Below are 454646 nucleotides of genomic sequence, written 5' to 3' on the forward strand. Positions count from 1 at the left end.
CACCGAGGTCGGCTGCCCGGTGACGGTCACCGGCTCCCAGATCGAGAGCCCGATCCACGAGGTCAAGCACTGGGCCGAGTTCGGCGCCGACTTCGAGTACCTGCGCGACACCGGCCTGCACGACACCCCGCTGGGGCCGGCGCGTCGGATGCTGCGCTACGAGCCGGTCGGCGTGGTCGGTGCGATCACCCCGTGGAACGTGCCGCTGTATCTGAACATCGCCGAGACGGTGCCGGCGCTGATGGCCGGCAACACCGTGGTGCTCAAACCCGCGCAGCTGACCCCGTGGTCGGGCAGCGAGCTGGGCCGGATCGTGGCCGAGGAGACCGACATCCCGGCCGGGGTGTTCAACGTGGTGACCTCCAACGCCAACGAGGTCGGCGCCGCGCTGTCGGCCGATCCGCGGGTGGACATGATCACCTTCACCGGGTCGACGGCCACCGGCCGGGCGATCCTGGCCGCCGCCGCCCCGACGGTGAAGAAGACCCTGCTGGAGCTCGGCGGCAAGTCCGCGCACATCGTGCTCGAGGACGCCGACCTGAACGCCGCCATGCCGCTGGCCGCGATGATGGCGTGCGTGATGTCCGGGCAGAGCTGCGTGCTGCCGAGCCGGATCCTGTTGCCGCGCAGTCGCTACGAGGAGGGCATCGGGCTGCTTGCCACGATGATGCAGAACTTCCCGGTGGGGGACCCGTGGACCCCGGGTGTCATGCAGGGGCCGCAGATCTGTGCCGCGCAGCGCGAGAAGGTACTGGGCCTGATCGCCTCGGGCGTCGCCGACGGCGCCCGACTGGTGACCGGCGGCGGCATCCCGGCGAACCTGCCGGTCGGCTACTACACCGAGCCCACCCTGCTGGCCGACGTGGACCCGAACAGCCGGATCGCCCAGGAGGAGATCTTCGGTCCGGTGCTCACCGTGACGCCGTACGACACCGACGACGAGGCCGTCGCGATCGCCAACAACTCCATCTACGGGTTGTCCGGCGAGGTGTCCGGCGCCGACGTCGACCGGGCGTTCGCGATCGCCGCGCGGTTGCGCACCGGCAACGTCACCATCAACGGCAAGAGTCACTTCGGCATCGACAGTCCGTTCGGCGGCACCGGTCAGAGCGGCCTGGGTTATCGCAACGGCACCCACGGCTACCAGGAGTACCTGCACATCAAGACCATCGGCATGCCCGAATAAGGCTGGGCAACAAGGGAATTCGGGGTGTGACGCGCAATCGTGCGACACACCCCGAACTTGTTTCCGGGTGGCTCGGGACTTCATATACATCCGTGTATATCGAATACAGATATGTATAGTAGTGATCGGCGTCATAGCTGGGGCATCGCCGATGCCCCCTTCCGCTGCCCGAGGAGTTCCCGCATGACCACAACCCAACCCGGCTACTGGTTCGACAACGCCCTGGCGCTCGACGACATCGAGTCTGGGCGCTACCGGATGGACATCAGCACCGGCCGCTACGTCGATGCCGACGTGGTCCGGGCGGAACACGACAACATCTGGATGAAGGTCTGGCAGGCCGCCGGCCGCGAATCCGAGCTGCCCGAGGTCGGCGACTGGAAGGAATACCAACTGCTGGACCAGTCCTTCCTGCTGATTCGCGGCCGGGACCACCGGGTTCGCGGGTTCGTCAACGCCTGCCGGCACCGCGGCAACGTGCTGTGCAAGGGCAGTGGCAATGCCAAGCGGGGCATCCTGTGCCAGTACCACCTGTGGTCTTACGACCTGGAGGGCAAGCTCAAGGGCGCACTGCGGGAGCGGGAGAACGTGCTGACCCAACTGGACAAGGAAAGCCTTGGCCTGCTGGAAGTTTCGGTCGACTGCTTCGCCGGGTTCATCTTCCTCAACCCCGACCCGAACGCCGCGCCGCTGCGAGAGTTCCTCGGCGCTGAGGTGGTCGACCTGCTGGAGCCCTACCGGCTGGACCAGATGGTCACCGTGCTGGATGTGCGGGAGGCGTTGAACTGCAACTGGAAGGTGGTGATGGACGCCTTCTCCGAGGGCTACCACATCTCCGGGATCCATCCGCAGCTGCTGCAGGTGGTGATGATCGACCCGAGCACCACCCGGTACCGGTTCTTCGACAAGCACAGCGTGTCCTGCGCGCCGTTCGAGGTGGCCGGCAAGAAGTACGGTCTGGAGGAACAGATCGAGGGCATCATGGGCCTGCCGGAAACCTTCCCGTCGGTCACCGCCGTGCTGCCGCGATTCGCCGAACTCGTCGGCGAATACCGCGACGAGGCGGGTGTGCTGAACCTGCCGGAGGGGGTGACCCCGCGGACCCTGCTGCAGCGGGCAACCCGGGAAACTCTGACCGGAATGGGATTCGACGTCGGCGGCCTGACCGACGCCCAGATGAGCGACAACAACGGCTGGGTGCTGTTCCCGAACTTCTTCATGACGGTTCGGGCGGGGGAGGCCACCGTCATCCTCGCCCAGCCGCACGAGAGCGGAGACCCGAACCGCTGCTACTGGCACATCCTCAGCGTCATGTGGCTGCCCGAGGAGCACCGCGAGGCCTTCGCCGCCGCGCATCTGGAGGTCACCGAAGCCGGCAGCTTCCCGTATTTTCTCGCCCTGCAACAGGATTACGAGCAGATGCCGCGTCAGCAGCGCGGGTTGCGCAACACCCGGCTGGAACACATGTCGCTGGTCAAGGAGGAGGTGGTGATCGCCCACTTTCACTCCGTGGTGGATCGCTATCTGGCCGGAGCCGCGCAGTGACCGATCTTCGCGACGCGCTGCTCGGCCGCGACGGAAATGCCAGGCGGGCGATCGAGTACGCCGTCGTCACCAAGGCGGTGGTGGACGGCGCCAAGGAACCCGGGTTCGGTGCGGCGAGCTGGAATCCGCTGCGGGACATGATCGAGGTCGACGAGTTCGTCCGGGTCGGCAACTTCAAGGAGACGATGGACTGGGCCGGCTACGTCGGCTTCCTGACCGGCTGGGCGCCGGCCGCACAGTGGGACGCCACCTTCAAAAGGGTCACCGAGGTCGACGGCCGGGTCTTCCTCGAACTCGAGGAACGCAGCACGATCGGTGACCTGCACAGCGTGGTCAACTCGCTGTCGGTGTACGAGTTCAACGCCGCCGGCAAGATCACCCACATCGACGTCTACCTGCAGATGCCGTTGCCGCCGCCCGAACTGTTGGCCGGCTACCAGGATGTGGAGATCACCCGATGACCGACGAGCCGGATTTCTTCACCGACAACGGGTTGCTCGCCGACCCCTACGACTATCTGGCCGGGTTGCGCCGAGATCACCCGCTGCGCCGGGAACCGCACCACGACGTCGTGATGGTCACCGGCTACGACGAGGCCGTCGCAATCTACAACGACACCGAGGGGTTCTCGTCGTGCATCTCGGTGACCGGGCCGTTCCCCGGCTTCCCGGTGCCGCTGGACGCCGAGTCCGACATCCCGGCGCTGATCGCCGCGCACCGCGACGAGTTGCCGATGAGCGATCAGCTGCCCACCTTCGACCCGCCGTCGCACACCGCGCACCGCGCGCTGCTGTCGACCATGATCACCCCCAAGCGGCTCAAGGAGAACGAGGAGTTCATGTGGCGGCTGGCCGACCGGCAGTACGACCTCGCGCTGGCCGGTGATCGCTGCGAGTACATCGCCGACTACGGCAGCCCGTTCGCCATGCTGGTGATCGCCGATCTGCTCGGCGTGCCCGAGTCCGACCACCCGGAGTTCCACCGGGCCCTGTTGGAGGATGCCGCGGGCACCATCGGCAGCAGCGACGGTGACACCATGCACGCCAGCCCGCTGGAATATCTGTACGGCAAGTTCAGCGGCTACATCGGTGACCGTCGGGCCCACCCGCGCGAGGATGTGCTGACCGGGGTGGCGGCCGCGAAGTTCCCCGACGGCCGCACCCCGCGGGTGATCGACGCGGTCCGGGTTGCGGCGAATCTCTTTGCCGCGGGCCAGGAAACCACGGTGCGGCTGCTCAGTGCGTCGGTGATGATGTTGGCCGAGGACCGCGAGCTGCAGGCCCGGCTGCGCGCCGATCGCGGCCTGATCCCCAGGTTCATCGAGGAGTGCCTGCGGCTGGAGAGCCCGGTGCGCGGGGATTTTCGGCTGGCCACCCGCGACGTCGAGGTCGGCGGCGTCACCGTGCCCGCGGGCAGCACCGTCATGCTGGTCAACGCGGCCGCCAACCGGGACCCGCGCCGCTTCGCCGACCCGGACACCTTCGATCTGGACCGGCCGAACGCACGTAACCACATCGCTTTTGGGCGCGGCGTGCACAGCTGCCCGGGCGCACCGTTGGCCCGGGTCGAGGGCAAGGTGAGCCTCAACAGGCTGTTCGACCGCACCGAGGAGTTCTGGATCGACGAGGACCGGCACGGCCCGGCCGATCAGCGGCGCTACCGCTACATCCCGACGTTCATCCTGCGTGGGCTGACCCGGCTGCACATTCGGTTCAGCCCGGCCCGATGATCAACTGGGCTGGGCGGCCTCGGGGTCGGCGGGCTCGACGTGCGACATCACCATCTCCAGGTAGGGGCGGTAGAGGTTCTCGGAGTCGATGTGACTGCCCAGGGTGATGCCCTCGTAGGTGGCGATCAGCACCTTGGCCAGCAACTGCGACGGCACCCGCAGCCGGGCGCCGATCTTGACCAGATGGGCGTCGATGTAATCGGCCAGCGACTGCGCGGTGGCCTGGCGCTGGGCGGCAACCCGCTCGCGGACCTCGGGATTGCGCAGCAGGAACAGGGTGAACTCGTACCCCAACGCCGCCCGGTGCGGCTCAGCGATGGTGAGCATCCGCCACCGGTCGGCCAGCTGGTCGGAGTCGAAATCCCCGACGGTCCGGAACGAATCGACGATGTCGTTGAAGCCGTCCAGGAAGCGTTGCAGCTGGCGCTCCATCACCGCCAGGAACAACTCCTCCTTGGTGCCGAAATGCGAGTAGATGGCGCCTCGGGTGTAGCCGGCGGACTCGGCGATGACCTCCAGGGCGGCCGCCCCGAAACCCTGCCGCGCCACCACTTCCTCGGCCGCGTCGAGCAACAGGTTGCGGGTGTGCTCGACGCGCCGCTGCCGTGTCCAACGTTCCACCACAACTACATCTTTGCAGGCCGCCGGCCGTCGTCGGCCCGCATGTCACCGGTTGGTTCGCCAACCCCCACCGAAAGGAAACCGATGGACCTCGTTGAGCGGATCGCCAAGCACCGCCGGATGGCGGAGAGCTACCGCGACAAATACGTGCTGCAGAAGGTCGCCGACGGCGAGCGTTACGACGAGTGGGAATTCGCCGACGACGCGGTCTACACCTCGCCCTACTTCGTCGCCGGCCAGGAACTGGTCCTCAAGGACGTGGCGACCTCGTTCGATGTGGCGGCGACCGTGGAGGCCAAGGCGTACTCGGTGGTGTTCCCGGACTGGAAGCCGGTGGACTACCGGGTCTGGCCGGCCGAGAACGGATTCGTCATGCGGTACCGGTGGGAGGGCACCACCACCGACGGGGAGACGATGGGGTTCTATTCCATCAGTTTCGTCGACACCAACGAGGACGCCCAGATCACCCACTGGTCGACCTACGTCAACGACGAGGAGTACGGGCCGTTCCTGGAGCGCGCGATCGGGGCGCGCGGACCGTTCCACGGCGACGAGTACATGCAGGCGCTGGCCCGGCACTTCGAGAAGCACGGGCTCAGTGTCTGACCGGGTGGCCCTCGGGTCTGGCCGGGTGGCGGTCGTCACCGGCGGCGGGTCGGGGATGGGGGAGGCCAGTGCCCTGGAGTTGGCCCGCCGCGGCGACAGGGTCGCGGTGCTCGACGTCGATGAGGCCGCGGCGCGCCGGGTGGCCGAGGCGATCAACCTCGCCGGCGGGACGGCGATCGCGGTGCGCGCCGACGTGGCCGACCGCTCGTCGGTCGACGCCGGCTACCGCCGGGTGCGTGCCGAACTGGGGCCGATCGAGATCCTGGTGACCAGCGCGGGCAAGGTGGGCTTCGGCAAGTTCACCGACATCAGCGTCGAGGACTGGCACCGGATCGTCGACATCAACCTCAACGGCACCTTCCACTGCTGTCAGCTGGCACTGCCCGACATGCTGGCCGGGCGGTGGGGCCGGATCGTGATGATCTCCTCCTCGAGTGCCCAGCGCGGCGCGCCCTACATGGCGCACTACGCCGCGGCCAAGGGGGCGGTGATCACCCTGACCCGATCGCTGGCCAACGAGTACGCCGCGAAGGGCATCACCGTCAACAACATTCCGCCGTCGAGCATCGACACCCCGATGACCCGCCAGTCGCAGGCCGACGGGAAGCTCGGCTCGTCGGAGGAGTTGGCGAAACGGATCCCGATGGGACACCTGGGCACCGGCGAGGACATCGCCGCGGCGGTGGCCTACTTCTGTTCGGAAGAGGCCGGTTTCGTCACCGGCCAGGTCCTCGGCGTCAACGGCGGCGCGGTGATCTGAGCAAAAACCCAGGGTGTGGGGCTGGCCCGGGTGCCCTACTTCCAGTCGATGACCGCGGTGTTTTTCCCGGGCCAGGGTGTGGGGCTGGCCCGGTGCCCTACTTCCAGTCGATGACCGCGGTGTTTTCACCGGGCCAGGGTGTGGGGCTGGCCCGGGTGCCCTACTTCCAGTCGATGACCGCGGTGTTTTCACCGGGCCAGGGTGTGGGGCTGGCCCGGGTGCCCTACTTCCAGTCGATGACCGCGGTGTTTTCACCGGGCCAGGGTGTGGGGCTGGCCCGGGTGCCCTACTTCCAGTCGATGACCGCGGTGTCCTTCCGCTCGGTGATCGGCCGGGCCAGTTCCTGCTCGTCGCAGATGCGCTGCAGGTTGGCCAGTGTTTCCTCCAGACCGGGGCCCATTCGCTTGCCGGGGGTGAAGGTGGCCGGCAGGTTCCGCATGCCCTGGATGACGCCGATGGTGTCGTAGTGCACCGCGCCGGCGGGGTCGCACTGGTAGTCCGGCATCCGGTCGAGCACCGCCATCAGCATCGACTTGAACACCGTGCGGGCCACGTTCGAGCCGGCGCAGCGATGCACGCCGAGCCCGAAGCTGAAGTGCCGGTTGCCCTTTCGATCCAACACGATGTCATTCGGGTTCTCGAACACCTGCGGGTCGCGGTTGGCCATCGCCCAGGACAGCCACAGCCGCTCACCCTCCTTGAACTGGGTGCCCTCGAACTCGGTGTCGGCGGCGAAGGTGCGGCCGTCCCCGGGGGCGGGGGTGAAGAACCGCAGGAACTCCTCGGTGGCCGGAGCCAGCAGCGTGTCGCGCTCCTCGGTCAGCCGCTTGCGCTCCTCGGGATGCTCGCCCAGCCACTCCAGGGCGTGCGCGGTCAACGCGGTGGTGGTGTCGAAGCCGCCACCGATCACCAGGCCCAGGTTGCCCAGGATCTCGATCTCGGGGGCCGGCTTGCCGTCGATCTCGGCGTGCACCAGGGCACTGACCAGCCCGGGCCGGGGAGTCTCCTTGACCTCCACCATCGCCTTGATGATGTCCAGGCCCATCTCGCGGTGCATCTCGTTGATCCGCTCGCGGTCCGGGGAGTCCTCCGGGGTGTAGACCGAGGCGTGCGTCGGCTCGCTGTAGACCTTCCACTTGTTCAGCTCGACGCCCATCATCGCCAGCGTCAGCACCGCAGGCACGACATTGGCCAGGTCCTCGACGAAGTCGATCTGACCGGTCTCGATCTTCTCGTCGATGGCCGCCCGGGTGATCTCGTCGACGAACGGCACCCAGCGCTTGATCGCCGCCGGCGACAGGTACGGGTTCATCACCCCGCGGTAGTTGCTGTGCTCGGGCTCGTCCATCTCCAGGATCCCGCCGCGCACATAGGAGGCGCGGCTGGCAACCGGAATGCTGATGCCCTGATACCCGGTCCCGGTGCCGGAGACGTCGTGATCGTTGGACACCACCGGGCAGCGGGCCAGCTCGAAGACCTCCTTGCTGCCGGCGGCCACCCAGTGGCCGCCGTAGGTCTCCGTCCACGCCATCGGGCACTTGGCGTGCATCTCCTCGGTGATCGTCTCGAACTGCAACCGGTACTCCGGGCTGTGCCGATCGAAGTGATACGGGGTGGGCTTGTCGACGCTGACATCGTCGATACTCACGGCGTTGTCTCCTTGTTGTGCTGAACGATCCGACGGCCCGATCTGCGGGCCGGTCGGCGTCATTCGATGTTGATCGCTTGCTCGGGGCAGGACTGGGCGGCCTCGCGCACCGCGTCCTGCTGATCCTCGGGAACGATTTCGTTGACGGCCGTGGAATGACCGTCGACGTCATCGAGGACAAATGAGTCGGGGGCGATCATCGCGCACAGGGTGTGGCCCTGGCACTTGTCGCGGTCCACCCATACCTTCATGTGTGCATCCTTATCGCCGAATCATGCTGTGGTGCCGAATTATGCTGCGGTGCAGCGGGTTTGTGGATCAGACGTGGTAGTCGTACCACTTCAGGTAGCCGCCTGCGTCGACGCGCAGCTGCATGCCGGTGACGAAGCGGGACTCATCGGAGGCCAGCCACAGCACGGCGTTGCTGATGTCCTCGGGGTCGACGTAGGGCACCCGCATGGCCTGCTGGACGGCGAAGACCGGCTCGGCGTCGGCGCGGGTCGGGTTCTCCAGATCCGGGCGGAACGACTTGTACATCGGCGGGCTCTGCAGCATGTCGGTGTTGCAGTTGGTCGGGTGCACCACGTTGGCGCGGATCCCGCGCACGGCCAGCTCGGTGGCCAGGTAGTGCACGTACTCGGAGATCATCCGCTTGGACACCATGTAGCCCATGCCGCCCGGGTCGCCGCCGGGGTTCGGCTTGTTGTGCGCGTCCATCAGCGCGGCCGCGGACGCGGTGGCGATGATCGACGCGCCCTCGTTGAGATGGGGGAGCGCGACCTGGATGGCATTGATGGTGCCGATCAGGTTGGTGTTGATCCCGTCGGTCCAGGCCTGCATCGCCGGTGCACCCTTCATGGCGGCGACGCCGGCCTGGGCCACCACGATGTCGAGCTTGCCGAACTGCGCCAGGCCTGCCTCCAGGGCGGCCTGGAGCTGGGCGGCCTCGCGGACGTCGGCCTTCACCGCGACGATGCCGCGACCGGTCTTCTCCACCAGCTTGGCGGTCTCATCGAGATCCTCCTGGCTGGCCATCGGGTAGCCGATGGTGTCGATGTTCTCGCAGATGTCGACGGCGATGATGTCGGCGCCCTCTTCGGCCAGCCGCAATGCGTGACTGCGGCCCTGGCCGCGGCCCGCGCCGGTGATGAATGCGACCTTGCCCTGAACGCGTCCCACGGTCTTCCTTTCGCCCGGGCCCAGCGGCCCGGTCAGAATGTCGATTTTCGATTATGAGAATCCTACTCTCGCGGCGCAACGTGACACAAGGTTTGTGGACTGACAGTCTTGTAATGCGCGTTTTCCCATCGCGGACGGCAGGGTGGGCTATCTTGGCAATCCCCGGGACGCCTCGCTCCCGGGCTGGCGTTCTCGACATCGGGCTGTAGGATTCGCGACGAATGAGAATGACGTGTCCATAGCCAACCCAGGAGACTCGATGGCATCCCCAGACGCAGTCGCAACGACCGGCGGCGCGACCGCAACCGATGACCGGCGGCCCGCGCGGCGCCTGCTGATCGACGGAAAGCTCGTCGAAGCGCAGGGCGGCGCGACCTACGCCAGCCTCAACCCGGCCACCGGCGAGGTGCTCGCGCACGCCCCGGACGCGACCGTCGCCGACGCCGAGGCGGCCATCGCGGCGGCCCGCACGGCCTTCGACACCACCGACTGGTCCACCAACACCGAGCTGCGGGTGCGCTGCCTGGAGCAGTTGCACGCCGCGCTGGTGGCCCATCGCGACGAGATGGGCCAGCTGACCACCGACGAGGTCGGCGCCACCCCGGCGCTGCTGGCCGGCGCCCAGTACGACCAGCCCGTCGCCATCGTCAAGTACTACGCGGACCTGCTGCGGGACTACCCGATGACCGAGGACCTCGGCAACATCGAGAGCCGCGGAATGCAGCACCACCGCTGGGTGGAGAAGGAGGCCGCCGGCGTGGTGGCGGCCATCATCGCCTACAACTACCCCAACCAGCTGGCGCTGGCCAAGCTCGCCCCGGCGCTGGCCGCCGGCTGCACGGTGGTGCTCAAGGCCGCCCCGGACACCCCGCTGATCACCCTGGCGCTCGGCGAGCTGATCGCCAACCACACCGACATCCCGGCCGGGGTGGTCAACGTGATCTCCGGCGTCGAACCGGCCGTCGGTGCGGCGCTGACCGTCAGCCCGGACGTCGACATGGTGACCTTCACCGGCTCGACCCCGACCGGGCGGGCCATCATGGCCGCGGCCAGCGAGACGCTGAAGAAGGTGTTCCTGGAACTCGGCGGCAAGTCCGCGGCGATCATCCTCGATGACGCCGAGCTCAACATGGCCACCATCTTCGCGGCGTTCTCGATGGTCACCCACGCCGGCCAGGGCTGCGCGCTGACCTCGCGGCTCCTGGTGCCGCGCTCGCGGCGCGACGAGATCGTCGAGATGATCAAGACGCACTTTAGCCACGTCCGCTACGGCGATCCCAACGAGCCGACCACCTACATGGGCCCGCTGATCAGCGAGAAGCAGCGCGACAAGGTCGATGCCATGGTGCAGCGCGCGGTCGCCGCCGGCGCCACCCTGGTCACCGGCGGGCAGAAGCAGGGACCCGGGTTCTTCTACACCCCGACCCTGCTGGCCGACGTCGACCCGGACTCCGAGATCGCCCAGGAGGAGGTGTTCGGCCCGGTGCTGGCGGTCATCGCCTACGACGACGATGACGACGCGGTGCGCATCGCCAACAACTCCATCTACGGACTGTCCGGGGCGGTGTTCGGCGATCAGGACCGCGCGCTGGCGCTGGCCCGCCGGATCCGCACCGGAACCTTCAGCATCAACGGCGGCAACTACTTCAGCCCGGACGCACCGTTCGGCGGGTTCAAGCAGTCCGGCATCGGCCGGGAGATGGGTTCGGCCGGGCTGGAAGAATTCCTGGAGTCCAAGACCTTCGCAACGGTGGTGGGGTAGCCGATGAGCAAGCCACTGGAGGGCGTGCGGGTGCTGGAAGTCGCCATGTACGGCTTCGTCCCCTCGGCCGGTGCGGTGCTCGCCGAATGGGGCGCCGAAGTCATCAAGGTCGAGCACGCGGTCACCGGCGATCCGCAGCGCGGGCTGCGCCAGACCGGGTCGCTGCGCGTCGAGGGCGACCCGAACCCCAACATCGAGCACGCCAACCGCGGCAAGCGCAGCATCGGCCTGGAGATGGGCACCCCCGAGGGGTGCGAGGTGCTGCTGGAACTCGCCCGGCGCGCCGACGTGTTCCTGACCAGTTTCCTGCCCGGGCACCGCGCCAAGTTCGGCATCGACGTCGACGACATCCGCGCGGTCAACCCGACGGTGATCTACGCCCGCGGCAGCGCATTCGGCCCGCGCGGCGAGGAAGCGGCCAAGGGCGGCTACGACATGACGGCGTTCTGGTGCCGGGCCGGCACCGCCGCCTCGATCACCCCGCCGGGCCTGGACGGGATGATCGGCCCGCCCGGACCGGCCTACGGCGACACCATCTCCGGCACCAACCTGGCCGGCGGCATCGCCGCGGCGCTGTTCAAACGGGAGCGCACCGGCGAGCCGTCGGTGGTCGACGTGTCGCTGCTGGGCAGCGGGCTGTGGGCGATGGGGCATCTGATCGCGCTGACCTCGCATCTGGACGAGCTGCTGGTCAATCCGCCGCCGAACAACGCGGGATCGCCGATCAACCCGCTGGTGCACCTGTACCCGACCTCCGACGATCGCTACATCTCCTTCGTGATGATGCAGCCGACCAAGTTCTGGGGCGACGTGTGCCGGCACCTGGACCTGCCGGAACTGGCCGACGATCCCCGGTTCGGCACCGCCGAATCCATCGCCGAGAACACCCCGGCGGCCGTCGAGATCATCGAGAAGGTGATCAAGACGCGGCCGCTGGAGCAGTGGAGCGAGCGATTCGCGACGCTGGCCGGGCCGTGGGCGCCGGTGCAGGACACCCTGCAGGCGGCCTCCGATGCGCAGGTGCGGGCCAACGAGTACATTGTCCGAGCCGGTGATCTGGATCTCGTTGCCAACCCGGTGCAGTTCGACGTCACCGCGCCCCAGACCGGGCCGGCGCCGGGCTTTGCCGAACAGACCGACGACATCCTGCTCGAACTGGGACTCGACTGGGACCGCATCATCGAACTGAAGACCGCAGGCGCGGTCACCTAACGGATCGGAAGCGCCCACGACATGATCACCCTGTCTGCCGCGAATCCTCGCGCCGACCAGGCGATTTCATCGCCGGTTGACGTAAGTGGCATTACATTTTCGGGAAAAAGTGTTGTGGAGCTCGCAATTTCCTACACTGTGACCGATTGCCTGGGCCAAGAAGATCGGGGTACCGGCCGCGGTGCGGTGGCCCAGGCACGACCCGGAACCGATGGCAGCGCCCTGGAAGGACCGGCAATTGGCGACTAAGAGCCCCGAGCGTTGGTCCACCGGCATACCCGTCATCAAGAATCTGTCCCAACCCGCCCAGGCCATCGGCGGCCTGTTCTCGATGGGCGCTGACGCGATCCGGTTCATCTTCGTGCGGCCGTTCCAGTGGCGGGAGTTCCTGGAACAGTCCTGGTTCGTCGCTCGGGTGTCGCTGGCGCCGACGCTGCTGGTGGCGATTCCGTTCACCGTGCTGGTGTCGTTCACGCTGAACATCCTGCTGCGCGAACTCGGCGCCGCTGACCTGTCCGGCGCGGGGGCGGCGTTCGGTGCGGTGACCCAGCTCGGCCCGATGGTGACGGTGCTGATTGTTGCCGGGGCCGGGGCCACGGCGATGTGCGCGGACCTCGGCTCGCGGACCATCCGCGAGGAGATCGACGCCATGGAGGTGCTGGGCATCAACCCGGTGCAGCGGCTGGTGACGCCGCGGATGCTGGCCTCGGGCCTGGTGGCCTTCCTGCTCAACAGCCTGGTCGTGATCATCGGCATCCTGGGCGGCTATGCCTTCTCGGTGTTCATCCAGGACGTCAACCCCGGTGCCTTCGCCGCGGGGATGACGCTGCTGACCGGGGTGCCGGAGGTGCTGATCTCCTGTGTCAAGGCGCTGTTGTTCGGCCTGATCGCCGGCCTGGTGGCCTGCTACCGCGGGTTGACCATCACCGGCGGCGGCGCGAAGGCGGTCGGCAACGCCGTCAACGAGACGGTGGTGTACGCGTTCATGGCGTTGTTTGTGGTGAACGTGGTGGTCACCGCCATCGGCATCCGGATGACGACGGGATAGCGCATGAGTACTGCCCAGATCGTGCGGACCTGGTTTCCGCGCCTGGTCGACAATCTTCGGCGTCCGATCGACGTGTTCTCCGGCATCGGCGATCACGTGCTGTTCTACGGCCGGGCGCTGGCCGGTGTGCCGTACGCCGCCGTGCATTTCCGTAAGGAGATCATCCGGCTGATCGCCGAGATCTCGATGGGCGCCGGCACGCTGGCGATGATCGGCGGCACCGTGGTGATCGTCGGCTTCCTGACCCTGGCCGCCGGCGGCACCCTGGCGATCCAGGGTTACTCCTCGCTGGGCAACATCGGGATCGAGGCGCTGACCGGCTTCCTGTCCGCGTTCATCAACGTCCGCATCGCCGCGCCGGTGGTGGCCGGGATCGGACTGGCGGCCACCTTCGGTGCCGGTGTCACCGCGCAACTCGGTGCCATGCGGATCAACGAGGAGGTCGACGCGCTGGAGTCGATGGGCATCCGGTCGGTCGAGTACCTGGTATCCACCAGGTTCATCGCCGGCATGATCGCGATCACGCCGCTGTACTCCATCGCGGTGATCCTGTCCTTTGTGGCCAGCCAGTTCACCACCGTGGTGCTCTTCGGCCAGTCCGGCGGCCTCTACCAGCACTACTTCGACACGTTCCTCAATCCCATCGACCTGCTGTGGTCCTTCGTGCAGGCGATCCTGATGGCGGTCACGATCCTGTTGATCCACACCTACTTCGGCTATTTCGCCGCGGGCGGGCCCTCCGGGGTCGGCGCCGCGGTCGGCAACGCCGTGCGCACCAGCCTGGTCGTCGTCGTCTCGGTGACGCTGCTGGTCTCGCTGGCGATCTACGGCTCCAACGGCAACTTCAACCTGAGCGGCTAGGGGAGAGGCAAGCGTGAACGCACAGCCCATCGGTGCCCGCCCGCACCGCGCGCCGACCAAACGGCGGCAGCCGGCGGCCTGGGTGCGCCCGGTCACCGGCCTGGCCGCGGTCCTGGTGCTGGCCCTGGTGGCCACCGTCGCCGTCGGCCTGTTCCAGGGCGCGTTCACCAAGACCCTCCCGGTCACGGTGATGGCGCATCGGGCCGGCCTGGTGATGAGCAACGACGCCAAGGTCAAGATGTACGGCGTGGAGGTGGGCCGGGTCTCCTCGATCGAGTCGCTGCCCGACGGGATGGCCGCGCTGCACCTGGCGATGAACCCCGAACTGATGAAGATGATCCCGGGCAACTCCCGCGCCCAGATCGCCTCCTCGACGGTGTTCGGCGCCAAGTACGTGCAGTTCGACCCGCCGACCAGCGGGCCCGTCGGCACCCTGCAGTCCGGCCAGGTGCTGCCGGTCGACCACGTCACCGTCGAGATGAACACGGTGTTCCAGCAGCTGGTGACGGTGCTGGAGAAGATCGACCCGATCAAGCTCAACGAGACCCTGGGTGCGCTGAGCCAGGCCACCGGTGGTCGCGGTGAGCAGTTCGGCCAGACGGTCACCGACCTGAACGCCATGATCGGCAAGCTGGAGCCCAGCCTGGACAACCTCGGCACGACGATGGAGCTGATGGCGCCGGTGGCCGAGGCCTACGCCGATGTCACCCCGGAGCTGGTGGAGACGGTCACCAACACCAACCGGATCAGCCAGAGCATCGTCGAGGAGCAGAAGAACCTGGATGCGTTCCTGGTCAGCATGATCGGGCTGGCCGACGTGTCCAACGACGTGATCGGCGGCAACCGGGAGGGGCTGAGCACGGTGCTGAACCTGCTGCGGCCGACCACCGACCTGCTCGACGAATACGCCCCGGGCCTGAACTGCTCGCTCAAGGGCATGGAATACCTGCTCTACCAGCCGCCGACGATGGAGCCGGGCATCTTGGTGAACGTCGCGTTCACCCTGCACGTCGACCGCTACCGCTACCCGCAGAACCTGCCCAAGGTCGCGGCCAGCGGCGGACCGCACTGCATGGGCCTGCCCTACATCGGTTTCGGCAACAAGAGCAAGTACCTGGTCACCGACACCAACGCCAACCCGTGGCAGTACGGCAACCAGGGCATTCTGCTCAACTCCGACGGACTCAAGCAGATGCTGTTCGGCCCGCTGGACGGCCCGCCGCGCAACTCCCTGCAGATCGGAATGCCCGGATGACCCGCGCTCGAAGCACCCTGATCAAGTTCGCGGTGTTCGCCACGGTGATGTCGGTCCTGACGGTGTTCCTGTTCATGGCCTTCGGCGAGTTCCGCAGCGGCAAGGTCAACTCCTACAGCGCCGTCATCGACGACGCCTCCCGGCTGGCCTCCGGCGACTCGGTCCGGGTCGCCGGGGTGCGGGTCGGCACCGTCAACGACGTTGCGCTGCAGCCCGACCACACCGTGACGGTGAAGTTCGACGCCGACCGCGGCATCCGGCTCACCGAGGGAACCGAGGTGGCGGTGCGCTACCTGAACCTCGTCGGCGACCGGTACCTGGAACTGATCGACAAGCCCGGTGACGCCCGGGTACTGCCCGCCGGAGCCCAGATCCCCAAGGAGCGCACCTCCGGGGCACTGGACCTGGACATGCTGCTCGGCGGCCTGCGCCCGGTGATCCAGGGCCTCAACCCGCAGGACGTCAATGCGCTGTCCTCGGCGCTGATCCAGATCATGCAGGGCCAGGGCGGCACCCTGGACTCGCTGCTGAGCCGCACCTCGTCGTTCTCCTCCGGCCTGGCCGACGACAACCAGGTCGTCCAGGAACTGATCGACAACATGAACACCGTGGTGGGCACGCTGTCCAAGGACGGCGAGAAGTTCGACGGCGCAGTCGACAAGCTGGAGAAGCTGATCAGCGGGCTCGCCGAGGACAAGGACACCCTCGGCGATTCGCTGACCAAGCTGGAGGACGGCACCAGCTCGCTGGCCGACCTGCTGACCCAGGCCCGCGCCCCGCTCAAGGGCGACGTCATCGAACTCAACCGGGTCGCCACCCTGCTCGACGATGACAAGGCCACCCTGGACACCGGCCTGGGCCGCGCTCCCGGCAACTACCGCAAGCTGGCCCGGCTCGGCTCCTACGGCAGCTGGATCATGTACTACATCTGCGGTCTGCAGGTCCGCGTCACCGACCTGCAGGGCCGGACCGCGGTGTTCCCGTGGATCAAGCAAGAAGCCGGAAGGTGCGCGGAGATCTGATGCGTAAATACCGCGAATCCAATCTGATCCGGGCCGGCATTCTCGGCGCCGTGCTGATCCTGCTGATCATCGCGATCGGCCTGCAGCCCGAGCGGATCACCCAATGGGCCACCTCGGTGCGGCATCAGGCGCTGTTCACCGAGGCCGGCGGCATCATGGTCGGCAACGACGTGACGCTGTCGGGGATGAAGATCGGCTCGGTGACCGACGTCGGCCTGCGCAACGGCGATGCGCTGGTCACCTTCACCACCGAGGGCCGGTACCCGCTGGGCTCCCAGACCACCGCGCATATCCGCACCGGATCGCTGCTCGGTGAGCGGGTGCTCGCCCTGGAGTCCGACGGCAGCGGAACGCTGCCGCCCTCGGAGATCATCCCGACGACGCGGACGTCCTCGCCGTATTCGCTGACCGACGCGATCGGCGACCTGACCAGCAACACCGCGGACACCGACACCGGCTCGCTGAACGCCGCGCTGGACACCCTGTCTCAGACCCTCGACGAGATCGCCCCGCAGCTCGGCCCGACCTTTGACGGGCTGAGTCGACTGTCGAAATCGATCAACAGCCGCAACGAGAACCTCGGGGCCCTGCTCAAGAGCGCCGGGAACGTGACCAAGGTGCTCGGCAAGCGCAGCCAGCAGTTGAACACGCTGCTGCTCAACGCCGATGCGCTGCTCGGCGTGCTCAGTGACCGTCGCCAGGCCATCATCGACCTGATGGCCGCCACCTCCGCGGTCACGCTGCAGCTGCGCGGCGTGGTGGCCGACAACGAGGAGCAGCTGGGTCCGACGCTGGATCGGCTGAACTCGGTGACCGCGGTGCTGGAGAAGAACCGCGACAACATCACCAAGATGCTGCCGGACATGAAGAAGTTCATGCTGTCCCAGGGCGAGACGCTGGCCAACGGCCCGTACTACAACGCGTTCGTGCCGAACCTGGGTGTCGCCCAGATCGCACTGCAGCCGTTCATGGACTACGCGTTCGGCTTCCGGCGCGGTGTCAACGCCGGTCAGCCGCCGGACAATGCCGGCCCGCGCGCCGAACTTCCATTGCCCTACAACGGGATTCCCGGAGGGGCCCGCTGATGAAAAAGTCACTGCGTAACGGAATTGCGCTCGCCGCGGTCGTGGCCCTGGTGCTCGGCGGTGCCTACGTCGTGCAACGGGTGTTCTTCGGCCCCCGCACCGTCAGCGCGCTGTTCGACACCGCCACCGGCATCTATCCCGGCGACGAGGTGCGGGTGTCGGGGGTCAAGGTCGGCACCATCTCCGCGATCACCCCGGAGGGCACCCAGACCCGGCTCACCCTGAAAGTCGACCGCGGCGTGCCGGTGCCCGCCGATGCCAAGGCGATCATCGTCGCCCCGAACCTGGTGGCCGCGCGCTATGTGCAGTTGGCGCCGGCCTACAAGGGCGAAGGCCCGACGATGCCCGACAATGCCGAAATCCCCCGGGAACACACCGCGGTTCCGGTCGAGTGGGATGAGGTCAAGACCCAGTTGATGCGGATGTCCACCGAGCTCGGTCCGCGCAGCGGTGTCGACGGCACCTCGGTGTCGCGGGTGATCGACAGTGCCGCCAACGCCCTGGACGGCAACGGCGACAAGCTGCGCGAGACCATCAAGGAGATGGCCGGGGTATCCCGGGTGCTGGCCGAGGGCAGCGGCAACATCGTCGACATCATCGAGAACCTGCAACTGTTCGTCACGGCACTGCGCGACAGCAGCGCCCAGGTGGTGTCGTTTCAGAACCGGCTGGCCTCGCTGACCAGTGTCGTCGACGGCGGTCGCTCGGATCTCGACGAGGCGCTGGTGAACCTGTCGGCCGCCACCGTCGAGGTCAAGCGATTCATCCACGGCACCCGGGACAAGACCGCCGAGCAGATCCAGCGGCTGACGAACGTGACGCAGAACCTGGTCGACAACCAGATGAACGTGAAGAACATCCTGCACATCGCCCCGAACGCCTTCGTCAACGGCTACAACATCTACAACCCGAACTCCGGCAGTCCGCTGGGCCAGTTCGTGTTCAACAACATGTCCAGCCCGCTGGAGTTCATCTGCGGGGCGGTCGGTGCGGTGGAGAACGTCACCTCACCGGAGACCTCCAAGCTGTGCGCGCAGTACCTCGGGCCGGCGCTGCGGTTGATGAACTTCAACGCCATTCCGTTCCCCATCGCGCCGTACCTGATGCCCTCGGCCAGCCCGGAGAACATCGTGTATTCCGAGCCCAGCCTGGCCCCGGGTGGTACCGCGGGCAAGCCGTCCGCACCGGAGCCGCCGCCGGCGGTGTCCGCCTACGGCGGGCTGCCGCCGGGACCGCCGCCGCCCGCGCCGTTCACCGGTCGAGCGCCGGGGGAGGCCCCGCCGGGCGCCCAGCAGATGCTGCCCGGTGGCGGGTATTCCCCGCCGAACGTGCCGTCCTCGCTGCCGGCCCTGCTGAACCCGGGTGGAGGAGGACAGTGAAGCGCTCGAAGCCCAACAGCCACCGGGCCGTGCGGATGGTCGCCGTGGCCGGCCTGTCCGTCGCACTGACGACCGGCGGCTGCGCGTTCCAGGGCGTCAACTCGTTGCCGCTGCCGGGTGCGGTGGGACGCGGCTCGGACGCCAAGGTGTTCCACGCCGAGATCGCCAATGTAGCGATGCTGGAACCGAACTCGCCGGTGATGATCAACGACGTCGTGGTCGGCAGCGTGCGCAAAATGACGGTCAAGGACTGGCACGCCGATGTCGAGTTCTCGGTGCTGCCCGATGTGGTGGTGCCGGAAAACGTTCAGGTCAGCGTCGGCCAGACCAGCCTGCTTGGCTCCATGCACGTGGCCCTGAAGACACCGTTGAACGAGCAGCCGCACGGCGCCCTGGCGCCCGGCACGGTCATCCCGATCGACAGTGCGTCGACCTTCCCCACCACGGAGAAGACGCTGTCGTCGCTGGCGGCCGTCGTCAATGGTGGCGGGTTGGGTCAGATCGGCGATGTCATCCACAACTTCAGCATCGCGATGAGCGGCCGCGAGGCCGACTTCCGCGACCTGCTGACCCGGATGGACAAGTTCGTCACCACGCTGGACACTCAGCGGGACAACATCATTGCGACCATCCGTTCGATGAATCGGTTGGCCTCGACGTTCGCCGAGCAGAACGATGTCATCTCCGATGCGCTGGTGAAGATTCCGCCCGCGCTGGAGGTGCTGAGCAAGCAGCGGCCGAAGTTCGTCTCGGCGATGCAGAAGTTCGGCACGTTCAGCGCGACGGTCAGCGAGTTCAGCGGTGACTCCAAGGACGATCTGGTGGCCAACCTGGCCAACCTGGAGCCCGCGTTCAAGGCGCTCGCCGACGTCGGCCCGTCGTTGGCGGCCATCATCGAGTACGCGGGTCACTTCCCGTTCACCCAGAGCTTCATGGACCGGTCGATCCGCGGTGACTTCTACAACCTGTTCGCCACCATCGACCTGACCGTGCCACGGCTCAAGCACAGCCTGATGCTGGGCACCCGGTGGGAACAGCAGGACGCCGGCCTGGTCCCGACCTACGGTGACCCGACCTATCTGAACTACACCTATGACCCGCTCAAGACCGGGGTCGCGGCGCCGCCGCCGCTGAGCGGGGTGCCGCAGGGTGAGCTCACCATGCCGCAGGCCCCGCCGCCGCCGGCCAACATCGGCCCGGTGCTGCCCGCGGTGCCCCCTCAGCCGATGCTCGGTGCGCCCCAGGCGGTTTCGCCGCCGGCGGACTCCTCCTCGTCGATCTTCGCCGGACCGTATGGGAATGGTGGCTGATGCTCACACGTTTCGTCAGGACACAGCTGATCCTGTTCACCATCGCGTCGCTGGTGGGTGTGGCGGTGATGCTGTTCGGCTACATGCAGTTGCCGACGCTGCTCGGGCTGGGACGCACCGTCGTCAAGCTGGAGCTGCCGGCCACCGGTGGGCTGTACAAGTTCAGCAACGTCACCTACCGCGGGGTGCAGGTCGGCAAGGTCACCGGGGTGGACCTCACGCCGACGGGCGCGGTGGCGACGCTGTCGCTGGATTCCTCCCCGAAGATCCCGGCCGCCCTGACGGCGCACGTGCGCAGCATGTCGGCGGTCGGCGAGCAGTACGTCGATCTGCAGCCCAGCACCGACGAAGGGCCGTACCTGGCCAGCGGGTCGGTGATCCCGCGGGAGGCCACCACCATCCCGCAGGCCGTCGGGCCGATGCTCGACCAGGTCAGCGCGCTGGTCGACACCATCCCCAAGGAACAGCTGTCCAAGCTGCTCGACGAGACCTACAAGGCGTTCAACGGCACCGGGTACGACTTCGGCTCGATGCTGGACTCGGCGTCGACCATCAGCCGGGAGGGCGACCGCATCGCCGACCGCACCCGGGCCCTGGTGGATGACTCCGTTCCGCTGCTCAACGCCCAGGCCCAGACCACCGATTCCATCCGCACCTGGGGGCGCAGCCTGGCCGGCATCACCGGGCAGATCAGCACCCGCGACGCCGAGGTTCGCAACGTGCTGCGGGAGGGTCCGGCGTTCGCCGCGGAGGCCTCGGCGCTGCTCAACCAGCTCAAGCCGACGCTGCCGATCCTGCTGACCAACCTGACCACCATCGGCCAGATCGGTGTCACCTACCACGCCTCGCTGGAGCAGCTGCTGGTGCTGCTCCCGCCGTACGTCGCGCAGATCCAGACCTACGCGCCGACGAACAACCCGGCCGGCCTGCCCAACGGTGACTTCTCGCTGGGCCTGGCCGATCCGGTGCCGTGCACGGTGGGCTTCCTGCCCCCGTCGGCCTGGCGCAGCCCGGCCGACACCACCACCATCGACACCCCGGACAACCTGTACTGCAAGCTGCCGCACGACTCACCGATCGCGGTGCGCGGTGCCCGCAACTACCCGTGCCAAGGCTTCCCGGGCAAGCGGGCACCGACGGTGGAGCTGTGTGAGGACCCGCGCGGCTATCAGCCGCTGGCCCAGCGTCAGCACGCCCTCGGGCCGTACCCGTTCGACCCGAACCTGGTGTCCCAGGGCGTGCCGATCGACTCCCGGGCCCTGCCGGACTCCAACACCTTCGGTCCGGTCGACGGCACCCCGCTGCCGGAGGGAATGGCGGCTCCGCCGCCGGGATCCCCGCCCGCGCCGCCGGCGGGTCCGCCGCGCTTCCCGGGGATGGGCCCGGGCGCGATGCTGCCGGGGCAGCCGCTGTACACCGCGCCGCCGGTGGCGCCGCCACCGGGCGCGACGGCACAGAATCCGCTGACCGCGCCGCTGCCCCCGGTCGAGGCGCCGGGTGGGGTGCACATGCCCGATGTGCCGAATCTTGGTCCGCTGCCGGACATTCCGCAGATGGGCACCGGGGTCCCGCCCGGGCCGGTGGGCAGCCCGGAGGTGGCGCCGTCGGCCTACAGCAACGGCGCTGCGGCGACCCAGCCGTCCATGCAGGTGACCAAGTACAACCCGCGCACCGGGGAGTACACCGGCAGTGACGGCGCCCAGTACCAGCAGGCTGACCTGGTGACGCAGCCCAAGAGCTGGCAGGATCTGCTGCCCAGCTGACCGGTGTCAAACGAGAAAGCCGGCCCCCCCGGGGGCCGGCTTTCTCGTCTGGGCAGTGTCGGAAATGTGTTGGGCGGCAGGGCCGCTCGGCTCGTTCCTCGCCTCGTCGAATCAGGCGGTGCCTTAACGCCTGATCTCTTCCTCGGCTCGTTCCTCGCCTCGTCGAATCAGGCGGTGCCTTAACGCCTGATCTCTTCCTCGGCTCGTTCCTCGCCTCGTCGAATCAGGCGGTCTTCATATAAAAGGGGATCCGCACGGTCGGCCACGCGTTGCGCCCGCAGGAACCGCTGGGGCCGACGGTGTAGTTCTCGCCGGCGAACTCGCCGGAGGAGTAGGTGGCATCGACGAAGCCCGATTCGTTGACCGGGTAGAACTTGTAGATGCGCAGGCCCTCCACCGGGACGCCGTCCTCGCAGAACCGCCAGTTGGGCACCGCGCGCTTGACCAGCCACAGGCCGTTGGTGGTGTAGATCGGCGCGGTCCAGCCCTCGTTGCTGGTCACCGTGCCGTTGCACAGGCTCGGCGACGAGCACTGGGTGGAGATGTTCCAGGTCTGCAACTCGCCGGGCTGTTCCTGGTAGCGGTCATTGATCTTGGCCCACGCACCGTTGGAGCTGGCCTGATACGTGCCGTTGATGCCCCAACCGGGGTCCGCAACCGCGGGTGCGGCGCTGAGCAGTCCGACAGCCGTCATCGCGGCGGCCGCCAGGGCGGCGATTGCCTTCCCGGTCGATGCGGTCATCGGCATGCTCCTAGAATCGCATTCTCAAAGCGCCAGAATAACATTGGCGCGCGCTGAGCCGAGTGGCATTCCCGCAACATAGCCGCGGTTACCCGGCACTTGTTCAGACGAAATCCACCTCGGAAACCTTCATCCGATCCCCGTCGCGGGCCAGGCTGACGGCCAGCCGGAAGGTCTGCGGCTCCTGGCGTCCGTCGGTGACGTTGGTGGCCTGGGAACGGGCCGCCACCAACACCACCGCGTTGTCGGCATCCATCGATTCGACCGCGGTGGTGCCGATGGTGACCTCGGTGACCACCTTGGACCGCTGCAGCCCCTTGATGAGCAACTCGGCCTGCTCGGAATACTCGGCGTGGAACCGCCCGGTGGAGCCGTCGAGCACCCGCCCCACGCTACCCTCGGCATCGTTGAAGTCCAACGACATCATGTTGACCACACCCTGGCGGGCGATCGCCTGGTACTCGGCGGCTCGCTGGGTGCGAACGTCCAGCCCGCGCTGCTGCCAGAGCATTGCCCCGGACAGTGCCGAGAGGCCGCAGATCGCGAGCACCGCGGCCGCGACCAGGACCGCGCGGCCGCCGGGCCGGCGAATCGACCGTCGGCCGGTACCGGCGTTGTCGCCGGCCACCCGGGCGGCGAGTTCCCGCAGGGCCTCGGCGCGGGCGCGGGCCGCGACCGCGCGGGCTTGGGCGTCGCGGGCGGCGCGTTCGGCCGCGTCGGGCTCGGGGTGCGGGCCCGATTGCGCTGAATCGTCGGGCATTACGTCCTCCTGAGGGATGGTCGATCCAGTAATCTTCTCAGAAACCGAGAAGCGGATTTCTCGGACCGGGCGAAAGTAGTCGATGTGCGTGTGAGTGCGGGAACCAAGGCCATCCTCGGAGCATCGCTGTTGGCGACCAGCCTGCTGGCGGCGCCGCAGGCCGGCGCCGGGCCGCAGACCTGTAACGACGCGTTCTGTACCCCGGGCATCATGCCGTACCGGGTGCTCGGGGCGCCATGCGACAACACCACCTACTACGTCTTCGGCACCGCGGTGGCCGGACCGTCGATCGAGCCGGGCCGGCTGCTGTTCTGCGGTTCGCCGCGGCGCTATGAGCCGCGCTGGTTCCGATCCCCGGAGATGCACGGTATCCGCAATCTCGACGAGAGCTGCATCGGCGAACTCAGTTCGGCTGCCCAGGCGCCCGATGGGCTGTTCCTGATGTGCGTGTCGGTGGACGGCAAGAGCACCTGGCAGCGCGGCGACCTGTAGGCCGTCGCGGGCCCGCGGAATCGGGACGCGGGCCCGGCGGAGGGGTGAAACCCTAACCGGCGCTCACCAATTCCGCAGTGAGCACAGCGCGCCCTTGGGGCCGCTGCCGGTCTTGACCACCACGCCGTCGACCTCCAGCACGCAACCGAAATTGGGCGTCGGGAAGTTCGGGGCCTCACCGCTCTGCACGGTGACCATCGCCCACATCTCCGGGTCGGCCAGCATGGTCTCCAGCACCCACGGCTGGCCGGGGCCCAGATCCACGTCGGCGCGCGGGCTGAACTGGAACGGATTGTGGCTGTAGTCGGAGAACATCACCGGTTCGGTGTCGCGGTAGTAGATCCGCGCCCAGATCGGGCCGTCGGCGCTGACGGTGTAGCGGATGTGGTGCAGCGCCGGCGCCGGCGGTGGCGGGGGATCGTCGGCCAGCGCGGGCGTGGCAGGCGTCAGGGCACCGGCCAGCAGGGCAGCGGTCGCGGCCGTCAGGATGGTCTTGCGCATGTCACAACCTCAGCAGGGCGAAGGGGTAGACGAGCGTACCGCCGGGAGCGCCGTCGCAGCCGGCGTCGAAGGTGGAGGTCATCTCACCGGTCAGGGTGTTCTCATCCCAGCTGTACACGTCGTGGGTGGGCACCACCGGTCCGTAATAGATGTTGCCGCAACGCAACCCGAACGGATTGTCAATCACCATGGTGTACCGGCCGTCGGCCAGGGTGGCATTGATGTTGCTGTAGGAGGCCTTGGCGACCGGCTGCGGGATCATCTGCGCGGAGATACAGCCGGGGATCGGGGTGGCGTTCTCGTCGCGGCACGGCGCGGTGGCCACCAGGATCCAGGTGTGGAAGTCGCGACGGTCCGGGATGACCAGGTTGTAGTTGCCGAAGAACATCTTCGCCGACGCCGGGGGTGCCAGCACCAGCGCGGTTGCCGCCGAGAGGACGGCCACCGCCATCGCCACGAGCTTCAACTGTTTCCTCCCGGATCGGACACCGCGACCTTCGGCTGACTATAGAACGCCGCTCCGCGTCCCGCCGCGGCTAAATCGGATTCGCCCCGATACAGTGCGGGAGATTGGCATTCTCGTTGCTGGAGAATAACATCCTCGTTGACCCGTGGAGGTGTGAACAACCGATGCGAACGATCCCCGCCGAACTGGCGCAGCGGTACCACGACGAGGGCTGGTGGACCACCGACACCCTCGGTGACCTGCTGGCCCGCGGCCTGGCCGCCGCCCCGGACGCCGAGTTCCGGGTGCACTCGGCGGTGCGGCCCTACACCGGCACCTTCGCCGAGGTTGAGCACACCGCCCGGCGGCTGGCCGCCGGTCTGGCCGCCCGCGGCGTCGGTCCCGGCGACGTGGTGGCCATGCAGCTGCCGAACTGGATGGAGGCCGCGGCAACGTTCTGGGCCTCCGCACTGCTCGGAGCGGTGGTGGTGCCCGTCGTGCACTTCTACGGGCGCAAGGAGCTCACCCACATCCTTGGCGATGCCAAGCCGCGGGTGTTCATCACCGCGGAATCGTTCGGGCACCTGCAGTTCGACGCCGAGGTCGCCGCCGAGGTGCCGATCGTCGGTGTGGTGGGCCGCGACTTCGAGGACCTGCTGGCCGCCGATCCGATGCCCGAGGTACTGCCCGCCGATCCGGCCGGTCCGACCCTGATCGCCTACACCTCCGGCACCACCAGCGTGCCCAAGGGCGTGGTGCACAGCCACCGCAGCCTGGTGCACGAGACCTATCAGCTGGTCGGGCAGAACCGCCGCGACACCGGCAAGATGCTGACCGCCACCCCGGTCGGGCACTTCATCGGGATGGTCGGGGCGCTGCTGATGCCGGTGCTCAGCGGTACCGCGATCAACCTCACCGACGTGTGGGATCCGGGCAAGGCGCTGGCGTTGATGAAGAGTGACGGCCTGTCCATCGGTGGCGGGCCGCCGTATTTCGTCACCAGCCTGCTGGAACACCCGGACTTCACCACCGAGCACCTGGCCGGGGTGCGCACGGTCGGGTTGGGCGGATCCACCGTCCCGGTCGCGGTCACCGAGCGGCTCGACGCGATGGGCATCGTGGCGTTCCGGTCCTACGGCAGCACCGAGCACCCGTCGATCACCGGGTCACGCTGGGACGCGCCGAAATCCAAGCGGCTCTACACCGACGGCTGCCCGCTCTCGGGCGTCGAGGTGCGGCTGGCCGAGGACGGCGAGATCCTTTCCCGCGGACCGGACCTGTGCCTGGGCTATACCGACGACGCGCTGACCGCGCGGGCCTTCGACGACCAGGGCTGGTACCACACCGGCGACATCGGGGTCTTCGACGACGACGGCTATCTCACCATCACCGACCGCAAGGCCGATGTGATCATCCGCGGCGGTGAGAACATCAGCGCGGTCGAGGTGGAGGAAACGCTGCTGAGCATGCCCGGTATCGCCGAGGCGGTCGTGGTGGCCACCCCGAACCCGCGGCTGGGTGAACAGGCCACCGCCGTCCTGCGCATGCTGCCCGGCCACCCGATTCCCGAACTGGACGACGTGCGAGCACATTTCGCATCCTGCGGGATGGCCCGACAGAAATGGCCCGAACAGCTGGTGGCGGTCGAAGACTTCCCGCGGACCGCCAGCGGAAAGGTGCAGAAGTACAAGGTCAGGCGCGACCTTGCCGACTGAGCCGGGCCCGGCCCTGGTCATCGGGGCCAGCGGATTTCTGGGCTCGCACGTGGTGGCCGCGCTGGCCGCTCGCGGCGACGACGTCCGGGTCATGCTACGAAAGACCAGCTCCACCAAGGGCATCGACGGCCTGGACGTGCAGCGCTGCTACGGCGATGTGTTCGACGCCGACGCGCTGCGGGCGGCGATGACCGGCTGCAGTGTCATCTACTACTGCGTGGTCGATGCCCGGATGTGGCTGCGCGACCCGGCGCCGCTGTTCGCCACCAACGTCGAGGGACTGCGGCAGGTGCTGGAGGTGGCCACCGAGCCCGAGATCGCCGCCGGCCTGCGACGATTCGTGTTCACCTCCACCATCGGCACCCTGGCGGTCAGCGACACCCGGCCGGTCACCGAGGACGACCCGCACAACTGGACCGAGGGCGGCCCCTACATCGAATCCCGGGTGGCCGCGGAGAACCTGCTGCTGGACTACTGCCGCGACCGCGGCCTGCCCGGTGTGGCGATGTGCGTGTCAACGACATACGGCCCGCGCGATTTTGCGCCCACCCCGCACGGCGCCCAGATCGCGATGGTCGCCGCGGGCCGGATGCCGGCCTATCCGGACTTCGGCCTGGAGGTGGTCGGCATCGAGGATGCCGCGGCGGCGATGCTGGCCGCCGCCGAACGTGGCCGTCCCGGGCACCGCTACATCGTCTCCGACCGGTACATGAGCATGCGGGAGATCCAGAACGCCGTCGCCGACGCCGCCGGGGTGCGCCGGCCCTGGCTGAAGATCCCGCGCCCGGTGCTGCGGGCGGGCGCCCGGCTCAACGACGTCGCCGCGGCGCTGCTGAACCGGGATCTGCCGTTCGCCGCGGCCGGGCAGCGGATGACCGAACGGATGTCGCCGCTGGACCACGCCAAGGCCGAACGGGAGCTGGGCTGGCGGCCCCGGCCGACCGAGGTGTCACTGGCCGCGGCGGCGGAGTTCTTCACCGCCGCCGGCTGAACCGGCTCAGACCGTCGGCGCGGACCGGCCGGTGGCCGCGTGGTGGCCGGCCCGGAAGCCGAAAACCATGGCGGGGCCGATGGTTCCGCCGGCGCCGCCGTAGGCCCGGCCGGTCACCCCGGCCATCGCGTTGCCGGCCGCATACAGCCCGGGGATCGGCTGCCCGGACACGTGCAGCACCCGGGCATCGGCGTCGGTGCGGGGACCGCCCTTGGTGCCCATCACCCCGATCGCCACCGGTACCGCGTAGAACGGCGCGGTGTCCAGCGGGCCGAGGGTCTGGCCGGCCGGGGTGTCGGCGTCCGGGTCGCCCCAGTAGCCGTCGTAGGCGCTGGCGCCGCGGCCGAAGTCCGGATCCGTCGGCGCCGAACCGGCGGTGTTGGCATTCCAGTCCGCCACCGTCCGGGCCAGGCCGTCGGCGTCCACCCCGATCGTGGCGGCCAGCGCGGCCAGGTCGGCGGATTCGCAGAACCAGTCCGGCGGCTGGCCGCCGGGCTCGACGCCGAGGAACCCGTACTTCTTCAGGTGCCCGGCATCGAAGACGATCCAGGACGGATCGTTGACGTAGCCGTCGCGCGGGTGCAGGTATTGGAACGCCCCGGACATCGAGTTGTAGTCGCTGGCCTCGTTGACGAACCGCCGGCCGGACCGGTTGACGATGATGCTGCGCGGCCGGGTGCGCTCCAGGCGCACGCTGCGGCTGCGCTGTTGGCCACCGAGAATGTCGCCGGGGATCTGGATGATCGGCACCCACCAGGCCTCGCCCATGTTGGCCAGATCGGCGCCCTGGGCCATCGCCATCCGCAGCGCGTCGCCGGTGTTGGCCGGCGGGGACACCGGGCCGTGCATGGGGCCGCGCAGGAACGCCTCGACCATCCGGGTGTCCCACTCGAAGCCGCCGTTCGCCAGGATCACCCCGCGCCGGGCCCGCACTGCGCGGGTGTCGGCGCCGGCCTGGATCCGCACCCCGACGACGGTGCCGTCGACGTTGATCAGCTCGACGGCCCGGGACTCGGTGCGCGGGGTGACGCCGCGGTCGAGCAGTCCGCGCAGCAGCCCGCCGATCAGGGCGGCCCCGGCCACCACCAGGTCCGCATCGCCAGCGCCGATGTCGGCGTGCAACCGGGCCCGGGTCTCGGCGTCGATGCCGACGTTGGAGAAGTCCGCCGGGAAGGAGGTGATCTTGTCGCCCCAGCCCGAGATCCGGTCCAGGTTGTAGGGCGCCGGGCCCAGCGAACGCCCGCCGCCGGGCCGGCCGCCGGGCAGTTCGGGCTTGTAATCGGGGAAGCCGGTGGCGATCTCGAAGCGGACATCGCTGTTGTCCTCGACGAACGTCAGCATCGGTGCGCCGGTCCGGACGAAGGTCTCCACCAGCGCGTCGTCCATCGCCCCGTAGGACTGGGCGCGCAGGTAGGCCATCGCGTCGGCGACGCTCAGCGCACCGTCGGGGCTGCGATCGTGGGCGGGAATCCAGGCGATGCCGCCGGAGACGGCGGTGGTGCCGCCGACGGTTGCCGACTTCTCGTAGACCTCGACCGCCGCTCCGGCGGTGACCGCGGCCAGCGCTGCGGTCAGCCCGGCACCGCCGGTGCCCAGCACCACCACATCGGTCTCGTGGTCCCAGCTGATGGTGTGGTCGCTCGGAGTTTGCACGCCGGTTGAGGTCACGGTGTTTCCCTTCGGATCAGGCCAGGATCTGCGCCAGCGCGTGGGCGGCGTCGACGACGGCGTTGCGGCCGCGCTCGACGACGTCCTCGCGGTGCGAGATGAGGTTTATGCAGGTCGGTGGGGCGGGTCGGTCGCGAGGTACCGGTACGGCCAGGCCGTAGGTGTTGGGTTCGATCTCGCCGTGGGTGATCACCCAGCCGCGGTCCCGGGTCAGGGTCACCAGCTCGCGCTCGTCGGACCGCGGCGGCATGCTGGCCAGCAGGGCCACCCCGGCCGCGCCGCGGTCCAGGCGGTACCGGCTGCCCTCCTGGAAGGACAGCTGGTAGGGCACGTGGGTCGGCACGATGACGGCGACGGCGACCTGCTGGTCACCCTCGGCGATCAGCAGGGACACCGTGGCGCCGAGTTCCTCGGTGAGTGCCCGCAGCGTCGGCAGGCACAGCGCGCGGATGTTGTTGTCAAAGGAGGCGCCGAGCACGGCCAGCCCGGAGGCCGAGCGGTAGCGGCCGTCTTCCCCCTTGGCGACCAGCCGGAACTGGGCAAGCGTGCTCAGCAGCCGAGAGGCGATGGTGCGGTGCACCCCGATGTGCTCGGCCACCGCCGCGATGGTCAGCCCGCCCGGTGCGGCGGCGACGGCCTGCAGTGCGGTCAGTCCCCGGGCCAGGGTCTGGGATCCGGGAGCGCCCGCCGGCGCGCCGGCGGCCGCCGTGGGGGCACCCTTGACAGACGTCACCGTGAAAGCCATCCTCTATACATAGTGCACATACATGTGCGATTTTAGCACATTGACCTCGCGGCAAAAGAGAAATGTGTTATCAATAGATGAGAACGTCATTATCGCATGTCGAAAGGGGTCCGGTGGCCGAGTTCGAGAGCATCTGGAGTGATCTGCAGGGTGTTGCGTTCTCCCAGGGCTACCTCGATGTGGGCGGCGTACGGACCCGCTACCTGCACGCGGGCGACCGGGACAAGCCGGCCCTGGTGCTGCTGCACGGCAGCGGCGGACACGCCGAGGCGTACGTGCGCAACCTGGAGTCGCACGCCGAACACTTCTCCACCTGGTCGATCGACATGCTCGGCCACGGCTACACCGACAAGCCCGGCCACCCGCTGGAAGTCGCGCACTACGTCGAGCATCTGATCGGCTTCTTCGACGCGATTGGGGCCGACCGGGTCCACCTGTCCGGTGAGTCACTCGGCGGCTGGGTCGCCGCCCGTGCGGCCGCCGACCACCCGGACCGCATCGCGCGACTGGTGCTCAACACCGCCGGTGGTTCCCAGGCCGACCCCGAGGTGATGGCGCGGATCCGCACCCTGTCGATGGCCGCCGTCGAGGCCCCCACCTGGGAGACCGTGGCGGCCCGGATCAAGTGGCTGATGGCCGACAAGTCCAAGGACTACGACGACATCGTCGCCAGCCGGCAGGCCATCTACCGGCAGCCCGGGTTCCTCGGCGCGATGAGCGACATCATGGCGCTGCAGGACCCGGTCATCCGTGCTCGCAACATCATCGGCCCCGAGGTGTACGGCAGCATCGGCGCGCCCACCCTGGTGCTGTGGACCTCCGACGACCCGACCGCCGATGTCACCGAGGGCAGGCGCATCGCGTCGATGATCCCCGGGGCGCGCTTTGAGGTGATGCCGGACTGCGGACACTGGCCGCAGTACGAGGACCCGGCGAACTTCAACCGCATTCACCTCGACTTCCTGCTGGGGCGCTGAGCGGTGGCCGACGGCACCCCCACGCAGCCGGCGCCGGACTCCGGCAATGTTGATGTCAACGTCGACGTCGATGTCGATGTCGACGTTGTCATCATCGGCGCCGGGCCGGTCGGCCTCACCCTGGCCAACGTCCTTGGCCTACAGGGGATCCGAACCTCGATCGTCGAGGAGCGCGACACCCTCATCGACTACCCGCGCGGGGTCGGCCTGGACGACGAATCGATGCGCACCTTCCAGTCCATCGGGCTGATCGAGGCGATCCTGCCGCACACCGTGCCCAACCAGATCCTGCGGTTCTTCGACTCCAACCGCCGGCTGCTGGTGGAAATGGCCCCGCCCGACGCCCGATTCGGCTGGCCCAAGCGCAACGGCTTCGTCCAGCCGCTCGTCGACGCGGAACTGCTGCGCGGCCTGGACCGCTTCGAGCACGTCCGGGTGCGCTGGGGTACCCGGATGGCCGGCGCCGAACAGGACAGCACCGGGGTGAGCGTGCGGCTCGACGACGGCGACACGCTGCGCGCCCGGTATCTGATCGGCTGCGACGGCGGCCGCAGCGCCACCCGCCACCTGATGGGGGTGTCCTTCGAGGGCACCACCTCGGCGACCCGCTGGCTGGTCATCGACCTGGCCAACGACCCGCTCGGACACCCCAACAGCGAGGTCGGCGCCGACCCGGACCGGCCGTACGCGTCGATCTCGATCGCGCACGGCATCCGGCGTTTCGAGTTCATGATCCATCCCGAGGAGACCGACGAACTGGCCGCCGACCCGGCGTTCGTGTCCCGGCTGCTGTCCACCTTCGTCCCGGACCCCGACCGCGTCGACATCATCCGGCACCGGGTCTATACCCACCACTCCCGGATCGCCGGTTCCTTCCGCGCCGGCCGGATCCTGCTGGCCGGTGACGCTGCCCACCTGATGCCGGTGTGGCAGGGCCAGGGCTACAACAGCGGCATCCGCGACGCAGGCAACCTCGGCTGGAAGCTGGCCGCGGTGGTCGACGGCCGCGCCGGGGACGCGTTGCTGGACAGCTACGACACCGAACGCCGTAAGCACGCCCGCGCCATGATCGACCTGTCCACCCTGGTCGGGCGGGTCATTTCGCCGACCAATCGGACCGTCGCCCGGCTGCGCGACGGGCTGATCCGGGCCGCCGCGATCGTGCCGTCGCTGCGCCGCTACGTGCTGGAGATGCGGTTCAAACCGATGCCGCGCTACGAGGAGGGGGCGGTGGTGCATGCCAGCACCCCGCCGGCGCCGGACTCCGCGGTCGGCACCCTGCTCATCCAGCCCACCGTCGACACCCGCACCGGCACCGGACTGCGTTTCGACGATGTGGCCGGCACCGGATTCGCCGTGCTGTGCTGGAACAACGATCCGCGCATCATCCTGGGCGCCGAGCAGTTCGCCGCCTGGAAATCGTTGGGCGCCACCTTCATCGCGCTGCGCCCCAACACCCAACTGCACTGGGACGACCCCAACGGCAGCGCCGACGACGATGTCGTCATCGTCGGCGATCGCACCGGAGCCTTCAAGCAGTTCTTCGATGCCCGCACCGATTCGGTCGTCTTCCTGCGCCCGGACCGCTGCATCGCCGGCAGCTGCGTCGCCCAGCGGGCCCCCGAACTCGGCGCGCGCCTCATCGCGGCCCTCGACCTGCATCCGAGCCCGGCCGAAGGCGGTGAATCCAATGGCGCAACTGGCCCTGTGCTGCATCTCGCACAGCCCGCTGCTGAACCTGCCGGGCCCGCCGGCTGAGCTGCTGGAGGACATCCACGCCGCGCTCGGCCGGGCCCGCGAGTTCGTCGCCCGCTTCGATCCCGAACTGGTGGTGGCGTTTTCGCCGGACCACTACAACGGCTTCTTCTACCGGCTGATGCCGCCGTTCTGCATCGGCACCGCCGCCTCCGGCGTCGGTGACTACGGCAGCCACGCCGGGCCGCTGAACGTGCCCGCGGAGCTGGCCATGGACTGCGCCGCGGCGGTGCTCGAGGCCGGTGTGGACGTGGCGCTGTCGGCCGGCATGGACGTCGACCACGGCACCGTGCAACCCCTGCAGGAGCTGTTCGGCGGGGCCACCGCGGTCCCGGTGATCCCGGTCTTCATCAACTCGGTGGCCACCCCGCTGGGCCCGATCCGCCGGGCCCGCGCGCTGGGCACCGCGATCGGCGACTTCCTGGCCGGGCTGGACAAGCGGGTGCTGGTGCTGGGATCGGGTGGACTGTCCCACGACCCGCCGGTGCCGACCCTGGCCACCGCGCCACCGGCCGCGCTCGGCCGCATCGTCGGCGGCGCCCCGATGACCGCCGAGGCCCGCGCGGCGCGCCAGCGGCAGGTCATCGCCGCGGCCGCCGAGTTCGCCGACGGCCGCGGGCCGGCCCGCCCGCTGAACCCGGACTGGGACACCGCGCTGCTCGATCTGCTCGACAGCGGCCGCGTCGACGGCGTCGATCACTGGACCAACGACTGGATCGCCGCGCAGGGCGGCAACTCCGCGCACGAGGTCCGCACCTGGGTGGCGGCGTTCGCGGCGCTGGCCACCGCCGGGGACTACCGGACCGAAAACCGTTACTACCGACCCGCCCCCGAACTCATCGCGGGCTTTGCCATCAGGACGGCGGTGCCAGCATGAACGGCGAATTCGACCACACCGTGGACGTCCTGGTCGTCGGCAGCGGCGGCGGCGGGATGACCGCGGCGCTGACCGCCGCCGCGGCCGGCCTGGACACCCTGATCATCGAAAAGTCCGCGCACTTCGGCGGCTCCACCGCGCTGTCCGGCGGCGGCATCTGGGCGCCCGGCGCGCCGGCGCAGCGCCGCGCCGGCTACACCCCGGACCCCGACGAGGTGTTCGGCTACCTGCAGCAGATCACCGCCGGCCTGGTCAGCGACGCCCGGCTGCGCGCCTACGTCGACGCGGCCCCGCAGATGATGGATTTCCTGGAAAAGTCCAGCCCCTGGCTGGAATTCGTCTGGAAGCCCGGCTACGCCGACTACTACCCGGAACTCCCGGGCGGCTCGGAACTGGGTTCCACCATCAACGTGCCGGCCATCGACCTGCGTGAACTCGGCGACGACGAGGCCGCGCTGCTGGCTCCGCTGGCGCTGGCGCCGCGCGGAATCTGGTTCGCACCCAAGGACCTTCGGCTGTTCTACCAGGTCCGGCAGAACTGGCGCGGCAAGGCCGTGCTGGTCAAACTGCTCTACCGGATGTTCCGCGCCCGGGTGTTCGGCGACCGGATGGCCGCCATCGGGCAGTCGTTGGCCGCCCGGATGCGGCTGGCCCTGCGCGAACACAACATCCCGCTGTGGTGCGACACCCCGATGACCGAGCTGATCACCGACGGTGACGGCGCGGTGATCGGCGTCGCCGTGGAACGCGACGGTGCCACCGAACGCATCGGTGCCCGCCGCGGGGTCATCCTGGCCAGCGGCGGCTTCGACCACGACATGGCCCTGCGCCGGCAGCACCTGCCGGCGCTGGACCGGGTGTCCCAGATCGCCGGTGAGGGCAGGGACTGGAGCTTCGGCAACCCGGCGGCCACCGGCGACGGCATCCGAGCGGCCGAAAAGGTCGGCGCGGCAACCGAGCTGATGGATGAGGCGTGGTGGTTCCCGGCGATGTGCTGGCCCGACGGCCGCCTGCAGTTCATGCTCAACGAGCGGATGATGCCGTCCCAGTTCATCGTCAACGGCGCCGGGCAGCGGTTCATCAACGAGGCCGCCCCGTACATGGACTTCGCGCACGCCATGATCGAGGGCCAGGCCGGCGGCGTCACCCACATCCCGTGCTGGTTGATCACCGACCAGCGGTCCTTTCACCGCTACGTCGTCGGGGGACACCTGCCGATCCCGAAGATCCCGTTCGCCCCGGTGCCGACCGGCGCGAAGGTGCCGCAGGCCTGGCTGGACTCCGGCATCGTCAAGACCGCCGGCAGCATCGAGGCGCTGGCAAGCCAGATCGGGGTGCCGCCGGCCGCGCTGGCGCGCACGGCCGACCGGTTCAACGAGCTGGCCCGCAACGGCCACGACGACGACTTCAATCGAGGGGACAGCGCCTACGACAACTACTACGGCGACCCGACCCTGCCCAACCCCAACCTGTACCCACTGACCAAGGCGCCCTACTACGCATTCCAGATCATCCTGGGCGACCTGGGCACCTCCGGCGGACTGTGCACCGACGAGAAGGCCCGGGTGCTGCGCGCCGATGGCAGCGCCATCGACGGCCTGTACGCGGTCGGCAACGTCTCGGCCGCGGTGATGGGGCGCAGCTACGCCGGTGCCGGGGCCACCATCGGCCCGGCCATGACATTCGGCTACCTCGCCGCCCGGGACATCGCCGCCCGGGACAAACCGACCAGCCACCAACAACTTCCGGCCGGCGCCCAACCGTCGGCGGAATCCGACCAGACATCCTGAGCAACTCCAGAGGAGGCATCGATGAAGATTTCGCTGTTCTATGAGTTCCCGCTGCCGCGGCCGTGGACCGAGGACGACGAGCACCAGCTGTTCCAGCACGGGCTCGACGAGGTGGAGGCCGCCGACAAGGCGGGCTTCTCCACGGTCTGGCTGACCGAGCACCACTTCCTGGAGGAGTACTGCCACTCCACCGCGCCGGAGATGTTCCTGGCCGCGGCCAGCCAGCGCACCAAGGACATTCGGCTGGGCTTCGGCGTCATGCACCTGCCGCCGGCGATCAACCACCCGGCCCGCATCGCCGAACGCGTCGCCACCCTGGACCACCTGTCCAACGGGCGCGTCGAATATGGCACGGGTGAGGGTTCCTCGGTCGCCGAGCTCGGCGGCTTCAACATCGACCCCGCCGACAAGCGCGCGCAGTGGGAGGAGGCCCTGGAGGTCTCCATCCGCTGCATGGTCGAGGAGCCGTTCAGCGGGTTCAAGGGCGCGCACGTCGACATGCCGGCCCGCAACGTCATCCCGAAGCCGCTGCAGAAGCCGCACCCCCCGGTCTGGGTGGCCTGCACCCGGCCGGCCTCGGTGCAGATGGCCGCGCAGAAGGCGATCGGCGCGCTGAGCTTCGCCTACACCGGGCCCGAGGCGCTGAAAGAGCGGGTCAAGGGTTACTACGACGAGTTCGAGGCCGCCGGCATGCCGGTCACCCCGGCGATCAACCCCAACATCCTGGCCATCGGCGGCGACCTGTCGATGATGGTGGCGCGCACCGACGACGAGGCGCTCAAGCGGCTCGGCATCGGCGGCGGGTTCTTCTCGTTCGGCATCATGCACTACTACCTGACCGGCATGCACGTGCCCGGCCGCACCAAGGTGTGGGAGCGCTACCAGCAGGCCGTCGCCGAGGATCCGACCCTGGCCTACGGTCCGGGCCGCGGTGCGATCGGTTCGCCGAACACCGTGCGGGAGTTCCTGCGCAGCTACGAGGCCAGCGGTGTCGACGAGATCATCCTGCTGCTCAACCCGCGCAGCCACGAGGGCACCATGGAGTCCATCGAGATCATGGGCCGGGAGATCCTGCCGGAGTTCATCGAGCGTGACGCCAAGGCGGTGGCGGAGAAGAACCGCCGCCTGGAGCCGATCATCGAGAAGGTCGAGGCCCGCCGCCGTCCGTCGAACGCCCCGGTGTTCGACGAGACCTACAACTTCGGCGGCCTGCCGACCGGCCGGGGCGGCAAGTTCACCGCCGGGGAGATCCCCGAGGCGATGGCCGAGATCAACGAGGGCCGGGTCAAGGCCGCCCAGGCGGAGAAGGCCGCCCGGGAAGCCGCGAGCTGAGCGTGACCGCCGAGGAACTGGTGCGCTACGACGGCCGGCACGTCGTCGTCACCGGTGCCGCCTCCGGCATCGGGTCCCGGGTCGCCGCCGAGTGCGCGCGACTCGGGGCCCGGGTCACCGGATTGGATCGCCAGCACCCCGAATCCGGCGCTCCGATCACCGATTTCGTGCCCGTCGACCTGGCCGACGCCGGCTCGGTGGCCGCGGCCGCCGCGGCGATCGACGGCCCGATCGACGTGCTCTTCAACGTCGCCGGGGTGTCCTCGGGAATCGGGGATCCGCTGGCCGTGGTCACCGTCAACTTCCTCGGCACCCGGGCCCTGACTGAGGCGGTGCTGCCGGCGATGCCAGAGGGTGCGGCGATCGTCAACGTCTCCTCGCTGGCCGCCCGCGACTACCGGGCCAACGCCGCGGTCACCACCGGGCTGCTGGACACCGCCGGCATGGCCGAGGGCATCGACTGGTGCGTGGCCAACCCGGCAGCGCTGGCCGACGGCGGCTACCGACTGTCCAAGGAGGCGCTGATCCTGTGGGCGATGCGGCTGACCGGGCCGCTGGGCGAGCGCGGCATCCGGATCAACACCTCGGCGCCCGGAGTGACCGACACCCCGATCTTGGAGCAGCTGCGCAGTGCCTACGGCCAGCAGTTCCTGGACTCCTTCGTCGCCCCGCTGGGCCGGCACTGCCGGCCCGAGGAGCAGGCCGCGGTGCTGCTGTTTCTGGGCAGCGGTGCCGCGAGTTATCTGACCGGGCAGGTGATCTGGGTCGACGGGGGTATCCTCGGCCAGGCCACCGCCGCCGAACTGACCGGCAGGAGCTGACCGATGACACCGGATCCGGGCAGCCCCGTCGAACCGTCCAGCATGGCGCAATTCCGGCGCGTCGCCGATGACGTGCGCAACTGGGGCCGCTGGGGCGACGACGACGAACTCGGCACGCTGAACTTCATCACCCCCGACAAGGTCGCCCAGGCGGCGGCGTCGGTACGCGACGGCAAGATCTTCGCCCTCGGCACCGATTTCGGTTCCGGCGGTCCGCAGGGCGCCTTCCGGTTCCGCAACAATCCGGTGCACGTGATGACGGTCGACGGTGGGGACGCCGAAACGCTGGCCGGCTACGGCCCGCCTTGGTTGCAGAACCCGGTCGCCGGGGAGGTCGCATCGTTCTTCGCCGACAACCCGTTTCGGTTCAACGACGACATGATCGTGATGCCGTTGCAGGCCGCCTCGCAGTGGGACGCCTATTCGCACGTGTACTACGAGGACAAGCTGTACAACGGGTTCCCGGCCGACTCGGTCACCAGCTTCGGTGCGGTGCACTGCGGCATCGACAAGGTCGACGTGAAGGGCGTCACGTCCCGAGGCGTACTGCTGGACGTTGTTGCGCACCGCGGTGCCGACACCTTCCTGCCACCGGGCGCGCCGATCACCCCGGCTGAACTCGACGACATCGCCCGTGCCCAGGGGGTCACCGTCGAGGAGGGGGACATCGTCGTCGTGCACACCGGCTGGTGGACCCGGTTCGATCAGACCGGTGACGGTGCCGAGGCCGGTTCCGGACTGCACTGGAGCTGCGCGTCCTGGCTGCACGACCACCGAGTCGCCGCGGTGGCGTCGGACAACCTGATGGTTGAGGATCCCGACCCGGCGGCGGGGGTGGCGGGCACCTTCCTGCCCATGCACATGCTGTGCCTGCGCGACATGGGCCTGATGCTGGGGGAGTACTGGGACCTCGGCGCGCTGGCCGCGGACTGCGCCGCCGACCGGCGCTATGACTTTCAGCTGATCGCGCCGCCGCTGCGGGTGGTCGGTGCGGTCGGCTCCCCGGTGAATCCGATTGCGCTGAAATAGCAGAACGTGAAGTAGGAGAACCTGAAGTGGGAGAACGGTGAGCATGACGAGCACGTCCTTTGCGCCGCTGGTGGTCGGTATCGGCGGCACGCTGCGTGCGGACTCCTCGACCGAGCGGGCGCTGCGGCACTGCCTGGACGCCGTCGAGCGGCTCGGCGGGCGCACCAAGATGTACGGCGGCCCGGACCTGGACCTGCCGATGTACGCCCCGCACCATCTGGAGCGCACCCCCAAGGCCGCCGAACTGGTGGCCTCGTTGCGGGAGGCCGACGCCGTCGTGGTCGCCTCGCCGGGCTATCACGGCGCGGTCTCCGGCCTGGTCAAAAACGCCCTGGACTACATCGAGGACCTGCGCTCGGATCCGCGGGTGTACCTGGACAACACCCCGTGGGGGGTGATCACCTGCGCCTACGGTTGGCAGGCCGCGGTCGGCACGCTCGGGCAGCTGCGGGTGATCGGGCATGCGCTGCGGGCCTGGCCCACCCCGCTGGGGGTGGCGATCAACTCGGCTGAACCGGTGTGGAACGCGGCGGGGGAACTCGTCGACGAGGCGGTGCGCAACCAGCTGGAGATGCTGGCCGGCCAGGTGCTGCGCGGGGCCCGCAGCTTTGCCGCGGCCCGCCCGGACCAGGAACAGTGAGCATGCGGTTCGTGCTCGTGCACGGTGGTTTTCACGCCGGTTGGTGCTGGGAGCGCACCATCGCCGCGCTGGAGGACCTCGGCCACCAGGGGGTGGCGGTTGACCTGCCCGGCCACGGCGCCCGGCTGGAGGAGGAGTCCACGCTGGCCGGCCGCACCGCGGCGATCACCGTGGCGATGGAACCCGGTGACGTGCTGGTCGGGCATTCCGGCGGCGGCTTCGACGCCACCCTGGCCGCCGACGCCGCACCGGATCTGGTGTCGCACATCGTGTACCTGGCGGGCGCACTGCCGAGGGAGGGGCGCAGCTACCCCGAGGCGGTGGCGATGCGTGACCGCGAGAACGGTGATTTCGACGCCGACGCCGGAAAGATGCTGCAATATCTCGATGTTTCCGATGACGGTGCGATGACGTTCGCCGACATCGAGGGTGCGCGCAGCCACTTCTACCACGATTGCGATGAGCAGACCGTGCGCTGGGCCTTCGATCGGCTGGGCCCGGAACGGTTCGGTGAGACGAGTTTCGCGCCGGTGTCGGTGCCCCGGTTCTGGGACGCCGACCTTGCGCGCAGCTTCATCCGCTGCGAACAGGACCGGGCGATGCCGCGCTGGCTGGCCGACACGGTGGCCCACCGACTCGGTGTCGAGCCGCTGAGCATCGACGCCTCGCACTCCCCGTTCCTGAGTCGGCCCGAGGAACTGGCCCGGCTGCTGGTTCATGCCACCTCCACCCGGCCCGTCGGGCCGCTGATCCCGGACTGAGGGCCGCAATGATGTTGGAGTACAAGAGCATCGAGGTTGACGGTCTGGAGACCGGCTACCTCGAGGCGGGCTCCGGTGCGCCGGTCGTGCTGCTGCACGGCGGGGAGTTCGGCGCCAGCGCCGAGCTCGGCTGGGAGCGGCTCATCCCGCTGCTGGCCACCCGGTTCCGGGTGCTGGCACCGGACCAGCTCGGTTATGGGCGCTCGGCCAAGGTCGTCGACTTCGTCGACGGCCGCGGGCTGCGGATCCGGCACGTCGCCGCGTTCTGTCGCGCGCTGGGCGTCGAATCGGCGGCGTTCGTGGGTAATTCGATGGGCGCGATCAACCTGCTGGTCGATGCGACCTCGCCCGACCCGGTGCTGCCGATGGCGAAAATGGTGACGATCTGCGGCGGCGGAGAGATCCAGCGCAACGAGCACGTCAGCGCGCTGTATGACTACGACGCCGACCTCGAGGCGATGCGGCGCATCGTCACCGCGCTGTTCGCCGATCCGGCCTATGCCGCCGACGACGACTACGTGCGGCGCCGCCACGAATCGGCGACGCTGCCCGGGGCCTGGGAGGCGATCGCCTCGGCCCGGTTCCGCCGCCCCGGATCGGAACCACCGGCCGCGGCGTCGACCGCGCGCCCCTACCACCGCATCTCGGTACCGGCGCTGGTCATCGAGGGCGGCGGCGACAAGCTGCTGCCGGCGGGCTGGGCGGCCGAGATCGCCGGTCAGATCCCCGGCGGGCGCTGCGCGGTCGTCGCGGACGCCGGGCACTGCCCGCAGATCGAAGCACCGGAGACGGTGGCCGAACTGCTGATGGAATTCCTCTCCGATTCAGAAACGGATGGCCTGTGATGAGTGCAGAACTTGCCGACAAGGTGGCGGTGGTGACCGGTGGCGCCGGCGGCCTGGGCCGGGGCATCGCCGAGCGGCTGCTGGCCGAGGGCGCGAAGGTGGTCGTCGGTGACGTCGCCGCGCCGCCTGAGCCGCTGGGCGGCGACGCGATCTTCCGGGTGACCGACGTGTCCGACATCGACCAGGTCGGTGCCCTGGTGGCCACCGCGATCGAGCAGTTCGGCGGGCTGGACATCATGGTCAACAATGCCGGGGTCTCGGGCACCATGCATCGGCGCTTCCTCGACGACGACCTGGCCGACTTCGCGCACGTGATGGGGGTCAACGTGCTCGGGGTGATGGCCGGTACCCGGGACGCGGCGCGCCACATGGCCGAGCACGGCGGCGGGTCGATCATCAACCTGACCTCGATCGGCGGCATCCAGGCCGGCGGCGGGGTGCAGACCTACCGGGCGTCCAAGGCGGCGGTCATCCAGTTCACCAAGTCCGCCGCCATCGAGTTGGCCCGCCACGAGATCCGGGTCAACGCGATCGCGCCGGGCAACATCCGCACCGCGATCGTCAGCAAGTCGGCCTCGGCCGAGGACCGCGAACGCATCGAGGCGTTCGAGGCCGGCATTCGGGCGCAGATGCGCAACGATCGTCCGCTCAAACGGGAGGGCACCATCGAGGACGTCGCCGAGGCGGTGGTGTACCTGGCCGGGGACCGGTCGCGCTACATCACCGGGGTGGTGCTGCCGATCGACGGCGGCACGGTGGCCGGCAAGGTGCTGCCGACCCGGCCAAAGTCGGACACCACCCAATAATTAATTCAATCACTTGACTTAAATTGTGGGTAACGGTTTACTGGGCCACATGGCCGCCCCGACCGCACGCCGCGAGCGTGCCGACGCCACTCGGGAGGCGATCCTGGCCGCGGCCGAGCGGCTGTTCGCCGAGCACGGCGTCTCGGCGGTGTCCAACCGGCAGATCAGCGAGGCCGCCGGGCAGGGCAACAACACCGCCGTCGGCTACCACTTCGGCACCAAGGCCGACCTGATCCGCGCCATCGTCCGCCGACACAACGAGGCCGTGGAACGGCAGTGCCAGCAGATGGTCGCCCGGCTGGGCCCCGCCCCGGTGCTGCGGGACTGGGTGGAATGCCTGGTGTACCCGCTGGCCCGGCATCTGACCGAACTGGGGGAGCCCGGCTGGTATGCGCGGTTCTCCGCGCAGCTGATGCCCGACCCGGCGCACCGCGACATCGCCTCGGCGGAGTCGCTGACCTCGGCGGCCGTGCTGCGGATCATCGAGGGCCTCAAGGCGGCGCTGCCCGAGCTGCCCGAGGAGGTGCGCGCCGAGCGCAACGCGATGGCCCGAACCCTGATCGTGCACACCTTCGCCGACCGGGAGCGGGCGGTGGCCGCCGGCGCCCCGACCCGCCACCGCGACTGGGGGACGGCCGCGGCCGCCCTCACCGATGCCCTCACCGGGCTGCTGCAGGCCCCGGTGACCAGCCCCGATCAGCGTGAGGAACAGCCATGAAGGTGACCGTCGATGCGAACAAGTGCGTCTCCAGCGGCAACTGTGTGCTCAACGACCCGGAGGTCTTCGACCAGGACGAGGACGCCGGGGTGGTGATCCTGCTGCAGGAGAACCCCTCGCCCGAACACGCCGCCGCGGTGCACGCCGCCGCGCTGGCCTGCCCGGGCCGCGCCATCACCGTCGAGGACTGACCAGGCCAATTCGCCCACCCCAATTCGTCCCGCCCCGATACCACCGAACCGACCTCGAAGGACCCCGCCATGACCGAGACCGTCGCCGAATCCCGCACCGACCTGCCCGACTACCCGATGGAGCGCTCCGGCGCCTGCCCGTTCTCCCCGCCGACCCAGATGCTGGCGATGACCGAGACGGCGCCGTTGTCGCGGGTGCAGATCTGGGACGGCAGCACGCCGTGGCTGGTCACCGGCTACGACGTCGCGCGCAGCCTGTTCGCGGACACCCGGATCAGCGTCGATGACTGCATCGACGGCTTCCCGCACTGGAACGAGCACATGCTGTCCATCTCGACGCGGCGGCCGCGTTCGGTGTTCAACACCGACGCCGAGGAGCACACCCGGTTCCGCCGGATGCTGTCCAAGCCGTTCACCTTCCGCCGGGTGGAGGGACTGCGCCCGATCATCCAGAAGGTGACCGACGAGGCCATCGATGCGATCCTGGCCGGCCCGCAGCCCGCCGACATCGTCGAGCAGTTGGCGCTGCCGGTGCCGACCATCGTGATCAGCGAGATGCTCGGTGTGCCCTACGCCGACCACGAGTTCTTCCAGGAACACGCCAACCGGGGGCTGGCCCGCTACGCCACCGCCGAAGACACCGCCAAGGGTGCGATGGGCCTGCACAGCTACCTGGTCGACCTGGTCAAAAAGAAGATGGCGAACCCGGCCGAGGATGCCCTGTCGGATCTGGCCGAGCGGGTCAACGCCGGGGAGATCGACGAGAAGGAAGCCGCCCAGCTGGGCACCGGCCTGCTGATCGCCGGGCACGAGACCACCGCGAACATGATCGGGATCGGTGTGCTGGCGCTGCTGCAGAACCCCGAGCAGGCCGACCTGCTGCGCGAGACCGATGACCCGAAGCTGGTCGCCAACGCGGTCGAGGAACTGATGCGCTACCTGTCGATCATCCAGAACGGTCAGCGCCGGGTGGCCCTGGAGGACATCGAGATCGCCGGGGTGACGATCAAGGCCGGTGACGGCGTGATCATCGACCTGGCCCCGGCGGACTGGGACCCGAACCAGTTCGCCGATCCCGACCGGCTGCGGCTGGACCGCGAGAACGCCGGCCAGCACCTGGGTTTCGGCTACGGCCGGCACCAGTGCGTCGGTTCGCAGCTGGCCCGCGCCGAGATGCAGATCGTCTTCCAGACCCTGCTGCGCCGGATCCCCACCATGAAGCTGGCGATCCCGTTCGCCGACGTCGACTTCAAGAACGACCGGCTGGCCTACGGCGTGTACAGCCTGCCGGTCACCTGGTAGCCCGCTACGGCAGCTCGACAATCACCTTGCCCAGCGCCCGGCGATCGGCGACGAACCGGATCGCCGCGCCGGCCTCGGCCAAGGGGAACCGGGCGCCGATGTGCGGGGCGATCCGGCCCGCGGCGAACATCTCGTGCAACTCCGCGGTGTCGCGCGCGGCCTCCTCGGGATGGTCGGTGAAGAACGTCCGGATCTCCATGCCGCACACCGTGATGCCCTTGAGCAGCACCAGGTTCAGCGGGATCGACGGGATCTGCCCGCTGGCGTAGCCGAGCGTGACGAAGCGGCCGCCGCGGGCCAGGGCGCGCAGCGCCGGCTCCGCGTAGCGGCCGCCGACCGGATCCAGCACCGCGTCGGCACCGACACCGTCGGTGGCCGCCTTGATCTCGTCGCGCAGGTTCTGCCGGTCGTAGTCAATGACCACCTGCGCGCCGCGCGCGGTGCACAGCGCCAGCTTCTCCGCCGACGACGCCGCCGCGATCACCCGGGCGCCCAGCGCCACCGCCAGGTCGACGGCGGCCAGGCCCACGCCGCCGGCCGCGCCGAGCACCACCACGGTGTCGCCGGCGCCGATGCCGGCGGTCGAGCGCAGCGCGAAGTAGGCGGTGCGGTAGGTGACGCCGAAGGCGGCGGCGGCGTCCAGGCCGACCCCGTCGGGCACCCGGGTCACCGCCCGGGCCTGGACCGCGACGTACTCGGCGAACGCGCCGACGAGCACCGAACCGGCGACCCGGTCACCCGGTGCAAAACCGGTCACCCCGGCCCCGACGGCCACCACCTCGCCGGCGAACTCACTGCCGGGGGTGAACGGCGGCGGCACCGCCACCTGATACCCGCCGGACAGGAACAACATGTCCGGAAAGTTCACCGCGGCGGCGCGCACCCGGACCAGCAGCTGGCCCGGACCGGCGGTGGGGGTGGGGATTTCGGTCAGCACCAGGTCCTCGGGGGTGCCGTAGGCGGTGCACCGGATCGCCCTCATGCGCCGACCCCGCGCAGGCAGAACCGCACCAGAGCGGCGATGTCCTCGGCGCCGGGCCGCTCGCCGGACCCGACGTAGCGGCGCATGGTGGCCGCGGTCAGCCGGAACACCGCGTCGGCGTCCCGGCCCGGGTCGGGCCCGCCGAGAGCGGTCACCGGCGCGAGCAGCAGCTCACGCATCGGCGCCATCACCGCATCGGTGGCCGCGCCCTCGTCGGTGCTCGACAGCTGCCCGGCCACCGCGCGACTCATGCTGATCAGATGCGGGTCCGCGACCTGGGCCAGCGCACCCTCGATCCAGCGGGCGATCTGCCCGGCCGGCTCGGGCTCCTTGCCCATCTGATGCTCCAGGTAGCTCACGATGATCCCGACGCCGCGTTCCAGCACGGCCAGCAGCAGCTCATCCTTGCCGGCGAAGTAGCGGTAGAACGCCTTTCGGGACACCCCGGCCTCGGCGACAATGTCGGTCACCGTCGGCGGCTCCGGGGCGCAGCGGTCCATCACCCGCACCGCGGCGGTCAGGATCCGCTCGACCTCCTCGTTGGCCTCGCGGTGCCGCTCATCCAGGGCGCGTTCGACGGCCGCGTCGACCCGGGAGGTCATCACGCCCGGTCCCGGGGCAGCGCCGGGATCTCATCGAACCGATCCCCGTACTTGGCGCGCGCGGCGGCGAGTCGGACGTCGGTGAACTCCGAGGGCCACTGCGGATCCTCGGCCGCATAGCCCTTGAGCAGTTGCCGGGCCAGGTTGACCTTGTGCGCCTCGGTCGGACCGTCGGCCAGGCCCAGCGCGATGCCGCCGAGCAGCACATTGACCAGCGGCAATTGCTGGGTCAGGCCCATCGCGCCGTGTACCTGGATGGCCCGCAGGCCGATCGACTTCAGCAGCTTGGCGGTCAGGATCTTGCACACCGCAATCTCGGCGCGCGCGGCGGTCTGCTGGCCGTTGTCGATCATCCAGGCGGCGTGCAGCACGGTCAGCCGGAACGGCACCAGCTCGGCGTAGGAGTCCGCGATGAACTCCTGCACCAGTTGCTTGTCGGCCAGCGAACTGCCCTGGGTGAAGCGGCTTTTCGCGCGATGGGCCATCATGTCGATGGCGCGCTGGGCCACGCCGATGCTGCGCATCGCGTGATGCAACCGGCCACCGGCCAGCCGGGACTGGGCCACCAGGAAGCCCTGTCCCGGCTCGCCGAGCATCGCCGAGGCAGGCAGCCGCAGGTCTTGGAACCCGACCAGGGAGTGGCCGGGTTCGTGCGGCAGCGAGCCGACCAGGTGATGGGTCGCCTCGATCACCAGACCGGGGGTTCCCGCGGGCACCAGGAACGTCGACGCGCCGCGGTGCACCGGCACATCCGGGTCGGTGATCGCGACGACGATCAGGAACGACGCGATCTCGGCGTGCGAGGCGAAATATTTGCGGCCGTTGAGCACCCAGTCGTCGCCGTCGCGGACCGCGCGGGTGGTGAACACCCGGGGATCGGCGCCGCCCTGCGGTTCGGTCATCGCAAAGCAAGAGAAGATCTCCCCGGACAGCAGGCCCGACAGATACTCCGCACGCTGCTCGGGGGTGCCGAAGCGGGCCAGGATCTCGGCGTTTCCGGTGTCGGGGGCCTGGGTGCCGAACACGATCGGGGCCCACGGGCTGCGGCCCAGGATCTCGTTGATCAGCGTCAGCTTCACCGCCCCGAAGCCCTGCCCGCCGAGTTCGGGCCCCAGGTGCGGGGCCCACAGCCCGCGGTCGCGGACCTGCTGTTTGAGTGGGTCGAGGATCGCGCGGCGCTCGTCGTCGGGCGGCAGGAACTCGCAGCCGGGGAAGAGCACCTCCAGCGGCTCGACCTCGTCGCGAACGAACTGCCGGATCCAGGCGAGCTTTTCCTCGAATTCGGGTTCGGTGCAGAAGTCCCAGGCCATGGTGGGTGTCCTTTCGTTACGGGATGCCGCCGTCGGCCCGCAGGATGGAGCCGGTGGTGTAGCTGGACGCATCGGACATCAAAAACAGTGCGGCGCCGACGATTTCGGGCGGCTTCCCGGCGCGGCGCAGGGCGAAGTGGCCAAATGGGTTGGTGTCGCCGAAGTCCCAGGCCTTGGCAATGTCGGTGAGGAAGGGCCCCGGCATCAGCGTGTTGACCCGCACGGTGGGCCCGAACGCGGCGGCCAGCCCCTCGGTCATCGCGTTCAGCCCGGCCTTGGCGGCGGCATAGGGGATGAACGACGGGTGCGGTCGCAGCGAGCCGTGCGTGCTGACGTTGATGATCACGCCGCCACCGGCGGCGACCATCCGCTCGCCGGCCAGCGCCGAAAGCCGGAACGGTCCCTTGAGGTTCAGCCCGACCACGGCATCGAACATCTTCTCGGTGACATCGGTCTGCTTGTCGTACACCGGCGACATGCCGGCGTTGTTGACCAGCACATCGAGCCTGCCGAACCGGTCGTAGACGGCCTCGATCAGCCCGTCGAGCTCGTCCCAGTGCCCGACGTGCACCGCGTACGGCAGGGCGGTGCGGCCGGTTTCGGCCTCGATCTCGGCGGCGGTGGCCCGGCAGCTGTCCAGCTTGCGGCTGGCGATGACGACGTCGGCGCCGCACCGAGCGGCCGCCAGCGCCATCTCCCGGCCCAGCCCCCGGCTGCCGCCGGTGACCAGCACGACGCGGTCGGTGAGGTCGAACAGGGCGCCGGGACCGTCCATCTCAGGCTCCCGTCGCGGTGCCGGCCAGCCGCGCGGCGGTCTGCATCAGGGCCGGCACCATCGGCCCCATCGCCGCGGCGACCTGCGGATCCACCGCACTGCCTTGCCGCAGCGAGGCCGCGTAGGTCTTCTCCAGCATGATCCCCAGCTTCCAGTTCGCCAGCACCAGGTAGTAATCGATGTTCTCGGTGGACAGCCCGCTGAGCTTCTCGTAGTGCGCCAGCAGCTCACCGCGCTTGGGCATGCCGGTCATGTCGAGGTAGAAGCCGTCGGCGGCGGGCTCCTCGCCCTCGTACCCGAGCAGCGCCCAGGCCAGGTCCAGCAGCGGATCGCCGACGGTGGTCATCTCCCAGTCCACGATGGCGGCCAGCCGGCCCGGGGCGCCGTGGCCGAACATGACATTGGCGAACTGGTAGTCGCCGTGCATGATGCCGGGGGTGTAGCGCTCCGGCCGGTTCCGGCGCAGCCAGTCGGCTGCCTCGTGCAGCCCGGGGAGTTCACGCACCTGGTACTTCGCCAGGAATCCGAGCCACCGGTCGACCTGGCGCTCGTGAAAGCCCTCCGGCCGGCCGAATCCCTGCAGGCCCCGGCCGCGCCAGTCCACCCGGCCCAGCATCGCCGCGCCCGCCACCAGCTGGAAGCCCAACTCCCGGCGGGCGGCCAGGTCGGTGTCGAAGGGCGGTTGCCAGCCGTCGCCCATCGGGCTCCAGCCGTCGATCTCGGCCATCACGTAAAACGGCTGCCCGAGCACCGTGCCGTCGGGGTCGGCGGCGATCAGTGCGGCGTGCGGAACGTCGGTGCCCGACAGTGCGCGCACCAGCCGGATCTCGCGGCGCAGGCCGTCGAGTCGGGCGGCGTCGGCGCGGGGTCCGGGCATCCGCAGCACCATCGGGTGGCCGCCGCGATCGATTCGGTAGAGCACATTCTGCGAGCCCCCGCTGAGCACCGTCAGCACCGGCAGCTCGCCGTCGCCGGGCGCCCCGGTGGTGTCGAGGAACCGGCCGAGGGCGCCGGGGTCCGGCGCGGGGAAATCAGACATGAATACTCCTGGGTCTAAGGACGGAGACTAACAGTCTCCTGATCAAGATCGAAGGTATTCAAGGATTTCGTGAGACGGTCGCCGGCCGTCGGCGGGTTCCCGCCGCGGTGCCGGGCCGGCCCGGACGGGCGTCCCGCGACGCGGAATTCGCGAGAATAGACTGCCGAAAAAAGAGAAGCTTATTTCCGCTGGCCGGGGCCGACGCAACGGCCCGATCTCGGCGGCAAAAACTGTGCGGTTTCGCACCCGGCTGATAACGTCATTACCAATCGTCGCGCGCGATCGGGCGCGACAGCTCAGTCGACCGAGCATTCCGCGAGCGGCGGAACCGAACGGAGGGTCTAGATGTCCATCCAGTCCACGCTGTATCCCCCCGGCGGCTTTGGTGCGCCGAAGGACCGCCGCGGGCACGCCGCCGGTGACCTGGGCCTGCCGCCCGGCACCGTGGTGTTCTCCGCCGACAATCACATCTCGGTCGCCGACGACATCTTCTACGAGCGATTCCCCGACGACCTCAAGGGCGCCGCGCCGCGGATCTGGTACGAGGACGGCGCCTACATGGTCGGCATGAAGGGCAAGTCCTGGGTGGGCGGCGACTTCGGCCGGGTGCTGATGCAGTACGACGATCTGGCCGGCGCCGCGTCGAACAACATCGCCGCGCGCATCGCCGAACTCCGTCAGGACGGCATCGAGAAGGAACTGGCCTTCCCCAACGCCGTGCTGGCGCTGTTCCACTACCCGGACAAGGCGATCCGCGAGCGGGTGTTCCGGATCTACAACGAGCTGATGGCCGACCTGCAGGAGCGTTCCGGCGGTCACTTCTACGGCGTCGGGCTGATCAACTGGTGGGACCCCAAGCGCACCCGTGCCAATCTGGAGGAGCTCAAGGCCCTCGGCCTGAAGACCTTCCTGCTGCCGCTGAACCCGGGCAAGGACGACGACGGCAACATCTACGACTACGGCGGCGCCGCGATGGACCCGGTCTGGGACGAGATCGAGGCCGCCGGGCTGCCGGTCACCCACCACATCGGTGAGACCCCGCCCAAGACGCCGTGCGAGAACAACAGTGTCGTGGTCGGCATGATGATCAACGTCGACTCGTTCCGCGAACAGTTCGCCAAGTACCTGTTCTCCGGGATCCTGGATCGCCACCCCAGTCTGCAGATCGGCTGGTTCGAGGGTGGGATCGCCTGGGTGCCGACCGCGCTGCAGGACGCCGAGCATCTGCTGGCTTCCTACCGGCACATGTTCAATCACGAACTGCACCACGACATCCGGTACTACTGGGACAACCACATGCACGCCTCGTTCATGGTGGATCCGCTGGGCCTGGAGCTGATCGACAAGATCGGCGTGGACAAGGTGATGTGGTCCAGCGACTACCCGCACAACGAGAGCACCTTCGGTTACTCGGAGAAGTCGCTGGCCGCCGTCGTGGCGGCGGTCGGCCCGGAGAACGCCGCCAAGATCGTCTCCACCAACGTGCAGAATTTCCTGGGGCTGGCGTGACCGAGCGACCCACGCCCGAGGAGATCATTCAGTACGAGAAGGACCCGAAGACCAAGATCGCGACGGTGACGTTCAACCGTCCGGAGTTCCTCAACGCGCCGACCTCGATGGCCCGGCTGCGCTACGCCGACATCCTGCGCGCCGCCAACGCCGACAACGACGTGAAGGTGGTGATCATCCGCGGCGTCGGGGACAACCTGGGCAGCGGGGCCGATCTGCCGGAGTTCATGGAGGGCAACGACAATCCGGCCGCCCGGCTGGCCGAGCTGCGGCTGGAGGACGACGGGGTCGGCGAGGTGACCTACCCGCCCAAGGGCACCTTCCGCAACGGCGCCACCATCAGCGCCTGGTATGCCAACTCCCAGGCCGGCAACCGCGCGCTGCAGGACTTCAAGAAGATCAGCATCGTGGAGGCCAAGGGCTACTGCTACGGCTGGCACTTCTACCAGTGCGCCGACGCCGACCTGGTGATCTCCAGCGACGACGCGCTGTTCGGTCACCCGTCGTTCCGCTACCACGGCTGGGGCCCGCGGATGTGGACCTGGGTGCAGATGATGGGGCTGCGCAAGTTCCAGGAAATGGTCTTCACCGGCCGGCCGTTCACCGCCGCCGAGATGTATGACTGCAACTTCCTGAACAAGGTGGTGCCCCGCGACCAGTTGGAGGACGAGGTCGCCAAGTACGCCCTGGCATGCGCCCGAAATCGACCGGTGGACACCGTCTTTCAACAGAAGATGTTCTTCGAGATCTTCAAACAGCAGCAGGGCGAATACCTGGGCAGCCTGCTGAGTGCGTTCTTCGAGTCGATGGGCAACGGGGTGGCCAACGACAGCGACGACGACCTGGACATGTTCGAGTCGATCGACAGTGGGTTGTCGGCGGCGGTCAACGACAACGACAGCAAGTTCCCGCCGGAGTTCCGGCTGTCCAAGAAGAACCGGAACAAGAAGGACTAGCTCTGGTGCAGTCCGGGCAACAGGACGCAACAACGACACCACCGCTGGACGGATACACCGTGGTGGACCTCTCCGGCGGGATCGCCGGGGGATACGCCGGCAAGCTGCTCGCCGACGGCGGCGCCGACGTGGTCAAGATCGAACCACCCCAGGGTGATCCGCTGCGCGGCTGGTCGGCCTCGGGCGCGGCGGTCGACGCCGTCGCCGGCGGCCCGCTGTTCGGCTACCTGGCCGGCGGCAAGCGCAGCCTGGTCGCCGACCCCGAGTCGGCCGCCGACCTGCGGCTGATCGAGGACCTGCTGGCCGGCGCCGAGGCGGTGCTGTGGTCACCGGGCTCGGCGCTGGCCGAGTGCGAATCGCTGGCCCCGGAGCAGATCCTGCGGCGGCACCCGCAGCTGAGCGTCACCGCGCTGACGCCGTTCGGCCTGCACGGGCCGTGGACCGGCCGGGCGGCAACCGAATTCACCCTGCAGGCCTGGTCCGGCGGGGCGATCGGGATCGGTCGGGGGGAACAGGGCCGGGCCCCGGCGCACGTCGGCGGGCAGGTGGGGGACTGGCTGGCCGGTGCTTACGCCGCCGCGCTGACGCTGGCCGCCCGGGCCGGTGGGGGAGCCCGGTTGGTGGACCTGTCGCTGCTGGAGGCCCAGATCCTGGGCCTGACCTACTACCCGGTGACCTACTTCCAGATGCTCGGCCACCCGTGGCGCGACGCACGCCGGCCGACGGTGCCCGGGGTCGCCCGGGCCGCCGACGGGCTGGTCGCACTCGGCTGCGGCACCGCCCAGCAATGGTTCGACCTGTGCGCGATGTCCGGGCACCAGGAGTGGATCGACGAGGACTCCACCCTGACCATCACCGAGCAGGCCAACCTGCACGCCGAGGAGCTCTACGCCTGGCTGGCCACCGAGCGCGTCGAGGACGTCCGCGACCTCGCCTCGGCGTTCCGCATCCCGAACTCGCCGGTCGGCAACGGCGCCAACGTCACCAGCATGGACCACTACCGCCAGCGCGCCAGCTTCGTGACCAACCCACGTGACGGCTTCACCCAGCCCGGGCACCCCTACCGGCTCGGCGGGGTCACGCTGCGCCCGCCGGCTGCCGCCCCCCGGCTGGGGCAGCACGACGCCGAAATCCGCGCTGCCGCACCGGCGGTCGCGCCGGCGCCGCGCGGCGAACCCAATCCGCTGCCGTTTGCCGGGCTCCGGGTGCTGGACATGACCACCTTCTGGGCGGGCCCGTCGGGCACCCACCTGCTGGCCATGCTCGGCGCCGAGGTCATCCACCTGGAGTCCACCCCGCGCCCCGACGGCACCCGGCTGATCGCCGGCATCCCGGTCACCGAGCCGCAGTGGTGGGAGCGCTCGCCGATTTTCTCCGGGCTGAACACCAACAAGTCCAGCCTGACCGTCGACTTTCAGACCGAGCAGGGCCGCGACCTGCTGCGCCGGCTCATCCCGACCTGCGACGTCGTCGTGGAGAACTTCACCCCGCGGGTCATCGAGCAGATCGGCCTGGACTACCCGATTCTCAAGGAGTTGCGCGAGGACATCATCATGGTGCGGATGCCCGGTTTCGGGCTGGACGGGCCGTGGCGCGACAACCCGGCGTTCGCCTACATCATCGAGGACGCCTCCGGCCTGAGCTGGCTGACCGGCTATCCCGACCGCACCCCGTACGAGCCGTATTCGCTGGGCGACCCCAACGCCGGCATCCACGCGTTGGTCGCGCTGCAGTTGGCGCTGGAGCACCGGCGCCGCACCGGGCAGGGCACCCTGGTCGAGGCCGCGATGATCGACGCGGCGCTGTCGATTGCCGCCGAGCAGGTCATCGAATACACCGCGCACGGTGTGCTGCTGCAGCGCGACGGCAACCGCGGCCCGGGTGCCGCGCCGCAGAACATCTACCAGTGCGCCGGCATCGATGAATTCGGCCGCGAGGACAATTGGGTGGCGATCGCGGTGGCCACCGACGGGCAGTGGGCCGCGCTGCGGACCGCGCTCGGGGACCCGGGGTGGGCGAGCGGCCCCGAGTTGGCCGAGGCGGCCGGCCGTCGGGACCGCCACGATGAGATCGATGCCGAGCTGGCCGCCTGGTGCCGGACCCGCGGCGGCGACGAGATCGTCGAAACGCTGTGGGCCGCCGGTGTTCCGGTGGCCAAGGTGATGCAGCCGCACCGGCAGACCGAACTGGCGCCGCTGGCCGCCCGCGGCTTCTTCGAGGAACATCGGCACCCGGTGGCCGGGCTCGCCGCGCACAGCACCGTCCCGGCCCGGATGTCGGTGGCGCCATCGCGCTTCCACCGCGCCCCGGCCCCACTGCTCGGCCAGCACAACGCCGAGATTCTCTCGGGGCTCGGGTATTCCGAGGCCGAGATCGCCGCCCTCGCCGAGGCCGGGGTGATCGGGACCGCCCCGGCGATGGGCGGCCGAAAGGCCACCTAGAAACAGCAGAGCCGGGAGTCCCCCTCAGGTCTCCCGGCTCCGTTCTGGGTGCCGCTACTTCAGGCAGCTGCCCGCGTCCACGGGCAGGGTCACCCCGGTGATGTAGCGGGCCTCGTCGGAGGCCAGGAACAGCACCGCGTTGCTGATGTCGACGGCTTCCACCCACGGGATCGGCAGGGTGTGGAACAGCTGGCAGATCGGCGCCATGTCGTCGGGGCCAGGGTTCTCCAGGTCCGGGCGGAACATCTTGAAGGTGCCCTCGTTGTGCAGCATCGGGGTGGCGACGTGCGTCGGGTGCACGGTGTTCACCCGGATGCTGTGCTGCCCGAGCTCGACGGCGAAGCCGCGCATCAGGCCGACCACGCCGTGCTTGGCCGCGACGTAGTTGCCGCAGTGCGGGTAGGCCTTCAGGCCGCCGACCGAGCTGGTCAGCACGATCGAGCCGCCCTTGCCGCCGGCGATCAGATGCGGCACGCCGGCCTTGACCGACTTCCACACCCCGGACAGGTTGATGTCGATCATCTCGTCCCAGTCCAGCTGGCTGGTCTCGTGCAGCACGTCGCCGCCGTTGCCGATGCCGGCGTTGGCGACGATGATGTCCAGCCCGCCGAGCTGCTCGACGCCGCTGTCCACGGCGGCCTTGACGCCGTCGAAGTCACGGACGTCGACCTCGGCGGTCACCACCCGGCGACCCAGTCCCTTGACCAGCTCGGCGGTTTGGGCCAGATCGTCGGACGTCGATGCCGGGATGGCGGTCTCGGTGCCGGGGCGGATCGGCGCGCAGATGTCGATCGCGATGATGTCGGCGCCCTCCTCGGCCAGCCGCACCGCGTGGCTGCGGCCCTGGCCGCGCGCCGCGCCGGTGACCAGCGCGACCTTGCCGTCGACTCTTCCTGCCATGTGTTTCCTCGCTTCTCGGGGTTGGTGGTGCTCAGGGATGTGCTGGAACGGGATTGCTTCGGGTGTTCACCCGACGAAGGTGGGCATGGCTTCCCAGCCGCGTACCGCAGTGGTCTGGGACGGCTTGGCGTTGGCCCAGTCGACCTCCCACTCGGGGAAGCGCTTGAGGATTTCCTCCAGCGCGATCCGGCCCTCCAGCCGGGCCAGGGCATTGCCCATGCAGAAGTGCGTGCCGGCGCCAAAGGTCATGTGCGAGCGCTGTTCCCGGTGGATGTCGAACACCTCGCCGTCCGGCGGGAAGCGCCGGTGGTCGCGGTTGGCGGCGCCGATCAGCATCAGCATCGCCGAGCCCTCGGGCACCGTCTGGCCGTAGTACTCGACATCGCGCGCGACGTAACGGGCGATCTGCAGCGCCGGCGGCTCCCAGCGCAGGATCTCTTCGATGGCCTGCGGGATCAGGCTCGGATCGGCGGCCAGCTGGGCGCGCTGCTCGGGGTAGTCCGCCAGAGTCTTTGCGGCCCAGCCGATCAGCCGGGTGGTGGTCTCGGCGCCCGCCGTCGCGATGACGATCAGGTACATCAGCAACTCGTCGCGCGACATCTTGCGTCGCACCCCGGTCTCATCCTCGAACTCGGCGTTGAGCAGGTCGGTCATGATGTCGTCGGAGGGGTGCTCCATCCGCCAGTCCAGGAACTCGCCGAACACCTCGCCGGTGGCCAGCGTGTCGACCTTCTCCTTCTGCAGCGTCTCTTCGCCGTGATCGGTGATGGCGCGCTGGCGATCCTCGGGGATGCCCAGCAGCATGCCGATCACCCGCATCGGCATCTGCTCGCCCAGATCGTTGACGAAATCGAACTTCCCGGTTCCGACGATCGGGTCCAGGCAGCGCGCGGTGAACTCGCGGATCTGCGGCTCCAGCGCCAGCACCTTGCGCGGGGTGAACACCCGGGACAGCAGATTGCGGTGGATGTTGTGGATCGGCGGATCCTCGAAGATCAGCGTGCCGGGCGGAATCTCCATGCCGGACTTGATGATCTCCAACAGTGCGCCGCGTCCGGAGATGAACGTCTCGTGGTCGATGACCGCCTTGTTCACGTCGTCGAAACGGCTCAGCGCGTAGAAGTCCTGCTGCTCGTTGTAGTACAGCGGGGCCTCTTCCCGCAGCCGGGCGAACACGGCGTAGGGATTCATGTTCAGCTCGACGCTGTAGGGGTCGTAGTACAGGTCGGCCTCGGTCGTGGTCATCTCAGCGCTCCGGGTTCTCGACCGCGTCGAAGGTGATGTGGATGTCGGTGAGCCCGCGCAGGATGAAGGTCGGCTCGTAGCTGAAACGACGGTCCTCGGCCGGGCCGTGGAACTCCTCGTCCAGGGCGATGTTGGTCATCCGGTCCAGGATCCGCTCGATCGACACCCGGCCCTCGACCCGGGCCAGCGGGCCGCCGGGACAGGAGTGCGCGCCCCGGCTGAACGCCAGGTGCTCGCGGACGTTGTGCCGGTCGATGTCGAACTCGTGCGGGCACTCGAAACGCCGGGGATCGCGGTTGATCGCGCCCGGGTTGATCATCAAGATGGTGCCGGCCGGGATCTCCACCCCGCCGAGCACGGTGTCCTTCTTGGCCAGCCGGAACGCCGACTTGACCGGGCTCTCCATCCGCAGCATCTCCTCGACGAAGTTCGGGATGCGGGAGCGATCGTTGCGCAGTCGATCGACCACCTCGGGATGCTCGGCGAGCACCCGCATGGCGGCGGACAGCAGCTTGGTGGTGGTCTCCTGGCCGGCGGCGAACAGGAACGTCGCGCTCTTGACCACGTCGATGATCTCGGGGGTGTCACCCTCGGGGTACTTGGCGGTGGCCAGGCCGGTCAGGATGTCCTCGCGCGGGTTGGCCCGGCGGTCCTCCAGGTAGGCGCTGAACTTGTCCTCGAGCCACTGCAGCGGGTTGTGGTCCATGGTGTTGCCGTCCAGCGATCCCACGGCGTTGCCGGGGCGCGGCGCCAGCATCTGGCGGAACTCCTCGTGGTCCTCCTCGGGCACGCCGAGCAGGTCGCAGATCACCAGCATGGAGAACGGCTTGGCGTACTCCTCCAGGAACTCACACTTGCCGTTGGCCAGCACGTCGTCGAGGAACTTGTCGGCTAGCGGCCACATGAAATCCTCGTTCTCCTTGAGCCGCTTGGGCGTCAGGAGCCGGTTGAGCAGTGACCGGGCCCGGGTGTGCTGCGGCGGGTCCATGGTGACCATGTGCTCGCTCATCAGCAACTGATCTCGGTGCGCCTCGATCTGCTCGGTGATGTCCGGGCCCTCGGGGGTGAAGGGCAGCGGCGGGAAGGGGCCGCCGACGGCGATGCAGGACGAGAACAGGTCGGCGTCCTTGTAGACGATCGAGGCCTCTTCGTGTCCGGTCACCGCGACCACGCCGTAATTCGACGTCTTGAGAACCGGGCATTGCGACCGCTGGTAGTCGTAATACGGGTACGGATCGGGGACCAGGGCGGGATCGGTGAAGTAATCGATGTTGTCGAAGTCGACACCGGACTCGGTTTGCGTCAAGGCGGAATTCTCCTGAAGGGGCTGACAGGTGCTGAGCACCTGCTTAGCATGTGACGTGGGGCACGGTCAAGAACCGGCGGTGCCCTACCATGGCGCCCGGCGGTCGAGGGCAAACAGAGAGGGCAAACCATGGCATCCCCCGCGGCATCCCCTGCGGCTTCGGCCGCCGGCGCGCAGCGACGGTTGGGCGCCCCGGAGGCGAAGAACCGGACCGTGCTGCTCGACGCGGCCGAGGCGTTGATGCGGGAAGAGGGCTACGCGGCGGTCACCTCGCGCCGGGTCGCGGAGAAGGCCGGGCTCAAACCGCAGCTGGTGCACTACTACTTCCGCACCATGGACGCACTGTTCCTGGAGCTGTTCCGGCGTCGGGCCGAACAGATGCAGTACTACCAGGAACTGGCGCTGCGCTCGGCGCAGCCGCTGTGGGCGTTGTGGGAGCTCAACACCGATCCGGCCGGTACCGGGATGACGATGGAGTTCATCGCGCTGGCCAACCACCGCAAGACGCTGCGCGCGGAGATCGCCCGGTTCGGCGAGCGTTTCCGCCGCGAACAGATCCGGGTGTTCACCGAGGCGATGGCACGCTACAACGTGCCGTTCGAGGAGTTCAGCCCGACGGTGCTGATCGTGCTGCTGACCGGGGCCACCCAGGTGCTGGTGCAGGAGGAGCTGCTGGACATGACCGTCGGGCACCGCGAGACCCATGAGTTCGCCGACCGCTGGCTGACCTATCTGGAGGGTCCCCGGGCGCTGCCCGAGGACTGGCGCAGCGCCGCCGCCGAGCTCCCGGAAGACGTCTCCGACCAGGACTGATGTGCCATCCCCTGCCGGCTTATTGCTTTGCGCGCAGTTGTGAGAATATGATTCTCGTCAACCGGAAGGGAGAATTTCATGGGTCAACTGTCGCACAGGGTCGACATTCCGTTTCCGCTCTTCGACGCGGACAACCACCTCTACGAACCCCCGGAGGCGCTGACCACGTACCTCCCCAAGGAGTACAAGGACGTCGTCCAGTACGTCGAGGTCGAGGGCCGCACCAAGATCGCGATCCGCGGCCAGATCAGCAACTACATTCCGAACCCGACCTTCTCGGTGGTCGCCAAGCCCGGCGCCTGGGAGGAGTACTTCAAGTTCGGCAACCCCGACGGCAAGAGCAAGCGTGAGCTGTTCGGCGAGCCGATGAAGTCCATCCCGGCCTTCTTCGAGCCCGCGCCGCGGCTGGAGCTGATGGATCAGCTCGGCCTGGACCGCACGCTGATGTTCCCGACGCTGGCCAGCCTGGTCGAGGAGCGGCTGCGCGACGATCCGGTCGCCATCCACGTGCTGATCCACTCGCTGAACCAGTGGCTCGACGACGTGTGGGGCTTCAACTACAAAAACCGCATCTTCACCACCCCGGTGATCACCCTGCCCCTGGTGGACAAGGCGATCGAGGAGCTGGAGTGGGCCGTCAAGCGCGGCGCCCGCGCGATCCTGGTGCGCCCCGCCCCGGTGCCCGGGTTCCGCGGTCCGCGCTCGTTCGCGCTGCCCGAGTTCGATCCGTTCTGGCGCAAATGCGTCGAATACGACGTGTTCGTCGGCATGCACTCCTCCGACAGCGGCTACTCGCGCTACACCTCGGAGTGGGACGGCGCGGCGCAGGAGATGCTGCCGTTCCAGACCAACGCGATGGCGATCCTCAACGAGTGGCGCCCGATCCAGGACGCGGTGGCCTCCTGGGTGATCCACGGCGCGCTGTTCCGGCACCCGAAGCTGAAGGTCGGCATCGTTGAGGCCGGCTCCAAATGGATGTTCCCGCTGCTGGATTCGATGGCCGAGGTGTACAAGAAGGCTCCCGAGGCCTTCCTGGGCAACCCGATGGAAGAGATCAAGAACCGGATCTACGTCTCGCCGTTCTACGAGGAGGGCATCGACGATCTGATCGACCTGATCGGTGTCGATCAGGTGCTCTACGGTTCGGACTGGCCGCATCCGGAGGGGCTGGCCGAGCCGACCCACTACGTCACCGCGCTGGAGCATCTCTCGGTCGAGGACCAGGCCAAGATCATGGGTGGCAACCTCGGACGCCTCGTCACGGTGTGACGTCGCGCCGCATGGCAACACAATCGAATTGGGAGACCATCCCCGAGATGGTGCTGTCCGTCGGCGACCGCTTCGGAGATTCCGAGGCGGTCGTCGACGGCGCCCTGCGGCTGAGCTTCACTGAACTCGCCGACCGGGTTCGGTGCGCCGCCGGGGCATTCCGTGCCGAGGGCATCGGCCGCGGTGACCGGGTGGCGATCTGGGCGCCCAACTCCGCCCACTGGCTGATCGCCGCGTTCGGCCTGCTGACCGCGGGCGCGGTGCTGGTGCCGGTCAACACCCGGTTCAAACCCGACGAGGCCGCCGACATCATCACCCGCAGCGGAGCGAAAGCCGTTCTGGTGCAACAGGGTTTCCTCGGACTGGACTACACCGGCCCGGCTGGGGTGCGCACCATCGACCTCGGCTCGGACTTCCTGACCTCCGGATCGCCGTATGAGTGCCCGGGCATCACCGGCGGTGACGTCGCCGACATCATCTACACCTCCGGCACCACGGGCCGGCCCAAGGGGGTGATGACCAGCCACGCCCAGAACCTGCGGCTCTACGCCGAGTGGACCGACCTGGCCGATCTGCGCCGCGGCGACCGGTACCTGATCATCAACCCGTTCTTCCACACCTTCGGCTACAAGGCCGGCTGCATCGCCTCGATGATCCGCGGCGCGACCGTGCTGCCGATGCCGGTGCTTGACCTGGACGAATTGGTGAGCATCGTGGAACGCGAACGCATCACCATGCTCCCCGGGCCGCCGACGCTGTACCACTCGCTGCTGGAGGTGGCCCGCGACCCAGGGGCCCGGGCCCGGCTGGCGACCCTGCGGGCCGCGGTGACCGGCTCGGCCGACATCCCGGTGGAACTGATCCGCCGGGTGCACGACGAGCTGCCGTTCCAGACGATCATGACCGGCTACGGTCTCACCGAGGCCGGCACCGTGACCGCCTCGCGGCGCGGGGACTCCTTCGCCGACATCGCCGGCACCGTCGGAATAGCTTGCGCCGACATGGAACTGGCCACCGCCGAGGACGGCGAACTACTGGTTCGCGGGTACAACGTGATGCTGGGCTACCTCGATGACCCGGAGGCCACCGCGGCCGCGGTCGACCCCGACGGCTGGCTGCACACCGGCGATCTGGCCACCATCGACGACGACGGCCGGGTGCGCATCGTCGGGCGCAAGAAGGACATGTTCATCGTCGGCGGGTTCAACGCCTACCCGGCGGAGATCGAAAGCTACCTGCTGGAGCACCCCGGCGTCGCGCAGGTGGCCGTCGTCGGCAGCCCCGATGAGCGGATGGGACAGGTCGGCAAGGCGTTCGTGGTGCGCGCGGCCGGAACGGCACTGGCCGAGGCCGATCTGCTGGATTGGGCGAAGGCGCGGATGGCCGGCTACAAGGTCCCGCGCCGGGTAGTGTTCCTCGACGAGTTGCCGTTGAATGCCACCGGCAAGGTGATGAAGGATCAACTGGTGTGAGGCGCCCATGAGCGAGGGCAACCCCAGCATCGCGGGGATGTACCGGCACTCGATGGTGATCGCCTCGGACTTCCGCATACCGTCGCCGGAGAAGGTCCGGCCGCTGCTGGAGCGCAACCGGTCGGGGCTGGCCGAGATGGGCGCCCACCACGTGCTGATCTATCGCAGCATCGCCGAACCCGGCCGGGTGCTGGTGATGATCGGGTTGGGCGGTCGCGAGCCGGTGGTGGATCTGCTGCGCTCCGGGGCCTTCCACAGCTGGTTCGACACCGTCGGCGTGCAGGATCTGCCCGCGGTGTTCGCCGGGGAGATCATCGAACGCTTCGACTTCACCGAGCACGGCGGTGGTGGCGATGAGCCCGGGCACGCGGTGATCGCCGCGATCGTCGCGGCCCAGGACACCGCGCTGCTGGCGGTGAACCTGGGGGCCTCCCGGGAACGGTTCCGGGCCGCCGGGATCCGCAAGACGTGGGTGTTCGGGGCCTTTGACGATCCCGGTGAGGTGCTGATCCTGCAGGAGGTTGCCGACGAAGCGGCGGCCAAGGCGTGGGTGCGTCGGCACGACGCGGCCGCGGACTGGATGGCCGAGACCGGCATCGGCGTCTACCCGCCGCTGTTCCTCGGCGAATTCGTCGCACTGGTCGAGGTCGACCCGCCGGCGTGAGCCGGCCGTTCTCAGATCGGATCGAAGCCCGAGATCAGCCACTTCCCGTTGACCCGGTCCAAGGTCACCAGGATGCTGCTTTGGGCGACCGACGGCGTGGTCAGTGTTTCGCTGGTGGTGGCCTGATTGATGAACAGCAGCACCTTGGCGGTGTTTGCGTGCATCTCGGTGACCGCGCCCCGCGCCACATTCGCCGTGGTGGAGACCTGCTTGGTCTGCACCGCCGGACGCACCGCCTCGTCAGTGAAATCGATGTAGTAGTCCAGGAAGTCGCCGGTCAGCCGGGACTTGGCGTCGCTGAGATCGGACTCCAGGGTCTCCGGTGAGTAACTCAGGATGGCCACCGCGCCGGACTTGGCGACGTCGAGCACGGTGGCCTGGGCGGCGGCGTCGGTGAGCTGGGCGGGCCGGTAGCTGGTGAAGTACAGCGTCACCGCCAGCGCCGCGCTGGCCAGCAGCAGCACCGCCAGGGTGATCGCGCCGATCATCGCCCAGCGCAGCCGCGCACCGGCCTCGGCGGCCAGCGTCTCGGCGGGCACCGCCGGCTCCTCCCCGGCGGGCTCCTCCCCGGCGGGCTCCTCGGCCTGCGGTGCGGTCTTCTCCAGCGAGACCTGCTCGATCACGGCCTCACTGACCGGGACGTCCTCCATCGAGACCGTCGGTTCGGCGGGGCCGGCGTTCAACTGGCCGGCGTTCAACTGGTCGGCGTTCAACTTCGGCTCCTGGCTCACAGTACGAACTCCACCTTCGACATCTTGATCTGGTCGCCGTCGCGGCTGACGGTGACGCGCAGCCGCCACGCCCGCGGAGGCTGTTTGGCGGCCGCGGTGTTGGACACCTCGGAGCCCGCGGCGACCAGCACCACCGCGGAATCCCGATACAGCTCCTCGACCGCGCTGGTCTTGACCTCGGCCGTCGTGGTGACCTTCGAGCTGCGCAGCACGGTCAGGAAGTCGCCGCGGGACCTCTCGAAGTCGTCCCGGAATTCCCCGGTGGTGGTGTCGATCAGCCGCTGCAGGTCTTCGTCGCCCTTGGTGAAGTCCATCGACAGCAGGTTGACCACGCCCTGGTTGGCGGCCGCGACGAACGCGGCCTTGTGCTCGGCGATCTCGCGCTGCGCGCCGCGGTTCCAGACGATGAACGCGCTGAGCCCGATCAGGATGCCGACCAGCACCATCGCCACCGCCGCAGCCACCCAGGCGCCCAGGGCCGCGGTGAGCCGCGGCCGGCGCGCCGGCCGGCCAGCGTCGGTCTCCTCGGCCGAGGACTCGGGGGCCTCCGGCGTGGGAGCGTCGGGCTCGGGCTCGGTTTCGGGCTCAGGCTCGGAGTCCGCCGCGGCCGGTTCGTCGGGCTCGGGCTCGGTTTCGGGCTGGCCGGGCGCCTCGGCTCGGGCGCGGGCGGCCAGCGCGGCCGCTTCGGCGGCCTGGGCCTCGGCTTCGGCAGCCTCGGCCTCCGCCGCGGCGACCAGCGCCAGCACCTCTTCGCTCGCCAGCTGGCGGCCCTGGGCCGTTTCGGCGTCGAGCTCCGGCGCGGCGTCGTCGGTGCGGCCCGATCGGCGCGACCACCTGGACAACCTCGGCATTGTCCGGGCTACCTCCTGCTCAGCGTCGATGTGGGCGAGAACGACGTTACTCCCCGGTTGGTGTGATCACCCACCGGCGTTTCCGTTTCTCCGCCTCAATTGCGTACCCGCCAGCGGAAATGAAATTTCCATTTTCCGGAAATCCGATCCTCTGGTGCGCGCGGAGCCAAGGCGCAACCGGGCGACCGAGGGGAAACTCTCCGCACCGACGGTACCGGCCTGTGTCCACCGGACGGGTATCGCCGTGGTGGGATTGACCCGTTCGGGTTACCGTCGTCGCCCCAGCCAGGAGGTATTCGTGTCCGACGCCAACGATGACGCGATCACCGCGCAGCACCTCGTGGCCGACGAGCCGGGTGACCCCGGTCGCTGCGCACCGGCGATCCGCGCTCGCGGAATCCGGGTCAGCGGACCGTGGGGACCGGTGTACGGCCCGGTGGATCTCGACGTCGATGCCGGTGGCGTCACGGTGCTGCAATGCCCGACCGGCTCCGGGCGGACGGCCCTGCTGCTGACCCTGGCGGGCCGGATGAAACCGAAGTCCGGGACGATCAGCGTCTTCGGCCGGACCCGGGCCAAGGACATCTTCGCCCACTCCGGGCTGGCCGGCATTGACGAGCTCGACGCCGTCTACGAATCGGTCACCGTGGGCGATCTGATCACCGAGCAGCTGCGCTGGGCCGCCCGGTGGTATCGGTTGGTGCCCCGTGCCGACGCCGACGACCTGCGCCGGGTGTGCCGGCCGGTGTTCGGCGACCTGCCGCTGCCGCCGCTGAGCGAGTACGTCGAGGAGCTCACCGAGCTGGACCGGCTGCTGCTGCGGATCACGCTGGCCAATATCAATCGTCCGGAGTTGCTGGTGGTCGGCAACCTCGATTACGTCACCAGCGACCGCAACCGTGAGTTGTTGCTGGACCGGCTGATCGCGCTGGGCGCCGACCAGACCATCGTCACCACCAGCGTCAACCCGCTCGCCGCCCGGGACAACCTGACCCAGCTGCCCGTCGAGAACGTCGCCCGCGCGGAACTGGCCCGGCTGGCCAATGACCCGCACCCCGCACCGTCGCCCGCCGCTGCCGTCCCGGCCGGTGAGAAGGGAACCGAGTAACCGTGCTTGCCGGAATGTCGCTGGGGACCGATATCAAGCGGTACAGCCGCGGAGCGTTGCCGAGGATCGCGCTGGCGGTCGTCGTGCTGCTGCCGCTGCTGTACGGGGCGATGTACCTGTGGGCGTTCTGGAATCCCTTCAACGAGGTGAACCGGGTACCGGTGGCGCTGGTCAATGCCGACACCGGCACCGTGGTGGACGGCAAGCCGCTGCACGCCGGGGACCAGGTCGCCCAGGCGCTGATGGATTCCGGCCAGTTGGACCTGCACGAGATGTCCGCCGAGCAGGCCGCCGCCGGGGTGTCCTCGGGCAAGTACTACTTCTCGATCTCGCTGCCGGAGAACTTCAGCGCCCGGATCGCCTCGCCCACCGGCAAGAATCCCGAGCAGGCCCAGGTGGAGTTCACCTTCAACGGTGCGAACAACTATCTGGCCTCGATCATCGGCCAGAACGCTGCCCGCGAGGTGATCAACGAGGTGAACGCCGAGATCGGGCAGCAGGCCGTCGAGACCGTGCTGACCGGGCTCACCGACGCGGGCGCGGGCCTGGGCCGGGCCGCCGACGGCGCGCAGCAGCTGGCCACCGGCTCCCGGGCGCTGTCCACCGGGCTGACCACCGCCCGGGACGGTTCGGCGCAGTTGGCCGCCGGCACCAAACAGCTGCGCACCGGGGTGGACAAGGCGCTCACCCCGATGATCGATGTGCTGGCAGATCTGGACACCCTCGAGGTCAACCCCGACGACATTGCCGAGGCGGCCGGGCACCTGGCGGCGGCCGTGCGCTCCACCAGCGAGCGGGTCGAGGCGCTCAACCTCAACTACGGGCAGGCCGCCGTCGTCGTCGACCAGGTGGTCGCGACGCTGCGCAACAGCCCCGATGAGACCGTCCGTCACACCGGGGATTTCCTGGCCAGCGCCCAGCGGCTGATGCGGGCCAAGGACCTGGACCCGGCCACCCCCGCCGGGCTGGCCAAATTGCGGGAGAACTCCGCCAAGCTGGAGCACGACCTGGCCGACCCGACCAGCAAGCTGCGGGTGTTTCTGACCAAGGCCACCAGCGGCGAGCTGCGCCGGGACGCGATCAAGCTGCGCGACGGGGTCGATGCGCTGGACAATGGGGCCCGCGCGCTCAACCGCGGGATGGTCCAGCTGGCCGACGGCGCGGTCAAGGTGGCCGACGGCAACGCCGAGCTGGCCGAACAGCTGCGCGCGGGCACCGCCCAGGTGCCGTCCTGGACGCCCGAGCAGCGCGCCGCCACCGCCAAGACCCTGGCCGCACCGGCGAAACTACAGCTCATCGAGCACAACCCGGTGGCGACGTTCGGGACCGGATTCGCGCCGTTCTTCATGCCGCTGGCGTTGTTCATCGGCGCGCTGATCGTCTGGATGGTGCTCAAGCCGCTGCAGGCCCGTCCGATCGTCAGTGGACTGAGCGGGTTGCGGGTGGCGCTGGCCTCCTACTGGCCGGGCCTGCTGATCGTGGTGGCCCAGGTCGCGGTGATGTACGTGGTGGTGCACTTCGGCGTCGGGCTCAACGCCAAGTACCCGCTGGCCACGGTGGCGTTCCTGACACTGGTTTCGGCGGCGTTCCTGGCCATGATTCAGGCGTTCAACGCGGTGTTCGGGGTCGCCGTCGGCCGGGTGGTGACGCTGGCGTTCCTGATGTTCCAGCTGGTTTCCGCCGGCGGCATCTATCCCGTGGAGACGACGGCCAAACCGTTCCAGTGGATCCACCCGTTCGATCCGATGACCTACGCGGTCAACGGGCTGCGCCAGCTGACCGTCGGCGGCATCGACGCGCGGCTGTGGATCGCGACGGCGGTCCTGGCCGGGATCCTGGCCGGGTCGCTGGCGTTGAGTTCCTGGTCGGCCCGAAGAAACCGGCAGTACACGATGGAGCGGCTGTACCCACCGATCGAGGTGTAGCGCTCAGTCCTCGCGCCGGGGTTGCTCGAAGTACTCCAGCAGATAGCGGCTCTCCTCGATCTCACCGATGGTGCGCCGCGCCTTGCGCCGGGTGATCAGGATGGCTCCCGCGGTGAATGCCCAGACCGCGTACTGCACGCACCAGGCCCATCGGAACGCGTCGAATGAGTAGCCTCCGGCGGCGCCGATCACCGCGCCCATGGCCTGCATCACCAGCAGCGAGGCCAGGAAGCCGCCCATGTTCACGATGCCCTGCGCGGTGCCGAGGATGCTGCCGGGATTGAAGGTGCGGGCGAAGTCGAAACCGACCATCGAGCCGGGGCCACCGATCGAGATGATCACCACCAGCAGCACCAGCAGCCAGACCGGGGCCGGGCCCGGCAGCATCAGCACGGCGGTCCAGATCGCCGCGTTGCTGGCGATGATGCCCAGCACCAACCGGGCGCGGCGATGCGGGTAGCGGCTGGTCCAGATGCCGATCACGATGCCCGCGGAGATGGCCGCGGCCACCGACACCACCAGCATGGATCCGGCGGCCTCCCGGGACATGCCCTGCGCGGCGGTCAGGTACGGCACGCCCCACATCAGGGCGAACACCGTGACGGAGAACTGCGTACCCATGTGGATGAAGAATCCGAGCCGGGTGCCGGGGCGCAGCCACACCGTATTGAGGCTGGACAGGGTTTCCCGGACCCCGGCCGAATGCAGGTTCGGCACCCGGCCCGCCGGGGTGTCGCGGACCAGCGCGAGCACCAGCACGACGGCCAGCACGCCCAGCGCCGTCGCCGACAGGTAGGCGGCGCTCCAGCCGCGGCCGAGCAGGATCGCCAGGAACGGCAGGGCCGAGAGCACCTGACCGAACTGTCCGCAGATCCCGGTCAGCTGGTTGACCAGCGGGATCCGTCGTTCGCTGAACCAGTAGGGCACCAGGCGCAGCACCGAGATGAAGGTGAACGCGTCGCCCAGGCCCAGCAGCGCGCGGGCGGCCATCGCCGACGGCAGCGATTCCGTCGCGGCCAGCGCGAACTGCCCGCCGGCCATCAGCAGGCCGCCGACGGCGATCATCGCCCGCGAGCCGAACCGGTCCAGCAGCAGCCCGGCCGGCACCTGCGCGGCGGCGTACACCACGACCTGCAGCACCACGAAGGTCGACAGCGTGCTGGGGCTGGCGCCGAAGCGGTTGGCGGCGTCGAGGCCGGAAACCCCGAGCGAGGTGCGGTCCAGCACCGCCACCACGTAGGCCAGCAGACCGGTGGACCAGACGATCCAGGGGCGAATCCCCATCGGCGTTCTTTCTCTCGCGATGCTGCGGGCCACGGCTGGGCCCGGTCCATTATCGGCGCACCGGATTCCGGTTCGTCGGGGGATAAGGTTCCGCCAGCGAGGCTCCTTGGATCAAGCGAATTTCTGTCCTGGGGTGTGATCGTGGCCTCGCTGTCCCGCCGTGACCTGCTGAGGCTGCCCGAGGCGCGTGAGCTGTACCGGGCCGGGCTGAAGATCGTGTCCTGCTACCAGTTCGGCAAGGGCGAGACCGCCGACTGGCTGCCCGGTGCGTCCGCCGGTGTCGAGCACGCCAAGCGGGGCTGGCAGCTGCACACCGCCGCGGGCGGTCCGATCGGCGCCCCGGTGTACGCCTCGATCGACGACGATCCCAGCTATGCGCAGTACCGGGCCCAGGTGGCGCCATACCTGCGCGGCTGGGAGTCGGTGATCGGGCGCGTCGCGCATCCGGCCGCCCACCTGCACCAGGTGGAGATCGATGCGCGCAGCGTTGGGGGCGTCGACGTCAATCACGTACTCAAACCGCAATTCGGGCAGTGGGATTGACCCGGGGCGCGAGGTTACTTCCCAGTAAGGAAGCCAGCAAACATTTGCTTGGTTGGGTCGCGGGGCTCGCCGCCTCGAGTGTGGCCGAACACAATGCGGCTTCGTGCGGCCCGCGCGGGCGAAATCAAATTATAACGATTTGATAACGCAAGCGCTGTGAACTGCGCTGTTCTCCTTACTGAAGCGTAACCACCTGCTTCCAGCAGCTTTGTCCGGTCAGTGTCAGGCGCGCCCGCGGCCGGTGGCGGCCTCGCGATCGGTTACCCATCCGTAGAACCCGCGAGTAACGATTTCGCACGCAGAAATGTCGCGTTCCTTATGACACTCTTAGTACAGCTGCCCGGGGGCTTTCTGACCCGTCGGGCGGGACAGGCCACCGGCCGCCGACACCCGCGGTTTCACCACCGGTGTCCGGCGCCTGGTTCAAGGACGAACCTGGTTCACGGATGAACCGCGGCCGACGACGACGCAGACAACCGCAGGGAGAGCGACAAGGTGACGATCCACGAGCACGGGCACGTTTCCATGAACGACGATGGCAGCGCCGCCGGGCACAGCTCCACCGGATCGAACTACGCACTGGTTGATCGACTGACCGCGGGGGAGCCCTACGCGGTCGGCTTCGGCGGCCAGGGCGCCCCGTGGCTGGAGACGCTGGAGGAACTGGTCTCCTCGGCCGGTATCGAGACCGAGCTGGCCACCCTGGCCGGTGAGGCCGAGTTGCTGCTCGAGCCGGTCGCCAGCGAGCTGCTGGTGGTCCGTCCCATCGGATTCGAGCCGCTGGCCTGGGTCCGCGCGCTGGCCGCCGAGGAGCCGGTGCCCACCGCCAAGCAGCTGACCTCCGCCGCGGTCTCGCTGCCGGGTGTGCTGCTCACCCAGATCGCGGCCGTTCGCGCGCTGGCCCGCCAGGGCATGGATCTGGTCGCGCACCCGCCGGTGGCCGTCGTCGGCCACTCCCAGGGCGTGCTGGGGGTCGAATCGGTGCGCGCCGGCGGCAGCCAGGACGTCACGCTGCTGGCGCTGGCGCAGCTGATCGGCGCCGCCGGCACCCTGGTCGCGCGTCGCCGCGGTATTTCCGCGCTCGGCGACAACCCGCCGATGGTGTCGGTGACCAACGCCGAGCCCGAGCGGATCCGTGCGCTGCTCGACGAGTTCGCCCAGGACGTGCGCACCGTGCTGCCCCCGGTGCTGTCCATCCGCAACGGGCGGCGCGCCATGGTCATCACCGGCACGCCCGAACAGCTGTCCCGCTTCGAGCTGTACTGCGAGCAGGTCGCCGACAAGGAGGCCGCCGAGCGGAAGAACAAGGTCCGCGGCGGTGCGGTCTTCGCCCCGGTCTTCGAGCCGGTGGAGGTGGAGGTCGGTTTCCACACCCCGCGGCTGGCCGGTGCCGTCGACATCGTGGTCGGCTGGGCCGCGGCGGTCGGCATCGACCTCGACCTGGCCCGGCGGATGACCGAGGCGCTGCTGATCGAGGAGGTCGACTGGGTCGACCAGATCGACACGGTGCACGCCGCAGGCGCACGCTGGATCCTCGACCTGGGCCCCGGAGACCTGCTGACCCGGATCACCGCCCCGGTGATCCGCGGCCTGGGCATCGGCGCCGTCCCGGCCGCCACCCGCGGCGGCCAGCGCAACCTGTTCACCATCGGTGCGGTGCCCGAGGTGGCCCGGCCGTGGAGCAGCTACGCCCCGGCCGTCGTCGCGCTGCCGGACGGCTCGGTGAAGCTGTCCACCAAGTTCACCCGGCTGACCGGCCGGTCGCCGATCCTGCTGGCCGGCATGACGCCCACCACCGTCGACGCCGCGATCGTCGCCGCGGCCGCCAACGCCGGCCACTGGGCCGAGCTGGCCGGCGGCGGCCAGGTCACCGAGGAGATCTTCGACCGTCGGATCGCCGAGCTGAACACCCTGCTCGCGCCCGGCCGGGAGGTCCAGTTCAACTCGCTGTTCCTGGACCCCTACCTGTGGAAGCTGCAACTGGGCGGCAAGCGGCTGGTGCAGAAGGCCCGCCAGTCGGGCGCCCCGATCGACGGCGTCGTGGTCACCGCCGGCATCCCCGATCTGGAGGAAGCCGTCGCGCTGATCGAGGAGCTCAACGAGATCGGCATCAGCCACGTGGTGTTCAAGCCGGGCACCATCGACCAGATCCGGTCGGTCATCCGGATCGCCGCGGAGGTCCCGGGCACCCCGGTCATCGCCCACATCGAGGGCGGCCGCGCCGGCGGCCACCACTCCTGGGAGGACCTCGACGACCTGCTCCTGAGCACCTACTCCGAGCTGCGCGGACGGTCCAACCTGACGATCTGCGTCGGCGGCGGCATCGGCACCCCCGAGCGGGCCGCCGAATACCTGTCCGGCCGGTGGTCGCAGGCGCACGGCTACCCGCTGATGCCGGTCGACGGCATCCTGGTCGGCACCGCCGCGATGGCGACCCTGGAGGCCACCACCTCCCCGGCGGTCAAGCAACTGCTGGTCGACACCGTCGGCACCGATCAGTGGGTCGGGGCAGGCCAGGCCGCCGGAGGCATGGCCTCCGGGCGCAGCCAGCTCGGCGCCGACATCCACGAGATCGACAACACCGCCTCGCGCTGCGGGCGGCTGCTCGACGAGGTCGCCGGTGACGTCGACGCCGTGGCGGAGCGCCGCGACGAGATCATCGCCGCGATGGCCGACACCGCCAAGCCCTACTTCGGCGATGTCGCCGACATGACCTATCTGCAGTGGCTGCGCCGCTACGTCGAGCTGGCGATCGGCGACGGCGACTCCACCGCCGACACCAAGTACGACGACTCGCCGTGGCTCGATCGCACCTGGCGGGACCGCTTCCAGCGGATGCTGCAGCGCGCCGAGGCCCGGCTGGCGCCGGTGGACGCCGGCTCGATCGACACCAAGTTCGCCGACACCCCCGCCGGCGAGGCGCTGCTGGAGAACCCCGACCGCGCGCTGGCCGAGCTGCTGGTCGCCTACCCGGACGCCGGCGCGGTCACGCTGCACCCGGCCGACGTGCCGTTCTTCGTCGAACTGTGCAAATCGCTGGGCAAGCCGGTCAACTTCGTCCCGGTGATCGACAAGGACGTGCGGCGCTGGTGGCGCAGTGACTCGCTGTGGCAGGCGCACGACGCCCGCTACTCCGCCGATCAGGTCTGCGTCATTCCGGGCACCGCCGCCGTCGCCGGCATCACTCGCGTCGACGAGCCGGTCGGGGAGCTGCTCGACCGGTTCGAGCAGGCCGCCATCGACGACACGCTGGCCGCCGGCGCGACCCCGACCCGGGTGCTGTCCCGGCTGGAGAACGTCACCGGACCGCTCGCGCTGGTGCTCTCGGCCCCCGACGTGCTGTGGGCCGGGCGGATCGCCACCAACCCGGTGCACCGGATCGCCGCGCCGCAGGACTGGCAGGTGCACGAGAACGGCACCGCCATCGAGCATCGCACCGGCGCCCGGCTGGCCGCCGACGGTGCGGCCGTGGTGCTGTCGGTGCCGCTGTCGGGCACCTGGATCGACATCGCCTTCACCCTGCCGCCGACCACGGTCGACGGCGGCGCGCCGGTGGTCTCGACCGCCGACGCGGCGACCGCGATGCGCGCGGTGCTGGCCATCGCCGCCGGGGTCGAGGGCCCCGACGCCCTGCCCCCGGTCGTCGACGGGTCCACCACCGTCACCGTCGGCTGGGACCCCGAGCGGGTCGCCGACCACACCGGGGTCACCGCGACCTTCGGCGCGCCGCTGGCGCCGACCCTGTCGGTGGTGCCCGATGCCCTGGTCGGCCGCTGCTGGCCCGCGGTGTTCGCCGCCATCGGCGCCGCGCACACCGACGTCGGCTTCCCGGTCGTCGAGGGCCTGCTGAGCCTGGTGCACCTCGACCACGCCGCCCGCCTGCTGGCGCCGCTGCCGGCCGAGCCGGCCCGGCTGACCGTCACCGCAACCGCCGGCGCGGCCTACGACACCGAGGTCGGCCGGGTGGTGCCCGTCGAGGTCACCGTGCGCGACGCCGACGCCCAGGTGCTGGCCGTGCTGGAGGAGCGCTTCGCCATTCGCGGGCGCACCGGTGCCGTCGAGCTGACCGACCCGGTCCGGGCCGGTGGCGCGGTGTCGGACAACGCCACCGACACCCCGCGCCGCCGGCGCCGCGACGTGATGCTGACCGCGCCGGTCGACATGCGCCCGTTCGCGGTGGTCTCCGGCGACCACAACCCCATCCACACCGATTGGGCCGCCGCGCTGCTGGCCGGCCTGCCGGCGCCGATCGTGCACGGCATGTGGCTGTCGGCCGCCGCCCAGCACGTCGTCACCGCCACCGACGGCAAGCCGATCCCGCCGGCCAAGCTGCTGGGCTGGACCGCCCGCTTCCTCGGCATGGTCGCCCCCGGAGACGAGGTCGACTTCCGCGTCGACCGGGTCGGGGTGGACCTGGGCGGGGAGGTCCTGGAGATCTCCGCGCGGGTCGGCTCCGACCTGAAGATGTCGGCGACCGCGCGGCTGGCCGCGCCCAAGACCGTCTACGCCTTCCCCGGCCAGGGCATCCAGTCCAAGGGCATGGGCATGGACGTGCGGGCCCGCTCCAAGGCCGCGCGCAAGATCTGGGACAGCGCCGACAAGTTCACCCGCGAGACGCTGGGCTTCTCGGTGCTGCACGTGGTCCGCGACAACCCGACCAGCCTGATCGCCGCCGGTGTGCACTACGAGCACCCCGAGGGCGTGCTGTACCTGACCCAGTTCACCCAGGTGGCGATGGCCACCACGGCCGCGGCGCAGGTCGCCGAGATGCGCGAGCAGGGCGCCTTCGTGGAGGGCGCCATCGCCTGCGGCCACTCCGTCGGCGAATACACCGCGCTGGCCTGCGTATCCGGTGTGATCGAGCTCGAAGGGCTGCTGGAGGCGGTGTTCCACCGCGGCTCCAAGATGCACGACATCGTGCCGCGCGACGAGCGGGGCCGGTCCAACTACCGGCTGGCCGCCATCCGGCCGTCCCAGATCGACCTCGACGACGCCGACGTCACCGATTTCGTCGCCGAGATCGCCGAGCGCACCGGTGAGTTCCTGCAGATCGTGAACTTCAACCTGCGCGGCAGCCAGTACGCGATCGCCGGAACCGTCCGCGGCCTGGAGGAACTGGAGCGAGAGGTCGAGCGTCGTCGCGAGATCAGCGGCGGCAAGCGGTCGTTCATCCTGGTGCCCGGCATCGACGTGCCGTTCCACTCCAGTGTGCTGCGGGTCGGCGTGGACGATTTCCGGCGCAGCCTGGAGCGCGTGCTGCCGCGGGACCGCGATCCGGAACTGGTGGTCGGGCGCTACGTTCCGAACCTGGTGCCCCGGCCGTTCACCCTGGACCGCGACTTCATCCAGGAGATCCGCGATCTGGTGCCGGCCGAGCCGCTCGACGAGATCCTCGCCGACTACGACACCTGGCGTAACGAGCGGCCCAGCGATCTGATGCGCAAGGTTGTCATCGAGCTGCTGGCCTGGCAGTTCGCCAGCCCGGTGCGCTGGATCGAGACCCAGGACCTGCTGTTCATCGAGGAGGCCGCCGGCGGTCTCGGGGTGGAGCGGTTCGTCGAGATCGGCGTGAAGAACGCGCCGACCGTCGCCGGCCTGGCCACCAACACCCTCAAGCTGCCCGAGTTCGCCCACAGCACCGTCGAGGTGCTCAACGCCGAGCGCGATGCCGCGGTGCTGTTCGCCAACGACACCGACCCGGAGCCGGAACCCGAGATCGAAGAGGCAGCTCCCGAAGCCGCCCCGGCCGCGGTGGCCGCGCCGGCACCGGCGGCCGCGCCGGCCGCCGGATCCGGTGGCCCGCGCCCCGACGACATCACCTTCGATGCCGCCGATGCCACGGTCGGCCTGATCGCGCTGAGCGCCAAGATGCGCATCGACCAGATCGAGGGGCTGGACTCCATCGAGTCCATCACCGACGGTGCGTCCTCGCGTCGCAACCAGCTGCTGGTCGACCTGGGTTCCGAGCTGAACCTGGGTGCCATCGACGGTGCCGCCGAGGCGGATCTGGCTGGGCTCAAGGGACAGGTCAGCAAGCTGGCCCGCACCTACAAGCCGTTCGGCCCGGTGCTCTCCGACGCCATCAACGATCAACTTCGTACGGTGTTCGGTCCGTCGGGCAAGCGCCCGGCGTACATCGCCGAGCGCGTTGCCAAGGTCTGGGAGCTGGGCCCGGGCTGGGCCAAGCACGTCACCGCCGAGGTGGCGCTGGGTACCCGTGAGGGCAGCAGCGTCCGCGGCGGTGACCTGGGCGACCTGCACCCCGGCGCACTGCCGGACACCGCCGGCGTGGACAAGGTCATCGACGCCGCCGTGACCGCCGTCGCGGCCCGCCGGGGCGTGGCAGTGTCGCTGCCTTCGGCCGGCGGTGCCGGTGGGGGCGTGGTGGATTCGGCCGCACTCGGGGAGTTCGCCGAGAAGGTCACCGGCCCCGACGGCGTGCTGGCCTCGGCCGCTCGCCTGGTGCTGGGCCAGCTCGGTCTGGATGCGCCGGTGGGCGTCTCCGAGGCGTCGACCGACGCCGAACTGATCGACCTGGTCACCACCGAACTCGGCTCGGACTGGCCGCGGTTGGTGGCCCCGGCCTTCGACGGCAAGAAGGCCGTCGTGTTCGACGACCGCTGGGCCAGCGCCCGGGAGGATCTGGTCAAGCTGTGGCTGGCCGACGAGGGCGAGATCGACACCGACTGGTCCCGACTGTCCGAGCGTTTCGAAGGTGCCGGGCATGTCGTTGCCACCCAGGCGAATTGGTGGCAGGGCAAGTCGCTGGCCGCGGGTCGCATCACCCATGCCGCATTGTTCGGGCGGATCGCGGCCGGGGCGGAGAACCCCGGCAAGGGCCGCTACAGCGATGAGGTTGCCGTGGTGACCGGGGCCTCCAAGGGCTCGATCGCCGCGTCGGTCGCCGGGCAGCTGCTCGACGGCGGAGCCACGGTCATCGCCACCACCTCACGTCTGGACGACGACCGGTTGGCGTTCTACAAGGAGCTGTACCGCGAGAACGCCCGCTTCGGCGCCACCCTGTGGGTGGTCCCGGCCAACATGGCGTCCTACTCCGACATCGACAAGCTGGTCGAGTGGGTCGGCAGCGAACAGGTCGAAAGCCTTGGGCCGCAATCGATCCACCTCAAGGATGCGCAGACCCCGACGCTGCTGTTCCCGTTCGCCGCGCCGCGGGTGGCCGGAGACCTCTCCGAGGCGGGGGCACGCTCGGAGATGGAGATGAAGGTCCTGCTGTGGGCCGTGCAGCGGCTCATCGGTGGGCTGTCGACGATCGGTGCCGAGCGGGACATCGCCTCACGGCTGCACGTGGTGCTGCCGGGCTCGCCGAACCGCGGCATGTTCGGTGGCGACGGTGCCTACGGCGAAGCCAAGGCCGCGCTCGACGCGCTGGTGAACCGGTGGAGTGCCGAGGGCGCCTGGACCGACCGGGTCAGCCTGGCGCACGCGCTGATCGGCTGGACCAAGGGCACCGGGCTGATGGGTCACAACGACGCCATCGTCAGCGCGGTCGAAGAGGCCGGCGTCACCACCTACAGCACCGCGGAGATGGCGGCCATGCTGCTGAAGCTGTGCACTCCGGAGTCCAAGGTGGCTGCCGCCGGGACACCGATCAAGGTGGACCTGACCGGCGGGCTGGGTGACATCAAGCTCGACATGGCCGAGCTGGCCGCCAAGGCCCGTGAGGAAATGTCCGGTGCCGCAGCCGAATCCGCTGACGACGAGGACGAGGGCGCCCTTGCGGCGCTGCCGTCCCCGCCGCGCGGACACCACCCGGCACCCGCACCCCAGTGGGACGACCTCGATGTTGACCCGGCCGACCTGGTCGTCATCGTCGGCGGCGCCGAGCTCGGCCCGTACGGCTCGTCGCGGACGCGTTTCGAGATGGAGGTTGCCGGCGAACTGTCGGCCGCCGGTGTGCTTGAGCTGGCCTGGACCACCGGCCTGATCAAGTGGGAAGACGATCCCAAGGCCGGCTGGTACGACACCGCAACCGGTGAGCTGGTGCCCGAATCGGAGATTGTGGAGCGCTACCACGAGGAAGTCGTGCGGCGCTGCGGCATCAGGGAGTTCGTCGATGACGGGGCGATCGACCCCGATCACGCCTCGCCGCTGCTGGTCAGCGTGTTCCTCGACAAGGACTTCAGCTTCGTGGTGTCCAGCGAGGCCGACGCGCGGGCGTTCGTGTCCTTCGACCCCGAGCACACGGTGGCCCGGCCGGTGCCCGATTCCGGTGACTGGCAGGTGATCCGCAAGGCGGGCACCGAGATTCGGGTTCCGCGGAAGACCAAGCTGTCGCGCACTGTCGGCGCCCAGATTCCCACCGGGTTCGACCCGACGGTGTGGGGCATCACCCCGGACATGGTCAATTCCATTGACCGGGTGGCGCTGTGGAACATCGTCGCCACCGTCGATGCGTTCCTGTCCTCGGGCTTCACTCCGACCGAGCTGATGCGTTGGGTGCACCCGAGCCTGGTGGCCTCCACGCAGGGCACCGGCATGGGCGGCATGACCTCGATGCAGACCATGTACCACGGCAACCTGATGGGTAAGGCAAAGCCGAACGACATCCTGCAGGAGGTGCTGCCCAACGTTGTTGCCGCACACGTCATGCAGAGCTACGTCGGTGGATACGGTGCGATGGTCCATCCGGTCGGCGCCTGCGCCACCGCCGCGGTGTCGGTCGAGGAGGGGGTCGACAAGATCCGCCTCGGCAAGGCCGACCTGGTGGTGGCCGGCGGCTTCGACGACCTGACCCTGGAGGCCATCATCGGCTTCGGTGACATGGCGGCCACCGCCGACACCGAGGTGATGCGGGCCAAGGGCATCAGCGACGCGAAGTTCTCCCGGGCCAACGACCGCCGTCGTCTCGGCTTCCTGGAAGCCCAGGGCGGTGGCACCATCCTGCTGGCCCGCGGCGACCTCGCCGTGAAGATGGGCCTGCCGGTGCTGGCCGTGGTCGGCTACGCGCAGAGCTTCGCCGACGGCGTGCACACCTCGATTCCGGCTCCGGGCCTCGGGGCGCTGGGCGCCGGCCGGGGCGGCCGGGACTCGCAGTTGTCCCGCTCGCTGGCCAAGCTGGGGGTCGGCGCCGATGACATCGCGGTGATCTCCAAGCACGACACCTCGACGCTGGCCAACGATCCCAACGAGACCGAACTGCACGAGCGGCTCGCCGACTCGATGGGTCGCTCGGCGGGGGCCCCGCTGTTCGTCATCAGCCAGAAGACGCTGACCGGGCACGCCAAGGGCGGTGCGGCGGTGTTCCAGATGATGGGTCTGTGCCAGGTCCTGCGCGACGGCGTCATCCCGCCCAACCGCAGCCTGGACTGCGTCGACGACGAGCTGGCCAGCTCCGGTCACTTCGTCTGGGTGCGCGAAACGCTCGACATGCGGGGGAAGTTCCCGCTCAAGGCCGGTCTGGTCACCAGCCTCGGGTTCGGTCACGTGTCGGGTCTGGTCGCACTTGTGCACCCGGAGGCGTTCATCGCCGCGCTGGATCCCGCCGATCGCGACGACTACCGCAAGCGCGCCGCGCAGCGCACCCTGGCCGGTCAGCGTCGGCTGGCCGCGGCGATCGCCGGTGGCCGGCCGATGTACGAAAAGCCCGCCGACCGCCGGTTCGACCACGACACACCGGAGAAGCGTCAGGAAGCGGCCATGCTGCTCAATGCGGAGGCTCGCCTCGGTGACGACGATCTGTATGTGCGGTGAGCGCATACCCGGAAAAGTGAGCTAGGTTCGCAGCCATGGCGATTGTGGGCATAGGCATCGATCTGGTTTCCATACCGGATTTCGCCGAGCAGGTTGACCAGCCGGGCACGGTGTTCGCCGAGACATTCACCCCGGGGGAGCGTCGGGACGCCGCCGACAAGAGTTCGGTGGCGGCCCGGCACCTGGCGGCCCGCTGGGCGGCCAAGGAGGCGGTGATCAAGGCCTGGTCGGGTTCCCGGTTCGCGCAGCGGCCGGTGCTCAAGGAGGCGATCCACCGCGACATCGAGGTGGTCACCGACATGTGGGGTCGGCCCAAGGTGCGGCTGTCCGGCGAGATCGCCGAGCACCTGGCCGACGTCACGATCCACGTCTCGCTGACCCACGAGGCGGACACCGCCGCGGCGGTGGCCATCCTGGAGACGCCGTAGCCGATCAGCCGAACCGGCTGTAGCAGTCCTCCAGGTTCGCGCCGACCAGCCCCGAGCGGTAGGCGACGATCCGGGTGAACCCGGCGGGAACCGTGCCGCCGTCGACGTCGCTGGCGGCCAGCCCGTTGCTGAGCAGCCCGGCCACCGCCTCATCGATGTCCCCGGCTGTCAGCACCAGGGTGGCCCCGGACGGCGTCTTGACCTCCTGGGCCATCGCGCGCTGGGCGGCCCCGGTCAGGCAGGCGGTGCGCAGCCCGACCACCGCGCCGCGCAGCGGCATGTCCCGGCCCTGCTGCACGGCCAGCGCATAGCGCGAGGTGAGCAACGCCAGCGCGGAATTGTCGCCCTGGACCAGCACCAAGTTCTTCTCGCTGGCCGGCTGCCCGACCTTTTGGAGTCCGGGCAGGTCGACGGCGATGGTGTTGGTCGACGGGCAGTAGGAGACCGGCGGGGTGGCCTCGGCATCGGCGCACGGTGACTCCGTCAGCGCAAGTGTCGGCGGGTTCGCCGGGGCGTAGACCGCGCCGAGCACCTCCATTGCGTTGCCGAGCAACTCCTCGTCGATCTCGGCGTCGCGGCTGATCAACCCGCCGAGCGGATCCACCTTGAGGGAGTCGGGCAGATCGCCCTGGCGCCGTTTGATCTCGGCGGCGTCGATGCCGGCGCATGCCGAGGATCCGGAGGTGAAACCGAGCTGGAACGCGCTGATCCGCTCGATCGCGGTGCCGTGCCCATCACCGGGGTCGTCGAGTGGCGACAGCACCGGATCGCGCAACACCAGCAGGCCCGCCAGCACCTTGTTCAGGCCCTCACCGGTGCTCAGCTCGAATCGGGTCGAGGACCCCTCGGCGACCCAGCGCAGGTAGTCGCCGGCGAAGCAGTCCGCCTGCTGCTCGGCGACCAGCACCGAGGTGCGCCGGGGGTTGGTGAGATTGGCCATCCGCTGCAGCGCATGGCCGTACTCGTGGGAGAGCACCCCGGTGACGGCCAGCTCGCCGAAGAACTTCTTCGCGATCGGCAGGAACAGCCCGCGGTCCCAGGAGATCTGCCGGTTTCCCAGGCAATAGCTGGCGTTGACCACTTCGTAGGTGTCGTGCCCGCAGAACTCCGGGCCGTGTTCACGGGCGTCGTAGGACATCAGGCTGTCGACCGGGCGGAAGGTGCCGGGCAGCGCGGGGGAGTAGTTGTTCTCCCAGTACTCCTCCAGATCGTTGATCGACAGCGTCGCCAGCTTGTCGATGTCCCCGTTGTCGGTGTTGATCACCGCACCGATTGGTGCCGGGCCGTCCGGACGCAGCCCGCTGGGCCCTTCGGTGACGGCCATCCCGCCGACCCGGCTGGGGTTGTACAGCGAGGAGGTCGCCTGACCCTCGACAACGCCGCCGCAGCCGGCCAGCACGAGCACCACGGCCGCGGCCAGACCGGCCAGGGAGGTGTGCTTCACCCGGAGCTTCATCCGAAACAGCTTAGTTCGCCCGCTGCGCCGCAAAGCACGGCTTTCCCGGGTGGGAATAGGCTTGGCCGATGACTGATCTCGCCGCCCGCGTTGCCGAGGTGCTGCCGTCGGTGCGGGCCGACCTGGCGGACCTGGTCCGGATCGAGTCGGTGTGGGCCGACCCGGCTCGGCATGCCGAGGTGCACCGCAGCGCCGCGGCGGTCGCCGAGCTGCTCACCGGCGCGGGTTTCCCGGACGTCGAAATCGTCGCCGCCGGAGGCGCTCCGGCAGTCATCGCCCGCCATCCGGCGCCGCCCGGTGCACCGACCGTGTTGCTGTACGCGCACCACGACGTCCAGCCCGAAGGCGATCCGGCGCAATGGAACTCGCCACCGTTCACCCCGACCGAGGCCGACGGCCGGCTCTACGGTCGGGGCGCGGCCGACGACAAGGCGGGCATCGCGATCCACCTGGGGGCGATGCGCGCGTTCGGCGGCGCCCCACCGGTCGGGCTGACGGTGTTCGTCGAGGGGGAGGAGGAATCCGGCTCCCCGACGCTGGGCGCGCTGCTGCACGCGCACCGCGAGGCGCTGGCCGCCGATGTCATCGTCATTGCCGACTCGGCCAACTGGACCACCGAGATCCCCGCGCTGACGGTGTCGCTGCGCGGTCTGGTGGACTGTGAGGTTGAGGTCGCCACCCTGGACAAGGGGCTGCACTCGGGGCTGTGGGGCGGGGTGGTGCCCGACGCGCTGGCCGTGCTGGTGCGGTTGCTGGCCAGCCTGCACGATGACGACGGCAACGTCGCGGTCGCGGGCCTGCACGTGCCGCCGCAGTCGCAGCAGTCGCTGGATCTGACGCCCGAACAGGTTCGCGCCGATGCCCGGCTGCTGGCCGGGGTGCGGGAGATCGGCAGCGGCACCGCGTGCCAGCGGATGTGGTTCAAACCCGCGGTCACGGTGATCGGCATCGACACCACCGCGGTTGCCGCCGCGTCGAACACCCTGCTGCCGCGGGCCCGGGCCAAGATCAGCATGCGTGTCGCGCCGGGCGGTGACCCCGCCGCGCATCTGGCCGCGCTGCGGGCGCACCTGCAGGCCCACGCGCCGTGGGGAGCACAGGTCAGTGTCACCGACGGCGAACTGGGTCAGCCCTACGCGATCGACGCGACCGGCCCGATCTACGACGCGGTGCGCGCAGCGATGCAGACGGCCTGGGGCGTCCCGCCGGTGGACATGGGCATGGGCGGGTCGATCCCCTTCATCGCGGAGTTCGCCGCGGCGTTCCCGGCCGCGACGATCGTGGTCACCGGGCCGGAAGACCCCGCGAGCGCGGCGCACAGCGTCAACGAAAGCCTGGACCTCGGGGTACTGGCCCGGGCGACCACCGCCGAGGCGCTGTTCCTGGCGGCCCTGGCGCCGGGGGACTGACCTCTTCCTCGCGTCAGACGGTGTTGTTGCGTCTGATCTCTTCCTCGCGGAAAAACGCCGCTCGTCGAATCAGACGGTGTTGTTGCGTCTGATCTCTTCCTCGCGGAAAAACGCCGCTCGTCGAATCAGACGGTGACCCGGGCGCGGCCGGACCAGAACGGGGTGCGCAGGTCCCGCTTGAGGATCTTGCCGGTCGGGTTGCGCGGCAGCGCCGCCAGGATGTCGATGTCCTTGGGGCACTTGTAGTGTGCGAGCCGGTCCCGGCACCAGCCGATCAGCTCCGCGGCGGTGGTCGACGACGCCGAATCGGGGGCCAGGGCGACCGCGGCGTGCACGGCCTCCCCCCACTTCTCGTCGGGCACGCCGAACACCGCGACCTCGAGCACCGCCGGATGCTCGGCCAGTGCCCGCTCCACCTCCAGCGAGTAGATGTTCTCGCCGCCGGAGATGATCATGTCCTTGAGCCGATCCTCGACGAACAGGTAGCCGTCGGCGTCGATGCGGCCGATGTCGCCGGTGCGCAGCCAGCCGTCGGCGGTGATCGCCTCGGCGGTGGCCTCCGGGCGGTTTCGATAGCCCTTCATCAGCTGCGGTGTGCGGAACCACAATTCGCCCTGCTCGCCGCGCGGGCGATCGATGCCGGTCTCCGGGTCGACCACCCGGAGCTCGGCCTGCGGGACCAGGGTGCCCGCACTGATCAACCGCTCGGGGTGTGCGGTGTCGCGGTGATCGTCGGGCATCAGATGGCTGATCACCCCGCACACCTCGGTCAGGCCGTACACCTGAATGAAGTCGGTGTTCGGCCACGCGGCCAGCGCGGCGCGCAGCAGCGGCAGCGGCATCGGCGACGCGCCGTAGCTGAATGTTTTGAGCGCGCCGAACAACCCGACCGCGTCCGGCCCGGCCTCGAGCACCATGGCCAGCACCGCCGGCACCAGGAAGGTGCGGTTGGCGCCGGCCAGGATCGCGCCGGCCAGCGAGGCGCCGTCGACCTCGCGGGTCATCACCGACGGGAAGCCGTCGTGGATCGGCACCTGGACGTAGGACGAGCCACCGACGTGGAACAGCGGCATCGACACCATGCACTTGTCGCCCTCGTCGAAGGCCCAGCCCTCGTGCGAGCACCGGGTGTGCGCGATCAGGTTCGCGTGGGTCAACTCCACGCCCTTGGGGCGGCCGGTGGTGCCCGAGGAGTACATGATCAGCACCGTGTCGTCGGGGTCGCGTCCGGTGGCGGGCGCGACGGGTTCCGATCCGCGCACCAGCGCCTCGTACTCGTCGTCGTCGGTGCCCTCGGGGGTGATCCCCACAACGGTGGCGATGGCCGGCAGCCGGTCGGCGACGGCGGCGATCAGCGGGCGGAACTCCTCCCCGACGATCAGCAGTTTGGCCTCGCTGTCGTTCAGCACATACTCCAACTCGGCGCCGGCCAACCGGAAGTTGACCACCACGGTGGCCGCGCCGAGTGAGGCGGCCGCCATCGTCAGCTCCACCCCGGCGGGATGGTTCTTGTCCAGGAACGCCACCGTGTCGCCGACGGCGATGCCGCGGTGCTGCAGCGCCCCGGCCAGCCGGCGGATCCGGGCATGCCACTGGGCCCAGGTCCAGGTCCGGCCCAGATAGCTGATCGCCTCGCCGTTGGGGGTGGTCTCGGCCCAGTGCGTGAGCCGGTCGTCGAGCAGGGTCGGGATCGGGGCGGTTGCGGTCATGGCGCGGTCCTTGTCTGGTCGGCGGATTCGTGGTCGGGTGCCCACGGGTACTTGCCTGCGGGCAGGATCGCGGCTGTCTTGAACATTAACCGCAGAGTCCGTTCGTCGGCGCTGTTCACGGTGATGCCGGTCAGCGCCCGGGCCCGCGGATGCTGCATGGCCCGGATGGCCGCCTTCGGGGCCAGCCGCTGCCACCAGTCCGACGGTGCGAAGATCTCCGCGCGGAAGCGCTCGAAATGCTCTCCGGCGGAAAGTTCTGTGGCGCAACGTTGTTCGAAGTAGTCGCGGAAGTCGGGCCAGTGCTGCGGCATTGGACGGGTGGAAATTCCATAGCGCCGATACCATCGGCAGCACTGTTGGTAGAGCTGTTCGTGCGCGTCGGGATCGAGCGGGCCGAGCCGCTCGGCCACCGCGAACACGGTGTCCACCAGCGTCGCGTGCTGAAAGTGGAACAGCTCCGGGTTCAGCGAATGATAGGACCGTCCGGTGTCGTCGACGCCCTTGACGTGTTCGTGGGCGAACCGGATGAACGGCCGCATGTCGCGGGCCGATCCGGCGATTTCGATGACGGCGGGCATCGTTCGGCGTTCGTGCTGCCAGATCCGCTCCCGGTACAGCGAGTGCTGGAAGATCCCCGCGGCAATACCGGGATGCAGCAACTGCAGGCAGATGGCCCGCGGCAGCATCAGCAGGAAGCGTCGGTCGGCCAGGCACCGACGAAGCATGTCGGTCAGATCAGTGGCTTCTTCCGCTTGAGCCGCCAGCGCAGATCTTTCATCAGCACCGCGTAGTTGTAGGTCCGCAGCCACTTGGGGATGAATCGGTTGACGTAGGAGACGAACAGGAAGAGGTGCTCGAAACGGCGCCGGTCGGTTTCGGTCCACTCCACGCCGAGCTGCTCCCGGAAGATCGGGGCCAGGAAGCCAATGGTCAGGAACCGCAGCAGCGGTGCCAGCAGCACCCGCGGCACCACATTGATCATCTTCAAATCGATGAGGTCGCAAAGGAAATCGCCGACGAAATCATCGATCTGGATGCGTTCGCACGCGGTGTTCCAGTACACGTCGAAGTCGGCGCGGCTGGCCGGCCACATCTCCTCGGTCACCTGCAGGGTGGTGCCGATCGGCATGGCGCTGCGAAAGAACGTTTCGGCCTGCTCGTCGGTCAACGCGCCGTGCAGCAGCTGGTAGGTGTCCTCGTAGAAGATGAACAGGCAGGCGGCCACCCACAGTTGCAGCTCGCGGTTGAACGCGTTGTATTTCACCGGGCTTTCCGCGGTGGAGCGGACCTGCCGATGGGCGACGTTGACGGCCTCCCGGTAGGCCAGGCGCTCCTCCTCGGTGCCCAGGATCGCCACCGCCATGTACTGCGCGGTGGTCCGCAGCCGCTTCCACGGGTGGTGCATCAGGGCGCCGGAATGCACCCGACTCTCGGCCACCCCGTAGCCGACCTCCGGCCAGCTCAACTGCATGACCACGTTCGCCGCCGATGCCGCCGACGACCAGAAGTCGAGCGCGTCGGTGACCGTGACCACCGGCTTGCGGTTCCAGCGTCGGGTGCGCTGGGTGACCTTTATTCGGGTCTGCGCGCAGGTCAGCGCCGGTGACTGCGGGTCGGCAGCCAGGTCGGGCAGGTAGTGCGTGGGCATCGGGATTCCTTTCGGCAGACTGTCGGGGGCGAGGGTCGGGGGGCGTTCAGAGGGTTTCGACGTTGCCGACCAGCCACCGGTCGCCGCTGCGCTGCAGGCTGACCAGCATCCGGTAGCGCTGCTTGTTGCCCGCGGGGGCGGTCACGTTGGTGACCTGCTGGTCGACGAACGCGATCAACGTCGCGGTGTGCTCATCGAGGCTTTCCACGGCGACGTGTTTGGCGGTGGCGGTGGCCACGCCCTTGCCGGCCGTGACGATGTCGCGCAACGCCGCCACCATCTCGTCGTACTTGCGGCCGAACTCCGGGGTTGAACCGGCGGTGACGGTCGCCTTGTTGGCGTCCAGGTTCTGGTAGTCGAAGGAGGACATCGCCGACAGGTAGCCGCGGGTGGTGTCGACGGCCTCGTTCTGCATCCGATGCAGCTCGCTTTGCTGGTAGAGCGTGTAACCCAGGGCCGAGCACACCGCCACGAAGGCGACGATCAGCCCGGCGAGCAGGGCATGCCAGAGCTGGATGCCGCCGCGCCGGGTGCCCTCGCCGGGATCGTCCGAGGCGCGGGTGTCGGTGTCGGTGTCGATATCGGCGGCGGGGGTGCCCTCCGGCGGAGCATCGGTCTGGTGATCCGATGCGGCCGGCGCCTCCTTGGTGTCAATTCGGGACACGATTGCCTTTCAGGATCATTCGCCACTTGTAGGCGAGTTCGGCCAGGGTGGGGATCTTGATCGGGTCCGCCACGACCTCGGGGCCGACCAGGCCGCCGGGAGTGGTGGAGTTCTGCGTGCCGAGCTCGTTGGGCCGCGGCGCGTTGGCCGCACCGCGCATCTGGGTGTCCGGGGCGGGTGGGCAGTAGCGCACCAGGTTCGGTTCAACGGGGCTCAGATCCCCGATGGTGCGACGCTCGACGTCGTGCACACAGACCGGACCCTGGGTCGCCACCAATGCGAAGTCGGCGCGGTCACCCTTGACGATCGAGGACAGCGCGTTGAGCCCGTCGGGGATGCTGGTGAGCCCGGCATCGAGCGCGGCCTGCCGGTCGCCGATGATCGGCGTGACGGTGGCCAGATTGGCCAGCGTCGCACCGAAGGTGCCCCGGTAGGTGTCCAGCACCGTGCGGATCGCGGCCAGCGTCCCGGGCGCGTGGTCGGTCAGGTACAGGAAAACCGGGCCGCTGTCGTCGAGTTGCCGGGTGAAGCCGGCGGCCGCGGCCATGCCGCGGGTGAAGCCGGTGCCCTGGGCGGACATGGTGGTGACCAGCCGGGCCGTGCCGTCCATCAGCGGTGCCAGATCGCCCATCTTCGCGCGCATCCGGCCGGAGATGACGGCGCCGTTGTCGATCAGGGTGGCCAGGCTCGGTCCCAGCCCGGTGAACGAGGCGGACAGTTCGTCGGCGACGGCGCCGACGGCCTCGACGTCGATGCCGCCGACCAGGTGCGCGGCGTCGGACATGACGCGGTCCATCTGGACCGGCTGGCGTTCTGCGGGGGCGGCAATGGTGTCGCCGGCCTCGAGGTATGGGCCCGCGTCGGACTGCGGAAGGATGTCCACGCTCTGGATGCCGACCGCGGTGCTCATCCCGACCGTCATGATCGAATCGCGGGGAATCGCGGTGCCGGGGCGGATTTCCAGGGCCACCGCCGCGGTGCCGTCGGGGCCGAGCCGGACCGCGGTGACGGAGCCGACCTCGACGCCCCGAACGGTGACGCTGGTACCCCTGGTCAGGCCGAAGGCGTCGGACATGGTGGCGTGCAGCGGCATCGGTTCGCGCAGCCCCGCGGGGCCGGCGACGAACTGCACCCCGAAGGGCACCACCACCGCGGCGATGGCCAGGAACATCAGCATCTGAACCACGACCAGGCGCCTCATCGCAACCCCCCGGACAGAAAGCCCTCCAGGGCTTCCGCGCCGCCGATCGGTGTGCCGTTGACCAGCAGCCCGCCGGTCAGCAGCTTGTCCAGGCTGCCCGGAATGTCCAGCGCGCCGTCGAACACCATGTAGTCGCCCTTGACCGAGTCGGAAATCCGGGACAGGAAGGTGTTCATTGAGCCCAGGGTGGCGGCCAGCCGGTCGTTGTAGCCGCCCAGTGCGGTGATCACGGTGCCCGCATCGTGCACCACCACGCCGATATCCTGTTCGGCCAGAACCGAGTTCGCGGTGGCGGCCAGGGCAGTGGTGGAGGCGAACAGGGTCGCGATCTTGGCGCGCTGGATGTCGAGCACGGCGACCAGCTTGGGCACCGAGTCCAGGTAGGCCTCCACGGTGCGCTGCTCGGCGGCGAACCGGCCGCTGACCTCGGCGGCCAGCGCCAGGGCCTGGTCGAATTCACCCTGATGCTCCGCGGTCTTGCCGGTCAGTGCGGTCATCGCGGTGATCAGGGTGTGGATCTTGTCGCTGCGGCCGGCGAACGCCTGGTTGAGCTCGGTGACGATGGTGGTCAGTTGGTCGACGCCGCTGCGTGACATCAGCGCGCCGAAGGTGGCCAGCGCGCTCTCGATCTGCGGGCCGAGTTCGGTTCGGCTGGGCGGGATGACGTCGCCGTCGCGCAGCGCGGCCTGGGATGGCTGCTCGGGTGCGGCCAGCCGGATGTAGGGACTGCCGAGTGCGGACGGAAGCTCCACGCTGGCAACGGAGTTCGAGGGCAGGTCGCTGTCGGAGCGGACCGACAGCCGCACCGATGCCCCGGACGCAGTGGTCTTCATGCCCGCCACCCGGCCGACCACCTGTTGCCCGTCGCGAACGTCGGCGCCGAGGGTGATCCCGTCGGCGGTGGGCAACACCACCGTGATGGACATTGCCGGCCCGGCGACCGACCGTCCGACCGGGAGATCCTGGATGCCGATGTCGCTGACCGCCCACAGCGCGGCGGCCGTCGACCCGGCGACGCCGAGTATCGCCAGCACGGTCCGGGGTTTGGCAGCCATGGACATCACCTCGGGTACCGGGGATTGGGCGGTGGCGCGACTCCGGTGATGGCGGTGATGATGCCCAGCGGATCGGAGCGGCTGATCGGATAGGAGATCGGGTTGGTCAGGCCAAGGCCGGAGCAGATTGGCCACCGGGTGCGTTCGCAGAAGTCGTGTGCGGCGGCGAACTGGGTCAGCCGCGATGACACGTTGAGCCGGATGCGACCGCGCCGGTCGGGGCCGATCGTTGCGCCGAGGTTCTGCATCATCAGCGGGACCAGGTCCATGAACTCGGCCAGGCCGCCCTGATGGCGTACCAGGATGTCGCCGACGGCGTTGAGGTTGCCGGAGATGGAACCCAACTCGTCGCCGTGCTTGTCGACGACGCGGGTCACCTCGTCCAGCACGGTCTGCAGGTCGCTGACGGTGCCGGTGACGTCGAAGTTCTGGTCCGCCCACGCGTTGCCGAGCTGGCCGAGCTGTTCGGTCAACTCGCTGACCGAGACCTGGCGCTGATCGAACGCGGCCATCAGGGTGGACAGATTTTGCACGACGGCGTCGATGTCGCCGCTGCGGGCGCCCAGCACACCGGTGGCGGTGCCCAGGTTGCGGACCGCGGTGTTGAACTGGCTGCCCTGGTTGCGCCACTGGTCGGCGCCCCGGGACAACAGCGTGGAGAGGTCGCCGTTCTCCGGGCTCAGCGCCGCGGACAGGGTGTTCAGGCTGCCGAGCATGCTGTCGAAGGTGATTGGGGCGTGCGCCCGTTCGGCGGGGATGACCTGGCCATCGGACAGTGTCGGCCCGGTTCCGGAATAGGCAGGCCCGAGATCGACGCTGCGATCGCTGATCAGGGCCGGGCTCAGGATGTAGGCGTTGACGTCGGCGGGCAGTGCGATGTCACCGGGCACCGACATGCTCACCCGCACCGAGGTGCCCTGCGGCTCAACGGCGGTGACCTGGCCGACCGGGACGCCAAGGATGGTCACCTTGCTGCCCGGGTAGATGCCGTTGACGTAGCTGAAATCCGCGTGCACGGTGGTGGCGGTGTCGGTGCGGGCGAACACGAACCAGCTGCCACCGCCGACGAACATCGCCAGCCCGACCGCGATCACCACGGCCCGTCGCATCCCGATCATCGGCACTCCCGTTGAATGTTGAGCGCGCACAACAGGTTGTCCGGCATCACGATGCTCGGCGAGTTGACGTCGGCCCAGTTCCCATTGCCGGTGGCGTTGGTGATCGCGCGGATCGCCGCCGGCATCTTCAGCAAGGTCTGGTCGATCCGTTCGGCGTTGTTCTTCAGCGTGGCGGTGACGGCGGACAACCGGGTGATCAGTTCACCGAACTCGGCCTGCCGGTCGCGGTAGACGGTGCTCAGTTGGTCGAGTACCAGCGACAGGTTGCCGACCACCTGGCCGAGGGCCTGACGGCGGGCGGTGAGACTGCGCACGATGGCTTTGGTTCCCGCCAGCGTGTCGACCAGGTTGTCGTTCTGTTCGACGAACAGGTCCGACAGTGACCGCGAAACCCGCAGCAGCGCGTCGAGTTTCTCGCCGTTGTCGGCGAACACGGCGCTGGCGCTGCCGATCCCGGCCAGCGCGGTGCGCAGGTCGGTGTTGTCGGCCGGCAGCGAGTCGGAGACCGTGCGCATCGCCTGGGTCAGGGCCTGCTGATCAACCCCGGCGGCCGCGTCGATGGCCTTGCGGCCGACGTCTTCGAGGCTGTACGGCACGGTGGTTCGGGCCAGCGGAATCACGGTGGGGGAGTCGGGTTCGGCCACACCGGCCGGCATGATGTCGAAGAATCGCTTGCCCAGCACCGTGCGCAGCCGCACGGTTGCGGTGGTCCGGTCGCCGAGGGACTGCCGGGAATCGAGGCGGAAGCCGACCCGGACATGATCACCGGCCAGCGTGATGCGATCGATCTGGCCGGCGGGCACCCCGGCGATGTACACCGGATCGCGGGCTGTCAGGCCGCTGGCGTTGGCCAGTTCGGCGGTGTACTCCTGGGTGCGCACGTAGTACCAGGCCCGCGGCAGCGCGACCGTCGCCAGCGTCACCAGGATCAGCGCCAGGGTGCCGATGGTGCCCAGTGCCAGCGGCACCGACGGGTTGTGGCGGCGTTGTTTGGAGAACAGGAAGAGCACCGCGCCGACGAACAGGTCGATCAGTTTGACCAGCAGCATCATGGCAGGCACACCTCGGAATGGCGGCTGCCGAAGATGTTGGCCTCGTGCTTGGCGATCTTCAGGGTGAAGTTGCACAGGTACAGGCTCACGAAACCCCCGTAGCTGGTCGAGCGGTTGATGGCGTCGGAGAACTGTGGGAGTCGCTCCAGGAACCCGGTGAATTCCGGGGTGCTGTCTTCCCAGGTGGCCAGCAGGGCATTGAGGTCGCCGATGGCCGCACCGTAGGTCTGGCCGGAGCTTGCGACGGTGGCGGCCAGCGTGCTGAGCACCGCGTTGCTCTGGTCCAGCATCAGGTCCAGTTGGCCGTCGGGCCCGTTGACGGTGGCGGTCAGGCGATGCAGGCCGGCCAGCATCTGCTGCAGTTCGGGCCGGCGGGCGTCGACCGAGGCCATCGTGGTGGACAGGTTGTTCAGCACGGTGCTGAACAACTCCGCGTTGCCGCCCATCGAGGCGCTCATGGCGGCGATCTGGGCGAGCAGCGTGCTCACGCTCTGTTCCTGGCCGGCGAAGGTTTCGACGAACCCGCGGGTCAGGGCGTTGACCTGGTCGGGTGCCAGCGCGTCGAACAGTGGCTTGAAGCCGTTGAACAGCGCGGTCAGATCGACCGCGGGGGTGGTCTGGGCCAGCGCAATGGTGTCCCCGGGAGACAGCCGGGCGGACTCGCCGTCGGTGGACACCGCGATGATGGCGCCGCCGGGGTCGGACAGCGCGACGTAGCGGGCACCGAGCATGTCCCCGTAGCGGACCGCGGCGGTGACGTTGGTCGAGAGCGAGACGTCCGCCCGCAGCCGCAGGCTCACGTCCGCGCGAGCGGTGCCGTTTCCGTTGTCCGCGAAGCGAATCGAGTCGACCCGGCCGACCCGGATGCCATTCATCATGACCGGGTTGCCGGCGTTGAGGCCCTCCACGCTGCTGAACTGCGCGACGTATTCCGCGCTGGGGCCGCGTACCGGCATGGACAGGGTGTTGACCACCAGCACCCCGCACATCAGGCCGATCAGACAGAACAGGGTGAGCTTGACCCAGGACATCGGTGCGAGCTTCATGACATCGCCACCTTGGTGCCGCGGACCAGCGGGCCGAGCACCACCACGGTGGCGATGTTCGGCCGTTGCGCCGGGTGCTGCCCGCCCAGCACGGCATCCTGGAGCAGCGTCAGCGCGCCGGCCTCGTCGTCGCCGCCGACGATCGCCGATGCCGGGTGAGCCTCGGCGGGATAGGGCGACGGCGCCGGAGCGGGTCCTGCGGGCGCGGGTTCAGCCGGGCCCGGGGCCGGGGACAGCGGCAGCCCCTCGGGGTCCACCAGCTGGTGCGGCACGGGCATGTTGGCGGCGGGGGTGGAGGGATCGACCGGGGACAGCGTCGCGTAGCGGGTGGGCGCGCCGGTGCCGGGATCGACCGCGGTGGCATCGGCGCAGTGCGCGCCGCGCAGCTCGCCATAGCTCGGGCAGTCGGCGCCGGAGTAGGGCATCGGTTCGGCGAAGGTGCCGACGGCGGTGATGCTGAACTTGCCGGTGGCGAAGGTCCGCGCGCCCCCGTCCCCGAATGCCTTTGCCCCCGAAAGGGTGTCGACCAGGCGCTGGGGCCGGGCGGCCGTGGTGGCCAGCACCGCGCCCGCGGCGTCGAGAATGGTGATGAGCTCACCGCGGTGGTCGGCCAGGAACGGGGTCAGCACCGACCCGAGGCCGGCGAGGGCATCGAGCGCCGAGGTGAACGACGGGTCGGCGACCATTCGGTTGGACACCGCGGTGGCCGCGGACAGGGTCTCGATGATGTCGGGTGTCGCGGTGTGCAGGCTTTGCATGACGTCGCGGAATTGCGGTGTGGCGTCGAGGAATCGCAGCGCCGAGGGCGTCAGGGTGCCGGCGACGTCGCTGAGATTGTCGATGGTGGTGCCGAGGTCGCGGCCCCGGTTGCGCAACCCCTGGCTCAGGGCGGTCAGGGCGGTCTGCATCCGTTCGGGTTTGATCTTGGCGAAGATGGTGACGACCCTTTTGAACACGTCGTACATCGCGGTCGCCTCGGCGCTGTCGTCGACGGCGATCACCGCGCCCGGCGCCAGGCCGGTCGCCGGTCGCGGGCCGGGCCGGTCGGCCAACTGCAGGTAGATGTCGCCGAAGAAGGTCCGCGGTACCACGCGCACCACCACGGAGTTCGGGATGAGGTCCAGCGACGCCCGCTCGATGGCCAACCGCACCGTCGAGGCGGTGGTGCCGGAACGGATTTCGGCAATGTGCCCGACGTTGACGCCGTGGTACCGGACCGGGGCGTCGGTGCTGATCAGGCCGGCAGCCACCGGGACGTCGACGTACACGTCGTCCAGTGGGTCCAGGTGTCCGGTTGCGCGACCGACCAGCAGCGCGGCGACGACGATGCCCGCGGCCGTCGCGCACAGGCCGCGCAGCGCCAGGGTCGGCTTGCCGGGCGAGTGCCTGCGGCGGTGCGCCCTCATATGCCCATCCCGGGGATCTCGGGGACCAGGCCCCACAATGCGAAGGTGAGCAGTACGTCGAGGACACCGATGGCCAGGATGGCGGTGCGCAGCGCGCGACCGGCGGCCTGCCCGACCCCGGCCGGCCCGCCGGAGGCGAAATATCCGTAGGTGCAGTGCACCAACGCCACCACGACGGCGAAGATGACCGCCTTGATGCCGGAATACAGCAGGTCCTGCGGGCCGAGCGCGAGATGGAAGAAGTAGTCGTAGGTACCGGCGGAGGCGCCGTTGAAGAACACCACCACCGTTCGGGTGGACAGGTAGCTGGCCAGCAGGCCGATCATGTAGATGGGGACCACGCACACGATGGCCGCGAGCACCCGGGTGCCGATCAGGTAGGGCACCGAGTTGATCCCCATGGCATCGAGCGCGTCGATCTCGTCGGAGATCCGCATCGCGCCGATCTGCGCGGTGAACCCGGTGCCGACCTTGGCGGCCAGCGCGATCGCCACCACCACCGGCGCCAACTCTCGGGTGTTGGCGATGGCGGCCAGCATGCCGGACATGGTGTTCATCCCGACCAGGTCCAGCCCGCGCTGGGTTTCAACGCCCAGCATCATCGCCGCGGCCAGCGACATGGCGAAGACGATGCCGATGGTGCCGCCGCCGGACAGCAGCGAGCGGGTTCCGAAGGTGACCTCGCCCACCTGCCCCAGGGTGTGTCTGCGGTAGCGCACCAGGGCTTGGGGCAGCGACAGCAGCACCGCGAGATAGAAGCCGACGTGCCGTCCGAGGGTGGCCAGGCCGTCGTAGACGCCGGTGACCGGTCGACTGAGCTGATGCCACTGCGCGGAGGTGGTGACGGCGGTCATCGGTAGTTCCCCACCGCGGGCACCGCGACCGTGTAGAGCGCGGACAGGATGGTGTTGAGGATGAAGACCAGCGCGAATGCCATCACCACGCCCTCGTTGACCGAGTCCGCGACGCCGCGTGGTCCGCCCCGGGTGTGCAGACCCTTGAAGGTCGCCACCAGGGTGGCGGTCAACCCGAACAGCGCCGCCTTGACGATCGCCATCAGGAAGTCCGAGACCTGGCCGTATTGACTGAAGGTGGCCAGGAAGCTGCCGGCGGGCAGTTGCTGGACGTAGATGTGGTACAGGTAGCAGGCCAGGACGCCCACAAAGGTCACCATGGCGCACAAGGTGATTGACACGATGACCGCGGCGACGAGCCGCGGTGCGACGAGCCGCTCGACCAGGTCCAGGCCCATCACCTCCATCGCGTCGATCTCCTCGCGGATCTTGCGGGAGCCGAGGTCGGTGCAGATCGCCGCGCCCGCGACGCCGGCCATCATCAGTGCGCAGACCAGCGCGGCGGCCTGGCCGACGACGATGAACGCCACCACTGCCCCGGAGTAACCGCCGGCGCCGATCCGCCCGGCGAGTTCGCCGACGGAGACCGCGATGAAGACCCCGATCGGCATCATCAGCAGCAGCGACGGCCCGGTGCACACCCGCCCGATGAACAGCGTCTGGCTGACCACCTCGAACAGCGACAGCCGCCGGCGAGTGGCCGCGACGGCGACGCTCACCAGTGCCTGCACCGAGAACCCGATGATGTAGCCGGCCTGCGTCATCAGGTCGCGCATCGGGCCCCGGGGGGCCGGTAACTCATAGGTCATGGTGCTTCTTCCCCGATCGAACACCGGGCGGGTGTTGCCGCTGCTGTTGGCCGCATCGGTACCTCCGCCGGGTGAAGCATGTCACGGCTGACGCCGCGCCGCAAGGATTAAGTTAATGACGATTCTTCATAAATCTGGTTATCCAGCACGGCCGAGCGACGTCGAGGAACCGGTCAATAATGCTGTGGTACAGGAGATTCAAAACATATGCGGCAATTTTCAAATTTCCATAGGCGATCATCAGTTCCTCAGCCGTCGCTGCGGGTTAGGGTGAGGCATGGCGACCGTGAATGCTGAGCCGATGCCGACGGTGAAGCGTCGACCCAAGGACCGCAAGGCGCAGATCGCCCGGGCGTCCGCCGAGGCGTTCAGCGCACTGGGCTATCACGCGGTGAGCATGGGGGACATTGCCGCCCGGGTGGGGATCTCCGCGGCCGCGCTCTACCGCCATTCCGCCAGCAAGTACCAACTCTTTCGCGACGCCGTCATCGCGCTGGGCGAGCAGTTGGTGAACCAGACCGCCTTTGCCGACGACGCGCCCGGCGACACCGATGCCGCCGAGTTGCTGGACCGGGTGATCCGGGCGCTCATCGACACCTCGATCGCCAACCGCACCTCCGGCGGGCTGTACCGCTGGGAGGGCCGCTACCTCAACGACGAGGATCAGGCGGTGTTGATGGGCCAGATCAACCTGGTCAACCGGCGGCTGCAGCGGCCGCTGGCCCGGCTCCGGCCGGAGCTGGACTCCTGGCAGCGCTGGACCCTGTCATCGGCGGCGCTGAGCGTGATCGGCAGCATCGCCGACCATCGGGCCCGGCTGCCTGTGGCCGAAATCCGCGAGTTGCTGCGGGAACTGACGCATGCGGCGCTGGCCGTCGAGCTGCCGACGATCGCCGAGGACGGGGAGGCCCCGGACCTGGGAACCCCGGTCGCGGCGGGCCGCTACGAGGCCCTGCTGACGGCCGCGATGCGGTTGTTCAGCGTCCGGCACTACCACGAAACCAGCATGGAGGACATCGCCGCAGAGGTGGGGATGCCGGTCTCGGGCATCTATCGATACTTCGCCGGCAAGGCCGACCTGCTGGCGGCGTCATTCCGGCGGGCCGCCGATCGGGTCTCCGGTGATCTCGCGAATGTCCTTGCCGCGCAGACTGATCCAGAACTCGCGCTGCGGGAACTGATCGACGCCTACGTGGCGCGGTCGTTCGACGACCCGGAGCTGGCGTTCGTGTACTACACCGAGTGGGGCAACCTTCCGGTCGCCGATCGGGCAATCCTGCACAACGTGCAGGTCGCGACGGTGCAGGCGTGGGCCGCGTTGGTGGTGGCGGCGCGCCCGGAGCTGCCACCGGAGCGGGCCCGGTTCGCCGTGCACGCGGCCTTCGCTCTGGTCGTGGACCTGGGTCGGCTGGTCGGCTACGACAACACCGAGCAGTCCCGGGCCCGGGTGCGGGTGTTGATGGCGGCGGTGTTGCTGGGCGATCCCGGGCGGTGATCAGACCGCGAGGTCCCGGCGCAGCTTGGCGACGTGGCCGGTGGCCCGCACGTTGTACTGTGCGACCTCGATGTCACCCTTTTCGTCGACGACGAAGGTGGACCGGATCACCCCGGTGACAACCTTGCCGTAGAGCTTCTTTTCGCCGAAGGCGCCCCAGGCGGTGAGCACCTTCTTGTCCGGATCGCCGAGCAGCGGGAAGGTCAGCGCGTCGCGGTCGCGGAACTTCGCCAGTTTCTCCGGCTTGTCGGGGGAGATGCCGATGACGTCGAGCCCGGCGCCGTTGAGTTCGGCCAGGTTGTCGCGGAAGTCGCAGGCCTGCTTGGTGCAGCCCGCCGTCATCGCGGCCGGGTAGAAGTACACGATCACCTTGCGTCCGGCGTAGTCGGACAGCTTCACCACATTGCCGTCGGCGTCGGGCAGCGCGAACATGGGGGCCTTGTCGCCCGGTTGCAGACGAACGTTTTCGGTCATGGGGGTCTAGGGTAGTTCGGCAGTACGGCGGGTAGGCAGCGCGTGGGCAAAAGGAGCGACAAGTGGCGGATCGGGATCCCGAGGTCATCAAGCAGGAGATCGACGCGGCCCGTAGCCAGCTGGCGGTGACTGTTGACACCCTCACCGAGCGGGCCAACCCCCGTCGGCTCGCCGACGATGCGAAGTCCCGGGTCCTGCAGCTGGTCAACACTCCCGCCGTCAAGGCCACCGTCGCCGGGGTGGCCGGGCTGGTCGTGGTGGTGATCGTGGTGCGGTTCCGCCGCCGACGCCAGCTGCGCTGAGCGCCGCCGCGGTCCCGCGGGAAGGCAGGTCGGTGATGCTGGGGGTGCTCAGGTGAGCGGTGCGGACGATGCACGCCAGCCGGTGCCCGACGTCGACGACCCGCGGTGGCTGCCGCCCAAGCCTCGCCGGGACCGCTCGCTGGTGATCGCCGGCGCCGTCATCGTGATCGCCCTGCTGGTCGGGCTGGTGTTCTCGCTGTTCGGCGGCGCCAGCGCGATCCTGCGCGACGACGACCGGTCCGCGGCCGTCACCATCGGCACCACCGAGGGCAGCGCCGACTACTGGCCGGTGCTGCGGCGGCTGGCCGCCGCCGAGGGCATCACCATCACGGTCGTCAACTTCTCCGACTACGCCCAGCCCAATCCCGCACTCGCCCAGGGCCAGACCGACCTCAACCTGTTCCAGCATCTGCAGTTCCTGGCCAGCTACAACGTCGCCGCCGGGCAGAACCTGGTTCCGGTCGGTTCGACGCAGGTGGTGCCGCTGGGCCTGTACTCGCGCCGCTACGACACGGTCGCGAAGATCCCGCGCGGCGCCGAGGTCGCCATCCCCAACGACCCCACCAACCAGGCTCGCGCGCTGCTGGTGCTGCAGCAGGCCGGTTTGGTGCGGTTGCGCGGCGGCGGCAGCGTGCTGTCCACCCCGGCCGACGTCGACACCGCCGCCAGCCGGGTGAGCGTGGTCCCGATCAGCGCCCAGCAGACGGTGACCTCACTGCTGTCGGTTGCCGCCGCCGTCATCAACAATGGTTTTGCGATGGACGCCGACATCGACCCGTCCTCGGCGATCTACAACGACGACCCCAACAGCCCGGCCGCGGCGCCCTACATCAACGCCTTTGTGTCCCGCTACGACGACCGGGACAACCCGGTGTTCGCCCGGATTGTGGAGATCTACCACTCCCCGGAGGTGACCCGGGCGGTGATGGAGGCCTCCCGTGACACCTCGGTCATGGTCGATCTGCCCGCCTCGGAACTGCAGCGGATCACCGCCGACCTCGAAGCCCAGCTCAAGAGTCAGTAGCGGCAGAAAGCAGCAGCGATGGCCCCGATCGTCGAATTCATCGACGTCTCCAAGACCTACCCGGTGCGCGGCGACACCGGGGCCTTCGAGGCGCTGTCGGGAATCACCCTGGCCGTCGAGGCCGGCACCATCTCGGCGGTCATCGGCGGCTCCGGCGCAGGCAAGTCCACCCTGGTCCGGATGATCAACGCGCTGGAACGTCCCAGCTCCGGGCGGGTGCTGGTGGAGGGCGCCGACATCACCACGCTGCGCCCCAAGCAGGTCCGTGAACTCCGCACCCGGATCGGGATGGTGTTCCAGCAGTTCAACCTGCTGTCCTCGCGGACGGTGTACGGCAACATCGGCTTCGCGCTGGAATCGGCCGGTGTGGCCCGGGCGGCGCACCGCGACCGGATCGCCGAGCTGCTGCACTTCGTCGGGCTGGCGGAGAAGGCCTGGGCCTATCCGGGCGAACTGTCCGGCGGGCAGAAGCAGCGGGTCGGCATCGCCCGCGCGCTGGCCGCCAACCCGCGGATCCTGCTGGCCGACGAGGCCACCTCGGCGCTGGACCCGCAGACCACCAACGATGTGTTGCGGCTGCTCAAGAAGGTCAACGAGGAACTCGGCATCACCGTGGTGGTGATCACCCACGAGATGGACGTGGTCCGCAAGATCGCCGACCGGGTCGCGGTGCTGGACCGCGGGCGGCTGATCGAGGAGGGCAGCGTGTACGACATCTTCGCCGAGCCGCGCACCGAGCTGACCGCCAGTTTCGTGGCCACCGCCATGCACAACACCCCGTCGGTCGAGGACGCCGCCGCGTTGTCCGGCAGCTACCCGGGCCGGCTGGTCGCCGTCGGCGTCGGTGACCGGCGGCGCATCGGCGCGGTGCTGGCCGAGGCGGTCCGGGCCACCGACGTGGGATTCGAGTTCGCTTACGGCGGTATCTCGGCGCTGGGCGGGCGTTCGGTCGGCAGCCTCACTTTGGAGCTGACCGGACCCGACGCCCAGGTGGACGCGGTCATCACCGCGCTGCGGGAGCACACCAGCGTGGCGGAACTGTGAACATCGACTGGGAGGTGCTGCAGCCGATCTTCTGGCAGTCGCTGTGGGAAACCCTGCAGATGGTGGTCGTCACGCTGGTTGTCGGCGGTTTCTTCGGGCTGGTGATCGGCGTGCTGCTCTACACCACCCGCGGCGGCGGCATTCTGGCCAATCGCTGGGTGTACACCGTGCTCAACGTGTTGGTGAACTTCGTCCGGCCGATTCCGTTCATCATCTTCATCGTGGCGATCGGGCCGCTGACCCTTGGTGTCATCGGCACCACCATCGGCACCAAGGCGGCGATCTTCGCGCTGATCATCGCCGCCTCGTTCGGCATCTCCCGGATCGTCGAACAGAACCTGGTGGCGGTGGATCCCGGCGTGGTGGAGGCCGCCCAGGCGATGGGCGCCGGCCCGCTGCGGATCATCACCCGGGTGTTGCTGCCCGAGGCGCTCGGCCCGCTGATCCTCGGCTACACCTTCGTCTTCATCGCGGTGGTCGACATGACCGCGGTCGCGGGTTCGGTCGGCGGCGGCGGGCTGGGCAACTTCGCCATCGTCTACGGCTACCAGCGGTTCAACTGGGTGGTCACCTGGATCGCGGTGGCCGCCATCATCGTGCTGGTGCAGGCCGCGCAGTTCTTCGGCAACTGGCTCGCGGCAAAGGCGCTGAACCGCCGGTAGCGGAAGCGGGCTACCGGTACGGGTTGGGCACCCGGCCGTGGCTGGCCTCGGTCAGCAGCGGCAGGGTGGCGAAGGTGACCGCGGGCAGCCGGACGTCGGTGCCGTCGCGCAGCCGGGCCCGGGCCCAGTTGCCCTTCACGAAGTGCAGGCCATCGATGTCGGCCCAGTCCAGCCGGGTGCTGCCCAACAGGGTGCGGGCGGTGACGCCGTCGGCGTCGGCCTCGGTGCGCAACCGTGCGATCGCCACCGAGGCGAGCACGGCCAGCAGCAGCAGCGGGGAGAGCCACGGCCAGGCCAGCACCGGCACCAGCATGACCAGGACCATGAAGCCGACGGCCAGGTGTGCCATCGGGGAGATTCGGATCACGACCGGCTTATTCACGCGGGCCATGATACGGCCGGTTCGACGAGCGGCGTTTTTCCGCGAGGAAGAGGCCGGCCGCGGTGGTGCTGCCGGTTCGACGAGCGGCGTTTTTCCGCGAGGAAGAGGCCGGCCGCGGTGGTGCTGCCGGTTCGACGAGCGGCGTTTTTCCGCGAGGACGAGGCCGGCCGCGGTGGTGCTGCCGGTTCGACGAGCGGCGTTTTTCCGCGAGGAAGAGGCCGGCCGCGGTGATGCTGCCGGGTGATTTGACGGTTGACCTGTGCGGGGACTACCGTCGAGGCCATGCGGAAGCTCGTAGTACTTGGTCAGCGCGTTGGTGCGTGACCGGTCGTAGCTATCCGTAGCACCAACGCGCAACCCTCGTGCAGCATGTGAGCTGGCGAGGGTTTTTTGTTGCCCGGCAGAAATTTGTACGAAACCTAGAACGAATGAGGACACCGTGAGCGCTCCGACGACGCGACCAGCGGAAAAGCCTGGGATCGATGCGCCCGCCCCCACCCCCGGCAACGGTTCCCCGGCGCCGGCCGGCAAGGCGGCCGACCGTGGCGCGGGCCGCACCGTCGCCCCATACCAGCTGACCGGCGCCGAGTCGGTGGTCCGTTCGCTGGAGGAACTCGACGTCGACACCATCTTCGGCATTCCCGGCGGCGCGGTGCTGCCGGTCTATGACCCGCTGTTCGACTCGAAGAAGCTGCGCCACGTGCTGGTGCGCCACGAGCAGGGTGCCGGGCACGCCGCCAGCGGCTATGCGCACGCCACCGGCCGGGTCGGCGTCATGATGGCCACCTCCGGGCCGGGCGCGACGAACCTGGTCACGCCGCTGGCCGACGCCCAGATGGACTCCATCCCGGTCGTCGCGATCACCGGGCAGGTCGGCCGCGGCCTGATCGGCACCGACGCGTTCCAGGAGGCCGACATCTCCGGCATCACCATGCCGATCACCAAGCACAACTTCCTGGTCAACAACGGCGACGACATCCCGCGGGTGCTGGCCGAGGCGTTCCACATCGCGGCCTCCGGCCGGCCGGGCGCGGTGCTGGTGGACATCCCCAAGGACATTCTGCAGGCGCGGTGCACGTTCTCCTGGCCGCCGGTGATGGAGCTGCCCGGTTACAAGCCGAACACCAAGCCGCACAGCCGGCAGATCCGGGAGGCCGCCCGCTACATCGCCGAAGCCACCAAGCCGGTGCTCTATGTCGGCGGCGGCGTGATCCGCGGCGACGCGACCGCCGAACTGATGGAGCTGGCGCAGATCACCGGGATTCCCGTCGTCACCACCCTGATGGCGCGCGGCGCGTTCCCGGACAGCCACCCGCAGCACATGGGCATGCCGGGCATGCACGGCGCCGTCGGCGCGGTGGCCGCGCTGCAGCGCTCCGACCTGCTGATCGCCCTGGGCACCCGATTCGACGACCGAGTGACCGGTCAGCTGGATTCGTTCGCGCCGGAGGCCAAGGTCATCCACGCCGACATCGACCCGGCCGAGATCGGCAAGAACCGGCACGCCGACGTCCCGATCGTCGGTGACATCAAGGCCGTCATCGTCGAGTTGATCGCCGCGCTGCGCAAGGCCGATGTGCCCGGCAACCTGGCGCTGGACGACTGGTGGGAGTACCTGGGCGGGGTGCGCGCCACCTTCCCGCTGAGCTACGGCCCGCAGAGCGACGGCAGCCTGAGCCCGGAGCTGGTGATCGAGCGGCTCGGCGAGATCGCCGGCCCGGACGCCATCTACGTGGCGGGTGTCGGCCAGCACCAGATGTGGGCCGCGCAGTTCGTCAAGTACGAGAAGCCGCGTACCTGGCTGAACTCCGGCGGCCTGGGCACCATGGGCTTTGCCATCCCGGCGGCGATGGGCGCCAAGATGGCCCGCCCGGAGGCCGAGGTGTGGGCCATCGACGGCGACGGCTGCTTCCAGATGACCAATCAGGAGCTGGCCACCTGCGCCATTGAGGGTGCGCCGATCAAGGTTGCGCTGATCAACAACGGCAACCTCGGCATGGTGCGGCAGTGGCAGACGCTGTTCTACGGCGAGCGCTACAGCCAGACCGACCTCGCCACCCACAGCCAGCGCATCCCGGACTTCGTGAAGCTGGCCGAGGCGCTGGGTTGCGTCGGATTGCGTTGCGAGCGTGAGGAAGACGTCGACGACGTGATCCGGCAGGCCCGCGAGATCAACGACCGCCCGGTGGTCATCGACTTCATCGTCGGTGCCGACGCCCAGGTGTGGCCGATGGTGGCCGCAGGCACCGGCAACGACCAGATCATGGCCGCCCGCGACATCCGCCCGCTGTTCGACAACGAGGACCAGGTCTGATGAGCGACCCGAAAAACCGAGGAGCCCGCGCATGACCACCACGCACACGCTGTCCGTCCTGGTGGAGGACAAGCCCGGCGTCCTGGCACGAGTGGCCGCGCTGTTCTCCCGGCGCGGCTACAACATTGAGTCGCTGGCGGTGGGACCCACCGAGTCCAAGAGCATGTCCCGGATGACGATCGTGGTCTCGGTGGAGGATTTCCCGCTGGAGCAGATCACCAAGCAGCTCAACAAGCTGATCAACGTGATCAAGATCGTCGAGCAGGACCAGGAAAACTCGGTGTCGCGCGAGCTGGCGCTGATCAAGGTCCGGGCCGACGCCGGCAGTCGCAGCCAGGTGATCGAGGCGGTCAACCTGTTCCGCGCCAAGGTCGTCGACGTCTCCACCGAGTCGCTGACCATCGAGGCCACCGGAACCCAGGACAAGATCGAGGCCCTGCTCCGGGTGCTGGAGCCCTATGGCATCCGTGAGATCGTGCAGTCCGGCACCGTGTCGCTGGCCCGCGGCCCCCGCGGCATCGGCACCACGAAATCCTGACGGCGACGGTCGGGGCGGCCGGCCCGCCCGCGGCACCGGCACCGGAAAAATCGTGACACCACGCATGACCCCTAACAGAGATAGGAAATAGCAAGTGGCAGTTGAGATGTTCTATGACGACGATGCGGATCTGTCGCTGATCCAGGGCCGCAAGGTTGGCGTCATCGGTTACGGCAGCCAGGGCCACGCCCATTCGCTTTCGCTGCGCGACTCCGGCGTCCAGGTCAAGGTCGGCCTGCGCGAGGACTCCAAGTCCCGCGAGAAGGTGCTCGAGCAGGGGCTGGAGGTGGACACCCCCGAAGAGGTCGCCAAGTGGGCCGACGTCATCATGCTGCTGGCGCCGGACACCGCGCAGGCCGAGATCTTCACCCGCGACATCGAGCCGAACCTCAAGGACGGCGACGCGCTGTTCTTCGGCCACGGCCTCAACATCCACTTCGGCCTGATCAAGGCCCCGGAGAACGTCACCGTCGGGATGGTCGCCCCGAAGGGCCCCGGCCACCTGGTGCGCCGGCAGTTCGTCGACGGCAAGGGTGTGCCCGCGCTGATCGCCATCCACCAGGACCCCAAGGGTGAGGGCCAGGCGCTGGCGCTGTCCTACGCCAAGGGCATCGGCGGCACCCGGGCCGGCGTCATCAAGACCACCTTCAAGGAAGAGACCGAGACCGACCTGTTCGGTGAGCAGGCCGTGCTGTGCGGCGGCACCGAGGAACTGGTCAAGGCCGGTTTCGAGGTCATGGTCGAGGCGGGCTACGCCCCGGAGATGGCCTACTTCGAGGTGTTGCACGAGCTGAAGCTGATCGTCGACCTGATGTACGAGGGCGGCATCGCCCGGATGAACTACTCGGTGTCCGACACCGCCGAGTACGGCGGCTACATCTCCGGTCCGCGGGTCATCGACGCCGACACCAAGGAGCGGATGCGCGCCATCTTGAAAGACATCCAGGACGGCACCTTCGTCAAGCGCCTGGTCGCCAACGTCGAGGGCGGCAACAAGGAGCTCGAAGGCCTGCGCAAGAAGAACGCCGAGCACCCGATCGAGGTCACCGGCAAGAAGCTGCGCGACCTGATGAGCTGGGTGGACCGGCCGATCACCGAGACCGCGTAGCAACCGCGCACCGATCTCTGCAACGGCGAGGCCCGTCCCGAATCACCGGGACGGGCTTCGTCGTATCGGTGCCGGGAGCCCGAATTCCCGTCTGAGCGCGGTGCGGGCGGCGTAGAACCCGCACATTCCGTGCACCCCGCCGTTGGGCGGGGTCGCCGCCGAACACAGGTAGGCGCGGGGCACCGGCAGCGCCCACGGGTTGGCGCGCAGCGTCGGGCCGGCCATCGCCCGCCACATCGAGTTGCCGCCGCCGGTGATGTCCCCGCCGACCAGGTTGGCGTTGTGCCCGGCCATGTCCGAGGCCGGCACGCTGCGCACCGCCAGCACCACATCCCGGAAGCCGGGGGCAAAGCGCTCCACCGCGGCGGTCACCGTCTCGGCCTGGTCGACCGGGGAGCCGTGCGGCACATGGGCATATGTCCAGAACGGTCGCCGGCCGCGCTCATCGATCCGAGTCGGGTCGCCCACGTGTGGAGAGGCCGCCAGCACCATCGGCGACTGCGCGTGCCGGCCGGCGCCCACCGCCGCTTCGGCCGCTGCCATCTGATCCCGCGAACCGCCGAGATGGAACGTCGCGGTCTCCAACAGCCGGGGATCTGCCCACGGAATCTCCTCGGACAGAACGAAATCCACCTTCGCCACGCCCGCGCCGTACCGCAGTCTCCGCAGCCGGGCGGCATACCGGTTCGGCAGCTCCTCGCGATAGATGCCGAGCAGGGCGCGGGCCGGCAGGTCGTAGATGACCACCCCGGGAGGAGGTGTCGTCACCGGCTCACCGAGGACCAGTTCACCGCCGTGGGCGGTGAACTCGGTCAGCATCGCCTCGACGATCGCCTGGCTGCCGCCGGTGGGAACCGGCCACCCGACGGTGTGCCCGAGCGCCGCCAGCGCGGTGCCCAGACCGGCGGCCGGCAGCGAGTTCAGCGGGCGCACCGCGTGCGCGGCCACCCCGGCGAACAACGCCTGGGCGTCCTCGCCGCGCAGCAGGCGTCCGCCGGCACTGGCCTGGGCGGCCACCCGCAGCCCCAGCGCCCCGGCCAGGGCCGATTGCCGGGGCAGCGAGCGCTTGTCGGTGAGCATGACGTCGGCCACGGCGGTGTTGTCGCCGGTCAGCGGCGCGAACATGGCCCGCCAGGAGTCGGGATGGCGCAGCTGCGCGCAGGTCCGCTCCAGGTCGCGATACGCCAGCGCGGCGGGGCGCCGGTCCAGCGGGTTGGCGTAGGAGATCGGCGGGCTGGTCAACGCGACCCGGTCGGCCAGCCCGAAGGCCCGGAAGAACGGCGAGGCCAGCGCCATCGGGTGGATCGCCGAGCAGACGTCGTGGGCGACGCCGGGGTACTCGGGGTCGGGCAGCGTGCGAGCGCCGCCGCCGACGGTGGATTGCGCCTCGATGATCCGAACCCGCAGACCGGCGCGGGCGCAGGTGAGCGCGGCGCTCAGGCCGTTGGGGCCACTGCCGACGACGGTGACATCGGTCATATCCGTCTCTTTCGCCAGGTCGGGCCCGGTTGGGGGGATGGACGCGCTTTGTGGCCGCTCACGGCCGCCCATTAGGCTGTCCGGGTGAGTCTTCCTGTTGTACTGATTGCCGACAAGCTCGCCCCATCGACGGTGGACGCCCTGGGTGACCAGGTAGAGGTCCGCTGGGTGGACGGTCCGGACCGGGAGAAGCTGCTGGCCGCGGTTGGCGACGCCGACGCGCTGCTGGTGCGCTCGGCCACCACCGTCGACGACGAGGTGCTGGCCGCCGCGCCGAAGCTCAAGATCGTCGCCCGCGCCGGCGTCGGCCTGGACAACGTCGACGTGGATGCGGCCACCGCGCGCGGCGTGATGGTGGTCAACGCCCCGACGTCCAACATCCACAGCGCGGCCGAGCACGCCGTCGCGCTGCTGCTGGCGGCGGCCCGGCAGGTGCCCGCCGCGGACGCCACGCTGCGCGATCGCACCTGGAAGCGCTCGAAGTTCTCCGGCGTCGAGCTGTTCGGCAAGACCGTCGGCGTCGTCGGGCTGGGCCGGATCGGTCAGCTCGTGGCGCACCGGCTGGCGGCCTTTGACACCGACATCGTCGCCTACGACCCCTACCTGCCGGCCGCCCGCGCCGCGCAGTTGGGCATCGAGCTGCTGCCGCTCGATGAGGTGCTCGCCCGCGCCGACTTCATCACCATGCACCTGCCCAAGACCCCCGAGACCGCCGGCCTGCTGAACCGGGAGGCGCTGGCCAAGACCAAGCCCGGGGTGGTCATCGTCAACGCCGCCCGCGGTGGCCTGATCGACGAGCAGGCACTCGCCGACGCCATCACCAGCGGCCACGTCCGGGCCGCCGGGCTGGACGTGTTCGACACCGAGCCGTGCACCGACAGCCCGCTGTTCGAGCTGGAGCAGGTCGTGGTGACCCCGCACCTCGGCGCCTCCACCGCCGAGGCGCAGGACCGGGCCGGCACCGATGTGGCCGAGAGCGTGAAGCTGGCGCTGGCCGGTGAATTCGTGCCGGACGCGGTCAACGTCGGCGGCGGCGTCGTCGGCGACGAGGTCGCCCCGTGGCTGGACCTGGTGTCCAAGCTGGGTGTGCTTGCCGGTGCGCTGTCGCCGGAGCCGCCGGTGTCGCTGGCCGTGCACATCCGCGGCGAACTGGCCGCCGAGGATGTCGCGATCCTGGAACTGGCCGCGCTGCGCGGGCTGTTCTCCACCGTGGTCAGCGAGCAGGTCACCTTCGTCAACACCCCGGCGCTGGCCGCCACCCGCGGCGTCACCGCGGAGCTGACCAAGACCGCCGAGAGCCGCAACCACCGCAGCGTGGTGGACATCCTGGCCGTGCAGTCCGACGGGTCGTCGGTCAACGTGGCCGGCACGCTGGCCGGCCCGCAGCTGGTGCAGAAGATCATCCAGATCAACGGACGCAACCTGGATCTGCGCGCCGAGGGCTACAACATGATCGTCAACTACCTGGACCGGCCCGGCGCGCTCGGCAAGATCGGCACCCTGCTCGGCTCCGCCGAGGTGAACATCGAGGCCGCCCAGCTGTCCCAGGACGCCGAGGGCGACGGCGCCACCATCATGCTGCGGCTGGACCGCGACGTGCCCGAGGAGGTGCGCGCCACCATCGCCGATGCGGTCGGCGCGACGACGCTGAAGGTGGTTGACCTGTCATGAAGCTCGCTGTCATCGCCGGAGACGGCATCGGCCCGGAGGTAATCGCGCAGGCCACCCGGGTACTCGACGCGGTGCTGCCCGGGGTCGAGAAGACCGACTACGACCTGGGCGCGCGGCGCTACCACGCCACCGGTGAGCTGCTCACCGACGAGATCATCGAGGAACTGCGCGGCTACGACGCGATCCTGCTGGGCGCCATCGGCGACCCGTCGGTCCCGTCGGGCGTGCTGGAGCGCGGGCTGCTGCTGAAGCTGCGCTTCGCCCTCGACCATCACATCAACCTGCGGCCGTCGAAGCTGCAGGCCGGGGTGGATTCGCCACTGGCCGGCAATCCGGCGATCGACTTCGTGGTGGTCCGCGAGGGCACCGAGGGCCCCTACACCGGTACCGGCGGCGCGATCCGGGTGGGCACCGAGCACGAGGTGGCCACCGAGGTCAGCCTCAACACCGCCTTCGGGGTGGAGCGGGTGGTGCGCGACGCGTTCGCCCGCGCGCAGGCGCGCCGCAAGCACCTGACCCTGGTGCACAAGACGAACGTGCTGACCTTCGCCGGCTCGCTGTGGGCCCGCATCGTCGCGCAGGTCGGGGCCGAATACCCCGAGGTCGAGGTCGCCTACCAGCACATCGATGCCGCGACTATCCACCTGGTCACCGATCCGGGCCGCTTCGACGTGATCGTCACCGACAACCTGTTCGGCGACATCATCACCGACCTGGCCGCGGCGGTGTCCGGCGGCATCGGGCTGGCGGCCAGCGGCAACATCGACGGGTCGCGGCGCAGTCCGTCGATGTTCGAGCCGGTGCACGGCAGTGCCCCCGACATCGCGGGGCAGGGGATCGCCGATCCGACCGCCGCCGTGATGAGCGTGGCGCTGCTGCTGGCTCACCTTGGCGAGGACGCGGCGGCGGCCCGGGTGGATGCGGCCGTGGAGAAGCATCTGGCGACTCGCGGGGATGCGGTGCTGTCCACCGTCGAGGTCGGCGATCGGATCCTGGCGAACCTGTAGCCAGTACGCCTCGGCCGGTATAGATTCGGCGACTAGACAGATTTCAATAGTTGTCTAGTAGGGGTTGTCATGGGTTTTACCAGTCCCGATCTGCCGAAGGTGGATCCCGCCGAATGGCGCCGGGGAACTCGCGCACAACGGTTGCGACCGATGGCGCGGCACATCGCCGAGCGCGGCATGGGCTATCCCGACGTCTTCTATCCGCTCTACGCCGTCAAGATCGTCGGGTACATCCTCGGCGGCTTGGCGTTCGCCCTGGCCACCAAGGGTATTGACGGCTGGGCCAACATCGGGCAGTGGTGGGCCGAACCGATCGTCTTCCAGAAGGTCGTGCTCTGGTCGATGCTCTTCGAGGTGCTCGGCCTCGGCTGCGGCTTCGGTCCACTGACCGGCAAGGTGATGCCGCCACTGGGCTCGCCGCTGTACTGGCTGCGCACCGGCACCGTGCGGCTGCCGCCGTGGCCCGGCCGGATTCCCGGGACCGCGGGCGACCGCCGCAGCGTGGGCGACGTGCTGCTGTACGCCGGCCTGCTGGCCGCGGTGATCTCCGCGTTGCTCTCGGACGGCACCGGCCCGGTCGCCGGACTGGATTCGGCGGTGGGACAGCTGCCGGGCTGGAAGGCCCTGCTGGTGGTGGCGTTGCTCGCGCTGATCGGCCTGCGGGACAAGACCATCTTCCTGGCCGCCCGCGGTGAGGTGTACGGCACGCTGACGCTGATGTTCCTCATCCCGGGCGTCACCATGATCGTCGGCGCAAAGTTCGTGCTGCTGGCGATCTGGCTGGGCGCGGCGGTGTCGAAGATGAACCGGCACTTCCCGTACGTCATCGCCACCATGATGGCCAACAATCCGTTCATCCGGTTCAAGGCGCTGCGGCGGATGTTCTTTCGCCGCTATCCCGATGACCTGCAGCCCAGCTGGATCCCGAGAATGCTCGCCCACATCGGCACGGCGATCGAACTGCTGGTTCCGCCGGTGCTGTTCTTCTCCCACGGTGGGGTGGTGACCTACGTCGGAGCCGCCGTGCTGATCCTGCTGCACCTGATCATCCTGTGCTCGATTCCGCTCGGCGTGCCGCTGGAGTGGAACGTCTTCATGATCTTCTCGGTGGCAACGCTGTTCGTGGACAAGGCGGCAATCGGCCCGGCGGACATGGTGTTTCCCTGGGCATGGCTGGTTATCGCCGTGATGACGGTTGTCGTCGTCACGGTCGTGATCGGGAACCTGTTCCCGAAGCGGGTGTCATTCCTGCCGGGCATGCGCTACTACGCCGGCAACTGGGATGTCTCGGTGTGGTGCGTGACCGAATCGGCGGCGCAGAAGATCTCCGACGCGCGGATCGGGCTGGGCCTGTTGCCGCACAAGCAGATTGAAAAGTTCTACGGTGCCGAGGATTCCGAGGTGCCCAAGGAACTCGCGCTGGCCTTCCGGGTGATGTTCGCCAACGGGCGAGCGCTGCTGACCCTGCTGGGGCGGGTGCTTCCGGCCGGGCGCGAGAAGGACTACGCGATCCTCGAAGGTGAGCAGTTCTGCGCCTACGCGGTCGGCTGGAACTTCGGCGACGGACACCTGCACAACGAGCAATTGGTGGCGGCGCTGCAGGCCCGCTGCGGGTTCGAGCCCGAAGAGGTGCGGGTGATCCTGGTCGACGGCCAACCGATCCACCGGCAATCGCACGAATACCGCCTGGTCGACGCCGCGACAGGGGAATTCGAGCGCGGCACCTTCCAGGTTGCTGACACCTGCGCGCGTCAGCCCTGGCAGGACGACGTGCCGGTGCGACTGCGTTAGTCGGACGTGCGCCGGTGCAGCCGTGCGCCCAGGTTGGTCTTGGCCAGGTCGATCAGCTCATCGCCGCGGCCCGACAGCAGGGTCTTGGTGGCCCACAGCGAGAAGCCGGCCAGCTGCGCGGCGGTGATGGTGGGCGGAATGGACAACTCCTGGCGCGCGGTGAGCACCTCGACCAGCGCCGGACCCGGATGGGCGAACGCCGCGTCCAGTGCGGCGTCGATTTCGCTGGGCCGTTCCACCCGGCTGGCATGGATGCCCATCGCCCGGGCCACCTCGGCGAACACCGGATTGTCCAGCCCGGTGCCGTAGTTCACGATCCCGGCGGCTTTCATCTCGATTTCGACGAAGCTCAGCGCACCGTTGTTGAACACGATCATCTTCACCGGCAGGTCCGCCTGGACCAGGGTGAGCAGGTCGCCGAGCATCATCGACAGCCCGCCGTCGCCGGACAGCGTGACGACCTGGCGACCGGGATTGCCGGCCGCAGCGCCGATCGCCTGCGGCACCGCGTTGGCCATGCTGCCGTGATTGAAAGATCCGAGCAGCCTGCGGCGACCGTTCATCCGCAGGTAGCGCGCCGCCCAGATGACCGGGGTGCCGACGTCGGCGATGAACACCGCGTCGTCGGCGGCCAGCGCGTCGACCCGCCGGGCCAGCAGCTCCGGCAGCACCGGGGTGCGATCGCGGTCACCGCCGGCAACCCGGTCCAGCTGTTCCCGGGTGCGCAGGTAGGTCTGCCGTGATCGCTGCAGATGCGCGGAATCGGCATGCGGGCGCAGCGTCGTATTCAGCTGCGTCAGGGTGTCTTTCACCGATCCGACCAGGGCGACGTCCACCCTGGTGCGGCGGCCGATGTGTTCACCGCGCAGGTCGATTTGAATGACCCGCGCGCGCGGGGGATAGAACTGTCGGTAGGGGAAGTCGGTGCCCAGCATCAGCAGGACGTCGGCGTCGGCCATCGCGTCATAGCCGGATCGAAAGCCCAGCAACCCGGTCATGCCGACGTCGTACGGGTTGTCGTATTCGACGAACTCCTTGCCACGCAGGGTGTGTACGACCGGGGCCTGCAGCAGCTCTGCGACGGTGAGCAGTTCGGCGTGGGCGCCCTGGCAGCCGGCGCCGGCCAGGATGGTCACCGATCGCGCGGAGTTCAGCAGTTCGACCGCGCGACCCAACTCGATCGGATCGGGCAGCCGGGCCCCGGAGCCGGCGGTGATCGGCCCGGCCGGTGCGTCAACGTCGATCTTGGCGGCCAGGATGTCGCCGGGGATGGTCAGCACCGCGACCCCGCGCCGGTCCAGTGCCGCCCGGATCGCGATGTCGAGCAGGTATGGCAGCTGGTCGACGTGCGAGACCAGTTCGCTGTACACGCTGCACTCGGCGAACAGGTTCTGCGGGTGGGTCTCCTGGAAGTAGCCGCTGCCGATCTCGGCGCTGGGGATGTGCGAGGCGATCGCCAGCACCGGCACCCCGCTGCGGTGCGCGTCGAACAGTCCGTTGATCAGATGCAGGTTGCCCGGTCCGCAGCTGGCCGCGCAGACCGCCAGGTTCCCGGTCAGGGCGGCCTCGGCGCCGGCGGCGAACCCGGCGGCCTCCTCGTGCCGCACGTGGACCCAGTCCAGCGTGCCGTCCCGGCGCAACGCGTCGGTGAAGGCGTTCAGGGAGTCGCCCGGCAACCCGTAGATGCGTTGCACGCCAGCGGCTTTGACGGTGTCGAGGATCAGCTGGGACACGGTTCGCGCCATGGCGGCTCCGATCATCGCCCGATGCGGGAGGTTTCAGTCTATCGCCGGGGCTGGATCAGGCGAGCCGGCGGGCGGTCACCATCGCGACCAGAAACTCCTCCAGGTGCGCGCGGTCGACCTCGACCTCACCGCGCAGCCAACCGGTCACCAGGTCCAAACCGCCGGCCACCAAAGTCCAGGCGGCCAGGTCGATGTCGGTGTCGAGCGGGTTCTCGATGGGCAGCAGGGCGCGGCCCTGCTCGGCCATGATGGCGGCCAATGTCCCGATCACCTCGCGGCGGCGGGCCCGCAGTGCCTCGGTGGCCTGCGACTCGATCAGCAGGTGGCCCCGACGCGGATCCGCGGTCAGGTAACCCAGGCCGCTGGCGATGGCCGCACGGGCCCGCAGCAGGGGATCGGGCGGGCTCGCGGAGAGAGCTGCCACCATTTCAGCTGCCGCGGCGGTCATCTGGGTGTCGAAGGCCGCGACGAGAAGGTCATCGGTGTTGGCGAAGCTTTCGTAGAAGTACCGGTCGTTGAGCCGGGCCGCGACGCACACGCCCCGGACGGTCAGGCCGGCCACCCCGGACTCGGCGATCACGTCGGTGGCGGCGTCGATGAGTGCGCCGCGGCGGCGGGCTTGGCGCTCACCGGCGGTGGCTCCGCCGTAGGTGCGCGCCCGGGCCGACATGGCGTTGATTGTCGCACCCTTGACCCGCGTAGCCATCTGGTTGAGACTGTCACCAGATATCCGTTGGGCGACGGAAGGGCAAGTTTGATGGGGTCCACCGCACCGAAGTTGCCGAATCCGGCTGCGCTGTCGGACTTCCCGTTCAACGTGTTCGTCCGGTTGCTGGCCGACGGCGATGTGCGGGCGACCGCCGCGCAGCGCGGATCCTTCCGACGCTTCACCGACCTCGGTGACCCGCTGGCCGACGACGTCGTGGCGATGATCGCGGCGATGCCGCCTCGGCTGGGCCGGGCGATGTTCGAGACCGCAGTGGAGCGCGGTATCGACGCGGTGCCAGATCCGCCGCCGGAATTGGTGGCGTTCTTTGCCCAGGTCGACGACCAGCCGTACTGGCTGGACTACGACAAGCTCGCGCTGGCCGCCCGGGTCAGCATGCGCACCGGTTTGGTGGGGATCGGGCTTGCGCTGCCGGGGCTGGCGCTGACCGGGGGGTACCTCGCCGCCAAGGCAGACAAGCCGCTGGTGGGCACCGGGGATCTGCACCGGATGGCACCGCGGCGCCTCAACGAGACCGCCACCTGGTACATCGACGTGACCTCGCCGGGCGGATTGCGCCGATTCGCCCCGGGGTTCACCGGAACGCTCCGGGTCCGATTGATGCACGCGCAGGTACGCGCGGCGATGCATCGCCGCGCGGATTGGGACTACGACAACTGGGACGCACCCATCAATCAGGTGCAGCTGGCCGGCACGCTGATGCTGTTCTCGCTGGCGAACCTGGCCGGTTGCCAGGCGATGGGGATGCGGTTCTCCGATCGGGAACGCGATGCGGTGTACCACTTCTGGCGTTACGTCGGGATCCTGATGGGGGTGCATCCGGAGCTGGTGCCCACCTGCGAGGCCGATACCTGGCGGTTGTTCTGGCTGGAGGCCGACACCGAGTTCGCCCCCGACGAGGATTCGGCGCGGCTGGCCGCGGCCCTGCATGATCGCCGCGAGGACGGTTGGCAGACCGAGGCGGCCCGGGCCTACCTGTCGGCCTACAGCCGGCTGATGCTCGGCCGCAGCAACGCCGACCGGCTCGGCCTGGCCGACAACAAGCCGTTGCAGGCGGCGGTCGTGGCCACCGCGGCCGTCAACCGGGTCTTCGACTACCACCGGGTGGTGCCGGGAATGACCCGATTGGCCGAGGAGATGGGGCAGCGAGCCCGGCGAGGATTCATCGCCCGCGGCCTCAAGGCCAGTGGCGGCGACCGGTCCTACCGCCGCCACGACAGCCTGACCGAGTGACTCTCAGTATCTGAGATTGAAGTTCAACAGCCTGAGACGGCCATGGCAGCATGGCGGCATGGATATCGACGCGATCGGCACCGCCCGACGCTGGTCGATTCTGGCGATCGCGCTGAGCGCGACGCTGTTCAGCAACGTCTTCATCAACGGCATGGCCTTTCTCATCCCGACGTTGCACAGTCAGCGCGGCCTGGACCTGGCCCACGCCGGGTTGGTGTCGGCCATGCCGGCCTTCGGCATGGTGATGACGCTGATCGTCTGGGGCTACGTGGTGGACCGGATCGGCGAGCGCACCGTGCTCACCGTCGGATCGGCACTGACCGCGGCGGCCGGATTTGCCGCCGCGGCAGCGGATTCCCTTCCGGCCGTGCAGGTCTGGCTGTTCCTCGGCGGGATGGCCGCGGCCAGCAGCAACTCGGCCAGCGCGCGGATGGTGGTGGGGTGGTTCCCGCCGCAGACCCGCGGGCTGGCCATGGGCATCCGCCAGACCGCGCAACCCCTCGGGGTCGGGCTCGGCGCCCTGGTGATCCCGCAGATCGCCGCCACCCACGGGGTGTCGGCCGCGCTGCTGTTCCCGGCGGCGGTGTGCGCGGTGGCGGCGGTGTTGTCGGGCGTCGGACTGCTCGACCCGCCGCGTCCCGATCGCGCCGATGCGCACCCCGACGAGTTGGCCAACCCGTACCGGGGATCAAACACGCTGGGGCGGATCCACCTGGTCTCGGTGCTGCTGGTGGTTCCGCAGGCCCTGGTGTGGACCTTCACCCTGGTGTGGCTGATCGCCGACCGGGGCTGGTCGGCGCCGGCGGCCGGTGCGGTGGTCACCGCCGCGCAGTTGCTCGGTGCGGCCGGGCGGATCGCCGCGGGCCGGTGGTCGGACCGGGTCGGCTCCCGGCTGCGTCCGATCCGGGTGATCGCCGCGGCCGCCGCGGTGTCGATGGCGCTGCTGGCGATCACCGAGGTGTTTGACTCGCCGTGGTCGGTGGTCATCATGCTGGTGGCCTCGATGGTGACGGTGTCCGACAACGGCCTGGCCTTCACCGCCATCGCCGAGATCGCCGGCCCGTTCTGGAGTGGCCGGGCACTCGGGGTGCAGAACACCAGCCAGTTGTTCGCCGCGGGCGTGGTGCCGCCGGCCTTCGGGGCGCTGATCACCTCCGCCGGTTACGCGGCGGCGTTCGGGGTGTGCGCGGTGTTTCCGCTGCTGGCACTGCCGTTCATTCCGGTGGCCGCCGATCCGCTGCGCGACTGAACCCGTTGCGGTCCAACGTCACCGGCGAGTGCCGGTGTCAGGCAGCCTGCTGCTGCCGCAGCGTGTCGAAGAGGCATTTCTCCATCGGGCTCAGCGGTTTTCGTCCCAGCAGAACCGGGGGAGCGGTGGACCGGTAGTGGTGGCCGGTGGGGGTGGTGAGCTCGGTGGTGTGCCGGTCGGCATCGATCGGTGCGACGAGCCAGCCGGCGGCCTGCTTGTTGTGATTGCACGCTTCGCAGGTGCCCTGGCCGTTGCGCTCACTGGTCGGACCGCCCCGGGTGGCGGGGGTGATGTGGTCGGTGTGACGGATGGGTGCATCGCAGTAGGGCGTTCGGCAGGAGTGATCCCGAAACCGGATCAAGGTCGCCAGCCCCTTGGGGAACAGCCGCGACCTGGACTCCATCGCCACCAGCGCCCCGCTGCCGGGGTGGGCGTAGAGCCGGCGCAGCGTCGCCCGGACCTCCGGGGTGTCCAGCGCCGCGGCGATCAAGCTGCGAGCGATGTCGGCGGGAACCGGCCCGAAGCCGGGCACCACCGCCGGATCGTTGCCGCCGACCAGCGTCTGATCGGAGAGGACCAGGCTCACCGCGATGGGTTCGGGTGTCTGGGCGGGGCGGCCGGTGATCCGTTCGATGAGGGCGTCGGCCATCAGCTGGCCGCGGGTCCGCCCGTCACCGTTGCCGTCGGCGGCGCGGCGCAGCGCGGCATAGACGGAAACGCCCTTGGCCATCGGCAACAGCGCTGTCAGGTAGACCATGTTGTCCGGTGCGGGCCGGATGGTGACGCAGCGGTCGGCCTCGGCCTTCACCGCGCGGTCGACAACGGCATGCGGGTCGAGCCGATAGGCGATGGCCTTGGCCGCCGCGGCGATTCGTCCGTCGCCCAGCCCCGCCAGCGCCCCAGGGTCGGCACACAACTCGGCATCGAGGGTGGCGCGGTCGCCGACCTCCAGGCAGGCCGATTCCCGCACGATCAGCGTCGCGCGCCACTCCGAGAGCGCCCCGGTCTCCAGGGCCTTCAGGGTGTGCGGCATCTCATGGACCAGGGCCTGGGCGAAACCCAGATGCCGATTCCCCCGATTCGGTGAATCGTGGCGGGCCAGCGCGATCTCGGCGGCCAACCCGCGCCCGCGCCGCGCGGCCGGCACCCCGGCGGCGACCTCGGCGTCGTGACGCACCGTCGCCAACTGAGCCGACAGCCGGGCCTGCGTCGCGGCGGCCTGCGACTTCAGCCGTTCGAGCTCGGCGATGCCGGATACCAGCGCGGCCTCGTCCTGCAGGTCAACCCCCGACGTCGCCAACTCGAACATGACTCAAGCGTATGGGCGCACACCGACAGAAATCGGTCCGGAACGGGGGCCAGCCACCCGTCAACGCTGAGAATTCGGTGAGAATGTGCGAGCGGGTCGGGGCCGCGGCTCCCGGTGATCCGGCGCACGGCGATCCTCACTACGCTTGAGCGATGCGCCTAGGACGAGTTGCCACCCCCGCCGGGGTGGTCTTTGTGGTGATCGAGGGTGACGGCGACGACGCCGTGGCCAAGGAGATCGCCGAGCAATACCTGTCTCGCAACCCGACCTTCACCGGTCGCAGCTGGCCGATGGCCGATGTGCGGCTGTTGGCCCCGATCCTGGCCAGCAAGGTCATCTGCATGGGCAAGAACTACGCCGCGCACGCCCGGGAGATGGGTGGCGAGGCACCGGAGGATCCGGTGATCTTCCTCAAGCCCAACACCGCGATCATCGGCCCGGGCGTGCCGATTCAGCTGCCCCACGACGCGAACCCGGTGCACCACGAGGGCGAACTCGCCATCGTCATCGAACGGCCCTGCAAGGACGTGCCCGCCGACCGGGCCGCGCAGTACATCCTGGGCTACACCATCGCCAACGACGTCTCGGCGCGCGATCAGCAGCAGAAGGACGGCCAGTGGATGCGGGCGAAAGGCCATGACACCTTCTGCCCGGTCGGCCCGTGGATCGAGACCGCGGTGGACCCGTCGGATCTGGATATCCGCACCGAGGTCAACGGGCAGCCGCGCCAGGACTCCAACACCGCGTTCCTGCTGCACGACGTCGGCGCCATCATCGAGTGGGTGTCGGCCGTGATGACCCTGCTGCCCGGCGACCTGATCCTGACCGGTACCCCGGAGGGCGTCGGGCCGATCGAGGACGGCGACACCGTCGCCATCACCATCGAGGGCATCGGAACCTTGAGCAACCCCGTCGTCCGCAAGCCAGACCCCGAAGGAAAGCCGTGACCGTACGCGTCCGTTTCTGCCCGTCGCCGACCGGCACCCCGCACGTCGGCCTGATCCGCACCGCGCTGTTCAACTGGGCCTACGCCCGGCACACCGGCGGCGCGTTCGTGTTTCGGATTGAGGACACCGACGCCGCCCGGGACAGCGAGGAGAGCTACCTGGCGCTGCTGGACGCGCTGCGCTGGCTCGGCATGGACTGGGACGAGGGCCCCGAGGTCGGCGGACCGTACGGTCCGTACCGCCAGTCGCAGCGCCGCGACTCCTATCTGGAGGTGGTGCAGAAGCTGCTCGACGCCGGCGAGGCCTACGAGGCCTACTCCACCGCCGAGGAGGTCGAGGCCCGGCACCTGGCCGCCGGGCGCAACCCGAAGCTGGGCTACGACAACTTCGATCGGGACCTCACCGACGCCCAGCGGGCCGAGTTCCGGGCCGCCGGCCGCTCGCCGGTGGTGCGGCTGCGGATGCCCGACGCCGACATCACCTGGACCGACCTGGTTCGCGGGCAGACCACCTTCCCGGCCGGGTCGGTGCCGGACTTCGCGCTCACCCGCGGCTCCGGCGACCCGCTCTACACACTGGTCAACCCCGTCGACGACGCCATGATGAAGATCACCCACGTGCTGCGCGGCGAGGACCTGCTGCCCTCGACCCCGCGCCAGATCGCGCTGTACCAGGCGCTGATCCGGATCGGGGTGGCCGAGGCGGTGCCGCAGTTCGCGCACCTGCCCTCGGTGCTGGGCGACGGCAACAAGAAGCTGTCCAAACGGGATCCGCAGTCCAACCTGTTCCTGCACCGCGACCGCGGGTTCATCCCCGAGGGTCTGCTGAATTACCTGGCGCTGCTGGGCTGGTCGATCGCCGACGACCGCGATCTGTTCAGCCTGGCGGAAATGGTGGAGGCCTTCGACGTCGCCGACGTGAACTCCAACCCGGCCCGGTTCGACCAGAAGAAGGCCGACGCCATCAACGCCGAGCACATCCGGCGACTCGGCGCCGAGGAGTTCGCCGACCGACTGGGCGCCTACCTGCTGGCCCACGGCCACCACCTGGATCTGACCCCGGCGCAGTTCGCCGAGGCGGCCGAGCTGGTGCAGACCCGCATCGTGGTGCTCGGTGACGCCTGGCCGCTGCTGAAATTCCTCGACGACGAGCACTATTGGATCGAGGAGAAGGCCGCCGCCAAGGAGCTGTCCGCGGCCGCCGCACCGGTGCTCGACGCCACCCTGGCCGCGCTCGATCCGGTCGGGGACTGGACCGCCGAGGCGATCGAGGCCGCCCTCCGGGAGGCTCTGATCGAGGGGCTGGAACTCAAGCCGCGCAAGGCGTTTGGGCCGATCCGGGTGGCGGTCACCGGCTCCACGGTGAGCCCACCGCTGTACGAGTCGATGGAGCTGCTCGGCCGCGACCGCAGCCTGTCCCGGTTGCGGCAGGCGCGGGCGAACCTGCCCGCCGAACAGGCCGATTAAGCCCCCGCGAAAATCTTTGATAGTCTGCTCGTCGGCCGTCACCGGCTGGCCCGAACCTCTCCCGCCCGCGGACATCCGCCCGCCGGCAACACCGGGAAATGGGTTCTGACCAGCCAAGACAGGTCGCCAATGGGGTATGGTGTAATTGGCAACACAGCTGATTCTGGTTCAGCCATTCTAGGTTCGAGTCCTGGTACCCCAGCAGCATGACCTCCCGTCCGCGGGTGGTCACGCCACCGGCAGCGGTTTTGGTCGGCGCGGTTCGCTGCGCTAAGCTGTCACAGCGGTTCCCGCCGAGTGATCGGTGTGAATCAGTTCTGGCCCCCGTCGTCTAGCGGCCTAGGACGCCGCCCTCTCACGGCGGTAGCGTGGGTTCGAATCCCATCGGGGGTACCAGTCAAAAGTCCCCTCCCGAATATCGGGAGGGGACTTTTGTTCTGTCGCAGGCTCTTTGGCTGCTGGAGCTAGGACTGCGGCGCGGTGGAGCCGGACAACGGCATGGCGGGCAGGCCGAGCTTGCGGTGATCCCAGGACCGGGTGCGGGTGGGCAGCAGCCGGAGGCCGATCCGCTTGTTGAGGATCATCTCGACGGCCGGCCGGAGCTCCTCGGTGTAGGGGCCGGTGTAGCGCTCCCACACGCTGATGCCCACCCGGAACACCGCCTCGGCGTCGTCGACCAGCTCGGCGGTGCCCTCGAAGGACACCCCGCGCAGGGTGTCGTAGGTCTGGCCGTCCTCGATCAGGAAGGTGTAGCGGGCGTCGCGGCGCAGGTTGACGGCCTTCTGCGACTTGGCCTTGGTCTCCAGCCAGATCTCACCGTCGACGATGCCGTACCACATGGCCACCAGGTGCGGCTGGCCGTCGGGCCCGACGGTGGCCAGGGTGCCGGTGCGGCTGTGGGTGACGAAATCGGTGATCTCGTCGTCGGACATCACGATCTGCTGGCGCTGCTTGCTTCCCATCCGCCGATTCTGACAGGTGCCGGCCGGGACCGCCCCGGGACCGGGCCTACAGCCGCCGGGTCAGCGCGTCGGCGGCGGCCACCAGGTCGGCGGCCCAGCGCTCGCCGGGGCGCCGGCCCATCCGGTCGATCGGCCCGGACACCGACACCGCGGCGACGACGCTGCCGGCGTGGTCGCGGACCGGTGCGGCGACACTGGCCACCCCGGACTCCCGCTCGGCCGCGCTCTGCGCCCAGCCCCGTCGGCGGACCTCGGCGAGCACACGGTCGGTGAACTTGGCGTTCGGGAGCACCGACTGCTGGGTGCGGTGATCGGCATAGGCGAGCAGGACTTTGGCGCCGGATCCGGCCGTCAGCGGCAGGTGGGCGCCGACCGGGACCGTGTCGCGCAGCCCGGCCGGCGGTTCCAGGGCTGCCACGCAGACCCGCGCGGTGCCCTCCCGCCGGTACAGCTGCACGCTCTCGCCGGTGATCTCGCGCAGCCGGGGGAGCACCGCGGCGGCCGCCCCCAGCAGTGGGTCGCTGACGTTGGCGGACAGTTCCACCAGGGCCGGGCCCGGGCACCAGCGGCCGTCGCCGTCGCGGGCCAGCAGCCGATGGATTTCCAGGCCCGCGGCCAGCCGGTGGGCGGTGGCCCGCGGCAGCCCGGTGCGCTCGCAGAGTTCGGCCAGGCCGCACGGCGACTCGGCGACCGCGTGCAGCACCCCCACCGCTTTGTCGAGGACGCCGATACCGCTATTCTGTCTCACAGAGAGATACTAACGTCCCGCATTGTGAGATTGCCAGCCCATGCGATCCCACGCGAACGAATCGAGTCGTGATGTCCGAACAGTCGCAAACCGCACCCCGAACGATGGCCGAGAAGGTGTGGGCCGATCACGTGGTGGCCACCGAACCCGGGGAACCCGACCTGATCTACATCGATCTGCACCTGGTCCACGAGGTCACCAGCCCGCAGGCGTTCGACGGGCTGCGGATGGCCGGGCGCCCGGTGCACCGGCCCGACCTGACCATCGCCACCGAGGACCACAACGTCCCCACCATCGACATCGACAAGCCGATCGCCGACCCGGTGTCACGCACTCAGGTCGAGACGCTGCGGCGCAACTGCGCCGAGTTCGGTATTCGGTTGCATCAGATGGGCGACCGCGATCAGGGCATCGTGCACATCATCGGCCCGCAACTGGGGCTGACCCAGCCGGGCATGACGATCGTCTGCGGCGACAGCCACACCTCCACCCACGGTGCGTTCGGCTCGATCGCCATGGGCATCGGCACCTCGGAGGTCGAGCACGTGCTCGCCACCCAGACGCTGTCGCTCAAACCGTTCAAGACGATGGCGGTCAACGTCGACGGCGAACTGCCGCCGGGCGTCAGTGCCAAGGACATCATCTTGGCGGTGATCGCCGAGATCGGTACCGGCGGCGGCCAGGGGCACGTCATCGAGTACCGGGGCAGTGCCATCGAAGCGCTGTCCATGGAGGGCCGGATGACCATCTGCAACATGAGCATCGAGGCCGGTGCCCGGGCCGGCATGGTCGCCCCCGACGAGACCACCTACGCCTATCTTCAGGGCCGCCGGCACGCACCAACGGGCGCGGACTGGGACGCCGCGGTGGCGGCGTGGAACGGGTTGCGGACCGATCCCGGTGCGGTGTTCGACACCGAGGTGCGCATCGACGCGGCCTCGTTGAGCCCGTTCGTCACCTGGGGGACCAACCCCGGCCAGGGAGTACCGCTGTCGGCGACGGTGCCCGACCCGGAGACGATGCTCAACGACGCGGAGAAGGTGGCCGCCGAGAAGGCGCTGGCCTACATGGATTTGGCGGCAGGCACGCCGATGCGGGACATCCCCGTTGACACCGTCTTCGTCGGTTCCTGCACCAACGGCCGGATCGAGGATCTGCGGGTGGTGGCCGAGGTGCTGCGGGACCGCAGGGTCGCCGACGGTGTCCGGATGCTCATCGTGCCCGGGTCGGTCGGGGTCCGCGAGCAGGCCGAGTCCGAAGGCCTCGGTGCGATCTTCGAGGCCGCCGGGGCTGAATGGCGTCAGGCCGGCTGCTCGATGTGCCTGGGGATGAACCCCGACCAGCTTGCCCCCGGAGAGCGCAGCGCCTCGACGTCCAACCGCAATTTCGAGGGCCGCCAGGGCAAGGGTTCACGGACCCACCTGGTCTCACCGGAGGTCGCCGCGGCGACCGCCGTGCGCGGAACCCTGTCGTCGCCCGCCGATCTGGCCTGAAGGAAGAGGAAGAAATGGAAGCCTTTCACTCACATACCGGCATCGCCGTTCCGCTGCGGCGCTCGAATGTCGACACCGATCAGATCATTCCGGCGGTATACCTCAAGCGCGTCACTCGGACGGGGTTTGAGGACGGATTGTTCGCCTCCTGGCGCAATGACCCGTCGTTCATCTTGAATCAAAAGCCCTTCGATCGGGGTTCGGTTCTGGTGGCGGGCCCGGACTTTGGTACCGGATCCTCGCGCGAGCACGCCGTCTGGGCGCTGATGGACTACGGCTTCCGGGTGGTTATTTCCTCGCGATTCGCCGACATTTTCCGGGGCAATGCCGGGAAGGCGGGGCTGGTGGCGGCCCAGGTTTCCCAGGACGACGTCGAGCTGTTGTGGAAGTTGATTGAGCAGCGTCCCGGCTTGGAAGTGACTGTCAACCTTGCTGATCGGACGATCAGCGCCGAAACGGCGGTGCTGCCGTTCACCATTGACGATTACACCGCCTGGCGACTGCAGGAGGGCCTCGACGATATTGGTCTTACGCTGCGCAAACTCGATGCCATCGAGGCATACGAGCAGCGGCGGCCGAGCTGGAAACCGCATACTCTGCCGGTGCCCTGAGCATCAGCAGCGGTTCGCAATTCGGTGCGGAGCCGCCGATTTCGAACCGTTGTGAGCGCGATCCGGGCGGCCAAACGGATTGTCGAAAAGTTCGCTGGCGATAACGAAACCGCGCGTGGCGCTTGGAAATCAGGCTTGCCAGGGATTACCGTGTCCTCTAGTCGGTCCACAATGGGCCACCGGCTTCGGAGGAATTGTATGAACAAAGCAGAGCTCATCGACGAACTCACGGAGAAACTGGGCTCGGACCGTCGGCACGCAACCGCTGCCGTCGAACATGTCGTGGACACCATCGTGCGCGCGGTGCATCGCGGCGAAACCGTGACCATCACCGGCTTTGGCGTATTCGAGCGGCGTAAGCGCGCGGCCCGCGTCGCGCGTAATCCGCGCACCGGCGAGACGGTCAAGGTGAAGCCGACCTCCGTTCCGGCCTTCCGCCCGGGCGCGCAGTTCAAGGCGGTTGTCTCTGGGGCCCAGCGTCTTCCGGCGGCCGGCCCGGCCGTCAAGCGCGGTGCCTCGACCGCGGCGCCGGCCAAGGCTGCCAAGAAGACGGCGGCCAAGAAGACCGCCGCCAAGAAGACCGCCGCCAAGAAGACCGCCGCCAAGGCCGCACCGGCCAAGGCCGCCACCAAGTCGGTGGCGAAGGCCGCCACCAAGGCGCCCACCAAGAAGGCCGCGGTGCAGAAGGCCGCTCCGGCCAAGACCACCCGGGCCGCGACCAAGGCGCCGGCCAAGACTGCGACGAAGGCCGCCACCAAGGCGCCGGCCAAGGCCGCGACCAAGGCGCCCGCCAAGAAGGCCGCGGTGCAGAAGGCCGCTCCGGCCAAGACCACTCGGGCCGCGACCAAGGCGCCGGCCAAGACCGCGACCAAGGCAGCCACCAAGACGGCCAGCAAGGCTCCGGCCAAGAAGGCCGCGGTGAAGAAGGCCGCTCCGGCCAAGAAGGCCGCGACCAAGGCTCCGGCCAAGAAGGCTGCGGCCAAGAAGGCCGCACCGGCCAAGCGCGGCCGCAAGTAGATTCGGGCTCAAGGGCGCCGCGGAGCAATGCTCCGCGGCGCCCTTTGCCGTCGGTGCCGGGGTCAGTTCCGGACGGGCAGCGGGCTGGCGATGTGGTCGGCGGCAATCAGCCGACCGTTGTGCAGGGACAGCACCCAGATGCTGCCCTTGCGATTGCGGGACTTATCGGCGGACACCGCGTCCCGCTCGCACCACCAGTCGATGATGTGCGGAATCACCTTGCCCTGCGAGCAGACTGCCCGGGTGCCGGGTAGTTCGGCGATCTGGAGGAACCGGTGCCGCGCGGCCTTACGGTTGTCCGCGTAGGCCTCCTCGGTCAGGGCGGGCTCGTTCTCGATGGCGACCCGCAATGCCTCGGCGAGTGGTTCCAGCGTCTGATGGCATCGGGTGCGGTCGGCGGCATGCAGTCGCTCAGCCCCGAATGCCAGCAGCAGCGGCACCATCGCCTCGGCCTGGGTGCGACCGTTGGCGTCCAGCGGCCGGCACCGATCGTCACCGTGATAGCGGCTCTTGCGCCCGGCGGTGGCGTGCCGCACCACCAGCAGGGTGTGGGTGTCGTGGGGCAGCCTGGCGAAGCGGCGCAACACCTTACGATCCTGCGGATAGCCCAGGCGATCGGCCGCGGCGGCCACCGGCAGCCACTCCAACCGATCCACCTCCCGGTTGGCGAGGAAATCGCCGTCGTCGGCGCGGGCCGCCCAGTAGGTGACCTTCTTCTCCCCGGAACCGTTCAGCAGGTAGCGCGCGGTGCCCAGCCGGCGGCCCAGCCGGGACCGGAACCCGGTCTCCTCGAAGATTTCCCGGACCGCGGTGGCCGGTTCGCTCTCACCCTTGTCGACCTTGCCCTTGGGCAGCGACCAGTCGTCATAGCGGGGCCGGTGGACGACGGCGACCTCCGGTGCGCCGTCGGCACCGGGGCGCCACAACACCGCGCCGGCGGCCAGCACGGGCCCGGTGCGGTGGCCGCTCTTACCGCGGTGGTCATGGGTTTCGCTGGGCACCTGTACTCCTGCGGGGTTGATCCGTCCGGCGACCGATACCGACTCAGCTGTGTCGGCTCGCCATCATGGCGACCTGGTGATCGCGGCCGGGCCGACCGTCGTGCGGCGACGGCGTCCAGGCGCCGTCGGAGCCGAGCTCCCAGCACAGGGTTGCCGGATCCAGCGCCGAGTTGAACACCGTGTCGAGTTGGGCGGACAGCCGCGGATCCTTGACCTGCACCAGCACCTCGACGCGGCGGTCGAGGTTGCGGTGCATCATGTCCGCGCTGCCGATCCAGAATTCATCGATGGCGTTGAAGTGAATGATCCGTGAGTGCTCCAGGAACTGGCCGAGAATCGAACGCACGGTGATGTTCTCGGAGAATCCCTCGGCGCCGGGGCGCAGCGCGCAGATGCCGCGGACGACGATTTCCACCTTGACCCCGGAAAGCGAGGCCCGGTACAGCGCGTCGATCACCTGCTCGTCGACCAGCGCGTTCATCTTCATCCGGATCCGGGCGTCCTCGCCGCGTCGGGCGGCGGCGATCTCGCGGTCGATCCGCTCCACGATGCCGCGGCGGATGCCCTGGGGGGCGACCAGCAGATTGCGGTAGGTGTCCTTGCGTGAGTAGCCGGTCAGCGTGTTGAACAGGTCGGTGAGGTCGGCGCCGATCTCCGGCGAGGCGGTCAGCAGGCCGACATCCTCATACAGCCGAGCGGTTTTCGGGTTGTAGTTGCCGGTGCCGATGTGGCAGTAGCGTTTGATCGAGGAGCCCTCCCGGCGAACCACCAGCGCGGTCTTGCAGTGGGTTTTCAGGCCGATCAGGCCGTAGACCACGTGCACGCCGGCCTGCTCCAGTTTGCGTGCCCATTTGATGTTGGCCTGCTCGTCGAAACGCGCCTTGAGTTCGACCAGCGCGACCACCTGCTTGCCGGAGGCGGCGGCGTCGATCAGCGCGTTGACGATGGGGGAGTCCCCGGAGGTGCGGTACAGGGTCTGCTTGATCGCCAACACATCCGGGTCGGCGGCGGCCATCTCGATGAACCGTTGCACGGTGGTGGAAAAGGAATCGTAGGGGTGATGCAGCAGCAGGTCACCCTCGCGCAGGTTGCTGAACAGGCTCTTGGCCGACTCGGAGAACATCGCCGGGGTCGACGGCACAAACGGCCGGTCCTTGAGCTTGGGCCGGTCCACCCCGTACACCTGCCACAGTGCCGTCAGATCCAGCAGGCCGGGGACGGTGACCACGTCGTCGGGATCGACGTCCAGCTCGCGCAGCAGCAGCTCGAGCATGTTCTCGGTCATGTCGTCGGCCACCTCGAGCCGGACCGGCTTGCCGAAGCGGCGCCGGGCGAGTTCCCGCTCGAGGGCCTGCAGCAGGTCCTCGTCGCGGTCCTCCTCGACCTCCATGTCGGCGTTGCGGGTGATCCGGAACGCGTGCTGCTCAACGATTTCCATGCCCGGGAACAACACCGGCAGGAACGCCGCGATCAGCTCCTCCATCGGCAGGAAGCGGACGTTGTGATGGCCGTCCTCGCGCTGGGCGTCCTGCAGCTTGACGAACCGGGCGACGTTGTCGGGCACCTTGATTCGGGCGAAGTGCTGGGTGCCGTCCTCGGGCTGACGAACGGTGATCGCCATGTTCAGACTCAGCCCACTGACGAACGGGAACGGGTGCGCCGGATCCACCGCCAGCGGGGTCAGGACCGGGAAGACCTGCTCCATGAAGTACTTCGACAGCCGCTCGCGGTCGCTGCCGTCGAGGTCGGCCCAGGTCACCACGAGGATGCCCTGCTCGGCCAGCGCGGGGCGGACGGACTCCATGAACACCTTGGCGTGCCGGACCGAGATCTGCTGTCCGCGTTCGCCGATGCGCTGCAACTGCTCGCGCGGCGACAGCCCGTCGGCCGAGCGGACCGACAGGCCCATCTCGTCGCGGCGCTTGAGCCCGGCCACCCGCACCATGTAGAACTCGTCGAGGTTCGAGGCGAAGATGGCCAGGAACTTCGCCCGCTCCAGCAGCGGCAGCGAGGTGTTCTCGGCCAGCTGCAGCACCCGGTTGTTGAAGTCCAGCCAGCTCAGCTCGCGGTTGAGGTAGCGATCCTCGGGCAGGTCCTCGAAGACCGCCGCGGCGAGCAGGGCCTCGGAGTCGCCGTCGGCGGGCTGCGCACCGTCCCCGGTGATGGTGTGTGCTGTGGCATCGGTCTCGGTCACGCCTCGATCATTCACCATCACCGTTTCGGTCGCTAGGAGCGTGTCGATGACCGCTCGTCGACGGCTCGTGTGGCCGGGCCCAGCCCGATCCGCGCGGCGGCCGCCAGGTCCTCGGAGGTGTCGATATCGCAGCGCAGGCCCGGCCAATCGCCGGTCAGTTCCACCGCGCCGGAGTTCCGGTGCCGGCTCGCCGAGTCGGCACCGAAGTGCGGCTCGCACGGCACCCCGAAGGCGAACAGCGCCGCGGTTCCGGTGCGATGCCGGTCGGCGACGAAACTGCGTGGGTGCGCCTCGGCCCGGTCCAGGGCGTCGGCGAGCTCGCTGGATCGCAGCGCGGGCAGATCACCCTGCAGGATGACCACGTTGCGTGGCCGAGCACCGCGTGCGGTGATGTGGGCGACCGCGGCGCGCAGGGCGTTGTTGAGCGGATCGGGATGTCCCGGCGGTGTCGGATCGGCCAGCGCGAGCATCCCGAGGTCGGCCACCGCGCTGGTCACCGCCCGGTCCGGGGTGACCACCGTGACCGCGGCCGCCCCGAGCACCCGGGTGGCCGCGGCGGCGGTGTCCAGCAGCATCGCCAGCACCAACTCCTCGCGCGCGTCGGCGGAGAACTGCGCAGACAGCCGGGTCTTGGCGGCCGCCAACCGCTTGACCGCGATGACCACGGCGGTATCGCCGGGGATCCCGGGTGGGGTGCGGCTCATGCTGGCCATCCTGCCAGTGCCGGTCGGTACGCTGACGAGCGCCGGAGGCATTTGCGTGCCCCGGACTTCGGGTCGCGTTGGCCCGGCGGACGAAATGATGGGGAGCTATGGCCGGCACTGTGCGGACCGCGACGGTGATGGGCGCGGGCGCCTGGGGAACGGCGCTGGCCAAGGTGCTCGCCGACGGCGGGATCGACGTGCGATTGTGGGCCCGCCGGCCCGAGCTGGCCGAGGCGATCAACGCCACCGCCCGCAATGAGGACTACCTGCCCGGCATCGCGCTGCCTCCCGGAGTGCGGGCCACCTCCGATCCGGCGGCCGCGCTGGGCGGCGTCACGACCGTGCTGCTCGGCGTCCCGGCCCAGCAGCTGCGGACCAACCTGGAGCAGTGGGTGCCGCTGCTGGACCCCGACGCCACCCTGGTCAGCCTGGCCAAGGGCATCGAACTGGGCACCCTGATGCGGATGACCCAGGTGATTCAGCAGGTGAGCGGGTTCGACATCAATCAGATCGCGGTACTGTCCGGGCCGAATCTGGCCAGTGAGGTGGCCGAGGGGCAGCCCGCGGCCACCGTGGTGGCCTGCACCGACTCCGGGCGCGCGGTGGAACTGCAGCGCGCGCTGAACACCGGCTACTTCCGGCCGTACACCAACACCGACGTCGTCGGCGCCGAGATCGGCGGGGCCTGCAAGAACGTCATCGCGCTGGCCTGCGGGATGGCCAACGGCATCGGGCTGGGCGAGAACACCGCGGCGGCGATCATCACCCGCGGGCTGGCCGAGATCATGCGACTGGGCATGGCCTTGGGGGCGCAGCCGACGACGCTGGCCGGGCTGGCCGGGGTCGGGGATCTGGTGGCGACCTGCACGTCGCGCCATTCGCGCAACTTCTCCTTCGGTCGACGGCTGGGCCAGGGGATGACCATCGAGGAGGCCCGCAAGGCCGGCGAGGGTCATGTCGCCGAGGGCTTCGCCAGCTGCCAGTCGGTGCTGGCGCTGGCCTCGAGTTACGGCGTCGAGATGCCGCTCACCGATGCGGTCGCCCGGGTCTGCCACCACGGGCTGTCGGTCAACCAGGCGATCGCCCTGCTGCTGGGGCGGCGTACCAAACCCGAGTGATGAGCACGCTGCCGCGCCGCTACGGCGACTCCACCCGAACGCTGAAGGCGGCCACCCCGCCGGCGCAGCCGGGACGGCCGGTGGCCCCGGGCCCGGTGCCGGTGTCGGCGTACCACCTGTCCGCCGACGAATCCGCCGAGCTGGACACCTACGGCCGGGCGTCCAACCCGACCTGGCGGCAGCTGGAGGCCGGCATCGCCGAGCTCGAGGGTGCAGCCGAGGCGCTGGTGTTTGGATCCGGGATGGCCGCGGTGACGGCCGCGCTGCGGGTCCTGGTCCGGCCCGGCAGTGTGCTCGTCGTGCCGGCCGACGGCTATTACCAGGTCCGCCGCTTCGCCGCGGAATCGCTTGCTCCACTGGGGGTTACCGTCGTCGAGGCCGATCACGCGGAAATCTTCGAGGCGGCCGAGCGGGCCGATGTGGTGCTCGCCGAGACCCCGGTGAACCCGACCCTGGACGTCGTCGACCTGCACCGGCTGGCGAGGCTGTGCCGCGGCCGCGGTGCGCGCCTGATCGTCGACAACACCGCGGCCACCCCGCTGGCGCAGCAGCCGCTGGCCTGCGGCGCGGACCTGGTGGTGGCCAGCGCGACGAAGGCGCTGTCGGGCCACAGCGACCTGCTCGGCGGTTACCTGGCGGCCAGTCGGGGTGAACTGATGGCCGCCCTGGCGCGGGAACGGCTGCTGACCGGTGCGGTGCTCGGCGCGTTCGACACCTGGCTGCTGCTGCGCAGCCTGGCCGGCGCCGGACTGCGCTACGGACGTCAGTGTGCCAACGCCCAGGCGCTGGCCACCATGCTGACCGGGCACCCGGCGGTGCGGTCGGTGCGTTACCCGGGCCTGCCCGATCATCCCGGTCACTCGGTGGCGTGCGCGCAGATGCAGCATTTCGGTTCGCTGGTGTCGGTCGAACTGGCCGACGCCGCCGCCGTGCACGCACTGGTGGCCCGCAGCGACCTGCTGGTGGCCTCGACCAGCTTCGGTGGCATGCACACCTCGGTCGACCGTCGGGCCCGGTGGGGTGATCCGGTCGGCGACGGGTTCGCCCGGATCTCGCTGGGCATCGAGGACACCGACGACCTGCTGGCCGATTTCGGCCGCGCACTGGGCTGAACCGGGCTCGAGCACGGTCACGGTAGCCTGTTTGTCTTGTGAGCGCCGAGAACCGTATTCGTGTTGCCGTTGTGTTCGGTGGGCGCAGCTCTGAGCACGCCATTTCCTGTGTGTCGGCGGGCAGCATTCTGCGGAATCTGGACCCCGCGCGGTTCGAGGTGATTCCGGTGGGGATCACCCCGGCGGGTTGCTGGGTGCTCAGCACCGCGACCGCGGAGAAGCTGGCGATCGTCGACGGGCAGCTGCCGGAGGTGACCACCGATTCGGGTACCGCGCTGATGCTGGCGGCCGACCCGACCCGCCGCGGCGAGTTGCTGTCGGTGGGCCGCGATCCCGGGGCGGTGCTGGCGTCGGTGGATGTGGTGTTTCCGGTGTTGCACGGCCCGTATGGCGAGGACGGCACCATCCAGGGATTGCTGGAGTTGGCCGGGGTCCCGTATGTGGGGGCCGGGGTGTTGGCCAGTGCGGCCGGGATGGACAAGGAGTTCACCAAGAAGCTCCTTGCGGCCGACGGGCTGCCGATCGGTGACTACGTGGTGCTGCGCCCGGACCGGGCGGCGCTCAGCGACGCCGAGGTCGCGCGGTTGGGATTCCCGATGTTCGTCAAACCCGCGCGCGGCGGATCGTCGATCGGGGTGTCGCGGGTGACCGACGCCGCCGGGTTGGCCGCGGCGATCGCCGAGGCTCGTGCCCATGACCCGAAGGTCATCGTGGAGGCGGCGGTGATCGGCCGCGAGGTGGAGTGCGGGGTGCTGGAGTTCCCGGACGGGCGCCTGGGGGCCAGCGCGCTCGGGGAGATCCGGGTCGCCGCCGACGGCGGGCCCGCCGACGGCTTCTACGACTTCGCCACCAAGTACCTGGTGGATGCCGCCGAACTCGATGTGCCCGCCGACGTCGAGCCGGCGATGGCCGATCGGATTCGGGAGTTGGCGATCCGGGCGTTCCGGGCGATCGACGGACAGGGTCTGGCCCGGGTGGATTTCTTCCTCACCGCCGACGGCCCGGTGATCAACGAGATCAACACCATGCCCGGGTTCACCACCATCTCGATGTACCCGCGGATGTGGGCCGCCAGCGGTGTCGACTACCCCGCTCTGCTCGCCGCGATGGTCGACACCGCCGTCGCCCGCGGCACCGGACTGCGCTGAGACGACACGCCGGGTTGGGCCGGCGATAAGTTTCCCGGCGCCGGTCGGTCTTAGTTGGCTTCGACGGCGCCGATCCGGCCCTTTCGGGCTTTCCGGCGGTATCGGCGCTGAGTTTTCGACAATTTCGGTCTCGTTGATTATGTTGTGCGACAACGTATTACCCGTTTGAACCCGGGACGTATCCGAAAACGTAGGCCCCCGCGGCGGGGCCTGATCTGCTTGCATCACGAAGAAGTTTGCTGCGCGGTCGCGCGTGGGAGTAAGGCTAGGCGTACCTATTGTTTCTCAGGTAATCCTAAGCTAACTTTCAGCGTCGTCACCATCCCGTGACATCGAATCGAGACGAGGAGATCTCAGTGCAGCATGCACTCCAGACCGGGGCCGACGACGGCTCCGGTCCCGCCGTTCCGCGGGCGCTCAGCCGCAAGAGAAGGCTCGCCGTCGCGGGCGTGGCCGCCATCGGCGCGAGCGCCATCGCGATCACCCCGGTCGCCGCGGGCCCGAACCTGGTGGCCGCACAGCATCGTGACGTGGCCCTGACGGCCGGCTACACGCCCAACCCGCTGGTGACGGATTCCCCGCTGGATGTCTACGGCGGCATCCTCGGCATCACCGGCGAGAACCTGACCGGGCTCGGCGAGTCCTTCATGGCCAATCCGTTCCCGCTGCTCAGCCAGGTCGCCGCGAACCAGTTGGGCTACGCCGACCGGATCGGTACCGCCTTCGAGAAGATCCAGACCAACATGGACGGCTTCTTCGCCGAGGGCACGGTCAAGCCGGGCCAGGCCGAGCACGACGAGAACGGCTACCTGATCAAGGGGAACCGGGTGGGCGCCGGCAACGGCTACGTCTACGGCACCAACGCGATGATCGCCCTGCAGAAGGGCGACATCTTCCGGGCCTACCAAGAGTTCAACGCCTTGGTGCTGTACAGCAACACGGTTGCGACAACCCAACTCGGCGGCCTGATCATGGACACCACCGTCACCACCAAGTGGTACAACGCCCCCGACGGTGCGCTGACCACGGACGCCGTGCACTATAAGGATGCCGCCGGCAACGTGGTTGCAGCGGACACCGATGGCGCGCAGGCGGTGCCCAACACCGTTGCGACACTGGCGGACGGCACTCCGTACACGACGACGAGCACCAACCGTGGCATCCCCGGTCAGCTGGTGCAGAACGTCTCCAACGCGTTCAGCGCGCTGGCGAACAAGACGAACATCCAGTCCGGGCTGTTCTACTCGAGCTTCGCGGCGTTTGCCGGCGTGCCCTACGAGGTCTCCCGCAACGTCGCCGAACTGGTCCAGGCCATTCAGGCCGGCGAGCCCGAGACGGCGATCAACGTGCTGGTCAACAGCCCGGGGATGACGATCAATGCCCTGTTCAACGGGTTCGATTACTCGGCTACCGACAAGGAAACGTGCACCGGCGGCAATGCCTGCGTCCCGGTGGTTTCGTGGCCCGGGCTGTTTGCGCCGCTCGGCGCGCCCAAGTCCGATGGCAAGACCCCGCAGCATCCCGGCGGCCTGATCTACCAGGCGCTGACCGGGATGGGACTGTCGGTGGGCAAGGCAATCGACAATGATCCCGAGACCGAGCGGTCGCTGTTCTCCGGGCTGAATGCGTCCAGCCTGACCTCGGGCCTGAACCTCAAATCCCTGACCCCGGGCGGCAACGCCAAGGTCGAGGTCGCCAAGGTTGAGGGCGCCAAGGACGAGGTCGGCAAGGATGAGCTCGTCACCAAGGTCGACGAGGCGGGCAACAGCAAGGGCAACGACACCGCCGTGACGACCCTGCGGTCCACGACCGACACTCCTGAGGCGGCGGTTTCTGCTCCCGAGCGCGTCGTCGACGCCAAGAAGGAGCTGAGCGACACCGCCGCGGAGGCCAAGGACGCCACGGACGCCGTGACCAAGACGGTCTCCAAGTCCGAGCAGCGCAGGGCCAAGGCGCAGGAGCGGATCGCCAAGGTCAACGACCGGATCACCACCTCGATCCAGAAGGTCACCGACGGGGTCAAGAAGGCGACCGGCCTGACCAAGTCCACCAAGAGCGAGTCCACCAAGAGCGAGTCCTCCGGCAGCAGCAAGGATTCGGGCGGCGGCTCGAGCAGCGGCGGCTCCTCGGGCGGCTCAAGCAAGGGCGGCTCGAGCAGCGGCGGCTCGGACAGTTAGTTCTCGCCGCAAACCAGCACCGGGCCCCCTCCCTGGCGGAGGGGGCCCGGTCTGCGGGCGGGGGCGCTCAGCGCGGCGGGCCCGGATCGATCGGCCGGGCCGGCAGCGACTCGGCGATCGCCACCGACAGCTGCTGGATCGGGCCGGGACCCGAGCCGTCGGGCAGGGTGAGCGCGATGTACACCGGGCGATCGACCGCGAACCAGCTCACCAGCCCGGCGTCGGCGACCCGAAACCACTGCACATCATTGACCACCTGCAGCGGCACGCCGACCACGAAATCGCCGGGGCGGTCCAGCCCGCAGCGCATGATGACCGGGAGCTGGCCGGTGTCGCTGCGCCAGGCCAGCACCCCGGCCGGGGCCGGCTCCAGAATCTCCGCGCGCCGGTAGTCGTCGAGCGACTGCGGCGCGGCGGCGAGCAGTTCCGTGCAGTCGGCGGAGCCGGCCTGCGGCGCGGGCAGCGTGGCCACCGGCACCGGCCCCTGGCTGGGCTGCCGATTCAGCGCGATCACGATGATGGTCAGGACCGCCGCCACCCCCAGCACCAGCGCGATCGCGACCACCGGGCGCGGCGGTCCGTCGGCGGGCTCGACGAGCGGCTTCGCCGGGGTGGACTCGTCGTCGTCGGTCATCGCTGTCTCCTCGCCCGTGCAGTGCGATACTCGGACCCGTCGGCCCGGGTGCTGAAGCAACCTACCGCAGGCCACCCCGACCAGGAGGTGACGTGACCGAAGGCCCGACCCTCGGCGAACTCGGCGAATTCGCCGTCATCGACGCCATCACCGCCGGTCGGCGGCACGGCGATGCGGTGCGAGTTGGGCCCGGTGACGACGCCGCGGTGCTCGACGCCCCCGACGGCCGGGTCGTCGCCTCCACCGACATGCTGGTGCAGGGCCGGCACTTCCGGCTGGACTGGTCGAGTCCCGAACAGGTCGGGCGCAAGGCGATCGCGCAGAACGCCGCGGACATCGAGGCGATGGGCGCGGTGCCCACCGGGTTCCTGGTCGCCTTCGGCGCCCCCGTCGACACCCCCGCCAGCGCGGTCACCGCGCTGTCCGACGGGTTGTCCGCCGAGGCCGCCCGGGCCGGGGCGTCGATCATCGGCGGCGACCTGGTGGCCAGCCCGCAGTGGACGGTTTCGGTGACCGCCCTCGGCGACCTGGCCGGACGGCCCGCGGTGCTGCGGTCGGGGGCGAGCGCCGGGGACGTCGTCGCGGTGGCCGGCGAGCTGGGCCGATCCGGCGCCGGCTACGCGCTGCTGGACGCCGGCGCCGCCGAGCCCGCGCTGGCCGCGCTGGTGGACCGCCACCTGGTCCCGCAGCCGCCCTACGGTCAGGGTGCCCGCGCGGCGCGGGCCGGGGCGACGGCGATGACCGACGTCTCCGACGGGCTGATCATCGATCTGCGCCAACTGGCGGCGGCCTCCGGCGTAGGGATCGACCTGCACACCGCGCGACTGGCGGCCGACCGCGACGCCCTGACGGCGGCCGCGGTGGCGCTGGGCGCCGACCCGTGGGCGTGGATCTTCGGCGGGGGAGAGGACCACGCGCTGGTGGCCTGCTTCCCGGCCGCCGCGGTCCTACCGCAGGGCTGGCGGCTGATCGGGGCGGTCACCGCCGAGCACGACGGGGTCACCGTTGACGGCGGCGGGTGGACCGGCCGGCCGGGCTGGGACTCGTTCGGCTGAGTTCACCGACGGTAGGTTGAGCGGGTGAGCGAACCCGCTGCGACATCGGTGACGTCCGGACCGCGACCGCTGGCCGAGTTGATCGACCCGGGCTGGGCGTCGGCGCTGGCCCCGGTCGGCGACCGCGTCGCCGAGCTGGGCACGTTTCTGCGCGGCGAACTCGGTCAGGGCCGCGGCTATCTGCCTGCGGGGGAGAACGTGTTGCGGGCGTTCACCTTTCCCTTCGACGCGGTCCGGGTGCTGATCGTCGGACAGGACCCCTACCCGACCCCGGGGCACGCCATGGGCCTGAGCTTCTCGGTCGCCCCCGAGGTACAACCGCTGCCGCGCAGCCTGGTGAACATCTTCACCGAGTACAGCGCGGACCTGGGGCTGCCGAAGCCGTCCAACGGGGATCTGACGCCGTGGGCCCGACGCGGGGTGATGCTGCTCAACAGGGTGCTGACGGTCAGCCCGGGCACCCCGGCCTCGCATCGCGGCAAGGGCTGGGAGGCGGTCACTGAGTGCGCGATCCGGGCGCTGGCCGAGCGCCCGGCGCCCTACGTCGCGATCCTGTGGGGCCGCGATGCCGGCACCCTCAAACCGATGCTCGGGCCGCGCTGCGCGGTGATCGAGTCCCCACACCCGTCGCCGCTGTCGGCCTCCCGCGGGTTCTTCGGTTCCCGCCCGTTCAGCCGGGCCAACGCCCTGCTGCGCGAGGCCGGCGCCGAACCGGTGGACTGGCAGCTGCCCTAGCCGGGGGAGGGACGCGAAAAGCGCCCCACCACCGCGAACGGTGAGGGGGCGCTGATGCGCTGGGATCGCCCGGGAAGGACGACCTCAGCCGCGCAGGACCTTGCCGGCCTTGATGCAGGAGGTGCAGGCGTTGACGCGCTTCTTGTTGCCGCCCGGGCGGTCAACCGAGTGCACGACCTGGATGTTCGGGTTCCAGCGCCGGTTGGTGCGCCGGTGCGAGTGGGACACCGACTTGCCGAAGCCGGGGCTCTTTCCGCAGATGTCGCAGACGGCAGCCATGTGTAGCACTCCTCGAAGTCGATACTTGGGGGCCAACAACCTGCTCGGGTGGCCCGACAACCTGACCAGAATAGGTGAGGATGTGGAAAAGGCCAAAATCCGGAGTCGGGGATGTCGGGGCGGGTGGCTAGGCTGGGCCGACAACCGATCGGATTGGGAGGCGGCGCGGGCATGTCGGAACGTCGGCTCGACGGCACGGTGCTGCGGCAGTGGGCACACGCCAGCGTCGGCGACCTGATCGGCCACGCCGACGAGATCAATCGGCTCAACGTCTTCCCGGTCGCCGACTCCGACACCGGCACGAACATGCTGTTCACCATGCGTGCCGCGGTCGCCGAGGTCGACGCGCAGGCCCCGGCCGGTGACGTGGTGGCGGTGTCGGGGGCGCTGGCCGCCGGGGCGCTGCGCGGCGCCCGCGGTAATTCCGGGGTGATCCTGTCCCAGATCTTGCGCGGCCTTGCCGAGGTCACCGCGGCGCGGGCGGCGGGCCCAGACGGGTCGGGCGCCATCGATTCCGCGGGTCTGGCAGCTGCGCTGCGCCACGCGGTGGCGACAGTGGTGGCCGCGATGGGTGGCGAGGTGATCGACGGGACCGTCGTCTCGGTCCTGCAGGCCGCCGCCGCGGCCGCCGAGGCCGGCGCCGACGACAGCCTGCCGGTGACCCTGGCAGCCGTTGCCGAGGCCGCCGCGGTTGCCCTCGATCGCACCCCCGAACAGCTCGCGGTGCTGGCCGAGGCCGGTGTCGTCGACGCCGGCGGCCGCGGACTGCTGGTGTTGCTCGACGCGCTGCGGGCGGCCGTCACCGGCCACCCGCCGGTGCCGCGGCCGCGCTATCAGCCGAACCCGCCGGCGGGCCGGCCGGACCCGTGCCCGGCGCCCGCTGCGGACCCGCTTCCGGTGCCCGGGCCGCCCGCCTTTGAGGTGATGTACACCCTGAGCGGCATGCCCGCCGCGGCCGGGCCCGGCCTGCGCCGGAGCCTGGAGGATCTCGCCGACTCCGTCGTCATCGCTGCCGAGGGCGCCGGGCCCGGCGGCGACCACTCCGTGCACGTGCACACCGATGACGCCGGCGCGGCGATCGAGGCAGGCCTGGCCCTCGGCACGCTGTCGCGGATCCGGATCGCCGCGCTCAGTGGCCCGGGCTCCGAGGTCGCCCCGGCCGGCTGGGCGCGGGACCGCGCGGTGCTCGCCGTGGTCGATGGCGACGGTGCCGAGGGACTGTTCGGTGCCGAGGGCGCGGTGGTGCTGCGACCCGAACGCACCGCCGACGGCCCGTTCGTCAGCGCCCACCAGCTGCTGCGCGCCGTCGTGGACACCGGCGCGGCCAAGGTGATGGTGCTGCCCAACGGCTACATCGCGGTGGAGGAACTCGTCGCGGGCTGCACGGCGGCCATCGGCTGGGGCATCGACGTGGTGCCGCTGCCGACCGGCTCGATGGTGCAGGGGCTGGCCGCCCTCGCCGTGCACGATCCGGCACGCCGCGCCGTCGACGACGGCTACGCGATGGCCCAGGCGGCCGGCGCCACCCGGTACGGGTCGGTGCGCCGGGCCACCGAGGATGCGCTGACCTGGGTCGGTCCCTGCCACGTCGGAGACGGCCTGGGCATCGCCGGCGACGAGGTGCTCGTCGTCCGCCACGACATCGGTGCGGCCGCCCGGGGACTGGTCGACCTGATGCTCGCCGGCGGCGGCGAACTGGTCACCGTGCTGCTCGGCGACGGCGTCGACGACGAGGTCGGGGACGCGCTGGCCGACCACGTCGGCCGGCATCACCTGGGCGCCGAGCTGGTCTGCTACCGGACCGGGCACCATGGCGACGCGGTCCTGGTGGGGGTCGAATAGTGGCCGGACTCGATGACCGGCTCGACTACGTGCTCGGGGCCAAGGCGGCCGAACCGCTGGAGCAGCACTTCGGTATCCGCACCGTCAACGACCTGCTGCGGCATTACCCGCGCAAGTACATCCAGGGCTCCACCGTGCTCAGCGAGGACGACCGGCCGCCGCAGGAGGGCGACCACGTCACGTTCGTCGAGACCATCACCGGGGTCAGCGCGCGGTGGACCAACCGCAAACCGGCGAAGATGTATCTCGTGGTCAACCTCGGCTACCGCGAACCGAAACTGACCGCGACGTTCTTCAACGCGAACTATACGAAGAACCTGCTGGCCGAGGGTGCCAAGGTGATGATCTCCGGGGAGATCAAGAAGTTTCGGGGCGACCTGCAGCTGACCCACCCGCATTTCCTGATCCTGGAATCACCCAACGGGCAGGAGGGCAAGGGCAGCCGCGCGATGGTGCGGTTGTCGGCGGCGGCCAAGGACGCCGACGGGGTCACTGGGCTCGACGCGTTCCGGCGTGATTCGCTGCCGATCTATTCCGCGGCCGCCAAACTGCAGAGCTGGGACATCTATCTGTGCGTGCGCCAGGTGCTCGCGGTGCTCGACCCGGTCGAGGATCCGCTGCCGGACTGGGTTGTGCGGCGCTTCGATCTGATGTCCGAGGACGAGGCGCTGCGCGCGATCCACCTGGCCGAGAACGCGATCGAGCGGGATCGCGCCATCCACCGGATCCGGTTCGACGAGTCCGTCGGCCTGCAGTGGGCGCTGGCCCGGCGCCGGTACGGCGAGCTCTCCGAGAGTGGCCCCGCGGCGCCGCTGAAGGACTCCGGGGTCCGGGCGGACCTGTTGTCCCGGTTGCCCTTCCAGCTCACCGATGGGCAGTTGGAGGTGCTCGATGTGATCTCCACCGAGCTGGCCGCCACCCGGCCGATGAGCCGGATGCTGCAGGGCGAGGTGGGCTCGGGCAAGACGGTCGTCGCGCTGCTGGGGATGGCGCAGCTGGTCGATGCGGGCTATCAGTGCGCGTTGCTCGCGCCGACCGAGGTGCTGGCCGAACAGCACGCCCGGTCGATGCGCAACATGCTGGGGCCATTGGCGATGGCCGGCCAGCTCGGCGGCGCCGAGCACGCCACCCGGGTGGCGCTGCTGACCGGCTCGATGACCGCGGCGCAGAAACGCGAGGTGCGCGAGGAGATTTCGTCCGGGCAGGCCGGCATCGTGATCGGCACTCACGCGCTGCTGCAGGACGCGGTGGAGTTCGCCCAGCTCGGGATGGTCGTCGTCGACGAGCAGCACCGGTTCGGCGTCGAACAGCGAGATACCCTGCGCGCCAAGGCCACCGGCGGGATCAGCCCGCACCTGCTGGTGATGACCGCCACCCCGATCCCGCGGACCATCGCGCTGACGGTGTACGGCGACCTGGCCATCTCGACGCTGCGCGAGCTGCCCAAGGGGCGCCAGCCCATCACCACCAAGGTCATCTTCTCCAAGGTCAAGCGGTCCTGGCTGGACCGCGCCTGGGAGCGGATCCGCGAGGAGGTCGAGCGGGGCCGGCAGGCCTACGTGGTGGCACCGCGGATCGATGAGGACGACGACGCCCGCCATCCCGACGACGGCGACACCGACGCACCGAAGGACCGCGAGGGCGCCCGCCAGGCCACCGCGGTGCTGCCGCTGTATGAGCGGCTGGGGATCCGGGAACTGCGCGGCCTGCGGCTGGGGCTGATGCACGGCAAGCTCAGCGGCGAGGAGAAGGACGCCGTGATGACCGCCTTCCGCGCCGGCGAGGTGGACGTGCTGGTCTGCACCACGGTGATCGAGGTCGGGGTCGACGTGCCGAACGCCACCGTCATGGTGGTGCTCGACGCCGACTGGTTCGGCATCAGCCAGCTGCACCAGCTGCGCGGGCGGATCGGCCGCGGCGAGCACGCCAGCCTGTGCCTGTTGGAGACCAAGCTGCCGCCGACGTCGCGGGCCGGGCGGCGGCTGGAGGCGGTCGCCGACACCCTCGACGGCTTCGCCCTGGCCGACCTGGATCTGGCCGAGCGGCGCGAAGGTGACGTGCTGGGCCGCGACCAGTCCGGGCAGGGGATGGGGCTGCGGCTGCTCTCGCTGCTGGAGCACCGGGAGATCATCGAGACCGCACGGCTGCTCTGCGATGAGATCGTCGCCGACGACCCCACCCTGTCCAACCATCCCGGAATGGACCGGCTGGCCGCGCACTTCGTCGAACACGAACGCATCGAATACCTGGACAAGTCATGAAGCCCGCGGTGCGGCTCTGGCTGATCCTCGCCACCGTGCTGGCCGTCGTGGTGGCGGTGCAGGTGGTGCTCGCCGCCAACAAGCGATCGGCGTCGTTCGCGGCCGAGGCCGACGTTCCGACGGTGACCGCGGGCACCGACGTACTGGCCGGCATCACCGTGCTGCCGCAGCGGATTCGTGGTTACGACTACCGGCGCGCCGCCTACGGGCAGGCCTGGACCGACGAAAACGACGCACCCGGCGGCCACAACGGCTGCGACACCCGCAACGACATCCTCAATCGCGACCTGGTCGACAAGACCTACACGGCCATCAAACGCTGCCCGGACGCCGTCGCCACCGGGGTGCTGCACGACCCCTACACCAACGCCACCGTCGACTTCACCCGCGGCGCGAAGGTCGGGCAGGCGGTGCAGATCGACCACATCGTCCCGCTGGCCTACGCCTGGGACATGGGTGCCCGGGACTGGCCGGAGGGACTGCGGGTGCGGTTCGCCAACGACCCGGCCAACCTGCTGGCGGTGCAGGGCCAGGCCAACCAGGACAAGGGCGATCTGCCGCCCGGCCGGTGGATGCCGCCCAACCGCGCGTTCTGGTGCCAGTACGCCATGCAGTTCATCGAGGTGCTGCGCGGTTACCGACTCCCCGTCGACCAGCCGTCCGCGGACGCGCTGCGGGAGGCGGCCGCGACCTGCCCGGCCGGCTGAACTCAGGGACCGGTGTAGCTGACCGGGTCCGGGCGGTACCGGGTGCCGTCGCTCAGCGCGGTGATCCGGTCCATCTCCGCCTCGCTCAACTCGAAGTCGAACACCGCGAAGTTCTGCTCGATCCGCTCGGCGGACACCGACCGGGGGATCACCACGTTGCCCAGCTGCAGGTTCCACCGCAGCGCGACCTGCGCCGGGGTCCGGCCGTGGTCGGCGGCGATGGCGGTCAGCACCGCATTGTCGAGCAGCTGGCCCACACCCAGCGGGCTGTAGGCCTCGGTGACGATGCCGCGTTCGGCGTGCAGCGCGCGCAGCTCGGACTGGTTGAGCAGCGGGTGCAGCTCGATCTGGTTCACCGCGGGCACCGTGTAGACCAACTTGATGACCTTGGACAGGTACTCGGCGGTGAAGTTCGCGACGCCGACCGATCGGGTCAGCTGCTGGCTGCGCATCCCCAGCAGGCCGGCGAAGCTGTCGACGTACTTGCCGTTTGCGGCGGCCGGCCAGTGCACCAGGTACAGGTCCAGGTAGTCCAGGCCGAGGGCGTCCAAACTGGCTTTGCAGCCGTCCTGGGAACTCTGAAAGCCCTGGTCGGCGTTGGCCAGCTTCGAGGTGATGAACAGCTCTTCCCGCGCAATCCCGGACGCCGCGATGGCGCGGCCGACGCCGGCCTCGTTGTGGTAGGAGGCCGCGGTGTCGATCAGCCGGTAGCCGTGTTCGAGCGCGGCCGACACCGCCCGCTCGGCCTCGGATTCCGACAGCCCGCCGACGCCCAGGCCGAGAACCGGCATGGTGTTGCCGTCGTTGAGCTCGATGCGTGCAGCCGTCGTTCCCGACATGTCACCCCACCTGCGATTGACCGGACGCCGACCGGCTGGACACGCGGATCGGCCTGACGATCAGACTTTAGTGACCGGATTCACCCCGGCGCTGGCCGGTGCCGATACGGTCGGTAACTGTGACGATCTCCCTGAGGCCGCGACGCCGGCTGCCCGAGCCGATTCTGCGGGTGGCGAATCGGGCGCTCCCGTCGATCCTGCGCACCGTCCCCGCGCCGCTCAAGCGGTTGGGCTCCGGTGGCCGGGCCGTGGTCATCGACGGCAACACCCTGGATCCGACACTGCAGGCGTTCTTGGCCGGCTACCGGATCAGCGGCCACCAGGGCCTGGTCATCGACGACGACGTGGCCGCCAGCCGGCGCGGCGTGCACGACGCCACCGTCAAGTTCGCCGGCGGCCCCGACTCCGGGGTGACCAGCACCGAGGTGACCATTCCCGGCCCGGCCGGTCCGATCGCCGCTCGGCATTACCGGCCCGCCGACCCCGGCCCGGACCCGCGGCCCCTGCTGGTCGCGTTCCATGGCGGGGGCTGGGTACTGGGCAGCCTGGACGGCTGGGACGGCAGCTACCGGCTGATCTGCCACGACGCCGACGTCGACGTGTTGTCCATCGACTACCGGCTGGCCCCCGAACACCAGGCGCCCGCCGCCGTCGACGACTGCTACGCCGCCTACCTGTGGGCGGTCGCGCACGCCGACGAGCTCGGCGCGGACCCCGCCCGGATCGCCGTCGGCGGCGACAGTGCCGGGGGCTGCCTGGCCACCGTGGTGTCCCGGCAGGCGCGCGACAACGGCGACCCGCTGCCCGCGCTGCAGCTGCTGCTCTACCCGGTGACCGACGCCACCGCGACCACCCGCTCCCGCGGCCTGTTCGGGTCCGGCTTCCTGCTCACCGCCCTGGACATCGACTTCTTCATGGACTGCTACCTGGGCGGATCGTCGGTGTCGCCGACCGACATCCGGGTCTCGCCGCTGCGGGCCGAGGACCTCTCCGGGCTGCCGCCCGCACTGGTGATCACCGCCGGGTTCGACCCGCTGCGCGACGAGGGCGAGGCCTACGCGCAGCGGCTGCGCGAGGCGGGGGTGCCGGTCGATCAGCGTCGCTACGGCTCGATGATCCACGCGTTCGTCAACTTCAACGGATTCGGCGGCGGCGTCAGCCGCGCCATCGCCGACGTCAACTCTGCGCTGCGGGCCCACCTGAGCCGCTGACCCTCCGGGTACCCTGGAGCTGCCCTCACCTAGGGCCCCCCTTCCGCCGAGCACGAGGATTTCCCGCCAGTGGCAGCCAAATCGAAGAAGAACGCGAAGTACGACCTGCGCTCCGCGGAGAGCAAGCGTGACATGTGGGTGAAGATCGGCCTGACCGGGCTGGTCGTCGTCTTCGCCGTGGCGTTGGTCGGCTACATCCTGGTCAACGGCGAGCGGCAGCGGGCCGCCGGTGAGGTGGTGGCCATTCGGGCGGTGAGCCCCACCGTCATCACTGCCGAGGGCAGCTCCGATCCGAAGGCCGTCATCTCGGTGTACGAGGACTTCCACTGCCCGCACTGCGGTGCATTCGAGAAGAGCCTCGGTTCCACGCTGGGCAAGATCGTGGACAGCGGTGCGGCGGCCGTCGACTACTACCCGGTGTCGATCATGGACCAGGCCTCCAGCACGCGCTTTTCCACCCGGGCTGCCAACGCCGCGTTCTGCGTGGCCGCCGAGGACACCACCCCGACCAAGGAGGCGTTCCAACGCTTCCACGCCGCGCTGTTCGCCCAGCAGCCCGCCGAAGGCGCCGCGGCGACCCCGGACGACAAGGCGCTGATCGAGCTGGCCCGCCAGGCCGGCGTCGTCGGCAAGGTGCCCGAGTGCATCAATGCGGGCCGCAACAACGACATGGTCCAGGGGCTGGCCCGGGCGGCCGGCATCACCGGCACCCCGACCATCCGGATCAACGGCGAGGATGTCGCGGTCAGCGACAAGAACGGCATGTTCCTGAGCCCGGACGAGTTCATCGCCAAGATCACCGACATCGTGGGCGACGTCCCGGGCCTGCAGGCCGCGGCCAAGCCGGCCTCGTGACCGAGGTTGAGGTGACCGAACCGACCGACGCGCGGAACGAACGCGACGCGGTACCGGTCGGCAAGGCGAGCGCCTGGTACATCCTGATCGCCGGCGTGATCGGCCTGATCTCCTCCTTCGTGCTGTCGGTGGAGAAGATCGAGATGCTGATCAACCCGCGGTACGTGCCGTCGTGCAGCCTCAACCCGGTGATGGCGTGCGGTTCGGTGATGGAGTCGGCGCAGGCCGCGGTGCTGGGCTTCCCGAACCCGCTGATGGGCCTGGTCGCGTTTCCGATCGTCATCGCCACCGGTGTGCTGGCCGTCGGCGGTGTCCGGCTGCCGCGCTGGTACTGGTCGGGTCTGCTGGCCGGCACCGCCATGGGCGCGGGCTTCGTGCAATGGCTGATCTTCCAGAGCCTGTACCGGATCGGGATGCTCTGCCCGTACTGCATGGTGGTCTGGTCGATCACCATTCCGCTGCTGGTCGTCGTCGCCTGCATCACGTTGCGGCCGCTGGCCGGTAATCCGGTGGCGCGCGTGCTGTACCAGTGGCGCTGGCCGTTGGTGGTGCTGTGGTTCACCGCCGTCGTCCTGATGATCCTGGTGCGGTTCTGGGCCTACTGGTCCACCCTGATCTAGCCGCCTGGTGCAGAGGAGACAATCGGTGACCGTCGAGGTATCGGCATCCGGGGGTACCCGGGTGGCGGCGCCGTTCGCCGGTGCGCTGACGTTCTTGGTGCCCGACGGCGCGGCGGTGTGCACCGGCCAGACCATCGCGATCGTCGAGGCGATGAAGATGGAGGCCGGTATCACCGCGCCGAGGCCGGGGGTTCTTGCCCTCGCCGGCGCCGACGGCCCGGTCGAGGGCGGGGAACTGCTGGCGGTGATCCGCTGACCCGGATCATCGGCGGCGCGGCCGGCGGGCGACGGATCGCGGTGCCGCCGCGGGGGACCCGGCCCACCACCGACCGGGTGCGTGAGTCGTTGTTCAACGTGCTGGCTGCCCGGCTGGATTTCGACGGGCTGGCGGTGCTCGATCTCTACGCCGGGTCCGGCGCGCTCGGGCTGGAGGCGCTGTCCCGCGGCGCGGCCGGTGCGGTGTTCGTCGAATCGGATCCGCGGGCGGCCGCGGTGATAGTGGAAAACATTGCTGCGCTGCGGGTTTCGGGGGCTTCGGTGCACCGCGGCACGGCGGCGTCGCTGCTCAGCGCCGAGGCGCCGATGGCGATGGATCTGGTGTTCGCCGACCCGCCCTACGACGTCGCGGCCGCCGACATCGAGGCCCTGCTGGTGGATCTGACCGGCAACGGCTGGGCCGGGGCGGGCACCGTCGTGGTGGTGGAGCGGCCGAACACCGGTCCGCGGCTGACCTGGCCGGTCGGCTGGGCGCCGTGGAAGGAACGCCGCTACGGCGACACCCGGCTGGAGATCGCCGAGCGGCAGGCCCGCTAACGGCCAGCCCGGTCAGCCGGACAGGGTCAGCAGCAGCCGGACCAGCTCGGCCTGGCGGTGGGTGCCGGTCTTGTCGAAGATCCGCTGCAGGTGGGTGCGGACCGTCGTCAGTGACACCGAAAGTTCCTCGGCGATCGGGGCCAGGCCCTTGCCCCCGAGTATCCGGACCGCGACATCGGACTCGGCCCGGGTCAGCCCGTAGATCCGGCGCAGCACGTCGGCGGGCGGCTTCACCGGCAGGTCGAGGTCCACGACGACCGTGAGCACGGCGCCGTCGGCGGCGGGCAGCACGTGCAGCAGGTAGGGGCGTTTCCCGGACGGCCGGTTGCAGAGCACCCACTGGGCCGCCGGGTCGGTACTCCCGCCGGGTGTCGCGGCGGCGCTGATGGCGGCCTGCAGTCGCGTCCGGCCGGACGTTTCCTCGATGCGCAACCGTCCGCCGCGCCGGGAGAGCCCGTCGCTGTGCTCCAGGATCGCCTCGGCCGCCGCGTTCGCGTGGATCACCGCGCCGCCGCGGTCCAGTAACACCAGGCCGCGCTGGATGCTGTCGGCGGCCCGCTCGGCGTCTTCGGCGTTCAACACCCGGCCGTGTAGTCGCTGTTCGATGTGCAGGGCCTGCTGTACGTGCGGGATCAGCGCCGCGAAGACGGCGGCGCGAGCGGCGGTCTCGAACCGCGACCCGTCGCCGGCCACCAGGAAGGTGACGTTGTCCCCGCCGGCGGTCAGCCGGACGAAGAATCCCCGGGTGAAGCGGTGCGGGCGCATCCAGTCGACGTCGAACTCCGAGCCGGCTGCCCGCGCGATGAGTCCGCTGCCCGGCACCATCAGGCCGACCGGGCCGGCCTCCACGTCGGCAAGCACGTAGTCGATCGGGTGGTAGTAGTCCTGGTAGGCGGTGCGGGCATCGTCGGCCATGCAGGTGCAGCGGGGCACCCGGCTCGCCCCGTCGGAGACCACCAGGCCGGCGGTGCCGCCGTCGAACAGCAGCTGGATGTCGACCATCACGCTCGGCCAGTCCTGGGGTGCGAGCACGGCGCCGTGGATCCGGGCGGCTATTCGGGAAAATTCATCAAATGTGACCATATGTTCTCCCTGGCCACCCGTGGGACGGGTGAAATTCTAGCCGCGTTTCTCAGTCATTTGAAGGATGTGTATGACCGTGTTTCTGCGGTTTCCTTGATGACGTGTCCGCGGCAAACGTGCAGCGTGTCAACGTGACGTCGTGTCGGAATGCGATCACCGGGGAGTTGGTCGAATTAAATTGCGGGAATGTGTCTTTGGTGCCCGATGATGCCTCTCCACATTTGCAGAAGCTAAGTGCTGGGTGCTTTCTGTGGGTCCCCTGGGAAAATTCCGTGGTGCGCCGGGGCCGCGAGCCGGCCCCGGCACCCGGGGGTGCCTGTAGCGTCCTGAGCCATGAGTGGTGCGGTCTGCCCGGGGTCCTTCGACCCCGTAACCCTGGGACATGTTGATGTGTTCGAACGGGCCGCGGCCCAATTCGACGAACTGGTCATCGCGGTGCTGGTGAACCCGAGCAAGAAGGGCATGTTCACCGCGGCCGAGCGGATGGAGATGATCACCGAGGCGACCGCGCATCTGCCGAACGTCCGGGTCGAGTCCGGTTCCGGGCTGGTCGTCGACTTCGTCAAGGCGCACGGCCTGACCGCGATCGTCAAGGGTCTGCGCACCGGCACCGACTTCGAGTACGAGCTGCAGATGGCCCAGATGAACCGGCACGTTGCCGGGGTGGACACCTTCTTCGTCGCCACCAGCGCGGAATTCTCGTTCGTGTCGTCCTCGCTGGCCAAGGAGGTCGCCAGCCTCGGCGGCGACGTGTCGGCGCTGCTGCCGGAGGCGGTCAACCGGCGACTGGCGGCGAAACTGCGGAACTGACCGCGACACACCGGCGCGACAATCCACGTCACAGCAGTAACACCATGCACACTGGTAACACCATTAACAGATCGTGGAGGCTGCGCCGTGTACCGAGTTTTTGAAGCGCTCGACGAGTTGGGCGCCATCGTCGAAGAGGCCCGCGGCGTGCCGATGACGGCCGGCTGCGTGGTTCCGCGCGGCGACGTGCTGGAACTGCTTGACGACATCAAGGACGCCATCCCCGGCGAGCTCGATGACGCCCAGGACGTGCTCGATGCCCGCGACGGCATGCTGCGCGAGGCCAAGGCGCACGCCGACCAGATGGTCGGTTCGGCGACCACGGAATCCGAATCGATGGTCAACCACGCCCGCGCCGAGGCCGACCGGATGCTCGCCGACGCCAAGGCCCAGGCCGACCGGATGGTCGCCGAGGCCCACGCGCACTGCGACCGCTCGGTCTCCGAGGCGCACGAGGAGGCCAACCGGCTGGTCACCACCGCCAAGCGGGACCACGAGTCGATCATGGCCCGCGCCAAGGCCGAGGCCGACCGCCTCGTCGAGAGCGGCAACATCTCCTACGAGAAGGCCGTTCAGGAAGGCATCAAGGAGCAGCAGCGCCTGGTGTCCCAGACCGAGGTGGTCGCCACCGCGACCGCCGAGGCCACCCGACTGGTCGACTCGGCGCACGCCGAGGCCGACCGACTGCGCGGCGAATGCGACATCTACGTCGACAGCAAACTCGCCGAGTTCGAGGACTATCTCAACGGAACGCTGCGCTCGGTCGGCCGTGGACGGCACCAGCTGCGCACCGCCGCCGGCACGCACGACTACGTGCAGCGGTAACGGCGGATCGGGGGGGCCTGCGACCGACGTAGGATTCCGACCATGCCTGCTGCACATCCGCTGAGGTTCGACGTCTCCAGGCTGGGCCGCCGTCCCGGCGCCTTGATCACCCGCGCCGAGACGGTGTCCAGCCCGTCGCGCATCGGACTGGACCTGATCGCGGTGCCCGAGGGTGCGCCGATGCGGCTGGATCTTCGGCTGGAATCGGTTTCCGAGGGCGTTCTGGTCACCGGAACCGTGTCGGCGCCGATCGCCGGGGAGTGTTCGCGCTGCCTGACTCCGTTCGACGACGACGTCGAGATCTCGGTGACCGAGCTGTTCGCCTATCCCGACAGCGCCACCGCGGCCACCGCCGAGGCCGACGAGGTCGGCCACCTCGTTGACGACACCGTCGACCTGGAGCAGTGCGTCGTCGACGCGGTCGGGCTGGCCCTGCCGTTCGTACCGCTGTGCCGCCCGGACTGCCCCGGCCTGTGCCCGCACTGCGGGATCGCGCTGGCCACCGCCGAGCCCGACCACCACCACGAGATCCTCGACCCGCGCTGGGCCAAGTTGGCCGACCTCGACGTCACCGACGAACCCCGTGGCGGCAATGCTTGAGGACCGCACACCGCTGCTGGCCGCGCTCGGCGTCGAGCTGCCCGAGGACCTGCTGACGCTGGCGTTGACGCACCGCAGCTACGCCTACGAAAACGGCGGGCTGCCCACCAACGAGCGCCTGGAGTTCCTCGGCGACGCCGTGCTCGGCCTGACCATCACCGACGAGCTCTACCACCGCCACCCCGACCGCACCGAGGGGGATCTGGCCAAGTTGCGGGCCAGCGTGGTCAACACCCAGGCGCTGGCGGAGGTCGCCCGCGGCCTCACCGACGGCGGGCTGGGGGCGTTCCTGCTGCTGGGCCGCGGCGAACTCAGCAGCGGCGGCACCGACAAGTCGTCGATCCTGGCCGACGGGGTCGAATCCCTGTTGGGCGCGGTGTATCTCGCGCATGGGATCGCCACCGCGCGGGTGGTCATTCTGCGGATCTTCGCCGAACTGCTCGACACCGCGCCGACGCTGGGTGCCGGGCTGGACTGGAAGTCCAGCCTGCAGGAACTCACCGTGGGGCGCGGCCTCGGTCCGCCCAGCTACCTGGTCAGCTCCACCGGACCCGACCACGACAAGGAGTTCACCGCGACCGTGGTGGTCGCCGACGCCGACTACGGCGAGGGCACCGGGCGTACCAAAAAGGAGGCCGAACTCAAGGCCGCCGCGGCGGCCTGGACCGCCCTGGAAGGCAACCCGGCGGGAGACTGATGCCCGAACTGCCCGAGGTCGAGGTGGTGCGGCGCGGACTGGCCGGCCACGTGGTGGGACGCACCATCACCACCGTGCGGGTGCATCACCCCCGGGCCGTGCGCCGGCATCCGGGCGGTGCCGCGGATCTGATCGGTCGGCTGCGCGGCGCCCGGATCACCGGAACCGGCCGCCGCGGGAAATACCTGTGGCTGCTGCTCGACGACGGCGAGTCCGGCGCACTGGTGGTGCACCTGGGCATGAGCGGCCAGATGCTGCTCGGTGGGGTACCGCGCGCCGAACACGTGCGAATCTCGGCGCTGCTCGACGACGGGACCGCGCTGAGCTTCGTCGACCAGCGCACCTTCGGCGGCTGGCAGGTCGCCGAGCTCGTCGAGGTCGGTGGGGTCGAGGTGCCGCAGCCGGTCGCGCACCTGGCCACCGACCCGCTGGACCCGGCCTTCGACCGCGACGCCGTGGTGAAGGTGTTGCGCGGCAAGCACTCCGAGATCAAACGGCAACTGCTCGACCAGACCGTCGTCTCCGGGATCGGCAACATCTACGCCGACGAGGCACTGTGGCGGGCGCGGGTCAACGGCGCCCGGCTCGCCGACGGGCTGTCCCGGCCGAAGCTGGCCGCCGTGCTCGACGCCGCCGCCGCGGTGATGACCGACGCGCTTTCTCAGGGCGGAACCTCGTTCGATTCGCTGTATGTGAACGTCAACGGCGAATCCGGGTACTTCGACCGGTCGCTGAACGCCTACGGCCGCGAGGGCCAGGGGTGCCGGCGGTGCGGGGCGATCATCCGGCGGGAGAAGTTCATGAACCGCTCGTCGTACTACTGCCCGAGCTGCCAACCCCGGCCCCGCCGGGCGCCGAGGGCGCGCTCCGGTACCCGACACACCGGTGGCGGCGTACCCGGTTGAGCGCTGGGGGAAGAAGTGCGCGCTCGGGGTGCCCAGAGCGCCGACGATAGGCTGCCCGGAAAGCCTGGCGCGTGAGAGGAATACCTGAGATGACCGAACTCTGGGTGCAGCGCACCGGAACCCGCCGCTACACCGGGCGCAGCTCGCGCGGCGCCGAGGTGCTCGTCGGCTCGGTGGACGTCGAGGGCGTGTTCACTCCGGGTGAGCTGCTGAAGATCGCGCTGGCCGCCTGCGCGGGCATGAGCGCCGATCAGCCGCTGGCCCGCCGGCTCGGCGACGACTACGACGCCCGCATCGAGGTGTCCGGCGATGCCGACCGGGACAACGAGGTCTATCCGGCGCTGGCCGAGACGCTGCGCATCGACCTGACCGGGCTGACCGAGGCCGAGGCCGCGCGGGTGCACACCGTGGTGGCCCGCGCCATCGACAGCGTCTGCACGGTCGGGCGCACCCTGAAGGCCGGCACCGAGGTCACCTTCGAGATCGCCGACGGCCGGGGCTGAGCGATGTCCGAGCAGGTCCGGCTCACCGCCTGGGTGCACGGCCGGGTCCAGGGCGTCGGCTTTCGCTGGTGGACCCGCTCGCGCGCGCTGGAGCTGGGCCTGACCGGCTACGCCAAGAACCAGCCCGACGGCCGGGTGCTGGTGGTGGCGCAGGGGCCGCGGCAGGCCTGCGAGGGACTCCTGGAGCACCTGGGCGGTGGCCGGACCCCGGGGCACGTCGACACCGTCGTGGCGGACTGGGCCGCGGCCGGGGAACCGATCAGCGGATTCGTCGAGCGGTAGCGATCGGCGCACCGGGGCGCCTGGTCGGCCGCCGCGCGGTTACGCACCGGTAATCTGGGCCGTTATGCATCTGAAGAGTCTGACGCTGAAGGGCTTCAAGTCCTTCGCCGCGCCCACGACTCTGCGCTTCGAACCGGGCATCACCTGCGTGGTCGGCCCCAACGGTTCCGGCAAGTCCAACGTCGTCGACGCCCTGACCTGGGTGATGGGCGAGCAGGGCGCCAAGGCCCTGCGCGGCGGCAAGATGCAGGACGTCATCTTCGCCGGCACCTCCAACCGCGCGCCACTGGGCCGCGCCGAGGTCACCCTCACCATCGACAACTCCGACAACGCGCTGCCGATCGAATACTCCGAGGTGTCCATCACCCGCCGGATGTTCCGCGACGGCGCGGGCGAATACGAGATCAACGGCACCAGCTGCCGGCTGATGGACGTCCAGGAACTGCTCAGCGACTCCGGCATCGGCCGCGAGATGCACGTCATCGTCGGGCAGGGCCGGCTGAGCCAGATCCTGGAATCGCGACCGGAGGACCGCCGCGCCTTCATCGAGGAGGCCGCCGGCGTCCTCAAGCACCGCAAACGTAAGGAAAAGGCGGTCCGCAAGCTCGACGCGATGGCCGCCAACCTGGCCCGGTTGACCGACCTGACCACCGAACTGCGCCGCCAGCTCAAGCCGCTGGGCCGGCAGGCCGAGGTGGCCCGGCGCGCGGCCACCATCCAGGCCGACCTGCGCGACGCCCGGCTGCGGCTGGCCGCCGACGACCTGGTCGCCCGGCAGAGCGAGTTCGCCGGGGTCGGTGACACCGAGGCCGCGCTGCGCCGCGAGCACGAGGAGGCCGCCGAGCGGCTGGCCGTCGCCGCCGAGGAACTCGCCGCCCACGAGTCGGCGGTGGCCTCGCTGAGCCAGCGCGCCGACGCCGCCCAGCAGGCCTGGTTCCGGCTTTCGGCGCTGGCCGAGCGGGTCGGCGCGACGGTTCGCATCGCCGCCGAGCGGACCCAGCTGCTGGAGGCCGAACCCGTCGCGCACACCGGGGCCGACCCCGACGCGCTGGAGGCCGAGGCCGACGAGGTCGCCGCCCACGAACAGCAACTGCTCGCCGAACTGGACGAGGCCCGCGAGCGCGCGGAGTTCGCCCGCGCCGAACTGGCCCAGGCCGAATCGGTGGCCGCCGAGGCCGAACGCGCGCACCTGGCCGCCGTCCGCGCCGAGGCCGACCGCCGCGAGGGCCTGGCCCGGCTGACCGGCCAGGTCGAGACGATGCGCGCCCGGGTGGAATCCATCGACGAACGGGTCGAGCGGCTGTCCGAGGGCATCGAGGCGGCCGCGGCCCGGGCCCAGCAGGCCCAGGCCGAGTTCGAGACCGCGCAGGGCCGGGTCGGCGAACTCGACGAGGGCGAGGCCGGGCTCGACGAACAGTACGAGCGCACCGTCACCGCGCTGCGGCTGGCCGAGGAACGGGTCACCGAACTGCAGGCCGCCGAGCGCGCCGCCGAACGCCAGGTCGCCTCGCTGCACGCCCGGATCGACGCGCTGGCCGTCGGCCTGGACCGCAAGGACGGCGCCGCCTGGCTGACCGAACACCTCGGCGGCGGCGGAATCTTCGGCACGCTGGCGGGCCTGATCAAGGTCGCCGCCGGGCACGAGACGGCGCTGGCCGCGGTGCTGGGCTCGGCCGCCGACGCGCTGGCCGCCGACGGCACCGTCACCGCAGGCTCGGCCGTCGCCGCACTCAAGGCCGCCGACGGCGGCCGGGCCGCGCTGGTGCTGGGGGACTGGCCGGTGACCGAGCCGGAGGACCTGCCCGCGCTGCCGGCCGGGGCGCGCTGGGCGCTGGACCTGGTCGAGGCGCCCGCTCGGCTGCGCGGCGCGCTGACCGCGATGCTGGCCCGGGTCGCCGTCGTCGACGACATCGAGGCGGCGTTGACGCTTATCGAGGCGCATCCGCAGCTGCGCGCGGTCACCGGCGAGGGGGATCTGGTCGGCCTGGGCTGGGTCAGCGGCGGTTCCGACCGCAAACCGTCGACGCTGGAGATCACCTCCGCGATCGAGCGGGCCCGCACGGAGCTGGCGGCCGCTGAAACCCAGGTCGGCGAGCTGGCCGCGGCGCTGTCCGGCGCGCAGGCCGAGCAGACCGACCGCCGCGATGGCGCCGAGCAGGCGCTGGCCGCCCTCAACGAGTCCGACGCCGCCATCTCGCAGATCTACGAGCAGCTCGGCCGGCTCGGGCAGGAGGCCCGCAAGGCCGAGGAGGACTGGCAGAGCCAGATCCGCCGGCGCGACGAGCTGGAGTCCGGCCGCGCCCAGACCGTCGCCGAGCTGACCGAGCTGGAAACCCGGCTGTACAACGCCGAGGAGGTCCCCGCCGAGCTGCCCGACGAGCCCGACGACCGCCAGTACCTGGCGATGGCCGCCGACGCCGCCCGCAGCGCCGAGGTGGAGGCCCGACTGGCGGTCCGCACCGCCGAGGAACGCACCAATGCCGTGCGCGGCCGGGCGGATTCGCTGCGCCGGGCCGCCGCGGCCGAGCGGGAAGCCCGGCTGCGCGCCGAGCGGGCCCGGGTGGCCCGCCGGCACGCCGCGGCGGTGGCCGCCGCCGTCGCGGAGTCCGGCCGCCAGGTCGCCGGCCGGCTGGCCGGCGTGGTCGCCGTCGCCGCGCAGCGCCGCGACGCGTTCACCGCGCAGCGTCACGAACGCGCCGCCGGGCTGACCGCCGCCCGCGCCGAGGTCGACACTCTGAACGCCCGGATCGCCGCGCTGACCGACTCGCTGCACCGCGACGAGGTGGCCAAGGCGCAGGCCGCGCTGCGACTGGAACAGCTGGAGCAGACCATCCTGGACCAGTTCGGCCTGGCCCCGGCCGATCTGGTCGCCGAGTACGGCCCCGACATCGCGCTGCCGCCGACCGAGCTGGAGCTGGCCGAGTACGAGCAGGCCCGCGAGCGCGGCGAGCAGGTCACCGCACCGGCACCGATGCCGTTCGACCGGCCCACCCAGGAACGCCGCGCCAAGCGCGCCGAGAAGGAGCTGGCCGAGCTGGGCCGGGTCAACCCGCTGGCGCTGGAGGAGTTCGCGGCGCTGGAGGAGCGCTACAACTTCCTGTCCACCCAGCTCGAAGACGTCAAGGCGGCCCGCAAGGATCTGCTCGACGTGGTCGAGCAGGTCGACGCCCGGATCCTGGAGGTGTTCACCGAGGCCTACGCCGACGTGGAACGCGAGTTCGCGCAGGTGTTCTCCGCGCTGTTCCCGGGCGGGGAGGGCCGGCTGCTGCTGACCGACCCGTCGGACATGCTCACCACCGGGGTCGAGGTCGAGGCCCGCCCGCCGGGCAAGAAGGTCAAGCGGCTGTCGCTGCTGTCCGGCGGGGAGAAGTCGTTGACCGCGGTGGCGATGCTGGTGGCGATCTTCCGGGCCCGGCCGTCCCCGTTCTACGTGATGGACGAGGTGGAGGCCGCCCTCGACGACGTGAACCTGCGCCGGCTGATCGGGCTGTTCGAGCAGCTGCGGGAGAAATCTCAGCTGATCGTCATCACCCACCAGAAGCCGACGATGGAGATCGCCGACGCGCTCTACGGCGTCACCATGCAGGGCGACGGCATCACCCAGGTGATCTCGCAGCGGATGCGCGGCCAGGAGCTGGTCAGCAGCTGAGCAGCCCGCCCCCGCCGCCGCCGGGTCGCCTGAAACAATGAGCGCATGCCGATCGAAGCCTGGATTGCCATCGCCGTCATCGCGGTCCTGACCATCACCGTGCTGATCGTCGGGCTGGTGCGTTACCGCAGCCGGACGATCAGCCTGACCGCCCCCGAGGACGCCGACAAGCAGCTCGATCGCTCCGGCGGCTACGCCGCCAAATCGGGCATCAGCTTCAGCGAGGGCGGCACCGCGACGCTCGACCCGACCGGGCTGCCGGGCGTCGGCGACGATGCGGCCGTCCCGCGCGACGCCCCCAAGCGCACGATTTCCGAGGTCAAGCTGCCCGAGCCGGAGGCTGAAGCACCCCAGGTTGAGGTTGACGTCGCTGAGGTCGCGGCCCCCGAGGCCGACGCCGTGGTCGCCGAGCCCGAACCGGTCGCCGAGCCGGAGCCCGCGCCGTCGGCCCCGGAGCTGGACACCATCGCGCCCACCGAGGGCCGGCTGGACCGGCTGCGCGGCCGGCTGGCCAAGTCGCAGAACGCGCTGGGCAAGAGCGTGCTCGGCCTACTCGGCGCCGGCGATCTCGACGAGGACTCCTGGCAGGACGTCGAGGACACCCTGCTGATCGCCGACCTGGGCCCGACGGTCACCGCTGCGGTGATGGACGAGCTGCGGGCCAAGTTCGCCGCCAGCGGCGCCCGGACCGGTGCGGAGGCCCGGCAGGTGCTGCGCGACGCGCTGATCGGGCAGCTGCACCCCGAGTTCAACCGCTCGATTCGGGCGTTGCCGCATGCCGACGCGCCCTCGGTGCTGCTGGTGGTCGGGGTCAACGGCACCGGCAAGACCACCACCGTCGGCAAGCTGGCCCGGGTGCTGGTCGCCGACGGCCGCCGGGTCGTGCTCGGCGCCGCCGACACCTTCCGCGCGGCGGCCGCCGACCAGCTGCAGTCCTGGGCGTCGCGGGTGGGCGCCGAGGTGGTGCGCGGCGCAGAGGGCGCCGACCCGGCCTCGGTCGCCTTTGACGCCGTCGACAAGGGCATCGAGGCCGGCGCCGATGTGGTGCTGGTCGACACCGCGGGCCGGCTGCACACCAAGACCGGCCTGATGGACGAGCTGGGCAAGGTCAAGCGGGTGGTCGAGAAGCGCGCCGTGGTCGACGAGGTGCTGCTGGTGCTCGACGCCACCATCGGCCAGAACGGGCTGGCGCAGGCGAAGGTGTTCTCCGAGGTCGTCGACATCACCGGGGTGGTGCTGACCAAGCTCGACGGCACCGCCAAGGGCGGCATCGTGTTCCGGGTGCAGCAGGACCTCGGCGTACCGGTGAAGCTGGTCGGACTGGGCGAGGGGCCCGACGATCTGGCCCCGTTCGAGCCAACGGCGTTTGTCGACGCACTGCTGGGCTGAGCGCGAAGCGCGAGGCCCATGCGGTGCGCATGTCACTGCACTGCTGGGCTGAGCGCGAAGCGCGCGGCTATTGCCCGGCGGGGGTGACCCGGATGTGGATGCTCTTGGCCAGCGGCTGGTCGCTCTGCGCGCTGTAGTCGGAGTGCCCGATCAGCACGTTCATTTCCGGCATGTAGCCGGCGGCGCTGCCCTTCGGGGTGTCGTAGGCGATGGCGCGGTAGGACCGGAGCGCGCGCTGCGAGCCGTCCTTGGACGTCGAGACGATGTCGACCAGCGCGCCGTCGGCGATCCCGCGGGCGGCCATGTCCGCCGGGTTCAGGAAGATCAGCTCGCGAATGTTCTTGACGCCGCGGTAGCGGTCGTTGTTCGAGTAGATGGTGGTGTTCCACTGGTCGTGGGAGCGCATGGTCTGCAACACCAGCATGTCCGGCTCGGGCGGGTGGGCCGCGGTGGCCAGCGGTGCGTGCGAGAACTGCGCCCGCCCCGACGCCGTCGCGAACACCCGCTCCCGGGCCGGCTGCGGGATCCGGAACCCGGTCGGGTTCTTGATCAGGTCGTTGAACCCGGCGAATCCGGGCAGCACGACGGCCATGTCGTCGCGGATCCGGTCGTAGTTCGCGACGTACTCCTCCCACGGTGTGGTGCTGTCCGGCAGGGTGGCCCGGGCCATCCGGGCGATGATCTCCGGCTCGGACAGCAGCGCTTCGGACGCCGGTTTCTTCTTGCCGTAGGACACGTGCACCATGCTCATGGCGTCCTCGACGGTCTGCCCCTGTGGCCCGTCGCGCTGGATGTCGATCTCGGTGCGGCCCAGGCAGGGCAGGATCAGCGCCTTGCGGCCGTGCACCAGGTGGCTGCGGTTCAGCTTGGTGCTGACCTGCACGGTCAGCGCGCAGCGCGACAGCGCCTCGGCGGTGTAGTCGGTGTCCGGGGCGGCCAGCACGAAGTTGCCGCCCAGGGCGATGAACACCGCGACGTCCCCGCGGTGCATCGCCTCGATGCTGCCGACGGTGTCCAGGCCGGGAGTGCGCGGCGCGGTGATGCCGTGATGCGCGTCGAGCGCGTCGAGCAGGGCGGCGGGCGAGTGGTGGTTGATCCCGCAGGTCCGGTTGCCCTGCACGTTGCTGTGCCCGCGCACCGGAGCCGGCCCGGCGCCGGGCCGGCCGATGTTGCCGCGCAGCAGCAGCACGTTCATGAATTCCCGGATCATGTCCACGGCGTGCTCGTGCTGGGCCACGCCCAGGCACCAGCTGACGATCGTCCGGCCCGCCCGCAGGTAGAGCTCGCCGGCCTGGCGCAGCTGCGCCTCGCCGAGCCCGGAGGCGGCGACCAGTTCGTCCCAGCCGGTGGCCTGCACCAGGGCCCGGTACTCCTCGAGACCGACGGTGTGTTCGGCCAGGAACTCGCGGTCCAGCGCGGTCGGGTCGGTGTCGGCGGCCTCGAACACCACCTTGGCGATTGCCCGCATCAGGGCCATGTCCCCGCCGGGGGCGACCTGCAGGTCCAGCGACCCGGTTTGGCTGGACCGGAACAGCGCCATGTCCAGGAAGTCGTGCGGGACGATTGTTTTGGTGGAGGCGACCTCTACCAGCGGGTTCACGTGCACCACCTGGGCGCCGCTGCGCACCATGGCGGCCAGTGTGGTGAGCATCCGCGGAGCGTTGGACGCGGCGTTGACGCCGAGCAGGAACAGCAGGTCGGCCTCGGCCCAGTCCTGGACGTCGGTGGTGCCCTTGCCGGTGCCGATCGACGCGGTCAGCGCGCGGCCGGACGCCTCGTGGCACATGTTGGAGCAGTCCGGCATGTTGTTGGTGCCGAATTCCCGCATGAACAGCTGGTAGATGTAGCTGGACTCGTTGCTGAGCCGGCCGGAGGTGTAGAACGTCGCCGCGTCCGGGGTCGGCAGCCCGCGCAGTTCCTCGCCGATCAGCGCGAACGCCGCATCCCAGGAGATCGGCACATACCTGTCCAGTTCGGCGTCGTAGACCATCGGGTCGGTCAGCCGACCGGCGTCCTCCAGCTCGAAGTCGGTCCACTGGGCCAGCTCGGTGACGGTGTGCGCGGCGAAGAACCACGGCCCGACCCGCTTGTGTGTCATCTCCCAGGTGACGTGCTTGATGCCGTTCTCGCAGATGTCCAGCAGCAGGCCGTCCTGGTCGTCGGGCCACGCGCAGCCCGGGCAGTCGTAGCCGCGGATCGGGTGGTTCATCTGCACGAGGGCCTTCGGTCCGGCGATCGGCAGCCGCTGCCGCGCGATCACCTTGCCCACCGACAGCGCCGCGCCCCAGGCGGCGGCGGGGTGCCGGTAGGGCTGCTGGGACCAGTCGCGATCGGTCACCGGACCGTAGCCGCCCTGCCGGGGTTGCCGGGCCATCAGGCCGGGGGCCGGGCCGGCCGGTTCGGGGCGCTGACCGTCGGCCGCGTCCGGGCCGTTGGCGTTGTGCTGAGTGTCGGTCATGTCGGTGTCCTTCAGCTCGCCCGACTGTGGTCGGCCGGGGCGTCGGTGCGGATGCGGTCCGGGTGGGTGTAGACGTTCATCGAATCGCCGCGCAGGAACCCCACCAGGGTGAGGCCGGTCGCGTCGGCCAGTTCCACCGCCAGCGAGGACGGTGCCGACACCGCGGCCAGCATCGGCACCCCGGCCATCACCGCCTTCTGAGCGAGCTCGAAACTCGCCCGGCCGGAGACCATCAGCACCGTGGCGCGCAGCGGCAACCGATCGGCGAGCACCGCCCACCCGATCACTTTGTCGACGGCGTTGTGCCGCCCGACGTCCTCGCGAAGCACCAGCAATTCGCCGCTGTCGGCGTCGAACAGGGCTGCGGCGTGCAGCCCGCCGGTCTTGTCGAACACCGCCTGCCGGGCGCGCAACTGCTCGGGGAAGGTGGTCAGCACGGCGGCGTCCAGCTCGGCGGGGTCCTCGGCCAGCCGGTAGCGCGACACCGTCTCGATCTCCTCGATGCTGGACTTACCGCACAGCCCGCAGGCGCTGGTGGTCAGGAATCGCCGGGACAGTTCCGGGGCGGGGGCGGCCACGCCGGATGCCAGGGTGACCTCGAGGATGTTGTAGGTGTTGGCCGCACCGCCGGATCCGGGGCCACCGCAGTGCATGGCCCGGTGCAGCTGCTCGCCGCGGCTGATCACGCCCTCGGAGACCAGGAAACCGGCGGCCAGCTCGACGTCATGGCCGGGGGTGCGCATGGTGATGGCGAGTTGGGCGTGGTTGACCCGGATTTCCAGCGGCTCCTCGACGGCCAGCAGGTCGGCCCGGCGGCGCCGCTCGGCGTCGCCGACGACGATTCTGGTGACCGGATGTCGCGCCGTGATGCGGCCCATGGTCTGAGGCTACCGCCGGGGCCCGACGGCCACGGCCGGACCGCCAACTCGCGGCCCGGCCGCGCCGGGCCGCCGGCGCGTAACAACGCCGAAACGCGGGGCGGGCATCCATTCACACCGGTGAAACACGGGAGAACCACGGGGGAAACCCGGGCGCACGAACCTTTGCGGGAGGCCGATCACGTCGGCGTAGGTTTCCAAGGAGGTTTGGCCAAAGTGCTACCTGATACCGCGTTCGCACCATTCGGGCCGGGGGGCCTGAGCACGGGCGACACCGCCTGGGTGCTCGTCTCGGCCGCCCTGGTGCTGCTGATGACCCCGGCGCTGGCGTTCTTCTACGGCGGCCTGTCTCGGCAGAAGTCCGTTCTCAACATGATGATGATGTCGTTCGGCTCGATCGGCGTGGTCGGCATCATCTACGTGCTGTGGGGCTATTCGATGTCGTTCTCCTCCACCCACACCGGGGGATCGGATATCGGCGGCGTCTTTGACAACCCGTTCTCGCTGTTCGGGCTGACCCAACTGACTCAGACCCGCGAGATCGACGGCCAGCAGGCCTTCGTCGCCGGCGGATTCGGCACCGTGCCGGCGATCGTCTGGGTCGCGTTCCAGCTGACCTTCGCCGTCATCACCGTGGCGCTGATCAGTGGCGCGGTCGCCGAGCGGATGCGGTTCGGCACCTGGCTGGCATTCGGCGGCATCTGGGTGACCCTGGTGTATTTCCCGCTGGCCCACATGGTTTGGGGCGGCGGTCTGCTCTCGGGCAGTGAGAACAGCATCGCCGCATGGCTTTTCGGGACCACGACGGCGCAGGACGGCACGGTCACCGCGAACGTCGCCCCGATCGACTTCGCCGGCGGCACGGTGGTGCACATCAACGCGGGCATGGCCGCGCTGGTGCTGGCCGTTCTGCTGGGCCGGCGCACCGGGTTCGGCCGGATCGTGTTCCGTCCGCACAACATTCCGTTCGTGATGCTCGGCGCGGCGCTGCTGTGGTTCGGCTGGTTCGGCTTCAACGTCGGCTCCGAGGGCGCGGCGAACATGCACGCCGGGCTGGTGTGGATCAACACCACCGTCGCGACCGCCGCGGCGATGCTGGGCTGGCTGGTGGTGGAGCGGATCCGCGACGGCCACGCCACCAGCGTCGGTGCCGCCTCGGGCATCGTTGCCGGACTGGTCGCGATCACCCCGGCCTGCGGGTCGCTGTCGCCGATCGGCGCGATCGGGCTCGGCGCGGTCGCCGGTGCGCTGTCCTCGCTGGCGATCGCGCTGAAGTACAAGCTCGGCTACGACGACTCGCTCGACGTCGTCGGCGTGCACCTGGTCGCCGGGTTGTGGGGCACCGTGGCGATCGGGTTGCTGGCCACCGACACCGGGTTGTTCTACGGCGGTGGCATCCGGCAGCTGGTGGTGCAGTTGGTGATCGCGCTGGCCGCGTTGCTGTTCACCGCCGTCCTGACGATTGTCATCGCGTTTATCGTTAAACCCCTGGGATGGCGGATAAGCAAGGAAGACGAGCACACCGGAATCGACGAGACACTCCATGCGGAAACGGCTTACGAACTCAGCTGATCGCATACAACTGCTTTGGAAGGGAATGACCAGATGAAACTGATCACCGCGATCGTCAAGCCATTCACCCTCGAGGACGTCAAGACCGGGCTGGAGGAGGCGGGCATCCTGGGCATGACGGTCAGTGAGGTCCAGGGCTACGGCCGGCAGAAGGGCCACACCGAGGTCTACCGCGGCGCCGAATACGCCGTCGACTTCGTGCCCAAGGTCCGGGTCGAGGTGGTGGTCGAGGACGCCGCCGTCGACAAGGTGGTCGACATCATCGTGCACGCCGCCCGCACCGGGAAGATCGGCGACGGCAAGGTCTGGGTCAGCCCGGTCGACACCGTCGTACGCGTCCGCACCGGCGAACGGGGCGGTGACGCGCTCTAGCCGCAACCGGCGCGATCGAAGGGAGGCCGGACATGGCTGATGAACCCCGGGTACCCAAGCCGGCCACCGACCTGGTCGCCGCGGCGCGTCGACTCGGCGCCGGCGGTGAGCACCGGCTGGATTCGGCGGCGCTGCGCGCGGCGCTGGTCGACCTGCACGAGGTGTGGTTGACCGGCACGGCCGCCGACCTCGGCATCACCGAATCCAGCGGGTTCGCCATCGTCGCCACCGGCGGACTGGGGCGCGGCGAAATGCTGCCGCATTCCGACCTGGATCTGCTGCTGCTGCACGACCAGATGGCCGCTGACACGGTCACCGCGGTGGCCGAGGCACTGTGGTACCCGCTGTGGGATGCCAACATTCGCGTCGACCACAGTGTGCGGACGGTCGGGGAGGCACTGACGGTGGCGAGCACCGACCTGGCCGCGGCGATGGGGCTGCTGGAGGCCCGGCACATCGCCGGCGACCCGGAATTGTCGACGCTGCTGATCCGCAACGCGCGCCGGCAGTGGCGGCTGGGCATCGCCGGGCGGTTTCCCGAGATCGTCGAGCACACCCAGGCCCGGTGGGCGCGCAGCGGCGAGATCGCGCACCGCGCCGAGCCGGACCTGAAGAACGGCCGGGGTGGGCTGCGCGACGTGCAATTGCTCACCGCGCTGGCCGCCGCCCAGCTCGCCGACGTGCACCCCGGCGCGGCCGGGGCGAGCGCGCCGGTGGGTTCGCTGGCCGACAGTCAGCGGGCATTGCTGGACGTGCGTACCGAACTGCATCGGCTGTCCGGGCGCGGCCGGGACACCCTGCTGGCCCAGCACGCCGACGAGATCGGCGCGGCGCTGCGTATCGGCGACCGGTTCGACCTGGCCCGCGCGCTGTCGGACGCCGGACGCACCATCGCCTATCACGTCGACGCCGGGCTGCGGACCGCCGGAAACGCGCTGCCGAAGCGGGGATTTGCCGCGCTGCGCCGGCCGATCCGTCGTCCGCTCGACGAGGGCGTGATCGAGTACAACGGCGAGGTCATGCTGGCCCGCGAGGCCCGCCCGCAGCGCGATCCCGGCCTGGTGCTGCGGGTGGCCGCGGCATCGGCGGTGACCGGCCTGCCGATGGCCGCCGCGACGCTGAACCGGTTGGCCGACTCCGCCCCGGAAATGCGCGCGCCCTGGCCGGCGTCGGCGCTGCAGGACCTGCTGGTGGTGTTGGGCACCGGGTCCTCGGCGGTGAGCACCATCGAGGCGCTGGACCGCACCGGCCTGTGGGGACGGCTGTTCCCGGAATGGGGGGCGGTGCGTGACCTGCCACCGCGCGACGTCGTGCACGTCTGGACGGTGGACCGGCACCTGGCCGAGACGGTGGCCCAGGCCGGCGCGCTGACCACCCGGGTCTCCCGCCCGGACCTGCTGGTGCTCGGTGCGCTGCTGCACGACATCGGCAAGGGCCGGGGTGGGGACCACAGCGTGATCGGCGCGGAGCTGGCCGCGCAGATCGGCACCCGGCTGGGGCTGTGGCCCTCCGATATCGACGTGTTGGTCGACATGGTGCGATACCACCTGCTGCTGCCGGACACCGCCACCCGCCGTGACCTGGCCGATCCGGTCACCATCGCCGAGGTGGCCAACACCCTCGGCGGTGATCTGCAACTGCTGGAACTGCTGCACGCGCTGGCCGAGGCCGACGGATTGTCCACCGGACCCGGGGTGTGGGGGGACTGGAAGGCCACCCTGATCGGGGACCTGGTGCGCCGGACCCGGCTCGCGCTCGCCGGTGAACCGCTGCCGCGGGCCGACCCGATCGCCGAGCGGCACCGGGCGCTGGCCGCCGCCGACGACGAGGTGCACGTCGAGCTCGTCGACGGTGACGGGCCCGGCACCTACCGGGTGACCATCATCGCCCCGGATCGCCGGGGCGTGCTGTCCCGGTCGGCCGGGGTGCTCGCGCTCAACGCGCTGCGGGTGCATTCGGCGTCGGTGAGCAGCGCGCACGGCAGCGCGATCGACACCTTCGTGGTCGCCCCGCACTTCGGCAGGCCGCCGGCGGCCGAACTGCTGCGCCAGCAACTGAGCCTGGCCATGGCCGGCGACGTGGATGTGCTGGAACTGCTGCGCGGGCGGGCCGGGGACGGCGCCGAGCACCGGCGCGAATCGAGCACCCGGGCGGCGGTGCCGGTCAACCCGCCGACCGCGCCGCCACGAATCCTCTGGCACGACGGGCCCGACGCCGACCGCTGGCTGGTGGAGGTCCGGGCCACCGACGTCACCGGGTTGCTGGCGGAGCTGACGGCGGTGTTCGAGCGGGCCGGCGCCGATGTGGAGTGGGCCAAGGTGACGACCCTGGGCGCGTCGGTCATCGACGTGTTCAGCATCGCCGCACCCGCCGGCGCCGACCCCGCGTTGCGGCAGCGGCTGGAGGCCGACCTGTACGCGGTGCTGCCTGCGCCGCCGCCGGTGCCGGCCGCCGAACCGGAATGACATGACGCCGCGGCCCTGCGGTTAGGCTGGTCCCCGTGTTTGAATCCCTCTCCGACCGGTTGACCGGTGCGCTGGCCGGGTTGCGTGGCAAGGGCCGGCTGACCGACGCCGACATCGACGCCACCGCCCGGGAGATCCGGCTGGCGCTGCTCGAGGCCGACGTGTCGCTGCCCGTCGTGCGCGAGTTCATCGTCCGGGTCAAGGACCGCGCCAAGGGCGCCGAGGTCTCCGGCGCGCTGAACCCGGCCCAGCAGGTCGTCAAGATCGTCAACGAGGAACTCGTCGGCATCCTCGGCGGCCAGACCCGGCAGCTGAGCTTCGCCAAGACCCCGCCGACGGTGATCATGCTGGCCGGCCTGCAGGGCGCCGGTAAGACCACATTGGCCGGCAAGCTCGCCAAGTGGCTGAAGGGCCAGGGCAACAATCCGCTGCTGGTGGCGTGTGACCTGCAGCGACCCGGTGCGGTCAACCAGCTGCAGGTGGTCGGTGAGCGGGCCGGGGTGACGGTGTTCGCCCCGCACCCGGGGACCGCGCCCGGGTCCACCGAGATCGCCGGCGCCGGACCGGGCGACCCGGTCGCCGTCGCCGCCGCCGGCCTGGCCGAGGCCAAGGCCCAGCACTTCGACGTCGTCATCGTCGACACCGCGGGCCGGCTCGGCATCGACGACGTGCTGATGGCGCAGGCCGCCGCGATCCGCGACGCGGTGTCGCCCGACGAGACGCTGTTCGTGCTCGACGCGATGATCGGCCAGGACGCGGTGGCCACCGCCGAGGCGTTCGGCGCCGGCGTCGGTTTCACCGGCGTGGTGCTGACCAAGCTCGACGGCGACGCCCGCGGCGGTGCGGCGCTGTCGGTGCGCGAGGTCACCGGCGTGCCGATCCTGTTCGCGTCCACCGGCGAGAAGCTGGAGGACTTCGACGTCTTCCACCCCGACCGGATGGCCAGCCGGATCCTCGGCATGGGCGATGTGCTCACCCTGATCGAGCAGGCCGAGCAGGTCTTCGACGCCCAGCAGGCCGAGGCCGCCGCCGCGAAGATCGGCACCGGCGAGCTGACCCTGGAGGACTTCCTCGACCAGATGCTCGCCATCCGCAAGATGGGCCCGATCGGCAACCTGCTGGGCATGCTGCCCGGCGCCGGCCAGATGAAGGACGCGCTGGCCGCCGTCGACGACAGCCAGCTCGACCGGATCCAGGCCATCATCCGCGGCATGACGCCGGCCGAGCGGACCGACCCGAAGATCATCAACGCCTCCCGGCGGCTGCGCATCGCCAACGGCTCCGGCGTCACCGTCACCGAGGTCAACCAGCTCGTCGACCGGTTCTTCGAGGCCCGCAAGATGATGTCGCAGATGGTCGGCGGCATGGGCATTCCCGGGATGGGCCGGCGCTCGGCCACCCGCAAGCAGGCCAAGGGCCGCAAGGGCAAGGGCAAGGGCAAGGGGCGCGGGCCGACTCCGCCGAAGTCCCCGTTCGGCGCCGGGATGCCGGCGGGCATGCCCGCCGGGTTCCCGGACCTGACCGGGATGCCCAAGGGCCTGGACGAATTGCCGCCCGGGCTGGCCGATTTCGACCTGTCCAAGCTGAAGTTCCCGCCGCAGAAGTAACGCCCACACCGGATCGGGGGGTCCCGCGATGCGCCTGCACATCCGCGGGACGGTGCTGCCCGACGGCGCGCCGGCGCAGTGGTGGATCGTCGACGGGGTGCTGTCGGCCGAACCGGTCGCCGGCGCCGACACGGTGTTCGACGGCGGCTGGATCATCCCAGGTCTGGTCGACGCGCACTGCCACGTCGGGCTCGGCCCGCAGGGCGGCGTCGAGCTTGACGAGGCGATCGGGCAGGCCGAGGTCGAACGCGACGCCGGGGTGTTGCTGCTGCGCGACGCCGGCTCCCCGGTGGACACCGGCAGCCTCGACGATCGCGAGGACCTGCCGCGGATCATCCGCGCCGGTCGGCACCTGGCCCGGCCCAAGCGCTACATCCCGGGCCTGCCGATCGACATCGAGGACGAGTCCCAGCTGCCGGAATACGTTGCGGCCCAAGCCCGCCGGGGTGACGGCTGGGTGAAGCTGGTGGGGGACTGGATCGACCGCGGGGCCGGCGACCTGGCACCGCTGTGGTCCGATGAGGTGCTGGTCGCGGCGGTCGAGGCCGCGCACGCCAACGGCGCGCGGGTGACCGCGCACGTGTTCGGCGAGGACGCGCTGCCCGGGCTGATCAAGGCCGGCATCGACTGCATCGAGCACGGCACCGGGATCACCGAGGACGTCATCGAGCTGATGCTGGCCCACGGCACCGCCCTGGTGCCGACCCTGATCAACATCGACAACTTTCCCGGTATCGCCGAGAAGGCCGGCCGGTACCCGGCCTACGCCCGGCACATGCGGGAGCTGTACGCCAGCTGCGCGGACCGGATCGGCGCCGCGCACGAGGCCGGGGTGGCGATCTACGCGGGCACCGACGCCGGCGGCATGATCGCCCACGGCCGGATCTCCGATGAGGTCGCCGCGCTGCGCCGGGTCGGCCTGAGTCCCACCGAGGCGCTCGGAGCGGCCTGCTGGTCGGCGCGGGACTGGCTGGGCCGCACCGGGATTGAGCACGGCGGGCCGGCCGATCTGCTGTGCTTCGCCGAGGATCCGCGACTGCCCGGGGTGCTCGATCACCCGGACCTGGTGATCCTGCGCGGCCGGGTCTACCGATGACCCACATCGAGTTCATCCCGAAGGCCGGCGCAGCTCTGGCGACGCTGATCGGCATCTGGAATTTCCCGGTCGGTTCGCAACTGCAGATCGTTCGCGACGGTCGCGGCATCCAGATCGTCGAGACGCGCTCCGGGCGGGAGATTCCCGCCGAGGAGTTCTATGTGCCGCCCAGCGATCGTCGCGCGGGGCCTGCGGTGCCGGCCGGCCACCGGCCGATCGGGTTGGCGGACACCGGGTTGCGCGGTCGGGTCGCCCGGATCATCACCGATCCCGGGGTGTACTACGACCTGCCGCTCGACCGCGTCGAGGTCGTCATCGCCGACGACGAACCCAACATCTATGCCGAACTGCAGGTGTATCTGGCCGAGGCACCGGAGCGGACCTCGGCGATTCACCACAGTCACCTGGCGGTCGCCGACCAGCGGCCCGCCGCGGAACCCGCGGCCGGTGCGACGCTGGAGCAGCGGATCACCCGCGCGGTCCTGGATCCGCAGCGGTACGACCGGATCGTCGACGCGGCGCGGGGCCGGGAGCTGTACGTGGCCATGAAGATCGGGGCGGACGGCAGCTCACCGCTGTTCCTCACCTCCGCGGCGGCGGGGATGGATGCACTGCTGCAGGTCTACACCGGCCGACAGCGCCCCGGGATCCGCTACGGCGGAATGTCGCTGGAGGCCATCGTCGAGGTGCTGCGGAAGACCCCCGAACTCAACGGGGTGCACCTGATCAACGACGCCGACGACTGGGTGGTGCTCGGCCGAGGGGACCTCGGGCTCGACGACGGTCGGTAGCGCTACCCGAGAGTGCCCGAGGCCTGCGCGAAACCCCAGTCCAGCAGCCCGATGGCCTGGCCGTAGAGGTCGCCGCTGCCCTTCATCAGCACCACCACCAGCGCCCGGCCATTGCGTTGTGCCACACCGGCGTAGGTCTTGCCGGCCAGGTTGGTGAACCCGGTCTTGCCGGCCACGTCACCGGGGTAGCGGGCCAGCAGTTCGTTCTGGGCGTGCAGCGTCTTGGCCCCGCCCTTGCCGTTCGGGAAGGACGCCTCCCGCTGCTGAAAGATTTGGATCAGCACCGGGTACTTCATCGCGGCCCGGTAGATGATCGCCAGATCCCTTGGTGTGGTGACGGTTTCCCAGCCGGGGCCGTCCAGGCCGGACGGCGACATGACCCGGGTGCTGGTGGCGCCCAGGCTCGCGGCCTTGTTCGTCATCCGGGTGATGGCCGCGCGGTAGCCGCCGAGCATGTCGCCGAGCAGGTTCGCCGCGTCGTTGCCCGAGACCATCAGCAGCGCGTCGAGCAGCTGACGGGCGGTGTAGACCTGCCCGGGCACCAAACCGACGCAGGAACATTCCACCTTGGTGTGGGCGGCGGTCGCCCGCACGGCGGTCTCGGGGCGCAGATTGTCCAGCACGGTCATCGCCAGCAGCGTCTTGATGGTGCTGGCCGGGGCGTACCGGCCGGTGGGGTCCTTGGAGGCCAGGATCGCCCCGCTGGCGATGTCGGCGAGCACCCAGGCCCGGGCCGGCCCGTCCGGCGGTACCGCGGTCGGCACCGCCGACGCGGTGGGCAGCCCCGCGATCACCAGCAGCACGCTCAGCAGGACGGCCACCGTCGCACGGCGGATGCGCAGCACGGGGGGCACAGCCATGGCCGCCGACGCTATCGGCGCCGGGTCACCCCTGGGCCCCGGCGAGATTGCGATTCGGCGTCTTCGGGCCGGCCGGCGCTCCGGCGGCTACAGCATGCCGATGCCGGCGCCCTGGTGCTGGGCGAAGCCCCAGTCCAGCAGACTGGCCGCCTGATCCCAATAGGTCGGCCCGCCCTCGCGGACCAGGCCGTACATCATCGCGATGACCAGCCGCCGCCCGTCGCGGGCGGCCGCCCCGACGAACGTCTTGCGGGCCAGGTCGGTGTAGCCGGTCTTACCGCCGAGGAAGCCCGGGTAGCGGTGCAGCATCTCGTCCTGGTTGATCAGGACCCGCTCGCCGCCCTTGGCCGGGAACACCGCGGTGGGCTGGGCCAGGACGCCGGCCAGCACCGGGTAGCTCATGGCGCCCCGGAAGATCACCGCCAGGTCGCGCGGCGTCGACCACATCGAGATCCCGGGGCCGTCGATGCCCGACGGGCTGCCGGCCCGGGTGGCGGTCGCGCCGAGTTGGGCGGCCTTGGCGTTCATCTTGGCCACCGCGGTATCGGCGCCGCCGAGCATCCGGGCCAGGGCGTTGGCGGCGTCGTTGCCCGACACCAGCAGCAGCCCGTCGAGCAGCTGCGCGACGGTATAGCTCTGGCCCGGGGCGACCCCGGCGCAGTTGCATTCGACGTTGGTGTCGGCGGCCTCCGCGACGGTGCTGGCATCCAGCGGCAGCTCGTCGACGACCACCTGGGCCAGCAGCGTCTTGATGGTGCTGGCCGGCGCGCTGCTGGCGTACTCGTTGCGGCCGGCGAGGATCTCGCCGGTGTCCATGTCCGCGATGATCCAGCTGGCCGCCGGCCCGTCCGGGATCGCGGTGGAAACCTGTGGTTGCGGGTCGCCGGGCTCGGCGACGGCGGCTGTCGGAGCGACGAACAGGCACAGCGCGGCGAGCAGCGCCGGCAGAACACGATGCATGGGGATCCACAGTAGCCAGCGGCGGCCGCCACAACGGTGTGCAGGGCGCTCAGTTTCGGGTCGCGGCGGCCGGCGATGTAGTTCAATCAGGCGGTGCTGAGCCTTGCCGAGATCTCCGACCGGCTGGAGATCCAACAGTTGCTGGTGGCCTATTCGACGGCGATCGACGGCCGCGACTTCGACGCCCTGGACGCCGTCTTCACCCCCGACGCCTACATCGACTACCGCGAGAGCGGGGGAATCGACGGGCGGTACCCGCAGGTCAAGGCCTGGCTGGCGGAGGTGCTGCCGAACTTCCCGGCCTATTCGCACATGCTGGGCAACTTCGACATCCGGATCGACGGGGACAGCGCCACCGCGCGCACCATCTGCTTCAACCCGATGGTCTGCAATGCCGAGACCAAGCAGTTGCTGTTCGTCGGACTCTGGTACGAGGACGCGCTGACCCGGACCGTCGACGGCTGGCGGATGACCCGCCGCGTCGAGGTCAAATGCTTCGACAAATTCCTCTGAGGCCCGTGGCCGGCGGCCGGCGATTTCGGCCGGGGCCCGGACTCTGGCAGAATGGGCAGCCGTCTGTCCGCGGCCACGGCCGTGCGGCGGTCACACACGTGAGGCAAAACCGGATCCGGGCAGTCCGCCCGGCATCGCCGAATTGCAGCGTGGCAACACTCGAGGAGATTTTCCGCAGATGGCTGTCAAGATCAAGCTCACCCGGCTTGGCAAGATCCGCAACCCCCAGTACCGCATCATCGTCGCCGATGCGCGCACCCGCCGCGACGGCCGTTCCATCGAGGTGATCGGCCGGTACCACCCCAAGGAAGATCCCAGCCTGATCGAGATCGATTCCGAGCGCGCCCAGTACTGGCTCGGCGTCGGCGCCCAGCCGACCGAACCCGTGCTCGCGCTGCTGAAGATCACCGGTGACTGGCAGAAGCACAAGGGCCTGCCGGGCGCCGAGGGCACCCTGAAGGTCAAGGAGCCCAAGCCGTCCAAGCTCGAGCTGTTCCAGGCCGCCCTCGCCGAGGCCGACGGCGCGCCGTCCGGCTCGGCCACCACGCTGAAGAAGAAGCGCAAGAAGGACGAGGCCGCCGAGGCCGCGGCCGAGGCGCCCGCGGAGTCCGCTGAGGCGCCCGCTGAGGGCACCGAAGAAGCCGCGGCAGAATGAGCACCGTCGTCGTTGACGCCGTTGAGCACCTGGTGCGCGGCATCGTCGACAACCCCGACGATGTCCGGGTCGACCTGGTGACCAACCGTCGCGGCCGCACCGTCGAGGTCCACGTCCACCCCGATGACCTGGGCAAGGTCATCGGGCGTGGCGGGCGTACCGCCACCGCGCTGCGGACCCTGGTCGCCGGCATCGGCGGCCGTGGCATCCGCGTCGACGTGGTCGACACCGACCAGTAACGCAGCCCCGCTCATGGAGCTGGTGGTGGGCCGGGTCGCCAAGGCGCACGGCATCGGCGGCGAAGTCGTTGTCGATGTCCGCACCGACGACCCGGACCTGCGTTTCGTGCCGGGGAAAACCCTGCGCGCCAAGGGATTCCGGGGCGCCCCGGACCGTGATCTGCTGATCGACACGGTCCGGGCGCACGGCAGCCGGCTGCTGGTGCGGCTGGCCGGGATCAACGATCGGGACGCCGCCGACGCGCTGCGCGGCACGTTGTTCATCATCGACTCCGCCGAGCTGCCGGCGATCGGTGAACCTGACGAGTTCTACGACCATCAGCTGGAGGGGCTGGCCGTGCACACCGTCGACGGTGACGTCGTCGGCGTCATCGCCGAGGTGCTGCACACCGCCGCCGGTGAGTTGCTGAGCGTGAAAAACGAAGCGGGTAAGGAGATCCTGGTGCCGTTCGTCGCCGCGATCGTGCCGACCGTGTCGCTGGAACGCGGTGTCGTCGAGATCGATCCGCCCGAGGGGCTGCTGGACCTGGAATCGCTGGGGTAGCGCCGGCCATGCGGATCGATGTCGTCACCATCTTCCCGGACTACCTGGCCCCGCTGCGGCAAGCCTTGCCGGGCAAGGCGATTGAGTCCGGCATCGTCGAGCTCGGCGTGCATGATCTGCGCAGCTGGACCCACGATGTGCACCGCTCGGTTGATGACTCGCCCTACGGCGGTGGCCCCGGCATGGTCATGAAGGCCCCGGTCTGGGGCGCGGCGCTCGACGAGATCTGCACGCCCGAAACGCTGCTGGTCATCCCCACGCCGGCCGGGACGCTGTTCGACCAGGCCACCGCGGCGCGGTGGAGCGCCGAGTCGCACCTGGTGTTCGCCTGCGGGCGCTACGAGGGCATCGATCAGCGGGTGGCCGTCGACGCCGCCCGCCGGATGCGGGTGGCGGAGGTCTCCATCGGCGACTATGTGCTGGCCGGTGGGGAATCGGCCACCCTGGTGATGGTCGAGGCGGTGGTCCGGCTGCTGCCCGAGGTGCTCGGCAACCCCGAGTCGCACCGCGACGATTCGCATTCCACCCACGTCGGTGGCCTGCTGGAGGGGCCGAGCTATACCCGCCCGCCGCTGTGGCGGGAGCTGGAGGTGCCCGAGGTGCTGCGCTCCGGCGACCACGCCCGGATCGCGGCGTGGCGTCGGGAACAGAGCCTGCAGCGCACCCGGGAGCGTCGGCCGGAGTTGCTGGACTAGCCGATCCGGCCGTCGGGGAACATCGTCTTGACCACCTCGGTGATGGTCTGGCGGGCGGTGGCGTCGTCGGTGGCCTGCAGCGAGTAGACCACCATCACGTAGCGGCGCTGCGGGCCGATGACGCCGGTGGACAGGTGCATCCAGTCCGCGCCGATGCAGCACATCCAGCCCTGCTTGACCGCGACCGGCTCGGCGGACAGGCCGTCGGGAATGCCGAAGCGCTGCGGATAGCCGTCGACGCCGGTGGCGGTGGACTGGCTCAGCGCGCCGATGATGATGTTGCCGCGGTCCTGCGGCAGCCCGCCGGTGCCGGCCAGCAGCATGTCGTAGTAGCGGACCAGATCGCCCGCGGTGGTCAGGGTGTTCCACCACCGGCCGTTGCCGGGGCCGCTGGTCGCGCCGAGGCCGTAGCGGGTGGCCACCCGGCTGATGATCACGTTCCCGCCGCCGCGCTCCCAGAACTCCTCGGCCGCCCCGTCGTCGGAGGACCGCAGCATCAGCTCCAGCTTGGCCCGGTCGGCGGCGTCCAGGTTCGGCTCCCGGAACAGCAGGTCGTCGGCGATGAACAGCTTGGCGACCGAGGCGGTGGCCAGCGCGCGCGGCGCGCCGCCGGAGACCCGTTGGCCGGTGTTGCGATCCAGCAGCAGCACGTTCACCCGGGCGCCCTGATCGGCGGCCTGGGACACCGCCAGTTCGGTGCGCCCCGGCAGGCCGTCGAAGGCCGCGCTCGGCGGGGCCGCGGGCTGGTCGAAAACCGGGGCCAGCGGGGTGACGATCTGCGGGCCGTGCGCGGGTGGGGCGCCGTACACCCGGGCCTCGCAGGCGCTGGTCAGCGCGGCGGTCAGGACGACGACGGCCACCACCACGGGCATCGCGGCGACTCTGGTCGCCCTGGCTGACCGCCGACACATGGTTGCCCCTCGCTGCCGAATCGTGATTGCGTGTCGCGCGGGGCCGCCAGTCCGCTGCGCCGCCCGCTCAGAGTAATCATCGCCGGGCGTGATCGCGAAGTTACCTGCGTGCCGGTGGTGGGCGGCCGCGATTTCGCCGGTGGCGGGGGATCTGGCACAATTGAGCAGTTGTCACCGCCCGCCGGTTCACGCCGTGCACCGCGAGACGACCCCCGAATGCCCATCGGCTCGGCAGCAGATTCGCCCGGAAACGGCCGGATCGCGGTGCCCACGAGCCGCGACCGCTAGGAAGAGCATGAACACGCTGGACTTCGTCGACCAGGCGTCGCTGCGCGACGATATCCCGACCTTCGCCCCCGGCGACACGGTCAACGTGCACGTCAAGGTCATCGAGGGCTCCAAGGAGCGCGTCCAGGTGTTCAAGGGCGTGGTGATCCGGCGTCAGGGTGGCGGCGTGCGGGAGACCTTCACCGTGCGCAAGGAGAGCTACGGCGTCGGCGTCGAGCGGACCTTCCCGGTGCACTCGCCCAACGTGGACCGCATCGAGGTCGTCAGCCGCGGCGCCGTCCGTCGCGCCAAGCTGTACTACCTGCGCGAGCTGCGCGGCAAGAAGGCCAAGATCAAGGAGAAGCGCTGACGGTGCCCGGCGACCGCCGAGCCGCACTGATCGCGACTTGATGCTGTGACCGACTCCCCGGACTCGGTGGATCCGACCGACCCCGACGACAGCACCACCGGCACACCGGAGGGCTCCGACGCCGAGGACACCGGCAAGCAGGACACCGGCAAGAAGAAGTCGACCGTCCGCGAGATCGCCACCCTGGCCGCGATCGCCCTGGTGATCTATTACGTCATGCTGACGTTCGTCGCCCGGCCGTACCTGATTCCCTCGGAGTCGATGGAGCCGACGCTGCACGGCTGCCCGGGCTGCACCGGCGACCGGATCATGGTCGACAAGCTCACCTACCGGTTCTCCGAGCCCGAACCCGGCGACGTGGTGGTCTTCAAGGGGCCGCCCAACTGGAACGTCGGCTACAAGTCGATCCGCTCGGACAATGCCGCGCTGCGCGCCGTGCAGAACGCCCTCGCCGTCGTCGGCTTCGTGCCGCCCGACGAGAACGACCTGGTCAAGCGGATCATCGCGGTCGGCGGTCAGACCGTGGCCTGCCGCATGGATACCGGCCTGACGGTGGACGACAAGCCGCTGCGCGAGCCGTACCTGGATCCCGAAGTGCTGCGCGTCGACCCGGCGGTCTACCCGTGCCTGGGCCCGGAGTTCGGTCCGGTGACGGTGCCGGAGGGCCGGCTGTGGATGATGGGCGACAACCGCACGCATTCCTCGGACTCCCGGGCGCACTGCGAGAACGGCACCGACCTGCAGCAGACCGGCGTCTACTGCACCGGGGACCCGGACTACGGCACGGTGCCGGTGGACCACGTGATCGGCAAGGCCCGGTTCATCGCCTGGCCGCCGGGACGCTGGGGCGGGGTCGAAGCGATCAACCCGCAGCAGGATGACAGCGCTCACCAGGGTCAATAGGTGCCCAGCTGGCCGCCGCGCACGATAATCCGCAGGTCCTCCGGTCTGCGCACGCTGGAGGCCGCGCTCTATCGCGGTGGTCTGGGCCCGGTGGCCGGGGTCGACGAGGTCGGCCGCGGGGCCTGCGCGGGACCGTTGGTGGTCGCGGCGTGTGTGCTCGGACCCAATCGGCTCGACAGCCTGGCCCGGCTGGATGACTCCAAGAAACTGACCGAGGCCGAGCGCGAGCGACTGTTTCCGTTGATCCGGCGCTATGCGCTGGCTTACCACGTGGTGTTCATCGACCCCGCCGAGGTGGACCGGCGCGGGGTGCACATCGCCAACATCGAGGGCATGCGCCGGGCGGTTGCCGGCCTGGCGCTGCGACCCGGCTATGTGCTCTCGGACGGTTTCCGGGTGCCCGGGCTGACCGTGCCGTCGCTGCCGGTGATCGGCGGCGACGCGGCGGCGGCCTGCATCGCGGCGGCCAGTGTGCTGGCCAAGGTGAGCCGTGACCGGTTGATGGTCGCCATGGACGCCGACCATCCCGGCTACGGCTTCGCCGAGCACAAGGGCTACAGCACCGCGGCGCACACCGCGGCGATGGCCGCGCTCGGGCCGTGTCCGCAGCATCGGTACTCGTATGTGAACGTGCGACGAGCCGCCGCGAGGTCGTGCGGCGAGCCGACGCGGCGGCTCGGACACGGGTAGGGGACAATGGGTGGTCACCGGACAGAAGGACAGCAGGGTAGATGAGCGCTGAGGATCTCGAGAAGTACGAAACCGAGATGGAGCTCTCGCTGTACCGCGAATACAAGGACATCGTCGGACAGTTCAGCTACGTCGTGGAGACCGAGCGCCGGTTCTATCTGGCCAACAGCGTGGAGCTGATTCCGCGCAACGCCGACGGCGAGGTCTATTTCGAACTGCGGTTGGCCGACGCCTGGGTGTGGGACATGTACCGGCCGGCCCGGTTCGTCAAGCAGGTGCGGGTGATCACCTTCAAGGACGTCAACATCGAAGAGGTCGAGAAGCCCGAACTCCGGCTGCCCGAATAGCCGAGCCTCAGATTCGCACCACCCGGCGCACCGCGATGCGCTCGGCGCCGCACTTGCGGCAGTCCAGTGTGCGCAGCTTCAGTCGCAGGTTGGCCATGCTCAGCGCGCGCTGGCAGAACGGGTAGCAGCACCCGCAGGACAGCGTGATCCACCACATCGCCGAGTGGTCCTCGGTGCTGCAGAAGCCCTTGCAGGTGCACAGGATCTCGGGTTCGAAGTCCAGGGCAGCCAGTGAGATTTCCAGGTCTGCGGTCGTGATCGTCACGAGGCTCAGGGTAAAGCTGAGGTTGAGGGTGACGCGGGAGGCGCGCCCGGTGCGTCGGGATCGCAATCGAATTTTTCTCGAACCGTGACGTTGTCCGGCGGTCAACGGCGCCGACGGCAATTGTGGATCAATCTGGGGCTGGGGACAACTCGGTGGAATCGGCGCGAATCCGCCCGGCGCCGAGGCGAATCTGTCGTGCCCGGCGCGCACCGTTGGCCCATGACAGTTCCCAGAACGCCCACCCGCGCCGAGATCGGTGCTCTCGGTGAGAAATTGGCCGTGGCCCACCTGCAGGACGACGGACTGCAGATCCTGGACCGAAACTGGCGCTGCCGGTACGGCGAACTCGACGTGGTCGCCGAGTGCGAATCCGAAACCGGCCGGGCAACCCTGGTTTTCGTCGAGGTCAAGACCCGCACCGGGGACGGCTACGGCGGCCTGGCCGAGGCGGTCACCCCGGTCAAACTGCGCCGGCTGCGACGGCTGGCCGGGCTGTGGCTGCGCGATCACGACGGCTGCTGGTCGACGGTGCGGATCGACGTCGTCGGGGTGCGGCTGCACCGCGACGGGTCCGCGGCGATCACCCACCTGCGGGCGGTGGGGTGATGGCGCTGGGCCGGGCCTACTCGGTGGCGGTCCGCGGACTGACCGGCGAGATCGTCGAGATCGAGGCCGATGTGGCCTCCGGCCTGCCCGTCATGCACCTGGTGGGGCTGCCCGATGCCGCCGTGCAGGAATCCCGGGACCGGGTCCGCGCCGCGGTGACCAACAGCGGCTTCGACTGGCCGATGATGCGGCTGATCTGGGCGCTCTCGCCGGCCACCCTGCGCAAGGCGGGCAGCGCCTATGACCTGGCGCTGGCCGCCTCGGTGCTGGCCGCCGACCGCAAGCGCCGCTGGCCGCGGCTGGAAAAGACCGTGCTGTTGGGCGAATTGGCGCTCGACGGCCGGGTGCGCCCGGTCCGCGGCGTGCTGCCGGCGGTGCTGGCCGCCGCGCGGGAGGGCTGGCAGACCGCGGTGGTGGCGCTGGACAACCTCGCCGAGGCGGCGCTGGTGGGCGGCATCGAGGTGCTCGGGGTCGGCACCCTGACGCAACTGGCCGACTGGCTCGACGGCTCCGGCGCGCTGCGGCCGCCGGGCCCACCCGTCGTCGCCACCGGCGCCGACGAGCCGCAGCCCGACCTCGCCGATGTGATCGGCCAGGCCCAGGCCCGCTACGCCGTCGAGATCGCCGCCGCAGGCGCGCACCACCTGATGCTCACCGGGCCGCCCGGGGTGGGGAAAACCATGCTGGCCCAACGTCTTCCGGGACTGCTGCCGACCCTGTCGGACGACGAGGCGCTGGAGGTCACCGCGATCCACTCGGTGGCCGGGCTGCTCTCGGAGGCCACCCCGCTGATCACCCGGCCGCCGTTCGTCGCGCCGCACCACACCTCGACGGTCGCCGCGCTGGTCGGCGGCGGGTCCGGGATGGCCCGGCCGGGCGCGGTCAGCCGGGCACACCGCGGGGTGCTGTTCCTGGACGAATGCGCCGAACTGTCCCCGACGGTGCTGGAGGCCCTGCGCACGCCGCTGGAGGAGGGTGAGGTCCGGCTCGCCCGGGTCGACGGGGTGGCCCGGTATCCGGCCCGGTTTCAGCTGGTCCTGGCCGCCAACCCGTGTCCGTGCGCGGCGCCGGACCCGCGAGACTGCACCTGCGCGGCGGCCGCGAAACGCCGCTACCTGGGCAAGCTGTCCGGTCCGCTGCTGGACCGGGTCGACCTGCAGGTGCAACTGCACGGGGTGCGGGCCGGGGCGATGGTCGGCGCGGCGGGCGAACCGACCGCGGTGGTCCGCGACCGGGTCTGCCGGGCCCGCGCCGCGGCCGCGCAGCGCTGGGCCGAGATCGGCGCGCACACCAACGCCGAGGTGCCCGGGCCGCTGCTGCGCCGCAAGTTCCGGCTCGGTCACCGGGCGATGGCCCCGCTGAACCGGGCGCTGAACACCGGTGCGCTCAGCGTCCGCGGGGTGGACCGCTGCCTGCGGATCGCCTGGTCGGTCGCCGACCTGGCCGGTAAGACCGCGCCCGCGGAGGACGAGGTGGCCATCGCGCTGGGATTCCGGCAGGGCGGAGCGGCCCGATGAACGGGCCTGCCGCGGTGCGCTATGACGCCGCGCTGCACGCCTGGGCCTATCTGTCCCGGGTTGCCGAGCCACCGTGCCCGGAACTCGCCGCATTCGTCGAGCGGGTCGGCCCGGTGCAGGCCGCCCGGGACATCTGGGCCGGCGCCGAGCCCGCCGAGCTGTCGTCGTACGTCGGGGCCCGGCGCGGATTGGACTGTGGCGGTGCCGATCTGGATGCCCTGGCGGCCCGCGACGGCCGGCTGTTGACCCCCGACGACCCGCAGTGGCCGTACCTGGCGTTCCGGTCGTTCGCGGCCGGGGCGGGCAGCGTCAGGCGGGAGGCCCGGGAACCGCTGGTGCTCTGGGTCCTGGGCCCGGCCCGGCTCGACGAGGTCGCCGACCGGTCGGTCGCCGTCGTCGGGACCCGGGCCTGCACGAGCTACGGCGAACAACTGGCCGCCGACCTGGCCGCCGGGCTGACCGACGCCGATTTCGCCGTGGTCTCCGGCGGGGCCTACGGCATCGACGGGGCGGCGCACCGGGCGGCGCTGGCCTGCGAGGGCACCACGGTGGCGGTGCTGGCGGCCGGCATCGACGTGCCCTATCCCAGCGGCCATTCGGCGCTGCTGCACCGGATCTCGCTGACCGGCGCGCTGCTGACCGAGTACCCGCCGGGCACCCGGCCGGCGCGGTACCGCTTCCTGACCCGAAACCGGTTGGTGGCGGCGCTGTCTCGGGCCACCGTGGTGGTGGAGGCCGGGTTGCGCAGCGGGGCGGCCAACACCGCGGCGTGGGCGCGGATGCTGGGCCGGCCGGTGTGCGCGCTGCCCGGGCCGGTCACCTCGGCGGCCTCGGCGGGCTGTCACGAGATGCTGCGGGCGGGCACCGCCGAGCTGGTCACCCGCGCCGAGCAGGTCGTCGAGGTGGCCGGGCGGTGCGGTGAATTGGCCGAGGAGCCCGAACATCCCGGCACCCCGCTCGACGAGCTGGGGGAGGCCGAGAAGCGGGTGTACGAGGCGCTGCCGGGCCGCGGGGGCGCGACGGTGGAGGAGGTCGCCCGCGACGCCGCGCTGCCGCCGCAGCAGGTGCTGGGTCCGCTGGCGCTGCTGGAACTGTCCGGGCTCGCCGAGAGCCGGGACGGCCGCTGGCGGATCTGTCGCCGCGAGTGAGCGCTCAGCCGAACTGGGCGCGGATGAAGCCGGCCAGCAGCACCGCGAACCCGCCGACCTCGCCGACGATCAGCAGCACCATCCCCAGATGCAGTCCGGCGGTGGGGTGTTCGAACTGGTTGGTGGTGTCCCGGCGTGCACCGTGCAGCATGTAGCTGGCGATCGCCACCACGAAGAAGAACACCGTGGTCATCGCGGCGGCCAGGTTCAGCCACCCGGGCCAGGCGCTGAGCTCGACGAACACCGCGATCAGCAGCGTCGCGAACGAGTACAGCAGCGCGGCGCGGTGCGCGATGTCGACGTAGGGATGCGCCAGATGGTCGGGGCTGGTGGCCATCTGGCGGTACTTCCAGACGCCGAGCAGCAGCGCCAGCAGGAAGATCAGGCCCGCGGCCAGCAGGGTGATCGCGGTGGCGGTTCCCACGGTGGTCATCGTCTGATTGTGCACGCCCGGCCCGGCTCCGCCGCCGCCACGCTCACTGCTGCCCGGTCAGCACCCGCGCGGCGGGCCCGAACATGGTGGTCTTGATCGCCCCCAGGGTGCCGCGATCCTTGCCGTGCAGCGGACGCAGCAGGTCCACCGCCGCGCCGGTCACCTCGTCCTCGCCCGCGGTGGCATCGACGATGCCGAAGGCGAGGGCGTCCGGGCCGCCGAAGCGGCGTCCGGTCGTCATCGCGGCAACCGCGGTCTGCGGGGTGAACTTGGCCTGCAGCAGCGCGGCCATGCCCGGGGTGAACGGAATGAGAATGTCGACCTCGGGCAGGCAGAAGAACCCGCGATCGGTGCGCATCACCCGAAAGTCGTGCGCCATCGCCAGCATCGCGCCGGCCCCGAAGGCGTGCCCGACCACCGCGGCGGCGGTCGGAATCGGCAGCGTCAGCATCCGGGCCAGCAGCCGGTGCACCCGATCGACGTACCAGTCCAGCCGGTCGCCGTTGGCGCCCAGCCAGTCCAGGTCCAGGCCGTTGGAGTAGAACTTGCCGGCACCGGTGCTGACCAGAGCCTGCGCACCCTCATCGAGGGCTCGGTCCAGGGCGGCGTCGATGTCGTCCAGGCGGGTCGGGGAGAACCGGTTCTCGTCGTCGCCGAGGGTCAGTACCGCGATCTGGTCGCGGAATTCGAGCTGCACGGTCATGGGGTGTCCTCTCGTCGGGATTCGGTGGTGGTGTTGGTCGGTTGGTGCCGGCGCGGCGGGGCGGGCCCGACTCGCAGCACGGCTTCGACGGCGGCGCGCAGCTGCCGGAGCGCGATCGGCGTGCTGCGCCGGCCGCGCTGCAGCACCAGCGCGGTGGGCAGGTCGACGATGCAGGCGGTGACGGCGTCGATGGCCGCCCCGTCGCGACGGTCCCACAGCGCCTCGGCGAGCCGCCGCATCAGCGCGACCAGCGATCCGTCCAGATCGCGCAGCTGCCCGGCGATGTCGTCGGGGACCCCGTCGGCGAGCAGCTGTGCGCGGGGCACGGTGAGCAGCAGCCGCGCCGAGTCCGGGTGCGCGGCGGCGAAGGTGACCGGGGCCTCGGCGGCGGCCAGCACCGCCCGGGCGGCGGCATCGGTGCCGGGGTCGGCGAGCGCCTCGTCCACCAGCGCGTTCTGCAGGGTGAGGAACCGGCGGCCGGCCCGCAGCCAGGCGTGTCCCAGCAGTGCGCCGCGGGAGCCGAAGCGGTGGTAGAGCGCGCCGTTGGAGACCCCGGTCGCGGTGCTGATCGCCCGGATGGACACCGCCGCCGCGCCGTCGCCGGCGGCCAGCGCGTCGACGGCGTCGAGCACCGTGTCAGTGTCGTACACCTGGGGCCGCGCCATCGGGCCACAGTAACAGAGCGGGTGCTCTGATAACCGCGGTCCGCGGCGCGCTCGTATAGTCGGTGCGATGGCCGCCCGTCCACTGCACAGCTTTGAGGTCGTCCGCACCGAACAGATCGCGCCGCACCTGGTGCGGGTGGTCCTCGGCGGTGCCGGGTTCGACACCTTCACCCCCAACGCGTTCACCGACGGTTACGTCAAGCTGGTGTTCGTTTCGCCCGCCGTCGATGTCGAGGCGCTGCCCCGCCCGCTGACCAACGACAGCTTCGCCGTGCTGCCCGAGCACCAGCGGCCCAGCGTGCGCACCTACACCGTGCGCCGGGCCGACCCGGCCGCCCGCGAACTGACCATCGACTTCGTCACGCACGGCGACCACGGCGTCGCCGGGCCGTGGGCGCTGGCCGCGCAGCCCGGCGACCGGCTGTTCGTGATGGGCCCCAGCGGTGCGTTTGCCCCTGACCCGGAGGCCGACTGGTACCTGTTCGCCGGCGACGAGGCGGCCATCCCGGCCATCAGCGTCGCGCTGGAGGCGCTGCCCGACGACGCCCTCGGGCGGGTGCTCATCGAGGTCGCCGGCCCCGACGACGTGCTCGAGCTGGCCGCACCGGCCGGCGTGCAGATCCGCTGGGTGTTCCGGGGTGGCCGCGCCGACCTGATCGACGACGAACGCGCCGGCGACAACGCCCCGCTGATCGCCGCGGTCCGCGAGGCCGACTGGCTGCCCGGGCAGGTGCAGGTCTTCATCCACGGCGAGGCGCAGGCGGTGATGATGAACCTGCGGCCCTACATCCGCAAGGAGCGCGGCGTGCCCGCCCGCTGGGCGTCGTCGATCTCCGGCTACTGGCGGCGCGGCCGCACCGAGGAAACCTTCCGGCAGTGGAAACGCGAACTCGCCGCGGCCGAAGGCGGCGAACCGGCCTGAGCTCTGGCACGGTGGGGGAGTGCATCCGTCGCTGACCGGCGTCCTGGAGGACTTCGCCGAACACCTCGCGCTGGAGCGGGACCGGTCCGCGCACACCCGCCGCGCCTACCTGGGCGACGTCCGCGCGCTGCTGGAATTTCTGGACCGCCGGGTCCCCGGTGCCGGCCTGGATGCGCTGTCGCTGCCGGTGCTGCGGGCCTGGCTGGCCGACCAGGCCGCCGCCGGGGCGGCGCGCAGCACGCTGGCCCGGCGCACCTCGGCGATCAAGACGTTCACCGCCTGGGCGCACCGGCGCGGCCTGCTGGCGGGCGATCCCGCGGTCCGGCTGCAACTGCCCAAGGCGCATCGCACCCTGCCCGCCGTGCTGCGCGCCGACCAGGCGCTGCAGGCCATGGACGCGGCGAAATCCGGTGCCGAACAAGGTGATCCGCTGGCCCTGCGGGACCGGCTGATCGTCGAACTGCTGTACGCCACCGGCATCCGGGTCAGCGAACTGTGCGGACTCGACGTCGACGACGTCGACACCGAACGCCGGCTGCTGCGGGTGCTCGGCAAGGGCAACAAGCAGCGCACCGTGCCGTTCGGCGAACCCGCGCAGGACGCGCTGGATGACTGGCTGCGGCACGGCCGCCCGGAACTGGCCGGCCCGTTGTCCCCGCCGGCGCTGCTGCTCGGGGCCCGCGGCGGCCGGCTCGACCCGCGCCAGGCCCGCACCGTCGTGCACCAGACCGTCGCCGCCGTCGCCGGGGCGCCGGACATCGGCCCGCACGGACTGCGGCACAGCGCGGCCACCCACCTGCTGGAGGGCGGGGCGGACCTGCGGATGGTGCAGGAACTGCTCGGCCACAGCACCCTGGCGACCACCCAGCTCTACACCCACGTCACCGTCGCCCGGTTGCGTGCCGTGCACGACCAGGCCCACCCGCGGGCATGACGGCCGACCGGCGCGAGATCGCGCTGCCGGACGTCCGGGTCAGCTACCTGAGCTGGACCGGCCCGGACCCGGCCGGGCCGGTGGTGGTGCTGCTGCACGGCGCCGGGGTGGACAGTGCCGAATTGTCCTGGGGGCAGATCGGTCCCGGCCTGGCCGCGGCCGGATACCGGGTGATCGCCCCGGACCACCCCGGGTTCGGACACAGCCCGGCGGCCCCGTGGTCGATGACCCAGGACCGGTTGGTGGGCTACGTCGGGGATTTCGTCGACGCGCTGCGGTTGGATCGCTACGCGATCGGCGGGCTGTCGCTGGGCGGCGGGATGGCCATCGGGCACGTGCTGGCCCGGCCGCAGCGGGTCGAGCGCGCGATGCTGTTGGCCAGCTACGGCCTGATGCCCCGGCTGACCGACGGCCCGCTGTCGCTGCCGCGGCAGCTGCTGACCTGGCTCGCGGTGCGCTCCGGGCTGCTGGAAACCGCCACCCGGGCGCTGGCCGGCGCCGGGTGGACGCTGGACTGGAGCCTGGCGCAGATCGTCCGGGACCCGGCCCGGCGCACCCCGGAGCTGGCCGCCGCGGTCCGGGCGGCCACCAGATCCGGACGCGGCATGGCCGAGTTCGCCCAGTGGCAGCGCGACCAGGTCCGGTGGAACCGGCAGGCCACCGACTACACCCCGGCGTTGCCCGGATTCGCCCGGCCCGCGCTCATCATCCACGGCACCGCAGACACCGGCGTGCCGTGGCGGCGGGCGGTTGCCGCGGCCGATCTGATCCCGGCGGCGACCGCGCTGATCCTGCCCGGCGCCGGGCACTGGGTACAGCGCGACCGGCCCACCGAGGTACTCGCCGCGATGACCGACTTCCTGGCCCGTTCATGACCGCAGCGGCTTGAGCCGGATCGGGGTGCCGGCCAGCAGGCCGAGCGGGTCGAGGTAGTCCGCCCGGGCCGACGGACCCCACATCGCGCCCCAGTGCAGGCACGCCGCGGCCGCGCACCCGGGATGCCCGGCGGCCAGCACCCCGAGCGGGGTCGAGGCGTCCACCGCCTGACCGACCCGTACCGCCGCAACCACCGGCTCGTAGCTGGTGTGCAGCCCGCCGGGGTGCGCCAGGGACACCACCGCTCGCCCGGCCAGCCGGCCGGCGAACAGCACCGTCGCCGGCCCGGCCGGGTACACCGGCTGGCCCGGGCGCCCGGCCAGATCCACCCCCCGGTGGCCGCGCCGCCAGTCCGGGCGAGGCGCGTCAAAGCCCCGGGTGACGGCCGGGGCGGGGCGCAGCGGCCAGGTCAGCCGCAGCCCGTCGGCCGCGCCGGGGGCGACGGGCACCGCCCCGAGCACCCCCAGCGTCGCCAGCCACCCGGCCAGCACCGCGCGCATCCGCATCCGTCCAGTCCACCCGGCCGTCGCGGCCGCGGCCAGCCCGATGTCGGGAAGCTGGGGAGCAATCGGCGGCTGTGCAGCGCCCGGCGTGGAAAAAGCATCCGGCTCGACGGTGTAAACTTCCCTGCGCAGCTCGTTTGCGCGGGCTGACTTCGCGCGTCCGCACACAGGTATGTGTCGGTCGGTCCCGCCGGGCAACCGGTCGGGCCCGGCACACCGCAGGCGCCAGGGTCCGGTCTCAGCCGAGGCACGGACGACAACCGACAAAAAGAGGTATTGCCACTCATGGCTGTTGTAACCATGAAGCAGCTGCTGGACAGCGGCGCGCACTTCGGGCATCAGACCCGACGCTGGAACCCCAAGATGAAGCGGTTCATCTTCACCGACCGCAACGGCATCTACATCATCGATCTGCAGCAGACGCTGACCTACATCGACAAGGCCTACGAGTTCGTCAAGGAGACCGTCGCCCACGGCGGGACCGTGCTGTTCGTCGGCACCAAGAAGCAGGCCCAGGAGTCCATCGCCGAGGAAGCCACCCGCGTCGGCATGCCGTACGTCAACCAGCGCTGGCTGGGCGGCATGCTCACCAACTTCTCCACCGTGCACAAGCGCCTTCAGCGGATGAAGGAGCTGGAGGCGATGGAGCAGACCGGCGGCTTCGAGGGACGCACCAAGAAGGAAATCTTGATGCTGACCCGCGAGAAGAACAAGCTGGAGCGCAGCCTCGGCGGTATCCGCGACATGGCCAAGGTGCCGTCCGCGGTCTGGGTCGTCGACACCAACAAGGAGCACCTGGCCGTCAACGAGGCGATCAAGCTGGGCATCCCGGTCATCGCGATCCTGGACACCAACTGCGATCCGGACCAGGTCGACTACCCGATCCCGGCGAACGACGACGCCATCCGCTCGGCCGCGCTGCTGACCAAGGTGATCGCCTCCGCGGTCGCCGAGGGCCTGCAGGCCCGCGCCGGTGCCGGTGCCGCCGACGGCAAGCCCGAGGCCGGCCAGGAACCGCTGGCCGAGTGGGAGCAGGAGCTGCTCGCCGGCGCCGCCGCCGGTGGCGAGGCCCCGGCCGCCGAGACCACCACCGACGCCTCCTAGTCGCCACCGGTCTCCGGACAGCGGCGCTGTCCGGAGACCGGCGCTGGGACCATCCGAAACGTTTCGAGGAACTTTTATGGCTAACTACACCGCCGCCGACGTCAAGCGGCTCCGCGAGCTGACCGGCTCCGGGATGATGGACTGCAAGAACGCCCTGGCCGAGTCCGACGGCGACTTCGACAAGGCCGTCGAGGTGCTGCGGATCAAGGGCGCCAAGGACGTCGGCAAGCGCGCCGAGCGCGCCACCGCCGAGGGCCTGGTCGCCGCCAAGGGCGGCGCCCTGATCGAACTCAACTCCGAGACCGACTTCGTCGCCAAGAACGCCGAGTTCCAGGCGCTGGCCGACGAGATCGTCGACGCCGCGCTGGCCGCCAAGGCCAACGACGTCGAGACCCTGCTGGCCGCCAAGGCCGGCGACCGGACCGTCGAGGAGGCCATCGCGGCGCTCTCGGCCAAGATCGGCGAGAAGCTGGTCCTGCGCCGGGCGGCGTACTTCGACGGCACCGTCGAGCCCTACCTGCACAAGCGGGCCGCGGACCTGCCGCCGGCCGTGGGTGTGCTGGTCGAGTACACCGGTGACGGCAAGGACGCGGCGCACGCCGCGGCCCTGCAGATCGCCGCGCTCAAGGCCCGCTACCTCACCCGTGAGGACGTCCCGGCCGATGTCGTCGCGGGCGAGCGCCGGATCGCCGAGGAGACCGCCAAGAGCGAGGGCAAGCCGGAGGCGGCGCTGCCCAAGATCATCGAGGGCCGGGTCAACGGCTTCTTCAAGGACGTCGTGCTGCTGGACCAGCCGTCGGTGTCCGACAGCAAGAAGACCGTCAAGAGCCTGCTCGACGAGGCCGGCGTGACCGTCACCCGGTTCGTCCGCTTCGAGGTCGGCCAGTCCTAAGCCTGGGCAACAGAAAAACTTGAGCGGCGCACCAACCGCTCAACCGTAAGGCCCCGCACCACCGGCGATCCCGGTCGTGCGGGGCCTTACCCATTGGCGGGCGGCCGCTTTGCTAGCGTTCGTGCAATGGCATCGGTGCACGCATTCGGCGACGACGCGCTTTCTGACCTCGATGCGGTCGGCGCCGTGCAGGCGCTGCGCCGCGGCGCGGTGTCGGCGGCCGAACTCGCCGAGGCCGCCATCGCGCGGACCGAGCGGGTGAACCCCGACCTCAACGGGCTGGCCCTGGCCACCTTCGACCGGGCCCGCGCCCAGGCCGCCGATCCCGGCGCCGGCCACTTCGCCGGGGTGCCGTCGTTCATCAAGGACAACACCGACGTCGCCGGGCTGCCGACCATGCAGGGCACCGACGCCTGGGCGCCGACCCCGGCCCCGGTGCACGGCGACTTCGCCCGGATGTTCCTGGGCACCGGGCTGAACATTCTCGGCAAGACCCAGATGTCGGAGTTCGGGTTCAGCGCGGCGTGCGAGCATCCGCGGCTCGGTGCGGTGCGCAACCCGTGGGACCCGTCGCGCACCGCGGGGGCGTCCTCGTCGGGCTCGGGCGCCCTGGTGGCCGCCGGTGCGGTGCCGATCGCGCACGCCAACGACGGCGGCGGGTCGATCCGGATCCCGGCCTCCTGCAACGGCCTGGTCGGCCTCAAACCGTCCCGCGGCCGGCTGCCGCTGGAGGCGGCGCACGCCGAGATGCCGATCAAGATCGTCGCCAACGGGGTGCTCAGCCGCTCGGTGCGCGACACCGCGGCGTTCTACCGCGAGGCCGAAATCGCTTGGGCCAACCCGAAACTCCCGCCGATCGGGGACATCACCGGGCCGGGGCGGCGACGGCTGCGGATCGCGGTGACGACCCGCTCGATCCGCCGGGAAAGCGCCCCGGAGGTGTGCGCGGCGACGCTGCGCACCGCGGCGTTGCTGGAGGAGCTCGGCCACCACGTCGAGCAGCTCGACGAGCTGCCGGTGCCGGACAACTTCGTCGACGACTTCGTGCTGTACTGGTCGCTGCTGTCGATGGCGCTGGTGCGCAGCGGCCGGCGGCGGTTCGGGCCGAGTTTCGACCCGGCCCGGCTGGACAACCTGTCCCGCGGGCTGGACCGGCACGCCGCCCGCAACCTGCATCGGCTGCCGCTGGCCATCGCCCGGCTGGCGCTGACCCGGCGGCGCACCGCCGCGCTGTACCACCGGTTCGACGTGGTGCTCACCCCGACGCTGGCCGACCAGCCGCCCGCCGTCGGGCACCTCGATCCGATGGCCGACTACGCCCAGATCATCGACCGGCTGATCGACTGGGTGGCGTTCACCCCGCTGCACAACATCACCGGTGAGCCGGCGATCTCGCTGCCGCTGGCCCGCTCGGCGGCCGGGCTGCCGATCGGGATGATGTTCGGCGCCCCGCTGGGCGCCGACGCCAGCCTGCTGGAGCTGGCCTACCAGCTGGAGGCCGCCGCGCCGTTTGCTCGGATCCAGGACGGCTAGCCGGCGTCAGCCCTCGGCGGCCACCAGGGACTCCAGCTGCACCGCCGGGTTCTCCCGGATGAAGGTCTGCAGTCGCCACGGGGTGGAGAACAGCGCGAGCCGGACACCGTCGGTGCGGGTCAGCACCTCGGCGGAGAACTGCTGGTTGACGAAGTCGACGTCCTCGGCGGACACCACCCGGGCGACCTGATAGGGCAGCGCCTCCAGCGTGATCGGCGCGCTCAGCTCGGTGGCCATCCGGTGCACCGCGACCTCGAACTGCATCGGGCCGACCGCGGCCAGCACCGGCGCCTGATCGCCGCGACGATCCGAGCGCAGCACCTGCACGACGCCCTCCTGGGCGAGCTGCTCGATGCCGCGGCGGAACTGCTTGTGCTTGCTCGGGTCGGTGCCGCGGGCGACCGCGAAATGCTCGGGGGAGAAGCTCGGGATCGGCGGGTACTGCACCGGCTCGTCGCGGTACAGGGTGTCCCCGGGGCGCAGCGCGGCGGCGTTGGCCAGCCCGATCACATCGCCGGGCCAGGCGGTGTCCAGGGTGCCGCGCTGCTGGCCGAACACCGATTGGGCGTACTTGGTGACGAACGGCTTGCCGGTGCCCGCGTGGGTGAGCACCTCGCCGCGCTCGAAGGTGCCCGAGTACACCCGCGCGTAGGCGATCCGGTCCCGGTGCGCCGAATCCATCCCGGCCTGGACCTTGAAGACGAACGCGCTGAACGGCGCCTCGCAGGGCCGCGAGTTGCCGTCGGCGTCGCGGCCGCCGCTCGGCGCGGGCGCCAGCCCGACCAGCACGTCGAGCAGCTGGTTGACCCCGAAGTTCAGCGCCGCGGAGGTGAACAGCAGCGGGCTGGAGCGGCCGGCCAGATAATCCTCCCGGTCGTAGTCGGCGCCGTCGGCGCTGAGCAACTCGGACTCCTCGACCGCGGTGTCCCAGTCCACCCCGGCGGCGGCATGCGCGTCGGCCGCGGCGATGTGCTCCTCCGGCGCGATGGTGGCCCCGCCCGCGGTGCGGGTGAACCGGATGAAGTCGCCGGTGCGCCGGTCCAGCACCCCGTGGAAGTCGCCGGCGATGCCGACCGGCCAGGTCAGCGGCGTCGGCCGCAGGCCGATCCGGGTGTTGATCTCGTCGATCAACTCCAGCGCGTGCCGGCCCGGGCGGTCCCACTTGTTGATCACCGTGATGATCGGGATGCCGCGGTGCTTGCAGACCTGGAACAGTTTGAGCGTCTGCGGTTCCAGGCCCTTGGCGGCGTCGATCAGCATGACCGCGGAATCCACCGCGGTCAGCACCCGGTAGGTGTCCTCGGAGAAGTCCGCGTGCCCGGGGGTGTCGAGCAGGTTGATCACCGCGTCGCGGTACGGGAACTGCAGCACCGTGGAGGTGATCGAGATGCCGCGGGCCTTCTCCATCTCCATCCAGTCCGAGACGGTGGCCCGCCGGCCGGCCTTGCCGTGCACCGCGCCCGCCTCGGTGATGGCCCGGGCGTGCAGCGCCAGCGCCTCGGTCAGGGTGGATTTGCCGGCGTCGGGGTGGCTGATCACGGCGAAGGTGCGACGCCGGGCGGCCTGCGCGGCGATTCCGCTCGTCGGTGCGGGTTCGGTGGCGGCGGTGGCGGCATTGTCGGTCATATCGGTTGCGATGGTATTTGTTCCGGCGGGCAACCCGGAAACCGGCAACCCAGCAACCGCCAACCGCGCAACCGGCAACGACGCGGGCCGCGGGTTCGCCCCGCCTATGCTGAACCAGCCAGCGCCCACCACCCGACGAAGGGGAGTGCATGACCTCCGGGCCCGATGACCCGCAGTCGCGCGAACCGCGCACCCACCAGGTCGGCGGCATGCGCTGGCAGGAGCCCGGTGTCAGCGTCCCGCGGCCACCGACGCTGGCCGAGGCCCGGGCCCGGGAGCGGGCGCTGCGCGCCCAGGAGGCCGCCGAGGCGTTCGCCGCCGAGCAGCGCGCGACCGCCGAGGCCCGCAAGGCCGGGCAGAAGAAGGTGCTGATGGGCACCGTCGCGGTGGTCGGGCTGGTCGGGGCCGTCGCGCTGGGCTACCAACTGCTCAACAACAGCGATGCGCGGACCGTCCAGGCCACCTGCGTGCGCGACGGCAGCGACGAGGTGGTCCCGGACAGCTACTGCGCCAGCGGCCACAGCACCGGCGGCGGGCTGTTCATCTTCGCCGGCGCCCCGTACCGCTACTACTACGGCGGCAGTAACCAGGGCATCGGGTCCCGGGCCACCGGCGGCACGCTGACCGTGCCCAGCGGCGCGGTCGCCAAGACCAAGTCCGGCGCCACCGTCTCGCGCGGCGGCTTCGGCGTCGGCTCCAAGAGTTCGGGCAGCTAGGTGCGCCGCGAACATCACCGGCCGCGGCCGGGCTGGCAGCAGATCGTCGCCGACCAGGGGCTGTGCTTCGGCAGCCCGGCGCGGGACGCGACCGGCGCGCCCCGGCCGTACTGGGACGAGTCGGTGCACTACGTGTTCGACATGGACGAGGTGCTCTCGCTGGAGGCCAGCGTCGAGGTGCTGCACTCGATGTGCCTGCAGGCCGTCGAGCAGGTGGTGCTGACCGAGCGCTACCGGGACTTCGGACTGCCCGAGTGGAGTTGGGCGCACATCGAGGCATCCTGGCGCCGAAACGACCCCTACCTGTACGGGCGCTTCGATCTGCGCTACGACGGGCGTCGCCCGCCGGTACTGCTGGAGTACAACGCCGACACCCCGACCTCGCTGCTGGAGGCCGCGATCCTGCAGTGGTACTGGAAGACCGAGGTGTTCCCCGCCGACGACCAGTGGAACTCGCTGCACGAGAAGCTGGTGGCCCGCTGGGCCGAGCTGCGCGACCGGCTGCCCGGCGAGGAAACCCACTTCACCTGGTCGGCGGCCGACGCCAGCGGCGAGGACAACGTCACGCTGGCCTACATCTCCGAGTGCGCCGCGGAGGCCGGCCTGCACGCGGTCGGGCTGCCGATCGAGCAGATCGGCTACGACAGCCTGCTGGGCCGGTTCGTCGACCTGGAAGAGGCACCGATCGCCGCGCTGTTCAAGCTGTACCCCTGGGAATGGATCCTCGACGACGAGTTCGGCCGCCGCGCCGTCGAACAGCTGCCCGCCACGCTGTGGATCGAGCCGCTGTGGAAGGCGCTGCTGTCGAACAAGGCGCTGCTGGCGGTGCTGTGGGAGATGTACCCGGGGCACCCGAACCTGCTGCCCGCCTACGTCGACGACCCGCACGAGCTGACCGAATACGTGCGCAAACCCAAGCTCGGCCGGGAGGGCGCCAACATCAGCATCGTCGGCGCCGGCCAGCAGACCCAGACCGGCGGGGTGTACGGCGCGGAGGGCTACGTCTACCAGCTGCTGGACCCGCTGCCCGAATTCGACGGCATGCGCCCGGTGCTGGGCGCCTGGATGGTCGGCGACGAATCCGCGGGCCTGGGCATCCGGGAGACCGCGACCCTGATCACCGACGACGGCGCCGCCTTCGTCCCGCATCGGATCCCGCAGTGAGCCGCGGCATGCCCCCCGGAAAGGACCCCTGCTGATGACCGTTGCCCTCGGCCCGGACTACTGGTCGACGCTCGGCCACGGCGCCTCGGCGATCGTGCTCTACACGATCGTCGGGATCGCCCTGATGGTGCTCGGGTTCTTCGTCATCGACTGGACCACCCCCGGCCCGCTGCGCCGCCTGGTGCAGGCCGGCCGGCCCAACGCCGCGGCGGTGACCGCCGCCGGGATGGGCTCGATGGCGCTGATCGTCGTGCTGGCGATCTACGCCTCCACCGGGGACCTGGCCGGCGGCCTGGTCAACACCCTGGTGTTCGGTTTGCTCGGGATCGTCGCGCAGGCGGTGCTGGTGCGGCTGGTGGAGGCCGTCACCGGCATCGACCTCGGCACCATGCTGGCCGCCGAGCGGTTCACCCCCGAGGTGCTGGTGGTGGTCGCGGCGTATCTGGGTGTGGCGCTGATCGTGGCGGCCGCGATCCTGTAGCGCGGGCGCGCGGGCCGCTGGCCCAGATGGATTCCGTCGACGCCGATGAGGCAGGATGTTGCTCAAGCTCGATGCCCGCCGAGCAGATGCCCGCCGAGAACCCGAGGAGTCCGATGGGAGAGCCCGCCAGCAACGGCGAGACGGAGATTCGGCCCAGGTACTCCCGGGTGCTGCTGAAGCTCGGCGGCGAGATGTTCGGCGGCGGCGCGGTCGGCCTGGACCCGGACGTGGTGGCGCAGGTGGCCCGGCAGATCGCCGAGGTGGTGCGCAGCGGCGTGCAGGTCGCCGTCGTCATCGGCGGCGGCAACTTCTTCCGCGGCGCGCAGTTGCAGCAGCGCGGCATGGAACGCACCCGCAGCGACTACATGGGCATGCTCGGCACCGTGATGAACAGCCTGGCCCTGCAGGACTTCCTGCAGAAGGAGGGCATCGACACCCGGGTGCAGACCGCCATCACCATGGGGCAGGTCGCCGAGCCCTACCTGCCGCTGCGGGCCGCCCGGCACCTGGAGAAGGGCCGGGTGGTGATCTTCGGCGCCGGCATGGGCCTGCCGTACTTCTCCACCGACACCACCGCCGCGCAGCGCGCCCTGGAGATCGGTGCCGAGGTGGTGCTGATGGCCAAGGCGGTCGACGGGGTCTTCACCGACGATCCGCGCAGCAACCCCGACGCGCGGATGCTGCCCTCGATCAGCCACCGCGAGGTGCTCGACCGCGGCCTGAAGGTGGCGGATGCCACCGCGTTCAGCCTGTGCATGGACAATGGCATGCCGATCCTGGTCTTCAACCTGCTCACCGATGGCAATATCGCCCGGGCCGTCGCGGGTGAGAAGATCGGAACACTGGTCAGCAGCGCAACCGCCGAGACCGCGAATTAGGGACGGGAGAAACCAGCCGTGATCGACGAGGCCCTCTTCGACGCCGAGGAGAAGATGGAAAAGGCCGTGGGAGTCGCGCGCGACGACCTGGCGTCGGTGCGCACCGGCCGCGCCAACCCGGGGATGTTCTCCCGGGTGAACATCGACTACTACGGGTCGATGACCCCGATCACCCAGCTGGCCAGCATCAACGTGCCCGAGGCCCGGATGGTCGTGATCAAGCCCTACGAGGCCGGCCAGCTGCGCCACATCGAGGACGCGATCCGCAACTCCGACCTGGGCCTGAACCCCAGCAACGACGGCACCATCATCCGGGTGGCGATCCCGCAGCTGACCGAGGAGCGTCGTCGCGAGCTGGTCAAGCAGGCCAAGGGCAAGGGTGAGGACGCCAAGGTGGCGGTGCGCAACATCCGCCGCAAGGCGATGGAGGAACTGGCCCGGATCAAGAAGGACGGCGAGGCGGGCGAGGACGACGTGGCGCGCGCCGAGAAGGAGCTGGACAAGTCCACCCACGGCTACACCGCCGCGATCGATGACCTGGTCAAGCACAAGGAAGCGGAGCTGCTGGAGGTCTAGCCCTCCAGCGACACAGCGCCGTGGCCTCCACCGACACCGACCTTCCCGCGCCGAAGAAGTCCCGCGCCGGGCGTAACCTTCCCGCCGCCATCGCCGTCGGCGCCCTGCTGGGCGGTGCGGTCATCGTCTCGCTGAGCATCGCCCCCGCCTGGGTGTGGGTGGCACTGGTGGCCGGGGCCATGGCCGTCGCCACCCACGAGGTGGTCGGCCGGCTGCGCGACGGCGGGTACTGCATCCCGCTGATTCCGCTGCTGGTCGGCGGGCAGGCGACCATCTGGCTGACCTGGCCGTTCGGCACCACCGGCGCGCTCGGCGGGTTCGCCGGCACGGTGCTGGTCTGCCTGATCTGGCGGCTGCTGTCCCAGGGCTTGTCGGCCGCCCCGCAGAACTATCTGCGGGATGTGGCGGTGGCCGTGCTGCTGGCCGCCTGGATCCCGCTGTCCGGGGCGTTCGCGGCACTGCTGATCTACCCCGACGACGGCCGGGCGGCGCTGTTCGCCATCATGCTGGCCGTCGTCTTCTCCGACATCGGCGGCTACACCGCCGGGGTGCTGTTCGGCAGGCACCCGATGGTCGCGGCGATCAGCCCGAAGAAATCCTGGGAGGGCTTCGCCGGCTCGCTGATCGCCGGCACCGGGATGGCCGTCGCGGCGGTCGCCCTGCTGATGGATCGGCCGGCCTGGATCGGCATCCCGCTGGGCATCTTCCTGGTCATCACCGGCACCCTCGGTGACCTGGTGGAATCCCAGGTCAAGCGGGATCTCGGGATCAAGGACATGAGCAACCTGCTGCCCGGGCACGGCGGGCTGATGGACCGCATCGATTCGCTGCTGCTGTCGATGGCGGCCGGCTGGATCGTGCTCACCGTGCTGACCTGACCCCGGGCCGGTCGCGGTCGGATTCGCCGGAATGGGCCCCCGGGCCCGATACTGGACGGCAGTGAAACAGGAACTTGTCTTCGAGGCCCCGCGCCGGCAGATGCCGCCGCGGCATTTCGCCGACCTCGACGAGGCCGGCCGGCTGCAGGCGGTCGCCGACCTGGGCCTGCCGGCGTTTCGGGCCAAACAGCTGGCCAACCAGTACTACGGCCGGCTGACCGCCGACCCGGCCGCGATGACCGATCTGCCCGCGGCGCTGCGCGGCCGGCTGGCCGAGACGCTGTTCCCGACGCTGCTGACCGCGGTCCGGCAGATCGAGTGCGATGCGGGGGAGACCCGCAAGACGCTGTGGCGGGCCGGCGACGGCACCACCGTCGAGTCGGTGCTGATGCGCTACCCGCAGCGCAACACCGTCTGCATCTCCTCGCAGGCCGGCTGCGGCATGGCCTGCCCGTTCTGCGCGACCGGCCAGGGCGGGCTGACCCGCAACCTGTCGGCCGCCGAGATCCTGGAGCAGGTCCGCGCGGCCGCGGCGACGCTGCGCGACGAGCACGGGGACCGGCTGTCCAACATCGTGTTCATGGGGATGGGCGAGCCGCTGGCCAACTACAACCGGGTGATCTCGGTGCTGCGCCGGATCATCGCCGCGCCGCCGAACGGGTTCGGCATCTCGGCCCGCTCGGTGACGGTGTCGACGGTCGGCCTGGCGCCGGCGATCCGCCGGCTGGCCGACGAGGGGCTCGGCGTCACCCTGGCGCTGTCGCTGCACGCCCCCGACGACGAACTGCGCGACACCCTGGTGCCGGTGAACAACCGGTGGAACCTCGCCGAGGCGCTGGACGCCGCCCGCTACTACGCCGACACCACCGGGCGACGGATCTCGGTGGAGTACGCGCTGATCCGCGACGTCAACGACCAGCCGTGGCGGGCCGATCTGCTGGGCAAGAAGCTGCACGCGGCGCTGGGGCCGCTGGTGCACGTGAACCTGATCCCGCTGAACCCGACGCCGGGCAGCCAGTGGGACGCCAGCCCCAAACCCGTCGAGCGGGAGTTCGTTCGCCGGGTCCGCGCCAAGGGGGTCACCTGCACGGTGCGTGACACCCGCGGCCGCGAGATCGCCGCGGCCTGCGGTCAGCTCGCCGCGGAGGGCTGAGGATCAGCGGGCCGGGCGCAGCCAGCCGCGCCGGCGGCCCCACCAGTCGCGAATCAGGAAGACGGCACCCAGGGCGGCGAAGCCGATCACCCAGGCGTGCTCGACGGCGCCCTCGTGGAACCCGCGCATGAACGCCAGCAGCAGCAGGATCCCGGCCAGGCCGACGATGTGCCAGGTGCGGTAGTTGATCCTGCTCCAGCCCCACTCCGCGGAGGGCACGTCAGCGGTATCGACCTCGTCGTTGTAGCGCTCCACCTCGGTGCTGACCACAGCGGCTCCTCACAGTCTGACTGATGTCCGGGCACATCATTCTGACACACCGCCGTTGCCGCCGACCTGCGACCCGGACACCTCCGCCGGGGGGGCCGGGACCGCGCGTACCGCCCGGTAGGCGGCACGGCCGAACAGCTCGGCGAGTTGGTCGGGGTCCGCCGAGCCGGAGCCGGCCAGCCGGGCCTGCACCGAGGTTTCGCAGATGGCCAGAAAGACGTCGGTCAGCACCGGCGCCGCAACGTCGAGGTCGGTCACCTGCCAGCGTTCCAGCAGCGGCCGGAGTACCACGGCGATCCGGCCGCGGACCTCGGCGCGGCCGTGCCCGATGGCGGGGGCCAGCGCGGCGTCGGGTTGCTCGGCGTAGATGATCCGCCAGAACATCGGCCGCTGCGCCACCGCCTCGAACAGCGCGCGGAATCCGTCGACGAACAGCTGCTGGATCGAGCCGGTGCGTTCCGGGGGCAGCATCGCGAACAGGCCCTGCAGGCCCAGCTGGGTCTCCCGCTCCAGCAGCCCGGTCAGTACCTCGGCGCGGTCGGCGAAGCAGGCGTAGACCACCGGGCGGCTGACCGCCATCCGGTCGGCGATGGCCCCCATGGTGACGCCGGCCAGCCCGCTCTCGGCGGCGATCTCCAGCGCGGCGTCGAGCACCTGCGGGCGACGTCGTTCCGGCCCCAGGTAGGCGGCGCGGGAACGGGTGGCGGTCACGATGAGCGATATTGTCACGCCCGGCCTGCCGTCGCGCCCGAACAGCCGAGTTTTCGTCGTCGGCCGCCCGGCACGGCACAATGGACGGGTGACGTCGCGTATTCGGGTCCTGATCCTCGGCAGCACCGGGTCGATCGGCACCCAGGCACTGGAGGTCATCGCCGCCAACCCCGATAAGTTCGAGGTGGTGGGCCTGGCCGCCGGCGGCGGCAACGCCGCGCTGCTCGACGCCCAGCGTGCCGCGACGGGGGTGACCAACGTCGCCGTCGCCGACCCCGGCGCGGCCGAGCGGATCGGTGGGGCGCGCTACGTCGGCCCGCGCGCGGCGACCGAGCTGGTGGCGAACACCGAGGCCGACGTCGTGCTCAACGCGCTGGTCGGGGCGCTGGGGCTGGAGCCGACGCTGGCCGCGCTGGACAGCGGCGCCCGGCTCGCGCTGGCCAACAAGGAATCCCTGGTGGCCGGCGGCCCGTTGGTGCTGGCCGCCGCCGCGCCGGGCCAGATCGTTCCGGTGGACTCCGAGCACTCCGCGCTGGCGCAGTGCCTGCGCGGCGGCAGCGCCGAGGAGGTGGCCCGGCTGGTGCTGACCGCCTCCGGCGGGCCGTTCCGCGGCTTCAGCGCCGCCGACCTGGTGTCGGTCACCCCGGAGCAGGCCGGGGCGCACCCGACCTGGTCGATGGGCCCGATGAACACGCTGAACTCGGCGTCGCTGGTCAACAAGGGCCTGGAACTCATCGAGACCCACCTGCTGTTCGGCATCGACTACGACCGCATCGACGTCGTCGTGCACCCGCAGTCGATCGTGCATTCGATGGTGACCTTCACCGACGGCTCCACCCTGGCCCAGGCCAGCCCGCCGGACATGAAGCTGCCGATCGGACTGGCCCTGGGCTGGCCGGACCGGGTGGCCGGGGTCGCCGCCCCGTGCGACTGGAGCACCGCCTCGACCTGGGAATTCGAGCCGCTGGATCACACCGTGTTCCCGGCCGTCGAGTTGGCCCGGCACGCCGGGCGCACCGGCGGCTGCCTGACCGCGGTCTACAACGCCGCCAATGAGGAGGCCGCCGCGGCCTTCCTGGCCGGGCGGATCGGCTTCCCGGCGATCGTGGCGACGGTGGCCGAGGTGCTGCACGCCGCAGACGCCTGGTCGGCGCAACCGGCTACCGTGGAAGACGTACTCGACGCCCAACGGTGGGCGCGCGAGCGGGCGCAGGGCGCAATCGCACAGGAGGTGTTGTCGGCACGATGATGTACGCGATTGGTGTCGTGCTGTTCGCACTGGCCATCTTGCTCTCGGTGGCCTGGCACGAATGCGGGCACATGTGGATGGCGCGGGCCACCGGCATGAAGGTGCGCCGGTACTTCATCGGGTTCGGCCCCACGCTGTGGTCCACCACCCGGCCGAACAAGCTGGGGGACACCGAGTACGGGATCAAGGCCGTCCCGCTGGGCGGCTTCTGCGACATCGCCGGGATGACCGTGCACGACGAGATCGCCCCCGAGGACCGCAAGCACGCGATGTACCGCCAGAAGGTGTGGAAGCGGGTCGCGGTGCTGGCCGCCGGACCGGGCATGAACGTCATCCTGGGGCTGGTGGTCACCTACGGCATCGCCGTCGCCTGGGGCCTGCCCAACCTGAACCCGCCGCCGGCCACCATCGCCGAGACCGACTGCGTGGCGCCGGAAGTCTCGTTCGGCAAGGTGGCGGACTGCACCGGGGCCGGCCCGGCCGCGGCGGCCGGCATCCGCGCCGGCGACGTCATCGTCGGGGTCGGCGGCACGAAGGTGTCGAGCTTCCCGGAGGCGGCGTCGCGGATCCGACAGAGTTCGGGCCCGACCGAGGTGACCGTGCAGCGCGACGGTCAGCGGATCGACCTGGTCGTCGACGTCGCCCGCACCCAGCGCTACGTCTCGGAGACCGAGACCGCCGAGGCCGGCGTGATCGGGGTGAAGGGCGTGCAGGGTGGGCCGGCGGCGTGGAACGACTACAACGCGCTGACCGCGGTGCCCGCGACCTTCGTGTTCACCGGTGAACTGGGCGTCAAACTGACCCAGGCGGTCGCCAACATTCCCAGCAAGATGGGTGCGCTGGTGCGCTCCATCGGCGGTGCCGAGCGGGACCCGGAGACCCCGATGAGCGTGGTCGGGGCCAGCCGGATCGGCGGCGAGACCGCCGAGCGGGGCCTGTGGGTGATGTTCTGGATGATGCTGGCCCAGCTCAACTTCGTGCTGGCGCTGATCAACCTGCTGCCGCTGCTGCCGTTCGACGGCGGCCACATCGCCGTCGCCTGCTACGAGAAGGTCCGTGACCTGCTGCGCAAGGTCCGGGGGCTGATGCCCGCCGGTCCGGTCGACTATCTCAAGCTGATGCCGGCCACCTATGTGATCCTGGCGGTCGTCGGGGTGTTCACCGTCTTGACCATCACCGCCGACCTGATCAACCCCATCACGATCCCGAAGTAGTTCTGGCGAGGAGATTGTCATGACGTCCATCGGACTGGGCGTTCCGGCGCTGCCGGCGCCGGTACTTGCCCCGCGGCGCAAGACCCGTCAGCTCATGGTGCGCGATGTGGGTGTCGGCAGCGACCACCCGATCTCGGTGCAGTCGATGTGCACCACCAAGACCCACGACGTCAACGCCACCCTGCAGCAGATCGCCGAGCTGACCGCGGCGGGCTGCGACATCGTCCGGGTGGCCTGCCCGCGTCAGGAGGACGCCGACGCGCTCGCCGAGATCGTCGCGCACTCCAACCTGCCGGTGATCGCCGACATCCACTTCCAGCCCAAATACATCTTCGCGGCCATCGACGCCGGGTGCGCGGCGGTGCGGGTCAACCCGGGCAACATCAAGGAGTTTGACGGCCGGGTCGCCGAGGTGGCCAAGGCCGCCGGGGACGCGGGCACCCCGATCCGGATCGGGGTGAACGCCGGATCGCTGGACAAGCGGTTCCTGGACAAGTACGGCAAGGCCACCCCGGAGGCGCTGGTCGAGTCCGCGCTGTGGGAGGCCTCGCTGTTCGAGGAGCATGGCTTCGGCGACATCAAGATCAGCGTCAAGCACAACGATCCGGTGGTCATGGTGGCCGCCTACGAGCAGCTGGCCGCGGTGTGCGACTACCCGCTGCACCTCGGGGTCACCGAGGCCGGGCCGGCCTTCCAGGGCACCATCAAGTCGGCGGTGGCTTTCGGGGCACTGCTGTCCCGCGGGATCGGCGACACCATCCGGGTGTCGCTGTCGGCGCCGCCGGTCGAGGAGGTCAAGGTCGGCAACCAGATCCTGGAGTCGCTGAACCTGCGGCCGCGCGGCCTGGAGATCGTGTCGTGCCCGTCCTGCGGCCGCGCCCAGGTCGACGTCTACACCCTGGCCAACGAGGTCGCCGCCGGCCTGGAGGGCCTCAATGTCCCGCTGCGCGTCGCGGTGATGGGCTGTGTGGTCAACGGTCCCGGTGAGGCCCGGGAGGCCGACCTCGGGGTGGCCTCCGGCAACGGCAAGGGGCAGATCTTCGTCAAGGGCGAGGTCATCAAGACGGTGCCGGAATCGCAGATCGTGGTGACCCTGATCGAGGAGGCCATGCGATTGGCCGAGGAGATGGGCACCCCGATCGATCTCGAGGACGGGTCAAGCGCCAGCGGTCCGCCGACGGTGACCGTAAGCTGAACGGACGGCCAGCCATTGCGGAAAGTGCCGTAGAAAGAGCTCAGATGTCGGCGCCGCCGTACTTCCGCCCGGTTGACGAAAGCCGGGTGTCGATGGTGCGCGACGCCGCCGCCGTGGCGCGGGTGCTCGACGCGGATCCGGTGGGCAGCGCGATGGTGGCGGCCCGGGTCGCCGAACACGGCATCAACCCCGCCGCGATCGGCGGCGAACTGTGGACCCGCGGTCGCCCCGAGGATTCGCTGTGCTTCTCCGGGCCCAACCTGATGCCGCTGCGCGGGGACCCGTCGGACCTGGCGGCCTTCGCCGACAAGGCGGCCGCCGCGCCGCGGCGATGTTCCTCGCTGGTCGGTTACGCCGACCGGGTGCTGCCGATGTGGCGGCGGCTGGAGACCGGGTGGGGTCCGGCCCGCGAGGTCCGCGACAATCAGCCGTTGCTCGCGCTGTCGGGCCCCCCGGTGTGCGCTCTCGACCCGCTGGTCCGGCGGGTGCGGATGGCCGAACTCGACGCCTACCTGGTCGCCGCCGTCGAGATGTTCATCGGTGAGGTCGGCGTCGACCCGCGGATCGGCGACGGCGGCCGCGGCTACCGCCGCCGGGTGGCCGGGCTGATCGCCGCGGGCCGGGCCTGGGCCCGGTTCGAGGGGCCCGAGGTGGTGTTCAAGGCCGAGGTGGGCGCGCAGTCCCCGGCGGTGGGGCAGATCCAGGGCGTCTGGGTCCGGCCCGACCGGCGCGGCCACGGCCTGGGCAGCGCCGGGACCGCGGCGCTGGCCGCCGCGATCGTCGACGGCGGCCGGATCGCCAGCCTGTACGTCAACGACTACAACACCCCCGCCCGGGCCGCCTACGCGCGGATCGGGTTCGCCCCGGTCGGCACCTTCGCGACCATCCTGCTCGACTGAGCCGAGGTCACCACCCGGTCAGCGCCTCCAGCCGGGCGTAGCCGGCCTCCATCCCGTCGACCATGCCGGTGGAAAGGATCTGTTCGCGCAACTCGTTGCTGGGATAGAACACCAGCAGGGTGGCCAGGGTGCCGCCCTGCACCGGCGTCAGGGTCAGCTCGTTGTGGGTCGGCCCAGGGTCACGGCGCGATTGCGGCGGCATCTCGGTGTGGCGTCGACGATCTTGGCGGTCTCAGACGTAACATTCGTCCCAATGGCAACTCAAACCTCATCCGTAACGCGGCTTGGTCGGCTGCTGGTGGCCGGCGTGCTCGCGGCGACGATGTCCGTGAGTGCCTGCACCCCGCGGCCGGACGGACCCGAGCCCGCCGCCCAGGAGTTCTTCGATGCGCTCTCGGCCGGCGACACCACCACCGCCGCGGATCTGACCGACCGGCCCGAGGACGCCCGGGCGGCGATGAACGCGTCGTGGACCGGCCTGCAGGCCGACCGCATCGACATCGCCGCGCTGGGCTCGCGATTCACCGAGGACACCGGGACGGTCAACTACCGCTACACCTGGCACCTGCCGAAGAACCGCACCTGGACCTACGACGGCCAGCTGAACATGGTCCGCGACGAGGGCCGCTGGCAGGTGCGCTGGACCGCGACCGGGCTGCACCCGAGCCTGGGCGAGAACCAGAGCCTGCAGCTGCGCTCGGATCCGCCGCGACGCGCCTCGGTCAACGAGCTCGGCGGCAGCGACGTGCTGGTGCCCGGCTATCGCTACGCCTATCAGCTCGACGCCCGCCAGGCCGGCCGGGAACTGATGCCCAGCGCGCAGGCCGTCGTCGAGGTGCTGCGCCCGTTCGGCGGACCGCAGGATGCGCAGCTGCTTGCCGAGCAGGCCAGCTCCGCGGATCGGCCGATGGACCTGGTCACCCTCAGCCAGCAGGACAACGACAAGGTTGCGGACGCGCTGGCCAACCGTCCCGGGATCATCCAGATCCGGCAGGCCGACCTGCTGCCCACCGACCCGGCGTTCGCCCCGGCGCTGATCTCCGAGGTGGAGAAGTCGGTCGTCGACGATCTCGACGGCGAGGCGGGCTGGCGGGTGATCAGCATCAACCAGAACGGTGCCGAGACCGACGTACTCAACGAGGTGGCGCCCGCGCCGGCCCCGTCGGTGTCGATCACCCTGGACCGCGCCGTGCAGAACGCCGCGCAGAACGCCGTCAACGCTCAGGGCCGCAAGGCGATGCTGGTCGTCATCAAGCCCTCCACCGGCGACATCCTGGCCGTCGCGCAGAACGCGGCCGCCGACGTCGACGGGCCGGCGGCCACCATGGGCATGTACCCGCCGGGATCGACGTTCAAGATCATCACCGCCGGCGCGGCCATCGCGCGCGACATGGCCACCCCCAACACGCTGCTGGGCTGCCCCGGCGAGATCGACATCGGCCACCGCCGGATTCCCAACTACGACCGGTTCGACCTGGGCGTGGTGCCGCTGAGCAAGGCGTTCGCCAACTCCTGCAACACCACCTTCGCCGAGCTGGCCTCCAAGATGCCCCCGCGCGCGCTGAACCAGGCCGCCGCCCGGTTCGGCCTGGGCCGGGACTACCTCATCGACGGTGTCCCGACGGTGTCCGGTTCGGTGCCGCCGACGGTGGATCTGGCCGAGATGACCGAGGACGGCTTCGGCCAGGGCAAGGTGCTGGCCAGCCCGTTCGGGATGGCGCTGACCGCGGCCACCGTCGCGGCCGGGCACACCCCGGTGCCGCGGCTGATCCTCGGCCACGAGACCACGGTGACCGGCGAGGCGGGCACCGTCGCCCCCGAGGTGCTCGAGGGGCTGCGCTCGATGATGCGGTTGGTGGTCACCAACGGCACCGCCAAGGACCTCAACGGCTACGGCGACGTCCGGGGCAAGACCGGTGAGGCCGAGTTCGAGGGCGGCTCGCACGCCTGGTTCGCCGGCTACCGCGGCGATATGGCCTTCGCGGCGCTGATCGTCGGGGGCGGCAGCTCGGAGTACGCGGTGCGGATGACCCGGCAGATGTTCGACAGCATGCCCGACGGTTACCTCGCCTGAGCGGCGCAGATCATATAGCCGCTGGTCAGCGGGGCCGCTAGGCTGGGTCCGTCATGACTGTCGAGGAAAACCAACCGCTGCTGCGCGTCGACCAGATCCCGGTGTGCATCGATCAGCCGGTGCCGCGGGCCGATCAGCCGGTGCTGCGGATCTCTGACGCCGACCGCAACGGCACGCTGCGCCGGCTGCACAATGCCGTCGCGCTCGGGCTGATCGACATCGAGGAGTTCGAGGAACGCTCGGTGCAGGTCGCCACCGCCCGGCAGCGCGACGAACTCGACCTGCTGGTCGGCGATCTGCCCGGCCCGGGCGCGGTGGTCACCTCGGCCACCGACCGCGTCGAGCTGCGCGGGGTGTTCGGATCGCTCAAGCGCCAGGGGGAGTGGACCGTGCCGACCCGGTTGGCGCTGTACCGGCGGATGGGCTCGATCGGGCTGGACCTGACCCGGGCCCGGTTCGCCGGGGCGATCGTCGTGATCGAACTCGACCTGAAGTTCGGCTCGCTGGACCTGCGGCTGCCCGACGGGGCCAGTGCCTCGATCGACGACGTCGAGGTGGTGGTGGGCAGCGCCCGCGACCACCGGCCCGACGCGCCCGCCGACGGCCGACCGCACGTCATCCTCACCGGCCGGGTGGTCGGCGGCTCGGTGGACATCCGCGGCCCGCGCCGGACGCTGCGGGACCGGGCCGCGCGACTGCGGCCCGGCCGGGGCCGGTAGCTCCGCGGCCGCGGCGGCTCAGGACCGCCGGTCCAGCACCGCGAAGGACAGCGTCGCCCGCGCGGCCAGCCGGTTGCGCCCGACATCGGTCAGGTCGACGGCGGTGACGATCAGCCGTTTCCCGGCGCGCACCACGGTGGCCTCGGCGCGGGCCGGGCCGTCGATGACCGGTGCCAGGTAGTGGATGTTCAGGTCCGCGGTGGTGACGTCCTGCTCCGCCCCGACCTGGCGGCCGGACAGGATCCCGGCGGCGATGTCGATCAGGGTGGCCAGCAGCCCGCCCTGCAGGGCGCCGCGCACGTTGGTCAGGTCCGGCCGGTTGTCCATCTCCATCACCACCCGGTCATCGGTTTCGGTGACCATCCGGTAGTTCAACCGGTGCAGCAGGTGCGTGGTCTCCGTGTCCGTCATGGCCCAACGGTAGCAGTGTTCTCCTGGCAGGAGAGTGAGCTTCTCGCCGACGCTGGCCGCGGTCGCCCACCGGGCGGCGATTACGCTGGACCCATGTCCGTGCGCGCCCCCTTGCACCCCGGTCGGGTGTCAGCGACCCTGCCCGTGCCCAAGTCGATCGAACGCCCCGAATACGCCTGGCAGCCGACGGTCAACGAGGGCACCGAGCCGTGGGTGCAGACCCCGGAGGTGATCGAGAAGATGCGGGTCGCCGGGCGGATCGCCGCCGGTGCGCTGGCCGAGGCCGGGCGGGCCGTCGCCCCCGGGGTGACCACCGACGCGCTGGACCGCATCGCCCACGACTACATGGTCGATCACGGCGCCTACCCGTCCACCCTGGGCTACCGGGGATTCCCGAAGTCCTGCTGCACCTCGCTCAACGAGGTCATCTGCCACGGCATCCCGGATTCGACGGTGGTCCAGGACGGCGACATCGTCAACATCGATGTGACCGCCTACATCGACGGGGTGCACGGCGACACCAACGCCACCTTCCTTGCCGGCGAGGTCAGCGAGGAGCATCGCCTGCTGGTCGAACGCACCCACGAGGCCACCATGCGGGCGATCAGGGCGGTCCGGCCCGGACGCTCGCTGTCGGTCGTCGGCCGGGTCATCGAGGCCTACGCGAACCGGTTCGGGTACAACGTCGTTCGGGATTTCACCGGCCACGGCATCGGCACCACCTTCCACAACGGGCTGGTGGTGCTGCACTACGACCGGCCCGAGGTCGAGACCGTCATCGAGCCCGGTATGACGTTCACCATCGAGCCGATGATCAACCTCGGGTCGCTGGACTACCAGATCTGGGACGACGACTGGACCGTGGTCACCCAGGACCGCAAGTGGACCGCCCAGTTCGAGCACACCCTGGTGGTGACCGACGACGGCGCGGAAATCCTCACCCTGGCGCCTTGACCCGGGCGGGGGCGCTGCTGGTCGCCGGCACCAGCTCCGATGCCGGCAAGTCGATGGTGGTGGCCGGGCTGTGCCGGCTGCTGGCGCGACGCGGGGTGAAGGTCGCGCCGTTCAAGGCGCAGAACATGTCCAACAACTCCGCGGTCACCGTCGAGGGCGGCGAGATCGGCCGGGCCCAGGCCGTGCAGGCCCGGGCCGCCGGCCTTGAACCCAGCGTGCGGTTCAACCCGATCCTGCTCAAGCCGGGCAGTGACCGCAGCTCCCAGCTGGTGGTCCGCGGCCGGGTCGCCGCGACGGTGCGCGCCGCCGACTACCTGACTCACCGGGACCGGCTCGCTGCCGTCGTCAACGACGAACTGGCAAGTCTGCGAACCGAATTCGACGCGGTGATCTGCGAGGGTGCGGGCTCGCCCGCGGAGATCAACCTGCGCGCCACCGACCTGGCGAACATGGGCCTGGCGCGGGCCGGCGGGCTGCCGGTGGTGCTGGTCGGCGACATCGACCGCGGCGGCCTGCTGGCGCACCTGTTCGGCACGGTGGCGATCCTCGACCCCGCCGACCAGGCGCTGATCGCGGGCTTTCTGGTCAACAAGTTCCGCGGCGACGCGACTCTGCTGGAGCCCGGGCTGCGCCAACTCGCCGCGCTGACCGATCGGCCCAGCTACGGCGTGCTGCCGTATGCCCAGGAGCTGTGGCTGGACACCGAGGACTCGGTGTCGGTGCTGGCCGGACGGGTGGTCGGGATACCGCAACCTCCGGTCGGCAGCCAATCGCTGCGGGTCGGGGCGATCCGGCTGCCGCGGATCTCCAACTCCACCGACATCGAGGCGCTGGCCGCCGAGCCCGGGGTGCAGGTCCGGTGGATCGACGACGCCGCCGACGCGGTGGGCCTGGACCTGCTGGTGCTGCCCGGCAGCAAGTCCACCGTCGCCGACCTGGACTGGCTGCGGGCCCGCGGGCTGGCCGAGGCGATCGAGGCGCACGCCCGCCGCGGCGGGGTGACGCTGGGGATCTGCGGCGGTTTCCAGATGCTGTGTCGGCGCATCGAGGACCCGGTAGAGTCCGGCCGCGCGGCGGTGCCCGGGCTGGGGCTGCTCGACGCGGAGATCGAATTCGTCGCCGAGAAGACCCTGGCGTTGCACCGGGAGCCGCTGAGCGGCTACGAGATCCACCACGGCCGGCTCGGCACCAGCGCCGCCGCGGATTGGGCGGGCATCGGGCTGTGCGCACCCGGACGGCCCGTCTACGGCACGCACTGGCACGGCGTGCTGGACAACAACGCGTTTCGCCGCGGCTGGCTGACCGAGGTGGCCGCGGCCGCCGGGCGGGACGGCTTCGTCGTCGCCGAGGACACCGACGTGCCGGCCCGGCGTGACGCCCAACTGGACCGGATGGCCGACCTGCTGGAGGAGCACGCCGACGTCACGGCGTTGCTGGCCCTGCTGGACGGCCCGCCGCCGGTGCGGGCCACCGTGTCGACCGGGCTGCGGCGGTAGCCTGACCGGATGCCCAATCTCCGCCCGGCGCCGCGTGGCGCGTTGCGCGGGCTCGCCCGGCGCGTGCTGGCGGTGGCGGCCGTCGGCGCGGTGTCGGGCTGCCACGTGGTGGCCGGCACCCCGACCTGGCCGGGGGCGACGCTGGCCGGCGCCGCGCTGAGCGAGGCGGACTTCCCCGACGGCCCGCGGTTCGCCCGGATCGAGGACGACCCGGGGGCGCCCGACGGCGCCGGTGAGGCCCCGAGCATGTTGACCCGGCCGCAGGGTTGTTCCAACGGGCTGACCAACGTCATCGCCGCCTCGGCCGAACGCGGCCCGGGCAGCGGGCTGAAGTACGAGGTGCGCTACAACGGCGCCCGGATCGTGATGGCGCTGCTGTCCTGGAACCTCGACCTCGACGAGCTGGCCAGCACCGCCAAGCGCTGCGAGCATTTCTTCGTGTTGTTCGACCCGGCCGCCAAGGGCATCCCGATGACGACCACGGCGCTGCCCACCGACCGCGAAGACGAACTGCTCTACCGCCAGACCATGACCCTGGACGCCGTGGACGCCGACGTCTACATGGGATTCGCGAACGTCGGCGGGCGCGGACTGTTCGGCGTGGCGTTCCCGCTGCCCGACACCGAGATCACCGCGACGGCCGATCTGCCGCAGACCTTTTTGGAGATTTTCGGCCGGCAGACCGATCGGATGCGCGCGGCCTGAATCTCCGGTGTGACCGGCCTGGGAATCGGGCCAATTCCCGCCGGGCGGCGGTCCCGGCTCGCTAGCGTGGTGCGGTGGCGGCCAGAGCACCGGGGACACCGGCACGATCGGCCCGGCCGGCGGCCCCGCCGCCCGCGACGATCAGCGTCGACGGGCTCGCCGTAGCGGTCACGGTGTCCGTGTCCGGGTCCGACCGCAGCGGGAACGTGGTGCTGCTGGGTGCGGTCCCGGCCGCCCGCGACGCCTACGGCGCGATCTGCGCCCGGTTGCACAACGCCGGGCTGCGCACCGTGGTGATCGGCACCGCCGGTGTGCCGCCGGACGCGGTGCCCGCGGTGCTCGACGCGGTCGGGGTGCGCTGGGCGGTGCTGTTCGGCGACCGGTCCGGGGCGGAGCTGGCCTGGCAGCTGGCCGCCACCCGATTCGACCGGTTCACCGCGCTGGTCGCCGTCGACCGTGGCCACCCCCGGGCCTGCGGCGACGACGGCGCCCAGGGCTGCGGGCCGGTGGAACTGGACACCACGATTCTGGTCAGCACGCCCGCCGCGGCCGCCGCCGCCCGGGCCAGCCGGCGCTACGTCCACGGCGACTTCCGGCAGGTGGACCTGCTCGACCGGCGCCGGGTCACCGAATCCGCCGCCCAGCTGGCCGCCGAGATCGTGCTGCGCAGCGCCGACTGGTGAGCCAAGAAAAACCGGCCCCGGGCGGATGCCTCGGGGCCGGACTCGGGGTGGGCCGGACTGACTACTTGTCGGAGCCGCAGCTGCAGGAACTTCCGCAGGTGCAGTTCTCGCAGGTGCAGTTCGGATTGCTGCAGGCGCTCGATTCGTTGCTCATATTGCAATATTACTATGGGTCGCCCCGCGGGCACGGCGATTTGGCCGCCGCACCGGCCCGGTGGTTGTCACCCGGGCGGCCGGACGTGATGGCGCTCACCAGTTGCCACCCGATAACCTCATAGCCGATAACCCGCCGTGCCCGCAGACGTTCGGGGCCCGGCGGCCGCGCAATCGCGAAGGGCGAGGGACCGGTGGCAGACACTGCAGTGACCAAGACCGATGTCGTACTGATCGGCGCCGGGATCATGAGCGCCACGCTGGGGGCTTTGCTGCGTCTGGTCGAACCGGATTGGTCGATCACCGTGATCGAACGACTCGACGCGGCCGCCGCGGAGAGCAGCGACCCGTGGAACAACGCGGGCACCGGCCACTCCGCGCTGTGCGAGCTCAACTACACCCCGGAGAAGGCCGACGGCAGCATCGACATCACCAAGGCGGTGACGGTCAACGAGCAGTTCCAGGTGTCCCGGCAGTTCTGGGCGCACGGGGTGGAAAACGGTGTGCTCACCGACGTCCGCAGCTTCCTCAACCCGGTGCCGCACGTGTCGTTCGTGCAGGGCGCCGACCGGGTCGAATACCTGCGCAAGCGCCGCGACGCGCTGGCGGCCAACCCGCTGTTCGCCACCACCGAGTTCACCAACGACCACGACGAGTTCGCCCGCCGGCTGCCGCTGATGGCCGCCGGCCGCGACTTCACCGAGCCGGTCGGCCTGAACTGGACCACCGAGGGCACCGACATCGACTTCGGTTCGCTGACCAAGCAGCTGATCAACTTCGCCGTCCGCAACGGCACCTCGGTGCTGTTCGGCAACGAGGTCACCAACCTCAGCCGCAACTCCGGGGGCTGGTCGGTGAAGGTGCGCAACCGTCGCACCGGCGACAAGCAGACCATCGACACCCGCTTCGTGTTCGTCGGCGCCGGCGGCGAGGCGCTGCCGCTGCTGCAGAAATCCGGTATCCCCGAGGCCAAGGGGTACGGCGGCTTCCCGGTCGGCGGGCAGTTCCTGCGCGCCTCCAACCCCGCGGTGACCTCCCGGCACCAGGCCAAGGTGTACGGCTTCCCGCCGCTGGGCGCCCCGCCGATGTCGGCGCCGCACCTGGACACCCGGATCATCAACGGCAAGCCGTGGCTGATGTTCGGCCCGTTCGCCGGCTGGACCCCGAAGTTCCTCAAGCACGGCAAGTTCACCGATCTCCCCGCGTCGGTGAAGCCCAACAACGTCGGCTCGATGCTCGGGGTGGGGCTGACCCAGCTGGACCTGACCACCTACCTGATCCGGCAGCTGGCGCTGTCGGATTCCGAGCGGGTCGACGCGCTGCGCGACTTCGCGCCCACCGCGCAGGACGCGGACTGGAGCCTGGTGCACGCCGGTCAGCGGGTCCAGGTGATCAAGCCCGCGGAGCAGGGGCTGGGCGGCACCCTGGAGTTCGGCACCGCGGTGCTCGCCGCGGCCGACGGCAGCCTGGCCGGCCTGCTCGGCGCCTCGCCCGGCGCCTCCACCGCCGTCCCGGCGATGCTGGATGTGATGGCGCGCTGCTTTGCCGACCGCTACCAGGGCTGGGTGCCCAAGCTGACCGAGATGATCCCGTCGCTGGGGACCAAGCTCTCCGCCGAGCCCGCGCTGTTCGACGAGGTGTGGTCCTGGACCCAGCGGGCCCTTGCGCTGGAATCCACCGCGGTGGTACCCGCCGCCGACGGCGACGGGCTCTGACGGGCCGTGACCCCCGCGTTGCGCCGGGCCTGGGCCCAGGACCTCGACGCCGCCACCCTCTACGAACTGCTCAAGCTGCGCGTTGAGGTGTTCGTCGTGGAGCAGGCCTGCCCGTACCCGGAACTCGACGGCCGCGACCTGCTGGCCGAGACCCGGCACTTCTGGCTGGAACTGCCCGACGCCGCGGTCGCCGAGACCGGCGACCGGGTCATCGCCACGCTGCGGCTGATGGAGGAGCATCCCGGCGGGGAGAAGGCGTTCCGGATCGGCCGGGTGTGCACCCGTCGGGACCGGCGCGGGGCCGGGCACGCCGCGCGGCTGCTGACCTCGGCGCTGGCCGAGGTCGGATCGCACCCGTGCCGGGTCGACGCCCAGATCTACCTGACCGAGATGTACGCCCGGCACGGGTTCGTCGCCGACGGGCCGGAGTTCAGCGAGGACGGCATCCCGCACGTCCCGATGGTCCGGCTGGTCGGCCGGGGAGAGGGAGCATCGTGAGCAGCGCCGACATCCCGCCCTACCCGTTCAGCGCGATCGTCGGACATGATCGGCTGCGGCTGGCGCTGCTGCTGTGCGCGGTGCGCCCGGAGATCGGCGGGGTGCTGATCCGCGGCGAGAAGGGCACCGCGAAGTCGACGGCCGTGCGTGCCCTCGGCGCGCTGCTGGCCGGGGTGGACGGCGGCCGGCTGGTGGAACTGCCGATCGGGGCCACCGAGGACCGGGTGATCGGCTCGCTGGACCTGCAGAAGGTGCTCGGTCAGGGCGAGCACGCGTTCTCCCCGGGCCTGCTGGCGGGTGCGCACGGCGGCGTGCTCTACGTCGACGAGGTCAACCTGCTGCACGATCACCTCGTCGACATCCTGCTCGACGCCGCGGCGATGGGCCGGGTGCACATCGAGCGCGAGGGCATCTCGCATTCCCACGACGCCCGGTTCGTGCTGATCGGGACGATGAACCCGGAGGAGGGCGAGCTGCGGCCGCAGCTGCTGGACCGGTTCGGGCTGACCGTCGAGGTGCGGGCATCCCGCGACGTCGAGGTGCGCACCGCGGTGATCTCCGCCCGGCTGGCCTACGAGGCCGATCCGCACGGGTTCGCCGCGCGCCACCTCGACGCGGAGGCCGAGCTGACCGGCAAGATCGCCGCCGCGCGGGCCCGGGTGCCGCAGATTGTGCTGCCGGACAACGAATTACGGCGGATCGCCGGGCTGTGCGCGGCCTTCGACGTCGACGGCATGCGGGCCGATCTGGTGGTGGCCCGCACCGCGGTGGCGCACGCCGCGTGGCGCGGCGCCGACCAGGTGGCCGCAGAGGACATCCGGGTCGCCGCGGAGCTGGCGCTGCCGCACCGCCGCCGCCGCGACCCGTTCGACGATCCGGGCCTGGACCCCGAACTGCTCGACGAGGCGCTCGGCGACCCCGATCCGGACCCGGACCCCGACCCGACCGGCGGCGGTGAGCCCGATCCCGGCGGACCACCGCCGGATTCCGGGCCGCCGAGGTCCCCGGACGGCCCGGGTGCCGACGCCGGGGAGACCGGCGCCGGCTCCGACGGTCCCGGTGCGGCGCCGAACCGGCCGTCGGCCCCGCCCACGGCGACCTTCCGCACCCGCGCGCTGCGGGTCCCCGGCATCGGCGAGGGCGCGCCGGGCCGCCGCTCGGTGGCCCGAAACCGGACCGGAGCGGTGATCAGCCCGGCCGGTCCCGACGACGAAACAGCCTCCGGCATCCACCTTTTCGCGACCCTGCTGCGCGCCGCCGAGCACGCCGGCGGCCCCGGACCGCTGCGTCCCGGCATCGCTGACCTGCGCCGGGCGATCCGCGAGGGCCGGGAGGGCAACCTGGTGATCTTCCTGGTCGACGCCTCCGGGTCGATGGCCGCCCGGGACCGGATGTCGGCGGTCACCGGCGCCGCGCTGTCGCTGCTGCGCGACGCCTACCAGCGTCGGGACAAGGTCGCCGTGATCACCTTCCGCGGCCGCCGCGCCGACCTGCTGCTGCCGCCGACCTCCTCGGCGCACATCGCCGGGCGCCGGCTGGCCCGGTTCGACACCGGCGGCAAGACCCCGCTGGCCGAGGGCCTGCTGGCCGCCCGGGACCTGGTGACCCGCGAACGCATCCGCGACCGCACCCGCCGGGCCCTGGTGGTGGTGCTCACCGACGGCCGCGCCACCGGCGGTCCGGATCCGCTGGGCCGCACCCGCACCGCCGCCGCCCGGCTGCGCGCCGAGGGTGCGGCGTCGGTCGTGGTGGACTGCGAGACCTCCTTTGTGCGTTTGGGTTTGGCGGGCGAACTGGCCCGGGCCCTGGACGCCCCGGCGATCCGGCTGGACCAGCTGCGCGCCGACACCCTGACCGCCGCGGTCCGCGCGGCCGCCTGAGAACCAGGAGACCACCATGCCCAAGGGGCAACCGGTATCGATTCCCGACGACGGCCTGAGCACCCGGGCCCGGCGCAACCAGCCGGTGCTGGCCGTGCACACCGGCGCCGGGAAGGGAAAGTCGACCGCCGCGTTCGGGATGGCGCTGCGGGCCTGGAACGCCGGGCTGGCGGTGGCGGTCTTCCAGTTCGTCAAGAGCGCCAAGTGGAAGGTCGGCGAGGAGTCGGCGTTCGCCGCGCTGGACCGCGCGCACACCGACCACGGCGTCGGCGCGCCGGTGCAGTGGCACAAGATGGGTTCGGGCTGGTCCTGGTCCCGGCGGCAGGGCGAGGAGTCCGATCACGCGGCCGCCGCCGCGGAGGGCTGGGCGGAGATCTCCCGGCGGCTGGCCGCCGGCGCGCACGACTTCTATGTGCTCGACGAGTTCACCTACCCGCTGAAGTGGGGCTGGATCGACACCGATGAGGTGATCGCGACGCTGGCCGCCCGGCCGGGCAACCAGCACGTGGTGATCACCGGTCGCGACGCCCCGCCCGCGCTGATCGAGGCGGCCGACCTGGTCACCGAGATGACCAAGGTCAAACACCCGATGGACGCGGGCCGAAAGGGCCAAAAGGGCATCGAGTGGTGACTGTCCCGGCGGTGGTGATCGCCGCGCCGGCCTCCGGCAGCGGGAAGACCACGCTGGCCACCGGTCTGCTGGGGGCGCTGCGCCGGGCCGGGCACCGGGCGGCCGGGTTCAAGGTGGGGCCCGACTTCATCGACCCCGGCTATCACGGGCTGGCCACCGGCCGGCCGGGCCGCAACCTGGACCCGGTGCTGGTGGGACCCGAGCTGATCGGACCGCTGTACCGGCACGGCGCGGCCGGCAGCGACATCGCCGTCGTCGAGGGGGTGATGGGCCTGTTCGACGGCCGGATCGCCGCCGGCACCGGGCTGCCGGCCGGGTCGACGGCCCAGGTCGCCGGCCTGCTGGGTGCCCCGATCGTGCTGGTGGTCGATGCCCGCGGCCAGAGCCAGAGCCTGGCCGCGCTGCTGCACGGCTTCGCCAGCTTCGATCCGGGCACCGCGCTGGCCGGGGTGATCCTCAACCGGGTCGGTTCGCCGCGGCACGAGCAGGTGCTGCGGGAGGCCTGCGCGACGGTCGGCCTGCCGGTGCTGGGGGCGGTGCCCAGGACCACCGAACTGGAACTGCCGTCGCGGCACCTGGGCCTGGTGACCGCGCACGAACACGGCGCGGCCGCCGACGCCGCGGTGACGGCGATGGCCGAGGTGGTGTCCCGGCACGTCGACGTCGCCGCGGTGGCCGCCCTGGCCCGGGCCGCGGCGGCCACCGCACCGTGGTCGCCGCACCGGGCGGTCGGAGAACCCGTGCCCGGGCGCCCGGTGGTGGCGGTGGCGGCCGGCCGGGCGTTCACCTTCGGCTATCCCGAGCACACCGAGCTGCTGGCGGCCGCCGGCGCGGACGTGCTGACCTTCGACCCGCTGGCCGATGTGCTGCCCGAGCGCACCGCCGCGGTGCTGCTGCCCGGCGGATTCCCGGAGCAGTACCCCGAGGAACTGTCGGCCAACGCGGCGCTGCGGTCACAGCTCCGCGACTTCGGCGGGCCGGTGTACGCCGAGTGCGCCGGGCTGACCTACCTGATGGACGACCTCGACGGGCACCCGATGTGCGGGGTGCTGGCCGGCTCGGCGCGGTTCACCGCGCGGCTGACGCTGGGCTATCGGGACGCCGTGGCGGTCGCCGATTCCTGTGTGCACCGGGTCGGGCAACGCGTCGTCGGCCACGAATTCCACCGGACCGCAGTCGATTACGCCGACGACTACCCGCCGGCCTGGAAGTTCCGCGACGGCGCGGGCAATCCGGTGTCCGACGGCGCCGTGCGCGGCGCGGTGTTCGGCTCATACCTGCACACCCATCCGGCCGCGACCGGCGACGCGGTCGCCAGGTTCGTTGGGCTGGCCGCCGAGCGCGTCGCTAAGCTCACCGGGTGAGCGAGAACGCCTACCTGGTCGGGCTGCGGCTGGCCGGGAAGAAGGTCGTGGTGGTCGGCGGCGGCAGCGTCGCCCAGCGCCGCCTGGGCCTGCTGGTGTCCAGCGGCGCCGATGTACACGTGGTGGCCCGCACCGCCACCCCCGCGGTGGAGGCGATGCCCGGGGTCACCGTCACGCTGCGCGACTACCGCGACGGTGACCTCGACGGCGCCTGGTACGCCATCGCGGCCACCGACGATCCGGCCGTCAACGCCGCCGTCGTCGCCGAGGCCGACCGCAGGCGGGTGTTCTGCGTGCGCGCCGACGCCGCGGTCGACGGCAGCGCCGTCACCCCGGCCACCTTCGCCCAGGACGGCCTGGCGGTCGGTGTGCTGGCCGGGGGAGAGCACCGTCGGTCCGCGGCGATCCGCACCGCGATCCGGGAGGCGCTGGCCGGCGGGCTGGTCACCCCGATCGCCGAGCCGTCGGCCAGTCAGGCGCTGGCCGGCACCGTCGCCCTGGTCGGCGGCGGCCCCGGCGACCCGGAGCTGATCACCGTGCGCGGCCGCCGGCTGCTGGCCCGCGCCGACGTCGTCGTCGCCGACCGGCTGGCGCCGCCGGAGCTGCTTTCCGAACTGCCGCCGCACGTCGAGGTCATCGATGCCGCGAAGATCCCCTACGGCCGGGCGATGGCGCAGGAGGCGATCAACGCCGTGCTCATCGATCGGGCCCGGGCCGGGTCGTTCGTGGTGCGGCTCAAGGGCGGGGATCCGTTCGTCTTCGCGCGCGGCTATGAGGAAGTTCTCGCCTGCACCGAGGCTGGGATCCCGGTCACCGTCGTTCCCGGGGTTTCCAGCGCGATCGGGGTGCCCGGGCTGGCCGGCGTTCCGGTCACCCACCGTGCGGTCAATCACGAATTCACCGTGGTCAGCGGCCATGTTGCCCCGGGCGCGCCCGGATCGTTAGTGAATTGGGACGCACTGGCCGCGATGACCGGCACGATCGTGCTGCTGATGGCCGTGGAGCGCATCGAGCTGTTCGCTGACGCGCTGCTCAGGGGCGGTCGAGCTGCGGAAACACCGGTTCTGGTGGTGCAGCACGGCAGCACCCCCGCTCAGCGTGTCGTACGCGCGACGCTGGCCGACGCGGCCGCGGTGATGCGGGCCGAAGGAGTGCGCCCACCTGCGATTATCGTGATCGGACCGGTCGTCGGGCTGGCGCTGCCGGAGTAGGGCCGCCGAGTCGCCGGGCTTAAACTCCTCTTAAGATTACTGTAGAGTAGGTCCCCATGACGGCTCTCAGCGACGCCGAGCAGGCGATGGCGGCCACCGATTCCGGGCGCCGGGACGACAGCGCACGGCGCACGGCCCGGGCAACCGGCGGCTACGCCAGCCGACTCCCCGAAATGCTGCCCTCCTGGCGGTTCATCTCCGCGGTCGTGGCGATCGGCGGCATGCAGCTGCTCGCCACCATGGACAGCACCATCGCGATCGTCGCGCTGCCCAGGATCCAGGAATCCCTGAACCTGTCCGACGCCGGCCGCAGCTGGGTGATCACCGCCTACGTGCTCACCTTCGGCGGGCTGATGCTGCTCGGTGGGCGGCTCGGCGACACCATCGGCCGCAAGCGCACCTTCATCGTCGGCGTCGCACTGTTCACCATCGCCTCCATCCTGTGCGCCTCGGCGTGGGACGAGGCGACCCTGGTCATCGCCCGGCTGCTGCAGGGCGTGGGCGCGGCGATCGCCAGCCCGACCGGCCTGGCCCTGGTGGCCACCACCTTCCCCAAGGGGCCCGCGCGCAACGCTGCGACGGCGGTGTTCGCCGCCATGACCGGCATCGGTTCGGTGATGGGCCTGGTCGTCGGCGGCGCGCTGGTGCAGCTCGACTGGCGGCTGGCCTTCTGGGTCAACGTGCCGATCGGCGTGGCGATGATCTACCTGGCCCGCAACTCGCTGAGCGAGACCGCACGCGAGCCGATGAAGCTCGACGCCGCGGGCGCGCTGCTGGCCACCCTGGCCTGTACGGCCGCGGTGTTCGGCTTCTCCTGCGGTCCCGAATACGGCTGGGACAGCCCGGTGACGCTGATCTCCGGTGCCGCGGCCGCGGTGTTCTTCGGCGCCTTCGTGCTGGTGGAACGCTCCGCGGAGAACCCGGTCGTGCCGTTCGCGCTGTTCCTCGACCGCAATCGGCTGGCCACCTTCGGCGCGATCTTCCTGGCCGGCGGCGTGATGTTCACCCTGACCGTGCTGATCGGCATCTACGTGCAGGACATCCTGGGTTACAGCCCGCTGGAGGCGGGCATCAAGTTCATCCCGTTCGTCATCGCCCTGGGCATTGGACTGGGATTGTCCAGTCAACTGGTGTCGGTGTTCTCCCCGCGGGTACTGGTGATCGGCGGCGGAATCCTGGTGCTGGGCGCCATGCTCTACGGATCCACCCTGCACGAGGGCATCCCGTACTTCCCGAACCTGGTGCTGCCGATCACCGTCGGCGGCTTCGGCATCGGCATGATCGTGGTTCCGCTGACGGTGTCGGCGATCGCCGGGGTCAGTTTCTCCGACATCGGCCCGGTCTCGGCGATCGCGCTGATGCTGCAGAACCTCGGTGGCCCGGTGGTGCTGGCCATCATCCAGGCCGTCATCACCTCCCGGATGCTCTTCATGGATCCGAGCACCCGGGATGTGAAGGTCGCGGACATGACCGACGCCCAACTGCATGCGCTGGACCAGGGCTACGCCTACGGCATGCTCTGGGTGGCCGCTGTCGCCGTGCTGGTCGGTGCGGCCGCGCTGTTCATCGGCTACACCGCCAAGGAAGTCGCGCACGCCCAGGAAGTCAAGGAAGCCATCGATGCCGGAGAGCTGTAGCCCGTGGTGCTGACCCACCGGATGCTGGCCGGCGCGATCCTGGCCGTCGGCCTGACGCTGACCGGGTGCAGCAGCGACGGGGACCGGCCGGCGCCACCGGCGGCGGACTCCGGCGCGGCGCTGAACAGCGCCACCGCGCAGTCGGTCGTCGACGCCATCGTCGCGGCGGACCTGGCCGCCCCGAACGCCCACGACGACACCGCGCAGCGCTGCCCGAAGATCGGCTGCCTGCAGGCGGTGACCACCGACACCGTGACGGTGCTGAAGTTCCCCAGCACCGGCACCGCGCTGCGCCATCTGGGCCAGCTGCCCGACGGCTACGGCATCGAGGACTTCGTGGTGGTGTTCGATCCGGCGGTGCCGGCCGAGCAGCGCACCCGGTACCAGCGCGCCATCTCCGGCGCCGTGCGCTGAGAACCGGCCGCGTCGATCGCCGCGCGGCGGATGGGTAGGCTGATCGGCTGTGATCACCCGCATGTCCGAGCTGTTCCTGCGCACGCTGCGCGACGATCCCGCCGACGCCGAAGTCCCCAGCCATAAGCTGCTGATCCGGGCCGGCTACGTCCGCCCGATCGGTCCCGGCCTGTACAGCTGGCTGCCGCTGGGGCTGCGGGTGCTGCGCAGGATCGAGCGCATCGTCCGCGAGGAGATGGATGCCATCGGCGGGCAGGAGATCCTGTTCCCGGCGCTGCTGCCGCGGGCGCCCTACGAGCAGACCGGCCGGTGGACCGAGTACGGCGAGAACCTGTTCCGGCTGCAGGACCGCCGGGACAATGACTACCTGCTGGGGCCCACCCACGAGGAACTGTTCACCCTCACGGTCAAGGGGGAGTACAGCTCGTACAAGGACTTCCCGGTCGTGCTGTACCAGGTGCAGAACAAGTACCGCGACGAGGCGCGGCCCCGCGCCGGCATCCTGCGCGGCCGCGAATTCATCATGAAGGACTCGTACTCCTTCGACGTCGACGACGCCGGGCTGGTCCGCGCCTACAACAACCACCGCGATGCCTACCAGAAGATCTTCGACCGGATCGGGCTGCGCTACGTCATCGTCTCGGCGGTGTCCGGGGCGATGGGCGGCAGCGCGTCGGAGGAGTTCCTGGCCGAGAGCGAGGTCGGCGAGGACACCTTCGTGCGCTGCCTGGAGTCCGGCTACGCCGCCAACGTCGAGGCGGTCACCACCCCGGCCCCGGCCGGGCGGTCCGACGACGAGATCGCCGCGCTGCCCGCGGCCGTCACCCACGACACCCCGGACACCGAGACCATCGCCACCCTGGTGGACTGGGCGAACGCCGCCGGCCTGACGCAGTTCGCCGGCCGGACGGTGACCGCCGCCGACACCCTGAAGAACGTGCTGCTCAAGGTTCGCCAGCCCGGTGGGGACTGGGAGCTGCTGGCGATCGGGGTGCCCGGGGACCGCGAGGTCGACGACAAGCGGCTCGGCGCGGCGCTGGAACCCGCCGAATACGCGATGCTGGAGGCCGCCGACTTCGCCCGGCACCCGTTCCTGGTGAAGGGCTACATCGGTCCACAGGCGCTGCGCGACAACGGCGTGCGCTACCTGCTGGATCCCCGGATCGTCGCGGGAACGAGCTGGATCACCGGCGCCGACGCCCCCGGCCGGCACGTGGTGGGGCTGGTCGCCGGCCGGGACTTCACCGGCGACGGGACCATCGAGGCCGCCGAGGTCCGCGACGGCGACCCGTCCCCGGACGGGGCCGGTGCGCTGGTCAGCGCCCGCGGCATCGAGATCGGGCACATCTTCCAGCTGGGCCGCAAGTACACCGACACCTTCTCCGTCGACGTGCTGGGGGAGAACGGCAAGCCGGTGCGCCCGACCATGGGCTCCTACGGCATCGGGGTGTCCCGGCTGGTCGCGGTGATCGCCGAGCAGTGCCACGACCAGATGGGGCTGCGCTGGCCGTCGAGCGTCTCACCGTTCGACGTGCACCTGGTGATCGCCAACAAGGACGAGCAGGCCCGGGCCGGCGCGACCGCGCTGGCCGCCGAGCTCGACGGCCGCGGCCTGGAGATCCTGTTCGACGACCGGACCGCCTCACCGGGGGTGAAGTTCAAGGACGCCGAGCTGCTGGGTGTGCCGTGGATCGTGGTGGTCGGGCGCGGCTGGGCCAACGGCGTGGTGGAGCTGCGCGATCGGTTCAGCGGGGAGACCCGCGAGATCCCGGTTGGCTCAGCAGCCGAGGAAATCGCGGCCGCGCTCGGGTCGTAACCCTCAGCGCATGGTGGCGTGCAGGGCGTCGGTCATCGCCTCGATCGCGGCCTCGCGATCCAGCGGCCAGCCGTCGATCAGCCACAGGTGCATGAACGCGTCGACCATGGTGTACATCATCGCGACCGACAGCCGGATCTGCGCCTCGGTCGCGCCGGGCATGGCGCCGACCTCGATCCATTCCCCGACGTCGGCCTCCATGGTGGCCCGGTGCGCCGCGGCGAACTCGGGGTCGGCCGCGCGGGCCTGGTGCAGCGCGGTGTAGAGCTGCGGCGCGGAGGTGTAGAAGTCCACCACCTTCTCGAAGAAGGCCCGGATCGAGGGCCGGCCGGACGGGCCGCCGCGCGGGGCGTCCTGCTGGGACCACACCGCCATCGCGGTGTTGCGCAGTTCGCGCAGCACCGCCGCCTTGCCGTCGAAGTGCAGGTAGAACGTCGCGCGGCCGATGCCGGCGCGGCGGGCGATGTCGTCGACGGTGACCGCGACGTAGCCGCGTTCGGCGAACGCCGCCAGCCCGGCGGTCAGAATGTGGTCGCGGGTCAGCAGCCGGTGCCGGTCGCGCATGGTGAGCTTGGGCGCGGCCGCGGCGGTACCGGTCACCGGATCACCACCCCCTCCAGCTGCCCGGCGGCGCGCCAGTCCGCCAGCATCTGAAAGAAGTCGGTCGGCTTTCCGCCGTAGTTGGTGGCCAGCATGCCGTGCGGATTCTCTTTGTCCCCTTCCGAACTCAGGTAGCTCGGCGTGCATTCGGCATAGAACGCCTTGGGTTTCTCCGAGGCCTCGTGCATGGCGGTCAGCCAGGAATCCTCGGCCTCCCGGGTGGCCTCGATGGTGCTGGCGCCGCGCTCGAGGAAGGCGGTGACCAGGTAGGCGAAGTGCCGGGCGCGTTCCTCGGCGGTGTGGGTGTAGTTGGGCGACACCCCGGACTGGGTGTAGCCGAGGAAGAAGCAGTTCGGGAAGCCGTTGGTCTGCAGCCCGTGGAAGGTCCGCATGCCCTTGGCCCACTTGTCCGAGAGCCGCACCCCGTCGCGGCCGGTGACCTCGAAGCCGAGCTGACGGGTGAACTCGGTGCCGACCTCGAACCCGGTCGCGAACACCAGCGCGTCGAGCTCGTACTCCACCCCGCCGACGACGACGGCGTTCTCGGTGAACCGCTCGACGCCGCGGCCGTCGGTGTCGACCAGAGTGACGTTGGGGCGGTTGAAGGTCAGCAGGTACTGGTCGTGGAAGCCGAGGCGCTTGCAGTTGATGCGGTACCAGGCCTTCAGCGATTCGGCGGTCGCCGGGTCGGTGACGGTGTCGTCGATGCGGGTGCGCAGCCGTTCCATCGCCTCCCAGTCCAGCCGGAACAGCAGGTCGGTGATCTCCTCGGGGGTCATCTCCCTGCCCAGCCGGGCGGTTTCGCGGATCACCGCCGGCTCGGCCAGCTCCAGTGACTTGCGGGTCCAGCCGTCGTCGGTCAGGTCGAGGTCCATCTCCACCCCGGCGGTGACCCGGGTGAAGTTCTCCATCCGCTCGCGCTGCCAGCCCGGCTTCAGGGTGGCCGCCCAGTCCGGATCGGTGGGCCGGTTGTTGCGTTCGCTGATGGTGCTCGGGGTGCGCTGGAATACGTACAGCTTCTCGGCCCACTCGCCGAGGAACGGAATGCATTGCAGCCCGGTGGATCCGGTGCCGATCACGCCGACCTTCTTGTCGGTCAGCCCGGTCAGCCCGCCGGTCTCGTCGCCGCCGGTGTACCCGTAGTCCCAGCGGCTGGTGTGGAAGGTGTGCCCGGCGAACTCGTTGATGCCCGGGATGCCGGGCAGCTTGGGCCGCGACAGCGACCCGGGGGAGATGGTGACCAGGTTGGCGGTGAACTCGTCGCCGCGGTTGGTGGAGACCACCCAGACCGCGGCCGCGTCATCCCAGCGCAGGCCGGTGACGGTGGTCTGCAGCAGCGCGTTGTCGTAGAGGCGGTAGTGCCGGGCGGCGTTCTGCAGGTGGGTGCGAATCTCGGTGCCGTGCGCGTAGCGCTCGGTGGGCAGGTAGTTCAGCTCTTCGAGCAGCGGCAGGTAGATGTAGGACTCGATGTCGCACTGGGCGCCGGGGTAGCGGTTCCAGTACCAGGTGCCACCGAAGTCGCCGGCGGTGTCGAGGACCCGGATGTCGGTGACGCCGGCCTCGCGCAGCCGGGCGGCGGCGATGATGGTGCCCAGCCCGGCGCCGATGAAGGCGACCTGGACGTGATCGCGCACCGGTTCGCGTTCCAGCGGCTCGCAGTACGGGTCGTCGGCGTAGTGCGAGAAATCGGCGGTGACCTCGACGTACTGCTCGACGGCGTCGGTGCGCAGCCGCTTGTCGCGTTCGAGGTCGTACTTGGCGCGCACCCAGGCGGCGTCGTACTCGGCCGGTTTGGGCCCCAGGGCGGCAGCCGGTTCGGGCATCTCGTCGCTCCTCGCGTTGGAATTTCACTGCGCTGCAATTTCGCTGGACAGTGTGTCCAGTCAGCAGACTGGATGTCATCGTGCCACACCGGGTGGTCATTTCCCAGGGCTGGGCGACCGCCGGAGTCCCTCCGCCGAGGCAGGTGCGCTGCTAGCGTGGTGGTAGGGCGCTTGGGGGGCCCGCCTGGCGGCGGAGTGATCGGCAAGGGGTGACGATGAGGATCTTCGGTATCGCGGCGGCCGTAATCGCGCTCGGCTGGGCGCTGGCCGCACCGGCGTCGGCAGACCCCAGCGTCGTCGGCAGTTACGACGTGGTGAACTCGCCGGAGGTGTGGACGGTGACCAGCTGCGGTGCGGACTGCGTCGACGTCGCCTCCAACACCGGACCCAATCGGCATCTGCATCTGAACGACGGCCGGTGGCTGTCGACGCCGTACGTCGGTTCGGTGCACTGCCCGGTGGACAACAGCGAGGCCACCGCCGAGATGGTGACGACCGTCGACGCGAATTTCACCGGCTACACCGACAAGATGCTGAAGGTGATCGGCACCTGCCGGGACGGCTATTCGTTCATCGGTCAGACCATCGACGTTTCCGGTGAATTGATCAAGCGGCCCTGACCGACCTACTCGGCGGTGCGGCGCTCCAGCCAGGCGACCAGCGAGCGGCCCGCCTCCAGCACGTGCTGTTCGGCGATCCGGCGGGCCCGTTCGGGGTCGCGCGCGGCGATAGCGTCGAGCAGTTGGCGGTGCTCGTCGAGGGAATGTTGCTCGTGCTCGGGGAACAGCGTCAGGAAGTTGAACGGCACCACCCGGACCGCCTGGCGGACCTGGGCCACCAGTCGGGGCGAATGCGCGGACCGGTGGATCTCCTGATGGAACCGCCAGTTCGCTTCGCCGATGCCGTCGCCGCCGGAGCGGGCCTCCACCTCGGTGGCCAGCCGGCGCAGCTCGGTGAGTTCCTCGTCGGCGATGCGCTCGGCGGCCCAGGCGGCGGCCTGGCCGGTCAGCACGCCCAGGATGGTGAAGCTGTCCAGCACGTCCTTGGTGCTGATGCCGATGACGGTGATGCCCGAGCGCGGGGCGATGTGCACCAGGCCCTCGAAGGACAGCTCCAGCAGGGCCTCGCGCACCGGGGTGCGGCTGGTGGCGAACTCGGCGGTGATGGCGTCCAGGTCGATCCGGCTGCCCGCGGGCAGCGCCCCGGTGAGGATGCGGTCGCGCAGTTCGCGTGCCGCGCGCTCCCGGACGGTCCCGGATACGTCGACCGAGCTGGACATGCCAGGAACGGTAGCACGAAACAAGGGCTTGATATCTGATATATCAGATGTTAGATTTCCGCCATGACTAGCGCGAAGCAGCGACAGATGTCCCTGGTGGCCTTCATGCAGGCGGGCAGCACCTCGGTGTACTCCGGCTCCTGGCGTCATCCCGCCAACGAGCCCGGCTACCTCGACGCCTCCTTCTACGCCAAGATCGGCCGCCAGCTCGAAGAGGGCTGCTTCGACCTGATGTTCTTCGACGACCGGCTGGCGATGCCCGGCATCTACGGCGGCTCGGTCGACGAGGCCGTGCGCTACGGCGCCCGCCCGGTCAAGCTCGACCTCGGCGTGGTGCTCGGGGTGCTGGCCCAGGCCACCTCCAAGATCGGCCTCGGCGGCACCTACTCGACCACCTACTACGCGCCGTATCACGTCGCCCGCACCTTCGGCAGCCTCGATCACCTCTCCGGTGGCCGCGCGGCGTGGAACGTGGTGACCTCCATCAACGACAGCGAGGCGCAGAACTACGGCGTCCAGCAGATCCTCGGACACGACGAGCGCTACGACCGCGCCGACGAATTCCTCGAGGTCGTCACCGGACTCTGGGAGACCTGGGAGGACGGCGCGATCATCGCCGACCGGGCCGCCGGCATCTTCGCCGACCCGGCCAAGGTGCACGAGTTGCACCACAACGGCCAGTACTTCTCCTCCCGCGGGCCACTGACCGTGCCGCGCACCCCGCAGGGCCGCCCGGTGCTGCTGCAGGCCGGATCCTCGGGCCGCGGACGCGAATTCGCTTCCCGCTGGGCCGATCTCATCTTCACCGGTGACCCCGGCATCGAGATCGCCCGCAGCCACTACCGCGATCAGAAGGACCGCATCGCCGAGGCCGGCCGCGATCCCGAGCAGGTCAAGATCTGCCCGATGGCCTACGCGGTGGTCGGCGAGAGCGAGGCGCAGGCCCGCGACCGCGAGGCCATGCTGCTCAACGACCTGGTGCACCCGGAGGCGTCGCTGGCACTGCTCTCGGAGCTGATGAACTACGACTTCGCCCAGCACAGCCTGACCGACCCGGTCACCGACGAGCTGATCGCCTCGGTCAACGGGATCCGCGGGCTGGTGCAGAACCTGCGCCAGCACATCGGCGACAACGTCACCGTCGGCGACCTCGCCGCGCACCGCGCCACCCTGCTGCAGGGCCCGCGATTCGTCGGCACCGGCGCCCAGGTCGCCGATCAGATGACCGAATGGTTCGAGACCGGGGCCTGCGACGGCTTCGTGCTGGCCGCCTCACACTTCCCCGGGGCCTTCGAGGACGTGGTCCGGATGGTGGTGCCCGAACTGCAGCGCCGCGGGCTGTTCCGCGACCGCTACCAGGGCTCGACGCTCCGCGAGCACCTCGGCCTGGACCGGTACGAGTCGGCGCCGGCCGCTGCGGCAGCGATCTGAATGGGCAGCCAAACCGGGGCCCTGCTGGAGGGCGTGCGGGTACTGGATCTGGCCACCCTGGCCGCGGCCCCGCTGGTGGCCACCTACCTCGGTGAGTTCGGTGCCGACGTCATCAAGATCGAGCAACCCGGCTCCGGCGATGCCATCCGGTCCTGGGGCAACCAGCGCAACGGCGTCGGGCTGATGTGGAAGTCGGTGGGACGCAACAAGCGTGGCGTCACGGCGAACCTGCGCGACGCGCGCGGCCAGGACCTGGTGCGCGGGCTGGTGCGGCACGCGGACGTCGTCATCGTCAACACCCGGCCGCAGACGCTGCGCAAGTGGGGCCTGGACTACGACAGCCTGCGCGCGGTCAACGAGAAGATGATCATGCTGCACATCACCGGGTTCGGGCTGTCCGGCCCGAAATCCGAGCGGCCCGGCTTCGGCACGCTCGGCGAGGCGATGAGCGGTTTTGCCAACATCACCGGCGAGGCCGACGGCCCGCCGACCCTGCCGCCGTTCATGCTGGCCGACGGGGTGGCGTCGCTGAATGCGGCGTACGCGGTGATGATGGCGCTGTACCACCGGGACGTGCACGGCGGTCCCGGCCAGCTGATCGACGTCAACCTGATCGACCCGCTGTCCCGGCTGATCGAGCAGACCCTGCTCGGCTACGACCAGCTCGGCCTGGTGCCGACCCGAGCCGGAAACCGTTGGGACATCTCGGCTCCGCGCAACACCTACCGCACCTCCGACGGGAAGTGGCTGGCCATGTCCGGCAGCTCACCGGCGCTGGCACTGCGGGTGTTCACGGCGATCGGCCGCGACGACATGGTCACCGACGGCGACTTCTCCGACCCGCAGCGCCGGCTGGCCCGAGCCAGGGAGGTCGACGAGGTGGTCGCCGAATGGGTTGGCACCAAGACCCTTTCGGAGGCGATGGCGGTGTTCGACGAGTACGAGGTCGCCGCCGCGCCGGTCTACGACATCACCCAGTTGATCGCCGACGAACAGCTGCGGCACCGCGAGGTGTTCGTCAGCGTCGACGACGACGAGCTCGGCGCGATGACCGTGCAGGCTCCGGTGCCGCGGTTCTCCGAGGCACAGGGCCGGGTCGAGCACCTCGGGCCCACCCTGGGGGAGCACAACGCCGAGGTGTACGGGGATTTACTCGGTTTGACCGCAACCGAACTCGATGAATTGCGCGCCGACGGCGTGCTCTGAAACCAACCGCAAAAGAAAGAGACGGAACCATTCGATGACCGGGCTACTGCGCCGCTCCGAACTCGCCCTGCCGGCCTGCAACGACCACATGTTCGCCAAGGGCGCCAGCTGCGGCGCCGATCTGGTGTTCCTGGATCTGGAGGACGCCACCCCGGTGTCGCTGAAGGTGGAGTCGCGGGCCAAGGCGATCCGGGCGCTGAACGAGCTGGACTGGGGCCACACCGCCCGCGCCATCCGGATCAACGGACTGGACACCCCGTGGTGCCACGACGATCTCATCGAGGTGGTCACCGGGGCCCGGGAGAACCTGGACACCGTCGTCATCCCCAAGGCGCTGACCGGCCGCGACGTCTGGTGGGTCGACGTGATGCTGACCCAGCTGGAGGAAAAGCTCGGCCTGACCAAGAAGATTCGGCTCGAGGTGCTGATCGAGGAGGTCGAGGGACTGGCCAACGCCGAGGAGATCGTGCGGGCCAGCCCGCGGCTGGACGCGGTGATCTTCGGGGTCGGCGACTTCTCGCTGTCCCAGGGCGCCCGGGTGGACACCAACTTCGATCCGCTGGACCCCTATCCCGGTGACTTCTGGGCGTACGCACGCAACAAGGTGATGGTCGCCGCCCGGATCGCCGGCATCGATGCCATCGACTCGCCGTATCCGGACTACCAGAACCTCGCCGGCTACGAGGCCGAGGCGCGGCGCTCGTCGCTGTACGGCTACACCGGCAAGTGGGCCATCCATCCGTCGCAGATCCCGATCGCCAACGCGGTGTTCGCCCCGACCGAGCAGGAAATCGCCCTCGCGCAGCGCAACATGGCCGCCTACCGCGAGGCCGAGGCCGCCGGCCGCGGCGCCGTCGGTGTCGAGGGTGTGCTGGTCGACGCCGCGCACGTGAAGAAGGCCAAAGAGGTGCTGGACCGGGCGGAGCTGATCAACAGCGCGGCGCGCTGAGCGCCGGCCGGGCGCCGTCGGCGGCCGGGGGAACCGCCGATCGGCGATCAGCGCCGCGCGGCCCGGTATATGTTTGACCCCGACCGGCCGGCCGACCCGGCCCGCCGGAAGTGCACGACCGAGAGGTGGGCGATGAACCGCTGGACAACGATGCTGGCCACCGCGTTGACGGCGACGGCGCTGCTCACCGGGTGCTCGGGGACCGTGCTGAACAAGGGCGGCGACACCACCTGCCAGGACTTCGCCGCCGCCGACGAGAAGACCCAGAACGAGACCCTCAACAAGATGCTCAAGGACGAGGGCAAGAACGCGCCGTCGAACATCGAGCTCTCGGCGACCCGGGCCGCGGTGGTGGGTTACTGCAAGACGCTGGGCAGCCCGGACACCCCGATCAGCAAGGCGCCGCACCTGTAAACGGTCCCGGTCACCCGGCCGGGGGATAGGGCAGCCCGGTGGACAGGTCGGGGTTGACCTCCACCGGCCGGCCCAGATACGGGAACGCGCGCTGCGGGCAGGCCTGCCGATCGCAGATCTTGCAGCCCGCGCCGATCGGCACCCGCGCCTCGGCGTCGGCCAGGTCGACCCCCGCCGCGTACACCAGCCGCTCGGCGTGGGCCAGATCGCAGCCCAATCCGATCGCGAAGCTCTTCTGCGGCCCGAGATAGCGGCTCGGCTCGGTGGTGGTGCTGCGGGCGATCCAGAAGTAGCTGCGCTCGTCGGGCATCTGGGCCACCTGGGTGAGAAACTCACCGGGCCGCGCGAAGGCCCGGTGCACCACCCACAGCGGGCAGTTGCCACCGACCCGGGAGAAATGGAATGCGGTGGCGGACTGGCGTTTTGAGATGTTTCCTGCGGCATCGGTGCGGACAAAGATGAACGGCACGCCGCGCGCGTCGGGCCGCTGCAGCGTCGAGAGCCGGTGACACACCGTCTCGAAACCGACCTGAAAGCGACGCGCCAGCGCGTCGATGTCGTAGCGCAGTGTCTCGGCAGCGTCGAGGAACTGCCGGTAGGGCAGCAGCAGCGCCCCGGCGAAATAGTTGGCCAACCCGATCCGGGCCACCTCGCGGGCATCGGTGCTGAGCTGGTCGTCGGCGGCCAGCACGGCCGAGATCAGCCCCCGGTACTCCAGCAGCGCGATCTGGGTGGCCAGCTGGAACGCCCGCTGACCGGGCTGCAGCCAGCGGGCCAGCCGCAGTGTCCGGCCCGGCGCGTCGAAGACCCGTTTGACGTTCGCGTGCAGGGTGTCGTCCAGAATCACCCGGATGCCGTGGCCGGCGGCCAGGTGCTCCACCAGCCGGGTGTCCAGCCCGCCGACCCGCATCCGGTTGTCGGTGAACAGCGCCTCGGCGGCCAGGTCCAGCTCGCCGATGTAATTCTTGCGGTCGTAGAAGAAGTCCCGGACCTCCTCGAACGGCATCGGCTGGGTGCCGTCGGGCAGTGGCCCGGTGCCGTGGGTGGCGTGGCCGTGCAGCGTCTCCAACTCGGTACGCGCATCGTGCAGGCGGCGGTGCAGGCTCACCAGGGTCTTACCGACCTCCGGCATCCGCGCGACGAGTTCCTCGATCTGGCCCGGCCGAACCGCGGGGTCGTCGAGGATCGCCCGCAGGTCGGCGATCAACCGGGCGTCGGTGTCCGGCGCGAAGTACTGCGGCGGCAGGTCGAAGCGCTGGGTCAGCGCCAGCAGCACCGGCACGGTGATCGGCCGCTGATCGTTCTCCAGCTGGTTGACGTAGCTGGTGGACAGTCCCAGCGCGCGGGCCAGCGCGACCTGGGTCAGGCCCTGCTCCTCGCGCAGCCGCCGCAACCGGGCACCCGCGAACGTCTTCGCCACGGCGCAAACATACTCCGCGAAGCTTACGCAAAGTTCGCAAACCGGTCCGGGAAAGGACGCAAAAGTACGCATTTACCGGTACTTTCGCCCGGTAATCCGCGTGCGTACGGTGCGAAATATGCAGATTCACGACGTTCGTACCCACCGCAGCGCCGAGGACTTCCCGCGTAGCGAGCACCTCGCCGCCAAGATCGCGGCGGTCGCCGCCGACCCGGTCGCGGTGCCCGCCGACACCCGGGAGATGGTGCTCAACCGCATCATCGACAACGCCGCGGTGTCCGCGGCCGCGGTGCTGCGCCGCCCGGTCACGGTGGCCCGGGTGCAGGCCCAGGCCCACCCGGCCGCCACGGGTGCTGCCGTCTTCGGCATCGGCGGCAGTTACTCGCCGGAGTGGGCGGCCTGGGCCAACGGCGTGGCGGTCCGTGAGCTCGACTTCCACGACACCTTCCTGGCCGCCGAATACTCCCACCCCGGCGACAACATCCCGCCGCTGGTCGCGGTCGCCCAGAAGCTCGGCGCCACCGGGGCCGATCTGATCCGCGGTCTGGCCACCGCCTACGAGATCCAGGTCAACCTGGTCAAGGGCATCTGCCTGCACAAGCACAAGATCGACCACGTCGCGCACCTGGGCGCCTCGGCGGCCGCGGGCATCGGCACCATGCTCGGGCTCGACGAAGACACCATCTACGCCGCCATCGGCCAGGCACTGCACCTGACCACGGCCACCCGGCAGTCCCGCAAGGGCCTGATCTCCAGCTGGAAGGCCTATGCGCCGGCCTACGCCGGAAAGGTCGCGATCGAGGCCGTCGACCGGGCCATGCGCGGCGAGGGATCGCCCGCCCCGATCTGGGAGGGCGAGGACGGTGTCATCGCGTGGCTGCTGGAGGGCCCCGAGCACACCTACCGGGTGCCGTTGCCGGGCCCCGGTGAGGCCAAGCGCGCCATCCTGGACAGCTACACCAAGGAGCACTCCGCCGAATACCAGAGTCAGGCGCCGATCGACCTGGCCCGCCGGATGCGGGACAAGATCGCCAACCTCGGCGACATCGAGTCGATTGTGCTGCATACCAGCAACCACACCCACGTCGTGATCGGCACCGGCTCGGGCGACCCGCAGAAGTTCGATCCCGACGCCTCCCGGGAGACCCTCGATCACTCGGTGATGTACATCTTCGCCGTCGCGCTGCAGGACGGCAGCTGGCACCACGAGCGCTCCTACGCGCCTGAGCGCGCGCACCGGCCCGACACCATCGAGCTGTGGCGCAAGATCTCCACCGTCGAGGACCCGGAATGGACCCGGCGCTACCACAGCCTGGACCCGGCCGAGCAGGCCTTCGGAGCTCGCGCCGAGATCCGGCTGACCAACGGCGAGGTCATCACCGACGAGCTGGCCGTCGCCGACGCACACCCGCTCGGTGCCCGGCCGTTCGCCCGTGCGCAATACATCAACAAGTTCCTGGAACTGTCCGAGGAGGTCATCGAGCCCGCCGAGCAGCAGCGCTTCCTGGCCGCCGTGGACACCCTGGCCGATGCGCCGGCCGGCGGGGCCGACGCGCTGAACATCCTCGCCATCCCGGAGATGCTGGCCAAGGCGCCGACCATTGCGGCCGGGATCTTCGGATGAGCGGGCTGCTGGGAGCCTCCGCGTCGCCGGCGGACAAGCGTCGCCGGTTCCGGCGGGTGCTGGAATCCGGCCAACTGCAACGCTTTCCGGGGGCCTTCTCGCCGTTGGTGGCCAAGCTGGTCGCCGAGCTCGGGTTCGACGGGGTGTACGTCTCGGGTGCGGTGCTCTCCGCCGATCTCGGCCTGCCCGACATCGGACTGACCACCCTGACCGAGGTCACCGCCCGCGGGGCGCAGATCGCTGCGGCCACTGACCTGCCGACCTTCATCGACGCCGACACCGGTTTCGGTGAGCCGATGAGCGCCGCGCGCACCATCACCGTGCTCGAAGACGCCGGATTGGCGGGTGCTCACCTGGAAGACCAGGTCAACCCGAAGCGCTGCGGGCACCTCGACGGCAAGGCCGTGGTACCGGTCGAGGACATGCTCAAGCGCATCCGCGCCGCAGTCGCCGCGCGCCGGGATCCGAACTTCATCATCTGCGCCCGCACCGACGCCGCCGGCATCGAGGGCATCCCGGCCGCCATCGACCGGGCCAAGGCCTACGCCGACGCCGGAGCGGATCTGATCTTCACCGAGGCGCTGCACACCCCGGCCGACTTCGAACAGTTCCGCGCCGCGGTGGACACCCCGCTGCTGGCGAACATGACCGAGTTCGGCAAGTCCGAGCTCCTGACCGCCGAGCAGCTGTCGAATCTCGGCTACAACATCGTCATCTACCCGGTCACCACGCTGCGGTTGGCGATGTTCGCCGTCGAACAGGGTCTGCGGGAAATCGCCTCGGCCGGAACACAAGCCGGCCTGCTGGATCAGATGCAGCACCGCGGCCGGCTGTACGAGCTGCTGCGCTACGCCGAATACAACCAGTTCGACACCGACATCTTCAACTTCTCAGCTCAGGGAGCGAAGCGATGACCGTCACCGAAGATCCCCGCAAGATCCACAAGGGCCTGGCCGGCGTGGTGGTGGACACCACGGCCATCTCCAAGGTGGTGCCGGAGACCAACACCCTGACCTATCGCGGGTACCCGGTGGGGGACCTGGCCGCGCAGTGCAGCTTCGAGCAGGTCGCCTACCTGCTGTGGCACGGCGAGCTGCCCACCGACGACCAGCTGGCGCTGTTCACCGAGCGTGAGCGGGCCGCGCGCCGGATGGGCCGGTCACTGAGCACCCTGCTGACCAAGCTGCCCGAGACCTGCCACCCGATGGATGTGGTGCGCACCGCCATCAGCTATCTCGGTGCCGAGGACCCCACCGAGGACGACAGCACCCGGCAGGCCAACCTGGAGAAGTCGCTGCGGATGTTCGCGGTGCTGCCGACCTTCGTCGCCGCCGACATGCGCCGTCGGCGCGGTCTGGACCCGATCGCCCCGCACTCCCATTTGGGCTACGCGGAGAACTTCCTGAACATGTGCTTCGGCGCGGTGCCCGAACCGGCGATCGTGCGGGCGTTCGAGGTCTCGATGGTGCTCTACGCCGAGCACAGCTTCAACGCCTCGACGTTCGCGGCCCGGGTGGTGACCTCCACCCGGTCGGACATCTACAGCGCGGTGACCGCGGCGATCGGCGCGCTCAAAGGCACCCTGCACGGCGGTGCGAACGAGGCCGTCATGCACGACATGATCGAGATCGGCGAGCCGCAGCGCGCGGCGGAATGGTTGCACGGCAAGCTGTCCGGCAAGGAAAAGGTGATGGGCTTCGGCCACCGGGTCTACCGCAACGGGGACTCCCGGGTGCCCGCGATGCGGCAGGCGCTGGCGGCGGTGGCGGCGCTGCGTGACGGCCAGAACTGGGTCGATATCTACAGCGTGCTGGAAAGCGCGATGTACGCTGCGACCAGGATCCGGCCCAACCTGGACTTCCCGACCGGGCCTGCCTATTACCTGATGGGATTCGACATCGGCAGTTTCACCCCGATTTTCGTGATGAGCCGCATCACCGGGTGGACTGCGCACATCATGGAACAGACCGCGTCCAACGCGCTGATCCGGCCGCTCAGCGAGTACGCCGGACCGCCGCAACGTCCACTGGGATAGGTGCCGATGATTTCCAAGGTCCTTGTTGCCAACCGCGGTGAGATCGCCATCCGCGCCTTCCGCGCCGCGTTCGAACTCGGCTTGTCGACGGTTGCGGTGTATCCGTTCGAGGATCGCAACTCGGTGCACCGGCTCAAGGCTGACGAGTCCTATCAGATCGGCGAGCAGGGCCATCCGGTCCGGGCCTACCTGAGCGTCCCGGAGATCGTGTCGACGGCGCTGGCCGCCGGGGCCGACGCGGTCTACCCGGGCTACGGGTTCCTTTCGGAGAACCCGGAATTGGCCGCGGCCTGCGTGGCGGCCGGCATCACCTTCGTCGGGCCGTCGGCCGAGGTGCTGGAGCTGACCGGCAACAAGGCCCGCGCCATCGCGGCGGCTCGGGCCGCCGGCCTGCCGGTGCTGCGCTCCTCGAACCCCTCGGCCGATGTCGCCGAACTGACCGCGGCCGCGAAGGAGGTGGGCTTCCCGGTGTTCGTCAAGGCGGTCGCCGGCGGCGGCGGGCGCGGCATGCGCCGGGTCGCCGAACCGGGTGAGCTGGCCGAGGCGATCGAGGCCGCCAGCCGGGAGGCCGAATCGGCCTTCGGAGATCCGACGGTGTTTCTGGAACAGGCGGTGATCAATCCCCGCCACATCGAGGTGCAGATCCTCGCCGACGGCCACGGCAACGTGATCCACCTGTTCGAGCGGGACTGCTCGGTGCAGCGCAGGCACCAGAAGGTCATCGAACTGGCGCCCGCGCCGAGCCTGGATCCCGAACTGCGGGAACGGATCTGCGCCGACGCGGTGGCATTCGCCAGGCACATCGGCTATTCCTGCGCGGGCACCGTGGAGTTCCTGCTCGACGAGCGCGGCAACTACGTGTTCATCGAGATGAACCCGCGCATCCAGGTCGAGCACACCGTCACCGAGGAGATCACCGACGTCGATCTGGTGTCCGCCCAGCTGCGCATCGCCGCGGGGGAGTCGCTGTCGGATCTGGGCCTGAGCCAGGACGCCGTGACCATCCGGGGCGCGGCGCTGCAGTGCCGGATCACCACCGAGGACCCGGGCAACGGGTTCCGCCCGGACACCGGGCGGATCACCGGCTACCGCAGTCCGGGCGGCGCCGGCATCCGGCTCGACGGCGGCGCGAACCTCGGCGCGGAGGTCGGCGCGCACTTCGACTCCATGCTGGTCAAGCTGACCTGCCGGGGCCGGGACTTCGGCACCGCGGTGCGCCGCGCGCGCCGCGCGCTGGCCGAGTTCCGGATCCGCGGGGTGTCGACGAACATCGGCTTCCTGCAGGCGGTTCTCGACGATCCGGACTTCCTGGCCGGGCGGGTGACGACGTCGTTCATCGACCAGCGCCCCGCCCTGCTGACCGCCCGGACCAGTGCCGACCGCGGGACGAAGATCCTGCACTTTCTGGCCGACGTGACGGTGAATCAGCCGCACGGGCCGCGGCGCACCTCGGTCTATCCCCGCGACAAGCTGCCGGCGGTGGACCTCGACCTCGCGCCGCCGCCGGGATCCAAGCAGCGGCTCGAGGAGCTGGGGCCCGCCGGATTCGCGCTGTGGCTGCGGGATTCGCCCGGGGTGAAGGTCACCGACACCACCTTCCGCGACGCGCATCAGTCGCTGCTGGCGACCCGGCTGCGCAGCAGCGGGCTGCTGCGGGTGGCGCCGTATGTGGCCCGGCTGATGCCGGAGTTGTTGTCGGTGGAGTGCTGGGGCGGCGCGACCTACGATGTGGCACTGCGGTTTCTCAAGCAGGACCCGTGGGAGCGGCTGGCCGGCCTGCGCGAGGCGATGCCCAACATCTGCCTGCAGATGCTGCTGCGCGGCCGAAACACCGTCGGCTACACGCCGTATCCGGTGGCCGTCACCGACGCGTTCGTCGACGAGGCCGCACGCACCGGGGTGGACATCTTCCGGATCTTCGACGCGCTGAACAATGTCGACTCGATGCGCCCGGCCATCGACGCGGTGCGGGCCACCGGCAGCACGGTCGCCGAGGTGGCGCTGTGCTACACCGGGGACCTCAACGACCCCAACGAAACCCTGTACACCCTGGACTATTACCTGCGCCTGGCCGAACAGATCGTCGCCGCCGGCGCGCATGTGCTGGCCATCAAGGACATGGCCGGGCTGCTGCGCGCGCCGGCCGCGCACACCCTGGTCGGGGCGTTGCGCCGGGAGTTCGACCTGCCGGTGCATGTGCACACCCACGACACCCCCGGTGGCCAGTTGGCCAGCTATCTGGCGGCCTGGCAGGCCGGTGCGTCCGCGGTGGACGGGGCGACGGCCCCGCTGTCGGGCACCACCAGCCAACCGGCGCTGAGCTCGATCGTCGCCGCGGCCGCGCACACCGACCATGACACCGGCCTGTCGCTGGACGCGGTGTGCTCGCTGGAGCCCTACTGGGAAGGGGTCCGCAAGGTGTATGCGCCGTTCGAGGCGGGGCTGCCCGCGCCGACCGGGCGGGTGTACACCCACGAGATCCCCGGCGGGCAGCTGTCGAACTTGCGGGTGCAGGCCGTCGCGCTGGGGCTCGGCGACCGGTTCGAGGACATCGAGAACGCCTACGCCGGTGCCGACCGGATCCTCGGGCACCTGGTCAAGGTCACCCCGTCGAGCAAGGTGGTCGGCGACCTGGCGCTGGCCCTGGTCGGGGTGGGTGCCACGGCCGAGGAGTTCGCCGCCGACCCGGGCCGCTACGACATCCCGGAGTCGGTGATCGGGTTCTTCCGCGGCGAGCTCGGCGACCCGCCGGGCGGCTGGCCGGAGCCGCTGCGCAGCAAGGTGCTCGCCGGTCGCGGTGCCGCGCGGGCGGAGGCCCCGCTGACCGATGAGGACCGAGAGGTGTTGTCGCGGCCCGGAATCGAGCGGCAGGCTCGACTGAACGCGCTGCTGTTCCCGGGGCCCACGGCCGAGTTCGAGGCGCACCGTGCCGAGTACGGGGACACCAGCCAGCTGTCGGCCAACCAGTTCTTCTACGGGCTGCGCCAGGGCGAGGAACACCGGGTTCGGATCGACAAGGGCGTGGAGTTGCTGATCGGGCTGGAGGCCATCTCCGAACCCGACGAGAAGGGCATGCGCACGGTGATGTGCCTGCTCAACGGGCAGCTGCGGCCCATCACCGTGCGGGACCGCTCGATCGCCGCGGACGCACCCGCCGCGGAGAAGGCGGACCGGGCCAACCCCGATCACGTCGCGGCGCCGTTCTCCGGTGCGGTGACCCTGATGGTCGCCGAGGCGGACACCGTCGAGGCGGGCCAAACCATCGCCACCATCGAGGCGATGAAGATGGAGGCCAATATCACCGCACCGAGGGCGGGCACGGTGGCGCGCACCGCGATCAGCGGCACCACTCAGGTCGACGGCGGGGATCTGCTGGTGGTGATCGGCTAGCCCGGTGCCGGCGCTTGGGCCCACCGGCCGCCGGGCAGCAGGAACAGTCGCGGCAGCAGCCGGTGCATTTCGCCGCTGCCGTCGACGGTCAGGGCTCCCGCCCGGGCGGCCTGCGCCCAGTCGAGGTCGCCGCGCCAGATCTTAATCAGTGTCCGCAGCGCGGTGCGCACGCCGATCGTCGCCTCGAAGCCGGGGTCGCGGTCGCACACGTCGACCTCGCCGTCGTTGCACACCAGCCACCAATAGCGTTGCCGCGGTGGGACATCGGAGAACGCGAAGGACACCACCAGCCGGCCGCCGGGCAGCTCGGGCCGGTTGACATGGCGGTGCAGGTCCCACATCAACAGCTTCGGGTCCAGATCCGGATCGCCGAGTTCACCGATCCAGCGCACCGCCCAGCCGCCCAGCGCGACGACAATCGGCTCCAGCTCTGAGCCGGCCGGGGTCAACAGGTACCGGGTACCGCCGTGGTCCTCGGTCCTGGTCACCAGCCCCGCAGCGGACAGTTCCCGCAGCCGCTTGGACAGCAGCGCCGGGGACATTCGGGGCAGGCCGCGACGCAACTCGGTGAAACGCTGGCTGCCCGCCAGCATTTCCCGGATCACCAGCATCGTCCAGCGCTCGTCCAGCAACTCCATCGCCTTGGCCACCGGACAGAACTGGTAGTAGGGCGTACCCACCAGATCAGGGTAGAACTGTTCCCGCGGCCGGTACAGATCGTGAACTGGCCGGCTCCCGGCGGCGCTCGTAGCGTGAAACGATGACCGACACCCGCACGATCGCCGCCGATCGTGACCTGAAATCCCGACACCGCGCGATGTGGGCGTTGGGCGACTATCCGCGGATCGTCGAGGAGATCGTCGCCCCGCTCGGACCCGCGCTGGTGACCGCCTGCGGCATCGGCCCCGGGCACCGGGTGCTCGACGTGGCCGCCGGCACCGGCGGCACCGCCATCCCCGCCGCGGCGACCGGGGCCCGGGTGACCGCCAGCGACCTGACCCCCGAGCTGCTGGCGGCCGGGCGGGACCGGGCTCCCGGTGGACTGAGCCTGCACTGGGAGGTCGCCGACGCGGAGGATCTGCCATACCCCGACAACAGCTTTGACGTGGTGACCTCCAGCATCGGGGTGATGTTCGCCCCGCATCACCAGCGGGCCGCCGACGAACTCGTCCGGGTCTGCCGGCCCGGCGGCACCATCGGGCTGATCGCTTGGACCCCGGCCGGCTTCATCGGGCAGATGTTCGCGGTGCTGCGCCCGTTCGTGCCCCCGCCGCCGGCCGGCGCGGACCCGCCGCCGCGCTGGGGCGACGAGCAGCACGTCCGCCGGCTGCTGGGGGACCGCGTGACCGATCCCCGCGCCCGCACCGATGATTTGGTGGTCGACCGGTTCGGCAGCCCCGAGGAGTTCCGCGATTACTTCGCCGCGAACTACGGCCCGACCATCGTGGCCTATCGCGCCAATGCGGACCGTCCGGACCGGATTGCCGAGCTCGATCGGGCGTTGGCCGAGCTGGCCCGGGGCTCCGCCGGCCCGGATCACACCCTGCGGTGGGAGTACCTGACCTTCACCGCCCGCAAGGTCTGACGGCCGGTGCCGGTCTAGCGGCCCGGCGACCAGTAGCCGAGCATCTCGGCGAAGGTGTCGAAGGCCGGTGCGGACACCCCGTAGGGCGCCTCGAAATGCACGCTCAGCGGGAAGCCGAGGTCGGCGACGCCGTCGATGACCCGCCGATACAGGTCCACCAGTTCTCGTCGCTTCTCGGCGGGCTCCTGGGCGGCCAGCCGGCGAACGAATTCCTGCTCGCGGGCGACGGCCTCGTTGCCGGGGTCCTGGATCAGCCAGTTGATCAGCTCGACGTTGGCTTCCATCTTGGGCACGAAGCCGAACGACAGCAGCAGCTCCGGTCGGTGGTCGCTGCGCTTGGCGAAGTCGCGCAGGAAGCCGACGATCGCATCCGAGTAGAGCAACTGGGTCATGCCAAACGTCGCGCCTTGGGCGCACTTGAATTCGAATCGGCCCTGCTCGCCGTCGCGGGTCGGGATGAGAATGGCCCCGCGGTTGTCGACCTGGTCGGCGAACATCGACAGCGCGTCGGTCGGCGCCACCCCGTCGCCCTCGCCGTCGCTCATCGTCCGCGGAACTCCGACGAAGATGATGCCCTCGAAGCCCGCGGCGTTGAGCCGATCGAGCCGCTCGCGCAGCGCCGTCTGGTCGGTGAACGACGTCACCTGGGTGCAGATTCCGCTGACCCCGGGCAGTTCCGGGCTGAGGATCGACCAGAAGTCGAGCACGTCGAGCTTGGGCTTCATCGGCAGCGGCCGGTCGTTGTCCTCCGGGATCATGCCCGGGATCATGATGTGGCCGATGCGTCCGGCGATGCCGGACTGCGCGCTGTGGCGCAGCAACTTCTCGGCGTCCGCACGAGCGCGCTCGGCGCCATGTTCGACGTTCGGCGCCACCAATTCCAGCGCGACGGTGTTCAGCGGCACGGTTCCTCCAGTTATCACTATGGCTGTTCGACGGGGGCCGGTGGCGCGCCCCGGGCAACCCGGGGCGCGCCGCCGGTGATGGTCAGTTGCGCACCGTCCGGGCGGCGGTGACCATGTTGCGCAACGACGCCACCACCTCGTCGGTCTTGCGGGTCTTCAGGCCGCAGTCCGGGTTCACCCAGAGCCGTTGGGCGGGAACGGCTTCCAGGGCTTCGCGCAGCGAGCCCGTCATCTCCTGGGCCGAGGGCACCCGCGGCGAGTGGATGTCGTAGACACCCGGGCCGACGCTGCCGGCGAACCCGATCGCGTTGAGATCGTCGAGCACCTCCATGTGCGAGCGGGCCGCCTCGATGGAGGTGACGTCGGCGTCCAGCTCGGCGATCGCCCCGATCACCTCGCCGAACTCCGAATAGCACAGGTGGGTGTGGATCTGGGTGCCGTCGGCGACCCCGGAGGTCGACAGCACGAACGCGCCGACCGCCCAGTCCAGGTAGGCCGGCTTGTCGGCGTCGCGCAGCGGCAGCAGCTCACGGAGCGCGGGCTCGTCGACCTGGATGATCGCGATTCCGGCGGCCTCCAGGTCCACCGTCTCCTCGCGGATCGCCAGCGCCACCTGATACGCGGTGTCGGCCAGTGGCTGATCGTCGCGGACGAAGGACCAGGCCAGGATGGTGACCGGCCCGGTCAGCATGCCCTTGACCGGCTTGTCGGTCAGCGACTGGGCGTAACGCGCCCACGGCACCGTCATCGGGTCGGGGCGCGTCACATCACCAAACAGCACCGGCGGGCGGACGCAGCGGCTGCCGTAGGACTGCACCCAGCCGTTCGAGGTGGCGAAGAAGCCGTCGAGCCGCTCGGCGAAGTACTGCACCATGTCGTTGCGCTCGGGTTCGCCGTGCACCAGCACGTCCAGGCCCAGGTCCTCCTGCAGCGCGATGACGGCGGCGATCTCGTCCTGCATCCGCTTTGTGTACTCGGCCTGGTCGATCTGCCCGGCGACCAGCGAGGCGCGCGCCCTGCGGATGTCCACGGTCTGCGGGAACGAACCGATCGTGGTGGTCGGCAGCGCAGGCAGCTGCAGCCGCTCGTCCTGCGCGGCGCGGCGGGCCGCCGCCGATCCGCGCCGGGAGCCGGCCGCGGTGAGCTCGGCGATCTGGGTCCGCAGGGCGGCGTTGTGCAGCCGCGGATCCGACGCGCGGGAGGCGACCGCGGCATCGGAGGCGGCGATCTGCTGCGCGACGGCCGCCGGCCCGTCGCGCAGCGCGCGGGCCAGGGTGGCCACCTCGGCCACCTTCTCCGCGCCGAACGCCAACCAGCTGCGCAGGGTGTCGTCGAGGCCGGTTTCGGGCTCCAGCGAGTAGGGCACGTGCAGCGTCGAGCACGACGTTGACACGGCCACGGTTTGCGCGGAATCCCGCAGCGCCGCCAGCTTGGCCAGCGCGGCCCGCAGGTCGGTGCGCCAGATGTTGCGGCCGTCGACCACACCGGCGACCAGCGTCTTGGACGCCAGTTGCGGCACCGATGCGATGGCGGTGTTGGGGCCGTAGACGAAATCCACGCCGATCGCCTCGACCGGGGTGCGCGCCAGCGCCGACAGCCCGGCCCCCGGGTCACCGAAGTAGCTGGCCACGAAGATCGCCGGGCGTCGGTTCAGCCCGCCGAGCCGGCTGTACACCCGCTCGGCCAGCGCCGGGGCGTCGGCGGAGATGTCGGTCACCAGCACCGGCTCATCGATCTGCACCCACTGCGCGCCCGCGTCGGCCAGCGTGCCCAGCAGCTCGGCATAGACCTCGGTCAGCTCATCAAGCCGGGAGATCGGCGCGTCGGCGCCGTCGACGGCCTTGCTCAGCAGCAGGAAGGTCAACGGCCCGATGAGCACCGGCCGGGCCGGCACGCCGAGCTCGCGGGCCTCGGCCAGTTCGGCGAGGATCTTGCCCGGGTTCAGGGTGAACCTCGTCGCGGGCCCGATCTCGGGCACGATGTAGTGGTAGTTGGTGTCGAACCACTTGGTCATCTCCAGCGGCGCGATGTCCGCGGTGCCGCGGGCCGCGGCGAAGTAGCGGTCCAGCTCGTCGGCGACACCGGCCACCCGGGCGGGCAGCGCGCCGAGCAGCGCGGCGGTGTCGAGCATCTGGTCGTAGTAGGAGAAGGTGTTCACCGGCACCGAGTCCAGCCCGGCGGCGACCAGCGAGGTCAGGGTGTCGCGGCGCAGTCCGGCGGCGACGGCTGCCAGGCCGGTGCGATCCAGGGTGCCGGCCCAGTACTTCTCGGTGGCGCGCTTGAGTTCGCGGTTCGGGCCGATCCGCGGGGCCCCCAGCACGGTGGCGTGAAACGGTGTTGCAGTCATGGGATGGACGTCCTTTTGCTACGGGTTACTCGTCGCCATGTGAGGACGTCGGCGACGACGGCGCGACGCGTCCGATACCTCCGAACCCGGCCCACCGTCCGTTGCCGTCCGCCCATTTCCCGAGGCGACGCGCGCCGGACGTGGCACGTCCGGCACAGCCGGCAGGTCTTCGGACTCGCAGGCGCGCACCGCGGGGTGCCCCTAATGGCCGTCGCTTCCCAGTCCGCGGACCAGTGCTGATGACGGCGGTCGTTCCTGCATACCGCTGCGGGACAGTCCCGGATTCTCACCGGGTTCCCTCTCACGCCGGGCCACAACCGCGCCCGTCGCTCGATGCCGCCCGAACATGCGTGAACCGGCGGCAGACCAGCTGCACCAGCCAGGTTACCTGGTCATTCGTTCCCGCCGGGGAAGGCCACCGTCACCGGCGTGCGGTCCAGCCGGGCGCGCCAGCGCGCGGCCAGCACCGCGCTGTCGGTCAGCGCGGGCACCGCCAGCCGGCGGGTCTGCTCGGCGGTCGCCTGTTCGAGCACCGCGCGCCAGGCGGCCGCGCTGTCCTGCTCCATGCGCACCGCCAGCTCGGCCGCGTCGGTGGGGGTGTCGACCGCCATCGGCAGCTGGTAGCCGACGGCGGGCAGCGGGGCGGGGCTGTCCTGGCCGGCGGCCAGGGCCAGCGCCTCCTCGCGGCGGGTGCGGTGGGTCAGCAGCGCCTCGGCAACCAGCGCGTTCACCTCCGGGGAGGAATGCGCCGAGACGATGCCGTAGCCGAAGATGACGGCGTTCTCGTTGGCGATCGCGTCGAACAGCGCGGCCTGGGCCGGATCGTCGGGACGGCTGGGGTCCGGGGTGTGCGATGCCGCCGGGGTGGTGGTCGCCGGGGTGCTGCTGGACGGTGCCGCGGTGGTCGGCGTCGGGCTGGGCGGGACCGGGCTGGCCGAGGTGCTGGTGGGCGGGGTGCCGGGCGCCGGCAGGTCGGGGGTCGGTTCGACAGAGGTCACGGCTTGGGCTCCTCCGGCAGGCCGACGAGATAGGACGCCGTGCAGGCCGCGGCGATCGATCCGAGCAGCCCGGCGCGGTAGCCGGACTGGTCGACGGCCAGGTCGGCGGCGGCCTCGGCGGAGCTGCGCAGCGCGGCGACCACGTCGCGGCGGGTGGGCGGGCTCGGCTCGGCGGCCGTGGTGGTCGTGGTGGTGGTCGTCGAGGGCAGCGCGGTCCCGGCGACTCGGCCGATCTCGTCGGCCAGCGCGCGGGCGTGCGCCTCGCGCTCGGTGGCGATCTGGGTCAGGGCGGCGGCCAGGGCCGGCAGCGCGGCGGCCGCCGCGGTGGCCATTGCCGCGTCGGCGCGGGCCTGCGCCAGCGGCGCCAGCAGCGTGTCGGGGGCGGCGGGCTTATCGGTTCCGCAGGCCGCGGCGGTCACCCCGACCAGCGCGAGGCCGAGCAGCCCGCGGCCGGTACCGAGCAGCACCGAACGCCGGGACACGGGCCGGGAGGTCGGCAGGGCGTCGGGCACGAGCAACATCCTGCCATTGCCGCCGCGCGGACCCGGGCAGGGCACGGCGCGGTGTTTGCCGAGGAAAAGTACTCGGAGTCGTTTCCGGTCGATCCGGTCGCGGCGCTGGCGTATCGTGGGGTGCTGGTTCGGCGGCGCCGCCGTCGGACAGGCTCTGGTGAGGACAATTCAAGATGAGGAGCTCGCCGTGACGCAGCAGTCCGTGCAGCTGCCATCGCCGCCGCAGGTTGTCGAGCTACTCACCGAGGAGTTCGCCGCGGTCGGCTACGAAATCGACGAGGTGCTCGTCGCCGCCGCCGCCAAACCACCGCGGATCACCGTCATCGCCGACGGTGACCGCCCGCTGGACCTCGATGCCGTCGCCGAGTTGTCCCGACGGGCCTCGGCGCGCCTCGACGACGCGCTGCCGGAGGCGACCGCGCCGTATGTGCTGGAGGTCAGCTCGCCGGGCGTGGACCGCCCGCTGACCCAACCCAAGCATTTCCGCCGGGCCCAGGGCCGGCGCGCCGAGCTCACCCTGTCCGACGGCCAGCTGGTCACCGGGCGGATCGGCCGGCTCGACGGCGACACCCTCGAGGTTGTCGTGCGGGCCGCCAAGGCCCTGCAGGTGCGCCCGGTTGCGCTCGGCGAGATCGACAAAGCTGTTGTCCAAGTTGAGTTTTCACCCCCCAATCCGCGTGAGCTGGAACTTGCCGGCGTGCGCGGGGAGCAGGACGAAACGGAGGCTGCCGAATGAACATCGACATGGCCGCACTGCATGCCATCGAGATCGAGCGGGACATCCCGGAGGGTGAACTGCTGGAGACCATCAAGACCGCGTTGCTGACCGCCTACCGGCACACCGAAGGCCATCAGGCCGACGCCAGCATCGACATCGACCGCAAGACCGGCGCGGTGCGGGTGATGGCCCGCGAGCACGACGACGAGGGCCGGGTGATCAGCGAGTGGGACGACACCCCGGACGGCTTCGGCCGCGTCGCGGCCACCACGGCCCGGCAGGTGATGCTGCAGCGACTGCGCGATGCCGAGAACGAGAAGATCTACGGTGACTTCGCCGGCCGGGAGGGCGACATCGTCGCCGGCGTGGTGCAGCGTGACGCCCGGGCCAACGCCCGCGGCGAGGTGATCCTGCGAATGGGCAGCGAAACCAAGTACTCCGAGGGCGTCATCCCGGCCTCCGAGCAGGTGCCGGGGGAGAACTACGCGCACGGCGAGCGGCTGCGCTGCTACGTCATCGGCGTCACCCGCGGGCCGCGGGAACCGCAGATCCGGCTGTCTCGGACCCACCCGAACCTGGTGCGCAAGCTGTTCTCGCTGGAGGTCCCCGAGATCGCCGACGAGTCCGTCGACATCGTCGCGGTGGCCCGTGAGGCCGGCCACCGGTCCAAGATCGCGGTGGCCTCCAAGGTGTCCGGGCTCAACGCCAAGGGCGCCTGCATCGGCCCGATGGGGCAGCGGGTGCGCAACGTGATGAGCGAGCTGTCCGGGGAGAAGATCGACATCATCGACTGGGATCCGGACCCCTCGCGGTTCGTCGCCAACGCGCTGTCGCCGGCGAAGGTGGTCTCGGTGACGGTGATCGACCCCAACGCCAAGGCCGCCCGGGTCGTCGTGCCGGACTTCCAGCTGTCGCTGGCGATCGGCAAGGAGGGCCAGAACGCCCGGCTGGCCGCCCGGTTGACCGGCTGGCGGATCGACATCCGCAGCGACGCCGAGCCCGCCCCGGAGTAGAGACCGGCCCTTCGCGTCATCGGCCGCTGTTTTTGGTACCATTGTCGTACAGGTTTGTCGTACGACGGTTGGTGTTTCGTGAGCATCAGTGCCAGTGAGGCGCGCCAGCGACTGTTCCCGCTGTTGGAGCAGGTCAACACCGACCATGAGCCGGTACGGATCACGTCCAAGGCCGGCGACGCCGTCTTGATGTCCGCCGACGATTTCGATTCGTGGCAGGAGACGGTGTACCTGCTGCGGTCTCCGGAGAACGCCCGCCGCCTGATGGAGGCGGTGGCCAGGGACCGGGCCCGCCCGTCGGATTCGCGCGCGGTGACGATCGAGGAGCTGAGGAGCATGGCCGGCGGGCAGGAGTGAGCAGCCTCCACTTCGACCGCGATGCCTGGGAGGACTTCCTGTTCTGGCTGGCATCCGATCGCAAGATGGCCCGCCGGATCGCCCGGCTGATCGCCGAGATCCAGCGCGACCCGTTCGCCGGGATCGGTAAGCCGGAACCGCTCAGGGGCGAGTTGTCGGGCTACTGGTCGCGGCGCATCGACGATGAGCACCGCCTGGTCTACCGGGCCGACGACGCCGAGGTGAAGATTCTCAAGGCCCGCTACCACTACTGAGTGCAGCGACGTGCCCGATCAGCGAGGTCGCGGCGGTGTCCGCAACGCCCCCTGCCGGTGGTAAACCGTGCGGTGGCGAGCAGGTAGGATGAGGCGTGATCCAGCACGAGTATCCCGTCGCTGGCACGCGCCGCCACCGCAGCCCCGAGGGGCCGGTGCGCACGTGTGTCGGATGCCGGAAGCGCGGGCTGGCCGTCGACCTGATCCGGGTGGCGGCCGCGGACGACGGGAATGGCGGACACGCCGTCCTCGTTGACACGGCCGGTAACCTGTCCGGGCGGGGTGCCTGGCTGCACCCCGATCCGGACTGCCTGCAGGCAGCGATCCGCCGGCGGGCGTTCGCGAGAGCGTTGCGCATCACCGGTTCACCGGATACATCGGCGATCACCGAGCATGCGCTCGGCGACACCGAAGAACAGAAACAGGTAGCGAAGAACATGAGCACACCGTGAAGTCCCGATGACCATGCGTCATAGCTAAACCCGAGGCGTCGGCCTGCCGAATGCTGCCGCCTCCCAGACAGGAGAAGTAGTGGCAAAGGCCCGCGTACACGAGTTGGCTAAGGAACTCGGTGTCACCAGCAAGGAAGTACTCGCCCGGCTGAGCGAACAGGGCGAATTCGTGAAGTCCGCATCGTCGACGGTGGAAGCCCCCGTCGCGCGCCGGCTGCGTGAATCCTTCGGCGGCGGCAAGAAGGCCGCCCCCCCCCGCCCCCGCCCCCGCCGCCGCACCCGCGGCGGCCAAGCCCGCCGCGGCGGCAACCCCGGGCCCGGTGCCCGGTCCCAAGCCCGCCCCGCGCCCGGCGACCCCCGAGCCCCCGGCCGCTCCCGCGGCACCGGCTGCTCCGGCCGCCCAGGCGCCCGCCCCGGCCGCTCCGGCAGCCCAGGCTCCCGCCGCGACTGCCGCGCGCCCGGCGACCCCCGGTCCGACCCCGGGCCCGCGTCCGGCCCCGTCGGCCGGCCCGAAGCCCGGTGCGCCGCGCCCGCCGCGCGTCGGCAACAACCCCTTCTCGTCGCAGCAGCCGCAGGAGCGGGCCATCCCGCGCCCGGCGCCGCGTCCGGCGCCCGGCCCCGGCGGCCCGCGCCCCGGACCCCGCGCCACCCCCGGCAACATGCCGCCCCGCCCGGGCACCAGCATGCCGCGGCAGCGTCCCGGCGGTCCGCGTCCGGCCCCCGGCGCAGGCCGTCCCGGCGGTGCCCGTCCCGGCCCCGGCGGTGCCGGTGGCGGCGGTAACTACCGTGGTGGCCCCGGTGGCGCCGGTGCAGGTGCCGGCGGTGCCGGCGGTGCCGCCGGTGGTTTCCGCGGCCGTCCCGGTGGCGGTGGCGGTCGGCCCGGCCAGCGCGGCACCACCGCGGGTGCGTTCGGCCGTCCCGGCGGCGCCCCGAAGCGCGGTCGCAAGTCGAAGCGGGCCAAACGCGCCGAATACGAGAACATGCAGGCCCCGATCGTCGGTGGCGTGCGGTTGCCGCACGGCAACGGTGAGACCATCCGGCTGGCCCGCGGCGCGTCGCTGAGCGACTTCGCCGACAAGATCAACGCCAACCCGGCCTCGCTGGTCCAGGCGCTGTTCAACCTCGGCGAGATGGTCACCGCGACCCAGTCGGTCGGTGATGACACCCTCGAGCTGCTCGGCAGCGAGATGAATTACGTCGTGCAGGTGGTGTCCCCGGAGGACGAGGACCGCGAGCTGCTGGAGTCGTTCGACCTGTCCTACGGCGAGGATGCCGGCGACGAGGACGATCTGCAGACCCGCCCGCCGGTGGTCACCGTGATGGGTCACGTCGACCACGGCAAGACCCGCCTGCTGGACACCATCCGCAAGGCCAACGTGCACGAGGGCGAGGCCGGCGGCATCACCCAGCACATCGGCGCCTACCAGGTCACCGTCGAGCACGACGGCTACGAGCGGCCGATCACCTTCATCGACACCCCCGGTCACGAGGCGTTCACCGCCATGCGTGCCCGCGGTGCCAAGGCCACCGACATCGCGATCCTGGTGGTTGCCGCCGACGACGGTGTCATGCCGCAGACGGTGGAGGCGATCAACCACGCGCAGGCGGCCGACGTGCCGATCGTCGTGGCGGTCAACAAGATCGACAAGGAGGGCGCGGATCCGCAGAAGATCCGGGCTCAGCTGACCGAATACAACCTGGTCGCCGAGGATTACGGCGGCGAGACGATGTTCGTCGACATCTCGGCGAAGAACAACGTCAACATCGAGGCGCTGCTGGAGGCGGTCCTGCTGACCGCCGACGCGTCGCTGGACCTGCGGGCCAACCCCGACATGGAGGCCCAGGGTGTGGCGATCGAGGCGCACCTGGACCGCGGTCGCGGCCCGGTCGCCACGGTGCTGGTGCAGCGCGGCACGCTGCGGGTCGGCGACTCGGTGGTCGCCGGCGACGCCTACGGACGCGTCCGTCGGATGGTCGACGAGCACGGCGAGGACGTCGAAGAGGCGCTGCCGTCGCGTCCGGTGCAGCTGATCGGCTTCACCTCGGTGCCCGGCGCCGGCGACAACCTGCTCGTCGTCGACGAGGACCGGATCGCCCGCCAGATCGCCGACAAGCGCAGCGCCCGCAAGCGCAACGCGCTGGCCGCCCGCACCCGCAAGCGGATCTCGCTGGAGGACCTGGATTCGGCGCTGAAGGAAACCAGCCAGCTGAACCTGATCCTCAAGGGCGACAACGCCGGTACCGTCGAGGCCCTGGAAGAGGCCCTGATGGGGATCCAGGTGGACGACGAGGTGCAGCTGCGGGTCATCGACCGCGGTGTCGGTGGCATCACCGAGACCAACGTCAACCTGGCCTCGGCCTCGGACGCCATCATCATCGGCTTCAACGTCCGCGCGGAGGGCAAGGCCACCGAGCTGGCCAACCGCGAGGGTGTGGAGATCCGGTACTACTCGATCATCTACCAGGCGATCGACGAGATCGAGTCCGCGCTCAAGGGCATGCTCAAGCCGATCTACGAGGAGAAGGAGCTCGGCCGCGCCGAGATCCGGGCGATCTTCCGCTCCAGCAAGGTCGGCAACATCGCCGGCTGCCTGGTCACCTCGGGCATCATGCGGCGCAACGCCAAGGCGCGACTGCTGCGCGACAACGTGGTCGTCGCCGAGAACCTCACGGTGTCCTCGCTCAAGCGGGAGAAGGACGACGCCACCGAGGTGCGCGACGGTTACGAGTGCGGTCTGACGCTGACCTACAACGACATCAAGGAAGGCGACGTCGTCGAGACCTACGAGCTGGTCGAGAAGGCGCGGTCCTGATGTTCGGTCAGTTCGCGCTGCGGAGTCGGCATGGCTGATCCGGCCCGGGCCAAGCGGCTCGCCAAGCGGATCGCGACGATCGTCGCCTCGGCGATCGAGTACGAGATCAAGGATCCCCGGCTGGCCGGGGTGACGATCACCGACTCGAAGGTCACCGGCGACCTGCACGACGCCACCCTGTACTACACGGTGCTGGGCACGTCGCTGCAGCAGGAGCCGGACTACGCCGGGGCCGCCGCGGCCCTGGAGAGCGCCAAGGGTGTGCTGCGCTCGAAGGTCGGCGCGGGAACCGGTGTCCGGTTCACCCCGACGCTGACCTTCGTGCGGGACACCGTGCCGGACGTCGCGAACCGGATGGAGGAGCTGCTGGCGGCCGCCCGGGCGGCGGACGCCGAGGTGGCCCGGGCCCGCGCCGGCGCGGTGCCGGCCGGCGATGCCGACCCGTACCGCAGCGCCGCCGACGAGCACGAGGCCGGGGGGCCGGACGGGGAAACCGACCTGCGGGACACCGGTGACCACGGTCGATCCGTCGGCTGAGTCGCTGACGGTGGGCGCCCGCGTCGACGCGCGCGGGGCCGCGGCGGTGCTGGCCGCGGCCAACGACATCGTCATCGTCGCGCACGTGTTTCCCGACGCCGACACCATCGGTGCCGGACTGGCGCTGGCCCAGGTGCTGGACCGGCTCGGCAAGCGGGTGACGGTCAGCTTCGCCCGGCCGTCGGCGCTGCCGGAGTCGCTGCGCAGCCTGCCCGGTGGTCATCTGCTGGTCGCTCCGGACCGGGTCAGCTCCGACCCGGACCTGGTCGTCACCGTCGACATTCCCAGCCCGTCGCGTCTCGGCGTGCTGGCCGAGCTGACCGGACCGGACTGCGGCCGGCCGGTGCTGGTCATCGACCACCACGCGTCCAACCAGCTGTTCGGCAGCGTCAACTTCGTCGACGCCGCCGCGGACTCGACGACCATGCTGGTCGCCGAGTTGCTCGACGCCTGGGACCAGCCCATCGACCTGCCCGTCGCGCACTGCCTGTACGCCGGGCTGATCACCGACACCGGGTCGTTTCGCTGGGCCAGCGCGCGGGCGCACCTGCTGGCCGCCCGGCTGGTCGAAATCGGTGTCGACAACGGCGCGGTGAGCCGCACCCTGCTCGACACCCACCCGTTCTGCTGGCTGCCGATGCTCGCCCGGGTGCTGTCCTCGGCCCAGCTGCTGCCCGACGCGGTCGGCGGCCGGGGACTGGCCTACGCCGTCGTCGAACACCGCGAGGTCGTCGCCGCGCGCGCCGAGGAGATCGAGAGCATCGTCGACATCGTGCGGACCGCCGAGCAGGCCGACGTGGCCGCGGTGTTCAAGGAGATGCAGCCCGGCCAGTGGTCGGTGTCGCTGCGCGCCAAGACCGTCGACCTGTCCCCGGTGGCCAGCGGTTTCGGCGGCGGCGGGCACCGATTTGCGGCCGGCTACTCGGCGACCGGCGACATCGCGGTGCTCGTCGAGGCGCTGCGCGCGGCCGTTGGCTGAACCGGCCGCCCCGACCGGCCGGGCGATCGCCGCGCTGGCGCTGCCCGCGCTCGGGGTGCTGGCCGCCGAACCGCTCTACCTGCTGTTCGACCTGGCCGTGGTGGGTCGGCTCGGCGCGGTCAGCCTGGCCGGTCTGGCGATCGGCGGGCTGCTCCTCGGGCTGGTCGCCTCGCAGGGCACCTTCCTGTCCTACGGCACCACGGCGCGGGCGGCCCGCCGGTTCGGTGCCGGCGACCGCAGCGGCGCGGTGCACGAGGGCGTGCAGGCCAGTTGGCTGGCGGTGCTGATCGGTGCCGGGATCATCGCGGTGGTGCAGGCCGTCGCCGTACCGGTGCTGGCGGTGATCGCCGACGGCGGCGCGATCGCGGCGGCCGCGCTGCCCTGGCTGCGGATCGCCATCCTCGGTGCGCCCGCGATCCTGCTTTCGCTGGCCGGCAACGGCTGGCTGCGCGGCATCCAGGACACCCGTCGCCCGCTGCACTACGTGCTGATCGGGTTCGGTGTCTCGGCGCTGCTGTGCCCGATGCTGGTGTACGGCTGGCTCGGCGCCCCGGAGCTGGGGCTGGCGGGTTCGGCGGTGGCCAACCTGGTCGGCCAGTGGCTGGCCGCCGCGCTGTTCTGCCGGGCCCTGATCGCCGAACGGGTGTCGCTGCGGCCGGACCGGGCGCTGCTGCGCGCGCAGCTGGTGATGGGCCGCGACCTGCTGGCCCGGTCGCTGGCATTCCAGGCCTGCTTCATCTCCGCGGCGGCGGTGGCCGCCCGGTTCGGGGCCGCCGCCGTCGCCGCCCACCAGGTGGTGCTGCAGCTGTGGAGCCTGCTGGCGCTGGTGCTCGACTCGCTGGCGATCGCCGCGCAGGCACTGGTCGGTGCGGCGCTCGGCGCCGGCCTGCGCGCGCATGCCCGCTCGGTGGCGGTGCGGGTGACGGTGTTGTCCACCGTGGCGGCCGCGGTGCTCGCCGGTGTCTTCGCGCTCGGGTCCCGGGCGGTGCCCGCGCTGTTCACCGACGATCCGGCGGTGCTCGCCGCGATCGGGGTGCCGTGGTGGTTCCTGGTGGCGCAGCTGCCGATCGCCGGGGCGGTGTTCGCGCTGGACGGGGTGCTGCTCGGCGCCGGGGACGCCACCTTCATGCGCAACGCCACCCTGGTCAGCGCGCTGGTCGGCTTCCTGCCGCCGATCTGGCTGTCGCTGAAGTTCGGCTGGGGCCTGGCCGGGATCTGGGCCGGGCTGTCGACGTTTTTGGTGCTGCGGCTGGTGTTCGTCAGCGGCCGGGCGCTGTCGGATCGCTGGCTGGTGTCGGGTCCGGGCTGAATCGGGCGGGCGGGGCGCTTGTGCCCGCCGGGATCACAGTCCGCCCGCGGCGGTGGCGAGCTGCGCCCCGCCGACGGATGCGGCCACCACGATGATGGTGCCCAGCAGCGGCCAGACGAACATCACCCGCCGCCGGGTCGCGCCGAGCACCACGCCGATCAGCGCGAGCAGCGTCGCGGCGCCGATCCCGCCCCAGGCCGCGGCGAAGGCCGCGGTCATCAGGTCGTTGCTGCAGGTGCGGGCCGAACACGTGTCCATCGCCATCGGGAAGAACAGCGACCACAGCAGCCCGAACGCCGACAGGCTCAGTTGGGCGATGCACAGGAAGGCCGTCGCGACGATGTCGGCGATCCGCGCGCCGCCCAGCGGTGCCCGGGCCGGCGGCGGGGGACAGCCGGGCGGGGGATAGCCGGGCGGCGGGTAACCGGGCGGAGCCGGCTGCGGGGGCAGATAGGCGGGCGGATACTCCGGCGGCTCGGACACAGTGCACATTCTGCCCGCCGGGGCGGCCCCCGGCGGGCGGCAAACCGCCGGGCGGCAAACCGGCGGGCTACTGCACCTGGCTGCGGCCGCGCTGCATGACGGCCTCGCGGTTGGCGGCGATCGCGTCGCCGGTGGTGCTGCGCGCCCAGGCCCGGGCGGCGTCGGCTTCCAGCCACAGCGCGGGCGCGGTCGCCGCCTCGTCGATCCGGTGGTAGGAGCTCAGCAGCGCGGCCACCGCCGCGCGGTTGTTGCCGACGATCGAGGTGGCCACCGCGCGGGCGGCCTGCTGCAGCTGATCGTGCGGCACCACCTCGCTGACCAGCCCGGCCCGCAGCGCATCAGCCGCCGACAGGTAATCGCCGGTCAGGCTCATCCGGCGGGCCAGGCCGACCCCCACCTTCTGCGGCAGCCGCACGCTCATGCCCCAGGTCGGCATGATGCCCACCCGGGCGTGGGTGTCGGCGAACCGGGCGTTCTCCGAGGCGATCAGGATGTCGCAGTACAGCGCGAGTTCCAGCCCGCCGGTGACCGCGGCGCCGTTGATGGCGCCGATCACCGGGGTGCTCAGCGCCGGCCATTGCGGCGACAGGTCCGGCAACTCGGTGCTGGCGCCGAGTTCCTTGAGGTCCACTCCGGCGCAGAACACCGGGTCGGCGGCGGTGAAGATGATGACGTCGACGTCCGGGTCGGCGTCGGCGTCGGTCAGCGCGGTGAAGAACCGGTCGCGCAGCGCGCTGGACAGCGCGTTGCGGGCCTGCGGCCGGTTCAGCGTCAGGGTGGCGATCCGGTCGGTGATGTCGACCAGCAGAATGTCGGATCCGGCGGGGGTGGTCATTTCGCCACCGTAGCGCCCGCCCAGCGGCGGGCCTACATTGGCGTACATGTGCCGAAACATCACCGAACTGCGGGGCCTGGAACCGCCGGCGACGGCCGCGCGGATCGCCGCGCAGCCCCGGTGAGCGTTCCCGCGCTCAAGGAGTGGAGCGCGGCCGTGCACGCCCTGCTGGACGGACGCCAGCGGGTGCTGCTGCGCAAGGGCGGCATCCACGAGAAGCGCTTCCGGGTCAGCGCCGGGGAGTTCCTGCTGTTCCCGACCGTCGCGCACGGCCACGCCGAGCGGCTCCGGCCCGAGCACCGCGACCTGCTCGGGCGGGCCGCCGCCGACAGCACCGCGCAGCGGGTGCTGATCGGGGCCGCGGCCCGGGTCACCGGAGCGGTGCAGGTAGACCGGACCGAGGGCCTCCAGGAGATCGAGGATCTGCACATCTGGACCACCGAATCGGTGCGCGCCGACCGGCTGGACTTCCGGCCGCGGCAGCGGCTGACGGTGCTGGTCCTGGCGGTCCGGGCGCTGCCGGAGCCGATCGAGCTGGCCCGGACCCCGGAGTTCGGCGGCTGCCGCAGCTGGCTGGAGCTGCCGGTGCCGGCCGGGGCGGTGCCCCCGGTTCAACCCACCGATGCCCTCGCGGGGATCACCGCACGGGTCAGCGCCGCGGTGGGTTAGCGCCGCTGTCGGTCAGCGCCGCACCGGAAGCAGCAGCCGGGAGGCCCCGCCGTGGCCGATGGCCTGGGTGGACGCCCGCAGCCCGGTCCCGTCGGCCGGGGGTTCCCCGGTGCCGAGGTTGCGCACAAACCGCGGGTGCGAGCCGCCGGCGATCAGCAGCCGGATCCGCGAGCCGGCCGCGAACCGGTGGGCGATCTCGTCGAGCCGCAGCCGCACCGGCCCGTCGTCGTCGCCGGTGAAGCGCCGGAACCCGTCGCTGACATTGCGCGAGCGGCCCCGCCGATCGACCTCGCTGACCCGCACGAAGACGTCGAAATTCGGGTTGTCGCAGGTGTGCGCCAGACCCACCACCGGGTTGCCGTGTACCTCCAGGTCGTCGGTCAGCGCCGGGCCGGTGAAGCTGAGCACGTCCGGGCGCGCGGCCAGGGCGTCGTCGCGGCGGCGCCCGGCGTCCGGGGACAGCAGTCGGCCGCCGAGGGTGGGGGTGGGCCGGCGCGGGTCGAAGGTGAACGACGACGGCGCGGCCGGCCCGCCCGGCTGGGCATCGAGTCGGCCCGGCTCGATGTAGAGGGTGTGGGTGTCCGCCGCCGGCGGCCAGTCGGGCAGCTCGCTCCAGCGCTGCGCGCCGGTGACGAAGATCCGGGTGCGGGGCCGCGGCCGCGCCGGCCGGTCGCCGACCCGGCTGCCCAGCCAGTCCAGCGACTCCCGCAGCACCAGGGCAGCGGCGCGGGTCATCATCTGGCCGTGCGTCCACGGCCCGACGGTCAGTGCCACCTCGGCGCCGCGGTCCCGCAGCATCCGGTATTGGGCCACCGTCTGATCGAGGAACAAATCGCTCCAGCCGCCGATCAGCAGCACCGGCACCCGGGGATGCTCCAGCCCGCCGTAGTGCCGGTAGGGCCGCCAGAACGGGTCCTCGACGTCGGGGTGGCCGGCCCAGCGTTCCCACCACGGTGCGCCGTCGCCGAGCAGCGCCCGGCCCGCCGCGCCGAGCGGCAGCGCGCCGGCGGCGCGGCGGACCTCGGCGCGGTTGCGCGGCGCCCGCAGCAGCGCGGACAGTGGTTCGTTGTCCTCCTGACGGCTGATCGCCGCGCTCCAGCCGAGGAAGTCGTTGACGGTGAACGCGCCGGTGCCCCAGGTGGCCTCGGCGAAGTCGTGCACGCCGACCACGATCACCGCCGCGGCCAGATCCGGCGGCGGATCCTGCATCAGCGCGAACTGGGTCTGGCCCAGGTAGGACAGTCCGATGGTGCCGAAAGATCGGGTGTACCAAGGCTGTTCACGCAGCCAGGCGGCGGTGTCCAGGCCGTCGGCGGCCTCGTTGACGGCCGGGTCGAAGTCGCCGCCGGAGCCGAAGGTGCCCCGCACGCTCTGCAGGATGACGTGGTAGCCGCGGGCGGCGTAGGCCGCGGCGTACAGCGGCGCGAACGGGAAACCGCGGCCGTAGGGACTGCGCACCAACAGCGTCCCGACGGCCCGCTCGGGCGCGTAGTGGTCGGCCAGCAACTCGACGCCGTCGCGCATCGGGACGACCACCCCGCGGTGCACCCGGTAGCGGTGCGTCGGCGCGGGAAGACCGCAGATCCGGCTCAGCGCACGGTGGGCGATGCGGGACGGCGACGGCACCCCGCCAGGGTAATCAGAACTTGTAGTACGGGGTCAGTTGATGGGCCCGCATCAGGTTCTCCTGGATGCAGTCCGGGCCGTTCGGCGACCAGTTCGGTGCGTAGAACAACGACTGCTGCAGCACCCCGTAGCTGGTCTTGAAGGTGACCATGCAGGTGAACCACCAGCGGTTGTTCCAGTCGGTGGGCTTCATCACCCAGTACCACGCGGCGCGGTGCCCGTTGATGTCCAGCTCGACGGCATCCGGCGGCAGGGTCTGCTCATAGGTGCGCCAGACGAACGCCTCGACGGCCATCTGGTAGTTCCCGGCGTCGTAGTGGCAGCGCAGCCCGTCCTCGGGGACCGGCGGGGTGAAGCCCAGCCCGAGGCCGTCGGTGACCTCCACCGGGATGTCGCGGCACGGATCGAACGGCGACGGGTCGGTCAGATTCAGCACCGGCCGGCGGGTGGTGCTCATCGGCACATCGGTGTTGCGCAGTTCCACGCTGGGGGACACCGCCACGTCGTCGACCAGCGGATCGCCGGATCCGGTGGTCTGCACCGTCAGCACGGCAGCGGCGAGCACCGCCGTCAGTGCGGCCAGCAAACGCAGCTTGGCAAGCATCGGAACCTCTCCCGTCGGGAACAACCTTGCCGGGAGTGTAACGGGCCACAGTCAGCGTCCAGACAGGAAACCGCAACCTGCGGCAATCGCGGTGCGGGCGCGGGTGCCGGCGACGGGGTGGTCAGTAGGCTGGTCAACCGTGGTCACCGGAGTCCAGGGCAGAACGCGCCCCACGCTGTGGGCGATCAGCGACCTGCACACCGGGCACACCGGCAACAAGCCGGTCACCGAGTCGCTGTTCCCGTCCACGCCGGACGACTGGCTGATCGTCGCCGGCGACGTCGCCGAGCGCACCGACGAGATCCGCTGGTCGCTGGACCTGCTGCGCAAGCGATTCGCCAAGGTGATCTGGGTGCCGGGCAACCACGAGTTGTGGACCACCGGCAAGGACCCGGTCCAGGTGTTCGGCCGGTCCCGCTATGACTACCTGGTGCAGATGTGCGACGAGATGGGTGTGCTCACCCCCGAGCACCCGTTCCCGGTGTGGACCGAGGAGGGCGGCCCGGCCACCATCGTTCCGATGTTCCTGCTCTACGACTACACCTTCCTGCCCGCCGGGGCGGGCACCAAGGCCGAGGGACTGGCGATCGCCAAGGACAAGAACGTCGTGGCCACCGACGAGTTCCTGCTCTCCAGCGAACCGTATGCCACCAAGGACGCCTGGTGTCGTGACCGGCTCAAGCACACCCGCAAGCGCCTCGACGAGCTGGACTGGATGACCCCGACGGTGCTGGTCAATCACTTTCCGATGGTGCGGGAACCCTGCGATGTGCTGTTCTACCCGGAGTTCTCGCTGTGGTGCGGGACGACGGCCACCGCCGATTGGCACACCCGCTACAACGCGGTCTGCTCGGTCTACGGGCATCTGCACATTCCGCGAACCACCTGGTACGACGACGTCCGGTTCGAGGAGGTCTCGGTCGGCTACCCGCGGGAGTGGCGGCGCCGCAAGCCCTACCGGTGGATGCGGCAGATCCTGCCCGACCCGCAGTACGCGCCGGGCTACCTCAACGAGTTCGGCGGGCACTTCATGATCACCGCGGAAATGCGCGAGCAGTCCGAGAAGGTGCGGGACCGGATCATGCGGCGGCGCGGATGACCGGCGGCGCGCCCACCCTGATCTCGGCGGTGCTGCCCGCGACGACGGTGCACACCGCGGAGTCCTTCACCGACCCGCCCGGGGCGACGGCGCTGCCCGAGGAGGAGCCGCTGATCGCCAAGTCGGTGGCCAAGCGCCGCAACGAGTTCATCTCGGTGCGGCACTGCGCCCGGGTGGCGCTGGCCGAGCTCGGGGTGGCGCCCGCGCCGATCCTGAAGGGGGACAAGGGCGAACCGCTGTGGCCCGAGGGCATCGTCGGCTCCATCACGCACACCGAGGGCTACCGCGGTGCGGCGGTCGCCCGCGCCGCCGAGGTGCGCTCGATCGGCATCGACGCCGAACCGCACGACGTGCTGCCCGCCGGTGTGCTGCCGGCGATCAGCCTGCCGATCGAACGGGCCGAACTGGGCGAGCTGCCCGGCGAGCTGCACTGGGATCGGATCCTGTTCTGCGCCAAGGAGGCGACGTACAAGGCCTGGTATCCGCTGACGCGCCGCTGGCTCGGCTTCGAGGACGCCCATATCACCTTCGAGGTGCAGCGGCTGGGCGGCGGACCGGAGCCGACCGCGGACGGCACCTTCCGGTCCCGGATCCTGATCGACCCGGCCACCGAGTTCGGGCCGCCGCTGGTCGAGTTGGCCGGCCGCTGGTCGGTGGCCGCCGGCCTCGCGTTGACGGCGACGGTCCTGTGAGCGAGAGCGCGGGTGAGGACCGCAGCGAGGACCGCAGCGCAGCGAGGACCGCAGCGAGGACCGGAGCCCAAGCGGAGCGAACCGACAGTCCTGTGAGCGAGAGCGCCCCGCCGCCGGGGATCGTCGTGGTCGACAAGCCGGGCGGCATGACCAGCCACGACGTGGTCGGCCGCTGCCGGCGGATCTTCGGCACCCGCAAGGTCGGCCACGCGGGCACCCTGGATCCGATGGCCACCGGTGTGCTGGTCATCGGCGTCGAGCGCGCCACCAAGATCCTCGGGCTGATCGCCGGGACCGCCAAGTCCTACGCCGCGACGATCCGGCTGGGCCAGACCACCTCGACCGACGACGCCGAGGGCGAGCCGCTGACCCGGACCGACACCGCCGGTCTCGACGACGCCGCCATCGAGGCGGCGGTGGCGGCCCAGCGCGGCGACATCCTGCAGCGCCCGTCGGCGGTCAGCGCGATCAAGGTCGACGGCAAGCGGGCCTACCAGCGCGCCCGCGAGGGCGAGACGGTCGAGCTGGCCGCCCGCCCGGTGCGGATCACCCGGTTCGAGGTGCTGGGGGTGCGCCGGGTCGACGGCTGCATCGACGTCGAGGTGGAGGTGGACTGCTCCTCGGGCACCTACATCCGGGCGTTGGCCCGCGACATCGGCGCCGACCTCGGGGTCGGTGGGCACCTGACCGCGCTGCGGCGCACCCGGGTCGGCAGCTTCGGGCTGGACCAGGCTCACACCCTGGCGGCGCTGGCCGAGCGGCCGGCGCTGAGCTACACCCTCGACGAGGCGTGCCTGCTGGGCTTCCCTCGCCGCGACCTGAGCGCCGAGCAGGTGATCGACGTCGGGCACGGCCGGGCGCTGGAACCGGCCGGCATCGACGGGATTTACGCTGCGGTGGCGCCGGACGGCCGGGTGATGGCCTTGCTGCGCGACGCCGGCCGGCGGACCACGTCGGTCGTGGTGATCCGGCCCGCCACGCTCTGAGCCGGTCCGCGGCCGCGGTCCCCGAACCGGTGACCGAGGTCCCTGTGGCCGGTGGCGGCGGCGATGAGAGACTGGTTGCATGACTGGCATCCCCACAGCAGGCTCAATCGTCGTCGCGGATCTGATCGGTGACGCGGTGGTCCGGATCCCGGCCGCCGCCTCGGTGGCCGAGGCGGCCAAGGCGATCGTCGACAAGGGTGTCGGCGTCCTGGTCGTCGGCGACGAGGCCCGCCCGACCGCGGTGCTCAGCGAGCGCGATGTGGTCCGGGTGGTCGCCGCCGGCGACGACCCCAGCACGGTGCGGGCCGCCGACATCGCCACCAACAAGCTGGTGTGGTGCGAGGCCGAGGACTCCGTCGCCAAGGCGGCGACCCGGATGACCGATCGCTATATCCGGCACATCCTGGTCGAGCGGGCCGGTGCGCTGGCCGGCATCGTGTCCGCCCGCGACCTGCTCGGCGTCTACGCCTCCGACGCGGACCTCAGTCTGAGCTGATCCGGCCCGATCCCTATCCCGGCTGGATCAACCGGGTGACGCCGCGCATCACCGCGCGGGAGACCCGGTGCCGCACCCGGTGCGGGGCCGACGGCGGCCCGGGCGGAGACGCGGCGCCCAACCGGGGGAACAGCGCCAGGGCGTTGTCGCGTTCGATCGCGGTGCGCCCGTCCGCGTCGAGCCCGGGGTAGGTTTCCAGCCCGGCCGCGAACAGCAGGCCCGCCGCCGACGGCGCGAACGGCCAGTCCGAGCCGAATGTGACGTGCCCGGGCCGGGCGAACGCCAGCAGCGTGGGCAGCCCGGCCGCACTCGACGACAGCGCGGTGTCGAAGTGGAACCCGGCGAAGTCGTCGAGGACGTCGGCGACGCTGCGGCCGGTGTCGGCGGTGATCGCCAGCGCCAGCCGCTGCGCCGCGTACGGAACGAAGCCGCCGCCGTGACTGAGCAGAAACCGGATGTTGGGGTACCGTCGCACGATCCCGTTGCGCACCAACAGGTATGCCGCGCGCGTGGTGTCCAGCAGGAAATCCGCGGCGAACGGCGGCACGTCGGGGACCGCCGGCCCGGGCAGTTCGGCGGGGTGCACAAAGACCACCGCCGAGCGGGCGTCCAGCGCGGCGAACAACGCGTCTGACCCGTCGGCTCCGAGGTAGTGCCCGGCGGTATTGGCCAGCAGCACCACGCCGTCGGCGTGCAGTTCGTCGAGCGCCCGAACCGCCTCGGTGACGGCCGAATTCGGTTGTGGCAGCGGGACGGTGGCGAAGAAGCCGAACCGGTCCGGCCGTTCGTTCACCAGTGCCGCGCCGAAGTCGTTGACGTCGCGGGCGAGCGCCGCCGCATCGGCCTCGGCGGCCATGAACGTCGTGCCCGGGGTGGACACCGACAGGATCGCGGTCGCGACACCGAGCGCGTCCATCGTCTGCAGTGAAGCATCGGGGCTCCACTGCGGCAGCCCCCGGCCGCCCGCGTCGTCGATACCCGCCCGCCGCAGCGCCTTTCGATAGTCGGGCGGGATCATGTGGTGATGGGTGTCGATGCGTGCCGTCACACCGCAACCGTAGCTTCGTCGCGGGTCAGGGAGCGTGCGCTCGTTTTCAGCTGGTCGATCAGTTCGGGAATGGACCGCGGTGCCGGGGTGTGGCCCCAGATGCTGATGCCCTCATGGGTGCTCGGCTGCCAGACGTCCTCGTCCACGACGAGCGGATTCCACCCGACCTCCCATTCGAAACCGGACGGGCTCACCGCGTAGTAGGACAGTTCCCGGTCATTGGTGTGCTGGCCGACGTCCAGTGCCATACCGAAACCCAGCTCGGTGACCCGTCGATAGGACTCCGTCAGATCGTCGAGATCGGCCACCTGGATGTTGAGGTGCTGCACGCGGGTGCGAATCGGGTTGATGGGCAGTCGATTCACCGCCGCGATCGCCACCGAGTGGTGCCGCTCGTTGACCCGCAGGAAGCGGATCTTGAACTTCAGCCCGCCGATCGTGTCGTTGATGAAATCCGACAGCCGGGCGTCGAAGAGCGTGCGGTAGTAATCGTGCAGCCGTTCGGGTTGCTTCGACACGATCGCGACGTGGCCCAGTCCCGCTGCGCCGGTTACGAATCCGCCGCCGGTGGCCATCGCGGTCGGTGCGTCGTCGGTGTGGGCGCAGGTGAAGATCTCCTGCGCCAGCCCGTTGTGCCCCGGGAACCGGACGAAGCGTTCGACCCCGCGCAGCGCGGCCGCCTCGGCGCCGCCCTCGACCAGCGGGACGCCGTGGCCGGTGAGCCGGGCCAGAATCTCGTCGAAGCTCCCGTGGTCGTCGACCTGCCAGCCCAGCGCCGACACGTCCTCGGCCGGGCCGCGCTGCAGCAGGAACCGGCAACGCTGCGCGTCGAGCCGGAACCGCAGCACGTCGGGCAGCGCGTCGTCGCAGTGCATGCCGATGGCGTCGCGGCCGAATCTGCGCCAGTCGCCGAACTTCTCGGTCTCGATGACGACGTAGCCGAGGTGGACCTGGCCGAAGATGTCAGGCATGGGCCAGCCTCGAGTCGTTCGAGAGGAACCCGGCGACGAGTTCGTTGAACAGCTCGGCGCGTTCCCACTGCATCCAATGCCCGGTGTGCGACGTCATCACCAGCTCGGCGTTGGGCATGGTGTGCAACAGCATCGGACCGCCCGCCGGTTTGTTGACCAAATCGTCGCGGCCCCACAGCACCAGTGTCGGGGTCGCCAGCCGCCGCAGCCTCCGGTCGCGGGTGAGGTCCATCCGCCACAGCGTGCGCAGCGCCAGTGGCCCGGACGGCCGGCGCAGCGGGGGATCGGCGACCACCTCGGGATCCAGTGACGCCGCATAGCGCGCATCGATGAGGTCGTCGGGCACCGAGGCGCCGTCGTAGACCAGGTAGTTGCGGACGAAGTCGGCCAGCTTCTCGCGGCTCGGACCTGCACCGCCGTAGTAGCCGAGCAGGTGCTTGAGCCCGGCGGTCGGCGCCCCGCGGGTGGTACCGATACCGCCGGGACCCATCAGCACCAGCTTGCCGACGCGGCCCGGGGTGTCCAGGGCGAGCCGCAGCGCGGCGGCACCCCCGTAGGAGTTGCCGACCAGGTGGGCGGTGTCGATGCCCAGTTCGTCGAGCAGCCCCCGGATCATGTCGGCCAGGTAGCCGAACGGGTCGGACTGGTCGACACCCTTGGCGGAGCGGCCGTAGCCGGGCAGGTCGGGCACGATCACCCGGAAGGTGCGGCCCAGGGCGTCGATGTTGCGGGCGAAGTTCGAGACGCCGGACGCGCCGGGGCCGCCGCCGTGCAGCATCACCACCGCGGGCCCGGCGCCGTGTTCGGCGACGAAGATCGGCTTGCCGGACACGGTGACGATGCGTTCGGTCAATGGGCTGGTGATCATGCGGAGACTCCGATCGTGGTGTGGGCGGGGATTGGCGGGGCGGGCAACGGTCTGCCGGATTGTGTTGCGGCGTAGACGAACCCGTCCGGTCGCACGATGACGGCGGTGGCCTGGTAGCGGTGCATCCAGGCGGTCAGGACCCCGGAGACGTCCGGCGCGGCGAGGTCGAGGGCGGGCACCCCGCGGGCGGTCCACGCGGCGGTGCCGGCCGGCGGTGCGCCCAGGTGCAGCAGCGTCCACCGGCCGCCCAGCAGGTCGTCCAGGCGCACGGCGGTGCCGTCGGCCCGCCGCACCCGGGGCTGCGGCAGCTGCCGCCCGGCCGCGCGATGGTCGCCGACGAAGAAGCCGTCGCGGTAGCGGGCCTCCGGAATCCACCAGAACCGCTGCGCCCACGTGACCAGGCCCGGGACCCTGGAGAGCGCCCGCAATCCGCGATTGCGGGCGGTCGCGAGCCAGCGCCGCCGCTCGTTGATGACGCGGCCGACCAGCACGGCGCGCCGGGTCACCTCGGTGACGTGCGGCTTGCGTTCGGCCTGATAGGAGTCCAGCAGCCGGTCGGGCGCCTCGCCGCGCAGCACGGCGGCGATCTTCCAGCACAGGTTGGCCACGTCGCGGACCCCCGCGCCCATGCCCTGACCGATCCACGGCGGCATGGCGTGCGCGGCGTCGCCGGCCAGGAATACCCGCCCGACGCGCCAGCGGTCGGCGACCCGGACGTGGTGGCTGTAGCAGACCGCGCGCAGGATCTTGACGTTGTCGGGCCCGATCCCGCGGCGGCGCAGCAGTGTCCAGATCGCCGTGTCGGTCAGCAGCTCGCCCTCATCCTCGTCGTCCTGGACGGGGAACTCCCAGCGGTGGTGCCCGAGCGGGGTCGGGCAGTCGACCATCGGCCGGGCCGGGTCGCAGTGGAAGCGCATCAGGTCGTGACCGGCCCATTCCTGGATGATCTCGGTGTCGATCACGATCCAGCGTTCCTCGTAGGTCCGCCCGCTGTACGACACGCCCAATTGGCCTCGGGTGGGCGAGGATCCGCCGTCGGCGGCGATCACGTAGCGCGCACGCAGTCGTCGCAGTTCGTCGCCGCGATGGTCGACCAGCAGCAGTTCGACGCCGTCGTCGGTGTCGGCGACCCGCAGGCATTCGTGCTCGAGCAGGATCTCGACGGTGCCGAATCGCTCGACGCCGTGGCGCAGCACCTCGTCGACCACCGGCTGGTAGAGGAACTGCTGTGCGGGATGCCCGGCCGCGCCGCCGGCGAGGGCGGACTCGATGAAGGCGATCCCGTCGGCGTCGACGAAGGCCACCGGGCGGTTGGGCATCATGTCGGCCTGCAGCCGGTCGGCCAGCCCCACCGACTGCCAGATGCGCATGACCTCCTCATCGGTGGAGATGGCCCGGGCGCGGCCGTAGATGTCGGGATCGCGTTCGATCACCGCCACCCGCAGGCCCTGTTGGCCGAGCAGATTGGCCGCGGTTGCGCCGGTCGGCCAGCCCCACCGACTGCCAGATGCGCATGACCTCCTCATCGGTGGAGATGGCCCGGGCGCGGCCGTAGATGTCGGGATCGCGTTCGATCACCGCCACCCGCAGGCCCTGTTGGCCGAGCAGATTGGCCGCGGTTGCGCCGGTCGGCCCGTATCCGATCACCGCTACGTCGTAGGTCTCCACGGTGGCTCACTTTCATGTAGTGATCGCTACAGTAGTGTAGCGATCACTACGGTAAGATATGATCGGCGTCACAGTCAAGAGGGAGGGCGGAAAATGGAGCAGGCCACGCGCAGGCGGCGCGTCAACGGCGAGGCGTCGCGGGCGAAGATCCTCGACGCGGCCGCGGAAATCGCCGTCGAACGCGGCTACGACGGCACCAGCATCGCGTTGGTGAGCGCCAAGTGCGGGCTGCCGGCCAGCTCCATCTATTGGCATTTCCGCGACAAGGACGCCCTGATCGCGGCGGTCATCGCGCGCAGCTTCGAGCGGTGGAGCGGCGCCTGGACCATTCCCACCGACGGCACGCCGGAGCTGCGGATCGAGGCGATGGTCGCCCAGATCGCCCAGGCCCTGCTGGACTCGCCGGACTTCCTGCGGCTCGGGCTGATGCTCGCCCTGGAGCACCGGCCGGTGGAGGCCAGCGCGCGCGCGATGTTCCTGCGGGTGCGGGCCGAGGCGCGGGCCACGCTGGCGGCGGGTTTCGGCGACATGATCGACGGGCTGACCCCCGTCCAGCTCGACCAGTTGGTCACCTACGCGATCGCCGGCGCCGACGGGCTGTTCATCGCCAACGAGATCGGTGGTGACGCCGTCGATCTGGTCGAACTGCTGGGTATCCACGCCCACGCGCTGCTGGACCTGGCCCAGCGGATGTCGGGCGCGCGGCTCTAGCCCGAGATCACCCAGATCGCCTGTGCGGCAGGGCTGCCCAGGTCGACGGTGGTGGCGGGGGTCGGCCCGGTGGGCGGCTGCACCTCCACCGAGATCAGCCCGGCGAAGTCGCGGCGGGCCAGCACCCGAACCCGGGCGTCCAGCGTGATGCCCACATCGTCGAAGTAGCGCAGCATCGCCGGATCGGCGTCGGAGATCCGCGCCACCGTCGCCGATTCGTTGTCGGCGCAGTCGGCCAGCCGCCGCGCCGGCGGCGTCGCGACCCGGCCGTCGGCGGCCGGGATCGGGTCGCCGTGCGGGTCTCGGGTCGGGTGGCCCAGCTTGGCGTCGATCCGATCCAGCATCCGGTCGCTGATCGCGTGCTCGAGCACCTCGGCCTCGTCGTGCACCTCGTCCCAGCCGTAGCCGAGCTCGCTGACCAGGAACGTCTCCAGCAGCCGGTGCCGGCGCACCATCGCCAGCGCCGCGGCCCGGCCGGCTTCGGTCAGCGTCACCCCGCCGTATTTCTCGTGGTCCACCAGCCCCTGATCGGCCAGCCGCCGGACGGATTCACTGACCGTGCTGGCGGACACCCCGAGCCGTTCGGCCAGCAGCTTCGTGCTGACCCGCTCCGGCGACCATTCCTGGGTGGTCCAGATCGTCTTCAGGTAGTCCTGGGCGACGGCCGTCAACTCGCCTGCACCTCCGCCGGGACCCACCCCACCGAGTCTAGGGCGTGGTCGTAGGCTTGGGGCGTGCAGCGGTGGCGGGGAGCAGACGAGATCCCCACGGACTGGGGTCGATGTGTACTGACCGTCGGAGTGTTCGACGGGGTGCACCGAGGGCATGCCGAACTGATCGCGCGGGCGGTCAAGGCCGGCCGGGACCGCGGGGTGCCCACGGTGCTGATGACCTTCGATCCGCATCCGATGGAAGTGGTGTTCCCCGGCAGTCATCCGGCGCAGCTGACCACGCTGACCCGGCGCGCCGAGCTGGTCGAGGAACTCGGCGTCGACGTCTTCCTGGTGATGCCGTTCACCTCCGACTTCATGAAGCTCACCGCGGACCGCTACATCCACGAGCTGCTGGTCGAACGCCTGCACGTGCTTGAGGTGGTGGTCGGGCAGAACTTCACCTTCGGGCGCAAGGCCGCCGGCGACGTCGAGATGCTGCGGGCCGCCGGTGAGCGGTTCGGTTTCGCCGTGCAGACCATCTCGCTGGTCGCCGAGCCCAGCCCGGTCGAACGGGCCGTCACCTATTCCTCCACCTACGTCCGGTCCTGCGTGGACGCCGGTGACATGGTCGCCGCGGCCGAGGCGCTGGGTCGGCCGCACCGGGTCGAGGGCGTGGTGGTGCGCGGCGACGGGCGTGGCCGGGGGCTGGGCTTCCCGACCGCCAACGTCGCCCCGCCGATGCACTCGGCCATCCCGGCCGACGGCGTGTACGCCTGCTGGTTCAGCGTGCTGGGCCACGGGCCCGCCGTGGACACCGTGCAGCCGGGCCTGCGCTATCAGGCCGCGGTGTCCGTCGGCACCAATCCGACCTTCTCCGGTCGCACCCGCACCGTTGAGGCGTTCGTGCTGGACACCGAGGCCGACCTGTACGGCCAGCACGTCGCCGTCGACTTCGTCGCCCGGCTGCGCGGGATGGAGAAGTTCGCCGGGGTCGAGGAGCTGATCGAGGCGATGGGCCGCGACGTCGAGCGGGCCCGGACGCTGCTGGACGCCGACGCCGGGACCGCCGCGGATTAGCGGCCACCGCCGGGTCGCTGCTAGGCTCGGCTCCCGAATCCGGTATGTGCTGCAGTTCGCGGTGGCTCATGTCTTGTCCCCGCCGGGGACCGTTTTTTTCGCGGACCGACAGATGGAGTGAATTCGTGGCGCTTACCGCCGAGCAGAAGAAGCAGATCCTCGCCGAGTACGGCCTGCACGACACCGACACCGGTTCGCCGGAGGCTCAGATCGCGATGCTGACCAAGCGGATCCAGGATCTGACCGAGCACCTCAAGACCCACAAGCACGATCACCACAGCCGTCGTGGTCTGCTGCTGCTGGTCGGCCGTCGCCGCCGGCTGCTGAAGTACATCGCCCAGGTCGACGTCGCCCGCTACCGGACGCTCATCGAGCGCCTCGGCCTGCGTCGCTGACCCTGGCACGAATCCGCCCGCGGAAGTCTTCGGCGACGAAGCTCCGCGGGCGGTTCGGTGTAGAGTGAGGCTGTTTGCAGCCGACGTGGCTGGAACATCCTGGTGCGGTTCGCGCAGTCCGCGCGACCGTTCCAGCGCGTCACGACAGGACCAGTTCCCGGAGTGTGGACGGTCTTCGGTAGTGGCTGCCGGGCCCCCGAGAGGGTGGGCCGGCCGCTTCGATCGACGGCCGTAGCCGCATCCGGACCCACTGGTTCATCTGGCGTGACGGCGCGAAACAGCTGTACCCGCGGTGGCCGCGGCCCCGCGGGTGAACAGAGAGGCCAAACGGACTTTTATGTCTGTCGCTGAAATTGACGAGGGCGTGTTCGAAGCGACCGCCGTCATCGACAACGGGAGCTTCGGCACCCGCACCATCCGATTCGAGACCGGCCGGCTGGCCCAGCAGGCCGCCGGCGCCGTCGTCGCCTACCTCGACGACGAGACCATGCTGCTCTCGGCCACCAGCGCCAGCAAGGCGCCCAAGGAGCACTTCGACTTCTTCCCGCTGACCGTCGACGTCGAGGAGCGGATGTACGCCGCGGGCCGGATCCCGGGCTCGTTCTTCCGCCGCGAGGGCCGGCCGTCCACCGACGCGATCCTGACCTGCCGGCTGATCGACCGGCCGCTGCGCCCGTCGTTCGTCTCCGGCCTGCGCAACGAGATCCAGGTCGTGGTGACGGTGCTGAGCCTGGATCCCAAGGACCTCTACGACGTGCTGGCCATCAACGCCGCGTCGGCGTCCACCCAGCTGGCCGGCCTGCCGTTCTCCGGCCCGGTCGGCGGCGTGCGCGTCGCGCTGATCGACGGCACCTGGGTCGCGTTCCCGACCGTCGAGCAGCTTGAGCGCGCGGTGTTCGACATGGTCGTCGCGGGCCGGGTGGTCGGCGACGACGTGGCGATCATGATGGTCGAGGCCGAGGCCACCGACAACGTCATCGCGCTGATCGCCGGCGGCGCCACCGCGCCGACCGAGACCGTGGTCGCCGAGGGCCTGGAGGCCGCCAAGCCGTTCATCAAGGTGCTCTGCGACGCGCAGGCCGCGCTGGCCGGCGCGGCCGCCAAGGAGACCGGCGAGTACCCGCTGTTCCCGGAGTACGCCGATGACGCCTATGACGCGGTCGCCGCGGTGGCCACCGACGCGCTGTCGGAGGCGATGAGCATCGCCGACAAGACCGCGCGCAACGACCGCACCGACGAGATCAAGGTCGACGTGCTGGCGAAGCTGGGCGAGACCTTCGCCGGCCGGGAGAAGGAGATCGGCGCCGCGTTCCGGTCGCTGACCAAGAAGCTGGTCCGCCAGCGCATCCTGACCGACCACTTCCGCATCGACGGCCGTGGCATCACCGATATCCGGGCGCTGTCGGCCGAGGTCGCCATCGTCCCGCGGGCGCACGGCAGCGCGCTGTTCGAGCGCGGCGAGACCCAGATCATGGGTGTCACCACTCTCGACATGGTCAAGATGGCCCAGCAGATCGACTCGCTGGGACCGGAGACGTCCAAGCGCTACATGCACCACTACAACTTCCCGCCGTACTCGACCGGTGAGACCGGCCGGGTCGGTTCGCCCAAGCGCCGCGAGATCGGCCACGGCGCGCTGGCCGAGCGGGCCCTGATGCCGGTGCTGCCGAGCATCGAGGAGTTCCCGTACGCGATCCGCCAGGTGTCCGAGGCGCTGAGCTCCAACGGCTCGACGTCGATGGGCTCGGTGTGTGCCTCCACCCTGTCGCTGCTGAACGCCGGTGTGCCGCTGAAGGCCCCGGTCGCCGGCATCGCCATGGGCCTGGTCTCCGATGAGGTCGGCGATGAGCGGCGTTTCGTCGCGCTGACCGACATCCTCGGCGCCGAGGATGCCTTCGGCGACATGGACTTCAAGGTCGCCGGCACCAAGGACTTCGTCACCGCGCTGCAGCTGGACACCAAGCTCGACGGCATCCCGTCGACGGTGCTGGCCGGTGCCCTGGCCCAGGCCAAGGACGCCCGGCTGACCATCCTGGAGGTGATGGCCGAGGCCATCGACGCCCCGGACGAGATGAGCCCGTACGCCCCGCGGATCACCACCATCAAGGTGCCGGTCGACAAGATCGGCGAGGTGATCGGGCCCAAGGGCAAGATGATCAACTCGATCACCGAGGAGACCGGCGCGCAGATCTCCATCGAGGACGACGGCACCGTGTTCGTCGGTGCGGCCGACGGCCCGTCGGCGCAGGCCGCGATCGACAAGATCAACGCCATCGCCAACCCGCAGCTGCCGAAGGTGGGCGAGCGGTTCCTCGGAACCGTCGTCAAGACCACCGATTTCGGCGCGTTTGTCTCGCTGCTGCCCGGCCGTGACGGCCTGGTGCACATCTCCAAGCTGGGCCGCGGCAAGCGCGTGGCCAAGGTCGAGGATGTGGTCAGCGTCGGCAGCAAGCTGCGGGTGGAGATCGCCGACATCGACAACCGCGGCAAGATCTCGCTGATCCTGGTCGACGAGGACGAGCCGGCAGCCCCGGCCGATGCAGCGCCCGCCGACGCGTAGCCGCACGGCCGCCGAGAACGACAAGACCGAAGTCCGCCGGACGGTACTGCCCGGCGGACTTCGGGTCGTCACCGAGCGGGTGCCGCACGTGCGCTCCGCCTCGGTCGGGGTGTGGGTCGGCGTCGGCTCCCGCGACGAGGGCCGCTCGGTCGCCGGCGCCGCGCACTTCCTGGAACACCTGCTGTTCAAGTCGACCCCGACCCGCAGTGCGGTCGACATCGCCCGCGCGGTCGACGCGGTCGGCGGTGAGCTCAACGCGTTCACCGCCAAGGAGCACACCTGCTACTACGCGCACGTGCTCGACACCGACCTCGAGCTGGGCTTGGACCTGGTCGCCGACGTGGTGCTGCGCGGCCGGTGCGCCATCGAGGACGTCGAGGTGGAACGCGACGTGGTGCTCGAGGAGATCGCCATGCGCGACGACGACCCCGAGGACACCCTGGGCGACGAGTTCCTCTCGGCGATGTTCGGCGAGCATCCGGTCGGACGCCCGGTCATCGGCAGCATCGACTCGGTGTCGACGATGAGCCGCGGCCAACTGCAGTCCTTTCACCAGCGCCGCTACACCCCCGAGCGGATGGTGGTCGCGGTGGCCGGCAACGTCGACCACGACGAGGTGGTGGCGCTGACCCGGGCGCACTTCGGCCCGCGGCTGGCGGCCGGCCGGGACCCCGTCGCGCCGCGCGGCGGCCGCGGCCGGATCCCCGGCAAACCGGGCCTGCGGATGATCCACCGGGACAGTGAACAGAGCCACCTGCTGCTCGGCGTGCGTACCCCGGGCCGGCACTGGGAGCATCGCTGGGCGCTCGCGGTGTTGAACACCGCGCTCGGTGGCGGCCTGAGTTCCCGGCTGTTCCAACAGATTCGGGAATCCCGCGGGCTGGCGTACTCGGTGTACTCGACCGTCGACAGCTTCGCCGACGGCGGCGCGCTGTCGGTGTATGCCGGCTGCCTGCCGGAACGCTTTGCCGAGGTGGCCGCGCTGACCACCGAGGTGCTCGCCGAGGTGGCCGACAACGGCATCACCGCCGAGGAATGCCGGATCGCCCAGGGCTCGCTGCGCGGCGCGCTGGTGCTCGGGTTGGAGGACTCCGCGTCCCGGATGAACCGGATCGGGCGCAACGAGCTCAACTACGGCGAGCCGCGCGCGTTGTCGGAGAGCCTGGCCCAGATCGAGGCGGTCACCCTCGAACAGGTCAACGCGGTGGCCGCCAAGCTGCTTTCCCGCCCGTACGGGGCGGCCGTGCTCGGCCCGCATCGGGGCAGGCGCTCGCTGCCCAAACCGCTGCGCGACATCGGCTGAGGCGGCGCCGGTCGACCCACCCGGACCCGGCCGGACGCGGGTACCGTCGTTGGCGACCCGCGTGCAGTGCAATCGCAGTGCGTCCTGCCGTCCGCCGGGCTCGGGTCGCCGCTGGGGCGGGCGGCATCGGCTGCCCAATCCCGTGAGGACAATTCCCATGAGCGATTACCGCGCCCCGGTCGGGGCGCCCATCTGGTTTGACCTGGTCAGCAGCGACCCGGAGCGGGCCGGTCAGTTCTACGGCGCGATCTTCGGCTGGGAACTGCAGGCCCCGGCGCGCCCCGATCTCGGCGGCTACCGCAACTTCACCCTCGGCGGCGAACCGATCGCCGGCGTCATGACACCGATGCCCGACGGGCCGCGTGATGTCTGGTCGGTCTACCTGCACAGCGCCGACGTGGCGGCCACCGGTGCTGCCGTGCAGGCGGCCGGCGGCACCGTCGTCGTCGAATCGATGCCGGTCGCCGAGCTGGGCGCCATGCTGGTGGCCACCGACCCGGCCGGCGCAACGATCGGTTTCTGGCAGCCGGGCAGCCACCCGGGATTCACCGAGTGGGGCAGCCACGGCGCCCCGTACTGGTTCGAATGCCACAGCCAGGACTACGCCGCGTCGCTGGCGTTCTACCCGGCGGTGACCGGGGCGGTGCTGGAGGAGGTCGGTACCGGCGGAGACCCGGCGGTACCCGGCCCGGACCGCTACAGCGTGCTGCGTTTCGGCGAGACCGGCTACGGCGGGATCATGGACGCCGCCGGGTTGCACCCGGCCGGCACGCCGTCGTTCTGGCAGGTTTACATCACCGTCGACGACGTGGCGGCCACCGTCGCGCGGGCGGCGGAGCTGGGGGCGGGGATCCTGATGCCGGGCGAGGACACCCCGTACGGCACGCTGGCGGCCATCACCGATCCGCTCGGCGCGGTGATCTGCCTGGGCCACCCGCCGGCCGGCATGTGAGCCGCGGTCAGCGCACCGGCAGCGAGTCGTCGCGGCGCAGCACAAAGAAGTACGGGCGGCGGGATCCGCGGGCATCCATCGCGCCCAGCACGGCCTGCACCGGGGTGTCGGCGGCGCCGGGATCGAGTCGACGGAACACATCCATGATCGGCAACTGGTCGTAGATCATCGTCGCGGTGTCCACGCCGCGGTAGCGGGTGGTGCGCAGCCTGGCCTTGGATCCGCGGGCGGCCAACGCGGGGCGCAGCGCGGTGATGCCCCGGGCCACCGGCAGCCGATGGCGGCCGGGCAGCCTGCCGGTCGCGCCCAGGCCGGCGAAGGCCAGCGTCGGGTTCAGCGGCCACAGCGCGCTGCCGTCGGCGGTCGGGAACAGCAACGGGTGCACGGTCTCGGCGTCGACGAACTGCTTGCCCCGCCAGCCGCTGAGCTCCAGCATGCCGTCCATCGGATGCCCGGTCGGCAGCTCGGCGCCGTGCCAGGTGCCGATCATCGACGCGGCGTCGACGGCCGGGGCGGCGTCGAACAACGCCAGCGCCTCCTCGGTGGCGGTGGGGGCGGTCGGCAGCACCTCGGCGAGCAGCATGCCCGAAGCATACTCGACACGTGTCAAGTATGCGGGCACGGCTGGTGTGTGGCAGCAGGGCAGACTGTGTCGATGAGCGGTTCGCAACCCTGCCCGTGTGGCACCGGTGAGCGGTACGACCGATGCTGTGGGCCGCTGCACCGCGGCGAACGCCGGCCGGACACCGCCGCGGCGCTGATGCGCTCGCGCTACAGCGCATTCGCCGTCGGCGACGTCGACTACCTGTGGCGCAGCTGGCACCCGAGCACCCGGCCCAACCGGGTCGATCCGGACCCGGGCACCGTCTGGACCGGGCTGGAGATCCTGGATGTGGTGGCCGGGCAACCCGGCGACGAGCGCGGCGAGGTGGAGTTCCGGGCGCACCACCGCGACCCGGCCGGGCGGCCCGGGGTGCTGCACGCGCGGTCCCGATTCGCCGTGCGCGCCGGACGCTGGCTGTACCTCGACGATGCGTAGGGCTGGATCTGCAACGGCCCGGATCTGCAACGGCCGGGGATTTCTGCGTGCTGGGGCCGGCCCGGTCGATGCTAGGTTTTCCTGGTGCGCTTTCGGCAATCCACTCGACTGATCGGCGCGGCGCTGGTCGCTGCCGCGGCGCTGGTGGCCGGACCGGTCGGCGTCGCGACGGCCGCACCCGAGGACGCGCCGACCTGCAAGGCGCACGTCGACGCCTTCGACACCGTCGTTCGTGACATCGAGACGCACAACGCCAAGCCGCATCTGTTCGATCCCAGCCAGCAGGCCGAGTTCAACGCCTACAACGCGGCCGCGGCCGCCTTGAACGCCCGGCTGGCGTCGATCCGCACCAAGCGGCTGGCCTGCGAGGTGGCCGTCAAGAGCCTCGGCGGCGCCCCGGCGGCGATGCCGGCCGGCTTCCCGGCGCTGATCAGCGCGGTCAAACCGACCGGCAGCACCGTCTCAACAACGGCCGCCGCGACGTTCACCGTCGGCCTGGCCGATCTGGTCACCGCCGACACCTGGGGCGAGCAGAACCTGCAGGGCAAAAAGCGGCCCGCCGTCGGCGACAACGACCCGGCCTTCGACGGGGCCGTCATCACCGGCTATTCCGACGGCAGCCCGGCCGTCAGCGCCGAGGCTGTGCTGCCGATCGCCGATGTGCTGGCGCTGCCGAAGTTCTTCGACCTGACCCCGGAGAACCAGTGGGCGATCCTGATGGCGCGCAAAAACCACCGGTGGATCTCCAATCAGGCGCTGCTGGCGCGCGTCTCGGCGAGCGTGGCGGCGATCAACGGCCTGGACCAGGATTGGCTGCGCAATCAGGACCAACAGGCCAAGACCGCCCGGGAGGCCCTGACCAGCGGGATCGACCTCCTGGCGCAAAGCCAGGATCTGCCCAGGTAGGAGCGTCGTCGTGAGTCAACCCCCCGGCCCGCAGGGCAGCTATCCGGGCCAGCCGCCGCGGGCCTTCGACCCGAACGCTCCGGTGGAGTATCCGGCCGAGCCGCCGGTCAGCTACGGCATGCCCGGTGCCGGCGGGCCGGTGATGCCGCAGATGCCGCCGCAGCCCGCGATGCCGCCGCAGCCGGTGGCGCCGGGCCCGCAGGGCTGGGTGGCGGGGTACCCGGCGGTGATGCCGCCGGGTGGTCAGCCCGGCATGCCGGGTGGCTGGCCGTATCCCGGCGCGCCGGTGCCGGCGGAGCCGGGCGCCACCGAGCCGGCCGGCAAAAACCGCAAGAAGTGGTTCATCGTCGGGGCGACCGTGCTGGTCATCGCCCTGGTCGGCGGCGGCATCGGGATCTACCAGGTGTTCTTCTCCGGTGCCCGCGATCGCGACGCGATCAACACCGCCGCCGTGGAGTTCACCCGCGCCGCGGCCGCCGGGGACGCCCAGCAGGTGCGCGACCTGCTGTGCGAGCAGGAGGCCGCCGCGGTTCCCAGTATCAACCCGCCCGCCGGGGCGAGCGTCGAACCGGCCGATGACCTGCAGGTCGTCGTCGGAACCGTCGAGGTGCGCGACGACGTCGGATCGGCCGCGGTCACCAAGGGCTCGGACTCCGACGTGACGTTGTACTTCCGCAAGGAATCCGACAAGTGGACGGTCTGCGCGTCGGCGGAAGACGACTTCACCGCCGCCAAATAGCGTCGCGGGGCTAGGGTTCGGGACCAAGCGCCGGTATACTCCAGATTAAATTCAGTTCAAACTGTCGACATATGACGTCAGTTTGTAAAATTTATGGAGGCCGGAGATGCTCAACGTCGAGGATCGGGCTGCGCAGTCCCGGGGCGGCGCCCCGGATCACGAGTCGATCGTGTTGCAGGCCCGCGATGTGCACTACGACTGGTCGGACCTGCCGGTGCACTACATTCCCGGCGAGCCCTTCGTCACGCACTTCTGCAACGTGCTGCACCTGCTGCTGCCCGCCGGTGAGGAATTCTTCGTCGAGGTGTTCAAGCAGGCCCTGCCGCTGATCCAGGACGATCAGCTGCGGCTGGACGTGCAGGGCTTCATCGGCCAGGAGGCGATGCATTCGCAGACCCACGCCGACGTCGTCGAACACCTGCGCGGCCAGGGCCTGGACATGTCGCGCTACACCGACCAGATGCGCTGGCTGTTCGAGAAGATGCTCGGCGACCGCCCCCGCTGGAGCAAGCGCAGGCAGCGGACCTGGCTGCTGGAGCGCATCGCGCTGGTGTCCGCGATCGAGCACTACACCGCCATCCTCGGCGAGTGGATCCTGGACACCCCGCAGCTCGACGAGGTCGGCGCCCACCCGGCGATGCTGGACATGCTGCGCTGGCACGGCGCCGAAGAGGTCGAGCACAAGGCGGTCGCCTTCGACGTCATGAAGCACCTGAAGGCGGGCTACTTCCGGCAGGTGCGGACCCAATGGCTGGTCACCCCGCTGCTGCTGCTGCTGTGGATCCGCGGGGTGCGGTTCATGTACTCCATCGACCCGGAGCTGCCGGCGGGCACCAAGGCGCGCTGGCGGGACTGGATGATCGCCGCGCGCCGCGGGCTGGTCCCCGGACCGCTGCGGTTCGTCCGGATGGTCGGCGCCTACTACCGGCCCGGCTTCCATCCCGCCCAGCTCGGTGGGATCGAGCAGGCGGTCAACTACCTGTCCATCTCGCCGTCCGCGCGCGCCGCCCACTGAGGAACCCATGACCAGCATTGAGTCCGTCACGACGGTGACGGCCAGCGATGGTGTCACGCTGGCCGTGCACCGCTACACCGAGATCGACCCGGCCCGCCCGACCCTGCTGGCCGTGCACGGCTACCCGGACAACCACCACGTCTGGGACGGTGTCGCCGAGGCGCTGGCCGAGGGGGACACCGCCGGGGCTTATACCGCCGGGTCCTACACCGCCGGGGCCTACAACATTGTGGCCTTCGACGTGCGCGGGGCCGGCGACTCCACCGAGCCGGCGCACCGGGACGGCTACCGTTTCCCGCAGCTGATCGCCGACATCGGCGCGGTCATCGACCACCTCGGCGTCGACAAGGTGCACCTGCTCGGGCACGACTGGGGCTCCATTCAGGGCTGGGCCGCGGTCACCGACCCGGCGCTGATGCCCCGGATTGCGTCCTACACCTCGATCTCCGGCCCGCACCTGGAGTACGCCGGCAAGTTCCTGCGGTCGGGGCGCACCCCGGCCGGGCTCGCCGCGGTCGGCAAACAGCTGCTGGCATCGGGCTACATCGGCTTCTTTCTCACCCCGCGGGTGCCCGAGGCGGTCTTCGGCTCCAGGTTCGGCGGCCGGATCATCGACACCTTGGACCGGATCGGCCGGACCAGCACCCGCACCCGGCGGGCCCCGGCGTTCCGCACCAAGCGGGATTTCACCAACGGGCTCAACCTGTACCGCGCCAACATGCCCGCCCCGATGGTGTCGCCGCCGGCCGAGCTGCCGCCGACCACGGTGCCGGTCCAGGTGCTGGTGCCGCGGATGGACATCTTTGTGACCCCGGCGCTGCAGCGGTTCACCGGCGCCATTCCCGAGGGCGGCCGGGTGGTGTCGATCGAGGGCGGCCACTGGGTCGTCACCGCGCGGCCCGACGTCATCGCCGCGCTGACCGCCGAATGGATCGACCGCGCCGAGGCGGGCGGCACCGCCGCGGGTGCCGAGCGGGCGACCGAGCCCCGCCGGGTGGCCGGCAGCCTGGCCCTGGTCACCGGGGCCGGCTCCGGCATCGGCCGGGCCACCGCGGTGGAACTGGCCCGCCAGGGCGCGCGCACCGTGATCGTCGTCGACCGCGACGAGGACGCCGCCGCCGACACCGCGGCCGCGGTAACCGCCGCGGGTGCCCGGGCGGCCGCCTACCGGGTCGACGTCACCGACGAGGACGCGGTGAAAAACCTTGCCGCACAGGTCAACTCCGAGCACGGCGTGATCGACATCCTGATCAACAACGCCGGCATTGGGATGGCCGGTCGATTCCTGGAGACCACCGCGCAGAACTGGGAGGCGATCCTCGGGGTGAACCTCGGCGGTGTGCTGAACTGCAGCCGCGCGTTCGCCGAGCAGATGGTCACCCGCGGGCGCGGCGGCAGCATCATCAACATCGCGTCGGCCTCGGCGTACCTGCCGTCGAAATCGATGGTCGCCTACGGCACCACCAAGGCCGCGGTGTTGGCATTCAGCGAATCGCTGCGCGCCGACCTGGCCGACGACGGCATCGCCGTCACCGCGGTGTGCCCGGGCTTCGTCAACACCAACATCGCCACCAGCACGGTCTACGCCGGGATGAGCGCCGCCGACCAGGACCGCGCCCGGGCCAAGGCCGACGCCGCCTACCGGCGCCGCAACTACACCCCGGAGGCCACCGCCCGGGCGATCGTCAAGGCCGTGCGGACCGCGCCGGCGGTGCTTCCGGTCGCGCCGGAATCCCGGCTCGGCTACGCGATGCGACGGATCAGCCCCGGCGCGATCCGGCTGCTGGCCCGCTACGACATTCGGCAGAGCTGAGGCAGCCGTGTCCGAAAGTTTGTGGCAGTCCCGGCCGGCGGATCTGTACGGCCGGCGCAAGAGGGACCGGCTCGTCACCGTTTTCTGGGGCCTGAGCCGGCTGTTCAGCGTGATCGTCGCCGCGTCGCGGTGGACCCCGGCGAAGGTGGTGCCGGTGCGCCGGACCATCGACGCGGTCATCACCGAAAGGGTCGAACTCACCCCCGACGTCGTCGCGCTGACCCTGGTCGACCCCGACGGCGGGTTGCTGCCGGCCTGGACCCCGGGGGCACACATCGATGTGCGGCTGCCCTCGGGGCGGGTCCGGCAGTACTCGCTGAGCGGTCCGCCCGGGCGACGCACCGAATACCGCATCGCGGTGCGGCGGATCCCCGACGGCGGTGGCGGCTCGGTGGAGATGCACGGCCTGGCCCTCGGTGACACGCTGAGCTTCGAGGGGCCGCGCAACGCGTTCCACCTCGGCTCGGGGGAGTCGGACCTGCTGTTCGTCATCGGCGGTATCGGCGTCACCCCCATCCTGCCGATGATCCGGCAGGCGCAGGCGGCCGGAATGAACTGGCGCGCAGTGTATGCCGGCCGCAGCCGGGAGTACATGCCGCTGTTGGACGAGGTGCTCGCGGTGGCGCCGGACCGGGTCACGGTGTGGGCCGACGATGAGCGCGGCGGGTTCGCCGACGTGGCGGATCTGCTCGCCGATGCCGGCCCGCGGACCGCGGTGTACGTCTGCGGGCCGTCGGCGATGCTCGACGGGGTGCGGATCGCCCGCGACGAAAACGCCGACGCCCCACTGCACTACGAGCGGTTCTCCGCCGCGCCGGTGGTCGACGGGGTGCCCTTCGAACTGGAACTGGCCCGCTCGGGCCGGGTGCTGACCGTCCCGGCGGACCGCTCCGCGCTTGCGGTGCTGCTCGACGACGACCCGACCACCCCGTACTCGTGTCAGCAGGGCTTCTGCGGCACCTGCCGGGTCGGGGTGCGCGCCGGGAGCGTGCAGCGGCACGGCCGCACCGCCGAGGCCGACGACGAGATGCTGGTCTGCGTGTCCCGCAGCGGCGGCGAGCGGATCGTCATCGACCGCTGATCTCTGCGGGCGCCGGTCACTGGCGATCCGGCGCGGGCAGCAGGAATCTGCGCACCAGCGGCCGGGAGCCGTAGGGCCGCAGCATCACGCTGGCGGGCCGGGGCCGGATCCGTTGCGGCCACCAGAACCAGCGGCCGAGCAGGGCCGCGATGCTCGGCGTCATGAACGCCCGCACGATGAGGGTGTCGAACAGCAGGCCGAGTCCAATGGTGGTGCCGATCTGGCCGAGCACCCGCAGCTCGCTGAACACGAACGAGGACATGGTGGCCGCGAACACCAGGCCCGCGGCGGTCACCACCGACCCCGAGCCGGCCATCGCGCGGATGATCCCGGTGTTCACCCCGGCGGAGATCTCCTCCCGCAGCCGGGAGATCAGCAGCAGGTTGTAATCCGAGCCCACCCCCAGCAGCACGATGATCGCCAGCGGCAGCACGATCCAGTACAGCGGCACCCCGAACAGGTGCTGCCAGACCAGCACCGACAGGCCGAACGATGCGCCCAGCGACAGCGCCACCGTGCCGACGATGACCAGCGCGGCCACCAGCGAGCGGGTCACGAACATCATGATCAGCAGGATCAGGCTGAGCGCGGAGACCGCGGCGATCAGCAGGTCATAGCCCGCACCGATCTCGATGTCCTGGTAACTCGCGGCGGTGCCGGCCAGCGCGATGGTCGCGCCGTGCAGGCTGGTGCCCTTGATCGCCTCGCGGGCCGCGTCCTTGATCGGCTCGACCTGCGCGATCGCCTCCGGTGTGGCGGGGTCGTGCTCGCGGGTGATGATCATCCGGGCGGCGTGGCCGTCGGCGGACAGGAACATCGCCAGGCCGCGCCGGAAATCGGGATTGTCAAAGGCTTCCGGCGGCAGGTAGAAGAAGTCGTCGATGCGGGCGGCGTCGAAGGCCCGGCCCATCGCGGTCGCGTTGTCGGTCATTGCCGTCGCCTGGTCGTTGATGCCGGACATGGTGGCGTAGTTGTTCAGCACCAGCTTGCGATTGGCTTCTTGGCTGGCGATCTGCTGGGGGATCAGCGCCACCAGCTGGGGTTGCAGCGCGGCCAGGGTGTCCAGGGTCTGCCCGACGTCGCTCAACTGGCCGCTGAGCCGGTCGACGTTGTCCAGGGCGTCGAACATCGACCGCACCGCGGCGCACGCCGGGATGGTGGCGCAGTGCGGCTCCCAGTAGAAATAGTTGCGGATCGGTCGCAGGAAGTCGTCGAGGTCGGCGATCTTGTCGCGCAGATCGCCCGCGGTGGCGGCGGTCTTGTTCAGCTGACCGGCCTGATTGCGGGTGGTGTCGGCGAGTTGCTGCTGCAGCGTGTACTGCTGCTTGAGCACCGCGATGGACTTGCCCAGCTCGTCGGCCTGCCGGAGCAGGTCGGCGGCCCGGTCCCGCTGGTAGCTCAGGTTCATCACCTGGCCGGTGTTCTGCATGCTGGCCTGGAACGGCAGGGAGGCGTGCTCGATCGGGGTGCCCAGCGGCCGGGTGATGGTCTGCACCCGGGCGATCCCGGGCTGATGGAAGATCGCCCGGGCGATCCGGTCCAGGACCAGCATGTCGGCCGGGTTGCGCATGTCGTGGTCGGACTCGATGAGCAGCAGATCGGGGTTGAGCCGGGCGGGGGAGAAGTGCCGTTCGGCGGCCGCGTAGCCGATGTTGGCCGGGGCGGTCGCCGGGATGTAGCCGCCGATGTCGTAGTCGGTGCGGTAGCCCGACAGCGCGAGCAGGCCGATCAGGGCCAGCGCGCCGGTCACGGTGAGGATCGGGCCGGGCCAGCGGACGATCGCGGTGCCGATCCGCCGCCAGCCGCGGGTGCGCAGCGCGCGTTTGGGGTCGCCGACGCCGAGCCGGCCGGCCAGCACGATGACGGCGGGGGTCATGGTCAGGGCGGCGGCCAGCGCGACCAGGATGGCGGTGGTGACCGGCACGCCCAGGCTGTGGAAGTAGGGCAGCCGGGTGAAGTTGAGGCAGGCGACCGCGCCGGCGATGGTCAGCCCGGAGCCGAGGATGACGTGCGCGGTGCCGCGGTACATGGTGTGAAAGGCCGCGGACCGGTCCTGCCCGGCGTCGCGGGCCTCCTGGTAGCGGCCGAGGAAGAAGATCGAATAGTCGGTGCCCGCCGCGATGACCAGCAGGGTCAGCAGGTTGGTGGCGTACACCGACAGGCCGATGATCCCCGCGTCGGCGAGCAGTGCGATGACGCCGCGGGCGGCCAGCAGCTGGAGCAGTACCGTCAGCAGCACCAGGATCACGGTGCCCACCGAGCGGTAGACGATCAGCAGCATTGTCGCGATCACCAGCAGCGTGATCAGGGTGACCTTGACGGTGCCCTTGGTGCCGACCCCGAACTGGTCGGTCAGCAGCGGTGCCGGGCCGGTGACGTAGACGTCGAGGCCCTCGGGGGCCGGCAGGTTCGCGACCAGGTCGCGGACGGCGTCCACCGATTCGCTGGACAGCGCCTGGCCCTGATCGCCGGCCAGATACACCTGCAGGTAGGTGGCCAGGCCGTCGCTGCTCTGCACCCCGGCGGCGGTCAGCGGATCGCCCCAGAAGTCCTGGACGTGCTGGACGTGGCGGGTGTCGGCGGACAGCTGCCGAACCAGGGTGCGGTAGTAGTCGCGGGCGGCGTCGCCGAGCGGTTCGCCGCCCTCCAGGACGATCATCGCGGCGCTGTCGGAATCGAATTCGCCGAACACCTCGCCGATGCGTTTCATCGCCCGCAGCGACGGCGCGTCGGACGGGCTCATGGTCACGTTGTGTTCGTGGGCCACCACCTCCAGCCGCGGCTGGGTGAGGTTGGTGAGCGCCGCCAGCGCCACCCAGAACAGCAGGATCGGCACCGCCATCCGGTGGATCGCCCGCGATGCCCGGGTCGGGGTCGTCTCGGTGGCGGTCATGCGGCCTTGTCCAGGCAGTAGGTGTACGCACTGACCTTGCTGACCGTCCGCTCATCCTTGACGACGCCGTTGACGGTGATCCGGCAGCCGATGACGTCGCCGTCGCCCTGGGCGACCAGGTTCGCCAGCACCGCCGGCGCGGTCGAGGTGATCAGGTGCGACCAGGGCAGCGGTGCATCCCGGACCTGCGCGACGGTGGCGTCGGCGTCGAGGTAGTTGATGGTCGCCACCGCGCCGGGGGCACCGAAGACCTCCAGCACCACGTGCTTGGGGTTGAACGGCCGGATGTCTTCGGGCGGCGCCGGGGCGGCGGCCGCGGTGTGCCGTTCGGACAGCGCGTGCAGTCGGTGCACGGTGAACCCGGCGACCGCGACCACCACCACGGTGACCAGCAGCATCCAGTGACCGGCGAGTACGCGGCTGATCGACCTCACGGGGAGGGGCTCCTTGCGGGTGCGGGGGTGCGGAGTGAGACGCAACACACGGTACGGTACGGAACCGTACTAAACAAGGATGTGCGGGTACCGCCGGCGGCGCGGCCGGGCTCACTGCGCCCGGGGCAGCAGGCTGGGCACGATGATGTCGTCCACCAGCGCCCGCACCGTCTGCGCGGTGGGCGGATCACCCGGGATCAGGAAACGGAACGCCAGGTATCCCGGCAGCAGGTCCCACAGCTCGTCGTGTACGGCGTCGGCGGCGATCTCGCCGCGCTCCACCGCGCGCTGCAGGATCTGGTGCATCAGCGCCCGGCGCTGGTCGACGAAGTGCCGCTGCAGTTCCTGGTTGAGCCCGGGATTTCGGGACACCTCGACCAGCACGGCGCGGATGGTGGCCATGTGGGCGCCGGCGTTCTGGCAGATCAGATCGCCCAGCTGGATCAGGTCATCGCGCAGCGAACCGGTCGGGGCGGGCGCCGGACCGGGCCGGACGGCTTCGGCGAAGGCCGCCGAGACCAGCTCGGACTTCGACGGCCAGCGCCGGTACACGGTGGCCTTGCTGGCCCGCGCGGCCGACGCCACCGCGTCCACGGTGAGCCCGTCGTAGCCGTTCTGTCGCAGCAACTCCACGGTGGTGCTCAGCAACTCGATCTCTCGGGGAGACCAGTGCGAGGCGGGTGCCGTGCCGTCATCGTCGAGCATCACGGCATCCGAGCATAGGAGCCAGGGGGCCGGAGCTGCCAGTCTTGCCCGCGGTGCGCCGGTTAGGCTGACAGGATGCGGGTAGCGGTTGTGGGCGCCAAGGGCAAGGTCGGAACGACGATGGTCGAGGCGGTGCGGGCCGCCCCGGACCTGGAGCTGTCGGCGGCCGTCGACGCCGACGATCCGCTGAGCCTGCTGACCGACGGCGGCACCGAGGTGGTCATCGACTTCACCCATCCCGACGTGGTGATGGACAACCTGAAGTTCCTGATCGAGAACGGGATTCACGCCGTCGTGGGCACCACCGGCTTCACCGCGCAGCGGCTGGACACCGTCGCCGGCTGGCTGGCCGAGCGCCCCGGGGTGGGCGTGCTGATCGCCCCGAACTTCGCCATCGGGGCGGTGCTGTGCATGCACTTCGCCGCCAAGGCCGCCCCCTACTTCGAGTCCGTCGAGGTCGTCGAACTGCACCACCCGCACAAGGCCGACGCCCCGTCGGGCACCGCGACCCGGACCGCGCAGCTGATCGCTGCGGCCCGAAAAGGGCTGCCGCCCAACCCCGATGCCACCAGCACCGGGCTGCCGGGGGCGCGCGGCGCCGACGTCGACGGGGTGCCGGTGCACTCGGTGCGGGTGGCCGGGCTGGTCGCGCACCAGGAGGTGCTGTTCGGCACCCAGGGCGAGACGCTGACTATCCGGCACGACAGCCTGGACCGCACCTCCTTCGTGCCGGGGGTGCTGCTGGGCGTGCGCGGGGTCGGCGACCGGCCCGGCCTGACCATCGGCATCGAACCGCTGCTCGATCTGCAATAACCCGGAAACCGCCGCGAGCCGACCGTGAAAACACTGCGCACCCAGCTGCTCATCGGGTTCTTCTGCATCGCCCTGCTGTTCTACTTCGCCACCCTGGGCAAGATGGCCGTGGCGATGATCGCCGACGGCCGCGCCGCCGCGGTGGGCCTGGGCATCGCGGTGCTGATCATGCCGCTGATCGGGCTGTGGGCGACGGTGGCCACCCTGCGGGCCGGCCTGGCGCACCAGCGGCTGGCCCGGCTGGCCGGCGAAGCGGGCATGGAGCTCGACGTCGAGTCGCTGCCGCGGCGGGCCAGCGGACGGATCGAACGCGCCGCGGCCGATGAACTCTTCGAGACGGTGCGCGCCGAACTGGACGCCGACCCGGGCAACTGGATGCGCTGGTACCGGGTGGCCCGGGCCTACGACTACGCCGGGGACCGCAGCCGGGCGCGCGAGGCGATGCGCCGCGCCGTCGAACTGCAGGAGCAGCGGTGAGCGCCACCCTGCTGATCGTCCACCACACCCCGTCGCCGCACTGCCAGGAGATGTTCGAGGCGGTGCTGGCCGGGGCGAGTGATCCGGAGATCGAGGGCGTGCAGGTGCTGCGCCGACCGGCGCTGACCGTCTCGCCGACCGAGATGCTGGCCGCCGACGGCTACCTGATCGGGTCCCCGGTAAACCTCGGCTACCTGTCCGGTGCGGTCAAGCACGCGTTCGACCTCGGCTACTACCCGCTGCTGGACTCCTCCCGGGGCCGGCCGTTCGGGGCCTGGCTGCACGGCAACGAGGGCGCCGAGGGCGCGGTGCGGGCGCTCGACGGCATCACCGCCGGGCTGGGCTGGGCCAAGGTCACCGAGCACGTCATCGTGTCCGGCAAGCCGGCGAAGGCCGACCTGGAGGCGTGCTGGAACCTGGGGGCGACGGTCGCGGCGTCGCTGATGGCCTAGCCGGTCCGGGTTCAGTGCGCCGGCCCGGACAGCCGGCGTTCGGTGATGCCCTCGATGTCGACCTCGTACACGTACGCGGTCGACACGTCGAAATACGCGCCGATCACCTCGATGCGCCCGGCCGCCAACGCGCCGGCCAGCAGCGGATGGCTGCGCAGCCGGGCCACCTGCACCGCGACGTTGACCACACCCAGCTGGTCCTCGTCGGCGAATCCGCGGGCCGCGGCGTCGATCTGCGCGGGATGCTCGCCCCGGTAGCAGCGCAGGCTCTCGCGTCCGTGATCGAGCCAACGGGTCACCGGCGTCGGTGCGTCGGCGGGCAGTTTCAGCAGTTCGTGGATCGCCGCGCAGGCCGAATGCCCGCACACCACAACCGAACTCACATTCAGCGAGTTCACCGCGAAATCCAGTGCCGCGGAAAGGGAGTCGTCGTCGGGGTGGACCAGGTTGCCGACATTGCGGACGGTGAACAGGTCACCGGGCCCGCTGGCGGTGATCACGTTGGGCATCACCCGGGAATCGGTGCAGGTCAAAAACAGCGCGTCGGGATTCTTGGTGGTCGCGGTGTCCCGGATCACCGGGTGCAGCGCCGTCGCCGCCCGCTGGTTGTACTCGCCGATGCCGTCGAGCACCGACCCGCCGTCGTGCCCCTCCCACGGCAGCCAGGACCGCCAGGGCGCAAAGCCCAGCGCCCGGGACATGAAGTGGCGCTGCGGTGGTGCCGCGTGCGCCTGGTGCAGCTTGGCGTGGGTGGACTCGATCACCATCACCGTGCCGCCGGTGGCCTCATGGGCACGGCGGAAGTCGGCGATCGCCTCGGAGATCGCGTGGTCGATGTAGTCGGCGTTCAGGGTGAAGGTGACCCGCGCCCGCGGTGGGATCTGGGCGAGCTGCTTGGACAGCCGGGGCAGCGACAGGAAGCTCAGCGTGCCGTCGAGCTCCACCGTCCAGTTCGGCGCGTCGCCGTCGGGCTGAGCCGCCCGAACCTGCATCTGCACCCGCGTCACCCGCCACAGCAGCAGGGCGATGGAAATGCCCAGCCCGATTCCGACCCCCTCGAGCAGGTTCAGGAACACCACGCCGAGCATGGTCGCCAGGTACACCACGAAGTCGCCGGTTCGCCGGGCCAACCGCATGTGGGCCAGCTTCACCAGCTGCATCCCGACGACGATCAGCAGGCCGGCCAGCGCGGCCTGGGGGATCAGCTCCACCAGGTTCGGCAGCAGCGTGGCGAACAGCAGGATCCACAGCCCGTGCAGCACCGCCGACCACCGGGTGATCGCGCCGGCGGCGACGTTGGCCGAACCGCGGATGATGACCCCGGTCACCGGCAGGCCGCCGAGAGCGCCCGAGAGGATGTTCGCGCTGCCCTGTCCGATCAGTTCGCGGTCGAAGTTGCTGCGCGGTCCGGCGTGCAGCTTGTCCACCCCGACCGCCGACAGCAGCGACTCCACGCTGGCGATCAACGCGACGGTGAGCACGCCGAGCGCGATGGCGGCGTATTGGGTGTGCCAGGGCGCCCCGCCGGGGGTGGTGCCGGGCACCGCGGGCAGGCCGATGGCGTCGAACAGGCTGCCGGACAGGGCGATCCGATCGATCGGCAGCGTCAGCGCCAGCGCCACCGCGGTGCCGGCGACGATGGCGACCATCGGCCCCGGAATGATCCGGAGTCTGGCCGGCATCCGCGGCCAGAGCACCAGCAGCACGATCACCAGCGCACCGATCGCGGCATCCAGGACGTGGATGTGCGCGACGGCTGGGGGCAGCGCCACCAGGTTCTCCCAGGCCGAGCTGCGCGGTTCCCCGCCGAGCAGGACGTGGATCTGCTGCAGCGCGATGGTGATGCCGATCCCGGCCAGCATGGCGTGCACCACCACCGGCGCCACCGCGAGCGCGGCCCGGGCGATCCGGCTGATGCCGAAGATGACCTGCAGGACTCCGGCGCAGGCGGTGATGACGCACGTCATCGCCCAGCCGAACTGGGCGATCATGCCGGCGACGACCACCACCAGGCCCGCCGCCGGCCCGGTGACCTGCATCGGGGAGCCGCCGATCACCCCGGCGACCACGCCGCCGATCACCGCGGCGATCAGCCCCGCCATCAGCGGCGCCTCGGAGGCGTAGGCGATGCCCAGCGACAGCGGCAGCGCGACCAGGAACACCACCAGCGACGCGGGCACATCGTGGCGCAGCACCTCGGACAGCAGCGGCCGGGCCGTCAGCGGCCGGGCCTGCGTCGACCCGGACTGCGTCTGACCTCCCTGTTTCACGGCCGACACGCTATCAGCAGCGCACCGGTGTCCCGGTAGGATTCGCCTCCAATCATCGCTCGACGGCAGGAGACCTCCGATGGTGGCCATCGCGGACATCGCAATGGGTAGCGCGCCGATCCTCGGCGGCGTTCTGCTGGCACTGTTCGCCGGCAGTGCCAAGGGCGGGCCCGACGTGCGGGCGGCGATCAAGGCTGACATGGAACTGCTGGAGCTGCTGCCCGCCGACCAGGTCGAGCGTCGCGCCGCCCTGCAGAAAAGCATCGACACCCGTATCGACGAGCTGGTGGCCGGGGTGGAGCGCGCCCGCGAACTGCGCGAGTTCGCGCTGTCCTACAAGGGCAATGCCCGCGACATCATCACCTTCCTGTGCACGCTGGCCTTCGCCATCGTGTGGTGGAACGTCGACCACGACCGCGGGCATTGGGTTCCGCTGTTCGTCGCGCTGGTCGGACTGGCGCTGCTGTCCGGCTATCTGGCGGTCCGGGGCGTGCGCAGGTCCTGGCTGAATCGGGCGGAGGAGTGACCAGCGCGGTTCGAGGAACCGGGCCCGTCGGTGACACCATGTCCGGGTGGCTACCGAGCAGGACCGCGAACGTGAACTCGACGGCGCGATAGAACTCCCACCGGCGGCGATGGCCGCCGGCGGCGCGCTGGTGGTCACCGCGGTGGTGCTGGCCGCGCTGAACATGCGCCCGGTGGTCAACAGCGTCGGGCCGGTGCTCGGCGACATCCGCACGGACCTGGGTGTTTCGGCCATCTGGGCCGGGGTGCTGACCATGCTGCCGGTGCTGTGCTTCTCCGTCGCCGGGCTGACCGCGCCGCTGCTGGCCCGCCGGTGGGGCCTGGGCCGCACCATCGGTGCCGCGCTCGCGGTGCTCACCGTCGGCACCGCGGTCCGGGCGCTCGGCGGGCCGACGGTGATGCTGGCCGGAACCCTGGCGGCCTGCGCCGCCATCGCGCTGGCCAACGTGCTGATCCCGGTGGTGATCAAGGGGTCGTTTCCGACCCGGATCGGCGTGCTGACCGGGATCTACTCGGCGGCGCTGCAGGGGGGCGGCGCCCTCGGGTCGGCGGCGACGCCGTTCCTGGCCGACGCGCTGGGCGGCTGGCGACCGGCGCTGGCGTCCTGGACGGTGCTGGCCGCGCTGGCCTGGCTGTTCTGGCTGCTCGCCGCCGGCCGGATCGACGGCATCCGGCTGGCCGAGGCGGCGCGCGGACCCGGGATCCGGGGGCTGCTGCGCAACCGGATGGCCTGGACGGTGACGGTGTTCTTCGGTTGCCAGTCCTTCATCGCCTACGTGGTCTTCGGTTGGCTGCCCGAGGTCTTCATCGACAACGGGATCGACCAGCGCAGCGCCGGCATGCTGGTCGGGCTGATCTCGGTGCTCGCCGTCCCGGTCAGCCTGTTCATCGTGCCGCTGGCCGCGCACCGGCGCAGTCAGAGCGGCTGGATCATCGCGATGGGCCTGACCGGGATCGCCGGGATGATCGGGCTGCTGGTCGCACCGGCGGCGGCCCCGGTGCTGTGGAGCCTGCTGGTCGGATTCGGGCTGAGCGCGTTCTCGATGGCGCTGGCGGTGATCGCCCTGCGCGCCCGCGACGCCGAAACCACCGCGTCGCTGTCCGGGATGGCGCAGGGCATCGGCTACCTGTTCGCCGGGTTGGGCCCGCTGCTGTTCGGTGTGCTGCACGGCGTCACCGGAGGGTGGACGGTGCCCTGGCTGATGGTGCTGGCGGTGTACTCGGTCCAGTTGGTCAGCGGGGCGCTGGCCGGACGGGACCGGCACGTCTGACCGGGCGCGCCCTTCAGTAGTGGTAGGTGTCCGACGGGGCCGGGCGGTGCCCGCGCTCGTCGTAACCGAATTCACTGACCTCGATGCCGTAGGCCCGGGCCAGATCGAGGATCTTGGTGGCGCGGGCGATCCGCGGCAGGTCCGACCCGTTGCGGATCTCCCCGCCGTCACGGGTGAACTCGGCGAAGAACTCCTTGGCCCAGGCGATCTCGTCCTGGGACGGCGACAGTCCGGCGTTGACCGGTGCGCACTGGTCCGGGGTCAGGCAGATCTTGCCGGTCATGCCGAACTCCGCGGACACCGCCGCCGCCTCGGACAGCTTCAGCGCGCTGGAGCTGACCGTGGGGCCGTCGATCGCGGAGGGCAGGTGCGCGGCGCGGGCGGCGATGGTGAACCGGGACCGGGCGTAGGCCAGGGTGGCCGGGTTGTCGCCGAAACCGGTGTCCCGGCGGAAATCGCCGATGCCGAACGCCAGCCGGAAGGTGCCCTTGGTGGCCGCGATCTCGGTGATGCGCTCCAGTCCGCGGGCGGTCTCCACCAGCGCCACGATCGGCACCCCGGGCAGCATCCGCGCGGTCTCGGTGACGTGGTCGACGGATTCGACCATCGCCAGCATCACCCCGCCGATGCCGGTGCCGGCCAGCATCTCGCAGTCCCCGGCCCACCACTGGGTGCCGAACCCGTTGATCCGCACCCAGTCCTGGTGCCCGTCGGCCAGCCAGCCCAGCACGTGCTCCCGGGCGGCATTCTTGTCCTTGGGCGCGACGGCGTCCTCGATGTCGAGCACCACCACGTCGGCGTGCGACCGCGAGGCGGCCTCGAACCGATCGTGATGAGAGCCGTTGACCAGCAGCCAGCTGCGGGCCAGAACCGGGTCGAGCCGGAAGCCGGCCTCGGTGGAGTCGTCGGTGAAGGGCTGGTCGTACACGCCCTAATCGTTGCCTATCGGCACCCGGCGGTCGCCACCCGGGTCGGAAAGCGCGGTTGTTCAGCCCGGCGCCGCTGATCAGCCCAGCGTCGCCCCGAACGTCCGCTCCATCGCCGCCCAGTGCCGCGCCGCGGCCGCCTCGTCATAGACGGTGGGCATGTCGCGCACCGCGAAGCCGTGCGCGGCGGGATAGAACTCCACGGTGTGGTCGACGCCGGCGTCGCTGAGCGCCGCGCGCAGGGTGGCGCCGTCCTCGGCGGTGAACGACGCGTCGTTCTCGGCGGCCCCGACGTAGACCACGGCCCGGATCTGCCGGGCCCGCAGGTGCGGGCTGTCGGCGGCGTCGGTGACCAGCCCGCCGCCGTGGAACGACATCGCCGCGGCGACCCGGTCGGGCAGCAGCCCGGCCACCGTGAACGACGTCCGTCCGCCCATGCAGTACCCGGTGGTGCCGAACCGGGTCCCGACGACGTCGGGCCGGGCCTGCAGAAAGTCGAAGAACGCGGCGGCGTCGGTGGCCATCCGGTCCGGGGTGACCGCGGCCATCATGGCGAACAGCCGGGTCCGCTCGTCCGGGTCGGCGAACGCGGTGCCCAGGTCGAACGGTGCCCAGCCGGGCTCGCGGTAGTAGATGTCGGGCACCAGCACCGCGTAGCCCAGGCCGGCCAGCCGGGCCGCCATCTCGTCGAACACCGGGCGCGGGCCCCCGGCGTCGGGATACATGACGACCCCCGGCCACGGGCCGCCGACCTCGGGGGTGGCCAGGGTGATCCGGCAGTCGCCGTCGACGGTGGGCACGGTGTCGGTGCTGATCGGCATGGTTCTGTTATAGCGAAGTAGGCTGGCCGTCGTGTCAGTCTCTGCGGCCATCGCGACCCCCTACGAGGATCTGCTGCGGCTGGTGCTGGAGCGGGGCACCCCGAAGGCCGACCGCACCGGGACCGGAACCCGCAGCGTCTTCGGCCACCAGCTGCGCTACGACCTGGCCGCCGGATTCCCGCTGATCACCACCAAGAAGGTGCACACCAAGTCGGTGCTCTACGAGCTGCTGTGGTTCCTGCGCGGGGACTCCAACGTGCGCTGGCTGCAGGACCGCGGCGTCACCATCTGGAACGAGTGGGCCGGGCCCGACGGGGACCTGGGGCCGGTCTATGGCGTGCAGTGGCGCAGCTGGCCGACCCCCTCGGGTGAGCACATCGACCAGATCTCCAACGCGCTGGCGCTGCTGCGGTCGGACCCCGATTCCCGGCGCAACATCGTCTCGGCCTGGAATGTGGGGGAGATCCCGCAGATGGCGCTGCCGCCGTGCCACGCGTTCTTCCAGTTCTACGTCGCCGACGGCAAGCTGTCCTGCCAGCTGTATCAGCGCAGCGCCGACCTGTTCCTCGGGGTGCCGTTCAACATCGCCAGTTACGCGCTGCTGACCCACATGATGGCCGCGCAGGCCGGCCTGGGGGTGGGGGAGTTCATCTGGACCGGCGGGGACTGCCACATCTACGACAACCACGTCGAGCAGGTCACCGAGCAGCTGTCCCGCGATCCGCGCCCCTATCCGAAACTGGTTCTGGCGCCCCGTGATTCGATCTTCGACTACACCTTCGAGGACATCGAGATCGTCGGCTACGACCCGCACCCGGCGATCAAGGCGCCGGTGGCGGTGTGAGCCCGATCCGATGACACTGTCGCTGATCTGGGCGCAGTCGGTGTCCGGGGTGATCGGCCGCGACGGCGACATCCCCTGGCAGCTGCCCGAGGACATGGCGCACTTCAAGGCGCTGACCCTGGGGCAACCGGTGCTGATGGGCCGGGCGACCTGGGAGTCGCTGCCACCGCGGTTCCGGCCGCTGCCGGGCCGGCGCAACCTGGTGCTGACCCGCGACCGGGCCTACCGGGCCGAGGGCGCCGAGGTGCTCACCGAACTGCCCGCGGACCTGGACGGCTGGGTGATCGGCGGCGCGCAGGTCTACGCCCTGGCGCTGCCGCATGCGGCGGTGTGCGAGGTCACCGAGATCGACGTCGAGTTGGCCGCCCGCCCCGACGACGCGCTGGCCCCGGTGCTCGACGACGCCTGGGACCGCACGGCCGGCCCCTGGCTGACCGGCGCGGGCGGGCTGCGCTACCGGTTCTGCACCTACCGCAGGTGAAACGGCGGCTCGCCGGTTCCCGCGGTGACACCGGCTGAGGTGCTGTCGGCGGGCTGCGAGACGATGCACGGGTGGCCACGCTCACTCTCGCCCAGGCCCGGCGGGTCGCCGTCGCCGCGCAGGGATTTCACCAGGCGCCGCCCCGGGGCGTGGTCACCCGCGCGCACCTGCGCCGGCTGATCTCCAGAATCCAGCTGCTGCAACTGGATTCGGTGTCAGTGGCGGTCCGGGCGCACTACGCGCCGGTGTACAGCAGGCTGGGCCCCTACGACCGGACACTGCTGGACCGCGCGGCCTGGTCGGACACCGCCCGGGCGCCGCGGCTGCTGGTCGAATACTGGGCGCACGAGGCGGCGCTGGTGTCGGTCGCCGACTGGCCGCTACTGGCGTGGCGGATGCGCGAATACACCCACGGCCGCTGGGGCACCGAGATCGTCCGGCGCAACCGGGCGCTGGCCGAGGACATCCTGGCCGCGGTCGCCGAGCTCGGGCCCAGCACCGCCGGGCAGATCGAGGCCGCGGTCGCCGCCCAGCCGCGCGGCGCGACGGGGCCGTGGTGGGGCCGCAGCGACACCAAATGGGTGGCCGAGGCACTGTGGTCGGCCGGGACGCTGGCCACGGCAACCCGCTCGGGCTTCGCCCGGCACTACGACCTGGCCGCCCGGGTGCTGCCCGCGGAGGTGCTGGCGCGCCGCGTCGACGACGACGAGGCGATTCGCGAGCTGACCCTGCGGGCGGCGACCGCGCTGGGGGTGGGCACCGCCGCCGACATCCGCGACTATTTTCGGCTGTCGGCCGCGCAGGTCCGCCCCGCACTGGCGGCGCTGGTCGGCTCCGGCGATCTGGAACCGGTGAGCATCGCCGGCAGCCCGGGGTATCTGGCTGCCGGGCAACCGATTCCGCGCGCCGACCGCGGCACCGCGCTGCTGTGCCCGTTCGACCCGCTGATCTTCTTCCGGCCCCGGGTGCAGCGACTGTTCGGCTTCCGGTACCGCATCGAGATCTACACCCCGGCCGCCAAACGCGAGTTCGGCTACTACGTGTGGCCACTGCTGCTCGACGGCGAACTCGTCGCGCGAGTGGACCTCAAGGCGGACCGGGCCACCGGCGCGCTGCAGGTTCCCGGGGCCTTCCTGGAGGACGGCCGCGACCCCGGACGGGTGGCCCCGGCGCTGGCCGCCGAACTGGTGACGATGGCCGGGTGGCTGGGGCCGTCGCGGGTCGACGTGGGCCGGCGCGGTGACCTGGCCGCGGCGCTGCGGGCGGCGCTGTAGGGGCGTGGGGTTCGGCGAAGCGGCCGGCGCTGTGGTGCTACAGCGGTAGATTGGGGCGATGGCGACCATCCCGATCCGGGATATCCCCGAAGACCCCTACAAGGTGCTTCGGCGTCGCGCCTGGGCGGTGATGGCCGGCCTCCGGGCGGCCAGTGACGCACCCGGCGCCACGACGGACTCGATCCTGGCCGATCTGGCGGCCGACCGCCGGTGATCGACAGGATTATTGACGCGCTGTATGCGGCGCTTGGGGGACCGGACCCGATCTGCCATTGCCCGTCTTGCCGTTGACACGCCTGGCGAACACGCCGGGTTTCGGCGACGCGGTGGAGGCGGCATAGCCCCCTCGGATCATCAACCCGCCGGGGCCTCGCCCTTCGGGATTGAGGTCAGGTGCCATCGGCCGCAGGGACACAGATAGGCCCGCACCGGGCGATGGCTGCGCCCGACGTGGTGGCTGTATTGCAGCGACTCCAGGGCGCTGACTTGGCTGTCCCAGACGAGCTTGTGTGGGGTGGGACATCCCCGCATTGTGGCGGTTTTGTCGGCGCACCGGTTCCCACGATGCCGTCGCAACCCCACGTTGCGTGCGCGGTCCGTCATCATCTATTCCTCGGTGTGGTGTGTGGCGCTGCACCGGGGTCCTGGCCGTGGGCCGGTGTCCCCGGTGCAGTTCGATCCGTCGCCCGCCCCTCGTCAGGCGACGGCACCGTCCGCGGAATCCACGGCGGTGGTCTGTGCGGCGGCCTCGCCGATGGGTTTTCTCCTCGTTTCTCGTGCCGCCGCGTGACGGCGGGTTGGCACGAGATTCACATCTGAGATGAGAACTAACAATGGTCTGAACTGATAAGGGGACTTATCAGTCTTATCTATGGTTATCTGATCCGCAGTGATCTATGTTCACGAGGGACAGGAGGGGGTGGACGTGAACACACTGACGTTGCAGGACGTGGCCGATTTGGCCGGCGTGCAGCGCCCCGTCGTCAGCATGTGGCGCAGGCGCCCCACGGTCAGGGGCGTGTCGATGCCGTTCCCTGAACCGTGCGAGACCGCCGGCGGGATCTCGATGTTCGCTCGCGACGAGATCGTCGACTGGTTGGAGCGCACGGGCCGAGGCAACAACGCCGAGGTGGTGGCCGACGCGCCCGCTCTGGCGGTTCCGGAGGGCGCCGAGCTGGAGGACATCGTCACGTTGCTGGTCTGGCATGTGCTCACCGGCGAGGACCTGGCGGGGACTTCGCACGCCTACCGCGTCAAACGTGGTGCTGCGGTGGACCCCGAGGACGCGGTACTGCTCCACGAACTGACCCAACTGCGCGTTCCCGATGCGGTGCTGGACTACGTGGACGCCTTGCTGGGCGCATCGTTCGGCCCCTCCGATGCGCTGGCCCGCCTGGAGCGCGGCAGGCTCACCCGGCGCCGAGGTGACCGAGACCTGACCCCCGAGGCGATCGAACTGCTGGCTCAGGTCGTCGGCGCCGCAGCTGTTCATCAGGGGCCGGACTCGGTCACGCTGCGCGTTCAGGGTGGAGCGGCCGCCCTCGAAGTCGCTTCGATCGACGGTGTCTCGGTCACCACCGCCGACCGGTCCCTGGTGCGACGCGCGTTGCTGTGCGACATCCCCCTGTCGGACCGCCACGGCACCGCGACGGTCTCCTTCCTCTCGACCATCGGATTGGCCCCCGGCGAGGTGCTCGATCGGGCCGACGACGCTGTTCTCGAGCTTCCACCCGGCCACATTGCCGTCGTGCTAGGGCCGGCCGAGGCCCTGACCGATGCGCTGGCGGGGCCATTGCAGAACAGGCGGGCCGAGGTGCTGCGGGTGCGTAACGTCGTCGCGGCGCTGCGGATGCCGCGCGGACTCTGGCGTGAGGCGCACCGGCAGAGTCTGGCGCTGTGGGTCTGCCTGGGCGGCGCGAACGAGGACCGGCCCTGGGTGGGCGACCTGGCGGGCGAGCCTGCGTTGGCACCCGGCGACGTTGCCGCCGACGTGGCGGCCGCGTTGGCACAGACCGAGGAGCGGTCTTTCCGGTATCTGCGCCGCATCGACCTCTCGACGATCGTCGCGGGTCGCACCGTTGTTCCGCGCGGTGTACGAGCCACCACCATGCGATTGCTCGACACCGACACGCATGTTGATCACGTGCACCGGGCGACGCTCGTCACCAGCGCGCCGGTCCCGGTGCTTGACGTTCTTGTATCGGCAGCGCCGGGGCACGTGCGGCTCGTGCAGCACTCACTGGCCGAGTTGGTCGACGCCAAACGCCTGGTGGTGAAACGCGGCACCCGGATCAACCCAGACCATCACAGCGCCGAGGGTTCGGTCGAAGTGCTGCAGCCGGGGCGCGACCGGCTCCGGCTCGATCCGATCGATGCCGAGCGGCACTATCCCCGCTCCACGCGTACCCAGCCCGGAGATGTGGTGATCTGTGAACGTCCCGAGCCTTGGGCGTGGGTGGACCGCACCGGTGGTGCGATGGTCGCCTCCCCAGCCTTGATCCTGCGGCCGGCACCGGCGGCCGGACTCGGCCCACGACTGCTGGCCGAGGCCATCAACACTCGAGGCCGCGGCACCGAGTGGAGATCGTGGACGGTGCCGAACGTCGAGCCGGCCGAGGCCACACGGCTGGAGGCCGTACTGGAAGATCTTGATCATTACCGCGACGAACTCTGCGAGCGCCTCGAGGCGGCCGGGGAGTTGGCCAATGCCCTGATCGACGGCGTCTCCGCCGGAGCCCTGACCCTCGACGCCGGAGATGCCGGCGCCGCAACCCGAAGGAACCCCGATGCCACCGCGTAAAAAGGCCGACGCCGCTGCCGTGCCGTCAACGATGAAGGAACTCAAGGACACGCTGTGGAAGGCCGCGGACAAGCTGCGCGGGTCGCTGTCGGCCAGCCAGTACAAGGACGTGATCCTGGGGCTGGTTTTCCTCAAGTACGTCTCCGACGCCTATGCCGAACGCCGCGAGGCGATTCGCGCGGAACTCGCCGCCGACGGCATGGACGCCGAGCAGATCGAGGATCTCATCGACGACCCGGAGGAGTACCAGGGCTACGGGGTGTTCGTCGTCCCCGAACGCGCCCGGTGGAGCTTCCTCGCCGATCATGCCAAGGGCCTCGGTGGCAAGACGGTCGGGCAGCTGATCGACGAGGCGATGGCCGTGGTGATGAAGGCGAACCCGCAGCTGGACGGCACGTTGCCGCGAATCTACAACCGGGACAACATCGATCAGCGTCGCCTCGGTGAGCTGATCGACCTGTTCAACAGCGCCCGGTTCTCCCGCCAGGGAGAACACCGGGCCCGCGACTTGATGGGCGAGGTGTACGAGTACTTCCTGGGCAACTTCGCCCGCGCCGAAGGCAAGCGGGGCGGGGAGTTCTTCACTCCGCCGAGCGTGGTCAAGACCCTTGTCGAGGTCCTCGAGCCCACTAAGGGACGGGTATATGACCCGTGCTGTGGCTCGGGCGGCATGTTCGTACAGACCGAGAAGTTCATCTACGAACATGACGGTGACCCGAAAGACGTTGTCGTCTATGGCCAGGAGTCGATCGAGGAGACCTGGCGGCTAGCGAAAATGAATCTGGCCATCCACGGCATCGACAACTCGGGGCTCGGTGCCCGCTGGGGCGACACCTTCGCCCGCGATCAGCATCCGGGCGTGAACATGGACTACGTGCTGGCCAATCCGCCGTTCAACATCAAGGACTGGCGCCGCAACACCGAGGATCCGCGCTGGCGCTACGGCGTGCCCCCGGCCAACAACGCCAACTACGCCTGGATCCAGCACATCCTTTCCAAACTGGCGCCCGGCGGTAAGGCCGGTGTGGTGATGGCCAACGGATCGATGTCGTCGAACACCGGCGGTGAGGGCGACATACGCGCGCAGATCGTGGAGGCCGATCTGGTGTCCTGCATGCTGGCGCTGCCCACCCAGCTGTTCCGCTCGACCGGGATCCCGGTGTGCGTGTGGTTCTTCGCCAAGGACAAGGGGATCGGGGAGCAGGGTTCGGTCGACCGGTCGGGGCAGGTGCTGTTCATCGATGCCCGGGAGATGGGCTACATGGTCGACCGGGCCGAACGGGCACTCTCGGATGAGGACATCGTCAAGATCGGTGACACCTACCACGCCTGGCGGGGCTCGGCCTCGGCCGCCGCCAAGGGTGTTGTGTACGAGGACGTTCCGGGATTCTGCAAGTCGGTGCCGTTGCCCGAGATCGCCGCCGCTGGGTATGCGCTCACTCCCGGCCGTTACGTCGGGGCGCCGGAGGTCGAGGACGACGGTGAGCCGATCGACGAGAAGATCGCCCGATTGAAGAAGGAACTGCTGTCGGCGTTCGAGGAGTCAGCCCGGGCGGAAGCCGTGGTGCGCGAGCAGTTGGAGCGAGTCGATGGGTGATTACACGCTCGGTGAGCTCAGTGACAATGGTCCATTGGAAATGAGCGACGGTTATCGGACGAAGCGTTCCGAACTCGGTCAGCCGGGGTTTCGGATTCTCCGGGTGGCCGACGTCGGAGACTGGTGTGTCTCCACCTCAGGTGACGATTTTGTCCGCAAGGAGTTTCGACGACAGATCGGTTCGAAGCTGAGTGCGCCCGGTGATGTGCTCCTCAGTACCAAGGGCACTATTGGGCGGGTCGCACTATTTCCGGAGTTGGCAGAGCAGGTTGTCTATAGTCCACAGTTGTGTTTTTTTCGAGTTCTAGATCCTGAGGTAATTGACGCGCGGTATCTCGCCTATTGGTTGAAATCTCCGGAATTTTTACGTCAGGCTTCCTATCGGTCAAATAGCAGCGATATGGCACCATACATCAGTCTTAGGGATCTGCGCAGCGTGTCCGTGAACCTTCCCGATGTATACACTCAGCGCGCTATTGCGGGCGCGTTAGGTGCCCTCGACGGCAAGATCGCCGCCAATGAGCGCGTTTCTCGCGATGCGGATGAACTTGCTGGATCGCTGTGGACTCGGTCGGTAGTGGACGGGCGATCGCTACCTTTGTCGGAGTTGGCGCAGTTTGTGAACGGGAGACCTTTTACTAAATCTGCTAGCGGCACTGGCAGGGTCGTAGTCCGTATTGCTGAACTAAATTCGGGAATTGGTCCCTCCACTGTGCGCAACGATATCGAGGTTGCCGACGAGTACGTCGTCCGCCCCGGTGATCTGCTGTTTGCGTGGTCGGGATCGTTGACAGTTGCCCGCTGGTTTCGGCCGGAGGGGATTGTAAATCAGCACATCTTCAAGGTGATTCCAAAGTCAGGATTCCCGATCTGGCTGTTGAACCAGGCTATCCGGTCCAAATTGGCTGAATTCAAGGCCATCGCCAGCGATAAAGCGACAACGATGGGTCACATTCAGCGTCGTCATCTAGATGAGCCCGTAAAAATTCCAACGACCGGCTCAATTGAAACGCTGGATCCTGCGATGGGTGCGTTGTGGTCAGCCGCGCTCGCGGCTGAAATAGAGAACCTGAAGCTCGCTCGCACCCGGGACGAACTCCTCCCGCTCCTGATGTCCGGCAGGCTCCGGGTCAAGGACGCCGAAGCGATCGCATCGGATGTGCTGTGAGAAGGACTCGACGGTCGCGAGTTCCAAGCGCGGGGACCCGATTCCCCGGGCAGTTAGTTGATGTCCTGCGGCGTGAATTCGACGATCGCCTTTTCATTGAGCATGTAGATCCACGGACCCGCCGGGCGGTCAGCGACGATCTGTTCCATCTGCGGCCAGTGCCGCACCACCCGGACCAACCAGTCCCATGTCGACATGTCTCTTTTGCCGCCGATGTTGAACACCCGCAGTCCGTGCTCCCAGAGGGTCCGGATCTCAACCGGCTTGGTGCGCAGCTTTTTGTCCCGGGCGATGACGACGAGGCCACGTCTGGCGACCTCCGGGATCCACTCGGTGTCGAGCGCGCCGCGCGGGCATTCGGGGATCAGCGAGTGCCCCACCGGGACGGTGTCCTTGCGGGCGGCGGCCAGCGCCAACCCGAGGCCGGCAGCGCTCTCATCGACGTAGAAGCGGAGGCGGCTGGCAACCGGGGCCATCTTTTCGTCGGTCCTGGATCATCCGGCCAAGGCCGCGTACGCCCCGGCGGTCTTGAGCTCGTAGCGGACCGCGTCCTCGACGAGTCCTTGGGGCAACTCGTAGAGTTCGGCGATCATCTCGATCGGATCCCCGGCGACGTACAGCTCGCGGATCACCTCCGTCGGAACCCCGCCGGTGGCGGGCTCACCGAAACGCTGCAGTGGATTGACCACGACGCTGTGAATCGCCGGGTCGGGACTCAGGCTGGTCACCACGGTGCGCTTGGAACGGCCGCTGCCGACCTCCTCCCAGTTCAGCGAGTCGGCGAATTCCTGGGCCTGCGGCGACCAGGCCAGCATCTGCTGGTCATTGCGCACCACCACCAGGCGCAGCCGCCGGTGCAGGCCGACGGTCTCCTCGACGCGGCGCACCAGTTCGCGCCCCTCGACCGCCAGCCAGGTCTTCGCCGAGGCCAACGGATACGGGGTGCCCAGCTCCTCGCGAAGGCGTTCCACCGCCGGCCGCATCTTGACCAGCGGGACGCCCTCCTCGCGGTACTCGGCCAGCAGCCGAGCCTCGATGAACTCGCCCCAGGTGACGGCCTCGTCTCCGGTGCGCTCCGGCCGGATGACCGGCGGGTAGCTCTTGCCGCCTCTGCGGTAGCCGTCGATCCAACGCTGCGACGTGCCGGCGCGAACACCGAGGATGCGGTCAACCTGGCCGAACCCGTACACGGGCCGGTCCTGGAGTTGGACCGCGTCGCTGCTCACAAGGCCACATCATGCCAGCCCACCTGGCGAAGCCGCGCCCGACTTTCCACAGCTCATCCGCATCGCCGAATGCATTGCCCAACCAGCAGGGGGACGTCGTGACCTTGTTCAGTGAAGCCGACTGGGAGCAGCTCGCGCTGGAAACCCTCGGCAGGCAGGAATGGCAGCACCTGAGTGTCGCGGCGATCGCGCCCGGCACCGAAGGCGGCCGCACCGGCTGGGATGACCTGGTGCTGCCGGATCGGATGCTGGCGCGGATGCGGGCGCTGAACCCGCAGATCCCACCGGAGTACCTGGAACAGGCCCGGGCGAGCATCATCGCGGCGACCTCCGCCGATGCGATGGCCGAAAACCACCGCATCCACGACTATCTCGTGCACGGCTACCGCGGCATCACCTACATCGACGACAACGGGATCGAGCAGACCCCGACTATCCGGCTGGTCGGCACCCGGCCCGAGGACAACGAACTGCTGGCCGTCGACCAGGTCAGCATCCGGGCCGGGGATCGGCAGCGCCGCTTCGACATCGTCGCCTACCTCAACGGCATGCCGGTCGCGCTCTTCGAACTCAAACAGGCCGGCGCGCGGGGGGCGGACCTGGCCGCCGCGCACGCACAGCTGCAGACCTACCTGCGGGAGTTCCCGCTGGCGTTCCGGTTCGCGGTGTTCAACGTCATCAGTGACGGCATCACCGCCGCCTACGGCACCCCGTTCACCGGCTACGAGCACTATGCGCCGTGGAACGTCGACGACGACGGCATGCCGGTGCAACCGGGCGCGCCCCTTGACGACGAACACAGCGGCACCGCTCTGGAATACCTCATCGAGGGACTGTTCAACCCGGAACGATTTCTGCAACTGCTCCGCAATTTCACCGCGTTCGACTCCGACGGTGACGGCCTGCGCAAGCGAATTGCCAAGCCGCATCAGTACTTCGCCGTCACAAAGGCCGTCGGCACGACGGTCGACGCCTTCGAAAGCGACGGGAAGGCCGGTGTTGTCTGGCACACCCAGGGCTCGGGCAAATCCATGGAGATGGAACTGTTCACCCACCTGCTCGGCGAGGCGCCCAAGCTGAAAAATCCCACCATCGTCGTTGTTACCGACCGCACCGATCTCGATGACCAGCTGTTTGAGACCTTCAGCCGCTCAGAACTGCTGCGCGAACATCCGAAGAAGGTGACGTCGCGGTCCGAACTGCGCCGCGAACTCACCGAGCGCGTCACCGGAGGCATCTACTTCACCACGCTGCAGAAGTTCGGCCTGACCCAGGTGGAGAAGGACGCCGGCGCCGAGCACCCCCTGCTCTCGGAGCGGCGCAACATCGTCGTCATCGTGGACGAAGCGCACCGCAGTCATTACGACACCCTGGACGGATACGCCCGGCATATCCGCGATGCACTGCCCAATGCGGTGTTCATCGCGTTCACCGGCACCCCCATCGCCGAGGCAGACCGCAACACCCGCGCGGTATTCGGCGACTACATCGACATCTATGACCTGACCCGAGCCGTGGACGACGGCGCGACGGTCCCGGTCTACTTCGAGCCCCGGCTGATCCGGGTGGGCCTGGCGCAAGATGTGACCGAGGCCGACCTCGACCGCGCCGCCGACGAGGCCACCGCCGGTCTCGACGACACCGAGCGCGCCCAGATCGAGAAGTCGGTGGCGGTGATCAATGCCGTCTACGGTGCCCCGCAGCGACTCGCCGCGCTGGCCGCCGACCTGGTGGCGCACTGGGAGAGTCGCTCCCAGCAGATGTCGCGCTTCATTGAAGTCCCCGGTAAGGCGCTCGTCGTCGGTGCCACCCGGCAGATTTGCGCCGACCTATACGAGGAGATCATCGCGCTGCGCCCGCAGTGGCACAACGATGCCATCGACAAGGGCGTCATCAAGGTCGTGTACTCCGGAGCGGCCAAAGACCAGGGGCGCATCGCCAAACACGTGCGCCGCGAGGCCCAGAACAAAACCATCCAACAGCGACTTCGCGACCCCGACGACGAGTTGCAGATCGTCATCGTCAAGGACATGCTGCTGACCGGCTTCGACGCCCCGCCGCTGCACACGCTCTATTTGGACCGGCCACTGCGAGGCGCGCTGCTCATGCAGACCCTGGCGCGGGTCAACCGGACCTTCCGCGGCAAGCAGGACGGCCTGCTGGTGGCCTACGCCCCGCTGGTGGAGAAGCTCAACGCCGCGCTGGCCGAATACACCACCAGCGACCAGCGCACCAAGCCGTTGGGTCGGCGCCTCGATGAGGCGGTGGCGCTGACCGAGACGCTGATCGGCCAGATCGATGCACTGACCGCCGGTTACCCGTGGCGGACGGTGGCCACCGGGGCGCCGGGCAGTTGGCGTAAGGCCGCTCTCGGGCTGACCAACTACCTGAGCTCGCCGGAGGCGACCAAGGCGGCCGCCGAGGGCCAGCCGAGCCGGCAAGAGCGGTTCCGAGCCCTGACGAACCAACTGGCCCGTGCTTGGGCGCTGTGCTCCGGGAACGAGACCCTGGCACCGCTGGCTCAGACAGTGCGGTTTTACGAGGAGGTTCGGGTCTACCTGGCCAAGTTCGCCGCCCAGGAACGGCAGTCGTCCGGCCGGCCGATCCCGGAGGACATTCGCAGGATGCTGTCCACCCTGGTGGACGAGTCGACGGCATCGGGGCAGATCGTCGACATCTACGCCGCGGCCGGGCTGCCGAAGCCGGCGCTGGCCGATCTGGACGCCGAGTTCGCCGCCAAGGCGCGCAACACCGACAACCCGCACCTGGCGATTGAAGCGCTGCGGGCGACGATCACCGAGGAGGCCGCGCGGAACACCGGCGGGAACCTGGTGCGTCAACGGGCGTTCTCCGAGCGCATCACCGACCTGATGCGTCGCTACACCAATCAGCAGATCACCTCGGCCGAGGTCATCGCCGAACTCGTCGAGATGGCGAAAGAGATTGCCGCAGAGGGGGATCGTGGTACCCGCTTTGATCCACCGCTGTCCCGCGACGAACTCGCCTTCTATGACGCGGTGGCGGCCAACGAGTCCGCGATCGAGCAGCAGGGTGAGGAGGTTCTCGCCCAGATCGCCCGGGAACTCGTCGCCGTGATGCAACGGGACACCAAGCGGGACTGGACGGTTCGTGACGACGTCCGGGCCAAGTTGCGTTCGGTGATCAAACGACTACTGGTCAAGCACAAGTACCCGCCGGACAAACAGCCGGAGGCGATCAAACAGGTCATCGAGCAGATGGAAGAGCTCGCGCCGCGATATGCGGATCGGGCGGAGATTATCGGGGAGGAACAACAGCTATGACAATTCGTATTCACCGGGCGCTGACCGCGGTCCAGGGGTACGCCGGGGAACCGGTGCCCGAGGGCGCCTACGAGATGTTGGACCAGCAGCAGCGCCAGATGGCCGGGGACCTCTGGGACGCCGCCGATGCCGAGGCCGACGGACTGCGCGGCGCCGCCGCCGTGACGGCTGCACTTGCCGCTCATCATCAGGCCGAAGAGGTGGTCGTGGACCTGGTTGTGCTCGGATCCCTCGATCCGCGGGCCGTCCACGAGGACCGACACCGCGACCTGTATGGGGCGGGCCTGGGTGCACCGGTGGATCCCACGGAGAGCGCTGCGACCCGCGCCGACACGCGACACTGGTTTGCCGAAGCCGAGCGCCGCGGCGTGGACATCGAAAGGATCGGCGATCACGGATCATATTCGGGCGCCGATTCGATCGAGAGCCTTGCGCTGCCGCCGAGGGCGCCCTGGGGTCCGGCCGACCACCGGGCGATGCTGGAGGATGCCGTCAGGCTGCACGGACTGGCCCCTGGGCGGTGGATCGAACTGGAATGGCCGCCGACCGCGGGGCTGGCAACCCCAGGGCAGGTCGTCACGACCAGCTTCGCGCCGTGCGACCGGCACGAGAACGATGCCGACGAGTCACGCTGGGATGACTGTGCGGACTGCCAGGATTCGGTGCGCGAGGTTGTCGAAAGCATGGCCGAGTGGACGTGGATCGCGCCGCTGACCGTTCGGCAGATTCGTTTCGACGTCGACGGTACCGAGCGCAGCGAGGTGGTTTACGCCGATCCCGGCCACGAAGTGGCCACCACGACGCAGGATCCTCGGGACGTCCTGATCGGCCCGCCGGGGCGCGACACGAAGTGGTGACCGCGCCGGGGCCGGCGCACCGGCGACGTTAGGCTTCCGGCGTGGCCGAGACCGCGCCGCTGCGTGTGCAGCTGATCGCCAAGACCGAGTTCACCGCCCCCGACGGTGTCCCGTGGAGCAGCACCGCCGACGGCGGGCAGGAGCTGACCGAGTTCGCCGGCCGGGCCTGCTATCAGGCCTGGGACAAGGTCAATCCGCGTACCGCCGACAACGCCGACTACCTGCGCCACCTCATCGACGTCGGCCACCTGGCCGCCCTGGAACACGCGCACGCCACGGTCTACATCACCGGGCTGTCCCGGTCCTGCGCCCACGAGGTGATCCGGCACCGGCACCTGTCGTTCTCCGAGTTGTCCCAGCGCTACGTCCCCGAGCCGGACGCCCGCGTCGTCAGCCCGCCGGGCATCGCCGAGGACCCCGAGCTGGAGGCGCTGTTCCTGGCCGCCGCGGACGCCAGCCGCGAGGCCTACACCGAGCTGCTGGCCCGGCTGGAGACCACGCTGGCCGGCGACCCGCAGGCCACCCTGCGCCGCAAGCAGGCCCGGCAGGCCGCCCGCGCGGTGCTGCCGTACGCCACCGAGACCCGGATCGTGGCGACCGGAAACTACCGCGCCTGGCGGCACTTCATCGCGATGCGGGCCAGCGAGCACGCCGACCTGGAGATGCGCCGGCTGGCCATCGCCTGCCTGCGGGCGCTGGCCGCGTCGGCCCCGGCGGTGTTCGGCGACTTCCAGATCTCGGCGCTGGCCGACGGCACCGAGGTCGCCACCAGTCCGCTGGCGACCGAAGCCTGAGCGACGAGCCCCCGGGAACCGGCGGGTATCCTAAGCCGCGTGAGCACCGCCGGATTCGACGTCAGCACCCAACTCGGGACCGTGCTGACTGCCATGGTGACGCCGTTTTCCCCGGACGGCTCTCTTGATCTCGAGGGCGCCAAGAAGGTGGCCCGCCACCTGGTCGATTCCGGCTGCGACGGGCTGGTGGTTTCCGGAACCACCGGCGAATCGCCGACGACCAGCGACGCCGAGAAGCTGGACCTGCTGACCGCGGTGCTCGACGCCGTCGGCGACCGGGCCCGGATCATCGCCGGGGTCGGCAGCTACGACACCGCGCACTCGGAGGCACTGGCCAAGTCCAGCGCTGCGGCCGGGGCGCACGGGCTGCTCGTGGTCACGCCGTACTACTCCCGGCCGCCGCAGTCGGGGCTGGTGGCGCACTTCCGTGCCGTCGCCGACGCCACCGACCGACCGAACCTGCTCTACGACATCCCGCCGCGGTCGTGCATCCCGATCGCCTGGGAAACCATCCGGGAACTGGCGTTTCACCCGAACATCGTCGGGATCAAGGACGCCAAGGGTGATCTGCACGGCGGCGCGATGATCATGGCCGAGACCGGGCTGGCCTACTACTCCGGCGACGACGCGCTGAACCTGCCCTGGCTGGCGATGGGCGCGACCGGGTTCGTCAGCGTGTGGGGCCACGTCGCGGCGCCGCAACTGCGCGAGATGCTGACCGCCTTCCACGCCGGCGACCTGGCCACCGCCCGCAAGCTGCACGTTTCGCTCGGGCCGCTGGCCGACGCGCAGCACCGGCTCGGCGGCGTGACCATGTCCAAGGCGGCGCTGCGCCTGGTGGGCGTCGAGGCCGGCGAGCCGCGACTGCCGCAGATGCCGGCCACCGACGACGAGATCAGCGCGCTGGCCAAGGACCTGCAGTCCGCCGGCGTGCTCTAGACCGAGGACAGACCATGAATACCGACCTTGCCCCGCCGGGGCCGCTTGCCGACGGCGGGTTGCGGGTCACCGCGCTCGGCGGGATCGGCGAAATCGGCCGTAACATGACGGTTTTCGAACATCTGGGCCGGCTGCTGATCGTCGACTGCGGGGTGCTGTTTCCGACCCACGACGAGCCGGGCGTGGACCTGATCCTGCCGGATCTGCGGCACATCGAGGACCGGCTCGACGACGTCGAGGCGCTGGTACTCACGCACGCGCACGAGGACCACATCGGCGCCATCCCGTTCCTGCTGAAGCTGCGCCCCGACATCCCGGTGGTCGGCTCGAAGTTCACCCTGGCGCTGGTCGCCGCCAAGTGCCGCGAGCACCGGATCAAGCCGGTCTTCGTGCGGGTCGCCGAGGGGCAGCGCAGCAGCCACGGGGTGTTCGAGTGCGAATACTTCGCGGTCAACCACTCCATCCCGGACGCGCTGGCCATCGCCATCCACACCGGCGCGGGCACCGTGCTGCACACCGGGGACATCAAGCTCGACCAGCTGCCGCTGGACGGCCGGCCCACCGACCTGCCCGGCATGTCGCGGCTCGGCGACGCCGGGGTGGACCTGTTCCTGTGCGATTCGACGAACTCGGAGATCCCCGGCGTCGGGCCCTCGGAGAGCGAGATCGGGCCGAACCTGCACCGGCTGATCCGCGGCGCCGAGGGCCGGGTCATCGTGGCCTGCTTCGCCTCCAACGTCGATCGCGTGCAACAGATCATCGACGCCTCGGTCGCACTCGGCCGCAAGGTGGCCTTCGTCGGGCGATCCATGGTCCGCAACATGGCGATCGCCCGGGAACTGGGGTTCCTGACCGTCGCCGACGCCGACGTCATGGACATCGGTGCCGCCGAGATGATGCCGGGGGCCAAGGTGGTGCTGATCACCACCGGCACCCAGGGCGAACCGATGGCCGCGCTGAGCCGGATGTCGCGCGGCGAGCACCGCAGCATCACCCTGACCGCCGGCGACCTGATCATCTTGTCCAGCTCGCTGATCCCCGGCAACGAGGAGGCGGTCTACGGGGTGATCGACGCGCTGGCCAAGGTCGGCGCCCGGGTGGTCACCAACAATCAGGTCCGGGTGCATGTGTCCGGGCACGCCTACTCCGGGGAACTGCTGTTCCTCTACAACGGGGTGCGGCCGCGCAACGTCATGCCGGTGCACGGCACCTGGCGGCACCTGCGCGCCAACGCCAAGCTCGCCGCCAGCACCGGGGTGCCCGAGGAGAACATCGTGATCGCCGAGAACGGCGTCAGCGTGGACCTGGTCGGCGGGCTGGCCCGCCGGGCCGGCGCGGTCCCGGTCGGCAAGATGTTCGTCGACGGCCTGATCACCGGTGACGTCGGCGACGCGACGCTCGGCGAGCGGCTGATCTTGAGCTCCGGGTTCATCGCGGTCACCGTGGTGGTGCACCGGGGCACCGGAAAGCCGGCCGGACCCGCGCACCTGCACGCCCGCGGTTTCTCCGAGGACCCCAAGGCGCTGGAACCGGCGGCCCGCAAGGTCGAGGCGGAACTGGCAAAGCTGGTCGACGACAACGTGACCGACCCGGTGCGCATCGCGCAGGTGGTCCGCCGGACCGTCGGCAAATGGGTCGGTGAGGTCTACCGGCGTCAGCCGATGATCGTGCCGACCGTCATCGAAATCTGACTCACACCCGCTGCGCGACGGCGGTCCACTCGATCTGCGACCCGGTCAGGTCGCGTCCGGTCGGGCGGATGTAGGTGTCGCGGTAGTACGCCGGGCCGGCCTGCTCGGAGAGCCGCCAGCCGTGTTCGTGCAGGACCTCGCCGAGCTGCTCGGGGACGAACCCGGTCTGCCACACCTGGGTGCGGTCCCGGAACCGTCGGTACAGCGACTCGGCGCCGTAGCGGTTCTCGCCGTCGATGAAGTCCTGGCGCACGTAGCTGAAGATCAGCTGGCTGCCCTCGGCGGCCGCCGCCAGCCGGGTGAACATCGCGCTCACCGCCGCGGGGGAAAGGTACTGGGTCAGCCCCTCGGCGATGAACAGGGTGCGGTGGCCGGCCTGGAACGTGTTGTCGGTCAGGGTTGTCCAGATGTCGTCGCGCTCCAGGTCGGCGACCACCAGGTGAACCGAATCGGGTTGCGCGCCGAGCACCCGGTGCACCACCTCGGCCTTGCGGTCGATGTTGAGTTGCTGGTCGACCTCGAACACCGGCAGCGCCGAATGCCGGGCGATCCGGTAGGCGCGGGTGTCGAAACCGGCGCCGAGCACCACCACGGCGTCGAAGGCGTTCAGCGGATCCGACACCCGGTCGTCGATCAGCCGCTTGCGGCAGGCCAGGCTCGCCCACAGCCCGGGTCCGGCGCGGTCGGCGGCCCGCACCAGCGCCTCGCGCACCCAACCGATCCGGGCCGCGGCCACCAGCGCGCGCAGCCGGGGCGGCAGAAACGCCGCCGCCAGGTCGTCGTCGACCAGCCGGCGGCCGGCCGGGTACTGGTGCTCGATCGCCGCCAGCACCATCGGCCCGAAGGCGGTCTGGGCGGCGGCGTTGCTGGACACCACGTTCAGCGCTTGTTGGTGTAGCCGGCGTCGACCGGCAGCGCGACCCCGGTGACGTAGCGGCCGGTGTCGGTGACCAGGTAGAACGCGGCGTTGGCGATGTCCTCGGGGTCCAGGGTCTGCACCGGCAGCGCGTTGCTCATGTCGGGGCCGCCCTGGGACTGCTGGGCCAGGCCGTCGAGCCAGGATCGGGTGAAGTCGTTGTCGATCATCGGTGTGTTCACCCCGGCCGGATGCACCGAGTTGACCCGGATCCGGTGCGGTGCAAGCAGGTTCGCGTACACCCGCATCAGCCCGACGATGCCGTGCTTGGCCGCCGCGTAGCCGATCGAGCCGGCCATCGGCGCGGCAAGTCCGACCAGGCCGGCCACCGAGCTGGTCAGCACAATGGATCCGCCGTTGCCGTATTTGATCATCGGCCGCATGGCGGCCTCGACGGTGTTGTAGACGCCGGTCAGGTTGACGTCGATGACGTCCTGCCAGGCGTCCTCGCCGGCCATCGGCGCGATGCCGGCGTTGGCGATGACGATGTCGAGCCGATCGCCCAGGGCGGCGGTCCCGTCGCGCAGCGCGGCGGTCAGGGCCGCGCGGTCGCGGACGTCGGCGTGCGCCGTCACGCACCGCGCGCCGGCCTGCGCCACCAGTTCGGCGGTGTGCTCGAGGTCGGCGGCATCGGCCAGCGGGTAGGGCACCGAGTCGATCGGTGCGCACAGGTCGACGGCGATGATGTCGGCGCCGGCACCAGCGAGCTTGACCGCGTGCGCGCGGCCCTGCCCGCGCGCCGCGCCGGTGATGAAGGCGATCTGCCCGTCGAGGACCCCCATGCTCAGCCCCGCACCAGCCCCTTGGCCGGGTCGCCGCCGTCGACCGGGGTGAGCACCTTGATGTCCGGGGCGCCGTCGAGCAGCGGCCCCACGGTGCCGAACAGCGTGGCGACCGACGGCGCGGCGCTGTGCGCCTGCAGGGCGGCCTGATCGGCCCACTGCTCGACGAAGACGAAGGTGTTGTCGCTCTCGTGCAGGGCGTAGAGCTCGCAGCCCGGCTCGGCATGGACCTCCTCGACCGCCGCCCGGCAGGCCGCGCGGACCGCGTCGACCGTTTCGGGCAGGGCGGTCATGGTGGCGACAACGACAACCGGCATGGTTGCGGCTCCTTCGGGTGTGACAACGGTGTGTTCCGCCTCACCCTAAACCCGGCCACCGACGGCTCGGGGGAGGTCCGTCGGTAACGAACCGGTTGCGGCCGGGCCCGTGACCCCTGTGGCGGATGGTGTTGATGAGGCGTCTGGGACTAGGCTGGGCCGCATGTCAAGTAAGACCGCGGCCCGATCCGGCAGCAAAAAGAGCAGGTCAGGGGCTACGCCTCGGTCCGGCTCCGGGGCAAACGCCAAGGGCAAGCGGCCCGCCCCGCGCAAGCCGTCGACCGCCCGCAGCGCGCCGGCCAAGCGTCCGGCGCGCCCGGCGCCGCAGGGATCGGCCGTCGGTACCGCCGGCGTCGCCGTCGGCCGCGCGAGCCGGGCCACCTGGCTGCTGTTGGCCCGCGGCGCCGGCGGCACCGTCCGCTCGGCCGGCCGCGCCCAGCACATCGAGCCCGATCACCGCCGCGACGGCATCGGGCTGGCCCTGCTGCTGCTGGCCGCGGTGGTGGCGGCCGCGTCCTGGTTCGACGCCGCCCCGCCGGTCGGGGGCTGGATCGACACCGCGCTGCGCAGCCTGCTCGGCTCCGGTGTGATGGTGCTGCCGGTGGCCCTTGCGGTGGCCGCCATCGTGCTGATGCGCACCGAGCCGGACCCGGAGTCGCGGCCCCGGCTGATCCTGGGCGTGCTGATGGTGGCGCTGCCGGTGCTGGGCCTGTGGCACCTGTGGTCGGGCTCCCCGGCCGATCCGGTCGCCCGGCGCAGCGCGGCCGGCTTCGCCGGCTTCGCCCTCGGCGGTCCGCTGTCGGACGGCCTGACCGTGTGGTTGGCCGCGCCGCTGCTGTTCATGGCCGCGGTCTTCGGCGTGCTGCTGATCACCGGAACCTCGGTCCGGGACGTGCCCGCGACGCTGCGCACCATGTTCACCGCCCGGCTGGACCGCGACCACGACGTCTACGACGCCTACGACGCCTACGACGACTACGACGAGGACTACGCCGACTACGACGAGTTCGCCGACGACTACCCCGGCGACCCGGCCGAGCCCGACGACGGCGACGGGCCCGGTCGTCGCCGCGGGTCGCGGCGCGGCGACGCCGCCACCCGGGAGCTGCCGCGCGGCGCCGCGGGCCCGGTCGACGACTTCTCCGACGGCTACTACGACGACCCGTCCCACTACGGGGACACCGACGAGGCGTCCTGGCAGGGCGCCAGCCCCGCCGACAACTACCCGCTGACCGAGCCGGCGCCGCGGACCCGCAAGCGCCCGGCCAAGCCGGCCCGCGCCGCCGCCGCGGCGCCCGCCGCGGCGCCCGCCGCCGAGTCCGACAGCATCGACACCACCGCGCTGGACCGGGTGGTGGAGGGGACCTACGCGCTGCCGACGCTGGACCTGCTCTGCGAGGGCGATCCGCCGCGGCGGGCCAGCCGGGACAACGACCGGATCATCGCCGCGATCTCCGAGGTGCTGTCCCAGTTCAAGGTCGACGCGACCGTCACCGGCTATCAGCGCGGACCGACCGTCACCCGCTACGAGATCGAGCTCGGGCCCGGGGTCCGGGTGGAGCGGTTCACCCAGCTGCAGCGCAACCTGGCCTATGCGGTGGCCAACGAACACATCCGGCTGCTCGCCCCGATCCCGGGCAAGTCCGCCGTCGGCATCGAGGTGCCCAACTCCGACCGCGAGCTGGTCCGGCTGCGCGACGTGCTCAGCGCGCCGAGCACCCGCAAGGATCACCACCCGATGGTGTTCGGCATCGGCAAGGACGTCGAGGGCCACTTCGTCAGCTACAACCTGGCCAAGATGCCGCACCTGCTGGTGGCCGGCTCCACCGGCTCGGGTAAGTCCAGCTTCATCAACTCGATGCTGGTCTCGCTGCTGCAGCGGGCCACCCCCGAGGAAGTCCGGATGATCCTGATCGACCCGAAGATGGTGGAATTCCCGCCGTACCAGGGGATTCCGCACCTGATCACGCCGGTGATCATCGACCCGAAGAAGGCCGCCGCCGCGCTGGCCTGGCTGGTCGAGGAGATGGAACAGCGCTACCAGGACATGAGCGCCAGCGGGGTGCGGCACATCGACGACTTCAACGCCAAGGTGCGCTCCGGGGAGATCACCGCGCCGCTGGGCAGCGAGCGGGTCTACCGGCCGTACCCCTACATCCTGTGCGTGGTCGATGAGCTCGCCGACCTGATGATGCAGGCGCCGCGCGACGTCGAGGACGCCATCGTGCGGATCACCCAGAAGGCCCGCGCCGCGGGCATCCACCTAGTGCTGGCCACCCAGCAGCCGGTGGTGTCGGTGGTCACCGGCCTGATCAAGGCCAACGTGCCGTCCCGGATGGCCTTCGGGGTCACCAACGCGACCAACTCGCGGGTCATCCTCGACCAGGTCGGCGCCGAGAAGCTGACCGGCAAGGGCGACGGGCTGTTCCACCCGTCCGAGTTGCCCAAGCCGATCCGCGTGCAGGGCGCCTTCGTCAGCGACGAGGAGATCCAGGCCGTCGTCGCGTTCACCAAGGCGCAGGCCGAGCCGGAGTTCATCGAGGGCGTCACCGTCAAGACCGTCGAGAAGCGCGAGATCGACAGCGACATCGGCGACGACATGGACGTCCTGCTGCAGGCCGTCGAACTGGTGGTGTCCAGCCAGTTCGGCTCCACCTCGATGCTGCAGCGCAAGCTGCGGGTCGGTTTCGCCAAGGCTGGCCGGTTGATGGACCTGATGGAGACCCGCAGCATCGTCGGGCCCTCGGAGGGTTCCAAGGCGCGCGAGGTGCTGGTCAAGCCCGACGAGTTGGCGGGCACCCTGGCGCTGATCGCCGGCGGCAGCGACGCGGTGGGCGGCTGACGGCTACACCACCGCCAGCGGCCACACCACAGCCAGCGGCTACAAAACCGCCAGCATCCGGGTGTTGCCCAGGATGTTCGGTTTGACGTAGCTCAGGTCGAGGAACTCCGCCACGCCGATGTCGTAGGAGCGGCACATCTCCTCGTACACCTCGGCGGTGACCGGGGTGCCCTCGATCTCGGCGAAGCCGTGCCCGCCGAAGAACTCGGTTTCGAAGGTCAGCACGAACAACCGCTTGAGCTCCAGGGTGCGGGCCACCTCCAGCAACTTGACGACGATCGCGTGCCCGACGCCGCGGCCCTTGACCCGCGGATCGACCGCAACGGTGCGCACCTCGCCGAGGTCGGCCCACAGCACGTGCAGCGCCCCGCAGCCGACCACCGTGCCGGACAGCTCGGCGACCCAGAATTCCTGCACGGATTCGTAGAGCGTGACGAGGTTTTTCTCCAGCAGAATCTTGCCGGCGTAGGTGTCGACCAGCCGCTTGATCGCCGGCACATCGGAGGTGCGGGCGCGCCGAACTTCGATGACCTCGACCTGCTGCCCGGCACCGGCGTCCACGGATGCACAGTAGGGCCTCCGGGCCCGGTGACGCCAACCGATATCCTGTGGCCGTGTCGGGGCTCCCACCCGCCGGAGACCCGGCGTCACCAGCGAGCGTATTCAACGTCGCCAATTTCCTGACCGGCGTGCGCCTGGTGCTGGTTCCGGTGTTCCTGCTGGCGCTGTTCGCCGACGACGGTCACGACCCCGCCTTCCGGGTGGTGGCGTTCGTGATCTTCACCGTGGCGGTCGTCACCGACCACCTGGACGGCCGGATCGCCCGCAGCTACGGCATGGTGACCGAGTTCGGCAAGCTCGCCGACCCGATCGCCGACAAGATGCTCATCGGCGCGGCGCTGATCGGCCTGTCCATGCTGCAGGACCTGCCGTGGTGGGTGACCCTGGTGATCCTGGCTCGGGAGATCGGCGTCACGCTGCTGCGGCTGGCGGTGCTGCGCCGCGGCGTCATCCCGGCCAGTCGCGGCGGCAAGCTCAAGACGCTGGTCCAGGCCGTGGCGATCGGTCTGTTCATCCTGCCGCTGCACGATTGGCCGGCGCCCTGGCTCACCACCGCCTGGGTGGTGATGTGGGCGGCGATCGTGCTGACCGTCGTCACCGGAGCCGATTATCTGATCTCAGCGCTGCGCGGCGGGAACCAATCATCGCGCGCCTGACGTTGAACCTCAGGACGGTCGGCGGTGTCACGACGCTCGACGGTGCTACGACGGACGAAGGAGAATCCGAATGACGGCTCTGCTGCGCGAGGCGATCGGCGAGGAGCTGCGCCGGACCCGTATTGCACAGGGGCGCACGCTGCGGGAGGTGTCCGATTCGGCGCGGGTGAGCCTGGGGTACCTGTCGGAGGTGGAGCGCGGCCGCAAGGAGGCCTCCAGTGAACTGCTGAGCGCGATCTGCGGTGCCCTGGACCTGCCGTTGTCCAGGGTTCTGCTGGGCGCGGGGGAGCGGTTGAACCGCAGCGAACGGGTCGGTGCCGCGCACATCGACCGCGCCACCAAGGTGGTCATTCCGCCGGTTCCGGCGATGGCGGTTGCCTGATCGGCCGTTTTTTGGCCGTTTCGGGCGTGATGTCGGCGGGCCGAGCCGATAGGGTTTGAAAGCAGAACGGCGCGGCGGCGAACGCCGCGCGGGATCGATCAACGACAGCGAAGGTGGAGCAAAGTCATGGCCAACCCGTTCTCCAAGGCGTGGCGTTACCTGATGGCGCTGTTCAACTCGAAGATCGACGAGCACGCCGATCCGAAGGTGCAGATTCAGCAGGCCATCGAGGAGGCGCAGCGTCAGCATCAGGGTCTGACCCAGCAGGCCGCCCAGGTGATCGGTAACCAGCGTCAGCTGGAGATGCGGCTCAATCGTCAGCTCGCCGACATCGAGAAGCTGCAGGTCAATGTGCGTCAGGCGCTGACGCTGGCCGACCAGGCCGCCGGCACCGGTGACGCCGCCAAGGCCACCGAGTACACCAACGCCGCCGAGGCGTTCGCCGCCCAGCTGGTCACCGCCGAACAGAGCGTGGAGGACCTCAAGACCCTGCACGATCAGGCGCTCGGTGCGGCCAGCCAGGCCAAGCGGGCCGTCGAACAGAACGCGATGGTGCTGCAGCAGCGCATCGCCGAGCGCACCAAGCTGCTCTCCCAGCTGGAGCAGGCCAAGATGCAGGAGCAGGTCAGCGCGTCGCTGCGGTCGATGAGTGAGATCGCCGCCCCCGGCAACACCCCGAGCCTGGAGGAGGTGCGCGACAAGATCGAGCGCCGCTACGCCGACGCGATGGGCGCCGCCGAGCTCGCGCAGAACTCGGTGCAGGGCCGGATGATGGAGATTCAGCAGGCCAGCGTGCAGATGGCCGGGCACAGCCGGCTCGAGCAGATCCGTGCGTCGATGCGCGGTGACACGCTGCCGGCCGGCGGGTCCGCCGCCCCGGCGACGCCCACCCAGCTGCCGACGCCGGAAAATCCGTTGGGCCACTGATGTCCGGCGGGTCGCTTTCCCGGGCGGTGCGGGGATTGCTGCAGCGCGGGGTCGACGCGGCCAGCGAGGCCGCCGACACCGCGGCGCACACGCTGCGGCTGGCCGCCGACCCGCGGGCCCGCCAGCTGCGCAAACGCCGGTACGCGTGGTGGCTGGGAACGGTCTTCACCGGCGCCATGCTGACGCTGATCGGTGTCACCGCGCTGCTCGCGCTGTGGGACCTGCCGCCCTGGGCGCTGCTGATCCCCGGGCTGATGGCGGCCGCCGCGGCCTTCCCGGCGACGCTGGCGTTCCTGCGGTTCCGCCGGCTGCGGGCCCTTCCGCTGCCCACCCCGCGGCCAGCCAACAGCCGCAAGCTGCCGCCGCACGGTTCGGCGGCCCGCCCGGCCATGTACGCCCTGGGCGCCTCCGAGCGCGGGCTGTTCTCGCTGCTCGGGGTTCTCGAGCGCGGCGACCTGCTGCCCGGCGAGGAGCTGCGCGAACTGACCGAGGCGGCCAACCACGCGTCCTCGACGATGACGGCCACCGCGGCCGAGGTGGTGTCCATGGAGCGGGCGGCCGCGACGAGCCCGGACAGCCGCAGCTTCCTGGTGCCGACCATCAACGCCTACACCACCCAGCTCAGCGCCGGTGTGCGTCAGTACAACGCGATGGTCACCGCCGCCGCGCAACTGGTGTCCTCGGTCAACGGCGGACCCGGTGCCGCGTCGGCCTCGCCGATGTCGGCCCAGCGCTACCGCGGCGAGCTGATCGGTGCCACCGACCGGATGCTCGGCTGGGCCGACGCCTTCGAGCAGCTCGGCCAGCTGCGCCGGGCCTGAGTCAGAGCCGGGGCCGCAGCGCCGGGATGACCGCGCCGATCAGGCCGCGGACCAGCGCCTTGGTCATGTCCAGCACGTCGAAGTAATCCCGCCACAGGGTGATCCGGCCGTCGTGCACCTCGAACACCCCGCACACCCAGAAGGTCAGCTGCACCGGGCCGACCCGCAGCAGGTCGGTCCGCTCGTTGAGCACGGTCGGGCCGTCCTGGGCGCTGCGGTGTACCCGGACGTCGAAGCCCAGGGCGGGCCGGCGCATGGCGGCGAACACCTGCAGCACCCGCCGGGACCCGCGCAGCCGGGAGAATCCGACGTTCTCGTAGACGATGTGGTCGTCGATCAGGCTGGCCGCGGTGTCCAGGTCGGTGTCGCGCAGCGCCGCCAGGAATCGATCGACCACCGCGACGTTGGTCGCACCGGTGCTGAGGTCATGCAATTCGGTCATGGCGCCCACCTTAAGGTGAGCCGGTGGAGCAGAACCGGCCAATCCGAGTCGCCGTCGTCGCCGGACCGGATCCCGGGCACGCCTTGCCGGCGCTGGCGCTGTGCCTGAAGTTCGCCGCCGCCGGTGACGATCCGATCCTGCTGACCGGCCGGAGCTGGCTGGACACCGCGCGCGAGGCCGGGATCACCGCCACCGAACTGCTCGGCCTGGACGTCACCGAGGACGACGACGACAGCGATCAGGGCGAGAAGATCCACCGGCGGGCGGCCCGAATGGCGGTGCAGAACGCGCCGGTGCTGGCCGACCTGGCCCCGGATCTGGTGGTCTCCGATGTGATCACCGCGTGCGGCGGGATGGCCGCCGAACTGCTCGGGTTGCCGTGGATCGAGCTGTGCCCGCATCCGCTGTACCGGCCGTCGAAGGGGCTTCCCCCGATCGGCAGCGGCCTGGCGCCGGGCACCGGGTGGCGCGGCCGGCTGCGTGACACCGTGATGCGGGCGCTGACCGCCCGCTCGCTGCGGGTCGGGGAGCGGCAGCGCACCGCCGCCCGGGCCGGCATCGGGCTGCCGGCCCGCGATCCCGGCCCGCTGCGCCGGCTGATCGCCACCCTGCCGGCCTGCGAGATGCCGCGGCCGGACTGGCCCGCCGAGGCGGTGGTGGTGGGGCCGCTGCACTTCGAGCCGACGAGCGCGGTGCTCACCCCGCCGCCGGGCGACGGGCCGCTGGTGGTGGTGGCCCCGTCCACCGCGACGACCGGGACCGCCGGCCTGGCCGAGCTGGCGCTGACGGCGCTGGTGCCGGGCCAGACGCTGCCGGCCGGGTCCCGGCTGGCGATCTCCCGGCTGTCCGGACCGGAGCTGACGCTGCCGGCCTGGGCGACCGCCGGGCTGGGCCGTCAGGACGAGCTGCTGCGGCAGGCCGACGTGATGATCTGCGGCAGTGGGCACGGCATCGTCGCCAAGACCCTGCTGGCCGGGGTGCCGATGGTGCTGGTGCCCGGCGGCGGCGACCAGTGGGAGATGGCCAACCGGATGGTGCGCCAGGGCAGCGCGCTGCTGATCCGGCCGCTGACCGCCGAGGCGCTGGCCGCCGCGGTCGGCGAGGTGCTCGCCGACGGCGGCTTTCGCCGGGCCGCGGTGGCCGGGGGCGCCGGCCTCGACGGGCTGGCCGATCCGGTCGTGGTTTGCCGGGACGCCCTCGTCGGTCGCAACGGGTAGGTTGATCCGGTGCGGCTGACCGAATTTCACGAACTCGTCTACGCGCAGTTCGGTACCGTCCGCGGCTCCTCGATGCTGGTCGATCACGTCCTCAGCGGGCTCGGCGGGCGCACCGCGGCCCAGGCCGTCGAGGCCGGGACCGAACCCCGCGATGTGTGGCGGGCGCTGTGCGCCGACTTCGACGTACCCCGCGATCAGTGGTGAGCCGCCGGTGACGACCTTCGTGCTGGTGCATGGCTCCTGGCACGGGCCGTGGTGCTGGGAACGGCTGATTCCCGAGCTGGACCGGTGCGGGCACCGCGCGGTGACGCCCCAGCTGCCCTCGGCGGATCCCGCGGCGAGCTTCGCGGACTACGCCGACGTGGTGGCCGCGGCCGTCGACGACGACGACACCGTGCTGGTCGGGCACTCGCTGGCCGGCTATCTGCTGCCGCTGGTGGCCCAGCGCCGGGCGGTCCGCCACCAGGTGTACCTGGCGGCGCTGGTGGCCGAGCCGGGCCTGAGCTTCGCCGAGCAGCAGCGCCGTGACGGCATGCTGAACCCGGCGTATCGCGGCGCGCTGCGCCCGGTCGCCGGCGGCACCGAATGGGTCGACCGGGACCTGGCCCGGGAGCTGTTGTTCTCCGACTGCGACGAGCCGACCGTGGCGGCCGCGTTCGGGCGGCTCAGTGGGCAGGCGAACCACCCGCTGCGCCAGCCCGCCGCCGACGCCGAGCCGCCCGCGGTGCCGACCACGTATCTGGTCTGCACCGAGGACCGGATGCTGGATCCGTCCTGGTCCCGGCGGGTCGCCGAGCGGCGATTGGGGGTGCGGGCGGTCGAGCTGGCGGGCGGGCACAGCCCGTTCTATTCCCGGCCGGAGGCGCTGGCCGCGGTGCTCGTGGGTCTCATCTGACCCATCTGACACATCGCGGCGCGCCTACTTGCGGTCGAACACCTGTTCGCTAAACTGGCCGCACGTTCGGTGGAACGGATCTGTCGGTGGCCCGGTCTAACGTCACAGACAACCGACCGAGCCCGGTCACCGACCATCATCTTCCGGAGAGGCAAAACCATGGCACAGCGAGTCCCCGACCGCGAAAAGGCCCTCGAACTGGCAATGGCCCAGATCGAAAAGAACTTTGGCAAGGGCTCGGTGATGCGGCTCGGCGAGGAGGCGCGCCAGCCGATCGCCATCATCCCCACCGGATCGATCGCCCTGGACGTGGCGCTGGGCATCGGCGGCCTGCCGCGCGGCCGGGTCGTCGAGATCTACGGCCCGGAATCCTCGGGTAAGACCACCGTGGCGCTGCACGCGGTCGCCAATGCCCAGGCCGCCGGCGGCATCGCGGCCTTCATCGACGCCGAGCACGCGCTGGACCCGGAGTACGCCCGGGCGCTGGGCGTGGACACCGACGCGCTGCTGGTGTCTCAGCCGGACACCGGCGAGCAGGCGTTGGAGATCGCCGACATGCTGATCCGCTCCGGCGCGCTGGACATCCTGGTCATCGACTCGGTGGCCGCGCTGGTGCCGCGCGCGGAGATCGAGGGCGAGATGGGCGACAGCCACGTCGGTCTGCAGGCCCGGCTGATGAGCCAGGCGCTGCGGAAGATGACCGGTGCGCTGAGCAACTCGGGCACCACCGCGATCTTCATCAACCAGCTCCGCGAGAAGATCGGGGTGATGTTCGGGTGTTTCTCCTACGGCACCCGGGTCCAGTTGGCCGACGGATCCACCGAGAAGATCGGCAAGATCGTCAACCAGAAGATGGACGTCGAGGTGATGTCCTACGACCCGGTCACCGACCAGATCGTGCCCCGCAAGGTGGTGAACTGGTTCAACAACGGGCCGGCTGAGCAGTTCCTGCAGTTCACCGTCGAGAAGTCCGGCGGCAACGGTCGCTCGCAGTTCGCCGCGACCCCGAACCACCTGATCCGGACTCCGGCCGGGTGGACCGAGGCGGGCGATCTGATCGCCGGTGACCGGGTGCTGGCCGCCGAGCGTCATCTGCTCAGCGACCAGCAGTTCCAGGTCATCCTCGGTTCGCTGATGGGTGGCGGCAACCTGTCCCCGAATCTGCATGACCGCAACGGTGTCCGGTTCCGGATGGGCCACGGTGCCCGCCAGGCCGACTACCTGGAGTGGAAGACCGCACTGCTGGGCAACATCGGGCACTCGGTGCGCGAGAACGACCAGGGGGCGCGGTTCGTCGACTTCACCCCGCTGCCCGAACTCGGCGAGCTGCGGCGCGCGGTGTACCTCGGCGACGGGAAGAAGTTCCTGTCCGAGGACTACCTGAAGGCGCTGACCCCGCTGGCGCTGGCGGTCTGGTACATGGACGACGGGTCGTTCACCGTGCGATCCAAGGGCGTGCAGCAGCGCACTCAGGGTGGCAGCGGGCGCATCGAGATCTGCGTTGAGGCGATGGCCGAGGGCACCCGGGAACGGTTGCGGGACTATCTGCGTGACACCCACGGTCTCGATGTCCGGCTGCGTTCGGCCGGTAGCGGCAAGTCGATGCTGACCTTCTCGACCGAGGCCACGGCGAAGTTCCAGGAACTGGTGGCGCCCCACATGGCGCCGTCCATGGAGCACAAGCTGCTGCCCCGGTTCCGCGGGCTCGGCACCGTTGAACCCCGGTTCGTCGAACCCGCACAGCGGCTGGTGCCGGCCCGGGTGCTCGACGTCCAGGTCAAGCCGCGCACCCGGTCGATGAACCGCTTCGACATCGAGGTGGAGGGTAATCACAACTATTTCGTCGACGGCGTGATGGTGCACAACTCGCCCGAAACGACCACGGGCGGAAAGGCGTTGAAGTTCTACGCCTCGGTCCGGATGGACGTGCGCCGAATCGAGACGCTCAAGGACGGCAGCGACGCGGTGGGTAACCGCACTCGGGTCAAGGTCGTCAAGAACAAGGTCAGCCCGCCCTTCAAGCAGGCCGAGTTCGACATCCTGTACGGCAAGGGCATCTCCAAGGAGGGCTCGCTGATCGACATGGGTGTCGACCAGGGCTTCATCCGCAAGTCCGGGTCCTGGTTCACCTACGACGGCGAGCAGCTGGGTCAGGGCAAGGAGAACGCCCGCAACTACCTGCTGTCGAACCCGGACGTGGCCGCCGAGATCGAGAAGAAGATCAAGGAGAAGCTCGGCATCGGGGCGGTCCTGAACGACGAGCTGTCCGATGACGCGGTCCCCGCGCCGGTCGACTTCTGAGCCTGATTCTGGGTCGGCGGCCGACACCGCCGCCGACCCAGAATCGGCCGCCAAGCGGGTGGCGCAGGCGCAGAACGTCTGCCTGCGGCTGCTCACCGCGCGGGCCCGAACCCGCGCCGAGCTGACCGACCGGCTGACCGGACGCGGATACTCCGACCACGTGATCGCCACCGTGCTCGGCCGGCTGGAACGCGCCGGCCTGCTCGACGACGCCGAGTTCGCCCGGGAATGGGTGCGATCCCGCCAGCAGTTCGCCGGCAAGGGCAAACGCGCGCTGGCGGTCGAACTGCGCAACAAGGGCGTCGACGCCGAGATCATCGCCGAGGCCCTGGCCGGCATCGACGCGGACACCGAACGGCGCCGGGCCGAGGAGCTGGTCGCCGCCCGGCTGCGCCGGGAACGGCTCGTCGACGGCGACGAGATGAAGGTCACCCGCCGGCTGGCCGGCATGCTGGCCCGCCGCGGCTACTCCTCGGCGATGGCGTTCGACGTGGTCAGCGTCGCGCTGGCCGGGGAGCGGGAACGCCGCCGGGTGTAGCGACCGAACCAGGCCGCGGTATCCCTCAGTCCCCGGGCACGATGGGCGTGCCGTCGGCGTCCAGAAGGTCGGGATCCATCGGTTCCGGGGCGCGTTTGGACCGGCGCATCCGCTTCTCGATCCACACCGCCAGCGCCGAGAGCGCGAAGTTGGCGGTGATCATCAGCACCGCGATCACCGACAGGGCGGGCAGGTAGTTGCCGTACTGGGAGCCGATCACGGTGCCCTGACGGACCATCTCCATGAAGGTGATCTGGTAGCCGATCGCGGTGTCCTTGAGCACCACCACCAGCTGCGACACGAGTACCGGCAGCATCGCGGCGATGGCCTGTGGCAGCTCAATCATCCGGGTGGTCTGCCACCAGCTCAGCCCCAGCGAACTGGCCGCCTCGGTCTGCCCGCGCGGCAGCGAGCGCACCCCGGTGCGGATGATCTCGGCGATCACCGCGCCGTTGTAGAGCGTCAGGCCGGTCACCACGCCGGCCAGCGCCAGCTGCTGGGACGGAAACACGCCGTACAGCGCGAACAGGAAGTAGGCGAAGATCATCATGATCAGCACCGGCACGGCGCGGAAGAACTCGACGATCACCGCGGCGGGCCGCTGCAGCCACCGGTTGGGCGAGAGCCGGGCAACCCCGAGCGCGACACCGAGGATGCCGGCCAGCACCACCGACAGCGCGGCCGCGCTCAAGGTGCCCTGCACGCCCGGCCACACGTAGGTCCGCCACAGGTCGGCGGTCAGGAACGGCTTCCACTTCGCGGCGGCCAGCTGGCCCGCGTCGGCCAGCTGCAGCAGCACCACCGCCAGCACTGCGACCGCGATCACCAGCACGGCCGCCGAGATCACCCGGTTGCGTACCCGCGCCCGCGGCCCGGGCGCGTCGAACAGCACCGACCCGCTCATCGGAGCACCGCCAGCCGAGTGCCGAGGCGGCCGAACAACAACCCCAACGGCAGCGTCAGGATGATGAACCCGACCGCGAAGATCGAACCGACCACCAACAGCATCGCGGTGTTCTCGATCATCTCGCTCATCAACAGCGCCGCCTCGGTCACGCCGATCGCCGAGGCGATGGTGGTGTTCTTGATCAGGGCGATCAGCACCGACCCCAGCGGTACCAGCACCGCGCGAAAAGCCTGCGGCAGCAGGATGAGTCGCAGGTTCTGGCCGAAGGTCAGGCCCAGCGAGCGGGCCGCCTCGGCCTGGCCCAGCGGAATGGTGTTGACGCCCGAGCGCAGCGTCTCGCAGACGAAGGCCGCGGTGTAGACGCTCAATCCGAGCACCGCGAGCCGGAAGTTGCTGTCCACCACGAAGCTGGACGAATCCGTATGCGCCAGCGTCACGCCCAGCGTCTGGGCCAACCCGAACGAGCAGAACAGCAGGATCAGCGTGAGTGGGGTATTGCGCACGACGTTGATGTAGACCGTGCCGAGCCAGGCCAGCACCGGGACCGGGGACAGCCGCATCGCGGCCAGCGCGGTGCCCAGCACCAGCGCGCCGATCGCCGAAAACACCGCCAGTTGAATGGTCACCCAGAACGCCCGCAAGATCTTGGCGCCGTACTCGCCGAGCAGGTCGACATCGGCCACGCCGGCGACATTCGTGTACCGATCGGGCTGCGGCGGGATGGGCGTGGGAATGCCGGCCGGGCCCAGGTTGCGCTGGAAGGCCTGCGCCCACGCCCCGGTGCTGATCATCTTCTCCAGCGCGGCGTTGACCTGCTCGCGGAGCTCGAGATCTTCCCTGTGCAGTCCGATGCCGTAGTTCTCCACCGAGAACGGCTCACCGGCCAGCTTGAACTTCCCGGGGTACTGGGCGGCGTAGCCGGCCAGGATCACCTCGTCGGTGCTCAGCGCGTCCATGATCCCGTTGTTCAGCGCCTCCAGGCACGCCGAGTAGGTGTCGTACACCTGGACCTGCACCCGCGGATACATCTGTTTGATCCGTTGCGCCGGCGTCGACCCCTTCACCGAGCACAGCTTCTTGTTGTTCTCCAGCGACTGCGGTCCGGTGATGTCGGTCTCGCCGGCCCGGACCAGCAGGCCCTGGCCGGTGACCAGGTACGGCCCGGCGAAGCCGACCTTCTGCTTGCGGGCGTCGGTGATCGAGTAGGTGGCGACGATGTAGTCGACCTGACCGTTCTGGATCAGCGTCTCGCGCTGCGGGGACGGCGCCTCCTTCCAGTCGATCTCATCGGGGGAGTAGCCCAGTTCCTCGGCGACGTAGCGCGCCACGTCGACGTCGAAGCCGGCCATCGACCCGTCGGGCAGCTTGGCCGCCAGGCCGGGCTGGTCGAACTTGGTCCCGATGGTGATCTTCTTGCCGCCATCGGAGCACGACGTCAAGCCCAGCGGGACCAGCACCGCCAACAGCACCAGCGCGAGCAGCCGCAACGGCCGAGACGCCATGGTCATGCGCCCTCCCACGTCAGTGGTTGAGGATCTTGCCGAGGAAGTCCCGGGCCCGATCCGAACTCGGATTGGAGAAGAACGTCTCCGGGTCGGCGTCCTCGACCACGGCCCCGTCGGCCATGAACACCACCCGGTTGGCGGCGCGGCGGGCAAAGCCCATCTCGTGGGTGACCACCACCATGGTCATGCCCTCGCTGGCCAGCGCGGTCATCACCCCCAGCACCTCGTTGACCATCTCCGGATCCAGGGCGCTGGTCGGCTCGTCGAACAGGATCGCCTTGGGCGTCATCGCCAGCGACCGGGCGATGGCCACCCGCTGCTGCTGCCCGCCGGACAGCTGCGCCGGATACTTGTCGGCCTGATTGGCCACCCCAACCCGTTCCAGCAGCTCCATGCCGTGCTTGCGGGCCGCGGCCTTGTCCATCCCGCGGACCTTGATCGGGGCCAGCGTGACGTTGTCCAGGATCGTCTTGTGCGCGAACAGGTTGAACGACTGGAACACCATCCCGACGTCCGAGCGCAGCTGCGCCAGCCGTTTGCCCTCCTCGGGCAGTTCGACGCCGTCGATCTCGATGGTGCCCGAGTCGATGGTCTCCAGCCGGTTGATGGTCCGGCACAGCGTCGACTTTCCGGAGCCCGAGGGGCCCAGCACCACCACGACTTCGCCGCGGGCGATCTCCAGATTTATCTCCTTGAGCACGTGCAGCTGCCCGAAGTGTTTGTTCACTTTGCGGATCGCGATCATCGGCGTACCGCCGTTGCCCTCCATGGGCAGTAGACCCTACTCAGCAGGCGGCACTGATGCGGCGATTTCCGGTGCCGCGGGCGGCTGCCTACCATGGTTGGGTGACTGTGGCCCCCACGCGCACCTATCAGGTGCGCACCTACGGCTGCCAGATGAATGTGCATGACTCCGAACGTCTGGCCGGCCTGCTCGAGGACGCCGGCTACCTGCGTGCCGCCGACGACGCCGACGCCGACGTGGTGGTGTTCAACACCTGCGCGGTGCGGGAGAACGCCGACAACAAGCTGTACGGCAACCTGTCGCACCTCGCGCCGCGCAAGCAGGCCGACCCGAACATGCAGATCGCCGTCGGCGGCTGCCTGGCCCAGAAGGACCGCGCCGCGGTGCTGACCCGGGCGCCCTGGGTCGACGTGGTGTTCGGCACCCACAACATCGGTTCGCTGCCGGCGCTGCTGGACCGGGCCCGGCACAACCGGGTCGCCCAGGTGGAGATCCTCGACGCGCTGGAGGAGTTCCCGTCGAACCTGCCGGCGGCGCGCGAATCGTCGTATGCGGCGTGGGTGTCGATCTCGGTCGGCTGCAACAACACCTGCACCTTCTGCATCGTGCCGTCGCTGCGCGGCAAGGAGGTCGACCGCCGCCCTGGCGACATCCTCGCCGAGGTGACCGCGCTGGTCGAGCAGGGTGTGCTCGAGGTGACCCTGCTCGGGCAGAACGTCAACGCCTACGGGGTGTCCTTCGCCGACCCGGACACCCCGCGGGACCGCGGCGCGTTCGCCGCGCTGCTGCGGGCCTGCGGCGGCATCGACGGCCTGGAGCGGGTCCGGTTCACCTCGCCGCACCCGGCCGAGTTCACCGACGACGTCATCGAGGCGATGGCGGCGACCCCGAACGTCTGCCCGCAACTGCACATGCCGCTGCAATCGGGCTCCGATCGCATCCTCAAGGAGATGCGGCGGTCGTATCGGGCCGAGAAGTTCCTGGGCATCGTCGAGCGGGTCCGCGCCGCGATGCCGCACGCCGCCCTCACCACCGACCTCATCGTCGGCTTCCCGGGCGAGACCGAGGAGGACTTCCAGGCCACCCTCGACGTCGTCGAGCGGGCCCGGTTCGCCAGCGCGTTCACCTTCCAGTACTCGCCGCGCCCCGGCACCCCGGCGGCCGAGCTGGCCGACCAGGTGCCCGCCGAGGTGGTCAAGGAGCGCTACGGCCGGCTGATCGAGCTGCAGGAACGCATCTCCCTGCAAGAAAACCAGGCCCAGATCGGCCGCCGCGTCGAACTGCTCGTCGCCGCCGGCGAGGGCCGCAAGGACGCCCGCACCGCGCGGCTGACCGGCCGGGCCCGGGACGGCAGGCTGGTGCACTTCGACCCGGGCCCGGCGGCCGCCGACATCCGGCCCGGGGACGTCGTCGACACCGTCGTCACGGCCGCCGCCCCGCACCACCTGATCGCCGACGGCGGCATCGCGGGGCACCGCCGCACCCGCGCCGGCGACGCGCACGAGGCCGGTCAGCGGCCCGTCACCAGGCCAAGCGTCGGGCTGGGGATGCCCGCGCTGGGCCGCCCGGCAGCCCCCGTCCCGTCCCCAACCGGTTGTGAAAGCGGATGTGCCCAGTGAATGAGAAACAGAGTCCCGACCGCGCCTTCGAGGCCTACCGCGGAGACATCAACGCCGTCCAGCGCCGAGTGGCCCGTGAGATCGACCCGGGGGCGCGCGCCCTGGTGGTCGCGATCCTGGTCTTCGTGCTGATTGTGGCGCTGCTGCTGCCGCACACCGGCGGCGTCAACGGGATCGACGTGCTGCTCGGCGGCGACGACGCCCGGGCGGCCCGGGTGGCGCTGCCGCACCGCATCTTCTGCTGGCTGGCCCTGGTGTTCGGGGTCGGGTTCTCCATGCTGGCGCTGCTGACCCGGCGCTGGGGGATGGCCTGGACCGCGGCGGCCGGCTCGGGAATCGGGTGCGTCTTCGGGATGCTGGCGGTGTGGAGCCGGCAGACCGCGACCGCCGGACTGCCCGGTCCCGGCGTCGGCCTCTACCTGGCCTGGGTCGCGGTCATCCTGTTGACCTTCCACTGGATCCGGGTGGTGTGGGAGCGCACCGCCGCCCAACTGGCCGAGGAACAACTGCAGCGCCAGGCCGCCGAAGAGCAGCCGCAGGAGGGCCTGCTGCGGCGCAATGAGCGCAAACACGGCGCCGTGGCGGGTGATCCGCCCGCCACCAGCGAACCCGCCAAGAACAGCGGTCCCGCCGCCAACAGCGACCCCGAACCCGAGGTCGACTCCTAGACTTCGCTGCATGAGCGAACAGCACACCGAGCCGCGGCCGCCGAGTTTCGGTGAGCGGGCACGGGGCTGGGCCCGCAAGGCGGTCCTGGCCCTGATCCTGATCGCGGCGGCGGTCGGCGGCTACTTCCTGGCCGAGTCGTTCCTGCCGCGCTGGTGGGCCCAGCAGATCGGGCACCGGGTCGACGGGTCCTTCAGCGGCGGCATCGGCATCGGCCTGGCCATCGGGTTCGTCTGTACTTTCCTGCCGATCATGCTGATCCAGTTCGCCATCCTGTGGCGGCGTCGGTGGAAGAACATCCCGGCAATCGTCTGTGGGGTCGGCGCGGTGCTGACCGCGCTGCCCAACCTGCTGACCCTGTCGGTGGTGCTCGGCGGCGGCAACGGTGCGCACGCCGGCGAGCGGATCTTTGACGTCTCGGCGCCGGCCTTCCGCGGCGCCAGCCTGTGGGGCGCCATCGGCGGGGTGCTGCTGGCCGCGGTGGTCGGCTACTTCGTCTGGGGCTACCGGCGCCGCGGCCGCCAGCTGCACCAGGCGGCCGAGGCCACCTGAGCCGGGCGCTCCTGAGCCGCGGGCTCAGGAACGCCGGTTGAGCGCCTCGGTGGCGGCCTCGGCCCACTGCCGCCACTGCGCGGCGTTGGCCCGGGCCTCCTCGGCGTCCTTGGACCGGCCGGCCGCCTCGGCCTTGGCGGCCTGGGTCTCGAACTGCTCGGCGCGGGCGATGAACTGCGCGGCGCGCGCCGCGGCCTCGGGATCCGGGCCGCGGTCGGCCTCGCCGGCCTCCCGGATCCGCTTCTCCACGGCCCGCAGCCGGCGCTCTAGGTCGGCGTCGCGTTCCCGCGGGCCGCGGCCGAGCGCATCCCACCGGTCGGTGAGGCTGCGCAGTGCGGCGCGAGCGGCCCGCGGATTGGCGGCGTCGATCTTCTCCGCCTCGGCCAGCAGCGTCTCCTTGGCGTCGGCGTTGGCGCCCAGCTCGGCGTCACGCTCGGCGCTGATCGCGTTGCGGGCCGAGAAGAAGGTGTCCTGAGCGGCCTTGAAACGCTTCCACAGTGCGTCGTCGAGATCCTTCGCGGTGCGCCCGGCGGCCTTCCAATCGGCCAGCAGGTTACGGAAGGCGCCGCTGGTCGGGCCCCAGTCCGTCGACCCGGACAGTGCCTCGGCGCGCTCACACAGCGCCTCCTTGGCCCGGCGCACCGTCGCGCGCTCGCGGTCCAGCTCGGCGAAGTGGGTGCCGCGGCGCCGGTTGAACGACTCGCGGGCGGCGGAGAACCGCTTCCACAGCGCGTCGTCGGTCTTGCGGTCCAGGCCGGTGATGGTCTTCCACTCGTCGAGGATGGTGCGGAACCGGTCGCCGGCGGCCTTCCACTGGGTGGAGTTGGCGGCCAGCTCCTCGGCCTCGGCGGCCAGCGCCTCCTTGCGGACGGTCAGCTCGGCGCGCTGCTCGTCACGCTGGGCCCGCGCCGCGGCGGCGGCCTCGCCGGCATGCTCGGACAGCGCGGCCAGCCGGGCCGCCAGCGCGTCGACGTCGCCGAGCACGTGCGCCTCGGGCAGGGTGTCGGCCAGCGTGGCGGCGGTGGCCCGGATCTTGCGGGCATCGCCGGTGCCGGCCGCCAGCCGGCGTTCCAGCAGCGCCACCTCGGTGGACAGGTCGTCGTAGCGGCGGCCGAAGTGCTCGTAGGCGGCGTCGGCGTCACCGGCCTGCCAGGACGCGATGTTGCGTTCGCCGGCGGCGGTGATCAGCCAGACCGTGCCGTCGGGGTCGACGCGGCCGAATCGGCGCGGATCGCTGGCCGGGGTGGTCGGTACCGCCGGGTGCTGGCCGGGTTTGGGGCCCGGCTTCGGGCCGGGGCGCGGACCCGGTCGCGGACCCGGGGTGTGCTGTGCCGATTCCGGTGTCGTCATGTTCAACCTCGTCCCTGCCCGTCGCGCGGACTCTCCGCGCACTGCCGCGCACCGCGGCGCCGTCGGATCACCCGATGACCCGAATAAAGGCTATTCAAGCAGGGACCCGTGTTCCGCGTCACGGTTGTGCGTGTTGCGCCGACGGCGGCGGTGATGATTGCCTGGCAGCGATGTCCACTTCCAGTATTGTCGCGGCCGCGCTGGCACTGTGCGCGGCGCTGTTCATCGGCATCGGCAACGTCCTGCATCAGCGGGCCGCGCATGCGGTGACGACCGAGCGGGTCGGCAACTTCCGGCTGTTCCTGGCGCTGCTGCGGAACTGGCCGTGGTGGCGCGGCAGCCTGGTCGCGGCGGTGGGTTTCAGCTGCCAGGCCGCCGCGCTCGGGTTCGGGTCGGTGCTGCTGGTGCAGTCGCTGATGGTCACCTCGCTGCTGTTCGCGCTGTTCCTCAGCGCGCACTGGACCCACCGCAGGCTGGGCCGCTCGGAATGGACCTGGGCGATCCTGCTGGCCGGGTCGGTATCGGTGATCGTCACCGTCGGCAAACCCTCGCCGGGTGCGTCGCGGGCCTCGCTGGACACCTGGCTGACGGTCGCGGCGGTGATGGTGCCGATCCTGGTCGCCTGCCTGATCGGGGCCCGGCTGCGCCGCGGCGCGGTCGCCGCGGTCCTGCTCGGCCTGGTCGCCGGCTCGCTGTGGGGCGTGTTCGCGGTGCTGACCAAGGGCGTGGTGGAGTTGCTCGGCGATGGCCCGCGGGCGGTGCTGACCGCCCCGGAGCTCTACGCCTGGGCGGTGGTCGCCCTCGGCGGAACCGCCTGGCAACAGGCGTCGTTCCGGGCCGGTGCGCTGACCGCCTCGCTGCCGACGATGACCATCGCCGAGCCGATGGTCGGCTCGATCCTCGGCGTGGTGGTGCTCGGCGAGGTGCTGCACCCGGGCCGATTCGGGTACGGCGTGCTGGGCCTGACCGTGGTGGTGATGGTGATCGCCACCGCCGCGCTGGCCCGGGTGGAGGCCGCCGCGGTGGAGTCCGAGCCGATCCTGCCCGCCGACGACGACCCGCGGCCCGCCGCGCCGGAGGCTGCGACGCGCGCCGGCGCCGACGGCTAGCGTTGGCCCCGTGCTGAGTTCCGTCGCGATCATCCCGTCGACCCCGGTGCTGGTGCCCGAGCTGGTCGGCGCCGCGGCCGGGGAGTTCGAGCCGCTGCGCGCCGCGGTGCTGGCGGCCGCGGCGACGCTGCCGCCGCGCTGGCTGGCCGTCGGCGTCGGCGAAACCGCGGTGTACCGGCCCGAGCGGCGCGGCACCTTCGCCGGCTACGGCGCCGACGTCACCGCCGCGCTGGGACCCGGTGACCCCGCGGCGGTCACCGAACTGCCGCTGTGCGCGCTGATCACCGGGTGGGTGCGCGCCCGGGTGGCCCCGGGCGGCCGCGCCGAGGTGCGCTGCTGGCCGGCCGGCACCCCCGACGCCGACGCCCGGGCCGCCGGTGCGGCCCTGCGCGCCGAACTCGACGACGACCCGGAGCCGGTGGGGGTACTGATCGTCGCCGACGGGCTGAGCACCCTGACCCCGTCGGCGCCGGGCGGCCACCTCCCGGAATCGGTGGCCGACCAGGGCAGGCTCGACGCGGCGCTGGCCGCCGGTGACGCCGCCGCGCTGGCCGGGCTGCCCGAGGCGGTGGTGGGCCGGGCCGGCTTCGCGGTGCTGGCCGGGCTGGTCGGGCCGGGCCCGCACCCGGCCCGCGAGTACTACCGCGGCGCCCCGCTGGGCGTCGGCTACTTCGTCGGAACCTGGCGGCCGTGAGCGGCGGATGCGCCCGATAGCCGTCATCGGCCCCACCGGATCCGGGAAATCGGCGCTGGCCCTGGACCTGGCCGAACGGCTGCCGGCCGCCGAGATCATCAACGCCGACGCCATGCAGCTCTACCGCGGCATGGACATCGGCACCGCCAAACTGCCGGTGGCCGAGCGCCGCGGCATCACCCACCACCAGCTCGACGTGCTCGAGGTCACCGAGACCGCGACGGTGGCCCGCTACCAGCGCGACGCCGTCACCGACGTGGCGGCCGTCACCGCCCGCGGTGCGGTGCCGATCATCGTCGGCGGCTCGATGCTCTACCTGCAGTCGCTGCTCGACGACTGGCAGTTCCCGGCCACCGACCCGGCGGTGCGGGCCCGCTGGGAGGCCCGGCTGGCCGACGTTGGGGTGGCCGCGCTGCACCGCGAACTGGCCGCCGTCGACCCCGCCGCGGCCGCCACCATCCTGGCCACCGACGGCCGCCGAATCGTCCGGGCGCTGGAGGTGATCGAGCTGACCGGGCAGCCGTTCGCGGCGTCCGCGCCGGTCATCGGCGCCGCCCCGCGGTGGAACACCCTGATCATCGGGCTGGACGCGGACACCGCTGCGCTGGACGCCCGGCTGCGCGCCCGCACCGAGACGATGTTCGCCGACGGCCTGGTCGAGGAGGTTCGCGCGCTGCTGGATCGCGGCCTGCGCGACGGCGTCACCGCGTCCCGGGCGCTGGGCTACGCGCAGGTCATCGCCGAGCTGGACGCCGGCGGCGACGGCAGCGCCGCGCTGGAACCCACCTTCGTCGGCACCCGGCGCTATGTGCGCCGACAGCGGTCCTGGTTCCGCCGCGACCCCCGGGTGCACTGGCTGCGCAGCGCCGACCCCGGCAACCCGGACGCCGTGCTGCGCCGGTGGTCCGACGTATCCTGATCAGGTGGAATTCGTCAAGGGACACGGCACGCAGAACGACTTCGTCGTGCTGCCCGACCTGCCCGCCCGGCTCGAGCTGAGCGTCGCCGCGGTTTCCGCGCTGTGCGACCGCCGCCGCGGCCTGGGCGCCGACGGGGTGCTGCGGGTGACCCGGGCCGGCGCCGCCCGCGACGCCGGCGTGCTCACCACGCTGCCCGAGGGCGTCGGCGACGACGACTGGTTCATGGACTACCGCAACGCCGACGGGTCGATCGCCGAAATGTGCGGCAACGGGGTGCGGGTGTTCGCGCACTACCTGGCCGCCGCCGGGCTGGAGACCCGCCGGGAGTTCCTGGTCGGCACCCGGGCCGGACCCCGCCCGGTGCAGCTGACCGAGGCCGGCCCGGTGCACGCCGAGGTCAGCGTGGACATGGGTAAGGCGACCCGCACCGGTACCGGTGCGGCCGTCGTCGGCGGGCGCCGGATGTCCGGCGTCGGCGTCGACGTCGGGAACCCGCACCTGGCCTGCGTGGACCCGGCGCTGACCGCCCGGACCCTGGCCGCACTGGACGTCGCGGCCCCGGTGTCCTTCGACCCGGCGCAGTTCCCGCACGGCGTCAACGTCGAGGTGCTGACCGCGCCGATCGACGGCGCGGTCGAGATGCGGGTGCACGAGCGCGGGGTGGGGGAGACCCGGTCCTGCGGCACCGGCACGGTGGCCGCCACGCTGGCCGCGCTGGAACACCTCGGCACCGCGACCGGCACGCTGCTGGTGCGGATCCCCGGCGGCCAGGTGCAGGTCAGCATCACCGACGCGACCAGCGTGCTGCGCGGCCCCTCGGAGCTGGTGGCCCGCGGCCAGATCGCCGACGACTGGTGGAGCGCGCAGCGGTGAGTTACGCCCGCGGAAAAATCGGATGCGCGGCCGCCGCCGGGCGTGCCACCATCTCAGGAGAATATGACTAACAGCGACAACGACTTTCCCCAGCACACTTCGTCCTCACTCGTCGCCCCGACGGAACCTGAGGCGCGGGGCGACTCGCTCCGGACTTCGTCCTCACTCGTCGCCCCGACGGAAGGCGAGATGGCGCTCGCCGACCGCTCGGCGCTGCGCCGGGTGGCCGGACTGTCCACCGAGCTGGAGGACATCAGCGAGGTCGAATACCGGCAGCTGCGCCTGGAACGGGTGGTGCTGGTCGGGGTGTGGACCGAGGGCAGCGCCGCCGACGCCGAGGCGAGCCTGGCCGAGCTGGCCGCGCTGGCCGAGACCGCCGGCTCCGAGGTGCTCGACGGCCTGATCCAGCGCCGCGACAAGCCCGACCCGGCCACCTACATCGGCTCCGGCAAGGCCGCCGAGCTGCGCGAGATCGTCGTCGCCACCGGCGCGGACACCGTGATCTGCGACGGCGAACTGTCCCCGGCGCAGCTCAACGCGCTGGAGAAGGCGGTCAAGGTCAAGGTCATCGACCGCACCGCGCTGATCCTGGACATCTTCGCCCAGCACGCCACCAGCGCGGAGGGCAAGGCCCAGGTGTCGCTGGCCCAGATGCAGTACATGCTGCCGCGGCTGCGCGGCTGGGGCGAGTCGATGTCCCGGCAGGCCGGTGGCCGGGCCGGCGGCGCCGGCGGGGGCGTGGGCACCCGCGGACCCGGCGAGACCAAGATCGAGACCGACCGGCGCCGGATCCGCGAGCGGATGGCCAAGCTGCGCCGCGAGATCAAGGACATGAAGAAGATCCGCGACACCCAGCGCAGCGGCCGGGTGCGCAGCGAGGTTCCGCGGGTGGCGATCGTCGGCTACACCAACGCCGGCAAGTCCAGCCTGCTCAACGCCCTGACCGGGGCCGGGGTGCTGGTGGAGAACGCGCTGTTCGCGACGCTGGAGCCGACCACCCGGCGCGGGGAGTTCGACGACGGGCGCCCGTTCGTGCTTACCGACACCGTCGGTTTCGTCCGGCACCTGCCCACCCAGCTGGTCGAGGCCTTCCAGTCCACCCTGGAGGAGGTCGCCGACGCCGACCTACTGGTGCATGTGGTCGACGGCGCCGACGCCAATCCGCTGGCCCAGATCTCGGCGGTGCGTCAGGTGGTCGACGAGGTGATCGCCGAGCACCGGGTCGCGCCGATCCGAGAGCTGTTGGTGGTCAACAAGATCGACGCCGCCGACGAGCTGTCGCTGGCCAAGCTGCGCGGCGTGCTGCCCGGTGCGGTGTTCGTCTCCGCGCACACCGGTGCGGGCCTGGACGAGCTGCGGGTGGCGATGTCCGAGCTGGTCGAGCCGCGCGACGTGGCCGTCGACGTGACCATTCCGTACCGGCGTGGGGACCTGGTGGCCCGGGTGCATGAGATCGGCCGGATCGAACTGTCCGAGCACACCGACACCGGCACCCGGATCCGCGCGCACGTGCCGGCCGCGCTGGCCGCCGGGCTGGCCGAGTTCGCGACGGCCTAGGCAGCGGGCGCGTCGGCCGCCTTCGGCTTGGGCTTGCTCGCCGCGGTGGCCTTGTTGAGGCTGTTCTTCACCGAGCGGATCAGGTCGCGCACCGGCCGCGGCCGATCGTTCTTGGGGGCCGCGGCTTGGTCGGTGCCGTCGGTGGCGGTGTCGTTGTCGCCAGCCGCAGTGCTGTCCGCAGCGGCCTGCACGTTCACGAGCTGCTTCTTGGCCTTCAGCTTGGCCGCCGGGTCCGGGAACTTGAGCACCTTGGCCAAGCTCTTGCCGAGCTGAGGCCTGGTGGCCGCCGGCGAATCGGCGGCCGGCCCCTCGTCGTCGCCGGATTCGGTGCCGGATACCACGCGCAGCGGGCTGTTCTCGGTCTGCGGCGCCACTCGCGCGCTCGCCGGGGCCGGGGCCGTGGAGCCCGGCAGGTCCGGGATGTTGCCGGTCTCGATGGTCGTCTTGGCGGCGTTGAAGCCCTCGGGGATGTCGTTGACCAGGTCGGTGGCCAGCTTGATCGGGTTGACCAGCGGCACGATGCCGAACGGGCTGGGGGAGCTGTAGTCGGAGCGGTCGTAGCCGGTCTCGATCAGCGTCTGCAGCGCCGGCTGCAGCGCGGCGACCACCGGCTTGATCAGGAACCCGGTCCCGGTGGAGTCGGCCAGATCCAGGAACGGCTGGGCCAGCGGCAGCGATTTGGCCGGCAGGGTGACGTACAGCGTGTCGCTGGCGTCGGCCTTCTGACAGCCGAAACCGGAGTTGTCGGCGGCGCACCCGCTGACGATGTCCTGGATCTCACCGGGGGTGTAGCCCCAGGGCTGGCCGGTGCCGCCGTTGTTCGGATCCAGGTAGGTGCCGTGTACGTACCAGAATCCGGCCAGCGCGTTGAGGTCGGCGAGCACGTTGATCGGGTACTTCGGGAAGTCGGCCACCCCGTCGTACTGGAAGGCGATGTCGGTGGTGTTCACCGGCAAAGTGCCGTCGGGGTTCGGTTTGGTGGTGTTGGTCGGTGTCGGCTGGCCGAAGGTGGCGTCCAGGATGGGTACCGTGCCCAGCAGGGCGAGCCGCTCGAACACCCCGCCGCTGGGGCGGTTGGGGTTACCGATGAACACGAACGAGGTGTTCGCGGGGATGTGTCCGTCGGTGCCATGGGTGGCCAGCTGGCCCTTGACGATGCTGGCGACCGTGGCGCCCTGCGAGTAGCCGAAGATGACGGTGTGGTCGCCGGCGTCCGGGCCCGATCCGTAGGCACGGTTGAGGTATCCGACGCCGTCGGCGACCGAGACGTTCCACTTCTGCCCGTCGAGCCCGCCCCACCCGGGCAGCGGGATCGGCCAGAACGTGGCGTAGTACTTGATCGGCTCGGGAGTGCAGTCGGCGGGGGTGCAGGCCCCGGTCGGCTGGATGTAGTAGGAAACGGCGTTGCCCATGTAGCCCGGTTTGACGCTCGGGTCCGGCGTCCCGGTGCCCGGCACAATCAGCGCGGTGGTCGCCGCCCAGGCCAGTGAGCCGAGTCCGATCGAGGCGATGCCGAGCAGCGCCGCCGAGATCATCGTGAGAACCGCCACCATCGCCCGCCGGGCCGTACCGCTCATGCCCCGCCCTCCTTCGGTTCGGGCGCCGAAGCTGAGACGACGCTGAGACAAATCCTGGCACCGGCGGTCCGGTCGCGTCGGGAAAACGCGCCGAAAAAGGTGGTTCGGATCACATTAGCCGGGGATAACGAGAATCGGATTCTAGTTTTTACTACGGTGACGGGCAGGCCGGAAGGAGATCCATGGGTCTGAGAGGCGAGGCCGCGATCGTCGGCTTCCACGAACTGCCCTGCGTCCGCAAGCCCACCGGGACCCCCGAGTTCACCATCGAGCAGTGGGCCCGACTGGCCGCCGCCGCGGTCGCCGACGCCGGCCTGTCCGCCACCGACGTCGACGGGCTGATCACCACCGGGGTCTTCGAATCGGAGATCTTCGTGCCCTCGACGGTGGTGGAGTACCTGGGCATCCCGGTCAACTTCGCCGAGTACGTCGACCTCGGCGGGGCGTCGGCGGCGGCCATGGTGTGGCGCGCCGCCGCGGCCATCGAACTCGGCGTCTGTCAGGCCGTGCTGTGCGCCATCCCGGCGAACTTCCTCACCCCGATGCACCCGTCCCGGCCGCCCAACCTCGGCGACGCGATCTTCTACGGCGCGTCCAGCTTCCGCTACGGCTCGCCGCAGGCCGAATTCGAGATCCCCTACGGCTACCTCGGCCAGAACGGCCCCTACGCCCAGGTCGCCTCGATGTACGCCGCCGCGCACGGCTACGACGAACGCGCGATGGCCAAGATCGTCGCCGACCAGCGGGTCAACGCCAACCACACCCCGGGGGCGGTGTTCGCCGAGGTTCCGGCCACCGTCGAGGACGTGCTGGCCAGCCCGATCATCGCCGCGCCGCTGCACATGCTGGAGATCGTGATGCCGTGCATGGGCGGCTCGGCCATCCTGGTCACCAACGAGACGCTGGCCCGCCGCAGCCGCAACCGCCCGGTCTGGATCAAGGGATTCGGGGAGCGGGTGCCCTACAAGTCGCCGATCTACGCGGAGAACCCGCTGGCCACCCCGATGCGCACGGTCGCCCCGGCCGCCTTCGCGATGGCCGGGCTGACCCCCGCCGACATGGACATGGTGTCGATCTACGACTGCTACACCATCACCGCGCTGCTCACCCTGGAGGACGCCGGCTTCTGCGAGCCCGGCACCGGCATGCGGTTCGTCACCGACCACGACCTGACCTTTGCCGGGGACTTCCCGATGAACACCGCCGGCGGCCAGCTCGGCTACGGTCAGCCCGGCAACGCCGGCGGCATGCACCACGTCTGCGACGCCACCCGCCAGCTGATGGGCCGGGCCGGGGCCACCCAGATCGCCGACTGCGACCGGGCCTTCGTGTCCGGCAACGGCGGGGTGCTCAGCGAACAAGAAGCCCTCGTGCTGGAAGGGGATTGACGATGACCGCCGACGCGATGGCCCGGCCGGTGCCGCTGCCCACCCCGGTCAGCCAACCGTTCTGGGACGGCCTGGCCCGCGGCGAGGTGTGGATCCAATACTCACCCTCGCTGGACCGGTACATCTTCTATCCGCGGGTGCTGGCACCCGGCACGCTGGCCGACGACCTGCTCTGGCGCCGGATCCCCGGCACCGGCACGCTGGTCAGCTTCACTGTCGCCGCCCGCCCGGTCGCCCCGCAGTTCGCCGACGCCGTCCCGCAGCTGCTGGCCGTGGTGGCCTTCGACGAGGGGCCCCGGCTGGCCACCGAACTTGTCGACGTGGACCCGGCCGGCCTGCGGATCGGGATGCGGCTGCGCCCGGTGTTCGTGGCCCGGCCCGACGACGGCGTGACCCTGCTGCACTTCACCGCCGAGCACGGGCACCCGGCGTGAGCATCGCGCTGACCGACGAGCAGCAGGCCCTGCACGCGGCGGTCACCGGGTTCGCGGCCCGCCACGCCCCGGCCGGGGACACCCGGGCGAGCTTCGCGGCGATCGCCGAGGGGTCCCGGCCCGGGTTCTGGGATGCCTTGGTGGACAACGGTTTCCATGCCGTCGCGGTGCCCGAGGAGTTCGGCGGCGCGGGCGCCGGCCCGCTCGAGGCGGCGTGCGTGGCCGACGCCGCCGGCTACGGCCTGCTGCCCGGACCGCTGCTGCCGACGATGATCGCCGCGGCGCTGGCCGCCGCCGCGAAACCCGGGCCGGCCGCCGAAGCGCTGCTGGGTGACATCGTCGCCGGCGGGCCGGCCGCCGCGCTCGGCCCGCAGGCCGGTTCGCTGAGGGCCACCCGCGACGGCGACGGCTGGTCACTGACCGGCACCGCCGGACCCGAACCCGGCCTGTGCGCCGCGGCCCGCATTCTGGCCGCCGCGACCACCAGCGACGGCCAAACCCGGTGGTTCGTGCTGGCCGGGGTGCCGGTGACCCCCGCGGCGGGCACCGATCTGACCCGCGACGTGGGCACCCTGCACCTGCACCAGCACCGGGTCGGCGCCGACGCCCTGGTCGACGGCCTGGACCCCGACACCGCGCGCGGCATCACCGCGGCCCTGCTGGCCGCCGAGGGCGCCGGCATCGCCCGATGGTGCGCCGAGAATGTCGTGGCACACCTGAAGACCCGCGAGCAGTTCGGCCGGCCGATCGGGGCCTTCCAGGCGCTGGCGCACCGCGCCGCCGGTCTCTATGTCGACGCCGAGCTGATGGCGGCCGCGGCCTGGGACGCCGCCCGCGCCGCCGCCCAGAGCCCGCCGCAGCTGGCCGCGGCCGCCGCGGCCGCCGCGATCGTCGTCACCGCCGCGCTGCCGGACCTGGTGCTCGACGCGCTGACCATGTTCGGTGCCATCGGCTACACCTGGGACCACGATCTGCACCTGTACTGGCGCCGCGCGATCGCGCTGGCGGCCACCGCCGGACCGGCCGGCCGGTGGGCGGCGGACCTCGGCCGCCCGGACGCCGAGCCGCGGGACTTCCACATCGAATTGCCGCACGTGGAAACCGAATTCCGGGCCGAGGTGGCCGCGGCGCTGGCCCACGCCGCCACCCTGGGCAACGATATCCCCGGCCGGCAGAGCCCCGAGCACGCCAACCTGCGCTCCGGCGCGCAGCGCGACGCGCTGGCCGCGGCCGGCCTGCTGGCCCCGCACCTGCCGCCGCCGTGCGGCCGCGGCGCCTCGGCGGTCGAGCAGCTCATCATCGCCGAGGAGTTCAGCCGTCATCCCGACGTGGTGCGCTCCTCGCTCGGCATCGCCGAATGGATCCTGCCGACCATCTTGACCTTCGGCTCCGAGGCGCAGCGGCAGCGCTTCGCCGAGCCGATCCTGCGCGGCAGCCACGCCTGGTGTCAGCTGTTCTCCGAACCCGGCGCCGGCTCGGACCTGGCCGCGCTGTCCACCCGCGCCGAGCGGGTCGACGGCGGCTGGCGGATCAACGGCCAGAAGGTGTGGACGTCTTCGGCGCAGCAGGCCGACTTCGGCGCCCTGCTGGCGCGCACCGACCCCGAGGCCCGCAAACACCGGGGCATCGGCTACTTCCTGCTGGACATGTCCACCCCGGGCATCACCGTGCGGCCGCTGCGGACCGCAGGGGGCCCCGCGCACTTCAACGAGGTGTTCCTCGACGACGTGTTCATCCCGGACGACATGCTGGTCGCCGGGCCGGGGGAGGGCTGGTCGCTGGCGCTGGCCACGATGGCCAACGAGCGCGCCGCGATCAGCGGGTACCTGCACGACGACCGGGAATCGGTGCTGCGCGAAGTGCTGGCCGGGGCACCGAGCGCCGACGGCATCCGGGTGCTCGGCGAGATCCGCGCCGCCACCAACGCGATCTCCGCGCTGAACCTGCGGGAGACCCTGAGCCGACTGTCCGGCCACGGCCCGGGCACCGCGACCAGCGTCGCCAAGGTGGCCACCGGCCGGGTGCTGCGCCGGATCGGCACCGCCGCAATGGAATTCACCGGCCGCGCGGCGCTGCTGGACACCGGCGGGGACACCGCCGTCGAGCACACCTTCCAGCTGCCCGCCGAACTGATCGGCGGGGGCACCATGGAGATCCAGCTCAACATCATCGCCACCATGATTCTGGGTCTGCCGCGCGGATGAACACCGCCGCGGAACCGGAGTACAAGCAGGCCCGCCGCGAACGCATCATCGCCGCGGCGAATGCCGCGCTGCGCGAGCACGACTACGAGCAGATCCAGATGCGCGACGTCGCCGAACGCGCCGACGTCGCGCTGGGCACGGTGTACCGCTACTTCAGCTCCAAGGAACACGTCTACGCCGCGGTGCTGATGGGCTGGGCCGAGCCGGTCTTCGGTGACACCGCCGCCGACGGGCGGCCGGCCGAGCAGCGGGTCCGCGACACCGTGCGCGCCATCATCGCCGGCTTCGAGCGCCGCCCCGGGTTCTTCAAGGTCTGCCTGCTGCTGCAGAACACCACCGACCACAACGCCGCGCAGGTGATGGCCGCCTTCGCCGACCTGGCCCAGGAACGGCTGGCCGCCGACTTCGCCGTGCTGGGCCGGCGGGCGGCGCTGGACACCGCGCTGATGCTGTGGGGGATCGTCAACTCCATGCTGACCGCCACCCTGCTGCGCGGCTATCCGATCGCCGACGCCTACCGGGTCACCGACGCGTTCGTCGACCTGGTCGCCCCGCGGCTCGGTTAGCCGCCGATCGCGTTCATCCCGCGGGCCGGCTGCAGGAACGCCGGGTCGTTGATCGCGTGCCCGGGCAGCTTGGCCCACACGCAGCGACGCAGCGTCGCCTCGATCGCGGCGTCGGCCGGCGCCCCCGAGCGCAGCGCGGGCAGCAGGTCGAACTCCCCGGTGGAGAACAGGCAGTTGCGCAGCTGACCGTCGGCGGTCAGCCGCAGCCGGTCGCAGTCGCCGCAGAACGGCGCGGTCACCGCCGCGATCACCCCGACCGCCGCCGGCCCGTCGTCGAGCAGCCAGCGTTCGGCCGGTGCGCCGTGCCGGCCGGGCAGCGGGGTCAGGCTCCACCGGGCGGCCAGCGCGGTCAGGATCTCCTCGCGGGTGACCATCGCCGCGCGATCCCAGGTGTGCCCGGCATCCAGCGGCATCTGTTCGATGAACCGCATCTCGGCGCCGTGCGCCACCGCGAACTCGACCAGGTCGGCGAGCTCGTCGTCGTTGATCCCGCGCATCGCAACGGCGTTGAGCTTGAGCGGCCGCAACCCGGACCGGGCGGCCGCCGCGATGCCGCGGCGGACCTCGGCCAGCCGGTCACGGCGGGTCAGCGCGGCGAACCGGTCGCGGCGCAGCGTGTCGATGCTGATGTTGAGCCGGCGCAGGCCCGCGGCGAGCAGCTCCTCGAGCAGGCCCGGCAGCGCGATTCCGTTGGTGGTCATGGCGACCTCGACCGGCCCGTCGGGCCCGCGCAGCGCCGCCAGCGCCGCGACCACCTCGACGATGTCGGGGCGCAGCAGCGGCTCACCCCCGGTCAGCCGGAACGTGCTGATCCCGATGCTCGCGGCCACCCGGGCCACCGCGGTGATCTCGGCGACCGACAGGATCGAGGTCCGGGCCAGCCACTGGTTGCCCTGCTCGGGCATGCAATAACTGCAGCGCAGCGAACAGCGGTCGGTCAGCGAGATCCGCAGGTCGCGGTGCACCCGGCCGTGGGTGTCGACCAGCGCGCCGTCGGCCGGCGGCGCCGACGCGGCCGGCGACCGGCGGCCGAGGGCGAGCGGGATCGCGGTCATCTCCTACAGTCTGGCATCCGGGGCGGGGCGCTGCCCGACGTCCTTGAGCATGCCCGCCACGATCAGCGCGAACGTGCCGAGCAGCACCAGCAGCCACAGTCCGATCCAGTAGGAGTTGCTGGCCGGGTGGTAGGCCGCGCCCATGACCAGCGGCGGGAAGTATCCGCCGAGCCCGCCGGCGGCGGCGACCACGCCGCTGACCGCGCCGACCTTGTCCTTCGGCGTCGAGGGCCCGACCCAGGCGAACACCGCGCCCATGCCCAGGCCCATCATCGCGGCCATCACGATGAAGGCGGCACCGGTGACGATGCCCTCGGGCGGCTCCTGCCCGACGACATAGCCCAGCGACACGATGCCGCCCAGCGACACCAGGGTGATGATCTTCGGGCCGAACCGGTCGGCCAGCACACCGCCGATCGGCCGGGCGATCACCGCGGCGGCCACGAACAGTGCGGTGCGGGTGCCGGCCCCGATGGCGTCGACCTGGTCCGGGTAGATGGTGGTGAGGTACTTGGGCAGGAACGTCGAGAACGCCACGAACCCGCCGAACACGATGCTGTAGAGGAACGACATCTCCCAGGTCACCGGCAACTTCAGCGCGCCGACCACCTTCGGCACCAGCTTGTCCCGGCTCGGCGCCCAGCCCGGTGAGTCGCGCATGAACACCCAGACCAGCACCGCCATCGCGACCAGGGTGCCCGCGATGATCAGGTGGGTGGGCAGGTAACCGACCCGGTCGGCCAGCCGCGGGGTGGCGAACGCCGAGACCCCGGTGCCGATCATGCCCATACCGAACACGCCGGTGGCGAAGCCGCGGCGCGACGGCGGATACCAGGCGCCGGAGAACGGGATGCCGACGGCGAAGATGGTGCCGGCAATGCCGAGACAGAACCCGGCCAGGATCAGCAGCGGGAAGCTGTTCAGCTCGCCGGCCAGCGCGACCAGCAGCACCGCCGGGGCGGACAGCAGCAGGATCGCGGTGAACATGATCCGGCCGCCGAGCCGGTCGGTGAGGGCGCCGGTGATGATCCGGCCCAGCGCGCCGACCAGCACCGGAGTGGCCAGCATCAGCGAGATCTGCCCCTCGCCGAGGTTCATCTCGGTGTTGTAGACGTGCTGCAGCGGTCCGATCGCCATCCAGGCCCAGAACCCGACGGTTGAGGCAACGGTGGCGAGCAGCACCTGCGGAAAGGCACCCGCGAAACGTTCCGCATCTGCGGGGCTTGCTGCGGTGCGTGCGCGATCGCCGGTCATGCTGGGCGAGCGTAGTCGTCAAATCGGCTGGCCGATAAGCGATTAGCACTCTTGGCGGCCGGGAGTGTTGCGGTATGCAAGTAAGTGCAACCTTGCTTGTGGGGTGTGGGCCGAGAGAGCAGGATGACCGGCATCCGGAGTACGGCTGCCCGGATGGGAGAGGGGGCAGGCAATGACCCGCGGCAACGGCGCCGAGGTCGGTCCCGCGACAGACGGCCCGCTGGCCGACGCATTGCTGAGCATGGGTCGATTCCTGCGTCCGGGCACGGTCTCTGAGGACCTGCGCACGGTGTACCTGGAGGGTGGCCGCGCCGGCGACGCCTTCTACCGCGACCGCTGGTCGCACGACAAGGTGGTGCGGTCCACCCACGGCGTCAACTGCACCGGGTCGTGTTCCTGGAAGGTGTACGTCAAGGACGGCATCATCACCTGGGAGACCCAGCAGACCGACTACCCGTCGGTGGGTCCGGACTCCCCGGAGTACGAGCCGCGCGGCTGCCCCCGCGGCGCCGCGTTCAGTTGGTACACCTATTCGCCGACCCGGGTGCGCTACCCCTACATCCGCGACGTGCTGGCCCGGTTGTGGCGCGAGGCCAAGGCGCAGCACCCCGATCCGGTCGACGCCTGGGCGTCGATCGTGACGGACCCGGACAAGGCCCGCGCCTACAAGCGGGCCCGCGGCAAGGGCGGGCTGATCCGCACCAGTTGGGACGAGGCGCTGGAGATCGCCGCCGCCGCGCACGTGCACACGGTGGCCACCTACGGCCCCGACCGGATCGCCGGCTTCTCGCCGATCCCGGCCATGTCGATGGTCTCGCACGGCGCGGGCGCGCGCTTCCTGAACCTGCTCGGCGGCACCATGCTGTCGTTCTACGACTGGTACGCCGACCTGCCGGTGGCCAGCCCGCAGGTGTTCGGCGACCAGACCGACGTGCCGGAGTCCGCGGACTGGTGGAACGCCGGCTACCTGATCATGTGGGGCTCCAACGTGCCGGTGACCCGCACCCCGGACGCGCACTTCATGGCCGAGGCCCGCTACCGCGGCCAGAAGGTCGTCACGGTGTCCCCGGACTACACCGACAACACCAAGTTCGCCGACGAATGGGTCGCCCCGCACCCGGGCACCGACGCCGCCGTCGCGCTGGCCATGGGGCACGTCATCCTGCGCGAGCACTTCGTGCAGCAGCGCACCGAGGCCTTCGAGGACTACCAGCGCCGCTTCACCGACGCGCCGTTTCTGATCACGCTGGAACCGCACGGCGACACCCTGGTGCCCGGCAAGTTCCTCACCGCCGCCGACCTGGACGGCCCGGCGTCGCGGCAGGGCAACGCCGAGTTCAAGCCGGTGCTGCTCGACGCCGACGGCACCCCGGTGGTGCCCAACGGCTCACTGGGACACCGATTTTCCGCCGAGGACGAGGGCCGCTGGAACCTCGACCTCGGCCAGGTGAGCCCGCCGCTGTCGATCGCCGACCTGCCGGATTGGTCCGGGCAGGCCGCCGAGATCGCCCTGCCGCGCTTCGACCTGGACCCCGCGCCCGGCCAGGAGCACGCCGGCGGCTCGGGCACGGTGCGCCGCGGCGTTCCGGTGGCCACGGTGGCCGGCCGCACCGTCACCACCGTCTTCGACCTGATGCTGGCCCAGTACGGCGTCGGCCGCGACGGCCTGCCCGGCCAGTGGCCGACCGGCTACGACGACGACAGCACCCCGGGCACCCCGGCCTGGCAGCAGCAGCACACCTCGGTGCCGGCCGCCCAGGTCACCCGGATCGCCCGCGAGTTCGCCGACAACGCCCGGCGCTCCGGCGGCCGCTCGATGATCCTGATGGGCGCCGGGGCCAACCACTGGTTCCACTCCGACACCATCTACCGCACCTTCCTGGCGCTGACCACCCTGACCGGTTGCCAGGGCCGCAACGGCGGCGGCTGGGCGCACTACGTCGGGCAGGAGAAGGTCCGCCCGATCACCGGCTACCAGCAGTACGCGGCCGCCGCGGACTGGAATCGGCCGCCGCGGTTCAACATCGGCACCGCGTTCTGGTACATCGCCACCGACCAGTGGCGCTACGACGGGCTGCCCGCCGACGCGCTGGCCTCCCCGCTGAGCCGGGACATGTTCGCCGGCCGCACCACCGCCGACTGCCTGGTCGAATCGGTCAAACGCGGCTGGATGCCGAGCTACCCGACCTTCAACCGCAACCCGCTGCAACTGTGCGAGGAGGCCGACGCGCTCGGCAAGGACCCGGCCCAGCACGTGGTGGACAGCCTGACCGACGGCTCGCTGCGCTACGCCGTCGAAGATCCCGACGCCCCGGAGAACTTCCCGCGGATCGCGCTGATCTGGCGGGCCAACATCCTGGGCTCCTCGGGCAAGGGCAACGAGTACTTCCTCAAGCACCTGCTGGGTGCGGACTCCGCGGTCCGGGCACCGCAGACCCCGCCGGAGTCGCGGCCCACCGACATGGTGTGGCGCGATGAGGCCCCCGAGGGCAAGCTCGACCTGCTGCTGACCGCGGACTTCCGGATGACCAGCACCACGCTGTTCTCCGACCTGGTGATGCCGGCGGCGACCTGGTACGAGAAGCACGACCTGTCCTCCACGGACATGCACCCGTTCGTGCACTCGTTCAACCCGGCGATCAACCCACCGTGGCAGACCAAGACCGACTACGAAATGTTCGGTCTGCTGGCCGAGCGGTTCAGCCGGTACGCCGCCGGGCACCTGGGCGTGCGCCGCGACCTGGTCGCCACCCCGCTGCAGCACGACACCCCCGACGTTTTGGCCACCCCGCACGGCCGGGTCGTCGACGCGCCGCTCAAGCCGGGCGTGACGATGCCGAAACTCACTGTGGTGGAACGGGACTACCCGATGCTGGGGGAGCGCTGGAAGACCCTGGGCCCGCTGGTCGGCACGCTCGGCCTGGTCACCAAGGGCATCAAATACAGCTACGAACCGGAACTGCAGCGGCTGGCCGGGCTCAACGGCACGGTCGACTCCGGCCCGTATGCCGGCAGCGTGCGACTGGACACCGACCGGCGGGTCTGCGAGGTGATCCTGGCCCTGTCGGGCACCACCAACGGCCGCGTCGCGGTGCACGGCTTCCGCGAGCTGGAGCGCCACACCGGCCAGCAGCTGGCGTTCTTGGCCGCCGACCACGCCGGGGAGCACATCACCTTCACCGACGTGTCGATCCAGCCGCGCAGCGTCATCACCTCCCCGGAATGGTCGGGCTCCGAACACGGCGGCCGGCGCTACACCGCGTTCGCGGTCAACGTCGAGCACCTCAAGCCCTGGCACACCCTGACCGGACGGCAGCACTTCTTCCTCGACCACGACTGGATGTCCGAGCTGGGGGAGAACCTGCCGATCTACCGGCCGCCGCTGGACATGCACCGGCTGTTCGGCGACGAAATCCCCGGTGCGGCAACGGCAACCGAGGTGTCGGTGCGGTACCTGACCCCGCACTCGAAGTGGTCGATCCACTCCGAATACCAGGACAACCTGTTCATGCTGTCGCTCTCGCGCGGCGGACCGGTGATCTGGATGAGCCCGGCCGACGCCGCCAAGATCGGGGTCCGCGACAACGAGTGGATCGAGGCGGTCAACCGCAACGGCGTGGTGGTGGCCCGGGCCAACGTCAGCCACCGGATGCCCGAGGGGACGGTGTACATGTATCACGCCACCGACCGCACGGTGGACGTGCCGATCGCCGAGGCGTCCGGGCTGCGCGGCGGCATCCACAACTCGCTGACCCGGATCCTGCTCAAACCCAGCCACCTGATCGGCGGCTACGCCCAACTGGCCTGGGCGTTCAACTATTTGGGGCCGACCGGAAACCAGCGCGACGAGGTGACGACGATTCGTCGTCGCAGCCAGGAGGTGCGGTACCGATGAAGGTCATGGCGCAGATGGCGATGGTGATGAACCTCGACAAGTGCATCGGGTGTCACACCTGCTCGGTGACCTGCAAGCAGGCCTGGACCAACCGCACCGGCGTCGAGTACGTGTGGTTCAACAACGTGGAAACCCGTCCGGGCGTTGGCTTTCCGCGCGGCTACCAGGACCAGGACCGCTGGCAGGGCGGCTGGGTGCGGACCCGGCGGGGCCGGCTGAAGCTGCGCAGCGGCGGCCGGCTGGCCAAGCTGGTGCGGATCTTCTCCAACCCCAAGCTGCCGGAGATGAGCGACTACTACGAGCCGTGGACCTACGACTACGACATGCTGATCAACTCCCCGGCCGGCCCGCACACCCCGGTGGCCCGGCCCAAGAGCCTGATCACCGGCCAGGACATGAAGATCAACTGGTCGGCCAACTGGGACGACGACCTGGGCGGCTCGCTGGAGACCATGCACGAGGACCCGATCCTGGCGAAGATGAGCGAACGGGTGGAGGCCGAGTTCTCCAAGGCCTTCATGTTTTATCTGCCGCGGATCTGCGAGCACTGCCTGAACCCGGCCTGCGTGGCGTCCTGCCCGTCGGGCGCGATGTACAAGCGCGCCGAGGACGGCATCGTGCTGGTCGACCAGGACGCCTGCCGCGGCTGGCGGATGTGCGTGTCCGGCTGCCCGTACAAGAAGGTCTACTTCAACCACAAGACCGGCAAGGCCGAGAAGTGCACGATGTGCTACCCGCGCATCGAGGTCGGCCTGCCGACGGTGTGCTCGGAGACCTGCGTGGGCCGACTGCGCTACCTGGGCCTGGTGCTCTACGACGTGGACCGGGTGGCGGCGGCGGCCAGCGTGGAAAACGAGCACGACCTGCTCGACGCGCAGCGCGAGGTGCTGCTGGACCCACACGACGCGGCGGTGATCGAGGCGGCCGGTCGCGACGGCATCCCGGCGGACTGGATCGCCGCGGCCCAGGCCAGCCCGATCTGGAAGCTGATCCAGGAGTATCGGGTGGCGCTGCCGCTGCACCCGGAATACCGCACCATGCCGATGGTCTGGTACATCCCGCCGCTGTCGCCGGTGGTCGACGTGGTCAGCGATTCGGGCAACGACGGGGAGGACGCCCGCACCCTGTTCGCCGCCATCGACAAGCTGCGGATCCCGATCGGCTACCTGGCCGAGCTGTTCACCGCCGGTGACGTCGGGCCGGTGGACGTCGCGCTGCGCCGGCTGGCGGCGATGCGGTCCTACATGCGCGGGGTCAACCTCGACGACGAGCGCGACGAGCGGATCGCGGCCGCGGTCGGGATGACCGGGCGCGAGGTTGAGGAGATGTACCGGCTGCTGGCGATCGCCAAGTACGAGGACCGCTACGTCATCCCCACCGCGCACGCCGAACAGGCCCAGCAGCTCGAGGAGCTGGCCTGCTCGCTGGACTACGACGGCGGCCCCGGGATGGGCGGCATGCTCGGTTCGGCCAGCGGTCAGCCGCTGCCGGTCGCGGTGGAGAACTTCCACGGACTGGCCGCCCGGCAGCGCTCCGATCAGCCGTCCACCGGCCAGGTCAACCTGCTCAACTGGGACGGCAACGGCCGCCCCGACGGGCTGTTCCCGGACGGCGGTGACCGATGACCGTCGCGGAAATCCCGGTCGTGCGAATGGATTCGGCGACCCGGGCCGGCGCCCACATGCTGGCCTCGCTGCTGCTGGACTACCCCGACGACGCCTGGTTCGCCCGGCTGCCCGAGCTGCGCCGGCACGCCGTCGCGCTGCCGGCCGGGGTCGGCGACGAACTGACCGGCTTCATCGACGCCGCGCTGAGCACCGACCCGCTGGCGCGCCAGCGCGACTACGTCGGCACCTTCGACCTCAAACGCAAATGCTCGATGTACCTGAGCTACTACGCCACCGGGGACACCCGCCGCCGTGGCGCGGCGCTGGTGGCGTTCCTGGAGGCCTACCGGGCCGCCGGCTGGGAGTTCGACGCCGCCGAGCTGCCCGACTACCTGCCCGCGGTGCTGGAGTTCTCGGCGCGCTCGGGCTCGCCGATCGCCGGGGCGTTGCTGGCCGCCCACCGCGACGGCATTGAGGTGCTGCGCACCGCGCTGGAGGGGATGGCCAGCCCGTGGGCGGCGGTGATCCGCGCGGTCGCCGCGTCGCTGCCGCCGGTGGACGCGGCCACCCGGGCCCGGGTGCTGGCGCTGGTCAATGACGGCCCGCCGGTCGAGACGGTCGGACTGAACCTGCCCATGCCCACCTTCGGACACCCCGGGAGCCAACGGTGAACACCCTGCCGACCCTGCTCTGGGTGGCACTGCCCTACATCTGCGCGGCGACCTTCCTCGTCGGGCACCTGTGGCGGTACCGCTACGACAAGTTCGGCTGGACCACCCGGTCGTCGCAGAGCTACGAGAGCCGGCTGCTGCGCTGGGGCTCGCCGATGTTCCACTACGGCATCCTGATGGTCATCGGCGGGCACATCGTCGGGCTGCTGATCCCGGCCTCCTGGCTCTACGCCGTCGGCATCGACGAGCACCTCTACCACCTGGGTGCGACCTGGCTGGGGTCGCTGGCCGCGGTGCTGACCCTGGCCGGGCTGGCCATCCTGATCTACCGGCGGCGCACGGTGGCCGCGGTGTTCCTGGCCACCACCGCGATGGACAAGCTGATGTACGTGCTGCTCGGCGCCACGCTGCTGTTCGGGACGCTGGCCACCTCGGTGCACCAGGTGTTCGGCAAGGGCTACGACTATCGCTCGACCATCTCGCCGTGGTTCCGGGACCTGATCCTGTTCGACCCGCACCCCGAGCTGATGGCCGACGTGCCGGTGGCGTTTCAGATCCACGTGGTCAGCGCCTGCCTGCTGTTCGCGCTGTGGCCGTTCACCCGGCTGGTGCACGTGTTCTCCGCGCCGGTCGGCTACCTGTTCCGGCCCTACATCGTCTACCGGTCCCGTGACGAGCAGAACGGCAACCGGGCCCCGCGCCGCGGCTGGGACCCGGTCGCCGCGCCCGACCCGGCCCGGCTGCGCAAGCTCTAGCCGCGCCCGGCCAGCGGCGCCAATGACAGCGCCAGGGCGGCGCCGAAATCGGTTGCGGGGGCGGCGAGCACCTCGGCGACCGGGCCCTGCTGGGTGATCCGGCCGTGCTCCAGCAGCACCAGCCGGTCGGCCAGCGCGGCGGCGTCGGCGACCCCGTGCGAGACCAGGATCGTGGTGGTGCCGCGCAGCTGGTCGGCGACGGTGTCGCGCAGCGCGGCGGCGGCCTGCACGTCCAGGGCGGCGAACGGCTCGTCGAGCAGCAGCAGCCGCGGCGCCGCGGCCAGCGCCCGGGCCAGCGCTACCCGCTGCCGCTGGCCGGCCGACAGCTGGTGCGGGGCGCGCCCGCCGAGGCCGGCCAGGCCGATCCGGTCCAGCCAATCGGCGGCGACGGCGCGGGCCCGGGCCCGGTCGGCGCCGGCGATGCGGGCGGCGAAGCCGATGTTCTGCGCGGCGCTCAGGTGCGGGAACAGCAGCGCATCCTGGCCGAGCAGCCCGACGCTGCGGTGCGACGGCGACAGGTGCCGCGACGGGCCGGCCAGCTCGGTGTCGCCCAGCACGATCGCCCCGCCGTCGAGCCGGGTCAGCCCGGCGATCGCCTCCAGCAGGGTGGTCTTGCCCGACCCGCTGGGCCCCATCACCGCCAGCACCGCGCCGGGCTCGGCTGCCAGCCGCACGTCCAGCCCGGCGTGCGCGACGACGACGTGCGCGTCCAGCGCGGCCCCCGGGCGGCTCACCGCAGCGCCCCCGGTCGCCACGCCCGGACCCCGAGCAGCACCAGGATCGCGGTGCCCAGCAGCAGCAGCGACAACGCCACCGCCGTCTGACGGCCGGCGCCGGACCCGTTGAACGCGGTGTAGATGGCCAGCGGCATGGTCTGGGTGATGCCGGGGGCGTTGCCGGCGAACAGCGCGGTGGCGCCGAACTCGCCGATCGCCCGGGCGAAGCACAGGATCACCCCGACCACAATGCCCGGGGCGGCCAGTGGCAGCGTCACCCGCCACAGCACCCGCCACGGCCGCGCGCCCAGGGTGGCGGCGGTGCGTTCGTAGCGCCGGCCCGCGCCGCGGATGGTGCCCTCCACCGCCAGCACCAGAAACGGCAGCGCGACGAACGCCTGGGCCAGCACCACCGCGGTCGGGGTGAACGGGATCGCGGTGCCGAACCCGTCGGCGATCAGCCGGCCCACCGGGCCGCTCCGGCCGAACAGGTACAGCAGCGCGACGCCGCCGACCATCGGCGGCAGCACCAGCGGCACCGCGACGATGGCCCGCAGCAGCGCCGAGACCCGCGGGCCGGAGCGGGCGATCAGCAGGGCCAGCGGCAGCCCGAGCAGCAGGCACAGCGCCGTCGCCGACAGGCCGTAGACCAGGGACAGCCGCAGCGCGTCGCGGGCCACCGGTGAGGTCACGTCCTGCCACAGCGTCGACCACGACGCCCGGGCGACCAGCGCGATCAGCGGCGCCACCAGCAGCAGCAACCCGAGCACCGCCGGGCCGAGCAGCGCCAGCGGGGTGCGGGCGCCGGTGTCGCGCTGCGGGCCGGTCACGGCGCGCCGAACCCGTGCTCGGCCAGGATCCGCTGCCCGGTGCGGCCCGTCACGAAGTCGACGAACGCCCGGCCCGCCGGGCCGGCCGACCGGGTCGCGGCGATCGGGTACCGGTTGACCACCTCGACCGCGCCGGCGGGCACGAAACTGTCCACGTCGTCCTCGCCGCGCACATCGGTGGCGTACACCAGCCCGGCGTCGGCCTCGCCGGTGGCGACCTTGGTCAGCACCGCGCTGACGTTCTGCTCCAGGCTGGCCGGGACGACGGTGACGGCGGCCGCGCGCAGCAACCGGGTGGCCGCCGCGCCGCACGGGACCTGCGGCGCGCACAGCACGGTCAGCACCCGGGGCAGGTCCGCCAGCGTCCGCACCCCGCCGGGATTGCCCCTGGGCACCGCCACCACCAGGGTGTTCGTCGCGAACACCCGCGGGTCCTCGACCAGCTGCGCGGCGCCGGCGGTGGCCATGCTCGGCTCGTCGGCGGTGGCGAGCACGTCGGCGTCGGCCCCCTCGGTCAGCTGGGTGACCAGCGTCGAGGAGCCGTCGTAGCGCGCCGAGACGGTGACGTCGGGGTGCGCATCGGTGAACGCCGCGCCGATCTCGTCGAACGCCTCGCGCAGCGAGGCGGCCGCGAACACGGTCAGCGTGCGGTCCGGCGCCGGGGACGCCGAACAGCCGGCCAGCAGCAGGGCGCCGGACACCGCGGCCAGCACCGCCCGGGCGGTCCTCACCGCGGCGCCCCCGGCGTCTCGACCATCACGGTGGTGGCCTTGACCACCGCCACCGCCAGGGTGCCGGGCCGCAGGTCGAGCTCGCGGGCGGCCTCGGCGCTGAGCAGTGACACCACCCGGTGCGGCCCGCACTGCATATCGATCTGCGCCATCACGCCGTCGACCTGCACCCGGGTGACCAGCCCGGTGAACCGGTTGCGCGCGCTGGAGAGCACGTCGGTGGGATCGGCCGGCGCGTCGGCCAGCCGCACCGCGTGCTCGGCGAGCGCGGCGCCGGGAATGCTGGCCGGATGCGCGCCGGTCACCGGCAGCACATCCTGGTCGATCCAGCGCCGCACGGTGTCGTCGCTGACCCCCAGGAGCCGGGCCGCCTCGGCGATGCGGAAGTCGTTCATCCCCCAAGCCTAGAAGCTGTAGACCCGCATACGCCGGAAGTAACCAGAAAATAATCCGCATCTGCGGTGGCTCTCGGCGCCGGTGGGGGCCCGGTTAACCTGGGCGCATGACCGGCGCCGACGGATACCTCGAGGTGGAGGAGCAGCTGCGCCGGGTGCTGAGCCGGACACCGGTGCTGGCCGCCGAGACCGTGGCGCTCGACGACGCGGCCGGGCGCACCCTGGTTGGGGACGCGCCGGCCCGCAGCGCCGTGCCGCCCTTCGACAATTCCGCGATGGACGGCTTCGCGGTGCGCTTCGCCGACGTTGCCGCCGCCACCGCCGAGGCGCCGGAGACGCTGCGGGTGGTCGCCGACATCCCGGCGGGCAGCGGGGCGGACCCGAGCCTGGCCCCGGGCACCGCGGCGCGGATCATGACCGGCGCCCCGGTGCCCGCCGACGCCGACGCCATCGTGCCGTTCGAGGACACCGCGGGCGGCCTGGCCGACTCGCTGAGCACCGCGGTGGTGCGGCGGGCGCCGCGCGGGCCCGGCGCGCACATCCGGCGCGCCGGCGAGGACATCGCCGCGGGCGCGAGGGTACTGGCGCCCGGCGTGCCGCTCGGGCCGCGGCAGCTGGCGGCGCTGGCCGCCGCCGGCATCGCCGAGGTGCCGGTGGCGCCGCGCCCGCGGGTGGTGGTGGTCTCCACCGGCTCGGAGCTGGTGGCCCCCGGCAGCGCGCTGCGGCATGGGCAGATCCCGGAATCCAACGGCATCCTGCTGGCCGGCCTGGTCGCCGAGGCCGGCGCCGAACCGGTGGCCCGGCGGGTGGTCGACGACGAGGGCGACGGGCCCGCCGAGGTGGTCGCCGAGGCCGCCCGGCTCGGCGCGCACGCGGTGATCTTCTCCGGCGGGGTCAGCGCGGGCGCCTACGAGGTGGTCCGCGAAAGCCTCGGCGCATCAATGGATTTCGTCAAGGTCGCGATGCAGCCGGGCAAGCCGCAGGGCTTCGGCAGCAGCGCCGAGGGGATGCTGCTGTTCGGGCTGCCGGGCAACCCGGTCGCCGTCGCGGTGTCCTTCGAGGCATTCGTCCGTCCCGCGCTGCTGCGGATGCAGGGCCGCACCGAGATCCACCGCCGCCGCCGGCTGCTGCCGGCCGGGGTGGCCTGGCGCACCCCGGCGGGCCGGCGCCAGTATCTGCCCGTCGTCGTCGACGACGCCGACCCGGCGCGCCCGGTGGTGCGCCCGGCCACCGCAGGCGGATCGGGCTCGCACCTGGCGGTCGGGCTGGGCGCGGCCGGCGGCTACGCCGTGGTGCCCGCCGAGGTCGGGGCGGTCCGCGCCGGCGACCTGGTCGAGGTCATCGAATTCTGAACGATTCCGAACTCTGAACAGCGGGGAGGCAACCGTGGACGGCCCACTGACGCATCTGGACGCCGCCGGGCACGCCCGGATGGTCGACGTGACCGAGAAGACCCCGACCGTGCGGGCGGCCACCGCGCGCGGGGTGGTGCGGTGCGCGCCGGAAACCGTGGCGCTGCTGCGCGACGGCGCGGCGCCGAAGGGCGATGTGCTCGCGGTGGCGCGGATCGCCGGGATCTCCGCGGCCAAGCGCACCGCCGAACTGCTGCCGCTGGCACACGTCATCGGGGTGCACGGCGCCAGCGTCGACCTGCAGATCACCGAGCACGGCGTCGCCATCGAGGCGACCGTGCGCACCGCCGACCGCACCGGCGTGGAGATGGAGGCGCTGACCGCGGTCTCGGTCGCGGCGCTGGCCGTCGTCGACATGGTCAAGGGGGTGGACCGCACCGTCACGGTGCAGGACCTGCGGATCGTGGCCAAGCACGGCGGCCGGTCCGGATCCTGGGTCCGGCCGGGGGAGTAGCGGTGCCCGGGGCGATCGTGCTGGTCGGCGGCGCCGGGACGCGCCTGGGTGGGCGGGCCAAGCCGCTGCTGCGCCTGGGCGGGCGCACCCTGCTGGAGCGCAGCCTGGCCGCACTGGCCGGCTGCGCGCCGATCGTGGCGGTCGGCCCGGTGCTGGATCCGGCGGCCGGCATCGACTGGGTCCGGGAGGATCCGCCGCGCTCCGGGCCGGTCGCGGCGATCGCGGCCGGGCTGGCGGCGCTGGGCCCGGGCGTGCCGGAGGTGCTGGTGCTGGCGGGGGACCTGGCCCACCCGGACGCCGTGGTCGGGCGGCTGGCGGGGCCGGTCCGCGGCGACGCGGTGCTGCTGCGGGCCGATGGCCACCCGCAGTGGCTGGCCGGGCGCTACCGGACCGCGGCGCTGCGCGACGCGCTGGAGCGCTTCGGCGGGCCGATCGCCGGCGCGTCCTGCCGCGCCGTGCTCGGCGGCCTGGCCGTGCAGTGGTGCGACGACCATGATGGGATCAGCGCCGACATCGACACCGCGGCCGACCTGGACCGCGTGCGCGCGGCGATCGAAGGAGACTGACGTGGCACTGGTGCGGTTCTTCGCCGCGGCCGCCGAGGCCGCCGGGGCACCCGAGCGCGACAGCGACGCGGCCACCATCGGTGAGCTGAAGGCGGCGCTGACCGCGCAGCACCCCCGCCTGGGCGAGCTGTGGGGCTGCTGCTCGGTGCTGGTGGACGGCACCCGGGCCGACGACGGCGCCGCGCTGCCCGCAGCTGCGACGGTGGACGTGCTGCCGCCGTTCGCGGGCGGCTAGCCGCCGGCGCTGAAGCGGCGGCTAGCCGCCGATCCCTTTCCAGCGCTCGGTCCCGTCGGCCTCGATCTGCCGCTTCCACACCGGCAACTCGGCCTTGATCGTCTCGATCACCGCGCGGCACACCGTGAACGCGGTGTCCCGGTGCGCGGCGGACACCGCGATCATCACCGCCGCATCGCCCACCGCGAGCCGGCCGACGCGGTGACTGACCGCCACGGTCGCCCGATCACCGGCCGCGGCGCCGGCCAGCCGGGCCAGCACCGCCTCGGCGTCGGGATGGGCGCTGTACTCCAGGGCGACCACGGCGTCGGCGGCGTCGGGATCGTGATCGCGGACCTGCCCGATGAACGTCGCGACCGCGCCGGCGGTCCGGCCGTCGACCGCCGCGACATGCTCATCGAGCGACAGAGCCGCGTCGCTGATCCGGGCCAGTGCGACCGTCACCGGTGATCCTCCCCGCTGAGCTGGGACAGCACGTGGCCGGCGACCGCGGTCACCACCGGCATGCCCTCGGCGACGGCCTTCGGCGAGCCGGGCAGGTTCACCACCAGGGCGTCCTCGACGACCCCGGCGATGCCGCGGCTGAGCATCGCCATCGGGGTGTTGGCCAGGCCGCGGCGGCGCAACTCGTCGGCGATGCCGGGCAGCTGTCGCTGCAGCACCCGGGCGGTGCCCTCCGGGGTGGCGTCGCGCGGCCCGACCCCGGTGCCGCCGGTGGTCACGATCAGCCGCAGCCCGTCGGCCAGCATCGCCCGCAGCGCTGCCGCGACGCGGTCGGCGCCGTCGGCGACAATCCGCGGCGGCGCGCAGTCGAAGCCCGCCTCGCGCAGCGCGGCCACCGCGATCGGGCCCGCCGTGTCCGGTCGGGTGCCCGCGGCCGACCGGTCGGACACGGTGAGCACGCCAGCCGAGATCATCGGCCGAGCGTAGCCGGACACACCCGGACCGCAGGCCAACCAACCGACCGGTTGGGGTATGTTCGGGGTCACATTCCGATCCATTCCCAGTCATTGCCGGAGGAAATTCATGGGCCAGGTCCTGAAGTACGACCGCACGCTGTTCGAGCCCGAGCACGAACTGTTCCGCGAGTCATACCGCGCCTTCCTGGACAAGCACGTCGCGCCGTACCACGAGCAGTGGGAGAAGGACAAGATCGTCGACCGCGGCGTCTGGGTCGAGGCCGGCAAGCAGGGCTTCCTCGGGATGGCGGTGCCCGAGGAGTTCGGCGGCGGCGGCACCGACGACTTCCGCTACAACGTGGTGCTGGTGGAGGAGACCGTCGCGGGCCGCTACAGCGGGCTGGGCTTCTCGCTGCACAACGACGTGTGCCTGCCGTACCTGCTGCGACTGTGCAACGACGAGCAGAAGCAGCGCTGGCTGCCCGGCTTCTGCAGCGGTGAGCTGATCACCGCCATCGCGATGACCGAGCCGGGCACCGGCAGCGACCTGCAGGGCATCAAGACCCGCGCGGTCCGCGACGGTGACCACTACATCCTCAACGGCTCGAAGACCTTCATCACCAACGGCATCCACTCCGACCTGGTGATCGTGGTCGCCCAGACCGACCCGGACAAGGGCGCGCTGGGCTTCTCGCTGCTGGTCGTGGAGCGCGGCATGGCGGGCTTCGAGCGCGGCCGCCACCTGGACAAGATGGGTCTGGACGCCCAGGACACCGCCGAACTGTCCTTCACCGACGTCCGGGTGCCGGTGGCCAACCTGCTCGGCGAGGAGGGTCAGGGCTTCGTCTACCTGATGCAGAACCTGCCCCAGGAGCGGATCTCGATCGCCGTGATGGCCGCCGCCGCGATGGAGGCGGTGCTGGAGGAGACCCTGCAGTACACCAAGGACCGCAAGGCCTTCGGCCGCTCGATCGGCAGCTTCCAGAACAGCCGGTTCCTGCTGGCCGAACTGGCCACCGAGACCACCGCCGTGCGGATCATGATCGACGAGTTCCTCAAGCTGCACCTGGAGGAGAAGCTCACCATCGAGCAGGCCGCGATGGCCAAGTGGTGGTCCACCGAGCAGCAGGTGAAGCTGATCGACCGGTGCCTGCAACTGCACGGCGGCTACGGCTATATGCGGGAATACCCGGTCGCGCGGGCCTACATGGATGCCCGCGTGCAGACCATCTACGGCGGCACCACCGAAATCATGAAGGAAATCATCGGGCGCAGCCTCGGCGTCTGAACGACGGCGACCACCCGCGGGCCCCGGCAGCAGGCCGGGGTCCGCGGCGCGTTTCGCCAGCAAATTGCCCGGCGAAACGGGTCGCGGCTGCGGCTCATTTCCATCTCAGATCGGTATTGTCCGAAGGTGACGACCACCCGAAGTCCCAGCAACCGCATAGTGTCACGAGGTTGAGAATCGTGACGAAGGTGTTTTGTGGGACGCGACCGCTGGGAGTGTGCATGACGAGGCAACGAAGCCCGTGGCGATGGGCGATGGGGCGCGCGACCGTCGCGTGCGTCGCGCTGGTCGCGATGGTCGGCCTGATGGCCGCCGCGCCGGCCTCGGCCACCCCCGAGGGTGACGCCGACGTCGCCATCACCGACGCCTGGAACGCCGCCGGTGGGGTGGCTTCCACGCTGGGGGACAAGGACGGCGGGGTCTACGCCGCCGGCCCCGGATTCGTGCAGAACTTCGCCGCCGGTGCCATCTACTACACCCCGGCCACCGGCGCCCGGATCATGCACGGCGCGATCCTGGACCGCTACCGCGCCCTCGGCGGCCCGGACGGCGACCTGGGCTTCCCGACCATCGATGAGGGCCCGGGCCGGGTCAGCCCGGAGTCGCGCAACAGCACCTTCTCCGCCGCGGACAATCCGGTCATCTTCTGGACCCCGGAGACCGGCGCGTGGGTGGTCCGCGGCGCGATGAACGCGGCCTGGGACCGGCTCGGCGGCTCGGCCGGCGCGCTCGGCGTGCCGGTGGAGGACGAGACCTACGCCGGCTCGGTGATCAACCAGCGCTTCGTCAACGGCCTGATCTCCTACGACACCGCGACCGCCACCTTCACCACCGAACCGCCGGAGCTGGCCGGTGAGCTGGCCGGCCTGACGGTCCCGGCCGATCCCGCGACCGCGATCAACCTGGCCTATCGGATGGCCGGCGGACCCGACGGTCCGCTCGGCGCCCGCGACGGCGACGCCTACTCGATCGGCGATGAGGGGACCGCGCAGAACTTCGCCAACGGCAAGATCTACTACACCGTCGACACCGGGGCGCACGCGCTGACCGGTGCCATTCTGGCCCGCTACGAGTCCGCCGGCGGCCCGACCGGGGAGCTGGCCTTCCCGACCAGCGGTGAGGTCGACGGCGGGGTCCCCGACAGCAAACAGGTCAGCTTCGCCGCACCGGATCACCCGGTCATCTTCTGGACCGAGGAGCACGGCGCCATCGTCGTCAACGGCCCGGTCAAGACGGCCTGGGACAAGCTCGGTGGGCCGACCGGCGCGCTCGGCATCCCGATCGCCGAGCACGACATCAACCGCGATGTGATGAGCCAGCGCTTCAGCGGCGGCGAGATCACCTGGAACGCCACGGACCGCACCTTCACCACCAAGCCCGATGAGTTGGCCGGTTCCCTGGAGGGCATCGAGGTGCCCAACCAGCCGCTGCCGAACGTGCCGGCCGCTCCGCCGGTCGAGCAGCCCGATTCCAGCGGTTGGAACGTGTCCTGGCTGTGGTGGCTGGTGCCGCTGCTGGTGCTGGTGGCGATCTCGGGCCTGGTCTGGCTGATCGGCCGGCGTCGGTCCGGCGCCGCGGCGGCCGCCGAGCCGACCGAGCGCCGGCAGCGCGGCCAGGATGAGTCCGACCACGGCGACGCCGATCATGGCGACACCGATTACGGCGACGACTACGGCGACTCCCACTACGGCGACTCCCACTACGGCGACTCCCACTACGGTGACTCCCACTACGGTGACGCGCACTACGGCGAGGTGACCTACGGCGACGACTACGAGGAGGGCTCCGGCTACCGGGCCGGCGACGTCGTCATCCATGACGAGCTGTTCACCCACCGCGGCGCCCACCAGGTCGAGACCACCGCGGACCTCGAGGAGAACCAGGACGTCATCAACACCGCGCCGACCCGCTACGACTTTGTCGCCGAGGGCGCGGATTTCGACGACGAGACGCCGTCGGGCCGGCACGCCGCGGTGCGCTACGAGCCGGCCGAGGAACAGACCGAGTCGGTGGACTACGCCGAACCGCTGGTCCCGCCGCTGCCGGACTGGGGCGACAAGTACGGGCTGTTCAACGATTATCAGCCCGAGGCGCTGACCCGTCCGGTCGCACAGCCGGAGCCGGACCCGGAGCCGCACGGCGGCGAGGAGTCGGCCTACCCGGCGATCCACCTGCCGCTGGAGGATCCGCATGAGGCGCCCGCGGGCTTCTCGATCAAGGCCTGCATGCGCTCGGGCAGCTACCACGTGCCGGGCGGACTGTCCTACGACGAGACGATCGCCGACATCTGGTTCGCCGACGAGCAGCACGCTCAGGCCAACGGTTTCCACCGCGCCGATTAGCCGGCGCGGTGGAGGCCGGGCCTAGATCCGGCGGATGACCGTCACGACCTTGCCCAGGATCACCGCGTCGTTGCCGGGGATCGGGTCGAAGGCCGGGTTGTGCGGCATCAGCCAGACCTGGCCGCTGGTGCGTTTGAAGGTCTTGACGGTGGCTTCGCCGTCGAGCATCGCCGCCACGATGTCGCCGTTGTCGGCGACGTTCTGCTGACGCACCACCACCCAGTCGCCGTCGCAGATGGCCGCGTCGACCATCGATTCGCCGACCACCTTGAGCAGGAACAGCGATCCCTCGCCGACCAGCTCGCGGGGCAGCGGGAAGACCTCTTCGACGGCCTCCTCGGCGAGGATCGGCCCGCCGGCGGCGATCCGGCCCAGCACCGGAACGTAGGTGGGTTCCGGCAGCGCATCGGAGCCGGCGACCTCGGTCTGCGGCACGTACGGCGTGCCGTCGGCACTGCGCACATTGACCGCGCGGGGCCGGTTGGGGTCGCGGTGCAGATAGCCCTTGCGTTCCAGGGCGCGCAGCTGATGGGCGACCGACGAGGTGGAGGTCAGGCCGACCTCGTCGCCGATCTCCCGGATGCTCGGGGGATAGCCGCGGCCGGCCACCGAGGCGCGGATCACCTCGAGGATCCGGCGCTGACGCTCGGTCAGATTCGGATCGAGATCACCGGTGCGGGGTTCGCTGCTTTCGCCCATACCTGCGAATATAGTCCGCCCGACCTGGTTTATCAAACATCTGTTCGAGATTGCTTGCGGCCGTTGGTCGATACCCTACCCCGTATGGTATTCATAACGGGTCAGGAAACCGCGACGGAGGGGTGAGTGATGCTCGCGATCATCAAACGGATGTGGATTCCGCTGGTCGTGCTGATCGCCGTGGCGCTCGGTACCACCGGCGTGCTGCAACTGCGCGGCAAATTCGGATCCGACGAGATCTTCGCCGTCGGCAACAAGACTGTGGAGACCATCGTGCCGTTCAACCCCAAGGAAGTCACCTACGAGCTGTTTGGGCCGGCATCCGCGAGCGGCCGGGTCAGCTACCTTAACGCCGACGCCCAGCCCGAGGAGGCCGTTTTCAACGGCCTGCCCTGGACGCACAGTTTCTCCACCACCATCCCGGCGGTCGTCGCCAACCTGGTCGCCCAGGGTGATGTCGGGCAGTTGGGCTGCCGGATCACCGTCAACGGCACCGTCAAGGACGAGCAGACCGTCACCGGTCCTGCCGCGCAGGCCTTCTGCCTGGTGAAGGCGGCATGAGCGAGCACGGCGGTAACCCCCGCCCCGCATTCATGCGTTTTGTCCGCGCCTTCGCGGTGCCGATCATCCTGATCTGGGTTGGGATGACCGCGGCGCTGAATCTGCTGGTGCCGCAGATCGAACCGGTGGCCCGCGAGAACGCGGTGTCGATGTCGCCGGCCGACGCGCCGTCGGTGATCGCCGCCAAGCGAATCGGCGAGGTGTTCCAGGAGTCCGACTCCGACAGCATGGTGATGGTGGTGCTGGAGGGTGACGAACCCCTGGGCACCCAGGCGCACGAGTACTACGACGACCTGGTGGTCAAGCTCGAGGCGGACACCCAGCACGTCCAGCACGTGCAGAACCTGTGGGGTGACCTGATCACCGCCGCGGGCAACCAGAGCGCCGACGGCCTGGCCGCCTACGTGCAGATCAACGTCGCGGGCAACCAGGGCAGCACCGAGGGGATGGCCTCGGTGGAGGCGGTCCGCCACATCGTCGACGCGAACCCGCCGCCGGCCGGAATCCGGGCCTACGTCACCGGGCCCGCCGCGCTGACCACGGACATGAACGAGGCCGCCGACAAGTCGATGTTCATCATGATGGGCGTCACCGGCATCGTGATCATCATCATGCTGGCACTGGTCTATCGATCGGTGTCCACGGTGTTGCTGATCCTGGCGATGGTCGGGCTGTCGATGGGCACCGCGCGCGGCGTGGTTGCGCTGCTCGGCGACCATCAGCTGCTGGGCTTCTCGACGTTCGTCGTCGCGCTGCTCTCCTCGCTGGCGATCGCGCTGGGCACCGACTACGGGATATTCCTGGTCGGGCGCTACCAGGAGGCCCGTCGCAACGGCGAGGACCCCGAGACCGCCTACTACTCGATGTTCCGCGGTACCTACCACGTTGTGCTGGGGTCCGGGCTGACCATCGCCGGTGCCACGATGTGTCTGCACTTCGCCCGGCTGGACTACTTCAGCACCCTGGGCATCCCGTCGGCGGTGGGCCTGTTGGTGGTGATCGCCGGCGCGCTGACCGCGGCCCCCGCGATCGTCACGGTGGCCACCCGGTTCGGTCTGCTGGAGCCCAAGGGTGCGGCCAACACCCGCCGGTGGCGGCGGATCGGCACCGCCGCGGCGCGCTGGCCGCTGCCCGTCGCGGTGTCGGCCATCCTGGTCACCCTGGTCGGCCTGTTGATCATGCCGACCATGAAGATCAGCTTCAACGATCGCTACTACATCCCCCAGGACGTGCCGTCCAACATCGGCTACACCGCCGCCGAGCGGCATTTCAGCGCCGCCACGATGAACCCGGACATCCTGATGGTCGAGGCCGACCACGACCTGCGCAACCCCGCGGACATGATCGTGCTGGACCGGATCGCCAAGGCGCTCTTCCGCACCGACGGGGTGGCCCGGGTCCAGGGCATCACCCGGCCGCTCGGCTCGCCCATCGAGCACAGCTCGATCCCGTTCCAGGTCAGCATGCAGGCCCTGCCGATCACCCAGAACCTGCAGTTCATGAAGGACCGGATGGCCGACATGAAGAAGATGGCCGATGACCTCGGCGCGGTGATCGGGCCGATGGAACGCATGCAGACGCTGATGAACAGCATGGGTGCCACCACGGCGGACATGACCGCCAACATGACCGTGATGACCGGCAACCTCGACGAGATGCGGGACAACATCGCCGATTTCGATGATGCCGCCCGGCCGATCCGCAACTACTTCTACTTCGAGCAGAACTGCGTCAACATCCCGATCTGTGCGGCGGGACGAGCGGTCTTCGAGGCGCTCGACGGCGTGGACAAGTTCAGTGGGAACATGACCGCGCTGCTGGGCAACATGACCAACGTCGAGACGCTGTTCCCGCAGTTGGCCGCGCAGCTGCCGCCGGTCATCGCGGTCACCAAGTCCATGCAGGCCACCCTGCTGACGCTGCACAGCAGCTTCAACGGGCTGGTCACCCAGATGAGCCGGATGACCGACACGGCCACCGCGATGGGCGAGGCCTTCGACGCCTCGAAGAACGACGACTTCTTCTACCTGCCGCCGGAGGCCTTCGACAACCCGGACTTCCAGCGTGGCCTGGAACTGTTCCTGTCCCCGGACGGCAAGGCGGCCCGGTTCATCATCGTCAACGAGAACGATCCGGCGACCCCGGCGGGTATCGCGGCGGTCAAACCGGTGCTGGAGGCGGCCCACGCCGCGGTCAAGGGCACCCCGCTGGCCGGCGCCGACTTCTATATGACCGGCACGGCCGCGAGCTACTACGACATCCAGACCGGCATGACCTACGACATCCTGCTGGTCGGGCTGGCCGCGGCGACGCTGATCTTCGTGGTGATGCTGGTCATCACCCGCTCGCTGGTGGCGGCCGCGGTGATCGTCGGCACCGTGCTGCTGTCGCTGGGTGCGGCGTTCGGGTTGTCGGTGCTGCTCTGGCAGCACATCCTGGGCCTGGAGCTGAACTGGATCGCGCCGGTGTTCGGGGTGATCATCCTGTTGGCGGTGGGCTCGGACTACAACCTGCTGCTGGTCTCGCGATTCAAGGAGGAGATCGGCGCCGGCCTCAACACCGGGATCATCCGGTCGATGGGCGGCACCGGCGGGGTGGTGACCGCAGCCGGGCTGGTGTTCGCGTTCACCATGGCCTCGATGGTGGCCAGCGACCTGAGCTCGATCGGGCAGGCCGGTTCGACGATCGCCCTGGGCCTGTTGTTCGACACCCTGATCGTCCGGTCCTTCATGACGCCGTCGCTGGCCGCGCTGCTCGGGCGGTGGTTCTGGTGGCCGCAGCGGGTCCGCCCGCGCCCGGCCAGTGCGATGCTGCGGCCCTACGGTCCGCGTGCCCTGGTGCGCTCCCTGATGCTCGGTGAGGGCAAGGACCGGGAGGGTAAGGACCGGGAGGGTAAGGACCGAGAGGCCGATGGCCCCGACGGTGCGCCCGATCGACCGGAGGGTGAGGGCGCCCCCGCCTGAACTGTCGGACCCTCGCTCTAATGTTCGGACACAGTTCGATTACACGTTCGAAAGCCGCTGGTGTTTCGAACGGATGAACGATTACTGTATCGAACAGAGGATCGAGACACCGACCCGGAAGGGGACCGCCATGACCGCCCTGCTCACCGCCGACACCGATTTCCCGGCCCGCCGGACCGCCCGCCCGGTACGGGTCGAAGCCCGCGACGCCGTTCGGCGCCGGCCGCGCACCGCCGGAACCCGGCACCGGGGCACCGGGGTGCTGATGTCACGGGCCTCGCACCGGCGCCGGCCGGTCACCCCGGCCGCCACCGTCGGCCTGGCCCTGCTGGCCGCGCTGATCACGGTGTGGCTGGGCGCGGTCGCCCAGTTCGGGGCGGCCGCCAACGATCCGGCGGCGGCCGGCCCGACGACGGCCGCGGCCACCGAGACGCTGGCCGTTGTCGAGGTCAATCCGGGGGAGTCGCTGATCGAGCTGGCCGCCCGGGTGGCGCCGAACCGCTCGACCGAGCAGGTCGCCCAGCGCATCCGCGACCTCAACCGGCTGGCCGGCGCCGAGCCGCGGCCCGGGCAGACCCTGATCGCCCCGATCGCCTGAGTGTGGCCGCAATGACGGCGCACGGCCTGCGGCGTCCGGCGCCTGTAGGCTTCCAGACGGTGCCGTTCGCCCCCACGCGGTGCCGGGAAGGAACCGACGTGCACTGCCCGTTCTGTCGGCATCCCGACTCCCGGGTGGTCGATTCCCGCGAGACCGACGAAGGCCAGGCCATTCGTCGTCGCCGGTCCTGCCCGGAGTGCGGCCGTCGCTTCACCACCGTCGAGACCGCGGTGCTGGCCGTCGTCAAGCGCAGCGGTGTCACCGAGCCGTTCAGCCGGGAAAAGGTCATCCAGGGCGTGCGCCGGGCCTGCCAGGGCCGCCACGTCGACGCCGATGCACTGAACCTGCTGGCCCAGCAGGTCGAGGACGCGGTGCGAGCCGCCGGTTCCCCCGAGGTCCCCAGCCACGAGGTCGGGCTGGCCATTCTGGGCCCGCTGCGCGAACTCGATGAGGTCGCCTACCTGCGGTTCGCCTCGGTGTACCGGTCCTTCGAGTCGGCCGAGGACTTCGAGCGCGAGATCGCCGACCTGCGCCGGCACCGGGATTCGCCCGCGCCGCTGGCGCAGTAACCGGCTCAGCGCAGCAGCCGGCTCAGACCGTGCGCAGCCCGTCGTGCGCCACCCGCCCGCCGAGCCGAACCCAGCCGTCCGCACTCCAGCGGGTGTAGAGCTGCGAGCCCTTGCCCTGCGTGATGGTCAGGTCCCGGCTCAGGTATTCGGTCATCCGTACCGCCGCCGACCCGGTGGCCTCATCCTCGGCGATCCCCAGCGCCGGGGCAAAGGCCCGCGACCGCACGGTCGCGGCCTGCTCGTCGATCCAGGCCCACAGGTAGTGGCCGGCGTCGTCGGCGTAGTCCTCCGGGTCGGCGTCGAGCACCGCGCGTTCGGCGCCCAGGTCGTAGAGGGCGAACTCCGGGGACCAGTCCGCCGGTGCACTGATCATAGTCAGCGACCCATCGGGGCCCCCGTCGTAGCTGACCTGAACGATGCCGGCCGGCACCGCCAGGGTGTGCACCGGGCGGCCCAGATCGCGCAGGTACCAGGCCAGCCCGACGGTGGGATGGCCGGCGAACGGAATCTCGGTGGCCGGGGTGTAGATCCGGGCCGACGCGGTCGGTCCGCCCGGCTCCGGCAGGTCCACGAAAATGGTTTCGCTGTAACCCAATTCGGTCGCCAGTGCCTGTCGGTCGGCCGGCGGCACCGCCGCCGCGTCGACCACGCCCAACGGATTTCCGAAGTTCCCGGCCGCATCGGTGAAAACCCGCAAAACCGCCACATCGATGCCCATGCTTCGAGGGTAGTCCGACGGCGGCGATCCCGGGTCAGGCCGCGCCGGGGCCGTCCTCGGGGCCGTTCGGCCGGCCCGATTCGTCGCCGGACTGCTGAGCCAGAAACTGCTCGAACTGGGCGCCCAACTCGTCGCCGCTGGGCAGGTCCTCGTCGCGGGCCAGCAGCGAGCGGTTTTCCTGGGCGGAGACGAACGCGTCGTACTGGCTCTCCAGCGCGGTCACCACCGAAGCGATCTCCGGGTTCTCCGCGACCTGCTCGGCGATCTTGGTGGTGATCTCCGCACCCTGGGCGGCCAGTTCGGCCATCGGCAACGCCAGGCCGGCCGCCGCGCACACCTGCTCGAGCAGGGTGACCGCCGCCGGCGGGAAGTTGCTCTGCGCCAGGTAGTGCGGCACGTGCGCGGTGAAGCCGATCACTTCGTGGCCGTGCTGGGCCATCCGGTACTCCAGCAGGTTGGCGGCGCTGCCGGGCACCTGCACCTCGCCGACCCAGGGGATGTGCTCGCTGATCAGCTCGCGGTTGTTCGAATGCGCGGTCAGGGTCACCGGCCGGGTGTGCGGCACCGCCATCGGGATGGACCCCAGCCCGACGGTCAGTCGAACCCCGAGGTGCTCGGCCAGCAGCCGCACCGCGGTGACGAAACGTTCCCACTTCAAATCCGGCTCCAGCCCGCTGAGCAGCAGAAACGGCGTGCCGAGGCTGTCACGCAGGGCGTAGAGGCTCAGCTGCGGATTGTCGTAGTCGGTGAAGTGATCGGTCTTGAAGGTCATCACCGGGCGCCGTGAGCGGTAGTCGAGCAACTCGTCGATCGCGAACGAGGCGACCAGTTCGGATTCCAGGCTGGCCTTGAGGTGCGCGGCGGCGAGCTTGGCCGCGTGCCCGGCGTCGGTGAAGCCCTCCAGGGCGTGGATCAGCACCGGTCCGCGGCCGTCGGCCGAGCCCAACTGCGGGCCCGGGAACTCCAGCTCGTACATTCCGGACGTCTCGGGGCGATCGTTGTCCATCTGCCGCGCCTCCTTACTCGGCTTCCAGTGTCCCTTACCGGGGTCCAACACCGCAGGGCGCGGGTGGCATTCCCCGCCGGGGCGGATTTCGCGTCGGGTGAAATGCGCCGACGGCTGCTGATCCACAAACTCGAATTCATCCACAGCCCGGGTCGGCCGGCGCCGCGGCTGGAGTGCCGGCCTCGCCCCGCGGCGGGACCCTGACCCCATGTCAACCGAGATATCTGTTCCCAGCATCAAGAGTCCGGGCGCGCTGATCGCCGCGCTGCCCGCCGTCCTCGGCTTCGTGCCGGAGAAGTCCCTGGTCCTGATCACCCTGGAGGACGGCCAGATGGGCGCCGTGCTGCGGGCCGACTGGGACGAGAACCGCTACGCCTGGATCGCCGAGCTGGCCGAGCTGGCCGCCGCGGGCCGGGCCGAGGCGGCGATCGCGGTGATCGTCGACGCCGACGGTGCCGGCTGCGCGCACTGCGCCCCCGACCACGCCATGGCGTGTCAGGTGCTCGACGCGCAGCTGCGCGAGCACGGCCTGCGGCTGTACGCCGGCCACGTGGTGGACCGGATCGCCGCGGGCGGTCACTGGCACTGCGCCGACGGCTGCGGACGATCCGGGCAGGTCGACGACCCGGATGCCACCCCGCTGGCCGCGGCGGCGGTGCTGGACGGCCGGCGGCGCTACCGCAGGCGTGCCGAGCTGGCCGCGGTCGTCGCCCCGGCGGGGCAGGACCGCCGGTCGGTGATCGCCGACCTGGTGACGCGGGCGGCCGAGGCCGCGGACACCGCGCCGCGCGGACTGGTCGAGGCCGCGATCTCCCTGGTGGCCCGGTGGGGCCGCGGCGACCCGGTGTCCGACGGCGAACTGGCCGCCGTCGGTGCGTCGCTGACCGACATCCCGGTGCGCGACACGCTCTACGGGCTCGCGGTGACCGAGCACGCCGATGCCGCCGAGGATCTGTGGGCCGAACTGGCCCGGCTGCTGCCGGCCCCGTGGCGGGTCGAGGCGCTGGTGCTGTTGGCGTTCACCGCCTACGCCCGCGGCGACGGGCCGCTGGCCGGGGTGGCGCTGGACGCCGCGCTGAGCCTGGACGGCGAGCATCGAATGGGCGGCATGCTCGACATCGCGCTGCGCTCCGGCCTGCGCCCCGAGCGGATCCGCGGGCTCGCCGGCACCGGCAACCGGCTGGCCCGGCAGATGGGCGTCACGCTGCCGCCCGCCCGTCGAGCCGGTTAGACCTTCTCCACCTTCACCGCGTGCGCCATCTCGTGCGGCAGGTCCACGTGCTCGTGACCGGGGATCATGATGGTGACCCCGCCCAGCGGATTGCGCTGCACCGACACCCGAGCGTTGGGGACCACGCCGGCCTCCTTGAGGCGGGTGATCAGCTCCGCGTCGACCTGCAGGTGCTCGGTCAGCTGGCGCACCACGACCGCCACCGGCGTCCCCTCGGGCAGCTCGGTGAGCCGGACCAGGTGGCTGGTGCGCTCGGCAGGCCCGCCGACGCCGAGCTCGGAGAGCCCGGGGATGGGGTTGCCGAACGGCGACACCGTCGGATTGTCGAGCACGGCGACCAGCCGGCGTTCGACATCCTCGCTCATCACGTGCTCCCACCGGCAGGCCTCGGCGTGAACCTCTTCCCACGGCAGGCCGATGATGTCGACCAGCAGCCGCTCGGCCAGCCGGTGCTTGCGCATCACCGCGACGGCCAGCGACCGTCCCTTGGGGGTGAGCTCCAGGTGCCGATCTCCGGCGACCCGCAGCAGGCCGTCGCGCTCCATCCGGGACACGGTCTGGCTGACGGTCGGGCCACTTTGCTCGAGGCGCTCGGCGATCCGCGCGCGCAACGGCACCACGCCCTCTTCTTCGAGGTCGTAGATCGTCCGCAGGTACATCTCAGTCGTATCGACCAAGTCGTTCATATGCCACCCTCCGTTCCGGCCAGTCTACGTGGCCGGTCAGAGCGACGGGCGAGTAACACGGCCTTGCCGGCAAAGCGCAGTGCGCCCGCTGGAAACCTCCGGCGGGCGCACTGTCTGGGGGTGGTTCGTCAGCTTGCGTAGGACCGCAACCGGTCGGCCCGGTCGCCCTTGCGCAGCTTCATCATGACCTCGCGTTCGATCTGGCGGACCCGCTCCCGGGACAGGCCGAACAGCTTGCCGATCTGGTCGAGGGTCCGGGGCTGACCGTCGTCGAGCCCGAACCGCAGCCGGATCACCTGCTGCTCCCGCTCGTCGAGGGTGGCCAGCACGTACCGGATGTCGGTGTGCAGCAGTTCGGCGATCACCGCGTTCTCCGCCGACATCGCCTCGGAGTCCTCGATGAAGTCGCCGAGCGGCGCCTCCTCGTCGGCGCCCACCGGCATGTCCAGGCTCACCGGGTCGCGACTGTGCTCCAGCAGGTCGGCGATCTTCTCCACCGGAATGCCGGACTCCTCGGCGAGTTCCTCGTCGCTGGCCTCCCGGCCCAGCGTCTGGTGCATCTCGCGCTTGATCCGGGCCAGCTTGTTGACCTGTTCGACCAGGTGCACGGGCAGCCGGATGGTGCGGCTCTGGTCGGCCATGCCGCGGGTGATGGCCTGGCGGATCCACCAGGTGGCGTAGGTGGAGAACTTGAAACCCTTGGCGTAGTCGAACTTCTCCATCGCCCGGATCAGGCCCAGGTTGCCCTCCTGGATCAGATCCAGCAGCGGCATGCCGCGGCCGGTGTAGCGCTTGGCCAGCGACACCACCAGGCGCAGGTTGGCCTCCAGCAAATGCTGGCGGGCCGCCTGGCCCTCCCGGGCGACCTGGGCCAGGTCACGCTTACGCGCCGGGCCGAGGCGCGGGCGGGTGTTGAGCAGATGCTGCGCGTAGAGCCCGGCCTCGATCTTCTTGGCCAGCTCCACTTCGTCGGCGGCGTTCAGCAGGGCGGTCTTGCCGATCCCGTTGAGGTACACCCGGACGAGGTCTGCGGCCGGACTCTGCATGTCCAGATCCGCGTCACTCCGGGTTGCCCTTGCATTCGCCATCTCGGCCTCCTGTTTGGCTCGAACGTTGCTGCCTGTCCAACGTCGAGACGGCCCCGAGAGTTCCCGCGGTCCGCGGCCGGCGGCCCGTTTGACCTGCGCAAACGACGCGAGGCCCTGAGAATGCGCTGAGAATCGAAAAAGAGTGCGCTCAGTTGGCGGGGGAGCCGGGCGGCTCCGGTGCCTCCGGCTGCCCGACGCCGGGCTCCAGCTGGGGGTGCTCGGTGCCGGAGAACATCGGCGGGTGCCGCGGAGCGTCGGGGTAGCGCCGCGGCTCCTCGGCCTTACGCGGTGGCCGATCGTTGGCGATCAGCACGGCGACCCAGGGCAGCGGGATGGAGACCGCGATGATCGCCAGCGAGATCCAGCCGTTGTGCCAGGCGCCGTAGGCCAGCGCCGCGAAGATCAGCGCCGGCACCCGGAACGCCATGATGGTGAGGTACTTGCGGACCCGGGCGCGGTGTTCCTGCTCGTAGGGCAGCGCCGCCCGCGTGATCAGGACGGGGCGACCGTCGTCGTCGAAACCCAGCTCCGGGCCGTGCTTCATGGCCTCCACTCTTCCACAACGCCGGCGGCACGGCAGAATGGGTGTCATGGCTACCCAGACAATCGAACGGCCCGACACCGACGAACGCGTCGACGACGGCACCGACGACGACACTCCGAAGTTCTTCCACTACGTGAAGAAGGAAAAGATCGCCGAGAGCGCGGTGATGGGCACCCACGTGGTGGCGCTGTGCGGCGAGGTGTTCCCGGTGACCCGGTCACCCAAGCCGGGCTCCCCGGTGTGCGCCGACTGCAAGCGGATCTACCAGCAGCTCAAGAAGGGCTGACCTCGCCGCCGGCCGGGTCGGTCCCGCCGTTGCGCCGGTAGACCAGCCAGCCGCGCACCCGGTCGGCGTGGGTGGCCGCGGCCGGCCATTCCTCCTGGATCGCGTTGTTGAGTTCGGCGCCCAGCATGATCGCCAGGCCGAGGAAGAACGCGAACAGCAGGAACGCGATCGGGGTGGCCAGTGCGCCGTAGGTGTAGCCGGTGCGGGTGATGAAGTTGAGGTAGACGCGCAGTCCGAGGGTGGCCACCACGAACACCGCGGTGGCCAGCACGGCACCGCCGATCAGCCGGTGCGTCGGCAGCGGTACCGGCAGCGACACCCGGTACAGCGCGGTCACTCCCACCAGCAGCGCCGCCAGCATCAACGGGTAGTAGCCGTACCGCAGCACGTGCTCCCAGCTCTCCGGCAGGTGCTCGCTGATCGCCCGCGGACCCAGTGCCACGATCGGCAGCGTGACGATCGCGGCGAGCAGCATCGCCACGTACAGGCCCAGCGCGAAGAACCGTTGCCGCACCGGATGGCGCAGCGGCGTCTGGCCGTGCGCCTCCACCACCGAGTCGACGAACGCCGAGATGGCCGACGACCCGGCCCACAGCGAGATGACGAAGCCCAGCGACACCACCTCGCCGCGCGCCGACGCGACGATGTCGCGGACCGTCGGCTCGATGATCTCGGTGACGACGTTCTGCGAGAAGAACCGCGCCGACATGCTGATCAGCTGATCCTGGATCGCGGGCAGGGTGTCGGGCCCGAACAGCGGCGCGACGTAGGCCAGCGAGCCCAGCAGGCCCAGCAGCAGCGGCGGCAGCGACAGCACCGACCAGAAGCCGGCTTGGGCGGACTCGGCGAAGATCGAGTCGTCCCACGCCTTGGCCAGCGTGCGTTTGGTCAGGTGCCAGATGTGGTGGCGCGACGGCCGAGCGGGCAGGGGCGGTGACGTCATGGCCCCTTCAGCATTCCCGATCCCGGCCGAACGCGCGCGACGGCCCCCGGTGTCGCGGTGCCGGCGATTACAGGTCGACCGAACTGACCTGGAGAACCGCCGCGGCCGCGATCAGCTTGGCCTCGTGCTCGTTGGCGTGATGCTGGCAGAACAGCAACTCGGCGCCCGACGGGAGGGTGGCGCGAACCCGGGCGGCGGCGCCGCAGCGGTCGCAGCGGTCAGCCCGGGTCAGTTCGGGGCTGGTCAGCGTTGCGGTCACGGCTCCTCCAGTTCCTCGATGTCAGGTGATCTCTACTGTGTCAGACGTTTGGCGTTCCGTGCTTGTTCCCCACCCGTTACCGGTGTGTCTGGATTCACCCCGAAACCGTTACCGGCGGGCGTGTTGCCTAGTCCAGGTAGTCGCGCAGGACCTGGGAGCGGCTCGGATGGCGCAGCTTGCTCATCGTCTTGGATTCGATCTGCCGGATTCGTTCCCGGGTCACGCCGTAGACCTGGCCGATCTCGTCGAGGGTGCGGGGCTGGCCGTCGGTCAGGCCGAACCGCAGTCGCACCACGCCGGCCTCCCGCTCGGACAGCGTCTCCAGCACCGACTGCAGCTGATCCTGCAGCAGGGTGAAGGACACCGCGTCGACGGCCACCACGGCCTCGGAGTCCTCGATGAAGTCGCCGAGCTGGGAGTCGCCCTCGTCGCCGATGGTCTGGTCCAGCGAGATCGGCTCACGCGCGTACTGCTGGATCTCCAGCACCTTCTCCGGCGTGATGTCCATTTCCTTGGCGAGCTCTTCGGGCGTGGGCTCGCGGCCCAGGTCCTGCAGCAGCTCACGCTGGATACGGCCGAGCTTGTTGATCACCTCGACCATGTGCACCGGGATACGGATGGTGCGCGCCTGGTCGGCCATCGCGCGGGTGATGGCCTGGCGGATCCACCAGGTGGCGTAGGTGGAGAACTTGTAGCCCTTGGTGTAGTCGAACTTCTCCACCGCGCGGATCAGGCCCAGGTTGCCCTCCTGGATCAGGTCCAGGAACGCCATGCCGCGGCCGGTGTAGCGCTTGGCCAGCGACACCACCAGGCGCAGGTTGGCCTCCAGCAGGTGGTTCTTGGCCCGGTCGCCGTCGCGGCAGATCCACATCATGTCGCGGCGCTGAGCGGCCGGCAGCTTCTCGCCCTTCTCGGCCAGCTCGCCGACCAGCTGGGTGGCGTACAGGCCGGCCTCGATGCGCTTGGCGAGCTCGACCTCTTCCTCGGCGTTGAGCAGCGCGACCTTGCCGATCTGCTTGAGGTAGGCGCGCACCGAGTCCGCGGACGCGGTGAGCTCGGCGTCCTTGCGGGCCTGCCGCAGCGCCTCGGATTCCTCTTCGTCCCAGACGAAGTCGCCGGAGGCCTTGTCCTTCTCGGACGGCTCGGCGGTGTCGTCGTCCTCCTCGTCGGTGGCCGCGGCGGGGGTGACCGCGCCGGAGGTGGGTGCCTCGGCCTCCCCGTCGGTGGCCAGGTCCTCGTCGTCGAGCGCGATGTCGGCGTCGTCCTCCAGCTCGCCGGGCTCGGTCTCGACCTCGTCCTCGATGCCGGGATCACCGTCGGCGGCGGCGGTGGCCTTCTTGGCGCGGGTCCGGGCCGGGCCGGCGGCCTTCTTGGCCGGCGCCTTGGCGGCGGCCTTGGTGGCGCGCTTGGCCGGAGCCTTCTTCGCCGGGGCCTTGGCCGCGGCCTTCGCCGGCGCCTTCTTCGCGGCGCGCTTGGCGGGCGCCTTCTTGGTGGGGGTGGCTGCGGCTTCGGCGCCCTCGGTCACTGCGTCGACGGTTGCCGGGCTTGCTTTCGTGGCTGCCACGTACACCCTTTCGGTCTTGCGGGAATTCGGTGCGCGGGCGAACGTCAAGTGGCCAGTTCCTGGCTGCCCGGACCCTGGCCAGATCCTGGCCGCACCGACCATTGTAACTACCCGGCGCGGCTGCGCCGACCCGAGCGGAGAATCAGTGCATACCCTCGCCGTGCGCGGCCATCGCCGCGCCGACGATGCCCGCGGTGTTCTGCAGCGCCGCGGCCACCACCGGAGTGCGGTTTTCCAGCAGCGGCACCCACTTGTCGGCCTTACGGCTGATGCCGCCGCCGACGATGATCAGGTCCGGCCAGATGGCGTTCTCCACCGCGACCAGGACCTTGGTGACCTCCTTGGTCCAGCGCTTCCAGCTCCACTCCTTGCGTTCACGCACCGACGCCGCGGCGCGGTGTTCGGCCTCGCGCCCGTCGACCTCCAGGTGACCGAACTCGGTGTTGGGCAGCAGCACCCCGTTGTGCACGACGGCCGATCCGATGCCGGTGCCGAAGGTGAGCAGCACCACCACCCCGCGCTGGTCCACGCCGGCGCCGAAGCGGTGCTCGGCCAGCCCGGCCGCGTCGGCGTCGTTGAGCACCGTGACCGGCCGGCCGCCGAGCGCCGCCGAGTAGGTCTCGGTGGCGTCGACGCCGATCCAGGCCCGGTTGACGTTCGCGGCGGTGCGCACCACGCCGTCGACGATGACGCCCGGGTAGGTGACGCCCAGCGGACCGTCCCAGCCGAAGTGCGCGACCACCTCGGCCACCGTCGCGGAGACCGCCTCCGGGGTGGCCGGCTGCGGGGTGGCCAGCTTGAACCGCTCACCCACCAGGGCCCCGGTGTCCAGGTCGACGATGCCGCCCTTGACGCCGGATCCGCCGACATCGATGCCGAGCGAAAAATTCCGGGCGGCCGGTGAGGTCATGGGTGCTCCTGAGGTCGGGTACTTCCACCCTAAATGGTGTTTGGATGACGGGGTGGACGCGTTACGCGAAGTGGCCGAGGCAGTGGCCACCGAGGCTGCCGAGTTCGTCGCGCTGCGCCGGCGGGAGGTGTTCGACGGGGCCGGTCCGGCGGCCGACGGGGATGCGGTGCGGGCCAAGAGCACCCCGACCGATCCGGTGACCGTCGTCGACACCGAAACCGAGGCGCTGCTGCGCCGCCGGCTCGCCGAGTTGCGGCCCGGCGACGCGCTGCTCGGCGAGGAGGGCGGTGCCACCGCTGCCGCCGAGGCCGGCCCGGACACGGTCACCTGGGTGCTCGACCCGATCGACGGGACGGTGAACTTCGTCTACGGCATCCCGGCCTACGCGGTGTCGGTGGCGGCCCAGATCGGCGGCGTGTCGGTGGCCGGTGCGGTCGCCGACGTGGCCGGCGGCGCGCTGTACTCGGCGGCCCGCGGCGCCGGTGCGCACCTGCGTGACGCACACGGCCGCAGGCGGTTGCGCTGCCGCGGGCCCGAGCAGTCCGGGCAGCTGGCGCTGGCGCTGGTGGGCACCGGGTTCGGCTACGCGCCCGAGCGCCGCGCCGCCCAGGCCGGGTTGCTGGCCGGGCTGCTGCCGCAGGTCCGCGACATCCGCCGGATCGGCTCGGCGGCGCTGGATCTGTGTCAGCTGGCCGCCGGGCGGCTGGACGCCTATTACGAGCACGGGCTCAACGTCTGGGATTGGGCGGCCGGCGCGCTGATCGCCGCGGAGGCCGGTGCCCGGGTCTGGCTGGCGCCGCCGGAGCAGGGCGGCGCGGGGCTGACCGCGGCCGCGGCCCCCGGGGTCGCCGACGAGTTCTGGACCGCCCTCGGCGCTCTGGGCGCCCACCCGCCGCTGCGCTGAGCCCGGCGGTCCGCAGATCAGCAGGCGGTGGCGTGGATCTTCGTGATCAGCGCCGAATCGGCCGGCTCGGTGGCGTCGGGACGCAGCCCGGCCAGCACCGCCTCGATGTCGTCGTTGTGTGCGGGGCCGGAGAACTCCGTCCCGATGGCCAGGTCCACGCTGTCGTCGGTGCGCCCGTCGCGGTACAGCTCGGCGCACGGCGCCACCAGCCACGCGGTGGCGGCCGCGGCCTCGCCGGCCTGGCCGAAGCGGATCTGGCCGTGGCAGCTGAGCCGGGTGCCGGTGTAGACCGGGTCGTTGGCGGCGGTCGGCTGCGCAAAGCCCATATCGCGCAGCGTCCCGGACACCTCGGCGGCCTGACCGCCCTGGCCGCTGGCGTTGAGCACCCGCAGCCGGGTGTCGGCCAGCTTGGCCGGTGCGACGCCGGCCAGTGCCGACGGGCTCAGCAACTCGCCCAGCGCCGGGGTGTCCGGTGCGGCGGCCTCCGGCGGCGGATTGCAGGCGGCGGCCTGCTGCAGATCGGCGGGCCGGTTCAGCGCGACCACCCAGACCACCGCGGTGATCAGTGCCAGCACCCCGGCGGCGACGAGCCCCGGCACGATGTTGCGCCGGCGGAACGGCAATCCGCGCCGGTCGAACGCGGTTCCCTCGGTGATTTGTGCGACCACAGACAGCACTCTAGGCGTCTGGGACCGACCGTCCGGACCCGGCTTCGGGGGCGGTGTGATGAAAATCACAGCGGGATCGGCTGCGATCGGGGCACGAATCATTTGGCGCAGGCGTTCGGCACTGGTACAAAGCTCACCGCAGAGAAGAACCGAGGGGATGGCGATGGCTACCGACTACGACGCACCGCGGCGGTCCGAGACCGATGAAGTTTCCGAGGACTCCTTGGAGGAGCTGAAGGCCCGGCGCAACGAGGCCCAGTCCGCCGCCGTCGACGTCGATGAGACCGACACCGCGGAGAATTTCGAGCTGCCCGGCGCGGACCTGTCCGGGGAAGAGCTGTCGGTGCGGGTGGTGCCCAAGCAGGCCGACGAGTTCACCTGCGCCAGCTGCTTCCTGGTCCATCACCGCAGTCGGCTGGCCAGCGAGAAGAACGGCGTGATGCTCTGCACGGATTGCGCGGGCTGAGGCTCAGGCCGGCGCCTCGTCGCGCAGCGCGGCCAGCATCCGGTCCGGGTGCCGGGTACTGATCAACCAGTACGGCGTCGGATCGTCGGGATCATCGAGGACCAGCAGCGTCATCGGGCCGATCCAGCCGCGGTGGTGGACGAACGCCGCCGGATCCAGCTGGCGGCCAAGCGCGGCGGTCTTCGCCGAGGTCGGCACGACGGCGCTGCGCTCGATCACCGTGTTCGGCAGGTGCGCGTCGTCCACCCACAGCTCGATCACCCCGTCGGTGCTGACCACCGACACCACGTGCCGACCCAGCCACAGCAGCGTCACGACGGCGGCCGGCACCAGGATGGCGAAGCCGACCCAGTCCGGCGCGTTGTGCAGCGCGCGATTGACGGTGATCGCCATCGCGGCCGCCAGCGCCATCCCGGGCAGCCACCACCACAGCGGCACCCACTGGCGTTCCCGATAACGAACCGTCGGCGTGGTGATGAGCGAATCTGGCACGCCGCCAAGGGTAGTCTGTGCCCTCGTGTCGACACCTTTGGCCGTTGTCCGCCTGGACCCCGAGCTGCCGCTGCCCACCCGGGCGCACGCCGGTGACGCCGGGGTCGACCTCTACGCCGCCGTCGATGTCGAACTGGCTCCCGGGCAGCGGGCCCTGGTCGGCACCGGGATCGCGGTGGCCATCCCGGTCGGGATGGTCGGGCTGGTGCATCCCCGGTCGGGGCTGGCCTTCAAGACCGGGCTTTCCATCGTGAACACGCCCGGCACCATCGACGCCGGCTACCGCGGCGAGATCAAGGTGTGCCTGATCAATCTGGACACCGCCGAACCGATCCGGATCCGCCGCGGCGACCGGATCGCCCAACTCATCGTGCAGCGCGTCGAGCTTCCCGACCTTGTCGAGGTCGCCTCGTTCGAGGACGCTGGACTGATGGACACCACCCGCGGCGCCGGGGGCCACGGGTCCTCCGGCGGACATTCGAGCCTGTAGGGACTGAAAATGGCTAGGGACTGAAAATGGCTAGGGACTGAAAATGGCACTGCGCAAACGCAAGGGCGACGGAACCGACGGCACCGCGGTGCCCGCCGAGCAGCCCGACACCGACACCGACACCGACACCGAACTGGACGAGGTGTCCGCGGCGGACGAGGACGGCCCGTTCGACGTCGAGGACTTCGACGACGCCGAAACCGCCGCGCAGGGCCGCCTCGATCTGGGCTCGGTGCTGATCCCGATGCCGGAGAACGGGCAGGTCCAGGTCGAGCTGAACCCGTCCGGGGTGCCCAGCGCGATCTGGGTGGTGACGCCCAACGGCCGCTTCACCGTCGCCGCCTACGCGGCGCCCAAGAGCCCGGGCCTGTGGCGCGAGGTCGCCGCCGAACTGGCCGATTCGCTGCGCGCCGACGGCGCCCAGGTCAGCATTCAGTCCGGGCCGTGGGGCCGCGAGGTGCTGGGCACCGCCGCCGGCGTGGTCCGGTTCATCGGCGTGGACGGCTACCGCTGGATGATCCGCTGCGTGGTCAACGGTGCGCCGGAGACCGTCGAGGCGCTCGCCGCCGAGGCCCGCCGGGCGCTGGTCGACACCGTGGTGCGCCGCGGTGATCAGCCGATGCCGGTGCGCACCCCGCTGCCGGTCGAGCTGCCCGAGCCGATGGCCGCCCAGCTGCGGGCGGCCGCCGCTCAGGCCGCCGCGGCCCAGGCCGAGGCCGCCGGGGCCCAGGGCCTGCCGCCGGAGCCCGGTCCCGAGCAGCAGGCGCCGGTGGCCCGGCGCAGCGTCCAGGGCTCGGCGATGCAGCAGCTGAACACCATCACCGGCGGCTAAGGCACCGCCGCCAGGGCCGCCACCGCGGCCGCCCCCAGCGCCGACGGGTCGGCACCGAAGTCGGCCAGCGCGACCGTGCGCAGCGCCGCGCGCGGCGCGGTGGTCGCCCACTCGGTGGCCACCGCCACCGGATGCACCGGATCGTCGGGGGAGCCCGCCACCCCCATCGGGACCGTCAGCGCGGCCAGTTGCGCGGCCGTCGGCGCGACGTAGCCGGCCGCGGCCTCCATCGCGTCGGGCAACTGCGGCCACTGCCGGGTCCAGGACCGGGTCAGCTCGTCGGCCAGCCAGGCCGGGCTGGACGCCCGCATCCGGGCGACGGTGTCGGTCAGCCCGTCGCGGCGCAGTTCGGCGGCGCTGGCCCGGGCGGCCAGCGCGGCGGGCGCGGTGTCCGGGGCACCGGTCCAGGCCGGCAGCGCCGCCAGCACCGCCACGGTGTCTTGTGGGTGGGCGATGGCCCACGCCGCGGCCACCGCCGCGCCGATCGACACCCCACCGACCGCGATCGGCCCGGCCGCGGCGGCCTCCCGCAATGCCGCAAGATAGCCCTCGAGCAGCCGGCCGGGCTCGGGCCGCGGGGTCACCGGGACCGCGCCCAACCGGTCCAGCGCCGGGCCGAACGCCCGCCGGACGTAGTCGTCGTCGGAACCCGTGCCGGGCAGCAGGACCGTGGTGATGCCGCGCAGTGTGACCGCCATCCCCTGATCGTGCCCGTCGCGTGGTATTTGCGATGCAACAGGGCTACGGTGGCGGGTGGATCGCGTGGTTGCGCGATGCACAAAGACAGGTTTCAGGAGTGGTCAATGGCTACCGCCGAACGGTTTCTGAGTCGACTCACCCGTCGCCTCACCGAGGACCCGGAGCAGCGCGACGCCGCCGAGCTGACCGATGAGGCCACCCACACCGGTGCCCAGCGGGCGATCGACTGTCAGCGCGGCCAGGAGGTGACGATGGTCGGCACGCTGCGCAGCGTGGAGACCAACGGCAAGGCCTGTGCGGCCGGGGTGCGCGCCGAGCTGTTCGACGGCACCGACACCGTCACCCTGGTGTGGCTGGGGCAGCGCCGCATCCCGGGTATCGAATCGGGCCGCACGCTGCGGGTGCGAGGCCGGGTGGGCGCCCTCGACGGCGGCGGCAAGGCGATCTACAACCCGCATTACGAGATCGAGCGGTGAGTTCGGCTCACCCCGAGGACACCGACACCTCGTCCGAGGAGACCCCCGCCGAACCCGAGGCCACCAACCCCTTCGACCCGCGCGTGCTGCTCGACCAGATGGGCGGGCTGTCCGGGCTGATCTACTCGGCCGCGCCGGTCGTCGTGCTGGTCCCGGTCAACAGCCGGTTCGGCCTGGTGCCCGCGGTCGGCGCGGCGCTCGGGGTGGCGCTGCTGGTGCTGATCTGGCGGGTGATCCGCGGCGAGTCCACCCAGCCGGCGGTGTCGGGCTTCGTCGGCGTCGGGATCAGCGCGCTGATCGCCTACCTGGTCGGCTCGGCCAAGGGCTACTTCCTGTTCGGGATCTGGGTGTCGCTGGCCTGGGCGGTGGTGTTCGCCGCCTCGGTGCTGGTCCGCCGGCCCGTCGTCGGCTACATCTGGGGCTGGCTGGGCGGGCACGGCCGGGACTGGCGCACCCAGCCCCGGGCGGTGCGGGCTTTCGACATCGCCACCCTGACCTGGGTGGCGGTCTTCGCCGCCCGGTTCGTGGTGCAGCGTTATCTCTACGGCGCCGACGAGACCGGCTGGCTGGGGTTCGCCCGGATCGCGATGGGGGTGCCGTTGACCGCGGTGGCGGCCCTGGTCACCTACCTGGCCGTCCGCTCGGTCCGGCGGCTGCTGCCGCCGGCCGCAGACTAGGCCGGGGCCTCCGGCAGCAGCAGGGCCCGCAGTTCGTCCTCGGACTCGGGCACCGCGACCAGCAGCAGCTCGTCGCCGCCCTCCAGCGGCTCGTCGGGCGCCGGCACGATGACCCGGTTGCCGCGCAGGATGGTCACCAGCGCCGCGTCGCGCGGCAGTTCCAGCTTGCGCACCGGGCGCCCGCCCCACGGCGTGTCGTCGGGCAGGGTCAGCTCCAGCAGGCTGGCCGAGCCCTTGCGGAACTGCATCAGCCGCACCAGGTCGCCGACGGCGACGGCCTCCTCGACCAGCGAGGCCAGCATCCGCGGGGTGGACACCGCGACGTCGACGCCCCAGGCCTCGTCGAACAGCCACTCATTGCGCGGGTCGTTGACCCGGGCGACCACCCGGCTCACCGCGAACTCGGTCTTGGCCAGCAGCGAGAGCACCACGTTGGCCTTGTCGTCGCCGGTGGCGGCGATCACCACGTCGAAGTCCTGCAGCGCCATCGACTCCAGCAGGCTCAGCTCGCAGGCGTCGCCGCTGACCCAGTGCGCGGCCGGAATCGAGTCGACCTCGAAGTTCTCCGCCTTGCGCTCGATCAGCGCCACGTCGTGGCCGTTCTCCAAGAGCTCCCGGGCGATCGAGCGGCCCACCGCCCCCGCGCCGCCGATGGCAACCTTCATCGGGCTCACCTGGCGCTTTCGTCGTCGAGGTCCTCACCGGGCGGCAGTGCGGCGACCGCGATGGCCTCACCGACGTGCCCGGAGACCGCCGCGACGTACACCTCGTCGCCGTCCTGGATGACGGTCCTGGTCTCGGGCAGCAGCCCGGTGCCGAACCGGATCAGGAACGCCACCCGCGCGCCGGTGGCCTTTTCCAGCTCGGTGACCCGCCGGCCGATCCAGTCCTCGTGCAGGCTCACCGCGACGACGGCCATGGTGCCGGTCGGGTCGCGCCACTTGGCGGTCTCGGACTCACGGGCCAGCAGGCTCAGCAGCCGGTCGGTGGTCCACGGCACGGTGGCCACCGTCGGGATGCCCAGGCGCTCGTAGACCGCAGCCCGCTTGGCGTCGTAGATCCGGGCCACCACCCGCGGCACGCCGAAGGTCTCCCGGGCCAGCCGCGCGGAGATGATGTTGGAGTTGTCCCCGGAGGACACCGCCGCGAACGCGCCGGCGTCCTCGATGCCCGAACGCAGCAGCACGTCCCGGTCGAAGCCCATCCCGAGGACCCGCTCACCGGGAAACTCGGGGGACAGCCGGGCGAACGCGGACTCGTCCCGGTCGATCACGGCCACCTCGTGACCGATCCGGGCCAGCCCGTCGGCCAGTCCGGCGCCGACCCGGCCGCAGCCCATCACGACTACCCGCACCTATCCGTCCTTTCGTCCGGTCGAGGCTACGCCGAACGCCACCCCCTGTCCCGGATAGGCCTAGTCTTGGACCTCGTGTCCAAACTTTCCACGGTGGCGCGCCGGCTGGTGATCGGCCAGCCCTTCCGCAGCGATCGGCTCGGGCACACCCTGCTGCCCAAGCGGATCGCGCTGCCGGTGTTCGCCTCGGATGCGATGTCCTCGGTCGCCTACGCGCCGGAAGAGATCTTCCTGGTGCTCTCGGTGGCCGGTCTGTCGGCGTACGCGCTGACGCCGTGGATCGGCGTCGCCGTCGCGTTCGTGATGATCGTGGTGGTTGCCAGCTACCGGCAGAACGTGCACGCCTACCCCTCCGGGGGCGGCGACTACGAGATCGCCACCACCAATCTGGGGCCCACCGCCGGGCTGACGGTGGCCAGCGCGCTGCTGGTGGATTACGTGCTGACCGTTGCGGTTTCGGTGTCGGCGGCGATGTCCAACATCGGTTCGGCGGTGCCGTTCGTGGCCCAGCACAAGGTGGCCGTCGCGGTCATCGCGATTCTGCTGCTGATGGCGATGAACCTGCGCGGGGTGCGGGAATCGGGCATCGCATTCGCCATCCCCACCTACGCGTTCATCATCGGCATCTTCGGCATGCTGTGCCTGGGGCTGTTCCGGATCTTGGTGCTCGGCGACGAGATCCGGGCCGAGTCGGCCGATTTCGAGATGCACGCCGAGAGCGGTGACGTGCTCGGCTTCGCGCTGATCTTCCTGGTCGCCCGCGCGTTCTCCTCGGGCTGCGCGGCGCTGACCGGGGTGGAGGCGATCAGCAACGGCGTGCCGGCGTTCCGTAAGCCCAAGTCCCGCAACGCCGCCACCACGCTGCTGCTGCTGGGTGGGATCTCGGTGACGCTGTTGATGGGCATCATCGTGCTGGCCGAGAAGACGCACGTGCAGATCGTCGACGACCCGGCCACCCAGCTGGCCGGCGCGCCCGCCGACTACCACCAGAAGACGCTGGTCGCCCAGCTGGCCCAGGCGGTGTTCGGCAACTTCCACGCCGGCTTCGTCGTCATCACCATCGTCACCGCGCTGATCCTGATCCTGGCCGCCAACACCGCGTTCAACGGCTTCCCGGTGCTCGGCTCGATCCTGGCGCAGGACAGCTACCTGCCGCGCCAGTTGCACACCCGCGGGGACCGGCTGGCGTTCTCCAACGGGATCCTGTTCCTGGCCGGCGTCGCGATCACCTTCGTGGTGCTGTTCCGGGCCGAGGTGACCGCGCTGATCCAGCTGTACATCATCGGGGTGTTCGTGTCGTTCACGCTGAGCCAGACCGGCATGGTCCGGCACTGGACCCGGCACCTGAAGACCGAGACCGACCCGGCGCTGCGCCGGACGATGATGCGCTCCCGGGTGGTCAACGCCGTCGGCCTGGTGTGCACCGGATCGGTGCTGGTGGTGGTGCTGGCCACCAAGTTCGTCGCCGGCGCCTGGATCGCCGTGCTGGCGATGGCCGTGCTGTTCGCGCTGATGAAGCTGATCCACCGGCACTACGCCGCGGTGTCCCTGGAGCTGGCCGACGTGCCCGGGGACGCCGACGACATCGTGCTGCCCAGCCGCAACCACACCCTGGTGCTGGTGTCCAAGCTGCACCTGCCGACGATGCGCGCGCTGGCCTACGCCCGGGCCACCCGGCCCGACACCCTGGAGGCGATCACCGTCAGCGTCGACGACGCCGAGACCCGCGAGCTGGTGCACCGCTGGCAGGGCAGCGACATCAGCGTGCCGCTGAAGGTCATCGCCTCGCCGTACCGGGAGATCACCCGGCCGGTGCTCGACTACGTCAAGCGGGTCAGCAAGGAATCCCCGCGCACCGTGGTGACGGTGTTCATCCCGGAGTACGTGGTCGGGCACTGGTGGGAGCACATCCTGCACAACCAGAGCGCGCTGCGGCTCAAGACCCGGCTGCTGTTCGAGCCGAACGTGATGGTCACCTCGGTGCCCTGGCAGCTGACCTCCTCGGAGCGGCGCCGGAAACTGGGGCCGACGTCGGCCCCCGGCGACACCCGGAGGGGGTTCGTGGATTGAGTACCGATGAGCTGATCCTGACCACCGAGGCGCCCGCCAACGGCGGCAGCTGCGTCGCCCGCGAGGACGGCCGGGTGGTGTTCGTCCGCTACAGCCTGCCCGGCGAGCGGGTCCGGGCCCGGGTGACCAGCCGGCGCGGATCGTTCTGGCACGCCGAGGCGATCGAGATCCTGGCACCCGCCCCCGGCCGCGTCGACCCGTTGTGCCCGATCGCCGGCCCGGACGGCGCCGGCTGCTGCGACCTGGCCTTCGCCGCACCGGCCGCCGCGCGGGCGCTCAAGGGTGCGGTGGTGGCCAACCAGCTGGCCCGGCTCGGCGGGTACGACGCCGGCGAGCTTCTCGCCGAGCCGGTCGGCGCGGCGTCGGGCGCCGACGCCGGGGCCACCGGCTGGCGGCACCGGGTGCGGCTGGCCGTCGGCCCGGACGGCCGGCCGGGGTTCCACCGCTTCCACAGCACCGCGCTGGTCACCGAGCTGAACTGCGGCCAGCTGCCGCCCGGGCTGCTCGACGAGCTGCCCGGGGACCGGCTGCGGCCCGGCGACCAGGTGCACGTCGTGCTCGACGACGACGGGGTGCGGCACGTGGTGTGCGCGGGCAAGGGCCGGCGCACCCGGGTCGTCGAGGGCGACTATCAGGGCGTGCAGCGGGTCGGCGACCGGACCTGGAAGCTGCCGGTGACCGCGTTCTGGCAGGCCCACCGCGACGCGGCGCGCAGCTACAGCGCGCTGGTCGCCGACTTGGCCGAGGCGGCGCCCGGGGACACCGCCTGGGACCTGTACGGCGGGGCGGGGCTGTTCGCGGCGGCGCTGGCCGAGGCGGTCGGGCCCGGCGGGCGGGTGGTCTCGGTGGACACCTCGCGGGCGGCGGCCCGGGCCGGACGCGAGGCGCTGGCCGACCTGCCGCAGGTCGCGATGGTCACCGATTCGGTGCGCCGCGCCGTCGCCGGGCTGCCCGGCCCGGCGCAGGTGGCCGTGCTGGACCCGCCGCGCGCCGGGGCCGGCGCCGAGGTGATCGACGCCGTCGCCGCGGCCGGGGTGCCCCGGATCGTGCACATCGGCTGCGAGGCCGCCTCGTTCGCCCGGGACATCGGGCTGTACCGCGCGGCGGGCTTCCGGGTCGAGCGGCTGCGGGTCTTCGACGCGTTCCCGCTGACCCACCACGTCGAGTGCGTGGCGGTGCTGGCCAGGTGAGCCGCCGCCGCAAGCTGTTCACCCGGGGGTCCTGGCCCGAGGCCGCCCGGCTGGCCGGGGTGCTGCGCGATGAGACCAACGGCGGCCTGGTGCTGCTGGTGTCCGCGGCGGTCGCGCTGATCTGGGCGAACTCGGCATGGTCGGACGGCTATCACCGGCTGACCGAGTACGTGGTCGGGCCGCGGTCGCTGCACCTGGACCTGAGCCTGTCGGCGTGGGCGGCCGACGGGCTGCTTGCGGTGTTCTTCTTCGTTGTCGGGCTGGAACTCAAACGCGAGTTCGTCGCCGGTGACCTGCGCAATCCGTCCCGGGCCGCGCTGCCCATCCTGGCCGCCGTCGGCGGCATGGTGGCGCCCGCGCTGATCTTCGTCGGCATCACCACCGCCGCCGGTGACACCGGCGCGCTGGTCGGCTGGGCGGTGCCGACGGCCACCGACATCGCGTTCGCGGTGGCGGTGCTGGCGGTGCTGGGCAGCTTCCTGCCCTCGGCGCTGCGGGTGTTCCTGCTGACCCTGGCCGTCGTCGACGACCTGCTGGCGATCGCCGTCATCGCGTTCTTCTACACCGAAACGCTGTCGATCGGGCCGCTGCTGTGGGCGCTGATCCCGGGCGGGTTGTTCGCCCTTGCGGTGCAGCGCGGCCTGCAGCGCTGGTGGATCCTGGTGCCGCTCGGCGTGGCGACCTGGGTGTTGGTGCACGCCAGCGGCATCCACGCCACCGTCGCGGGGGTGCTGCTGGGCTTCGCCGTCCCGGTGCTCGGCAAGCACGCCGCCACCGAACGGTTCGAGCAGCTGATCCGGCCGTTCTCGGCGGGCGTGGCGATCCCGGTGTTCGCCTTCTTCGCCGCCGGAGTGACCGTCGGCGGGTGGTCCGGGCTGGTGGATTCGCTGGCCCAGCCGGTCACCCTCGGGGTGATGGCCGGGCTGCTGATCGGCAAACCGATCGGGGTGTTCGGCACCAGCTACCTGCTGGCCCGGTTCACCGGCGCGCGACTCGACGACGACCTGGCCTGGCGCGATGTGTTCGGGATGTCGCTGCTGGCCGGGATCGGATTCACCGTCTCACTGCTGATCGGGGAGCTGGCCTTCGGGTTCGGCACCGTCGACGGCGACCACGTGAAGGTCGGGGTGTTCGTGGCCAGCCTGGTCTCGGCCGGGCTGGCCGCACTGGTGCTGACCGGCCGCAATCGGGTCTACCGGCGGATCGCCGAGGCCGAAACCGTGGACGCCGACGCCGACGGCATCCCCGATGTCTACCAGCGCGAGGACTGAGCCGCGTCCAGCTTCATCGGGACCGCCGGGCGTGCGTACACTGGACGGATGCTTGATCAGATCCGCGGCCCCGCTGATCTGCAGCACCTGTCGCAGTCCCAGCTTGGTGACTTGGCTCATGAGATCCGCGATTTCCTGATCCACAAGGTGGCTGCCTCCGGCGGACATCTGGGACCCAATCTCGGCGTCGTCGAGCTCACCCTGGCGCTGCACCGGGTGTTCGACTCGCCGCACGACCCGATCATCTTCGACACCGGGCACCAGGCCTACGTGCACAAGATTCTGACCGGCCGGGCCGACGACTTCGACACGCTGCGCAGCAAGGGCGGCCTGTCCGGCTACCCGAGCCGCGAGGAGAGCGTGCACGACTGGGTGGAGTCCAGCCACGCCTCGGCGGCACTGTCCTACGCCGACGGGCTGTCCAAGGCCTTCGAGCTGACCGGGCACCGCAACCGGCACGTGGTCGCCGTCGTCGGCGACGGGGCGCTGACCGGCGGAATGTGCTGGGAGGCGCTGAACAACATCGCCGCCGCCAACCGGCCGGTGGTGATCGTGGTCAACGACAACGGGCGCAGCTACGCGCCGACGATCGGCGGGCTGGCCGACCACCTGGCCGGGCTGCGGCTGCAACCGGGCTACGAGAAGCTGCTGGAGCGCGGCCGCGGGATGGTGCGCGGCGTCCCGATGATCGGCGAATTCTGTTACCAGTGCATGCATTCGGTGAAGGCCGGGCTCAAGGATGCGCTGCAGCCGCAGGCGATGTTCGCCGACCTGGGGATCAAGTACGTCGGCCCGATCGACGGGCACGACGAGCAGGCCGTCGAGCAGGCGCTGCGGCAGGCCCGCGGTTTCAACGCCCCGGTGATCGTGCACGTCGTCACCCGCAAGGGGATGGGTTACGGGCCGGCCGAGGCCGACGAGGCCGAGCAGATGCACGCCTGCGGGGTCATCGACCCGGTCACCGGCGAGGCCACCGGGGAGACCGCCCCGGGCTGGACAGGGATCTTCTCCGACGAACTGATCCGGCTCGCCGGGCGGCGCCGCGACGTCGTCGCGATCACCGCGGCGATGCCCGGCCCGACCGGCCTTGCCGCGTTCGGGGAGCGGTTCCCGGACCGGTTGTTCGACGTCGGCATCGCCGAACAGCACGCGCTGACCTCGGCGGCGGGCCTGGCGATGGGCGGCCTGCATCCGGTGGTGGCGGTCTACGCGACGTTTTTGAACCGGGCCTTCGACCAGCTGATGATGGATGTGGCGCTGCACGGGCTTCCGGTCACCGTGGTGCTGGACCGGGCCGGGGTCACCGGGCCCGACGGCGCCAGCCACAACGGCATGTGGGACCTGTCGATCCTCGGGGTGGTGCCCGGCATCCGGGTCGCCGCCCCGCGCGACAGCGTCACGCTGCGCGAGGAACTCGACGAGGCGCTCGCCGTCACCGACGGCCCGACCGTGCTGCGCTTTCCCAAAGGTGCGGTGGGAGAAGATGTTCCGGCGATCGAGCGGCGCGACGGGGTGGACATCCTGGCGGTGCCGGCCGCCGACTGCGGACCGGACGTGCTGCTGGTCGCCGTCGGCGCGTTCGCCCCGATGGCGCTGTCGGTGGCCGAACTGCTGCGCGGCCAGGGCATGGGCGTGACCGTCGTCGACCCGCGCTGGGTGCTGCCGGTGCCCGCGGTCATCGCCGCGCTGGCCGCCGAGCACAAGCTGGTGGTCAGCTGCGAGGACAACGGCGTCGCCGGCGGTATCGGGTCGGCGGTCTCCGCCGCGCTGCGGGCTGCCGAGGTCGACGTCCCGTGCCGCGATATCGGTGTCGCGCAACGTTTTCTGCCGCACGCCTCGCGCGGCCAGCTGCTCGAAGAGATGGGCCTGACCGACCGCGACATCGCCCGGCGAATCACCGGCTGGATCGCCGCGCAACACAGCCCGGAAACCAACGCCGAGGTAGTCGAGAAGAAGTGAAAAAGGTTGCAGCCCTGGCGATCTGCATGATCGCCCTGATCGTTGTGCCCGGTACCGGCTGGGCCGCCCCGGTCTGGTCCGGGCTGGACGCGCGGAACTTTGCCGGGCCGATCCCGGCCCCGGGGTCGCTGATCGAGGCCGTCACACTGGACCCGGAGCTCTCGGTTCCGGCCGCGGCCTCGGCGTGGCGGATCCTGTACGCCGGTACCGATCAGCACGACCGGCCGGCGGTCGGCACCGCGGTGGTGTTCACCCCGAAGGCCCCGCCGCCGTCGGGCGGCTGGCCGGTGCTGGCCTGGGCGCACGGCACCGTCGGGCTCGGGGATGACTGCACCCCGTCGGCGAACCCGCGCAGCGAGCGGGACCGGGAGTACCTGTCGCACTGGCTGGACCAGGGCTACGCGGTGGTCGGCGCCGACTACGTCGGCCTGGGCACCCCGGGGCTGATGAGCTACCTGAACGCCCGCGCCACCGCGCACGGCGTCGTGGACGCGGTGATCGCCGCGCACCGGATGGGGCTGCCGCTGTCACCTCGGTGGGCGGTGATCGGCCAGTCCCAGGGCGGCGGCGCCGCGGTGGCAACCGCCCGCTGGGCGACCGAGTTCTCCGCCGGATCCGGGCTGGACTTTCGCGGCGTGGTCGCCACCGGCACCCCGGCCGGGGTGGAACGGCTGGTCAAATCGGCGGGCCCGGGGATGACGGTGCCGGGCAACCTGGCGCCGATCGCCAACGCCTACACCGCCTACATTCTGGCCGCCCTCGACGAGGCCCGCCCGGACCTCGGCCTGGACGCGGTGCTGACCCCGGCGGCCCGGCACGCGGTGCAGCGCGCCCAGACCGTCTGCGTGCACCAGCTCGCCGATGAGCTGTCGGAGATGACGGTGCCGGGCTTCTTCGCCGCCCCGGTCGGCTCGATCCCGGGTTTTGACGCCGCCGTCGAGGACTTCATGGCGCTGCCTGCCACCGGCTACGACCGGCCGCTGCTGCTGGGGGTGGGGCTGCTCGACCGCGACGTGCCGCCGGAGCTGACCCTGCGGTTCAACGACCAGCTGGTGGCCAACGGCCAGCCGGTGCAGCTGCGGGTGTACCCCGATCAGGACCACTCCGGCACGGTGCTGGCGTCGCTGCCGGATTCCACGCCGTTCTTGGCGCGGCAGTTCGCCGACTGACCGACTCTGTATTGTCACTTCCCGTGACTTCTGTAACGGTAATCACCGGCGCGGCCGGCGGCATGGGCCTGGCCGTCGCGCGGATCCTCGGACCCCGCGATGCCCTGGTCCTGGCCGATGTTCGGCGCGACCGGCTCGACGCGGCGGCCGCCGCGCTGGCCGACACCGGCAACCCGGTGCGGGCGGTGCACTGCGACGTCACCGACGCGCGGGCGGTCGCGGAGCTGTTCGAGACGGCCGCCGGACTCGGCACGCTGCGCGCGGTGGTGCACGCCGCCGGGGTCAGCCCGAGCATGGGCGCCGCCGACTACGTGATGGCCACCAACGCGATCGGCACCGTCAACGTCAACGAGGCGTTCTACGCCCGGGCCGGCCAGGGCGCGGCGATCGTGAACGTGGCATCGATGGCCGCGCACATGCTGCCCGACGAGATCGTCCCGCTGGCCGCCTTCCCGCTGGCCGCCGAGGACCCGGACGCCTTCCTGGCGGAAATGACGGCGGCCTGCGCGGTGGTCCCGGCCGAGGCGCGGTCGGGGTTCGCCTACGCCATCAGCAAGAGCTTCGTGAAGTGGTACTCCAGCGCCCAGTCGGAGCGGTTCAACGGCCGCGGCCTGCGGATCGTGTCGATCTCGCCGGGCTCGGTGGACACCGAGATGGGCCGGCTGGAGGAGCAGGCCGGCGCCGGGGCGCTGGTCGCCGACGCGGCGGTGCCGCGCTGGGGGACCGCCGAGGAGATGGCCGAGCTGATGGTGTTCTGCGTCGGCCCCACCGCCGGCTACCTCACCGGCACCGACATTCTCAACGACGGCGGCGTGATCGCCTCGATCCGGGAACGGGCCCGGCGTCGCCAGTAGGCTGGGCGCATGCGTATTGATCCCTCGGTTCCCCTCGTCGCCGCCGGCCTGATCGGTGGCTACAGTGCCGCCCGCTACTCGGGGCGCCGTGAACTCGGCGGCGCGGTGCTCGCGGTCGCCGGTATTGCCGCCGGCAGCAGCTGGCTGCGCCGCGGACCCGCCGTCACCGGCGCGCTGAGCGCCGCCTACCTCGGCGCATTCGGTGCCTCGCACCCGCTGGCCAAGAAGATCGGCGCGTGGCCGTCGGTGCTCGCGGTCACCGCGGCGACGGTCGGGATCACCGCCGCCGCGACCGCCCGGGCAGGTCAGTGACCCGCACCCTGGTGCTGCTGCGGCACGGTGAGGCCGGCCACCCGGCCGGCGTCACCGACCACGAGCGACCGCTCACCGCCCACGGGCGCTTCGAGGCCGAAGCGGCCGGTGCCCAGTTCGACGACGACGGCCTGCGGATCGACGCGGTGATCTGCTCGACCGCCCAGCGCACCCGGCAGACCCTGGACGGCACCGGCGTCGATGCCCCCGCGGTGTACACCGAGGAGATCTACGAGAACACCGCCGAGGTGATCCTGGCGACGATCCGCACCCACGCGCCCGCGGCCGCCGGCACCGTGCTGGTGGTCGGTCACTTCCCGGGCCTGCCGGAAACGGTGCTGCTGCTCGACGACGACGCGGTGATCGAGGGCTTCCCGACCGCCGGCTACGCGGTGCTGTCCATCGGCACCGCTTGGGATCGGGTCGGCCTGGACGTCGACCCGCAGGCGCGGCTCACCGCCCTGCAGATTCCTCGCTGACCGGCCGGGACAGCGAGGAGGCCAGCACCGGCACCACCAGCTCGCGCTGCCAGCCCCGCGCCCCGGCGTCGCGCAGGAAGACCTCGACCGCGGCGGTGACGTCGTCCGCGGGCGCCCATTCCCAGCACAGCCGCCGCACCAACTCCGGGGTGAGCAGGTTCTCCGCCGGCACGCCCACCCCCTCGGACAGCTGGGTCAGCCCGGCCCGGGCGGCCTCCAGCCGGGCCGCCGCCTCGGGCTTGCGCCGGCTCCAGCGCACCGCCGGGGGCGGCCCGGTCTGCGGCTCGGAAAGCTCCGGCGGGTTCTCGTCGGCCCGGCCCGCGGCCAGCGCATCCAGCCACACCCCGGCCTGCTTGCGCTGCTTGGGCCCGCTGAACACCGGCAGCTTGGTCAGCTCGGCGACGGTCTTGGGATCGGTCAGCGCCGCCTCGATGATCGCCGAATCGGGCAGGATCCGGCCCGGCGCGATGTCGCGGCGCGCGGCGATCCGGTCCCGCACGGTCCACATTTCCCGCACCTCGGCCAGTGCCCGGCGATTGCGCACCTTGTGGATGCCGGAGGTGCGCCGCCACCGCTCGCGCCGCGGCGGCGCCGGCTCCGCGGTCCGCAGGTGCTCGAATTCCTCTGCCGCCCAATCGGTTTTGCCCTGCTCGTGCAGGACCTCGGCGATCGCGTCGCGCAGTTCGACGAGCACCTCGACGTCCAGGGCGGCGTAGTTGAGCCAGGCCGGTGGCAGCGGCCGCTTGGACCAGTCCGCCGCGCCGTGCCCCTTGGCCAGCCCCAGCCCGAGCAGCCGGGCCACCATGGTGGCCAGGTTGACCCGCTCGAAGCCGGCCAGCCGGCCGGCCAGCTCGGTGTCATACAGCGACGGCGGCCGCAGCCCCACCTCGGCCAGGCACGGCAGGTCCTGATCGGCGGCGTGCAGGATCCACTGATCGGAGCCGAGCACCTCGGCCAGCGGCGCCAGCATCTGCACCGGGTCGCCGCCGTGATTGACCGGATCGATCAGCACGGTGCCCGCGCCGGCCCGGCGGATCTGGATCAGGTAGGCGCGATTGGAGTAGCGGAACCCCGAGGCCCGCTCGGCGTCGACGGCGAAGGCGCCCCGCCCGGACGCCAGCAGCTCGGCGGCGTCGGCGATCTGCCAGTCGCTGATCGCCACCTCCGGCACCCCGTCGGCGGGGACCGCCAGCGGGGTGGGATCGGGTTCGGTGGCGCCGGGTTCGTCGGCCATCTCAGGCGCGCGATCGCGAGCCGAGGTCGGTCACCCCCACCGGCGGCAGCCCGGCGGCGTGCTCCAAAACCTCACAGAACGCCCGCACGTGCGCGTCCAGGGTCAGGTCGGTGGCCGTCCAGGACGCCCGCAGCTCCAGCTGATGGGCCCGCGGCGGGCCGGAGATGTCGCCGTAGCGCACCGAGGTCGTCGCGGTGACGGTGCCGCCCAGCGCGGTGTGCTGCTCGGCGCCCTGGGCCAGCGCCTCCACCAGCCAACTCCAGGCCACCTCGGGCAGCAGCGGGTCGACGGCCTCGCTGGAATCCAGGTCGGCCTGGATGTAGGCGACCAGCCGCATGGTGCCGTCCCAGGCGTCGGAGCCCTCCGGATCGTGCAACAGGATCAGCCGGCCGAAGGCGTCGCCCTCGGACTGCTCGGGGATCACCTCGGTGGCGGGGTGGCGCACCTCGGCGCCCAGGGCGTAGCTGAACGGGGCCAGCCGCTGCGGGGGGCGGATCGGGCCCAGTTCGATCTCCGCCCGCACGGTCGCGGCATTCATCGCCGCGACGGCGTCGCGGAACTCGACCGGTTCGACAGAGGTCACAAAAACGACGCTAAACCGTCGGGTTCGTCGGGTGGCGCAGGCGCGCCGGACGCGAATCGCCTTCGGGCTAGCATTGGCCTCGATGACTACCAGACGTGAGCTGCCCGAATCGCCCTACCTGGCCGCCATCGCGGGCCGGACGCCGTCGCACACCCCGGTGTGGTTCATGCGGCAGGCGGGCCGGTCGCTGCCCGAGTACCGGGCGCTGCGGGCCAACCACCGGATGCTCGATGCCTGCTTCGACCCCGCTCTGGTGACCGAGATCACCCTGCAGCCGGTGCGCCGGCACCACGTCGACGCCGCCATCCTGTTCTCCGACATCGTCGTCCCGCTGCGCGGCGCCGGCATCGACCTGGACATCGTGCCCGACGTCGGCCCGGTGATCGCCAACCCGATCCGCACCGCCGCCGACGTGGCCGGCCTGCGTCCGCTGGAGCCCGCGGACGTCGCCCCGATCACCGAGGCGATCGGCATGCTGGTCGGCGAGCTGGGCGCGGTGCCGCTGATCGGTTTTGCCGGCGCCCCGTTCACGCTGGCGTCCTACCTGGTGGAGGGCGGGCCCAGCCGGCACCACGAGCGCACCAAGGCGATGATGCACGGCGAGCCGGACACCTGGCACGCCCTGATGGCGGCGCTGACCGACATCACCATCGCGTTCCTGCAGACGCAGGTCGCCGCGGGCGTCGACGCGCTGCAGCTGTTCGACTCCTGGGCCGGCACCCTGTCGCTGACCGACTACCGCCGCTACGTCCTGCCGCACAGCGCCCGGGTGTTCGACGCGCTGGCCCCGGCCGGCGTGCCGATGACGCACTTCGGGGTGGGCACCGCCGAGCTGCTCGGCGCGATGTCCGAGGCGCTGGGCCCGATCCCGGCCGGGATGGTCGGGGTGGACTGGCGCACCGCGCTGGCCGACGCCGCGGTGCGGGTCGGGCCGGGCCGCGCCCTGCAGGGCAACCTCGACCCGGTGGTGCTGCTGGCCGGCTGGGAGGTCACCCAGCACGCCGCGCGCGCGGTGCTCGACGACGCCCGGGCCGCCCGGGCGGCAGGCGCGACCGGGCACGTCTTCAACCTCGGTCACGGCGTGCTGCCGTCGACCGATGCCGGACTGCTGACCGACCTGGTGGCGCTGGTGCACTCGTTGTGACGGCGAAGCGTTACGCCGTTGTCGGGGGCGGCATTTCCGGTTTGGCCGCCGCCTACCGACTGCGCCGGGCGGCGGGCCCGGACGCCGTCATCACGGTCTACGACCCGGCCGACCGGCTGGGCGGCATCCTGCGCACCGAGCGGCTGGCCGGCCAGGTCATGGACATCGGCGCCGAGGCGTTCGTGGTGCGCCGGCCCGAGGTGCCCGCGCTGCTGCGTGAGCTCGGCCTGGCCGATCGGCAGCGGGTGCCGACCGGGGTGCGTCCGCTGCTCTACAGCCAGGCCCGGCTGCATCAGCTGCCCGCGGGCACCGTCAACGGGTTGCCGTCGCAGGGCGCCGCGCTGGCCGGGCTGGTCGATGAGGCCACCGTCGCCCGGATCGCCGCCGAGCCGACCCGTCCGCTGCCGTGGCGCCCGGGCGATGATCCCGCCGTCGCCGCGATCGTCGGGGACCGGTTCGGGCCGCAGGTGGTGGCGCGCTCGGTCGACCCGATGCTGTCCGGGGTGTACGCCGGCTCGTCGGCGGGCATCGGGCTGCGCTCGGCGGTGCCGCCGGTGGCCGCCGAGCTGGACCGCGGCGCCCCCAGCCTGACCGCCGCGGTGCGCGCGGTGCTGCCGCCGACCGGGCCCGGCCCGGTGTTCGGCGCGATCGACGGCGGCTACCGGGTGCTGCTGGACGCGCTGGTCGAGGCGTCCGGGCTGGTGTGGGCGCCGACGGCGATCGCCGAACTGCGCGCCGACCGCCGCGGCTGGCTGGTCGGCGACGATGAGGGCACCGAATACCGGGCCGACGCCGTGGTGTTGGCCGCCCCGATCGGGCCCACCGCGGACCTGCTGGAGCACGTCGCCCCTCAGGCCGCGGCCATCGCAAAACGCATCCCGGTGGCCTCCTCGGTCGTCGTCGGGCTGGCGATTCCGGGCGGCACCCCGCTGCCGGAACAGTCCGGCGTGCTGGTGGCCAGCGGCGAGGCGCTGCACGCCAAAGCGATCACGCTGTCGACCCGCAAGTGGGGCCCGACCGGCAACGTCGAGCTGGTGCGGCTGTCGTTCGGCCGGCACGGCGACACCATCGCCGCCAGCACCGCCGACGAGCGGCTGCTGAGCTGGGCGGTCGCCGATCTGGAGACGGTGTTCGGGGTCCGGGTCGATCCGGTGGACGTGCTGGTGCACCGCTGGCTCGACGCCATGCCGCAGTACGGGCCCGGGCACCCGCGGCTGGTGGCGCAGCTGCGCGCCGGCCTGCCACCCGGGCTGGCGCTGGCCGGCAACTATCTCGACGGGATCGGTGTGCCGGCCTGCCTGGTCGCGGCCGGCCGTGCGGTGGAGCACCTGCGCGCATCCGGCTAGTCCCGCGGTGGCAACATGGGGTCATGGCCCGCCTCGATTACGACAAGCTGAACTCCACCACCCAATACATGATGATCTCGGTGTTCGCCGTGGAGCCGGGAGCACTGGGGGAGGACCGCGCCGACGTCGCCGCCGACCTCGCGGAGTTCTTCGCCCGGCGCGAGGAGGCCGGCGTGGTGCTGCGCGGGCTGTACGACGTGGCCGGCATGCGCGCCGACGCCGACTTCATGATGTGGACGCACGCCGAGCGGATCGAGGATCTGCAGGCCACCTACACCGGGTTCCGGCGCACCGCGCTGGGGCAGATCAGCGAGCCGGTGTGGAGCGTGGCGGCGCTACACCGGCCGGCCGAGTTCAACAAGAGTCACCTGCCGTCGTTCATCATGGGTGAGCCGGCCGGGGAGTACATCTGCGTCTACCCGTTCGTGCGGTCGCTGGAGTGGTACCTGCTGCCCGACGAGGAGCGTAAGAAGATGCTCGTCGAGCACGGCATGGAGGGGCGGGCCTACCCGGATGTGCGGGCCAACACCGTCCCGGCGTTCGCCCTCGGCGACTACGAGTGGATCCTGGCGTTCGAGGGCCCGGACCTGGGCCGGATCGTCGAGCTGATGTGGAAGCTGCGCTACACCGACGCCCGCAGGCACGCCCGCGAGGAGACCCCGTTCTTCACCGGCCCCCGGCGCGAGGTCGCCGAGCTGGTCGACGGGCTGGTCTGAGCCGGGCCGATGGCCGAGCCCGAGATCCCGGACCTGCACCGCGATCGTCGCCGGGCGATGTCGTTCGGCGCGATCGCCGACTCCTACGACCGGCTCCGGCCCCGGTACTGCGCGGCGACGCTGGACGCGATCGCGACGGCCGGCATGACCGCGCTGGACGTCGGCGCGGGCACCGGCATCCTGTCGCGTCAACTGCGTGAGCGCGGCGTGCAGGTGCTGGCGGTCGAGCCGGATCCCGGGATGGCCGAGATCGTCACCGGCTCGGGCATCCCGGTGGAGGTGGCCACCTTCGAGAGCTGGGACGCCGCGGGCCGCGCCTTCGACCTGGTCACCTTCGGTCAGTCGTTCCACTGGGTGAACGCCGAGACGGCGCTGCCGCGGCTGGCCGGGTTGCTGAACCCGGGCGGCCGGATCGCGCTGCTGTGGAACAAGTTGCGCCCGTCCCGGCCGTCCAACGACGAACTGCGCGCGGCCAGCCCGGACTACGTCAACGTCGACGCGGTGAGCAACGACCCGGCGCAGGCCGGCGCGGCGCTGGCCGAACTGCGCCGCCGGTTCACCGGCGCGGGGTTCACCGTGACCGAGCGCGAGGACGGCTGGACCGAGACGCAGCCGGCGCAGCGCTGGCTGGACCTGATCTTCACCTATTCCGCGCACTCCACGCTGCCCGCCGAACGCCGGCGAGTGCTGCGCGAGGCGCTCGCCGAGGTCATCGGCGGCGATGAGGTCACCATTGCGGCGTCGACGATCGCGCTGATCGCCGGTGCTCAGAACGGTGGCGGGTCGTAGCGACCCGGTGGCGGAGGTTTGCCGGCCGCGCGGGCGGCGGCTTGTGCGGCGGCGTCCTCGGCCGCGATCGCGGCGGCATTGAGCGCCCGCTCGCGTTTGATGCGCTGCGCGCGGAGGGTGGCTCGGTCCCGCTTTCGGGCCGGCTTCATCAGCGTGCGCCCCGGTCCCCGTTTCCGTCGGGGTTTGCCGGGCGGGGGTGGCTGGGCGGTGGTGGTGTTCCAGTCCGGGAACAGGATCCCGCTGAGCGGTTTGCTGGTGTAGCTGTGGCCGGTGGGGCTGGTGATGGTCAGCGTGCCGTCGGGGTGCTGGGTTTCGGACCACCCGGGCGCGAAGGTGCGGATCAGGTGATGTAGCCGGCACTTGACGTTGAGGCTGGAGGGGTGGGTGTGGCCGCCGTCGTCCCAGGGGTTGCTGTGGTCGATGTCGGACTCGGCGGCCGGGCGGTCGCAGCCGGGCCAGCGGCAGCTGAGGTCGCGGGTGCGGACGAACGCATCCAGCGCGGTTGACGGCCGGTAGCGGCGCTCGGGATCGGGGCCGGGCGCGGTCACGGTGCGGACCTTCGCGCCCAGCGCGATCAGCGCGGCCAGCGCCTCGGCGGAGATGAATCCACCGGCCCGGCCCGGGACGAACGCCACCGGTCGCGCGCCGGGTGCCGGGCCGGCCGGGCCGGCGGCGTCGACGGGCCCGGGGCTGGCCACGGTGTTGGTCCGGCGCCGCGGGGCGGGGGTCACCGGGGCATTGGTGACGACGGTGACGGTCACCCGGGCGGCCGGACTCACGCCGGTCTTGGCGGGGCAGTCGGGGTTGTCGCAGCCGCAGATCAGCCGGTCGGATTGGGCGGCCAGTGCGCCCATGGCGTCGGCCCGGCGTTGGGCCAGCGTCCGGGGATCGTCCTCGCACACCGCCTTGGCCATCGCGTTCAGGGTCGCGTCGAGCAGGGCGGCGTCGGTGATCGAGAGCTTGCCCCAGATGCTGGTCAGATCGGAGCCGTCGTCGCGCGGGTCGCCGATGGTGATCGATCGGCTGGCCACCGTGGCCCGGGAGCGCCGCACCGCGTCGGGGTCGCGGTCGGCGACGACGGTGTCGATCGTGGCCTCCAGCTTGGTCTGCGACAGCGGGCCCCAGCCGGTGATGGTCTCGGCGATGTCGGTGTCGATCTGCGCCCGGACCTCGGGGTCGATGACGTTCTCGGTGCGGTTGACGATGGTGGCGGCCGTCCAGGCGGTGATCTCACCGGCCAGAAACAGCGCGCCGACCTTCGGGAGCTCCTCGGCCAGGGTCATCGCGCGCAGCATCAGGTTCATCGCCCGGCCGTGCTTGACGGTCAGTGCGCAGGAGACCTCGGCGGCCGCCTGGTCCCACTCGTCGCAGCCCCAGCCCGGGGCCTTCGCGCCGAGCCGACGGCGGGTCAGCTCGGCGATCGCGGCCAGCTGCCGGGCCTCGGCGGCCGCGGTGGCGCGGGCCGCGGCGGTGATGGCGTCGATCAGGGCCGCATCGCCCAGGGGCCGGAGCTCCCCGGGGTCACACAGCCTCACCTCGAACATACCTTCGAATATACGCGGGCGCTCCGACAGTGATGATGTTCAACCGCTGCGGGTGAGGATGGTCTTGCCGTTGGCCGATGCGCAGCTACTCGGCTGCGGGCACCAGCGTCAGGCAAATGGAGTTGATGCAGTACCGCTGGTCGGTGGGGGTGGGGTAGCCCTCGCCGGTGAACACGTGGCCCAGGTGACTGTGGCAGGACGCGCACAGCACCTCCACCCGGCGCATGCCGAGGGATTCGTCGGGCCGCAGGATCACCGCGTCGGAGGCCGCCGGGTCGAAGAACGACGGCCAGCCGCAGTGCGAGTCGAACTTCTCGGTGCTGCGGAACAGTTCCGCGCCGCAGGCCCGGCAGTTGTAGACGCCCTCGGTGTGGGTGTCGACGTATTCGCCGACGCCGGGGCGTTCGGTTCCGGCGCGGCGCAGCACCGCGAACTCCTCCGGCGTCAGCCGGGAACGCCAATCGTCGTCGGACAGTTCGACCTTGGCCGGGGGCAGCGCGTCGTGGTCCATCAGGCCAGGTTAACGCGATTGGTTGGGTTCGTCCTCGAGCCCGTCGCGCTCGGGTGTCGGCCAGACCGGGTCGATGCCGTCGTCGAGCCGGCCGTCGGCGCGGGCGTCGAGGTAGCGGAACAGCAGCACGCAGAACACCACGATCATCAGCAGCGACCAGCCGTAGGTGATCTTCATGTACTCCAGGAACCGGCCCGTCGTCGGCCACCGCCACATCAGCCAGCGGTCCATGGTCAGGAACCCGTAGACCGCCAGCCAGGCCGGCCAGTTGCGCAGCACCGAATTGGGCAGCACCACCGTCATCAGGAACGGGAACAGCATCATCGAGTAGTAGCCCTGCGCCAGGCCCAGCACCAGCCACGACGTCGTCAACAGCACGCCCGAGGAGGTCAGCATCCAGAACAGCTGATCGCGCTGGCGGTAGTAGCGGTACAGCAGCCACAGGCTGACCGCGGCCAGCACCAGGAACAGCAGCCGCAGCCCCAGGATCAGCAGCGGCGGCAGGCCGTAGTAGCTGCCGTTGCCCAGGATCGAGGAGTTGAAGTAGTCCCGGGTCTGCAGGATGTAGGGCACGGTGTTCTTCACGAAGCCCATCGGGTCCGCCGACAGCGGCCAGGCCAGCGCGTTGAACAGCAGCGGCACCGCGAACGCCGCCACCAGCGCCCGCCACTGCCGGTTCAGCAGCGGCAGCAGCAGCAACACCGCCAGCAGCGGCTTGAGCACCAGGGTCAGCCCGATCGCCACGCCGGCCAGCCATTGATCGCGGTTCTTGCCGGTCAGCAGCCAGCGGAAGAACAGCACCTGCGCCAGCAGGATGCAGCCGTTGATGTTGGTGAACACCAGTGTGTTGGTGACCGATTCGGTGCAGTACATCGCCAGCAGCACCGCCGGCAGCGCCACCGAGGTCAGCCGGAAGTTGAACAGCCGCACCAGCAGCATCGCCGCGATGATGATCGCCGCCGAGTTGATCCCGACGAACCAGAACCGGGAGGCGAACTCGGGCAGGAAGCCGAACGGCGACAGCAGCAGGGTGCCGCCCGGCGAGTACAGGTAGTGCGGGTCGACGTAGTCCAGGTGCTCGTTGTAGATGTCCCAGCCGCGCCGGAAGTTCGACACCGCCCGGTACACCGGCCCGAAATCGTCGGTGATGTAGCCGTTGGTGGTCAGCACATACGAGCGGTGGATGATCGACATGATCGCCAGCGGCCACAGCACCGACCGCAGCACCGTCGCGGCGTCTGCGGGTCCGGTACGCGGCCGCAGCGGGCGCAGGATCTTCTCGGCTGCCGTCACGTGCGCACCGTACACCGGGCCCCGGTGCGGGTGCGTCAGGCGGGGCAGAACGTGTCGGTCTGCGGCAGGTTGCCCTCGCCGAGGTAGCTCAGCAGCGGCGGCATGGCGCAGGCGGAGTAGATGCTGGCGCCATTGCCGACGCCCTGCCACATCACCCGACGGCTGGTCGCACCGGCGTTGATGACGGTGGCCGCGGTGGCCGCCACCCCCTCCGAGCCCACGATCGGATTGTTGCGCGCGCCCATCAACAGCACGTCGACCTTGAGTTCCTTGGGTTCGGTCGGCTCCGCGCTGGTCGGCCAGTTCAGGCACTTCACCAGGTTGAGCGCGGCCACCGACCCGAACTGCGGGTACTGCTTGCCCCAGGCGACGACGAGTTCGCGGACCCGGTCGGGGGTGGGCCGGTTGAACTCGTCGCTGCAGCGGTTGATGAACTCGCCGTCGGTGCCGGTGCGGGCCTCGGCGGCCCGGACCAGCTCGGTCAGCGCGCCGGCGTCCCCGCCCCGGGCGGCGTTCAGCGCGTCGGCCAGCCGGCGGGTGTTCTCCGCACCGTCACCCTGCGGATAGCCCAGGGCGGTGATGATGGCGTTGACCAGCACCGCGACCGACATCCCCGCCGGGCCGCGGTCGGCCCGGGCGTCGTCGAGCAGGGCCGTCACGGCGGCCTTGGGGTCCGGGCCCAGCGCGCAGGCCGACGCCGCGCACTGGGCGGCGAAGACGTCCAGGGCGTCCTGCGCGCCGGCGAGCGCCTGCTGCGCGGCGGCCTCGGCGCCGATGGTCAGCGGCAGCGGTGAATCCAGCACCAGCCGGGCCACCTTGTCCGGGTGTGCACCGGCAAAACTGAGCGCCACCTGGGCGCCATTGCCGACGCCGATCAGCGCCAGCGCGGGCACGTCCCAGGTGCTGCGCAGCTTCTCCAGGTCCTCCCCGGCGTGCGCGTTGTTGTAGGCGGCATTGTTGGCGAGCGCGTCGGTGCAGTCGGTCGTCGCGGTCAGGGTGATCGCGCCCAGCCTGCTCACCGGGTCGTTGCCGGAGGAGAACTGGGTCTGGTCGCGCATGTCGCGCCGGTCGGCCGGGTTGCGGCATTCGATCGGGTCGGAGCTGCCCATGCCGCGGCGGTCGACGGCGACGATCGGGTGCTTGGCGAGGATGTCGACCCCGGAGCGGTGCAGCCACGCCGGCAGCTGCAGCGAACTGGGCAGATCGGATCCGGTGGTGAAGACCACCGGCCCGGCGTCGGTGGGGGTGCTGGTGCTGCTGGCCTTCACCGCGCCGATGCTCAGCTGGCCGGTGCCGCCGCCGATCGGGTCCATCGGGGCCTGGAAGCTGGCGCATTCCAGCTTCACCCCGGCGGGGGCGGGTACCCCGGCGGCCGCGGAGATCCGGGTGGTGCAGTCGGTCCAGGACAGGTCATCGGCGGGCGCGGCGATGGCCGGCGGGCCGGCCGGCGGGGCCGAGGTCTCGGTGGTCGCGCCGCCCTCGGAGCCGGAGTCGGTCGCGAAATCCGGCGGGGTGCTCAGCCCGGGGGCGCAGCCGGCCGTCAGGGTGATGGCGGCGAGCAGTATCGAGGCCCTGCGGGCAAGCCGACTCATGGCGATCAGCCTAGCCAGCCCGCCGGCACCGCTCACGCACGTACATGTCGGCTGTAGAGGTAGCCGGCCTCGTCGGCGAGCAGATGCGAACGGCGCATCCGGGTGTCCACCGCCCCGGGACCGGTGGCGATCCGCCGGGCCGAGCCGCCCACCAGCAGCGGGGCGATGGTCAGGCACAGCTCGTCGAGCAGCTCGGCCTCGACGAAGGTGGAGTGCAGCTGGGGCCCGCCCTCGGTGAGCACCCGGGGCAGACCGCGCTCGGCGAGCCGGTCCAGCAGCACCCTCGGATCGACGTCGGCGGGGTCGTGGTGCGAGCAGTCGATGACCTGGGCCGCCGAGCCCAGCCGGGTGGCGACGTCGGCGGCGGCGTCGGTGCAGGTCAACACCAGCGGGGGCACCTCGCTGTGGGTGAACACCTTCAGGTCGCGGTCCAGCCGGCCCGACGCGGTGACGATCGCGATCGGCGGCAGCTCGGCCTGGCCGCGGCGCTGCCGGGCCGCCCGCGCCGACGCCGACAGCACCGCGCCGCCGTAGTGCTCCTCGCGCACCGTGCCCGCGCCGACCACGATGACGTCGGCCAGCTCCCGCATCAGCGCGAACAGTGCCCGGTCCCCGGGCCCGGCCAGCCCGCCGGAGCGGCCGTCGACGGTGGCCCCGCCGTCGAGGCTGCTGATGAAGTTCGACCGGACCCACGGCCGGTCCAGCCGATCGGGATAGCGGTACAGCTCGGCCAGGCCGTCGCCGTCGACGACGCCGCCGCCGAGCAGTGTGAGCTGGGTCCCAGCGTCGGATCCGGTCATGCTTACGATTCCAGCACGTCGCTAAAGTTCCTGCCATGGTTGCTCCCGCTCACCTGACCGATCGGCACCCCACGGTTTCGCCGGAGCGGTTGATCGCCCAGCTGGTGCCGCCGCCGACGTTCAACGATGTGAGCTTTGCCAGCTACCGGCCGGACCCGAGCGAGCCCACCCAGGCCGCCGCGGTCGGATTCGGGCGCCGGTTCTGCGAGGAGGCCGCCAAACGCCGCGAGGGCAAACGCAAGATGTTCGGCAAGCGGGAGGCGCTGCCCGGCGTCGGGCTGTACCTGGACGGCGGTTTCGGCGTCGGCAAGACCCACCTGCTGGCGTCCATCTACTACACGCTGGCCGCCGGCCCCGCCCCGGCGGCGTTCGCGACCTTCGGTGAGCTGACCCAGCTTGCCGGGGTGTTCGGGTTCACCGAGTGCATCGATCTGCTCGCCGACTACGCGGTGGTGTGCATCGACGAGTTCGAGCTCGACGACCCGGGCAACACCACGCTGATCTCCCGGATGCTGTCCCAGTTGGTGGAGCGCGGGGTGTCGATCGCGGCCACCTCGAACACCCTGCCCGAGCAGCTCGGTGAGGGCCGGTTCGCCGCGCAGGACTTCCTGCGCGAGATCAACACGCTGTCGGAGATCTTCACCACGGTGCGGGTGGAGGGCCCCGACTACCGGCACCGCGGCCTGCCGCCGGCGCCGGAACCGCTGACCGACGCGCAGGTCACCGAGCGCGCCGCGGTGGCCGCCGGGGCGACCCTGGACGACTTCGACGCGCTGTGCGCGCACCTGGCCACCATGCACCCGTCGCGGTATTTGACCCTGATCGAGGATGTGCAGTCGGTGTTCATCACCGGGGTGCACCCGCTCGACGATCAGAGTGTGGCGCTGCGGCTGGTGTCACTGACCGACCGGCTGTACGACGCCGGCATCCCGATGGTGGCCTCCGGATCCAAGCTGGACACCGTGTTCAGCGAGGAGATGCTGGCCGGCGGTTACCGCAAGAAGTACCTGCGGGCCACCTCCCGGTTGCTGGCGCTGACCGCCGCGGGCATGGAGAGCTCCGACCCCGCGTAGCGGCCGCTCGGTTCGGGCTGTCAGACAGATCGGTGCTTACGCCGGCCGTGCCATCACGTAATCGTGCTCGACGACATGGTCGGCCAGGGTGAAGGTGCGCTCGCCGCATGCGGTGAAGCCGCTCTTGCGGTAGAACGCCTGGGCCCGGGTGTTGCGCTGGTTGACGCCGAGCCAGACGGTGGCGATCTGGTCGGCGCGCGCCCGGTCGAGCGCGGCGGCCATCAGCGCCGCGGCGACGCCGGATCCGTGTGCATCGGGCCGCACGTACATCTTGGACAGCTCCATCGCCGGGCGTCCGGAGACCGCCCGGGCCACCGCGGGATCGGCGGGCTCACCGCGGATCAGCAGGCTGTACCCGATCACCGCGCCGTCGTCGCGGGCCAGCAGCACCGTGTGGTCGGCGGAGTCCAGGTACCCGGCGAAGCGCTGGGCGCTCAGGTGCTCGGCGACGAACGCCGCGATGGCGGCCGGCGGGATGCCCGGGGGACAGGCCAGCGGGAAGGTCTCGGCGGCCAGTGCGGCCAGTGCCTCGGCGTCGGCGGGACCGGCCTGGGCTACAGGTTCCATTGAGCGAGGTGGAAGCCGCTCTGCTTGTCGGTAAGCACCACGTTGCTGACCAGTTCGCGGTAGCAGTCCCAGAACACATAGCCGTTCACCGTGGACCCGGCGGGCGCGTTGAGCAGGGCGTACTGCAGCGCATCGCCGGCGTCGCTGTTACGCGGCTGGTAGGCGTCCCCGACCAGGTTGACGCCGTTGAAGATGAACGACCGGGCCAGCGAGAACGGGTGCGGCGCCTGCACGACCTGAATGATGACCAGGGCCTTCCACACCTCGTGGCGGGGCGGCCGGGGCGGGTAGCCGAAGCCGGGCGGCACTTCGGAGGGCTGGACGCTGACGACGGTGACGTCGGCGACGATGCCCTGCTTCTCGTTGACCACCCGCAGCGTGTCGCCGATCCGGCCGATCGGCGCGTCGGTCGCCGCCGCGGTGGGGGCGCCGATCAGCGTCGCGACCGTGGCGAGGGCGAACAGCAGGGCAAGGCAGCGTTGACGCATGCCTGGGATGATCCCACAGCCGGACCGCGCGAGTGCTCGGTGCCGCCGAAATCGTGCCCGACCGGTGGGCGGCGCGGCGGTAACGTCGACGCGGTGAGCACCAGCGACGCCGTCGTCATCCGGCAGGGACGCACCGTTGGGGTGTTCCTGGTGTTACTGATCCTCAGCCCGTTCGGAGTGCTGTTCCTGCTCTCGGCTCCCGCGGTGCTGATCAGCGGCGAGGAATTCAACGGCGGTGTGGTGATCATGTTCCTGACGGGGCTGTTGATGACCGCGCTGGCGGTCAGCCTGGCGTACCGGGCGGCGATCCGGTCGGAGCTGGCCCGCATCGATGCCACCGGCGTCACCTTCGACAAGATCGCGGATCCGCGGTTGCGGAGCTGGACCTGGGCGGAGATCGCATCGATCAGCACCCGCAGCACCACGGTCCGGGGCGTCACGATCGATGATCTCCGGTTCGAGCTGTACCGCTCGCCGCGCGTGGACGAACTGCGGGCCTCGCTGCCCGCTCGGGACGTCTGGTTCCGCAGCCGCGACACCCGCCTGGGCGACCGCACCAGCATCCGGTTCGGGGTGGGGGTGCGGCCGCGCTACGGCGAGGTGATCGCCCGGCTCGGGCAGTGGGCGCCGGCCGGGCTGGTGCCGGGCCACTGGGCGTCAACCGGCGGTTGACCCGGTGCCCGGTTCGGGCTTGGGCGGCTGATAGCCGGCGGTGAACCCGGCCGGCACCTCGACGTTGCCGGCGGAGTCGACGACGAAGACGGTCGGCGCGTTGGGGCCGAGCCACAGCACCAGCGCGCCGGCGATCTCGGGGTGGCTGAGCAGGCTGAAGTGATGCGCCCGGCCGATGTGCACGCCGTTGCCGGGGTCGAAACCGATCCGGCGGGCGCGCTGGGCGCCGGCCGCGCTGGCCCGCAGCACCAGGCCGTCGCCGATCAGCCGGCCGATCGGGTGCCGCGGGCTGCGGGTGACCGTCGCCGAGGCGAAATAGTGGTTGATCCCGGGCAGCAGGGGGATCTCCGCGGCGATCGCCCGGGCCAGATCGTCGGGGTCGCGGCCGCCCCAGTCGGTGTCCACCAGCGAACCGGCCCGCAGGTCCCGGATGCCGCCGCTGCGCCGGCGCAGCAGCCGGGCGAAGGCCTCGGTCTCGGGCAGCTTGGCCAGCAGCGCGGCGCCGTGGTGGGCGGCGTTCTCCAGCGGGGCGCCGGTGTGCGGGGTGCCCAGGCTGATGGTTGCGCCGACCAGCCGCGGCCAGTCGAACCCGGCCTCGGTGGCGTGGTGCGCGGCGCTGCGCATGACCAGGCCGCCCATCGAATGCCCGATCAGGCTGATGTCGGTCACCGGGACCGGCCAGATGCGCACCAGATCGTTGATCAGCGTGGCCAGCGTGCGGCCGTTGTGCGAGATCCGCCGGCCGGTGTTGTAGCGCAGGTAGACCGGGGTGATGTGGTGCGCCTCGGCCAGATGTTCGCCGTAGCTGTGGTCGGTGCGGTACCACCAGACGTGCTCGGTCTCCACCAGGCCGTGCGCGAAGATCGCGATCCGGCCGGTGGCATCGGGGAACGCCTCGGCGACCTGGGTGCGGCTCAGGTGCACGACGACGCCGTCCTCGCGCACCGTCATGCCCTCGGTGTCGGTCTCGGCCAGCGGCGAGCGGTCGTCGGCCAACTCGTCGCCGATCAGCCCGTTGAGCGCGCCGATCAGCCCGGCCCCGAACACCGTCTCCGACGGGGCGTACTCCATCGGCAGGTCGGCGACCCGGCCGCCGACCCAACCCGCGGCCCGGGTCGAGCCGGTGACGGTCTTGTAGACACCGTCGGTGATGGCGTCGTGCAGGAACTTGACCGGCGCCACCGCCGGCCCCAGGCCCAGCCGGACCATCGAGAAGACCCGGTCGGAGATCGCCCGGTGGGTGGTGTGGATGCCGGCCGAGGCCTTCGACACCTCGGTGAGCCCGAGCTGCGACAGCGCCCGGATCTCCCGGCGGCGTTCCTCGCGGCGGGTCAGCTCGTCGGATGCCGGGGGCTGGGGGAGGTCGTCGGGACCGCTCATGCGTGCCAGTGTACGAGTGTTCACTGAAATCGGAAATGAGATTGCCGTCTCACCGCGCGGGGGCTGCGGGAGCACCCGTCGTACAATGAAAAAACCCGCTGCGAACAGCGGGTTTGACTACTGGTGCGCGATACTGGGATTGAACCAGTGACCTCTTCCGTGTCAGGGAAGCGCTCTCCCGCTGAGCTAATCGCGCCGGGTTGAATCTTTGAGGTGGAGACGGGAATCGAACCCGTGTGCACGGCTTTGCAGGCCGTTGCCTCACCACTCGGCCACTCCACCGCTGGGGTTGATGCATGTCGCACCCTCGAGCGGATGACGGGATTCGAACCCGCGACCCTCACCTTGGCAAGGTGATGCGCTACCAACTGCGCTACATCCGCGTGCTACGGGCGAGATCGTCGTCCGTCGCGCAGCACGACAGTAGTCGAACGACGGGCGTGGGCACAAATCCCTTGCTCACGAGGGGTTTCCGCCGTCGTCAGTTTCCGTGCACGGGTCAGAAGAAGCGGTACTGCTGACGTGACAGTTCGAAGCCGTGCCCGTCGGCGTTGGTGCACCGCATCCCGGATTCCCGGCTCAGGCAGGTGATGCCGTCGACCGTCAGCGACGTTCCGTAGTCCAGTGGGTTCTCTGTGGTCAGCGCGGTGTCGCCGGCGCACACCACCTCGGGTTGACCGTGGGTGCCCACCGTCAGGCCCTGGCCATAGGAGGTCATGGTGCTGCAGCCGGCCGGCCGCGGCGGCGGGTTCCAGTCCCGGTCCCGGATGTCGCAGCGCGCACTGCCGCCGGCGATGTAGCAGCCGATGTTGCCGCTGGGCGTGCTGAACGCCTGGAAGGCAGCTCCGGCCGACGTCGGCGCGACCAGCGTGCCCAGGGTCAGCAGCGTCGCCGCGCCGGCGGCGAGAGCAAAAGTTTTCACCTGCCAACGATAAGTCCGGGTGGACGCGGGTCGGACCGGAATTTCAGTACGGGACTCCGCCCGTGTTAACCTTCGGCGTCGTTGAGCTCGTCTCGACGCCGACTCCCGGTCCCGTAGCTCAGTGGGAGAGCGTCCGCCTCACACGCGGAAGGTCGCTGGTTCGAAACCAGCCGGGACCACCACCGGGAACCCCTCTGACCAGCGTCGGAGGGGTTTTTCTTTGCCTGGTGACCAGCGGCCGAGGCTGAAGTGCACAAGAACGCGCTGGCCCGACAAGAACTGCGCCGCCGCCAAGCGCGTTGGGCGCGCAATCCCGGCCGCGAAAACCGGTGCCGTCGACCCGGCCGGCCCGGTTTTAAACTCGGGTGATGACCGCTCCCACGCTGGCCTGCCCGCTGTGCCGCAACGATCAGTTTCAGCGCGAGGAATCGCGGCAGGAGTCCCGGTGGGGGTTCACCACCCATCGGATGACGCTGCTGGTCTGCACCCGCTGCCGCTACGTGCTGCACTTCTACGACGCGCACTCGATCTTCGACTTCGAGTGAGCCGGCGCGGGCCGGCGCACGCCCATTTCCGGCCATACCGCCCACCGGCCGGTGCGGGCATTGGATAATCGGCCAATGGTCCTGAATTGGAAACACGGTTTGCGTCGGTTCGGCATCGCGGTGACCGCCGCGCTGGTGTCCGCCGGGGCGCTGGCCGTCCCCGCCGCCGCCGACGACGTCGCGTCCCTGCCGGTGTTCCAGCCGGCGCCCTCGGATTGGATGCCGCGCACCAACGTCTGGCCGAACAGCCTGTGGGCCAACCGGGTCACCCCGGAGATGAACACCGCGATGCGCGAGTCCTGCCAGTGGTTCAACGCGCAGTACGACCCGCTGATGAGCGGCGTCTCCGGCTTCCAGCACTTCCTGGCCGGCCAGAAGGATGTCTGGACCGCGACCGGCGTGCAGAACGCCGGCAACGTCGTCGCGGCGAACCTGGACCAGAGCGCAACGTTCCTGGAGCCGCGGGCCAACATCCTCTACATCATCAACTACCCCGACCAGAGCCAGTACTCGCCGCTGGAGCACGGTGATTCCTTCTACCACCTCTGGTACCAGTTCACCCAGATCAGCGACAAGATCAAGCAGCAGCGCCCGGCCGGGCAGATCAACGCCAACGTCGCCACCGCCTACGTGTATGGCAACGCCATCCGCGGTTCCGGCGTGTGCAACGGCGCTTGAGCGGCGACGCCCGGCCCGTTGCCGTCGTCACCGGTGCCACCCGCGGTGCCGGCCGCGGCATCGCCGAGGCGCTCGGCGCCGCCGGCTGGCGGGTCTACCTCACCGGTCGCACCGTTGACCCGGCCCGATCCGACGGCCTGACCGCGGCCGCCGCGGCGGTCACCGCCGCCGGCGGCGAGGGCATCGGGGTGCGGGTCGACCACCGCGACGACGCGGCGGTCGCCGCGCTGTTCGAGCAGGTCGCCGCGGCGAACCCGGGGCTGGACCTGCTGGTCAACAACGCCGCGGTGATCAGCGAGCGGCTCACCGACCCGGCGCCGTTCTGGGACAAGCCGCTGGCACTCGGCGATGTGCTCGACGTCGGGCTGCGCTCGGGCTACGTCGCCTCCTGGCACGCCGCGCCGCTGCTGCTGCGCGGGCGCTCACCGCTGATCGTGTTCACCTCCTCGCCGGGGTCGGTCTGCTACATGCACGGGCCGGCCTACGGCGCGCAGAAGGCCGGCATCGACAAGCTGGCCGCCGACATGGCCGTCGACTTCGCCGACACCCCGGTCACCGTCGTCTCGATCTGGATGGGCATTCTGCTGACCGAGCGGCTGCGCCGGGCCTTCGACGGCAACCCCGCCGCGCTGGCGGCCACCGCCGAGCACGCCGAGACCCCGCAGTTCACCGGCCGTCTCATCGACGCGCTGCACCGCGACCCCGAGGTCAAGGCGCTGTCCGGGCAGACCCTGATCGGCGCCGAACTGGCCGCCCGCTACGGCGTCACCGACGACGGCGGGCGCACCCCGCCGTCGCACCGGGCCATGCTGGGGGACCCGCGCACCCCGTCGACGGTGATCCTGCGCTGACAGGCCCGCTCAGCGGTCCTGGGCCAGCAGTTGCTCGCGCCGCTGGGTGGCCCACTGCTCCATCGGGAACCCGGGCGCGGCGTCGCACAGCGACAGCATCAGCACCGCGTGCTCGACCGCGACCATCCCGTAGTCGCACGTCCAGTCCGGCCGCGACATGGTCCACACCAGCACCCCGTCGCCGGCCATCGAGAACTGCGTCAGCGACATCGGATCGCCGGGCCCCTGCGGCGCGTTCCCGACCGCCTCGCCGGTGCACTTGCTGACCGCGGTGAACCCGTCCAGGCGCAGCCGGTCCGGATCGAGCGTCTCGGTGTAGACGTCGACGGATTCGGCCATCATCGCCGCGCCGCCGGTGGTGTACGAGGTCTCGGCGTGGTCGACCGAACCGGGCGGGATCAGCGGCGAACCGACGAACAGGATCGCCGCCGCGCAGTCCGGCGGATCGGCGGAGGTGAAGTAGTTCACCCCGACCGGGCTCTGCGCGACGATGCCCGCCGGGGTCTGCGCGCCGCTGGGCGTCAGCAGCGCGGCGGCCTGCGGCGGCGGGGCCGCCGCACTGGTCGTGGCGGTGGTGGGGGCGGGGGCCGCGCCGTCGGCGGCCACCGGATGACCCGGTACGAGGTTGGTGCAGCCGGCCAGCAGGATGATCGTCGGTGCGGCGGCCAGCCACCCTCGCAACTTCATAGCCAGAATCTAGTGGGTGGCGTTTGGGGCCGGGGCCGAAACCGCCCGGGGGCGGGCAGGTTACCGTCGGTGACCGTGACCACCGACAGCGCCGCCGAGCACGCCGGCGGGGGATTCAACATGCCCGAGGCCACCGCGAAGGGCGGACCGGACTACGGCCGGTTCCTGGCGGCGGTGCGCACCGTGCAGGACCACGCCCGCGCCGCCGACGCCCCCGATCAGGTCATCACCGCCGCCGCTGACCTGCTCCAGCAGGTCAGCGGCCTGCTGGAGCCCTATTACGCCGACGAATGGGCGTCCCCGTCGGGGCGGCGCTACGACCTGCCCAATCGCGGCAACATCCTGGCGGTGCCCGCCGAGCTGACCAAGACCGATTCGGACACCGTCAGCGGCTGGGTGCGGTTCGACCGCTACCACCTGGGCCGCAACGGCGCCGCGCACGGCGGGGCGCTGGGACTGCTGTTCGATTCGGTGCTCGGCTACACCGCCGCGGTGCTCAGCGGGGAGTTCACCCAGCGCACCGCCTACCTGCACATCGACTACCGGGCGATCGTCCCGGTGCAGCGGCAACTGGACGTGGTGGCCCGGCTGCGGTCCCAGCAGGGCCGCAAGATCATCGTGGACGCCACCCTGTTCGACGGGGAGAAGGTGTTGACCGAGGCCAGCGCGCTGTTCCTGAAGCTGAAGCCGGGCCAGCCCTGAGCGGCGCCCGGCGATAGCATGATCAACGCCCGCAGACCCTCAGCGAAAGAGCCGCCATGAGTGCCCCCGCCGAACCCGCCGCCGCATCGACGATCCGGGTGCCCGCCGGGACCACCGCCGGCGCCGCGACGCGGGAGGCCGGCCTGCCCGGCCGGGGCGCCCCGGACGCCGTCGTGGTGGTGGCCGAGGCCGACGGCACGCTGCGCGACCTGAGCTGGACCCCGGCCGTCGACACCGAGGTCACCGTGGTGACCGCCGACACCGACGCCGGCCGCAGCGTCATCCGGCACTCCGCGGCCCACGTGCTGGCCCAGGCGGTGCAGGAGCGGTTCCCCGACGCCAAGCTCGGCATCGGCCCGCCGATCACCGACGGCTTCTACTACGACTTCGACGTCGCCGAGCCGTTCACCCCCGAGGACCTGGCCGCGCTGGAGAAGCGGATGCGCCAGATCGTCAAGGACGGCCAGCTGTTCGACCGGCGGGTCTACGAGTCCAAGGAGCAGGCCCGCGCCGAACTGGCCAACGAGCCCTACAAGCTCGAACTCGTCGACGACAAGTCCGGCGACCCCGACGTGATGGAGGTCGGCGGCGACGAACTGACCGCCTACGACAACCTCAATCCGCGTACCCGGGAACGCATTTGGGGTGATCTGTGCCGCGGGCCGCACCTGCCGACCACCCGCTACATTCCGGCGTTCAAGCTGACCCGCAGCTCGGCGGCCTACTGGCGCGGCGATCAGAGCAACGCCAGCCTGCAGCGCATCTACGGCACCGCCTGGGAATCCCAGGAGGCGCTGGACCGCCACCTGGAGCTGATCGAGGAGGCCCAGCGCCGCGACCACCGCCGGCTCGGCGTGGAGCTGGACCTGTTCAGCTTCCCCGACGAGCTCGGCTCGGGCCTGCCGGTGTTCCACCCGCGCGGCGGGGTGGTGCGCCGCGAGCTGGAGGACTACTCCCGGCAAAAGCATCAGCGAGCCGGCTACGAGTTCGTCAACACCCCGCACATCACCAAGGAACAGCTCTACGTCACCTCCGGGCACCTGGAGTGGTACGCCGACGGGATGTTCCCCCCGATGCACATCGACGCCGAGTACCACGACGACGGCACGCTGCGTAAGCCCGGGCAGAACTACTACCTCAAGCCGATGAACTGCCCGATGCACCACCTGATCTACCGGTCCCGGGGCCGGTCCTACCGCGATCTGCCGCTGCGGCTGTTCGAGTTCGGCTCGGTGTACCGCTACGAGAAGTCCGGGGTGGTGCACGGCCTGACCCGGGTGCGCGGCATGACCCAGGACGACGCGCACATCTACACCACCCGCGAGCAGATGCGCGACGAGCTGGCCTCGCTGCTGGGCTTCGTGCTGGAACTGCTGGCCGACTACGGCCTCGACGACTTCTACCTGGAACTGTCCACCAAGGACCCGGACAAGTACGTCGGCTCCGACGAGGTGTGGGACGAGGCCACCGCGACGCTGCGCGAGGTCGCCGAGGAATCCGGCCTGACCCTGGTGCCCGATCCCGGCGGCGCGGCGTTCTACGGCCCGAAGATCTCCGTGCAGGTCCGCGACGCGCTGGGCCGCAACTGGCAGATGTCGACGATCCAGCTGGACTTCAACATGCCCGAGCGGTTCGGGCTGGAATACACCGCCCCGGACGGCACCCGCCAGCAGCCGGTGCTGATCCACCGCGCGCTGTTCGGCTCCATCGAGCGGTTCTTCGGGGTGCTGACCGAGCACTACGCCGGGGCCTTCCCGGCCTGGCTGGCGCCGGTGCAGGTGGTCGGCATCCCGGTCGCCGACGAGCACGTCGGCTACCTCAAGGAGGTCGCCGAGCAGCTGCGCGACGCCGGGCTGCGCGCCGAGGTGGACGCCAGCGACGACCGGATGGCCAAGAAGATCGTCAACCAGACCAACCTGAAGGTGCCGTTCATGCTGCTGGCCGGCGACCGCGACGTCGAGGCCGGCGCGGTGTCCTTCCGGTTCGGTGACCGCACTCAGATCAACGGGGTGCCGCGCGACCAGGCCGTCGCGGCCATCACCGCCTGGGTCGGCGCCCGGCGCAACGAGGTGCCCACCGCCGAGTTGCTCGACGTCGGCGCGGCGACGTGACCGGCGCGGGGGAGTACGCGGTGGAGGGCGCCGGGGAGCCGGACCGGTTGCAGCGACTGTGGACGCCGTACCGGATGGACTACATCGTCAGCGCGGTCAAGGACCGCTCCGGGTCGGCGGGCTCCAAGCAGCCGTTCACCGACATCCCGCTGATGAGCGACGAGGAGGGCCTGGTGGTGGCCCGCGGCGCGCTGGTCTACGCCGTGCTCAACCTCTACCCGTACAACCCCGGCCACCTGATGGTGGTGCCCTACCGGCGGGTCGCCGAGCTGGAGGAACTCACCGCCGAGGAATCGGCCGAGCTGATGGACTTCACCCAGCGCTCGATCCGGGTGATGAAGGCGGTCTCCCGGCCCGACGGGTTCAACGTCGGGCTGAATCTGGGCCGGCCGGCCGGCGGTTCGCTGGCCGAGCACCTGCACATGCACGTGGTGCCGCGCTGGTCCGGTGACGCCAACTTCATCACGGTGATCGGCGAGGCCAAGATCATCCCGCAGCTGCTGCGCGACACCCGCGCCCTGCTGGCCTCCGAATGGGCGGCCCAGACCCCGTGAGCGACATGTATGTGTTCACCCGGGCGGCCTACTCCAAGGTGTCGCGCCCGGTGGCCCGGGGAGCGCTGAAGCTGGGCTTCACCCCGGACGCCATCACCGTGCTGGGCACCACCGGGCTGGTGGCCAGTGCGCTGGTGCTGTTCCCGATGGGCGAGCTGTTCATCGGCGCGCTGGTGGTCACCTTCTTCGTGCTGGCCGACATGCTCGACGGCGCGATGGCCCGGGAACGCGGCTACGGCAGCCGATTCGGGATCGTGCTGGACGCCAGCTGCGACCGGATCAGCGACGGCGCGGTGTTCACCGGGCTGGCCTGGTGGGCGATGTTCGTGCTGGACTCCCGCCAACTGCTGGTCGCCACGCTGATCTGCCTGGTCTCCTCCCAGGTCATCTCCTACGTGAAGGCCCGCGCCGAGGCCAGCGGCCTGCGCGGCGACGGCGGCTGGATCGAACGCCCGGAACGGCTGATCATTGTGCTGGCCGCGGCGTTCTTCTCCGACCTGCCCGGACACCCCGCCCCGATGGTGCTGATCGTCGCGATGTGGGTGCTGGCCGGGCTCAGCGTCATCACCGTCGCTCAGCGGATCTGGTCGGTGCGCGGCTCCGAGGGCGCGCTGGACCCGATGCCGGTGGCCTCGGCGGCCAACCCGGACGGACCCGTCCAGGACGGGCCGGGCACCCGGTGATCGGCATCGGGGAGCAGCTCTCGGACCTGAGCTACGCGGCCGGCTGGCGGCTGGTCCGCGCGCTGCCCGAGCCGGTGGCCCGCGGCGCGTTCGACCTCGGCGCCCACTGGGGTGCCCGCGACGGCGGCCCCGAGCAGCTGCGCAAGAACCTGGCCCGGGTGATCGGGGTGGCGCCCGAGCAGGTGCCCGACGCGCTGATCCGGGCCTCGCTGGAGTCCTACGCCCGGTACTGGCGCGAGGTGTTCCGGCTGCCGTCGATGAACCAGGACCGGCTGCGGGTGCAGCTGCAGGACACCATCGTCGGCATCGAGCACTTCGCCAACGCCAGGGCGGCCGGCACCGGCGCGGTGATGGCGCTGCCGCACAGCGGCAACTGGGACATGGGCGGGTTGGCGCTGGTGCACAAGTTCGGCCAGTTCACCACCGTCGCCGAGCGGCTCAAACCGGAATCGCTGTACCGCCGCTTCCTGGAGTTCCGCGAGTCGCTCGGTTTCGAGATCGTGCCGCTGACCGGCGGGGACCGCCCGCCCATGCAGGTGCTGGCCGACCGGCTGCGGGACAACCAGTTCGTTTGCCTGATGGCCGACCGGGACCTGACCCGGCGCGGGGTCGAGGTGAGTTTCTTCGGGGAGCAGACCCGGCTGCCGGCCGGCCCGGCGAAGCTGGCGCTGGAGACCGGGGCCCCGCTGCACCCGGCGCACTGCTGGAACACCCCCGACGGCTGGGTGGTCGACATCCTGCCGGCGCTGGACACCAGCTCCGGGGACGTCACGGTCATCACTCAGGCGCTGGCCGACGTGTTCGCCGAGCGGATCGCCGCCCATCCGGAGGACTGGCACATGCTGCAACCGCAGTGGGTCGCCGACCTGTCCGCCGAGCGCCGGGCCCGGTTGGCAGAACCCCCGCAGCCGGAGGCCTGATGCGGATCGGCATGGTGTGCCCGTACTCGTTCGACGTGCCCGGCGGCGTGCAGGCCCACGTGCTGCAGCTGGCCGAGGTGTACATCGAGCGCGGCCACCACGTCAGCGTGCTGGCGCCGTCCTCGCCGGGAGTCGAGCTGCCCGACTTCGTCGTCTCCGGCGGTAAATCGCTGGCCATCCCGTACAACGGGTCGGTGGCCCGGCTGCGGTTCGGTCCGGCCGCCCACCGCCGGGTCAAGCGGTGGCTGGCCCGCGGCGACTTCGACGTGCTGCACCTGCACGAACCCAACGCCCCCAGCCTGTCGATGCTGGCGCTGCAGGCCGCCGAGGGGCCGATCGTCGCGACGTTTCACACCTCGACGACCAAATCGCTGACCCTGTCGCTGGTCCAGGGCTTCCTGCGGCCCTTCCACGAGAAGATCGTCGGCCGGATCGCCGTGTCGGACCTGGCCCGGCGCTGGCAGATGGAGGCGCTGGGTTCGGATGCGGTGGAGATCCCCAACGGGGTGCCGGTCGCCGAGTTCGCCGAGGGGCCGCTGCTGGACGGCTACCCGCGGCCCGGCCACTCGGTGCTGTTCCTGGGGCGCTTCGACGAGCCGCGCAAGGGGATGGACACCCTGATCGGGGCGTTGCCCGCGCTGGTGGCGCGCTACCCCGACATCGAGATCCTGATCGTCGGGCGCGGCGACGAGGACGCGCTGCGCGAGCAGGCCGGCCCGCACGCCGGGCAGCTGCGCTTCCTCGGCCAGGTCAGTGACGCCGAGAAGGCCGCCGCGCTGCGCAGCGCCGACGTGTACGTGGCCCCCAACACCGGCGGGGAGAGCTTCGGCATCGTGCTGGTGGAGGCGATGGCCGCCGGCACCCCGGTGGTGGCCAGCAACCTGGACGCGTTCCGGCGGGTGCTGCGCGACGGCGAGGACGGCGCCCTGTTCCCGATCGGCGACTCCGCGGCGCTGGCCGCCGCGGTCAGCACGCTGCTCGACGACGACGACGCGCGCGCCCGGATGGTCGCCTCGGCCACCGCGGCGGTGCAGCGCTTCGACTGGTCGGTGGTCGCCGACCAGATCATGCGGGTCTATGAGACCGTCGCGGCCCCCGGCGTGAAGGTGACGGTGGCGAGCTGATGATGTGGCCGCTCGTCGCGCTGCTGGTGCTGATCATCGTGGTGCTGCTGGTGCTGGGCACCTGGGCGTTTCAGACCGCCAACCGGCTGGACCGGCTGCACGTGCGCTACGACTTGTCCTGGCAGGCCCTCGACGCCGCGCTGGCCCGCCGCGCCGTGGTGGCCCGGGCGGTCGCCGTCGACGCCTACGGGCCGACGCCGGAGGGCCGCCGGCTCTCCGCGCTCGCCGACGCCGCCGAGCGGGCTCCCCGGGTGGCCCGGGAGCAGGCCGAGAACGAGCTGTCCGGGGCGCTGAGCACGGTGGACCCCGAGCGGCTGCCCGCGGTGATGGTCGCCGAGCTGGCCGACGCGGAGGCCCGGGTGCTGCTGGCCCGGCGCTTCCACAACGACGCCGTCCGCGACACCTGCGCGCTGCGGGAACGCACCATGGTCCGGGCGCTGCGGCTGGGCGGGCACGCCGCCGCGCCGACTTACTTCGAGATCGCCGAGCGCGCCGGTGCGCCCGGGGCCGCCGACCCGCGGACCTCGGCGCGGGTGGTGCTGATCGACCCGGCCGGGGCGGTGCTGGTGCTGTGCGGCTCGGACCCGGCGATCACCGACGGCACCGCGCGGCGCTGGTGGTTCACCGTCGGCGGGCAGGCGCTGGCCGGCGAGCCGCTGGCCGACACCGCGGTGCGCGAACTCGCCGAGGAGACCGGGCTGCGGGCCGCCGCGGCCGATCTGATCGGGCCGGTGTGGCGCCGGGACTCGGTGATCGACTTCAACGGCTCGGTGATGCGCAGCCGGGAGTTCTACTTCGTCTACCGCACGCCGCGCTTCGAACTGTCGCTGGCCGGGCGCACCGCGCTGGAACGCCGCTACATTCACGGGCACCGCTGGTGCGACGCCGCCGCGCTGGCCGCGCTGAACGACGAGGGCGAAACGGTGTACCCGCTGCAACTGCCGGAGCTGCTGGCCGAGGCCGCGGCCGTCGCCGACACCGGAGTGGCCCCGGCCGAGCCCGCGGTGATCCGGTAGCCCGCGCCCGGCCGGTCACCGATTGCGCCGACCGGCTCATCGGTGGCCGATGTTTGCGGCCTAGACTGGTGGCAATCCCATCCGGTTTAAGGAGAAACACGCACGTGAACAGCGCCGCCGCCGATTCCTCGGCAAGCATCGAACAGACCGGCACCGCGCGGGTGAAGCGCGGCATGGCCGAGATGCTCAAGGGCGGCGTCATCATGGACGTTGTCACCCCCGAGCAGGCCAAGATCGCCGAGGCCGCCGGCGCCGTCGCCGTGATGGCGCTGGAGCGGGTGCCCGCCGACATCCGCGCGCAGGGCGGGGTGTCGCGGATGAGCGATCCGGACATGATCGAGGGGATCATCGCCGCGGTCACCATCCCGGTGATGGCCAAGGCCCGGATCGGCCACTTCGTCGAGGCGCAGATCCTGCAGAGCCTGGGCGTGGACTACGTCGACGAGTCCGAGGTGCTCACCCCGGCCGACTACGCCAACCACATCGACAAGTGGGCGTTCACCGTGCCGTTCGTCTGCGGCGCCACCAACCTCGGCGAGGCGCTGCGCCGGATCACCGAGGGCGCGGCGATGATCCGCTCCAAGGGCGAGGCCGGCACCGGCGACGTCTCCAACGCCACCGGCCACATGCGCAGCATCGGCGCCGAGATCCGCCGGCTGACCTCGCTGTCGCCCGACGAGCTCTACGTCGCCGCCAAGGAACTGCAGGCGCCCTACGACCTGGTGGTCGAGGTGGCCAAGGCCGGCAAGCTGCCGGTCACCATGTTCACCGCCGGCGGCATCGCCACCCCGGCCGACGCGGCGATGATGATGCAGCTCGGCGCCGAGGGCGTGTTCGTCGGCTCCGGCATCTTCAAGTCCGGTGATCCGGCGGCCCGCGCGGCCGCCATCGTCAAGGCCACCACCTTCTACGACGATCCCGACGTGCTGGCCAAGGTGTCCCGCGGTCTGGGTGAGGCGATGGTCGGCATCAACGTCGACGAGATCCCGGCGCCGCATCGGCTGGCCGAACGCGGCTGGTGAGCTCGTCAGCTGTCCGCTGCCAGTAGCGGCAACAGGATCTCGGCGACCGACGTCATCCTGTGCCGCGTCACCAGCAGCTCAAGGACCTGCTCCGGTGTCTGCGGCGGGTTGGCCCGGCGGTTTGACATCTCTCGCAAAGCCCGCAGGCCAGCGTGCGGGTGTGCTGAGACGGTGTTGGCGGCGAACTGATGGGGATACAAGGTCTCGATCTCGGCCTCCACGAGCACGCGTGCTGTGCTGAACCCGGCACGTCGATCGTCGGTGACGATGGCATCGGCTTTGCCGATGATCGCGGCGTGGGCGACGTGGCCGTCATTGCGATCGTTGAGTCCGTAGCTGTACTCGCGGCCTTTGGGTGCGTGGACCTGGGAGCCCGGAAACGCTTGCTTAAGCTGATCGAAAAGGTACTGCCGGCGACTGGCGCTATCACTGGTCCCGCGCCTGTCGTGCAGGCCGGCGAGTACGTAGTCCAGCTCGAAGAGGATCCCGGACCCCCACAGCGGCGCGTATGCCTCCTCGGCGGCCAGCTGCGGCAGGAAGTCACGCTGAAGGCTGGGCACCAGGGCACAGGTGTCGAGGACGGCGCGATACACGTGGGACGAATCTTTCAGACGCCGCGGCGATCAACGCTTGCGTTTCGCCTCGGCGAGCAACTCGGCGACTTCGTCGGCGTCGGCGTCGGCGAACTCCTCCATACTCTCGGCGATGAACCGGTTGCGCCGGGTGTGAAGCTTCTCGCGGTAGGCAAGGACATCGGCAAGCCGAAGCTTGCGTCGGACCGTGCCGGGCACGTGGGCGGCTAGCTCGCCGTCATCGATGAGGCGAACCACCGTGGGGCGGCTGAGGCCGAGGATCTCGGCGGCCTGCTGGGTGGAGATTTCCTGGTCGCGGGTCAGGATGCTGATCGACTGGCCATGGCTGAGAGCGTGGGCGGCACGCTTGAGGACTTCGTGAAGCTGTTCGGTCAGTTCGACGCGGTCATGTTCGCTCGCGCCGGACAGGAAGAAGGCAGGCTCGGGAGAGGTCCGGTGACGGGCCTCGTGCGCCTCGATGAAGCTCAGGACATCGGCAAGTCCATTGGCGTCGGCCGGAGCCGGGTTGACAATCTCCGCGGAGGCGCTGCTCAAGGGTCTCACTTCCTTCATCTCATCTGCCAGGAACTAGACCCAGCCTACCGCCGTTACGAAAGTTACGAAAGCGTGCTCATTGTGGATGCCGATCGGTTCGGCCTGGCGTGTGGCTCACGAGCATGGTGAGTGGGTCGGCGCCGGGTAGACGACGGCGTCGGTGATCGAGGCGGGGAAGTCGCGGTAGTCGATGGTCAGCGCGGTGGAGATTACGACCTCGAATACGAAACTTCCCGAACTTGAACACCGCAGGGCTGTGGATAGTTCGCCACTGGCTGCGGAGCTCGTCAACCGGACCCGACGACACACTCGGCAACCAGCGACCAAGGCTTCAGTCCGGCCGCATAGGCTCACGGGACGCACCTGCAGACGGGAAGTGGGACCAGCGGAAGGGGAGATCGGGTTGAGCAAGCTGGGCAACTTCGTGTGGGGGATCGCTGATCAGCTCCGGGGTGTGTACAAACCGCACCAGTACGGCGGCGTGATCCTCCCGTTCACGATCCTGCGGCGCCTGGACTGCATCCTCGAACCCAGCCGCGACGAGGTGCGGATCCTCGCCGAGAAGTACACCGGCGGAGCCCTGGAAGTGCAGGTCAAGCGCAAGACCGGCCTGGCGTTCTACAACACCAGCGCGTTCGACTTCAAGACGCTGCTGGAGGACCCGGAGGGCCTGCGCGCGAACCTGATGGACTACATCACCGGGTTCTCCGCCAACATCGACGTCTTCGAACGGTTCAAGTTCGAGAACGAGCTCGCCACCCTCGATGAGAAGAACCGGCTGTACCTGGTGACATCGCAGTTCGCCGAGGTGGACCTGCACCCCGACGTGATGTCGAACGCCGAGATGGGCGACCTGTTCGAGCACCTGATCTACAAATTCGCCGAGGCGTCCAACGAGGAGGCCGGCGAGCACTACACCCCGCGCGACGCGATCCGGTTGATGGTGGACCTGCTGTTCGCCGAGGAGAGCGCGGCGCTGCTCGAACCCGGCACCGTCCGCACCATCTACGATCCCACCGCCGGTACCGGTGGCATGTTGTCGGTCGCCGAGGAGCGGCTGCTGGAACGCAACCCCGAGGCCCGGCTGCGGCTGTACGGGCAGGAGATCAACGACCAGTCGTATGCGATCTGCAAGTCCGACATGATCGCCAAGGGGCAGGACGCCGGCAACATCCGCCTCGGCGACACCCTGGACGACGATCTGTTTTTCGACCGGACCTTCGACTTCTGCATGTCCAACCCGCCCTACGGGGTGGACTGGAAAGCCGCCCAGGAATCGGTGAAGAAGGAAGCGCTGGCACCGAATTCCCGGTTCTCGCACGGGCTTCCGTCGATCGGCGATGGGCAGATGCTGTTCCTGAGCCACCTGGCGTCGAAGATGCGGCCCGCGCACGACGGCGGCGGCCGCGCGGGGATTGTGCTCAACGGGTCGCCGTTGTTCAACGGCGCCGCCGAGTCCGGGCCGTCCCAGATCCGGCAGTGGCTGCTGGAATCCGATCTGGTGGAGGCGATCATCGCGCTCCCGACGAACATGTTCTTCAACACCGGCATCGCCACCTACATCTGGATCCTCGACAACACCAAGCGGCCCGAGCGGTTCGGCACGGTGCAACTGATCGACGCCACCTCGTTCTGGACCAAGATGCGCAAGAGTCTCGGATCGAAGAGCCGCGAGGTCGACGAGAAGGCCCGCGACCGCATCCTGGCGCTCTACGACGGCTTTGACGACGCCGACCCCGACTACTCGAAAGTGTTCACCGCCAACGACTTCGGCTACTGGACCATCACCGTCGAGCGGCCGCTGCTGACCGAGACCGGGAAGGTGTCCACTGACCGGAAGGGCAACCCGAAGCCGGACTCCAAGCTGCGCGACACCGAGAACATCCCGTTCACCTACGGCGGCAACACCGACGGCGACGCCGGTCGGGCAGCGACGATCAAGGCCTACTTCGACGCCGAGGTCCTGCCGCACGTGCCCGACGCCTGGGTCGACACCGCGAAAACCAAGGTGGGCTACGAGATTCCGTTCACCCGGCACTTCTACAAGTACGTGCCGCCCCGGCCGCTCGCCGAGATCGACGCGGATCTGGAAAAACAGGTCGCGAAGATTATGGACTTGCTGCGGGAGATCGAGCAGTGAGCGGTGTCGCTGAGCAGGGCCGGACGCGGCTGCGGTTCTGCCTGGACGTCGACCCGGCGGTCCCTTCTGCACTGAGAGCTGACCCTGACCGGTTGGTCTCATTCCTGCCGATGGAGGCTGTCGGCGAGCGCGGTGGATTGGACCTTTCGCGTGAGATCCGTGCAGGGGATGCGTTGTCTGGGTACACGTTCGTCGCGAATGGCGACGTTGTGCTCGCGAAGGTAACACCGTGTTTCGAGAACGGGAAAGGTGCCGTCGCATCAGGTCTGACCAACGGAGTCGGATTCGCTACAACCGAGGTCTACACACTCCGTCCCCGTCCCTCGACGGATGCTCGGTTCTTGGACTTCACCCTTCAGTCAGCAGTCTTTCGGCAGTACGGGACAGCTCGATTGACTGGGGCGGGCGGTCTGAAGCGCGTGTCCGCGACCGATGTGCGGAACTTTGTCCTCGTCGTTCCTCCGCTCGACGAGCAGCGCGCCATCGCCGACTTCCTGGACCGGGAGACGGCCCGGATCGACACGCTCATCGAGGAGCAGCAGCGGCTCATCGACCTGCTGCGGGAACGCAGGCAGACAAGCATCGATGAGAGTGTTTGGTGCGGTATCGACGGGGACATCGGGGTTCAGTCTGTGATCGAACCGGCACCGAAGGTCCCTGTCCACTGGAATCGTCTCCGCAACAAGCAGATTCTTGAAGAGGCGGACGGCGTGTCCGCAGACGGATCCGAGGAACTCCTATCCGTCTCCCATCTGACCGGGGTGACCCCGCGATCCGAGAAGAACGTGACCATGATCGAGGCGGACAGCCTTGATGGTTACCGGCTTGTGGAACCAGGCGATCTCGTCATCAATACGATGTGGGCGTGGATGGGTGCGCTCGGCGTCTCCAGCTACTCGGGCATCGTCAGCCCCGCATATGGGGTTTATCGGCCATTGCGACACGCAGCGCTCGAACCGAGGTACTTCGACTACCTGTACAGATCGCGCCCGTACGTCGTTGAGATGACCCGCTACTCGCGAGGGATTTGGTCTTCGCGACTCCGGATCTATCCCGAGGTGTTCCTTAGGCTCCCCGTCCCCGTCCCACCCCTCGACGAGCAGCGGCGCATCGCAGCCTACCTCGACGAGCAGACCTCGAAGATCGACACCCTCATCGCCGAAACCGAGCGGTTCATCGAGCTCGCTCGCGAGCGCCGGTCCGCGCTGATCACCGCGGCGGTGACGGGGCAGATCGACGTGCGGGCGGAGGTGGCCTGAGATATGGCGCAGCACAACGAGATCGAGTTCGAGAAGGAGATCGCCGAGTACCTGGCCGCTCACGGCTGGCTGTACTCCCCGAGCGGCACCGGATACGACAAGGAACGGGCGCTGTTCCCCGAGGACGTCCTCGGCTGGCTCGCCGACACCCAGCCCGACCAGCTGGCGAAGGTCGTCAAGCCGGGCTCCAAGGACCTCGCCAAGCAGCAGGGGCAGCTGCTCGACCGGATCGTGAAGGTCCTTGACACACAGCTGGATAACGGCGGTGGCACCCTGAACCTGTTGCGGAAAGGGTTTTCCCACCTGTCGGCGAAGCTGGCGATGTGCGTGTTCCGGCCGGAGTCCACCCTGAACCCCAAGCGCAACGCCGACTACGCCGCGGTCCGGTTGCGGGTGATGCGGCAGGTGTATTTCTCCACCGCCGACAACCGATCGGTGGACCTGGTGTTCTTCGTCAACGGCCTGCCGGTCGCCACCGCCGAGCTCAAGACCGACTTCACCCAGACCGTTGCCGACGCGATCACCCAGTACCGCACCTCCCGACTGCCGAAGGATCCCGCAACCGGGAAGCCGCAGCCGCTGTTCACCTCCGGCAAGCGGGCGCTGGTGCACTTCGCCGTCTCCAACGACGAGGTGTGGATGACCACCCGCCTCGCGGGCGAGAAGACGCACTTCCTGCCGTTCAACCGCGGGACGGAGACCGGCGGCGCCGGAAACCCGCTGAACCCCACGGGGTCACGGACCTCGTATCTCTGGGAACGGGTTCTGCAGCGCGATGCCTGGCTGAACATCCTGGGCCGGCTGATGTACATCAAGCACGAGACCTCGACCGACCCGATCAGCGGAAAGACCAGCAAGTCGTCGACCCTGCGGTTTCCCCGATTCCACCAGTGGGAGGCCGTCACCGAACTCACCGCGGCGGTCACCACCGAGGGCGCCGGGCACCGGTATCTCATTCAGCATTCCGCCGGGTCCGGCAAGACCGACTCCATCGCCTGGACCGCGCACCGGATGGCGCGCCTGCAGGTCGACAATGAGAAGGTCTTCGACTCGGTCATCGTGGTCACCGACCGCAACGTCCTCGACGCCCAGCTGCAGGATGCGATCAAACAGATCGACAATGATCAGGGCATCGTCGTGGCGATCGATCGCGACGAGGCGGCCAAGGTCGGCGCGACGAAGGCGGGACTGCTGGCGAAGGCCCTGTCCGACGGCAAGCTGATCATCGTCGTCACCATCCAAACCTTCCCGTTCGCCATGGACGAGATCCGAAAGAGCAAGGGGCTCAGGGGCAAGACGTTCGCCGTCATCGCCGACGAGGCGCACTCGTCGCAGTCCGGCCAGATCGCCGGCAAGCTCAAGGCCGTGCTGACCGCCGAGGAACTCAAGGACATCGAGGAGGGCGGGGAGGTCGACGTCGAGGCGATCCTCGCCGCGGAGGCCACCGAACGGGCCGCATCGGAGAACATCTCCTACTTCGCGTTCACCGCGACCCCGAAGGGCAAGACGCTGGAGCTGTTCGGCCGGGAGCCGTCGACGGGGGAGAACCCGGTGCCGTTCCACGTCTACACCATGAAGCAGGCCATCGAGGAGGGCTACATCCTCGACGTGCTGACCGGGTATCACTCGTTCAAGCTGGCGTTCCAGATCGGACAGAACGCCGGCGGCGGGACCGAGGTGGACCAGAGCGAAGCCACCAAGGCGGTGATGAAGTGGGTGAAGCTGAACCCGCAGACCATCAGCCAGAAGTCCGCGATCATCGTCGAACACTTCCGGGAGAAGGTCGCCGAGCTGCTCGACGGGCACGCGAAGGCGATGGTGGTCACCGACTCCCGCAAGGCTGCCGTCCGGTACAAGCTGGCGATCGACGACTACATCGCGAGGAAGGGCTACGGCTCCGGCACCCTGGTGGCGTTCTCCGGGGCCGTGCAGGACCCCGAGTCGGGGCCGGACGACTTCACCGAGGCGAACATGAACCCCGGTGTGCGCGATCTGCGGACGGCGTTTCGCGGCGATCCGTACCAGATCATGATCGTCGCCAATAAGTTCCAGACCGGATTCGACCAACCGCTGCTGTGCGCCATGTACGTCGACCGGATCCTGTCCGGTGTGACCGCGGTGCAGACCCTGTCGCGGCTCAACCGCACCTACCGCACCCCGTCCGGTGTCGCCAAGACCGCGGCCGATACCCAGGTGGTGGACTTCGTCAACGAGCCGGCGGCGATCCGCGAGGCGTTCGAGCCGTACTTCACCGACGCGTTCCTGGAGACCGCGACCGACCCGAACCTGGTGCACGACCTCGCCGCGAAGCTCGACACGTTCGGGATCTACACCCAGGCCGAGATCGACCAGTGCGCCGAGGCATTCGTCAAGGGGAAGGGCAACCACGCCCTGTCCGCAGCGATCGACCCCGGCAAGAAACGCTTCGCCGAGCGCTATCAGGCCGCGCTGATCGACAACGGCGGGGAGGGCGACAAGGCCGCGATCGCCGAGCTGGACATGTTCCGCAAGGACGTCGGATCGTTTGTGCGGCTCTACGACTTCATGTCCCAGATCATCGACTACGGCGACCCCGAGTTGGAGAAGAAGCAGGTCTACCTGCGGAACCTGGAGCGGGTCATCCGGCCGGAGAACTACACCGCGCCGATCGACCTGTCCGACGTGGTCCTCAAGCACGTCAAACAAATCGACAAGGGCCGCGTCGACATCGGGCTGGGTACCCGGACCGGGCTGGTCGGTGTGACCGCAGCCGGGTCGGGGGAGAAGCGAGACCCGAAAATGGTTGCGTTCCAACAGGTCCTCGACCGGCTCAACGACCTGTTCGGGTCCGAGGACTTCACCGAGTCGCAGAAGGTGTCGTTCTTGGAGGCGCTGCTGGCAACGTTGCTCGACGACCACGCACTGGTGCAGCAGGCGAAAGTCAACTCCGCCAAGCAGTTTGTCGAGTCACCGGACTTCGACGATGCGGTCACCGGTGCGGTCGTGGACAACCAGGGTGCTCACGCGAAGATGAGCGACTACTTCTTCACCAATGCGCCCGGCCGGACTCACCTGATCTCCGACATCGCGAAGTGGTTCCATCAGGTGGTGTCCGCAGCCGGGTGAGCGCCGATCGGCGTCCCGAGGTATGAAAAGTTATACAATCGGTCCATGAAGACCGCGATAAGTCTCCCGGATGACGCCGCCGAGCGGTTCGACCGGATCGCGCAGCGGCACGGGATGACACGGTCGGAGTTCTATCGGCGCGCGGCCGAGCAGTACGCCGACGAGTTGGCCGATGCGGATCTGACGGCGCAGATCAATGACGCCATCGAGGCCGTTGGGCAGCCCGGGGGCAGCTCCACCGAGCTGCGTCGAACCGCGAATGCCCGTCTGGCTGACGCATCGGACGAGTGGTGATCCAGCGCGGAGGCGTGTGCTGGGTCGGCGTCGGCGAACTCAGGGGCAGCGCCCCCGCCAAGCGGCGACCGGCCGTCGTCGTGCAATCCGACCGGTACAACTCGTCGAGAATCTCGACGATGGTCGTTCTGCCGATCACCTCGAACACGGACCTTGCTCGGCACCCGGGCAACGTGTTCCTCCCGGCGCTGTCGTCCGGGTTGCCGAAGGACTCGGTCGTCAACGTCTCGCAGCCGATGACCGTCGACCGCGTTGACCTCGATGACACGGGTGTGGAGCTGCCGGGCAGCCTGATGGACGCAATCGATGCGGGTGTTCGGCGGGTGCTGGACCTGTGACCTTGCCTCCACGTACACTTTTCTGTACAGGAGGCGTTATGAAGACCATGAGCTACACCGAATCGCGGGCCCGCTACGCGGAGGTCCTCGACAGCGTGGTGGACGATCGCGAAGAGGTGGTCATCACCCGCGCCGGTCACGAGCCGGTGGTGATCGTTTCGCTCGCGGACTTCGAGTCGTTGCGCGAGACGGCCTACCTGATGCGCTCGCCGGCCAACGCCCGTCGGCTGCTCGACGCCATGGAACGCCTGGAGGGTGGTGGCGGGACCGAGCACGGCCTGCTCGACGTCGACTGACCCCCATGCCGCTGATCTGGGATGAGAACGCCTGGGATGACTACCTGTGGTGGCAGGCCCAGGACCGCAGGGTGCTCAAGCGCATGAATGCGCTCATCGCGGACATCATCCGAAACGGCAATGCGGGCATCGGTAAGCCCGAGCGGCTCACCAGCGACGTCGCCGGCTACTGGTCGCGTCGGATCACCGACGAGCACCGATTGGTTTACAAGGCCGGCGATCATGACGTCCGCATTGCGGCCTGCCGGTACCACTATGGCAGGTAGCGGCCGGGTCTTGGCGCCGGCGGACGCCGGTGGCGGCGCCGGTATTCTCATCGCCATGGTGGTCACCCTGGCATCCGAACGCGGCTGGTAGCCGATGGCGATCGAGGAGATCCTCGACCTGGAGCAGCTCGAGGTCGACATCTACCGGGGCGGGGTGTTCAGCCCGGAATCGGGCTTCCTGCAGCGCACCTTCGGTGGGCACGTCGCCGGCCAGTCACTGGTCTCGGCGGTGCGGACCGTCGAACCGCAGTTCCACGTGCATTCCCTGCACGGCTACTTCCTGCGCCCCGGGGACGCCCGCGCGCCGACGGTCTACCTGGTCGAACGGGTCCGCGACGGCGGATCGTTTGCCACCCGCCGGGTCTCGGCCGTCCAGCACGGCCAGACCATCTTCTCGATGGCCGCGTCGTTCCAGACCGAGCAGGCCGGCCCCGAGCACCAGGACGCCGTCCCGCAGGCCCCCGACCCCGAGCAGTTGCCGGGTTTTCGCAGCGGGAAGTTCTTCGACGAGCCCGGCTTCGCCCAGTTCGCCGAGTGGGACGTGCGGATCGTGCCGCGCGACGAGCTGCCGCCGGTTCCGGGCAAGGTCAGCCGCCAGCAGGTGTGGTTCCGGCACCGCGACCCGCTGCCGGATGACCCGGTGCTGCACATCTGCGCGCTGGCCTACATGAGCGACCTGACCCTGCTGGGTTCGGCGCAGGTCAACCACCTGGACCTGCGGCAGAACCTGATGGTCGCCTCGCTGGATCACGCGCTGTGGTTCGCCGGCACCTTCCGCGCCGACGAGTGGCTGCTCTACGACCAGTCCTCGCCGTTCGCCGGCGGCGGCCGCGCGCTGTGCCAGGGCCAGATCTTCACCCGGGACGGCCGGTTGGTCGCCGCGGTGATGCAGGAGGGCCTGACCCGCTACAAACGCGACTTCCGGCCGTGACCCGGGTCGGGGTGCTGGCCCTGCAGGGCGATGTCCGCGAACACCTGGCGGCGCTGCGCGCCGTCGGCGCCGAGGCGATCCCGGTGCGCCGCCGCGCCGAGCTCGAGGCGGTGGACGGGCTGGTCATTCCGGGTGGGGAGTCCACCGCGATGAGTCACCTGCTGCGGGTGTTCGAGCTGGCCGAGCCGCTGCGGCAGCGGCTGGCCGACGGCCTGCCGGCCTACGGGTCGTGCGCCGGGATGATCCTGCTGGCCACCGAGATTGTCGACGCCGGGGCGCCCGGCCGTCAGGCGGTGCCGTTGGGCGCTATCGATATGACCGTGCGCCGCAACGCCTTCGGCCGCCAGGTCGACTCCTTCGAGGGGGACCTGGACTTTGTCGGGCTCGACGACCCGGTGCACGCGGTGTTCATCCGGGCGCCCTGGGTCGAGCGGGTCGGGCCCGAGGTGCAGGTGCTGGCCACCGCGGCCGGGCACCCGGTCGCGGTCCGCCAGGGCGCGGTGCTGGCCACCGCGTTTCACCCGGAGGTCACCGGCGACCGGCGGATCCACCGGCTGTTCGTCGACGCGCTGTGACTCGCTGACTGCCACGCCCGATGAGGCCCCCGGGCAGGCCGAACGTAGACTGCTGGCAGGACAAAGCTATCGCGGAAAGAGGGCAGATCCTGCATGAGTGGGCATTCCAAGTGGGCCACCACCAAGCACAAGAAGGCCGTGATCGACGCCAAGCGCGGCAAGATGTTCGCCAAGCTGATCAAGAACATCGAGGTGGCGGCGCGTACCGGTGGCGGTGACCCGGGCGGCAACCCCACCCTGTACGACGCCATCCAGAAGGCCAAGAAGTCCTCGGTGCCCAACGACAACATCGAGCGGGCCCGCAAGCGCGGCGGCGGTGAAGAGGCCGGCGGCGCCGACTGGCAGAACATCACCTACGAGGGCTACGGCCCGGGCGGGGTGGCGGTGCTGGTCGAGTGTCTGACCGACAACCGCAACCGTGCCGCCGGCGAGGTCCGGGTGGCGATGACCCGCAACGGCGGCAACATGGCCGACCCGGGCTCGGTGGCCTACCTGTTCTCCCGCAAAGGTGTGGTCACGCTGGAGAAGAACGAGCTGACCGAGGACGACGTGCTGATGGCGGTGCTGGAGGCCGGCGCCGAGGAGGTCAACGACCTCGGCGAGGCGTTCGAGGTGATCTGCGAACCCACCGACCTGGTGGCGGTGCGCACCGCGCTGGTCGACGCCGGCATCGACTACGACTCCGCCGAGGCCGGATTCCAGGCGTCGGTGAGCGTGCCCGTCGACCTGGAGGGGGCCCGCAAGGTGCTCAAGCTGATCGACGCGCTGGAGGACAGCGACGACGTCCAGGACGTCTACACCAACGTCGACATCCCCGAGGACGTGGCCGCGGCCCTCGACGAGGAGTAGCGCCCGCCGGGGCGTGTCGGTCGGACGGATGGTGTCGGTCGGACGGATGATTGCGCAATCGATCGTCGTCGGCTTTGCTGAATCCGGCAGTCATTGACGAGGGGGTAACGGTGTCGTTTTCGGGGATGGATGTGGCAGCCGTCGAGGCGCTGTCGAAGCAGTTGAACGGTTTGGCCGATCGACTCGCCGAGATCGGCAAGAGTGTCGATCGCGATGTCGCCACGATGGGCAACATCTGGCGGGGGCCGGACGCGCAGAAGTTCGCCAGTTCCTGGTCAACGCACCGGGCGAGCCTGAACGCGGCGCAGGACGCGGTTCGCGACGTCGGCGCGGCGTCGTTGCGAAACGCCCAGCAGCAGCGTGCCACGAGTGCGGCCTCCGGTGGCGCGCCCGCGGCACCGGTGACCGGCCATGCCCCGGCCGCGCCGGCCGCGCCGCCGGCCGCGCCGCCGGCCGGAACGCCCGGCGGCCATGGGGCGGTCGGGCAGGCGACGCCGGGCCAATTGCCGCCCGGTGACACGGCCGCTTACCGCGCGTTCGAGAGCCGCAGTCACTACAACGCGGGGGTCGGTTACAGCGTCGACGCCAACGGTGCGGCGCAGAACAACTGCACCGCCTGGGCGCAGTGGCGGCGTGACGAGCTCGGATTGTCCTCGCCCGGCGGCAACGGCGCCCAGATGGCCGGAAACGCCGGCGGGACGACGCACACGCCGCCCAGCCTCGGCGCCCTGGTGTCCTTCGGTGAGGGCGCCTACGGGCACGTCCAGGTGGTCGAGCAGATCTACCCCGACGGGTCGTTTCGGGTCAGCGAAACAAACTACAACGGCAGCAGCGAGGTTCGGACGGTCGAGAAGTGGCACCCGCTGCCCGACGGGACCTGGAAGAACGACAGCGGCAAGGTTCGCGATCTGGTCATCTCGCCCTGAACCGGCCGCCCGCCGGGTGTGTCCTGCCCGAGCCCCGGAGGGCGGTGGGTTAGGCTTTCATCGAACACATGTTCCTTTGGTGGTGGGAGTTCGGCGTGCGGGTGATGGGAGTCGACCCGGGGTTGACCCGGTGCGGCCTGTCGGTGGTCGAGGGCGGATCGGGCCGCCAGGTCAGCGCGCTGGACGTCGACGTGGTGCGCACCCCCTCCGGTGACCCGCTGGCCCGTCGACTGCTGGCCATCAGCGACACCGTCGAGCACTGGATGGACACCCACCGGCCCGACGTGGTCGCGATCGAGCGGGTGTTCGCCAACGCCAACGCCAACACCGCGATGGGCACCGCGCAGGCCGGCGGGGTGATCGCCCTGCAGGCCGCCCGCCGCGGCATCGACGTGCACTTCCACACCCCCTCCGAGGTGAAGGCGGCGGTCACCGGAAACGGCCGCGCCGACAAGGCCCAGGTCACCACCATGATCACCAAAATCCTTGCGCTGCAGCAGAAGCCGACGCCCGCCGACGCCGCCGACGCGCTCGCTCTTGCGATCTGTCACTGCTGGCGCGCACCGATGATCGCCCGGATGGCGCAGGCCGAGGCCAAGGCCGCGCAGATCAAGCGCGACTACGCCGCCCGGCTCAAGGCGGCCCGGGCATGATCGCCTCGGTGCGCGGCGAGGTCATCGACATCGCGCTGGGCCACGTCGTGGTGGAGGCCGGCGGGGTCGGCTACACGGTGATGGCCACCCCGTCGACGCTGGCCACCCTGCGCCGCGGGACCGAGGCCCGGCTGGTCACCGCGATGATCGTCCGGGAGGACTCCCAGACGCTCTACGGCTTTGCCGACGCCGACGCCCGCGACGTGTTCACCACCCTGCTGTCGGTGTCCGGGGTGGGCCCGAAGATCGCGATGGCCACCCTGGCCGTCTACGACGCCCCGACGCTGCGCCAAGCGCTGGCCGACGGCGACATCGCCGCGCTGACCCGGGTGCCCGGCATCGGCAAGCGCGGCGCCGAGCGGATGGTGCTGGAGCTGCGCGACAAGATCGGCGCCAGCCCCGGCGCGGCCGGCGCGGCCCCGGTCGCCGCCGGCGCGGCGGTGCGCGGCCCGGTCGTCGAGGCGCTGGTCGGGCTCGGATTCTCGGCCAAGCAGGCCGAGGAGGCCTGCGACAAGGTGCTGGCCGCGGACCCCGAGACCGGCACCTCCACCGCGCTGCGGGCCGCGCTGAACCTGCTGGGGAAGACCCGATGAGCCGCCGATGAGCAGGTTCGACGAGGACGACGATCCCGATCAGCGGGACGTCTCGGCGGCGCTGACCGTCGGCGAGGGCGACATCGACGCCAGCCTGCGGCCGCGCTCGCTGGACGAGTTCATCGGCCAGCCCCGGGTCCGGGAGCAGCTGCAGCTGGTGATCGAGGGCGCCAAGAACCGCGGCGGCACCCCGGACCACATCCTGCTGTCCGGGCCGCCCGGGCTGGGCAAGACATCGCTGGCGATGATCATCGCCGCCGAATTGGGCAGCGCGCTGCGGCTGACCTCCGGACCCGCGCTGGAGCGCGCCGGCGACCTGGCGGCGATGCTGAGCAACCTGGTCGAGGGCGACGTGCTGTTCATCGACGAGATCCACCGGATCGCCCGGCCGGCCGAGGAGATGCTGTACCTGGCGATGGAGGACTTCCGGGTCGACGTCGTCGTCGGCAAGGGGCCCGGGGCCACCTCCATCCCGCTGGAGGTCGCGCCGTTCACCCTGGTCGGCGCCACCACCCGGTCCGGGGCGCTGACCGGGCCGCTGCGCGACCGGTTCGGCTTCACCGCGCACATGGACTTCTACGAACCCGAGGAGCTGGAGCGGGTGCTGCGCCGCTCGGCCGGCATCCTGGGCATCGAGCTGGGCCCGGAGGCGGCCGCCGAGATCGCCCGGCGGTCCCGCGGCACGCCGCGAATCGCCAACCGGCTGCTGCGCCGGGTCCGTGACTACGCCGAGGTGCGCGCCGACTGCGTCGTCACCCGCGCGGTCGCCCAGGCCGCGCTGCTGGTCTACGACGTCGACGAACTCGGCCTGGACCGGCTCGATCGCGCGGTGCTGTCCGCGCTGATCCGCAGCTTCGGCGGCGGCCCGGTCGGGGTGTCCACCCTGGCGGTCGCGGTCGGCGAGGAGGCCACCACCGTCGAGGAGGTCTGCGAGCCGTTCCTGGTCCGGGCCGGGATGATCGCCCGGACCCCGCGCGGCCGGGTCGCCACCGCCGCGGCCTGGGAACAGCTCGGCCTGACCCCGCCGCCGCGCGCGGCGGGCCTGGGTCAGGCCGGGCTGTTCGAGTGATGCGGCTCAGAGCAGGCCGAGCAGCGTCAGGTCGCTGATGTACTTGGTGATCACCGCGGGGGTGATGTGCGGGATGTCGCCGTCCACGCCGATCCCGGCGGCGATCACCGCCGCGCGGAACACCGCCGTGGGGGCCGGCGCGCCGTGCAGCGGCGGGGTCGGCTTGGCGTAGTTGTGCAGCAGCGGCAGCAGTGAGGCCTGGCGCTGCCGGTCCGGCAGCGCGCGCAGCGCGGTCTCGAAACGCTCCAGCCACTCGGCGTAGTCGTCGATCCGGCGGATCGGGTGCCCGGCGGCGATCAGCCAGTCGACGAACTCGTCCATCCCGAGGCCGTCGTCGTGCGGGTTCATCACGTGGTAGGTGCGGAACTGTCCGGGGCCCACGGCGGTGCCCAGCGTGTCGATCGCCTCGGCGATGAACTCGACCGGCAGCCCGTCGTAGTGCGAGGGTTGCCGCCGGCCGTGGGCGTCGAGCTCGTGGAACGACCCCGGCGCGATCCCGGTCGCCACCAGCGACAGCATCATCCGGGTGAACATGTCCGGCAGGTTGAGCTGCCCGGCGTAGCTGGTGTCGGCCAGGATCATGTCGCTGCGGAACACCGCCACCGGCAGCCCGCACAGGTCGTTGGCCTCCCGCAGCAGCACCTCGCCGGCCCACTTGGAGTTGCCGTAGCCGTTGGCGTAGCTGTCGTTGACCGCGCGGGTGGGGCTCGCCAACCGGATGTCGGCATCCTCGACGAAGTCACCCGGCGCGATCCCGTCGCCGACGGCGATGGTGGAGACGTACAGGTACGGCTTGATCCGGCTGGTCAGCGCGATCCGGAGCAGCTCGGCGGTGCCCAGCGCGTTCGGCGCGAACAGCTCGCTGTAGGGCAGCAGGTGGTTGACCAGCGCCGCCGGGTCGACGATCAGGTCGACGTCGGTGGCCAGCTGCTGCCAGGCCGCGGCGTCCAGGCCGAGGTTCTCCTCGCCCTTGTCGCCGGCGATGACCCGCAGGTGGGCCTCGGCGAGCCGGCGGTAGTGCGCCGTCAGCGCCGGGTCACCGGTGTCGAAGGTGGCGTCCAGCCGGGCCCGGGCGGTCTCATCGTCGCGGGCCCGGACCAGCGCGATCACCGTGCCGCCGACCGGGGCCAGCCGCTGGAGCCAGTCCAGCAGCAGGTAGCGGCCCAGGAATCCGGTGCTGCCGGTCAGCAGCACGGTGCGGACCTCGGCGGCGGGGCCGGGCAGCCCGGGGGCGGCGGCCAGCGTCTCGGCGGGCAGGAACTTGTCCAGGGTGAGATCGGCGGCGTGCACCTCGGTGGCGTCGCGGCCGTGGATCCCCGCGAACGACGGGCGGGTGTGCCCGGCCCGGGCGGCCTCGATGTGCGCGGCGATGCCGGCCAGGTCGGTGGCCGGGCTGACGATCACCCCGACCGGCACGTCGACGCCGAAGATGTCGCGCAGCAGGTTGCCGAAGGTCAGCGCGGACAGCGAATCGCCGCCCAGGTCGGTGAAGTGCGCGTCCGGGGCGGCCTCGGCAGCGCCGGCTCCGAGCAGCGCGGCCGCCGCCTGCTGGACGGTCTGCTGCACCGGGACGTCGGCGCCGGTGGCGCGCAGCCGGGCCAGCTCGGCGGCCTGGCCCTCGGCCAGCTCGGTGTAGCGGCGCTCCAGCGCCTCGCCGTAGCGGGCCCGCAGCTTCGGCCAGGCCAGCTTGCGGATGCCGGTCAGCAGCCCGTTGGCCTGGCTGAACGGCTCGGTCTCGATGAGGAAGTCGCGCGGGATCTCGTAGGACTGCAGCCCGGCGGTCGCGGCGACCTGGGCCAGCGACTCGGCGATCAGCGCCTTGCGCCGGGCCTCGTCGGGCTCGGCCAGCGCCGCCGCGGTGGGCACCACGACGGCCAGCAGGTACGGCCGGGCGCTGTTGGCGTACAGGTAGATCTGCCGCACCAGCGGGCTGCCCAGGTAGGCCGCCTCCAGCTTGGACACCGCGACGAACTCGCCCTGGGACAGTTTGAGCACGTTGTTGCGCCGGTCGACGTAGTGCAGCCGGTCCTCGCCGAGGTCGGCGAAGATGTCGCCGGTGCGGTAGTAGCCGTCCTCGTCGAACATCTCGGCGGTCAGTTCGGGGCGGCGGTAGTAGCCGGGGAACATCTGCTCGGAGCGCAGCAGCAGCTCCCCGCGCGGGTGCGGCCGGTCGGTGCTCAGGTAGCCCAGCTCGGGCACGTCGATCAGCTTGTAGTCGGTGACCGGCGGGCGCTGCAGCACGCCGTCGACCATCACCGTGCCGGCCTCGGTGGAGCCGAAGCCCTCCACCAGCGGCAGGTCCAGGAAGCGCTGCGCCCAGTCGCGCAGTTCGCCGGAGATCGGTGCCGAGCCGGTCATCGCCAGCACCGCGCGGTCGCCGAGCAGCCGGGCGCGCACCCGGGCGATCAGCGCGTCCTCCTCGGCGGGGCTCAGCTCGCCGGCGCGCTCGCGCTCGGCCCGGTATTCCCCGTACAGCATGTCCCAGATCCGCGGCACCAAGTTGAGCTGGGTGGGCTGGATCATCGCCAGGTCGTCGAGCAGGGTGGACAGGTCGGCGCGGGCGGTGAAGTAGGCGGTGCCGCCGGCGGCCAGCGCGCTGTAGAGCACGCCGCGGCCCATCACGTGGCTCATCGGCAGGAAGCACGGCACGATGGCCGGCGCGCCGGCCTGCAGGTCGTCCCACTGCCAGCCGCCGGCCTGCCACATCGCGGCCACCCGGCTGGCCGGGTACATCGCGCCCTTGGGGGCGCCGGTGGAGCCGGAGGTGTAGATCAGCATGGCCAGCGGGTCGGCGCCGTCGCCGGCCCGCTCCGGCGGGGCGATCCCGGCGCCGGCGGCGATCGCCTCGGCGAAGGTCTGCACGGTGACATCGGTGCCGGCCAGCGCGGTGCGCGCCTGCGCCAGTGCGTCGCGGTGGTCGTCGTCGCCGTCGTGCAGGTCGAAGACCAGCAGTCGGGCCGGGGCCGGGCCCGCGCCGATCAGCTCAACGGCGTGCGGCAGCTCGGCGACGCTGGCGGCCAGCAGCACCGGCTCGGTCTCGGCGACGATCGGGGTCAGGTCGGCGGCGCTGGAGCTGGTCTGCAGCGGCACGGTGACGGCGGCCAGCTGGGTGGTGGCGATGTCGACGGTGGTGTAGTCGGTGCTGGTGAAGCCCAGGATCGCGATCCGGTCGCCGGCGGCGACGGTGTCGGCCAGGGCGGCGGACACCGCGCTGACCCGGTGCCACAGCTCGCCGTAGCTCAGCGTGTCGAACCGGGGGAGCGGGGCGGCGGTGCGACGGCCGGTGGCCGGGTCGGTGCGGTGTTCGACGGCGCGTTCGCCCAGCGCGGGCCGGTCGGCGTAGCCGGTGAGCACCGCGCGCACCACCGCGGCCAGGCCCAGTGCGGGGTCGGGGGCGACCGCGGGGTCGGGTGCGGCGGCGGCGAACTGCGGGTCGGTGGCGTAGAGCCGGGCGATGCGGTCCCGCAGCCGCTGGTCCTGGGTGGTTTCGGTCATAGTGACGTCCTTGTGAGCGTTATCGGTTACAGAAACTACGTTAGCGAAACTAATTGATTTTCGACGAGTCGAACGGCTGCCGGTTTGCTGTGATTTCCGGCTCAGCGGGGAAGCGCGGCGAGCACCTCCGCGAGCACGTCGAGGCCCTCGGTGAGCAGCGCGTCGCTGATCGTCAGCGGCGGCAGCAGGCGCAGCACGTTGCCGAAGGTGCCGCAGGTCAGCACGATCACCCCGGCCGCGTGCGCGCCCGCGGCCACCCGGCGGGTCAGCTCGGCGTCGGGTTCGGCGCCGCCGGGCCGGACCAGCTCCACCGCGATCATCGCGCCGCGGCCCCGCAGCTCGCCGATCCGGTCATCCTCGGCGGCCAGCCGGCCCAGCCGGTCCATGGTCAGCGCCCCGATCTGGCGGGCCCGGTCCACCAGCCCGTCGAGCTCCAGGGTCTCGATGGTCGCCAGCGCCGCCGCGCAGGCCACCGGGTTGCCGCCGTAGGTGCCGCCCAGCCCGGCGGCGTGCGGGGCGTCCATGATCTCCGCGCGGCCGGTCACCGCGGCCAGCGGCAGCCCGTCGGCGATGCCCTTGGCGGTGGCGATCAGGTCCGGTTCGATGCCCTCGTCCTCGCAGGCGAACATCGCCCCGGTGCGGGCGAAGCCGGTCTGCACCTCGTCGGCGATGAACACCACGCCGCGGTCTCGGCACCAGGCCAGCAGGGTCGGCAGGAAGCCCGGCGCCGGCACGATGAACCCGCCCTCGCCCTGGATCGGCTCGATGATCACCGCGGCCAGATTCGCGGCCCCGATCTGCTTGTCGAGCATCGCGATGGCCCGTTCGGCGGCCAGCGCGCCGTTGCCGGCCAGCTCCGGGTCGGACAGCGCATCGCGGTACGGGTAGGACATCGGGGCCCGGTACACCTCCGGCGCGAACGGCCCGAACCCGCTCTTGTAGGGCATCGCCTTCGACGTCAGCGCCATGGTCAGGTTGGTCCGGCCGTGGTAGGCGTGGTCGAAGGCGGCGACCGCCTGCCTGCCGGTGTACGCGCGGGCGATCTTGACGGCGTTCTCGACGGCCTCGGCCCCGGAGTTGAACAGCGCCGAGCGCTTCGGGCCGCGGCCTGGGGTGAGCCGGTTGAGCTGCTCACAGACCTCGACGTAGCCCCGGTACGGGGTGACCATGAAGCAGGTGTGGGTGAACTCCGCCGCCGCGGCGGCGACCGCGGCGCTGACCCGCGGCGCGGCGTTGCCGACGGTGGTCACCGCGATGCCCGAGCCCAGGTCGATCAGCCGGTTGCCGTCGACGTCCTCGACGATGCCGCCGCCGGCCCGGCGGGCGTACACCGGCAGCACCGAGGACACCCCGCGGGCGACCGCCGCCGAGCGCCGGACGGCCAGCTCCAGGGACCGGGGACCGGGGATGGCGGTGGCGAGCCGGCGGCTCTGTTCGACGGCGCTCATGGCTGTGCAGCGTAGCCGCGGGGCCGACCGGAATCCCGGTCTGCGCGCCGATGATGGCAGACTTGTCAATCATGGGTGAACTGACTGTCTTCTTGCCGCTGCTCATCGTGATGGGCGCGTTCATGTTCTTCGCCTCCCGGCGCCAGCGCAAAGCCATGCAGGCGACCATCGACCTGCACGAATCGCTGCGGGTTGGTGACCGGGTGCACACCACCGCCGGCCTGGAGGCCACCATCGTCGGAATCACCGACGACAGCGTCGAGCTGATGATCGCTCCCGGCGTGGTGACCACCTGGATGAAGCTGGCGATCCGGGACAAGATCGAGCCGGAGATCGCCGAGGCCGCCGAGATCGAACTCGCCGACGGGGACGGCACCCGGGACTGACCGCGGGCACGGACGTACCCTTCTTCGTGTTCGCGCACCGTCGGTGGCGCGATCCCGCTCGGACTTTTTAGGAGACACGACACGTGGCCACGGCTAATACGACGGTGCATCCGTACCGCTGGCTGGCGCTGTTCCTGGTGTTGCTGATCGGCGTCTTCGCGCTGGTCTTCGCGACCGGTGACCGCAAGGCCGAGCCGAAACTGGGTATCGACCTGCAGGGCGGCACCCGGGTGACGCTGACCGCGCGCACCCCGGACGGTTCGACGCCGACCCGGGAGGCCCTGCAGCAGGCCCAGCAGATCATCTCCGCCCGCGTCGACGGGATCGGGGTGTCCGGGTCCGAGGTCGTCATCGACGGCGACAACCTGGTCATCACGGTGCCCGGCGCCGACGGCAGCGCCGCGCGCAACCTGGGCCAGACCGCCCGGCTCTACGTGCGTCCGGTGGTGAAGTCCTGGCCGGCCGAGGCGCTGGCGGCTGCCGCCGGCCAGCAGGGCGGTGCTCCCGGCGTGCCCGGTGCCCCCGCGGTTCCCGGCGCTCCCGAAATGCCCGGTGCCCCCGCGGTTCCCGGTGCCCCCGAAGTGCCCGGTGCCCCCGCGCCCGGTGCTCCCGCGCCCGGCCCGGCCCCGGCCCAGCCGCGGCCGTACCCGCTGGACCCGGCGACCCCGACCCCGGCACCCGAGCCGGCTCCCGCCCCCGCCCCGGCGGTCCAGGTGCCGGAGGCCCCCGGGGACACCCAGGGCATTCCCCGGGACCGCAAGGCGCTGGCCGAGCGGATCAAGTTCGAGAAGGAACTGCGCCAGTCCACCAACCAGAACGTGCTGGTGTACGCCGGCGTCCCCTACACCGCGATGCGCTGCGACAAGGAGGACGTGCTGGCCGGCAACGACGACCCGGAGCTGCCGCTGGTCGCCTGCTCGCAGGACGGCCAGACCGTCTACCTGCTGGACAAGTCGATCATCAGCGGCGAGGAGATCGCCGACGCGAGTTCGGGCCTGGACCAGCAGCGCGGCGAGTACGTCGTCAACGTGACGTTCAAGGGCAAGGCCGTCGACACCTGGGCCGACTTCACCGCGGCCAACGTCGGCACCCAGACCGCGTTCGTGCTCGACTCGCAGGTGGTCAGCGCGCCGCAGATCCGCTCGGCGATCCCCGGTGGCAACACCCAGATCACCGGCAGCTTCAACGCCGGCACGGCCAAGGAACTGGCCAACGTGCTCAAGTACGGCTCGCTGCCGCTGTCCTTCGAGTCCTCGCAGGCCGAGACGGTCTCGGCGACCCTGGGCCTGACCTCGCTGCGGGCCGGCCTGATCGCCGGCGCGGTGGGCCTGATCGCGGTGCTGCTGTACTCGCTGTTCTTCTACCGGGTGCTCGGCCTGCTGGTCGCGCTGTCGCTGGTCGCCGCGGGCGCGATGATCTACGCGATCCTGGTGTTGCTGGGCAGGCAGATCGGCTACACCCTCGACCTGGCCGGCATCGCCGGTCTGATCATCGGTATCGGCATGACCGCGGACTCCTTCGTGGTGTTCTTCGAACGCATCAAGGACGAAATCCGGGAGGGCCGGTCGTTCCGGTCCGCGGTGCCGCGCGGTTGGACCCGGGCCCGCAAGACCATCGTCTCGGGCAACGCGGTCACCTTCATCGCCGCCGCGGTGCTCTACGTGCTGGCGATCGGCCAGGTCAAGGGCTTCGCGTTCACCCTGGGCCTGACCACCATCCTGGACCTGGTGGTGGTGTTCCTGGTGACCTGGCCGTTGGTCTACCTGGCCAGCAAGTCCACCTTCATGGCCAAGCCGATCTGCAACGGTCTCGGCGCGGTCCAGCAGGTGGCCCGGGAACGGCGCAGCGCCGCCGCCACGACGGGGCGGAGGTAGTCCGGTGACGGGCAGGCACAGCGGGGATCACGACGACACCGCCGGCGAGGACAGGAAAGAGCAGCACGTGAGCGAGCCGAGGGTGGGCCTGACCAAGGCCAAGGCCAGCGACGAGGCGCCGCCGGTCAGCGTCGGTGCCGTCGAGCAGACCGAGAGCACCGAGCCGGCCGAGAGCGCGCCCAAGCACGGCTTCCTGAACCGGCTCTACACCGGCACCGGCGGCTTCGACGTGATCGGCAAGCGCAAGCTGTGGTACGCGGTCAGCGGCATCATCCTCGCGATCGCCGTGCTGAGCATGGTGCTGCGCGGCTTCACCTTCGGCATCGACTTCGAGGGCGGCACCAAGGTCTCCATCCCGGCCGGCGACCCCGCGATCAGCACCACGCAGGTCGAGGAGGTCTTCAGCCAGGCACTGGGCACCGCGCCGGAGTCGGTGGTGCTGGTCGGCAGCGGCGAGTCGGCGACCGTGCAGGTGCGCTCGGAGACGCTGACCGGTGAGCAGACCGACGAGCTGACCGCGGCGCTGGTCGAGGCGTTCCACCCCAAGGGCCCCGACGGGCAGCCCGGCCCGGAGGCGATCAGCAGCTCCGATGTGTCACCGACCTGGGGCGGGCAGATCACCAACAAGGCGCTGATCGCGCTGGTGGTGTTCGTGCTGATCGTCAGCATCTACATCGCCGTGCGCTACGAGAGATACATGGCGATTTCGGCGCTGGCGACGATGTTCTTCGACCTCGTCGTCACCGCCGGGGTGTATTCGCTGGTCGGCTTCGAGGTCACCCCCGCCACCGTGATCGGGCTGCTCACCATCCTCGGCTTCTCGCTGTACGACACCGTCATCGTCTTCGACAAGGTCGAGGAGAACACCGAGGGCTTCGAGCACACCACCCGTCGCACCTACGCCGAGCAGGCCAACCTGGCGGTCAACCAGACCTTCATGCGTTCGATCAACACCAGCGTCATCTCGGCGCTGCCGATCATCGCGCTGATGATCATCGCGGTGTGGCTGCTCGGCGTCGGCACCCTGCAGGACCTGGCGCTGGTGCAGCTGGTCGGCGTCGTGGTCGGCACCTACTCGTCGATCTACTTCGCCACCCCGCTGCTGGTGTCGATGCGGGAACGCACCGAGCTGGTCGGCAACCACACCCGCCGGGTGCTCAAGAAGCGGGCGCGGGCGGCAGGCACCGATCGGGCCGAGGAGTCCGGCGGCGACGAGCTCGTCGAGGCCGCCGCCGCGAAGACCCCGGCGAAGGCCGCGGCCGCCGGCGGCACCGGTCGACCGAGCCGGCCCACCGGCAAGCGCAAGTCGCCGCGAAACTAGGCGGTGCGAGCATGACCGCCCGTGCGACCGTCCGCCGGCTGGCCGCCGCCACACTGGCCGTCGCGCTGGCCGGCGCCACCGTGTCCGGCTGCAGCAGCACCGCCGACGACGTCGACTACGCGGTCGGCGGGGTGCTGGACACCTACAACACCAACACCGTCGACGGCGCGGCGTCGGCGGGCCCGCAGGCGTTCGCCCGGGTGCTGACCGGGTTCAGCTACCACGGCCCGGACGGTCAGGTGGTCGCCGATCACGACTTCGGCACCGTCTCGGTGGCCGGCCGCGCGCCGCTGGTGCTCGACTACCAGATCTCCGACAACGCCGTCTACTCCGACGGCATCCCGGTGACCTGCGACGACATGCTGCTCACCTGGGCCGCCCAGTCCGGCCGGTTCCCCCAGTTCGGCGCCGCCAGCCGGGCCGGCTACACCGACATCGCCGGGCTGGAGTGCCAGGCCGGGGCCAAGAAGGCCCGGGTCACCTTCATCAACGACCGCAACTTCGTCGACCACCTGCAGCTGTTCGGCGCCACGTCGATGATGCCGGCGCACGTGCTGTCCGACCGGCTCGGCTACGGCGTCACCGAGGCGATCCAGGCCGTCGACCCGGTCCGGATCGCCGAGATCGCCGAGGCCTGGAACACCACCTGGGCGCTGAGCCCCGGGGTGGATACCGCGGGCTTCCCGTCCTCGGGCCCGTACCGGATCGACAGCGTGCGCGACGACGGCGCGGTGCTGCTGGTCGCCAACGAACGCTGGTGGGGCAGCAAACCGATCACCGCCCGGGTCACGGTGTGGCCGCGCAGCATCGAGATCCAGGATCGGCTCGACGACCGGGCCGTCGACGTCGTCGACGTGCCGGCCGGATCCTCGGGCACCCTGTCGGTGCCCGATGACTTCGACCGCGTCGAGAAGCCGTCGGCCGGCATTCAGCAGCTGTTCTTCGCGCCGGTTGGGGTGGCGTCGGTGATCCCGGCGCGGCGCGCCATCGCGCTGTGCACCCCGCGCGAGGAGATCGCCCGCAACGCCGGGGTACCGCTGAGCAACGCCCGGCTCAACCCGGCCGCCGACGACGCCTTCAGCCCGGTGGAGAACGTGCCCGAGTCCGGCGGACCGTTCGTCAACGGGGACCCGGCCGCCGCCCGCGCCTCGCTCGGCGGCAAACCGCTGAACGTCCGGATCGGCTACCGGGCGCCGAACGCCCGGCTGGCCGCCGTCGTCGGCGCCATCGCGCGGGCCTGCCAGCCCGCCGGGATCCTGGTCGAGGACGCCGCGGGCCCCGACGTCGGCCCGTCGTCGCTGCAGTCCGGCGCCATCGACGTGCTGGTCGCCGGGACCGGGGGAGCCAGCGGCTCCGGATCGACCGGCTCCTCGGCGATGGACGCCTACCAATTCCACAGCGCCAACGGCAACAACCTGCCGCGCTACATCAACCCGGCCGTCGACGGCATCGTCAGCGCGCTGGCGGTCACCACCGACCCCAAGGAGCAGACCCGGCTGCTGCGCGACGGCGACGTCGCGCTGTGGGAGGACATGCCGACGCTGCCGCTGTACCGGCAGCAGCGACTGCTGCTCACCTCGAAGAAGATGCACGCGGTGACGTCCAACGTGACCAAGTGGGGCGCGGGCTGGAACATGGACCGCTGGCAGCGGTCCAAGTGAGCGCCCGGACCCTCGGCGCCGCCCGCGCGCTGATCGGGGAGCTGACCCGGGAGGTCGACGACTTCCCGGAACCCGGCGTGCAGTTCAAGGACCTGACCCCGGTGCTGGCCGACCGGCGCGGGCTGGCCGCGGTGACCGCGGCGCTGGCCGAGGTCGCCGCGGACGCCGACCTGATCGCCGGCATCGACGCCCGCGGCTTCCTGCTCGGCGCGGCGGTGGCCACCCGGCTCGACGTCGGCATGCTCGCGGTGCGCAAGGGCGGCAAGCTGCCGCCGCCGGTGCTGCGCCAGGAGTACCTGCTGGAGTACGGCTCGGCGGTGCTGGAGATCCCGGCGGCCGGCATCGAGTTGGCCGGCCGGCGGGTCTGGATCATCGACGACGTGCTGGCCACCGGCGGCACCGTGGCGGCCGCCGGGGCACTGCTGACCGAGGCGGGTGCGGCCGTCGCCGGGGCGGGGGTGGTGCTGGAACTGGCCGCGCTGGACGGACGCGCCCGGGTCGCACCATTGCCGGTCACCAGCCTTAGCGTGGCATGAGGGAATAAGCTCGGTAACCGCGACGTCGTCCACGGACCGGAGATGTCGTCCACGGACCGGAGGTGAGTGCCATGGCGGAGGACACCGACCAGGTGCTGGATACGGTCCCGCCCGCCGAACCGGCCAAGCCCAGCGCGACCAGTGCGTCGCGCCGGGTCCGGGCCCGGCTGGCCCGGCGGATGACCGCGGCCCGCCCCGGCTTCAACCCGGTGCTCGAACCGCTGGTCGCGGTGCACCGCGAGGTGTACCCGAAGGCCGACGTCGCGATCCTGCTGCGTGCCTACGCCGTCGCCGAGGAACGCCACGCCACCCAGCTGCGTAGGTCCGGCGACCCGTACATCACCCATCCGCTGGCCGTCGCCAACATCCTGGCCGAGCTCGGCATGGACACCACCACGCTGGTCGCCGCGCTGCTGCACGACACCGTGGAGGACACCGGCTACTCGCTGGCGCAGCTGGAGATCGACTTCGGCGAGGAGGTCGGCCACCTCGTCGACGGCGTCACCAAGCTGGACAAGGTGGTGCTCGGCAGCGCGGCCGAGGGCGAGACGATCCGCAAGATGATCATCGCGATGGCCCGCGACCCGCGGGTGCTGGTGATCAAGGTCGCCGACCGGCTGCACAACATGCGCACCATGCGGTTCCTGCCGCCGGAGAAGCAGGCCACCAAGGCCCGGGAGACCCTGGAGGTGATCGCCCCGCTGGCGCACCGGCTGGGCATGGCCACGGTCAAGTGGGAGCTGGAGGACCTGTCCTTTGCGATCCTGCACCCCAAGCGCTACGACGAGATTGTCCGGCTGGTCGCGGACCGGGCGCCGTCCCGGGACACCTACCTGGCCAAGGTGCGCGCCGAGATCGTCAGCACGCTGAACGCCTCCCGGATCGACGCCACCGTGGAGGGCCGGCCCAAGCACTACTGGTCGATCTACCAGAAGATGATCGTCAAGGGCCGCGACTTCGACGACATCCACGACCTGGTCGGGGTGCGGATCCTGTGCGACGAGATCCGGGACTGCTACGCCGCCGTCGGCGTGGTGCACGCGCTGTGGCAGCCGATGGCAGGCCGGTTCAAGGACTACATCGCCCAGCCCCGGTACGGGGTGTACCAGTCGCTGCACACCACGGTGATCGGCCCGGAGGGCAAGCCGCTTGAGGTGCAGATCCGCACCCGCGACATGCACCGCACCGCCGAGTACGGCATCGCCGCGCACTGGCGCTACAAGGAGGCCAAGGGCCGCAACGGGGTGCCGCACCCGCACGCCGCCGCCGAGGTCGACGACATGGCCTGGATGCGCCAGCTGCTGGACTGGCAGCGAGAGGCCGCCGACCCCGGGGAGTTCCTGGAGTCGCTGCGCTACGACCTGGCCGTCGCGGAGATCTTCGTGTTCACCCCCAAGGGCGACGTGATGACGCTGCCGGCCGGCTCCACCCCGGTCGACTTCGCCTACGCCGTGCACACCGAGGTCGGGCACCGCTGCATCGGCGCCCGGGTCAACGGCCGGCTGGTCGCGCTGGAGCGCAAGCTGGAAAACGGCGAAGTGGTGGAGGTGTTCACCTCCAAGGCGCCCAACGCCGGGCCGTCGCGGGACTGGCAGGGCTTCGTGGTCTCCCCGCGCGCCAAGGCCAAGATCCGGCAGTGGTTCGCCAAGGAGCGCCGCGAGGAGGCGCTGGAGTCGGGCAAGGACGCCATCGCCCGCGAGGTGCGCCGCGGCGGGCTGCCGCTGCAGCGGCTGATGAGCGCGGACTCGATGGGCGCGCTGGCCCGGGAACTGCGCTACCTCGACGTCTCGGCGCTCTACACCGCGGTCGGTGAGGGGCACATCTCGGCCCGGCACGTGGTGCAGCGGCTGCAGGCGCAGCTCGGCGGGGCCGACGAGATCGCCGACGAGATCGCCGAGCGGTCCACCCCGTCGAGCTTTCCGACCCGGCAGCGCAGCAACGACGACACCGGGGTGGCGGTGCCCGGGGCGCCGGGCACCCTCACCAAACTGGCCAAATGCTGCACGCCGGTGCCCGGCGACGCGATCATGGGCTTCGTCACCCGCGGCGGCGGGGTCAGCGTGCACCGCACCGACTGCACCAACGCCACCTCGCTGCAGCAGCAGCCCGAGCGGATCATCGAGGTGCGGTGGGCGCCCGGGCCGAGCTCGGTGTTCCTGGTGGCGATCCAGGTGGAGGCCCTGGACCGGCACCGGCTGCTCTCCGACGTCACCCGGGTGCTGGCCGACGAGAAGGTCAACATCCTCTCGGCGTCGGTGACCACCTCCGATGACCGGGTGGCGATCAGCCGGTTCACCTTCGAGATGGGCGACCCCAAGCACCTGGGCCACGTGCTCAACGTGGTGCGCAACGTCGAGGGTGTCTACGACGTGTACCGGGTGACTTCCGCGGCCTGACGCAGCCCGAGCGAGCGCAGCGAGTTCGGGCGGAGGAGGGCGGCAATCGGGTACCGCGGCCTGACGGAGCCCGAGCGAGCGCAGTGCCCGCCCCGCGACGGTGACGGTTTTGGTAGTGATTTTCGGCGACGGTGACACTTCCGTTCAGCCCGCCCCGCGACGGTGACACTTTTGGTAGGAGAATCGCGTTCTCACCGCAATTAGTGTCACCGTCGCGAAGGGGCTCTGCAAGAACTGTCACCGTCGCGCAAGAAAACAACCAAAAGTGTCACCGTCGCGAAGGGGCCCCGCAAGAACTGTCACCGTCGCGCGAAAAAACAACCAAAAGTGTCACCGTCGCGAAGGCCCCTTCGTGACGGTGACACTTTGTGCGCCTGCGGCGTGCCCCGGCCGTCGGTCAGAGTCCGGGAACATCCCCGACGACGGCCTCGACCTGATCGATCAACTGCTGCGGGGAGAGGAAGCCGCCGTCGGTGCCGTGGAGATCGACGTCGGTGCCGTTGAGCCGCATCGTCGGGGTGCCGTCGATGCCGGCCTCCGCGGCCGTGCCCCGGACCACCGTGAGGTAGCTGCCGTCCATGATGCAGTCGTCGACGTCGGCGGGCGCGCCGGCGAGCCGGGCCTGTGCGCTCAGTTGCAGGTCGGTGGGCGCTTCGCCGGAGAGTTCCACCGGTTGGTGCTCGAACAGGCTGGCGCGGAACTCGCGAAAGACGTCCTTGCCGGGGCTGGTGTCGGCCTGCGCGACGCAGAACGCGGCGTTGCCCGCGCGCGAGGAGTACTGATCGGCCATCGAGTCCAGGATCGCGACGGGGTGGTAGTCGACGGCCACGGCGCCGGTGTCGATCAGCCGGTCGATGGTCGGGCCGAGCGCGTCCTCCAGGCTGCCGCAGTGCGGGCACAGGAAGTCCTCATAGAGCGACAGCACGACCTTGGGCTCGTGGCTGCCCGCCTTGGTGATCACCTCGGGGGAGGCGACCCGGATCGAGTGGGCCATGGTGGCCGATCCGCCCGAGGCGCCGCTCGGATCTCGCAGCAGCAGGTAGCCGACGACGACGGCGACCAGCACCACCACCGTGGCGGCCGTGCCGCCGACGATCCAGCGCAGCGAGCTGCGCTTGCGCTCCGGGTGCTCGGGCCCGCCCGGGTACGGCGCCCCTGGGTACTGCGCCCCCGGGAACGGCGTCCCCGGGTATGCCCCGCCCGGATACGGCGCCCCCGGATACGGCGCCCCCGGATACGGCGCCCCCGGATACGGCGCCCCCGGGTACGGCGCGCCTGGATACGCCGCGCCCGGGTACTGCGCCCCCGGCGCACCGCCCGGATATCCCTGATACTGCGGCGCAGGCCCGGCCGGGTGAGGCGTGCCCGGGGCGCCGAAGGACACCGGCGGCGGCTGCGGTGGCGGCTGCTGCGGGTCGGGCTGCTGCGGGTCGTCGGCCACGGGTCAGTCCAGCATGATCGAGGTGACGGTGACGGTCTTCGCGGGCTTGCCGTCGGAGCCGCCGCCCTGCACCCCGGCCTCGGCGATCTTGTCCAGCGTCGCCAGCCCGGTCTCGTCGATGGTGCCGAAGACGGTGTACTGCGGCGGCAGCTGCGAATCCTGGTAGACCAGGAAGAACTGGCTGCCGTTGGTGCCCGGTCCGGCGTTGGCCATGGCCAGGGTGCCGCGCGGGTAGAGCACCGGCGACTGGCTCTCCGGGGCGCCCACCGGGTACTGGTCGGTGGGGTACTCGTTGGCGAACTCGTAGCCCGGGCCCCCGGTGCCCGCGCCGGTCGGATCGCCGCACTGCAGCACCGACAGGCTGCCCGCGGTGGTCAGCCGGTGGCACGGGGTCTGGTTGAAGTAGCCCTGCTGGGCCAGGCTGACGAAGCTGTTGACCGTGCACGGCGACTTGGCGTTGTCCAGGATCAGGCCGATGTTGCCCTGGTTGGTGGCCATGCTGGCGCTGACGGTGGCCGGGTCGGTGGGCACCTTGCCGGTGCGCGGCGGCTTGTTCTCCTTGGCCGCCTTCGCCGCGGCCGGGTACTGGCAGTTGCCGCCGAGGCCGGCCGACGGGGTGAACGGCGGCAGCTTGCCGTCGCTGACCGGGGCGACCGTCGGGCCGTCGTCGGTGCTGGTGGACACCGGCGAGGCCGGGCTGGCCTCGACGTCCGCGGAGTCATCGGACTGGCGCAGCACCAGGAAGGTGACGACGGCGGCGACGGCGACCACCACCGCGGTACCGCCGGCGATCAGGGCGATCGTGCGCTGCCGCTTGGCCTTGATCTCCCGGCGCTCCAGCTGCCGTTCCAACTTCCGCTTGGCCGCTGCGCGCCGCTGTTCATTCGTCGACATGCCCTCGAGTCTGCCAGCCGGCCGCGCCGATCCGGGACAGGGACCGCGGGTGTCACACTGTTCGGCGTGCTGATCTCGGGGTTCGCCACCGGCCTGTTCGACACCAACTGCTATCTGCTGGCCGCCGCCACGAACGGCCCGGCGCTGGTCGTCGATCCCGGCGAGGACACCGTCGGCACCCTGGAGTACTACTTCGCCGCCAACGACTGGACCCCGGCCGCGGTGCTGCTCACCCACGGCCACCACGGCCACAGCGCGGCCGCCTACGACCTGTGCGCCGGCTGGGACATCCCGGTCTACCTGCACCGGGCCGACCGGCCGCTGCTGGCCGCCGGCGAGTTCGGCGAACCCGATCGGGTGGTCGAGATCGACGACGGGCAGCTGCTGCGGCCGGCCGGGATCGAGGTGGCCGTCGACCTGATCGGCGGGCACACCCCCGGCTCGGTCGCCTACCGGGTGCGCGGCGGCGACGATTCCGGGCCGGTGTCGGTGGTGTTCAGCGGCGACACCCTGCTGCGCCGGGCCGTCGGGCATGACTGCGACGCCCCCGGCGCCGAATCCGGGCCGGCCGACCTGGCCGAGCTGGTCGCGGCCATCGGTGCGAAACTGATGGTTCTGCACGACGACACCGTGGTGCTGCCGGGCCACGGCGGCGCCACCAGCATCGGCGCCGAGCGCCGGGCCAACCCGCACCTCAAGGATCTGACCGCGTGAGCCAAACGTTCAAGGCCCCCAAGGGCATCCCGGATTACCTGCCGCCGGACTCCGCGGCGTTCGTCGCGGTGCGCGACGGGCTGCTGGACACCGCGCGGCGGGCCGGCTACGGCGACGTCGAACTGCCGATCTTCGAGGAGACCGCGCTGTTCGCCCGGGGCGTCGGGGAATCCACCGACGTGGTCAGCAAGGAGATGTACACCTTCGCCGATCGCGGCGACCGGTCGGTGACGCTGCGCCCGGAGGGCACCGCCGGGGTGATGCGCGCGGTCATCGAGCACGGCCTGGATCGCGGCGCGCTGCCGGTCAAGCTCTGCTACGCCGGCCCGTTCTTCCGCTACGAGCGGCCGCAGGCCGGCCGCTACCGCCAGCTGCAGCAGGTCGGGGTGGAGGCCATCGGCGTCGACGACCCGGCGCTGGACGCCGAGGTCATCGCGATCGCCGACGCCGGGTTCCGCTCGCTGGGGCTGACCGGGTTCCGGCTGGAACTGACCTCGCTGGGCGACGACAGCTGCCGGCCGGCCTACCGCGAGCTGCTGCAGAACTTCCTGTTCGGGCTGCCGCTGGACGAGCCGACCCGGGCCCGCGCCCAGCTGAACCCGCTGCGGGTGCTCGACGACAAGCGCCCCGAGGTCCGGGAGCTGACCGCCGACGCGCCGGTGCTGCTCGATCACCTTTCGGCTGCCGCGCAGACCCACTTCGACACGGTGCGCGCCCACCTGGACGCCCTCGGCGTGCCGTACGTGATCAACCCGCGGATGGTGCGCGGGCTGGACTACTACACCAAGACCACCTTCGAGTTCGTGCACGACGGGCTGGGCGCCCAGTCCGGGATCGGCGGCGGCGGCCGCTATGACGGCCTGATGGGCCAGCTCGGTGGCCAGGACCTGTCCGGCATCGGCTTCGGTCTCGGGGTGGACCGCACCCTGCTGGCGCTGCGCGCCGAGGGCGTCGACCCGGCCCCGGCGGCCCGGGTCGAGGTGTTCGGGGTACCGCTCGGCGCGGCCGCCAAGCTGGAACTGGCCCGGCTGGCCGCGCTGCTGCGCGCCGCCGGGGTGCGGGTGGACCTGGCCTACGGGGACCGCGGCATGAAGGGCGCGATGCGCGCCGCCGACCGCTCCGGCGCGGCGATCACGCTGGTCGCCGGGGACCGCGACATCGAGGCGGGCACCGTCGGGCTCAAGCTGATGGCCACCGGCGAGCAGATCGACGTGCCGATCGGCGACGTCGTCGCCGAGGTGCTGGCCCGGCGCTAGCGGATCACCGGCGGGCCGGGTCGGGCAGCCGCTCGGCGCGCAGCCCGGTGCCGATCAGCCGGGCCGGCAGCCCCGAGAGCGCCGGCACCCGGCGCAGCAGCGCGGCGCCGACGGTGATCACCGGCCCGGGCTTGCTGACATCGAACCCGGACAGCACCGGCGCCAGCAGCACCCGGTGCAGCACCCGCTGGAACAACTGGGTCGCCACCGTCGCCGGGGTGCGCCTGCGCTGCACCGCGGCCAGGTCGGCGTCGGTCACCCGGTGCTCGCGCAGCGGCCGGTACAGCAGCCGGGCGGCGGCCACCGCGTCCTGGATCGCGACGTTCACGCCGACCCCGCCGGCCGGGGACATGGCGTGCGCGGCGTCCCCGATGCACAGCAGCCCGTCGCGGTGCCAGCGCGGCAGCCGGTTGAGCTCCACGTTGAGCAGGTGCACGTCGGCCCAGTCGGTGAGCCCGTCGGTGCTGCACTCCGGGGCCAGCACCGCCAGCTCCCGCTTGAACTCGTCCAGGCCGCGGGCCCGCAGCCCGTCGGCCGAGCCCTTGGGGATCAGGTAGGCGATCTGGAAGTAGCCGACCCGCGGGATCATGATGATTGCCCGGCCCGGCATGGTCCGGGGCAGCAGCGAGTAGTCGCCGGCGGCGTCGCGGGGCAACCGGAACCACAGCACGTCGAACGGCACCGGCCACTGGGTCGGCACCAGCCCGGCCGCGGCCCGCAGGATCGAGGACCGGCCGTCGGCGGCCACCGTCAGCTCGGCGCGCAGTTCCCCGTCGCCGTCGGGCCCGGTGTGGCGGACCCCGACGATCCGGCCGGCGTCGTCGCGCAGCAGCCCGGTCACCGCGGTGCTCAGCCGCAGGGTGAAGTTGGGCTCCTCGGCGCCGGCCGCGGCCAACAGGTTCAGAAAGTCCCACTGCGGCACCATCGCCACGTAGGGGTGCGGCTGGCGCAACCGGCCGAAGTCGACGGTGGTGACCAGCTGGCCGCCGACCGGCAGTTCCACCCGGTCCAGCCGGCTGTGCGGGATCGCGTCGAACCGTTCGAACAGACCGAGCTCGTCGAGCAGCGTCAGGGTGGACGGGTGCACGGTGTCGCCGCGGAAATCCCGCAGGAAGTCGGCGTGCTTCTCCAAGACGGTGACCTCGACGCCGCAGCGGGCCAGGATCAGCCCCAGCATCATCCCGGCCGGGCCGCCCCCGACGACCGCGCAGCCGGTCCGCCCGGGATCGGTCATTGGCCGCGGGCGATCGCGTTGAGCAGGTCGTCGGCGCGGCCGATGCCGCCGTCGAGCCGGTAGCCGCGGATCAGCACCTTGCGCCCGCCGGGGGTGATCGCCACCAGTTTGGCGGCCGTCGAGCGCAGCTGCCCGCGGCGCTCGAAGCTGACCTGGTCCAGCGCGGTGATCGCGCCGCCGGAGTAGCTGAACAGGTTGAGCTTGCGATCCAGCACCGCGGCGGTGCGGCGCTCCCGCAGCGGCGCGGCCCGGCGGGTCCGGTAGGTGTGCACCGCCTTGTTCGTCGCGACGGCGGCCAGCACCCCGCCGGCCAGCAGCCCCCAGCCCAGCGGCCGGGACAGTTCATAGCTGAGCAGCCCCCAGATCGCGACGCCCAGCAGCGCCAGGGTCACCACCACCAGCACCACGATGGTGTTGCTGAGGCTGCCGGTGCCGCGGTCGAGCAGCACCACCTTGCGGCCGTCGTCGGTGAGCACCAGCCCGCCGGTGTCCACCAGGACGGTCGGTTCGGTCGGCGTCGGCGGGGTCGGCATGCCGCCAGCCTGCCACAGTGGACCCCGGCCAGCGGTGTAACGCTGCGGTACCGTCGGGATATATGACGAACATGGGTAAAGCCACACGCAAGGCTGTCGCGGTCCTGGCCACCGCCGCCGCATCGTTGTCCTTCGGCGCCGCCGTCGCGGCCGCCGACCCGGCCCCGGCCGGCGAGCATCAGATCACCTACACGCTGAACGGCGGCGATGCTCAGTACACGCTGTACTACCTGGCCACCCAGCCGCCCAGCAAGGCCGCCTACGACGCCGACCCGTACCAGTTCCTGAAGAAGGAAACGATCAACCTCGCCGGGGCGCCGTGGGTCTTCGAGACCACCATGACCGACCCGTCCTGGGCGATCCTGACGGTCAGTTCCACCACCCATGGCGGGCGCGCCGCGCCGAACCCGCACTGCGAGATCGCCGTCGACGGAAACTCGGCGGTGCAGCAGGACGCGCCGTACAACCTGTCCTGCCAGCTCAAGGACTGGATGGCCCCGGCCGCGCCGTAGCGCGGCGGGCGCTCAGGCCTGGCTGAACTCCATCACCTGCAGGTTCCAGTAGCCGCGCAGGTTGGTGATCTTGCCCGCGTCGTTGACCCGATAGGTGAACACCCCGCGCACCGCGCTGCGGTGGCCGCCCTCGAACTCGCTGCGCAGCACCAGGATGTGCGCGATCTCGGCCGGCGAGCTGGACGGGAAGGTCTCCTCGCAGGTGATCTTGGTGTTCGACTTGCTGACGATGGTGTCGTAGAACTCGGCGACCGCGGCCTTGCCGCGCACCCCGCGCCCGTCGGCGTTGGTGGGGGCCGGACCGATCGGATCCTCGATGACGACGTCGTCGGCCATCAGGGCCAGCCAGGCCTCCCGGTCACCGGACTGCACCGCCGCCCAGGAGGCCTGCGACGCTTCGGCGGCGGTGGTGATGGTGGTTTCGGTCATCTCAGGCGCGTCCTCGTTTGACTTGGTTGAACGGGACGCCGCGGTCGGCGGCGTATTCCCGGGGGAAGTCCAGTATCCGCTCACCGATCACGTTTCGGGCCATCTCCGAGCTGCCGCCGCCCAGTGAGCCGGTCTGCCGGGACAGATAACGGATGCCCAGGCCCAGCAGGTCGGCGTTGTCGCCGGCCTCGGCGATCACCGCGGCGGTGCCGGCGATCGCCAGCGCGGTGTCGACCTCCAGCTCGGTGGTCTCGGCGTGGAACAGCCGGATCAGGGTGCCCGCGGTCGGCGGCAGGGTGCCCGCCGCGATCGCCGACCCGACGTGCTCGATCAGCTGTTCCTTGACCACCCGGCGCACCAGGGCGCGGCCGGCCAGGTCCTGCACCCGGGCGTCGTCACCCTGGCCGGTGGCCTCGGCCAGCGCCGGGTAGTCCGTCGGCGCCTCCTGCAGGTTCTCCGGCCCGCGACCGCTGGAGAACTCCGATCCGCCGCCGACCGCGCGGCGCTCGTGGAACAGCTGCCGGGAGGCCACCTCCCAGCCCTGGTTCACCGCGCCGACCACGGCGTCATCGCCGACCTGCAGGCCGTCGAAGAACTCCTCGCAGAATTCCTCGTTGCCGTTGACCTCGGTGATCCGGCGCATGGTGATGCCGGGGGCGGCCAGCGGCACCAGGAACATGGTCAGCCCCTGGTGCTTGGGCACGGCGGGGTCGGTGCGGGCCAGCATCAGCCCGTAGTCGGCGGCGAACGCGCTGGTGGACCAGGTCTTGGCGCCGTTGATCAGCCAGCCGTCCGCGGTGCGCTCGGCGCGGGTGATCACCCCGGCCAGATCCGAGCCGCCGCTGGGCTCGGACAGCAGCTGGCAGAGGATCTCCTCGCCGCGGATCGCCGCGCCGATGCGGTCGCGTTTTTGTTCCTCGGTGCCCATGTCCAGCAGCGTGGCCGCGCAGATCGCGAACGTCGGGACATTGAGGATCAGCGGCATCTCGTAGCCGCGGCAGGCCGCGTCGAACGCCCTCTGGTAGGCGAAATCCAGTCCCAGGCCGCCGTATTCGCGCGGAAAGCAGATCCCGGCGAACCCGCCGGCATGCAGGGTGCGCTGCAGCTCTTTGGCCCGGTCCCAGCTGGCCTGCTCGGCGCGCACGGTGTACGGCGGGTCGGCCGGGTCGATCCGCGGCATGTTCTCGGCCAGCCACCGTGCGGCGCGGGCGGCGAACTGTTCGACCGTCTCGGTCATGCGCTGGCCTCCTGGTGCCGACGGCTCATCGCGTAGACGGCGCGATGGTGGTCTTCGGGTGAGCCGAACATCGCCCGGTACAGCGCGGTCCGGCGCAGGAACAGGTGCAGGTCGTGTTCCCAGGTCACCCCGATCCCGCCGTGCAGCTGCACGCAGTCCTGCAGGATCACCGGGGCCCGCTCGGCCACGTAGGCCTTGGCGACGCTGACCAGCCGGGGGGCGTCGGGGTGCCGGCCGGAGACCGCGGCGACCGCGCCCGCGGTGGTGGCCCGGGCCGCCTCAAACCACATCTTCATGTCCGCGGCGCGGTGCTTGAGTGCCTGATACGACGCCAGCGGCCGACCGAAACTGTGCCGGTCACCGAGCCACCGATAGGTGAAATCCAGCACCGTGTCGAGGATTCCGACCAGCTCGGCGCACTGCAGCAGCAGCGCGACCTGGCGCTGCCGCTCGATGATCGCGGCACTCTGTTCGGCGCTGCCGACGACCGCGGCGGCGTCCACCTTCACCCCGGCGAATTCGGCACGGGCGTACCGCTTCACCAGGTCGATGCAGTCCTGCTCGGTGACGGTGACACCCGGGGCGTCGGTGCGGACCAGGAACTGCCGCACGACGCCGTCGCAGACCGCCGGGACCAGCAGCAGCTGCGCCTGCCCGCCGGCCTCGATGCGGTCCTTGGCGCCGTCGATGCGGTAGCCGCCGTCGATCGCGGTGGCGGTGGTCGCGACGGTGGCGGCCTGGATCGGGGCGGCCGGCCGGCCCGGCTCGTAGACCGCCCACGATCCGATCAGCTCACCGGCGATCAGCGCCTCGATGGTCTCGGCGTGCGACTCCGGTGCCTCGACCAGGGCGGCCAACAGCACCGAGACCGGGTGCAGCGGCCCGGGCGCGACGGTGTGCCCGATCTGCTCGGCGATCAACGCCAGATCGGCCACGCCGTCGCCGGAAACGCTTCCGCCGCCCAGGGATTCGGGCACCAGCAGGCTGGTCCAGCCGAGCTCGGCGGCCCGGCGCCAGGACTGCGGATCGAACGATTCGCCGGCCGCGTGCAACTCCCGCACCCGGGTCAGCGAACCCTCCTTCTCCAGGAAGGCCGCGGCGGTGGAGGCGAAGAGCGCCAGCTCGGGATCGGTCGTCATGCGGGCGGGTCAGCCGATGGCCAGCGCCGGGACGCCCGGATCGTGGACGACCTGGTTGGGCACCTGGAACAGGTCGATCAGGTTGCCGCCCATCACCTTTCGCACGCCGGCCTCGTCGATGCCGTGCGCGACCAGGTCGTCGACCAGGGTGATCGGGTCGGCCAGGCCCTCCGGGTGCGGCCAGTCCGAGCCGAAGATCACCCGGTCGATGCCGCACAGCTCGGCCATCTGCTTGAAGTTGTCCTCCCAGAACGGGGCGACGTAGACGCAGCGCCGGAACGCCTGCACCGGGTCCTCGGGGAACTCCCCGGGCAGCTTGGCGTACACGTCCGAGAGCTGGTGCTGCAGGTAGGGCACCCACGATGCGCCGTTCTCCACCGACAGGATCCGCAGGTCCGGGTTCCGGTGGAAGGCGCCGTGGCAGATCATCGCCGCCATGGTGTCCTCGATCGGCCGCTTGCCCATCGCCACCATCCGGAACGCGGTCGGCTTGAACGGCAGGTACTCGTCGGCCGGCTCCCAGTCGTTGAGGTAGTCGGCGTAGCCGGAGTCCGAGGCGTGCATGCAGACCGGGATGCCGGCCTTGACCACGGCCTGCCAGAACGGGTCGAACTCGGGCAGGCCCATCGACCGGGTGCCGCGGTAGCCGGGCACCGGGGCGGGCCGGACCAGCACGGTCTTGGCGCCGCGCTCCAGCGCCCATTCCAGCTCGGCCAGCGCGCGGTCGACGTTGGGCAGGGTGATCACCGGGGTGGAAAAGATCCGGCCCTCGTAGTTGAACTGCCAGGTCTCATACATCCACTCGTTGAGCGCGTGGATCAGATCGTGGATCAGGTCCGGATCGTCCTTGAGCCGCTCCTCGACCAGGCTGGCCAGCGTCGGGAACATGATGGTGTAGTCCAGGCCGAGGCTGTCCATCACCTCGAGGCGGGCCTGCGGGTTGCGGAAGGCCGGGATCGCCTTCATCGGCTTGCCCATGATCTCCCGGTAGCTCTTGCCGTTGGCGCCGTGCCGGAAGTACTCCTCCTGGGCGCCGGGGCGGGCCACCACCTCGAAGGTCGGGTTGGGGATGTAGTCGCTGATCTGGTTGCGCACCACGATCTTGGTGCGGCCGCGCACGTCGATGTAGTCGATCACGCCCTTGCGGTGATCGGGCACGAACTTGGTCAGCGCCTCCTGCGGTTCGTAGAAGTGGTTGTCGGCGTCGAAAACCGGATAGCCGAGGGTGCGTGAGGGCATGAAAGGCTCCTGGGTACGTCGATTCAAGCAGGCGGTAATGGCATTACCGGGCGGGCTGGTAACGACATTACCACGGCCCCGGCCGGGGCCGCCGACACCGGTGTTTGCGCAGTTGGGAGCCGGTGCGCTAGCCGGAGAGGCCGCGCAGGAACAGGGCGGAAAGGTGGCCGCCGTCGATCGGCGTCCCGCCCAGGTCGGCGCCAAGGTCGCGCAGCCGCAGCGCGCCGAGGGTGGTGTGCATCAGGATGGTCGCGTCGGTGGGCACGTCGAGGTCGCCGCGCAGGCTGCCCTCGGCGACGCCGCGGCGCAGGATGTCGGCGAACAGCGCGTGCAGCGGGGCGAGCACCGCGGCGAACTCGGTGGGCCGGCTCTCCAGCAAGTGGTCGTTGTAGTAGGTCAGGCCCCGGTTGATGCTGTCCTGGGTGGACGAGGTGGCGGGCGCGCTGATCTGGTCGATCAGCAGCCGCAGCGCGTCGGTGGCGGCCAGCCCGGCGGTCTCGGCCCGCCACCGCTCGGTGGCATCGACCATGATCCGGGCGACCAGCGCGAGCAGCAGCTCGTCCTTGGTGGCGAAGTGCTGATAGAACGCCCGCAGCGAGGTCTTGGACCGCTCCACCACCTCGGCCACGGTGAAATCGGTGCGGCCGGTCTCGCCGAGAATCGCCAGCGCCGAACGCATGAAGCTCTGCGCCCGGGACTCGGCGGCGGGCGGGGGAGCCCCGGCTTGGGTGGTCATGACGCCCGAGGGTACCGCCCGGCCGCGATGCTCCGCGGCGGCTTTCGGCGATGCTGAGCGACTGCTTGGCACGCGGGGGGATCGGCCGCTACTGTCTTGGACCCATGGCCGAATGGTTCCTGTTCCTGCCGCAGCTGCGGTTCGGGATCGAGGCGATCGTGGCGCGCGCGAGCGCCGCCGAATCGGCCGGTTTCGACGGCATCGCCTTCATCGACCACCTGGAGCCCCCGGCCGCCGCCGACCAGCCGATCTGGGAGGCCATGACGCTGGCCACCTGGGTGGCCGCACACACCGAGCGGCTGCGGATCGGGCACCTGGTGCTCTGCGACGCGTTCCGGCACCCCGCCGTGCTGGCAAAGCAGGCCGTCACGCTGTCGGCGGTCAGCGGCGGCCGGTTCGAGCTGGGCCTGGGGTCCGGATCCTGGCCCGCGGAGTTCACCCGCTTCGGGCTGCCCGACGCCGACGACGCGAAGGCCAGGGCGGCCCGGCTGGCCCGCGACGTGGCCATCATCCGGGACTGCTGGGGCTGCGACGGCGAGACCCCGATGACGCAGAAACCGCTTCCGCCGCAACGGATCCCGCTGCTGTTCGGCGGCACCGGCAAGACCACCCTGGCGCTGGCCCGGCAGTACGGCGACTGGTGGAACATCCCGTCGCACCAGCTGGACCGGCTGCCCGCGCTTGCCCCGGCCGCCGGTGCCGCCCGGGTGTCCCTGCAGCAGATGGTGGGGTTCGTGCCCGAGGGCGAGGACGCCGCCGCCATCGCCGAAACCAGCAAACGACGCTTCGGCTACCTGGGCACCGGCCTGGTGTGCGGCGACGCCGCCGCGATGGTCGAGCATTTCGCCGCGCTGGCCGACCGGGGGGTGGCCCGGTTCTACGTCTGGTTCGCCGATTTCGCACCGCCGGCGGTGCTGCACGAATTCGCCGAGACCGTGATCACCCCGATGAGTACCCGCTGACCGAGAGGAATCCCCGCCGATGACCACCGAAACCGAGACCGCCGAATGGACCCTGGGCGAACTGCTCGAGCTGTTCGACGTCGCCGCCCCCGACGCCTCCGGCGCGCTGTCGGCGCCGACCGGACGCGCCGGTGAGGACGAGCGCCAGGTCGTCGAGGGCACCCAGGTGCTGGCCCAGGCGATCGTCGCGGTCGCCAAACGGTTCCCGGACAAGTCGGTGCGCTCGGCGCACGCGGTGTTCAGCCGCGCGGTGATGGTCGGCGCCCCCGTCGAGCTGGCCGTCGACGTCTTCCACGAGGGCCGCTCGATGGCCACCGCGGTGGTCACCGCCAGCCAGAACGGCAAGCGGGCGATCACCGTCACGGTGCTCGCCGACGTGCCCAGCGGCGACGTCATCCGCCATCAGCAGCCCCGGCCCGAGGTCGCCGGGCCGGCGCAGGCCAACGTCTGCACCATGCCGATGGCCGGCCGTCAGGTCCGCCTCGTCGACGTCCTCGACGTCAACAGCCCCGACGAAGTCGGCCCGCCGGAGCTGTTCGCCTGGCTGCACTACGACCCGGCGCCGACCGACGACGGGCTGGCCAAGGCGCTGGTGGCGTACTTCACCGGCCACCTGGGCATTTCGACGACGATGCGCGCGCACGCCGGGATCGGCACCGCCCAGGCGCACTACACCGTCTCGACCGCGCCGATGACCATCGGGGTGACCTTCCACGAGCCGTTCAGCGCCGCGGGCTGGCTGCTGTACACCCACGAGAGCACTCAGGTCGGCGCGGGCATGTCCTACATCCGCGGCACCGTGCACACCGAGGCGGGCGAGCTGGTGGCGTCGTTCACCCAGGACGCGATGATCCGCCCGCTGCGCACCACCGACAGCTCGATCAAGGCCGAGTCCCGGCTGTGAGGCCGGCGGGTCAGCCGTTGTCGAGGTCGCGGGCGTTGTAGGTGTCGCAGCGCCGCGCGTCGCCGGTCTGGTAGCCGACGGTGAACCAGTGCTGGCGCTGCGCGGCCGAGCCGTGCGTCCAGGACTCCGGGCTGACCCGGCCGGTGGCGGCCTTCTGAATCCGGTCGTCGCCGACCGAGGACGCCGCCGACAGCGCGTCGGTGATGTCCTGATCGCTCAGCGGCTTCAGGAACGGGGTGTCGGTGCCCGGCGCCGGGGTGACCGACGCGTGATGCGCCCACACCCCGGCGTAGCAGTCGGCCTGCAGCTCGGTGCGCACGCTGTTGCCGGTGGCGCCCTGCGCGCCCTGCTGGGCTTTGCCGATGTCGCCGAGCAGGTTCTGCACGTGGTGGCCGTACTCGTGGGCGATCACATACTCCTGGGCCAGCGGGCCCGCGCTGGAACCGAACTGCTCGACCAGCACGTCGTAGAAGTCGGTGTCGATGTAGACGGTCCGGTCGCCGGGGCAGTAGAACGGGCCGACCGCGCTGGTCGCGGCCCCGCAGGCGGTGTCAACGCCGTCCCGGAACAGCACCAGCTTCGGCGCCTGATAGCCCTTGAGCTGGGTCTTCCACACCGCGTCCACCGAGTTTCCGGTGGCGATCACCCGGCAGACCACGTCCCGGTTGGCGTCCGCGCCGGTCTTGCAGTGCGAATAGTCCACCGCGCCGGAGGACGGGCCGGCCGGCAGTTGGCCACCGGTCTGGCCGCCGGTGAGGCTGCCCGGATCGACGCCGAAGAACAACGCGATCAGCACCACCACCAGGCCACCGACCCCGCCGCCGACGGCCATCCCGCGCCCGCTCATCCCGCCGCGCGAGGAGGTGGTGCCGGTGTCAATCCGGATACCCTCGTTAAAGGTCATCGCCCCTCCATCCGGCCGCTGCGGCGGCCACCGCGTGTAGGCAAGAGTGTCACACCGAGTAGCGCGCGTCGGTGTACCGGCGCAGATTGTGCAGGAATCGCTGGAACATCCAGCCCATCACCGGGCCGCCCAGCGTCAACCCGACCCGGCCGGCCAGGCCGTTGGGCCGCAGCGCCATGATCCAGGTCAGCGTGCAGCCGTCGGCGGTGGGCACCACCCGATAGTCCTCGGCGAATGCCGAGATGGTGGCGGTGGAGCACTCGTTGAACCGGAACGACATCCGGGTGTGCGGCTCCCAGGCCAGGAACTCCTCGTCGCCGACGATCGCACCGCGCATCGTCACGGTGCGGGTGGTGCCCACCCCGTGCGGCGGCGGGCTGGTCCAGGTCACCTTGGTGATGACGCTCGCCCACACCGGCCAGGATTCCGCGTCGGAGAGCACCTCGAATAGTTCCTGCGGCGAAATGCCCAGGTCGACGGTGCTGACGAACCGGTGCGGCGCGGAGTCGATGAAATCCAGCCCGACCCGCTGGCAGGGGTAACGCTTGGCCATGTCCGCAGCCTAGCCGGGGCGCTGCATAGACTGCAGAGACC

General features: G+C 70.6%; 433 protein-coding genes, 6 tRNA genes, 5 pseudogenes and 1 riboswitch (1 of these 445 cut by a window edge). Of the genes and pseudogenes, 288 read left to right on the forward strand and 156 right to left on the reverse strand.

The window, feature by feature from the left end; translation table 11 throughout:
- The 4 genes from G6N10_RS00555 to G6N10_RS00570 form a co-directional block, all read left to right on the forward strand.
- Positions 1-1186, forward strand: the 3' portion of a protein-coding gene (locus G6N10_RS00555; protein ID WP_234810457.1) for an aldehyde dehydrogenase family protein. 251 nt of this gene lie to the left of the window's left edge; 1186 of the gene's 1437 nt are visible here — the last part of the coding sequence; the start codon falls outside the window, past its left edge; the stop codon is at positions 1184-1186.
- Between the two features lie 183 nt (positions 1187-1369).
- Entirely contained in the window at positions 1370-2731 is a 1362-nt protein-coding gene (locus G6N10_RS00560) for an aromatic ring-hydroxylating oxygenase subunit alpha (protein ID WP_085093471.1), read from the forward strand.
- Positions 2728-3192, forward strand: a complete 465-nt coding sequence (locus tag G6N10_RS00565; RefSeq protein WP_085093473.1) for a hypothetical protein — start codon at positions 2728-2730, stop codon at positions 3190-3192. Before G6N10_RS00560 ends, G6N10_RS00565 begins: the two co-directional genes overlap by 4 nt.
- A complete protein-coding gene (locus tag G6N10_RS00570) occupies positions 3189-4460 on the forward strand; it encodes a cytochrome P450 (RefSeq protein WP_085093475.1) in 1272 nt (423 codons plus the stop codon). The genes G6N10_RS00565 and G6N10_RS00570 overlap by 4 nt, the downstream gene beginning before the upstream one ends.
- Here G6N10_RS00570 and G6N10_RS00575 read toward each other — a convergent pair whose 3' ends face one another.
- Positions 4461-5084, reverse strand: a complete 624-nt coding sequence (locus tag G6N10_RS00575; RefSeq protein WP_085093477.1) for a TetR/AcrR family transcriptional regulator — start codon at positions 5082-5084, stop codon at positions 4461-4463.
- A gap of 81 nt (positions 5085-5165) precedes the next feature.
- Between G6N10_RS00575 and G6N10_RS00580 the strand changes: the two genes are divergently transcribed.
- Both G6N10_RS00580 and G6N10_RS00585 read left to right on the forward strand, forming a co-directional pair.
- On the forward strand, positions 5166-5687 hold the full coding sequence (locus tag G6N10_RS00580) for a hypothetical protein (RefSeq protein ID WP_085093479.1): 522 nt from the start codon (positions 5166-5168) through the stop codon (positions 5685-5687).
- A complete protein-coding gene (locus G6N10_RS00585; RefSeq protein WP_263993223.1) occupies positions 5680-6447 on the forward strand; it encodes an SDR family NAD(P)-dependent oxidoreductase in 768 nt (255 codons plus the stop codon). The genes G6N10_RS00580 and G6N10_RS00585 overlap by 8 nt, the downstream gene beginning before the upstream one ends.
- A gap of 286 nt (positions 6448-6733) precedes the next feature.
- On the opposite strand, the gene G6N10_RS00590 is transcribed toward G6N10_RS00585, so the two are convergent.
- From G6N10_RS00590 to G6N10_RS00600, 3 genes are all read right to left on the reverse strand, one after another.
- Positions 6734-8095 carry a cytochrome P450 gene (locus tag G6N10_RS00590; RefSeq protein ID WP_085093482.1) on the reverse strand — a complete coding sequence of 454 codons (1362 nt, stop codon included), beginning with the start codon at positions 8093-8095 and terminating at the stop codon, positions 6734-6736.
- A gap of 59 nt (positions 8096-8154) precedes the next feature.
- The gene (locus tag G6N10_RS00595; RefSeq protein WP_085093484.1) at positions 8155-8346 is read right to left on the reverse strand and encodes a ferredoxin; all 192 of its coding nucleotides are present in this window, start codon (positions 8344-8346) and stop codon (positions 8155-8157) included.
- A gap of 67 nt (positions 8347-8413) precedes the next feature.
- A complete protein-coding gene (locus G6N10_RS00600) occupies positions 8414-9274 on the reverse strand; it encodes a mycofactocin-coupled SDR family oxidoreductase (RefSeq protein WP_085093486.1) in 861 nt (286 codons plus the stop codon).
- Positions 9275-9533: 259 nt separating this feature from the next.
- Here G6N10_RS00600 and G6N10_RS00605 point away from each other — a divergent pair, with 259 nt between their 5' ends.
- The 10 genes from G6N10_RS00605 to G6N10_RS00650 all read left to right on the forward strand — a co-directional run bounded on the left by G6N10_RS00605 (position 9534) and on the right by G6N10_RS00650 (position 21971).
- Positions 9534-11036, forward strand: coding sequence for an aldehyde dehydrogenase family protein (locus G6N10_RS00605; protein ID WP_085093488.1), 1503 nt, complete (start codon positions 9534-9536; stop codon positions 11034-11036).
- A gap of 3 nt (positions 11037-11039) precedes the next feature.
- Entirely contained in the window at positions 11040-12248 is a 1209-nt protein-coding gene (locus tag G6N10_RS00610; RefSeq protein WP_085093490.1) for a CaiB/BaiF CoA transferase family protein, read from the forward strand.
- 211 nt (positions 12249-12459) lie between these two features.
- A complete protein-coding gene (locus tag G6N10_RS00615) occupies positions 12460-13296 on the forward strand; it encodes an MlaE family ABC transporter permease (protein ID WP_085093492.1) in 837 nt (278 codons plus the stop codon).
- A 3-nt stretch (positions 13297-13299) separates the two neighbouring features.
- The gene (locus G6N10_RS00620; RefSeq protein WP_085093494.1) at positions 13300-14157 is read left to right on the forward strand and encodes an MlaE family ABC transporter permease; all 858 of its coding nucleotides are present in this window, start codon (positions 13300-13302) and stop codon (positions 14155-14157) included.
- A gap of 28 nt (positions 14158-14185) precedes the next feature.
- On the forward strand, positions 14186-15412 hold the full coding sequence (locus tag G6N10_RS00625; RefSeq protein ID WP_179962861.1) for an MCE family protein: 1227 nt from the start codon (positions 14186-14188) through the stop codon (positions 15410-15412).
- Positions 15409-16434, forward strand: coding sequence for an MCE family protein (locus G6N10_RS00630; protein WP_085093497.1), 1026 nt, complete (start codon positions 15409-15411; stop codon positions 16432-16434). Before G6N10_RS00625 ends, G6N10_RS00630 begins: the two co-directional genes overlap by 4 nt.
- A complete protein-coding gene (locus G6N10_RS00635; RefSeq protein WP_085093499.1) occupies positions 16434-17519 on the forward strand; it encodes an MCE family protein in 1086 nt (361 codons plus the stop codon). The genes G6N10_RS00630 and G6N10_RS00635 overlap by 1 nt, the downstream gene beginning before the upstream one ends.
- Positions 17519-18898 (forward strand): MCE family protein, encoded by a 1380-nt coding sequence (locus tag G6N10_RS00640; protein ID WP_109750404.1) that lies wholly within the window; start codon positions 17519-17521, stop codon positions 18896-18898. Before G6N10_RS00635 ends, G6N10_RS00640 begins: the two co-directional genes overlap by 1 nt.
- A 35-nt stretch (positions 18899-18933) precedes the next feature.
- The gene (locus G6N10_RS00645; protein ID WP_085093852.1) at positions 18934-20208 is read left to right on the forward strand and encodes an MCE family protein; all 1275 of its coding nucleotides are present in this window, start codon (positions 18934-18936) and stop codon (positions 20206-20208) included.
- A complete protein-coding gene (locus G6N10_RS00650; protein ID WP_085093505.1) occupies positions 20208-21971 on the forward strand; it encodes an MCE family protein in 1764 nt (587 codons plus the stop codon). Before G6N10_RS00645 ends, G6N10_RS00650 begins: the two co-directional genes overlap by 1 nt.
- Before the next feature lie 223 nt (positions 21972-22194).
- Here the strand turns inward: G6N10_RS00650 and G6N10_RS00655 are convergent, their stop codons facing one another.
- Both G6N10_RS00655 and G6N10_RS00660 read right to left on the reverse strand, forming a co-directional pair.
- Positions 22195-22713 (reverse strand): Rv2253/PknI dimerization domain-containing protein, encoded by a 519-nt coding sequence (locus tag G6N10_RS00655; protein WP_085093854.1) that lies wholly within the window; start codon positions 22711-22713, stop codon positions 22195-22197.
- A 103-nt stretch (positions 22714-22816) separates the two neighbouring features.
- Complete coding sequence (locus tag G6N10_RS00660) at positions 22817-23473, reverse strand: Rv1363c family protein (protein WP_085093507.1); 657 nt, start codon at positions 23471-23473, stop codon at positions 22817-22819.
- A gap of 84 nt (positions 23474-23557) precedes the next feature.
- On the opposite strand from G6N10_RS00660, the gene G6N10_RS00665 reads away from it, so the two are divergent.
- Positions 23558-23965, forward strand: a complete 408-nt coding sequence (locus G6N10_RS00665; RefSeq protein ID WP_085093510.1) for a hypothetical protein — start codon at positions 23558-23560, stop codon at positions 23963-23965.
- 63 nt (positions 23966-24028) lie between these two features.
- Here the strand turns inward: G6N10_RS00665 and G6N10_RS00670 are convergent, their stop codons facing one another.
- Positions 24029-24466: an Rv2576c family protein gene (locus G6N10_RS00670; RefSeq protein ID WP_085093512.1), complete on the reverse strand. Its 438-nt coding sequence runs from the start codon at positions 24464-24466 to the stop codon at positions 24029-24031.
- A 1-nt stretch (position 24467) separates the two neighbouring features.
- Positions 24468-24917 (reverse strand): hypothetical protein, encoded by a 450-nt coding sequence (locus tag G6N10_RS00675; protein ID WP_085093856.1) that lies wholly within the window; start codon positions 24915-24917, stop codon positions 24468-24470.
- A 179-nt stretch (positions 24918-25096) separates the two neighbouring features.
- On the opposite strand from G6N10_RS00675, the gene G6N10_RS00680 reads away from it, so the two are divergent.
- Both G6N10_RS00680 and G6N10_RS00685 read left to right on the forward strand, forming a co-directional pair.
- Positions 25097-26626: an AMP-binding protein gene (locus G6N10_RS00680; protein ID WP_085093514.1), complete on the forward strand. Its 1530-nt coding sequence runs from the start codon at positions 25097-25099 to the stop codon at positions 26624-26626.
- Complete coding sequence (locus G6N10_RS00685) at positions 26616-27617, forward strand: NAD-dependent epimerase/dehydratase family protein (RefSeq protein WP_234810444.1); 1002 nt, start codon at positions 26616-26618, stop codon at positions 27615-27617. The genes G6N10_RS00680 and G6N10_RS00685 overlap by 11 nt, the downstream gene beginning before the upstream one ends.
- Positions 27618-27623: 6 nt before the next feature.
- Here the strand turns inward: G6N10_RS00685 and G6N10_RS00690 are convergent, their stop codons facing one another.
- Both G6N10_RS00690 and G6N10_RS00695 read right to left on the reverse strand, forming a co-directional pair.
- Positions 27624-29246, reverse strand: coding sequence for an FAD-dependent oxidoreductase (locus tag G6N10_RS00690; RefSeq protein ID WP_085093860.1), 1623 nt, complete (start codon positions 29244-29246; stop codon positions 27624-27626).
- A gap of 55 nt (positions 29247-29301) precedes the next feature.
- Positions 29302-30018 carry an IclR family transcriptional regulator gene (locus G6N10_RS00695; protein ID WP_234810445.1) on the reverse strand — a complete coding sequence of 239 codons (717 nt, stop codon included), beginning with the start codon at positions 30016-30018 and terminating at the stop codon, positions 29302-29304.
- Positions 30019-30143: 125 nt separating this feature from the next.
- On the opposite strand from G6N10_RS00695, the gene G6N10_RS00700 reads away from it, so the two are divergent.
- The 14 genes from G6N10_RS00700 to G6N10_RS00765 all read left to right on the forward strand — a co-directional run bounded on the left by G6N10_RS00700 (position 30144) and on the right by G6N10_RS00765 (position 43874).
- Positions 30144-31007, forward strand: coding sequence for an alpha/beta fold hydrolase (locus tag G6N10_RS00700; protein ID WP_085093518.1), 864 nt, complete (start codon positions 30144-30146; stop codon positions 31005-31007).
- 3 nt (positions 31008-31010) lie between these two features.
- Positions 31011-32765, forward strand: a complete 1755-nt coding sequence (locus tag G6N10_RS00705) for a bifunctional 3-(3-hydroxy-phenyl)propionate/3-hydroxycinnamic acid hydroxylase (RefSeq protein ID WP_085093520.1) — start codon at positions 31011-31013, stop codon at positions 32763-32765.
- The gene (locus tag G6N10_RS00710; protein ID WP_085093522.1) at positions 32698-33639 is read left to right on the forward strand and encodes a 3-carboxyethylcatechol 2,3-dioxygenase; all 942 of its coding nucleotides are present in this window, start codon (positions 32698-32700) and stop codon (positions 33637-33639) included. The genes G6N10_RS00705 and G6N10_RS00710 overlap by 68 nt, the downstream gene beginning before the upstream one ends.
- A complete protein-coding gene (locus tag G6N10_RS00715; RefSeq protein ID WP_085093524.1) occupies positions 33636-35429 on the forward strand; it encodes an FAD-binding protein in 1794 nt (597 codons plus the stop codon). Before G6N10_RS00710 ends, G6N10_RS00715 begins: the two co-directional genes overlap by 4 nt.
- Before the next feature lie 21 nt (positions 35430-35450).
- Positions 35451-36761 (forward strand): LLM class flavin-dependent oxidoreductase, encoded by a 1311-nt coding sequence (locus tag G6N10_RS00720; protein WP_085093526.1) that lies wholly within the window; start codon positions 35451-35453, stop codon positions 36759-36761.
- A 2-nt stretch (positions 36762-36763) separates the two neighbouring features.
- Positions 36764-37582: a coniferyl-alcohol dehydrogenase gene (locus tag G6N10_RS00725; protein WP_407663959.1), complete on the forward strand. Its 819-nt coding sequence runs from the start codon at positions 36764-36766 to the stop codon at positions 37580-37582.
- Positions 37583-37624: 42 nt separating this feature from the next.
- The gene (locus tag G6N10_RS00730; RefSeq protein ID WP_085093862.1) at positions 37625-38611 is read left to right on the forward strand and encodes a cyclase family protein; all 987 of its coding nucleotides are present in this window, start codon (positions 37625-37627) and stop codon (positions 38609-38611) included.
- Between the two features lie 43 nt (positions 38612-38654).
- Positions 38655-39251 (forward strand): NADPH-dependent FMN reductase, encoded by a 597-nt coding sequence (locus tag G6N10_RS00735; protein ID WP_085093530.1) that lies wholly within the window; start codon positions 38655-38657, stop codon positions 39249-39251.
- Positions 39252-39253: 2 nt separating this feature from the next.
- Positions 39254-40012, forward strand: coding sequence for an alpha/beta fold hydrolase (locus tag G6N10_RS00740; protein ID WP_085093532.1), 759 nt, complete (start codon positions 39254-39256; stop codon positions 40010-40012).
- An 8-nt stretch (positions 40013-40020) separates the two neighbouring features.
- The gene (locus G6N10_RS00745) at positions 40021-40857 is read left to right on the forward strand and encodes an alpha/beta fold hydrolase (protein ID WP_085093534.1); all 837 of its coding nucleotides are present in this window, start codon (positions 40021-40023) and stop codon (positions 40855-40857) included.
- Complete coding sequence (locus G6N10_RS00750) at positions 40857-41663, forward strand: SDR family NAD(P)-dependent oxidoreductase (protein WP_085093536.1); 807 nt, start codon at positions 40857-40859, stop codon at positions 41661-41663. Before G6N10_RS00745 ends, G6N10_RS00750 begins: the two co-directional genes overlap by 1 nt.
- Before the next feature lie 49 nt (positions 41664-41712).
- Positions 41713-42381 (forward strand): TetR/AcrR family transcriptional regulator, encoded by a 669-nt coding sequence (locus G6N10_RS00755; protein ID WP_085093538.1) that lies wholly within the window; start codon positions 41713-41715, stop codon positions 42379-42381.
- The gene (locus G6N10_RS00760) at positions 42378-42572 is read left to right on the forward strand and encodes a ferredoxin (RefSeq protein ID WP_085093540.1); all 195 of its coding nucleotides are present in this window, start codon (positions 42378-42380) and stop codon (positions 42570-42572) included. Before G6N10_RS00755 ends, G6N10_RS00760 begins: the two co-directional genes overlap by 4 nt.
- Positions 42573-42641: 69 nt before the next feature.
- Positions 42642-43874 (forward strand): cytochrome P450, encoded by a 1233-nt coding sequence (locus G6N10_RS00765; protein ID WP_085093542.1) that lies wholly within the window; start codon positions 42642-42644, stop codon positions 43872-43874.
- Between the two features lie 4 nt (positions 43875-43878).
- Here G6N10_RS00765 and G6N10_RS00770 read toward each other — a convergent pair whose 3' ends face one another.
- From G6N10_RS00770 to G6N10_RS00790, 5 genes are read right to left on the reverse strand one after another with little or no spacing between them, the layout of a single operon-like run.
- Positions 43879-44856 (reverse strand): NADPH:quinone oxidoreductase family protein, encoded by a 978-nt coding sequence (locus tag G6N10_RS00770; protein ID WP_085093544.1) that lies wholly within the window; start codon positions 44854-44856, stop codon positions 43879-43881.
- A complete protein-coding gene (locus tag G6N10_RS00775) occupies positions 44853-45458 on the reverse strand; it encodes a TetR/AcrR family transcriptional regulator (RefSeq protein ID WP_085093546.1) in 606 nt (201 codons plus the stop codon). Before G6N10_RS00775 ends, G6N10_RS00770 begins: the two co-directional genes overlap by 4 nt.
- Complete coding sequence (locus G6N10_RS00780; protein WP_085093548.1) at positions 45458-46768, reverse strand: acyl-CoA dehydrogenase family protein; 1311 nt, start codon at positions 46766-46768, stop codon at positions 45458-45460. Before G6N10_RS00780 ends, G6N10_RS00775 begins: the two co-directional genes overlap by 1 nt.
- Before the next feature lie 16 nt (positions 46769-46784).
- Positions 46785-47543: an SDR family NAD(P)-dependent oxidoreductase gene (locus G6N10_RS00785; RefSeq protein ID WP_085093550.1), complete on the reverse strand. Its 759-nt coding sequence runs from the start codon at positions 47541-47543 to the stop codon at positions 46785-46787.
- Between the two features lies 1 nt (position 47544).
- Positions 47545-48582, reverse strand: coding sequence for a phosphotransferase family protein (locus tag G6N10_RS00790; protein ID WP_085093551.1), 1038 nt, complete (start codon positions 48580-48582; stop codon positions 47545-47547).
- 345 nt (positions 48583-48927) lie between these two features.
- Here G6N10_RS00790 and G6N10_RS00795 point away from each other — a divergent pair, with 345 nt between their 5' ends.
- The 3 genes from G6N10_RS00795 to G6N10_RS00805 are packed head-to-tail and all read left to right on the forward strand — an operon-like array spanning position 48928 to position 53488.
- Positions 48928-50091 carry an amidohydrolase family protein gene (locus G6N10_RS00795; protein WP_085093553.1) on the forward strand — a complete coding sequence of 388 codons (1164 nt, stop codon included), beginning with the start codon at positions 48928-48930 and terminating at the stop codon, positions 50089-50091.
- Positions 50088-51047, forward strand: coding sequence for an enoyl-CoA hydratase/isomerase family protein (locus tag G6N10_RS00800; protein WP_085093555.1), 960 nt, complete (start codon positions 50088-50090; stop codon positions 51045-51047). The genes G6N10_RS00795 and G6N10_RS00800 overlap by 4 nt, the downstream gene beginning before the upstream one ends.
- Positions 51048-51049: 2 nt before the next feature.
- Positions 51050-53488 (forward strand): CaiB/BaiF CoA-transferase family protein, encoded by a 2439-nt coding sequence (locus G6N10_RS00805; RefSeq protein WP_407664007.1) that lies wholly within the window; start codon positions 51050-51052, stop codon positions 53486-53488.
- Between the two features lie 54 nt (positions 53489-53542).
- Here G6N10_RS00805 and G6N10_RS00810 read toward each other — a convergent pair whose 3' ends face one another.
- The 3 genes from G6N10_RS00810 to G6N10_RS00820 all read right to left on the reverse strand — a co-directional run bounded on the left by G6N10_RS00810 (position 53543) and on the right by G6N10_RS00820 (position 56939).
- Positions 53543-54388 carry a mycofactocin-coupled SDR family oxidoreductase gene (locus tag G6N10_RS00810; RefSeq protein ID WP_085093559.1) on the reverse strand — a complete coding sequence of 282 codons (846 nt, stop codon included), beginning with the start codon at positions 54386-54388 and terminating at the stop codon, positions 53543-53545.
- 66 nt (positions 54389-54454) lie between these two features.
- Positions 54455-55633 (reverse strand): cytochrome P450, encoded by a 1179-nt coding sequence (locus G6N10_RS00815; RefSeq protein ID WP_085093561.1) that lies wholly within the window; start codon positions 55631-55633, stop codon positions 54455-54457.
- A gap of 1 nt (position 55634) precedes the next feature.
- The gene (locus G6N10_RS00820) at positions 55635-56939 is read right to left on the reverse strand and encodes a cytochrome P450 (protein ID WP_085093563.1); all 1305 of its coding nucleotides are present in this window, start codon (positions 56937-56939) and stop codon (positions 55635-55637) included.
- Positions 56940-57068: 129 nt separating this feature from the next.
- On the opposite strand from G6N10_RS00820, the gene G6N10_RS00825 reads away from it, so the two are divergent.
- The 4 genes from G6N10_RS00825 (at position 57069) to G6N10_RS00840 (ending at position 61157) form a co-directional block, all read left to right on the forward strand.
- Positions 57069-57752: a TetR/AcrR family transcriptional regulator gene (locus tag G6N10_RS00825; RefSeq protein WP_085093565.1), complete on the forward strand. Its 684-nt coding sequence runs from the start codon at positions 57069-57071 to the stop codon at positions 57750-57752.
- Between the two features lie 78 nt (positions 57753-57830).
- Positions 57831-59021, forward strand: a complete 1191-nt coding sequence (locus tag G6N10_RS00830) for an amidohydrolase family protein (RefSeq protein WP_085093567.1) — start codon at positions 57831-57833, stop codon at positions 59019-59021.
- Between the two features lie 11 nt (positions 59022-59032).
- Positions 59033-60493 (forward strand): FadD3 family acyl-CoA ligase, encoded by a 1461-nt coding sequence (locus G6N10_RS00835; protein WP_085093569.1) that lies wholly within the window; start codon positions 59033-59035, stop codon positions 60491-60493.
- Between the two features lie 7 nt (positions 60494-60500).
- On the forward strand, positions 60501-61157 hold the full coding sequence (locus G6N10_RS00840) for a fatty-acid--CoA ligase (protein ID WP_085093571.1): 657 nt from the start codon (positions 60501-60503) through the stop codon (positions 61155-61157).
- Positions 61158-61168: 11 nt separating this feature from the next.
- On the opposite strand, the gene G6N10_RS00845 is transcribed toward G6N10_RS00840, so the two are convergent.
- On the reverse strand, positions 61169-61888 hold the full coding sequence (locus G6N10_RS00845) for a hypothetical protein (RefSeq protein WP_085093573.1): 720 nt from the start codon (positions 61886-61888) through the stop codon (positions 61169-61171).
- Positions 61885-62730, reverse strand: coding sequence for an Rv1363c family protein (locus G6N10_RS00850; RefSeq protein ID WP_109750405.1), 846 nt, complete (start codon positions 62728-62730; stop codon positions 61885-61887). The genes G6N10_RS00845 and G6N10_RS00850 overlap by 4 nt, the downstream gene beginning before the upstream one ends.
- A gap of 349 nt (positions 62731-63079) precedes the next feature.
- Here G6N10_RS00850 and G6N10_RS00855 point away from each other — a divergent pair, with 349 nt between their 5' ends.
- Together G6N10_RS00855 and G6N10_RS00860 are read left to right on the forward strand one after the other, a co-directional pair.
- On the forward strand, positions 63080-63847 hold the full coding sequence (locus tag G6N10_RS00855; protein ID WP_407664008.1) for an ATP-binding cassette domain-containing protein: 768 nt from the start codon (positions 63080-63082) through the stop codon (positions 63845-63847).
- Positions 63848-63861: 14 nt separating this feature from the next.
- Entirely contained in the window at positions 63862-65772 is a 1911-nt protein-coding gene (locus tag G6N10_RS00860; protein WP_085093575.1) for a YhgE/Pip family protein, read from the forward strand.
- Positions 65773-65775: 3 nt separating this feature from the next.
- Here G6N10_RS00860 and G6N10_RS00865 read toward each other — a convergent pair whose 3' ends face one another.
- Positions 65776-67050 (reverse strand): MFS transporter, encoded by a 1275-nt coding sequence (locus G6N10_RS00865; RefSeq protein ID WP_085093868.1) that lies wholly within the window; start codon positions 67048-67050, stop codon positions 65776-65778.
- Between the two features lie 174 nt (positions 67051-67224).
- On the opposite strand from G6N10_RS00865, the pseudogene G6N10_RS00870 reads away from it, so the two are divergent.
- From G6N10_RS00870 to acpS, 3 genes and pseudogenes are all read left to right on the forward strand, one after another.
- A pseudogene (locus G6N10_RS00870) lies at positions 67225-67599 on the forward strand (DUF1906 domain-containing protein); the annotation flags it as partial.
- A gap of 495 nt (positions 67600-68094) precedes the next feature.
- Positions 68095-77313 (forward strand): type I polyketide synthase, encoded by a 9219-nt coding sequence (locus tag G6N10_RS00875; protein ID WP_085093577.1) that lies wholly within the window; start codon positions 68095-68097, stop codon positions 77311-77313.
- Positions 77314-77348: 35 nt separating this feature from the next.
- Complete coding sequence (gene acpS, locus G6N10_RS00880; protein ID WP_085093579.1) at positions 77349-77741, forward strand: holo-ACP synthase AcpS; 393 nt, start codon at positions 77349-77351, stop codon at positions 77739-77741.
- Between the two features lie 4 nt (positions 77742-77745).
- Here the strand turns inward: acpS and G6N10_RS00885 are convergent, their stop codons facing one another.
- On the reverse strand, positions 77746-79197 hold the full coding sequence (locus tag G6N10_RS00885; protein ID WP_085093581.1) for a neutral zinc metallopeptidase: 1452 nt from the start codon (positions 79195-79197) through the stop codon (positions 77746-77748).
- Positions 79198-79265: 68 nt separating this feature from the next.
- On the opposite strand from G6N10_RS00885, the gene G6N10_RS00890 reads away from it, so the two are divergent.
- Positions 79266-80606 (forward strand): dipeptidase, encoded by a 1341-nt coding sequence (locus G6N10_RS00890; RefSeq protein WP_085093583.1) that lies wholly within the window; start codon positions 79266-79268, stop codon positions 80604-80606.
- Positions 80607-80731: 125 nt separating this feature from the next.
- Here the strand turns inward: G6N10_RS00890 and G6N10_RS00895 are convergent, their stop codons facing one another.
- Genes G6N10_RS00895 through G6N10_RS00950 form a run of 12 tightly spaced genes read right to left on the reverse strand, consistent with a single transcriptional unit; the run spans position 80732 to position 93168 of the window.
- On the reverse strand, positions 80732-82315 hold the full coding sequence (locus G6N10_RS00895) for a long-chain-fatty-acid--CoA ligase (protein WP_085093585.1): 1584 nt from the start codon (positions 82313-82315) through the stop codon (positions 80732-80734).
- The gene (locus G6N10_RS00900; protein WP_085093587.1) at positions 82312-83040 is read right to left on the reverse strand and encodes an oxygenase MpaB family protein; all 729 of its coding nucleotides are present in this window, start codon (positions 83038-83040) and stop codon (positions 82312-82314) included. Before G6N10_RS00900 ends, G6N10_RS00895 begins: the two co-directional genes overlap by 4 nt.
- Before the next feature lie 5 nt (positions 83041-83045).
- Complete coding sequence (locus G6N10_RS00905) at positions 83046-83963, reverse strand: oxygenase MpaB family protein (RefSeq protein WP_085093589.1); 918 nt, start codon at positions 83961-83963, stop codon at positions 83046-83048.
- A 46-nt stretch (positions 83964-84009) separates the two neighbouring features.
- Positions 84010-84627, reverse strand: a complete 618-nt coding sequence (locus tag G6N10_RS00910) for an Rv1363c family protein (RefSeq protein ID WP_109750407.1) — start codon at positions 84625-84627, stop codon at positions 84010-84012.
- On the reverse strand, positions 84614-85804 hold the full coding sequence (locus tag G6N10_RS00915; RefSeq protein ID WP_234810461.1) for an MCE family protein: 1191 nt from the start codon (positions 85802-85804) through the stop codon (positions 84614-84616). The genes G6N10_RS00910 and G6N10_RS00915 overlap by 14 nt, the downstream gene beginning before the upstream one ends.
- A gap of 20 nt (positions 85805-85824) precedes the next feature.
- The gene (locus G6N10_RS00920; protein WP_085093874.1) at positions 85825-86883 is read right to left on the reverse strand and encodes an MCE family protein; all 1059 of its coding nucleotides are present in this window, start codon (positions 86881-86883) and stop codon (positions 85825-85827) included.
- A gap of 5 nt (positions 86884-86888) precedes the next feature.
- Complete coding sequence (locus G6N10_RS00925; RefSeq protein WP_085093876.1) at positions 86889-88001, reverse strand: MCE family protein; 1113 nt, start codon at positions 87999-88001, stop codon at positions 86889-86891.
- Positions 87998-89053, reverse strand: a complete 1056-nt coding sequence (locus G6N10_RS00930; RefSeq protein WP_308206124.1) for an MCE family protein — start codon at positions 89051-89053, stop codon at positions 87998-88000. Before G6N10_RS00930 ends, G6N10_RS00925 begins: the two co-directional genes overlap by 4 nt.
- Positions 89050-90099, reverse strand: a complete 1050-nt coding sequence (locus G6N10_RS00935) for an MCE family protein (RefSeq protein WP_085093592.1) — start codon at positions 90097-90099, stop codon at positions 89050-89052. The genes G6N10_RS00930 and G6N10_RS00935 overlap by 4 nt, the downstream gene beginning before the upstream one ends.
- Complete coding sequence (locus G6N10_RS00940; protein WP_085093594.1) at positions 90096-91505, reverse strand: MCE family protein; 1410 nt, start codon at positions 91503-91505, stop codon at positions 90096-90098. Before G6N10_RS00940 ends, G6N10_RS00935 begins: the two co-directional genes overlap by 4 nt.
- The gene (locus G6N10_RS00945) at positions 91502-92359 is read right to left on the reverse strand and encodes an MlaE family ABC transporter permease (RefSeq protein ID WP_085093596.1); all 858 of its coding nucleotides are present in this window, start codon (positions 92357-92359) and stop codon (positions 91502-91504) included. Before G6N10_RS00945 ends, G6N10_RS00940 begins: the two co-directional genes overlap by 4 nt.
- Complete coding sequence (locus G6N10_RS00950; RefSeq protein ID WP_085093598.1) at positions 92356-93168, reverse strand: MlaE family ABC transporter permease; 813 nt, start codon at positions 93166-93168, stop codon at positions 92356-92358. The genes G6N10_RS00945 and G6N10_RS00950 overlap by 4 nt, the downstream gene beginning before the upstream one ends.
- A 277-nt stretch (positions 93169-93445) precedes the next feature.
- On the opposite strand from G6N10_RS00950, the gene G6N10_RS00955 reads away from it, so the two are divergent.
- Positions 93446-94663 (forward strand): TetR/AcrR family transcriptional regulator, encoded by a 1218-nt coding sequence (locus tag G6N10_RS00955; protein ID WP_085093600.1) that lies wholly within the window; start codon positions 93446-93448, stop codon positions 94661-94663.
- Here the strand turns inward: G6N10_RS00955 and bcp are convergent, their stop codons facing one another.
- On the reverse strand, positions 94664-95137 hold the full coding sequence (gene bcp, locus G6N10_RS00960; protein ID WP_085093602.1) for a thioredoxin-dependent thiol peroxidase: 474 nt from the start codon (positions 95135-95137) through the stop codon (positions 94664-94666).
- A gap of 62 nt (positions 95138-95199) precedes the next feature.
- Between bcp and G6N10_RS00965 the strand changes: the two genes are divergently transcribed.
- From G6N10_RS00965 to G6N10_RS00980, 4 genes are read left to right on the forward strand one after another with little or no spacing between them, the layout of a single operon-like run.
- Positions 95200-95439 carry a DUF3618 domain-containing protein gene (locus G6N10_RS00965; RefSeq protein WP_085093604.1) on the forward strand — a complete coding sequence of 80 codons (240 nt, stop codon included), beginning with the start codon at positions 95200-95202 and terminating at the stop codon, positions 95437-95439.
- Between the two features lie 52 nt (positions 95440-95491).
- The gene (locus G6N10_RS00970) at positions 95492-96463 is read left to right on the forward strand and encodes a MetQ/NlpA family ABC transporter substrate-binding protein (protein ID WP_234810447.1); all 972 of its coding nucleotides are present in this window, start codon (positions 95492-95494) and stop codon (positions 96461-96463) included.
- An 18-nt stretch (positions 96464-96481) separates the two neighbouring features.
- A complete protein-coding gene (locus G6N10_RS00975) occupies positions 96482-97507 on the forward strand; it encodes a methionine ABC transporter ATP-binding protein (RefSeq protein ID WP_085093606.1) in 1026 nt (341 codons plus the stop codon).
- Positions 97504-98169: a methionine ABC transporter permease gene (locus tag G6N10_RS00980; protein ID WP_085093608.1), complete on the forward strand. Its 666-nt coding sequence runs from the start codon at positions 97504-97506 to the stop codon at positions 98167-98169. Before G6N10_RS00975 ends, G6N10_RS00980 begins: the two co-directional genes overlap by 4 nt.
- Positions 98170-98179: 10 nt before the next feature.
- On the opposite strand, the gene G6N10_RS00985 is transcribed toward G6N10_RS00980, so the two are convergent.
- A complete protein-coding gene (locus tag G6N10_RS00985) occupies positions 98180-98518 on the reverse strand; it encodes a PH domain-containing protein (protein WP_109750425.1) in 339 nt (112 codons plus the stop codon).
- Positions 98519-98990: 472 nt separating this feature from the next.
- Here G6N10_RS00985 and G6N10_RS00990 point away from each other — a divergent pair, with 472 nt between their 5' ends.
- The 3 genes from G6N10_RS00990 (at position 98991) to ilvC (ending at position 102511) form a co-directional block, all read left to right on the forward strand.
- Positions 98991-100865 carry an acetolactate synthase large subunit gene (locus G6N10_RS00990; protein WP_085093612.1) on the forward strand — a complete coding sequence of 625 codons (1875 nt, stop codon included), beginning with the start codon at positions 98991-98993 and terminating at the stop codon, positions 100863-100865.
- Between the two features lie 31 nt (positions 100866-100896).
- Complete coding sequence (gene ilvN / locus G6N10_RS00995; RefSeq protein WP_085093614.1) at positions 100897-101403, forward strand: acetolactate synthase small subunit; 507 nt, start codon at positions 100897-100899, stop codon at positions 101401-101403.
- Positions 101404-101509: 106 nt separating this feature from the next.
- Positions 101510-102511, forward strand: a complete 1002-nt coding sequence (ilvC, locus tag G6N10_RS01000; RefSeq protein ID WP_179962863.1) for a ketol-acid reductoisomerase — start codon at positions 101510-101512, stop codon at positions 102509-102511.
- Positions 102512-102553: 42 nt separating this feature from the next.
- Here the strand turns inward: ilvC and G6N10_RS01005 are convergent, their stop codons facing one another.
- The gene (locus G6N10_RS01005) at positions 102554-103990 is read right to left on the reverse strand and encodes a phytoene desaturase family protein (RefSeq protein WP_085093618.1); all 1437 of its coding nucleotides are present in this window, start codon (positions 103988-103990) and stop codon (positions 102554-102556) included.
- Positions 103991-104074: 84 nt separating this feature from the next.
- Here G6N10_RS01005 and serA point away from each other — a divergent pair, with 84 nt between their 5' ends.
- The 3 genes from serA (at position 104075) to G6N10_RS01020 (ending at position 108459) form a co-directional block, all read left to right on the forward strand.
- Positions 104075-105661: a phosphoglycerate dehydrogenase gene (gene serA / locus G6N10_RS01010; protein WP_085093620.1), complete on the forward strand. Its 1587-nt coding sequence runs from the start codon at positions 104075-104077 to the stop codon at positions 105659-105661.
- Positions 105658-106668 (forward strand): 3-isopropylmalate dehydrogenase, encoded by a 1011-nt coding sequence (locus G6N10_RS01015; RefSeq protein ID WP_085093623.1) that lies wholly within the window; start codon positions 105658-105660, stop codon positions 106666-106668. The genes serA and G6N10_RS01015 overlap by 4 nt, the downstream gene beginning before the upstream one ends.
- A gap of 69 nt (positions 106669-106737) precedes the next feature.
- Positions 106738-108459: a DUF3556 domain-containing protein gene (locus G6N10_RS01020; protein WP_085093625.1), complete on the forward strand. Its 1722-nt coding sequence runs from the start codon at positions 106738-106740 to the stop codon at positions 108457-108459.
- On the opposite strand, the gene poxB is transcribed toward G6N10_RS01020, so the two are convergent.
- A complete protein-coding gene (gene poxB, locus G6N10_RS01025; protein WP_085093882.1) occupies positions 108456-110204 on the reverse strand; it encodes a ubiquinone-dependent pyruvate dehydrogenase in 1749 nt (582 codons plus the stop codon). The two genes, G6N10_RS01020 and poxB, sit on opposite strands and share 4 nt — an antisense overlap.
- Positions 110205-110259: 55 nt before the next feature.
- A complete protein-coding gene (locus G6N10_RS01030) occupies positions 110260-110910 on the reverse strand; it encodes a TetR/AcrR family transcriptional regulator (RefSeq protein ID WP_234810448.1) in 651 nt (216 codons plus the stop codon).
- Between the two features lie 51 nt (positions 110911-110961).
- Between G6N10_RS01030 and G6N10_RS01035 the strand changes: the two genes are divergently transcribed.
- The gene (locus tag G6N10_RS01035; RefSeq protein WP_085093629.1) at positions 110962-112164 is read left to right on the forward strand and encodes an oxygenase MpaB family protein; all 1203 of its coding nucleotides are present in this window, start codon (positions 110962-110964) and stop codon (positions 112162-112164) included.
- Positions 112165-112222: 58 nt separating this feature from the next.
- Positions 112223-113413 carry an MFS transporter gene (locus G6N10_RS01040; RefSeq protein ID WP_109750409.1) on the forward strand — a complete coding sequence of 397 codons (1191 nt, stop codon included), beginning with the start codon at positions 112223-112225 and terminating at the stop codon, positions 113411-113413.
- A gap of 37 nt (positions 113414-113450) precedes the next feature.
- On the opposite strand, the gene G6N10_RS01045 is transcribed toward G6N10_RS01040, so the two are convergent.
- Positions 113451-114722, reverse strand: a complete 1272-nt coding sequence (locus G6N10_RS01045) for an HNH endonuclease (protein ID WP_085093633.1) — start codon at positions 114720-114722, stop codon at positions 113451-113453.
- Positions 114723-114874: 152 nt separating this feature from the next.
- Here G6N10_RS01045 and G6N10_RS01050 point away from each other — a divergent pair, with 152 nt between their 5' ends.
- The 4 genes from G6N10_RS01050 (at position 114875) to G6N10_RS01065 (ending at position 117531) form a co-directional block, all read left to right on the forward strand.
- Positions 114875-115669, forward strand: coding sequence for a fumarylacetoacetate hydrolase family protein (locus tag G6N10_RS01050; RefSeq protein ID WP_085093635.1), 795 nt, complete (start codon positions 114875-114877; stop codon positions 115667-115669).
- Complete coding sequence (gene gltX / locus G6N10_RS01055) at positions 115666-117135, forward strand: glutamate--tRNA ligase (protein ID WP_085093637.1); 1470 nt, start codon at positions 115666-115668, stop codon at positions 117133-117135. Before G6N10_RS01050 ends, gltX begins: the two co-directional genes overlap by 4 nt.
- A gap of 130 nt (positions 117136-117265) precedes the next feature.
- Positions 117266-117337: transfer RNA gene (locus tag G6N10_RS01060), tRNA-Gln, on the forward strand.
- 118 nt (positions 117338-117455) lie between these two features.
- Positions 117456-117531, forward strand: a tRNA-Glu gene (locus tag G6N10_RS01065).
- 68 nt (positions 117532-117599) lie between these two features.
- On the opposite strand, the gene G6N10_RS01070 is transcribed toward G6N10_RS01065, so the two are convergent.
- Together G6N10_RS01070 and G6N10_RS01075 are read right to left on the reverse strand one after the other, a co-directional pair.
- Positions 117600-118097, reverse strand: a complete 498-nt coding sequence (locus tag G6N10_RS01070; protein ID WP_085093639.1) for a PPOX class F420-dependent oxidoreductase — start codon at positions 118095-118097, stop codon at positions 117600-117602.
- Positions 118098-118143: 46 nt separating this feature from the next.
- Complete coding sequence (locus G6N10_RS01075) at positions 118144-118845, reverse strand: IclR family transcriptional regulator (protein ID WP_085093641.1); 702 nt, start codon at positions 118843-118845, stop codon at positions 118144-118146.
- 71 nt (positions 118846-118916) lie between these two features.
- Here G6N10_RS01075 and leuC point away from each other — a divergent pair, with 71 nt between their 5' ends.
- From leuC to G6N10_RS01090, 3 genes are all read left to right on the forward strand, one after another.
- Positions 118917-120338 carry a 3-isopropylmalate dehydratase large subunit gene (gene leuC / locus G6N10_RS01080; RefSeq protein WP_109750410.1) on the forward strand — a complete coding sequence of 474 codons (1422 nt, stop codon included), beginning with the start codon at positions 118917-118919 and terminating at the stop codon, positions 120336-120338.
- A 14-nt stretch (positions 120339-120352) separates the two neighbouring features.
- Positions 120353-120949, forward strand: coding sequence for a 3-isopropylmalate dehydratase small subunit (gene leuD, locus G6N10_RS01085; RefSeq protein WP_085093645.1), 597 nt, complete (start codon positions 120353-120355; stop codon positions 120947-120949).
- Between the two features lie 198 nt (positions 120950-121147).
- Positions 121148-121966 (forward strand): HU family DNA-binding protein, encoded by an 819-nt coding sequence (locus tag G6N10_RS01090; RefSeq protein ID WP_085093647.1) that lies wholly within the window; start codon positions 121148-121150, stop codon positions 121964-121966.
- A gap of 62 nt (positions 121967-122028) precedes the next feature.
- Here the strand turns inward: G6N10_RS01090 and mutT1 are convergent, their stop codons facing one another.
- Genes mutT1 through cofC form a run of 3 tightly spaced genes read right to left on the reverse strand, consistent with a single transcriptional unit; the run spans position 122029 to position 125874 of the window.
- Positions 122029-122967 (reverse strand): 8-oxo-(d)GTP phosphatase MutT1, encoded by a 939-nt coding sequence (gene mutT1 / locus G6N10_RS01095; protein WP_085093649.1) that lies wholly within the window; start codon positions 122965-122967, stop codon positions 122029-122031.
- Between the two features lie 43 nt (positions 122968-123010).
- Entirely contained in the window at positions 123011-125179 is a 2169-nt protein-coding gene (locus tag G6N10_RS01100; protein WP_085093651.1) for an RNA degradosome polyphosphate kinase, read from the reverse strand.
- 14 nt (positions 125180-125193) lie between these two features.
- Positions 125194-125874, reverse strand: a complete 681-nt coding sequence (gene cofC / locus G6N10_RS01105) for a 2-phospho-L-lactate guanylyltransferase (RefSeq protein WP_109750411.1) — start codon at positions 125872-125874, stop codon at positions 125194-125196.
- A gap of 98 nt (positions 125875-125972) precedes the next feature.
- On the opposite strand from cofC, the gene G6N10_RS01110 reads away from it, so the two are divergent.
- From G6N10_RS01110 to G6N10_RS01125, 4 genes are all read left to right on the forward strand, one after another.
- Positions 125973-126983: an NAD(P)H-dependent glycerol-3-phosphate dehydrogenase gene (locus tag G6N10_RS01110; RefSeq protein WP_085093653.1), complete on the forward strand. Its 1011-nt coding sequence runs from the start codon at positions 125973-125975 to the stop codon at positions 126981-126983.
- An 8-nt stretch (positions 126984-126991) separates the two neighbouring features.
- A complete protein-coding gene (locus G6N10_RS01115) occupies positions 126992-128095 on the forward strand; it encodes a cystathionine gamma-lyase (protein WP_109750427.1) in 1104 nt (367 codons plus the stop codon).
- Between the two features lie 38 nt (positions 128096-128133).
- A complete protein-coding gene (locus G6N10_RS01120; protein WP_085093657.1) occupies positions 128134-129243 on the forward strand; it encodes a D-alanine--D-alanine ligase family protein in 1110 nt (369 codons plus the stop codon).
- A gap of 356 nt (positions 129244-129599) precedes the next feature.
- Positions 129600-131420 carry a hypothetical protein gene (locus G6N10_RS01125; RefSeq protein WP_085093659.1) on the forward strand — a complete coding sequence of 607 codons (1821 nt, stop codon included), beginning with the start codon at positions 129600-129602 and terminating at the stop codon, positions 131418-131420.
- Between the two features lie 67 nt (positions 131421-131487).
- On the opposite strand, the gene G6N10_RS01130 is transcribed toward G6N10_RS01125, so the two are convergent.
- Positions 131488-132054, reverse strand: coding sequence for a DUF3515 domain-containing protein (locus G6N10_RS01130; protein WP_085093661.1), 567 nt, complete (start codon positions 132052-132054; stop codon positions 131488-131490).
- A gap of 92 nt (positions 132055-132146) precedes the next feature.
- On the opposite strand from G6N10_RS01130, the gene G6N10_RS01135 reads away from it, so the two are divergent.
- Together G6N10_RS01135 and G6N10_RS01140 are read left to right on the forward strand one after the other, a co-directional pair.
- The gene (locus G6N10_RS01135) at positions 132147-133109 is read left to right on the forward strand and encodes a thiamine-phosphate kinase (RefSeq protein WP_085093663.1); all 963 of its coding nucleotides are present in this window, start codon (positions 132147-132149) and stop codon (positions 133107-133109) included.
- 48 nt (positions 133110-133157) lie between these two features.
- Positions 133158-133844 (forward strand): uracil-DNA glycosylase, encoded by a 687-nt coding sequence (locus tag G6N10_RS01140; protein ID WP_085093886.1) that lies wholly within the window; start codon positions 133158-133160, stop codon positions 133842-133844.
- 84 nt (positions 133845-133928) lie between these two features.
- Here G6N10_RS01140 and rpmB read toward each other — a convergent pair whose 3' ends face one another.
- Positions 133929-134123: a 50S ribosomal protein L28 gene (rpmB, locus tag G6N10_RS01145; RefSeq protein ID WP_085093665.1), complete on the reverse strand. Its 195-nt coding sequence runs from the start codon at positions 134121-134123 to the stop codon at positions 133929-133931.
- A gap of 171 nt (positions 134124-134294) precedes the next feature.
- Between rpmB and G6N10_RS01150 the strand changes: the two genes are divergently transcribed.
- Genes G6N10_RS01150 through G6N10_RS01160 form a run of 3 tightly spaced genes read left to right on the forward strand, consistent with a single transcriptional unit; the run spans position 134295 to position 138933 of the window.
- A complete protein-coding gene (locus tag G6N10_RS01150; protein ID WP_085093667.1) occupies positions 134295-135965 on the forward strand; it encodes a fatty acid kinase ATP-binding subunit FakA in 1671 nt (556 codons plus the stop codon).
- Positions 135965-138226 carry an ATP-dependent DNA helicase RecG gene (gene recG / locus G6N10_RS01155; RefSeq protein WP_085093669.1) on the forward strand — a complete coding sequence of 754 codons (2262 nt, stop codon included), beginning with the start codon at positions 135965-135967 and terminating at the stop codon, positions 138224-138226. The genes G6N10_RS01150 and recG overlap by 1 nt, the downstream gene beginning before the upstream one ends.
- Positions 138223-138933: an HNH endonuclease family protein gene (locus tag G6N10_RS01160; protein WP_085093671.1), complete on the forward strand. Its 711-nt coding sequence runs from the start codon at positions 138223-138225 to the stop codon at positions 138931-138933. The genes recG and G6N10_RS01160 overlap by 4 nt, the downstream gene beginning before the upstream one ends.
- A gap of 2 nt (positions 138934-138935) precedes the next feature.
- On the opposite strand, the gene G6N10_RS01165 is transcribed toward G6N10_RS01160, so the two are convergent.
- Positions 138936-139772, reverse strand: coding sequence for an aldo/keto reductase (locus G6N10_RS01165; protein WP_085093673.1), 837 nt, complete (start codon positions 139770-139772; stop codon positions 138936-138938).
- 119 nt (positions 139773-139891) lie between these two features.
- On the opposite strand from G6N10_RS01165, the gene G6N10_RS01170 reads away from it, so the two are divergent.
- The 5 genes from G6N10_RS01170 (at position 139892) to rsmD (ending at position 143271) form a co-directional block, all read left to right on the forward strand.
- Positions 139892-140983: an alpha/beta hydrolase gene (locus G6N10_RS01170; RefSeq protein ID WP_179962803.1), complete on the forward strand. Its 1092-nt coding sequence runs from the start codon at positions 139892-139894 to the stop codon at positions 140981-140983.
- 69 nt (positions 140984-141052) lie between these two features.
- On the forward strand, positions 141053-141838 hold the full coding sequence (locus G6N10_RS01175; RefSeq protein WP_085093677.1) for a DsbA family protein: 786 nt from the start codon (positions 141053-141055) through the stop codon (positions 141836-141838).
- 11 nt (positions 141839-141849) lie between these two features.
- Positions 141850-142458 carry a vitamin K epoxide reductase family protein gene (locus G6N10_RS01180; protein ID WP_179962864.1) on the forward strand — a complete coding sequence of 203 codons (609 nt, stop codon included), beginning with the start codon at positions 141850-141852 and terminating at the stop codon, positions 142456-142458.
- A 25-nt stretch (positions 142459-142483) separates the two neighbouring features.
- Positions 142484-142714, forward strand: a complete 231-nt coding sequence (locus G6N10_RS01185; protein WP_234810449.1) for a biotin/lipoyl-containing protein — start codon at positions 142484-142486, stop codon at positions 142712-142714.
- Positions 142711-143271 carry a 16S rRNA (guanine(966)-N(2))-methyltransferase RsmD gene (rsmD, locus tag G6N10_RS01190; RefSeq protein ID WP_085093888.1) on the forward strand — a complete coding sequence of 187 codons (561 nt, stop codon included), beginning with the start codon at positions 142711-142713 and terminating at the stop codon, positions 143269-143271. Before G6N10_RS01185 ends, rsmD begins: the two co-directional genes overlap by 4 nt.
- A 12-nt stretch (positions 143272-143283) precedes the next feature.
- Here the strand turns inward: rsmD and G6N10_RS01195 are convergent, their stop codons facing one another.
- Complete coding sequence (locus tag G6N10_RS01195) at positions 143284-144354, reverse strand: helix-turn-helix transcriptional regulator (protein ID WP_085093683.1); 1071 nt, start codon at positions 144352-144354, stop codon at positions 143284-143286.
- 333 nt (positions 144355-144687) lie between these two features.
- Here G6N10_RS01195 and coaD point away from each other — a divergent pair, with 333 nt between their 5' ends.
- The 9 genes from coaD to ftsY all read left to right on the forward strand — a co-directional run bounded on the left by coaD (position 144688) and on the right by ftsY (position 154014).
- The gene (gene coaD / locus G6N10_RS01200; RefSeq protein WP_085093685.1) at positions 144688-145164 is read left to right on the forward strand and encodes a pantetheine-phosphate adenylyltransferase; all 477 of its coding nucleotides are present in this window, start codon (positions 144688-144690) and stop codon (positions 145162-145164) included.
- An 87-nt stretch (positions 145165-145251) separates the two neighbouring features.
- Entirely contained in the window at positions 145252-145989 is a 738-nt protein-coding gene (gene sepIVA / locus G6N10_RS01205) for a cell division protein SepIVA (RefSeq protein ID WP_085093687.1), read from the forward strand.
- Between the two features lie 42 nt (positions 145990-146031).
- The gene (locus G6N10_RS01210; protein ID WP_179962804.1) at positions 146032-146589 is read left to right on the forward strand and encodes a YceD family protein; all 558 of its coding nucleotides are present in this window, start codon (positions 146032-146034) and stop codon (positions 146587-146589) included.
- A complete protein-coding gene (gene rnc, locus G6N10_RS01215; RefSeq protein ID WP_085093689.1) occupies positions 146582-147286 on the forward strand; it encodes a ribonuclease III in 705 nt (234 codons plus the stop codon). Before G6N10_RS01210 ends, rnc begins: the two co-directional genes overlap by 8 nt.
- On the forward strand, positions 147286-148191 hold the full coding sequence (gene mutM / locus G6N10_RS01220) for a bifunctional DNA-formamidopyrimidine glycosylase/DNA-(apurinic or apyrimidinic site) lyase (protein WP_085093691.1): 906 nt from the start codon (positions 147286-147288) through the stop codon (positions 148189-148191). The genes rnc and mutM overlap by 1 nt, the downstream gene beginning before the upstream one ends.
- A gap of 89 nt (positions 148192-148280) precedes the next feature.
- Positions 148281-148694 carry an OsmC family protein gene (locus G6N10_RS01225; RefSeq protein ID WP_085093693.1) on the forward strand — a complete coding sequence of 138 codons (414 nt, stop codon included), beginning with the start codon at positions 148281-148283 and terminating at the stop codon, positions 148692-148694.
- Positions 148695-148697: 3 nt separating this feature from the next.
- Positions 148698-148976 (forward strand): acylphosphatase, encoded by a 279-nt coding sequence (locus G6N10_RS01230; protein WP_085093695.1) that lies wholly within the window; start codon positions 148698-148700, stop codon positions 148974-148976.
- A 64-nt stretch (positions 148977-149040) separates the two neighbouring features.
- Positions 149041-152625 (forward strand): chromosome segregation protein SMC, encoded by a 3585-nt coding sequence (gene smc / locus G6N10_RS01235; protein WP_085093697.1) that lies wholly within the window; start codon positions 149041-149043, stop codon positions 152623-152625.
- Between the two features lie 45 nt (positions 152626-152670).
- On the forward strand, positions 152671-154014 hold the full coding sequence (gene ftsY / locus G6N10_RS01240; protein WP_085093699.1) for a signal recognition particle-docking protein FtsY: 1344 nt from the start codon (positions 152671-152673) through the stop codon (positions 154012-154014).
- 67 nt (positions 154015-154081) lie between these two features.
- On the opposite strand, the gene G6N10_RS01245 is transcribed toward ftsY, so the two are convergent.
- Positions 154082-156472, reverse strand: coding sequence for an FdhF/YdeP family oxidoreductase (locus G6N10_RS01245; protein ID WP_407663960.1), 2391 nt, complete (start codon positions 156470-156472; stop codon positions 154082-154084).
- Positions 156473-156483: 11 nt separating this feature from the next.
- Positions 156484-157350: a formate dehydrogenase accessory sulfurtransferase FdhD gene (fdhD, locus tag G6N10_RS01250; protein ID WP_085093701.1), complete on the reverse strand. Its 867-nt coding sequence runs from the start codon at positions 157348-157350 to the stop codon at positions 156484-156486.
- 207 nt (positions 157351-157557) lie between these two features.
- On the opposite strand from fdhD, the gene G6N10_RS01255 reads away from it, so the two are divergent.
- From G6N10_RS01255 to G6N10_RS20220, 6 genes are read left to right on the forward strand one after another with little or no spacing between them, the layout of a single operon-like run.
- The gene (locus G6N10_RS01255; protein WP_085093703.1) at positions 157558-158922 is read left to right on the forward strand and encodes an ammonium transporter; all 1365 of its coding nucleotides are present in this window, start codon (positions 157558-157560) and stop codon (positions 158920-158922) included.
- A 33-nt stretch (positions 158923-158955) separates the two neighbouring features.
- The gene (locus G6N10_RS01260) at positions 158956-159294 is read left to right on the forward strand and encodes a P-II family nitrogen regulator (protein WP_085093705.1); all 339 of its coding nucleotides are present in this window, start codon (positions 158956-158958) and stop codon (positions 159292-159294) included.
- A gap of 32 nt (positions 159295-159326) precedes the next feature.
- Positions 159327-161759 carry a [protein-PII] uridylyltransferase gene (locus G6N10_RS01265; RefSeq protein ID WP_085093707.1) on the forward strand — a complete coding sequence of 811 codons (2433 nt, stop codon included), beginning with the start codon at positions 159327-159329 and terminating at the stop codon, positions 161757-161759.
- Between the two features lie 35 nt (positions 161760-161794).
- Complete coding sequence (gene ffh, locus G6N10_RS01270) at positions 161795-163366, forward strand: signal recognition particle protein (RefSeq protein ID WP_085093709.1); 1572 nt, start codon at positions 161795-161797, stop codon at positions 163364-163366.
- Positions 163367-163394: 28 nt separating this feature from the next.
- Complete coding sequence (locus tag G6N10_RS01275; RefSeq protein ID WP_085093711.1) at positions 163395-164462, forward strand: amidohydrolase family protein; 1068 nt, start codon at positions 163395-163397, stop codon at positions 164460-164462.
- Positions 164459-165253: a DUF7161 family protein gene (locus G6N10_RS20220; protein WP_234810450.1), complete on the forward strand. Its 795-nt coding sequence runs from the start codon at positions 164459-164461 to the stop codon at positions 165251-165253. Before G6N10_RS01275 ends, G6N10_RS20220 begins: the two co-directional genes overlap by 4 nt.
- Positions 165254-165255: 2 nt before the next feature.
- Here G6N10_RS20220 and G6N10_RS01285 read toward each other — a convergent pair whose 3' ends face one another.
- Both G6N10_RS01285 and G6N10_RS01290 read right to left on the reverse strand, forming a co-directional pair.
- The gene (locus G6N10_RS01285; RefSeq protein ID WP_085093713.1) at positions 165256-166113 is read right to left on the reverse strand and encodes a D-alanyl-D-alanine carboxypeptidase family protein; all 858 of its coding nucleotides are present in this window, start codon (positions 166111-166113) and stop codon (positions 165256-165258) included.
- Between the two features lie 87 nt (positions 166114-166200).
- Positions 166201-167073, reverse strand: a complete 873-nt coding sequence (locus tag G6N10_RS01290) for a D-alanyl-D-alanine carboxypeptidase family protein (protein WP_085093715.1) — start codon at positions 167071-167073, stop codon at positions 166201-166203.
- Positions 167074-167166: 93 nt separating this feature from the next.
- On the opposite strand from G6N10_RS01290, the gene G6N10_RS01295 reads away from it, so the two are divergent.
- From G6N10_RS01295 to trmD, 5 genes are all read left to right on the forward strand, one after another.
- On the forward strand, positions 167167-167586 hold the full coding sequence (locus G6N10_RS01295) for a nuclear transport factor 2 family protein (protein ID WP_085093717.1): 420 nt from the start codon (positions 167167-167169) through the stop codon (positions 167584-167586).
- A 178-nt stretch (positions 167587-167764) separates the two neighbouring features.
- Positions 167765-168241: a 30S ribosomal protein S16 gene (rpsP, locus tag G6N10_RS01300; protein ID WP_085093719.1), complete on the forward strand. Its 477-nt coding sequence runs from the start codon at positions 167765-167767 to the stop codon at positions 168239-168241.
- A complete protein-coding gene (locus G6N10_RS01305; RefSeq protein ID WP_056548932.1) occupies positions 168238-168480 on the forward strand; it encodes an RNA-binding protein in 243 nt (80 codons plus the stop codon). The genes rpsP and G6N10_RS01305 overlap by 4 nt, the downstream gene beginning before the upstream one ends.
- A gap of 13 nt (positions 168481-168493) precedes the next feature.
- On the forward strand, positions 168494-169024 hold the full coding sequence (rimM, locus tag G6N10_RS01310) for a ribosome maturation factor RimM (RefSeq protein WP_085093721.1): 531 nt from the start codon (positions 168494-168496) through the stop codon (positions 169022-169024).
- 8 nt (positions 169025-169032) lie between these two features.
- Positions 169033-169719 (forward strand): tRNA (guanosine(37)-N1)-methyltransferase TrmD, encoded by a 687-nt coding sequence (gene trmD / locus G6N10_RS01315; RefSeq protein ID WP_085093723.1) that lies wholly within the window; start codon positions 169033-169035, stop codon positions 169717-169719.
- Here the strand turns inward: trmD and G6N10_RS01320 are convergent.
- Positions 169716-170591: a hypothetical protein gene (locus G6N10_RS01320; RefSeq protein WP_109750412.1), complete on the reverse strand. Its 876-nt coding sequence runs from the start codon at positions 170589-170591 to the stop codon at positions 169716-169718. The two genes, trmD and G6N10_RS01320, sit on opposite strands and share 4 nt — an antisense overlap.
- Positions 170592-170925: 334 nt before the next feature.
- On the opposite strand from G6N10_RS01320, the gene rplS reads away from it, so the two are divergent.
- From rplS to G6N10_RS01340, 4 genes are read left to right on the forward strand one after another with little or no spacing between them, the layout of a single operon-like run.
- Positions 170926-171267: a 50S ribosomal protein L19 gene (rplS, locus tag G6N10_RS01325; RefSeq protein ID WP_085093727.1), complete on the forward strand. Its 342-nt coding sequence runs from the start codon at positions 170926-170928 to the stop codon at positions 171265-171267.
- A 45-nt stretch (positions 171268-171312) separates the two neighbouring features.
- A complete protein-coding gene (gene lepB / locus G6N10_RS01330) occupies positions 171313-172170 on the forward strand; it encodes a signal peptidase I (protein WP_085093729.1) in 858 nt (285 codons plus the stop codon).
- A complete protein-coding gene (locus G6N10_RS01335) occupies positions 172171-172860 on the forward strand; it encodes a ribonuclease HII (protein WP_085093731.1) in 690 nt (229 codons plus the stop codon).
- Positions 172861-172901: 41 nt separating this feature from the next.
- Positions 172902-173207 carry a DUF2469 domain-containing protein gene (locus G6N10_RS01340; protein ID WP_003893809.1) on the forward strand — a complete coding sequence of 102 codons (306 nt, stop codon included), beginning with the start codon at positions 172902-172904 and terminating at the stop codon, positions 173205-173207.
- Between the two features lie 7 nt (positions 173208-173214).
- On the opposite strand, the gene G6N10_RS01345 is transcribed toward G6N10_RS01340, so the two are convergent.
- The gene (locus G6N10_RS01345) at positions 173215-173472 is read right to left on the reverse strand and encodes a hypothetical protein (protein WP_085093733.1); all 258 of its coding nucleotides are present in this window, start codon (positions 173470-173472) and stop codon (positions 173215-173217) included.
- A gap of 219 nt (positions 173473-173691) precedes the next feature.
- Here G6N10_RS01345 and G6N10_RS01350 point away from each other — a divergent pair, with 219 nt between their 5' ends.
- The 3 genes from G6N10_RS01350 to dprA are packed head-to-tail and all read left to right on the forward strand — an operon-like array spanning position 173692 to position 176743.
- Complete coding sequence (locus tag G6N10_RS01350) at positions 173692-174078, forward strand: YraN family protein (RefSeq protein WP_085093735.1); 387 nt, start codon at positions 173692-173694, stop codon at positions 174076-174078.
- Positions 174078-175595 carry a YifB family Mg chelatase-like AAA ATPase gene (locus G6N10_RS01355; RefSeq protein WP_085093737.1) on the forward strand — a complete coding sequence of 506 codons (1518 nt, stop codon included), beginning with the start codon at positions 174078-174080 and terminating at the stop codon, positions 175593-175595. Before G6N10_RS01350 ends, G6N10_RS01355 begins: the two co-directional genes overlap by 1 nt.
- Positions 175592-176743 (forward strand): DNA-processing protein DprA, encoded by a 1152-nt coding sequence (gene dprA, locus G6N10_RS01360; protein ID WP_085093739.1) that lies wholly within the window; start codon positions 175592-175594, stop codon positions 176741-176743. The genes G6N10_RS01355 and dprA overlap by 4 nt, the downstream gene beginning before the upstream one ends.
- 4 nt (positions 176744-176747) lie before the next feature.
- Here the strand turns inward: dprA and G6N10_RS01365 are convergent, their stop codons facing one another.
- Genes G6N10_RS01365 through G6N10_RS01375 form a run of 3 tightly spaced genes read right to left on the reverse strand, consistent with a single transcriptional unit; the run spans position 176748 to position 178544 of the window.
- A complete protein-coding gene (locus tag G6N10_RS01365) occupies positions 176748-177167 on the reverse strand; it encodes a hypothetical protein (RefSeq protein ID WP_085093894.1) in 420 nt (139 codons plus the stop codon).
- A gap of 52 nt (positions 177168-177219) precedes the next feature.
- Positions 177220-177879, reverse strand: a complete 660-nt coding sequence (locus G6N10_RS01370; RefSeq protein WP_085093741.1) for an enoyl-CoA hydratase-related protein — start codon at positions 177877-177879, stop codon at positions 177220-177222.
- The gene (locus tag G6N10_RS01375) at positions 177876-178544 is read right to left on the reverse strand and encodes a TetR family transcriptional regulator (RefSeq protein WP_085093743.1); all 669 of its coding nucleotides are present in this window, start codon (positions 178542-178544) and stop codon (positions 177876-177878) included. Before G6N10_RS01375 ends, G6N10_RS01370 begins: the two co-directional genes overlap by 4 nt.
- 67 nt (positions 178545-178611) lie before the next feature.
- On the opposite strand from G6N10_RS01375, the gene G6N10_RS01380 reads away from it, so the two are divergent.
- The 3 genes from G6N10_RS01380 to G6N10_RS01390 are packed head-to-tail and all read left to right on the forward strand — an operon-like array spanning position 178612 to position 181275.
- Positions 178612-179466 (forward strand): siderophore-interacting protein, encoded by an 855-nt coding sequence (locus tag G6N10_RS01380; protein WP_085093745.1) that lies wholly within the window; start codon positions 178612-178614, stop codon positions 179464-179466.
- 31 nt (positions 179467-179497) lie between these two features.
- Complete coding sequence (locus tag G6N10_RS01385; protein ID WP_085093895.1) at positions 179498-180400, forward strand: tyrosine recombinase XerC; 903 nt, start codon at positions 179498-179500, stop codon at positions 180398-180400.
- Positions 180397-181275, forward strand: a complete 879-nt coding sequence (locus G6N10_RS01390; RefSeq protein ID WP_085093747.1) for an alpha/beta fold hydrolase — start codon at positions 180397-180399, stop codon at positions 181273-181275. Before G6N10_RS01385 ends, G6N10_RS01390 begins: the two co-directional genes overlap by 4 nt.
- Here the strand turns inward: G6N10_RS01390 and G6N10_RS01395 are convergent.
- Positions 181270-181782, reverse strand: coding sequence for a M23 family metallopeptidase (locus G6N10_RS01395; protein WP_165757654.1), 513 nt, complete (start codon positions 181780-181782; stop codon positions 181270-181272). The genes G6N10_RS01390 and G6N10_RS01395 overlap by 6 nt on opposite strands.
- A 282-nt stretch (positions 181783-182064) precedes the next feature.
- On the opposite strand from G6N10_RS01395, the gene rpsB reads away from it, so the two are divergent.
- The 3 genes from rpsB to G6N10_RS01410 all read left to right on the forward strand — a co-directional run bounded on the left by rpsB (position 182065) and on the right by G6N10_RS01410 (position 185308).
- Complete coding sequence (rpsB, locus tag G6N10_RS01400) at positions 182065-182883, forward strand: 30S ribosomal protein S2 (protein WP_085093749.1); 819 nt, start codon at positions 182065-182067, stop codon at positions 182881-182883.
- Positions 182884-182959: 76 nt separating this feature from the next.
- A complete protein-coding gene (gene tsf, locus G6N10_RS01405; protein ID WP_085093751.1) occupies positions 182960-183775 on the forward strand; it encodes a translation elongation factor Ts in 816 nt (271 codons plus the stop codon).
- Positions 183776-183901: 126 nt separating this feature from the next.
- Complete coding sequence (locus G6N10_RS01410) at positions 183902-185308, forward strand: amidase (protein ID WP_085093753.1); 1407 nt, start codon at positions 183902-183904, stop codon at positions 185306-185308.
- A 6-nt stretch (positions 185309-185314) separates the two neighbouring features.
- Here the strand turns inward: G6N10_RS01410 and G6N10_RS01415 are convergent, their stop codons facing one another.
- Positions 185315-186934: a peptide chain release factor 3 gene (locus G6N10_RS01415; RefSeq protein ID WP_085093755.1), complete on the reverse strand. Its 1620-nt coding sequence runs from the start codon at positions 186932-186934 to the stop codon at positions 185315-185317.
- A gap of 209 nt (positions 186935-187143) precedes the next feature.
- Between G6N10_RS01415 and G6N10_RS01420 the strand changes: the two genes are divergently transcribed.
- From G6N10_RS01420 to rlmN, 7 genes are all read left to right on the forward strand, one after another.
- Positions 187144-187650 carry a hypothetical protein gene (locus G6N10_RS01420; protein ID WP_407664009.1) on the forward strand — a complete coding sequence of 169 codons (507 nt, stop codon included), beginning with the start codon at positions 187144-187146 and terminating at the stop codon, positions 187648-187650.
- Positions 187651-188814: a glutathionylspermidine synthase family protein gene (locus G6N10_RS01425; RefSeq protein WP_085093759.1), complete on the forward strand. Its 1164-nt coding sequence runs from the start codon at positions 187651-187653 to the stop codon at positions 188812-188814. It abuts the gene before it with no gap.
- 34 nt (positions 188815-188848) lie between these two features.
- Positions 188849-189295 (forward strand): DUF350 domain-containing protein, encoded by a 447-nt coding sequence (locus G6N10_RS01430; protein WP_085093761.1) that lies wholly within the window; start codon positions 188849-188851, stop codon positions 189293-189295.
- Between the two features lie 113 nt (positions 189296-189408).
- Positions 189409-190173 carry a UMP kinase gene (gene pyrH / locus G6N10_RS01435; protein WP_085093899.1) on the forward strand — a complete coding sequence of 255 codons (765 nt, stop codon included), beginning with the start codon at positions 189409-189411 and terminating at the stop codon, positions 190171-190173.
- Between the two features lie 18 nt (positions 190174-190191).
- Positions 190192-190749: a ribosome recycling factor gene (gene frr / locus G6N10_RS01440; RefSeq protein WP_085093763.1), complete on the forward strand. Its 558-nt coding sequence runs from the start codon at positions 190192-190194 to the stop codon at positions 190747-190749.
- Positions 190750-190769: 20 nt separating this feature from the next.
- Positions 190770-191627 (forward strand): phosphatidate cytidylyltransferase, encoded by an 858-nt coding sequence (locus G6N10_RS01445; protein ID WP_085093765.1) that lies wholly within the window; start codon positions 190770-190772, stop codon positions 191625-191627.
- 31 nt (positions 191628-191658) lie between these two features.
- The gene (rlmN, locus tag G6N10_RS01450; protein WP_085093767.1) at positions 191659-192780 is read left to right on the forward strand and encodes a dual-specificity RNA methyltransferase RlmN; all 1122 of its coding nucleotides are present in this window, start codon (positions 191659-191661) and stop codon (positions 192778-192780) included.
- A gap of 3 nt (positions 192781-192783) precedes the next feature.
- Here the strand turns inward: rlmN and G6N10_RS01455 are convergent, their stop codons facing one another.
- Positions 192784-193050, reverse strand: coding sequence for a DUF2631 domain-containing protein (locus G6N10_RS01455; RefSeq protein WP_085093769.1), 267 nt, complete (start codon positions 193048-193050; stop codon positions 192784-192786).
- Between the two features lie 36 nt (positions 193051-193086).
- Positions 193087-193761 carry a TetR/AcrR family transcriptional regulator gene (locus G6N10_RS01460; RefSeq protein ID WP_234810451.1) on the reverse strand — a complete coding sequence of 225 codons (675 nt, stop codon included), beginning with the start codon at positions 193759-193761 and terminating at the stop codon, positions 193087-193089.
- 88 nt (positions 193762-193849) lie between these two features.
- Here G6N10_RS01460 and dxr point away from each other — a divergent pair, with 88 nt between their 5' ends.
- From dxr to G6N10_RS01480, 4 genes are read left to right on the forward strand one after another with little or no spacing between them, the layout of a single operon-like run.
- A complete protein-coding gene (gene dxr, locus G6N10_RS01465) occupies positions 193850-195010 on the forward strand; it encodes a 1-deoxy-D-xylulose-5-phosphate reductoisomerase (RefSeq protein WP_165757653.1) in 1161 nt (386 codons plus the stop codon).
- Positions 195007-196224 (forward strand): M50 family metallopeptidase, encoded by a 1218-nt coding sequence (locus G6N10_RS01470; RefSeq protein ID WP_085093773.1) that lies wholly within the window; start codon positions 195007-195009, stop codon positions 196222-196224. The genes dxr and G6N10_RS01470 overlap by 4 nt, the downstream gene beginning before the upstream one ends.
- A 19-nt stretch (positions 196225-196243) precedes the next feature.
- A complete protein-coding gene (gene ispG / locus G6N10_RS01475) occupies positions 196244-197419 on the forward strand; it encodes a flavodoxin-dependent (E)-4-hydroxy-3-methylbut-2-enyl-diphosphate synthase (RefSeq protein WP_085093775.1) in 1176 nt (391 codons plus the stop codon).
- A 44-nt stretch (positions 197420-197463) separates the two neighbouring features.
- Positions 197464-198318, forward strand: a complete 855-nt coding sequence (locus G6N10_RS01480) for a GNAT family N-acetyltransferase (RefSeq protein WP_085093777.1) — start codon at positions 197464-197466, stop codon at positions 198316-198318.
- A gap of 7 nt (positions 198319-198325) precedes the next feature.
- Here the strand turns inward: G6N10_RS01480 and G6N10_RS01485 are convergent, their stop codons facing one another.
- Complete coding sequence (locus tag G6N10_RS01485) at positions 198326-198520, reverse strand: SRPBCC family protein (protein ID WP_085093779.1); 195 nt, start codon at positions 198518-198520, stop codon at positions 198326-198328.
- Positions 198521-198571: 51 nt separating this feature from the next.
- Here G6N10_RS01485 and G6N10_RS01490 point away from each other — a divergent pair, with 51 nt between their 5' ends.
- Positions 198572-200392, forward strand: a complete 1821-nt coding sequence (locus tag G6N10_RS01490; protein ID WP_085093780.1) for a penicillin-binding transpeptidase domain-containing protein — start codon at positions 198572-198574, stop codon at positions 200390-200392.
- A gap of 53 nt (positions 200393-200445) precedes the next feature.
- The gene (locus G6N10_RS01495) at positions 200446-201111 is read left to right on the forward strand and encodes a DUF1707 SHOCT-like domain-containing protein (RefSeq protein WP_085093782.1); all 666 of its coding nucleotides are present in this window, start codon (positions 200446-200448) and stop codon (positions 201109-201111) included.
- 18 nt (positions 201112-201129) lie between these two features.
- Here the strand turns inward: G6N10_RS01495 and G6N10_RS01500 are convergent, their stop codons facing one another.
- Positions 201130-201522, reverse strand: a complete 393-nt coding sequence (locus G6N10_RS01500) for a PaaI family thioesterase (protein ID WP_085093784.1) — start codon at positions 201520-201522, stop codon at positions 201130-201132.
- Positions 201523-201615: 93 nt separating this feature from the next.
- Between G6N10_RS01500 and map the strand changes: the two genes are divergently transcribed.
- The 13 genes from map to G6N10_RS01565 all read left to right on the forward strand — a co-directional run bounded on the left by map (position 201616) and on the right by G6N10_RS01565 (position 216679).
- Positions 201616-202476: a type I methionyl aminopeptidase gene (gene map, locus G6N10_RS01505; protein WP_085093786.1), complete on the forward strand. Its 861-nt coding sequence runs from the start codon at positions 201616-201618 to the stop codon at positions 202474-202476.
- Positions 202473-203972 (forward strand): cobyric acid synthase, encoded by a 1500-nt coding sequence (locus tag G6N10_RS01510; protein ID WP_263993619.1) that lies wholly within the window; start codon positions 202473-202475, stop codon positions 203970-203972. Before map ends, G6N10_RS01510 begins: the two co-directional genes overlap by 4 nt.
- A gap of 9 nt (positions 203973-203981) precedes the next feature.
- On the forward strand, positions 203982-204677 hold the full coding sequence (locus G6N10_RS01515; RefSeq protein WP_085093790.1) for a hypothetical protein: 696 nt from the start codon (positions 203982-203984) through the stop codon (positions 204675-204677).
- A 140-nt stretch (positions 204678-204817) separates the two neighbouring features.
- Positions 204818-205360, forward strand: coding sequence for an alpha/beta hydrolase (locus tag G6N10_RS01520; protein ID WP_085093904.1), 543 nt, complete (start codon positions 204818-204820; stop codon positions 205358-205360).
- Positions 205361-205761: 401 nt separating this feature from the next.
- The gene (mqo, locus tag G6N10_RS01525; protein ID WP_234810463.1) at positions 205762-207228 is read left to right on the forward strand and encodes a malate dehydrogenase (quinone); all 1467 of its coding nucleotides are present in this window, start codon (positions 205762-205764) and stop codon (positions 207226-207228) included.
- A gap of 6 nt (positions 207229-207234) precedes the next feature.
- Positions 207235-207726, forward strand: a complete 492-nt coding sequence (locus tag G6N10_RS01530) for a GNAT family N-acetyltransferase (protein WP_085093796.1) — start codon at positions 207235-207237, stop codon at positions 207724-207726.
- 11 nt (positions 207727-207737) lie between these two features.
- Entirely contained in the window at positions 207738-209606 is a 1869-nt protein-coding gene (locus G6N10_RS01535; protein ID WP_085093906.1) for a VWA domain-containing protein, read from the forward strand.
- A 16-nt stretch (positions 209607-209622) separates the two neighbouring features.
- Entirely contained in the window at positions 209623-210237 is a 615-nt protein-coding gene (cobO, locus tag G6N10_RS01540; protein WP_085093798.1) for a cob(I)yrinic acid a,c-diamide adenosyltransferase, read from the forward strand.
- Complete coding sequence (locus G6N10_RS01545) at positions 210234-211601, forward strand: cobyrinic acid a,c-diamide synthase CobB (RefSeq protein WP_234810464.1); 1368 nt, start codon at positions 210234-210236, stop codon at positions 211599-211601. Before cobO ends, G6N10_RS01545 begins: the two co-directional genes overlap by 4 nt.
- Positions 211598-212812 carry a uroporphyrinogen-III C-methyltransferase gene (gene cobA / locus G6N10_RS01550; RefSeq protein ID WP_085093800.1) on the forward strand — a complete coding sequence of 405 codons (1215 nt, stop codon included), beginning with the start codon at positions 211598-211600 and terminating at the stop codon, positions 212810-212812. The genes G6N10_RS01545 and cobA overlap by 4 nt, the downstream gene beginning before the upstream one ends.
- Before the next feature lie 173 nt (positions 212813-212985).
- A complete protein-coding gene (locus G6N10_RS01555) occupies positions 212986-214449 on the forward strand; it encodes an MFS transporter (RefSeq protein WP_407664010.1) in 1464 nt (487 codons plus the stop codon).
- 3 nt (positions 214450-214452) lie between these two features.
- Complete coding sequence (locus G6N10_RS01560; protein WP_085093804.1) at positions 214453-214863, forward strand: hypothetical protein; 411 nt, start codon at positions 214453-214455, stop codon at positions 214861-214863.
- A 49-nt stretch (positions 214864-214912) separates the two neighbouring features.
- A complete protein-coding gene (locus G6N10_RS01565; protein ID WP_085093806.1) occupies positions 214913-216679 on the forward strand; it encodes a proline--tRNA ligase in 1767 nt (588 codons plus the stop codon).
- Positions 216680-216682: 3 nt separating this feature from the next.
- Here the strand turns inward: G6N10_RS01565 and G6N10_RS01570 are convergent, their stop codons facing one another.
- Both G6N10_RS01570 and G6N10_RS01575 read right to left on the reverse strand, forming a co-directional pair.
- Positions 216683-217279 carry a TetR/AcrR family transcriptional regulator gene (locus G6N10_RS01570; RefSeq protein ID WP_085093808.1) on the reverse strand — a complete coding sequence of 199 codons (597 nt, stop codon included), beginning with the start codon at positions 217277-217279 and terminating at the stop codon, positions 216683-216685.
- Positions 217276-219102: a flavin-containing monooxygenase gene (locus G6N10_RS01575; protein ID WP_165757655.1), complete on the reverse strand. Its 1827-nt coding sequence runs from the start codon at positions 219100-219102 to the stop codon at positions 217276-217278. Before G6N10_RS01575 ends, G6N10_RS01570 begins: the two co-directional genes overlap by 4 nt.
- A gap of 215 nt (positions 219103-219317) precedes the next feature.
- On the opposite strand from G6N10_RS01575, the gene G6N10_RS01580 reads away from it, so the two are divergent.
- Positions 219318-219722: a hypothetical protein gene (locus tag G6N10_RS01580; RefSeq protein WP_085093810.1), complete on the forward strand. Its 405-nt coding sequence runs from the start codon at positions 219318-219320 to the stop codon at positions 219720-219722.
- A 5-nt stretch (positions 219723-219727) separates the two neighbouring features.
- Here the strand turns inward: G6N10_RS01580 and G6N10_RS01585 are convergent, their stop codons facing one another.
- Positions 219728-220381 (reverse strand): GntR family transcriptional regulator, encoded by a 654-nt coding sequence (locus G6N10_RS01585; RefSeq protein ID WP_085093812.1) that lies wholly within the window; start codon positions 220379-220381, stop codon positions 219728-219730.
- A 63-nt stretch (positions 220382-220444) separates the two neighbouring features.
- Between G6N10_RS01585 and G6N10_RS01590 the strand changes: the two genes are divergently transcribed.
- The 4 genes from G6N10_RS01590 to G6N10_RS01605 all read left to right on the forward strand — a co-directional run bounded on the left by G6N10_RS01590 (position 220445) and on the right by G6N10_RS01605 (position 224381).
- The gene (locus tag G6N10_RS01590) at positions 220445-221812 is read left to right on the forward strand and encodes an LLM class flavin-dependent oxidoreductase (RefSeq protein WP_085093814.1); all 1368 of its coding nucleotides are present in this window, start codon (positions 220445-220447) and stop codon (positions 221810-221812) included.
- A gap of 21 nt (positions 221813-221833) precedes the next feature.
- The gene (locus G6N10_RS01595) at positions 221834-223018 is read left to right on the forward strand and encodes a CaiB/BaiF CoA transferase family protein (RefSeq protein ID WP_179962866.1); all 1185 of its coding nucleotides are present in this window, start codon (positions 221834-221836) and stop codon (positions 223016-223018) included.
- Between the two features lie 34 nt (positions 223019-223052).
- Positions 223053-223967 (forward strand): HpcH/HpaI aldolase/citrate lyase family protein, encoded by a 915-nt coding sequence (locus G6N10_RS01600; RefSeq protein WP_085093818.1) that lies wholly within the window; start codon positions 223053-223055, stop codon positions 223965-223967.
- A 132-nt stretch (positions 223968-224099) separates the two neighbouring features.
- Positions 224100-224381, forward strand: a complete 282-nt coding sequence (locus G6N10_RS01605; RefSeq protein WP_085093912.1) for a hypothetical protein — start codon at positions 224100-224102, stop codon at positions 224379-224381.
- 10 nt (positions 224382-224391) lie between these two features.
- Here G6N10_RS01605 and G6N10_RS01610 read toward each other — a convergent pair whose 3' ends face one another.
- Entirely contained in the window at positions 224392-225801 is a 1410-nt protein-coding gene (locus G6N10_RS01610) for a short-chain fatty acyl-CoA regulator family protein (RefSeq protein ID WP_234810452.1), read from the reverse strand.
- A 118-nt stretch (positions 225802-225919) separates the two neighbouring features.
- On the opposite strand from G6N10_RS01610, the gene prpD reads away from it, so the two are divergent.
- Genes prpD through G6N10_RS01630 form a run of 4 tightly spaced genes read left to right on the forward strand, consistent with a single transcriptional unit; the run spans position 225920 to position 232850 of the window.
- On the forward strand, positions 225920-227425 hold the full coding sequence (gene prpD, locus G6N10_RS01615; RefSeq protein ID WP_085093822.1) for a 2-methylcitrate dehydratase PrpD: 1506 nt from the start codon (positions 225920-225922) through the stop codon (positions 227423-227425).
- Positions 227422-228339, forward strand: a complete 918-nt coding sequence (gene prpB / locus G6N10_RS01620) for a methylisocitrate lyase (RefSeq protein ID WP_085093824.1) — start codon at positions 227422-227424, stop codon at positions 228337-228339. The genes prpD and prpB overlap by 4 nt, the downstream gene beginning before the upstream one ends.
- Complete coding sequence (locus G6N10_RS01625; protein WP_085093826.1) at positions 228336-229460, forward strand: bifunctional 2-methylcitrate synthase/citrate synthase; 1125 nt, start codon at positions 228336-228338, stop codon at positions 229458-229460. The genes prpB and G6N10_RS01625 overlap by 4 nt, the downstream gene beginning before the upstream one ends.
- Before the next feature lie 6 nt (positions 229461-229466).
- Entirely contained in the window at positions 229467-232850 is a 3384-nt protein-coding gene (locus G6N10_RS01630) for a pyruvate carboxylase (RefSeq protein WP_085093914.1), read from the forward strand.
- Here G6N10_RS01630 and G6N10_RS01635 read toward each other — a convergent pair.
- Positions 232847-233530 carry a winged helix-turn-helix transcriptional regulator gene (locus G6N10_RS01635; protein WP_085093828.1) on the reverse strand — a complete coding sequence of 228 codons (684 nt, stop codon included), beginning with the start codon at positions 233528-233530 and terminating at the stop codon, positions 232847-232849. The genes G6N10_RS01630 and G6N10_RS01635 overlap by 4 nt on opposite strands.
- 80 nt (positions 233531-233610) lie before the next feature.
- Here G6N10_RS01635 and G6N10_RS01640 point away from each other — a divergent pair, with 80 nt between their 5' ends.
- Complete coding sequence (locus tag G6N10_RS01640) at positions 233611-234435, forward strand: class I SAM-dependent methyltransferase (RefSeq protein WP_085093830.1); 825 nt, start codon at positions 233611-233613, stop codon at positions 234433-234435.
- A 14-nt stretch (positions 234436-234449) separates the two neighbouring features.
- On the opposite strand, the gene G6N10_RS01645 is transcribed toward G6N10_RS01640, so the two are convergent.
- The 4 genes from G6N10_RS01645 to G6N10_RS01660 form a co-directional block, all read right to left on the reverse strand.
- A complete protein-coding gene (locus tag G6N10_RS01645) occupies positions 234450-235340 on the reverse strand; it encodes a mycobacterial-type methylenetetrahydrofolate reductase (RefSeq protein ID WP_085093832.1) in 891 nt (296 codons plus the stop codon).
- A gap of 82 nt (positions 235341-235422) precedes the next feature.
- Positions 235423-237687 carry a 5-methyltetrahydropteroyltriglutamate--homocysteine S-methyltransferase gene (gene metE, locus G6N10_RS01650; protein ID WP_085093834.1) on the reverse strand — a complete coding sequence of 755 codons (2265 nt, stop codon included), beginning with the start codon at positions 237685-237687 and terminating at the stop codon, positions 235423-235425.
- Between the two features lie 143 nt (positions 237688-237830).
- Positions 237831-238043, reverse strand: a riboswitch (cobalamin riboswitch).
- A gap of 36 nt (positions 238044-238079) precedes the next feature.
- Positions 238080-238685, reverse strand: a complete 606-nt coding sequence (locus G6N10_RS01655) for a ferritin-like domain-containing protein (protein ID WP_308206136.1) — start codon at positions 238683-238685, stop codon at positions 238080-238082.
- On the reverse strand, positions 238682-239206 hold the full coding sequence (locus G6N10_RS01660) for a hypothetical protein (RefSeq protein ID WP_407663961.1): 525 nt from the start codon (positions 239204-239206) through the stop codon (positions 238682-238684). Before G6N10_RS01660 ends, G6N10_RS01655 begins: the two co-directional genes overlap by 4 nt.
- A 178-nt stretch (positions 239207-239384) precedes the next feature.
- Here G6N10_RS01660 and rimP point away from each other — a divergent pair, with 178 nt between their 5' ends.
- The 9 genes and pseudogenes from rimP (at position 239385) to G6N10_RS01705 (ending at position 247629) form a co-directional block, all read left to right on the forward strand.
- Positions 239385-239933, forward strand: a complete 549-nt coding sequence (gene rimP / locus G6N10_RS01665) for a ribosome maturation factor RimP (protein ID WP_085093836.1) — start codon at positions 239385-239387, stop codon at positions 239931-239933.
- A complete protein-coding gene (nusA, locus tag G6N10_RS01670; RefSeq protein ID WP_085093839.1) occupies positions 239930-240928 on the forward strand; it encodes a transcription termination factor NusA in 999 nt (332 codons plus the stop codon). The genes rimP and nusA overlap by 4 nt, the downstream gene beginning before the upstream one ends.
- 78 nt (positions 240929-241006) lie before the next feature.
- Positions 241007-241285 (forward strand): type II toxin-antitoxin system Phd/YefM family antitoxin, encoded by a 279-nt coding sequence (locus G6N10_RS01675; protein ID WP_085093919.1) that lies wholly within the window; start codon positions 241007-241009, stop codon positions 241283-241285.
- The gene (locus G6N10_RS01680; protein WP_085093841.1) at positions 241282-241539 is read left to right on the forward strand and encodes a Txe/YoeB family addiction module toxin; all 258 of its coding nucleotides are present in this window, start codon (positions 241282-241284) and stop codon (positions 241537-241539) included. Before G6N10_RS01675 ends, G6N10_RS01680 begins: the two co-directional genes overlap by 4 nt.
- 95 nt (positions 241540-241634) lie before the next feature.
- Positions 241635-241991 (forward strand): YlxR family protein, encoded by a 357-nt coding sequence (locus G6N10_RS01685; protein ID WP_085093843.1) that lies wholly within the window; start codon positions 241635-241637, stop codon positions 241989-241991.
- A gap of 43 nt (positions 241992-242034) precedes the next feature.
- Positions 242035-244804 (forward strand): annotated as a pseudogene (infB, locus tag G6N10_RS01690) (translation initiation factor IF-2).
- A gap of 30 nt (positions 244805-244834) precedes the next feature.
- The gene (gene rbfA, locus G6N10_RS01695; protein ID WP_085094469.1) at positions 244835-245341 is read left to right on the forward strand and encodes a 30S ribosome-binding factor RbfA; all 507 of its coding nucleotides are present in this window, start codon (positions 244835-244837) and stop codon (positions 245339-245341) included.
- Positions 245316-246320, forward strand: coding sequence for a DHH family phosphoesterase (locus tag G6N10_RS01700; protein ID WP_085094467.1), 1005 nt, complete (start codon positions 245316-245318; stop codon positions 246318-246320). The genes rbfA and G6N10_RS01700 overlap by 26 nt, the downstream gene beginning before the upstream one ends.
- The gene (locus G6N10_RS01705; RefSeq protein ID WP_085094465.1) at positions 246313-247629 is read left to right on the forward strand and encodes an MATE family efflux transporter; all 1317 of its coding nucleotides are present in this window, start codon (positions 246313-246315) and stop codon (positions 247627-247629) included. The genes G6N10_RS01700 and G6N10_RS01705 overlap by 8 nt, the downstream gene beginning before the upstream one ends.
- Positions 247630-247662: 33 nt before the next feature.
- On the opposite strand, the gene G6N10_RS01710 is transcribed toward G6N10_RS01705, so the two are convergent.
- Together G6N10_RS01710 and G6N10_RS01715 are read right to left on the reverse strand one after the other, a co-directional pair.
- The gene (locus G6N10_RS01710; RefSeq protein WP_085094463.1) at positions 247663-248112 is read right to left on the reverse strand and encodes a hypothetical protein; all 450 of its coding nucleotides are present in this window, start codon (positions 248110-248112) and stop codon (positions 247663-247665) included.
- Between the two features lie 67 nt (positions 248113-248179).
- Positions 248180-248947 (reverse strand): enoyl-CoA hydratase, encoded by a 768-nt coding sequence (locus tag G6N10_RS01715; RefSeq protein WP_085094527.1) that lies wholly within the window; start codon positions 248945-248947, stop codon positions 248180-248182.
- A 46-nt stretch (positions 248948-248993) separates the two neighbouring features.
- On the opposite strand from G6N10_RS01715, the gene G6N10_RS01720 reads away from it, so the two are divergent.
- Entirely contained in the window at positions 248994-249071 is a 78-nt protein-coding gene (locus tag G6N10_RS01720; RefSeq protein ID WP_234810495.1) for a DUF2277 family protein, read from the forward strand.
- Positions 249068-249616 carry a DUF1802 family protein gene (locus G6N10_RS01725; RefSeq protein ID WP_085094461.1) on the forward strand — a complete coding sequence of 183 codons (549 nt, stop codon included), beginning with the start codon at positions 249068-249070 and terminating at the stop codon, positions 249614-249616. Before G6N10_RS01720 ends, G6N10_RS01725 begins: the two co-directional genes overlap by 4 nt.
- Positions 249617-249628: 12 nt before the next feature.
- On the opposite strand, the gene G6N10_RS01730 is transcribed toward G6N10_RS01725, so the two are convergent.
- Positions 249629-251242 carry a CocE/NonD family hydrolase gene (locus tag G6N10_RS01730; RefSeq protein WP_234810486.1) on the reverse strand — a complete coding sequence of 538 codons (1614 nt, stop codon included), beginning with the start codon at positions 251240-251242 and terminating at the stop codon, positions 249629-249631.
- Positions 251243-251255: 13 nt separating this feature from the next.
- The gene (locus tag G6N10_RS01735) at positions 251256-251846 is read right to left on the reverse strand and encodes a DUF3558 domain-containing protein (RefSeq protein ID WP_085094459.1); all 591 of its coding nucleotides are present in this window, start codon (positions 251844-251846) and stop codon (positions 251256-251258) included.
- A 139-nt stretch (positions 251847-251985) separates the two neighbouring features.
- Here G6N10_RS01735 and G6N10_RS01740 point away from each other — a divergent pair, with 139 nt between their 5' ends.
- The 4 genes from G6N10_RS01740 (at position 251986) to G6N10_RS01755 (ending at position 255119) form a co-directional block, all read left to right on the forward strand.
- Entirely contained in the window at positions 251986-252945 is a 960-nt protein-coding gene (locus tag G6N10_RS01740) for an ACP phosphodiesterase PptH (RefSeq protein WP_085094457.1), read from the forward strand.
- Positions 252942-253637 carry a 4'-phosphopantetheinyl transferase PptT gene (gene pptT, locus G6N10_RS01745; protein ID WP_085094455.1) on the forward strand — a complete coding sequence of 232 codons (696 nt, stop codon included), beginning with the start codon at positions 252942-252944 and terminating at the stop codon, positions 253635-253637. The genes G6N10_RS01740 and pptT overlap by 4 nt, the downstream gene beginning before the upstream one ends.
- Before the next feature lie 92 nt (positions 253638-253729).
- On the forward strand, positions 253730-254623 hold the full coding sequence (truB, locus tag G6N10_RS01750; RefSeq protein ID WP_263993587.1) for a tRNA pseudouridine(55) synthase TruB: 894 nt from the start codon (positions 253730-253732) through the stop codon (positions 254621-254623).
- 79 nt (positions 254624-254702) lie between these two features.
- Positions 254703-255119: a CBS domain-containing protein gene (locus G6N10_RS01755; RefSeq protein ID WP_085094453.1), complete on the forward strand. Its 417-nt coding sequence runs from the start codon at positions 254703-254705 to the stop codon at positions 255117-255119.
- A 13-nt stretch (positions 255120-255132) separates the two neighbouring features.
- Here G6N10_RS01755 and G6N10_RS01760 read toward each other — a convergent pair whose 3' ends face one another.
- Genes G6N10_RS01760 through G6N10_RS20695 form a run of 5 tightly spaced genes read right to left on the reverse strand, consistent with a single transcriptional unit; the run spans position 255133 to position 259674 of the window.
- Positions 255133-256137, reverse strand: a complete 1005-nt coding sequence (locus G6N10_RS01760; RefSeq protein WP_085094451.1) for an amidohydrolase family protein — start codon at positions 256135-256137, stop codon at positions 255133-255135.
- A 26-nt stretch (positions 256138-256163) separates the two neighbouring features.
- The gene (locus G6N10_RS01765) at positions 256164-257138 is read right to left on the reverse strand and encodes a VOC family protein (protein ID WP_085094449.1); all 975 of its coding nucleotides are present in this window, start codon (positions 257136-257138) and stop codon (positions 256164-256166) included.
- Positions 257131-258006 carry an alpha/beta fold hydrolase gene (locus G6N10_RS01770; RefSeq protein WP_085094447.1) on the reverse strand — a complete coding sequence of 292 codons (876 nt, stop codon included), beginning with the start codon at positions 258004-258006 and terminating at the stop codon, positions 257131-257133. Before G6N10_RS01770 ends, G6N10_RS01765 begins: the two co-directional genes overlap by 8 nt.
- Entirely contained in the window at positions 258003-259469 is a 1467-nt protein-coding gene (locus tag G6N10_RS01775) for a bifunctional 3-(3-hydroxy-phenyl)propionate/3-hydroxycinnamic acid hydroxylase (RefSeq protein ID WP_407664011.1), read from the reverse strand. The genes G6N10_RS01770 and G6N10_RS01775 overlap by 4 nt, the downstream gene beginning before the upstream one ends.
- On the reverse strand, positions 259384-259674 hold the full coding sequence (locus G6N10_RS20695) for an FAD-dependent monooxygenase (protein WP_163742154.1): 291 nt from the start codon (positions 259672-259674) through the stop codon (positions 259384-259386). The genes G6N10_RS01775 and G6N10_RS20695 overlap by 86 nt, the downstream gene beginning before the upstream one ends.
- Positions 259675-259767: 93 nt before the next feature.
- Between G6N10_RS20695 and G6N10_RS01785 the strand changes: the two genes are divergently transcribed.
- A complete protein-coding gene (locus G6N10_RS01785; protein WP_085094443.1) occupies positions 259768-260385 on the forward strand; it encodes a TetR/AcrR family transcriptional regulator in 618 nt (205 codons plus the stop codon).
- Here G6N10_RS01785 and G6N10_RS01790 read toward each other — a convergent pair.
- The gene (locus G6N10_RS01790; RefSeq protein WP_234810485.1) at positions 260382-261083 is read right to left on the reverse strand and encodes a metal-dependent transcriptional regulator; all 702 of its coding nucleotides are present in this window, start codon (positions 261081-261083) and stop codon (positions 260382-260384) included. The genes G6N10_RS01785 and G6N10_RS01790 overlap by 4 nt on opposite strands.
- Positions 261084-261119: 36 nt before the next feature.
- On the opposite strand from G6N10_RS01790, the gene G6N10_RS01795 reads away from it, so the two are divergent.
- The 5 genes from G6N10_RS01795 (at position 261120) to G6N10_RS01815 (ending at position 267325) form a co-directional block, all read left to right on the forward strand.
- Positions 261120-262115 (forward strand): bifunctional riboflavin kinase/FAD synthetase, encoded by a 996-nt coding sequence (locus tag G6N10_RS01795; protein ID WP_085094441.1) that lies wholly within the window; start codon positions 261120-261122, stop codon positions 262113-262115.
- A 125-nt stretch (positions 262116-262240) separates the two neighbouring features.
- A complete protein-coding gene (rpsO, locus tag G6N10_RS01800; RefSeq protein ID WP_085094439.1) occupies positions 262241-262510 on the forward strand; it encodes a 30S ribosomal protein S15 in 270 nt (89 codons plus the stop codon).
- Positions 262511-262847: 337 nt separating this feature from the next.
- Positions 262848-265070 (forward strand): polyribonucleotide nucleotidyltransferase, encoded by a 2223-nt coding sequence (locus tag G6N10_RS01805; protein WP_085094437.1) that lies wholly within the window; start codon positions 262848-262850, stop codon positions 265068-265070.
- Positions 265048-266373: a M16 family metallopeptidase gene (locus G6N10_RS01810; RefSeq protein ID WP_085094435.1), complete on the forward strand. Its 1326-nt coding sequence runs from the start codon at positions 265048-265050 to the stop codon at positions 266371-266373. Before G6N10_RS01805 ends, G6N10_RS01810 begins: the two co-directional genes overlap by 23 nt.
- Positions 266374-266530: 157 nt before the next feature.
- Complete coding sequence (locus G6N10_RS01815) at positions 266531-267325, forward strand: VOC family protein (RefSeq protein WP_085094433.1); 795 nt, start codon at positions 266531-266533, stop codon at positions 267323-267325.
- 7 nt (positions 267326-267332) lie between these two features.
- Here the strand turns inward: G6N10_RS01815 and G6N10_RS01820 are convergent, their stop codons facing one another.
- On the reverse strand, positions 267333-267908 hold the full coding sequence (locus G6N10_RS01820) for a DUF4334 domain-containing protein (protein ID WP_085094431.1): 576 nt from the start codon (positions 267906-267908) through the stop codon (positions 267333-267335).
- 72 nt (positions 267909-267980) lie between these two features.
- On the opposite strand from G6N10_RS01820, the gene G6N10_RS01825 reads away from it, so the two are divergent.
- From G6N10_RS01825 to G6N10_RS01850, 6 genes are all read left to right on the forward strand, one after another.
- Positions 267981-268364, forward strand: a complete 384-nt coding sequence (locus G6N10_RS01825) for a YchJ family protein (protein WP_085094429.1) — start codon at positions 267981-267983, stop codon at positions 268362-268364.
- Between the two features lie 84 nt (positions 268365-268448).
- A complete protein-coding gene (locus G6N10_RS01830; RefSeq protein WP_085094427.1) occupies positions 268449-269270 on the forward strand; it encodes a hypothetical protein in 822 nt (273 codons plus the stop codon).
- A 10-nt stretch (positions 269271-269280) separates the two neighbouring features.
- On the forward strand, positions 269281-270009 hold the full coding sequence (locus tag G6N10_RS01835) for an Rv0361 family membrane protein (protein ID WP_133055104.1): 729 nt from the start codon (positions 269281-269283) through the stop codon (positions 270007-270009).
- A gap of 106 nt (positions 270010-270115) precedes the next feature.
- Complete coding sequence (locus G6N10_RS01840) at positions 270116-271024, forward strand: metal-dependent hydrolase (protein WP_085094423.1); 909 nt, start codon at positions 270116-270118, stop codon at positions 271022-271024.
- A 7-nt stretch (positions 271025-271031) separates the two neighbouring features.
- Positions 271032-272837, forward strand: a complete 1806-nt coding sequence (locus tag G6N10_RS01845) for an SDR family oxidoreductase (protein WP_085094421.1) — start codon at positions 271032-271034, stop codon at positions 272835-272837.
- A 7-nt stretch (positions 272838-272844) separates the two neighbouring features.
- Entirely contained in the window at positions 272845-273918 is a 1074-nt protein-coding gene (locus G6N10_RS01850; RefSeq protein WP_085094419.1) for a PDR/VanB family oxidoreductase, read from the forward strand.
- Positions 273919-273934: 16 nt separating this feature from the next.
- Here the strand turns inward: G6N10_RS01850 and G6N10_RS01855 are convergent, their stop codons facing one another.
- From G6N10_RS01855 to G6N10_RS01865, 3 genes are all read right to left on the reverse strand, one after another.
- Positions 273935-276811, reverse strand: coding sequence for an MMPL/RND family transporter (locus tag G6N10_RS01855; protein WP_085094417.1), 2877 nt, complete (start codon positions 276809-276811; stop codon positions 273935-273937).
- Positions 276808-277236, reverse strand: coding sequence for an MmpS family transport accessory protein (locus tag G6N10_RS01860; RefSeq protein WP_407664013.1), 429 nt, complete (start codon positions 277234-277236; stop codon positions 276808-276810). Before G6N10_RS01860 ends, G6N10_RS01855 begins: the two co-directional genes overlap by 4 nt.
- Before the next feature lie 120 nt (positions 277237-277356).
- Positions 277357-277950 carry a TetR/AcrR family transcriptional regulator gene (locus G6N10_RS01865; RefSeq protein ID WP_085094517.1) on the reverse strand — a complete coding sequence of 198 codons (594 nt, stop codon included), beginning with the start codon at positions 277948-277950 and terminating at the stop codon, positions 277357-277359.
- Between the two features lie 75 nt (positions 277951-278025).
- Here G6N10_RS01865 and dapB point away from each other — a divergent pair, with 75 nt between their 5' ends.
- From dapB to G6N10_RS01880, 3 genes are read left to right on the forward strand one after another with little or no spacing between them, the layout of a single operon-like run.
- Entirely contained in the window at positions 278026-278763 is a 738-nt protein-coding gene (gene dapB, locus G6N10_RS01870) for a 4-hydroxy-tetrahydrodipicolinate reductase (protein ID WP_085094412.1), read from the forward strand.
- A 24-nt stretch (positions 278764-278787) separates the two neighbouring features.
- The gene (locus tag G6N10_RS01875) at positions 278788-279240 is read left to right on the forward strand and encodes a hypothetical protein (RefSeq protein WP_085094410.1); all 453 of its coding nucleotides are present in this window, start codon (positions 278788-278790) and stop codon (positions 279238-279240) included.
- Complete coding sequence (locus G6N10_RS01880) at positions 279237-279692, forward strand: flavodoxin family protein (RefSeq protein WP_085094408.1); 456 nt, start codon at positions 279237-279239, stop codon at positions 279690-279692. Before G6N10_RS01875 ends, G6N10_RS01880 begins: the two co-directional genes overlap by 4 nt.
- Before the next feature lie 11 nt (positions 279693-279703).
- Here the strand turns inward: G6N10_RS01880 and G6N10_RS01885 are convergent, their stop codons facing one another.
- Positions 279704-281962 carry a SulP family inorganic anion transporter gene (locus G6N10_RS01885; protein ID WP_407663962.1) on the reverse strand — a complete coding sequence of 753 codons (2259 nt, stop codon included), beginning with the start codon at positions 281960-281962 and terminating at the stop codon, positions 279704-279706.
- Positions 281963-282041: 79 nt separating this feature from the next.
- On the opposite strand from G6N10_RS01885, the gene G6N10_RS01890 reads away from it, so the two are divergent.
- Complete coding sequence (locus tag G6N10_RS01890; RefSeq protein ID WP_085094515.1) at positions 282042-282488, forward strand: hypothetical protein; 447 nt, start codon at positions 282042-282044, stop codon at positions 282486-282488.
- 109 nt (positions 282489-282597) lie between these two features.
- Positions 282598-283758, forward strand: coding sequence for a CynX/NimT family MFS transporter (locus G6N10_RS01895; protein WP_085094404.1), 1161 nt, complete (start codon positions 282598-282600; stop codon positions 283756-283758).
- Between the two features lie 13 nt (positions 283759-283771).
- Here G6N10_RS01895 and G6N10_RS01900 read toward each other — a convergent pair whose 3' ends face one another.
- Positions 283772-284686, reverse strand: coding sequence for an HpcH/HpaI aldolase/citrate lyase family protein (locus tag G6N10_RS01900; RefSeq protein ID WP_085094402.1), 915 nt, complete (start codon positions 284684-284686; stop codon positions 283772-283774).
- Between the two features lie 78 nt (positions 284687-284764).
- Positions 284765-285505: a dienelactone hydrolase family protein gene (locus tag G6N10_RS01905; protein WP_085094400.1), complete on the reverse strand. Its 741-nt coding sequence runs from the start codon at positions 285503-285505 to the stop codon at positions 284765-284767.
- A 31-nt stretch (positions 285506-285536) separates the two neighbouring features.
- Here G6N10_RS01905 and G6N10_RS01910 point away from each other — a divergent pair, with 31 nt between their 5' ends.
- From G6N10_RS01910 to G6N10_RS01935, 7 genes are all read left to right on the forward strand, one after another.
- Positions 285537-286349 (forward strand): thymidylate synthase, encoded by an 813-nt coding sequence (locus tag G6N10_RS01910; protein ID WP_085094398.1) that lies wholly within the window; start codon positions 285537-285539, stop codon positions 286347-286349.
- Between the two features lie 10 nt (positions 286350-286359).
- On the forward strand, positions 286360-286830 hold the full coding sequence (locus G6N10_RS01915) for a dihydrofolate reductase (RefSeq protein WP_109750446.1): 471 nt from the start codon (positions 286360-286362) through the stop codon (positions 286828-286830).
- Between the two features lie 71 nt (positions 286831-286901).
- Positions 286902-288104 (forward strand): winged helix-turn-helix domain-containing protein, encoded by a 1203-nt coding sequence (locus G6N10_RS01920; protein ID WP_085094397.1) that lies wholly within the window; start codon positions 286902-286904, stop codon positions 288102-288104.
- A 58-nt stretch (positions 288105-288162) separates the two neighbouring features.
- On the forward strand, positions 288163-288318 hold the full coding sequence (locus tag G6N10_RS19995) for a hypothetical protein (protein ID WP_165757659.1): 156 nt from the start codon (positions 288163-288165) through the stop codon (positions 288316-288318).
- 711 nt (positions 288319-289029) lie between these two features.
- The gene (locus tag G6N10_RS01925) at positions 289030-290904 is read left to right on the forward strand and encodes a hypothetical protein (RefSeq protein ID WP_085094511.1); all 1875 of its coding nucleotides are present in this window, start codon (positions 289030-289032) and stop codon (positions 290902-290904) included.
- Positions 290891-292501, forward strand: a complete 1611-nt coding sequence (locus G6N10_RS01930; RefSeq protein ID WP_085094395.1) for a class I SAM-dependent DNA methyltransferase — start codon at positions 290891-290893, stop codon at positions 292499-292501. The genes G6N10_RS01925 and G6N10_RS01930 overlap by 14 nt, the downstream gene beginning before the upstream one ends.
- The gene (locus G6N10_RS01935) at positions 292494-293669 is read left to right on the forward strand and encodes a restriction endonuclease subunit S (protein ID WP_085094393.1); all 1176 of its coding nucleotides are present in this window, start codon (positions 292494-292496) and stop codon (positions 293667-293669) included. Before G6N10_RS01930 ends, G6N10_RS01935 begins: the two co-directional genes overlap by 8 nt.
- Positions 293670-293722: 53 nt before the next feature.
- Here G6N10_RS01935 and G6N10_RS01940 read toward each other — a convergent pair whose 3' ends face one another.
- Both G6N10_RS01940 and G6N10_RS01945 read right to left on the reverse strand, forming a co-directional pair.
- Positions 293723-294145, reverse strand: coding sequence for a PIN-like domain-containing protein (locus G6N10_RS01940; protein WP_085094392.1), 423 nt, complete (start codon positions 294143-294145; stop codon positions 293723-293725).
- Between the two features lie 18 nt (positions 294146-294163).
- Positions 294164-294895 (reverse strand): hypothetical protein, encoded by a 732-nt coding sequence (locus tag G6N10_RS01945; RefSeq protein WP_085094390.1) that lies wholly within the window; start codon positions 294893-294895, stop codon positions 294164-294166.
- Between the two features lie 98 nt (positions 294896-294993).
- On the opposite strand from G6N10_RS01945, the gene G6N10_RS01950 reads away from it, so the two are divergent.
- The 5 genes from G6N10_RS01950 to G6N10_RS01970 all read left to right on the forward strand — a co-directional run bounded on the left by G6N10_RS01950 (position 294994) and on the right by G6N10_RS01970 (position 302478).
- Positions 294994-298197 (forward strand): type I restriction endonuclease subunit R, encoded by a 3204-nt coding sequence (locus G6N10_RS01950; RefSeq protein ID WP_234810484.1) that lies wholly within the window; start codon positions 294994-294996, stop codon positions 298195-298197.
- On the forward strand, positions 298194-299054 hold the full coding sequence (locus G6N10_RS01955) for a hypothetical protein (RefSeq protein WP_085094386.1): 861 nt from the start codon (positions 298194-298196) through the stop codon (positions 299052-299054). Before G6N10_RS01950 ends, G6N10_RS01955 begins: the two co-directional genes overlap by 4 nt.
- A gap of 41 nt (positions 299055-299095) precedes the next feature.
- The gene (gene thyX, locus G6N10_RS01960; protein ID WP_085094385.1) at positions 299096-299848 is read left to right on the forward strand and encodes an FAD-dependent thymidylate synthase; all 753 of its coding nucleotides are present in this window, start codon (positions 299096-299098) and stop codon (positions 299846-299848) included.
- Between the two features lie 93 nt (positions 299849-299941).
- The gene (gene dapA, locus G6N10_RS01965) at positions 299942-300787 is read left to right on the forward strand and encodes a 4-hydroxy-tetrahydrodipicolinate synthase (RefSeq protein WP_234810493.1); all 846 of its coding nucleotides are present in this window, start codon (positions 299942-299944) and stop codon (positions 300785-300787) included.
- A 14-nt stretch (positions 300788-300801) separates the two neighbouring features.
- A complete protein-coding gene (locus tag G6N10_RS01970) occupies positions 300802-302478 on the forward strand; it encodes a ribonuclease J (RefSeq protein ID WP_085094381.1) in 1677 nt (558 codons plus the stop codon).
- A gap of 1 nt (position 302479) precedes the next feature.
- On the opposite strand, the gene G6N10_RS01975 is transcribed toward G6N10_RS01970, so the two are convergent.
- From G6N10_RS01975 to G6N10_RS01985, 3 genes are read right to left on the reverse strand one after another with little or no spacing between them, the layout of a single operon-like run.
- Entirely contained in the window at positions 302480-303352 is an 873-nt protein-coding gene (locus tag G6N10_RS01975) for an SAM-dependent methyltransferase (RefSeq protein ID WP_234810492.1), read from the reverse strand.
- A 5-nt stretch (positions 303353-303357) separates the two neighbouring features.
- A complete protein-coding gene (locus G6N10_RS01980) occupies positions 303358-304176 on the reverse strand; it encodes a mycofactocin-coupled SDR family oxidoreductase (RefSeq protein WP_085094377.1) in 819 nt (272 codons plus the stop codon).
- 2 nt (positions 304177-304178) lie between these two features.
- Positions 304179-304493 (reverse strand): putative quinol monooxygenase, encoded by a 315-nt coding sequence (locus G6N10_RS01985; RefSeq protein ID WP_085094375.1) that lies wholly within the window; start codon positions 304491-304493, stop codon positions 304179-304181.
- A 163-nt stretch (positions 304494-304656) separates the two neighbouring features.
- On the opposite strand from G6N10_RS01985, the gene G6N10_RS01990 reads away from it, so the two are divergent.
- Complete coding sequence (locus G6N10_RS01990) at positions 304657-307335, forward strand: FtsK/SpoIIIE family DNA translocase (protein ID WP_085094372.1); 2679 nt, start codon at positions 304657-304659, stop codon at positions 307333-307335.
- 39 nt (positions 307336-307374) lie between these two features.
- Here G6N10_RS01990 and G6N10_RS01995 read toward each other — a convergent pair whose 3' ends face one another.
- Positions 307375-307896, reverse strand: a complete 522-nt coding sequence (locus G6N10_RS01995) for an amino-acid N-acetyltransferase (RefSeq protein WP_085094370.1) — start codon at positions 307894-307896, stop codon at positions 307375-307377.
- Between the two features lie 53 nt (positions 307897-307949).
- On the opposite strand from G6N10_RS01995, the gene pgsA (G6N10_RS02000) reads away from it, so the two are divergent.
- From pgsA (G6N10_RS02000) to pspM, 4 genes are all read left to right on the forward strand, one after another.
- A complete protein-coding gene (gene pgsA / locus G6N10_RS02000; RefSeq protein WP_234810483.1) occupies positions 307950-308552 on the forward strand; it encodes a CDP-diacylglycerol--glycerol-3-phosphate 3-phosphatidyltransferase in 603 nt (200 codons plus the stop codon).
- Between the two features lie 70 nt (positions 308553-308622).
- The gene (locus tag G6N10_RS02005) at positions 308623-308934 is read left to right on the forward strand and encodes a helix-turn-helix domain-containing protein (protein ID WP_085094365.1); all 312 of its coding nucleotides are present in this window, start codon (positions 308623-308625) and stop codon (positions 308932-308934) included.
- A 126-nt stretch (positions 308935-309060) separates the two neighbouring features.
- Positions 309061-309861 (forward strand): phage shock protein PspA, encoded by an 801-nt coding sequence (gene pspA, locus G6N10_RS02010; protein WP_085094363.1) that lies wholly within the window; start codon positions 309061-309063, stop codon positions 309859-309861.
- A complete protein-coding gene (gene pspM / locus G6N10_RS02015) occupies positions 309861-310682 on the forward strand; it encodes a phage shock envelope stress response protein PspM (protein ID WP_085094361.1) in 822 nt (273 codons plus the stop codon). The genes pspA and pspM overlap by 1 nt, the downstream gene beginning before the upstream one ends.
- A gap of 1 nt (position 310683) precedes the next feature.
- Here the strand turns inward: pspM and G6N10_RS02020 are convergent, their stop codons facing one another.
- Entirely contained in the window at positions 310684-311124 is a 441-nt protein-coding gene (locus G6N10_RS02020; protein ID WP_085094359.1) for a limonene-1,2-epoxide hydrolase family protein, read from the reverse strand.
- 41 nt (positions 311125-311165) lie between these two features.
- Between G6N10_RS02020 and G6N10_RS02025 the strand changes: the two genes are divergently transcribed.
- The 5 genes from G6N10_RS02025 to recX all read left to right on the forward strand — a co-directional run bounded on the left by G6N10_RS02025 (position 311166) and on the right by recX (position 316075).
- Complete coding sequence (locus tag G6N10_RS02025; RefSeq protein WP_085094509.1) at positions 311166-312341, forward strand: glycosyltransferase; 1176 nt, start codon at positions 311166-311168, stop codon at positions 312339-312341.
- A gap of 9 nt (positions 312342-312350) precedes the next feature.
- The gene (locus G6N10_RS02030; RefSeq protein WP_085094357.1) at positions 312351-312545 is read left to right on the forward strand and encodes a DUF3046 domain-containing protein; all 195 of its coding nucleotides are present in this window, start codon (positions 312351-312353) and stop codon (positions 312543-312545) included.
- Between the two features lie 7 nt (positions 312546-312552).
- A complete protein-coding gene (locus G6N10_RS02035; RefSeq protein ID WP_163742158.1) occupies positions 312553-313236 on the forward strand; it encodes an alpha/beta fold hydrolase in 684 nt (227 codons plus the stop codon).
- Positions 313237-313395: 159 nt separating this feature from the next.
- Positions 313396-315537: an intein-containing recombinase RecA gene (recA, locus tag G6N10_RS02040; protein WP_085094352.1), complete on the forward strand. Its 2142-nt coding sequence runs from the start codon at positions 313396-313398 to the stop codon at positions 315535-315537.
- The gene (recX, locus tag G6N10_RS02045; RefSeq protein WP_085094350.1) at positions 315506-316075 is read left to right on the forward strand and encodes a recombination regulator RecX; all 570 of its coding nucleotides are present in this window, start codon (positions 315506-315508) and stop codon (positions 316073-316075) included. Before recA ends, recX begins: the two co-directional genes overlap by 32 nt.
- Positions 316076-316100: 25 nt before the next feature.
- Here recX and G6N10_RS02050 read toward each other — a convergent pair whose 3' ends face one another.
- From G6N10_RS02050 to G6N10_RS02060, 4 genes and pseudogenes are all read right to left on the reverse strand, one after another.
- Positions 316101-316979, reverse strand: coding sequence for an amino acid ABC transporter permease (locus G6N10_RS02050; protein WP_085094348.1), 879 nt, complete (start codon positions 316977-316979; stop codon positions 316101-316103).
- Positions 316976-317650, reverse strand: a complete 675-nt coding sequence (locus G6N10_RS20230) for an amino acid ABC transporter permease (protein WP_234810491.1) — start codon at positions 317648-317650, stop codon at positions 316976-316978. The genes G6N10_RS02050 and G6N10_RS20230 overlap by 4 nt, the downstream gene beginning before the upstream one ends.
- A gap of 33 nt (positions 317651-317683) precedes the next feature.
- Positions 317684-318484 (reverse strand): annotated as a pseudogene (locus G6N10_RS20235) (glutamate ABC transporter substrate-binding protein); the annotation flags it as partial.
- A 19-nt stretch (positions 318485-318503) separates the two neighbouring features.
- The gene (locus G6N10_RS02060) at positions 318504-319232 is read right to left on the reverse strand and encodes an amino acid ABC transporter ATP-binding protein (RefSeq protein ID WP_085094505.1); all 729 of its coding nucleotides are present in this window, start codon (positions 319230-319232) and stop codon (positions 318504-318506) included.
- A gap of 56 nt (positions 319233-319288) precedes the next feature.
- Here G6N10_RS02060 and miaB point away from each other — a divergent pair, with 56 nt between their 5' ends.
- The 3 genes from miaB to G6N10_RS02075 are packed head-to-tail and all read left to right on the forward strand — an operon-like array spanning position 319289 to position 322069.
- Positions 319289-320851, forward strand: coding sequence for a tRNA (N6-isopentenyl adenosine(37)-C2)-methylthiotransferase MiaB (gene miaB, locus G6N10_RS02065; protein WP_085094346.1), 1563 nt, complete (start codon positions 319289-319291; stop codon positions 320849-320851).
- Entirely contained in the window at positions 320839-321519 is a 681-nt protein-coding gene (locus tag G6N10_RS02070) for an Rv2732c family membrane protein (protein ID WP_085094344.1), read from the forward strand. Before miaB ends, G6N10_RS02070 begins: the two co-directional genes overlap by 13 nt.
- A gap of 10 nt (positions 321520-321529) precedes the next feature.
- Positions 321530-322069 (forward strand): hypothetical protein, encoded by a 540-nt coding sequence (locus tag G6N10_RS02075; RefSeq protein WP_234810482.1) that lies wholly within the window; start codon positions 321530-321532, stop codon positions 322067-322069.
- Between the two features lie 24 nt (positions 322070-322093).
- On the opposite strand, the gene G6N10_RS02080 is transcribed toward G6N10_RS02075, so the two are convergent.
- A complete protein-coding gene (locus G6N10_RS02080) occupies positions 322094-323419 on the reverse strand; it encodes a DUF349 domain-containing protein (protein ID WP_085094342.1) in 1326 nt (441 codons plus the stop codon).
- A gap of 170 nt (positions 323420-323589) precedes the next feature.
- Here G6N10_RS02080 and G6N10_RS02085 point away from each other — a divergent pair, with 170 nt between their 5' ends.
- From G6N10_RS02085 to hflX, 5 genes are all read left to right on the forward strand, one after another.
- Positions 323590-324528: a DMT family transporter gene (locus tag G6N10_RS02085; protein ID WP_085094340.1), complete on the forward strand. Its 939-nt coding sequence runs from the start codon at positions 323590-323592 to the stop codon at positions 324526-324528.
- A 10-nt stretch (positions 324529-324538) separates the two neighbouring features.
- Complete coding sequence (locus G6N10_RS02090; protein ID WP_085094338.1) at positions 324539-325222, forward strand: class III extradiol ring-cleavage dioxygenase family protein; 684 nt, start codon at positions 324539-324541, stop codon at positions 325220-325222.
- A gap of 7 nt (positions 325223-325229) precedes the next feature.
- Positions 325230-326141: a tRNA (adenosine(37)-N6)-dimethylallyltransferase MiaA gene (miaA, locus tag G6N10_RS02095; RefSeq protein ID WP_085094336.1), complete on the forward strand. Its 912-nt coding sequence runs from the start codon at positions 325230-325232 to the stop codon at positions 326139-326141.
- Positions 326142-326145: 4 nt separating this feature from the next.
- Positions 326146-327015 carry a diaminopimelate epimerase gene (gene dapF, locus G6N10_RS02100; RefSeq protein ID WP_085094334.1) on the forward strand — a complete coding sequence of 290 codons (870 nt, stop codon included), beginning with the start codon at positions 326146-326148 and terminating at the stop codon, positions 327013-327015.
- 189 nt (positions 327016-327204) lie between these two features.
- Positions 327205-328572: a GTPase HflX gene (gene hflX / locus G6N10_RS02105; RefSeq protein ID WP_234810481.1), complete on the forward strand. Its 1368-nt coding sequence runs from the start codon at positions 327205-327207 to the stop codon at positions 328570-328572.
- On the opposite strand, the gene G6N10_RS02110 is transcribed toward hflX, so the two are convergent.
- A complete protein-coding gene (locus G6N10_RS02110) occupies positions 328569-330149 on the reverse strand; it encodes a PE-PPE domain-containing protein (protein ID WP_085094329.1) in 1581 nt (526 codons plus the stop codon). The genes hflX and G6N10_RS02110 overlap by 4 nt on opposite strands.
- 182 nt (positions 330150-330331) lie before the next feature.
- Here G6N10_RS02110 and G6N10_RS02115 point away from each other — a divergent pair, with 182 nt between their 5' ends.
- From G6N10_RS02115 to G6N10_RS02130, 4 genes are read left to right on the forward strand one after another with little or no spacing between them, the layout of a single operon-like run.
- Positions 330332-331537 carry a thiolase family protein gene (locus G6N10_RS02115; protein ID WP_085094327.1) on the forward strand — a complete coding sequence of 402 codons (1206 nt, stop codon included), beginning with the start codon at positions 330332-330334 and terminating at the stop codon, positions 331535-331537.
- Between the two features lie 2 nt (positions 331538-331539).
- Positions 331540-331971, forward strand: a complete 432-nt coding sequence (locus G6N10_RS02120) for a Zn-ribbon domain-containing OB-fold protein (protein WP_234810480.1) — start codon at positions 331540-331542, stop codon at positions 331969-331971.
- Positions 331968-334175 (forward strand): acyl-CoA dehydrogenase family protein, encoded by a 2208-nt coding sequence (locus G6N10_RS02125; RefSeq protein WP_085094325.1) that lies wholly within the window; start codon positions 331968-331970, stop codon positions 334173-334175. The genes G6N10_RS02120 and G6N10_RS02125 overlap by 4 nt, the downstream gene beginning before the upstream one ends.
- Positions 334172-334741 carry a TetR/AcrR family transcriptional regulator gene (locus G6N10_RS02130; RefSeq protein WP_085094323.1) on the forward strand — a complete coding sequence of 190 codons (570 nt, stop codon included), beginning with the start codon at positions 334172-334174 and terminating at the stop codon, positions 334739-334741. The genes G6N10_RS02125 and G6N10_RS02130 overlap by 4 nt, the downstream gene beginning before the upstream one ends.
- Here the strand turns inward: G6N10_RS02130 and moaA are convergent.
- Entirely contained in the window at positions 334738-335796 is a 1059-nt protein-coding gene (gene moaA, locus G6N10_RS02135) for a GTP 3',8-cyclase MoaA (RefSeq protein WP_085094321.1), read from the reverse strand. The genes G6N10_RS02130 and moaA overlap by 4 nt on opposite strands.
- A 3-nt stretch (positions 335797-335799) precedes the next feature.
- On the reverse strand, positions 335800-337050 hold the full coding sequence (locus tag G6N10_RS02140) for an MFS transporter (protein ID WP_085094319.1): 1251 nt from the start codon (positions 337048-337050) through the stop codon (positions 335800-335802).
- 172 nt (positions 337051-337222) lie between these two features.
- Here G6N10_RS02140 and G6N10_RS02145 point away from each other — a divergent pair, with 172 nt between their 5' ends.
- Genes G6N10_RS02145 through narI form a run of 4 tightly spaced genes read left to right on the forward strand, consistent with a single transcriptional unit; the run spans position 337223 to position 343978 of the window.
- Complete coding sequence (locus G6N10_RS02145; RefSeq protein WP_085094317.1) at positions 337223-340945, forward strand: nitrate reductase subunit alpha; 3723 nt, start codon at positions 337223-337225, stop codon at positions 340943-340945.
- Complete coding sequence (gene narH / locus G6N10_RS02150; protein WP_085094315.1) at positions 340942-342570, forward strand: nitrate reductase subunit beta; 1629 nt, start codon at positions 340942-340944, stop codon at positions 342568-342570. Before G6N10_RS02145 ends, narH begins: the two co-directional genes overlap by 4 nt.
- A complete protein-coding gene (narJ, locus tag G6N10_RS02155) occupies positions 342567-343223 on the forward strand; it encodes a nitrate reductase molybdenum cofactor assembly chaperone (RefSeq protein WP_085094314.1) in 657 nt (218 codons plus the stop codon). Before narH ends, narJ begins: the two co-directional genes overlap by 4 nt.
- Before the next feature lie 5 nt (positions 343224-343228).
- On the forward strand, positions 343229-343978 hold the full coding sequence (narI, locus tag G6N10_RS02160; RefSeq protein WP_197745649.1) for a respiratory nitrate reductase subunit gamma: 750 nt from the start codon (positions 343229-343231) through the stop codon (positions 343976-343978).
- Positions 343979-344204: 226 nt separating this feature from the next.
- On the opposite strand, the pseudogene G6N10_RS20700 reads toward narI, so the two are convergent.
- The 4 genes and pseudogenes from G6N10_RS20700 to G6N10_RS20160 form a co-directional block, all read right to left on the reverse strand.
- A pseudogene (locus G6N10_RS20700) lies at positions 344205-344613 on the reverse strand (ATP-binding cassette domain-containing protein); the annotation flags it as partial.
- A gap of 95 nt (positions 344614-344708) precedes the next feature.
- Positions 344709-345524, reverse strand: a complete 816-nt coding sequence (locus tag G6N10_RS02170) for an ABC transporter permease (protein ID WP_085094308.1) — start codon at positions 345522-345524, stop codon at positions 344709-344711.
- On the reverse strand, positions 345521-346255 hold the full coding sequence (gene modA / locus G6N10_RS20155; RefSeq protein ID WP_085094306.1) for a molybdate ABC transporter substrate-binding protein: 735 nt from the start codon (positions 346253-346255) through the stop codon (positions 345521-345523). Before modA ends, G6N10_RS02170 begins: the two co-directional genes overlap by 4 nt.
- Complete coding sequence (locus tag G6N10_RS20160) at positions 346252-346650, reverse strand: TOBE domain-containing protein (RefSeq protein WP_085094304.1); 399 nt, start codon at positions 346648-346650, stop codon at positions 346252-346254. The genes modA and G6N10_RS20160 overlap by 4 nt, the downstream gene beginning before the upstream one ends.
- Positions 346651-346757: 107 nt before the next feature.
- Between G6N10_RS20160 and G6N10_RS02180 the strand changes: the two genes are divergently transcribed.
- From G6N10_RS02180 to G6N10_RS02195, 4 genes are read left to right on the forward strand one after another with little or no spacing between them, the layout of a single operon-like run.
- On the forward strand, positions 346758-348002 hold the full coding sequence (locus G6N10_RS02180) for a molybdopterin molybdotransferase MoeA (RefSeq protein ID WP_085094302.1): 1245 nt from the start codon (positions 346758-346760) through the stop codon (positions 348000-348002).
- A gap of 34 nt (positions 348003-348036) precedes the next feature.
- Entirely contained in the window at positions 348037-348516 is a 480-nt protein-coding gene (moaC, locus tag G6N10_RS02185; RefSeq protein WP_085094300.1) for a cyclic pyranopterin monophosphate synthase MoaC, read from the forward strand.
- A gap of 2 nt (positions 348517-348518) precedes the next feature.
- Positions 348519-349082: a molybdenum cofactor guanylyltransferase gene (mobA, locus tag G6N10_RS02190; RefSeq protein WP_197745630.1), complete on the forward strand. Its 564-nt coding sequence runs from the start codon at positions 348519-348521 to the stop codon at positions 349080-349082.
- Position 349083: 1 nt separating this feature from the next.
- Positions 349084-349317, forward strand: a complete 234-nt coding sequence (locus G6N10_RS02195; protein ID WP_085094298.1) for a MoaD/ThiS family protein — start codon at positions 349084-349086, stop codon at positions 349315-349317.
- 21 nt (positions 349318-349338) lie between these two features.
- On the opposite strand, the gene G6N10_RS02200 is transcribed toward G6N10_RS02195, so the two are convergent.
- Together G6N10_RS02200 and G6N10_RS02205 are read right to left on the reverse strand one after the other, a co-directional pair.
- The gene (locus G6N10_RS02200; protein WP_085094296.1) at positions 349339-349761 is read right to left on the reverse strand and encodes a molybdenum cofactor biosynthesis protein MoaE; all 423 of its coding nucleotides are present in this window, start codon (positions 349759-349761) and stop codon (positions 349339-349341) included.
- Positions 349758-350234 (reverse strand): MogA/MoaB family molybdenum cofactor biosynthesis protein, encoded by a 477-nt coding sequence (locus tag G6N10_RS02205; RefSeq protein WP_085094496.1) that lies wholly within the window; start codon positions 350232-350234, stop codon positions 349758-349760. Before G6N10_RS02205 ends, G6N10_RS02200 begins: the two co-directional genes overlap by 4 nt.
- A 109-nt stretch (positions 350235-350343) precedes the next feature.
- Between G6N10_RS02205 and G6N10_RS02210 the strand changes: the two genes are divergently transcribed.
- Both G6N10_RS02210 and G6N10_RS02215 read left to right on the forward strand, forming a co-directional pair.
- On the forward strand, positions 350344-351504 hold the full coding sequence (locus G6N10_RS02210) for an acyl-CoA dehydrogenase family protein (protein WP_085094294.1): 1161 nt from the start codon (positions 350344-350346) through the stop codon (positions 351502-351504).
- A 221-nt stretch (positions 351505-351725) separates the two neighbouring features.
- Entirely contained in the window at positions 351726-353846 is a 2121-nt protein-coding gene (locus tag G6N10_RS02215; RefSeq protein ID WP_085094292.1) for an LGFP repeat-containing protein, read from the forward strand.
- Positions 353847-353867: 21 nt separating this feature from the next.
- Here G6N10_RS02215 and lexA read toward each other — a convergent pair whose 3' ends face one another.
- Positions 353868-354545 (reverse strand): transcriptional repressor LexA, encoded by a 678-nt coding sequence (lexA, locus tag G6N10_RS02220; RefSeq protein WP_085094289.1) that lies wholly within the window; start codon positions 354543-354545, stop codon positions 353868-353870.
- A gap of 129 nt (positions 354546-354674) precedes the next feature.
- Here lexA and G6N10_RS02225 point away from each other — a divergent pair, with 129 nt between their 5' ends.
- From G6N10_RS02225 to nrdR, 4 genes are all read left to right on the forward strand, one after another.
- The gene (locus G6N10_RS02225; RefSeq protein WP_085094287.1) at positions 354675-355106 is read left to right on the forward strand and encodes an MmpS family transport accessory protein; all 432 of its coding nucleotides are present in this window, start codon (positions 354675-354677) and stop codon (positions 355104-355106) included.
- Complete coding sequence (locus G6N10_RS02230) at positions 355103-358069, forward strand: MMPL/RND family transporter (protein WP_085094285.1); 2967 nt, start codon at positions 355103-355105, stop codon at positions 358067-358069. The genes G6N10_RS02225 and G6N10_RS02230 overlap by 4 nt, the downstream gene beginning before the upstream one ends.
- A 130-nt stretch (positions 358070-358199) precedes the next feature.
- Positions 358200-358667 (forward strand): LysM peptidoglycan-binding domain-containing protein, encoded by a 468-nt coding sequence (locus tag G6N10_RS02235; protein ID WP_085094494.1) that lies wholly within the window; start codon positions 358200-358202, stop codon positions 358665-358667.
- Positions 358668-358765: 98 nt separating this feature from the next.
- A complete protein-coding gene (gene nrdR / locus G6N10_RS02240; protein WP_085094283.1) occupies positions 358766-359236 on the forward strand; it encodes a transcriptional regulator NrdR in 471 nt (156 codons plus the stop codon).
- Positions 359237-359258: 22 nt separating this feature from the next.
- Here nrdR and G6N10_RS02245 read toward each other — a convergent pair whose 3' ends face one another.
- Together G6N10_RS02245 and G6N10_RS02250 are read right to left on the reverse strand one after the other, a co-directional pair.
- Positions 359259-359954: a PhzF family protein gene (locus G6N10_RS02245; RefSeq protein ID WP_085094281.1), complete on the reverse strand. Its 696-nt coding sequence runs from the start codon at positions 359952-359954 to the stop codon at positions 359259-359261.
- A gap of 34 nt (positions 359955-359988) precedes the next feature.
- Positions 359989-360960 (reverse strand): proteasome assembly chaperone family protein, encoded by a 972-nt coding sequence (locus tag G6N10_RS02250; protein WP_085094279.1) that lies wholly within the window; start codon positions 360958-360960, stop codon positions 359989-359991.
- Positions 360961-361168: 208 nt separating this feature from the next.
- Between G6N10_RS02250 and G6N10_RS02255 the strand changes: the two genes are divergently transcribed.
- Positions 361169-362191, forward strand: coding sequence for a DUF4192 domain-containing protein (locus G6N10_RS02255; protein ID WP_085094277.1), 1023 nt, complete (start codon positions 361169-361171; stop codon positions 362189-362191).
- On the opposite strand, the gene G6N10_RS02260 is transcribed toward G6N10_RS02255, so the two are convergent.
- From G6N10_RS02260 to G6N10_RS02270, 3 genes and pseudogenes are all read right to left on the reverse strand, one after another.
- The gene (locus G6N10_RS02260; RefSeq protein WP_085094275.1) at positions 362188-362877 is read right to left on the reverse strand and encodes an iron-dependent transcriptional repressor DtxR; all 690 of its coding nucleotides are present in this window, start codon (positions 362875-362877) and stop codon (positions 362188-362190) included. The genes G6N10_RS02255 and G6N10_RS02260 overlap by 4 nt on opposite strands.
- A 128-nt stretch (positions 362878-363005) precedes the next feature.
- A pseudogene (locus G6N10_RS02265) lies at positions 363006-363974 on the reverse strand (sigma-70 family RNA polymerase sigma factor); the annotation flags it as partial.
- A gap of 139 nt (positions 363975-364113) precedes the next feature.
- Positions 364114-364509, reverse strand: a complete 396-nt coding sequence (locus tag G6N10_RS02270) for a DUF3099 domain-containing protein (RefSeq protein WP_085094271.1) — start codon at positions 364507-364509, stop codon at positions 364114-364116.
- A gap of 46 nt (positions 364510-364555) precedes the next feature.
- Here G6N10_RS02270 and G6N10_RS02275 point away from each other — a divergent pair, with 46 nt between their 5' ends.
- Positions 364556-364795 carry a DUF3039 domain-containing protein gene (locus tag G6N10_RS02275; RefSeq protein ID WP_085094492.1) on the forward strand — a complete coding sequence of 80 codons (240 nt, stop codon included), beginning with the start codon at positions 364556-364558 and terminating at the stop codon, positions 364793-364795.
- Here the strand turns inward: G6N10_RS02275 and G6N10_RS02280 are convergent.
- The 4 genes from G6N10_RS02280 to ppgK all read right to left on the reverse strand — a co-directional run bounded on the left by G6N10_RS02280 (position 364782) and on the right by ppgK (position 368471).
- The gene (locus tag G6N10_RS02280) at positions 364782-365738 is read right to left on the reverse strand and encodes a YihY/virulence factor BrkB family protein (protein ID WP_085094269.1); all 957 of its coding nucleotides are present in this window, start codon (positions 365736-365738) and stop codon (positions 364782-364784) included. The genes G6N10_RS02275 and G6N10_RS02280 overlap by 14 nt on opposite strands.
- A gap of 67 nt (positions 365739-365805) precedes the next feature.
- Positions 365806-365997 carry a DUF7455 domain-containing protein gene (locus G6N10_RS02285; protein WP_085094267.1) on the reverse strand — a complete coding sequence of 64 codons (192 nt, stop codon included), beginning with the start codon at positions 365995-365997 and terminating at the stop codon, positions 365806-365808.
- A gap of 127 nt (positions 365998-366124) precedes the next feature.
- Positions 366125-367567 (reverse strand): RNA polymerase sigma factor, encoded by a 1443-nt coding sequence (locus tag G6N10_RS02290; RefSeq protein WP_109750443.1) that lies wholly within the window; start codon positions 367565-367567, stop codon positions 366125-366127.
- A 136-nt stretch (positions 367568-367703) separates the two neighbouring features.
- Positions 367704-368471 carry a polyphosphate--glucose phosphotransferase gene (ppgK, locus tag G6N10_RS02295; protein ID WP_085094263.1) on the reverse strand — a complete coding sequence of 256 codons (768 nt, stop codon included), beginning with the start codon at positions 368469-368471 and terminating at the stop codon, positions 367704-367706.
- Here ppgK and G6N10_RS02300 point away from each other — a divergent pair.
- Entirely contained in the window at positions 368470-369375 is a 906-nt protein-coding gene (locus tag G6N10_RS02300; protein ID WP_085094261.1) for an inositol monophosphatase family protein, read from the forward strand. The genes ppgK and G6N10_RS02300 overlap by 2 nt on opposite strands.
- 17 nt (positions 369376-369392) lie before the next feature.
- Here G6N10_RS02300 and cei read toward each other — a convergent pair whose 3' ends face one another.
- Positions 369393-370043, reverse strand: coding sequence for an envelope integrity protein Cei (gene cei / locus G6N10_RS02305; RefSeq protein ID WP_085094259.1), 651 nt, complete (start codon positions 370041-370043; stop codon positions 369393-369395).
- Positions 370044-370206: 163 nt separating this feature from the next.
- Between cei and G6N10_RS02310 the strand changes: the two genes are divergently transcribed.
- Entirely contained in the window at positions 370207-370509 is a 303-nt protein-coding gene (locus tag G6N10_RS02310; protein WP_085094490.1) for a DUF4193 domain-containing protein, read from the forward strand.
- Between the two features lie 3 nt (positions 370510-370512).
- On the opposite strand, the gene G6N10_RS02315 is transcribed toward G6N10_RS02310, so the two are convergent.
- Positions 370513-371001 carry a DUF3093 domain-containing protein gene (locus G6N10_RS02315; protein ID WP_085094257.1) on the reverse strand — a complete coding sequence of 163 codons (489 nt, stop codon included), beginning with the start codon at positions 370999-371001 and terminating at the stop codon, positions 370513-370515.
- 25 nt (positions 371002-371026) lie between these two features.
- Between G6N10_RS02315 and dut the strand changes: the two genes are divergently transcribed.
- Together dut and G6N10_RS02325 are read left to right on the forward strand one after the other, a co-directional pair.
- The gene (dut, locus tag G6N10_RS02320) at positions 371027-371491 is read left to right on the forward strand and encodes a dUTP diphosphatase (RefSeq protein WP_085094255.1); all 465 of its coding nucleotides are present in this window, start codon (positions 371027-371029) and stop codon (positions 371489-371491) included.
- A gap of 43 nt (positions 371492-371534) precedes the next feature.
- Complete coding sequence (locus G6N10_RS02325; RefSeq protein ID WP_085094253.1) at positions 371535-372323, forward strand: DUF3710 domain-containing protein; 789 nt, start codon at positions 371535-371537, stop codon at positions 372321-372323.
- On the opposite strand, the gene G6N10_RS02330 is transcribed toward G6N10_RS02325, so the two are convergent.
- Entirely contained in the window at positions 372320-373021 is a 702-nt protein-coding gene (locus tag G6N10_RS02330) for a hypothetical protein (protein ID WP_085094251.1), read from the reverse strand. The genes G6N10_RS02325 and G6N10_RS02330 overlap by 4 nt on opposite strands.
- Positions 373022-373126: 105 nt before the next feature.
- Here G6N10_RS02330 and G6N10_RS02335 point away from each other — a divergent pair, with 105 nt between their 5' ends.
- Both G6N10_RS02335 and G6N10_RS02340 read left to right on the forward strand, forming a co-directional pair.
- The gene (locus G6N10_RS02335; RefSeq protein WP_085094249.1) at positions 373127-373498 is read left to right on the forward strand and encodes an OB-fold nucleic acid binding domain-containing protein; all 372 of its coding nucleotides are present in this window, start codon (positions 373127-373129) and stop codon (positions 373496-373498) included.
- Positions 373499-373596: 98 nt separating this feature from the next.
- A complete protein-coding gene (locus G6N10_RS02340; RefSeq protein WP_085094488.1) occupies positions 373597-374175 on the forward strand; it encodes a DUF3159 domain-containing protein in 579 nt (192 codons plus the stop codon).
- Here the strand turns inward: G6N10_RS02340 and G6N10_RS02345 are convergent.
- On the reverse strand, positions 374172-374840 hold the full coding sequence (locus G6N10_RS02345) for a potassium channel family protein (RefSeq protein ID WP_085094247.1): 669 nt from the start codon (positions 374838-374840) through the stop codon (positions 374172-374174). The two genes, G6N10_RS02340 and G6N10_RS02345, sit on opposite strands and share 4 nt — an antisense overlap.
- Before the next feature lie 5 nt (positions 374841-374845).
- Positions 374846-375529 (reverse strand): potassium channel family protein, encoded by a 684-nt coding sequence (locus G6N10_RS02350; RefSeq protein ID WP_085094245.1) that lies wholly within the window; start codon positions 375527-375529, stop codon positions 374846-374848.
- Positions 375530-375604: 75 nt separating this feature from the next.
- Between G6N10_RS02350 and G6N10_RS02355 the strand changes: the two genes are divergently transcribed.
- The 8 genes from G6N10_RS02355 to G6N10_RS02390 are packed head-to-tail and all read left to right on the forward strand — an operon-like array spanning position 375605 to position 384833.
- Positions 375605-377599, forward strand: a complete 1995-nt coding sequence (locus G6N10_RS02355) for an APC family permease (RefSeq protein WP_085094486.1) — start codon at positions 375605-375607, stop codon at positions 377597-377599.
- A complete protein-coding gene (locus tag G6N10_RS02360; protein WP_085094243.1) occupies positions 377596-378789 on the forward strand; it encodes a class I SAM-dependent RNA methyltransferase in 1194 nt (397 codons plus the stop codon). The genes G6N10_RS02355 and G6N10_RS02360 overlap by 4 nt, the downstream gene beginning before the upstream one ends.
- Complete coding sequence (gene nhaA, locus G6N10_RS02365; protein WP_085094241.1) at positions 378786-380060, forward strand: Na+/H+ antiporter NhaA; 1275 nt, start codon at positions 378786-378788, stop codon at positions 380058-380060. The genes G6N10_RS02360 and nhaA overlap by 4 nt, the downstream gene beginning before the upstream one ends.
- A 48-nt stretch (positions 380061-380108) precedes the next feature.
- Positions 380109-382019, forward strand: coding sequence for a 1-deoxy-D-xylulose-5-phosphate synthase (dxs, locus tag G6N10_RS02370; RefSeq protein ID WP_085094239.1), 1911 nt, complete (start codon positions 380109-380111; stop codon positions 382017-382019).
- A 26-nt stretch (positions 382020-382045) separates the two neighbouring features.
- Entirely contained in the window at positions 382046-383188 is a 1143-nt protein-coding gene (locus G6N10_RS02375; RefSeq protein ID WP_085094484.1) for an alpha/beta hydrolase family protein, read from the forward strand.
- 23 nt (positions 383189-383211) lie between these two features.
- The gene (locus G6N10_RS02380; protein WP_085094237.1) at positions 383212-384042 is read left to right on the forward strand and encodes an SDR family oxidoreductase; all 831 of its coding nucleotides are present in this window, start codon (positions 383212-383214) and stop codon (positions 384040-384042) included.
- A gap of 9 nt (positions 384043-384051) precedes the next feature.
- The gene (locus G6N10_RS02385; RefSeq protein WP_085094235.1) at positions 384052-384354 is read left to right on the forward strand and encodes a hypothetical protein; all 303 of its coding nucleotides are present in this window, start codon (positions 384052-384054) and stop codon (positions 384352-384354) included.
- Positions 384351-384833, forward strand: a complete 483-nt coding sequence (locus G6N10_RS02390) for a SixA phosphatase family protein (protein WP_085094233.1) — start codon at positions 384351-384353, stop codon at positions 384831-384833. The genes G6N10_RS02385 and G6N10_RS02390 overlap by 4 nt, the downstream gene beginning before the upstream one ends.
- Here the strand turns inward: G6N10_RS02390 and G6N10_RS02395 are convergent.
- Together G6N10_RS02395 and G6N10_RS02400 are read right to left on the reverse strand one after the other, a co-directional pair.
- A complete protein-coding gene (locus tag G6N10_RS02395) occupies positions 384808-386067 on the reverse strand; it encodes an HRDC domain-containing protein (RefSeq protein WP_085094231.1) in 1260 nt (419 codons plus the stop codon). The two genes, G6N10_RS02390 and G6N10_RS02395, sit on opposite strands and share 26 nt — an antisense overlap.
- Position 386068: 1 nt before the next feature.
- Positions 386069-386605 carry a DUF3000 domain-containing protein gene (locus tag G6N10_RS02400; protein ID WP_234810488.1) on the reverse strand — a complete coding sequence of 179 codons (537 nt, stop codon included), beginning with the start codon at positions 386603-386605 and terminating at the stop codon, positions 386069-386071.
- A gap of 127 nt (positions 386606-386732) precedes the next feature.
- Here G6N10_RS02400 and hemE point away from each other — a divergent pair, with 127 nt between their 5' ends.
- Genes hemE through G6N10_RS02420 form a run of 4 tightly spaced genes read left to right on the forward strand, consistent with a single transcriptional unit; the run spans position 386733 to position 390645 of the window.
- Entirely contained in the window at positions 386733-387794 is a 1062-nt protein-coding gene (gene hemE / locus G6N10_RS02405; protein WP_085094227.1) for a uroporphyrinogen decarboxylase, read from the forward strand.
- Complete coding sequence (locus tag G6N10_RS02410) at positions 387791-389140, forward strand: protoporphyrinogen oxidase (protein ID WP_085094225.1); 1350 nt, start codon at positions 387791-387793, stop codon at positions 389138-389140. Before hemE ends, G6N10_RS02410 begins: the two co-directional genes overlap by 4 nt.
- 23 nt (positions 389141-389163) lie before the next feature.
- Positions 389164-389856 carry a hydrogen peroxide-dependent heme synthase gene (hemQ, locus tag G6N10_RS02415; protein WP_085094223.1) on the forward strand — a complete coding sequence of 231 codons (693 nt, stop codon included), beginning with the start codon at positions 389164-389166 and terminating at the stop codon, positions 389854-389856.
- Between the two features lie 9 nt (positions 389857-389865).
- Positions 389866-390645, forward strand: coding sequence for a class I SAM-dependent methyltransferase (locus G6N10_RS02420; RefSeq protein ID WP_085094221.1), 780 nt, complete (start codon positions 389866-389868; stop codon positions 390643-390645).
- Here the strand turns inward: G6N10_RS02420 and G6N10_RS02425 are convergent.
- The 5 genes from G6N10_RS02425 to G6N10_RS02445 form a co-directional block, all read right to left on the reverse strand.
- A complete protein-coding gene (locus G6N10_RS02425) occupies positions 390624-392189 on the reverse strand; it encodes an HNH endonuclease signature motif containing protein (RefSeq protein ID WP_085094219.1) in 1566 nt (521 codons plus the stop codon). The two genes, G6N10_RS02420 and G6N10_RS02425, sit on opposite strands and share 22 nt — an antisense overlap.
- An 85-nt stretch (positions 392190-392274) precedes the next feature.
- Positions 392275-392700, reverse strand: a complete 426-nt coding sequence (gene msrB, locus G6N10_RS02430) for a peptide-methionine (R)-S-oxide reductase MsrB (RefSeq protein ID WP_085094217.1) — start codon at positions 392698-392700, stop codon at positions 392275-392277.
- Positions 392701-392709: 9 nt separating this feature from the next.
- Complete coding sequence (gene aftC, locus G6N10_RS02435) at positions 392710-394008, reverse strand: arabinofuranan 3-O-arabinosyltransferase (RefSeq protein ID WP_085094215.1); 1299 nt, start codon at positions 394006-394008, stop codon at positions 392710-392712.
- A gap of 20 nt (positions 394009-394028) precedes the next feature.
- Positions 394029-395594: an alpha/beta hydrolase gene (locus tag G6N10_RS02440; RefSeq protein WP_085094482.1), complete on the reverse strand. Its 1566-nt coding sequence runs from the start codon at positions 395592-395594 to the stop codon at positions 394029-394031.
- Between the two features lie 23 nt (positions 395595-395617).
- Positions 395618-396385 carry a pyrimidine reductase family protein gene (locus G6N10_RS02445; protein WP_085094213.1) on the reverse strand — a complete coding sequence of 256 codons (768 nt, stop codon included), beginning with the start codon at positions 396383-396385 and terminating at the stop codon, positions 395618-395620.
- A gap of 35 nt (positions 396386-396420) precedes the next feature.
- Here G6N10_RS02445 and zapE point away from each other — a divergent pair, with 35 nt between their 5' ends.
- Complete coding sequence (zapE, locus tag G6N10_RS02450; RefSeq protein ID WP_085094211.1) at positions 396421-397458, forward strand: cell division protein ZapE; 1038 nt, start codon at positions 396421-396423, stop codon at positions 397456-397458.
- Positions 397459-397494: 36 nt separating this feature from the next.
- Here zapE and G6N10_RS02455 read toward each other — a convergent pair whose 3' ends face one another.
- Both G6N10_RS02455 and G6N10_RS02460 read right to left on the reverse strand, forming a co-directional pair.
- Positions 397495-398025 (reverse strand): GNAT family N-acetyltransferase, encoded by a 531-nt coding sequence (locus G6N10_RS02455; protein ID WP_085094209.1) that lies wholly within the window; start codon positions 398023-398025, stop codon positions 397495-397497.
- Positions 398013-398513: a hypothetical protein gene (locus G6N10_RS02460; RefSeq protein ID WP_085094207.1), complete on the reverse strand. Its 501-nt coding sequence runs from the start codon at positions 398511-398513 to the stop codon at positions 398013-398015. The genes G6N10_RS02455 and G6N10_RS02460 overlap by 13 nt, the downstream gene beginning before the upstream one ends.
- Before the next feature lie 93 nt (positions 398514-398606).
- Here G6N10_RS02460 and G6N10_RS02465 point away from each other — a divergent pair, with 93 nt between their 5' ends.
- Entirely contained in the window at positions 398607-399185 is a 579-nt protein-coding gene (locus G6N10_RS02465) for a hypothetical protein (RefSeq protein WP_085094205.1), read from the forward strand.
- On the opposite strand, the gene G6N10_RS02470 is transcribed toward G6N10_RS02465, so the two are convergent.
- From G6N10_RS02470 to G6N10_RS02490, 5 genes are all read right to left on the reverse strand, one after another.
- Positions 399171-400565 (reverse strand): esterase/lipase family protein, encoded by a 1395-nt coding sequence (locus G6N10_RS02470; RefSeq protein ID WP_085094203.1) that lies wholly within the window; start codon positions 400563-400565, stop codon positions 399171-399173. The two genes, G6N10_RS02465 and G6N10_RS02470, sit on opposite strands and share 15 nt — an antisense overlap.
- A 121-nt stretch (positions 400566-400686) precedes the next feature.
- A tRNA-Val gene (locus tag G6N10_RS02475) sits at positions 400687-400761 on the reverse strand.
- A gap of 15 nt (positions 400762-400776) precedes the next feature.
- Positions 400777-400847 (reverse strand) — tRNA-Cys (locus G6N10_RS02480).
- A gap of 28 nt (positions 400848-400875) precedes the next feature.
- A tRNA-Gly gene (locus tag G6N10_RS02485) sits at positions 400876-400948 on the reverse strand.
- A gap of 116 nt (positions 400949-401064) precedes the next feature.
- Positions 401065-401487 carry a DUF6636 domain-containing protein gene (locus tag G6N10_RS02490; RefSeq protein WP_234810478.1) on the reverse strand — a complete coding sequence of 141 codons (423 nt, stop codon included), beginning with the start codon at positions 401485-401487 and terminating at the stop codon, positions 401065-401067.
- A gap of 107 nt (positions 401488-401594) precedes the next feature.
- On the opposite strand from G6N10_RS02490, the gene G6N10_RS02495 reads away from it, so the two are divergent.
- The 4 genes from G6N10_RS02495 (at position 401595) to G6N10_RS02505 (ending at position 403561) form a co-directional block, all read left to right on the forward strand.
- Positions 401595-401669, forward strand: a tRNA-Val gene (locus tag G6N10_RS02495).
- A gap of 186 nt (positions 401670-401855) precedes the next feature.
- Positions 401856-402032 (forward strand): hypothetical protein, encoded by a 177-nt coding sequence (locus tag G6N10_RS20000; RefSeq protein ID WP_165757658.1) that lies wholly within the window; start codon positions 401856-401858, stop codon positions 402030-402032.
- Between the two features lie 75 nt (positions 402033-402107).
- Positions 402108-402710 carry a hypothetical protein gene (locus G6N10_RS02500; RefSeq protein WP_085094200.1) on the forward strand — a complete coding sequence of 201 codons (603 nt, stop codon included), beginning with the start codon at positions 402108-402110 and terminating at the stop codon, positions 402708-402710.
- Entirely contained in the window at positions 402695-403561 is an 867-nt protein-coding gene (locus G6N10_RS02505; RefSeq protein ID WP_234810477.1) for an SDR family NAD(P)-dependent oxidoreductase, read from the forward strand. The genes G6N10_RS02500 and G6N10_RS02505 overlap by 16 nt, the downstream gene beginning before the upstream one ends.
- Positions 403562-403570: 9 nt before the next feature.
- On the opposite strand, the gene G6N10_RS02510 is transcribed toward G6N10_RS02505, so the two are convergent.
- Positions 403571-404248, reverse strand: a complete 678-nt coding sequence (locus G6N10_RS02510; RefSeq protein ID WP_085094196.1) for a hypothetical protein — start codon at positions 404246-404248, stop codon at positions 403571-403573.
- A 120-nt stretch (positions 404249-404368) separates the two neighbouring features.
- Between G6N10_RS02510 and G6N10_RS02515 the strand changes: the two genes are divergently transcribed.
- From G6N10_RS02515 to pdxS, 8 genes are all read left to right on the forward strand, one after another.
- A complete protein-coding gene (locus G6N10_RS02515; protein ID WP_109750449.1) occupies positions 404369-404950 on the forward strand; it encodes a PaaI family thioesterase in 582 nt (193 codons plus the stop codon).
- Positions 404951-405006: 56 nt separating this feature from the next.
- Entirely contained in the window at positions 405007-407061 is a 2055-nt protein-coding gene (thrS, locus tag G6N10_RS02520) for a threonine--tRNA ligase (protein ID WP_085094194.1), read from the forward strand.
- Positions 407058-407615 (forward strand): ATP adenylyltransferase, encoded by a 558-nt coding sequence (locus G6N10_RS02525; RefSeq protein WP_234810476.1) that lies wholly within the window; start codon positions 407058-407060, stop codon positions 407613-407615. The genes thrS and G6N10_RS02525 overlap by 4 nt, the downstream gene beginning before the upstream one ends.
- Positions 407612-408298, forward strand: coding sequence for a phosphatidylinositol phosphate synthase (gene pgsA / locus G6N10_RS02530; RefSeq protein WP_085094192.1), 687 nt, complete (start codon positions 407612-407614; stop codon positions 408296-408298). Before G6N10_RS02525 ends, pgsA (G6N10_RS02530) begins: the two co-directional genes overlap by 4 nt.
- Positions 408295-409218, forward strand: coding sequence for a phosphatidylinositol mannoside acyltransferase (locus G6N10_RS02535; RefSeq protein ID WP_085094190.1), 924 nt, complete (start codon positions 408295-408297; stop codon positions 409216-409218). The genes pgsA (G6N10_RS02530) and G6N10_RS02535 overlap by 4 nt, the downstream gene beginning before the upstream one ends.
- Entirely contained in the window at positions 409218-410342 is a 1125-nt protein-coding gene (locus G6N10_RS02540) for a glycosyltransferase family 4 protein (RefSeq protein ID WP_085094188.1), read from the forward strand. The genes G6N10_RS02535 and G6N10_RS02540 overlap by 1 nt, the downstream gene beginning before the upstream one ends.
- Positions 410342-411358, forward strand: a complete 1017-nt coding sequence (locus G6N10_RS02545) for an NUDIX hydrolase (RefSeq protein WP_085094186.1) — start codon at positions 410342-410344, stop codon at positions 411356-411358. The genes G6N10_RS02540 and G6N10_RS02545 overlap by 1 nt, the downstream gene beginning before the upstream one ends.
- Before the next feature lie 104 nt (positions 411359-411462).
- A complete protein-coding gene (gene pdxS / locus G6N10_RS02550) occupies positions 411463-412380 on the forward strand; it encodes a pyridoxal 5'-phosphate synthase lyase subunit PdxS (protein WP_085094184.1) in 918 nt (305 codons plus the stop codon).
- A 5-nt stretch (positions 412381-412385) separates the two neighbouring features.
- On the opposite strand, the gene G6N10_RS02555 is transcribed toward pdxS, so the two are convergent.
- Together G6N10_RS02555 and G6N10_RS02560 are read right to left on the reverse strand one after the other, a co-directional pair.
- Complete coding sequence (locus G6N10_RS02555; protein ID WP_085094182.1) at positions 412386-412973, reverse strand: PIN domain-containing protein; 588 nt, start codon at positions 412971-412973, stop codon at positions 412386-412388.
- A gap of 30 nt (positions 412974-413003) precedes the next feature.
- On the reverse strand, positions 413004-413507 hold the full coding sequence (locus tag G6N10_RS02560; RefSeq protein WP_085094473.1) for an excisionase family DNA-binding protein: 504 nt from the start codon (positions 413505-413507) through the stop codon (positions 413004-413006).
- Positions 413508-413910: 403 nt separating this feature from the next.
- Here G6N10_RS02560 and G6N10_RS02565 point away from each other — a divergent pair, with 403 nt between their 5' ends.
- The 14 genes from G6N10_RS02565 (at position 413911) to ruvB (ending at position 426801) form a co-directional block, all read left to right on the forward strand.
- Entirely contained in the window at positions 413911-415647 is a 1737-nt protein-coding gene (locus G6N10_RS02565; RefSeq protein WP_085094180.1) for a type I restriction-modification system subunit M, read from the forward strand.
- Positions 415644-416906: a restriction endonuclease subunit S gene (locus tag G6N10_RS02570; protein ID WP_085094178.1), complete on the forward strand. Its 1263-nt coding sequence runs from the start codon at positions 415644-415646 to the stop codon at positions 416904-416906. The genes G6N10_RS02565 and G6N10_RS02570 overlap by 4 nt, the downstream gene beginning before the upstream one ends.
- 3 nt (positions 416907-416909) lie before the next feature.
- The gene (locus tag G6N10_RS02575) at positions 416910-420011 is read left to right on the forward strand and encodes a type I restriction endonuclease subunit R (protein ID WP_085094176.1); all 3102 of its coding nucleotides are present in this window, start codon (positions 416910-416912) and stop codon (positions 420009-420011) included.
- 45 nt (positions 420012-420056) lie between these two features.
- Positions 420057-420305, forward strand: coding sequence for a CopG family ribbon-helix-helix protein (locus G6N10_RS02580; protein ID WP_085094174.1), 249 nt, complete (start codon positions 420057-420059; stop codon positions 420303-420305).
- Complete coding sequence (locus G6N10_RS02585; RefSeq protein WP_085094172.1) at positions 420299-420643, forward strand: type II toxin-antitoxin system PemK/MazF family toxin; 345 nt, start codon at positions 420299-420301, stop codon at positions 420641-420643. The genes G6N10_RS02580 and G6N10_RS02585 overlap by 7 nt, the downstream gene beginning before the upstream one ends.
- A 38-nt stretch (positions 420644-420681) precedes the next feature.
- Positions 420682-420939 carry a type II toxin-antitoxin system Phd/YefM family antitoxin gene (locus G6N10_RS02590; protein ID WP_085094170.1) on the forward strand — a complete coding sequence of 86 codons (258 nt, stop codon included), beginning with the start codon at positions 420682-420684 and terminating at the stop codon, positions 420937-420939.
- Between the two features lie 5 nt (positions 420940-420944).
- A complete protein-coding gene (locus G6N10_RS02595; protein ID WP_085094168.1) occupies positions 420945-421205 on the forward strand; it encodes a Txe/YoeB family addiction module toxin in 261 nt (86 codons plus the stop codon).
- 94 nt (positions 421206-421299) lie between these two features.
- On the forward strand, positions 421300-422136 hold the full coding sequence (gene tesB, locus G6N10_RS02600) for an acyl-CoA thioesterase II (RefSeq protein WP_085094166.1): 837 nt from the start codon (positions 421300-421302) through the stop codon (positions 422134-422136).
- On the forward strand, positions 422133-422711 hold the full coding sequence (gene pdxT / locus G6N10_RS02605) for a pyridoxal 5'-phosphate synthase glutaminase subunit PdxT (protein ID WP_085094164.1): 579 nt from the start codon (positions 422133-422135) through the stop codon (positions 422709-422711). The genes tesB and pdxT overlap by 4 nt, the downstream gene beginning before the upstream one ends.
- A 93-nt stretch (positions 422712-422804) precedes the next feature.
- Positions 422805-423560, forward strand: coding sequence for a YebC/PmpR family DNA-binding transcriptional regulator (locus tag G6N10_RS02610; protein ID WP_085094162.1), 756 nt, complete (start codon positions 422805-422807; stop codon positions 423558-423560).
- A gap of 74 nt (positions 423561-423634) precedes the next feature.
- Complete coding sequence (locus tag G6N10_RS02615) at positions 423635-424486, forward strand: CHAP domain-containing protein (protein ID WP_133055102.1); 852 nt, start codon at positions 423635-423637, stop codon at positions 424484-424486.
- A gap of 95 nt (positions 424487-424581) precedes the next feature.
- Positions 424582-425139, forward strand: a complete 558-nt coding sequence (gene ruvC, locus G6N10_RS02620; protein ID WP_085094471.1) for a crossover junction endodeoxyribonuclease RuvC — start codon at positions 424582-424584, stop codon at positions 425137-425139.
- On the forward strand, positions 425136-425732 hold the full coding sequence (gene ruvA / locus G6N10_RS02625) for a Holliday junction branch migration protein RuvA (RefSeq protein ID WP_085094159.1): 597 nt from the start codon (positions 425136-425138) through the stop codon (positions 425730-425732). Before ruvC ends, ruvA begins: the two co-directional genes overlap by 4 nt.
- A gap of 7 nt (positions 425733-425739) precedes the next feature.
- On the forward strand, positions 425740-426801 hold the full coding sequence (gene ruvB, locus G6N10_RS02630; protein ID WP_085094157.1) for a Holliday junction branch migration DNA helicase RuvB: 1062 nt from the start codon (positions 425740-425742) through the stop codon (positions 426799-426801).
- A gap of 6 nt (positions 426802-426807) precedes the next feature.
- On the opposite strand, the gene car is transcribed toward ruvB, so the two are convergent.
- Positions 426808-430296 (reverse strand): carboxylic acid reductase, encoded by a 3489-nt coding sequence (gene car, locus G6N10_RS02635; protein ID WP_085094155.1) that lies wholly within the window; start codon positions 430294-430296, stop codon positions 426808-426810.
- Between the two features lie 101 nt (positions 430297-430397).
- On the reverse strand, positions 430398-431744 hold the full coding sequence (gene gabT / locus G6N10_RS02640) for a 4-aminobutyrate--2-oxoglutarate transaminase (RefSeq protein ID WP_085094153.1): 1347 nt from the start codon (positions 431742-431744) through the stop codon (positions 430398-430400).
- A gap of 71 nt (positions 431745-431815) precedes the next feature.
- Here gabT and yajC point away from each other — a divergent pair, with 71 nt between their 5' ends.
- The 6 genes from yajC (at position 431816) to G6N10_RS02670 (ending at position 439918) form a co-directional block, all read left to right on the forward strand.
- Positions 431816-432130, forward strand: a complete 315-nt coding sequence (gene yajC, locus G6N10_RS02645) for a preprotein translocase subunit YajC (protein ID WP_085094151.1) — start codon at positions 431816-431818, stop codon at positions 432128-432130.
- 83 nt (positions 432131-432213) lie between these two features.
- On the forward strand, positions 432214-434004 hold the full coding sequence (gene secD, locus G6N10_RS02650) for a protein translocase subunit SecD (protein WP_163742167.1): 1791 nt from the start codon (positions 432214-432216) through the stop codon (positions 434002-434004).
- Positions 434005-434071: 67 nt separating this feature from the next.
- Positions 434072-435325 carry a protein translocase subunit SecF gene (gene secF / locus G6N10_RS02655; protein WP_085094016.1) on the forward strand — a complete coding sequence of 418 codons (1254 nt, stop codon included), beginning with the start codon at positions 434072-434074 and terminating at the stop codon, positions 435323-435325.
- An 11-nt stretch (positions 435326-435336) separates the two neighbouring features.
- Complete coding sequence (locus G6N10_RS02660; protein ID WP_085094018.1) at positions 435337-436986, forward strand: ABC transporter substrate-binding protein; 1650 nt, start codon at positions 435337-435339, stop codon at positions 436984-436986.
- Entirely contained in the window at positions 436983-437522 is a 540-nt protein-coding gene (locus tag G6N10_RS02665) for an adenine phosphoribosyltransferase (RefSeq protein WP_234810471.1), read from the forward strand. Before G6N10_RS02660 ends, G6N10_RS02665 begins: the two co-directional genes overlap by 4 nt.
- Positions 437523-437593: 71 nt before the next feature.
- Positions 437594-439918: a RelA/SpoT family protein gene (locus tag G6N10_RS02670; protein WP_085094022.1), complete on the forward strand. Its 2325-nt coding sequence runs from the start codon at positions 437594-437596 to the stop codon at positions 439916-439918.
- A 397-nt stretch (positions 439919-440315) separates the two neighbouring features.
- Here the strand turns inward: G6N10_RS02670 and G6N10_RS20095 are convergent, their stop codons facing one another.
- Both G6N10_RS20095 and G6N10_RS02680 read right to left on the reverse strand, forming a co-directional pair.
- Positions 440316-441359, reverse strand: a complete 1044-nt coding sequence (locus G6N10_RS20095; protein WP_163742169.1) for a DsbA family protein — start codon at positions 441357-441359, stop codon at positions 440316-440318.
- Between the two features lie 3 nt (positions 441360-441362).
- Positions 441363-442253, reverse strand: coding sequence for a peptidylprolyl isomerase (locus G6N10_RS02680; protein ID WP_085094026.1), 891 nt, complete (start codon positions 442251-442253; stop codon positions 441363-441365).
- 66 nt (positions 442254-442319) lie between these two features.
- On the opposite strand from G6N10_RS02680, the gene G6N10_RS02685 reads away from it, so the two are divergent.
- Positions 442320-442967: an MBL fold metallo-hydrolase gene (locus tag G6N10_RS02685; RefSeq protein ID WP_085094028.1), complete on the forward strand. Its 648-nt coding sequence runs from the start codon at positions 442320-442322 to the stop codon at positions 442965-442967.
- The gene (gene hisS / locus G6N10_RS02690) at positions 442964-444223 is read left to right on the forward strand and encodes a histidine--tRNA ligase (RefSeq protein ID WP_085094030.1); all 1260 of its coding nucleotides are present in this window, start codon (positions 442964-442966) and stop codon (positions 444221-444223) included. The genes G6N10_RS02685 and hisS overlap by 4 nt, the downstream gene beginning before the upstream one ends.
- 4 nt (positions 444224-444227) lie before the next feature.
- Here the strand turns inward: hisS and G6N10_RS02695 are convergent, their stop codons facing one another.
- Positions 444228-445457 carry an FAD-dependent oxidoreductase gene (locus G6N10_RS02695; protein ID WP_085094032.1) on the reverse strand — a complete coding sequence of 410 codons (1230 nt, stop codon included), beginning with the start codon at positions 445455-445457 and terminating at the stop codon, positions 444228-444230.
- Complete coding sequence (locus tag G6N10_RS20240) at positions 445454-445990, reverse strand: hypothetical protein (protein WP_234810472.1); 537 nt, start codon at positions 445988-445990, stop codon at positions 445454-445456. Before G6N10_RS20240 ends, G6N10_RS02695 begins: the two co-directional genes overlap by 4 nt.
- Before the next feature lie 71 nt (positions 445991-446061).
- Here G6N10_RS20240 and G6N10_RS02705 point away from each other — a divergent pair, with 71 nt between their 5' ends.
- Complete coding sequence (locus tag G6N10_RS02705) at positions 446062-446502, forward strand: Rv2576c family protein (protein WP_308206130.1); 441 nt, start codon at positions 446062-446064, stop codon at positions 446500-446502.
- Between the two features lie 12 nt (positions 446503-446514).
- On the opposite strand, the gene G6N10_RS02710 is transcribed toward G6N10_RS02705, so the two are convergent.
- From G6N10_RS02710 to G6N10_RS02730, 5 genes are all read right to left on the reverse strand, one after another.
- Positions 446515-446931, reverse strand: coding sequence for a nuclear transport factor 2 family protein (locus tag G6N10_RS02710; RefSeq protein ID WP_085094036.1), 417 nt, complete (start codon positions 446929-446931; stop codon positions 446515-446517).
- A 1-nt stretch (position 446932) separates the two neighbouring features.
- Positions 446933-448168: an acyl-CoA dehydrogenase family protein gene (locus G6N10_RS02715; RefSeq protein ID WP_085094038.1), complete on the reverse strand. Its 1236-nt coding sequence runs from the start codon at positions 448166-448168 to the stop codon at positions 446933-446935.
- Positions 448165-449307, reverse strand: a complete 1143-nt coding sequence (locus G6N10_RS02720; protein WP_085094040.1) for an acyl-CoA dehydrogenase family protein — start codon at positions 449305-449307, stop codon at positions 448165-448167. Before G6N10_RS02720 ends, G6N10_RS02715 begins: the two co-directional genes overlap by 4 nt.
- A 9-nt stretch (positions 449308-449316) precedes the next feature.
- Entirely contained in the window at positions 449317-450546 is a 1230-nt protein-coding gene (locus G6N10_RS02725) for an amidohydrolase family protein (RefSeq protein WP_085094042.1), read from the reverse strand.
- 127 nt (positions 450547-450673) lie between these two features.
- Positions 450674-451282 carry a TetR/AcrR family transcriptional regulator gene (locus G6N10_RS02730; RefSeq protein WP_085094044.1) on the reverse strand — a complete coding sequence of 203 codons (609 nt, stop codon included), beginning with the start codon at positions 451280-451282 and terminating at the stop codon, positions 450674-450676.
- Positions 451283-451386: 104 nt separating this feature from the next.
- Here G6N10_RS02730 and G6N10_RS02735 point away from each other — a divergent pair, with 104 nt between their 5' ends.
- A complete protein-coding gene (locus G6N10_RS02735; protein WP_085094046.1) occupies positions 451387-452244 on the forward strand; it encodes an LLM class flavin-dependent oxidoreductase in 858 nt (285 codons plus the stop codon).
- 19 nt (positions 452245-452263) lie between these two features.
- Positions 452264-453148 (forward strand): acyl-CoA thioesterase, encoded by an 885-nt coding sequence (locus G6N10_RS02740; RefSeq protein ID WP_085094048.1) that lies wholly within the window; start codon positions 452264-452266, stop codon positions 453146-453148.
- Between the two features lie 10 nt (positions 453149-453158).
- Here G6N10_RS02740 and ypfJ read toward each other — a convergent pair whose 3' ends face one another.
- Complete coding sequence (ypfJ, locus tag G6N10_RS02745; RefSeq protein WP_085094050.1) at positions 453159-454052, reverse strand: KPN_02809 family neutral zinc metallopeptidase; 894 nt, start codon at positions 454050-454052, stop codon at positions 453159-453161.
- Between the two features lie 49 nt (positions 454053-454101).
- A complete protein-coding gene (locus tag G6N10_RS02750; RefSeq protein WP_085094052.1) occupies positions 454102-454605 on the reverse strand; it encodes an SRPBCC family protein in 504 nt (167 codons plus the stop codon).
- Positions 454606-454646 lie beyond the last annotated feature (41 nt).

Source organism: Mycolicibacterium fallax, assembly GCF_010726955.1.
In the GTDB taxonomy this organism is placed as follows: Bacteria; Actinomycetota; Actinomycetes; order Mycobacteriales; family Mycobacteriaceae; genus Mycobacterium; species Mycobacterium fallax.

What these genes read in the sequence shown, in the direction of transcription:
- narJ (WP_085094314.1), top strand. Translation starts at nt 342,567, where the DNA reads ATGACCGTCGCGGAAATCCCGGTCGTGCGAATGGATTCGGCGACCCGG.
- G6N10_RS01575 (WP_165757655.1), bottom strand. Translation starts at nt 219,102, where the DNA reads ATGCCCGAACCGGCTGCCGCCCTGGGGCCCAAACCGGCCGAGTACGAC.
- G6N10_RS02075 (WP_234810482.1), top strand. Translation starts at nt 321,530, where the DNA reads ATGAGCGAACAGCACACCGAGCCGCGGCCGCCGAGTTTCGGTGAGCGG.
- G6N10_RS02715 (WP_085094038.1), bottom strand. Translation starts at nt 448,168, where the DNA reads ATGACCGAGACGGTCGAACAGTTCGCCGCCCGCGCCGCACGGTGGCTG.
- G6N10_RS01865 (WP_085094517.1), bottom strand. Translation starts at nt 277,950, where the DNA reads ATGCTCGACGATGACGGCACGGCACCCGCCTCGCACTGGTCTCCCCGA.
- narH (WP_085094315.1), top strand. Translation starts at nt 340,942, where the DNA reads ATGAAGGTCATGGCGCAGATGGCGATGGTGATGAACCTCGACAAGTGC.
- G6N10_RS01640 (WP_085093830.1), top strand. Translation starts at nt 233,611, where the DNA reads ATGACCGACACCCGCACGATCGCCGCCGATCGTGACCTGAAATCCCGA.
- G6N10_RS01515 (WP_085093790.1), top strand. Translation starts at nt 203,982, where the DNA reads ATGCCCAATCTCCGCCCGGCGCCGCGTGGCGCGTTGCGCGGGCTCGCC.
- G6N10_RS01905 (WP_085094400.1), bottom strand. Translation starts at nt 285,505, where the DNA reads ATGCCGATCAGCACCGACACCGTGCCCACCGTCGACGGCGACTGCCGG.
- G6N10_RS00570 (WP_085093475.1), top strand. Translation starts at nt 3,189, where the DNA reads ATGACCGACGAGCCGGATTTCTTCACCGACAACGGGTTGCTCGCCGAC.
- G6N10_RS00905 (WP_085093589.1), bottom strand. Translation starts at nt 83,963, where the DNA reads ATGCCCACGCACTACCTGCCCGACCTGGCTGCCGACCCGCAGTCACCG.
- G6N10_RS02680 (WP_085094026.1), bottom strand. Translation starts at nt 442,253, where the DNA reads ATGTCGACGAATGAACAGCGGCGCGCAGCGGCCAAGCGGAAGTTGGAA.
- G6N10_RS01625 (WP_085093826.1), top strand. Translation starts at nt 228,336, where the DNA reads ATGACCGTCACCGAAGATCCCCGCAAGATCCACAAGGGCCTGGCCGGC.
- G6N10_RS00580 (WP_085093479.1), top strand. Translation starts at nt 5,166, where the DNA reads ATGGACCTCGTTGAGCGGATCGCCAAGCACCGCCGGATGGCGGAGAGC.
- G6N10_RS00740 (WP_085093532.1), top strand. Translation starts at nt 39,254, where the DNA reads ATGCGGTTCGTGCTCGTGCACGGTGGTTTTCACGCCGGTTGGTGCTGG.
- cofC (WP_109750411.1), bottom strand. Translation starts at nt 125,874, where the DNA reads ATGGCCAGCATGAGCCGCACCCCACCCGGGATCCCCGGCGATACCGCC.
- hflX (WP_234810481.1), top strand. Translation starts at nt 327,205, where the DNA reads ATGGCGCTCGCCGACCGCTCGGCGCTGCGCCGGGTGGCCGGACTGTCC.
- G6N10_RS02215 (WP_085094292.1), top strand. Translation starts at nt 351,726, where the DNA reads ATGACGAGGCAACGAAGCCCGTGGCGATGGGCGATGGGGCGCGCGACC.
- rplS (WP_085093727.1), top strand. Translation starts at nt 170,926, where the DNA reads ATGAACACGCTGGACTTCGTCGACCAGGCGTCGCTGCGCGACGATATC.
- hemQ (WP_085094223.1), top strand. Translation starts at nt 389,164, where the DNA reads ATGGCCCGCCTCGATTACGACAAGCTGAACTCCACCACCCAATACATG.
- G6N10_RS00765 (WP_085093542.1), top strand. Translation starts at nt 42,642, where the DNA reads ATGACCGAGACCGTCGCCGAATCCCGCACCGACCTGCCCGACTACCCG.
- G6N10_RS02385 (WP_085094235.1), top strand. Translation starts at nt 384,052, where the DNA reads ATGCGTATTGATCCCTCGGTTCCCCTCGTCGCCGCCGGCCTGATCGGT.
- coaD (WP_085093685.1), top strand. Translation starts at nt 144,688, where the DNA reads ATGAGTGGTGCGGTCTGCCCGGGGTCCTTCGACCCCGTAACCCTGGGA.
- G6N10_RS00945 (WP_085093596.1), bottom strand. Translation starts at nt 92,359, where the DNA reads ATGACCGCCGTCACCACCTCCGCGCAGTGGCATCAGCTCAGTCGACCG.
- lexA (WP_085094289.1), bottom strand. Translation starts at nt 354,545, where the DNA reads ATGGGCGAAAGCAGCGAACCCCGCACCGGTGATCTCGATCCGAATCTG.
- G6N10_RS02580 (WP_085094174.1), top strand. Translation starts at nt 420,057, where the DNA reads ATGAAGACCGCGATAAGTCTCCCGGATGACGCCGCCGAGCGGTTCGAC.
- G6N10_RS02330 (WP_085094251.1), bottom strand. Translation starts at nt 373,021, where the DNA reads ATGGCGGTCACACTGCGCGGCATCACCACGGTCCTGCTGCCCGGCACG.
- G6N10_RS02670 (WP_085094022.1), top strand. Translation starts at nt 437,594, where the DNA reads ATGGCGGAGGACACCGACCAGGTGCTGGATACGGTCCCGCCCGCCGAA.
- G6N10_RS01660 (WP_407663961.1), bottom strand. Translation starts at nt 239,206, where the DNA reads ATGTTGCTCGTGCCCGACGCCCTGCCGACCTCCCGGCCCGTGTCCCGG.
- G6N10_RS01815 (WP_085094433.1), top strand. Translation starts at nt 266,531, where the DNA reads ATGAGCGATTACCGCGCCCCGGTCGGGGCGCCCATCTGGTTTGACCTG.
- G6N10_RS01030 (WP_234810448.1), bottom strand. Translation starts at nt 110,910, where the DNA reads ATGGCTACGCGGGTCAAGGGTGCGACAATCAACGCCATGTCGGCCCGG.
- G6N10_RS01225 (WP_085093693.1), top strand. Translation starts at nt 148,281, where the DNA reads ATGACCGAACTCTGGGTGCAGCGCACCGGAACCCGCCGCTACACCGGG.
- G6N10_RS01760 (WP_085094451.1), bottom strand. Translation starts at nt 256,137, where the DNA reads ATGATCCCGCCCGACTATCGAAAGGCGCTGCGGCGGGCGGGTATCGAC.
- G6N10_RS02425 (WP_085094219.1), bottom strand. Translation starts at nt 392,189, where the DNA reads ATGTTCGAGGTGAGGCTGTGTGACCCCGGGGAGCTCCGGCCCCTGGGC.
- G6N10_RS00715 (WP_085093524.1), top strand. Translation starts at nt 33,636, where the DNA reads ATGAACGGCGAATTCGACCACACCGTGGACGTCCTGGTCGTCGGCAGC.
- G6N10_RS01490 (WP_085093780.1), top strand. Translation starts at nt 198,572, where the DNA reads ATGGCAACTCAAACCTCATCCGTAACGCGGCTTGGTCGGCTGCTGGTG.
- G6N10_RS01930 (WP_085094395.1), top strand. Translation starts at nt 290,891, where the DNA reads ATGCCACCGCGTAAAAAGGCCGACGCCGCTGCCGTGCCGTCAACGATG.
- poxB (WP_085093882.1), bottom strand. Translation starts at nt 110,204, where the DNA reads ATGGCGCGAACCGTGTCCCAGCTGATCCTCGACACCGTCAAAGCCGCT.
- dapA (WP_234810493.1), top strand. Translation starts at nt 299,942, where the DNA reads ATGGTGACGCCGTTTTCCCCGGACGGCTCTCTTGATCTCGAGGGCGCC.
- zapE (WP_085094211.1), top strand. Translation starts at nt 396,421, where the DNA reads ATGGTTGCTCCCGCTCACCTGACCGATCGGCACCCCACGGTTTCGCCG.
- G6N10_RS01810 (WP_085094435.1), top strand. Translation starts at nt 265,048, where the DNA reads ATGCAGCGCCCGCCGACGCGTAGCCGCACGGCCGCCGAGAACGACAAG.
- pptT (WP_085094455.1), top strand. Translation starts at nt 252,942, where the DNA reads ATGACCGGCGGCGCGCCCACCCTGATCTCGGCGGTGCTGCCCGCGACG.
- G6N10_RS20000 (WP_165757658.1), top strand. Translation starts at nt 401,856, where the DNA reads ATGACCGCTCCCACGCTGGCCTGCCCGCTGTGCCGCAACGATCAGTTT.
- G6N10_RS00935 (WP_085093592.1), bottom strand. Translation starts at nt 90,099, where the DNA reads ATGAAGCTCGCACCGATGTCCTGGGTCAAGCTCACCCTGTTCTGTCTG.
- ruvA (WP_085094159.1), top strand. Translation starts at nt 425,136, where the DNA reads ATGATCGCCTCGGTGCGCGGCGAGGTCATCGACATCGCGCTGGGCCAC.
- G6N10_RS02420 (WP_085094221.1), top strand. Translation starts at nt 389,866, where the DNA reads ATGGCCGAGCCCGAGATCCCGGACCTGCACCGCGATCGTCGCCGGGCG.
- G6N10_RS02575 (WP_085094176.1), top strand. Translation starts at nt 416,910, where the DNA reads ATGGCGCAGCACAACGAGATCGAGTTCGAGAAGGAGATCGCCGAGTAC.
- G6N10_RS01915 (WP_109750446.1), top strand. Translation starts at nt 286,360, where the DNA reads ATGACACTGTCGCTGATCTGGGCGCAGTCGGTGTCCGGGGTGATCGGC.
- G6N10_RS01590 (WP_085093814.1), top strand. Translation starts at nt 220,445, where the DNA reads ATGACTAGCGCGAAGCAGCGACAGATGTCCCTGGTGGCCTTCATGCAG.
- rpmB (WP_085093665.1), bottom strand. Translation starts at nt 134,123, where the DNA reads ATGGCTGCCGTCTGCGACATCTGCGGAAAGAGCCCCGGCTTCGGCAAG.
- mutM (WP_085093691.1), top strand. Translation starts at nt 147,286, where the DNA reads ATGCCCGAACTGCCCGAGGTCGAGGTGGTGCGGCGCGGACTGGCCGGC.
- G6N10_RS02705 (WP_308206130.1), top strand. Translation starts at nt 446,062, where the DNA reads ATGGGTAAAGCCACACGCAAGGCTGTCGCGGTCCTGGCCACCGCCGCC.
- G6N10_RS02275 (WP_085094492.1), top strand. Translation starts at nt 364,556, where the DNA reads ATGGCTACCCAGACAATCGAACGGCCCGACACCGACGAACGCGTCGAC.
- G6N10_RS01100 (WP_085093651.1), bottom strand. Translation starts at nt 125,179, where the DNA reads ATGGTGAATGATCGAGGCGTGACCGAGACCGATGCCACAGCACACACC.
- G6N10_RS02310 (WP_085094490.1), top strand. Translation starts at nt 370,207, where the DNA reads ATGGCTACCGACTACGACGCACCGCGGCGGTCCGAGACCGATGAAGTT.
- G6N10_RS02205 (WP_085094496.1), bottom strand. Translation starts at nt 350,234, where the DNA reads ATGATCTCGGCTGGCGTGCTCACCGTGTCCGACCGGTCGGCCGCGGGC.
- G6N10_RS01430 (WP_085093761.1), top strand. Translation starts at nt 188,849, where the DNA reads ATGACCGTTGCCCTCGGCCCGGACTACTGGTCGACGCTCGGCCACGGC.
- G6N10_RS00610 (WP_085093490.1), top strand. Translation starts at nt 11,040, where the DNA reads ATGAGCAAGCCACTGGAGGGCGTGCGGGTGCTGGAAGTCGCCATGTAC.
- G6N10_RS01160 (WP_085093671.1), top strand. Translation starts at nt 138,223, where the DNA reads ATGAAGCCCGCGGTGCGGCTCTGGCTGATCCTCGCCACCGTGCTGGCC.
- G6N10_RS02250 (WP_085094279.1), bottom strand. Translation starts at nt 360,960, where the DNA reads ATGGACAACGATCGCCCCGAGACGTCCGGAATGTACGAGCTGGAGTTC.
- G6N10_RS01375 (WP_085093743.1), bottom strand. Translation starts at nt 178,544, where the DNA reads ATGGCGCGGCCCCAGGTGTACGACACTGACACGGTGCTCGACGCCGTC.
- recA (WP_085094352.1), top strand. Translation starts at nt 313,396, where the DNA reads ATGGCACAGCGAGTCCCCGACCGCGAAAAGGCCCTCGAACTGGCAATG.
- ilvN (WP_085093614.1), top strand. Translation starts at nt 100,897, where the DNA reads ATGACCACCACGCACACGCTGTCCGTCCTGGTGGAGGACAAGCCCGGC.
- G6N10_RS01630 (WP_085093914.1), top strand. Translation starts at nt 229,467, where the DNA reads ATGATTTCCAAGGTCCTTGTTGCCAACCGCGGTGAGATCGCCATCCGC.
- G6N10_RS02610 (WP_085094162.1), top strand. Translation starts at nt 422,805, where the DNA reads ATGAGTGGGCATTCCAAGTGGGCCACCACCAAGCACAAGAAGGCCGTG.
- G6N10_RS01410 (WP_085093753.1), top strand. Translation starts at nt 183,902, where the DNA reads ATGGCATCGGTGCACGCATTCGGCGACGACGCGCTTTCTGACCTCGAT.
- G6N10_RS00890 (WP_085093583.1), top strand. Translation starts at nt 79,266, where the DNA reads ATGACTGATCTCGCCGCCCGCGTTGCCGAGGTGCTGCCGTCGGTGCGG.
- G6N10_RS00985 (WP_109750425.1), bottom strand. Translation starts at nt 98,518, where the DNA reads ATGGCACACCTGGCCGTCGGCTTCATGGTCCTGGTCATGCTGGTGCCG.
- G6N10_RS01845 (WP_085094421.1), top strand. Translation starts at nt 271,032, where the DNA reads ATGACCAGCATTGAGTCCGTCACGACGGTGACGGCCAGCGATGGTGTC.
- ispG (WP_085093775.1), top strand. Translation starts at nt 196,244, where the DNA reads ATGACGTCCATCGGACTGGGCGTTCCGGCGCTGCCGGCGCCGGTACTT.
- leuD (WP_085093645.1), top strand. Translation starts at nt 120,353, where the DNA reads ATGGAAGCCTTTCACTCACATACCGGCATCGCCGTTCCGCTGCGGCGC.
- G6N10_RS01415 (WP_085093755.1), bottom strand. Translation starts at nt 186,934, where the DNA reads ATGACCGACAATGCCGCCACCGCCGCCACCGAACCCGCACCGACGAGC.
- G6N10_RS01735 (WP_085094459.1), bottom strand. Translation starts at nt 251,846, where the DNA reads ATGCTTGCCAAGCTGCGTTTGCTGGCCGCACTGACGGCGGTGCTCGCC.
- G6N10_RS02210 (WP_085094294.1), top strand. Translation starts at nt 350,344, where the DNA reads ATGGGCCAGGTCCTGAAGTACGACCGCACGCTGTTCGAGCCCGAGCAC.
- miaA (WP_085094336.1), top strand. Translation starts at nt 325,230, where the DNA reads ATGCGCCCGATAGCCGTCATCGGCCCCACCGGATCCGGGAAATCGGCG.
- G6N10_RS01020 (WP_085093625.1), top strand. Translation starts at nt 106,738, where the DNA reads ATGGGTTTTACCAGTCCCGATCTGCCGAAGGTGGATCCCGCCGAATGG.
- G6N10_RS01260 (WP_085093705.1), top strand. Translation starts at nt 158,956, where the DNA reads ATGAAACTGATCACCGCGATCGTCAAGCCATTCACCCTCGAGGACGTC.
- gabT (WP_085094153.1), bottom strand. Translation starts at nt 431,744, where the DNA reads ATGAGCGCCGTCGAACAGAGCCGCCGGCTCGCCACCGCCATCCCCGGT.
- G6N10_RS01980 (WP_085094377.1), bottom strand. Translation starts at nt 304,176, where the DNA reads ATGGGGGTCCTCGACGGGCAGATCGCCTTCATCACCGGCGCGGCGCGC.
- pyrH (WP_085093899.1), top strand. Translation starts at nt 189,409, where the DNA reads ATGGGAGAGCCCGCCAGCAACGGCGAGACGGAGATTCGGCCCAGGTAC.
- ypfJ (WP_085094050.1), bottom strand. Translation starts at nt 454,052, where the DNA reads ATGACCTTTAACGAGGGTATCCGGATTGACACCGGCACCACCTCCTCG.
- G6N10_RS02500 (WP_085094200.1), top strand. Translation starts at nt 402,108, where the DNA reads ATGGTCCTGAATTGGAAACACGGTTTGCGTCGGTTCGGCATCGCGGTG.
- G6N10_RS00745 (WP_085093534.1), top strand. Translation starts at nt 40,021, where the DNA reads ATGATGTTGGAGTACAAGAGCATCGAGGTTGACGGTCTGGAGACCGGC.
- G6N10_RS01230 (WP_085093695.1), top strand. Translation starts at nt 148,698, where the DNA reads ATGTCCGAGCAGGTCCGGCTCACCGCCTGGGTGCACGGCCGGGTCCAG.
- miaB (WP_085094346.1), top strand. Translation starts at nt 319,289, where the DNA reads ATGCGGCGATTTCCGGTGCCGCGGGCGGCTGCCTACCATGGTTGGGTG.
- G6N10_RS02750 (WP_085094052.1), bottom strand. Translation starts at nt 454,605, where the DNA reads ATGGCCAAGCGTTACCCCTGCCAGCGGGTCGGGCTGGATTTCATCGAC.
- G6N10_RS00755 (WP_085093538.1), top strand. Translation starts at nt 41,713, where the DNA reads ATGGCCGCCCCGACCGCACGCCGCGAGCGTGCCGACGCCACTCGGGAG.
- moaA (WP_085094321.1), bottom strand. Translation starts at nt 335,796, where the DNA reads ATGACCGCGATCCCGCTCGCCCTCGGCCGCCGGTCGCCGGCCGCGTCG.
- metE (WP_085093834.1), bottom strand. Translation starts at nt 237,687, where the DNA reads ATGACTGCAACACCGTTTCACGCCACCGTGCTGGGGGCCCCGCGGATC.
- G6N10_RS01395 (WP_165757654.1), bottom strand. Translation starts at nt 181,782, where the DNA reads ATGCGGATGCGCGCGGTGCTGGCCGGGTGGCTGGCGACGCTGGGGGTG.
- G6N10_RS01970 (WP_085094381.1), top strand. Translation starts at nt 300,802, where the DNA reads ATGAATACCGACCTTGCCCCGCCGGGGCCGCTTGCCGACGGCGGGTTG.
- fdhD (WP_085093701.1), bottom strand. Translation starts at nt 157,350, where the DNA reads ATGGGCCGCATCACGGCGCGACATCCGGTCACCAGAATCGTCGTCGGC.
- G6N10_RS02510 (WP_085094196.1), bottom strand. Translation starts at nt 404,248, where the DNA reads ATGAAGTTGCGAGGGTGGCTGGCCGCCGCACCGACGATCATCCTGCTG.
- G6N10_RS01990 (WP_085094372.1), top strand. Translation starts at nt 304,657, where the DNA reads ATGTCAAGTAAGACCGCGGCCCGATCCGGCAGCAAAAAGAGCAGGTCA.
- G6N10_RS02325 (WP_085094253.1), top strand. Translation starts at nt 371,535, where the DNA reads ATGGCACTGCGCAAACGCAAGGGCGACGGAACCGACGGCACCGCGGTG.
- G6N10_RS00835 (WP_085093569.1), top strand. Translation starts at nt 59,033, where the DNA reads ATGGCAACACAATCGAATTGGGAGACCATCCCCGAGATGGTGCTGTCC.
- G6N10_RS01390 (WP_085093747.1), top strand. Translation starts at nt 180,397, where the DNA reads ATGACGGCCGACCGGCGCGAGATCGCGCTGCCGGACGTCCGGGTCAGC.
- G6N10_RS01305 (WP_056548932.1), top strand. Translation starts at nt 168,238, where the DNA reads ATGAGCACCGTCGTCGTTGACGCCGTTGAGCACCTGGTGCGCGGCATC.
- G6N10_RS01500 (WP_085093784.1), bottom strand. Translation starts at nt 201,522, where the DNA reads ATGACGGACACGGAGACCACGCACCTGCTGCACCGGTTGAACTACCGG.
- G6N10_RS01820 (WP_085094431.1), bottom strand. Translation starts at nt 267,908, where the DNA reads ATGCTGCTCGCCGAGGTGCTGCCGACCGCCCCCACCGCCACCGAGGAG.
- G6N10_RS02270 (WP_085094271.1), bottom strand. Translation starts at nt 364,509, where the DNA reads ATGAAGCACGGCCCGGAGCTGGGTTTCGACGACGACGGTCGCCCCGTC.
- dxs (WP_085094239.1), top strand. Translation starts at nt 380,109, where the DNA reads ATGCTTGATCAGATCCGCGGCCCCGCTGATCTGCAGCACCTGTCGCAG.
- G6N10_RS00660 (WP_085093507.1), bottom strand. Translation starts at nt 23,473, where the DNA reads ATGCCCGACGATTCAGCGCAATCGGGCCCGCACCCCGAGCCCGACGCG.
- G6N10_RS01370 (WP_085093741.1), bottom strand. Translation starts at nt 177,879, where the DNA reads ATGACCGTGCAGCTCGAATTCCGCGACCAGATCGCGGTACTGACCCTC.
- G6N10_RS00780 (WP_085093548.1), bottom strand. Translation starts at nt 46,768, where the DNA reads ATGGCCTGGGACTTCTGCACCGAACCCGAATTCGAGGAAAAGCTCGCC.
- G6N10_RS02060 (WP_085094505.1), bottom strand. Translation starts at nt 319,232, where the DNA reads ATGATCGCGATCCGCAAAGTGAACAAACACTTCGGGCAGCTGCACGTG.
- G6N10_RS00950 (WP_085093598.1), bottom strand. Translation starts at nt 93,168, where the DNA reads ATGACCTATGAGTTACCGGCCCCCCGGGGCCCGATGCGCGACCTGATG.
- G6N10_RS02725 (WP_085094042.1), bottom strand. Translation starts at nt 450,546, where the DNA reads ATGCCCTCACGCACCCTCGGCTATCCGGTTTTCGACGCCGACAACCAC.
- G6N10_RS02400 (WP_234810488.1), bottom strand. Translation starts at nt 386,605, where the DNA reads ATGAATGCCGCGACCGTGCGGGCGGAGATCGAACTGGGCCCGATCCGC.
- G6N10_RS02050 (WP_085094348.1), bottom strand. Translation starts at nt 316,979, where the DNA reads ATGAGCGGGTCGGTGCTGTTCGACGCGCCCGGGCCGCGGGCGCGGGTA.
- G6N10_RS00615 (WP_085093492.1), top strand. Translation starts at nt 12,460, where the DNA reads ATGGCAGCGCCCTGGAAGGACCGGCAATTGGCGACTAAGAGCCCCGAG.
- prpB (WP_085093824.1), top strand. Translation starts at nt 227,422, where the DNA reads ATGAGCGGGCTGCTGGGAGCCTCCGCGTCGCCGGCGGACAAGCGTCGC.
- ruvB (WP_085094157.1), top strand. Translation starts at nt 425,740, where the DNA reads ATGAGCAGGTTCGACGAGGACGACGATCCCGATCAGCGGGACGTCTCG.
- G6N10_RS01130 (WP_085093661.1), bottom strand. Translation starts at nt 132,054, where the DNA reads ATGACCGACGACGACGAGTCCACCCCGGCGAAGCCGCTCGTCGAGCCC.
- G6N10_RS02225 (WP_085094287.1), top strand. Translation starts at nt 354,675, where the DNA reads ATGCTCGCGATCATCAAACGGATGTGGATTCCGCTGGTCGTGCTGATC.
- G6N10_RS01245 (WP_407663960.1), bottom strand. Translation starts at nt 156,472, where the DNA reads ATGACCGACACTCAGCACAACGCCAACGGCCCGGACGCGGCCGACGGT.
- ilvC (WP_179962863.1), top strand. Translation starts at nt 101,510, where the DNA reads ATGTTCTATGACGACGATGCGGATCTGTCGCTGATCCAGGGCCGCAAG.
- G6N10_RS01420 (WP_407664009.1), top strand. Translation starts at nt 187,144, where the DNA reads ATGCGCTGGCAGGAGCCCGGTGTCAGCGTCCCGCGGCCACCGACGCTG.
- G6N10_RS01840 (WP_085094423.1), top strand. Translation starts at nt 270,116, where the DNA reads ATGCTCAACGTCGAGGATCGGGCTGCGCAGTCCCGGGGCGGCGCCCCG.
- G6N10_RS02235 (WP_085094494.1), top strand. Translation starts at nt 358,200, where the DNA reads ATGACCGCCCTGCTCACCGCCGACACCGATTTCCCGGCCCGCCGGACC.
- G6N10_RS02455 (WP_085094209.1), bottom strand. Translation starts at nt 398,025, where the DNA reads ATGGAACCTGTAGCCCAGGCCGGTCCCGCCGACGCCGAGGCACTGGCC.
- G6N10_RS00640 (WP_109750404.1), top strand. Translation starts at nt 17,519, where the DNA reads ATGAAAAAGTCACTGCGTAACGGAATTGCGCTCGCCGCGGTCGTGGCC.
- G6N10_RS00710 (WP_085093522.1), top strand. Translation starts at nt 32,698, where the DNA reads ATGGCGCAACTGGCCCTGTGCTGCATCTCGCACAGCCCGCTGCTGAAC.
- G6N10_RS02545 (WP_085094186.1), top strand. Translation starts at nt 410,342, where the DNA reads ATGATGTGGCCGCTCGTCGCGCTGCTGGTGCTGATCATCGTGGTGCTG.
- G6N10_RS19995 (WP_165757659.1), top strand. Translation starts at nt 288,163, where the DNA reads ATGGCGACCATCCCGATCCGGGATATCCCCGAAGACCCCTACAAGGTG.
- cobO (WP_085093798.1), top strand. Translation starts at nt 209,623, where the DNA reads ATGCCCAAGGGGCAACCGGTATCGATTCCCGACGACGGCCTGAGCACC.
- rpsP (WP_085093719.1), top strand. Translation starts at nt 167,765, where the DNA reads ATGGCTGTCAAGATCAAGCTCACCCGGCTTGGCAAGATCCGCAACCCC.
- rpsB (WP_085093749.1), top strand. Translation starts at nt 182,065, where the DNA reads ATGGCTGTTGTAACCATGAAGCAGCTGCTGGACAGCGGCGCGCACTTC.
- nusA (WP_085093839.1), top strand. Translation starts at nt 239,930, where the DNA reads ATGAACATCGACATGGCCGCACTGCATGCCATCGAGATCGAGCGGGAC.
- G6N10_RS01150 (WP_085093667.1), top strand. Translation starts at nt 134,295, where the DNA reads ATGTCGGAACGTCGGCTCGACGGCACGGTGCTGCGGCAGTGGGCACAC.
- G6N10_RS01825 (WP_085094429.1), top strand. Translation starts at nt 267,981, where the DNA reads ATGAGCGGTTCGCAACCCTGCCCGTGTGGCACCGGTGAGCGGTACGAC.
- G6N10_RS01485 (WP_085093779.1), bottom strand. Translation starts at nt 198,520, where the DNA reads ATGCCGCCGCAATCGCGCCGTGACCCTGGGCCGACCCACAACGAGCTG.
- G6N10_RS01720 (WP_234810495.1), top strand. Translation starts at nt 248,994, where the DNA reads ATGTGCCGAAACATCACCGAACTGCGGGGCCTGGAACCGCCGGCGACG.
- bcp (WP_085093602.1), bottom strand. Translation starts at nt 95,137, where the DNA reads ATGACCGAAAACGTTCGTCTGCAACCGGGCGACAAGGCCCCCATGTTC.
- G6N10_RS00955 (WP_085093600.1), top strand. Translation starts at nt 93,446, where the DNA reads ATGGCGACCGTGAATGCTGAGCCGATGCCGACGGTGAAGCGTCGACCC.
- G6N10_RS01380 (WP_085093745.1), top strand. Translation starts at nt 178,612, where the DNA reads ATGGCCGCCCGTCCACTGCACAGCTTTGAGGTCGTCCGCACCGAACAG.
- G6N10_RS02140 (WP_085094319.1), bottom strand. Translation starts at nt 337,050, where the DNA reads ATGACCGGCGATCGCGCACGCACCGCAGCAAGCCCCGCAGATGCGGAA.
- G6N10_RS02710 (WP_085094036.1), bottom strand. Translation starts at nt 446,931, where the DNA reads ATGACCGAAACCACCATCACCACCGCCGCCGAAGCGTCGCAGGCCTCC.
- G6N10_RS02695 (WP_085094032.1), bottom strand. Translation starts at nt 445,457, where the DNA reads ATGACCGATCCCGGGCGGACCGGCTGCGCGGTCGTCGGGGGCGGCCCG.
- thrS (WP_085094194.1), top strand. Translation starts at nt 405,007, where the DNA reads ATGAGTGCCCCCGCCGAACCCGCCGCCGCATCGACGATCCGGGTGCCC.
- G6N10_RS02730 (WP_085094044.1), bottom strand. Translation starts at nt 451,282, where the DNA reads ATGACCACCCAAGCCGGGGCTCCCCCGCCCGCCGCCGAGTCCCGGGCG.
- G6N10_RS00795 (WP_085093553.1), top strand. Translation starts at nt 48,928, where the DNA reads ATGTCCATCCAGTCCACGCTGTATCCCCCCGGCGGCTTTGGTGCGCCG.
- G6N10_RS01210 (WP_179962804.1), top strand. Translation starts at nt 146,032, where the DNA reads ATGCCTGCTGCACATCCGCTGAGGTTCGACGTCTCCAGGCTGGGCCGC.
- G6N10_RS02120 (WP_234810480.1), top strand. Translation starts at nt 331,540, where the DNA reads ATGACCGCCGACGCGATGGCCCGGCCGGTGCCGCTGCCCACCCCGGTC.
- rlmN (WP_085093767.1), top strand. Translation starts at nt 191,659, where the DNA reads ATGGGCCCCCGGGCCCGATACTGGACGGCAGTGAAACAGGAACTTGTC.
- G6N10_RS02660 (WP_085094018.1), top strand. Translation starts at nt 435,337, where the DNA reads ATGACCGCCCGTGCGACCGTCCGCCGGCTGGCCGCCGCCACACTGGCC.
- G6N10_RS02085 (WP_085094340.1), top strand. Translation starts at nt 323,590, where the DNA reads ATGTCCACTTCCAGTATTGTCGCGGCCGCGCTGGCACTGTGCGCGGCG.
- G6N10_RS02445 (WP_085094213.1), bottom strand. Translation starts at nt 396,385, where the DNA reads ATGACCGGATCCGACGCTGGGACCCAGCTCACACTGCTCGGCGGCGGC.
- hemE (WP_085094227.1), top strand. Translation starts at nt 386,733, where the DNA reads ATGACTACCAGACGTGAGCTGCCCGAATCGCCCTACCTGGCCGCCATC.
- recX (WP_085094350.1), top strand. Translation starts at nt 315,506, where the DNA reads ATGACGCGGTCCCCGCGCCGGTCGACTTCTGAGCCTGATTCTGGGTCG.
- G6N10_RS01275 (WP_085093711.1), top strand. Translation starts at nt 163,395, where the DNA reads ATGCGCCTGCACATCCGCGGGACGGTGCTGCCCGACGGCGCGCCGGCG.
- G6N10_RS01765 (WP_085094449.1), bottom strand. Translation starts at nt 257,138, where the DNA reads ATGCCTGACATCTTCGGCCAGGTCCACCTCGGCTACGTCGTCATCGAG.
- G6N10_RS01940 (WP_085094392.1), bottom strand. Translation starts at nt 294,145, where the DNA reads ATGGCCCCGGTTGCCAGCCGCCTCCGCTTCTACGTCGATGAGAGCGCT.
- G6N10_RS02180 (WP_085094302.1), top strand. Translation starts at nt 346,758, where the DNA reads ATGACCGGCGCCGACGGATACCTCGAGGTGGAGGAGCAGCTGCGCCGG.
- G6N10_RS01005 (WP_085093618.1), bottom strand. Translation starts at nt 103,990, where the DNA reads ATGACCGATGTCACCGTCGTCGGCAGTGGCCCCAACGGCCTGAGCGCC.
- pspA (WP_085094363.1), top strand. Translation starts at nt 309,061, where the DNA reads ATGGCCAACCCGTTCTCCAAGGCGTGGCGTTACCTGATGGCGCTGTTC.
- G6N10_RS01895 (WP_085094404.1), top strand. Translation starts at nt 282,598, where the DNA reads ATGGCCGCCGGCGGCGCGCTGGTGGTCACCGCGGTGGTGCTGGCCGCG.
- G6N10_RS02110 (WP_085094329.1), bottom strand. Translation starts at nt 330,149, where the DNA reads ATGAGCGGTACGGCCCGGCGGGCGATGGTGGCGGTTCTCACGATGATC.
- G6N10_RS00825 (WP_085093565.1), top strand. Translation starts at nt 57,069, where the DNA reads ATGGCATCCCCCGCGGCATCCCCTGCGGCTTCGGCCGCCGGCGCGCAG.
- G6N10_RS01935 (WP_085094393.1), top strand. Translation starts at nt 292,494, where the DNA reads ATGGGTGATTACACGCTCGGTGAGCTCAGTGACAATGGTCCATTGGAA.
- G6N10_RS02230 (WP_085094285.1), top strand. Translation starts at nt 355,103, where the DNA reads ATGAGCGAGCACGGCGGTAACCCCCGCCCCGCATTCATGCGTTTTGTC.
- G6N10_RS01580 (WP_085093810.1), top strand. Translation starts at nt 219,318, where the DNA reads ATGAGGATCTTCGGTATCGCGGCGGCCGTAATCGCGCTCGGCTGGGCG.
- G6N10_RS00830 (WP_085093567.1), top strand. Translation starts at nt 57,831, where the DNA reads ATGGGTCAACTGTCGCACAGGGTCGACATTCCGTTTCCGCTCTTCGAC.
- ppgK (WP_085094263.1), bottom strand. Translation starts at nt 368,471, where the DNA reads ATGACCTCACCGGCCGCCCGGAATTTTTCGCTCGGCATCGATGTCGGC.
- G6N10_RS00635 (WP_085093499.1), top strand. Translation starts at nt 16,434, where the DNA reads ATGCGTAAATACCGCGAATCCAATCTGATCCGGGCCGGCATTCTCGGC.
- G6N10_RS02115 (WP_085094327.1), top strand. Translation starts at nt 330,332, where the DNA reads ATGGGTCTGAGAGGCGAGGCCGCGATCGTCGGCTTCCACGAACTGCCC.
- G6N10_RS00810 (WP_085093559.1), bottom strand. Translation starts at nt 54,388, where the DNA reads ATGGCAGGAAGAGTCGACGGCAAGGTCGCGCTGGTCACCGGCGCGGCG.
- G6N10_RS01770 (WP_085094447.1), bottom strand. Translation starts at nt 258,006, where the DNA reads ATGATCACCAGCCCATTGACCGAACGCATCGTCACCGTGTCCGGCAAG.
- G6N10_RS01070 (WP_085093639.1), bottom strand. Translation starts at nt 118,097, where the DNA reads ATGGGAAGCAAGCAGCGCCAGCAGATCGTGATGTCCGACGACGAGATC.
- G6N10_RS00630 (WP_085093497.1), top strand. Translation starts at nt 15,409, where the DNA reads ATGACCCGCGCTCGAAGCACCCTGATCAAGTTCGCGGTGTTCGCCACG.
- G6N10_RS00920 (WP_085093874.1), bottom strand. Translation starts at nt 86,883, where the DNA reads ATGGCTGCCAAACCCCGGACCGTGCTGGCGATACTCGGCGTCGCCGGG.
- G6N10_RS02395 (WP_085094231.1), bottom strand. Translation starts at nt 386,067, where the DNA reads ATGGCCGACGAACCCGGCGCCACCGAACCCGATCCCACCCCGCTGGCG.
- G6N10_RS02300 (WP_085094261.1), top strand. Translation starts at nt 368,470, where the DNA reads ATGGGTGCTCCTGAGGTCGGGTACTTCCACCCTAAATGGTGTTTGGAT.
- G6N10_RS00645 (WP_085093852.1), top strand. Translation starts at nt 18,934, where the DNA reads ATGGTCGCCGTGGCCGGCCTGTCCGTCGCACTGACGACCGGCGGCTGC.
- G6N10_RS00790 (WP_085093551.1), bottom strand. Translation starts at nt 48,582, where the DNA reads ATGTCTGATTTCCCCGCGCCGGACCCCGGCGCCCTCGGCCGGTTCCTC.
- G6N10_RS01955 (WP_085094386.1), top strand. Translation starts at nt 298,194, where the DNA reads ATGACAATTCGTATTCACCGGGCGCTGACCGCGGTCCAGGGGTACGCC.
- G6N10_RS01480 (WP_085093777.1), top strand. Translation starts at nt 197,464, where the DNA reads ATGTCGGCGCCGCCGTACTTCCGCCCGGTTGACGAAAGCCGGGTGTCG.
- G6N10_RS01495 (WP_085093782.1), top strand. Translation starts at nt 200,446, where the DNA reads ATGACTGTCGAGGAAAACCAACCGCTGCTGCGCGTCGACCAGATCCCG.
- G6N10_RS02130 (WP_085094323.1), top strand. Translation starts at nt 334,172, where the DNA reads ATGAACACCGCCGCGGAACCGGAGTACAAGCAGGCCCGCCGCGAACGC.
- rbfA (WP_085094469.1), top strand. Translation starts at nt 244,835, where the DNA reads ATGGCTGATCCGGCCCGGGCCAAGCGGCTCGCCAAGCGGATCGCGACG.
- G6N10_RS02460 (WP_085094207.1), bottom strand. Translation starts at nt 398,513, where the DNA reads ATGCGTCAACGCTGCCTTGCCCTGCTGTTCGCCCTCGCCACGGTCGCG.
- G6N10_RS00930 (WP_308206124.1), bottom strand. Translation starts at nt 89,053, where the DNA reads ATGATGCTGCTGGTCAAACTGATCGACCTGTTCGTCGGCGCGGTGCTC.
- G6N10_RS01290 (WP_085093715.1), bottom strand. Translation starts at nt 167,073, where the DNA reads ATGCATCGTGTTCTGCCGGCGCTGCTCGCCGCGCTGTGCCTGTTCGTC.
- G6N10_RS01285 (WP_085093713.1), bottom strand. Translation starts at nt 166,113, where the DNA reads ATGGCTGTGCCCCCCGTGCTGCGCATCCGCCGTGCGACGGTGGCCGTC.
- G6N10_RS02335 (WP_085094249.1), top strand. Translation starts at nt 373,127, where the DNA reads ATGGCTACCGCCGAACGGTTTCTGAGTCGACTCACCCGTCGCCTCACC.
- trmD (WP_085093723.1), top strand. Translation starts at nt 169,033, where the DNA reads ATGCGGATCGATGTCGTCACCATCTTCCCGGACTACCTGGCCCCGCTG.
- tsf (WP_085093751.1), top strand. Translation starts at nt 182,960, where the DNA reads ATGGCTAACTACACCGCCGCCGACGTCAAGCGGCTCCGCGAGCTGACC.
- G6N10_RS02595 (WP_085094168.1), top strand. Translation starts at nt 420,945, where the DNA reads ATGCCGCTGATCTGGGATGAGAACGCCTGGGATGACTACCTGTGGTGG.
- G6N10_RS01715 (WP_085094527.1), bottom strand. Translation starts at nt 248,947, where the DNA reads ATGACCACCCCCGCCGGATCCGACATTCTGCTGGTCGACATCACCGAC.
- G6N10_RS02590 (WP_085094170.1), top strand. Translation starts at nt 420,682, where the DNA reads ATGAAGACCATGAGCTACACCGAATCGCGGGCCCGCTACGCGGAGGTC.
- G6N10_RS02080 (WP_085094342.1), bottom strand. Translation starts at nt 323,419, where the DNA reads ATGACGACACCGGAATCGGCACAGCACACCCCGGGTCCGCGACCGGGT.
- G6N10_RS01090 (WP_085093647.1), top strand. Translation starts at nt 121,148, where the DNA reads ATGAACAAAGCAGAGCTCATCGACGAACTCACGGAGAAACTGGGCTCG.
- prpD (WP_085093822.1), top strand. Translation starts at nt 225,920, where the DNA reads ATGCAGATTCACGACGTTCGTACCCACCGCAGCGCCGAGGACTTCCCG.
- G6N10_RS20160 (WP_085094304.1), bottom strand. Translation starts at nt 346,650, where the DNA reads ATGAACGACTTCCGCATCGCCGAGGCGGCCCGGCTCCTGGGGGTCAGC.
- G6N10_RS02070 (WP_085094344.1), top strand. Translation starts at nt 320,839, where the DNA reads ATGTGCCCAGTGAATGAGAAACAGAGTCCCGACCGCGCCTTCGAGGCC.
- G6N10_RS01350 (WP_085093735.1), top strand. Translation starts at nt 173,692, where the DNA reads ATGACAGTTCCCAGAACGCCCACCCGCGCCGAGATCGGTGCTCTCGGT.
- G6N10_RS00860 (WP_085093575.1), top strand. Translation starts at nt 63,862, where the DNA reads ATGTCGCTGGGGACCGATATCAAGCGGTACAGCCGCGGAGCGTTGCCG.
- G6N10_RS00885 (WP_085093581.1), bottom strand. Translation starts at nt 79,197, where the DNA reads ATGAAGCTCCGGGTGAAGCACACCTCCCTGGCCGGTCTGGCCGCGGCC.
- G6N10_RS01755 (WP_085094453.1), top strand. Translation starts at nt 254,703, where the DNA reads ATGACTGGCATCCCCACAGCAGGCTCAATCGTCGTCGCGGATCTGATC.
- G6N10_RS02340 (WP_085094488.1), top strand. Translation starts at nt 373,597, where the DNA reads ATGGGCGGGCTGTCCGGGCTGATCTACTCGGCCGCGCCGGTCGTCGTG.
- G6N10_RS00940 (WP_085093594.1), bottom strand. Translation starts at nt 91,505, where the DNA reads ATGAGGGCGCACCGCCGCAGGCACTCGCCCGGCAAGCCGACCCTGGCG.
- acpS (WP_085093579.1), top strand. Translation starts at nt 77,349, where the DNA reads ATGGCGATTGTGGGCATAGGCATCGATCTGGTTTCCATACCGGATTTC.
- G6N10_RS02515 (WP_109750449.1), top strand. Translation starts at nt 404,369, where the DNA reads ATGCCCGAGGCCACCGCGAAGGGCGGACCGGACTACGGCCGGTTCCTG.
- G6N10_RS01015 (WP_085093623.1), top strand. Translation starts at nt 105,658, where the DNA reads ATGAAGCTCGCTGTCATCGCCGGAGACGGCATCGGCCCGGAGGTAATC.
- G6N10_RS02145 (WP_085094317.1), top strand. Translation starts at nt 337,223, where the DNA reads ATGACCCGCGGCAACGGCGCCGAGGTCGGTCCCGCGACAGACGGCCCG.
- leuC (WP_109750410.1), top strand. Translation starts at nt 118,917, where the DNA reads ATGTCCGAACAGTCGCAAACCGCACCCCGAACGATGGCCGAGAAGGTG.
- G6N10_RS01585 (WP_085093812.1), bottom strand. Translation starts at nt 220,381, where the DNA reads ATGTCCAGCTCGGTCGACGTATCCGGGACCGTCCGGGAGCGCGCGGCA.
- G6N10_RS01050 (WP_085093635.1), top strand. Translation starts at nt 114,875, where the DNA reads ATGCGCCTAGGACGAGTTGCCACCCCCGCCGGGGTGGTCTTTGTGGTG.
- G6N10_RS00815 (WP_085093561.1), bottom strand. Translation starts at nt 55,633, where the DNA reads ATGACCACGACCGAGGCCGACCTGTACTACGACCCCTACAGCGTCGAG.
- mqo (WP_234810463.1), top strand. Translation starts at nt 205,762, where the DNA reads ATGAGCGCCACGCTGGGGGCTTTGCTGCGTCTGGTCGAACCGGATTGG.
- G6N10_RS00670 (WP_085093512.1), bottom strand. Translation starts at nt 24,466, where the DNA reads ATGCGCAAGACCATCCTGACGGCCGCGACCGCTGCCCTGCTGGCCGGT.
- G6N10_RS00650 (WP_085093505.1), top strand. Translation starts at nt 20,208, where the DNA reads ATGCTCACACGTTTCGTCAGGACACAGCTGATCCTGTTCACCATCGCG.
- map (WP_085093786.1), top strand. Translation starts at nt 201,616, where the DNA reads ATGTCCGTGCGCGCCCCCTTGCACCCCGGTCGGGTGTCAGCGACCCTG.
- G6N10_RS00720 (WP_085093526.1), top strand. Translation starts at nt 35,451, where the DNA reads ATGAAGATTTCGCTGTTCTATGAGTTCCCGCTGCCGCGGCCGTGGACC.
- G6N10_RS00730 (WP_085093862.1), top strand. Translation starts at nt 37,625, where the DNA reads ATGGCGCAATTCCGGCGCGTCGCCGATGACGTGCGCAACTGGGGCCGC.
- smc (WP_085093697.1), top strand. Translation starts at nt 149,041, where the DNA reads ATGCATCTGAAGAGTCTGACGCTGAAGGGCTTCAAGTCCTTCGCCGCG.
- G6N10_RS00735 (WP_085093530.1), top strand. Translation starts at nt 38,655, where the DNA reads ATGACGAGCACGTCCTTTGCGCCGCTGGTGGTCGGTATCGGCGGCACG.
- G6N10_RS02720 (WP_085094040.1), bottom strand. Translation starts at nt 449,307, where the DNA reads ATGACGACCGATCCCGAGCTGGCGCTCTTCGCCTCCACCGCCGCGGCC.
- G6N10_RS00620 (WP_085093494.1), top strand. Translation starts at nt 13,300, where the DNA reads ATGAGTACTGCCCAGATCGTGCGGACCTGGTTTCCGCGCCTGGTCGAC.
- G6N10_RS01805 (WP_085094437.1), top strand. Translation starts at nt 262,848, where the DNA reads ATGTCTGTCGCTGAAATTGACGAGGGCGTGTTCGAAGCGACCGCCGTC.
- G6N10_RS00770 (WP_085093544.1), bottom strand. Translation starts at nt 44,856, where the DNA reads ATGAGGGCGATCCGGTGCACCGCCTACGGCACCCCCGAGGACCTGGTG.
- G6N10_RS00750 (WP_085093536.1), top strand. Translation starts at nt 40,857, where the DNA reads ATGAGTGCAGAACTTGCCGACAAGGTGGCGGTGGTGACCGGTGGCGCC.
- G6N10_RS02260 (WP_085094275.1), bottom strand. Translation starts at nt 362,877, where the DNA reads ATGAACGACTTGGTCGATACGACTGAGATGTACCTGCGGACGATCTAC.
- G6N10_RS00925 (WP_085093876.1), bottom strand. Translation starts at nt 88,001, where the DNA reads ATGATCGGGATGCGACGGGCCGTGGTGATCGCGGTCGGGCTGGCGATG.
- msrB (WP_085094217.1), bottom strand. Translation starts at nt 392,700, where the DNA reads ATGGACCACGACGCGCTGCCCCCGGCCAAGGTCGAACTGTCCGACGAC.
- dprA (WP_085093739.1), top strand. Translation starts at nt 175,592, where the DNA reads ATGAACGGGCCTGCCGCGGTGCGCTATGACGCCGCGCTGCACGCCTGG.
- G6N10_RS01985 (WP_085094375.1), bottom strand. Translation starts at nt 304,493, where the DNA reads ATGCCGGTTGTCGTTGTCGCCACCATGACCGCCCTGCCCGAAACGGTC.
- G6N10_RS02540 (WP_085094188.1), top strand. Translation starts at nt 409,218, where the DNA reads ATGCGGATCGGCATGGTGTGCCCGTACTCGTTCGACGTGCCCGGCGGC.
- G6N10_RS02375 (WP_085094484.1), top strand. Translation starts at nt 382,046, where the DNA reads ATGATCGCCCTGATCGTTGTGCCCGGTACCGGCTGGGCCGCCCCGGTC.
- dapB (WP_085094412.1), top strand. Translation starts at nt 278,026, where the DNA reads ATGCGGGTAGCGGTTGTGGGCGCCAAGGGCAAGGTCGGAACGACGATG.
- G6N10_RS02020 (WP_085094359.1), bottom strand. Translation starts at nt 311,124, where the DNA reads ATGACCGAATTGCATGACCTCAGCACCGGTGCGACCAACGTCGCGGTG.
- G6N10_RS00840 (WP_085093571.1), top strand. Translation starts at nt 60,501, where the DNA reads ATGAGCGAGGGCAACCCCAGCATCGCGGGGATGTACCGGCACTCGATG.
- G6N10_RS00675 (WP_085093856.1), bottom strand. Translation starts at nt 24,917, where the DNA reads ATGGCGGTGGCCGTCCTCTCGGCGGCAACCGCGCTGGTGCTGGCACCC.
- G6N10_RS02280 (WP_085094269.1), bottom strand. Translation starts at nt 365,738, where the DNA reads ATGACGTCACCGCCCCTGCCCGCTCGGCCGTCGCGCCACCACATCTGG.
- tesB (WP_085094166.1), top strand. Translation starts at nt 421,300, where the DNA reads ATGGCGATCGAGGAGATCCTCGACCTGGAGCAGCTCGAGGTCGACATC.
- pspM (WP_085094361.1), top strand. Translation starts at nt 309,861, where the DNA reads ATGTCCGGCGGGTCGCTTTCCCGGGCGGTGCGGGGATTGCTGCAGCGC.
- G6N10_RS20240 (WP_234810472.1), bottom strand. Translation starts at nt 445,990, where the DNA reads ATGCCGACCCCGCCGACGCCGACCGAACCGACCGTCCTGGTGGACACC.
- G6N10_RS00680 (WP_085093514.1), top strand. Translation starts at nt 25,097, where the DNA reads ATGCGAACGATCCCCGCCGAACTGGCGCAGCGGTACCACGACGAGGGC.
- G6N10_RS01110 (WP_085093653.1), top strand. Translation starts at nt 125,973, where the DNA reads ATGGCCGGCACTGTGCGGACCGCGACGGTGATGGGCGCGGGCGCCTGG.
- G6N10_RS00655 (WP_085093854.1), bottom strand. Translation starts at nt 22,713, where the DNA reads ATGACCGCATCGACCGGGAAGGCAATCGCCGCCCTGGCGGCCGCCGCG.
- G6N10_RS02255 (WP_085094277.1), top strand. Translation starts at nt 361,169, where the DNA reads ATGTCAACCGAGATATCTGTTCCCAGCATCAAGAGTCCGGGCGCGCTG.
- G6N10_RS00915 (WP_234810461.1), bottom strand. Translation starts at nt 85,804, where the DNA reads ATGCTGATGTTCCTGGCCATCGCCGCGGTGGTGGTGCCCTTCGGGGTG.
- G6N10_RS01355 (WP_085093737.1), top strand. Translation starts at nt 174,078, where the DNA reads ATGGCGCTGGGCCGGGCCTACTCGGTGGCGGTCCGCGGACTGACCGGC.
- G6N10_RS01265 (WP_085093707.1), top strand. Translation starts at nt 159,327, where the DNA reads ATGGCTGATGAACCCCGGGTACCCAAGCCGGCCACCGACCTGGTCGCC.
- G6N10_RS01470 (WP_085093773.1), top strand. Translation starts at nt 195,007, where the DNA reads ATGATGTACGCGATTGGTGTCGTGCTGTTCGCACTGGCCATCTTGCTC.
- G6N10_RS01605 (WP_085093912.1), top strand. Translation starts at nt 224,100, where the DNA reads ATGAACCGCTGGACAACGATGCTGGCCACCGCGTTGACGGCGACGGCG.
- G6N10_RS00760 (WP_085093540.1), top strand. Translation starts at nt 42,378, where the DNA reads ATGAAGGTGACCGTCGATGCGAACAAGTGCGTCTCCAGCGGCAACTGT.
- G6N10_RS01320 (WP_109750412.1), bottom strand. Translation starts at nt 170,591, where the DNA reads ATGCCCGTGGTGGTGGCCGTCGTCGTCCTGACCGCCGCGCTGACCAGC.
- G6N10_RS00595 (WP_085093484.1), bottom strand. Translation starts at nt 8,346, where the DNA reads ATGAAGGTATGGGTGGACCGCGACAAGTGCCAGGGCCACACCCTGTGC.
- rnc (WP_085093689.1), top strand. Translation starts at nt 146,582, where the DNA reads ATGCTTGAGGACCGCACACCGCTGCTGGCCGCGCTCGGCGTCGAGCTG.
- G6N10_RS01555 (WP_407664010.1), top strand. Translation starts at nt 212,986, where the DNA reads ATGCTGCCCTCCTGGCGGTTCATCTCCGCGGTCGTGGCGATCGGCGGC.
- G6N10_RS00605 (WP_085093488.1), top strand. Translation starts at nt 9,534, where the DNA reads ATGGCATCCCCAGACGCAGTCGCAACGACCGGCGGCGCGACCGCAACC.
- car (WP_085094155.1), bottom strand. Translation starts at nt 430,296, where the DNA reads ATGACCGAAACCACCCAGGACCAGCGGCTGCGGGACCGCATCGCCCGG.
- G6N10_RS01855 (WP_085094417.1), bottom strand. Translation starts at nt 276,811, where the DNA reads ATGACCGCCACCGAGACGACCCCGACCCGGGCATCGCGGGCGATCCAC.
- G6N10_RS00775 (WP_085093546.1), bottom strand. Translation starts at nt 45,458, where the DNA reads ATGACCTCCCGGGTCGACGCGGCCGTCGAACGCGCCCTGGATGAGCGG.
- G6N10_RS20220 (WP_234810450.1), top strand. Translation starts at nt 164,459, where the DNA reads ATGACCCACATCGAGTTCATCCCGAAGGCCGGCGCAGCTCTGGCGACG.
- G6N10_RS00785 (WP_085093550.1), bottom strand. Translation starts at nt 47,543, where the DNA reads ATGGACGGTCCCGGCGCCCTGTTCGACCTCACCGACCGCGTCGTGCTG.
- G6N10_RS00895 (WP_085093585.1), bottom strand. Translation starts at nt 82,315, where the DNA reads ATGACCGCAACCGCCCCGATCCCGACCCTGCTCGACGACCGGCTCACG.
- G6N10_RS02005 (WP_085094365.1), top strand. Translation starts at nt 308,623, where the DNA reads ATGACGGCTCTGCTGCGCGAGGCGATCGGCGAGGAGCTGCGCCGGACC.
- G6N10_RS01890 (WP_085094515.1), top strand. Translation starts at nt 282,042, where the DNA reads ATGGTGGCCATCGCGGACATCGCAATGGGTAGCGCGCCGATCCTCGGC.
- G6N10_RS01165 (WP_085093673.1), bottom strand. Translation starts at nt 139,772, where the DNA reads ATGTCGGGAACGACGGCTGCACGCATCGAGCTCAACGACGGCAACACC.
- yajC (WP_085094151.1), top strand. Translation starts at nt 431,816, where the DNA reads ATGGGTGAACTGACTGTCTTCTTGCCGCTGCTCATCGTGATGGGCGCG.
- G6N10_RS00900 (WP_085093587.1), bottom strand. Translation starts at nt 83,040, where the DNA reads ATGCTTCGTCGGTGCCTGGCCGACCGACGCTTCCTGCTGATGCTGCCG.
- G6N10_RS00560 (WP_085093471.1), top strand. Translation starts at nt 1,370, where the DNA reads ATGACCACAACCCAACCCGGCTACTGGTTCGACAACGCCCTGGCGCTC.
- G6N10_RS02735 (WP_085094046.1), top strand. Translation starts at nt 451,387, where the DNA reads ATGGCCGAATGGTTCCTGTTCCTGCCGCAGCTGCGGTTCGGGATCGAG.
- G6N10_RS01045 (WP_085093633.1), bottom strand. Translation starts at nt 114,722, where the DNA reads ATGTTCGAGTTGGCGACGTCGGGGGTTGACCTGCAGGACGAGGCCGCG.
- G6N10_RS01195 (WP_085093683.1), bottom strand. Translation starts at nt 144,354, where the DNA reads ATGGTCACATTTGATGAATTTTCCCGAATAGCCGCCCGGATCCACGGC.
- G6N10_RS01035 (WP_085093629.1), top strand. Translation starts at nt 110,962, where the DNA reads ATGGGGTCCACCGCACCGAAGTTGCCGAATCCGGCTGCGCTGTCGGAC.
- G6N10_RS01340 (WP_003893809.1), top strand. Translation starts at nt 172,902, where the DNA reads ATGAGCGCTGAGGATCTCGAGAAGTACGAAACCGAGATGGAGCTCTCG.
- G6N10_RS01600 (WP_085093818.1), top strand. Translation starts at nt 223,053, where the DNA reads ATGACCGGGCTACTGCGCCGCTCCGAACTCGCCCTGCCGGCCTGCAAC.
- G6N10_RS02245 (WP_085094281.1), bottom strand. Translation starts at nt 359,954, where the DNA reads ATGGGCATCGATGTGGCGGTTTTGCGGGTTTTCACCGATGCGGCCGGG.
- G6N10_RS00975 (WP_085093606.1), top strand. Translation starts at nt 96,482, where the DNA reads ATGGCCCCGATCGTCGAATTCATCGACGTCTCCAAGACCTACCCGGTG.
- G6N10_RS01040 (WP_109750409.1), top strand. Translation starts at nt 112,223, where the DNA reads ATGGATATCGACGCGATCGGCACCGCCCGACGCTGGTCGATTCTGGCG.
- rimM (WP_085093721.1), top strand. Translation starts at nt 168,494, where the DNA reads ATGGAGCTGGTGGTGGGCCGGGTCGCCAAGGCGCACGGCATCGGCGGC.
- G6N10_RS02345 (WP_085094247.1), bottom strand. Translation starts at nt 374,840, where the DNA reads ATGAAGGTTGCCATCGGCGGCGCGGGGGCGGTGGGCCGCTCGATCGCC.
- G6N10_RS01785 (WP_085094443.1), top strand. Translation starts at nt 259,768, where the DNA reads ATGGAGCAGGCCACGCGCAGGCGGCGCGTCAACGGCGAGGCGTCGCGG.
- G6N10_RS02470 (WP_085094203.1), bottom strand. Translation starts at nt 400,565, where the DNA reads ATGAGCGGTCCCGACGACCTCCCCCAGCCCCCGGCATCCGACGAGCTG.
- G6N10_RS02740 (WP_085094048.1), top strand. Translation starts at nt 452,264, where the DNA reads ATGACCACCGAAACCGAGACCGCCGAATGGACCCTGGGCGAACTGCTC.
- ftsY (WP_085093699.1), top strand. Translation starts at nt 152,671, where the DNA reads ATGCCGATCGAAGCCTGGATTGCCATCGCCGTCATCGCGGTCCTGACC.